A 461,373-nucleotide genomic window follows, 5' to 3' on the forward strand; every position below is an offset into this window, starting at 1 on the left:
ACATGAAGCAGACGCTTTACGCGAAAAAAGGACGGGCCGGACTGTCGGCCGTACAGATCGGCGTACCGCTGCGGCTGATTGTCATTGACTGCGGCAGCGGCCTGATCGAGCTGATTAACCCCGAAATTGTGGAAATGAGCGGCGTGCAGGTTGGCCCGGAGGCTTGCCTGTCCATCCCCGGCGTCGTCGGAATTGTCAGCCGCTCGCGCTACGTCAAAGTGAAGTCGCAAAACCGCAGGGGCGAGCCGACCGTGCTGGAAGCGGAAGATTTTCTCGCCCGCTGCGTGCAGCATGAAATCGACCATCTCGAAGGCGTTTTGTTCATCGACCACGTCGAAGCTCTGTACTCTGCCAAAACCGGAAAGCCGCTCAGGCAAAAGGAAGCCAACGCCATTTTGGCCTACAGAAGAGAGACGTACCGCAAAGCATAGAAACCGTTTGGCGACAGCAAGGAGAATGACAAATGAAGCGTTGGAACATCGTACTGACAGGATTCGGAACAGTAGGCAAGCAGATTGCGCGGCTTCTTGCGCAGCGCCAGGACAGGTACCGCAAGCTGTACCAGGCAGACGTCCGGCTGGTGGGGGTCGCCAGGTCGGCTTGTGCGCTCTACGATCCTGAAGGGCTTGCAAACGAACAGATTGAGTCGTTGACGCAGTCCAGACAGCCCGCTCATCCGGCATGGGAGGCAGAAAAGTGGCTGTCGACCGTAGCAGCGGACGTGCTGATCGAGGCAGGCCCGTCTGATGCCCGGACAGGGGGGGCAGGGCTTCGCTACATCCGTCAGGCGCTTGCAGGCGGCATGCACGCGATCGCCGTGTCCAAAGGCGCGCTCGTCGTCGACTACGCCGGCTTGTCTGCCCTGGCGAAAGCAAAAGGCGTGCAGTTAAAAATCAGCGGCGCAACAGCGGCCGCCCTGCCGACGATCGACCTGTTCAGCTACAATCTGGCGGGCTGTGAAATCAAGCATGTGGAAGGCATTTTTACCGGAACGACCAACTTTGTCTTGACAAGCGTCATGGAGGAAGGCGTCACGAGCGAGGAAGCGATTCGCCGGGCGCAGCAAATGGGCATCGCCGAGCCGGACCCGACCTACGACATCGACGGCTGGGATACGGCCTCGAAAATCGCGATTTTGGCCAACGCCGTGTTCGACGCCAGGCTGAAGCTCTCCGATATCCCGCGGGCTAGCGTTCGCGACCTGTCTCCCGCCCAAATCGCCGAGTGGAAACGCGCCGGACGGGTGCCGAAGCTGATCGGCACGATCCGGCCGACAGCAGACGGCGTAGCGGCAGCGGTTGAGCTTGTCGCAGTCGATGCGATGCATCCTTTTGCCCAAGTAAAAGGGACGACGAAAGCGATCCGCGTGGAAACAGACGTCATGGGCGAACTGATGGTCGTGGGCGGGAAGTCGGACCCGGCAGCAGCGGCGGCGGCAGCACTGAAAGACCTGGAACATATCATGAGTAGACACGGCGCTGTCTGACAGCGGCAGCTTCCTTGCGCCGCTTCCAGCGATCGGCAGGAATGACCCGGTTTGTTTTTCGCGCATACTAGGGACGTACCACGAACAAATAGCGGCGAGGGGGCCATACGGATGAATCAATCGTCTGATGTCAATGCCGAACTGCAGCAAGTTTCTGCCTATCCAACGAAGCAGAAGATGAACCAGAAGGAAGTCGCTCTGTTTGAGGAGCAGGAAGGCTGCGGCTGCACCCCCAAAGCGAAAAACGCGGCAAATACGGAGCAAGGATAGCTCCACACGAAAAAAGCCGGGCCTCTTTGGAAAAAGAGTACCCGGCTTTCGTGTACAGGGAAAGACGTTCTTAACCGATAAATTCCTGAACCCAGTAACCGTTGGTGTAGCCGACACCGATTTTGGTGAAGGCCGGGTTCATGATGTTTTTGCGATGGCCTTCGCTGTTCATCCACTGCGTCATCACTTCTTGCGGACTGCGTTGACCCATGGCGATGTTCTCGCCTGCGGTCATGTAGGAAATGCCGAATTGCTTCATCATGTCAAACGGAGAACCGTACGTTGGGCTGGTGTGGTCAAAGTAGTTGTTGTTCGACATGTCGGCTGCTTTCGCCAGAGCGACTTTGGACAGGGCAGCATCCATCGTTACAGGCGCCAGACCTGCTTTGGCGCGTTCCTGGTTGACCAGATCAGCAACCTGCTTGGCAAAGTCGCCAGCCTGTGCCTGGTCGGCCTGGTTCGCCGGAGCAGCCGGCTTTGTGACGTTCTGTACTGGCATTGCTGGTGCTTGTGGCGCTTGTTGCACCGGCTTTTGTACGGGCTGCTTTTGTACAGGCGCCTGATTTACTGGCGCGGCAGGCTGTTGTGGCTGTGCGCTAGGTGCAAATGGAAGCTGACCCATATATGGAATCCATTGATACTGGATTTGGTATTGTATGCCAGTTGGTACCGGGCAATTGGCTGCAGCAGATGCAGATGGGGTAAAGCCGGTCAAAGCCAAGCCCAATCCCAGAGTCATCGCGATGGCAGTAGCTCCAAAACGTTTCATATTCAACATCGTCTCCTTTTTTTGGCCTACGAGGTTAGTTGTCGGATTCGGATTGAGGAAACAACCCTACGCTCCTTCGAGCGATTCACCCCTTAGTGGATGCGTGACCCACAAAAAGATCCCCCGCACTTCCATTCGTGAGGAAGCTTCGGCTTATTGGTTTGGCATGACCCAGAATATCAGACTATCCCACCCGAAATAAAGAAGTAATATCTGCCAAACCGCTGGAAACGCTGGCGCTACTGAGCTTATTCGCCCTCGCTCTCCGGCTCGTTCCACGCTGTCAGTCCGCCGAGCAGCGCTTTTGCCTCGTATCCGTGCTCGCGCAGCAGAGCAGCCGCTTTTTGCGCTTTGTTGCCCGACGTACAGACCGTGATGACCTGCGCTTTTCGCGCCACGGATTCTGTTTCTTCATCTAAGGGCTTGTCACGTTCGAGCATGTGCACATAGGGAACGTTTTTGGTTGCGGCCAATTCGCTGGTGAGCGTTCCGTTCCGGAATTTTGCCTCGTCGCGGACGTCAAGGATGAGTACAGGTGTCTGTTTTTCCAGCAACTCGATTACTTCCTGTTTCGTCCAGATGTTTTTTTGCATTCGCAATCCCTCCCGAGCCTATTGTAGCAGTTGCCTTTCTGATAGAGTAGTAGTAAATGGTTGATTTTTACGGTCTGGTTATGGTAAAATGATAATGCTACTTGAATACTTGAGCCTAAATCTTCGAGGTGTATGCTGATGGATAACGTTTTTGAAATCCCGATTCACACTGGCGCGGTCATCGGAGCCGCAAGGATGGAAGAGAGGAAGGGCTTTCGTCGTTTTAGGTTTTCAAAAAGTTTTGGTTTTAACATGGCAGTTCCGTCCTATGACACTTTCATTTTAGCGAAGTAGATCAACTTCACATATCATGAAGGCGTATCGCGATCTCGCTCTGGGGTATTTCTTCATGATATGTGAGCTTTATTTGCTTCGGTAAATATGACTAGCATATTCAAATTGACTTTTGGAGGTTTTCTCATGCAAGCGAACGGAACAGTAAAATGGTTTAACGCAGAAAAAGGTTACGGCTTCATTCAAGTAGAAGGCGGAGACGACGTATTCGTACACTACAGCGCAATCCAAGGCGACGGCTTCAAAACTTTGGAAGAAGGCCAGCGCGTTGAGTTCAACATCGTAACAGGCAACCGCGGTCCTCAAGCTGAGAACGTAGTAAAACTGTAAGTCTCCTTTATAAAAGAAACTGTCCGTCAGCGGGCAGTTTCTTTTTTTCTCGCAAGATCACGGTGTTTGACGAGCATCACCCGGTAAAAGTCGGCGTGCGCCTGGATGTGGCCGAACAGCCCGATGAACGAAGGCGGAACCGGGTCGCCAAACTGAAAGGCCGCGTTCTCGCCCGTCGCTGCGAGCTGCGCCATCAACTTCGGCAAGATTTCGTCTGTACACGCAAAAAGCAAATCGAGCTTCCCGGCGTTTTTTTCTACCAATTGCTGCCACGGCTGTCGTATAATCGAGCATGCTGCTTTTTAACACAGACCGGGAGGAGAGTGAACGAAATGGAAGACTGGCTGGTGTCGCTGCAAAAAACGGTTCCGCTTTTGCAACAGGCGGGGAGCGTGGAGGAAATCAAAAAAGGGCATTCGGCAGACCGGAAATATCGCGTCGAGTTGGCAACAGGAGGCCCTGCTGTCTTGCGGGTAGCCAGCTACGAGCAAGCCGGGCAAAAAGAGCAGGAGTATGCGCGGTTGCAGGCGTTGCAGCCTCTGCCGATCAAAGCTTCCAGGCCGCTCGATTTTGGCGTGCGAAAAGAATGGGGCATTTGCTACATGCTCGTCTCTTACATCGAAGGAGAGGATGCGCGGGACGCACTGCCGACCTTCACGGACAGCGAGCAACAGCAGGTCGGCTTTTTGGCGGGACGGGATTTGGCCGCCATGCACCAGCTCGCGGCTCCCGCGTCGACATCGCCATGGGCAGAGCGCTGTGTGCAAAAGCATCGCATGTATGCAGCAGCCTACGCTGCCTCTGCTTCCGCGTTCAAAGACGGCGAGCGCATTCTCGCATTCATTGACCGGCACTTGCCCCTGCTGGCTGGGCGGCCGAACTGCTTTTTGCACGACGATTTTCACGTCGGAAACTTGATCGTCCGCGACCGCAGCTACGCAGGCGTGATCGACTTCAACCGCTACGACTGGGGCGACCCGGTGCATGAGTTCGTCAAGCTCGCCTTTTTCAGCAAAGAGGTGAGTGTTCCGTTTTGCAACGGCCAACTGGCGGGCTATTGGAACGGGCAGGAAATTCCCGACTCTTTCTGGACGCTGTACAACGTGTACACGGCGATGGCCATTTTCTCCTCGATCATCTGGACAGAGCGGACTGTCCCCACGCTGCTGCCGGACATGATGAAGCGGATCCAGACGATTGTCGAGGAGCACGACGCGTTTGAAAGACGCATCCCGTCCTGGTATAGCTGAATCGAAAAAGAAAAAAGAACTATGGAATTAGAGCCATAGTTCTTTTTACAGGGAAAGCGAGAATTACAGGCAGCCATCGACTTCTATGGTGAGCAGTTGGCTAGGCAGAACAGACAGGCCGTTGACTTGACCGCCGCCGATAGAAGTACGGCCATACGTGGTCAGAAGGACATTTTCACGGTTGCCGTTGCGGCCGACAGTCAGGCGCACTTCGTAGTGGTTCGTTGCAACGACAGTCGCGTTCAGCGCAACCCGTGTGTTTGCGGCGAGCGTTTGTGTGACGTCGAGCAGTGAACCTACCGGATTGGTTTGTGTGACCGCTGTGCCCCAGTTCAGCACTTGCACACGCACCTCCACTGGCTCGTCATTGAGGTTGACCAAGTCGATGTGAGCGGTAAGAGCCGTGTTCAGGTTGTTTTGCAGAATGCCAGTCGTGTAAACAGTTGTTCTCCTTGGTCTTCCACCCCCTCGGTCGCTGGTGCTTTCAAACTCCATTTCAGACATCCCAGATCACTCCATTTCTTGTTGTTTAACTAATGGGACAATACTACAATATTAAGTCTTGTCTCCTTTTGTAACGGCGAACGTAAGGGGACAAGTAACCATTTCTGATAGAAAGCGGTGGAATGGATGAGCGAAGCTTCCATATTTAAACAGCTAGACTATACGGCGCGGTTTGAATGGGGATATGAAGGGGTAGAACAGTTGGCGCCCCAGTCAGACATCGTCGTCATGATAGATGTGCTGTCGTTTTGCACCTGTGTGGATGTCGTGTGCGGGCGCGGCGGGATCGTCTATCCGTACCGCATGCGAGACGAGACGGCAGCGCTTTACGCGCGGGAAAAAGGAGCGCTGCTCGCCGGGAAACGCGGAGATCCAGTGTCGCTCTCTCCGGCGTGTCTCGCGACGATTCCAGCCGGGAGCAAACTCGTCCTGCCTTCCCCCAACGGCTCGACCTGCACTGTGCTGGCGCAGCAAAGCGTTAGCCGTGGTCGTCGCAGGCTGCTTGCGAAACGCAGCGGCGGTAGCTCGCTTCATCAACGCGCACAAAGGAACCGTGAGCGTGATCGCCTGCGGAGAAAGATGGCCCAACGGCGCCCTGCGTCCTGCCATCGAAGACATGCTGGCTGCAGGCGCGATCCTCGACGGATTAAGCGGCTACCAGCTCTCCTGCGAAGCGCAAATGGCGGTCGCCGCATTCCGGGCGGCCAACGAGCAGCTTGCTGCCGTCCTCGCGGAAAGCGGCTCTGGACGCGAGCTTGCCGCAAAAGGATATCCGCAGGATGTTCAGATCGCAGCCGAATGGAACCGCAGCCAGACCGTTCCGCTATTGGGAAAAGACGGCGGGTACGTTGCCGCTTCTTCTGCTCTCGGTTCAGCGCCGGGCTTTTTCGCATAAAGACTCCCTTTTTCGGAAACCATTTCTCATGATCGAGTGAGAAACTGGACAGGGAGGATGAACATGGAAGAATCGAAGAACAGCACACAGGGCAGGTCAACCGAGGAAGAGTTGCTGACCAATCGGCAGGGCCATCCGGTCACAGACAACCAAAATATGCGCACAGTAGGCAATCGCGGTCCTACCGTTCTGGAAAACTATGATTTTCTGGAAAAAATTACGCATTTCGACCGTGAGCGAATACCGGAGCGGGTCGTGCACGGGCGTGGCGCAGGCGCACACGGATACTTCGAGGCGTACGGAACGGTCGGGGATGAGCCGGTTGCGAAGTACACGAGAGCGAAGCTGTTTGCGGAGCGCGGCAAAAAAACGCCTGTGTTCGTCCGTTTTTCGACCGTCATTCACGGCACGCACTCGCCTGAGACTTTGCGCGATCCGCGCGGCTTTGCCGTGAAGTTTTACACGGAGGACGGGAACTGGGATCTGGTAGGGAACAATCTGAAAGTCTTCTTTATTCGCGATGCGATGAAGTTTCCTGATCTCGTCCACGCGTTCAAGCCAGACCCGGTGACGAACATTCAGGACGTCGAACGCATTTTTGACTTCATTTCCAATACGCCTGAAGCGATGCACATGATTACGTTTCTGTTCTCCCCGTGGGGCATCCCGGCGAACTACCGGCAGATGCAAGGATCCGGCGTCAATACGTACAAATGGGTGAATCAAAAGGGCGAAGCGGTGCTGGTCAAGTACCATTGGCAGCCGCTTGCGCAAGGGATCAAAAACTTGACGCAAAAAGAAGCCGAGGAAATTCAGGGGAAAAACTTCAATCACGCGACACAGGACCTGTACGAAGCGATCGAACGGGGAGACTATCCGGAATGGGAGCTGTGCGTGCAAATCATGAGCGATGACGAGCATCCCGAGCTTGATTTTGATCCGCTTGATCCGACGAAGCTGTGGCCGGAGGAGCAATTTCCGTTTTTGCCTGTTGGAAAAATGGTGTTGAACAAAAATCCGGAAAACTACTTTGCCGAAGTAGAACAGGTCGCGTTTGGCACAGGCGTGCTCGTCGACGGCCTGGACTTCTCGGACGACAAGCTGCTGCAAGGCAGAACGTTTTCCTATTCCGACACGCAGCGCTATCGGGTGGGAGCCAACTATTTGCAGTTGCCGATCAACGCGCCGAAAAAGCACGTCGCCACCAACCAGGAAGGCGGGCAGATGCTGTACCGCGTCGACCGCAAGCAGCCGCACATCAACTACGAGCCGTCCACGATCGGCGGTTTGCACGAGGCCAAACAGTCCGCTCCCGACCATCAACCAGAGGTCGCGGGCAAGATCGTCCGGCAAAAAATCGACCGCACCAACGATTTCAAACAGGCTGGCGAACGGTACCGGCTCATGGACGACTGGGAAAAAGACGACCTGATCGCCAATTTGACCGATGCTCTCCTGTCCTGTGACCGGCGCATCCAGGAGAAGATGCTCGATTACTTTTTCCAGTGCGACGAAGAGTACGGCTCCCGGGTGAAGCAAGGAATCGAGCAAGGTCGCCGGAACCGGGACAACGGCCACGGCGGACCGATGGGAGCGACCAATCCCGGCGCTGGCGTGCGTCAGGCCGAACAGGATGGACATCCGGCGGAGCCGTATTGATCGCTTGAATAAAGGCCATCAGAGCCAGAAAACAGCGCCTGACCCCTTTGCGTGTGCCGATTGGCTGCAAAGGGGTTGGCTTTTTCCCTCTCCTGCCGTACCCTTTTGCGCGAGGAAGCAAAAAGGCTGCTTGCACAGTCGCCCTTTTTCCGTTATTCGAACGGTTCCGCTTTCAAGCTCATTCTCGTAGCCTTTCGCATGATGGTGGAAGTGCCACAGGAAAATATAGGATTAGACTAAAGTTATTGAACCTGCGCGGTTTTTGAATAGTAAAATCAGCAGTCGCTATAAAAAAGTGGTAGATTGACCGCGTAAAAGAAACAGCGGCGGACTAGGACTCAAAAATAAAGGCTGAGACTGCCGCTGTTTTTTGAGCGAGCGGTTTTCGGTTGTTCAATGGCAAGGTTGAACGAAAAAAGCAATGGTTCTTTCCAGCGCTGCGCGGCAATCTGTTAGCAGAATCGTAACTTGCGGGAGGCCGTGAAGGCTGCTTCTTTAGTTCTTGCTGCCGTCTACTTTTACTGGTCGCGCAGGTGCGTCGCCAGATTGTCGAGCGTACCAGACCAACCGTCGTACACATACTGATCGCCGGGGTGACCAGCGAATCCGCGCAGGTGGAAGATCATCTCGGTGCGCTCGCCCTGTGCGGTAAGGGTCAGGGTCACGACAGGGGTGCCCTCGACGGGATCATCGGGGGAACCCCAGGTGAAGACGAGCCGTTCGAAAGGAATGACGTCAAGGAACACACCCCCGGTGTGATACTCCTGGCCGGTCTGCTTATTGACCATAGTATAGCGGTAGCGTCCGCCTTCGCGGACGTCGAAGGAGATAGACTCTAGCGGCGTTGAAGGGAGCCAGGCGGCGAGATCGTTCTTCTCGGTCCAGGCGCGCCATACGAGCTCGCGGCGGGCATTCAGGGTGCGGACGATGGTGAACTCCGGTGCAGATGCGGTCATGTTCATTGTTCCTCCTTTTTGGTCATGGACTTGAGGGGAAATTCCAGTGCGTCGAAATGCTTGTTCCAGGCTAAGGATGCTGCTCCTGCCCGTTAGTTGAGCGCCGCCACCTGAGTCTACTCTATGTTATTTTTCAGTCTACAACTTAATTTCCCCAGTCTGATGCTTTATTTTCACAGAACAGGAAGTACATGGTAGATTCGGCGCACGCCTTGAAATTCTCTCTATTACCTAGCGTTAAAAACCGAACAAACGTTCTGATTCGATTCTATCATAAATGGAAATTTTCCACAATCTCTGCAAGAGAAAACTTTTCAAAAACTTGTGTTGGAAAAAGGTAACTTTTGCCGCCACCGCACGTCTAACCAGTTGATTTTCCTCTAAATTCCAATAGTGGTGGTGGAACGGGCAATGTGGAACGGCAATCACGCAAAAGCATGGCTGTGCAGCAGTTTGGCGTTAGTGCTCGCGATCTCGGGAAGCGTGCAAGCGCAACAGCTAGCCGCGCAAACAGCTCCTGCGCAAAAACAGGCTGTTAGCAGTAAAACGGTGGCGGAAAAAGCAAGGCAGGTGCCGATGAAAGCGTGCGGGGAGGACGAGCAAAAAGCCGGGCAAAAGAAGCCTGCTGCAAACTCCCTGGCGTCCCTCGATGAAGCTTCCGCCTCGCCTCTGTCCGGCATCCGGAAAATTGCCACGGGCGTTATTTTCGATGAAGCCGGGTACGGCTGGCGTCCGGGCATTTCCTATGCGATCGACCAGGCAGGTAACGCGTGGCGCTGGGGCGTGCAGGCAGGCCAGTGGCTGGATTTTCCGCAAAAGCTCGCAGGCATCGAGAACGTCAAGGAGGTCACATGGGGCTACGCGCTGACGAATGCGGGTGACGTATGGCGGCTGGGTGAGCAGGCGCAGCCGGAAAAAATCGCGGGACTCGATCACATCCGCTCGATCCGCGAACTAATCGGAAACGAAGAGATACTTGCCCTGTTAAAAGACGACGGGACCGTGTGGACGCTCAAGCAGGGAGAGCGACAGCCGCGGCGATTGGGGTCGTTTGCCAAAGTCAGCGCGCTCTACGGCTCGGCCTTCTCCCTGTTTTTGCAAGAGGAAAGCGGCAAGCTGTTTTATTTGGACGGAAAGCGACAGGAGCTGAAAGCCGAGCTTGCCCATGTCGTGGATGTACCGGGAGCGGTGAAGCAAATCGCGCTCGATTATTCGGATCGGGCTATGATCCAGACCGCAAATGACGAGGTTTACCTCTTTAATGCGAAGGAGAAAACGTGGACGCGGGCGCCGCGCGAAGCCGAGGAGGCAGTCAAGATGGCGGTTGGCGGAGACGGGCTGTACCTGTTCAGCAAAAAGGACGGCACGCTCTGGGGCTGGGGCCACAACACGCTGGGGATGCTCGGCGAGCAGTACCCGGATCGGGTCGAGCTGCCTGTCCGGATTGCCGACCTGACCGATATTGTCGATGTGCAGGCAGGCACCGATCACATCCTCGCCTTGCAAAAATCCGGCCACGTCTTTTCCTGGGGAAGCAATATGACAGGCCAGTTGGGCAGAATGCCGCGCCTTTTCACGGAGTGGACCGAGATCGGCGAGCTGAAGGACGTAAGGCAAATCGCAACCGGACTTGGCCAGCCTTATTTTGTGCGCAAGGACGGCACGGTTTGGGGGATCGACGAGCAGCGGCAGCCTTACCAGGTGGCAGGGCCGAAAAATGTCCAGACGATTGACAGCGTGTTGAATGCGGCAGTCACGCTGGATACGGCGGGCCATGTACAGCTTTGGACCGATCAGTTCGGCACGTGCCAGACGTTGGCGCTGCCGGGCACTGTCAAAGATGTGGTCGCTGGGGAAGAACGACTGCTGCTGCGCCTGGCGGATGACGGCCTGTTCGCCGTAGAACTGCGCCATGAGCTGGTCGAGAAAAACGGCGTCTACGTGCCCGCCAACATCACGGTCGGCGAGATGGAAGCTGCGCAGATCGACCCGGCCGTGGCAGCGCGCATTGCCAAGCTGTACGCCAACGCTTACCTGTTTTTCGCCACAACCAAAGAGGGCGAGGTGCTGTACGCCGAGCAAACTGCCAGGCAGCCCTCGTTTCAAAGCGTACCTGGCGTAAAAGGCGTGCGGGAGCTGGCTCCGCAATATTTTGTACGCTACACGGCCGACCCGCTTTCCGTATGGGCTTTATCCGATGCGGGCGCGGTCCGCGAGCTGCAATTTCAACTGGACCGCCACAAAGACGAATGGAACATCGCGCAAGTCAGCGTGGCAGGGGAAGCGGAGGAAGGGATCGCCTTTGCCAGCGGCCGGCTGCGCATCACGAAGGACGGGCAATTGTATGAAAAAGACTGGAGTCCGCTTGTGAAAAAACAGATTCCTCGCCCTGTCCGCCTGGTAGCGTCCACGTACGACTACGCCATCGAGGGACCCGGATCGCACTATCATGTCATCGTCACGGAAGATGACAAAGTAGTCGTCCTCGGCTATAACCCGTTTGAAAAAAGCTCGCTTCAGCCGCAACTGGTCCAGACCAAAGCGAAACCATAACCTAATAGGAAAAAACTCACGCCCGGATTGTGGGGCGTGAGCGTCGCGCGCAGGGGAGATTATTTGCCCCTGTGCTTTTCTTTTGCCTTTTGCACTTTTCGCTGCCATTTTTGCTCCAGGCGTTCGAGCTTTTGCTTGCGCCCGGCCACCTTTTTTTCGGCCTTGCGCGTTTCCCATTCCAGCTTGATCGCTTCCTGGGCATAGGTCGAGGGGCCTTTTGTGCGCAACTCTTTGGCAACTTGACGGGCCAGCCGCTTCGGATTGACTTTGGTCGGAACGGCTTCTTGCACTTCCACGGACGCTTTCCGATTGTCCAGTCCAGGCAACAGCCGATGCAGGACAAAATCGAGCACTTCGCCGTCTTTTGGCTCCGCCATCTATCATAGGGGATGGTGTCTTTGCTGGCAAGATGCCGCAATGCGGGAAAACAGCTATCCATTGTCACGAACGGTCACGGACCGCAGGCAGCGGAGGCTGGCCCTGCATTTTCTGCAAGTAGACGGCCATGATGAAACCGAGACAGATGGGTACGAAATCCGCATCGCTGCAGCCGATGGTGAGCCTCCAAACGGTCAAGCATAGCTTGTTTGGAATATTGTAACAATCTTGTGCAACCTATGGATAAACATGGGAGGAAAATGTAGAATCATGTCGAATGTGTAGACATAACAACCCGGCATGAGTCCAAAATTTTTGGTTCAGGCAGCAAAGGAGTTTTGTGGAATGGATCATTTTTCTCACCTATTTAAGAGCGATCACCATTCATGCAGCGAGTCGTCGATTGGGCAAAACGATGATTCTCCCCGCATCTCTTTACAGATTTTCCGAACGAGAAAGCCCGCTACGGTGCGATAGCACCCCCTTTAGGGGCGGGATGAGAGTGAGGTCAAATACGGAGTACCACGAATAAATCGAAGGTTTGTGGTACTTCAAGTATTTGAAAATTCCACTCTTTTTTGTTGTTCATATGTTGTAGTATATAAAGAAAACTGATACAATAGGTGTATGAACGAATACAGAAGAACAAGCACAACCCTTTCATTATTAAACTACCATTTTGTGTTCTGCCCTCGGTACAGAACAAAGATTTTTCTGCAAGCAGATCTAGAACAACGCTTCAAAGAGTTGGTACATGAAGGATGTGAGGAACTGCAAATTGTGATTGTTGCTCTTGAATGCCACAAAGACCATACGCATATGTTCCTCAACGCACTCCCATCATTAAGCCCTGCGGATATGATGGCAAAAATAAAAGGAGTGACTTCTCAGACTTTTAAGCCCCAAAATTGGATTTGAGTCATACCCCCTTATCGATATGTCGAAGAACAGAAAACAAGGGGGTGAAAGTCATGTCGCAGACCATCACAGTCAAAGTGAAATTGCTTCCAACAGAAGAACAGGCTTCTATTTTGCGTGAGATGAGTCAAACGTACCTCTCCACTATCAATACTCTCGTTTCCGAAATGGTTGCTGGAAAGAAAAGCACAAAGAAGTCGAGTAAGGATATTTCTGCTTCTTTGCCTAGTGCCGTTAAAAATCAAGCTATCAAGGACGCTACAAGTGTGTTTAAGAAAGTGAAGAAAAGCAAATTCACTACTGTTCCTGTTTTGAAAAAACCTGTCTGCATTTGGAACAATCAAAACTATTCGTTTGATTTCACGCACATTTCCATGCCGATTATGATTGACGGCAAGGTAACTAAAACACCTATCCGTGCTTTGTTAGTTGATAAAGACAACCGTAGCTTTGCTTTGCTAAAACACAAATTAGGTACGCTTCGAATCACACAGAAAGCAAATAAATGGATTGCCCAAATTTCTGTCACGATACCTACTATGGAAGGAACAGGAGTAAAAGTCATGGGGGTTGATTTGGGATTAAAAGTTCCTGCCGTTGTTGTAACAGATGATGAAAAGGTACGTTTCTTTGGGAGTGGCAGACAAAATAAGTACATGAAGCGTAAGTTTCGTTCTGAACGCAAAGCATTAGGCAAAAAGAAAAGGGTAAATGCGATTCGTAGTTCAAAAGGTAAAGAACAACGTTGGATGAAAGACTAAGACCATAAGGTTAGTCGTGCTATCGTAAATTTTGCAAAAGACAATAAAATTTCTGTCATTCGCTTGGAGCAACTGGCGAATATTAGACAGACGGCAAGAACAAGCCGTATAAACGAAAAGAATCTGCATACTTGGTCATTTTATCGCCTGTGTCAGTTCATTGAATATAAAGCGAATTTAGTTGGTATTAGAGTTGAGCATGTGAATCCTGCATACACAAGTCAGACATGCCCTAAATGCTCTTAGAAGAATAAGGCACAAGACCGTAAGTATAAATGCAAATGTGGATTCGAAAAACATCGTGATTTAGTCGGTGCTATGAACATTCGATATGCACCTGTGATTGATGGTAACAGTCAATCAGCCTAAGATGCTATATGCACTGTCTTAGGAGGGGCAATGAGATGCCCTCATCTTGAAGGCTGTTCAAAACAGAAATGGACTGCGAACGCTTAGTCATTCAAGAATCCCACCCGTACACCGCAAGGTGGAAGGCTTGCGGCTTTAGCCGTGGGAGTCTCAAAAGGTAACCCAGAAGTTTTGGCTCAATTGAACATGATTAATTTGACGCAAAAAGACCTGGAGCTGATTGCAGGGCTTCGTCCTGTCGTCGTGGAGCAAATTGAGCAAATCACCGCCTCGTTCTACGAAGCGATCCTGCACGTCGATTCATTAAAAGAGATTATTACGAGCCATACGACGGTCAATCGTCTGCGGCAAACGTTGTCCAGCCATTTGATTGAGATGTTCGACGGCCGTATTGATGAGGCTTTTGTTGAAAAACGGATGCGAATTGCCATGGTGCACCAAAAAATCGGGTTGCCCTCGAAGTGGTATATGGGCTCGTTTCAAAATCTGCTCAGCACCTTGCTGCGCATCGTCGATAGTTTGCAAGGCACTCACCCGGACTGCTCCGGTCTGGCACAGGCTGTCACCAAGCTGCTCAGCCTCGAACAGCAGTTGGTTTTGGAAGCGTACGAGCATCAGACGCGGATGGAGGAGCAACGGGCGAAAGCGATTATCGAATACCAGGCGCTTCACGACGATTTGACGGGCTTGCCCAACCGGAGGAAGCTGCATGTAACGTTGCAGGAGACGATTGAGATAAGCAGGGAGGACAACTCCCGTTTTGCTGTGCTGGTGCTGGATATTGATCGGTTTAAATTGATTAACGATTCGCTTGGACACACGTACGGAGATCGCTTTTTGCAAGAGGTGAGCGACCGCATTCGCAAAAGCACCGAAGGATTCGACGTCATGATCGCGCGGATGGGGGGAGACGAATTTACGCTGATTTGCAAAAACGTGTCCTCCGACCGGGATTTTTCGGAGCTGTCCGAGCAGGTCGTCAAGGAGATTGAGATTCCGTACCGTCTGCAGAGCAACGACTATTACGTCTCGGCGAGCATCGGCATTGCCATCTATCCCGATCACGGCACAACTGTGGAGGAATTGCTGAAAAATGCCGACACGGCGATGTACGAGGTGAAGAAAAACGGCAAGAACGGCTACCAGTTTTTCACCAACGAGCTGGACAACCAACTGCTGCTGCGCTTTGAGCTGGAAAGCGACTTGCGCAAGGCAGTCAAGGAAAATGAGTTTACGCTGTTCTACCAGCCGCAGGTGCAGGCGCTCAGCAATGAAATCATCGGGGTCGAAGCGCTTGTCCGCTGGAACCACCCGACAAAGGGCATGCTCTCGCCGGGCATTTTTATTCCGTTGGCGGAGGAAACAGGACTCATCTACGACATCGGCACATGGACGCTGAGGGAAGCTTGCCGGCAAATGAAAGAATGGCATGATGCAGGCGGGCCGCTCATTCCCGTCTCCGTCAACTTGTCTTCGCGGCAGTTCCACCAGGCGAACCTGGTCGAATACATTCGCGACATCCTGGAAGAAACGGGGCTGGAAGCGAAATATTTGGAGCTGGAAATTACGGAGAGCATGATGATGGACCCGGATTTGTCCACGGAAATTCTCAACAAGCTGAACGATTTTGGGGTGAAAATCAGTCTCGACGATTTTGGTACCGGATACAGCTCGTTGAGTTACCTCAAGCTGTTGCCCATTCATAAGCTGAAAATTGACCGCTCCTTCATTACCGACATCACGCGAAATACGAGCGACCAGGCTATCGTGGCGACGATCATCTCGATGGCGAAGCATTTGAACATGGACGTGATCGCGGAAGGAATCGAAACACAAGGCCAACTGGACTTTTTGACGGAAAACGCCTGCAAGGAAATTCAGGGCTATTACTTCAGCCGACCGTTGCCAGCAACCGAAGTAGAGGAAACTTTTTTTGTCCCTTACAGACTGTCCCAGCTCTCCTAAGAGATTGACAGCCGATGCATAGAATGGAATCATTTTGTAATTCCTGCTACAATAAAGAGAGTCCCTTCGGGGGCTATTTTTCTAAGGAGGTTTTTTCAATGAAAAACATGGCGTTCATCAAACTCGTCTATGAAAAACAACTGGGGGGTGACATTTATTATGAACCCTAGTATTTTGCAAGGCACGCGAAAGCATCTGATTAACCAGCTTGTCTTTTTCGATGAGCAATATTCGCTCTTTTTCGATCATTATGTCCGGGATTACGGAAAAGAAAAACAGACGGTTGACGACATGATCCAGCGCTACAAGCAGACGCTGGAACAACTGCTCGCCAAAGACGACAGTGCGCTGTTTGAGTCGCTCAAGTCAGTGACTTTGCTTGGCAGCAGCGTGAAGGTGCTATTTGAAGAGGATGGCTTTGAGGAATCATTCACTGTGGTGTACCCCACAGACATTGATCCAGACAACAACAGAATCTCATTCTTGTCGCCCATCGGCAGACAGTTGCTGCTGGCCGCTCCACACGATTTTGTTGTTCTGGAGAGCCCGGTCGGCAGGCAGCAGGTGCAAGTGCGGGAGATAAGCTTTACATATATGGGCGGTTTTTCAGCTCAGTAGTCATGATGAAGGGAAAAGGCGCTAACGGTTCGGTTAGTGTCTTTTCTTTTCCAGGCAAAAGGAGGAGAGCAAAATGACAGGATACGACCAGCTCGATGGCGTACACATCCCTTGGCAACGGTTGACGACCGCATACGGGCGAGGAACCGAGCTGCCTGCGCTGATGGCAGCGCGCGCCTACGAGAAAATCGCTCCGCTGATCGAGCATCAGAGCACACTGTGGCAAGTGACTCCCACATTATCCCTTTATGGAATCAGGTTGCCCGCCGCTTTGTAGATGCGGTACCATTCTTCCCGGGTCAAGCTCAGGTCTGCCCCTTTGCACGCGTCCTTGAGCCGTTGCGCATTGGTCGTCCCGAGCACTACTTGAATATTGGCGGGATGGCGGGTAATCCACGCGACAGCGATGGCGGTGTTCGTCACCTCGTACTTTTCCGCGATGCTGTCGATCACCTTGTTCAGCTCCGGGAAATGAATCAGGTCGCCGAGAAACGGGCCGCTGAACATGCCGTGCTGGAAAGGCGACCACGCCTGCATCGTAATGTCGTGCAGACGGCAGTATTCCAGAATGCTACTGTCGCGGTTGAGCGATTGGTCTGTTTTCATGTTCAGGGAGATGCCGGAATCGATCAAGGGTGTGTGCGCGATACTGAACTGGATTTGGTTGACCACGAGCTTTTGCGGTATGTACTTTTGCAAGAGCGCGATTTGCGCGGGGTTCTGGTTGGACACCCCGAAATAGTTGACCTTGCCCTGGTCCTGCAACTGCTGAAAAGCTTCCGCGACTTCCTCTGGCTCCATCAACGGGTCCGGGCGATGGAGGAGCAGAATATCCAGATAGTCCGTTTTCAACCGTTTCAATATGCCGTCGACCGAGGCGAGAATATGCTCTTTGGAAAAGTCGTAGTAATTTTCCTTGGAGCGAATGCCGCATTTGCTCTGCAAAATCATTTTCTCGCGAATCGCCGGGTTCATCTGGATAGCGTCGGCAAAATGCGCCTCGCAGCGGCCTTGTCCGTATATATCCGCATGGTCGAAAAAATTGATCCCTTCTTCGAGCGCTGTACGGATCAAGTTTTCCGCTTCTGCCAGGGAAAGCTGGGTCAGGCGCATATTGCCCATAATCATGTTGGAAGCGTGCAACTCGGTGTTTTTGATCGGATAAACCTTCACGTTCATTCCCCCATCCAATTTTTCGCTCCGTAATACTTTCGGCAATCGCGATCGTTGTCCCTACCGCTATTTGATTCCAAGCCCGCGTTTTTTGCGCACGAGCGTCGAGATATTCACCCCGAGCTTGTCCGCGCATTCCTGCATCGTGCTCGTTTCTTTCAATACGCGCTGGATGTATTCCCGCTCAAACCGTTCGACCGCTTCCTTGAGCGCAAGCGGTTGCTCCATTTTAGCCAGATGCAGCGGGAGCGCGCTATGCTGCGAATTGCGAATCGAGGCGGGAAGCTGATCGTACGTGATGCGTCCATTTTCGCACATGTGGTAGGAGCGCTCCACGACGTTTTTCAGCTCGCGGACGTTCCCTGGCCAGTCGTAATCGACGAGCGCTTCCAGCGCGTCGGTTTCGAGGCGCATTTCCTGCTGGTATTTCCACTCCAGCTTTTTTAAATAGTAGAAAACGAGAGCGGGAATATCTTCCCGGCGTTCGCGCAAGGGCGGGATGGTCAGCGACAGCACGTTCAGCCGGTAGTACAAGTCCTGGCGAAACTGCTTCTGCTCGACCATCGCTTCCAGGTCGCTGTTGGTCGCCGCGATGATCCGCATGTTCACCTGGCGCGACGTTTTTCCGCCCAGCCGCCTGATTTTGCCGTCCTGCAAAACGTTCAGCAGCTTGACCTGCAACGGAAACGGCAAATCGCCGACTTCGTCGAGGAAGACCGTGCCGCTGTGCGCCAGCTCAAACAGTCCTTCCTTCGCCTGGCTGGCTCCGGTGAACGCGCCTTTTTCGTAGCCGAACAATTCTGACTCCAGCAGATGGTCGGGGATCGCCCCGCAGTTGATTTTGATAAACTCGCCCGAGCGTCCGCTCTGTGCGTGAATGTAGTTCGCCAAAACGTCTTTGCCGACGCCGGACTCGCCAAGCAGCAAAATCGGCGAATCGTTAGCCGCAAAGCGATTCGCCAGCGAGACGATCCGGTGCATCATGCTGCTGCGGTAGATGATCTGGCCGCCCGAGTCGATGTCGTTTTGGATCTGCTCTAGCGCGCGTTGGAACGAAGAATTGATCTGGCGCGTTTCCTCCAGCTCCTGCTGTAGCTTGTTCAGCTCGGTAATATCGCGGACGTTGCCGACGACAAACAGCAGCTCCCCGTTTGGATCGAGCAGCGGCGTCGCGGTATTGATCGCCGTCCGGCCGTTGGCGTAATGGATGACGACGCTATGCGTCTGCTTTGTCGCGATCGCTCTGGCGGCGGAGGAATCCGGAACCATGTGCATTTCTTTTTGTTCAATATAACTGAAGTTGTTCAGGATATCAGCAGGAATCCCGGTAATGCTCAAATAGGCGTCGTTGTACAGGAGCACATAGCCGTTGCGGTCGCAGATCGCCAGACCGTCGTGGGAAGTTTTGAAAATGGTCATAATCAACTGGACGAGCTCGGTATTGTCGCTTCCCTGGAAAAATTTGGTCTGATACATGGTGTTCCTCCTTGGGCATGGCTTGTTGCTTGTTTGCAAAATAATCAGAATTGAGCATCCGTGCGCAAAAATGCATATGCAAAATGAATCATCAAGTACATTCGTTGTAAAGAAACCGCTTTCATTCGCTTGGCACGCAACTTGCTCATACGTTATGGTGAACGATGGAGAAAGCGAGGGATGTTTTCATGTCTTCATTATATCAGGTATTGACTCCTGCGGGAGAGCTGACAGCGGCGATTGACGGGCGACTGGATGAGTCCATGATGATAAACATGTATGAACAGATGGTGCGGGTGCGTTTGTTCGACCGCAAGTCGATCCATTTGCAGCGCCAGGGGCGGATGGGGACGTACGCGCCGTTTGAAGGGCAGGAGGCTTCGCAGGTCGGAAGCGCGCTGGCGCTCAAGCCCGGGGATTGGCTGTTTCCCACTTACCGCGATCACGCAGCGGCGATTGTGCATGGACAGTCGATGGCGCGCGTGTTTTTGTACTGGATGGGCCATATGGAGGGCAGCATCAGCCCGAAAGGCTTGAACATCATGCCGCCATGCGTGCCGATTGCGACACAGATGGTTCACGCGGTTGGCACGGCGTGGGCGAGCAAGCTGCAAAACGAGCAGCACGTCAGCCTGGCCTACTTTGGCGATGGGGCGACGTCGGAGGGCGACTTCCATGAAGCGCTCAACTTTGCCGGGGTGTTCCAGACACCGACGATTTTTTTCTGTCAAAACAACGGCTATGCGATCAGCGTGCCGTTTTCCCAGCAATCTGCTTCGAAAACGATTGCCCAGCGCGCAGCCGCCTATGACATTCCCGGCGTGCGCATCGACGGCAACGATATTTTCGCCGTCTGGCTGACGATGCAAGAAGCGGTGGAGCGGGCTTTGAACGGGCAAGGGCCAACCTTGATCGAAGCGGTGACATTCCGCTACGGCGCCCACACGACCGCAGACGATCCGAAAAAGTACCGCGATCAGGAAAAACTGGCAAAGGAGTGGAGAAGCGAGCGCGATCCGATCCAGCGGCTGCGCACGTTCCTCGTCCGGCGCGGGCTGTGGAACGACGCCAAGGAAGCGGAGCTGATCGCCCGGGCAAACGAGCAGATTGACGCGGCACTGGCGGAAGCGGAGAGCTATCCGAAATCCCGGCCGGAAGACATGTTCAAGCACGTGTACGCAGAGCCGACCTGGATGGCAGTCGAGCAGGAAGGCGAGCTTGCGAAGCCAGCGAAGAAGGAGGACATCCCGGCATGATTCGCAAACTGACGATGATTCAGGCAATTACGGAAGCCATGGATCAAAAGATGGCAGAAGATTCGCGCGTCATGCTGCTCGGCGAAGACATCGGCGTGAACGGAGGGGTTTTTCGCGCGACCGAAGACTTGATTCACAAATACGGGGCCACTCGCGTCGTCGACACGCCGCTGTCCGAGGCGGGCATGATCGGGGCGGCCATCGGGCTTGCCATGAACGGGCTGATTCCGGTCGTCGAGATTCAGTTTCTGGCCTTTATTTATCCCGGCTTCGAGCAGATCGTGTCCCATGCAGCGCGGATGCGTTACCGGACTCGCGGCCAGTACCATGTGCCGATGGTCATTCGCACGCCATACGGCGCAGGCATTCGCGGGCCGGAGCTGCACTCGGAGAGCGTCGAGACGTTTTTTGCCCACGTGCCAGGGCTGAAGGTAGTGGCGCCGAGCACGCCCTATGACGCAAAAGGCTTGCTGATCGCCGCGATGGAAGACCCGGACCCGGTCATCTTTTTGGAGCCGACCAAGCTGTATCGGGCTTTCAAGGAAGAAGTCCCCGAAGAGATGTACCGCGTGCCTATCGGGAAAGCAAAAGTGGTGCGCGAAGGCACGGATATTTCGATTTTTGCCTGGGGAGCGATGCTGCGCGTAGCCGAGGAAGCGGCGAAGCGGATTGAGCGTGAGCAGGGAGCGAGCTGTGAGGTCGTGGACTTGCGCACGATCTACCCGCTCGACCGCGACGCGATTGTCCAGTCGATCAAAAAGACCGGGCGCGCCGTCGTCGTCCACGAGGCGCACAAGACCGCAGGGATGGGAGCGGAAATCATCTCGATCATTAACGATGAGGCGCTGATTTATTTGAAGGCTCCCGTGAAGCGGATTACGGGCTTTGACGTGCCTGTCCCGCAGTTCAGCATCGAGGACGATTATTTGCCGACGCCCGCGCGCGTCATGAGCGGCATAGTGGAAACGCTTACGTTTTAGCGTAAAGGAGCGAGGAACATGGTGGAGTTCAAACTCCCGGATGTGGGAGAAGGCATGCATGAAGGGGAAATCCTCAAGGTGCTGGTTCGCCCGGGCGAAGCAGTCGTCCAGGACCAGCCTGTCATTGAGGTACAGACGGACAAAGTCAGCGCAGAGCTGTCCGCTCCGGCAACCGGGGTCGTCCAGGAAATTCGCATTGCCGAGGGCGACACGGTCGAGGTGGGAACGGTACTGCTGGTGATCGACACAGGGGCAGCAAGCGGAGAGGGCACGGAAGCGAAGCCGACTGTTACGCCTGTATCTGCACCGGAAAAGCAATCGACCGCTACGGTTCCGGCTCGTCAAGGGGCGCGCCGTTCCTTGGCGACGCCGTACGTGCGGCAGTTGGCGCGAGAAATGAAAATCGACATTGAACAGGTGAGCGGCACGGGGCCAGCCGGACGCGTCACCGAAGAAGATTTGCGCCAGTTTGCCAGCGCCGGGCAAAAGCGCGCGCTGCAAGAAGTATCGGCGACTGCTTTTGCCGCAGCTCCCGTGAACGAGCCGGCGGAGCCTGCGCGTCCAGTGACGCCAGCAGCCGTTAGCAAGACGGCAGAACAGGAAAAGCCCGTGCAAAAGCAAGCGGCCTCCCAGGCGTCGGCCTTGCCCGTGGGCGTGGGCGATCACCTGATCGAACGTCTGCCGCTGAAAGGCATCCGCAAAAAAATCTCCGAGCACATGGTGAAATCCGTGACGGTCATTCCGCACGTCACCTCTGTCGACGAGCTGGAAATGGATCAGCTTCAGGCGCTGCGGGAGCGGCTGAAACCGCATGCCGAGAAAAAGCAGCTCAAGCTGACGTTTTTGCCGTTTTTCATCAAGGCGCTGGTGATCGCGCTGAAGGAATATCCGGTCATGAACGCTTCCATTGACGATGCTACCAACGAAATTTTGCTAAAGCGCTTTTATCATATCGGGATTGCAACCGATACGCCGGACGGGCTGATCGTGCCTGTTATCCGGGACGCAGACCGCAAATCCATTTTTCAACTGGCAGCGGAGATCAAACAACTGGCTGAGCTTGCTCGCCAAGGCAAGCTGACGCTTGAGCAGATTACAGGCGGGACGTTTACGATCAGCAATGTGGGGCCGATCGGCGGCCTGCAAGCGACGCCGATCATCAACCATCCGGAGGTTGCGATTTTGGCCCTGCACAAAATGGAAAAGCGCTGGGTCGTGCGCGAAGAGGAAGGCGTGATCCGGCAAATGATGAACATATCGCTGTCCTTTGACCACCGGCTGATCGACGGAGTGACGGCAGTGCGCTTTACCAACCGGATCAAGGAGCTGCTCGAAGATCCGAATCTATTGTTCGCGGAGATGGTCTAAATGGTAGTTGGGGAAATCGCAATCGAAACAGACGTTGTCGTCATCGGAGGGGGCCCTGGCGGCTATGCGGCGGCCATTCGCCTCGGCCAGTTGGGCCAATCGGTCGTCCTGGTGGAAAAAGAGGTGTTGGGCGGCGTGTGCCTCAACCGGGGCTGCATTCCCTCCAAAGCGTTGATTCATGCCGCAGGCGAGTACCATAAGCTGGCCGGGCTGGGCAAGCTGGGGATCAGGCTGCCGGACGGAAGCGCGGCGTTTCACATGCCGGACTGGCAAGCGTGGAAAGAGTCCGTAGTTGCGCAATTGAGCCAGGGGGTAGAGCAGCTTTGCCAGGCAAACGGAGTGACAGTAGTCAAAGGCTCCGCCACGTTGCTTTCTGCCGACCGGATCGGAGTCGAGACGGGCGGCGATTTTGAGACGTACAAGTTCCGCCAGGCGATCATTGCCACAGGCTCCCGCCCTTTTGCGCCGAAGGCTTTGGCGCCGGACCATGAGCGTATTCTGGATTCCACGGACTTGTTGAACCTGCAGGAACTGCCGAAGTCGCTTGCGATCATTGGCGGCGGCTATATCGGGATGGAGCTGGGCATGGCGCTTGCCAAGCTGGGAACGAGCGTGACGGTCGTAGAGGCAGCACCAGGCATTTTGCCGCAGACGGCTCCCCACTTGACGCAGGAAGTGCGGAAGCAGGCGAAAAAGCTGGGGATAAGCGTGAAGACGGCGACAAAAGTCGAGGAAATCTCGCGTAGCGGTGACCAGGTGACACTTGCCGTCCTCTCTGAGCCGCACGGACGCGAAGAGCTTACGGTGGACAAAGCATTGGTGACGATTGGCCGGGTGCCGAACACGGGGGATATCGGGTTGGGGCAAGCCGGAGTCGTGATCGATGAAAAAGGCTACATTCCCGTCAATGCCGAGTGCCGCACCAACCAGCCGCACATTTTTGCCATTGGCGATGTGACGCCCGGGCCTGCACTGGCGCACCGCGCCTCGAAGCAAGGCATCGTGGCCGCCGAAGTCATCGCGGGTTTGCCAAGCAGCGTGGACTCGCCGTATGTCCCTTACGTCATTTTTACCGACCCGCCAATCGCCGGTGTCGGCCTGACGCCAGAAGAAGCAAAGGAGCAGGGCTATCGGGTCAGAACGGCGTCGTTTCCGTATCGGGCGAACGGCAAAGCTTTGGTGATCGACGAGCGTGACGGCTTCGCAGAAGTGGTCGTCGAGGAAGACACGCACCTGCTAGTGGGCATGCACGTAGTCGGCGCGGATGCACCGAACCTCATCGGAGAAGGTGCGCTGGCTCTGGAGCTTGCTGCCAGAGTCGAGGATTTGGCGCTCACCATCCACCCGCACCCGACCTTGAGCGAGGTGTGGCTGGAAGCAGCGGAAGCCGCCCTCGGACACGCCATCCACATCGTCAACAAAAAATGAGCGAAAACCTCCTTGCTCGCGAATGGAACGCGAAAGGGGGTTTTTTCTTGTCTGCCCGAAAGTATATCTTTTCCTGCATGAAACCAAACTAAGTAGGAAACGGCACGTTCGGCTGCAAAAAAGGAGAGGGCACGATGGGAGACTGGGTGACGATTTGGATCGGAGCAAGTATCGGGTCATTTCTGGCGATCGTGTTGCTCGCGACCGTAGCGTTTTGCTTTTCGCGCGGATTCGTGCGCTGGGCGGTCGGCCACTTCGCCAAAATCGTGATGAACGACCGCTATCCGGAAAACATATGGGAAATCGTCTCGGCGCTGACGCGCGTCTCTCCCCAAAAGGTGCTGGAAAACAGCTTGCGCGCTGCGGAGGGCACCGCGATTGACAGGCCGTTCGGCACGCCGCGAAAATTTTTGAATTACGACGGTCTCCTGTTTTCCCCCGCGCAATTGTCGGTGCTTCCTGCGCCTGAAAATGCCGAGGTCGATATGCGCCTCACCATCGGGCCGATGGCCAAAAAACCGTTGACGCTGGAGATTCCGCTGTTGGCTGGCGGGATCGGCTTTGGCGTTGGCGTGACGGATAAAACCAAGATCGCCATTGCCAAAGGGACGGCTGCGGTCGGCACCGTCACGAATACGGGAGAAGGCGGTTTCTTACCCGAAGAAAGAGAAATCGCAAAATATTTGATCTATCAATATCATTCCGCGACATGGACAAAGAGTCCGGAGATTCTCAAGCAAGCCGACGCGATAGAAATCCGGATCGGCCAAGGCGCTACCGCCGGAGCTGCCACTTTTATCCCGCATCGTGATCTTCGTGGCAAGGCCAGCCAAGTCATGCATCTGTCAGACCAGGAGTACATCGTCATCCCTTCCCGGCATAAAGAGGTGCAGAAGCCAGACGGTCTTCGCAAGCTCGTCGACCAGCTCCGCGAGTTGACAGAGGGTGTGCCGATTGGGGTCAAGATGTGTGCCAGCGCGAACATGGAAGCCGATCTGGAAGTGGCGATCATGGCTGGCGTCGATTTTATCAGTATGGACGGGGGCCAAGGCGGCTACAAGGGCAGCGCGCCGATCTTGCAGGACGACTTCGGCTTGCCGACGATCTACGCGGTGTCAAGAGCGGTCCGCTACTTGCAAAAACGCGGCGTCAAGGACAAAATTACGCTGCTGAGCGGAGGTGGGTACTATACGCCAAGCCATTGCCTGAAAGCGCTGGCCCTGGGGGTGGATGGCGTCTATTTGGGCACGGCCATGCTCTGGGGGATGGCGCACGATCAGGTCACGAAGGCCATTCCGTGGGAGCCGCCCACCCAGCTCCTGTTTTATGGCGGGCACTCTCAAAAAGAGTTTGACGAGCAGGAGGCGGCCAAGTATTTGGAGCATTTTTTTTGCGCGTTTGTCGATGAAATGCGGATAGCCACTCTCGCATTGGGCAAGACATCCGTTCGCGAGGTAGGCGTCGACGATTTGATCGCTCTCGACAGCATGACCAGCAAAGTCACAAACATCCCGCTCGCGTACACCCCGCGCATCCCGCACAGTCCGTCATGAAGGCAAAAACAAGACACGATCGGTTAACCCGTACGAGCAAAGCTTCCTTCTGTCGTTTTTGGGGTTGGAAGTGGCAACAGGCGCGGCTTTGTATCTCGTATTCGTGATCTTCCGTAAGCTGGATTCCAGCCCGTATGCGTTAGTCAAGCTGGGGATTATCGGGAGCGCAGTCGGGTTGGTTCTCGATGCGTTCGCACTGTGGAACCGCGATGTATTTTTTGCAAAGCTTTCCAATGAGCAGTTGCTCGCCTTTACGATCTGGATGGCTTTCGCCTACGGTTTGTATTTGGCGCTCCCGCTGTTCATGGCAAAAGGCGACAAATCATAAGCGATTTCTGATGGATCGTTTACCCCCTATTCAAGAGGTCCGGCAAAAGCCGGAAGCCTGAATAGGGCTTTTTGTTAGCTCGTTATCGTTCAGGCTTTTGCGCAAAGCGATCATGCTATATAATGATAATGATTATCAATTACATTCATTCGCAAAAGGGAGAATCATCCGAGTGTTTTTACATCCGTTAGAATGCGCAAAAGAGACGTTTTTCGTTTTACAGCGAGTGGAGCGGCAGCAATACGGTTTGCAGCAGGAGCATCCTCCCGTATGGAAGGATGGGCACCATCTGCTCTACGTCCAGGAAGGGGAGGGGATCTTGCGCGTGGACGGCGACCCGCTCCTGTTAAAGCCGGGAAAAATCGTGCTGCTCGCCCCGGATTGCTGCGTAGAGGTGGAGGGCCGCTCCTGCAAGCCGCTGTCTCTCTACGATTTTTCGTTTACATATACCGTGGCGAGCGACACGCCAGCACAGTCAAAAAAAGCAAAGGCTGTCTTTTCCCCGGGCCATCACGCGCTGTCTGCCCAGGCTGCCGCCCGTTTTGCGCAGTTGCTGGAGCAAATGGAGCAGCTTGCGGAAACAGAGGAGCCGCTCGCCAAGTGGAAGCAGTCGATTTTGTTCCAGGAAATCATGTACCTCGCCGCCTCCGATCCGCTGACAACGGAAGAAACAGGCGGGACGCGGGAAGCGATTGAAAAAGTGCTGCTTTATGTGCAGCAGCATTATCAGGAGGACATTTCTTTAAAGGAAGTCGCACAGATGCACTGCATCAGCGCCTCGAATTTTTCCAGCGTGTTCAAAAAGCATGTCGGACTGAACCCGCTTGACTATGTGACACAACTGCGAATGGCCCAGGCGCAGCGAAAATTGAAGGCGAGCCAACCGATTGAGCTCGTCGCCCGGCAGGTTGGCTTCAAAGACCCGCTCTATTTCAGCCGCATTTTCAAGCGAACAGTCGGCGTCACACCGTCCGCCTATCGAAAACAGAGCCAGACGGACAAGATCGTCACGCTGCTGCCGCATTTGAACGATTACTTGCTGGCGCTTGGGGTCAAGCCGTTTGCGACGCTGCCCTACGGCGGGAATGACCAGGTGGATGGCTACTTGCCTTATCTGGCTCGCGAGTTGAGCGAGACAAAGCTGACGGGAAGCTGGAACAAGCCGGACATGGACGAGCTGGCAGAGGCCCAGCCCGGATTGATTCTCGGCTCGAACTGGTTCCACATCAATCTGGAGTCGGTGAAAAAAATCGCCCCGACCATCCCGATCATTTTGCGGGATGACTGGCAAAGCCTCTTGCTGGAACTGGCTCGTTTTTTCGGCAAAGGAGAAGAAGGGAAGCACTGGATGCGGCGATACGAGCAAAAGGTAAATCAGGCGAAGGCGCTCTTGTCCTTGTCCAAAGCCCGTGACGAGTCCGTCATGATTCTCACCGTGACTTGCAACGAATACCGGGTGTACGGCGGCAGAAGGCAACTCGGCAAGGTGCTGTACGAAGATTTGCGGTTGACACCTCCGGCGGGGATTTCGATTAAAACGCATTACGTCTGTGTGACACTCGAACAAATCCAGGCGATGAATCCCGACCACATTTTTTTGTCGACGAACAATTCCAATCCGAGCAAAGAACAGATCAAGGCCCTCCAGGCGACCAAGGCGTGGTCCGGATTGCGGGCGGTGCAGAAACATCAGGTGTACGAGGTGGAGAGTTGGCTGAACGGTCACGCTCCGATCAAGCACAGCCTGTCCATCGACGTCGCCATCAGCCATCTGGCCGAGAGCAAGCAATGGGAGGTCTCTGTCATGTAAGCCGCTTCGTCAGCAAGTGGCTTTTTTTCATGGACGGCCGCAAGATTTTGTCCATATAGGAACAAGATTTTGTCAATTGTGCCAGGTCAGCGGCTTACTCTATAATCACTAAAGTGAAAATGATTATCAATAACAACGCGGAGGTTCAGTCATGATATCCTTTCAACCGTTTAAAAAAGTAATTTCCGGGGCGCTCTGCCTGTTTGCGCTGACCGCAGCGGGCTGCGGAACTAGTCCCGCTCAGCAGGGAGCGCAGGCGGGAGTAGCGCCAGCCCCGGCACCTGCCCAGGAGCAGACGATCGAGCACGATATGGGCAAAACGGTCGTCAAAGGCGACCCGCAAAAAATATTGTCGCTTCATCCATGGATCAGTGACTTTTTGCTTTCGCTGGAGATCACACCATCGGCTTCGCCAAGCTCAGGCCCCAACTCCACCGAGTTCACCTGGTATTTGAAAGACGGGCTGAAAGATTCGGTCAACCTGGGCTGGCAAATTCCGAAGCCGAACCTGGAGCTGATCGTGCAGAGCAGCCCGGATTTAATCATCGGCAACCAAAACTTCGGCGAGTTGAACGAGCAACTGTCCAAAATCGCCCCGACGATTTTCATCGAGCCGGTTGAAGATGACAAAGGCGTGCGAAAAATGCGCGAGACGTATTTGCGCCTGGCGAAGATGCTGAAAAAAGAAGAAATCGCCAAGAAAAAGATCGCGGAATACGACGCAGAAGTGGAGAAGTACCGCGCCCAGCTTAAAGCGGCGATGGCCGACCAGACCGTCATGTTCCTGCGCGTCACCGATAAAGAGCTGCGCTACTACAGTCCGAAGCTGTTCGAGGTGCTGTACGACGACCTCGGACTGGCCAAGCCGGCGAATATTCCGGATGCGGCCAAGAGCTTTCAGCCACTCTCGATTGAAAAGTTGCCAGAGGTCAACCCGGACCATATTTTCCTGCTGCATGAAGGCGGAGACCGCGTGTCGTCCTTGCGGGAAACCGCTGTATGGAAAGGGCTGGACGCTGTGAAAAACAACCGCGTGTACGAAGTAGACTACGATCTGTGGTTCCAAGGTTTCGGCCCGATTGCGAACCGCTTGATTCTGGAAGACGCGACCGAGAAGCTGCTCGGTGCGAAAGCGAATAAATAAGCATTGCGATAGAAAAACGTTCCTCTTGTTCCGGAAGCCGTCAGACACTGCTGTGTTCTGGCGGCTTTTTGCTGTTTGTTTTTTGCCTGCAAAAACTTCCTCTCTGTGAAGGCCGCTCCCAGTCTTTCCAAATTTTTAGCGCAGGCAAGCGTTGCGCATGTTGATATACTGACTCTTTCGGCCGCCTGACTACCCGCGCCTATCCGGACACTACCGTCGTCTTGTACGAGTACGACCTGCTCGGCCGCCATGATGATGATTGGCAGCGGGGGTTGTAAAATCTTGGACAATATCGACTTCTGTTTTCGTTTCCATCTCGCGAATTAACTCATTCACGACTGTTCCACCCGCGGCTCCCACGTTTTTAGGCTTCTCGGCGTGAAAGCGGCCGAAAACAAAGAGCGCGCCTTGCGGTGTTCGGGCGGGTCGCTGTCATGGATGTTCAGGCGTTCTGGAAACGTCCCTTCCTTTGTGCCAGCTCCGACATTGACAAGGGTACGCTCGCGAACACTCGAAAATAAGGCGTAGTCGGTCAGCACCCGTTTCACGTCTTCGTAGCGGAAAACATTCCAAGTGTTCGTGCCCGCGTGGTAGTAAACCGGATGCTGCTCAAGCATTTTCTTATACCACGCTACAGGAAAAAAATGTTCGGATTTCGTTTTAAAATTCGTGATCTCAGACGGTGGATATACCGTATTTTCCATCTATATACCTCCTTTTGAATGATTGGTTTGTAAAATGGCGCATGAAAAGGAAAGGGATGCGGAGAAGGCTCCCCGACAAGCATGGAAGGGAGGTTCCTCCGGCCGCTAATCCTGTAATAGCATGCCCATCCAGCTTTTTCTATTTAAAAGAGGAACGGGAGTCAGGGGCTTGAGATTTTCACGCGCGGTCTGCGGCAAAAAAAGCGCGGACAGAAAGCAATTGGGCTAAATACCAACTTGACCGATATGTTTTATTTAATTTACACTTGTAAGTATCACATACCGATATTCACCCACGCCGATCAGTCCACTGAAGGCTCCCCGTATTTGCCTTGCGCATGCGTGTGGGAGCCGTTTTTATGGAGGAAAAATGCTTTCGCCAGGGGGAATGAACGTGGAATATACTTGTCTGACTTGCCAACAAGTCTTCGCGTCCGAAAAGGGGCTGTGCCCGCATCTGCAACAGTTTTTCACTTCCGCAGAAGGACAAAAAATTTGGCGCATACGGCTTCTCCACCGTTACGCGTATGAATTTTACAGCGATTCGCAAATGCAAGAGCTTGTGCGCGAGCAGCCGCTGATGGTCTCGGAGGTGCTGTGCGTCGAGCAGTTTGATACGAGGACGTACACGGGCCTGAACGCATTGGGGCAGCGCGTCTCTATCCTGGAGTAGACGAAAAAGGAGCGGCTGCGGGTGAACTCATTGTCGGTTCATCCCGGAGCTGCTGCTTCGAGAACGAAGAGGTGCGGCCGCACGGATGGCGGCCTGCTCGCCCGGCCCGCATCGTCTTTTCCCTGATGGCGCTCGGCGTGGCGGCTGCTGCCATGTTGCCCTTTCCCGATCGACGAAAGCGCGATGAGGGAAGCGGTCACGAGTTTGTCATTTCTATAAAAAAGTGGAAAAAGATTGAAATCGACGGACGGATGAATTAAAATTTTGCTAAAGGAAGCACGGACGTAAGCAAAAAAGATGCGATCATGAGCAGCAAGGGACGATGAGCCGCTCGTAAAAGCCCCGTTTGAATCTAATAGCACAACAACCTGAGTGAATCTATTGAAGCTTAGGCACTTTAGAGGAATGAAGGGGTCATACGGCAAAGCGCACTGGAGTGTATCGGCTGACGGATACATGAAGGGGCGAAGCTTTGCCGTTTTTTTGTGTTTTTGCCATCCAAAAGCAAAAGAAAAGACCCGAAAGAGAAAGAGGTTTCCAAGATAATGGAGGAATCGCTAGCCATGGAGCCAATCAACTGCTACCCACTGACTCATCCGCAAAAAAGAATCTGGTCAATCGAGCAAATTTATCCCGACACTCCGTTGCACAACATTGGCGGAACTGTCATCATAAAAGGCCCTGTGCAACTGCCTGCGCTTGAAAAAGCTATTCATCTGTTTATCGGCAGACATGAAGCGTTGCGACTGCGCGTTTTGAACCGGAAGGGCGAGCCGCAGCAATACGTGAGTCCGTATGAACCTTTCCCATTGGACTGCCTAGATTTCTCAACTGGCACAGAGCCGCAGCACGACTTTGCCAACTGGGTGCAGGCGGAAGCGAGAAAGCCGTTCGTCATCGAAAACGAAAGGCTTTTTTATTTTGCCCTGTTTCGCCTCTCGGACCGCGAGCATGGCTACCTGGCCAAGTTCCATCATCTGATCGCCGATGGATGGTCGATCAACATCATGACCGACGAGATTCGCGAACGGTACGACAAGCTCGTGCGCACAGAGGCAGCAGACGACCAGCCTGCTCCAAGCTACTTGGCGTACATCGAGCACGAGCGGGACTACCTTTCGTCGGATCGCTTCTGCAAAAACCGGACGTTTTGGAAGGAGAAATTCCGCGACTTGCCCGACTCGCATCTGGAAAAAAGCTCAGACACGCTGCCGGGAAACCGCCTCACGTATGAATGGAGCGCCGAGCTGTCCACCCGGGTAAAAGAGTGGGCCAACGCGAACAACTGGTCGTTGAACACCGTTTTTGTCGCGGTGTATTTGCTGTATGTCCACAAGTTCACCGGGCGCGCGGATCTCGTGATTGGCACGCCGGTGCTCAATCGGTCTGGCAAGCAGCAAAAAAGCATGTTTGGCATGTTTACGAGCACGATGCCGTTTCGGTTTTTGGTCGACGATAGCTGCTCGGTTGCGGACATGATCGGACAGGTCAACCGGGAGCTGCGGGATTGCTTTTTCCATCAACGCTATCCGTATGACTTGCTGATCCAGGATGTGGAGCTGAAGAAAAAGGGCCACCACCAACTGTTTGATGTGTGCGTCAATTACTACAACACAGCGCTCGATACAACGTGGGACGGCTACGCGGTCGAGAATGTCGAGTTTTACAGCGGGCAGCAGATTTACTCCATGCAACTGGTCATCAAGGAATGGTCCGATTCCGGTCGCATCAGCATCAGCTTTGACTACAAAACGAACGACTACACAGCGGAGCAAATCCGCGATTTGTTCGCTCGCCTGACTGCCCTGGCCGGGAAAATCGTGGACAAGCCCGACGAGCCGATCAGGCGGTTGACGCTTTTTTTCGCGGATGAGCGGCAAAAACTGGTGGAGGCGTATAACCGAACCGATGCGTTTTATCCGCGCGACCAGACGATCTACCAACTGTTCGAAGCGCAGGCAGCCAAAACGCCGGACAAGCTCGCGGTGCAGCATGGCGAAGCGACTTTGACCTACCGCCAACTGAATGGAAAAGCCAATCAGCTTGCCAGATATTTGCGCGAGCAAGGAGTCGGGCGGGAAACGATTGTAGGCCTTTTGACCACGCATTCGCTGGAAACGGTGGTCGGGCTGCTCGGCATCGGAAAAGCGGGCGGAGCGTTCATGCCCATCGACCCTGACAATCCTGCCGAGCGGATTCGCTACCTGCTGCAAAACTCCGGCACCAGGCTTTTGCTGACGAATGTGGACACAGCGGACGAGTGGGACTTCAACGGACAAGTCATCCGCCTGCCGGACGTCGACTGCACAGCGTATGCATCGTCCAACCTGCAGGCGGAGAGCGAGCCTCAAGACTTGGTCTACCTGATTTATACATCCGGCTCTACCGGAAAGCCCAAAGGCACGATGATCGAGCATCGCGGGCTGGTCAACTATATTTGCTGGGCCAAAAAAATGTATGTCAAGCAGGACGACGAAGTGTTCCCGCTCTATTCGTCGTTGGCGTTCGACTTGACGATTACGTCCGTCTTTACCCCGCTCATTAGCGGCGGAACGATTTTGGTCTACAGCCACAAAGAAGACGAGTACGTGCTGTTCCGCATCATGCGCGAGAACCGCGCGACAGTTGTCAAGCTTACGCCTGCGCATTTGTCGCTGCTGCTGGATCGGGACAACCGGAATTGTTCGGTGAAACGATTCATCGTCGGCGGGGAAAATTTGAAGGCCAGCCTCGCCAAAGGTATCTATGACAGCTTCGGCGGCAACATCGAAATTTTCAACGAATACGGGCCGACCGAGACGGTAGTCGGGTGCATGATTCACGCTTATGATCCCGCGACGGACACGCGAGCGGCTGTGCCCATTGGCAAGCCGGCCGACAACGTCCGCATTTACGTACTGGACAGGCACCTGGCTCCTGTCCCGACCTGCGCCGTCGGGGAAGTGTACATTACCGGCGACGGGGTGGCGAGAGGGTATTTTCACAAGGAAGAGCTGACCCGCGAAAAGTTTATCGACAACCCGTTCGCGCCTGGCGAGCGGATGTACAAGACGGGAGACCTCGGCCGATTTTTGCCGGATGGCAAGCTGGAGTATTTGGGCAGGAGCGACCAGCAAGTCAAGATCAGGGGCTACCGGGTCGAATTGGGAGAAATCGAAAACGGGTTGCTTCAGCACCCGCTCGTAAAAGAGGCGGTTGTCCTCGTGCGGGAAGACAAGCAGCAACCCGCAATGCTGTGTGCGTATTACGTCGCGGCGGGCGAGATCGACATTTTGGACTGGAAGCAGCAGTTGGGGCGGCAGTTGCCGGATTACCTTGTCCCGCAATATTTTGTAGAGGTAAAGGAAATTCCGCTCACAGCAAACGGCAAAGTCGATGCGCGCTCCTTGGCAAAAATCCCTTTGCCGAGTACAGAAAACAGCGAATATGCCGCTTATTCGAGCGAGAAAGAGCAGCAGTTCATCCAGACCGTGGCAGAAGTCCTCGGCGTTCGGCAGATCGGCCGGAAGCACAACTTTTACCATATGGGCGGAGACTCGATCAAAGCAATTCAGATTGCTTCCAAGCTGAGCGCCAAAGGCTACCGGATCAAAGTCAAAGAGATGCTGTCCCACCCTGTCATGGAAGAGATGGCGCTGCTTGTGGAAGCAGTAGAGCCAACCGTTGTCGAGCAGGGGCTGGCTGAGGGCAGCATTTTGCCTACGCCGATTGCAGCGTGGTTTTTTGCCCAAGCATTCCCCAAGCCGCAGCATTATCATCAGACCGTCTTCGTGGAAATCAGTCCGGCGATCACGGCAGACATGCTGGAAAGAGCGCTGTTCAAGCTCGTGGAGCACCACGACAGCTTGCGGATGAACGTCGACGCGCGCGGCGAGCTGTTTTACAACAATAACCACCTGCTGGCCCGCTTCAAACTCGAACAGCGCGACTTGACAGGCGTTGCCCCTGCCGAGCGCTACGGCAGGCTGGAGCAAGCGGCGCACGAGCTGGCGGAGCGCACGGACTTGTCCCGCGACCTTTTGCTGAAAGCGTGCCTGATTCAGTTGGGGAGCACACGCACTTTGCTGCTGTCTGCCCATCATCTCGCAGTCGATGGCGTGTCCTGGCGCATCATCCTGGAAGATTTGAACGCGCTGCTCAAGCAAAGCTGCCTCGGACAAGACGCCGCGCTTCCTTTGAAGACGCATTCGTATCAAAAATGGGCGGAGGCGTTGGAGCGCTCTGGGCAAAGCGTGGGAGAGGCCGAAAAAGCGTACTGGGAAGCGGTCTGGCAAAAGCATGTGCCGTTTCCGGTCGACCATGACGCTGGCGCAGACAGCTTGGCTGTCAGTTGCACGCTTTCCGCCGAGCTGGGCCAGCAGGAAACGCTGGCGCTTTTGTCCGAGGCCAATGCTGCCTACAATACGGAGCCTGTCGATCTGCTGTTGACGGCTTTGTTCGTCGCGATCCGCGAATATACCGGACAGACGGATATCGTGATCGAAACAGAGGGGCACGGGCGAGAGCAACTGGAGGAGAAGCTCGATATCGGCAGGACGGTCGGATGGTTCACGAGCCTCTACCCGTTCGGCATCTCGCTCACAGACAAAGCTTTGTCCGCGCAGATCAAGCACGTCAAGGAGACGCGGCGAAAAGTCCCCCGTAACGGAAGCGGCTACGGCATGTTGCGCTATTTGGCAAAGACGCTGCCGGAAGCCGCCCCCCGGACGGTCAGGTTTAACTACTTGGGCGAGTTTGCCCAACCGTTCGACGGCGGCTATGTCAAACTGCTCGGAGGCGCTTTTCAGCACAACACGAGTCCAGACAATCCGCTCACGTGCCTGATTGAGCTGAACTGCTTTGTGTTGGACAGTCGCTTGCAAATACGGCTGGCCTTTAGCCGGAACAAGTTTACGGAAAGCAGCATGCAGCACTTTTTGGACAACTTCCGGCGGCGTCTTGCCGAGATCATCCTGCATGGCAGCGAGCACGGAGCGAAGGAGTTTACCCCTTCTGATTTTGACGCGGTGGAGCTTACGCAGGAAGAGTTGGACAATCTGTTCATTTGACGGCGGGAAAATTCGGGATGAGAGGGTACGTTTATGAGAAAAGGAATCGCGGCATGGCTTGTCCTGCTTCTGCTCACCATGACTTTTCCCTGGAAATTACAGGCGGAAACAGCGGCAGCAACCAGTCTGGGCGCAGAAAAAATCGCAGCGATCGAAGCGTGGATCGCACAAAAAATGCAGGACGGCAAAATTCCCGGCGCTTCTGTCGTCATTGTAAAAGGTGAAGAGACGGTCTACAACCGCGGGTTTGGCTATGCGGATGTGGCCGCGCAAAGCCCGGTGACGCCGCAAACGCTGTTTGAGCTTGGCTCTACCAGCAAGGCGTTTACGGGTCTGGCTGTCCTGACGTTGGAGGAACAAGGGCGGCTCAGCTTGCAAGACCCGGTGCAAAAGTATCTCCCGTGGTTTCAGATGAAAGATGCCGCAGGAAATACGCCGCCTATTACGTTGGCGCAATTGCTCCACCATACGAGCGGAATCCCGTTCCGCTCGATTGGCGAAATTCCGGCAGGCGAAGAGGCAGACGCGCTGGAGCGTACAGTGAGGACAGCGCTAGGGCAGACGCTTGATTTTCCTCCGGGAGAACGATTCCTCTATGCGTCTATCAACTACGATGTCCTCGGATTGGTCGTCGAAAAAGTGACGGGCATGTCTTTTGAACAATATGCAAAAGACAACGTGCTGACGCCGCTTGGCATGCAGCATTCCTACCTGTTCCGGCAGGAAGCACAGCAGCAGGGGATGGCCAAAGGCTATAAGATCGGTTTTTTGGGGGCGCGAGAATACGAAGCTCCCGTGTATCGGGGCAATACGCCAGCCGGATACATCATTTCCAATAGCGAGGATATGGCGCTCTGGCTGAAACGGCAGCTTGGCGCGGTAGCGGAAGAACAGGTGAGTAGCGAGCTGATTGGGCGGTCGCATCAGCCGGATCGGTCCGTTTTTCCGGGCAGTGACGGTTCCTCGTATGCGGCTGGCTGGTTCGTCTACCAAAAAGGCAGCGGCGAACTGTCCCATGGCGGAAGCAACCCGAATTACTCTTCCTCGGTCGTCATTCGCCCTGGCGATCAGTTGGGGGTTGCGGTATTGACCAACATCAACTCGGCTCATACGCAGGCGATGGGCCAGGGAATCATGGACATGTTGCAAAACAAGCAGCCGCCGGAAAACGTTTCCGACCTTTACAGCAGCGTCGACAAGGTGGCGGTTGTCATTTTGTGCATCGCGCTTCCGTTGATTGCACTTACCGCCTGGTTTGCCGCCAAGGCTCTCGGCGAAATCGCCCGCAAACAGCGGCGTCCATCCGCAGGGCTTGTGAAAAACGCGTATCGGTTTGCGCTGCTGCTCGTCTGTCTGGGGCTGTGCGGATACTGTTTGTGGCAAATTCCCGCCGTTTTGTTTGACGGGCTGTCCTGGAGCTTCGTCGACGTCTGGGCGCCTTCAAGCTTTAGCATCGCCATTCTTAGTTTGTTTGTCGGAATTGTGCTGTTTTCCGTCTACTACTGGCTGACGGTCGTGTTTCCAAAAGCGAATGACCGCACCTTTTTTCCCGTCATCGTCCTCAGTACGGTCAGCGGACTGGGCAACGCGCTGATTATTTTCATCATTAACGAGGCGCTCAACCATACCGACCGTTTTCAGGGCGGCTTGTTTTCCTTTTTTGTGATGGGCATTCTCATCTATGTGTTCGGACAAAGGCTGGTCAGAGCCAAGCTGATTACGATCACGAACGAGATGGTGTTCCAGAAGCGAACAGAGCTGATTGGCAAAATCCTCAACTCTCCGTACCAAAACATTGAAGCGATCGAAAAAGAGCGCATCTACTCCGTGTTGAACAACGATACGGAAACGATCAGCGGCGTGTCCAACATCCTGATTTTCGGGGTTACCAGCCTGGTGACGCTGCTGTGCTGCTTCATTTATTTGGGCATGGTCAACCTGTACGGCCTGCTCATTTCCATTGCCGTGATTTTGGCCGCTGCCGGGCTTTATTTTCTCGCCGGTCGGTACGCCAATCGCGTCTGGGAAGAAACGCGGGACATTCAAAACGCGTTTTTCAAGTTCATCAACCACATGATTGGCGGCTTCAAGGAGCTGAGCATCCACCAGGGAAAAAAAGGGCAGTTCCAGCAGGAGCTGCAGCAAAGCTGCGACACGTACCGGATCAAACGGATTCAGGGGGATTTGAGCTTCGCCAATGTGTTTGTGATGGGCGAGCTGCTGTTCACCTTCGTGATCGGGGTCGTTGCGTTTATTTTTCCTGTCGTCTTTACGGATATTGCCAACAGTTCCTTGCGCGCCTACATTTTTGTGTTCCTGTACATGACAGGCCCGGTGCATGGCGTGTTGGATGCGATCCCCAACTTCATTCGCGTGCGGATTAGCTGGAATCGGTTGAACGAACTGTCGAGACAGTTGGAACCTGGCGCGAAAACAGAGGACGGGCAAACGACAGCGGCAGCTCACGGCGAGGAGGGCATCCATTTGGAGGCCAGGGCGGTTGAATACCATTACAAAAACGCAGAGGGCGAGCCATTTACCGTCGGTCCGGTCAATTTGCGCGTCCACTCCGGCCAGGTCACGTTCATTACGGGCGGAAACGGGAGCGGAAAATCGACGTTGGGGAAACTGCTGGTGGGGCTGTACAAGCCTGACCGGGGCGAAATTTTGCTGAACGGCCAGCGCCCGGAAGACCTGGGGCAGCACTTTGCCGCCATTTTCAGCGATTTTCACCTGTTCGAGAAGCTGTACGGCATCGACGTCAAGCAGAAAGAACAAGAAATCCAGGACTATTTGCGCAAGCTCGGCATGGAAGAGAAGCTGCATATCCAGAATGGCGGCTTTAGCACGGTCAACCTGTCAACGGGTCAAAGAAAACGGCTGGCCTTGCTCGTCAGTTGCATGGAGGAGCGGCCGATCTATTTCTTTGACGAATGGGCGGCCGATCAGGACCCTGAGTTTCGAGAATATTTTTACAATACACTCATTCCGGAGATGAAGCAAAAAGGCAAGTGCGTCATCGCGATTACGCATGACGACAGGTATTTCCATGTGGCCGACCAGCTTTTGAAAATGGAAGTCGGTCAGCTCGCTCATGCACAAGTGAGACAGCATGCGTAGCCAACCATAGAGAATCTCTGCGTAAAAAGGGAGAGGAGGGGAGGCGGCAGAGCGAAAAAAATCGGGAAGCGATAGGAGCGGACGAGTTCGTTGCACGGTCTACTACGAAAAAAAGGATGATGGCTAAAGATGAATACATTCGAAACGATTGGCATTATCGGCGCCGGGGTCATGGGATCGGATTTGGCTCTGGACCTGGCGAGCCACGGATACCGCGTCATTTTGAAAGACTTGCATCCCGCCATTTTGGAAAACGCGAAAAAGAAAATGCGGGAAGATTTCAAGCTGGTCAAGCTGATGAAAAAAGAGATTCCGCTAAAAGACATCGAGCAGGTGCTCGCCCATGTGCAGTTCACCACTGCGTACGACGATTTTTCGGCCGTGCCGTTCGTGATTGAAAACATCACCGAAAATTGGGAGGCCAAGAAGCAAGTTTACCTAAAGCTGCGACAACATTGCCCGGAAGACACGATTTACGGCGTCAATACAAGCTGCATTTCCATTACAAAGGTCGGCTCGCTCATGCCCAAGCCGGAAAATGTCATCGGGATGCACTTCATGAATCCGGTGCCGCTCAAGCAAATGGTCGAGATCATCCGCGGCTACTATACGTCCGAGCAAACGATCGAGAAAATCAAGGGCTTTTTGAAATCGGTCGACAAAAAGCCGGTGCTGGTCAACGATTCGCCCGGCTTTGTCACCAACCGCGTGCTGATGCTGATGATTAACGAATGTATTTGGGCGATTCACGATCAGGTGGCGACGCCGCAGGACCTCGACAAAATATTCCGCTTGGGGTTCAGCCATAAAATGGGGCCGCTGGCTACTGCGGACTTGATCGGACTGGATACGATTTTGCACTCGATTGAAGTACTCTACGAAAGCTTCAACGATCCGAAGTATCGCCCGTGCCCGCTGCTGGTCAAAATGGTTGACGCCGGACTGCTCGGCAAGAAAAGCGGCAAAGGGTTTTTCGATTATACGGCTGCGTCCCCGTTAGCGCAGTGCCCGGTAAGCGGTATGCCGGGCGAAGTCGGTCAAAATTTCATGTAGAGGAACATGCAAATGGAGCTGAAAAACGGGATTAAATGTGTCGTCTGGGATTTGGACAACACGGTCTGGAACGGCGTGCTGTCAGAAGGGGACGAGGTTGCCCTCTATCCGCAAGTCAAGGAAATCATGGAGCAGCTTGACCAGCGCGGCATTTTGCAATCGGTCGCGAGCAAAAACAATTACGATGACGCGATGCGCAAGCTGAAAGAGTTCGGCATCGACCACTATTTTCTGTACCCGCAAATTCATTGGGAGCCGAAGTCCAAGTCCGTCGGGGCGATCCAGCAGGCGATCAACATCGGGATGGACACGCTTTTGTTCATTGATGACCAGCCTTTTGAACTGGATGAAGTAAAAAGCGTGCACGATTCGGTTAACTGCCTGCACGCCGGGCGCTATACCGAGCTGCTGACCCATCCTTCGCTGATTCCGGCTTTTATTACGGAGGACTCGAAAAAACGGCGGCTCATGTATTTGCAGGACATGGAGCGGCAGCAGGAAGAAGAGTCGTTCACCGGAACGAGCGAAGAGTTTTTGAAAACGTTGGACATGAAGTTCATTATCAGCGAGGCGCAGGAGGATTGCTTGAAACGCGCGGAGGAGCTTACGGTGCGCACCAATCAGTTGAACTCGACGGGGCGGATTTACAGCTACGACGAGCTGAACTATTTCCGCCATTCGCCCGACCACAAGCTGTACGTGTGCGAGCTGACCGACAAATACGGCTCCTACGGAAAAATCGGAATCGCCCTGGTCGAAATGAACGAGACGCATTGGCATATCAAATTGCTCATCATGTCATGCCGGGTCATTTCGCGGGGTGTCGGCACCGTATTGCTGACGCACATCATGCAACAAGCCAGGCAAGAAGGCAAGCGATTGCTGGCCGACTTTAAAAATACGGAACGAAACAAAATGATGTACGTCTCCTATCGGTTTTCCAACTTCAAGGAAGTTTCCAAAGAAGAAGACGGCTTTGTCATTTTGGAAAACGATTTGACCCAGATTCAAAAATTCCCGCCTTACATTGAAGTGCTCGTTTTGTAATGACGATCTAACCAAAAAGCAACCTAAAAAAGGAGAGTTTACTCATGCAACTTCACCAACAAATTCGCGACTTTATTTTGGCCAATCTCGTTGTGTTTGACGACGAAGTGGAATTTGGCAATGCCGACAATATTTTTGAGCTTGGCTTCGTCAATTCCTTGTTCGCGATGAAGCTCGTCACGTTCATCGAAAGCGAGTTTCAGATGACGATTGAAAGCGACGAAATGGAAATTTCCAACTTCAATACGATCGACAACATCGTGAATTTCATCCAGTCCAAATCGGTGTACAAATGAGTGGCGCAGATGATTTACACGACGAAAAATACAAGCGCGGATTTCAATTGGACGGAGTATTTTACGACAATGAACAAAGGGGAGACGCCCAGTCTCGACGGGCAGCTCTATTTTCACAACGTCCGGCAGCTATTGCGTGAAAATGCCCACTTGCTCGGTCTGGTGCTGGGTGACGTGCTGCGCAAGCTGCTGCGGGACGTTCCGGTCAAGCCCGAACCAAGCGTGCTGGAGCTTGGGGCGGGGACCGGGTTTTTGACGCGGCTGTTGCTGACGATGTACCAAGGAAGCGGGGTATTGGTCGATAATTGCCAAACCTCCTTCGACGCCTATCAGCAAATCGCCCATAACCATGCGGAGCGGATTACGTACCTGCTGCAAGACTTGTTCACGTTGGAGCTGGCAGAGACGTTCGACCTCGTGTGCAGCTTTGGCTTGATTGAACATTTTAAAGAGAAGGCCGAAATCTTGTCCGTACATAAACAATTTTGCAAGGAAGATGGACATTTGATTTTGATCGTTCCCATGGATAGTTTTTTGACGCGTGCCTATTACGAGGTCCATCCCGAAATCAACCTGGGGTACCGGGAGCTGTTGACCAAAAAAACCGCTTTGGAGCAGCTCAGAGCCAGCGGTTTGCAGCCGATTCGCGCAGAAGTCAGCCAAGGCTATGTCTACGATTTTTTGACGATCTTATGCAAATGAGCAAGCGTAGGCAGGAGCACATTTTGAATGATGGGGATTGAATGAATATGACGATAACAAGCCCACATAGCATTCTCGATGAAGTAAGACAGTTTGCAGCAGAAGAAATCAGGCCGTTTGCGGCCGAATTTGAAAAACAAAAAGCGCTTTCCCGCGCGCTTGTCCAAAAAATGGGCGACAGGCGCTACCTGGCTGCGAGCTTCCCGGCCCAGTACGGGGGCTTGCAGTTGCACCCGCTGGAATACGGCAGTCTGGTCGAAGAGATCGGCAAAGGCGCCCTGTCTGCCGCGATGCTTTTGACCGTGACGACCGGGCTTGTAGGCGAAACGCTCATCCGCTGGGGCAGCGACTACCAAAAAGAACAGTACGTATGGCCGATCGCCCGGGGCGAGAAGATCGGCGCCTTTGCGTTGACCGAACCGGGAGTGGGCAGCGGCGCCAAAGACGTGAAAACCTCCTACGAAAAAGCAGGCGACAAATACCGGATCAGCGGGCGCAAAAAGTGGATTTCGTTTGGCGAGATCGCCGATTTTTTTATCGTCATTGCCAGCGATCCGGCGACGAACGGCGTCAGTGCTTTTCTCGTCGACCGCGAGCAAGAAGGTGTGCACGTCCGCAAAATAGAAGGGCTGCTTTCGTGCGCCGCTTCCCAGCTTGCAGATATTGAGCTGGACGATGTGGAAGTCGGCGTGGAGAAGCTGATCGGCAAGGAAGGCATGGGCTTTACGGGAATTGCCAACTTCGCGCTCGACCAGGGGCGGTTTAATGTCGCCTGGATGGGCGTCGGGCTGGCGCAGGAGGCGCTGGAAGTGATGGTCACCTACGCGCGCAAAAGAAGCCAGTCCGGGCAAAAAATTTTCAACTTCCAACTGATTAAAGGCATCATCGGCGACGCCGTGACGAACGTTCATGCCGCCCGCTCGCTCTGCCGGGAAGCCGCGCGCATGCGCGCCGAAAACCATCCGGACGCGATTGTGCAAACGACGATGGCGAAATATTTTTCCTCGGTAGCAGCCAACAAAGTTGCCGCCGATGCCGTTCAGGTGCTCGGCGCGAACGGCTGCTGCGATTTGTATCCGGTCGAGCGGCTTTTTCGCGAGGCGAAGATTTTGGAGATCATTGAAGGGTCTTCGCAAATTCAGCAGCAAATCATCGCCATGCACGGGGCGAACCGCTACTATCAGCCAAAAAGGATTACGGAAGTATGAAAAAAATAGATGCCAATCAAGTCAGCGACATCCTATCTCTCAGTCCGATGCAAGAAGGGATGCTGTTTCATTATTTGAAAGACCCGGACAGCTCCCTCTACTTTGAGCAAATCAGCTTGCATGTTTCCTCGGCTGTCCATCTCGCTGCGTTTCAACAGGCATGGCGGCACGTCGTCTCCGTCAACGAGATGCTGCGTGCCGTTTTTCGATGGGAAGGGGTCAAAGCGCCTCTTCTCCTCATCCTCAAAGAGCTGCCGGACTTTTTGCGCTATGTCGACGCATCCGCGCAAGCGCCAGCGGACCGCGACGCCTATGTGGACAAGCTGCTGGACGAAGATCGGGCCGACAAGTTCGATCTGCGCGAAGGCGCATTTCGCGTCAGCCTGTACAAATTGGGCGACGAGGACTACCAACTGATTTTGAGTCATCACCATATTTTGTTCGACGGGTGGAGCACGGGCATTCTGCTCGCTGAATTTATGGAAGCGTACCAGCAACTGCTGGAGCATCGCCAGCCGACCGTTCCGGCGAAACGAAAATTCAAGGATTTTATCAAGGCGATCAAGCAAAAAGACAAGACAGAGCAAGAAACATTTTGGACGACCTACCTGCAAGAAGTGAATCCGGTCTGGCTGCAAGAGATCATCCCGGCCAACCACGCTCGCGCAAGCAAGCACGCTGCAAAGAAAAAACAGGCCCGCCTGGACATCCCGCAATCGCTTCACGCGGAAATCAAGCGCCAGGGAAAGCATTCGATAAGTTGCTACCTGTACGGGGCATGGGCGTTGCTGCACTATTTTTATGCAGACAGCAAAGACGTCGTATTCGGAACGACCGTCTCGGGGAGAGAAGAGTCTTTCGATGGGATTGACGAGATCGTGGGCTTGTTCATCAACACGCTGCCGCTTCGCTTGGCGGTCGACCCGGATGAAACTCTCCAGGCATTTTTGGAGCGTGTGTTTGCTTCCATGAATGCCCGCAAGCATTATGGCTCCACTCCGTTGCGGGACATCAAAAAATACAGTGGATTGCCTTTTGAGAAAGAGCTGTTTGATACGGTACTCGTCATTGAAAATTATCCGCTTCAATCGCATTCGAATAATCGGAATTTCGTTATCGATTCCTTTTCATATAGAGAAGAAACCAATTATCCGCTCACGATCTTCATCACGCTGTGGGAGACGATCGAGCTTGTGGTCGACTACGACAGCCGGGTCTATAGCGAAGCGTTTGTGGAGGAGCTGTGCGCGCGCTACAAAATGATACTGTCATTTCTCGTGGAGCAGCCGCTCGCAACGATTCGCGCAGTTGACTTTTTGTTTCCCGCAGAAAAGCAGAAGCTGCTGGCGGAATGGGTGGATACGCAAGTCGCGTTGCCTGCGGGGAAAACCCTTCATCAGCTATTCGCGGAACAGGTGGAGAGAACGCCTGATCGCATCGCCCTGACCTGCGAAGGCCGCGCGCTCACGTATCGGCAGATTCATGAACAGGCGAACCAGTTGGCGAATTTGTTGCGGGAGGCGGGCGTGCAACCGAACCAGGTCGTGGGACTGTACATGGACAGGCGACCGGAGCTGGTGATTGCGCTGCTCGGCATTTTAAAATCCGGCGGCGCCTACTTGCCGCTGGAGCCGACGCTGCCGCTGGATCGCTGCTCGACGATGCTTGCCGACGCTTGTGCCGAAGTGGTCGTATCCGTCGGGAAATTTACGGGGGTGCTGGCTGAGCTGAAGGCCAAGTGCCCGCCATTTGAAACCGTTGTGTGCATGGATCAGGCAGACAGCGAAGCCGAGTACAGTCTCTCTGACATACAGCAACACGCGCGGGAACTGGCCGCCAGTCCCGCAACTCCGGGCGATCTGGCTTATGTGATCTATACGTCCGGCTCGACCGGAGTGCCCAAAGGGGTCATGATTTCGCATGAAAACGTCGTGAATTTTCTGTACGCCATGGAACGGGAAATCGGCTTTGAGCCTGAGCAGACCGTACTTGCGCTCGCTACGTATTCGTTTGATATTTTCGTGCTGGAGTCGTTGGCGCCGCTCTGCTGGGGAATGAAAATGGCCCTGGCAAGCGACGCGGTGCTCAAGGACCCGGAAGAGATCATGAAACTGATCGAAGCCGAAGGGGTAACGATTCTTCAGGCGACGCCGTCGCGGATGAAGCTGCTTGTGCAATCAGCGCGTGCCGGGAGCCTGCAACAACTGCAGAAGATTTTGATCGGCGGAGAAGCATTGCCGGAAGCGTTGTACAAAGCGTTGCGGGCGATCGTGAAGCAATCCATTTACAATGTGTACGGCCCGACCGAAACGACAGTATGGTCGACGATCCAGCGGCTGGAAGAGACGATTTGCATCGGCAAGCCGCTAGCCAATGTCGGCATCTACATTTTGTCGAATGAGAAAACGCTGCGCCCGCCCGGCTATCCGGGGGAGGTGTGCATCTTCGGAAAAGGGCTGGGAAAAGGCTACTTGAACAATCCGCTGCTCACTGCGGAAAAGTTCATAGCGAATCCGTTTCAGCCTGGGGAGCGGCTATACTGTACGGGTGATTACGCCTATTGGCTGCCGGATGGCACCTTGCAGTTTATCGGGCGAAAAGACGACCAGGTCAAAATTCGCGGACATCGCATAGAGCTTGCCGAGGTGGAAAGCGCCCTGAAAGATTTTCCCCCGGTCCAAGATGTCGTCGTCCTCGAAACAAAAGAAAAGAACGAGTCAGCGCTGGCTGCCTACGCGGTGGTCGACAGCAGCTTCAACTGGACGGCTTGCAAAGATTTTCTCAAGACCCGGCTGCCTCATTACGCGATTCCGGCTGCTTGCTACCGGATACAGGCCGTTCCGTACACCCGCAATTTGAAGGTGGATCGCAAAGCGTTGGTGCAGATGCAAAAAGAGCCGCTGCATTTTTTGGCAAGTACCGTCGAGCCGAAAAGCAATCTGGAAGCGAAGATCGCGGACGCATGGAAAAAAGTGCTGAACATCGAGCGGGTAGGGATACACGATCGGTTTTTTGATGTCGGCGGCGATTCGATCAACGTCATTGCCTTGTGCAATGAACTGAAAGCCGAAATGAACACGGTCGTCCCGGTCCAGACGATTTTCACCTATCCGACCGTTCACGAATTGGCGAACTACTTCCACGCCAAAGCAACAGGGGAGAGCCGCACTGCCAAGCCTCCAGCCGAAAAGCCCAAAGCGGCCAAGCTTCGCGCCGTGGACATTCAAGACACGGATGTCGCGATCATCGGAATGGCGGGGCGTTTTCCGGGAGCGGCTGACAAGGAGCAGTTTTGGCGCAATCTCATCAGCGGCAGTGAGGCGATCAAGTTTTACACCGATGACGAAATGCAGGTGCTCGGCATCGATCACGAGCTGTGGAATAACTCGCATTACGTCAAGGCGAAAGGAAAACTCGACGACATCGATTGCTTCGACGCCGATTTCTTCGGCTATACCGTAGCGGAAGCCGAGTGGATGGACCCGCAAATTCGCTTGTTGCACGAGTGCGCGTGGCACGCCCTGGAGGATGCGGGATACGAGCCGGAAGCGTATCCGGGCTCCATCGGTCTGTACGTCGGCTCCGCCTACAATATTTACTGGGTGCCGGAGACGTTTTCCCCGTCGCTGTACGCCTCCGAGCAATATCAAATTTATCACGTCAACAGCAACTCGTTTGCGACGCTGATCGCGTACCGGATGAATTTGCGCGGGCCGGCGATCACTGTCCAGGCAGCTTGTTCCACCTCGCTCGTGGCGATTGACCGGGCTTACAAAGACTTGCTGTTTGGCGACTGTGACATCGCCATTGCCGGGGCGGCTGCCGTTACTTTGCTCGATGAAGCCGGATACGTCCACCAGGAAGGAATGGTTTTATCCAAGGACGGCCATTGCCGCGCCTTTGACAAAAAAGCGACCGGGACTGTCACCGGAAACGGCGTCGGGCTTGTCGTGCTAAAACGTCTCAAGGATGCGCTGGCAGACGGCGATCATATTTACTCCGTTTTGAAGTCGACGGCGGTCAATAACGACGGAAACCGCAAAGTGGGCTATTCGGCTCCGAGCGCGGAAGGACAGGCGGCGGTCATTCAGAAAGCGATCGAACGGTCCGGGATCGGAGCTGCGCAGATTCATTATGTCGAAGCGCACGGGACGGGAACGGCATTGGGCGATCCGGTCGAAATCGAAGGGCTGAAACTGGCCTTCGATACGGACAAGAAAAATTACTGCGGGATCGGCTCCGTCAAAACAAATATCGGGCATCTGGAAGCGGCGGCAGGGATTGCCGGGCTGATGAAAACCTCGCTCGCGCTCAAAAACCGGATGATCCCGCCGACGATCAATTGTGAAGAGGTCAATGCGCAGATTGATTTCGAAAATTCTCCGTTTTACCTCAATACGCAGCTTCTCGATTTGCAAAAAGAAGACACGTTTCCGCTGCGGGCAGGCGTCAGCTCGTTTGGGCAGGGGGGCAGCAACGCTCATGTGATTTTGGAGGAAGCGCCGCCAGCGATCGGGACGCCCGCGAGCAGGCGGTATCAAATGATCGCGCTGTCCGCGCACAGCGAGGCTGCGTTGAAGGAGATGAAGGGGCGGATTCGCGAGACGTTCAAGCGCGACGACAGCATCCAGCTCGCCGATGTCGCCTATACGTTGAAGGTAGGGCGCAAACGTTTTTCGCACCGCTCTGTCTTGCTTTGCTCAGAGGTGAGAGAGGCGATTGAAATTTTGACCGAGAAAAACTCCCGCAAATCATGGGATTTCGTCGCCTCCGAGCAAACGCCTGCGGTTGTGTTCATGTTTTCGGGCCAGGGCGCGGAATACGTGAATATGGCTTTGGACCTGTACCGCCACGAGCCGCTTTTCCGCGCGAAGCTGGATGAATGCTTCGCGATTTTGCAAAAAATTTCGGGTGTCCGTTATCAGGGCTATTTGTATCCTGACCAGCCTGACGACCGGGCAGCGCGGGAGATACACAGGCAGAGCGTTTCCCAGCCGCTTCATTTTGCCATCGAGTATTCGTTGGCCTGGTTGCTGATGGAGTGGGGCGTTGCTCCGGCGAACATGATCGGGTACAGCATCGGCGAGTATGTCGCAGCGTGCCTGGCCGGGGTTTTCTCGTTGGAAGACGCCCTGTTTTTGACTTATCACAGAGGCCGGCTCATGGAAAAGCTTCCGGAAGGCGTCATGCTGACGGTTCCTTTGGCGGAAGGCGCTTTGCTTTCCATCCTGCCGCACGAACTGTCGATTGCAGCCGTGAACGAGGAATCGTGCATTGTCTCCGGGAGCAAGGAGGACATTGCCCGGTTTGAAGCGACGCTGAAGGCGCAAAAGGTCATTAGCATGCGGCTCGCGATTTCCCATGCCGGGCATTCCAACATGCTCGATGCGATGCTGAGCGAATTTAGCGAATGCGTTCACCATGTTTCGTTCCAGCAGCCCACTCTTCCGTTTGTCTCCAGCTTGACGGGCAATCCGGTTGCGCCTGCGGAAGCGGCCGATCCCGGCTACTGGGTGCGCCATTTGCGCGAGCCTGTCCGCTTTGTCGCCGGGTTGCAAAAGCTGGCGCAAAAGGAGCATACGCTGTTCATCGAGATCGGGCCGGGACGAAACTTATGTATGCTTGCGCAGCGCTTTGTGCGTCCGGAGCGCAAGCAAAAGCTGCTCGACACGATCCGGGTTGAACGCAAGCAGGTGGCGGACGACGAGCAGCTTGTAAAGACAGTGGCGCAATTGTGGCTGTACGGAGTCGACCTGGACTGGAAACGGTTTTACGGCGGTGAGCAGCGCAGAAGAGTTTCACTGCCGGGGTACCCGTTTGAGAAAAAGCGCTACTGGAACCATGCGTTTCGTTTTGACACCAGCCAGCTTGGCAAACGGGCGGGAGGCAAGCGGTTGGCAAATGCAGCGCTACAGTCCTCGGCATCGCTCTCGTCCACGTCCACGCATTCGCCTTCGCAGGAGGGATCGGGTGGACAAGCGGTTGAGTCGGTTCCAGTCGTTCATACGTTTGCGAGCGAAGAGGGGAGCGTGATCTCGCAGTTAGTCGGGGAGATCATCGGCGGGCCGAATGTAGGGGAAGACGAGGATTTGTTTGAAGCGGGATTTGACTCGCTCAAGGTCGTTTCGTTTATTTCCAAGCTTGCCGATGCGTTCCAGGTGCAACTGACGATGCAAGAGGTGTTCGCGCATCCGACGATCCGGGAGCTGGTGCCGCTCATTCGGCAAAAAGCGCCGCAGGCGGCCGTCGTCATCCCGAAAGCAGCGGAAGCGGCGTACTATCCGGTTTCGTCCCAGCAAAAACGGCTGTATGCGTTGCAGCAGTTTGACGAAACGAGCACGGCGTACAACATTCCGGGCGTGTTCCTGTTGCAAGGGGCTGTCGACCGGGAGCGGATGCAGGCTGCGTGCGAAGGCTTGCTGCGACGGCATGAGGCGTTGCGGACGTATTTTGAGTTGAATGGGCAGGAGTTGGTGCAGAAGATTGTTGCGGTTGAGGCTGTTCCGAGTGGTTCGGCTACTCCGACAGCCGCGCCCTTTACGCTGGAATGGTGGGAGATGCCAGGCGCGAGCGTAGAAGAAGCGCTAGCAGGCTTTATTCGCCCGTTTTCGCTGCACGAAGCGCCCTTGCTGCGGATTCGCCTGGTGAGCATAGGCACTGACCGCCACGTTTTGTTGATCGACATGCACCACATCATTTCCGACGGGCTGTCGATTGAACGGCTGGTCAGCGATTTCCTCGCTTATTACGACGGGCAGACGCTGGCGGAGCCGAAGCGGCAGTACAAAGACTTCGCCGTCTGGCAACAAAGCCGGGACGCCGCCGATTGGCAAACGGAAGCGGATTTCTGGCTGCAGCAGTACAAGGACGGCTACGAAACGCTCGATTTGCCGATCGACTACCGCCGTCCGCCGATCAAACATTTTGCTGGCGACCTGAGGCGGTTTGTCTGGACGGACGAGCAAGCCGCTGCGCTCCGCGAGTTTTGCCGCACGCAGCAGTTGACCCCGTACATGCTGCTGTTTGGTTGCTTTTCCATCCTCCTAGCCAAATACAGCGGACAGCAGGAAATCATCGTCGGAACTCCGGTTGGCGGCCGGATCGGCGCGGAAACCGAAGAGACGGTAGGGGCTTTTGTCAATACATTGGCGCTGCGCAGCTATCCGGCAGGGGAAAAGCGGGTACTTGACTACTTGCAGGAGCTGAAAGCGTATTGCCTGCAAGCGTTTGAGCACCAGACGTACCCGTTTGAAGAGCTGGTGCAGCAGGTGGAAAAAGAAAGGGACCTCAGCCGCAACCCGTTGTTTGACACGATGTTTGCGTGGGAACAACGGGATCGCAGCCAACTGCGCATTCGCGGGCTGGACGTGCAGCGTCAGGACATTCACAGCGGGATCGCCAAGTTTGACCTGATGCTGCAAGCGTGGGAAGAGCAAGGGCAGATCGGGTTTGCGCTGGAGTATGCGACATCGCTGTTTGCCGCCTCCACAGTGGAGCGGATGGGCCAGCATTACATGCAAATCGTCCAGGAGATTGTGCAGTCGCCGGAACAGCCGATCAAGGAGGTTCGCTTGATTTCCGCAGAGGAAGAACGCCTGCTGCGGGACGGCTTCAACCAGACGCACGTGGACGAGGACTGGAGCCAAAGCGTGGTGGCGCTCATCGAAGCGCAGGCAAGCGTGCGCGGCGACGAGGTGGCAGTCGTGTGCGAAGGGCAGAGACTGACTTATCGCGAGCTGAACGAACGGGCGAATCAGGTGGCGCGGTTCTTGCTTGAGCGTGGCTGCGCGAAAAACGAGATCGTCGGCATCATGGCAGAGCGCTCCGTGGCAATGATAATCGGGCTGTTGGCAATCGAAAAGGTAGGCGGAGCCTATTTGCCTATCGACCCTGCCACGCCAGCCGAGCGGATTCAGTATTTGTTTGAAGACAGCGGCATTCGCACCGTCCTCAGTCAAAGCCGCTTGGTCGATCAAGCGGCTTTTACAGGCGTTGCCGTCTACGATCTGGAAGACGAAGCGCAGTACGCCAGCTATGAACGCACGAACCCGGACGTACCGCTTCTGCCAGACGATTTGGCCTACGTACTCTACACATCCGGCTCCACCGGCCAGCCAAAAGGAGTCATGCTAACGCACGGCGGCATGTCGAACCGCTTGCGCTGGATGGCAGCGCATTACGGCATGGACGAAAACGAGGTCGTGCTGCAAAAGACGACCTACACGTTTGACGTCTCCGTCTGGGAGCTGTTTTTGCCGCTCATGATCGGTGGGGTGCTATGTTTCGCCAAGCCGGGCGGGGAAAAAGACCCGGAGTACCTCTATCGCCTGATCGACGAACAGCAGATAACGACGTTGCACTTTGTGCCGTCCATGCTGGCAGCGTTCCTCCACACCTTACCGGACGACGCTTCCTTTTCTCGTCTCAAGTGCTGCATATGCAGCGGCGAAGAGCTTAGCATCGAGGTGAAGGACCGCTTTTTCCGAAAAATGCCGGGGGTAGAGCTGCACAACTTGTACGGCCCCACCGAGGCGTCGATTGACGTAACCGCCTATGAAGTCCAGGCAGCCGATCGGCTCATTCCAATCGGCAAACCAGTAGCAAATACCCGTCTGTACATTATCACAGAAGAAGGCGGCCTTGCGCCGATTGGCGTGCCGGGAGAACTGTGCATCGCGGGCATCCAGGTGGCAAAAGGCTACCTCAACCGCCCCGAGCTGACGGCCGAAAAATTCAGGGAGCTGCCGCTGCTTCCCGGAGAGCGGCTGTACTTTACAGGCGACCTCGCCCGTTGGCTGGAAGACGGAAACATCGCCTATTTGGGTAGAAAAGATACCCAGATCAAGCTGCGCGGCTTCCGGATTGAGCTGGGAGAAATCGAGTCGGCGATCCAGTCCTATTCGGACCAGATTGAGACAGTGGCGGTGGTCAGCCAGGGAGCACAGGCGGAGAACAAGATGCTCTGCACCTATTTCAGCGCCGCAGAACCGATTGATTCAGCCCGGTTGCAGGCGTATTTGCAGCGGCATTTGCCCGTGTACATGGTGCCCGTGCATTACCGCCAGCTCGCAGCCCTGCCGCTTACGAGCAGCGGAAAAACAGACAGAAAGGCGCTTGCCCGCCTGCCGCTCAGCGCGGAAACAGAAAGAGCCGTACTACCCAAAACCGCGCTGGAGCAGCAACTGTCGCTGATCTGGAAAGAAGTGCTGCAAATCGAGAAGCTCAGCATTCGGGACGACTTTTTCCAGCTCGGAGGCAACTCGCTCAGCGTCATCCATTTGCACAAGCTGCTGACGGAGCAGATCGACCCGGACATTTCGATCGCCAATCTGTACAGGTATCGCACCATCGAATCGTTCCTGGCCTACGCAAGCCACAAGGCGCACACAGACAAGGCGCAGGCCGTTGCCGCACCAGAGCGAAAAGAACGGTTGGCCCAGGGCAATGCGAAACGATCACAGCGATTATCAAAAAGAAAAGGGATAAACAAGGATGAGTAAACAACAAAACGGACTTGAAATTGCCATTATTGGCATGGCGGGAAGATTTCCGGGAGCGGCGGACATCGCGGGCTTTTGGAGCAATCTGGTCAATGGCAAAGAAGCCATCACGTTTTTCTCCCGCGAGGAGCTGGAAAAAAGCGGCATCGATCCGGAGCTTGTGGCCCGTCCAGACTACGTTCCGGCAAAAGGCTACCTGGAGAACAGCGAATATTTTGACGCTTCCTTTTTTCACTATTCACCGCTTGAAGCCGAGGTCATGGACCCGCAAGTTCGCCTTTTTCACGAATGCGTCTGGGAAGCGCTGGAGGATGCGGGCTATTGCCCCGACACGTATCCAGGGTTGATCGGCCTGTACGCAGGAGCTGCCAGCAGTCTGTACTGGCAGTCCCTCGCGTTTTTGTCCGAGAGCGCCCAACTGCTCGGTCCGTTTGCGGCCAACCAGCTTGCGAACAAAGATTTCATGTCGATGCAGATCGCCCATCGGCTCAATTTGAAAGGGCCTTCCATCACCGTCAACACAGCGTGCTCCACATCGCTCGTCGCCGTCCACCTTGCCGCGCAGGCATTGCTCAACGGCGAGTGCGACCTTGCTCTGGCCGGGGGTGTCAGCGTCTCTTTGCCGTTGAAGTCCGGCTATCAGTATCAGGAGGGCATGATTTTGTCACCGGATGGACACTGCAAGCCGTTTGACGAAAACAGTCAGGGGTCAGTGCCAGGCAATGGAGCCGGGGTTGTCGTTTTGAAGCGCTATGAAGAAGCATTCGCTGACGGGGATCACATTTATGCGCTCATCAAAGGCTCCGCGATCAACAACGACGGGGACCGGAAAAGCGCCTACACGGCTCCGAGTGTGGAAGGGCAAGCGGAAGTGATCCAGGCGGCCCAGCAACTGGCCGAAGTAGATTTTGCCGACATTCACTTCGTCGAAACACACGGCACAGGCACTGTTCTCGGCGACCCGATCGAGCTGGAAGCATTGCGCACCGCTTTTGCCAGCGCAGAAGGCGTGTGCCGGATCGGCTCGGTCAAGTCGAACATCGGCCATCTCGATGCAGCAGCAGGGGTGGCGGGGCTTATCAAGGCAACGCTCAGTCTGCAACATAAACTGTTGCCGCCAACGTTGCACTTTCAAAAGCTGAATCCGAAAATCGACTTGTCGGATTCGCCCTTTGTCGTGAGCGCCCAGCGGTTCGATTTATCCACCGTCAACGACACGTTGCGGGCCGGGGTAAGCTCCTTCGGGATTGGGGGCACGAATGCGCATGTCATCCTGGAAGAAGCCCCGCCCATGCCCAAGTCCGCAAAGGGCAGAGGCTCGCAGCTCATCCTGCTTTCGGCCAAAAGCGAAAGCGCCCTGGACCAGTCTACGCGGAAATTGGCCGACTACATCCGCCAAAATCCGGATGTGTCTTTGCCTGATCTGGCGTTTACGCTCCAGGTTGGAAGAAAAGCATTCGAGCACAGACGGTTTGTCGTCGCCAGCCACGCGGATGAACTGGCTGAGATTTTACAGTCGGTTGGAAACGAAAAAGGGAAGCGCTCGCGGAAGCTGTTTACAAGCGCTGTCGAGCATGCGGACAAAAAAATCGTCTTCCTGTTTCCGGGGCTTGGCAATCAGTACGTCGAGATGGGGCTTGGCTTGTACCGCTCCGAGCCATTGTTCCGTAAAGAGCTCGATCACTGCTTTGCGATACTCGACCGTTACCTCGATGTGCCCGGCAAAGCGTGGCTTTATCCGCAAGCAGATCACGAGCAAGCGAGGCAAAAAATCAGGCAGATTGACGTCAGCCAGCTTGTGGTCTTCCTTTTCGAATACGCTCTCGGCAAATACTTGATAGAACTCGGCGTCAAGCCCGCTGCCATGATCGGCTATAGCTTCGGGGAGTTTGCGGCCGCTTGCCTGGCAGGGGTGTTTGCGCTGGAAGACGCCATTCGCGTCATCATCCGCAGAGGCCAGCTTATCAAAGAGACCGGGGAAGGGGCCATGCTGAGCGTCCCGCTGACAGAAGCAGAGCTTTTGCCATTGCTTCCGGATACGCTCTCGCTGTGCATCGTCAACGGTCCGTCGTGCGTAGTCGGGGGAACGAAAGAAGCGGTGGAGCAGTTTGAGGAACAGTTGAAGGCGCGAAAACAGATCGGCATTCGCCTGGACACGGCCCATGCGCTGCACTCCGCTTTAATGGAGCCGATCAGGCAGGCATTTGAGGAGGAGATGAGGAAATTTCCGTTGCACCCGCCGCACATCCCGTTTATTTCCAACATGACCGGGGAGTGGATTACGGCCGAGCAGGCAACAGACCCTGGCTACTGGGCGAGACAGTTGACCGACCCGATCCGTTTTGCCTGCGGCTTGCAGCGAATTTTGCAGGAAGAAGACGCGCTGACGTTTCTCGAAGTGGGGCCAGACCGAAATTTGAGCGCGCTATTGCGCTATTTTGTCCACCGCGACTCGGCGCATACGATTCTCAATATCATTAGCAACCCGCAGGAAAAAGTAGACGACCTGTACTACTTGCAGACCCGTTTGGGCCAACTGTGGGGAGCGGGCCACACCATCGACTGGACGAAGCTGTACGCGTCGGAAAAGCGCAATCGGCTGTCCTTGCCGACCTATCCGTTTGAGCGCGCCTATCATTGGCTGGACGGCAATCCGTTCCACATGCTGCGCGACAAGCAGCCGCCCGCGAAAAAGAAGCTGCAAAAGAAGCCGCACATCGAGGACTGGTTTTACGTGCCGCTTTGGCAGCAAAAAGTATGCCCGCCTGTCGCCAAGCTGCCAGCGCAACAGACATATCTCGTCTTCGCCAATCGCGATTCGTTCAGCGACGAAGTGATTCGCGAGCTGTCGTCTGCCGGACAGGCTCTGATCGCCGTCTACAGCGGCGCGGAATTTGCCGGGGAAGGCGCGGGCGGTCAACGATATACGGTCAACCCCGATTCGCCCGCTGACTACGCCAGCCTTTTTGCCAGCCTGGCAGAGCAAAACGTGCGTGTCGATCATGTGCTTCATTTGTGGAATGCCGGACAAAAGCCGAGCGCCCCGCTGGATGGGTTTGCCTTGCATAAAACGCAGCAGACAGGCTTTTACAGCGTGATGCACATTGCCCGGGGCTTGCAGCGCCTGGACAGGCACAAAGGCGTGCGCATGGCTGTCGTGACGAATGAAGCGGTGGCCGTGACCGGACAGGAGACGCTGTTCCCGGAGCACGCTCCGCTGATTGGGCTGGGCCATGTCATTCCCCAAGAAATGCAAAACATCCGCCAGCTAACCGTCGATATTTCGGCCGCCGAGATCGAAGCTGCGGGGGCTGCCAGACAGCTTGCCCGGATGCTGCTGGAAGAGCTTGCTTACGCTTCCACTTCCACAGATCGGTTGGTCGCTTATCGCCATTTCCAGCGCTGGGTTCCGTGCTATCAGCCCGTCAAGCTGACGGAGCAAGAAGCAGAGCCTTTTCGCCAAAACGGTGTATATGTGATTACCGGGGGAGCAGGCATGATCGGCTGGATGATCGGCAGCTATTTAGCCAAGCATTATCAGGCGACGATTGCGATTGTTCAACGGTCGTTCCCGCTGAAGCAGGAGTGGGAGGCGTGGCTGGCGGAGCACGGAGAAAACGACCCGCGCAGCATGCGCATCCGCGAGCTGATCGCAGCCGAGCGGCAAGGAGCGACTATCGAAGTTTACCGGGCGCAAGTCGATGACTACCTGCAAATGTCTGAGACGATAGCCAAAATCACAGCGGCGCACGGGGCGATTCACGGCGTCTTCCATTGTGCAGCAAACATGGGCGATCAGTTTTTCCATGCGCTTGACCAGTTGGACGAAGAGCTGTGCCAGGCGATTTTTCAGCCGAAAATGGACGGGGTGCTCGTCCTCGATCAAGTGTTGGAACAAACATCGCTTGACTTTTGTCTGCTGATGTCCTCGACAGCGTCCGTGCTCGGCGGGTACGGCTTTGCGGCGTATGCGGCGGCGAATGTGTTCATGGATGCCTACACGGTCAAGCGAAACAGGCAGCGCAGCGTGAAGTGGAAAACGATTAACTGGGAAGCATGGCAAAGCCGCGAAAAAGCGGCGGCGTACCAGTCTTCCATCGGCGACCTGGCTATGACGCCGGAAGAAGGGATCGAGGCGCTCCGCAGAGTATTGGCAGTCGACCGCTACCACCATCTCGTGCACTCCCCCGGTGATTTGGAAGCGCGGCTGGACCAGTGGATTCGCTTCGTGGAGCAGCCCGCGGAAAAGGCCGATGCCGCGATGCCGAAAAGCGCCCGGCAAAAACGGAAAAGCAGTTCCGCGATGGTCGAGTATGAACAGCCGTCCACTTTGATCGAACAACGAATCGCCGAAATTTGGGAGACGTTTTTAGGGATTCAGGAGATCAGCACAAACGACAACTTTTTTGAACTCGGCGCTACTTCGTTAACGTTGATTCGGATCAAATCGCTTTTGGAGGAAGAGTTCCAGAAGCCAATCCCGATTGTGGACCTGTTTGCCAATCCGACGATTGCCAGCTTGGCGAAAAGCATCCAGTCCGATGAAACCGGGCCGGACGATGCAGGCGAGGCAAACAGGCAGAAGGAGCGGGAAGTCGCCGGAAGGGAGCTTTTGGCCAGACAAGCCGAGCTGAGAAAGAGAGAGTAAGCCAACGATGGGCATGTAAACGGCCTGGTCCATTTCCCCATTAACCAAAAAGGTGATTAACTGTGAACGCACTCTTAGCTATCCATCCCATCCACCACGATTCGCGAAACTGCAAGGAGGACACCATCGTTTCCGTCGCCACCTGGTGGAAGCGCGATTACGCCTTGATGTTTTTGGAATCGTGGGGATTTACTTTTGACCGCACGCAATGGCAGCGAACAGGGAAGCTGTACCAGAGCATTACACCAGGAATCGGAGACATGTTGAACTTGCTCAAGCACTTGCACGGCATCGAAATCGTGGTGAAAGGGAATGCATCCTGGCAGGACACGGTCGCTTTGGTGGAGAGCGAGCTGCAAGCATCAAGACCGGTCGCCATTGATCTGGATTCCTATTACTGCCCGTGGAGCCACGGCTATCAGAAATACCATTCGCTTCATACGTGCCTGATCGTAGGCGAAGACAAGGCCAATCAGCGTTATACGCTGGTGGACTGCTTTTACGAACGGCAAAACGTAACGATTGCGATAGCAGATTGTTTTCGCCACGAGTGCAGAGGGATCGCGCTGTTTCGCAAGCTGCCGGATAGCGAGCAAGTTTTCTGCTGGAAACAGACGATCCTGTATGCGTTGAAGCAGACGCTGTATCGAGAGCACGAGCAGCACGCCTTCGCGCAGATGAGAGAATTTGCCGATGTTTTGCAGCAGTTGCCAACCGTCGCCGGCGAGTTTGCCGAAGCGCCGCAAGTGTGGATGTCGCCGTTGCTGTCCGTTTTGCACGCGATCAGCAACGGCCGCAAACATTTTGCAACCGCCTTAGAGTACGTGAGCGACCGGTACGACGTAGACAGCCTTGCTCCGTTGATTCACGACTTGTCCTACTCGGCGGCTCAATGGAGCACGGTGCTGTCGATGCTGACGAAAGCGTACTACCAATCGGGCGATAGCGCGCTGATTCAGCGAGCGGCGAATAAAATCCGGACGGTTGCCGAACTGGAGGAAAAGGTGGCCAACCAGTTGCAAAACATTTGCGAAGAGAGGCTGCCCGATCAGCGAGCGGCAGACAGGCGCGAGCAGGCGAAAGCCGGGGCCGACTACAGCCAGATGACATTCGTCGACCTGTCTGCTCATTGCAATAACAAAGGCTTCAGCCGCTTGGCCGATCCTGCGTGCCCCGCCGACTTGACGCTGATGGGCGAAGTATTTTTGCTGGAGGATATGCCCGATCAGCCGCTATGGCATGTAAACGGGGTGCCGTTTTCTTTGCCCGCGCTTGTGGAAAAGCAAAACGACAATATTTCTTGCGCCGGGCAAGAGCTGCCCATCCCGGAAGGCCACTATGCGAGCCTGTTGATCCTGGGCTGCTCAGAGTGCGGGAGCTACACGGAGCGCATCGAAATGGGCTACGAAGACAACGCCGTCAGCTACATTCCGCTCCAATTTACCGACTGGTGCATGGAACCGATTTTCGGGGAAACGACGGCATGGGTAGGAAAAGGCGCGGTACGCCGAGAGGGAAGGGTGGAACGGCTTGATTTTCCGGTCAGGCTGCTGGTGCAGCAATACTATTTGAACCAGAGCCGAAAGCTGCAGCGCATCAAGTTGCCGGATTGCCCCAACATACATATATTTGCCATGACCTTGATGGCAAAAGGATAAGCATCGCTTGCATAACCGACTCTCCTGGATAGACAAGCGGCGTCGCGTTTGCCCGCCGCCGGGAAGCCGCGAGGAACAAAAAACCGGGAGCAAAGGAGGGGAACCATGAACGAGAACGCAAAAACAGGCTTGGAAGTCGCCATCATCGGGATGTCGGGCGCTTTTCCGGGCGCGAAAAATCTCGAGCAATTTTTTCATAATGTGAAAAACGGTGTGGAGAGCATCTCCTTTTTTTCAGAAAAAGAACTGGAAGAAGCGGGCGTAGCGGCAGAGGCGTACAAAGCGAAAAACTTCGTCAACGCCAAAGGTCACCTGGAAGAGAGCGACTATTTTGACAACAACTTTTTTGGCTACACCCCGAACGAAGCCCAATATATGGACCCGCAGACCCGCTTGCTGCACGAGCATACGTGGAAAGCGCTGGAGGACGCGGGTTATCCGCCAGGTACGACCGATGACGCTGTCGGCGTCTACGTCGGAGGGCGCCCTCATTTTCGCTGGGAGGCGCTGTCCATGTCTGTAGGCTCGCACAACGGAGCCGAGGAGTTTGAAATCGCCCACCTGAACGACAAAGATTTGATGAGCACGAGAGTGTCCTATAAGCTGCATCTGACGGGGCCGAGCTATACGCTGTTCACGGCGTGCTCCACGTCATTGGTCGCCGTGCACGTAGCCTGCCAGGGCGTGCTCAGCGGGGAATGCGATCTCGCGGTAGCTGGCGGCGTCTCCGTTACGAGCCCGCTAAAAAACGGGTATGTCTATCAGGAAGGGATGATTTTGTCATCCGATGGCCATTGCCGCGCCTTTGATGCCGAGTCCAGCGGAACGGTGGTGGGCAACGGGATCGGACTGGTGATTTTGAAGCGTCTGGACGATGCCTTGCGCGATCGCGACCACATATACGCGGTCATTAAAGGAAGCGCGATCAATAACGATGGCAACCGCAAAGTCGGGTACACCGCTCCAAGCGTAGACGGGCAGGTGGAGGTGATTCGCGCCGCTCATCGGGTAGCGAGAGTAGACCCGGCGACGATCGGCTATGTCGAGGCGCACGGAACCGGGACAGCGTTGGGCGATCCGATCGAAGTCAAAGCGCTGACTCGCGCTTTTCAGACAGGAAGAAAAAATTACTGCGGGCTTGGCTCCGTCAAAACCAATATCGGGCACCTGGACAGTGCGGCGGGGATCGCCGGATTGATAAAGACGGTGCTCGCACTCGACAACAAATGCTTGCCGCCTACCTTGCACGTTTCCAGGCCGAATCAAAACCTCGAGCTGGAAAATACGCCCTTTTTTCTGGTCGATCAGGCGACAGCCTGGGTCCGGCCTGAAGGCCCGTTGCGAGCGGGGGTCAGCTCGTTTGGCGTGGGCGGAACGAATGCGCACGTCGTGCTGGAAGAAGCGCCCGCGAGCGGCAGCTCGCGGTCCCGGACGCAGGAGAGCAGGCTGCTCGTATTTTCCGCAAAGAGCGAAGCAGAGCTGGAGCGTGCGACGGACGACTTTGTAGCTTTTGTCAAGCAGCATCCGGGTGCCGACCTTGCCGACATCGCCTACACGCTGCAAATGGGCCGGGCGCCTTTTTCCTATCGGCGCTATGTGGCTTGCCGCGCCATGGCAGATGCTTGCGCCGCTCTTGCGCAAAACAGGCCGCAAGCTTTTGGGCTGGCGAAAAAGGCGGTCCCGCCGATTGCGTTTGTGTTCTCCGAACTGGGCGCAGAGGAAGCGGCTTTGCTGTACCGAGCGGGCTTGCAGAGCGCGTATTGCCGGGACGAATTTGCAGCGTTGCTGCAGCAGGCAAGCGAGGCAGTGGGGACTGCTGGCGCGCAGTTGCTCGATGCTTTCTCTGCGCGCGGGCAGATGATGTCCTTTCTGTTCCAACTGGCCGCAGCCAAATGGTTGCAGCGCATCGGAGTACAGCCCGCTGCAGTCGCGGGAGCGGGCAGCGGCGAGTATGTGGCTGCTTGTCTCGCCGGTGTCTTCTCCGTAGAAGAGGCGCTGACGCTTGTGGAAAAAAGGGGAGAGCTCCTGGAAGAACTGAGCGGAAGCGAAGGCGATCTGTTCTTGCTGGAAGCTCTCCAGGCCGAGTTGTTTGACGCTTTTCGCTCCGTCCAGCTCTCGTTGCCGTCTGTTCCGGTCGTGTCCTGCGCGGCGGGGAAAACGGTTTCCCGCGAAGTGACGATCCCGGACTACTGGGTGAACCGCCTCGGACAAGGCGAGGCAGAAAGCGAGACGCTTGGGGCCTGGCAAGAAGCAGCCGACGGGATGGAACAGCTACGGTTTGGCCGAGCGAAAAAAGCTGCCGGGGACGTGCGGACAGCGGCGGAAGCCGATAGCGCGTCCGGCGTGCTGTCTCTCGTAGCAGGCCCGGCCGATATCGAGCAGCGCCTTCTTGAAGCGATCGGCCACTTTTGGTCAAAAGGCTGCCCGATCAAATGGGCCGAGTTGAACAAGCATCTTAGCCAAGCGCGCGTCTCGCTTCCTACGTATCCGTTTACGCGCAAAAATTACGGAGTAGACGCCGAGCAGCTCAAACAACTGACTCATCTGCTGCAAGGTCAAGCGCGCGTTCAGGTTCATCCGCAAGCAGACGGCGCGACCGTCAAGCAGAACAGCGCAGACTGGCTGTACATTCCGTCATGGACGCGCTCAGACGGCGGCGAGGCTGCACGGGAGCTTGCGCCTTGTCTTGTTCTCGTGTTCGCTACCCAAGATGCTGCCGTCATCCGCTGGATCGCGCAAATCGAGGCCGCGGGCCACGCCGTCGTCCGTGTCGAAGCGGGCGAGGGCTTCGCGCAGAAGGAAGCCGCCTATACGGTAAACCCGGACGATCGCGACGATCTGGTCAAGCTGTTGGAAACGCTGGCGCTTCCCGCAGACAAGCCGCTGAAGATCGTGCATTTCTGGTGCTACGGACAGCAGGCGGACGCTACTAGCCCCAAGCGGGCGGCACAGCAATGGAATCGGCTCGGCTACCACACCTTGTTGAACCTGGCGCGAGCCATCGGACAGCTTCGGCTCCAGCAAACGATTGCGGTCGATATCGTCACGAGCGACGTGTTTGAAGTGATTGGAGACGAGGCGGTCGAACCCGCCAAAGCGACATTGCTCGGTCCGGTACGCGTCATTCCGAAAGAGTACGAAAACATGACGTGCAGGCTGATCGACGCCGACCGCCGCGAGAGTGAGCGCGTCGGCCGCCTGCTGTTGCAACAGTCCGACGGCGGGGAGGACTTCGCTGACTTGCTCGCCGTCCGCCATGCGTACATCTGGGAGCCTGCCTTCAAGCAGGTTCATCTGCCTGCCTCTGCTTCCACGGCTTCGCAGCGCCTCAAGCACGGGGGAGTTTACGTCATTACCGGGGGCCTGGGCGCGATCGGGTTGCATGTAGCCAAATTTTTGGCGGAAAAGTACCACGCGACGCTTATCCTCATCAACCGCTCGCACTTTTTGCCGGAAGCGGAATGGGACTTGTGGCGCACGCTCCACGGCGAGGACGATCCGCTTAGCCAAAAAATTGCGCTACTGCGGGAATTGCAGGCTTCCGCGAAGCAGCTTTGCTTGCATCAGGCCAATATTGCCGATGAAGCGCAAGTGTTGCGCATTTTCAGCCAGATCGTGGAGGAGCATGCGTCAATCGACGGCGTCATCCATATCGCGGGCGTTCCCGACGGGGCCGTCATCCAGCGCAGAACGAGCGAACTGGACGAGGCTGTGTTTGCGACAAAAGTGTACGGAACGGTCGCCCTGCAAAAAGCGATCGAGCAATGGGCGCCCTCTATCGACTTTTTGCTGCTCTTTTCCTCGTTAAGCTCGGTCATCGCTCCGCCTGCGCAAGTAGCGTACAGCGCGGCGAATGCCTTTTTGGACGCATTTGCCCTGACCAATACGAGAAAGGGCGTGTTCACCCAGGCGATCAACTGGGATGCGTGGGAAAACACCGGAATGGCCAGCCTCTCATCGGCATTTCGGCCGGACAGCTCCGCGCTTCCCGGCATTTCGTACCGTCCGTCGGAGCACCCGTTTTTCCGGTATGTCGTGCAAGAAAACAAAGGGCGCACGACGTTTTTGTCTCATTTTCAGGCGAGCCGAGACTGGATGTTGGCCGAGCATCGGGTAGGAGACAGAGCCGTGCTGCCGGGAACTTGCTATGTGGAAATGGCCTGCGCCGCCTACGAAGCGCTTCATCCCGAGCTGGCAACCGATTTGCGGCTTCAGGACGTGTTCTTTTTGGCGCCGCTTCTTGTCGCCGATGATGCCGCTGTGCATGTGCGAACGGTGCTGTTGCCGGATGACAAAGGCTATCGGTTTACTGTGGAAAGCCGCACGGACGCAGCAAACGGCAACTGGACTATCCATGCTCGCGGCTATGTAGGCGCGGGACAGAGCGAGACGCGGGACTATCAGCTCGCGGCCATTCGCGCTGGCTGCGCTCAAAGCGAGTACGGCCCAAGCGACTACAACAGCCTGCGCGACAGCCAGTTTACGTACGGGCCGCGCTGGAACAGCTATCGCCGGGGAACATTTACCGCACAGCAAGGGCTGTCGCAGATTGAACTGCCAGCGGAATTTGCGGACGATACCGCCACCTATCGTTTTCATCCGGCGATCATCGACGTGGCGCTCGTTTACATGAATCGGGCGGAAACGGCTGGCGGCCCATACGTACCGTTTGCCTACAAAAGCATTGCCATTCACGGCAGCGTGCCGGAAAACGTGTACAGTCATATTCGCTTGCGGACAGCCGCTTCGCCGGACAGCAAAATCGTCGAGTTCGACCTGACGATAATGGATGAACAGGGACGGGGGATCGTGGAAATCGAAGGCTACCAGGTGGCGGCCGTCTCGGCACAACAGCCGGACAGGGACAGCGCGGGGATCGAGCAGCCGCAGTTGCAGGCGAAAACGGCTTCTTTACAGGCAGAGGATGAGGCAGCGCTCGCCACTCCAGCCCCGTCTTTGACGGTGGAGGAAGGACTGCGGCTGCTCGATACGGCGCTCGCCGCCAGTTACAGCCAGCTACTCGTCTCGACCGTCGATTTGCCTGCGCGGCTTTTGGCGTACAAGCGCCAGCGGGTGAGCGCATTGGCCGAAAGCGGCGGACAATCTGCTGATGAGCCGCAGAATGCCAGCAAGCCGAGCCTGTCGCTTGCGGAAGCGGAAAAGCTGATCGCGGACATTTGGCAGGCGATCCTGGGCCACGAGCGCATTGCCCGCGACGACGACTTTTTTGAGCTTGGCGGAGACTCGCTGAAAGTGTTGACGGTTGCCGAGCGGCTGTACCAGGCCAGCAGCATCAAAATTCCGATCGCGGTCTTCTTCCAGTCAACGACCGTCGAGAATCTGGCCCGCTACATGGCAGATACGCACGATGAAGAACAAGCGTACGCGGCGATTCCAAAAGCTGCGCCGCAAGCGTACTACCCGTTGTCGTCGGCGCAAAAGCGGCTCTATTTTCAGCAGCAAGTCCAGCCGGATAACGTCGCGTACAACATTCCGGAAATCACCTACATGGAAGGGGATTTCGACCTGGACAGGCTGCAAGCCGCCTTTAGGCAGGTCATTTGTCGGCACGCCATTTTGCGTACGGGCTTTGACATCATCGAGGGCGAGATGGTGCAGCGCATTGCCGACGAGGTCGATTTTCAAGTGGAGTACAGAGAGCTGGCCGAAGCGGACGTACAGCAGACAGTTCGGCAGTTTATGCAGCCTTTTGACTTGCGGCAGCCGCCCCTGATGCGGGTAAAGGTCGTCCGATACGCCGCGCAAAAATATGTATGGCTGTTCGACATTCACCATATCGTTGCCGACAATATCTCGGTTGCGATTTTGCAAAACGAGTTGATCCATTTCTACAATGACGAGCCGGAAGCGCTTGACCCCGTCACACTGGAATATGTCGATTTTGTCGCGTGGCAAAACGAACGGATTCAGCGCGGAGACTACGACAAGCAAACCGCATACTGGCTTATGCAACTGTCGGGGAAGCTGCCGGAAGTCCTTCTCCCGACTGATTTCCCCCGCCCGTCTGTGCTGAGCTATCGCGGCGACATTTATCCGTTCCATTTGGAAAAAGAGACGACCGCCAAGCTGAAAGAAGCGATGAAGCGCAGCACGACCACCTTGTTTATGAACATGCTCGCGATCTTCCACGTCTTGCTGCACAAATATACGGGGCAAGAGGAAGTCGTCATCGGAGCGAGTCTCGCCGGAAGAAATCACGCGGATCTCGCAAAAATGGTCGGGATGTTCGCGAATGTGCTGCCGTTTTATTCGCGGCTTGCGCCAGACGTTGCGTTTGGCGATTACGTCAGCGAAGTAAAAGCAAACAGCTTGCAGTTGTTCGAGAATCAGGACGTGCAGTTTGAGATTTTGGTGGAGCAACTCGGATTGACTCATCAGCTTAGCGCCCATCCGCTGTTTACGGTCATGCTCGTGCTGCCGGATTTCAAGCCTGCCGAAGTGACGATGAAGGGGCTTACGCTGAAATCGTACCCGTTCCGCAACCCTTCCTCGAAATTCGACCTGACTTTGTGGGTGTACGACTACGACAGCAGCATCGAACTGCGCATGGAATATTCGACCGATTTGTTTACGCGTAAAACAATCCAGACGATGAGCGAACATTTTCTCGCCATTGCCAAGCAAGTGGCCGACAACCCGGACGTGCGGGTCAAAGACATCGTTTTGGATACAGGACTGGCCAAAGCAGCAGCAGTAGCGCTGCTGGATGACGGAGACGATTTTGCCTTTTGAGCAATCGAGAGCATAGGGGTGGTAGCGCATGGGAGGTCATTTCTATACGAACGTGTCGTATTTGAATGACGTGTTTAAACAAGAATACGAGTATTGGCAAAACAAGCTCGCGGGCGCAGCAGAGAAAAGCCGTTTTTTTGACGGCGGGCGCGAGCGGGCAGCGGGCGCGCTAGGCATGGAGACGGTTGAATGTTTCCTCCCGACGGATTGCGCCAGTCGGCTGGTGCAAATCAGCAACCGCTCCGACGCCAGATTGCACGTGTTGCTTTTGGCCTATACGGCGGTGTTGCTGATGAAGCATACGGGACAGACGGATATCGTGCTCGGCACGAGCATCTACCGCCAGCAAGCGGAGGAAGAGTTTATCAATACCGTGCTGCCGATCCGGATTCCGCTCACGAACGAAATGCGGCTGCTTGACGTGATGACGAGCGTCAGGCAAACCGTTTCCGAGGCGATCGCGCATCAAAACTACCCGATTGAGCTGATCTTGAAAAATGCGCAGCAGCCAGCGGATTTTTTGGATGTCTCCGTCATGTTGGCGAACATTCAGGAGCTGTCGTACCTGGAGCGAGCTTCGTCCCGGCTCATTTTCGCTTTTGACAGGCAGCACGAGGCGCTGAGCCTTCGTGTCCACTACCATGCTTCGCTCTGCGAACAAGCGCAGATCGCAAGACTGGTGGAGCAGTTTGCGCTGTTGTTGGAACATTCCCTCGACAATCCGCGCGTGCCGCTCTGCGAGCTTTCGATCCTCACCGCGCAGGAGCAGGAGCTTCTCGCGCGGATCAATCAGACGGCGGCGCGGTTTCCGGAAGCGGCGACGATTTCCTCGCTTTTTGAGCAAGCGGTGCAAGCTCATCCGCAGCACGCCGCTGTCGTGTATGAACAAGAACGGCTGTCGTATGAACAGCTCAATCAAAAAGCGAATCGACTGGCGCATTGTTTACGCGAGCGGGGAGTGACCGCCGAAACGATTGTCGCCGTGCTGCTGCCGCCTTCCGTGGACATGATCGTGGCGATTGTCGCCGTCTTGAAGGCGGGCGGCGCGTATTTGCCGATCGACCCGGATCTTCCTGCGCACAGAGTGGCGTATATGCAAATAGACAGCCAGGCGGCCTATCTGGTGACGCTAAAATCGCAAACCGGGGTCGACAGCTTTGGTCACGTGATCTACGTCGACGACGAACGGCTGCATGATTATTCGACCGCCAATCTGGAGCCGATCCATCAGCCGAACCAGTTGGCTTACATTATTTACACGTCGGGAACGACAGGCAACCCTAAAGGCGTTATGATCGAACACAAAAATGTAGTTCGGCTGTTTTTTCACGAGAACAACCGCTTTGCTTTTACTTGCGACGACACGTGGGTGCTGTTTCACTCGTTCGGCTTCGATTTTTCCGTTTGGGAAATATTCGGAGCTTTACTGCACGGAGGCAAGCTTGTGGTGCTGCCGAACTTGCTGAAGCGGGATTATCGGCAACTGGTGCAGCGGTTGCGAGCCGAGCAGGTGACGGTCTGGAACCAGACACCTTCCTCTTTTTACCAGTTTATCGAAGAAGAACGAAAACAGCCTGATTCAGCCCTTTGCTTGCGCTACGTCATTTTTGGCGGAGAGCCGCTCTTGCCTGCCAAGCTTGCGGCGTGGCACGACAAATATCCCGATACGAAGCTCATCAACATGTACGGCATCACAGAGACGACGGTCCATACGACGTACAAGGAAATAACCGCGGAGCAGATTCGCTCGAATGACAAGCGGATCGGCGTTCCTTTTTCCACCGTTCACTTGCACATTTTGAACAGGCAAGGGGACGTCGTGCCCATCGGTGTCGTCGGGGAAATTTGCATCGGCGGCGAAGGAGTCGCGCGTGGCTATTTGAACAAACCCGAATTGACAAAAGAGCGGTTTCAGCTCTGCCAGATTGGCGGCCGGATGCAGCGGCTTTACCGCTCCGGCGACTTGGGCAGGTACTTGCCCGACGGAGAAGTGGAGTACATCGGGCGCCGCGACAAGCAGGTGAAAATTCGCGGGTATCGCATTGAGCTGGATGAAGTGCGCGCCCACCTGCTGACGATGCCGGGCATTCAGGAGGCCGTCGTTATGGCGCGGGAAATCGAGGAAAACAGCAAAGTCATTTGCGCCTACGTGGTGATGAAGGAAGGACAGACAGAACGGTTCGATCCGGTGGAAATCAGGCAATACATGCAAACGCGCGTCGCCGACTACATGATTCCGTCCTTTCTCTTTTTGCTGGAAAACATACCGTTGACGATCAACGGCAAAGTGGACGACAGCCAATTGCTTCAGATGGAGTTCAAGCAGAGCGGCAAGCGCGACGCGGTGCAACCGGGCAGCGAGCTGGAAAAACAGATCGCCGAAGTGTGGCACAAGGTGCTCAAGACCGATTCGCTCGGCATTCACTCCACCATTTTTGATTTGGGCGGGACTTCGTTCGACGTGCTCAAGATCAGCAAGGAGCTGACAGAGCGGCTGGAGCGAGAGGTGACGGTGGTGACGCTGTTTACGTATCCGACGATCAGCATGCTGGCAGGCGTGCTGGAAGCAGAGGGGACAGCCCGGAAGCTGCAAACCGACGCCCGGCTCGACTCGATCGAAGCGGGGAAAAAAGCCCGAATGCAAAAATTACGTCTGTTAAAAAAGTAGGGATGATATGGGACACGAATACAATGGGTTGGAAGTTGCCGTCATCGGCCTGGCGGGCAGGTTTCCGGGGGCAGGCACAATCGCGGTGTACTGGGAGAACTTGAAAAACGGCGTGCACTCCATCCAGACTTTTTCCGAAGCCGAGCTCATCGAGGCGGGGGTAGACCCGCAGGCAGTCAAAAGCGCCGAATACGTCAAGGCAAAAGGGTATCTGGAGAGCGGGAGCCGCTTCGATGCCCGTTTTTTTGATTATACGCCACTGGAAGCCGAGCTGATGGACCCGCAAATGAAAGTGTTTCACGAGTGCATCTGGGAAGCATTGGAGGATGCGGGCTATGCCGCACAGGTAGAGCAAAAGCTGATCGGCCTGTTCGCAGGCGCGTCCCCGAACCATATGTGGGAAGCGCTGACGGGCCTGTCGGGCAAAAGCGAGGCCATTGGCCACTGGGCGGCCACGCAGCTTGTGGACAAAGACTATTTGAGTTTGCGCATCGCGCATAAATTGAACTTGAAAGGCCCTGCCCTGACGATCTACACCGCTTGCTCGACTTCGCTTGTCGCTGTGCACATGGCGGCCCAGTCGCTTTTGAACGGCGAGTGCGACCTGGCATTGGCCGGCGGGGTTACCGTCACGCTGCCGGGGAAAAGCGGGTATGTCTATCAGGAAGGAATGATTTTGTCGCCAGACGGCAAATGCAAGGCGTTTGACGCGAACGGACAAGGCATCGTCGGCGGAGATGGGGCAGGCGTCGTCGTCTTGAAGCGGCTGCAGGACGCCATTGACGATCGGGACCAGATTTACGCCGTTATCAGAGGTTCCGCTGTCAACAACGACGGGATGCAAAAAAGCGGTTTTACCGCCCCGAGCACGCTCGGACAGGCGGAAGTGATCCGCACGGCGCTCAAAGTAGCGGAGGTAGCGCCAGAGAGCGTCGCTTACATCGAGTGCCATGGGACGGGGACACCGCTTGGCGACCCGATTGAGCTGGAGGCGCTGGAGCTGGCCTATCAGCCTGCGCAGAAGCACGCGTGCGCGCTTGGCTCGGTCAAGACGAACATCGGGCATTTGGACAGCGCGGCGGGAATCGCTTCCTTCATCAAGGCGGTGCTGGCTATCCAGCATCGCCAGCTTCCGCCGTCGCTGCATTTTCAAAGTCCGAATCCGCATCTGGATGTGATCGGAAAAGGCTTTTACATCAACGACAAGCTGACGGACTGGGAAAAAACGCGCGGGCCGCTGCGCGCCGGAATCAGCGCGTTTGGGATCGGGGGCACGAACGCCCATGTGATTATCGAAGAAGCGCCAGCCGCGCGGGAAGCAAGCGCCGGGCGGGAATGGCAACTGATTGTGCTTTCGGCCAAAACAGAGCAAGCCCTGGAGCGATATAAGCAAAATGTTGAGGAATATTGGCATGCTCATCCAGATGCACGTCTTGAAGATGTTGCCTATTCGCTGCAGGTGGGACGAAAGCCTTTTGCGTATCGAGCAATCGCGCTTTGCAACAGGACGCTGGCCCAGCCGCTCCGCTTTTCCGACGCTGTGCTCGCCGAGGAAAAGCCGTCCGTCGCCTTTGTGTTCCCGGACTTCGCCGAACAAAGCTGGGAGGAGGGCGAGCTTACCGAAATCGCCAAGCTGTGCCGGGAAGAGCCGGCCGTCCAGCAGGTGATGGCGCAAGCGCTGCGTCTGTTGAACGCGCAAACGCCTGGACAGGCGGCCGTGTCTATCGCCGAGCAGCTTTGCCAGCCAAAGCACGGACTAGCGTTGCGCTTTGCCCTCTACTACGCCATCGCCAACCGGTTCCGGGAATGGGGCGTAAAACCGCAAAGCCTGTGGGGATGCGGAACGGGCAACCTGGTTGTCGAGTGCCTGGAAGGGCGCCTTGCTTTTGCCGATGCGATTCGCGCGCTCGTGGATCAGCAGCGCCCCGACAGCTTCGCCGCCGCAGCGAGCCATCGCCCTGTTTCCCACCCGGACGAGCTTTGCCTGATTTTTGGTCCGGCAAAGGCGGGGGAGCAAGTCGCCGCGCATCGTCACCAGCTCTGCCTGGAGCGTATTCATGCCTACGCCCTCCTGGAAGTATTGGGGACGCTTTGGCTACACGGGCAGGAAGTTGACTGGACTGCCTATTATGAGCACGAAAAACGGAATCGCGTCTCCTTGCCGACCTACGCCTTCGACGCGCAGGAATTTCCTGTGGATCCGAGCCTGTTCAACTTCGGGCAGCTCGAAAGCCGCCCTCCCTTCCGGAAGAGCAGCGCGGCGCACAGAAGGGACGACATCCGCGAATGGTTTTACGTGCCCGCCTGGGAAAGCGCTGCGCTGCCGACGTATATGGAAAAAGCCGTTTCCAGCGAGGCAACCTGGCTCATTTTCAGCGATCAGGCGGGCTTGGGCGAAGCGTTGGCGAGCGAGTTGAAAGCGCGCGGCAGCAAAACGATCGCAGTCGAGCAGGCCGAGTGCTTTCAACAGGTGGCGCCAGACCGCTATAAGCTGAATCCGCAGCATCCAGACGAGCTGGACCGCTTGCTCGACGATTTGCAGGCCGTGCCGGATTGCATCTGCTACCTGTGGACGGTGACGCCTCCGGTCGAGCCGGAGCTTGCGGTCGTCGAACCAAGCCAGCAACAGTTTTTTTACAACCTGCTGCAGATTGCCCGGTACATCGGAAGCAAAGCGGGCAACAAAGCGGTCCGGCTGCAAATTGTGACGAACGGGCTGTATGCCGTTACCCAGGACGAGCCGATCTGTCCGCTGAAAGGAGTCGTGCTCGGGGCAAGCAAAATCATTCCTTACGAGTATCCGAACAGCAAAGTTTGCACGGTCGACATCCAGCTTCCCGAGGGAGACAGGCAGGCGGATAGTCATGCGGCGTTGGCGGCGAGTCTGCTCCGGGAATTTCAGTTTGATTTTGTGCACAGGCAAGTGGCGTACCGTGGCAAAAGCAGGTGGATCGAAGCGGTTCGCGAGCCTGTCTTCGTGAAACAGCCGGAAAAACTGCCGCTGCTCAAACAAAAGCTGGTCTGCCTGATTACCGGCGGATTGGGCGGCATGGGCTTCGCCTTGACCAAATATTTGGCGAAGCAGTATCAGGCGCGGCTCGTCCTGGTCGGACGCTCTGCGTTCCCGCCGCGAGCAGAGTGGCAGCAATGGCTCATGGACAAGCCCGATCATCCCCTGTCTGGCAAAATTCGCACGATCCTGTCGCTGGAACAAGCCGGGGCGATGATCGACGTTTACAGCGTGGATATTTCTGATTATTCCGCTATGCAAAAGGTGATTCGTGAAGCAGAGGCGCGGTTTGGGCCGATTACCGGCGTCCTGCATACGGCGGGAGTTCCCGACTACGCAGGGGTGATCCAACGAAGGACAAAAGACATGACCGACCCGATCCTGCGGCCGAAAGTGCAAGGAACCATCGTGCTGGATACGCTGTTTGCAGAGCGCACACTCGATTTCTTCATCCTGTTTTCTTCCATCGGCAACTACATTTACGGACGCAAATTCGGGCAAGTCGGCTACAACGCAGCAAATGAGTTTTTGGACGCTTTCGCCGCGTATCGGATTCAAAAACGGCGCGGCTACACAGCCTCGATCAACTGGAACGACTGGGCCGAGGTAGGAATGTCCGTCACCGCGATGGAAAAAAACCGGATCATGAATCGGCAAGTCAACGAGCGGCAATTCGCCGAAGAGGCCATCTCGCCGCAGCAAGGGGTAGAAGTGCTGCGCTATATGGTGGAAAACCAGTTTCACCGGGCCATCGTCTCTGTGCTTGACCTTCCCGCGCTCATGGCAGAAAGCAATCAGCTCAGCGAAGATTTTATCCTGGAAAAAGAAGCGGCAGTCGCGGCGCAGGCCGAGCTGGCACCCGCCACGATCAACCGCGACGCGTTGTCCGAAGCGGAGCTTGCGCAGATCATCGCGGACGTATGGCAGAGCGTATTGGGAATCGCCGCGAAAGGCACGGATGAGGACTTCTTCGCGCTGGGCGGAGACTCGCTGAAAGCGATCACGATGATTGCGCTGCTTTATAAAAAGCTGGATGTCAAGCTGCCGCTGCCGACCTTTTTCAACAAGCCGACGATTGGCGACATCGCCCGCTTTATCCGCGGGGCGGACCGGACGGACTTCTCGCAAATTCCAAAGGCGAAAGAAAAAGCCGGATATCCGTTGACTTCCGGGCAAAAGCGGCTCTATTTTCTCAGCCAAATGGAGGAAGAGAACAAGCAGTACAACAATGTGATTGCGCTGCGTGTGAAAGGACCGCTTTCCCGCGAAAAATTGGAGCATTGCCTGAACACGCTGATTGGCAGGCACGAAAGCTTGCGCACCTCGTTCCAGCGCATCGACGGGGAGCTTTTGCAAGTCATCCACGAGCCGTTTTCGTTTACGCCTGACTACCGGGAAGTCGACGAACCAGTCAACGATGCGCACATCGCAGCGTGGATCCAGCCATTTGATCTTTCCGTCGCTCCGGTATGGAACGTAGGCATTTTCAAGGAAAGCGAGCAAAGCCACCTCCTGGTCTTCAACATTCATCACATCATCACAGACGGCACATCGAACGCGATTCTGATTGACGAGTTTACGGCCTTGTACCAGCAGGATGGACAGGCGACGGGACTGCCCTCGTTGTCTGTGCAATACAAAGATTACGCAGAGTGGCAGCAGGAAAAGACAGCGCTTGCCGGCCATCAGGCTGATCGCGCATATTGGACGGGGATGTTTTCCGGCGAAATTCCGCTGCTGGATTTGCCGACGGACTTTGCCCGCCCGCCCTACAAAACGTACCGTGGAAGCATGGAGTTGTTTTCTATCCCGCGAAGCGAAGCGGACGCGATCAAGCGCATGGCCGCGAGCCAGGAAGCGACGCTGTACATGGTTTTGCTTGCGGTGTGGAACGTTTTGCTGGCAAAGCTGAGCCATCAGGAGGAAATCGTCGTCGGGATTCCGACTTCGGGGCGGAATCACAGCGATCTGCAACAGGTGATCGGCATGTTCGTCCAAACGCTTCCGCTGCGAAGCACCGTGCGCAAGGACATGACCTTCGCCGAGCTGTTGCACGCGATCAAACGGAACATGTCCCACGCTTTGGAGCACCAGGACTATCCGTTTGAGGAGCTTGTCAGCGAGCTTGCGCTGCCCCGGGACTTTGGGCGTAATCCGCTGTTTGACGTCATGTTCGCGTTTCAAAATGTCAGCCGTCAAAAGAGCGGTAAGGCTATGCCGTCTGCCGGGCTGGAAATGGAGCCGTATCCGTTTGCAACAAACACCGCCCGCTTTGATTTGACGCTGGACGGCGAGGAGCGGGAAGGCGAGCTGTTTTTTACCGTAGAGTACGCAACCGACCTGTTTACAAAAGAAACAATCGCCCGCTTCATCCGCTATTTTCGAAAACTCGTGCAAGACGTCCTCGCAGAGCCAGAGCAAAAAATCAGCCAGCTTTCCTTGCTCGATGCCGCGGAGCTTGCGCTGCTCGTCACCGGGTTCAATCAGACGGCAGGGGAATATCCGCAGCAGTTGCTGGTGCATGAGCGTTTTGCAGCGATCGCCGACAAGCACGCGGACGAGCCTGCGGTGACGTTCCAACAGCAAACCATGACGTACCGCGAACTGGATGCGCGGGCCAACCAGCTCGCCCATGCGCTCAAGTCGCATGGCGTCGGACCGGACCAGGTCGTCGCCCTCATTGCCACCCGTTCGTGTGACATGATCGCCGGACTATTGGCGATCGGAAAAGCAGGCGCCGCGTACTTGCCTGTCGATCCGGGCTTGCCAGCCAACCGGATCGCCTACATGCTGGACGACAGCCGTGTCCAGGTCGTTTTGACCAATACAACCGTAGAGGCAGCAGGCGAGCGGCAAGTTGTTGACATGCGCGATTCGCGCATATCGGCGCAGCCTCAAGCAAGGCTGCCTTTGCAAAACAGCAGCACCGATGTGGCGTACTGCATGTACACCTCGGGCACTACCGGATTTCCCAAAGGAATTTTGATCGAGCACCGCGCCTTGCTGAATTTCCTTTTCGGCATGACGGAAGTGCTGTCTTTTGGCGAAAAAGAAAAGTTTTTGTCGTTGACGACCATTTCTTTCGATATTTTCTGGCTGGAGAGCATCTTGCCGCTGTTGGCGGGGCAGCAGGTGGTCATTGCCGATGAGGACTGCCAGCGAGATGTGCGCATGCTGGCAAGCCTGGTCCGGCGCGAGGAAATTACCGTGCTGCAAACGACGCCGTCGCGCTTGAAGCTGTTGCTCGCGGAGCCGGAGTTGGCCGGGCAGTTGAGCCGCTTGCGCTACTTGCTGATCGGCGGCGAAGCGTTGCCGCAAGCGCTGGCAGACGAAGCCGTGCGACTGTTGCCGGCGGGACGGGTGTACAACCTGTACGGTCCGACCGAAACGACCATTTGGTCCACGCTTCAGCAAGTGACAGACAGCGAGCCTGTCGCCATCGGCAGACCACTGAAAAATACCCAGGTCTACGTGCTCGATCAGGAGCTGGTGCCGCAGCCTGTCGGCGTCCCTGGCCTGCTGTATATCGGCGGGCACGGCTTGGCCCGCGGGTATTTGCACAAACCGGAGCTGACAAGCGAGAAGTTTATCGACAACCCGTTTCGGCCTGGCGAAAAAATGTACGCGACCGGAGACATGGCGAGGTGGACGCGCGAAGGCTTGCTCGAATATTTGGGACGAACCGATTTTCAGGTGAAAATACGCGGCTACCGGATCGAGCAAAGCGAAATCGAAAACCAGCTCGAGGCCCATCCCGCCATCGAAAAAGCGGTGGTGCATGTCCAGCAGGACACTTTGCGCGAACCTTTGCTTGTCGCTTACTATACTTCGGCAGATGCCGTACCGAACCAGGAACTGCGCGATTATTTGCGCAAACAACTGCCGGAATATATGATCCCGCCATTTTTCATGCGGCTTGCGCAAATTCCGCTCACCATCAACGGCAAAATCGACCGGAAGTCGCTGCCTGCCGTAACCGAGGTGGCAGAAGCGCACCAGGAGCTGGTCGGCCCGGGCGACGAGGTGGAAGCGAAGCTGTATGACATTTGGCGCAAAGGATTGCGGCGCGAGTCGATAAGCGTTCGCGGCAAGTTTTTTGAGTTGGGCGGAAACTCGATTCAGGTGATGCAGCTCGTGTATGAAATCAACCGCCATTTTTCATGCGCCATGCCGTTTAAAGACTTTATTGAACTGCAAACGATCGAGGCGATTGCGGGATGGATTCGCGCCGCGATCCAGGAAGAGCGCGAGGCGGACTTGCCAGCGCTGACACCGGAGCCAAGCCGGTTGCATGAACCGTTTCCGTTAACGAATGTGCAAATGGCCTATTATTTGGGCAGAAGCAGCCGCTTCGAGCTGGGCGGAGTCTCGACGCACTCGTATCAGGAGGTTGTCACTACACTCGATATCCCGCGCCTGAACGATTGCTTGAATGTGTTGATTCGCAGGCACCCCGCGCTGCGCACGATTTTTTTGCCGGATGCCCGCCAGCAGATTTTGGCCGAGATCCCCGAGTACGCAATCGAAATTCGCGATTTGCAAGGATGCGAAGCGGATGAGCAGGCTGCGATCATCGCAAACGAACGGGAGCGGATGTCCCACGCGACGTTCCGTCCGGAGCAATGGCCGCTTTTTGAAATCAAAGCGTTTCGCTTGACGGAGCAGAAAAGTTTATTGGCCATCAGCTTCGATCTGCTCATAATGGATGCGTACAGCATGGAAATTTTAGGGAAAGAGCTGCAAGCGCTTTACGCAGGCAAGACGGACGAGCTGGACGATCTAGCGATTTCCTTCCGGGATTATATGATCGGCTATGAGCGGCTGAAAAACAGCAAGCTGTATGAGCAAGACAAGGAATATTGGCTGGCGAAGCTGCCCGATTTTCCGCTGTCCCCGGAAATTCCGTTGCTGGTGCAGCCGTCCCGCGTCCAAAACCCGTACTTCCAAAGAAAGTCGAAGCGATACGCCAAACAAAGCTGGCCTGCCTTGAAAAAGGCCGCCCAGAAGCGCAATTTGACCCCTTCGGCCGTGTTGTGCGCGGCGTATGCGGAAGTGCTGGCGAACTGGAGCAATCAGCTCGCCTTTAGTCTCAACTTGACCTTGTTCAATCGGCTGCCGCTGCACCCGGATGTGGAAAAGCTCGTCGGCGACTTTACCTCTGTTGTGCTGGTCGAGGTGCGGCTAGGTCCGGCGGATACGTTTTGGCAGAAGGCGGGCAACGTACAGCAAGCGCTGATGGAAGCTTTGGCGCACCGTCATTTTGACGGGATTGATGTGATGCGAGAAATCGGCAAGCAGCGGGAACTGGGCAACAAAGCGTTGATGCCGATCGTATTTACGAGCGCCTTGTTTGAAAACGAAGATGTTGTCCAGCAGCAAGCGGCAGACGACGAGCAGCGCATATCGGAACAGGAGAACGATACAAAAGGGATCACGCAAACTTCGCAAGTTTATTTGGACAATCAGGTGGCGCTGCTCGACGGGAACATCGTCATCAACTGGGACTACATCAGCGAGTTGTTCGACCCTGTCGTGATTGACACGATGTTTGCCCAGTACCTGGCCCGGATTGATACGATTTTGAACGACGAGGCCGAGTTGGAGCTGCCAGCGGTGTCCGCCAGTGACCGAGCCGCGATTGATGCGTACAACGATACGGCCGTGGAGATTCCGAGCAAAACGCTGCACGGGCTGTTTGAGGAAACGGTGGCGCAAACGCCTTTTGCCGTCGCGATTGAGGATGGCGAGCAGCAGATCACGTACCAGGCGCTGAACGAGCGCGCCAATAAAGTCGCCAGCTTCTTGCAGGACTGCGGCGTCGGTCCGAGAGACTTGATTGGCGTCATTGCCAAACGGGAAATAACTACCTTCGTCTATTTGTTAGCGATTTTAAAAAGCGGCGCTGCCTACGTGCCGATTGATCCCGACTATCCGGCGGAGCGCGTCGACTACATCCGCGGGCACAGCCGCTGCAAGCTCGTCATAGCGCCTGACTTTTACGAGCGAAACGGGCTGGAACATGCTGCGGACAAGCGCGAGGCTGTCGCGGTGCAACCGGAGCAACTCGCCTACGTGATCTACACCTCGGGAAGCACGGGCAATCCAAAAGGAGTCATGATTCGGCACGAAGCCGCATGCAATACGATTCAGGATATCAATCAAAAGTTTCAGGTTACCGCCCGGGATCGCCTGCTGGGCGTATCGTCGCTCTGCTTCGATTTGTCCGTCTACGACATTTTTGGCGCGTTTGCCGCAGGGGCGACGCTCGTGCTGGTCAAGGACCAGAAGAACATGACCGAGCTTGCCGAGACGATTACAGCGAAAAACATTACGATCTGGAACTCCGTCCCGGCGATTATGGATCGCGTGGTCGCGGAAAAAAACGAGCGGGGCGGCGAGCAGAAAGATGAGCAGCTTCGCCTGGTCATGCTGAGTGGTGACTGGATTCCGCTTACGCTGCCGCATGCGATCCGCGAGCGCTTCCCTGCGGCTGAAGTCATCAGCCTGGGCGGCGCTACCGAGGCGTCGATCTGGTCGATTTACTATCCGATTGAAGAGGTAGGCGCTGATTGGAAAAGCATTTTTTACGGGAAGCCATTAGCCAACCAGCAGTTTTACGTGCTCAACTCGCAGAGAGAGCTTTGCCCGATTGCCGTACCGGGCGAGCTGTACATCGGAGGACGCGGCGTTGCGGACGGCTATTTGCATGACGATGAGAAGACCGCGCGATCCTTTGTCCACCATCCGCAGCTCGGGTACATCTACAGGACTGGGGATTACGGCGTACTGCACCGCCACGGGCAGATGGAATTTTTGGGCAGAAAGGATCAGCAGGTAAAAATTGGTGGATATAGAATTGAATTAGGAGAGATAGAAGCGCGGCTGCTGCAAATCGAGACGGTGCGAAATGCGGTTGTACTGGTGGCGGGCGATACAGACAAGCGGTTGTATGCGTATCTCGTGCCGGAAAACGAACCGCAAGAGCGGGACCGTTTTGTCAGCGAGATCAGGACAAGGCTGGCCAAAGCCTTGCCGGATTACATGATACCGTATCATTTTATCGTCGTGGGGCAACTGCCGCTGACGGCCAACGGAAAAGTAGATGTACAAGCCCTGTTGAAGCAAAAGCCGACTGGCGCGGGTAACGGAACGGCATACGTCGCCCCGCGCAATGAAGCGGAGGCGCGAATCGTCGCTCTGTTCCAGGAGGTTTTGCAGATGGACCATGTGGGCGTGTTCGACAACTTTTTTGAGCTGGGCATTCATTCGCTGCAGATCGGAATGATTCACAGCAGGCTGAAAGACGTGTTTGCCAGGGAAATCCCGATTCTTGCCATGTTTGAGCACGCCAACATCAACGCGCTTGCCGCGTATTTGACAGCGGACAACCACGACCTGCCAGACGAAGGGCAGGAGGAGACGATCAACGCCCGCAACCAGGGAAGAGAACGGATCAAGCAAAGAAACGCCAAAAGAAGGAGGAACTCCGAAAGTGACTAAAGCCGAACTGCTGCAATTTTATACGACGTTTACTCCCAACACCGATCCCGGCGAATACGGCTATCTCTTTTACGAGTTGCCCCAAGACCTGTCAGAGCTGTGCCGATTAATCAAGTGCCAATTGATCCATCCCACGATGATAAAAAAAGTGAGGCATGCGCTGACCGACTATACGCGAAATGAAGACGAGAAATTTTACACGGTCGCAGACATGCTCGACGCGCTGGTCGAACGCAACGCAGACGGCCTCACCTACGACCGCCTGCCAAGCGAGCGGCTGCTCATTTCTTGCCGCTTCCATTCGTTACTGCTCATTTCCATGCTGCGCTCCCGGGGCATCCCGGTGCGCAGCCGCGTCGGATTCGCCAGCTATTTGTCCGAGAACGGCCAAAAATACATCGATCACTGGATTTGCGAAGTGTGGGAACAAGCCGAAAAACGGTGGATTCGGGTCGACCCCGATTGGGAGCTTGTTGACATTTGCGGCGACGAGTTCCTGATGGCGGGCGATGCATGGCTGATGGCTCGGGACAAAGAAATCAACCCACAGCTTTTCGGGGTGAAAAAATCGTGGGGCATGCACTACATCCGCAACAACCTGTGCTACGACTTAAACGCCGTTCTCGGAAACGAGCTGGGCTACTGGGACTATCCTCCGCTTTGCCAAAAAGAGATGGACGACCTGGACTGGGAAGAACTGCAACTGCTCGATGAGATTGCTCTCTATTTGCAAGACCCCGATGAAAATTACGCACAACTGCAAGCGTTGTTTTCCGAGCATGACTTCCTGCATTTCAAAGGATAGGGCAGTTGTTCGATTAAACTCGAAGCGGTGATACGAGGATGGATAAATTGAAGAAGTACATTTACGAGCTGGTCGCAGACCGGAAGCTATCGGCCAAGGAAGCGACGGCATACATCACGAGCCTGCAAAAAGCAAGCGAAGCAAAAAGCGATGACATCGCGATTATCGGCATCGCCGGACGCTTTCCCAAGGCGAATACGGTACAGCAGTTTTGGGAAAACATTCGCTTTGGCCGAGAATGCCTCGACGACTTTCCTGTCCATCGCAAGGAAGATGGACAGGCGCTGTTTTCCGACCGGAGCTTTGCGTACAAACGCTTCAAAAAAGCGGGCTATTTGGATGAAATCAGCTTCTTTGATCCAGACATGTTTCGCATCTCGCCAAAAGAAGCCTTGTCCATGGAGCCTTATCAGCGAATCATGCTGGAGCTTGCCTATGAGACCATGCTCAATGCCGGGTACGAGACACGGGAGATCATCGGCTCCAAGACAGGCGTTTTTATCGGCAAAGACCATGTGACAGGGATCGAGTACCGCCACTACGTCAGCCCGGATATTTTCAGCCTGACCGGCTCGTGGCCGGGAATTTTGGCAAGCCGCATCTCGTACGTCTACAACCTGAAAGGGCCGAGCATCGTCTTCGATACATCGTGCTCGTCCGGGTTGGTAGGCGTTCATTTTGCATGCGAATCGTTGCGCAGAAATGAATGTGAGATGGCATTTGTAGGCGGCATCAGCGGCCTTTTCTATTTTCCGCCCGTTAAAGAAGACGGATCGCTCGATCAGGTCGAATCCGCCGAAGAGAAGATTCGCGCGTTTGACAAGGAAGCGACAGGCACGGTATGGGGCGAGGGGGGCGGAGGGCTGCTCTTGAAGCCGTTGTCCAGGGCGCTTGCGGACAACGACGTGATTTACGCCGTCATCAAAGGCAGCGGGATCAACAACAACGGCCTGTCCAAAGGCATTACCGCCCCCAACGGGGAGGCGCAGGAAGCGCTTTTGAAAAGCGTCTGGAAGCAGGCGCAGATCAACCCGGAAACGATCCGCTACATCGAAGCGCACGGAACAGGCACGGTGCTGGGCGATTCCATCGAATTACAGTCGATCATCAACGCCTTTCAAGCTTTTACGTCCAAAAAGCAGTTTTGCGGGGTCGGCTCGGTCAAGACGAACATCGGGCATCTGGTCGGAGCTTCCGGGATTGTCTCGCTCATCAAGGCAGTGATGATGCTCCGGCATGGGGAAATCCCGCCTTCGCTGCACTTCCAGTCGCCCAGCCCATACATGGACCTGACCAACTCGGCCGTGTTTGTCAACGACGCGCTGACGAAATGGGAGCAGCAGGACCAGCCTGTTCGCATCGGGATTAACTCGTTTGGATTCAGTGGAACGAATTGCCACGTTTTGCTCGAGGAACCGCCCAAGGCCGTCCGGCAAGCCAGCCGCGGACAAGACAGCTACTTGCTTGTCCTGTCGGCGAGAAGCGAGCAAAAACTCCAGGAGCTGGCGAAGCAATACCAGCAGTTTTTACTGGCAAACCGGGACGTCCACCTGGGGGATTTGTGCTTTACCGCCAGCGCGTCGCGCCATCATTATGCGCACCGGGCGACGATTGTGTTCGACAGCTATGAAGATTTGTTAGTGAAGGTAAATGAGCTGAAAACGGCGAACCGCGTATCCGCGTGGACGGCAAACCCGGCGATCCGCTACCAACGGCACGAAGTCGTGCCGGACAACAAGCAGACAGTCGAGGCGTGGGAAATCAGGGAACGAGCGAAAAAATCGTTAGATAGGCAAGCAAACGAAGCGATCAAGGAATGGATCGGGAAGACATCTGACCAGAGGCTGATCTGGGAGCAGGTCGCGCCGCTGTACATACAAGGAGCAACCATTGACTGGGGGATGCTTTACTGTGGTGGCCGCAAGCTGGCGCTGCCGGGAAATATACTGGAGCGGCAAAAGTTTTGGCCCGCAGGCGCACAGCCCAAAAAAGCAGAGGCAGACTTTCTTTACCAAGTGGCCTGGAAGGAAGAAGCTCTGCCCGCCACAGACAGCGAGCAGCAAACGGCTTGCGATACGGTGCTACTGATTGTCGATGCGGCAGATACAGCCATCTGGCGGGCGCTTTTTTTGCAAAAACACCAAGCGAGACGCCTGGTGACAGTCGAGCTGGGAGCGCGCTCTGCGCAAGTCGCGCCAGACTATTTCCAGGTTTCGCGCACGCTGGACGATATCGCCGCCTTTTGCGCGCAGCTCGATTTGGCGTCGCTCGCTCAGATTGTGTTCATGCCTCCGGCTCGCGCTGCACTGCCGGAGTCGTTGGCCGCTTTTCGCTCGGCCATGGAGCAGACCGCCGGGTCGCTGCTGCTTTTCGCCAAAGCGCTCGCTACGACAGGCAAGCTGGCAAACGAAATCGACGTCGTCCTGCTGACGCAAAACGCTCAGGCGGTACAGCCGGGCGATGCGGCCTGCGATCCTTTTCACCATATGCTGGGCGGACTGGGAAAATCGCTTCGCCAAGAAAACTACGGCTTGTCCGTGCGCCATATCGACATCAGCCCGGACGGCTTCGCGCCTGAGCCGCTTTTCGCCGAGCTAGGGCGGAAAGGGACGGACTACTCCGTAGCGCTGCGCCAAAACCGTCGCTACATCGAAATTATCGAAAGAGCAAAGCAGACGGGCGCGCAGGAGGACAGCTTCGCGATCGAAGCAGGCGATGTGTTTCTGCTAACGGGCGGGCTGGGCCAGTTGGGAACGGAAGTATGCAAGTACTTGAGCCAGAAAAACAAAGTCAAGCTGATCGTGCTCGGCAAGACGATGCTGCCGGACCGGGAGACGTGGCCGGCCGTGCTGCGGGAGTCGCCAGACATAAGCTTGGCGGATAAAATCAATGCGGTGCTCGCTGTGGAAGCGCTAGGCTCCACGCTTGACTACCACTGTGCAGACATATGCGACGAAGCGCAGTTGCAGCGAACCGTTCAGGCGATCCGCCAGACACACCAGCGGCTTGCCGGAGTGATTCATTGCGCGGGCATAGGCGTTGGCGAGCTGGAAGATGCGGCGCTCGGCGAAGCGGAGTTTGCGCGCAGACATGCCGTGAAAACAGACGGGAGCTGGCTCTTGTACACGCTTACGCAGGAGATCGACACCGGGTTTTACCTGTTCTTTTCCTCGGCGGTATCCGTCACGGGTGGACGCGGGGCGCTTGGCTATGCCACTGGCAATGCCTTTTTGGACGGCTGGGCAGAAGCGATCAGGCGGCAAGGCAAAAAAGTATTCTCCATCAACTGGGCTACGTGGGAGGAAACGGCCGAGCGGCTTTCGATGCAGGAGGAACGGCACGTTTTCAGCTTTCTGCCTACCCATCAGGCGCTGCAAGCGCTCGACTCGATTCTCCGCCGCCAAATGTTCCGGACAATCGTCGGCCAGTTCAATCAGGCGAACGAGCTGTTAGAGCTTGCGCACATCTGGCCGTTCCGCTTGGCAGATGAAGTGAAGAAAGACGTGTTCCGCCAGACGGCAAAGCCGGGGCGTGCAGCCGCCGCACCTGTACCCGTGACGCTCAAGGAGCAGGACGGATTTACCGCGACGCAAAAAGAGCTGGCACAGGTATGGGCAGAGGTGCTCGGACTGTCCTCGATCAGCCTGTTCGACACGTTCCATCAGTTGGGCGGCGATTCGATCCACGCTGCCCAGTTGTACAAGCAGTGGAACGAGAAGTACCCGGGCACGCTTCACGTCGCAGACCTTTACCTGTATCCGACCATTTTTGAAATGGCGAACTACTTGGACGGCAAAAAGGTGCCAGAGCCTGCCGCGCTTACCGTCGAGTCGATCCTCGAAGGGTACAAAACGAGCAAATACTCGCAGGAGGAAACCAAGCGGCTGCTGGAACAGTGGACCGCTTTTTCAGCAGGCGAGACTGCGCCGTCCGAACAAAAGGACGAGTACGCGATCATCGGCTACGCCTGCCAATTTCCGCTGGCGGAAAACGCCGAGCAGTTTTGGACCAACCTGACCGCAGGCGTCAATGCGATCCGCCCGTTTCCCGCCTCCCGAAGAAAGGATACCGACCGCTTTTTGAGCGCAACCCAAACCTACTGCCAGGGCGGCTACCTGGAACAGATCGACCGCTTTGACTCCGCGTTCTTCCACATCGCGCCCAAGGAAGCAGGGCTGATGGACCCGGAACAGCGCCTGCTTTTGCAAAACGTGTACGAGGCCCTGGAAACCAGCGGGCTTGGCGGGAAAAGCCTGTTCGGGACGAAAACGGGCGTGTACATCGGCAAAGACACGACCGGGCGCAACGAGTACAACAACATGATTGATATTCAGCACCCGTTGAAGGTCACCTCTGGCTCGACAGGCATACTCGCGAGCCGGATCGCCTATTTCCTCAATCTGAAAGGCCCTTGCCTCGTTGTGGACACAGCGTGTTCCTCGAGTCTTGCAGCACTGTGTCTGGCCGCCCAGGCTTTGCAGGCGGGGCAAATTGACGTGGCGATTGTAGCGGGCGTTTCTCTGGCCTATTTGCCGACGCAGCACAATTCGCTGATTGATTCCGCCGACGAGACGATTCGCCCGTTCGATGCGCAGGCAAACGGCACGATGTGGGGAGAGGGAGTAGGCACGATTGTGCTGAAGCAGCTCGATCAGGCGGTGCGCGACAACCACGCCATTCACGCTGTGGTCAAAGGCTCGGCGATGAATAACAACGGAGCGTCGAACGGTATTACCGCACCGAATGCGGAAGCGCAGGAAAAAGCGCTGGTCGAGGCGTGGCAGGCAGCCAAGATTGATCCCGAAACGATTACGTATCTCGAGGCGCACGCCACCGGAACGAGATTGGGCGATCCGATCGAGCTGAAGGGCATCGCCAATGCTTTTCGCAGATTTACCGATAAAAAGCAATTTTGCGGGGTCGGTACGGTAAAAGCGAACATCGGCCACCTGGTCGGAGCGTCGGGGATGGCTTCGGTCATCAAAATGATTTTGGCCTTCAAGCACGGGCAATTGCCCCCGGTCGCCAACTTCCGGCAGCCGAATCCGTTCATCGAATTTGCCGATTCTCCGGTCTATGTCAACGACAAGCTGCAGAAATGGCGTGCAGCCGAGACGCCGCGCCGATGTGGCATCAGCTCGTTCGGATTCAGCGGGACGAATTGCCATGTGCTGCTGGAAGAACCGCCTGCGTCCACTCCGGCGAAGCGCGAGAGCAGTCCGGGCTGGCAGCTTCTCGCATTGTCGGCGAAGACGAAAAGCTCCTTGCGCGCGCTACTCAGCCGCTACGCCCGATACCTCAACGAGACGCCGGCGGTCGATGTGCCCGATTTGTGCTATACGGCCAATGCGACTCGCGGCCATTACGAGCACCGCGTAGCGATCCTGTTCCGCGATCAGGCCGAGCTGCGGGAAAAATGCAAATACGCGGACGCGACAGGGCTGGAACATACGCAGGAGGCTGCCGAGCGCGGGATTTTCTACAAGGCGAGCCGCGTCATCGTGGACGAAAACGATCCGTCTGAAAACGGGATCATGGAGGAAGAAAAAGTCAAGCGGACGGCGCTCGCGGAAAGAACGATCCGGCAATACAAGGAAAACGGAACCGCTTTTGCGCTGGACAGCCTGCAAAACATCGCCGCCATGTACACGGACGGGGCCGATATCGAGTGGCAGCGCCTGTATGCAAAAGAGCAGCACCACATCATCGCATTGCCAGCCTATCCGTACGAAGCGGTCCGTCACTGGATCGGGACCGGGCCGCAAAACTCCGAAGGCCCGGCGCAAACAACAGACACATGCTATCGCCTGCATTGGGTGCGCGACGACAAAGCGACAGCGCCGTTGCGGCAAGCTGGCGCGAAACCGGGCACGTGGCTGTTTTTGAGCGGAACGGGCTACAGGAGTCATGAGTTGCTCGTGGAGCTACAAGCGCGGGAAGCGGATGTCATCGAAGTTGCTTTCGGCGCTGCTTTTGAAAAAGGCGGCGATCATCAATACAAGATCGGCTCGGCGGACGATTTTCCGCGCTTGCTGCAAGAGCTGGCGCACCGGGACATTCGCCACATCGTCCACTGCATGGGCATGACGGAGGAGAAGCTCGCATGTGCGGACGACTTTCACGAGTGGGAAAACCGGAGCGTCTACAGCTTCTGCCAGCTTGTGTGCGAGCTGTTGAACCAGTCGTATCACCAGGAGATCAACCTGTATCTTTTGGGCGACCAGGCGTTTTCGGTGACCAGGCGAGAAGCCGCCTTGAACCCGCAGCACGCCGTTTTGTTCGGCCTGGCAAAAGTGGTCGCGCAGGAGTACCCGCAGTTGAAATGCCGCTGCATTGATCTGGACAGCGCTACTGCGCCGTCTACGCTCTGGGCTGAGTGGGAAGCGGGAGAGGAAGACTTCCAGGTGGCGTATCGGGAAAATGTCCGATATGTCGAACGGCTGGAAGCGCAGACGCTGCAAGCGGCAGAGCCGCAGGCCGTCTCCATCCGGGAAAACGGCGTCTACCTGGTTACGGGCGGGCTTGGCGATATCGGGCTGCAGGTTGCTCATTATCTCGGCAACAAGCAGCCCGTGCACCTGTGCCTGCTCGCCAGAAGCGCCTTTCCTGCGCGCGAGCAATGGGCCGAAATTGTCCGGGAGCAGCCCCATTCCGCACTGGCGGGCCAAATCGGGCAAATCCGCAGCATCGAGGACAGCGGGTCCAGCGTAGAAGTGCATACGGTGGATGTGGCCGATGAGCGCAGGTTGGCCGATGTGTTGCAGACGATCCGCCAGCAATACGGTGCGATCCATGGCGTTTTCCATTGCGCGGGTGTGGCAGGCGAAGGTCTGCTCATCAACAAAGGACGAGCCAAAATCGCGCAAGTGCTCGCTCCAAAGGTCGTCGGCACCTGGCTGTTGGACCGTTACACCGAGCAGGACCGCCTCGACTTTTTTGTCCTGTTTTCCTCGGTAACCAGCTTGCTCGGCGGGCTCGGACAGGCGGATTACACGGCGGCCAACGCCTATTTGGACGCGTTTAGCGACTACAGGCAAGCCAAAGGCCGACAGAGCGTGACGATCAACTGGCCTGCCTGGAACGACACAGGCATGGCGGCGCGATACCGCATCCAGAAAGAGGCTTCGCCGTTTTGCGGCATGCATCCGGACAAGGCGATCGGCATTTTGGATGCGGTGCTGAGACGAAAGCTCGCGCGCGTCATCGTCGGCGAACTGAACGAGGCGCATTTTCAGACCCACCGCTATCCGTTGCCTTTTGCCATCTCGCCGGAAATCAGGAGCATGTTCGCGCGTCCTGTTGCTTGGGAGCCGGAGACAGCGGACGCCACACCGCTTGCGCCGATGCTCACAGGCAGGACCGACCACACGTACAGCGCGGTGGAAACGCGCCTGGCCGCCGTTTGGCAAAAAGTATTGGGGATCCCGGAAGCGAATGTGTACCAGTCTTTTCAGGAGGCAGGCGGAAACTCCATTCTCGCGACCAGTCTCGTCAAAGAAATCGAGCAGCTCTACCCGGGGCGGATCAACATCGCCACGCTGTTCGCCTATCCTTCGATTGCGAAAATGGCGGAATATCTGGAAAACAAGCCGAGTGCCCACGAGACGCCCCGCAAGGCCGGACAGAGCGAGACTGTCCCCTTGCAGGACAAACTGAGCGATTTTCTCAAGGGCAATGTTTCGATGGAAAACATATTGGACTACCTAGACCAGAAAGAGTGGGGAGAAGAAGATGAGTAGCCGAAAAGAGATGAATGACAGCATCCTGCAACTGCTGAAAGCGGGACATCTCAGCCAGGAAATGGCGGTTTCCATTTTGGAAAAGCTGAATCGCCATCCAGAGCGCAAGAGCCGTCAGGACATTGCTGTCATCGGCATGGCCTGCCGCTTCCCCGGAACGAGCAGCCCCCAGCAGTTTTGGGACAATCTGGTCCAGGGAGTAAACAGCATCGGCTACTTTCCGGAAGAGCGGTTGCGCGATTTGTCCGGCTTCCTGCCAGAGCTGGAAGAGATGCTGGAGAGCGCCCATCACCAGGCTGGCTACCTCGATCAGATTTGCTGCTTCGATCACTCTTTTTTCCAGATCGGACAAAACGAAGCGCTGGCGATGGAGCCGTATCAGCGCCTGTTTCTGGAGACGGCCTACCACGCGCTGGAGGACGCCGGATACGGGGGAGCGAGGCTGAAGCATTCCAACACGGGCGTGTTTGTGGGACTGGAGACGGCTTACCAGTCCCATTATCGCTCGCTCTTGCAAAACGAAGATATTTCTTCGCTGGTCGGCTCGCTCGTGGGGCTGTTGTCCAACCGGATTTCGTATTTTCTGGACTTGCGCGGGCCTGCTTTCGTGCTCAATACGGCGTGCTCATCGGGGCTTGTCGCCTTGCATCAGGCGTGCACGGCCCTGGCGAACAACGAATGTGAAGCAGCGCTGGTCGGCGGCGTGAATCTGATGGTCATTCCGCAGGTGACCGGGAAGCTGCACGATCTGGAGACGTCGGACGGCAGAGTGAAGGCGTTTGACAAACAGGCGGACGGAACGATCTGGAGCGAAGGAATCACAGCCGTGATGCTCAAGCCGTTGGCGAAGGCGCGCGAGGATCGCGACCCGATCTACGCGGTTATTAAAGGAAGCGGCGTCAATGCCGACGGCGCTTCCAACGGCTTGACCGCCCCCAATCCGGATGCCGAGACGCAATTGTTTTTGCGCACGTGGGAAAAAGCCAAAATCGATCCGCTGTCCATCTCGTACATCGAAGCGCACGGCACAGGGACGCTGTTGGGCGATTCGATCGAATTGCAGGCGATCAACGACGCCTTTCAAAAATCTGCGTCCCGGCCCCATGTGTGCGGGATCGGCTCGGTCAAGACGAATATCGGCCATACGGTTGCCGCATCGGGTCTGGCGTCGCTCATCAAAGTCGTGCTCGCCCTCCGGCACAAAAAAATTCCCGCTACGCTGCACTACCAGTCTCCGAACCCTTTTCTCGATCCGCGCAACGCTGCGGTCGAAATCGTGACCGAGCTAAGAGACTGGAAAAGAGGGGGCACCCCGCTGCGCGCAGGGGTCAATTCCTTTGGCTTCAGCGGCACCAATTGCCATGTCGTCGTGGAAGAGGCGCCGGAAAGCGACCGCCCGGAAACGGAAACAGAAGCGGAGCCGTTGCCGCCGGTGCATCTTTTGACGCTCTCCGCCAAAAGCAAGTCGTCCTTGGCGGAGTTGCTAAAAGCCTACCATTCCTATTTGCAAACTCACTCATCCATAAATCTGGCGGACTTGTGCTATACGGCAAACACGGGTCGCGGGCAATACGAAAACCGGGTCGCGTTCGTATTCCAGTCGATAGAAGAGTTGCGGCAGCAATTGCGCGTAGCCGATTTGTCCGGAGCAGAAGGGGCGAAAGACAAAGGAATGTACCTCTTTGAGAGTGCCGAATCCAGCCGTGACGGCAGCACTCCCGCCAGCTCTTTTGCTGGCTTGGGCGAGCATGCCGAGACTGACGGTGACGGCTGGCTGACGAAAGCGTCGCTGGAAAAGCTGGCGGAGCAATACGTCGCGGGAATGTCGATCCCGTGGGAGACGGTGTACCGCCAACCGCGGCAAAAGCTGAATTTGCCCGTGTATCCCTTTGAAAAAATCAAAATCTGGCCGACGGCGGACAAAAAAGCGCAAGGCCCTTTGCCAAGCGCATCGGGAACAAGCGGGCATGCGAGCGAAGCGCCAGCCGCACTACCCGCAGCCGAGCAGGCTCTCTATCAGCGCATCCAGTGGGTCCCTGCCGAGCCTTTGTCCACACAAGCACAGAAACGAGCGAAGGTGCTGGTCATCACCGACTCTACCGATTGGGGCTACGAGCTGGCCGACGCCATCGCGACGCACAGCGAGCGCGTCGTGCATGCCCGGCTGACGACTTCCTATCGCCAAGAAAGTGCCACCGAGTATGGGCTTACTTGCTCGCAAGCCGATTTTGAGCGGCTCATTCGCGATACAAGCGAGGCTGCTTTTGGCAAAGTCGTATTCGCGGTCGTAAAGGCGCCCGGATTGGCCAGCGACGATGCCGAGCAGCTTTTGCACGCGCTGTTTTTCTTGACGAAAGCATTGGCGAAAAATCGTCCTGCCCCCAGCGAAATCGTCTTGGTCGGGAAAAACGCCCAGCGGGTTCTGCCGGACGATCACACCGTCCAGCCGGAGTTCGCGGCCTTGTTCGGAATGGGAAAAGTCATTCGCGAAGAGTACAGCGCACTTCCTTGCAAGTGCATCGACTTCGACGATGCCACACCTGTCAGCGACATCGCGGCGGAAGCGTTGGGCAGTAGCGGACATTACCAGATCGCGTATCGTTCTGGACAAAGATACTATCCTGAGCTGGCGCAATTGGATTTGTCCGCAGTCGACGACAGCGGCCTGCGCTTCAAGGAGCAAGGGGTGTACGTCATTACAGGCGGCACGGGCGGCATCGGCTTTGCGCTTGCGAAGCATATTGCCCAGCACCACCGGGTAAAACTCGTTCTCATCAGCCGCAGCGCATTGCCCGAGCGTGCCCTGTGGGACGAGTTCAGCCAGCACAAGCACGATAAGCAGGGCAGGCTGCTTCACCATCTGCAAAGCTTGGAGAGCAACGGCTCCCGGGTGTTTACATACAGCGCCGACGTAGCCAACCGGGATGAGATCGCCGCGGCTATCCGCGACATCTACCGCATCCACGGAAAAATCGACGGCATCATCCACGCAGCAGGCTTGCCGGGCAGCGGTCTGCTCGTCGACAAGGACGAAGCCGATTTTTCGGCCGCGCTCGCTGCCAAAATCAGAGGGACGCAGCATCTGCACGCGCTGACGCGGGAAAATCCGCCTGAGTTTCTCGTGCTGTTTTCTTCCATCGCGGCGGTGGTCGGCGGGATTTACTTGGGCGATTACGTCGCCGCCAATTGCTACCTGGATGCTTTTTCCGGCGTCGCAAGCGCGCCCACGCGAATCATCGCGATCAACTGGACGACGTGGATGAATACAGGCATGGCGAAAAAGGCAGGAGCGAGCCTCGATGCTGCTTTTCGCTCCCTCTCGCCTCGCCGGGCGGTCAAAGCGTTCGAGCATGTTCTCCGTAAAAACTTGTCCAACGTCGTCATCGGGGAAATCAACACGGACAATGACTTGTTCTGGAACAGCAGCCTGCCGATCGCGCTTGCCGCGGGGATTCGGGCGAAAATCAGGCTGCCGGAGGTCGAGATTCAGGTAGAGCTGACGGGCCGGGCGGATGGCGGCTATACCGAGCTTGAACGGCAGCTTGCGCAAATTTGGGGAAACGTCTTCCGGCTGCCAACGATTGATATACACGATCAGTTTTACGAACTGGGCGGAACCTCGATCATGGGCATCAAGATCGCCAACCGGATTAACGAGCAATGCCAGGTCACCCTGTCGGTGCAGGATGTGTTTACGCATTTAACCATCCCGGACTTGGCCGAGTTTGTCTCGCAAAAACAACGGGAGCGAAGCGGGGAAGACGTTCCGCAGCAAAGAGAAGCAGCGCCAGACCAGCGGATCATGCCGCTGTCGCACGCACAGCGACGCATATGGTTTTTGCAAAAGATGACCCCCGAGCTGGTCGCCTACAACTTGCCGTTTATTCGCACGTATGACATGGCCATTGACGTCGCGCTGTTGGAGCAGGCCGTCGCCTATCTCGCAGACAGACACGTGATGCTGCGCACGAGGTTCACTCTGCAAGACGGAAGTCCTGTGCAAGAAGCGCTGCCGAAGTACCGTCCGACGATCCAGGTAATCGACGCAACGAAGCAGCCAGACCAGGCGCTTTTTGTGGAAAAAAGCATTCATGAGCAGAAAATGCAGCCGTTTGATCTGGAATCGCCTCCGTACCGCATCTATTTGTACCAGCTTGCCAAGGAGCGCTTTTGCCTTTACGTCAATTTTCACCATGTGATTACGGACGGCTGGAGCATCGACATTTTTTACCGCGAGCTGTTTGGCATTTACCAGTCGCTTTTGCAAGAGCAGCCCCCAAGGCTGACCGAGGCGAAGCCCGATTACTTTGATTGGATTGCTGCCCAAAAAGAATGGGAAACGAGCGAAGAGTTTGCCAAGCACGAAAGCTACTGGCTTTCCGAGCTTGCCAAGCCGTTGCCTACGCTGTCGCTGCCGACTGACAAAAAACGGCCGCCCGTCCAGACGTACAACGGTAGCTACCACAAGTTCGAAATCAGCGGAGCGCTTTATGAAACGCTCAAGCGCCACGTCGAGCAGCAGCAGATTACGTACAGCAACGTTTTGCTGAGCGCCTACTTCCTGCTGCTGCACAAGCTGTCGCAGGACGACGAGCTGATCGTCGGTGTACCTACGGCTGGAAGAAACCAAAAGAAATGGGAAGAAGTAGTGGGGATATTCATCAACACTTTGTGCATTCGCCTTTCTTTTCAGGACGTCGCGACGTTTGCCCAGTTACAGCATGCTGTCCAGCAAAAAGTGTGGGCGGCGATCGACAAAGCGCAATACCCGTTTGACCTGCTGGTGGAAAAGCTTAATCCCGAGCGTGATTTGGCACGAAATCCCGTCTACAACGTGCTGTTCCAGTTTTTTGACAAGCTGCATCTGGAAAACGACGGGATCAGCCAGTTTGAACTCAGTTGTCTCGCGAAGGAAGGCGATCAGCGGATCGAGATTTCCTTTGAGTACAACTCGGACTTGTTTGCGGACAGCACGATCCGGCAGTTTGCCCGCTTTTTCCTGCACATTCTCGCGCAAGTGACGGAGCGTCCGGAAATGCCGATCAAAGAAGTGGCTTTGCTGACTGGCCTCGAGGCGGACGAACTGCTGCACCGTTTTCAAGGGGCGCACCTGGACTGGCCCGAGCCGCTGCCGCTCCACCAGCAATTTGAAGCCCAGGCGCAAAAAACGCCGCATGCGATCGCGCTGGTCTGCGAAGAGCAGCAGATGACGTATCAGACGTTAAACGAACAGGCCAATCAGCTCGCCTGGCTGCTCATCCGCAAGGGCGTCGGCAATCGTGTGCCCGTCGGCATTTTCGTCGACAGAGGTTTGCAGCCCGTCGTCGGCATCCTCGCTATTTTGAAAGCCGGTGGTGTCTATGTGCCGCTCGATCCGGGCTATCCCGAGGAGCGAATCGCCTACATTCTCGCTCACAGCGGAGCCAGACTGCTTTTGACCGAAAATCGCCTGCTCGAAAAAGCCGGGCGGATCGGACAACAGCAGCAGGTCGACATCGTCAATCTGAGCGTGTTCCAGGAAGCAGCCGCGACGGAGGCCGCTTTCGAGACAACTGCCAATCCGCCGACGGAAAGTTGCGGCGCTGACTGGATGTATATCATGTACACCTCCGGCTCGACAGGCAAGCCAAAAGGCGTGCCGGTTACCCATGCCAACGTCCACAATTTTGTGGCGTGGAGCATCGCTGACTTCCAGTTGCGATCAGACGATGTATTCATGCTCGTCACGTCCATCAGCTTTGACATCTCGGTCTTTGAAATCTTCGCCGCGCTGCTATGCGGAGGGCAGCTTTGCATCGTGACGCAAGAGCGGCTCCGGGATATGGACGGATTGCTCGCGTACATGGAGACGCAGCAAGTTTCGGTTTGGCATTCCGTCCCGAGCTTGATGGTACAGCTCACTACGTTTTGGAAAGCCAACAAGGAGCGGTACGGTCATTCTCCCGTGCTGCCAGCGCTCAGGCATGTGCTGCTGGGTGGGGAAGCGTGGAGCTTCGCCCTGGCGAAACAGGTGCGGCAGATGCTGCCGTTTGCCGACATTTGCAACATGTACGGACCGACCGAGACGACGATCTGGGTGTCCAGCTACAAGGTGGAGCCAGACGCAGACGCCCCTTATGGAGCTGTACTCATCGGCAAGCCGATTGCCAATAATCAAATCATCATTTTGGCTCCGGACGGCAACGTTTGTCCGCCGGGCGTGATCGGTGAAATCTACGTAGCAGGCCGAAATGTGACCAGCGGCTACTTTCAGGACGAGGAACGGACGAGACAAGCGTTCATCCGGCGAGCCAGCGGCCAGCTTTGCTACAAGACAGGCGATCTCGGTCGATACTTGCCGGATGGCAACATCGAATTTGTCGGCAGAAAAGACCAGTTGGTAAAAGTGCGCGGCTACCGCATCGAGCTTGGCGAGATCGAGCATGCGCTCCGGGATGCCGCGCCGCTTCAGCAGATCGCCGTGACGACGGTAAAAGACGGGGAGACAAGCAAAATCGTTTGCTACTACACAGCAGACAGACCGCTGCCGATGGGCCAATTGAAGGAGTACGCGCGGAAAAAACTGCCGGAGTACATGGTTCCCGCCCAATTTTTCCATGTCGAGCGATTTTGGCTGACTCCGAACGGCAAGATGGACTGGAAGGCAATGGAGCAACATTGCCAGCAGTTGGACGCGGGGCCTCTGTTTTCGGAAGCCCGGGACGACGTCGAGCAAAAGCTCGCGGAAATATGGAGCAGGCTGCTTGGCGCGCCTAGCATCGGGATTCACGACAACTTTTTTGACATCGGCGGAAATTCCTTGCTGATCGTGCAGTTGCAGGAAATGATTCAGACGGAGCTGTTCCATGAGCTGTCGATTGTGGAGCTTTTCCAATATACGACGATCGAAAAGATAGCCGAACAGATCAAAAGAACGGCCGTGAACCGATCCAGCGTGGAAACGGGACAAAAAAGAGCGGAGCTGCGCAAAAAACGAAGAACGATGCGAAGCTAGGGAGCCGTTTGGGGGAAAGGAAAATCGGAATGGAAAATGCGCATGCGCCAAGCGAGAAAATCGCGATCATCGGCATGGCGGGAAAATTTCCGCAAGCCGAAAATATTCGTAAGTATTGGAACAACCTGGTGGACGGCGTAGAAGGAATCCGCTTTTTCACAAAAGAGGAGCTGTTGGAGTCGGGCGTAGACCCGGCTCTGCTCGCTCGGCCGGACTACGTCCCCGCTTGCGGTCAACTGGCAGGGATCGAATGGTTCGATGCAGCCTTTTTCCACTATACGCCGCGGGAAGCCGAGATTATGGATCCGCAGCAACGGCTGTTTCTGGAAGCTGCCTGGAATGCCCTCGAAGATGCCGGACAAAGCGTGTCGCAGCTTGAGGGTGCGGTGGGCGTGTTCGCCGGAATCGGCGCGAACAAATATGTGACGCATGTGGTCAGTCGCCCCGACTTGTTGCGCATTTTGGACCATCGCCAAATCGAGGTCGGAAACGACAAAGACTTTTTGACGACGCGGGTTTCCTACAAATTGAATTTGACTGGCCCGAGCTTTTCCGTTCAGACGGCTTGCTCCTCCTCGCTGGTGAGCGTGCATCTGGCGTGCCAGAGCCTGCTGAACGGGGAGTGCGACATGGCTCTGGCAGGAGGCGTGTCCGTCCAGTTTCTCGACAAGCACGGCTATTTGTACAAGCAGGGGGGCATCGAATCGCCGGACGGACATTGCCGCTGCTTCGATGAAAAAGCGGAAGGGACCGTCTTCGGCGACGGCGTGGGCGTCGTTGTGCTCAAAAGGCTGGACGAGGCGCTGCAAGACAAGGATCATATCTACGCGGTCATTAGCGGTTCAGCCATCAACAACGACGGCGCAGGCAAAGTCGGATACACCGCGCCTGGATTCGAGGGCCAGATTCAAGTCATTTCCGAAGCGATGGAAGTGGCCGGAGTGACTCCGCACGAGATCGGGTATGTGGAAGCGCACGGCACGGGGACGAAGCTGGGGGACCGGGTAGAGATTGCCGCCCTCAAGGAAGTGTTCAAGGAGCGCGATCCGGCCGATCCGTGTTACATCGGCTCGGTCAAGGCGAATGTGGGGCATTTGAACACCGCTTCCGGCATCGCGGGCCTGATGAAGACCGTTCTCGCCATCCACCACGAAACGATTCCGCCGCTCTTGCACCTGCAAAAGCCGAATCCGCAGCTCGAATTGGAAAACAGCCCGTTCCGCTTGAATAACACCCCGGTAAGGTGGCAGGCGGATTCGGGAAAAAGAGTGGCAGGCGTCAGCTCTTTTGGCATCGGCGGGACCAATGCGCACGTCATTGTCGAAACGGCTCCAAAGACGCCAGCCCTAGAAGCGGCGAGCGAGTGGAATCTGCTGGCGATTTCGGGGAAAACCAGTGCGGCGAGACAGCGAAACTATGAAAATGTGCTGGCTTATCTCCGCGAGAATCCCGAGGCAAGCTTGTCGCAAGTCGCCTACACGCTGCAAACGGGCCGGGAGCATTTCGATTTTCGCGGGATCGTCCTGTGCCACACGGAAGAGGCGGTTGCCCATCCGGATGCGCTGCGGCTTGTTTGCAGCGAAACGGAGGAAAGCGCGGAAGAGAAAGCGGTCGTCTTTGTCTTTTCCCCGGCGGGAATCGCGTGTGGAAGCACGGCCCGCGACTTGTATCGGCAGTTCCCTTTCTTCCGCGAGCAGATGGACCAATGCTTCCGGTTCGTGGAGCGGGTGCTGCGGCTGGATGCCAAAACATGGCTGGAAAACGATTCGCCCCATGGCCCAATCGCCCAATTCATCCTGGAATACTCGCTGGCGCAGCTATGGCGTCACTGGGGAGTGACACCAAAAGCGCTGGCAGGAGATTGGCTCGGAGAATACGTCAGCGCGTGTCTCGCAGGCGTTTTGGCTTGGGAAGACGCTTTGAAGCTGCTCTGTTTCCGTGGGGACTGTGCTTATGCCATCGCGCTTGGCAAACCGGGCATTCCGTTTTTGTCGAACAGAAGCGGCACGTGGATCACCGAGGAGCAGGCCAGCTCCATGGACTATTGGCGGGAGCTGGTCAGCTTTTCCGGTCAAGGGGTGGATGTGGCTAGCTTGCCTGTGCTCGCCCATGTGCAAAAGCCGGTATTTCTCGAAGTCGGCCCAGGGAAAACGCAGCTTGAACGGCTGGCAGCAAGCGAACGGTTCCGTTCCGCGCCATTGCTGCCGTCCTTGCCCGCCCCCGGAGAAAACGAATCGGCCTGCAAGACGATGCTCGCTTCGTTAGGGCGACTGTGGCTGTACAAGGCGAACATCCGCTGGAAAAACGTCCATGCGCCAGCGCACCCGAGCCGCCTCCCGCTGCCGACCTACGCTTTTGAGCGGCAGTATTACTGGATTGAGCGGGCGTTCGCTGCGCCTGCGGAGACGCTTGGCAATGAAAAGCGTCTGCCTCCCTCTACGCTCCTGATAAGACAGGGCGGCGAGTTCATCCAGGACGGCCAGGCCAGCTACACGTTACAAGCGCACCAGATGCGGCAAGTAGAAGAGTTGTTGGCGAGCTTTGCTGCTGATTCTCCCGGAGAAAAGCTCGCACCGCTCGCCAGCGCTTCGGCTTCCGCTCCGGCCACCGAGCAGCAGCCGCGCAATCAGCGTCAGGAGGACATGGCTTCGTGGCTGTGCACAATTTTGGAGGAGTTGCTCGGAAAAAGCCCGATCAGTGTGGCAGACGACTTTTTTGACCTGGGCGGCGATTCCGTGACGGCCATCCAGTTCGCTTCGCGTCTGAAAGAACATCACATTGAGATTGCCTCCGATCTGCTGTTTGATTACCCGACGATGGAGGAGCTGGCGCGGCAGATTCGGCTGGGGAGCGACAGCCAGCCGTCCACGGAAACATTGGCGGGGGGTTACCCGACGACGCAGGAGCAGCAGGCGCGGCAGATCAACCTGAAAAGCACCAGCCAACCATCCGCCGAAGCCCTGCCAGACTCCGCCCCAAGCACGCTGTTCTACAACGTCGACCAGGCCGACCAGGAGATTTTACTGCGTACAGTGGATACACGGGAAGTCGAAAGCGTCTATCCGCTCACCTTCATGCAGTTACTGGTCCTGAACCACAACATTTTGCACGCGCGGCAAGGCACGGTCAGCCTGCTCGCGTTCCCGATTGCAGAGGAACTGAGGCTTGACCATTTCCGACTGGCCTGGCAGCGGGTTATCGACCGCCATTCCGTGCTGCGGACTGGATTCATCTGGAGAAAAATATCGCATCCGGTTCAATTCGTGAAAAGGCATGTCGACGTTGCCATCGACGTGCTGGACTGGACGAAGCTGTCTGCGGACGAGCAAAAGCAAGCTTTGGCCGAATGGATCGCGCAGGAACGGCAAAAGAGCTTCAAGGTGGACGAAGTTCCGCAAATGCGGTTTCAGCTCATCCAATACGACAAGGCAAGCTACCAGTTTGTCTGGACGTATCAACATTCCTTGTTTGACGGCTGGAGCATGAATCTCATTTTGCAGGAAGTGTGGGCGAACTATCAGCTCGGCGAAGCGCTCATCCGCGAGCCGCAGACGCCCGCGACGCCTTTCCTCGATTATGTCAAGTGGCAAAAAAGGCAGGACGACCAGGAAGCGCGGCAATTTTGGACAGGGGAGCTGGGGCCGTTCCGCTATCGCGAACAGCTTGTGCCGACGACACCGAGCCAGCGCAGCGGCTATGTAAGCGCCGTGAAAAGTGTTGCTCTGGCACAAGACGAGGTCTATACTGTAAGAGAATTTTCCAGAAAGAACCAAATAACGCTAAATACGGTAGTCTTGGGTGCGTGGGGCTTGGCGCAGGCGCGACTGCTCGAACAGCGCGATGTCCTGATCGGGCTGATGACATCGGGACGCGTCCCGGAAATCGGGCAAATGGACAAAATGGTCGGACTGTTTACCAACAGCTTGCCCGTCCGGCTGACCTACAACGACGCGGACCAGGTCAAAGAGTGGTTTGTCGCCTTGCAGAAAAAAATCGTGCGCATTCGCCGCTACGAGCATATTACGTTGCAGCAAATGGCGCAGTGGTCGCAAATTCCGCTCGATTTTTTGCAAACCGTCATCAATACGCGCAGCCTGGTTTATACGCACTTTCCGTTCCAGACGCAAGCTGGCGAGCAAAAGCCGTTTCAGGCAAAGAGCAGCGGGCAGCTTCACCTTCCGCTGCGCCTGTTTGTCAACCCGTCCGAGGACCGCTTCACGCTCCGGGCGGAATACGACAGCAGTCAATTTGCCCACGATGCGGTCGCGCAACTGCTGGAGGAAGTAAAACGTCTGGTAGTGGCCGTCCCGCGAGCTGACGGGATTGCCGATTTGTGGGCAGAGGCAAAAAATCAGATGAAGTAAGGCGCATGCCACGTAGGAGAATGATAAACGCTATGAGAATTGCAATCGTAAACGGACCGAACATGAACCTGCTCGGATTGCGGGAAACCGCGATTTACGGAACCGTCACCTGGAAGCAAATCGAGGACAGGCTGTACAGGCTGGCGGGCGAGCTGCAAGTGGATGTCCTCTTTTTCCAATCCAACCACGAAGGCGAAATCGTCGACTTTTTTCAGCAGCAACTGCACGACCTGGACGGCGTGGTGCTGAATCCGGCGGGATTTTCCAAGACCGGTTACTCGATACTCGACGCGCTGGCCGCAGTCGGCATTCCCTATATCGAGGTGCACATGTCCAACATTTTTGAACGGGGCGGCTGGCATGCCGAATCAATTTTCTTCGCCAACGCTGTGGGCCACGTGATCGGCTTGAAGGCCAATGTGTACGAGCTTGGCTTGCGAGGGATCGCGCAGTACGTAAAAGAGCAGCGAACATCGATCAGTGGGAAGGAATGGAGAACGGGTGCACATTGAAGTCTACAACGCGAAGCTTCACAATCTGAAAAACATCACCACGACGATTCCGAAGCATCAGTTTATCGTCGTCACGGGAGTTAGCGGCTCGGGGAAATCCAGCTTTATTTTCGACACCTTGCACCACGAGGGGCAGCGGATTTACTTGGAGGCGCTGGGCATCGCGCACGATGTCCTGCACTACGACTCGTTTGACATGATTCAGGGACTCAGCCCGACGATTGCCGTGCAGCAGCGAACTGTCAGCAATCTGAATCCGCGCTCGGTCGTCGGCTCCGTCACCCGCATTTTGAACCTGCTGGCGATCATTTACGCCCAGGAAGGACAGCGGGCAGGCAAGGAGATAGCCTCGCACCAGCCAGACGAATTTGTGCCGGGGCTGTTCATGTTTAACTCCCCGCATGGCTCATGCCCGGCCTGCGGCGGCAGGGGAAGTGTCGTCGAGGTAAACGTCGAGAAAATTTTGCCGTCGGAGCGCGAAACGATTGAACGGTGGCATCAGTTCGCCTACCAGTTCCCGCACGCGAAAAATGAGGAAAAGGAGTACGTGTACAAGCGCCTCGATAATTTCAGCAAACATTTTCAGGTGAGCGCGGACACGCCTTTTGCCGAGTTGCCGCCGGAAGCGAAGGAAGCGTTTTTGCATTATCGGCCGAAGCGGACGCAGAGCAAAGGCCACCTGATTTTTTACGGAGTCACTGTCGTCATTGAAGAAAAGCTGAAAAAGATCAATCTGCAGCAATTTCCCGATCTGCAGACGACGCGGCCGTGCACGAGATGCCAAGGGTTCCGGCTCGGGCCAAAAGCGCTCTCGATTACGATTGGCGACAAGCATATCGGACAGCTTTGCCAGATGAATGTCAGCGACCTGGCGGCATTTCTCCGCCACTACCAGACAGCGCGGCCGCATACCCCGTTTATTGCCCACTTGCTCGGAGAGATTTTGCGCAAGCTGGATTGCCTCGAAACGGTCGGCTTGTCCTATCTGAACCTGTATCGCGAAATCCCGACGTTGAGCGGAGGGGAGACACAGCGGCTGCACATCATGTCTCACCTGTCGGCAAAGGTCGATTCGATCATCTACATTTTTGACGAGCCGACCGCCGGGCTGCACGAAAAAGAAAAAGAAAAGATCATCGAAAGCTTCCATCGGCTAAAGCAGCAAGGCAACACGGTCATTGTCGTGGAGCACGATGAAAGCGTCATCAAGCACGCCGACTACATCATGGACTTCGGCCCTTTGGCTGGCCAACTCGGCGGCTCTATCGTCTACCAGGGGAGCTACGCCGGCTTTCTCCAGTCGCGCGAATCAATCACGGCCCGGTATTTGCGGAAGAAAAAGCACCCGCCAAAAGAATACGCAAGCGGCGTGGACGCATCCGCTCCCAAGCTGTCGATTTGCAACGCGCGCACGAACAATCTGAAAAACATCGACGTCGCTCTTCCTTTGCGTGCCATCGTCGGCATCAGCGGGCTGTCTGGCAGCGGAAAAAGCTCGCTGGTGATCGACACGCTTATCCCTAAGCTTCAAGCAGCGTTGAAAGCAAAAGCGGGCAAGCAAAAGCAGTTGCTGGAGGAAGAAGAGCACGACAGCGATTACGCCCATGCGCACGCCGATGCCAGGCTGGAAGGCGCGGAAAACGTCGACGGCTGCATCGTCGTCACGCAGAAGCTGGCGCGGCGCCATGAAAACTCTTGCGTCGCCACGTTTTTGGGGGTGTGGGACCACATCCGGCAACTTTTTGCCGCGCAGGAGGAGGCCATCGCCCGGCAGTTTACGCGCAGTTCTTTTTCGTTCAACTCGACAGGCTCGTGTCCGATTTGCAACGGAAACGGGCAAATCAAAAGATGGCTCGGGCAGTTGACGTTCAGCGATCCGTGCCCTTCCTGCCGCGGCAAGCGATTCAAGCAGGAAGTGATGCAGGTTCGCTACAAAGAGCGCACGATCTCCGACATTTTGGAGATGTCGATTTCCGAAGCGCACGCGTTTTTCTCTGACCACGCCAAAATCAGCAAGATGCTCGGCACGATCGAGGAACTCGGCATGGGCTATATTCTCATCGGGCAAAGCCTGACGACGTTGAGCGGGGGAGAAGCCCAGCGGCTGAAACTGGCGCGCGAGCTGGGAAAAAGCAGCAAGGGAAGCTTTCTGTACATTTTGGACGAACCGACTGTCGGCCTCAGTTACTACGACACGGAAAAACTGCTGGTCATTCTCGGCAAGCTGATCGCCAGCGGACATTCCGTCCTGCTCATCGAACACGATCCGTACGTGCTGTCTTACTGCGACTATTTGATCGAGCTTGGGCCAGGCGCGGGGCACAAAGGCGGCGAGGTCATCGCCAAAGGAACGCCGGAGGAGATCAAGCAGTTCGCTTGCTCGATGATCGGTCCGTTTTTGGACTAAACGGCACGCTTGCTTGCAGCCATGCCCGCAAAATCATGATTCGAAACGGAAAAGAGGAGATGCTTGTGGAGAGCGTAACGCTGCCAGTCGTCCAGCCGCCGATTTTCGGCTATCAATTTTTTGCCTTTCCTCTATGTATCGTCTTGCAGGACAAAAGAAGCCTGCCCTGGCTGTACAGCAATTTTATCCAGGTGTGCTTCGACAAGCGCCCTGATCCGCCTGTTCCGTTTACGTTTTACATTCACGACTATACGTTGAACCCATGGCTGCACGTCGAGCATTTGCAAAGGGGCACGATGAACATCGTCCAAAGGAACATCGTCGAGTTTGTCCGCGATTGCCTCCTGGACGGCTACTATGTGTACCTGAATGTCGATGAGTACTACATTCCCGAGCGCGCCGTCTATCAAAAAAGCCATCTCTCCCACGATGTGCTGGTGCACGGCGTCGATCTGCAAAACGAAACCTTTCAATTGCTGGGCTTTACAGACAAGCAGATGCTCGCCACCACGAGCGCGTCTTTTCAAGCGTTTGCGCAGGCGTATGACAGCATCGCCCGGATCGACCACCAGGCCATTTGCAATCGCATCTATTTGTACAAAATCAAGGAAACGGGGGCGTATGCGTTTGATCTGGCATTGGTGCAGGAAACGCTGGAAGAGTATTTGACTTCCGGCAATACGTCCAGCAGATTTCGCATGGTCGCCAACCCGTGGGATCATTGCGCCTACGGATTGGACACATATCGTTGCCTGCAAGACTATTACGAACGCTTGCTTGCGGGCAAGGCAGGCTTCGACGTGCGCCACGTCCACAGCTTATGGGAGCACAAAAGCTTGATGGTCGCCCGGATCAAATACATGCAGGAGCACACCGACTATCTCGACTCGCCCGACCGGCTTCATGCGGCGTATAGCGAAATCGAGCGCAAAGCGCGGAACGCGCGCAACTTGACGCTCAAGTTTTACATGCAGCAGGAGGAGGCGACGCTGCATAAAATCATGCGCTACCTGGAAGAAATCGCGGCTGCGGAAGCGCTGGCGATCGAGCAGTTTTTGACCGTGCTGCGCAAGCACCAGCCGCAACTGTCGTAGAAGCCGTCCATTTTTTTGCCCGCAAAGCCTTTGCGATTTTCATAACAGTGAACGGAGGAGCGTTGGATGATAACCAAAAACGAAATTGAAGAAAAACTGGTGCACATCTACATGCAGCAGATGCAAGAGCTTCAAGTCGGCCCAGAACAAGTGCAGCCAAGCGGGATTGATTTTTCTTCCCAGCACATTCGCTTGCAGGACGTCGGGATTAACTCGCTCGGCTTCATTCGCCTGGTGGTTGCGATTGAAAATGAATTCGGGTTTCAGTTTGACGATGACATGCTCAATGTCGAACTTTTTGAAACGATCCAGCAACTAATCGCCTATATCGAGGGAAAAGTGAGCCAGTAAGACGAAAACCGCTCGGCTGTTTGCGAGCGCATAACCATTTTGGGGAAGGTGGAAAAGCTCCATGAAATTTTACGCAGATTTGCCCATGTGGCTGCATCACCGCGAAAAGAATCAGCTCCAGATCATCCATGAAGCCGCGCATTTGTTGGAAGCAAACGGCTTTACCGGGTCGTTGCTGTTTTATCAGCACACGACTCTCGATCCGTGGATTGTAGCGGCTGGCACCTTGCAGGCTACGAACGATCATTTGCCGATCATCGCCTTGCAGCCGAATACGGTCCCGCCGTTCACAGCAGCGAAAATGATCCATTCGCTGGTTCATTTGTACGGACGTAAAGTTGCGCTAAATATGATTCCTGGGCAGTCGATATCCGAGCTTCGGCAAGTCAATGATACCGTTCCGGGCGAAGAGCGCTTTGACCGACTGGTCGAATACATCGACATTTTACGAGCCTTGCTTCGCTCGAACGATCCGTTGACCTACAAAGGCAAATACTTCACTTACAACGACCTGCAAATTTTTGCCCAGGTCGATCAAGCGTTGCAGCCGCTCATTTTTATGCCGGGCGCCTCCACGCTGTTTCAAAAGGCTGCCCACCAGGCGGTCGACGTCGCCATCCAGTTGGCAAGCCCGGTCTCGCAGCTTGTCAAAAGCTTTGACATTCTCTACGACTCCCATGTGGAATTGTGCTGCCGACTCGGCATGATCGCGCGCCCGACTTCCGAGGAAGCGCTGGAGATTGCCAAAGAGGAAGTGCCGATGCGCTTCATGCAAATTGTGAAAAAGCAGGGGAGATTGGCCGGATATTATACGGAAGAAGAAGAGCGGCTTTATTTTCCGGTCGAGCAAGGCAAGGCGTTCCGGGGGCCGCTGCTGGTTGGCTCTTACGACGAGGTGGCAAGCTATTTCCGCGGATACAAGGAGCTGGGCATCAAGCATGTCATTTTTAGCTGCATACGCTCCGCGGAAGATTTGCACCATGTAAAACAGGTGCTGGATCGAGCTGGCGTGAGCGACACGGCCCAGCCTGTTCGTTAAAAACGCCATTTCCTCCTTGGATTGACAAGCAGGACGGGCATGGGGTAGTATATTTGTAATGGTTTCCAAATAAATGCATTTTTGTTAGTTTGAACTACAGACGATATACGGAGATTTTAGAAAGATAACTTTATCCAGAAACAAAGTTATCTTTCTAAAATATTTATGAATTAGCCGAGAATATCGTAAGTGAACACATGGAAGCGAAATACGACTATACATTCAAAATCAGAAAGTGAGGTGACATGCAGTGTTAGTAAATAAAGCGTACAAATTCCGCATCTATCCAACCAAGGAACAAGATGTGCTAATCGCTAAAACAATTGGTTGCAGTCGATTTGTATTTAACCACTTCTTGGCTAAGGGGAATGAAACGTACAAAGAAACGGGCAAAGGATTATCATACGGAGTATGTTCTTCTGAACTACCGAATCTAAAAAAAGATTGACGTGGCTCAAAGAAGTAGACAGCATCGCTATTCAGTCGTCAGTAAAGAATCTTGCTGATGCCTATTCTCGATTCGTCAAGAAGCAGAATGATGCTCCACGCTTCAAAAGTAAAAAGAACAATGTTCAATCCTATACAACGAAACACACAAACGAAAATATTGCGATTGAAGATTTGCAGGTATCTAACATGATTAAGAACCACAAACTTGCCAAAGCGATTAGTGAAGTGCCTTGGTATCAATTCAGAACGATGCTTGAGTATAAAGCAAAGTGGTATGGTCGTACTGTTGTTGCCGTAGGCAAAACATTCGCTTCCTCTCAGCTCTGTGCGTGTTGTGGATACCAAAACAAAGAAGTTAAAAACCTGAACTTGCGTAAATGGACTTGCCCTTCTTGCCATAGCGAATGGGATAGGGACATAAATGCAAGTTTGAATATTCTTAACGAAGGCAAAAGACTACTATCTGTATAATCGCAGGATCCGTAGGAACTACGGGGATAGCTTGGTGGTACATCATGCACCAATTCTGTTCAGTAGAACGGACTAACCAAGAATCTCGTGGCTTTTGGTCATGAGAGGTTCAATTGTGATAAAACGGGAAACTTGCCCTGCAGAGGAAAGCGAACGAGAGGGAAAATTTTTTGCTATTTTCTCGTCAAAACAACCTGACAGGTTTTATTGAAGCTTAGGCACATTAAAATCGCTCAGGGGTCATACGACATGGAGTAGACACGGTGTAGTGTATCCGGCTTCGATACACGAAATGGCGGAGCTATGCCCGAAAACAGGCTTAAAAAATTCGCTTGGTGTGAACAAAGGGGAAGACATAGTGGAAAACAATCGCAGCTCTACGGATTGCATGAAGTTATTTTGCTTGCCGTACGCAGGCGGATCGGCGACGGCTTTTAGCAAGTGGAAACGGGGGCTGGACCCGCGAATCGAGTTGGTGCCGGTAGAGTTGGCGGGGAGAGGGAGACGTTTTCGAGAGCCGTTCTATCCTTCCTTGCCGGACGGTGTCAAAGACATTTTCCCTTTCATTGTGGAGCAGGTCGGCGACGGCGAATATTCGTTGTTCGGACACAGCATGGGAACGCTGTACATTTGCGAGCTGATGAACCAAATCCGCAAGCATGGCTGGAAGCAGCCGCGGCATCTGTTTTTGTCCGGCATGTATCCCCCGCATATTCGCGACAAGAAAAAGATTCATCACTTGCCGGATGACGAGTTCATCGCGGAAATCATCCAGCTTGGCGGCACGCCCAAAGAAGTGGCGGAAAACCGGGAGCTTATGCAAATTTTCACGCCGATTTTGCGGGGCGACTACAAAAACGTCGAACAGTATTTGCTGCAAGCGGCCCCGGAGACGTGGGACATCCATGTTACGGTTTTGACGGGTGATGACGATGACCTCGTCACAGCGGATGATATTAGCCAATGGCAAAAGTACACGAGCCAATCCTGTACGATCGTGACTCTGCACGGTGGACACTTCTTTATCCATGACGAAGAAGAAAAGGTGATTGAGATTATCAATCGCACCCTAACTGCATAAGACGCGCGCATGCGAGCAGCTAACCCTTGCCAGTGACTGGTGAAGGGTTCGTTTTGTTTTGGCTGTAAACAAATTTGAAAAGGGAAATGGGAGCTTACCATGGGGCATAAATACGACGATCAGGCATATACAGGGCTGGAAATCGCTGTGATTGGCATGGATTGCAAATTTCCGAAAGCAAACAATGCCAGCCAATTTTGGGACAATCTCAAACATGGAGTCGAAGGGATCGCGTTTTTTTCCGCTGAGGAAATGCGGCAATCCGGAATAGATCCAGCGCTCTGCAACGACCCGCATTATGTAAAGGCAAAAGGGTACTTGGAAGGGATCGACTGCTTTGACTCGGCCTTCTTTGACTATACCCCCCGGGAAGCGACCGTGCTGGACCCGCAGATCAGGCTGTTTCACGAAGTCGTCATGAACGCTTTGGAGCATGCAGGCTACAATCCTGAGACGTACAAAGGGCAGATCGGCCTGTACGCCGGGAGCACGGAAAATGTCAACTGGCTGCTGAGACAAATGCTCGCCGACGAGAACCCCACTTTTAATCTCAGCTTTCGCGAGTACTTGTGCACGTCTGTCTCCTACAAGCTGAAGCTGAAGGGGCCAAGCGTCTCCGTGCTGAGCGCCTGCTCAACGTCGCTGGTTGCCGTGCATCTGGCCAGCCAGGCATTGTTGAACGGCGAGTGCAGTATCGCGGTTGCGGGCGGTGTGCACATTTCCCTCCCGGCGAAAAAAGGCTACTACTATTCCGACGACCTCATTTACTCGCCGGATGGTCATTGCCGCGCGTTTGACGCCGCTTCCGCCGGAACGCTCATCAGCGACGGCGCGGGAGTCGTCGTCTTGAAACCGTTGCAGGATGCGCTCCGGGACCGCGATCATATTTACGCGATCATCAAAGGATCGGCGATCAACAACGACGGCCATCGCAAGGCCGGCTTTTCCGCCCCGAGCATTCAAGGGCAAAAAGAAGTCATCGAGGCAGCGCTGCAAATGGCCGAAGTTGACGCAGAGTCGATCACCATGGTGGAAGCGCACGGGACAGGGACGAAGATTGGCGATTCCATCGAAGTCGAAGCGCTCAAGCGGGCTTTTCAAACGAACAAAAAGGCATACTGCGCCATCGGCTCGGTCAAGTCGAGCATTGGGCACTTGAATGAAGCGGCCGGGATTGCCGGCTTAATCAAAACGGTGCTTTCGCTGGCAAACAAACAAATTCCTCCGTCGCTTCATGTGCTGAAGCCGAATCCGAAAATCGAGTTTGAAACTACTCCTTTTTACATCAACCATTCCTTGCGCGACTGGCACCGAACAGCCACTCCGCGCCGAGCAGCCGTCAGCTCGTTTGGCATCGGCGGGACGAATGCGCACGTCATTTTGGAAGAAGCGCCGATACGCGAAAAGCGAGCTGCCGCAGAGCAAGCTCGCTTGTTTGTCTTTTCCGCCAAAACTACGACGGCCTTGCAGGAGCAAATCACCCGCTTCAAAAATCACCTGAAACAGCAGCCCGCAGTCGACCTGCACGACGCAGCCTATACGCTGCAAGCAGGGAGAATGGCTTTGTCCAACCGTTCCTATGTGGTTGCCCGGAACTATCAGGAGCTGCTGCCTCAATTGGACGCGAAAAAAGTACCGCTGCGGACGGTAGAAAAAGGCGAGTCGGCTGTCCTGTATTTCGTGCCGGAGATTACCGGGGAGGCCGAAATCGTTCAACTCGCGCTCGAGCTGTATGAACAGCATCAGCCATTTCGCGAGGAAGTGGCGCAATGTCTGGGCAAAATCGGGTCGCACGGCAAGCTCGACTTGCACCGGTTGTTCGCTCCGGGTGAAAAGGCGGCAGTAGAGCTACGAGCGATCCATTTCCTGTTTGCTTATGCCTTTGCAAAAGTCACGTTCGCCTGCCAGGAGCAGCCTTTCGGGATCGTTGGCTTCCGGAGCGGAAATTTCGTAGCGGCTGCGCTGGCCGAAGCAGTAGCGTTTGCGCATTGTTTTGCCGCTTTTCTGGACCATGAACTGACGGCGATTACCGAAAATCCGGTTTTCCAGCCGCGCATCCCGCTGTTTTCGGCGGAAAATGGCGACAAGCTGTTCCGCGAGCATTTGCAAGATCGCAGCTTTTGGCATGCCCTGCTGAACGCGCCGCGCTCGTTTGCGGCCGGACTTGCCGATCTTTGTCAAACGCCGAAGACAGTCGTCGCTTTCCTAGGAAATAAGCGAGCAGCGGAGGGAGACTACGCAGAGTGGCCTGTCCGCGAGTGGGTGTCGTTGGCTTGCGGCGAAGCTGCGGTTTGGCACTGGATCGGCGTGCTGTGGAGCCGGGGAGTGACCATCCATTGGGAAGCCTTGCACAAGCGCGAGGCGAAGGGGCGAATCCCGTTGCCGACGTATCCGTTTGAGCGGCAGCGCTACTTTTTGGACGATGACCCGGCAAAGCTCGGGAAAGCGTTTTTGCAACAAGTAAAGGAACAGACGCTGGCGCAAAAGGATGCCGCGGATTGGTCCTACAGACCGACGTGGAAGCGCGCAGCTTTTTCAGACTGGTCGGCAGAGTCTGCGCCCAAACAGCGGCGGTCTGCGATCATTTTCCATGATGTCGAGCTGGCCGAGGCGGTCGTGGAAGCGTGCAAGCGCCAGTTTGCGCAGCCCTTTTTTGTAGCGCGGGGCGGCGCTCCTGTCGCTTGCGCGGAAAACGGATGCGGGTTGGCGGACGACAGTCAGGCAAGCTACACGGACGTTTTGCAGACGTATTGGCAAAAAACGAAAACGGAACCGGACGCGATCCTGTACATGGCGCTATCCGAGGACGAGTTCGTCGAAGCAGATCAGGAGCAGGCAGCGCGCATGCTGGATGCGACTTACGACAGCCTCCTGCACCTCGTGCAAGCGCTGGACGAAGTGAACGGGGCGGCGGCGATTCGGCTCGCTGTCGTGGCGAATCGCCTGTTTGATGTGCTCGGCAGCGAACCGCTTAACCCGTGGAAAGCGACGCTGCTCGGGCTTGTGCGCGGCATTCCGCTGGAGTTTCCCGACAGGAACTGCCAGTTGATTGATATATCCTGCCAGGAGCAGCTCGTCGCCTCCGGTCTGGTCGACAAGCTGTTGCAAGAGATCGCAGGAGGGCAAGACGAGCTGTTCGCGCTGCGCGGAAAAGCGAAGTGGCTTCCGCTCTATGAGCCGGTATCGCTCCCAGCCCGTTCCGGTGCGGCGCTCAAAGACGGGGGCGTTTATTTGATTACCGGGGGAACGGGCGGCATCGGACTGGAGTTGGCTGACTACATCGCCAGTCACTGCCAGGCGAGCCTGATTCTGTTGGGGCGCTCGTTTTTCCCTGCCAAAGAGGAGTGGGACAACTGGCTGCGGGAGCACGGCAAGCAAGATGCGATCGCGGCCAAAATCCGGCAAATGCGGCAGCTTGAACAAAAAGGCGCGCAGGTGTACGTCTGTCAGGCGGATGTTTCCGACTTCCCTGCTCTGGCCGCGACGTTGCAGCGTGTCCAACAGGAAGCAGGGGCGATTCACGGTGTGATTCACGCCGCCGGGCTTCCGGGCAGCGGCTTGATCCAGCAGGCCAAAAAGGAGACGCCGCACCAGGTCATTCTCGCCAAAGCAGCAGGCTGCCTGAACTTGAATCGGATTTTGCGCGCAAACGACCTGGACTTTTTTGTGCTCTGCTCGTCCATCAGCACGCTCTCCCCGATGATCGGGCAGTCTGATTACAACGCAGCCAATGCTTTTATGGATGCATATGCCGAGTATCGCAACCGGGATGGCAACGAGGCCATCATCAATCTGAAGTGGGATATCTGGAAAAACGTAGGGATGGCCGTCAAGTCGGGAATCGCGCCATCGCCGAAGCAGGCGCTGGCGCATCCGCTCTTTGACTACAGCTTTCAGGCAGGCGGCAAAGAGCTGTTCGTTGCCAGACTGAGCCAGCAGCGTCACTGGGTTTTGCAAGATCACCGCACAGAGGAGCATGGCGTATTGTCGGGAACGGCATTGATCGAAATGGTTCGGGAAGCGGCCGACCACAGCTTGCTGAAAAATCCTTGCGCCCTGCAAGACGTGCAGTTCCACACGCCGATAACGGTGCGCGCGGACGAGGAAAAAGAAGTGGTGCTACTCTTCTCTCCGAACAGCAACGAAAGCTGTTTGTTTGCGGTGTACAGCCGGATTCATCCGGCAGAAGATACGTGGCTGCCGCATGTTACCGGGACAGTCGGGACGATTGGAACGATTGAGCGTCCGCCTGGCAGCGTCCATCTGGAAGCGCTAAAAGCGCGGTGCGCAGACAGAAATGTGCTATTTAGCGATTCGGATCACAAAAAGCACGCAGGCTATTTGATCTTCGGAAAAAGATGGCGCAACATCCGCCAGGTGATGGCAGGAAAAGACGAAGGATTAGCCGTGATTGAGCTACCGGAGCAATATGAAAGTGATCTGGACGACTATCACTTGCACCCGGGGATGCTCGATTCGGCTACGAGCTTTTTGCTCGGCTTTCTCGGCAAAAAAGAGATGTTCATTCCGCTGTCCTACGAATCGCTCGCCGTCTACGGCAAAATGCCGCGGCGCATTTACAGCTATTGCAAATATTTGGACAGCGAATTTCCGCAAGACGGCTTGGCGAGCTTCGATATCCAGATTATGGACGAAGCGGGAACAGTGCTCGTTGACATTCGCAACTACACGATGATCGCCATATCCGCTTCGGTTGCCGAGCGGATTAGTGACGGAAACAAGCCGAGCATTACGCTCGCTCTCGACGAATGGATGAACGCTGGTGCGGCTGGCGACGATTTTGGCCAGATCGGCATCTTGCCGGAAGAGGGACGCGACATATTCGGCAAAGCATTGGCGGCTGGCGCTGCTACCTACCTCATTTCTACGACGGATATCGAAAGCCGCGTGCAAAAAAGGCGCGACAGCAAGCAGGACATCTGGGGAAGTAGCAGCGCTCAGCAATCCGTGCGCACAAAGATTCAAGGAAAAAGGCCGCCATTGTCCGCAGCGTACGTCCCGCCCGCAACCGACTTGCAAAAAGCGCTGTGCGCCATTTACGAAAATCATTTGGGCATCGCTCCGATTGGCATAGCGGACGACTTTTTCGAACTGGGCGGAGATTCGCTCAAGGCGATCCACGTCAGCACGAGCATCCGCAAGCAGTGCCAGGCGAATATTACGCTGACAGACTTTTTCCAGGAGAAAACGATTGAGAAGCTTGCCGCCTTCATCGCAAACAGCCGCCAGGCCGGGCAGCATTCGATCGCGCCAGTGGCGGCCAAGCCTCATTACAGGACTTTGCTTGCGCAGCAACGGGTCTTTTTCTTGCAAGGTCTTGTGCCGGATACGGTAGGGTACAACGAGTCGACCGCAGTTTTGCTGGAAGGGCCGATAGAAGCCGAGCGAGTGGAAGACATATTTGCCAAAATCATCGAGCGGCACGAAAGCTTGCGCACCTCGTTTCAGGTGGTGGACGGCGAGATCGTCCAGGTTGTGCACCCGCACGTTGACTTCCGGGTCATTTGCCTCATGTCCGATGAGCAGTCCGTCGAGCGCGACCTTGCGCAGTTTGTCCAGCCGTTCGATCTGGCGCAGGCGCCGCTGTTCCGCGTGGGGCTAATCCGGCTCGGGGAGCACAAAAGCGTGTTGGCGCTCGACATCCATCACATCATTTCCGATGGAACGTCGATTAATTTGTTGATAAAAGACTTTGGCGAACTGTACAGCGGCAAGTCGCTTCCGCCATTGGCTATCCAGTACAAAGATTACGCCGAGTGGCAGCACGCGTTTGCGCAGTCGGACGCTTACCGGGAACAGGAAGCGTACTGGCTGAAGCAACTGGAAGGCGTGTTGCCTGTGCTGCAACTGCCGACGGATTTTCCCCGTCCGGCTTCGCTCAGCTTCCACGGCGACCGGATCATCGTCGAGCTTGACCAGCAACTGAGCGATGGCATCAAGCGGTTTTCCCAGGAAGAGCACGTCACCTGGTTTATGACGATGCTCGCTGCGTACTACGCATGGCTGGCAAGACTCAGCGGCCAAGCGGACATCCTGGTAGGCATTCCGCAGGCAGGCCGAAACCACGAGGACGTAAAAGAGATCGTCGGCATGTTCGTCAATCCGCTAGTCCTGCGCAATCGGCCAAAGAGGGAGAAAAGCTTTCGCGTCTTGCTCCGCGAAGTCAAGGCGAGCTTGCTTGCCGCTTTGGAAAATCAGGATTTGCAAATGGAACTGATTGTGGATCAGCTCGATGTGAAGCGCGACCCGAGCCGTACCTTTTTGTACGATACGATCTTCAATTACCAGAGCATGAAAAACCAGACGGAAAGCGATGCCGCGCACGACGGGGAGATGAAGCTGTCAGCGTATCCGATCGAGGTAAAAACGACGAAAGCCGATCTGAATATCCATTTATTCGAGACGGCGACAGGAATTTGTCTGGAATGCTTTTACCGCACAGACTTGTTCCGGCAGGAGACGGTCGAGTACTTGTTTGCCGAGTACCGCAAACTGCTTGCGAGCATCACGCAAAATCCGGACTTGTCGATCGGCGAGCTGCCTGTCTTGCGGCAACGCGAAGTGCTGGGAAGAGAAAATGCGGTCGCGCCGGCTTGCGCGTACGAGCCGTTTTCCTTCCGCGAGCCTGCTGCAAACCTCGTAGCGCGGTTTGAAGCGCAGGTTGCCCAGTATCCCGACCAGATCGCCGTCAAGCACGGCGCCGATGCCCTGGCGTACAGTCAGCTCAATGCCCGGGCGAATCAGGTTGCCCGGAAAATCGCAGAGCGCAACTCGCAACGAAAGGGGCAGGCACCTGTTGCGCTGCTCTTTGGCAACACGCTGGAAATGACCGTCGCCTTGATCGGCGCGCTGAAGGCAGGGGTCCCGTTCGTGCCGCTGGATCGAAGCGCTCCGGCAGAACGGCTGGCTTACATGCTCGGCGATACGCAGTCCGGCATCCTCCTGACCGATTCGCCAAACCTCGCCCTGGCACAAGAGGTCGCGGACAAGGCCATGCTCGACATCGCCACGATCAACCTGTCGGAAGAAACGAGCGATGCTGCAGAAGACAATCTGGGGCTGCGCGTCGAGGGAGAGGCGATCGCCTTTATTCTCTATACGTCCGGCTCGACCGGAAAACCAAAAGGCGTGCTGCAAAGCTATCAAAACGTCTACTACTATCTCGCGCAGCTCACCAAGGAATTGCGGCTCCATTCGCACGATCGTATCGCCTTGCTGACATCGTACAGCCACGCAATCGGCATTCTCGATATTTTGGGAAGCCTGCTGAACGGAGCAACCTTGCACCTGTACGATTTCAAGCTGGACGGAAGCATGCCGCGATTCGCGCAATGGCTGAATCAGGAGCAGATTACGCTGTTCCATTCTGTCCCTTCCGTGTTCCGCTTTTTCATGAAAAATCTGGACGACGCAGTCCAGCTTCCTCATATTCGCATGGTTTTGCTGGGGGGAGAGGTCGTGTCCGGGACGGATTTCGAGCTGTACAAACAAAAATGCGCGGATGACTGCCTGTTTGTCAATTTCCTCGGCTGCTCGGAGTTGATGGTCATTTCCTTTTTCATCATGAACAAAAACACGGCCGTCCCGCATGCCAAAGCGCCAGCCGGATATGTCGTGGACGGCATAGAACTGCGGATTGTCGGCGAAAGCGGCCGGGAAGTGAGCGTCTTCGAATCCGGCCAGCTCTATTACCGGAGCGACTATTTGTCTCCGGGTTACTGGAACCGGCCAGAAGAGACGGCGAAAGCGTTTGTCCTCGATCCGCAGCAAGGGGCGGGTAGGCTGTACAGAAGCGGAGACTACGGCCGGCTGTTGCCGAATGGCTGCCTCGAATACAACGGCCGAAACGATTCCCAACTGAAAATCAGAGGCTACCGCGTCGACCTGAACGAAATCGAGACGGTGATTGACGGGCTCGACTGCATGTTGAAAAGCGTGGTCAAAGCGGTCTGCGACGAGAACGGCGAGCCAGTGATCGTCGCCTACTATGTGCTGAAGCAAAGCGAATCTGAGAAAGCGATTATCGACTATGTGAAGCAGCTTTTGCCGAGCTACCTCGTTCCGTCCTTTTGGCTGGAAATGAAATCGTTTCCGATGGTCGGCCCGAACAAAATCGACCGCAATGCTTTGCCAGCCGTTGAAGCCGGCAAGCCAAAGCGCGCGCGCATCACTCTGCCGCAAAATCGCATGGAGGAGCTGCTCGCAAGCATCTGGCAAGAAATATTGGGCAAAGAGCCTGTCGGCGTAGACGACGGGTTTTTTGAGCTGGGCGGTCACTCGCTCATGCTGATGCAGGTGCAAAACCGTTTGGAGAAGGAGTTGCAGACAACGCTCGAGATGGCCGACTTGTTCAAATACCCGACGATACGCTCGTTGGCCTTGTTTTTACAGGACAAACAGGCGAGCAAAACCGATTACTTGCAGCAAAGCACAGAGCGGGGCGAGCTGAGAAAAAGCCTGCGCCAGCAACGCGGCAAACGGTAAACAAGCCATCGGGGAGACGGTTGTCCAAAGTGCCCGCGCGCGTGCGGATGACGTCTCCTGCCTTGGACAATGACGTGGTAAAAGGAGAAGCGTATGCAAAAAAGTGTCGTGTTTGACTTCGATGGAGTGATTATTGATTCGCTAGAGGTGCAGCGCAAAGCGTTCTATGACAGCTTTCAGCTCGTTTCCGAAGGTCCGCTTCCTTCCTTTGCGGAGTTTCTTGGACACAGCGGAGATTCGATTCCGAATATTTTCGCCAAAATGGACTTGCCAGAGAGCATGGTGGAGCATTATCGGCGAATCGCCAGCTCCAACATCCACCTGATCGAGATTGTGGCGGGGATGGAGGACGTATTGCGGTTCATTCAAGAGGAAGGCTGGAAGTGCGGGTTGTGTACGGGAAAGGACCGCAAGCGCACGATCCATATTTTGAACGAATTTCGGCTGATCGACTATTTTGACGCAGTCGTCTGTTCCGATGACGTCACCCATCCCAAGCCGCACCCGGAAAGTCTGCTTGTGGCCATCGAGCAACTGCACTCCGGCATCCATCACGCTGTCTTCGTCGGCGACGGGAAAAATGATCTCATCTGTGCCAGAGAGGCGCAAGTCAAAAGCATCGCCGTCGCCTGGGGCCATAATTCGGTAGAGGTGCTCCAGCAAGAAGCGCCTACCTTTTTTGCGTATAGCGTCGACGAACTGAGGCAGGCCCTGCAAACGCTTTTTCAACACCCGCGCGTGTCATTATAAAAAACGGGAGTGAGTGGAGTGGTGGATGAAGAGTTGATCCATTCAAAAATCGCCATCGTCGGCATGTCCTGCCGCGTTCCCGATTGCGATACCCCTTCGGCTTTTTGGCAAAACATCGTCCGCGGCGTGGAATCGATCAGGACGTTTCGCGACGAGGAATTGCAGCAGGCGGGCGTTCCGGCTGAGCTGCTGAACGACCCGCACTACGTAAAAAGAGGGGCCGTCCTCAAGGATACGGCGTATTTCGACGCGGGCTTTTTTCGTTACACGGCCAAAGATGCGGAAATTACCGATCCGCAGCACCGCGTCTTTCTCGAATGCGCCTGGGAAGCGCTTGAGGATGCGGGCTGCGTCCAGGATCTCGAGCGACGTGTGGTGGGCGTGTACGCCAGCTCGTGCCTCAGCAGCTACGTTTTGCGCCTCTACGAAGATCAGGCGCTCGTGCAGAGGCTCGGGCACGTGCAAATCGGCATCGGCAACGAAAAAGACTTTTTGGCCTCGAAAGTGTCGTTCAAGCTCGGCTTGCGCGGCCCTTCCGTCAACGTGCAGACGGCGTGCTCTTCCTCGTTGGTCGCGGTCCATTTGGCCAGCCAAAGCTTGCTGAATGGCGAGTGCGACATCGCGCTGGCGGGGGGCGTCACGATCCGCAGCGAGCAGACCGCAGGGTATGTCTACCAAAAAGAAGGTATGGTTTCCCCGGACGGGCATTGCCGTGTCTTCGCGGCCGACTCGGCGGGGACGGTTTTCGGAAATGGCATCGGCATCGTCGTCTTGAAACGCCTGGCGGATGCCATTTCTGATCGCGACAACATTCAGGCGGTCATCTGCGGCACGGCCGTCAACAACGACGGCGAGGAAAAAATCGGCTATACCGCGCCGAGTCCCATCGGCCAGGCGCAGGTCATTCACGAGGCGCTCACCGTCGCCAACGTTTCGCCGCGAGAAATCAGCTACATCGAAACGCATGGAACCGGAACCGAGCTGGGGGACGCCATTGAAATCAAGGCGCTCAAAGAAGTTTTCCAGACTGAGGCGGCTGCGCCCCAGTTTTGCGCCATCGGGTCAGTCAAGCCGAACATCGGCCACCTCGATACGGCGGCAGGCATCATCGGCCTCATCAAGACGGCGCTGGCGCTGAAGCACCAGGTAATCCCGCCGTGCATTCGCCATGAACAGCCGAATCCTAAACTGGCCTTTGAGCAAAGTCCATTTTACGTGAACACCAGGCCGCGTGCCTGGAAAGACGTCAGCGATTCGCCCAAGGCAGGCGTCAGCTCTTTTGGTATTGGCGGGACGAACGCCCACGTTGTTCTGGAAGAAGCCCCAACTTATGCTTCCGATGCTTCCGCGAGACAGCACCATCTGTTTTTGGTTTCAGCCAAAACGGAGAAGGCACTCGCGAATACGTGCCGGAAAATGGCGCAATTTTTCCGCATCCAGCCTGCACTCTCCCTTGCGGATGTGTCGTTTACGTTGCAGACGGGGCGCGCTCATTTTCCCTATCGGAAAATGGCGGTTTGCTCTTCCTTGGGAGAGGCGGCCCGTTTGCTTGAAGCAGCAGAAACCGCCACGGCAAGCAGCAGCGGGCAGGAGGAGCTTCGCGCCGCTTTTTGGTTTTCCCCGCAAACGCAAGCGCTTGGCAGGATGGGGCGCGAGCTGTACCAGACGGAACCGCGCTTTGCCCGCATCGTGGACGGCTATATCCACAGCTTGTCAAAAGAAATGCCGGATATGCCCAGCTTGGAGCGCCTTTTGCCGGGAGCCGAGCGCGCGCAAGGTGACGACGCGCTTGACCCATTGCCTGTGGAGTTGAGCCAGTTTTTTTGCCAAAGCGCTTTGGCCGACTTGCTGGTTTCTCTCGGAATCAAGCCGCAGGTGGCGATGGCAGACGGGGCGGGTTTGTTTTCGGCTGTCTATCAGACGAAGCTGGCAACGATGCGCGACCTTGCGAAAATCATCGTCCTGAAACAACAGTGGCTGCGCGCAGCAGAGGAACAACAAGGCCGGATCGAGGCAGAACTGGCTTCGCTGTTGCGGACGATGCCGGTGGGCAGCGCAGAGTATGACATCTTGTCGAGCGGGATTCCCGTTACAAGCGAGCAGGTACGCCAACCATGCTTTTGGCTGCGCACGACGCAAACATCCGCTTTGCCCGCAGCGACTCCGCCCAGCGAGAGCGATGTTCACCTCGTCATTGGCATCGGGATGAAGCAGCCGAATCGGCCGGAATCGCCGCTTCCCGTCATCCATCTGCTGCCTGTGCATGACAGCGCGGAGTCGGCGGAGTGGCGCTTTGCCAGCAGCTTGGGCGAGATCTGGCTGCAAGGGGCCGCGATGGATTGGAAGCAACGCTACTTAGGCGAGAACCGGAACCGCCTGTCGCTTCCCACGTACGGGTTTGACCGCGACAAGTACTGGTTTGCGAAAAAAGAGCGCACCGACCAGCCCCAGCATAACCTTTTTTGCAAAAACGAGGTGGAGAAGTGGTTGTATCGCCCGGTGTGGAAGCAATACAGCGGGTCTGGCCGCACACGTACAGAGGGAGAGCAGCCTGAAACCTACCTGCTATTTTCCGATGCGAACGGAAGCGCAGAAGGCGTCAAGCACGCCCTGCAAGCAAAAGGCAAGCGCGTGTGTACGGTCCAAGCCGGGCAGCAATTTTCCAGGCTCGCCCCGGACAGATACGAGGTTCATCCGGAAGAGCCGGAGCAATATCTTACGCTGCTGCGGGAAGTGTTTCAGCCGGGACAAACTTGGAAACTCGTGCACATGTGGAGCTTTTCAGCCGCGTGTACAGACGCTTTTCCGACTGGGGAGTCGCCGGGCTTTTTTCATTTGCTGCACCTGGGAAAAGCTTTTGGCATGCTCGATCCCGCGCAGTCCGTCCAGCTTTTCGTCGTTGCGCCTGCCTCCCAGTCCATCACCGGGAACGAAGCGTTGGCGCCCGAGCATGCAACGGCGCTCGGGGCCGTGCAAGTAATCCCGCAAGAATTTGGCCATGTCCGCTCGGCTTTTCTGGAAATGGAGGCGGAGCGGTTCGAGAAGCTGGAGCAGCTCGGCATCAAGCTGCTGGTGGAAGAGCTATTGAAACAGGAGCCGGAAAAAATGCTCGCCATCCGCAACCGTCATAAATGGATACGCACGTTTGAGCGGCTGCGCTTGGACTCACCGGAAGCGGCACAGCCGGGAAAAGGCGGCGTGCATCTGGTTCTCGGCGGCTTGGGCGGGATTGGCTTGACGGCCGCGCGTGCGTTGACACAGCAGGGAGCGGCTGCGATCGTTTTGACAGGGCGCTCGCCTTTTCTGCCGGAAACGCAGTGGGCGGCATATGTGGCGACTACTCCGGCGAGCGACCCGCTGCACCAAAAAATTCGCGAGCTGATGCAGATGAAAGCCTCGGGTGCACAGCTTCGTCTGTACCAGGTCGACGTCAGCGACGAAGCACAAATGAAGGCTCTTCTGGAAGAGGTCGAGGCGACTGTCGGACGGATTGACGGAATCGTCTTTTCTGCCGGAAGAGTCGTGAGCGATTTTTTTCAGCATGCGATTCCTCATATTCGTCGCGACATGTGCGAAGCGGAGTTTGCGGTCAAGCAAAAAGGGCTGCTCATTCTCGAAAAACTCATCAGGGAAAAAGAGATCGGGTACTGCCTGGTCAATTCCTCGCTTTCCTCGATACTCGGCGGGATCGGACTGGTGGCCTATACGGCTGCGAACCAGTTCATGGACAGCTTCGTGCAAAAGATGAACCAGGTGCAGCAGCGAACCAGATGGATGTCTGTCGGCTGGGATGCCTGGAACTTTTCGCTTGCCGATCCAGCCAGCCGCACAGCAGGAAGCGAGCGGCTGGAGCAATTGATTTCGCCCGCAGAAGGCCGCCAACTGTTTGCGCAATTGTTTTCCCTTCTGCACGAGGAAGAGCATGTCATTGTGTCCACGACAGACCTGGAGCCGCGGCTGGAGCAGTGGCTAAACCGCCCTCGCTACAAGGCGGAGGAAGGCCAAAAACAGAACGGCAGAGAGATTCCGCTGGAGCAGTTGCTGCAAGAGACGATTCAGGAGGCGATCGGGCAGACGAGCATGGGCCTCGACGACAATTTCTTCGATGCCGGGATCACCTCGCTCGATATGGTGGGGATCAACGACATTCTCCAGAAGACGATCCAAAAGCCTGTTTTGATCTCTTCCTGGTTCGAATATCCGACCATCCGCAAGCTGGCCGGGTATTTGCAAGCGGAAGACAGCGAGAAAGCGACAACCGATCGCGGCTTTGATCGCTCCGAAATTGTCCACAAAGGGATGGATAAATTAAAGCTGCTGCGACAAAAAGGAAAGGAGGTACGAAATGGCTGACACGCGCAACTTCAACGGCCTGGAAATCGCCGTGATCGGCTTAGCCTGCCGCTTTCCGGGAGCGAACAATCGCCAGCAATTTTGGAACAACCTCAAAGACGGGCTGGAGTCGATCACGTTTTTCAGCGACGACGAGCTGAGAGCGGAAGGCGTACCGCAAGAGCTGATCGAGCATGAAAACTACGTCAAGGCTGGGGCGACGCTCGATCAGTTTGAATATTTCGACGAGCGCTTTTTCGGGTACAGCCCGAAAGACGCACTGGTCATGGACCCGCAAGTTCGGCTGTTTCACGAGGTCGCCTGGGAGGCGATGGAAGACGCGGGCTACGTCCCGGACAGCTACGCCGGATTAGTCGGCGTATTCGCCGGAGCGTCGAGCAATTACAACTGGAATGCGAGAGTGTACGCCTACGAAGGGGAGCACCGGGATCTCTTTTCCGAAATCCAGTTGAGCAACAAAGACTTCCTCGCCTCGCGCATTTCCTACAAGTTCAACTTGAAAGGGCCGAGCTTGACGCTCACCACCGCGTGCTCGACATCGTTAACCGCCATTCACGCCGCCTGCCGCAGCCTGCTCAGCGGCGAATGCGACATGGCGATTGCCGGCGGCTGCTCGATTTTGATTCCGCACAAGAGCGGCTATTTGTATGAAGAAGGGCACTTTTTGTCCAAAAACGGCCAGATTCGCGCGTTTGACGAAGCGGCATCCGGCATCCTGTTTGGCAACGGGGTCGGCGTGGTCGTGCTGAAGCCGCTGGAAAATGCGCTCGCGGACAAAGACCATATATGGGCGATTATCAAAGGAAGCGCCGTCAACAACGACGGCAACCGGAAAGCGGGATACATGGCTCCGAGTGTCGAGGGCCAAAAAGAGGTCATCCAAAGCGCCTTGCAGCTCTCCGATGTCGAGCCGGAGAGCATCTCGTACGTGGAAACGCACGGGACGGGCACACAGTTGGGCGATTCCATCGAGTTTACGGCGCTCAAGCAAGTTTTTCGCGAGCGGCAAAGCAAATGCGTCCTGGGCTCGGTCAAAAACAACATCGGCCATCTGGATGCGGCATCAGGCGTGGCGGGCTTCATGAAGACGGTCCTCGCCCTGAAGCACCGCCAGATTCCTCCCATGATAAATTTTGCCAGGAGCAATCCGGCTTTGGACATGGAGAACAGTCCGTTTGTCATCAACACAACGCTGCAGGAGTGGAGCCGTGGCGCGCATCCGTTGCGGGCGGGAATCAGCTCGTTTGGCGTCGGTGGGCAAAATGCACATCTGATTGTCGAGGAAGCGCCAGAGTCCCGCGAATCGGCCGATGACGAGGAACAGCCACAGCTCGTTTTACTGTCCGCGCAAAACAGCGAGTCGTTGGCAAAAATGGCCGACAACCTGGCGAAGCACATCGCGGAGCATCCCGAAATCAGGCTGCGAGACGTCGCCTATACGCTTCAAAAGGGCCGAAAATCATTTGAATACCGCAGGCAAATCGTCTGCGAGAGCAGGGCCGAGCTGATTCGCGCCTTGACGGAGAATGGCTCCCGGCAATCGTCGGCTTACCGCGCAGATGGAGCGCCTGGGCAGATTGTCTTCCTGTTTTCCGGCCAAGGCTCGCAATACGTCAACATGGGGCAGGAGCTGTATGAAAAGGAGCAGATTTTCCGGGAGAGCCTCGATCATTGCTTCGCGCTTCTTAAGCGCTATTCCCCGGTCGATTACCGCTCCATTCTGTTCCCGCGCGAAGAGCAGCAAGAGCAGGCCAGACAGGCGATCGCCAGCCTCGATCACGGGCAAGTGATTTTGTTTGTGTTCGAGTACGCGTTGGCTCGGCTGTTGATGGCGTGGGGGATTCACCCGGATGCCGTGATCGGCTACAGCCTGGGCGAATATATCGCGGCGACCATCGCCGGACTGTTCACGCTGGAACAGGCGCTTCAGCTCGTGCTCAAGCGCGGGGAGCTGTTTCGCCGACTGCCCGATGGAAAAATGCTGAGTATTCCGCTCTCGGTGGCGGAAGTGATGCCTTTCTTGTCTGACTCGCTGGAAATTGCCATCGACAATCAAACGTCCTGCGTAGTCGGCGGCCCGACGCATCTGGTGCTGGAGTTGGAGGAAAAGCTGAGGCAGGACAAACGGATGTGCACGCCGCTGCCATTCCCCAAGGTCATTCATACGTCACGGGTCGAAGCGATTTTGGACGACTATCAAGCGGTCTTTCAGCCTGTGGCGTTCCAGGAATTGCACATTCCTTTTCTCTCCAGCGTGACAGGCGACTGGGCAGAGCAGGCTGACTTGGCAGGAGCTGACTATTGGCTCCGGCAGCTAAAAGATACTGTGCAGTTTACGCGGGCGTTGCAGACATTTGCCGATCGGCGCGCCGTCTTGATCGAAATCGGGCCGGGGCACGACTTGAGTGCGCTCGCCAAACGGGCGTTTGACTCTCAAGCCGGGGCGGCTTCGGCTCCTGGGCAGAAAATACTGAACCTGATCCCGTATGCCAGCAGCAATGTTTCCGTGCGCCTGCATCTGTACAAGCGGCTCGGCAAGCTGTGGCAGTACGGCGTGAACATGGACTGGGACAAAATCAATCCGCATGGAAAGCGCATCCCGCTGCCGACCTATCCTTTTGTGCGCAAAAAGTTTTGGCTGGACGCGCCTGTGTTGCAGCCGCAAGCAGCGAACGAGCCGCAGCAGTTGGTCAAAAAGCCGTTTAAGGACTGGTATTACGTGCCGTCGTGGAAGCGGCATACGCCCGTCTTTTCGGCCAAAGACCGCGCCTACCAACGGAAGCGCAGGCTGATTTTTGCCGAGCAGTCCACCGTCGGCGAGCTTCTCGCGCAAAAAGTGCGGCAGCTAAGCGAGCAGTGCATCACCGTTTACAAAAGCGGACAGCGGCAAAAAATCGGCGACGGCGAATTTGCGATCAATCCGGGCCGGGACGAGGATTACGACTGGCTGTTCCAACAATGGAAAACAAGTTCGTTTACGCCGGATGAAGTCATCCACATGTGGAGCTTGGGCGATGAACGGGAAAGAAGCGGAGCGCAGTCCGGGCTGGAGGCGGCTCTGGACAACGGCTACTACAGCTTGCTCGCCATTGCCAAGGAATGGGGCAAGCATTTTTACGGGCGTTCGCTGGAGCTGAAAGTGTTGGCAAACGGGGTGTGCGCGGTTGCCGATTTCGGCGGGCTGAACCCGTACAAGTCGCTCCTGCTGGGGCCGATTCGCGTTATTCCGCTCGAATACCCGGCCATTCGTTGCAGCTTGTTTGACAGTGATTTCCAGCCGGAAGCAAACGATCTGGAAAAGGCGCTCGATTCGTTCGTCCAGCCGTTTTTGGCGCAAGCATGGAACGGTCTGGTGAGCTATCAAAACAAACAGTTTTGGCTGCCGACGCACGAGCCCGTCTCCTTTGCTGCCGAGGACAGCATGGAGCTGAAGCCGGGCGGAACGTATCTGATAACAGGCGGTTTGGGCGGGATCGGCCTCGCTATTGCCGACTTTTTGGCGCAACAGGCGCAAGCCACCTTGATTTTGGTCGGCAGGACGCTGTTTCCTCCGAAAGAAACATGGTTAAAGCTACTGGCAGCAAACAAGACCGACGACGAGGTAAGCCGGACGATTCGGCGGCTGTGCGCGATCGAACAGGCGGGCGGAAGCGTTCAGCTCATGCAAGCGGACATCAGCGACAAGCGCCAGGTGGAAGCGCTGCTGAAAAAAGTGGACGGCCTGGGCGGGCAACTGAATGGAGTAATTCACGCTGCCGGAGTGGCCGACGGGGAAATGATTCAACGCGCCACGAGAGAAAGCGCGAAAAAGCTGCTGGCAGCAAAGGTTGACGGCACGACGCTTCTGTATGAGGCTGTGCGCGACAGGCCGCTCGACTTTTTGATCCTGTTTTCGTCGTTGAGCGCGTACATTCCGTCTATCGGGCAAACGGGCTATTGCGCCGCCAACGCGTTTCTCGACTCGTTTGCAAACTATTGCCATGGAAATAAAAGTCATTTTCCAGTGGTGTCGATCAATTGGGAGCGCTGGAAAGGGACGGGCATGGCACGGCAAATCGAGGAGAAGCATCGCCAGTTGACGGGGGAGGAGCTGGCCCATGCGATTACGGAAGCGGAAGGGATTCGCCTCTTTTCCAGAATTGGCGCGACTTCGCTTCCGCAGGTTGCCGTCTCAGCATACGACCTGAACGAGCTGGTTGCCCGGTACCAGGACGCGGAAATCCCCTTTGTCGCCGAGGGCTTTGATGATCGGCAGCGCGGCAGCGCCGAGACGTATGTGCGGCCCGATTTGACAACCGAATACGTCGCGCCCCGCGATGAGCGGGAGCAGCAGATCACAGCCGTATGGGAAGCCCAGTTTGGCGTGCAGCCGATCGGCGTCCACGACAGCCTGTTTGAGTTGGGCGGAGACTCGATTATGGCCTTGTCCATTGTGGGAAAAATTCAAAAGCTGTGCAACGAGCGCATCCCGATGGCCTATTTTCTCCATCATCCCACTGTCGCCGGGCTGTCTGCCTACTTGCAGCAGACGAGTCCCCAACAGGCGGGAGGCGTTCACGTCGCGCCGCGAAAAGACCATTATCCGCTGACATCGGTTCAGAAGCGGGTGTACTTCCTGCAAAAGATGCACCCACATACGACGGTCTACAACAACCCCGGCGTGTACCAATTGGATGGCGACGTGGATGTTGGCACGCTTCAGGCCATTTTCCAAAAGCTGATCGAGCGCCATGAGATTTTCCGCACGTCTTTTGGCTTTGCGGGGCAAGAGGTCGTGCAGACGGTTCAGACGACCGTTCCATTCGCCATCGAGGAACTGGCGCTGCCGGAAGAAGGAATGGCTGCGGCGATCTCGGCTTTTATCCGGCCGTTTGAGCCGGAAAAGGCACCGCTCATCCGGGTTGGCTATGAACGAAGCAAAAAGCTGCTGCTGATCGACATGCACCATCTGATCTCGGACGAGACGTCGTACCAACTGCTCATTCGCGATTTTCTGGCCGTTTACAAAGGCGAGGAATTGCCCGCTCTGCCCGTGCAGTACAAAGATTACGCCGAATGGCACGCGGCGCTGCGAGACACGCCTGCTTTTGCCAAACAGAAAGCGTACTGGCTGGGACAATTCGCAAATGGCGAGCACGAGACAAAGCTGCAACTGCCGACGGATTTCAAGCCGCCGCTCGTCCAGAGCTTTGCGGGAGATTTTCTTTCCTTCCGGATGGATGCACGCACGACCGAGCGCTTCAAGCGCATGCTGAAACAAGAGGCGGCCACGCTCAACATGGGGCTGCTGGCGCTTTACGCTGTCCTTTTGTCCAAAATGTGCCAGCAGGAAACGATTATCGTCGGAACGCCTGTCTCAGGCAGGAAGCAGACGGAACTGGAAAACGTCATCGGGCCGTTCGTCGATACCGTCGCCTTGAAGCTGCACGTCGATGCTGCCGCTTCCTTTTCGCAATTGCTGCAGCTCGTCAAGCAAACGATTTCCGCTGCCCTCGACCATCAAGATTATCCGTTCGAAGAGTTAATCAGCAGCCTGGACATTCAGCGCGATTTGAGCCGGAATCCTCTGTTCGAAACGATGTTCAGCTTCCGCGACGTGTACGACAAGACGGACCAGATCGGCGGCGTGCAGGAGATTACTTCGTTTTACAAGCATAAAACAGCCATGTTCAGCATCCGCTTTACCGCCTGGGAGGAAGGGGCGCAAATCGGGTGTGAGCTGGAATACTCGACGAAGCTGTTTGCCAAAGAAACGGTGGAGCGCATGGCGCGCTATTTTGCACAACTCATGCAGGGTGTGGTAGACGAGCCGGACGCAGCACTGTCAGCCGTAGAGATCATGTCCGAGCACGAAAAACAGCAGGTGCTGGTCGGCTTTAACCAAACGCGGCAACAGGTGGACGCAAGCGACAACGTCGTGTCGCTGTTTGGGCGCCAGGCAAAAACACATCCGGACAAAGCGGCGGTAACGCTCGGAGAGTCGTCTTTGAGCTACCGGGAATTGGACGAGGCAACAAACAGGCTGGCCCGGTATTTGCAAAAACGCGGGGTGACGCGCGAGCAGCCTGTGGGTATCTACACGGAGCGGTCGCTTGAGATGGTGATCGCCATGCTGGCCGTCCTGAAAGCAGAGGGGGCTTATGTTCCGCTCGATGCCAGCATTCCGTTTCAGCGTGTGCAGCAGATTCGTGAAGAAGCTGGGATCGACGTGATGATTTCCACGAGCGATTTGCTTACTCACGGCAAGCTCGGCTGCCAAAGCCTTGTGCTATTGGATCAGGAGTGGAGCGAGATCAGGCAAGAGTCGTCCTTGGCGCTGTCTTCTGCAATCGAACCGGCACAGACGGCCTACATCATCTTTACGTCCGGCTCCACAGGCAAGCCAAAAGGAGTCATGGTTCCGCATCGCGCCTTGAACAACTTTTTGCTGTCGATGGCGAGCGAGCCGGGGATGACCGCGCGAGATAAGCTGCTGTCGGTGACGACCTTTTCTTTCGATATTTTCGGGTTGGAGCTGTTTTTGCCGCTCATCGCCGGGGCGACCGCCGTACTTGCCAGCAAAACCGAGATGGCGGATGGCAAGCAGTTGAGCCGCTTGCTCGAAACACACGGGATTACCGTGATGCAGGCGACGCCAGCCACGTGGAAAATGTTGCTCCGCTCAGGCTGGGCGGGCAGTCCGCACCTGAAGGCGCTCTGCGGCGGAGAAAGCCTGCCGACAGACTTGGCCAAGGAAATGCTCGGCAAGACAGGCTCCTTCTGGAACATGTACGGGCCGACGGAAACGACGATCTGGTCGACGATCGCCGAGATTACGGATGCCGGGCAGCAGACGATTGGCAAGCCGATCGCCAATACGCAAGTCTATATTTTGGACAACGACAAAAAGCCCGTTCCCGTCGGTGTCTATGGAGAAATGTATATAGGCGGCATCGGTGTGGCAGCCGGGTATGTGAACAATCCGGCGCTGACGGCCGAGCGGTTTGTAGCCAATCCTTTCGAAGGCGACATACACCCTGTGATGTACAGGACGGGTGACATCGCGCGCTTTTTGGCGGATGGCACGATTCAATGCGCGGGCAGAATCGACGACCAGGTGAAAATTCGCGGCTTCCGCATCGAGCTGTCCGAGATCAAGGCGGTCATTTCCTCCTATCCGGGGATTTGCGACAATGTCGTCGTGCTGGATTCGCTGGCGGAACGTGCCGGTACGTCCAACAGGGCTGACGAGAAAGGATTGACGAGCTACCTGGTGCTTGTGGCAGGGGCCTCGGTTCAGATCGAGGAGTTGAAAAACTTCCTGCTGGAACGGCTACCCGCCTATATGATCCCGCAGCAATTTTTCGTGATCGAGAAAATTCCGTTGAACCATAACCGGAAAGTCGACCGCAAGCAACTCAAGTCGCTGCAACAAACCAAACTGGTCAGCGCAAGGCCGTTCAGGCAGCCGACTACCGAAGCGGAAGAACAGCTTGTCGCCATTTGGAAAAAGCTGCTGCATCTGGAGGAAATCAGCACATCGGATTCGTACTTCGATCTGGGCGGAACATCGCTTGCGGTAGTGTTGATGCAAGAGCAGATAAAGGAACGATTCCAAATCGAACTGCATGTAGCGGATATTTTTACCCATCCAACAATAGAGCGGCTGGCTGCGTGTATCGAGTCGACGATCTCGTCTGCACAAGGAGAGGAAAGGCGGGGGATTTCGCTTCCGGCCCACTACTTCCTGTCGGCGAGCGACCCGGGCGAAAGTATCCCTTTGGCGTTGGAGCTGCCACAAGCGACGGCAAAGGGGTTGTTCCAAATCGCCCGGCTTCACGAGATGCAGATTGAGGAAGTGATGCTCGCGCTGTTGTTTTACTTGCTCAAACAAGTGGCGAACGAAGAGAGCATCGCGATCCATCTGCTGGACAAACGCGAGCAGCTCCGGCAGGTTACGGTTGACTTTTCCGGCATGACTGATTTTGACTCGCTGTTCATGACGGTCAAGGAAAGCATCCGGGAGGGACGCCATCAGCCACTCCTGTCTGCTCCCCCGTACCGGGCCGGGCGGGAGCAGGACAAAACGATGTTGCTCTTGTACCCGCTCATTCCTGCCGCTTCGCGCGGCGCAACGTCGTCTTTCAACGCAGTCTGGGGCTGGGAAGTCGGCAGCGGGGAGCGGATCAACATTTATTTGGAGTATGACAGTCTGCTGTTCAAAGCGACTGAATTGAAAAAATGGCTGCAAGGCTTTGCCCATTTGGCGAAGCAGCTAGTGTCGCGCGTCGTCCATACGTAAGTACTGCCTGCCGCCGGGCGTGCGGGTGACCGCCTTGTAGCGCATGTCTTGCCTATTGCATCCGATCCATAAACTGGGCGTGCTCACACAAAAGCGCGTCCAGTCCCAAGCTAACCAATAAAGGGAGGATACAGTCATGATTAAAATCGCCTTGCTATTTCCAGGTCAGGGAAGCCAGTACAATTTGATGGGGAAAGCGCTGCTGGAAAGCTCTCCCGAGGCCCGGGACATTTTTCAGCGGACGAACGAAATTCTCGGCTACGATTTGCTCGCGATCATCAACGGGGGCAACCTGGAGCAATTGACGCGGACAGAGCACGCACAGCCTGCGATTTTTGCCTACAGCTATGCCATTTTCCAATCAATCTGGAAGGAAAAGAAATTTTTCCCTTCGTTCATGGCCGGACATAGCCTGGGCGAGTTTACGGCGTTAACATGCGCCGACGTTTTCCGCTATGAGGACGCGCTGCGGCTGGTCATGGAAAGGGCGACGATCATGCAGCAAGCGACCGCAGACGGCTTTGGCGGGATGGCTGCCATCAACGGCTTGCATCCGCTTTTGGTCGAAGAAGAATGCGCGCGCGTCTCGAACGGCGAGGATCAAATTGTCGTGGCCAATTACAACTCATCCAATCAGGTCGTCATTTCCGGCGCCAAGTCGTTGATTAAAGTCGCCATGGAAAATTTGGCGAAAATCGGAGCGATTACGATTCCGCTGCAAGTCTCGGCGCCTTTTCACACCCCGTATCTGGAGTTCAGCAATCAAATGTTCCAGCGGGCCATCGCCCAGACGCCGATGTCCGCGCTCAAATGGCCGGTCATCTCCAACGTAGACGCAAAGCCGTACTACCATCCGGCAGAAATTCAAGAGCGGCTGAGTGTACAAATGATTAGCGCGGTCAGATGGAAAGAAACCATTGAGTACATGCTGCGCCAAGGTGTGAACACCTTCATCGAGCTTGGCCCGAAATCCGCCTTGACCAATTTGCTCAAGCGCGACTTTTCTCATGTGCGCGCCTATTCGTATGAAGAAAACTACCAGGAAATCACGGCGGCAATCGACGAGCAAATCGCGGAAAAGCGTCCGTCTGTCATCTCCCGTTCCCTGGCGATCGCCGTATGCACGCGAAACCAGAACTGGAATGAAGAGGAGTACCAAAAAGGCGTCATTGAGCCGTACAGAAAAATCCAGGCGTTGGGCAACAAGCTGGAGGAAGAAGGCCGCGAAGAGTCGATCGAGGAAATCAGGCAGGCGATCGAAATGCTCCGCTCCGTGTTTGTGACGAAAAAAGTGCCGCTGGAAGAGCAGCGCGAGCGTTTTACGCAAATTTTCGACGAGACGAAGAAGCGCCATTTGTTCGATGAGTTCGTCCCGGTCATGTTTGCCGAAAAGGAAGCTGTCAATGAAAAGTAAGCCGCTGTTCGAGGATATCCAGCTCGACCTGGAGGAAGCGAGCGCAGGTACCTGGCAGGACTTGGGGCGGGCGCAAGCTCCGAAAAAAGACGTAGCGATCATCGGAATCGCGGGGAAGCTGGCGGATGCGCGCCATGTCGGGGAGTTTTGGCGCAATCTCGCGCTCGGCAAAGACTCGATCCGGCGCATCCCGCTGTCGCGCAAGCAAGACTATGAAGCGCTGCTGTCTGCCTTTTTGCAAAAAGACGTTCGCCAAGAGCAGCGCGACTATGCGGAAAGCGGCTATTTGGACCAGGTTGATCGCTTCGATTGCGAATACTTCTCCCTCTCGCGCAAGGAAGCCAAGCTGATGGACCCGAATCAGCGGCTCGTGCTGCAAAGCTGTGTGGAGGCGATGGAAGACGCAGGGTATGGAAAAGCGCGGTTGCGCGGCAGCCAGACTGGCGTTTTTTTCGGATACAGCAGTGATTTCGGCGGGGAGTACAAGCATTTTCTCGCCGGAGAAAGCGCAGAGCTGGCAGACTTGGCGATGACGGGAAACATCAAGTCGATCATGGCAGCCAGACTGGCCTATTTGCTCGATCTGCACGGGCCGAGCATGCTGATCGACACTGCCTGCTCGTCCTCGCTGGTTGCCGTGCATCTCGCGTGCCAGTCGATTCGCCGCGGAGAGTGCGAGATGGCGTTTGCCGGAGGGGTAAAAATCCAGTTTCAACCGTTTGAAAAGGCCCATACCGGAATTGGCATCGTGTCGCCAACCTTCCGGGCGCGGACGTTTGACAGCGCGGCGGACGGCACGAGCCTGGGCGAAGGTGTCGGGGTCGTCCTGCTGAAAGACGCGGCAGCGGCGATTCGCGACGGCGACCACATTTACGCCGTAATCAAAGGCAGCGCCGTCAACCAGGACGGGCAATCCATCGGCATCACCGCGCCGAACGCCAAAGCCCAGGAGGAACTGATTGTCCGGGCGTGGCAGGACGCCGGCATTCATCCGGAAACCGTCTCGCTGATCGAAGCCCACGGCACGGCAACCCGCCTGGGCGATCCGGTCGAGATCGAAGGAATTAGAAGGGCGTTTGACCGCTACACCACCAAAAAGCAGTTTTGCGCAATCGGCTCGGTCAAAACCAACATCGGCCATCTCGACCATGCTGCCGGAATATCCGGCCTGCTCAAATGCGTACTCGCCTTGCAGCACGAGATCGTGCCGCCAACGCTGCACTTCCATAGCCCGAACAAGGAAATCGACTTTGTCGACTCGCCTGTCTATGTGAACGATGCGGCCCGCCCGTGGGCGACAGGTGCGCACCCCAGACGATGCGGCATCAACTCTTTCGGGCTGAGCGGCACGAACTGCCACCTCATCCTGGAGCAATACGAGCAGGCCCAGGAGACTTCCGGCCAAAAACGCGACGAAGAACAGTGGCACCTGCTTGCGCTGTCAGCGAAAACCCCCGCTGTGCTCGAACAGTTGGTCAGCGCGTACTATCAGGCCGTCAACGAGGCCGGACAGCTCGATCTGAATAGCTTGTGCTACACAGCGAATGTCGGGCGGGATCACTATGCCCACCGGCTCGCCATCGTGTTTTCCGACCGGGCCGATTTGCTGGCAAAGCTTTACGCTGTTCGCAAGTCGGGAGTCGAGAAGCTTGCTGTGGAGCAGGTGTTTTACGGAGGGGCTTCCGGCGAGGAGGCAAGCCATGTCCATCAGGCGGGGGACTCGCGCTTGGCGGAGCGGATTCGTTTGGCCCGCCAGTATGCGCACGGCGAGGCAGTTGCCTGGGGGGAACTGTACGCCGATCAGCGTCATTCTCTGGTCAGCTTGCCAACGTATCCTTTCCAGGACATTCGCTGCTGGATCGAGCCGAAAGACGCGGTGAAAAAAGTCGCCCCGCTCGTCGACAAACACCTCGTTGGCAGCAACGGCATCGACATTTACGAGACGAGATTTGCCGTCGAGACGCATTGGCTGCTGGCGGAGCACAAAATCGCCGGGCGCTCTGTGCTGCCTGGCACCGCCTATCTGGAAATGATGAGCGAGATCGTGCGCAAAAACGCGCCTCAAGAGAACGGGCTTGTGCTGGAAAACGTCATGTTTTTGCAGCCGCTTGAAGTCAAGGAAGCAGAGCCGAAGAGCGTCCACATTGTGCTGCAAAAACAAAAGTCGTCGCTCGATGTCATGGTGACTTCGCAAGCTGAACATGCGGACGACTGGATCGTCCACTGCCGCGCCAAAGTGCTGCTTCAGCCGGGCCAGCCGCAGCAAAAGCAACTGTCGCTTGCGCAACTGCTTTCCGGAGCAAGCAGGCATTCGGTCAGCGGCTACAAGCCAAATGCCGACGCCCCTGTGCAAACAGGCCCGCATTGGGAGTGCATGCAGGAGATTTACGTGGAGCAGGACAAAATCGTCGCCTTTTTTGAATGGCCGGCCGCCTTCGCGTCCGAGCTGCACGCGTATGTGCTGCATCCTTCGCTATTGGATTGCGCCGTCAATATTCCGATCAGCCAAATTCGCGACGGGCTGTTTTTGCCTTTTGCCTATAAAAAGCTCGTTGTTTCCGGGGCGATGCCTGGCAAATTTTACAGCGTGCTGCACAAAAAAGACAACGGAACGGCAGACAGGCAGGAAGCGATCTCCTTTGACATTTTGCTCGTTACCGAGAGCGGGGACGTCTTTGCCGAGATACAAGATTACACGCTGAAAAGGGTGCCGCTGGAGGCCGGGACATCCGCCGCCTTTTCTCCTGAAGGGCTGTTCCACCGAATCGTCTGGGAAGCCAGACCTTTGCGCGCAGAAAACAGGCAGCAGGACACGCCGCCGCTTACGCTTGTTTTGGGCGGACACGAGCCTGTCTCGCAGCAACTGATTGCGGAGTTGAAAAAGACCGGGACGCCCACGATTGTCGCCACGCCTGGCAAACAGTTTGCCAAGCTCGCTCGCGACCAGTACGAGCTTGGGGTCGATCCGCAAGCGTTTGACGCGCTATGGAAGGACATCGAAAACAGGGGCGTCCAGCGCATTTTGCATGCGTTTTCCTTGTTCGACACCGCGAAAGACACGGCAGGGGACGAAGGCTTGTTCAGTCTTTTCCATCTGGCAAAAAGCCTGGTCGCGCAAAACGTCCGACACCCGGTTGAACTCGTCCTGCTCGGCAAGCTGGCGTTTCCGGTCACGCGTGCGGAGCCTGCGCTTCATCCGCTGCACAATGCTTTTTATCACCTTGGCAAAGTGGTCAGCAGCGAATGGTCCCATCTGCGCTGCCGTTGTCTCGATCTCGATGCCGATACGGCGATCGCAGACATTGTGCGGGAACTGGAACATCAGCCAGACGGCTACATCGCCGCCTACCGGAACGGGCGCAGATACGGGCAAAAACTGGTGGAGCTGGATCGCCCGCTGCCCAGCGGCCAAGCGCTCCGCTTGACGGAATCGGGTTGTTATGTCATTACGGGCGGGACAGGCGGCCTCGGCTTGACGATGGCAAAACACCTGGCGGAAACGGCGCCGATCCATCTGGTGCTCATCAGCAGATCGGGCTTTCCGGCTGAGGGCGAATGGTCAGCCATTTTGCAAAAAGGCGAGCAGCACGAACTCATACGCAGGATCGGGATGCTGCAGCAGATCACAGCAGCAGGCAGTACATACACCATCTACAGAGCGGATGTCGCGCGCAAGGAGCAGCTCGCGGCCGTGCTGGAGGAAGTGCGGGCAGCACACGGCAGCATCAACGGCGTGATTCACGCGGCGGGAGTCGCCGGAGAGCAATTTTTGTTCAACCGGGAGCTGGAACGGTTTCGCGAGGTCGTGCAAACCAAGACGGCGGGGAGCGTAAATTTGGCGCAGTTGATTGCCGAGCCGCTGGAATTTTTCGTCTGCTTTTCATCGGTCTCCACATTGGAAGGGACGCCGGGACAAGGCGACTACGTGGCGGCGAACGCTTTTTTGGACAGCTTTGTCTACAGCCTGCCCGCGCAGCAAAACGGCATCACGCTCAACTGGGCGCCGTGGGCAGAGATCGGCATGGCCTACGATTACGGCACGTTCCAGAAAGAGCTGATTTTCCGCCCGCTGCCGACACAGGTCGCTGTCGCTGCTTTTGACGCCGCGCTTGCCCTGGGCGAAAAACAGCTCGTCATCGGCGACATCGACAAGGAAGTTGCGAGAAAGCTATTCCGCAGCAACTTTTTTTACGAAGGAAACAGGCTGTTGATCGATTACGTGGACGGGGTGGCTGCACCTGCATCTTCATCTGCATCTGGAGCACGCCAGCCAGCGCAGACAGCTTCGGGCGTCCTGCACGGCGATCCGCAGCACGCTTCCTTGCCAGACATCAAAGCGTTGCTTCGCCAGTTGTGGAGCGCGCTGCTCGAATCCGATTCGATCCAGATGGACGACAATTTTACGTCGCTTGGCGGTAATTCGATTTTTGCTGTGTATTTGCTCCAGGAATTGGAAAAGTACTTCCCCGATCAGCTTGGCATTTCGGATATTTTTGCTTATCCCACGATTAACAAGATGGCCGACTACTTGCATTCCCGGATGAAAAAAGAGCAGCCGACTTCATCCGGCAGCGTGAAGCAGGCGGATGAGGAGCAAAATCTCGATCAAATCTTGCAGCGCTTGGCCAATGGCGAGCTCGATGTGGAAGAGATTGATCGATTGCTGGGAGAAGAAGAATGAAAGAAACGAGAACGTACATTTATCAGCAAATAAAAGATCGACAGTTAAGCATCGAGAAGTCCAAGGTCATTTTAAAAGAAATCAAGCAGGCAGGAGCGAAGAAGCAAAAGGACATCGCGATTATCGGGATGTCCGGCCGCTTTCCTGGCGCGGGCAACCTCGATGAATACTGGAAAAATTTGCTTGCCGAAGTCGATTGCATCACGGAGTTTCCCGAGAGCAGGCATGCTGGCGTCTCCGGGTTTGTCCACAAGCTGCAGCAGGAAGCCCCGATGGACGTCGCCTATGAAAAAGGCGGCTATTTGGAGCGGATTGACGATTTTGACGCGGAGTATTTCAAAATCTCCAACAAGGAAGCCGTCATGATGGACCCGATGCAGCGCCTGCTTTTGACTACGGTGATGGAAACGGTGGAAGATGCCGGATACGGAGGCAACCGGATCGTCGCGTCGAAAACGGGCGTTTTCATCGGCAGAGATCACACCGTCGGGAACATGTACACGCACCTGCTGGATCAAACAGACGAGCTGGCGCTGACTGGCTCGTACACAGGCATTTTGGCGAGCAGAGTTTCCTATTTTCTCGATCTGAAAGGGCCGAGCGTAGTTGTGGATTCTGCCTGCTCGTCGGGGCTGCTCGCGATCCACAACGCTTGCCAGGCGATCCGCAACAACGAGTGCGACATGGCGATCGCCGGCGGGGTGTGCCTGATTTTTTTCCCGGTGAAAAATCCTGCCTTTGGGCTGGTGGAATCCAAGCTGCACCTGGTCAAGCCTTTTGACAAGCACGCGGATGGAACGCTGTGGGGCGAAGGGATCGGGGCGTTGCTGCTGAAGCCTTTGGAGAAAGCGATTCAGGATCGCGATCACATTCATGCCGTTATCAAAGGAAGCGCGGCCAATAACGACGGGAAATCGAACGGGCTCACCGCGCCGAACGCCATCGCCCAGGAAGAGGTGTTCACCAAAGCCTGGATGAATGCCGAGATTGCACCCGAGACGATCGGTTTCATTGAGGCGCACGGGACAGGAACGGTTTTGGGCGACCCGATTGAAGTCCAGTCGCTTGGTCATGCCTTTAAAAAATATACGTCACGAAAACAGTTTTGCGGGATCGGCTCCGTGAAATCCAATATCGGCCATCTCGCAGCCGCGTCCGGAATCGCCTCTGTCTTCAAGGTCATTTTGTCGCTCAAGCATAAAAAACTCGTCAGCACGCTCCATTTTGACGATCCGAATCCGTTTATCGACTTTGCGGGTTCGCCGCTCTATATGGTCGACAGGGTACAGGATTGGCCGCGGGATCGGGAGGGGCCCCCGCGACGGGCGGGCGTCAGTTCTTTTGGCTTTAGCGGCACCAATTGCCACCTCGTCCTGGAGGAAGCGCCAGAGGAACAGCCCGGGGCGGTTATGGCGCATCCCTTCCATGTTTTTACAGCTTCGGCGAAAGATCAAGAGACGCTGCGCGAACTGGTCGCGCGCTATCGCGATTTTGTCAACCAGCAGGAGCGTGTGTCGCTGGAAGCGCTTTGCTTTACTTCGACGATGGGACGCGGGCATTATTCGTGCCGTCTTGCCCTTGTGGTGCACAGCATGCACGAGTTGAAAGAAAAGCTGAACCGGGTCATTGCGGAGGGGCTGCCATGCGGGCAGGAGCAGGACGGAATGTTTTGCCACGCCTTCAAAGTCGTTCCCGAGAGCAAGCGGGATAAAGCGGCCGGGGAGATTACCGAGTCCGGCTTGCAGCACTTGCTGGAAAAAGCGCAAGAACTGCTCGAGCGCGTCTCCGTCGACGATTATTACGGAATCGCTGAGGTTTGCAAGCTGTACGTCCAGGGGGCCGAAGTAGACTGGCGGCACTTGTACAGAACAGGGGAATACCGTCGTCTGCCGTTGCCTGTTTATCCGTTTCAAAAGACTTCGTTTTGGCCGCAATGGGATGGCGGACAGGCGGCGTTGCAGCAGGAAGTCATTCCGGGACGAAAAGCGTTTGAGTCGTACCGGCAGAGCGTCTATGAGCTTCCTTTGCGCGTGGAGAGGCAGTGGATGTTGCAGGAGCATCTGATGATGGGGTTTCCGCTCGTCCCGGCCGCCGCGCTGATGGAATGGGCGCGAAAAGCCGGAAGCCAGCACTATGGAAACGCCGCATTTGCCTTGCGCGATTTTCGCTTTATCAGTCCGCTGGCCGTCCCCGAGGGGGAAGAGCGGAGTGTCCATACGATCATGGACAGCGAGGAGGACCGACTCCAACTGCGCATTGCCAGCCGCAATCCGGCTCGCGACGGTGCCAAGGGGCAGGAGTGGCAACTGCATGTCGAAGGAAAAATCGCTCCGGTCGCGACTGCTGAGGCGGCGTGGCTGGACATTCAGCGCATCAAAGCGGACGGTCGCTGGGAGCAGGTGGAAGCGAATTTTGCCACGATTCGCGGGCGGACGAGATTCGGTCCGCGCTGGCACAACATTCGGGCTTTGGCGAAAAGCGAAGAGCGCGTGCTGGTCCACGTGCAGTTGCCAGAAGCCTACCGGAATGATTTTGCCTGGTACGACTTTCATCCGGCCTTGCTCGACACAGGGTTGAATGCCGTGACGATGTTTGTTCTATCAGACCTGTACCTGCCTTTTTCCTTCAAGCGGATGAGCTTTTACAGCAACATGCCTGCTTCTTTTTACAGCTATTTGCAGCAAAGAGAAGCGCGAGGCGACAGCCGGGAGACGGTTTCCTACGATATCAGCCTGATCGACGAGCAAGGGAACGTGTTTGCCGAAGTCGAGAACTACATGTTGAAGCGCGTCTCTCTGGCGATGGTCGCGCACGATTTGTTTTACCAGATTCGCTGGATAAAAGCTCCGTTGGAACAGCGTGGAGAGGTCGGCGCAGGCAGTGTGCTGTTGTTTGGCGGAAGCGACAGCGGAAGTGGAAGCGGAACGCTGCGGGAGCTGATTCAACAATGGGAAGCGCGCGACGTCGAGCTGATTCAGGTCGCTTACGGTGACGGCTACCGCAAAGAACGGGAAACGAAGTACGTGGTAGGACACGCGGAAGCGGATTATGAACAGCTTTTCGCCGACTTGCAAGGGCGAGGCATCAGCCGGATTGTCCATGCGTATGCGCTGGATGAACAGCGTGCCGCTCCCAGCCCCTCCCGCTTGCAAGCAACGCAAGCCCGCACCGTCCGCAGCCTGTTTTCGCTGGTGAAATCGCTGGTGCAAGCCAAGTACAGACAGGAGATCGAGCTGGTCATACTGGGCAGAAATGGCTGGGAAGTGACAGGCAGCGAACCAGAGCTGGAGCCGTGCTACACGGCGTTGTTCCAGTTAGGAAAAGGAATCAACGCAGAGTATCCCCATCTGAAATGCCGAAGTATTGATCTCGACGAAGCGACGGACGGCGGCAGCCTTTTCGCGGAAATCTACGGTGCAACCGCCGCCTACCAGGTCGCCTACCGCGGTCAGGAGCGGTACGTTCAGGAATTTGCCCGCTGCCCGGTAGAAGCGTCTGAGTCTGTACAGCCGCTGGAGCTGCAAGAGGACGGGCTGTATCTCATTACCGGAGGCACGGGCGGAATCGGGCTGGAAATCGCCAAACACCTGGCCTCCCGCAAAAAAATTTGCCTTGGCTTGCTTAGCCGCAGCATCCTTCCGCCGCGTGAAGACTGGGCGGCAATCAAACGGCGCGAAACAGAAGCAGACAGCAAAACGCGCCGCATCATCGACAGTGTGGAAGAAATCGAACGGTCGGGCAGCAGCGTCACCGTCTGCGCGTGCGATATCACCGACGAGCAGCAGTTGGCGGCTACGTTGCAGCAGCTTCGCCAGGCGTGCGGCCCGATCAAAGGGGTCATTCACGCGGCAGGCGTGGCGGGCAGCGGATTCTTATTCACAAAAACATGGGCAGAGTTCGCGCAGGTAACCAAGCCAAAAATCGAAGGCAGCTACTTGCTGTACAGCTTGCTGGAGGAACGCCCCGACTTTTTCGTGCTGTTTTCCTCGGTGGCAACGGTCGAGGGCAGTCCGGGGCAGGGCGATTACGTGGCGGCGAACGGCTACCTCGACGGCTTTGCTTCTTACTTGCGTCAGCAAGGGATTCGCGCTACGACGATCAACTGGGCTGCCTGGGAAGAAACCGGGATGGCAGCCGACTACGGCGTGACAACCAGCAACGCTCTGTTCAAGCCGTTGAAAACGAATGAAGCAACCGCTGCCTTGGAGCAGGCGCTGGCGATGGATCGCAAGCAAGTGGTGATCGCTGCTCTCAACACAGAATGGTTGCAAAGCAAAGGCGAAGACCTTTTTATGAAGATAGAGAGCGGACTGGCAGACAAAAACAAGAGCTACTCGAAAGCCCCGTCTGCTGCTGCCAGTGCGCAGCGTGCGTTTGCGCTTACGGGCCGGAAAGCAGAAACGTATGACGACATCGAGCAAACGATTGCCCGCATCTGGGCGGATACGCTGCACTTGTCGACCGTCAACGTCTACGACAGCTTTCTCGCTCTCGGAGGCGATTCGCTGATCGCGACCCAACTGCTGAAAAAGCTGGAAAGCGAGTTTCCGGGCGCACTCGACTTGCCCGATCTGTTTACGTATTCGTCTGTGGCGGAACTGGCTGACTACATCAGGCAGGGCCGAAGCAGCGCGCCGAAAAGGCAAGAGGAAGCGGAAAAACAGGACTCCTTCGATTCGTTTGACCAACAGCTACAATCCATTTTGGACAACCTTTCTTCCGGGGAGCAGTCGGTAGAAGAGATGGTGGACCTTTTGTCGCAGCGGAGGAATCGAACAGATGAATAACATCGACCAAATCAATGCGCTCATCCTGGAAAGCGTAAAAGAGAATCGCCTGGACAAAGAGCTTGCCCGCAAGCTGCTGCATCAAGTGAATGCAGCAGAGCCGAAGCCGGAAAAAAACGCCGTTGCGGATATCGCGATCATCGGGATGGCTTGCCGGCTTCCTTTTGCAGACAATCTCGAGCAATACTGGGCGAATTTGCAAAACGGCAGAAACGGCATCACCGACTTCCCGCTCAAGCGGCGCATGGATACCGATCCATTGCTGCGAAAGCTTTGGGGAGAGCCGCAGTATGCCAAAGGCAGCTATCTGGACGAGGTAGACCGCTTCGACGCCGACTATTTCCGCATCTCGCCCAAGGAAGCCGCGTTCATGGACCCGCACCAGCGTTTGCTCCTGGAAGTCACGGCAGAAGCGATGGAAGACGCGGGATACATGGGCGAAAAAATCGAGGGTACCGACACAGGCGTCTTCATCGGCAGAGACCACCATTCTTCCGGCCTTTACCAGCAATTTATTGACGCTTCCAACGAACTCGCCATGACTGGCAATCTGCCCAGCTTCCTCTCGGGCCGAATTGCCTTTTTCTTTAACCTGACCGGGCCGAATATGGTGATCGACACCGCGTGCTCATCCGGCTTGGTGGCGGTGCATCACGCATGCGAGTCGCTCAGAAAACGAGAATGCCGCTTGGCGATCGCCGGAGGCATCAGCCTGAACCTGCTGCCGATGGCCAATTCGTCGTTCAAAATCGTGGAAAACAACGACGGCATCGTCAGGCCGTTCGACAGCCAGGCCAACGGTACGACCTGGGGAGAAGGGCTGTCGGTCGTGCTGCTGAAGCCGTTGCAGGATGCGCTTCGGGACAAAGACCGGATTTACGCCGTCATCAAAGCGAGTGGCGTGAACAGCGACGGAGCTTCCAACTACATCACCGCGCCCAACCCGCAAGCCCAGGAGCAGCTTTTGACAGACGTGTGGACAAAGGCAGGGATTCACCCGGAAACGATTTCCTACATCGAAACGCACGGGACCGGAACCGTCATTGGCGATCCCATCGAAGTAAAGGCGATGAAGCAAGCTTTTCAGCCCTACACGCGCAAAAAACAGTTTTGCGGGATCGGCTCCGTCAAATCGAACATCGGCCATCTCGTAGGAGCTTCGGGGATGGCATCGCTGCTGAAAGTCGTCTTGTCGCTGAAGCATAAACAACTGGTTCCCACGATCAATTTTGCCGAGCCGAATCCGTACATTCCTTTTTCCGATTCGCCGTTTTACGTGGTCGATCGGCCATTGGCCTGGGAGACAGGCGGCGGGCCGCGCCGGGCGGGCATCAGCTCGTTTGGCTTTAGCGGCATGAACTGCCATGTGCTGCTCGAGGAATGGAGCGAGCAGGAGACGGCGAAGAGCGAGCATGAGGCGCCGCACCTGTTTACGGCATCTGCCAAAAGCCGCGCGAATTTGGCGGATTTGCTGCAGCGATACTGCCAGTTTTTGCAGGCGAATCAGCAGGCGAGCTTCCGCGATCTCGTCTATACGGCACAAGTTGGACGGGGGCATTTTTCCCATCGCTTGGCGATTATCGCCCGGAGCACGAGTGAGCTGTTGCAAAAAATCGCTGCGATTCTGCCGCTTGATTGGGACCAGTTGCCTGCGACGCTTGGCTATTACGGGCAGTCTGCCAGCGGCTGGAAAGCGAAAAATCATCTGCTGCATCCAGACCAAGCGGACAAAGACAATCGGGCGCTTCATGAAAAAGCCAACCAACTGCTTTTAGCCTGGGCCGAAACAGGTTCGGTAGCCACTGCCGACTCTCTCCGTGAATTGGCGACATGGTATGTACAGGGAGCGCGTTTGCAATGGAAAAAGCTATACGAAGGACAGGCCGTGCAAACGGTCGAGCTGCCCGTCTACCCGTTCAGCAGAGTGAGGCATTGGCCGACGCCGACGGAGGAAAGAACAGCAGACAAGGCGGCAAACGGGCAGCAGTTGCAGGGAGAGTGCGTCCTGTCTACTTCCGGCATGCGCGTGTACGCAGCCAAGGTAGCCGTGCGCGAGCTGTGGATGCTGCAAGAACACCGCATCTTCGGCAACGGTGTCTTGCCGGGAGCCGCCTATTTGGAGATAGCCAGATCAGCGAGCGAAGCCTTTTTCGCGCAAACAGGCGTCGTCATCCAAAACGTCACGTTGTCCCACATGCTGTCTTGTGCCCCGGACGAAACGAGAATCGTCCATACGATCGTTCAGGAAGAACGCGGACACGTCCGCTTTACGATTGCCAGCCGAAACGAAAGCGACTCGGAAGAAAGCTGGATCACCCATGCAAACGGGGAGGTTCGCCCGCTAGCGCCGCGCACAAGCAAGACGCTGCCGCTAGCGCCGCTCATCCGCGAGATGGCGGAACAGGACGCGGGCAAGTTTGCGCCGCTCTACTCAGGCTTGATTGAATACGGCCCGAGATGGAAAGGCATCAACCGATTTTATGAAAACGACCGGGCTGCCCTGCTGCATATCCAACTGGCCGATGAGCGGGAACAGGGCACGTATTCGCTCCATCCGGCGTCGCTCGATACGGCATTGAGCTTCTGGCATTTGCTGAAACAGTCGGCAGAGCAGCATGAAGCTTATTACTTCCCGTTTTATTACCAGACGCTCCATCTGTACAACGACATGCCTGCATCCTTTTACAGCTATGTGCGGAAAAGGGAAGCGCGCGGCGACAGCCGGGAGACGGTTTCCTACGATATCAGCCTGATCGACGAGCAAGGGAACGTGTTTGCCGAAGTCGAGAACTACATGTTGAAGCGCGTCTCTCTGGCGATGGTCGCGCACGATTTGTTTTATCAGATTCGCTGGGTAAAAGCTCCGTTGGAACAGCGTGGAGAGGTCGGCGCAGGCAGTGTGCTGTTGTTTGGCGGAAGCGACAGCGGAAGTGGAAGCGGAACGGTGCGGGAGCTGATTCAGCAATGGGAAGCGCGCGGCGTCGAGCTGATTCAGGTCGCTTACGGTGACGGCTATCGAAAAGAGCGGGAAACGAAGTACGTAGTCGGACACGCGGAAGCGGATTATGAACAGCTTTTCGCCGACCTGCAAGGGCGAGGTATCAGCCGGATTGTCCATGCGTATGCGCTGGATGAACAGCATGCCGCCCCCAGCCTCGGCCGCTTGCAAGCAACGCAAGCCCGCACCGTCCGCAGCCTGTTTTCGCTGGTGAAATCGCTGGTGCAAGCCAAGTACAGACAGGAGATCGAGCTGGTCATACTGGGCAGAAATGGCTGGGAAGTGACAGGCAGCGAACCAGAGCTGGAGCCGTGCTACACGGCGTTGTTCCAGTTAGGAAAAGGAATCAACGCGGAGTATCCCCATCTGAAATGCCGAAGTATTGATCTCGACGAAGCGACGGACGGCGGCAGCCTTTTCGCGGAAATCTACGGTGCAACCGACGCGTATCAGGTCGCCTACCGCGGTCAGGAGCGGTACGTTCAGGAATTTGCCCGCTGCCCGGTAGAAGCGTCTGAGTCTGTACAGCCGCTGGAGCTGCAAGAGGACGGGCTGTATCTCATTACCGGAGGCACGGGCGGAATCGGGCTGGAAATCGCCAAACACCTGGCCTCCCGCAAAAAAATTTGCCTTGGCTTGCTTAGCCGCAGCATCCTTCCGCCGCGTGAAGACTGGGCGGCAATCAAACGGCGCGAAACAGAAGCAGACAGCAAAACGCGCCGCATCATCGACAGTGTGGAAGAAATCGAACGGTCGGGCAGCAGCGTCACCGTCTGCGCGTGCGATATCACCGACGAGCAGCAGTTGGCGGCCACGTTGCAGCAGCTTCGCGAGGCGTGCGGCCCGATCAAAGGGGTCATTCACGCGGCAGGCGTGGCGGGCAGCGGATTCCTATTCACCAAAACATGGGCAGAGTTCGCGCAGGTGACCAAACCAAAAATCGAAGGCAGCTACTTGCTGTACAGCTTGCTGGAAGAACGCCCCGACTTTTTCGTGCTGTTTTCCTCGATCGCAACGGTCGAGGGCAGTCCGGGGCAGGGCGATTATGTGGCGGCGAACGGCTACCTCGACGGCTTTGCCTCTTACTTGCGTCAGCAAGGGATTCGCGCTACGACGATCAACTGGACCGCGTGGGCAGAAACCGGGATGGCGGCCGACTATGGCGTGACAAACGGCAACGCTCTGTTCAAGCCACTGAAAACGGCGCAGGCCGTCCAGGCATTTGCCAGTCTGCCAGACGTTCCGCGCGTAGTCGTGGCAGATGTACGCTTCGAGCAGCTCCACGCCTCGCCGGACAAGCGCTTCCCGTTGCAGCTAGTCGCTGGTCTGCGCGGAAACGTCGCGGAGCGAGCCGCAGCGGCCGCACCTGGTGAAGCTTTCCCTCTCGACGTGCCGATTGACGGCAAACCGCACGACGAGCTGACCGCTACCGAAAAACAACTGGCGCAGGTGTGGGCAAAAACGTTTGGCCTCTCCGAGATCGACCTGCAAAAAAGCTTCTACGAAGTCGGCGGCGACTCGATTATCGCGACGCAAATGGCGAATGTGCTGAACACGCACTTGAACAAGCCGATCACGATTGCGGAAATCTTTGAATTTCCGACCATCCCCGAGCTGGCGACTTATTTGGACGCAAACGTGCTGCCTGCGCAACCCGCAAGGCAGGAAGCGACAGCCGAGCCACATGACGGGCACGATCTGTCCAAGGCGCAATACCGGATCTGGTTTTTGCAAAACTACGATCCGCAGACGACAGCCTATCATTTGCCTGTCGTCAAGCAATTGCAGCTCGCCATTGATCTGGACGTGCTGCAGCAAAGCCTGGACATGCTGACCCGGCGCCACGCCTCGTTGCGCACCGTCGTCCAAACTGTCGCTGGCGTACCGAAGCAGTTCATTTTGCCGGATTGGCAAAACGTCATCCAGTTTCGCGACTACAGCCATGAACCGTCCGGCGCAGAAATGTCGGCCCGACGACTGGAGGAGCAAAATGCGACTCCGTTTGATTTTGCGCAGCCGCTGTTCCGCATGGAGCTGCATCGTCTGGCTGCTAATGAGCATCGCCTTTACATCAACATGCATCACATCATTTCGGACGGCTGGAGCGTCGGGCTGTTTTTCCGGGAGCTGATGGCGCTGTATGGGCGCATCCGCTCGAAGCAGCCCGTCCAGTTGCCAGCCGTGACGTTGCCCTACAGCGATTGGGTCGAGCAGGAGAAAAAGTGGCTCGCGTCGGAAGAGTTCCGGCACATGGAACGGTACTGGACAAGCGAGCTCATCAAACCGCTGCCAGTGCTGAATTTGCCGACCGATTTTGAGCGGCCGCCCTCTCTCGTCTACGACGGCAGCTACATCAAATTCACGGTGTCCAAAGAAAAAACCGAACAGTTGCGCCTGCTGGCGAGAAATCGCTCCACGACTCTTTACATGACGGTTTTGGCCGTCTATTTTCTTTTCCTGCACAAAATCAGCCAGGAGGAGGACATCATCGTCGGATTTCCGGTGTCCGGCAGGGAGCGGCAAGAGTGGGAAAATGTCATCGGCCTGTTCATGAACATGGTTTGCATCCGCCTCGATTTTCGCGGACTTTCCCGCTTTGACGAAGTGTTGGAGGCGGTCAAGCAAAAATGCGTCCGAGCCTATGCCAACGGGCGCTATCCGTTCAACACGCTCGTGGAAAAGCTGAACCCGGAGAGGGATCAGAGCCGGACGCCGATCTTCTCCACGATTTTTCAGCTATACGACAACGTCCCGCAAGATAACGACCGGATCAGTCTCTACGACCTGAGCTGCATTTGCAAAATGGAGCAGGAGCAAATGGAAGTGCGAATGGAGTACAAAACGACGCTGTTTGCCGAAGCGACCATCCGGAAATACGCCGACTATTTTTCGTTTTTGCTCGACCAGGTGATCGACCATCCGGCGCAAATGCTTGGGCGCTATGAGCTGCTGGATGCCGAGCAAAAGGCAGAGGTGCTCGGGCAAAATCCGACGCCTGTTGCGCTGGACGCTCCCGACGAGGTACACCGCCTGTTTGCAGCGCAAGCCAAGAAACAGCCCGCGCAGACCGCCGTCGTTTTCGAGGGAATGCGCTTGACCTACCAGCAACTGGATGAGCGCTCCAACAAGTTGGCCGCCTTCCTGCTGAAAACGAGCGCCGAGGAATCGCAGGAGCCGATCGGCGTCTATTTGCCGCGCGGTATCGAAATGATCGTCGCGCTTTTGGGCATTCTCAAGGCTGGACGGCCGTATGTGCCGTTGGACGTCGATTTTCCGAGCGAGCGCATCGCCTACATGATTCAGCACAGCCGGATCAAAACCGTTTTGTCGGAGCAAAGCGTCATTCCGATGCTGGAAACGATCGCTGGAACTCATCTGGAAGCGGTGGTCGATTTATCAGGCGATGTGCTCCTGGCAGAAGCGGTAGGGCATCTTCGCTATTACGGGGACGCGCATATTCGCAACCAGCCCGTCGCACCTGTGACAGCGCCGCCATCCGAGCTGATGTACATCATGTACACTTCCGGCTCGACTGGCACGCCAAAAGGCGTCATGGTGACCCAGCAAAACGCGCTGCACTACCTTTTGTGGAGTCAGCAGCAATTTCAACTGCGACCTGGGCGCAACATGATGCTGGTCACTTCGATCAGCTTTGACATTTCTGTGTTTGAAATTTTTGGCTGCCTGACGAGTGGAGCTACCTTGCATATCATGCCGTCGGAGCGGCTGCGCGACCCTGCTTTGCTGTTTGCCTATCTGGAGGAACATCCGGTCGACGTGTGGCATTCCGTCCCGACTTTAATAAGCCAATTCATCCTTGGCCTTGCTCAGCAGGACGAACAGCGGTTGGCGTGCTTGCGCCAGTTCGAAACCGTCCTGGTTGGCGGCGAAGCGTGGGGCCCTGCCTTAGCCAGCGAGATTGCCTGCTATTTCCCTGCCGCCAAGCTGTACAACTTGTACGGACCGACAGAAGCGACGATCTGGGCTACGTGTTGCGAAGTGAACAGGGAGCTTGCAGGCAAAGCGGTCGTTCCGCTCGGCCGTCCGCTCGGACATAACCAGGTCTACATTTTGGACAAAGACGGAAACTTGTGCGGCCCCGGCGTGCCCGGCGAAATTTGCATTAGCGGCCCTGGCGTCACCCCCGGCTACTTCCGTGACAAAACGAAGACCGAGCAAGTGTATCGCCTGCACCCGTTTACCGATCGGATCGTCTACCATACCGGAGACTTGGGCAAATACGGGACCGATGGACAGCTTGAATATATTTCGCGCAACGACGGCATGGTCAAAGTCAGAGGCTACCGGATCGAAACAGGGGAAATCGAACACAAACTCGCAAGCGTCCCGGGCGTCACGTCAGTTGGCGTCGTCGCGGTCAAGGAAGGCGAATCGAACAAATTGACCTGCTACTATACGTCGACCTGCGACATTGCCGCTTCGGAATTGCAGGAATCGCTGCGCAAAGCGTTGCCTGCTTACATGATCCCGGCCCGGTTTGTGCGCCTGGAGGCGATGCCTGTCACCTCCAACCAAAAACTGGATCGCAAAGCGCTGCAAGCGATGTCGCTCCCGGCTGAATCCACAGAGCAAGGCGAGCTGCAAGCCCCCGGAAGCGATGTGGAAACGTTCCTGGTTCAGTTGTGGCGCGAGCTGCTCGGTGTGGAACAGGTCGGGACGAGGCAAAACTTTTTCGATCTCGGCGGAAACTCGCACCTGATCGTCCGCATGCAAGCCCGAATCGAAGAGAAATACCCGCAAAAAATCAAAGTGATGGATTTGTTCGAATGCAAAACGATCAGTGCCATGGCCCAGCATATCGAGAGAAGCCAGCCAAACCAAGGACGGTCGGGCGCGAAAGCGGAAGGGCAGCCAAACGACAATGAAATCGGCGACATTTTGCAGCTATTGGACGAATTTAGCGAGGGAGAGGCGTCGGTGGAAGACATCCTGAAAAAATTAGGAGAGTAACGCTTATGGCAAAAAAAGAAGAGATGTACGCCTATATATTGAAGCAGGTCGGCTCCGGGCAGTTGGACAAAAACGTTGCCGCCCGCCTCATTCATTTTTTGCGGCACGATCAGCAAAAGGAGGCGGAAAACGACATTGCCATCGTGGGGATCGCCGCCCGGCTAGGCCAGGCTGACACGGATGCCCGGCTGGAGCAGCTTCTGCATCTCGGCATCGACTCCATCCAGGATATCCCGGCAAACAGACAGGAAAACGCTGCCCTTTTCCTGCCCATGCTTCCCATCGAACGAGCCAAAGCGCAGTTTGACCGAGCCGGATATTTGCCCGAGATCGACCGGTTCGATCCGGGCTTTTTCCACATATCCCCGCGCGAAGCAAGTTTGATGGACCCGAATCAACGCCTGTTTTTGCAATTGGCCTGGGAAGCAATCGAAGAGGCTGGCTATGGAGGAGCGAAGCTTGCTGGCAGCAGAACAGGGGTGTTTATCGGCTACAGCACCGATTTTGGCGAAGTGTACAAAAAAGGCATCCAGCTTCTTGCGCCGGAAGCGATGGGCATTGCGATTCCCGGCAACATCCAGTCCATTATCGCCAGCCGCATTTCTTACCTGCTCGACTTGAAGGGGCCAGCCGTCGCGATGGATACGGCGTGCTCCTCTTCGCTCGTCGCGATTCATTTTGCCTGCCGCCAGCTCATCGAAGGCGCTTGCGACCTCGCTTTGGCCGGAGGAATCAAGTTGCATCTTTTCCCGCTGAAAAGCCATGCGCACGTCAAAATCGGCATTGAGTCCTCGGACGAAAGAACGAAGACGTTCGATGCCAGTTCCGACGGGACCGGAAAAGGCGAGGGGATGGGGGCCGTTTTGCTGAAGCCGTTGAAAAAAGCGCTGGAGGATCGCGACCATATTCATGCGGTGATTAAAGGCAGTGCGATCAACCAGGACGGCAACTCGATCGGCATTACCGCTCCGAACGCGAAAGCGCAGGAGGAAGTCATTTGCCAGGCGTGGGAGCAAGCCGGGATTGATCCCGAGACGATCAGCTATATCGAAGCGCACGGAACCGGAACAAAGCTGGGCGATCCGATTGAAATAGAGGGCATTACGCGAGCTTTTTCGCGCTATACGAGCAAAAAGCAATTTTGCGCCATCGGTTCGTTCAAAACCAACATCGGCCATCTCGATCATGCCGCAGGGATTGCGGGCTTGGTAAAAGTGATCCACGCCATGAAAAGCAAAAAACTGTTTCCTTCGCTGCATTTTCAAAAGCCGAATCCAGCGATTGATTTCAGCTCGTCCGCCGTTTACGTGAACGACCAGTTGCGCGACTGGAGCGCTTCTGGAGGGCTACGGACGGCGGGGATCAGCTCGTTCGGGTTGAGCGGCACGAATTGCCACATGGTCGTGCAGGAGGCTCCGCCCGCTTTTTGTGAGCGAAAACAAGCAGCTCCCCTTTATTTGCTTCCGCTGTCCGCAAAAGACGAGCAGGTGCTGTCGAGGCTAGTTGCCAAATACGCCGCCTATGTAGCTAGCCATCGGCAAGTTGATCTGGACGATTTGTGCTACACCGCAAGCACCGGGCGCGGCCACTACAGCCATCGGCTGGCGATTGTTTTTACCGATTACGACGATCTGCTCGGCAAGCTGGATGCGCTCCAAAAACGCGGGCTTGCCTCAGATGAGCGTGTGTATTACCAGGTTCACGGAAGCGAGGTGGGCGGCGACACGATAGCAGCCCGGGCTGGCGGCTGGCTGAAAGTGACGGAGGAAGAAAAGCACGCGCGGACGCTACAGGCAAAGCGGGAGCTGCAAAGCATGACCAGCGCCTTGCCGGACAGAGAGCTGCCCTCCTATCTCCGCTTGGGTGAGCTGTACGTCGCAGGCGCCGAAATCGACTGGGAACGGCTGTACGAGGGGCTGGCGTGCAACCGCATCAGCTTGCCTGTCTATCCTTTTCAAAAAGTGCGCTGCTGGCTCAACCAGGAGGACTTCGCGGCCTACAAACAGCAGCCGCTTCCCCGTGCACAGAAGCCGCCGCATCCGCTGCTTACGAGCTTGCCGGAAAGCGCATCCGACCACATAACGTATCGCGTCGGCCTGTCTGCCGCAGACGATTGGGTCGTAAACGAGCATCGCGTGGGCAGTGAATACGTATTGCCCGGCACGGCCTACATCGAACTGCTGCTCGAGGTGGGCAGGCAGCAAGGCGGGCTGACCGTCATCAAGGACCTCGCCTTTTTGCAGCCCTTTTCGTTGCGGGAAGGGGAGAGCCATGCGCTGCACATCACGCTGAAAAAAGCGGGCGACGAAAAACACTTCCGCATCGCGAGCATGGATCAGACAGACGGCTCGTGGCGCAAGCACGCAGAAGGCAAGCTGTGCCGTCCGACAGCGCAGCAAAAACGCGTAGACGTGTCGGCTCTCATGAAGCAACTCCCTGTGGCTGCCCGCGCAGCCGATTTGCAGGCAAGCGGCGCCTATATCACGACCGGAGCGCGCTGGAACAACCTGCAGGAATTGCGCAGCGAAGGCGCGGAATGTCTCGTTGCGATCGAGTTGGCCGAGCCGTATCGCGCAGAAGCTGCTGACTACCACTACCATCCGGCCATGCTGGACAACGCGGCGAACATCGCGATCAGAAGCATTGGCGAGCATCTGTATTTGCCCTTTTACTACCAGTCGATTCGCGTTCACGCGCCGATTCCTGCGGCGATTTACAGCTACGTGAGGCGGCGGGAGCAAACGGAAGGGAGCGAGACGGCGACCTTTGACATCGACATCGTCAATGCTGCTGGCGAGGTGCTGGTGGAAATCGAAGGCTACACGATCAAGCAGGTGCGCACCCAGTGGACGGCAGCAAGCTACTACGAAAAAGACTGGGTCGTGCAGGAAGCGCCGTCCCCCACTCAGGCAAAGGCAAAGGCTGACGAAGCCGTGGTCGTGTTCACCGGGGCAGGCGAGCTGGCCGAGCGGCTTCGCGAGCAGCTTGCCGCTGTCTACGGAGAAGTGATCGAGGTCGCCTTCGGAACAGAGACGGGGCAGGTCAAGAATCGCGTCGATTACCAGCGCTTGTGGCCGCAGTGGCAGGCGAAAAAGGTCCGCAAAATCGTGCATCTGATGAGCGTGACAGACAAAACGATTCAATCGGTAAAAGAGCTGGAGGAAGCCGAACAAAGAGGCTTTTACAGCCTGTATTATTTGCTCGACAGCCTGTTTGCCCATCCGCATAGCGACGAGCTGGACATCATCCTCGTCGGGGACTGCGCCAACCGGGTGACAGGCGACGAAGCCGCTCTGCGGCCAGAGCATGGCTGCTTGCTCGGCCTCGGCAAAGTAGCGCGGGAAGAGTTCCCGCATGTGCGCATCCGGTTCCTGGATGTCGACGCCTATACCGCCCCGTCTGTAATCGTCGCGGAATTTTCGGTAGCAGATGCGCCCTATCAGGTCGCCTACCGCCATAACAAGCGGTACGTGGAGCGACTGCAACAAGCGACGCTGGCCGCGACAGGTGACACCGCTGCCATCAAAGCGGACGGTGTCTACGTCATTACAGGCGGAACCGGGGGACTCGGCCTGGAAGTCGGCAAGCAGATCAGCCGCCTGCACCCGGCAAAGCTCCACCTCATCAGCCGTCAAGGCTTGCCCGGGCGGGAAAAGTGGCCGGAGATCGAGGCGGCCGGAGCCGATCAGCGACGAATCGAGCAGATTGCGGCGATCCGCGAGATGGAAAAACAAGGCGCGAGCGTACACGTTCACGCCGCAGACATCAGCGAAGAAAGCGAGCTTTCGCAAGTGCTGGAGCACATCCGCGCGAAGTCTGGCGCGATCCGCGGCGTCATTCATTGCGCAGGCGTGGCAGGAGAAGGACTGCTCGTGCGCAAGCCGGAAAGCCGCATCCGCGAAGTGCTGAACGCCAAAGTGAAAGGCACGTGGCTGCTCGACCAGCTTACCGAAACTGACAGCCTCGACTTTTTTGTGCTGTTTTCCAGCATGAACACGGTGACGGGCGGGGCGGGCCAGAGCGATTACGTAGCGGCAAACAGCTACCTGGACCTGTACGCCGCGCACATGCGCCAGATGGGCAAAAAGGCGCTGACGATCAACTGGCCGCTGTGGCGTGACGTCGGGATGGGACAAGCGTACGAAGTGGACAATCGCCACAGCCCATTCGAGAGCCTCGCTCCCGGACAAGGGGCGGCGATCTTCGCAGAGCTTTTGCACGCGGATCAATCTCAGGTCATCGTCGGCCAGCTCAAGCGGCGGCTCGCGAAGGAAGCGATCAGCCGCAGCCTGATGCGCGATTACGTCTTGAGTGATTCGCTAACCAGTTTTTTTCAAGGTCAACTGCAAGCGCCGCGAGAGGAAAAAGCGGCTGCCGAAACTAAGAAGGCGCACTTGCGCATTTTGGATCAAGACGAAGCCAGCATGTCAGCGACCGAAAGAGCAGTGGCGAAAATTTGGGCGCAGGTGCTCGGCGTCCAGGAAATCAGCGTCTCCGCCAAATTCAACAGCATGGGCGGCAATTCCGTCCTGGCTGTCTATTTATTCCGGCTGCTGGAAGAAGCATACGGCCCGATCATCAACATTTCCGACGTGTTCACCTATTCCACGATCGCGGAGATGGCTGCCTACATAGACAGCAAGCAGCAGCCTGCAAAAGAGGCCGTCAGCGCAGCGTCGACGCTGGATTTGCTTGAGCGGCTGGCCAGCCGGGAAATTTCCGTGCACGAAGCGCTTGGCGCCTACAAAACCAAAGGAGGAGGTGCGTGATGTCGGCAGTAGAACAGCTCATTTTTGAACTGGTCGCGTCGCAAAAAATGCATCCGACCGATGCTGCCGCGCTGCTTGCCCAGTGTCAAAAGCTGACAGAGCCGATCGCGGACAAAGAAATCGCGATTATCGGCATGGCCGGAAAATTTCCCAAAGGAGAAAACCTCGCCCGCTTTTGGGAGCAACTGCAGCATCAGCAAAGCTGCATCGACGAGTTTCCCGATTGGCGCATTCGGGATTGCCTCGATGAGCGGTTATGGGGCCAGGCTGATAAACAGCAATGGTTTTTTAAAGGCGGGTATTTGCAGCGGATTGATCAGTTCGACCCCGGCTTTTTCCACATCTCGCCCGTCGAAGCGAAATTCATGGACCCGATGCAGCGGTTGATGCTGGAAACGTCCTGCCAAGCCATCGAAGACGCCGGATATTGCTACAAAGAGCTGAACGGAACGAACACCGGCGTCTATATCGGCACGGACCATACGTGGGGCCAATGGTACCGGGACAATGCGGCGGAAAAAGACCCGCTGCTCTTGTCCGGCACGTGGTCAGCCATCTTGTCGAGCCGGATTTCGTACTGGCTGAATACAAAAGGCCCGAGCCTGGTCATCGACACTTCGTGCTCATCGGGGCTGGTTGCGGTCCATGAAGCGTGCCGGGCGATTTCCTCCGGCGTTTGCGACATGGCAATCGCCGGAGGGATTCACGTCAATTACAGCCCGATCAAAAATCCGCTGCTCGGGCTGGTCGAGTCGGAAGACTATCTCATTCGCACCTTCGACAAACGGGCGAACGGAACGGTTTGGGGGGAAGGCGTCGGCGTCGTCCTGCTCAAACCGCTGCAGCAGGCGTTGCGGGATCGCGACCATATTTACGGCGTGATTAAAGGAAGCGCGGTCAACAACGACGGAACATCGGACGGGATCACTGCGCCGAATGCACGTGCGCAGGAGGAAGTCATTTGCCAAGCGTGGCAAGAAGCAGGCGTCGCCGCCGAAGCGATTTCGTACATCGAAGCGCATGGCACGGGGACCAAACTGGGAGATTCGATCGAAATTGACGGGCTGGTCAAAGCTTTTTCCCGCCATACGAACAAAAAACAGTTTTGCGCGATCGGAACGGTCAAGACGAATATCGGGCATACGGTCGGAGCATCGGGGCTGGCGTCTTTGCTCAAAGTGATGCTTTCGCTGCGCCATGGCCAGCTTCCAGCGAGCCTTAACTTTTTGGAGGCGAATCCGTTCATTGATTTCTTTGCTTCCCCGGTGTACGTCAATGATCGGCTCCGGGAGTGGACAACGGCGGGTGGCCCGCGAATCGCCGGCATCAGCTCGTTTGGTTTTAGCGGCACCAATTGCCACATGGTGGTAGCAGAGGCCCCCGCCAGACAGCAAAAGCCGGAGAGTGTCGCACCATCGCTCTATTTGCTGCCGCTGTCTGCCAAAGACGAGCAGGTGCTGTCCAAGCTGGTCGCGGAATACGCCCTTTATTTATCGCAAAACCGTCAGCTCGATCTGGAAGATTTGTGCTATACGGCGAGCACGGGACGCGGCCATTACAGCCATCGGCTCGCGATTGTGTTTACCGATTACGACGATCTGCTCGGCAAGCTGGAACACCTGAAGCGACACGGCCTTGCTTCCGGCGAGCGCGTATGGTACCAGGCGCACGAAATCGTCGCCAGCAGAGCAGCGACAGAGCAGCAGTACAGCCAGAAGAAAAAATGGACAGAGCGTGAGAAGCAGGAGCTGTCCCGGCAAGGAGAGGACTTGCTGGCGGCAAAGGCTGGGCGAGGACAAGAGACTGCTTTTTACCTTGCATTGGGCGAGCTGTACGCCTTGGGAGCGACTGTCGACTGGAAACGGCTGTACGACCCGACGAGGTGCAACCGCCTGAGCCTGCCCGTCTATCCGTTCCAGCTAACGCGTTGCTGGGTGGAGAGCAGCGGTCGAGGCAATCGGCAAGCCGTGCCGCAAACGCCGGGGCACCCTCTGCTGCGCGGGGCGATTTGCGACAGTCTTGAGCAGACGGTGTACACGACCACTTTTTCTGCGGCGGCCGATTGGGTCGTAAACGAGCACCAGGTGGGCAACGAGTGCGTTTTGCCTGGCACGGCCTACATCGAAATGCTGCTCGAGGTAGGCAGGCAGCAAGGCGGACTTACTGGCATCAAGGACCTCGCCTTTTTGCAGCCTTTTTCGCTGCTGGAAGGCGAGAGCCACGAACTGCAAATCACGGTGAAAAAAGCGGGCGACGAGAAGCACTTCCACATCGCGAGCAAAGATCAGATAGATGGCTCGTGGCGCAAGCACGCAGAAGGAACGCTGTGCCGCCCGACGCAAGAGCAAAAACGGCTAGACTTGTCCGCTCTCCAAAGGACGCTCCCCGAGGGACGCGACACGGCGGACTTGCAGGCGGCCGGAGGCTACATCACGACCGGAGCGCACTGGAACAACATCAAGGAGCTGCGGGTTGGCGAGCGCGAATGCCTGGTCGCGATCGAACTGGCCGAGCCGTATCGCGCAGAAGCCGCTGACTACCACTACCATCCGGCCATGCTGGACAACGCGGCGAACATCGCGATCAGAAGCATTGACGAGCATCTGTATTTGCCTTTTTACTATCGGGAAATTCGCGTCCACGCGCCGATTCCTGCAGCCATTTACAGCTATGTGAGACAGCAAGAACAAACGGAAGGGAACCAAACCGCCACTTTTGACATCGACATTGTCAATGCCGCTGGCGAGGTGCTGGTGGAAATCGAAGGCTACACGATCAAGCAGGTGCGCACGCAGTGGACGGCGGCGAGCTACTACGAAAAAGACTGGATCGTGCGGGAGAGAGAGGCGGCAGCCTCCCCGCAGGAAAAAGCCGATGAAGCGGTGGTCGTATTCACCGGAAAAGGCGAGCTGGCCGAACGGCTTCGCAAGCAGTTTGCCGCTGTCTACGGAGAAGTGATCGAGGTCGCCTTCGGAACAGAGGCGGGACAGGTCAAGGAGCGCGCCGATTACCAGCGCTTGTGGCCGCAGTGGCAGGCGAAAAAGGTCCGCAAAATCGTGCATCTGATGAGCGTGACAGACACAGGCGTCCACGAGGCAACAGGACTCGCTGAAGCCGAACAAAGAGGCTTTTACAGTCTGTATTACTTGCTCGACAGCCTGTTTGCCCATCCGCCTAGCGACGAGCTGGACATCATCCTCGTCGGGGACTGCGCCAACCGGGTGACAGGCACTGAAACCACCCTGCGGCCGGAGCATGGCTGCTTGCTCGGCCTCGGCAAAGTGGCGCGGGAAGAGTTCCCGCATGTGCGCATCCGGTTCGTCGACATCGACGCCTATACCGACCCGTCTGTAATCGTCGCGGAATTTTCGGTCGCCGATGCGCCGTATCAGGTCGCCTACCGCCATAACAAACGGTACGTGGAACGCCTGCAACAAACGACGCTGGCGGCGACAGGTGACACCGCTGCGATCAAAGCGGACGGCGTCTACGTCATCACGGGCGGAACCGGGGGACTCGGCCTGGAAGTCGGCAAGCAGATCAGCCGCCTGCATCCGGCAAAACTCCACCTCATCAGCCGCCAAGGCTTGCCCGGACGCGAAAAGTGGCCGGAGATCGAAGCGGCCGGAGCCGATCAGCAGCGAATCTCGCAGATCGCGGCGATTCGCGAGATGGAAAAACAAGGCGCGAGCGTACACGTTCACGCCGCAGACATCAGCGAAGAAAGCGAGCTTTCGCAAGTGCTGGAGCACATCCGCGCGCAGTCTGGCGCGATTCGCGGCGTCATTCATTGCGCAGGCGTGGCGGGAGAAGGACTGCTCGTGCGCAAGCCGGAAAGCCGCATCCGCGAAGTGCTGAACGCCAAAGTGAAAGGCACGTGGCTACTCGACCAGCTTACCGAAGCCGACGACCTCGATTTCTTTGTGCTGTTTTCCAGCATGCACACCGTCACAGGCGGCATCGGGCAGAGCGATTACGTGGCTGCTAACAGCTACCTGGACCTGTACGCCGCGCACATGCGCCAGATGGGCAAAAAGGCGTTGACGATCAACTGGCCGCTGTGGCGTGACGTCGGGATGGGGCAAGCGCACGAAGCCGACAATCGCCACAGCCCATTCGAGAGCCTCGCGCCCAGACAAGGAGCGGCGATCTTCACAGAACTTTTGCACGCGGATCAACCTCAGGTCATCGTCGGCCAGCTCAAGCGCCGCCTCCCGAAAGAAGCGATTGGACACAGTCTGGTGCGCGATTACGCGCTGGGAGAGGGCATCGAGCAGGCTGTCGCGCAGGCGATTGGCGGCGGGAGCCATCCGGCAGAGGTGTCAGGCAAGGAAACGGCCGCGATTATCAAGGAAGCAGAGCATCAGGAGATCACGGCGTGGGACGAGGAAATCGCGCACATCCTGGCAAGTGTGCTGGGGCTGGATGAGATCAGCATTTTTGCCAACTTCGAAGACTTGGGCGGCAATTCGCTGCTCGCGGTCAGACTGCAAAAGGAGCTGGACGCAGCCTATCCCGGCGTGTTTATGATCTCCGATATTTTCTCCTATCCGACGGTTCACGATATGGCGGCTTATTTGGAGCGAAAACGCGCCACTCCGGCAAAGCGGAGCATGACGATCGAACAAATCATGAGCGATTTGGAGCAAGGAAAAATCACGGCGGACGAAGCCGATCTGCTCATCAGACAGATCAGCGAGCCAGTCTAGCATGAGCGTGGAGGTGAGGAGTGTTGGATGCGTTTTCACTCCCCGCAGAGCCTTTTAACGGCACGTGGGTGAATTGTGTCAGCAACAATTTGATCTCGATCCTGATGAATCGCGACAAAAGCTTCGCGTATGCTCCGTGCATGGCGCAAGCCCAGTTTCACCTGCACGTTGTCGAAGACGATAGCGGGCAAGAGGCGGCAGCAGCGCATGAGGAAGGCGTGCTGCTGCTGGACGTTGCCCGAGGGCTGGATTTTTCTTCTGTGCTTGATTTCCAGACCCGCTCTTTGCAAGCAAACGACAGCGTGCATGTGGCCATCAAGGAGCTTTTGCGCAGCGGATACTACGTCTTTGTCGATCTGGACCGCTTTCATTATCCTTCTGGCGTGGACGCGGAGAAGCAGCACCAAATTCACCCTGCTTTTCTGTACGGCTACGATGAACATTCGAGGTCCTATTTGTTGATAGAGGATTGCCTCCAGCCGAGCAAAATGGAGCCATACGCGCTGCCTTACGATTGTTTCGAGCGGGCGTTGGCAGCCGCGCAGACTTCTTCTCTGCTCGTCACGCGGATCAAGGCACAGGAAGAAGCAGCGTTTTTTTCCAGGTGCACAAAAGAGCTGATTTGCGCGAATCTCCAGACGCTTCTGCGCGAAGAGCGCAAGCCGTTCAAGACCGATCATGCGGGAAATACGCTACTTTCCACGACGTACGGACTGTCTGCGATCAAGCAATTCGCCGAGAGCCTGGAGCCTCGATTGCTCGGAATGTCCCCTGCGCAGTTTCAGCGCAAGGCCGTGGCGATCAAAAATCCGTATTTTTTTCGCAAGTCTACCGTCCATTTGCCGCTGATCTTGCAGAAGCAAAGCTGGGTGAACGAGCGGGAATGCGAGCAGTTGCAGGGCGAGTATAAAACGCTGTGCCAGCAGTGGGAGCTATTCGGGAACGCGCTCATCAAATTTTATTACAAGAGCTATTACAGCAAGGGCAGAGGCTCTACTCCGGCGCACCAGCGCGAAGTCGAGTCGCTGCAAGAACTGCTTGTCGGCCTGTACGAAAAAGAAAAGCAGGCGGCGTCTTTCACGCTTGAGCTTTTGACATGCCCGGTCGCAGGAACATAACCTTTTCTTTCGACCGAAATGAATCGCAACCAACAGACGAAGAGGATGAATGCTTTGGCTAAACAACGTCAAATGTCCATAGGGATTGTCGGAGCCGGGTGGATCGCCGAACACGCGCATCTCCCGTGCTTTTTGTCGCTGGATAACGTGTCCGTGCGCGCGATATACGATACAGACGAGGCACGGGCGGCGCGCCTGGCCAAACAGGCGGGAGCGACGGCGTGCTCCCGTCTGAGCGAGATCGGACAGGTCCCGCTGGATGCTGTCATTTTATGTACGCCCAATCACACCCACTACGAAATAGCCAGGCACTTTTTGGAAAAAGGAATCCACGTGCTGTGCGAAAAGCCGATGACGACCACAGCAAAGGAAGCCGCGTCTTTGCGCCGCCTGGCGGAAGAAACCGGGACCGTTTTGATGATGGGCTTTGTCAACCGGTACCGGGACGATATCCGGGAGCTTCGCTTCAGAATCGCAGCCGGGCAGATTGGCGAAGTGCAAATGTGCGAAGTCACCTGGCGCCGCAAAAGAGGGATTCCCCGACCGGGAAGCTGGTTTACGCAAAAGCAGCTTTCGGGAGGCGGCGTCCTCATTGACTTGGGCAGCCATATGCTCGACCAGTTGCTTTTCCTGACAGGAGCGTCGGAGCCGGTCGCTTGCCTGGGCAGCTTCCATTCCCGTCCGTTTTTCGCCCGGGAGGGATACAGCAATTGGCTGGGCGGCTTTGAATCGGAACAGGTAGAAGTGGAGGACACGGCAGTAGGGATGATTCAGTTTGCAGGCGGCATGCTCGGCAAGGTGCATGTAAGCTGGCAGGACGACGTAGCCGGAGATTTTGTGCAGATTCATCTGAAAGGCGAGCGGGGCAGCTTGACGCTGAATACGCTGTTCGGCTTTAGCGATCAAGGGTTGTACAAGCAGCCCCATTTGCTTTTGACTTACGCGGGTCAAGAGGCCCAGTATTTTCCTTTGCCGCCGAAGCCAGATCCGCTCGTTGCGTTCAAGCGCCAGGCGGACCAGTTCGTCGCGTGTATCCGCGAGAAAAGCCAGCCCGTTCCGTCGGCGCAGGATGGCGAACAAGTAGTTCGACTGATCGAGCTGCTTTATCAATCAGCGCGCAAAGGACTGATGGTCACATGAGCGAGGGACTCGTCGCTGTCGATCTTGGCGGTTCTACCGCTAGAATGGCGCTCTTTGCTCTCGATGGCGCCACGATGCTGGAAACGGCCCGGCTCGAATTGGGGCAGGAAACGGGACCGCTGCAAGCGATTTCGCAAGTCGCCAGCGTCATCGCAGGCTGGGAACAAGGGGCGCAGACGAAAATCCGCGGCGTTGTGACCGGGCTTGCTGCCGTGCACGATGCCGCAGGAACGATTGTCACCTGGCCCAATCGTCCAGCATGGAATGGCTTCGCCTTCCGCGATACTTTTGCCGCGATGGTCGGCAAGCCTGTCGTGCTGTTTGACGATGCCAATCTCGCAGCGCTGGGAGAGTATGCGTTCGGGCTTGATTACCCGGTGCCGCATCTCTTGTACACAGTAGTCGGCACAGGCATTGGCAGCGCCTTCGTCTGGCAGGGCCATGTGTACGCAGGAGCGAGGGGAGCGAGCGGAGAGCTCGGCCATATGATGGTTGACCCGCGGGGAGAAAAATGTCCGTGCGGCGGCTTCGGCTGCTTGCAAATGTACGCGTCTGGCCGGGCGATGGAACGAATCGCGCAAGCCAGCGGGCTGCCCGCTGCAAGGGCGAGTGACGTGTTTCGTTTGGCCTCTGCCGGAAACGCAACAGCACAGGCGATTGTGGACGATGCCATACGGATGCTGGCGATCGGAATTGCCAATGCGGTCCGTCTGTTCGACCCCGACATGGTGGTCGTGGGCGGCGGGATGGCAAGCCGATTTCCGGAACGCTATCGCTTGCTGGAAACGCTCGTTCAGGAGTTTCTAGGGACTTTGCCGCAGCGAAATGTCAGCGTCACGCTTTCCAATCTGGGAGACGATGCGGCGCTTTGGGGCGGGATCGCTTACGGTTTGCAATGGTTTGCCAAAAACAAAGAAACGGAAGGTGTTCGCAAATGAGTAACCTGACAGGAAGATTCCCAAGCTGGCCGATGGCAGATGAGAACCAGGAAAAAGAACTGCTGGAGGCGCTGCGCAGCAATCAATGGTGGCGCATGTCCGGCACGAAAGTCAAAGCGTTTGAACGAGTGTTTGCAAAGATGCACCACGCCAAGCATGCGCTGGCCGTGACGAACGGAACGCACGCAATCGAGCTGGCTTTGCTGAGCCTGGGCGTGAAGCCGGGCGACGAAGTGATCGTTCCGGCTTTTACCTTTATTTCGACAGCGCTGCCCGTCATTAGCCTGGGGGCGATCCCTGTCCCTGTCGACGTCGATCCCGGCACGTTTTGCCTCGATCCGCTCAAAGTGCGGGAAGCGGTGACGGCGCGCACGGTCGGCATGATCCCCGTACATATGGCGGGACACCTGTGCGATATGGATCGGCTCCAGCAAATTGCCGACGAGTTCCACCTGTTTATCATCGAAGACGCGTGCCACGCGCACGGCGGAGAATGGAAAGGAAAACGCGCAGGGAGCATGGGAGACGCCGGGGTGTTCAGCTTCCAGCAGTTTAAATTGATGACAGCAGGAGAAGGCGGCGCGCTCGTCACCAATTCCCAGGACTTGTACGACCAGGCTTTTCTGTACCACAACGTAGGGCGGCCTGTCGGCGACAAAAAATATCAGCACCTGGTCGAAGGCTCCAATTACCGGATTTCGGAATTTCAGGCCGCTGTCCTGCTGCCGCAAACGTCCCGCCTCGCTGAGCTGAACGAGCGCCGCGAGCGCAATGCGCAAATTCTCGATGCCGAAATGCAGACGATTGCAGGGATCGTTCCGCAAACCCGCGAAGCGGCGTGCACGCTCCATACGCACTACATGTACATGTTTTACTACAACCCGGTCCCGTTTGGCGGAATCACGCGCGAGCGGTTCGTGGAAATGCTGAACGAACTAGGCATTCCCGCCTATATTGCCTACACGCAGATTCACGATACGCCGATCTTCAAGCAGTTCGTCGCCAGCCTGGGAGAAGGCTACGCTTTCCCGAACGAGCTACATTGCCCCGTCTCCCGAAAAATTGCCGAAGAGGTCATCTGGATTCACCATCGGGCGCTGCTCGGCGACGCCGAATCGGCAAAAGGGATCGCCCGCACCGTCAGGGAGCTGCAAGCAAGCGCAGAAGCGAAGCTGGTATAGCCAGCGTTGACACATTTTCTCCATAGCTGATGTGGAGAAGGACGGGTACCTGGGCGCATTCGCCGGGACCCGTTCCTTTTTATATAAGGGCAACTAAGGCTGCGCCACAGGCTTGGCGCAGCCAAGTTTTCTAATCCAGAAGGGGGAAAAGCAGACGATGAATGGAACCACCCAGACGAAGCCTGACGATGTCGAAGAAAGACTGAAAGCGATTTGGACAGATGTGCTGCAGCGAAGCGACGTGGGCATTCATGACAATTTTTTCGCGATTGGCGGCCACTCGCTAAAAGCGCTGGAGCTGGAAGTCAGAATCGGCGTGGAGTTCGATCTCGAAATCTCGCTGGAAAACATTTTCCAGAACCTCACGATCAGCGAGCTGGCAGAGTATATCCGCCGTTCGCAGGACGACGCGCGCTCTTTTATCAAGCCTGCGCCGGACAGACCTTACTACCCTGTTTCCTGGACGCAAAAAAAGATGTTCTTTGCCTATTTCGACGGGCTAGACAATGCTGTGATCGACCTTCGCAGAGTGCCGCAGGAGATCGAGCCTTACGAACTGGAGAGAGCTTTTTCGTACATAATCAAAAGGCACAAACTGCTGCGTACCACCGTTGGCATCAAAGACGATGCGGTCGTCCAGTTCGTTCACGACGAGGCGGTTGCGGATTCTTTTCGCCTGCATGACTGGGAGGCCCCCGAGGAACAAGCGTTGCAGGAGGAGTTCATTCGCCAATGCGTGGTCGAAATCAGTCAGCCGTACACGCTCGACCAGCTCCCGCTCTTTCGCGTTGGCCTCGTCCGCTTGCCGCAAGAAGGCAGCCTGTTGATCCTGCATTTTCACCATATTATTTTCGACGCCACTTCCCTGCAACTGGTGTATCACGAGCTGGCGTGCATCAGCCAGGGGCGTCTATTGCCCCAGCTCCACTTGCAATACGTCGATTATTGCGTATGGCAAAACGAACTCGAAAAGTCGGAAGCGCATCGGGAAAAGAAAGCTTTTTGGCTGGATCTGTTTGGCGACGAGCTGCCCGTTCTGAATCTGCCGCTTGATCGCCCCCGTAGCCATGGCCTGATTTCCACTTACGGACACAAAAACTTCTTTTTGAGTGAACAGACGGCAAAGGCCATTCAGACCGCCGCCAAACAGTATCAAGTCACGCCCGGCATTTTCCTGACGGCCATCTACGGCCTGCTGCTTGCCAACTATTGCGGGCAAACCGACATCACCATCGGGATGTTATCTTCCCGCCGCTACAGCGGACTCGAAAACAGTATCGGCGTGTTCATCCGCACCGTCCCGATCCGCTTTCAGGCTGCCGCAGAGCAGGCGTTTCCCGACTATTTGCAACAGGTCAAGCACAGCCTCATCCGTTCGCTGGAGCATCAGGAGTACGACATCGACGAGCTGGAGGAGACGATCTGCCGCCAACATGGCGTATCTAGGACAGAACATCCACTATACCGCGTCTCGCTGAACATTCACACCGAGATGGAGTCGGTTACGGAATCAATCATCGGAGGGGAACAGGATACGCTGCAGAGCGGCAATGCGCAAGATATTGCCTGCGGCGTCTATTTTCTCGACTCGGGAGCGATCTGCCTGAACATGGAGTACAACATGGAGCTGTTCGAGCCAGCCACGATTCAGCGAATGGGCGAACACTTCAGCGTTCTGCTGGAAGCGGTTCTCGTGCAGCCAGAGCGCAAGCTGGGAGCGTACAGCTTGCTGACAGAGGCCGAGCGGCAGCAGATTTTGCACTTTTTTAACAAGGAAACGGCTGATTTGCCCGCGGAACAAACGTTGCAGGCGATCTTCGAACAACGCGCCGAACAGTATGCGGACAAGCTCGCGGTCAGTTGCGCCGAGCACGCGCTTACATACCGGGAGTTGAACCAAAGGGCCAACCAACTGGCGCGAGCGCTCGTGGACAGAGGCGTCGGCCCCGGCGTAACGGCAGGCGTCATGTTGGAGCGGTCTGTCGACATGATGGTCGCGCTTTTGGCGGTCTGGAAGGCGGGCGGCGCGTATGTGCCGATCAGTCCGGACGATCCGCCAGAGCGGGTGACGTTTTTGCTTGCGGACAGCGAGGCCAAAGTCGTCCTCGTTGACCGGGACGCGCGAGACAGCAGCCCGCAGGCGAAGTCGCTGTACTTGAACGTAAAGGAGCCAGCCATCTATTCCCGGGATGACGCCAATCTGGCGCCGAGAAGCGGCCCCGCCGATCTGGCCTACATCATGTACACCTCCGGCTCGACCGGCCAGCCAAAAGGCGTCATGATCGAGCATCGTTCCGTCCTCAACCGGATCGCCTGGATGCACAAGCAGTTTCCGATCACAGCCGACGATTGCACGTTGCAAAAAACGCCGTTTACGTTTGATGTTTCCGTCTGGGAGCTGTTCGGATGGTATTTTCACGGCGCGCGCGTCTGCTTCCTTGCTCCCGGCATGGAGAGAGATCCCGAAGCCATTCTCGCCACGATCGCTCGCGAGCGCATCACGCTTTTGCATTTTGTCCCCTCCATGTTGAGCAGCTTTCTTTCCTATGTAGAGCCGCGCATGGAGCAGGAAGCAGCGCGGCTGGTCAGTCTGCGCTTTCTGTTTGCGAGCGGCGAAGCGCTGCTGCCGAGCACCGTCAACAGCTTCAACCGGATGATCCACGCGCGAAACGGGGCACGCCTCATCAACTTGTACGGCCCGACCGAAACCACTGTCGAAGTTTCGTGGTTCGACTGCTCGGAAGACTACGGGGAAAAGCCTGCGCGGACGACGATTCCGATCGGCAAGCCGATCGACAATATTCGCCTGTACGTAGTGGATCAGACAGACTCGCTCCAGCCGATTGGCGTCGCAGGCGAGCTGTTGATTTCCGGGATCGGGGTAGGAAGAGGGTATGTGAACCAGCCCGCGATCACGGCGCAAAAATTTGTCGACGATCCTTGGAGCCCCGGCAGCAAAATGTACCGGAGCGGCGATTTCGTCCGCTGGATGCCGGACGGCAACATCGAGTATCTCGGTCGCATGGACGAACAGGTCAAAATCAGGGGCGTGCGCATTGAATTGGGCGAAATAGAAAACGCGCTGCTCGAACTTCCAGAGGTTGAGGCCGCTGCAGCCGCGATCAAAACGAGCGAGGCAGACGAGAAGTTGCTCTGCCTGTACTACGTGCCCAGAGACAAGGTCGAGCCGGATGAGCTGAAACGCTATCTTGGCAAAAGACTGCCGCGCTTCCTCGTCCCGGATGCGATTATGGCGGTCAAGGAGATTCCGTTGACGGCCAGCGGAAAAGCAAACCGAAAACTGCTGCCCACTCCTGCTGTCGCAGTCGACATCAGCGCGGATGAACTGCCTGTCAGCGAGCTGGAAAAGAAGCTCGCGGCGATTTGCCAAAAAGTGCTGCATATCGAGCAGCTTGGCGTCCGTACCAACCTGTTTTCCGTCGGGGCCAACTCGCTGAAAATCATTTTGATTGCCGCGCAAATTCGCCGGGAGATGAACATGGACATTCCCGTCAGCGACGTTTACACCAAGCCGACGATCGCGGAAATCGCTGCTTACCTGCAAGCAGAGGCGCTGCCGGCATCGGCTGGCGACGATCACGACCTCGTTCTCATCAACAAAGGGTCTGCCGAGTCCCCACCCTTGTTTTTGATTCACGATATTAGCGGCAGCATCGACGCCTACTTTGAACTGGTCCACCACCTCGGCGACCGCTTCACCTGCTACGGCATTCCGGCAGAAAGGAGCGACGGCGAGCGAAGCCGGGGGATCACCATCGAAGCGCTGGCAACGAGCTATCTGGAAAAAATCAAAAAGGTCCAGGGCGAAGGTCCGTACAATCTGGCGGGCTGGAGTCTCGGGGGACTGCTCGCTTTTGAGATCACGAGACAGTTGGAAGCCGACGGGGATGAGGTAGAGATGCTCGTCCTGATCGATTCTTCTCCGCCGCTTTTGCACCAGCACCTTCAGCACCCTGACCCGGCGGTTGTCGCCTCCTTCCGCCAGCAGATGGCGCAGATGGTCACGGCGGCAGAGTGGATCGCCCGGTTGGAGCAGGAAACGACGTTGTACGGCTTGTACAAACAGGTGGCGCAGTACATGGAGCACCACCACCTGACGTATGAAGCGCTGGAAGCCGTGCTGCCGAAAGAGATGATGCAGGCGATTCCGGCCTATGCCTACGGCGAGCGCACCGATTTTTACCGCTACGTGCATTTGTTTCTTGATTTGCAACATGCGTATGTTCATTACCAGCCGCCGCGAAAAGTTTTTGCCCAGGCGCACCTGGTCAGAGCGCAGAAATCTGCCATCGCAGAAGACAAGTGGAACGGCTTTTTCTACCGTCCTGTCAGCCGTCATGAAGTGGCGGGAGATCACTACTCGATCTTCAAAGAGCCTGCTGTGCGGGAAATGGCCTCCCTCTTTGCAGTGATTGCCCCCGAGCGCGGGTGATGGGAGCCTCTTATTTGAGAGAAAAGGAGCGCAAATGATGATCGAGAAGCTTGCTGGTGCTGCCAACAGGAACGGCCATCTACCGGTCGGCGTCGAGCAGTCGGCGTCTGATTGGCAAGTGGATGAATACTGGAAGACTATACTGCAAAACCGTACTCATGCATTAAATTTGCCGCTGGATTTTGTGCGGCCAGCGGTGAAAGGCGGGCAGCGAGACGCCGTCACGTATAAAACTACTTTGGCGTTACAACGGGAGCTTGCGCTTGCTGCCGAAAACGAAGCGGTATCCGTGGAAGTCGTTTTGCTCGCTGCGCTCATGCTGCTGCTCGCGAAATATACGGGCCAGGAGTATGTGGTCGTAGGCTGGACGTCTAATTCTGTGCAACATGCTTGCGGTGGCAGCGAGACAGCTTGCACGACGGTAGTCGCTGGTTGCGTGGAGCAGAGCCGTACATGGCGCGAGTTTTTGGCGGCAATCGAGCAGACGTGCTTGCAGGCGCGCGCCCCGAAGCGGTTTTCGTACGAGCAACTGGTGGACACAATGGATGCGGACCAAGACGCGAGCAGAAATCCGCTCTTTGACGTACGCCTCAAACAGCGCCATACCGAAACAGCGCGGCAAAAGGATGATTTCGCGCTCGGCTTCGACGTGGAGCGTGACGGCATTTCTTTGCGAATCGAGTATGATGCAAACCTCTTTTTCGCAAGCACGATGGAGCGGTTGCTGCGCCACTACGTCAACCTGCTGACAGAGCTGGTGCGGGATGGCGACCAGCGACTGGCAGACTTGGACATGCTGTCTGCCGACGAGCGCGAGCGGCTCGTCTACGGCTGGAACGAGACGGCTACGGCCTATCCGTCTGCGCAAAGCATCGCACACATGCTGGAACAGCAGGTCGAGCAGCGCCCGGAAGACATCGCCGTCGTGTTCGGCGAGCAAAGCCTTACGTACAAGCAACTGCACGCACAATCCAACCAGATCGCCCACGCCTTGCACCAGAGAGGCATCGGCGAAGGGGATGTTGTCGTCGTTATGGCGGAACGCTCTCTGGAGCTGATTACGGGCTTGCTTGGCGTGCTGAAAGCAGGCGCGGCCTACACCCCCGTCGACCCGGGCTATCCGGCAGAACGGCTGCGCTACTTGCTGCACCATTCCCAAGCGAAGCTGTTGCTCGTCCAGCGCGCGGTACAGGACCGAATTGCCGACACAGACGCCGAGGTCGTCGCCGTGGAAGATTTGCTCGCGGCGGGGTGGCCAAGCGACAGCTTGCCGCTGCCGTACGACCCGGAACGGCTGATGTACGTACTCTATACGTCCGGCTCCACGGGAAATCCAAAAGGAGCAATGATTCGCGCGCACGCGTTCGTCAATTTGCTGCATTGGTACACGCGAGAATTTTCGCTCGGGGAAAACGACCGGATGCTGCTCATCGCTTCTGCCAGCATTGATCTCGCGCAAAAAAACTTGTACGCGCCACTCATCACCGGGGGACGGCTGGTGCTGTTCGAGCCTGGCCTTTACGACTACGAGCAAATGGCAGCCACCATCGAGCGCGAAGGGATTACGGCGATCAACTGCACGCCCAGCGCGTTTTACCCGTTGGTAGATGCGAGTGCGGACGACGACTATGCAAAGCTGAAAAGCTTGCGCTGGGTGTTTTTGGGCGGCGAGCCGATCCATATGACCCAGCTCGCGCCGTGGCTGCGCAGCGCCAACTGCGAGGCGGAAATCGTCAACACGTACGGGCCGACGGAATGCACCGATATTGCCTCCTACTACCGCATTCATGGAAAAGACTGGAAGTGGGGAACCAATCTGCCCATCGGCAAGCCGATTGACAATGTCCGGCTGTACGTCGTGGACAAAGATATGCGCCTTGTCCCGGAAGGGCTGGAAGGCGAGCTGTGCATCGGCGGCGTCGGGGTAGGGCTTGGCTATTACAACGCCCCGGACTTGACACAGGAACGGTTTGTGCAGAGCAGCGAGCTACCCGAACAAGTCGTGTACAAGACAGGAGACGTCGTGAAAAGACTGCCGGACGGGCAGATCGTGTTCATCGGCCGGGTCGACCACCAGGTCAAAGTGCGCGGCTTCCGCATTGAGATCGAAGAAATCGAGAAAAAGCTGCTCGACCACCCGCAAGTCAAAGAGGCGGTCGTGACCGCAGTTCAGGACGCCGGGGGAGATACGAGCTTGCGCGCCTATGTCGTGCCCGCGTCGTCGCTGACTACCGAGCAAGTTTACGATTATTTGCATGCAGAGCTGCCCGGCTACATGGTTCCGCAGTTTGTCATTTTGCTGGAAGCGTTGCCGCTGACGCCAAACGGCAAGGTCGACCGCAAAGCGCTGCCTGTGCCGACTGCGGAACTGGCGCAAGCGGAAGAACAAACGGAGGAACAAGGTGAAAAACAACCTGCCCCTGAAAAACTGCAAGACGAAACCGAGCAGCAACTGGTGAAGCTGTGGCAAGAAGTGCTCGGCATCCGAAAAATCGGTCTTGAGGACAGCTTTTTCCGCTTGGGAGGGCACTCGTTAAAAGCGGTTGCGTTGCTCTCGCGGATCAAAAAGGCATTTGGGGTGTCCATCCCGATTCCGGCCTTGTTCCGAAAGCCTACTGTCCGACAACTTGCAGAAGTCATCCGGCAATCGCCACAAACTGCCCAATCCCAGTCTCAATCCGACCCTGTAGCGACTCCGCGAGCAGGCAAGCAGAGGGATCAGACGTATTATCGGCTTTCCTCCGAGCAAGAGCGGCTCTACGTTTTGGCGCAGTTCGAGCACGTCGGCACGGCTTACAATGTCCCATGGGCCGCTGTTGTGTACGGGCCGTTCGACGTTTCGCGCTGCGAGCAAGCGTTTGCCGCACTTAGCCTCCGGCACGAATCGCTGCGCACCTGCTTCGAGCTGGTCGGCGACACAGTGTTGCAAAAGGTGCTGCAAAAAGCAGACGGCTTTTTTATTTATACGGAAGCAAACGGAGCAGAGCACGAGCAGCCGGAACAACTGATTCGCCCGTTCATCCGCCCGTTTGATCTTGGTGTCGGCCCGCTGTTTCGGGTAAACGTAGTCCGGCTGGGCGCGGATGAGCACTTGTTGTTTTTGGACATGCACCACATTGTTGCCGACGGTATTTCGCTCCAGCTCGTCCTCCAAGAGTTTGCCGCCTTGTACGAAGGCAAGACGCTGGAACCATTGCCGATGCAGTACAAAGACTATGCGAACTGGCAAGGCAAGCGCCGGGAGACGTTGCAAGCCCAGGAAGCGTATTGGCTCGACGTGCTGCAAGGAGAGCTTCCCGTGCTGAACGTGCCGCTCGATTACCCGCGACCGCCACTGCAAAGCTTCGAGGGAGACAAAGTGACGACTCGCATAGATCGTTCCCTAGCCCAAAAGCTGAGGCAAGTAGCGGAGGACACAAACTCTACTCTGTACATGGTGCTGCTGGCGGCCTATGATGTCCTGCTGCACAAATATACGGGGCAAACCGATATCGTCGTCGGCTCTCCGGTCGGCGGGAGACAGCAGCCCGAATTTGAACGGCTCGTCGGCATGTTCGTCAACACGCTGGCCTTGCGCAGCTTCCCGCAGCCAGATAAGCCGTTCCGCGACTTTTTGGTCGAAGTGAGAGAAAGCTGCCTGAAAGCGTACGAACACCAGGAATGGCCGTTTGAAAAACTGGTCGAGAAGCTGCAACCTGTGCGCGATTTGAGCCGCAATCCGCTGTTTGACACGATGTTTGTCCTGCAAAACATGGAAAACGCCCTTCCCCGCCTGACAGGAGTCGAGCTGGTTGCTTTGCCGATCAACAATCGGGCGACCCAGTTTGACCTCATGCTGGAAGCGATCGAACAAGAAGACGGCCTCGAGTTGAATCTGGAGTTTTGCACGAAGCTGTTTGCCACCCGCACGATGGAGCGGCTGCTGCGCCACTACTGCCATCTGTTGGAGCAACTGGTCCAAGATACCGACCAGCGACTGGCAGACCTGGACATGCTCGCCGCAGACGGGGACGAGCCTCTCGTTTACGCCCGCGGCCACAACCTGACGACGGATTCAGCCGATCCAGTGCGGAGCGCGGTACACCTGCCGCAGCGAAAACAGCAGGTCGAACATCCGGAGAAAAGCGCCGCCGTGCCCGGCGAGCGTCAGGCGAGCATGGTCCCGTTACCTGCTTTGGAAGCAGCGGAAAAGCGTCCGGATTACCCGGCATCGTCAGCGCAAAAACGGTTGTTCATGCTGGATAAACTGCTGGGAAGAAGCACTGCCTACAACGTCCCTGTCATCCGCAACATCAATGGCAGAGTGGACAGCAAGCGGCTGGAAAAAGCGCTACAGGGACTTGTCGAGCGGCATGAATCGCTGCGGACGGCGTTCCATCTGGAAGTGGAGAGCGGTGCGCTCCGGCAAAAGGTACATTCCGCTGTTCCATTTGCGTTTCCGGTTTACGCGCTGACAGAGGCAGAAGCCGCAGAGATGATTCGCGATTTTGTCAGGCCGTTTCGTCTTGACAAAGCGCCGCTGTTCCGCGCGGCGCTGATCGAACTGACGGACAAAAAAGAGAGCATCCTCATCCTCGACATGCACCATGCGATCACAGACGGCCTGTCTGTCGGGATCATGCTCAAAGAATTGGCAGCGCTGTACGAGAACAGGCAACTGGAGCCTCTTAGCCTTCAATACAAAGACTACGCCGTCTGGGAAAGCCAGCTCATGCACACGCAGGAGTGGAAAAAGCAGGAAGCATACTGGCTGGAACGATTCAAGGAGCCTGTCCACCCGGTGCGATTGCGGTTCAGCCGCCCCCCGGCCTTGACAGCAGAGGCGACATCGCGGACGCTTCATTTTTCCTTGGAAGAAAATACGGCGACAGCGCTGCAAAATCTCGCTCACTCGACAGAGACAACTTTGTTTATGGTCATGCTGGCTGCCTTTACCGTCCTGCTGTCCAGGCTGTCTGGGCAGGACGACATTGTCGTCGGTACGCCCATTTCGGGAAGACACCGCGAAGGGCTGGAAAATATCGTCGGGATGTTTGTCAACACGTTGGCTATTCGCAACCAGCCACGAAGCAGCCAGTCTTTCCTGACGTATTTGCACCAGGTAAAAGAGCGCCTGCTGGACGCATACGAAAATCAGGACTACGCCTTCGACCAGCTTGTGGACAAACTGAACGTCCCGCGCGAGATCAACGGAAATCCGCTGTTCAATGTCATGTTCCAGTTTGCGCAGCACCACGAAGCGGAAACGATCGACGGGCTGAAGCTGCAAGCTGTCGAGTACGACGGCGCACCAGGCAAGTTCGATCTGCATTTCGTCGTCGTGCAGGAAAATCAGCGCGCCCTGCATCTGGAAATGACGTACCGGGAAGCTTATCTCCCGGATGAGACAGCGCGGGAGTTTCTTGCGCATTTTCACGGCCTGGTTCAGCAAATCGTCCGGGATGTGCAGCAGGACGGAAAGGAAGAGATTGCGACGCCCCATCCTTGACAACCGCAGCATATAGACAAAATCCCGCCTTTTGCCTGGGCGGGATTTTTTTCGTTCATTTATGGTGGTTTTCTTGCTGATTACTAACGCGTCAATACCGGGCACCAACAGCGATTCGCCAGCTACCACCGCGCCTAGATGCCACCGCACAGGGGACAAAAAGGTAGCCCCAAGGCGCCGACTTCCTTTATCGCTGCCACCAACCCACCAGCCTAACCACCACGACCATACAAACAAGTCGCTTTTCTCACCTGTTTTTGGCATAATATACCATAGCCAACAACAGCAACAACTCACCCCGAAAAGCAGACGGCCAAAAACTTACGATCAAGCCAAAATGCTCAACCTGGCTGGAAAAAAGCAAACTCGGACAGGAAAGGAACGGAAGAATGAATAGTAACGCGCTGTTTCACGAGTTTCCGGTCTTGAAATCAGACCATTTGATCCTGCGGGAGATTGAAGATTGTCACCTCGAAGAACTGTATGAAATTTACAGCAACGACAACGTCTTTGAGTATTGCGGCATCATTCCCAAGCACAAAAAAGATACCGTCCTGACCATGATCGGGCATTTCAAAAGAGATTACTTGAAAAAGTCGAGAGTAAAATGGGGGATGTTTCCCGCTCAGCAAAGCGAGAGATTGGTCGGCATTATCGAAGCGTTCGAGTTTAACCAGCGTGTAAACATGGCGACAATCGGCTACTTTCTGGCCGAAGCGCACTGGGGAAAAGGCTTTGCCTCCGAGGCGGTCCAAATGGTCGTGCGCTTCTTGATGGAGGAAGTCAACGTGAACAGAATCCAGGCAGAGGTCATGCCGAAAAACGAACCGTCCAAACAAGTATTGCGCAAAAACGGCTTCACCCTGGAAGGAACGCTCAGACAGGCAGCCCTCTGGTCAGGCAAAGGGATTGTCGACCTGGAAATCTACGGCTTGCTGCAGGAAGACTATCAAAAGCGGCAAACGAGATAGCGGCATCGCGCAGTCAGGCCACACAAGAACGTTCCAAACCAAAAGGTTTCATCCCCGAAAGGCAAGCGGGGATGAAACCTTTTTTGTTGCCCAGTGCCGATCACTGGCTGAAGCTGAGAAAATACGGAAGCAGCGTGTCCAGCGACACGATTTCCACCTGTTCACAAAACTGGCCGTTTTGCGCACAAGCGGTCAGCGTGTATTCGTCATCCAGAACGTACGTCTTGAAGTGCCATTCCTCCTGGTCATAGACACGCCAACCCTCGACCGTTCCCTCTCTGACAGTAGAGAAGCTGTGCAGCGGAAGCGAAAGCCCTTTGCCGATCGCTTTTATATAGCTTTCCTTGGCGGTCCAGACCGTAAAAAAGCGTGCCTGCCAGCGCTCGCTGTCCCGTTCTGCCTCAATAAACTCGCATTCCTCCTGGGCAAAAAACTGCCGGGCAATTTGCAAGTCAATCGCATGCTTTTTTTCAATATCAATTCCTACGGCACGGTCATCGGTTATGCAGACGACCCAGTCGCCCGAATGGGACAGGTTGTAGTGCAAGCTGTCCAACGGCTCTTGCAAGGAAGGCTTGCCATAGGCATTCGTGCCAAACCTAATGTTTTTCACAGGAACCGCGAACGTCTCCGCCGCAATTTTTCGAATCAACAGGTCGGCGAGCAACCCTCTGACACAATCTTCGAGGCGGTAGAAAGCAGAGAGCCGCAACTGCTTTTCTTCGCCCACAAAAGACAACAGGTGGGGAATGGATTCGTCCGGAAAATCGGTGATGTTAACCGCGTATATTTGCACCATGTTGAACCTCCTATTTCGTCTGTCGACAAGCTTTGCGCAACAAAAGCGCGAGCAGGGCATTGCCTGCTTACACGCTCGGCTCGATCAGCTCAATTCCAAGGTCGATCACCCGCTCATCGCCCATGAGCGAGACGAGCACTTTGACCCGCCGTTTGTGCTTGTCCACCTTTTTCACGATCCCTTCCAGCCCTTTGAGCGGGCCGGACTCTACATATACTTTGGAGTCTTGCGTATAGACCTGGGAAAAATCAATTTGCTCATCGTGATTCAAAAGCTTGAGAATAATCGTCATTTCTTCGTCGGGAATCTTTTTGAAGCAGAGCGCTTCTTCCTTGCTTTCCGTTACGTTCGCGCGGCTTTTGCGCAGAGCAGCCGGTCTGTCGTAGGTGAGGTCGATTTTATTCAAATAGTTCAGCATCCGAATGATTTTGGAATGGCTTTTAATGAAGTAATATTTCGAACAATTCATGTTCGTTTTGACAAAAATGTAGCCGGGAAACAAATCTTTCTCCACGCGCAAAATCTCGCCGTTTTTCTTCTCGGGAACGATTCGTTGCGGTACCATCGAATACAGCGTTTCTTTCTCAAAAGATTTATTCAGCCAATTTTTTACAGAGTGCTCATAACCCGTTTTCACATAGAAAGCATACCAGTTCATCAACTTGCAAGACTCCTTTTCATAACGTTTCTAAGATCATTGGCAGGTGCAACCGCTCAGCAATCCACAACCTCCATAGATTCGTCTCTCTTGGCAGTTCCTGATCCGGGTATAAAAGCTCATCTCCTGTCACCACGATGGGAAACCTTATGTTTCGCATGCCGGAAACGGATGTTTCGGTCGGCCAGATGGAAGCCGCATCAGCCATGCGCAACTATGCGAGATATAAACGATTGATTACATAATACTGTTTTATTTTCTAAATAATGGTAACTGTTGACAGAAAGACCGTCAAGCCCAACCAAAACAAAAACGTTGGGAGTGGTGACAGTATTCGGATTTCTTTTGTGCAGGCTGGTTGGGGAGCTTTATCTGGCGAACGGCGAACGATAGAGAGCAAAGACGGACGGCTTGGTGGATCGCAAAGCATAGGACCGGCTGCTGCCGGCTTTCCTTGAACCGGGTCCGGGCGGCAGTCAGAATAGATAAAAACTTTTTTTGCGAAAAATCCAACGCAAGTAAAAAGGAGGAGTAGGGTATTGGTTCGTGACTTCTATCACAAGCTTTCTGGGAGTCTGCGGGCTTGGCAAGACCGTGGCGAATGCAGCCCACAGGAGAGCAGACTCTGCTGATTTTTAGAAGAAAACCCCTGTTTTACCAGTATAAAGCATTATATAAGCTGTGAACATATAAAATATTTAACGTTATGAAAATATTTATCAAAAAAATATCAGCAGAAAAGCTTGCTTATGTTCATAGACAGGCGAAAAAGGAAAAAAGTTGCAGCGCAGCAACGATCAAAAAAGCCTCTCCAAAGCGGGCGGCTGTTCTCCAAATCGCGGAGGCTGCGACGACAAAGCACCGTGACGAACGCACCAGCGGCAAGGGAATCTTCTTCGCGCTCCATGCTTTTGCCGAAGGGGAGAGAAACGGGCATGACCACGAAACATGCTTGCCCATTCGGCTTACACACGCAAGTTGACACAGGCTTGCCAAACAGGACCTCTGTTTACGTAAAGAGGTTGTAAAAAATCTGGTACATTTTTAACAAATTATCCCTATTTTTTAACCCATTTCCAAATTTTCTCTGTTATAATGATTTTCAGCGTCAGCAACCTAGTGCTTTCAGCCTGCCAGCCGCTTTCGTTCGGCGCTTCCAAAAGAGTGAGGGAGAAGGGATGCCAACGGGTTAGACGAATAGGGAGCTTCAGGTGATGGTTTTCAAGTAAAGGAGTTTTCCTTCGCGCCGCGGGCAAAAGCCAGCAAGCCAGCCCGTATCCATCAGCCTTGAGTACCAGCGCCCGTTTTCCGCTGTCGCATCGTGAAAATGTGACTTTTGTATGAAAAGTGCATCCCATAAACAGGAAATTCTCCTGATTGTTAAAATTACCCAAATGAAGGAGAATGAAAAACTGGAATGGGACTGATCCCATCGACTCAAAATATGTAAAATAATGACAAACAAGTAACAAAATCCTATTTCTTCGTTACATTCGGCCCTCATAAGAACGATCATCCTGTTATTTCCTGCTATATCCGTCTTTTTTAGCTTCGGCGCCAACTCCACAGCACGTCGAGCTCGCCCTGTCACTCGTTGGCCAGCATTTTGTCGCACTTCATGATAAACACACGCAATTTTCATTATCGGAGGGGACACATGTTAGCAAATCAGGCCCATCTCGTCGAGATCGAGCGGGAGACGAAGCACCAGCCGCAAGTGCCATATGCCCAGGATAAGTCGATCCATCAATTGTTCGAAGAGCAAGCAGAGGCTTTTCCAGACCGGGTTGCCATCGTTTTTGAAAACCGGCAGCTCACCTACCGGGAGCTGAACGGAAAAGCCAATCAACTGGCGAGAGCGTTGCTCGAAAAAGGCGTGCAAACAGACAGCATCGTCGGGGTGATGATGGAGAAAGCGCCGGAAAATATCATCGCGATTTTGGCCGTTCTCAAAGCGGGCGGAGCGTACGTGCCCATCGACATCGAATATCCCCGCGATCGCATTCAGTATATTTTGCAGGACAGCCAAACGAAAATCGTGCTCACGCAAAAAAGCGCAAGCAAGCTCGTGCATGACGTCGGGTACAGCAGGCATATCGTTGTGTTGGAAGAAGAAAAGCTGGACGCTCGCGAAGCTTCCAATCTGCGCCAGCCAAGCAAGCCTACGGATCTCGCCTACGTCATTTACACCTCAGGGACAACGGGCAAACCGAAAGGCACCATGCTGGAGCATAAAGGCATCGCCAATTTGCAATCGTTTTTCCAAAATTCGTTTGGCGTCACCGCGCAAGACCGAATCGGGTTGTTTGCCAGCATGTCGTTCGACGCATCCGTTTGGGAAATGTTCATGGCTTTGCTGTCCGGCGCAAGCCTCTACATCCTTTCCAAGCAGACGATTCATGATTTCGTTACGTTTGAAAACTATTTGAGTGAAAATGAATTGACGATTATCACGCTGCCACCGACTTATTTGACTCATCTCACCCCAGAACGAATCACTTCTCTGCGCATCATGATTACGGCAGGTTCATCTGCCTCCGCCCCCTTGGTAAACAAATGGAAAGACAAACTCAGGTACATAAATGCATACGGCCCAACGGAAACGAGCATTTGCGCGACGACATGGGAAGCGCCTGCCCACGAGTTCCCCGTGCAGTCCATTCCGATTGGTAAGCCGATTCAAAACACGCACATCTATATCGTAGGCGAAGACTTGCAGCCCCTGCCGATTGGCAGCGAAGGCGAACTGTGCATAGGCGGAGTCGGCCTTGCGAGAGGGTATTGGAACCGCCCTGATTTGACCGCAGAAAAATTCGTAGACAATCCGTTCGTACCGGGAGAAAAGATGTACCGGACCGGGGACCTGGCGAAATGGCTGGCGGATGGAAACATCGAGTTTCTCGGCAGGATCGACCACCAGGTAAAAATCAGAGGTCATCGTATTGAGCTAGGCGAAATCGAGTCTGTCTTGCTCTCGTACGAACCAATTACAGAGGCCGTAGTCATCGCCAGAGAGGATCAACAGGCCGGGCAGTATTTGTGCGCCTATTTTATTTCGCGACAAGAAGTAACTCCTGCACAACTCAGAGAATACGCCGCGCAAAAGCTGCCAGCGTACATGCTGCCTTCCTATTTCGTCAAGCTGGACAAAATGCCGCTGACGCCAAATGACAAGATCGACCGCAAAGCGTTGCCCGAGCCTGATTTTGCAACAAACGCAAACCTTGCCGCCTACCATCCTCCGCGCAACGAGACGGAATCAATCCTCGCATCCATCTGGCAAGATGTGCTGGGGGTAGAAAAGATAGGGATACGCGATAATTTTTACTCGCTCGGCGGCGATTCGATCCAGGCGATCCAGGTCGTCGCGCGCCTGCATTCCTATCAGCGGAAGCTAGAGGCGAAAGACTTGCTGAATTACCCGACGATCGAACAGGTTGCCCTGTTTGTAAAAAATACGACCCGAAAAAGCGATCAGGGCATCATCGTCGGAGACGTACCGCTTACGCCCATTCAAAAATGGTTTTTTGAGAAAAATTTCACGAATATGAGCCATTGGAACCAGTCGTCTATGCTTTATCGCCCGGAAGGATTCGACCGTGACGCGATCCAGAGGGCCATGGACAAAATCATCGAGCACCACGACGCGCTTCGCATGGTGTATCGGCACGAAAACGGGCAGGTCGTTCAGCGCAACCGCGGGTTGGACGGCAAACGATACGATTTCTCCCTGTACGATCTGCGCGCGCACGCGGATGTCGAGCAGGCGATTGCGGAAGAAACGCAGCGTTTGCACAGCAACATGGATTTGCAGGAAGGACCGCTGGTGAAGGTCGCGCTGTTCCAGACGCTACATGGCGATCATTTGTTTTTGGCGATCCATCACCTGGTCGTGGACGGCATTTCCTGGCGCATTTTGTTTGAAGATTTGGCAACCGCCTATGCGCAAGCACTTGCCGGGCAAGCGATCACTTTGCCGGAAAAGACGGATTCTTTTCAAAGCTGGTCAGAGTGGTTGCACGAATACGCGAACGAGGCGGATTTGCTGAGCGAGATTCCGTATTGGGAGAGCGTCGAATCGCAGGCGAGCCATGTCTGGCTGCCCAAAGACTTTGAAGCGGCAGGCTGCAAGCAAAAAAGCGTGCGAAACATGCGAATCTGGCTGCGGGCGGAAGAGACGGAGCAACTGCTGAAGCACGCCAATCAGGCCTACCAGACGGAAATTAACGACTTGTTGCTGGCGGCGCTCGGCCTGGCTTTTGCCGAGTGGAGCAAGCTTGAGCAACTCGCGATTCATCTCGAGGGGCACGGGCGCGAGGACATCATCGAGCAGGCAAACGTGGCGCGAACCCTCGGCTGGTTTACATCCCAATATCCGGTTTTGCTCGACTTGCGGCAAACCGCTCACTTGTCCGACTTCATCAAGCTCACCAAAGAAAATTTGCGAAAAATTCCCCATAAAGGAATTGGCTACGACATTTTAAAGCATGTGACGCTCCCGGAAAATCGCGGTTCCTTGTCTTTTTCCGTGCAGCCGGAAGTGACGTTCAACTACTTGGGCCAGTTTGATGCGGACATGAAGACAGAGCTGTTTACCCGCTCGCCTTTCAGCGGAGGCAACACGCTTGGCGCAGATGGCAAAAACAATCTCAGTCCTGAATCGGAGGTGTACACCGCTTTGAATATAACCGGATTGATTGAAGGCGGAGAGCTTGTCCTCACTTTCTCCTACAGCGCGGAGCAGTTTCGGGAAGAGTCCATCCATCAATTGAGCCAAGGTTATCAAAAGCAGCTTCAGCGCATCGTCACGCACTGCATCGAGAAAAAAGAAGTAGAGCGGACGCCGAGCGATTTTAGCGTCAAAGGTCTTCAGATGGAGGAAATGGACGATATTTTCGAATTACTGGCCAATACACTGACCTAACCAAGTGATGACAGCGATTATGCGGGGCGGCCGCGCATCTTTATTTTCCTTTTTTATACATGTATGACAAATAAATGAATTTATCGAGGTGCCGTAATGAGTGTATTTAGCAAAGAACACGTCCAGGATATGTACGTTTTGACTCCGATGCAAGAGGGCATGTTGTTCCACGCCTTGCTCGACCAGGAGCAAAACTCGCATCTCGTACAGATGTCCATCTCGTTGCAGGGCGATCTTGACGTCGGGCTGTTTACCGACAGCCTGCGTGCGCTGGTAGAGAGGTACGATGTATTCCGCACGTTATTTCTTTACGAAAAGCTCAAGCAGCCGTTGCAGGTTGTGCTGAAGGAACGCCCCATTCCGATCGAATTCCACGATTTGTCTGCCTGCGACGAGTCCGAGAAGCAGGCCCGCTACACCGCGTACAAAAGAGCCGATCAGGAGAAGACGTTTCATCTGGCAAAAGACCCGTTGCTGAGGGTCGCCATTTTCCAAATGACCCGGCAAGACTACCAGGTCATCTGGAGCTTTCATCACATCTTGATGGACGGCTGGTGCTTCAGCCTTATTTTCGATGACTTGCTCGCCATCTATTTATCGTTGCAAAACAAGACCACACCTACCCTGGAGCCGGTACAGCCGTACAGTCGCTTCATCGGCTGGCTGGAAAAACAGGATAAACAGGCCGCGCTCGCCTATTGGAGCGACTACTTGCAGCAATATGAGCAGAAGACCGCTTTGCCGAAAAAAGAAAAGCTCGCTGACACGGCTTTTCAGCCAAGCCAATACCGCTTTCGTCTGAACCGCGCCTTGAGCAAACAGCTCGGGACAATCGCCAGTCAACATCAGGTGACGGTTTCGACGGTGATTCAAACGATCTGGGGGATTCTCCTGCAAAAGTACAACGCGACCCATGACGTGCTGTTCGGCTCCGTCGTCTCCGGACGCCCGACAGAGATCGTCGGCATCGACAAAATGGTTGGCTTGTTCATCAACACGATCCCGTTTCGCGTGCAGGCGCAGGCGGGCCAGACGTTTTCCGAGCTGCTGCACGAGGTGCACAAAAAGACGTTGCAATCCCGGCCGTACGAGCACGTACCTTTGTACGACATTCAAAACCGGTCGGACTTGAAGCAGGAGCTGATCGACCACCTGCTGGTCATTGAAAACTATCCGCTGGTAGAGGCGTTGCAGCAAAAGGCCCAGGCCCAGCAAATCGGCTTCACCATTACCGACGTCGAAATGTTCGAGCCTACCAATTACGACTTGACCGTCATGGTGTTGCCCAAGGAAGAGATCGCCTTCCGCTTTGACTACAATGCGGCGCTGTTTGCGGAAGAGGTCGTGCAAAAAATGGCCGGGCACCTCCAGCAGATCGCGTCTTGCGTGGCAACCAATCCGGATGTCGAGCTTCGCCGGATTCCGATGCTGACAGAAGCAGAAACGGCTCAGTTGCTGGCTAAACGCACGGAAACGGCGGCTGACTATCCGGCGACCACCATTCACGAGCTGTTCACGCGGCAGGTGGAAAAAACGCCTGAGCAAGTCGCGGTTGTTTGCGGCGATCAGCACCTGACGTATCGGGAGCTGGATGAAAAGTCCAACCAGCTCGCCCGCTTTTTGCGCAAAAAAGGCATCGGCGCTGACAGCCTTGTCGGCACGATGCTGGATCGCTCGCTGGAAATGATCGTCGGCATCATCGGCGTTTTGAAAGCAGGCGGGGCTTTTGTGCCGATTGACCCGAAGCTGCCTGCGGAACGAATTGCCTACATGCTCACGCATAGCGGCGTGCAATTGGTCGTGACCCAAGATCATTTGCTGGAAAAAGTGACGACTCCGACGGAAAAACTGGACATCCGCGCCTCCGCGATCTGGGAAGAGAGCCGCGACCATGTCGAGTCGATCAACCAGCCGCATGACTTGTTTTACATCATCTATACGTCCGGCACGACGGGCAAACCGAAAGGCGTCATGCTCGAGCATCGGAACATGGCGAACCTGCTGCACTTTACGTTTGCCAAAACCAACATCGCTTTTCAGGAAAAAGTGTTGCAGTACACGACATGCAGTTTTGATGTTTGCTACCAGGAAATTTTCTCCACGCTGTTAGCGGGAGGGCAGCTTTACCTCATTTCAAACGAGCTGAGACGGCATGTGGAAAAACTGTTTGCGTTCATCCAGGAAAAGCAGATCAGCATTTTGTCTTTGCCCGTGTCCTTTTTGAAGTTTATTTTCAACGAACAAGACTACGCGCAAAGCTTCCCGCGTTGTGTCAAACATATCATCACCGCCGGGGAACAGCTCGTCGTCACGCACGAGTTGCAAAAGTACCTGCGCGATCATCGCGTATTTTTGCACAATCACTACGGACCGTCGGAAACGCATGTCGTGACGACATACACGATGGACCCGCGCAAGGAAATACCCGAGCTGCCTCCGATCGGCAAGCCGATCAGCAATACGGGCATTTACATTTTGGATGAAGGGCTGCAGTTGAAGCCGGAGGGGATCGTCGGGGAGCTGTACATTTCCGGCGCAAACGTCGGGAGAGGCTATTTGCACCAGCCGGAGCTGACGGCGGAGAAGTTTCTCGAAAACCCGTACCAGCCAGGCGAACGAATGTATCGAACGGGTGACCTCGCCCGTTGGCTGCCTGATGGACAGCTCGAATTTTTGGGCCGAATCGACCACCAGGTCAAAATCAGAGGGCATCGCATCGAGCTGGGAGAGATCGAATCGCGCCTGCTCAACCATCCGGCCATCAAGGAAGCCGTAGTCATCGACAGAGCAGATGAGACAGGCGGCAAGTTTTTGTGCGCCTATGTCGTCCTGCAAACAGAAATCAGCGACGAAGACATGCGCACCTATTTGGCGCGTGCGCTACCGGACTACATGATCCCGTCCTTTTTCGTGAAGCTTGCGCGGATTCCGGTCACGCCGAACGGAAAAACAGACAGGAGAGCGTTGCCAAAGCCAGAGGGGAGTGCCTTGACGGGCGCGGAATACATCGCCCCGACAACCGAGCTGGAGCAAAAGCTGGTCGCGATCTGGGAGCAAATTCTCGGCGTGTCGCCAATCGGGATTCAGGATCACTTTTTTGCGCTGGGCGGCCATTCGTTAAAAGCGATTCAGCTTATTTCCCGCATCCAGAAGGAATGCAAGGCAGACGTTCCGCTGCGCGTACTGTTTGCGCAACCGACGATTCAAGCGATCGCAGCGTATGTGGAAGGCGGGGAGGAAAGCGCGTATCACGCCATTGCGCAGGCCGAGCCGCAAGCGTACTATCCCGTCTCGTCTGCGCAAAAACGGATGCTCATTTTAAACCAGCTCGACCCGGGCAGCACGGTTTACAACCTGCCTGTCGTGCTGATTCTCGACGGAACACTCGACAGGGAGCGGCTGGAGCGCGCCATTTCCGGACTGGTGTCGCGCCATGAATCGCTGCGCACCTCGTTTCACACGATCAACGGCGAGTCGGTTCAGCGCATTCACGCCGAATGCCCGTTGCCGATTGTTTGCATGAAAGCTACGGAGGAGCAAGTAAACGAAGCCGTTCTCCGGTTCATGCGTCCGTTCGATTTGGAAACGGCTCCGCTCTGCCGGGTGGGGCTGGTGAAGCTCGGCGAGAGCCGTCATGTGTTGATAATCGATCTGCACCACATCATCGCAGACGGGGTGTCCACGCAGCTTCTCCTGCATGACTTTGCCCGTCTGTATCAACACGAAGCTTTGCCCGAGCTGCGCATTCAGTATAAAGACTTCGCCGTTTGGGAAAAAGCGCGGACGCAAACGAGTGATTACCAAAAACAGGAAAATTATTGGCTCCAGCGCTTTGCAGGCGAAATTCCGGTCTTGAACCTGCCGTTGGACTACCCGCGGCCGGCTGTTCAAAGCTTTGCGGGCGAACGTTATTTGTTCCGCGCCGAAAAACAACTGCTGGATCGTTTGCAGCGCGTAGCCAAAGAGACTGGCACGACCTTGTACATGGTGCTTTTGGCCGCTTATCACGTGCTTTTGGCCAAATACTCCGGGCAGGAAGACATGGTGATCGGCACCGTGACGGCCGGCAGAGCGCACCCGGATACAGAGAGCGTCACGGGGATGTTCGTCAATACGCTGGCGATGAGAAATCAGTCCGCGCCCACAAAAACGTTCCGGCAATTTTTGCTGGAAGTAAAAGACAATACGCTCGCGGCTTTTGAGCACGGGGACTATCCGTTCGAAGAGCTCGTCGAAAAGCTGGCGCTCACGCGAAACAGAAGCCGGAACCCGTTGTTCGACACCTTGTTCCTTTTGCAAAACATGGATGCCGGCTTGATCGAGCTGGAAGGGATGACCGTGACTCCTTACGTGCCAGAGGGGAACATGGCCAAGTTCGATTTGTCGCTGGAAGCGAGCGAAAACGCAGCGGGCCTTTCCTTCTGCTTCGAATTTTGCACCAAGCTGTTCAAGCGCGAGACGATCGAGCGCATGTCGCTGCATTACTTGCAAATTTTGCAGGCCGCAAGCGAAAACACGGAGCAAAAGCTGGCGCAAGTCGAAATGCTGACCGCGCACGAGAAGCAGGAACTGCTGGTTCATTTCAACGACACGGCTACGCTGTCTCCAGCCGAAAGCACGCTTTCGCAGTTGTTTGAAGAACAGGCGCACAAAACGCCGGAGCAGACCGCCATCGTTTTCGGCGACAAGCGGCTGACGTACCGCGAACTGAACGAGCGGGCCAACCAGCTCGCGCACACTTTGCGGAAAAAAGGCGTGCAGGCTGAGCAAAGCGTAGGAATCATGGCGCAACGATCTTTGGAAATGGCAATCGGAATCATCGCCATTCTCAAAGCGGGCGGAGCGTATGTGCCGATCGACCCGGACTATCCGCACGAGCGGATTGCTTACATGCTGGAAGATTGCGAAGCCCGGTTGATCCTGACGCAAAAGGGGCTGGACGAAAAGCTTGCGGCAGACGTGGAACGCCTGTATTTGGATGAGGAAAAGAGCTATGCGCCCTCTGCGGAAAACTTGGAACCGATGCATACGGCGGGCGACCTCGCTTACATCATCTACACATCCGGTACGACAGGCAAGCCAAAAGGCGTCATGGTCGAGCATCGGGGAATCGTCAACAGCGTGACGTGGAACCGAGACGAGTTTGCCCTATCTGTCCGGGACAGAGGGACGCTGTCGCTTTCCTTCGCCTTTGATGCCTTTGCCCTAACCTTTTTTACATTGATAATATCCGGCTCCACCGTCGTCCTGATGCCCGATCATGAGGCGAAAGATCCGATTGCGCTGCGAAACCTGATTGCCGCCTGGGAATGCAGCTACGTGGTGTTTGTGCCCAGCATGTTCCAGGCGATATTGGAGTGCAGCACTCCGGCGGACATCCGCTCGATCCAGGCGGTCATGCTCGGGGGCGAAAAGCTGTCGCCGAAGCTGGTTCACCTGTGCAAAGAGATGCATCCGCAAATGCTTGTCGTCAATGCATACGGACCGACGGAAAGCAGCGTCATCGCCACCTACTTGCGCAATACGCTGCCGGATAAGCCAATCACCATCGGGCGTCCGGTTGCCAACACGAGCATCTACATCGTGGACCAACAGCATCAACTGTTGCCTGTCGGGGTGGTCGGAGAAATTTGCATCGGCGGCCGCGGCTTGGCGCGGGGCTATTGGAAAAAGCCGGAGCTTACAGCGGAGAAGTTTGTTGCGAATCCGGCTGTTCCGGGAGAGCGCATGTACAAGACTGGCGATCTCGGACGATGGCTTGCGGACGGAACGATTGATTTCACTGGACGCGTCGATGAGCAGATCAAAGTGAGAGGATACCGGATTGAGGTCGGAGAGATCGAAGCGGTTCTGCTCGCTTATGAACTGACGAATGAAGCCATCGTCGTCGCCTGCCAGGACGATCGCGGCGATTCCTATCTGGCGGCGTATGTCACGGGAAAAGCGGCGATAGAGGAAGCCGGGTTGCGCGCGCATCTCTCCAGGGCGCTTCCGGCCTACATGGTGCCAGCCTATCTCATCCAGTTGGATGCTTTTCCGCTCACGCCAAACGGCAAAGTAGACCGCAAAGCATTGCCCAAGCCGGAAGGAAAGCCAGCGACAAGCGCCGCGTATGTCGCACCTGCTACGGAAGTGGAGGCGAAGCTGGCCGCGATCTGGGAGAACGTGCTCGGCATTTCCGGCGTCGGGGTTTTGGACCACTTTTTTGAGCTGGGCGGCCATTCTTTGAAAGCGATGAGCGTGGTGGCGCAGGTGCATCGGGAGTTTCAAACGGATCTGTTGCTGAAGCAGTTTTTTGCAGCGCCGACTATCCGCGACTTGTCCCGTTTGATCGAAACCGGCGAACACGCAGGCGCAGCCGCGATTCAGCCAGCGGAGCCGCAAGCTTTCTATCCGGCGTCCTCTGCCCAGCGGCGAATGTACCTGCTGCACCAGCTCGAAGGCGCCGGAATCAGCTACAATACGCCGGGCATCATCATGCTGGAAGGCAAGCTGGATCGTGCGCAACTGGCGAAGGCGCTGCAAGCGTTGGTCGATCGCCACGACATTTGGCGAACGTCATTCGAGATGGCCGGAGACGAGCTGGTGCAGAAAATTCACGACCGCGTGACCGTGGACTTGACGTACCAGACCGCAGAGGAACAGCAGATTGACGAGCTTTTCCACGCATTCGTCCGTCCTTTCGATCTGGCTGTGCCGCCGCTTTTGCGCATGAGTCTGGTGAAGCTCGCGGATGAGCGCCATCTTCTTTTGTACGACATGCATCATATCGCGGCGGATGCGGCATCGGTCACGATCATATTCGATGAACTGGCCGAATTGTACCAGGGAAAACATTTGCCGGAGTTGCGCATCCAGTACAAAGATTTTGCGGTCTGGCAAAAAGCGCTCGATCAGTCGGATGCCTTTAGGCAGCATGAGGCGTACTGGCTGCACGCGTTCGCCGGAACCATCACCCCTGTCGATGTACCGACAGATTTTCCGCGCCCGGCCGTGAAAAGCTTTGCCGGAGGGCAAATCACCCTGTCCATGGACCAGCCGTTGCTGGATGCATTGCGCGAACTGGCTGCGAAAACGAACACGACGCTGTTCATGGTTTTGCTCGCCGCCTACAACGTGCTGCTCGCAAAATACGCCGGGCAGGACGACATTATCGTAGGCACGCCGATTTCCGGCAGATCGCGCGCCGAGCTTGCGCCAGTCGTCGGCATGTTCGTCAATACGCTGGCGATCCGCAACAGGCCGACAGCAGACAAGACCTTCGGGCAGTTTTTGCAGGAAGTCAAACAAAATGCTCTCGATGCTTACGACCACCAGGATTACCCGTTGGAAAGCCTTGTGGAAAAGCTCGGTATTCCGCGCGACCCGGGGCGCAATCCGCTGTTTGACACCATGTTCATTTTGCAAAGCGAGGAACTGCACGAAAAAACGCTGGATCGCCTGGTCTATCGCCCTTATGAATCCGGCAGCGCGCTCGCCATCGCGAAATTCGACTTGTCTTTCCATCTGACAGAGCGAAAAGCCGATCTGCTGTTGCGACTGGAATACAGCACCAAGCTGTTCAAACGAGAGACGGTAGAGCGCATGTCCCGGCACTTCCTGCAAATTTTGCGAGCGGTCACGGCCCGTCCAAAGAGCAAGTTGCAAGAGATCGAGATGCTGACCGAAGCAGAAAAGCAAATGTTGCTGCAAGCGTTCAATGATACGGAGCGGGAGTACCGGGCAGATCAAACCATCCACCAGCTCTTTGAAGAATGGGCGGCCAAAATGCCCGAGCAAACGGCGCTCGTGTTCGAAGAGAAGCGAATGTCGTACCGGGAGTTGAACGAACGGGCGAACCAGCTCGCAGCCGTTTTGCGCGCAAAAGGAGTGGGGCCGTCGCACATCGTCGCCTTGCTGGTAGAGCGCTCCGCCGAGATGGTCATCGCCACGCTTGCCGCGTTAAAAGCGGGCGGCGCCTTTTTACCCGTCGATCCTGATTATCCAAAAGAGCGCATCCGTTACATGCTAAAGGACAGTCAGGCAAAACTCGTGGTGACGCATGCGCACTTGCTCCACAAGGTGAACAGCGAGGCCGAGATTGTCAATTTGGACGATCCCAACCATTTTGCGTCACAGAAAGACAATCTGCCTTGCACAACCAAGCCGTCTGACCTGGCTTATATCATCTACACGTCCGGTACGACGGGCAAGCCAAAAGGCGTCATGCTGGAGCACAAAGGGGTAGCGAATCTGCAAGCGGTATTTGCCAACCAGCTTGGCGTTACACCGCAAGACCGGGCGGGGCATTTTGCCAGCATCTCGTTCGACGCCTCGGTGTGGGAAATGTTTATCCCTTTGCTGACGGGAGCGACCTTGTACGTCTTGTCCCGCGACATCATTAACGATTTTCGGCAGTTTGCCGCATACGTTCGCCACAACGCGATCACCATTCTCACCTTGCCGCCGACGTATGCCGTGTACCTGGAACCGGAGCAGTTGCCGTCGCTACGCATCCTGATTACAGCCGGATCGGCTTCCTCTGCCGCGCTGGTGGAGAAGTGGAAAGAAAAGGTGACCTACATCAACGCATACGGCCCGACCGAAAGCACCATTTGCGCGACGCTCTGGATCGCCGACCCGGATGAACCCGTCGAGACGATCACCATTGGCAAGCCGATTCCAAACACGAAGCTGTACATTGTGGATGACCAGTTGCGTCTGAAAGCGCCCGGCCAGATCGGGGAATTGTGCATCGGCGGCTTGTCGCTGGCCAGAGGCTATTGGAATCGTCCCGAGCTGACTGCCGAGAAGTTCGTCGACAATCCGTTTGCACCGGGAGAGAAAATGTACCGCACAGGCGACCTGGCACGATGGCTCCCGGACGGAAACGTCGAGTACGTGGGCCGAATGGATCACCAGGTGAAGATTCGCGGGCATCGGGTAGAGCTGGGCGAAGTGGAAAGCGTGCTGCTGCGGTATGAAACGGTCAAAGAGGCAGCCGCCATCACCCATGAGGACGACCGCGGCCAAGCTTATTTGTGCGCCTACTACGTGGCGGAAGGAGAAGCCACGCCCGCGCAGCTTCGGGACTATATGGAAAAAGAGCTGCCTCCTTACATGGTTCCCGCCTTCTTCATCCAACTGGAGAAGATGCCGCTGACCCCCAATGACAAAATTGACCGGAAAGCACTGCCGAAGCCAAGCCAGGAAGCGAATCGCGCCGAGGAATACGCGGCACCGCAAAGCGAGCTGGAGCAATTGCTGGCTTCCATCTGGGCAGATGTCTTGGGCATCAGGCAGGTCGGAATGAAAGACAACTTTTTTGAACTGGGCGGCGATTCCATCAAAGCGATCCAGGTGTCCACTCGCCTCAATGCGTCAGGCTGGACGCTTGCGATGAAAGAGCTGTTCCAATACCCGACGATCGAAGAAGTCGCAGCCCACGTCGCCCCGAACAGCAGAGAGAGCGAGCAGGGCGTCGTAGAAGGCGAGATTGGCTTGACGCCGATCCAGAAATGGTTCTTCGAGCGCAATTTCACGGATCGCCACCATTGGAATCAGGCTGTCATGCTGTTCCGCGCGGACGGCTTTGACGCAGGACTGGTTTGCCAGGCGTTCCATAAAATCGTCGAGCATCACGACGCGCTGCGCATGATTTACAAGCAGGAAGCCGGAACGATCAGGCAAATCAACCGCGGATTGACTGATGAGCGCTTCCGCTTTCATTTCTATGATCTGCAGGAGCAGGCCAATTGCGCGGCCCGCATCCTGGAACTGTCCGATCAGATCCAAAGCAGTATAGATCTGGAACAAGGACCGCTCGTCCATCTCGCGCTTTTCTCGACAAACGCAGGAGATCATTTGCTGATTGCGATTCACCATCTCGTCGTCGATGGCGTCTCCTGGCGCATTTTGTTTGAAGATTTTTCATCGGCCTACGCGCAGGCTCTCCATCAGCAGGAGATCGTCTTGCCGAAAAAGACGGATTCGTTCAAAGACTGGGCGGCCCAATTGCAAGCGTACGCGGACAGTGACGAGCTGTTGCGGGAAGCGGCGTATTGGCACAACCTGGAGAGCACTGCCACGGCTGCCGCGCTGCCAACTGACTTCGCCGCCGCAGATCGCAAGCAAAAACATACGCGCACGCTCTCGTTTGAGCTGACAGCGACCCAGACGGAAAACATGCTGCGCCACGTTCATCACGCCTATCACACGGAGATGAATGACCTGCTTTTGACAGCGTTGGGCTTGGCTATCAAAGACTGGGCGAAGACGAACTGCGTGCTCATCAATCTGGAAGGCCATGGCCGCGAAGACATCCAGAACGAGATGAACGTCACGCGAACAGTCGGTTGGTTCACTTCGCAATACCCGGTCGTGCTCGACATGGAAAAGGCCGATGACTTGTCGTACCAGATCAAGCACATCAAAGAAAGCTTGCGCCGGGTTCCGAAAAAAGGAATTGGCTACGAAATTTTGCGCACGATGACGACACGCGAGGTACAGCCGCCACTGTCGTTTGCGCTGCGGCCGGAAATCAGCTTTAACTATCTCGGCCAATTCGAGTCGGACGGGAAGGCTGGCGGATACACATTCTCGCCGCTCGGAACAGGTCAGCTATTCAGCCCGGAATCGGAAAGAGTGTTCCTGTTGGACATTTCCGGCTTGATTGAAGATGGAAAGCTGCGGATCACCGTGGGCTACAGCAGCCTCCAGTACAAGGAAGAGACGATTGCCAGCCTGGCAGACGGCTATCGGAATCACTTGCTCGGCATCATGGAGCATTGCATGGCAAAAGAGGAAGGCGAGTACACCCCGAGCGACCTGGGGGACGACGATCTTTCCATGGAGGAGTTGGAGAACATCCTGGAACTGATTTGACCAGGCGACGCTGGAAATGAAATGCCTCCCGTCAAAGCGGGGCAAGCTGCGCTTTGACGGGAGGCCCCCCTCCTTCGAACCGATAAATTACAGAGTTGAGGTGCAAAATGAAAAAGCAGGAAAACATCGCAAAAATATACCCGTTAACCCCGTTGCAAGAGGGGATGTTGTTTCACGCGGTCAAAGACACGGGCAGCAGCGCCTACTGCCTGCAAATGTCGGCGACGATCGAAGGTGATTTTCACCTGCCTCTTTTTGAACAGAGCTTGAACAAGCTCGTGGAAAACTACGAAGTATTGCGCACGGTGTTTGTGTACCAAAACTTGCAGCGGCCCCGCCAGGTTGTGTTGAAAGAGAGAAAGGTTGCCGTTGCTTTCGAAAACATCGCGCATTTGCCAACGTTTGAGCAGAACGAGTACATAACGGCGTACAAAAATCAGCACCATACGTTTGACCTGACAAAAGACAGCCTGATGAAAGCCGCCATTTTTCAAACAGGCGAGAACAAGTACCAGTTTGTCTGGGCGTTCCACCACATTATCGTGGACGGTTGGACATTGGGCGTCCTGCTTCAGAAGCTGCTGGCGTACTACGCAGCCCTGCGCAACGGCGAGCCGATTCCGCGGGAAGCGACGAAGCCGTACAGCGAATATATCAAATGGCTGGATAAGCAAAACAAGGAAGCGGCGCTCACCTATTGGCAAAACTATTTGGCAGGCTACGACCATCAGGCCGATTTTCCGAAAAAGAAGCACAGTGCGGAAGCAGGCCGCTACGACCACGTCGAGTCGATGTTTGCGATCGCTCCCGAGCAGACGCAGCAACTGATGCAGATCGCCAATCAAAACCAGGCGACGATGAGCAGCGTATTCCAGGCACTCTGGAGCATTTTGGCGAGCAAGTACAAAAATGCGGACGATGTCGTTTTCGGCTCGGTCGTCTCCGGCCGTCCGCCGCAAATTCCGGGAATTGAGAGTATGGTGGGCCTGTTCATCAACACGATTCCTACCCGCGTCCAGACGAACAGGCAACAATCGTTCAGCGAGCTGCTCCAAACGGTGCAAAAGCAAGCGTTGGCTTCGGCAGCCTACGATTTCGCGCCGCTGTACGAAATTCAGAGCACGACCGTACTGAAACAAGCGTTGATCGATCATTTGGTCACGTTTGAAAACTACCCGGACCATTCGATGAAACATTTGGAAGATTCGTTAGGGTTCCAGCTCACCGTGGAAAGCGGGGAAGAGCAGACCTCCTACGATTTGAACGTAGTGGTAGCCCTCGCTCCGTCAAACGAGCTGTACGTGAAGCTAAGCTACAATGCCGCCGTCTACGAGCCGTCTTTTGTCAACCGAATCGAGGGGCATTTGAGAACGGTCATCGAGCAGGTGATTCGCAATCCGCACGTGCGGCTGCACGAGATCGGCATCATCACCGAGGAAGAAAAGCAGCAACTGCTCGTCGCCTACAACGACACGGCTGCTGACTACCCGCGGGACAAGACGATTTTTGCATTGATCGCAGAGCAGGCGACCCGGACCCCGACGAAAATCGCGGCTGTATGCGGCGATGACAGCCTGACCTATCAGGAGCTGATGGAGCGCTCGGCCCAGCTTGCCAAAGCTTTGCGCGACAGAGGCATTGGCAGGGGCAGCATCGTTTCGATTATGGCGGAGCATTCGCTGGAGCTGATCGTAGCAATCATGGCGGTCCTGCAATCAGGCGGCGCTTACTTGCCGATTGATCCCGAATATCCGCTCGATCGCATCCAGTATTTGCTCGACGACAGCCAGACGACGATTCTTTTCACCCAGTCGCATCTGCAGCCAAACATCCGGTTTGCAGGCAGCATTCTTTATCTGGACGATCCTTCCTTGTATGCGGGCGACAGCACACCATTCGCAGCCGAGAGCAAGCCCGACGATTTGGCTTACATGATCTACACCTCCGGCTCTACAGGCAACCCAAAAGGGGCGATGATTACCCATCAAGGCTTGGTCAACTACATTTGGTGGGCCAACAAAGTGTACGCTCAGGGGGAAGCCGTGGACTTTCCGCTGTACTCATCCATTTCGTTTGACTTGACTGTCACGTCGATCTTCACGCCGCTTCTATCAGGCAACACGATCTATGTGTACAGAGGGGCAGACAAGGTACAGCTCATTTTGGACATCATCCGCGACAACAAAGTGGGGATCATCAAGCTGACGCCGACGCACCTGAAGCTGATTGAAGACGTAGACGGCAAGGCGAGCAGCATCAGACGGTTCATCGTCGGCGGCGAGAACTTGCCGACAAAGCTGGCGAAGCAAATTTACGACCACTTCGGCCAGGACGTGCAAATTTTCAATGAATACGGACCGACCGAGACGGTTGTCGGCTGCATGATTTATTTGTACGACCCGCAAAAAACGACCCAGGAATCGGTCCCGATCGGGGTTCCGGCAGACAACGTCCAGCTTTATTTGCTCGATGCTTCCATGCAACCGGTGCCCGTCGGCTCGCTGGGCGAAATGTACATATCCGGAGACGGCGTAGCCAAAGGGTATTTCAACAGACCGGAGCTGACCGAGGAAAAATTTATCGACAACCCGTTCCGCCCGGGAACGAAAATGTACCGCACAGGCGACCTGGCAAAATGGCTGCCCGACGGAAACATGGAATACGCAGGAAGAATCGACCACCAGGTAAAAATTCGCGGACACCGGATCGAGATGGGCGAAATCGAAACGCGTCTGACGCAGCACGAGTCGGTCAAGGAAGCGGTCGTGATCGCGGACAAGGACGAGAGCGGCCAAAATGTGCTGTACGCCTATTTCGTTTCCGAGCAAGAGCTGACCGTAGCGGAGCTGAGAACGTTTTTGGGCAGTACGCTTCCTTCTTACATGATTCCTTCCTTCTTTATCCGCCTGGCGGAAATTCCGTTGACAGCGAATGGAAAAGTCGAGCGAAAGAAATTGCCGAAGCCAGACGGCGCAGTCGTTACAGGAACCGCGTATGTCGCTCCGCAAAATGACATCGAGGCAAAGCTGGCGGAAATTTGGCAGCAGGTGCTGGGCATGAGCCAGGTAGGGATTCACGACGATTTCTTTGACCTGGGCGGGCACTCGTTGAAGGCGATGACGGTCATCTCCCAGGTCGCGAAGGCGCTGGAAGTCGATTTGCCTGTCAAAGCTCTGTTCGAACACCCGACCATAGCGGAGCTGGCCCGCTTCCTGTCGCAGTCGGAGAAAAGCAAGCACACTGCGATTCAGCCTGTGGAAGCGCAGGAGTTTTATCCGGTTTCTTCCGCGCAAAAAAGAATGTACATCCTCCAGCAGTTCGAAGGAAGCGGCATCAGCTATAACATTTCGGGCGCCATCCTGTTGGAAGGAAAGCTGGATTACGCCCGGTTTGCCAGCGCGATCCAACAACTGGCAGAGCGCCACGAAGCCTTGCGCACCTCGTTTCACCGCATCGACGGCGAGCCTGTGCAAAAAGTGCATGCAAAGGTAGAAGTGCCACTGTTCATGCTGGAGTCGACCGAGGACAAGGCGGAGAACATCATGCGCGAGTTTGTCCGGCCGTTCGATCTCGGGGTCGCTCCGCTCGTGCGAACAGGCTTGGTCAAGCTGGGGACAGACCGCCACTTGTTCCTGCTCGACATGCATCATATCATTTCCGACGGCGTATCTTCGCAAATATGGCTGCGCGAGTTTGCCGAGCTGTACAAGGGAGCAGAGTTGCCGCCCCTTGCGCTCCAATACAAAGATTTCGCCGCCTGGCAAAACGAGTGGTTCCAGACAGACGCGTACAAGCAGCAGGAGCAGCATTGGCTGAACGCGTTTGCCGATGAAATCCCGCTCCTGAACTTGCCGACGGACTATCCGCGCCCGAGCCTGCAAAGCTTTGAAGGCGACCTCGTCCTGTTTGCCGCCGGAAAAGAGCGGCTGGAGCGGCTGCAACAAGTAGCGGCAGAGACAGGGACCACTCTGTACATGGTTTTGCTCGCCGCGTACAATGTGCTGCTGTCCAAGTACACGGGCCAGGAAGACATCATTGTCGGCACCCCTGTCGCTGGCCGTTCCCATGTGGACGTGGAACAGATCATGGGAATTTTCGTGAATACGTTGGCGATGCGCAACCAGCCGGCCAGCAGCAAAACGTTTGCGCAATTTTTGCAAGAAGTGAAGCGAAATGCGCTCGCGGCCTATGACCATCAAGATTATCCGTTTGAAGAGCTGGTGGAAAAGCTGGCGATCCAGCGGGATATTAGCCGCAATCCGCTGTTTGACACGATGTTTTCTTTGGAAAGCGCGAGCCAGAAGACGCTTGCCATCGACCGACTGACCGTGTCGCCGTATGAGCTGTTCAACAAAATTTCCAAGTTCGATCTCGTGTTGAATGCAAGTGAATCGCCAGCAGACATTCAGTTCCAGCTCACATTCGCCACCAGGCTGTTCAAGAAAGAAACGGTGCAAAGAATGGCCGAGCATTACCTGGAAATTTTGCGTGCGATCAGCGAGCGGCCGACAGTCAAACTGGCGGACATCGACATGATGACGGAAGCAGAAAAACGCGCCCTCCTCCTGAACGTGAACGATACGTTTGTGGAGCGCACTACCGCTATGGCCTTGCATCAATTCGTGGAGGAGCAGGCGGCACGCACGCCGGATGAAGTGGCTGTCGCGTATGAAGGGCACGCCTTAACCTACCGCGAGCTGAACGCCCGGGCGAATCAACTGGCTCGCTTGCTGCGCAGTCAGGGAACCCGTCCGGGTACATTGATCGGTATTATGGTAGACCGCTCGCCGGGGATGGTCGTCGGGATGCTGGCCGTGCTCAAAGCTGGCGGCGCGTACACGCCAATCGACCCGAGCTATCCGGCAGAACGAATCCGCTACATGCTCCGCGACAGCGAGGCGCCGATCTTGCTGACGCAGCGCCATTTGCAGGAGACGGTAGCTTATGCAGGGGCGATCATCGACGTAGACGAAGAAGCGATTTACACAGGAGACGACACGAATCTGGACAACGTCGCTGGCCAAGACGACCTGGCCTATGTGATCTACACGTCAGGATCGACGGGAAATCCGAAGGGAGTCATGATCTCGCACCAGGCGATCTGCAATCACATGCTGTGGATGAGAGAGACGTTCCCGTTGACGACGGAGGATGCCGTCCTGCAAAAAACGCCGTTCAGCTTCGACGCTTCTGTATGGGAATTTTACTTGCCGCTGATGACGGGAGCGCGGCTGGTCCTGGCGAAGCCGGACGGGCATCGCGACATCGCGTACATGACTCGCCTGATTTGCGAACAAAACATTACGACTTTGCAGATGGTCCCGTCCTTGCTCGATCTGGTCATGACCGACCCGGGTTGGAGCGCATGCACGAGCTTGCAACGGGTGTTCTGCGGCGGCGAAGCGTTGACACCTGCTCTCGTCTCGCGTTTTTACGAGACGCAACAAGCCCGGTTGATTAACTTGTACGGCCCTACAGAAGCCACGATTGACGCGACCTACTGGCTTTGCCCGCGCCAGCAGGAATACAGCGTCATTCCGATCGGCAAACCGATTGACAACGTCCGCCTGTACGTCGTCAATGCGAGCAACCAGCTTCAGCCTGTAGGCGTTGCCGGGGAGCTGTGCATTGCCGGAGACGGTTTGGCCCGCGGCTATTGGCAGCGCGAGGAGCTGACGCAAGCAAGCTTTGTCGACAACCCGTTCGAGCCGGGCGGCAGGATGTATCGCACTGGCGACATGGTCCGCTATTTGCCAGACGGCGAGATCGAGTATGTGGGCCGCATCGATCATCAAGTAAAAATCAGAGGCCACCGCATCGAGCTGGGGGAAATCGAAGCCAAGCTTTTGCAGCATGAAGCGGTCAAAGCAGCCGTTGTCATCGCCCGCCAGGATGGCAACGGGCAAAACAGCCTGTCCGCCTATGTCGTGGCAAAGCAGGACATTCAAACAGCGGAGCTGAGAACGTACCTGTCTGCCGCATTGCCAGCCTACATGGTTCCGTCCGCGTTTGTTTTCTTGGAGCAGTTGCCGCTGTCGGCGAATGGCAAAGTGGATCGCCAAGCATTGCCGCAGCCGGAGGACGCAGCGGCAGCGGATTCGATGTATGTAGCGCCACGCAACGAACTCGAAGCGAAGCTCGCACAGATGTGGGAAAGTGTGCTTGGCGTGGAGCGGATCGGGGTTCACGATCATTTCTTTGAGCTGGGCGGCCATTCCTTGAAGGCGATGAACGTCATTGCTTTGATTCAGCGCACCTTCCAGGCGGAAGTATCGTTGAAAGCGTTGTTTGAATCGCCGACGATCGCCAGCTTTGCCCCCATCGTCGCTGCCGCCAGCAAAGGCGCGTACACCGCGATCCAGCCTGTCGAAAAACAGGAGTATTACCCCGTGTCCGCCGCACAGAAGAGAATGTATATTCTCCAGCAAATGGAAGGGGCAGGCATCAGCTACAACATGCCTGGTTTCCTGTACCTCGATGGCAAGCTGGATACAGAGCGGCTGCAGCAAGCGCTCAACCGTCTGGTGCAGCGCCACGAATCTTTGCGCACCTCGTTCCACTCCGTGCAAGGCGAGACTGTCCAGCGCGTGCACGAGGATGTCGAGCTTGCGATCTCGTTTGGCGAAGCGACGGAGGCAGAGATCCGGCAAATAGCCGAGCGGTTTATCCAGCCGTTCGATCTGGGAACAGCCCCGCTTTTGCGTGCCGGACTCATCAAGCTGGCGCCGGAACGCCACCTGTTCATGCTCGATTTGCACCACATCGTCGCAGATGGCGTCTCCATCGGGCTGCTCATCCAGGAATTTGCCCGGCTTTATCGCGGCGAAGAGTTGCCTGAACTGCGCATTCAGTACAAAGATTTTGCCAAGTGGCAGAATGACTGGTTCCAGACCGATGAGTTTGCCGCGCAGGAAGCTTACTGGATCGACCGTTTTGCGGAGGACATCCCTGTCCTGAACCTGCCGACGGACTACCCGCGGCCGTCGGTCAAAAGCTTTGCGGGAGATCGCTTCGTCTTTGGCTCCGGCACCGCTTTGCAAAAAGAACTGCACCAGCTCGCGCACAAGACAGGGACGACGCTCTACATGGTGTTGCTTGCGGCGTACAATGTGCTGTTGTCCAAGTACTCCGGGCAAGAGGACATCGTCGTCGGCGCTCCTACTGCCGGCAGGTCGCATGCAGAGACAAAATCCATCGTCGGGATGTTTGTCAACACACTCGCCTTGCGCAACGAGCCAGCCGGGGACAAAGCCTTCCACAGCTTTTTGGCCGAAGTGAAAACGAACACGCTAAAAGCGTTTGAGCATCAGGACTATCCGCTCGACGAGCTTGTCGACAAGTTGAACATTCAGCGGGATTTGAGCCGCAATCCGTTGTTCGACACCGTCTTTATTTTGCAAAACATGGAGCAAAAGCCGTTTGCAATGGAGCGACTGACTGTGACGCCATTTGCGGCAGAGGTGAAGCAGGCCAAGTTTGACCTGTCGCTCGAGGCGTACGAGGAAAACGCGGAGATCGTCTTTAGCCTGGACTACTGCACCAAGCTGTTTTCGCGCGAGACGATGAAAAACGTAGCGGCGCATTTCCTGCAAATCTTGCGGGTCGTCGCCGCGAACCCCGAGGTGCTGCTGTCCGAGATCGCCATGCTGACCGCAGAGGAAAAGCAACGCTTGCTGGTCGACTTCAACGACACGCACAAGGATTTTCCGCAAGACAAAACGCTTTCGGCGCTGTTCGAAGAGCAAGCAGAAAAAACGCCGCAGGCGACAGCCGTTGAGATCGGCGAGCAGCAGTTGTCCTATCGGGAGTTAAACGAGCGGGCCAACCAGCTTGCCGCCACGTTACGCGAGCGGGGCGTAAAGCCTGACCAAACCGTAGGGATTATGGTCAACCGCTCTGTGGAGATGGCTGTCGGCATCCTCGCTATTTTGAAAGCAGGCGGAGCCTATGTGCCGATCGACCCGGAATATCCGGAGGAACGCATCGCCTACATGCTCGCGGATTGCGAAGCCCGGCTGGTGCTTGCGCAAAAGCATCTGGGACCGAAGCTCGGCTCCGGGGTGAGCGCGGAATGCCTGTACGTGGACGACGAGAGCGTCTATTCGGCGCAGCGCGCGAATTTGCAGCCGATCCATACCGCTTCCGACCTGGCTTACATCATCTATACATCAGGTACGACCGGGAAGCCAAAAGGGGTCATGGTCGAGCATCGCGGCATTGTCAACAGCGTGTTATGGAAAAAAGCGGAATACAAGCTGACCGTTGGCGACAGAAGCTTGCTGTCTCTGTCGTTTGCCTTCGATGCCTTCGTGCTGTCGTTCTTTGCGCCTGTTCTGTCCGGAGCAACCGTCGTACTGGCGCAAGAGGAAGAAGCCAAAGACCCTGTCGCGCTGAAAAAGCGCATCGCCGCTTCGCGCTGCACCCTGATGACAGGGGTGTCGAGCTTGTTCCAGGCTATTTTGGAATGCAGTACGTCGGCGGATCTCCGTCCGCTGCAAACCGTCACGCTCGGGGGAGAAAAAATCACGGCTCCGCTCGTTGAAAAGAGCAAGCAGTTGAATCCCGATCTCGTTATCGTCAACGAGTACGGTCCGACGGAAAGCAGTGTCGTCGCTACCTCGCTGCGCATAGTCGATACGGATGCCGCGATCACGATCGGGCGGCCGATCGCCAACACCAGCCTGTACATCGTCGACAAATTCCACCAGCTACAGCCCATCGGTGTGATCGGGGAAATTTGCATCGGCGGCCTCGGCTTGGCGCGGGGCTATTGGAACAAGCCGACGCTCACGGACGAGAAGTTCGTTCCGCATCCGTTTGCGGCAGGCGAGCGCATGTACAAGACGGGTGATCTCGGCAAATGGCTCCCGGACGGCTTGATTGAATTTGTCGGTCGCATCGACGAACAGGTCAAAGTAAGAGGCTATCGGATTGAAATCGGCGAGATCGAGTCGGTTCTGCTCGCGGTAGAAAAGCTGACAGCGGCTGTTGTGGTCGTCCACGAAGATCAGCTCGGTCAGCCGTCTCTGGCTGCGTATTTTACTGCCACAGAAAAGCTCGAGGTCGCCAAGCTGTGGTCGCTTCTGGCGCAAAGACTGCCGTCGTACATGATTCCCGCCTATTTTGTGCAGCTCGATCAGCTTCCGCTTACGCCAAACGGCAAAATCGACAAGAAAGCGTTGCCGAAGCCGGAGGGCAAGCCCGTAACCGGAGCGGAATACGCAGCGCCAACGAATGCTGTGGAACGAAAGCTGGCCGAGATTTGGGAGCGCGTGCTGGGGATGAGCGGCATCGGCATTCTCGACAACTTTTTCCAGCTCGGCGGCCATTCCTTGAAAGCGATGGCTGTCGCTGCACAGGTGCATCGCGAGTATCAGGTTGAGCTTCCGCTGAAAGTGCTCTTTGCGCAGCCTACGATCAAGGAGTTGGCCCAGTATGTCGCGACGAGCGGAAAAGAGGCGTATGTGCCGATCCAGCCTGCCCCGTTGCAGGAGTATTATCCCGTTTCGTCCGCGCAAAAGAGGATGTACGTCCTGCGCCAGTTTGCGGACACGGGCACGGTCTATAACATGCCGAGCGCGTTGTACATCGAAGGCGATCTGGACGTCGAGCGGTTTGCGGCTGCCATTGACAGGCTGGTCGAGCGGCACGAGTCGCTTCGCACCTCTTTTCACACCGTAAATGGTGAGCCTGTCCAGCGCGTACACGAACATGTCGAGCTGCATGTGCAGTACGGCGAATTGACGGAAGAGCAAGTGGCGCCAACTGTCGCATCGTTTGTGCAACCGTTTGACCTGGCGAAAGCGCCGCTATGGCGGGTCGGACTTTTCAAGCTGGAGGCAAAACGGCATCTGTTCCTGATGGATATGCATCACATCATCTCGGACGGCGTCTCGGCCGGGATCATCGTGGAGGAGTTCTCGAAGCTGTATCGAGGCGAAGCGTTGCCGGCGCTCTCTGTGCATTACAAAGATTTCGCCCTCTGGCAGTCGGAGCTGTTCCAAACCGACGTGTACAGGAAGCACGAGGACTACTGGCTCCACGCGTTTTCCGGCGACATCCCGGTGCTCGATTTGCCAGCCGACTTTTCCCGTCCATTGGCCCAAAGCTTTGAGGGGGATTGCGTTTCGTTCCAGGCAGACAAACCACTGATGGACGCATTATCCAAGCTTGCCCAGGAGAACCAGTCCACGTTGTTCATGGTGTTGCTGGCCGCTTACAACGTGCTGCTGGCCAAGTACAGCGGACAAGAAGACATCGTCGTCGGAACGCCGATTGCGGGCAGATCGCACGCCGACGTCGAGAACGTTCTGGGGATGTTTGTCAATACGCTCGCGTTGCGAAACTACCCGGCCAAAGCGAAACAATTCCAGGCATTTCTGGAAGAGGTCAAACAAAATACGCTGCAAGCGTATGCGCATCAAGACTATCCGTTCGAAGCGCTGGTCGAAAAGCTGGACATCCAGCGCGATCCGAGCCGCAATCCGCTGTTTGACACCATGTTTATTTTGCAAAACCTGGACCAAAAAGCGTACGAGCTGGATGGGCTGAAACTGGAAGCATACCCTGCCGAGGCAGGCAACGCGAAATTCGATCTCACGCTGGAAGCGCACGAGGACGAGGCAGGCATTCATTTTGCGCTCGTCTACTCGACAAAACTGTTCCGCCGGGAATCCATCGAAAGAATGGCGGGGCATTTCCTGCAAGTGCTGCGCGAAGTCGTTGCCGATCAAACCGTTGCCTTGCAGGAGATCAGCCTGCTCTGCGAGGAAGAGCGGCGGCTTGTCACGGTTGATTTTAACAACACGTTTGCCGACTATCCGCGCGATTGCACGATTCAGGAGCTGTTCGAGCAGCAGGCGGCAAAAACGCCCGAGCATGCTGCCGTCGTGATGGACGGAAAAAGGCTGACGTATCGGGAGCTGAACGAAAAAGCAAACCAGATCGCCCATGTCCTTCGTCGACACGGCGTCGAAAAAGACGGCATCGTCGGTCTGCTCGCCGATCGTTCGCCGGAGATGATTGCAGGCATCTTGGGGATTCTCAAAGCGGGCGGCGCCTATTTGGGCCTGGACCCGGAACATCCGTCAGAACGCCTTTCCTACATGCTCGAAGATGGCGGCGTGAAGGTAGTCCTTGTGCAGAGACACTTGTTGCCGCTCGTAAGCGAAGGTTTAATTCCGATCGTGTTGGAAGCGGCGAGTCTGGATCAGGAGGACTCCGGCAATCCGGCGATTGTCAACGGAGCGCGGGACCTGGCTTACGTGATGTACACCTCAGGCTCGACAGGCAAGCCAAAAGGCGTCATGGTCGAACACCGCAACGTCACCCGACTGGTCATGCATACGAATTACGTGCAAGTCCGCGAAACCGACCGGATGGTGCAAACGGGCGCGATTGGCTTCGACGCCATGACGTTTGAGATTTTCGGCGCTTTGCTGCACGGGGCGAGCCTGTATGTGGTGCGCAAGGACGTCCTTTTGGATGCCGAGAAGCTGGGCAGCTTCCTGCGGGCGAACCAGATTACGACCATGTGGCTGACATCGCCGCTCTTTAACCAGCTCTCGCAAGAAAACCCGGCGATGTTTGACAGCTTGCGCGCCTTGATCGTCGGCGGCGAAGCGCTGTCGCCTGCACACATCAACCGGGTAAAAAGCGCCCTGCCCGACCTGGAAATCTGGAACGGGTATGGCCCGACCGAAAACACGACCTTCTCGACGTGCTATTTGATCGAGAAGCATTTTGCCGAGCAGATTCCGATTGGCAAGCCAATTGCAAACTCCACCGCGTACATCGTCGACGGCAACAATCAGCCGCAGCCGATTGGCGTGCCGGGCGAATTGTGCGTCGGCGGCGATGGGGTCGCACGAGGCTATTTGAACAAGCCGGACTTAACCGCGGAGAAGTTTGTCCCTAATCCGTTTGCGCCTGGCGAAACGATGTACCGCACGGGAGATTTGGCGAGGTGGCTGGCAAACGGGACGATTGAGTATTTGGGCCGGATCGACCAGCAAGTCAAAATTCGCGGATACCGGATTGAGCTTGGGGAGATCGAGACGGTACTGTCCCAGCAGGACAACGTAAAAGAAGCAGTCGTGGCCGTGATCGAGGAAGCGAACGGGCAAAAAGCGCTCTGCGCCTACTTCGTTCCGGAACAGGCAGTCGACGCCACCGAGCTGAGAGACGCGCTGTCCAAACAATTGCCTGGCTACATGGTTCCTGCCTACTATGTGCAAATGGAAAAGCTGCCGTTGACCGCAAATGGAAAGGTCGATCGCCGGGCACTGCCGCAGCCATCTGGCGAACGGACGGCAGGAAGCGCCTTTGTCGCTCCGCAAACGGAAACCGAAGCGAAGCTGGCGCAGATTTGGCAGACGGTTTTGGGGCTTCCAGCCATCGGTATTCACGACAACTTTTTTGAAATCGGCGGTCATTCCTTGAAGGCGATGAACGTCATCACGCAAGTCCATAAAACATTCCAGGTAGAGCTGCCGCTACAAGCGCTGTTTGCCTCTCCGACGATCCATGAGTTGGCGGCCTATATTGCCGAGAGTGCCTTCGAGCAGTTCGAAACGATCCCGCCGACAGAGCCAGCCGCGTATTATCCGGTGTCGTTTGCGCAAAAACGAATGTACATCCTGCATCAGTTCGAAGGAAGCGGGATCAGCTAGTGTACATCCCCTTCAATTTCCACTAAGCTTTCGAACATGTACATCCTGCATCAGTTCGAAGGAAGCGGGATCAGCTACAACGTGCCGAACGTGCTGGTGCTGGAAGGCAAGCTGGATTACGACCGCTTTGCCGCTGCCATCCAGAGCCTGGTCAAGCGGCATGAAGCTTTGCGCACTTCGTTCCATTCGGTAAACGGGGAGCCGCTGCAACGAGTCCATGCCGAGGTCGAGCTGCCAATCCGCATGATCGAGGCGACAGACGAGCAGGCAGAAGCGCTCGTGCAAGAGTTGATCCAGCCATTTGATCTTGCGACTGCCCCGTTGTTCAGGGTGAACCTGATAAAGCTTGGCGCAGAGCGGCACTTGTTCTTCATGGATATGCACCACATTATTTCCGATGGCGTATCGCTTGCGGTCATCGTCGAGGAAATCGCCAGTTTATACGAAGGAAAGCAGCTTTCTGACCTGCGCATCCAGTACAAAGATTTTGCCGTGTGGCAAACGAAGCTGGCCCAGTCTGAACGCTTCCAAAAGCAGGAGGAATTTTGGACCCGGACGTTTGCCGACGAGATTCCGTTATTAAATCTGCCTGCTGACTACCCAAGACCTTCCGTGCAGAGCTTTGACGGCGACACGGTAGCGCTTGGCACGGGACAACACCTGCTGGAACAACTGCGTCAGCTCGCTAGCGATACCGGTACGACTTTGTTCATGGTGCTCCTGGCTTCGTACCATGTGCTGCTCTCCAAGTACGCAGGCCAGGAAGAGATCGTCATCGGCACACCGATTGCAGGCCGCTCGCACGCAGATGTAGAGCGCATCGTCGGGATGTTTGTCAACACGCTCGCCTTAAAAAATACGGCGGCAGGCAGCCTGAGCTTCCGCGCGTTTTTGGCGGACGTGAAGCAAAATGCGCTCCATGCCTTCGAGCATCAAGACTATCCGTTCGAGCACCTGGTCGAGAAGCTGCAAGTGCGGCGCGATCTGAGCCGAAACCCGCTGTTTGACACGATGTTCAGCCTCGGGCTTGCCGACGCAGCCGCAGGGCAAGTAGCGGGACTGAAGCTGTCGCCGTACCCGGTGAACGGCCATATCGCCAAATTCGACCTTTCGCTGGATGCGATGGAAAAACGAGATGAGCTGCTGGTCCAATTCAGCTATTGCACGAAGTTGTTTGCCAAAGAAACGATCGATCGGCTGGCGACCCACTTCGTCCAGCTTTTGCAGACGATCACCGCCGATCCCGACATCAAGCTGGCCGAGATCAGCGTGCTGTCCCAGGCGGAGACGGAGCGCATGCTGGAGGGCTTCCTCGCAACGAAGAGAGCTTATCCAACGGACAAAACGTTCCAGATGCTGTTCGAGGAGCAAGCGGAAAAAACACCGTACCAGATTGCGGTCGTGTGCGAAAACGAACAACTGACCTATCGCGAGTTGAATGCAAAAGCAAACCGGCTCGCCCGCGTCCTGCGGCGAAAAGGCGTCAAGCCGGAGAGCACCGTCGGCATCCTCGTAGACCGCTCGCCCTACATGGTCATCGGCATGCTGGCCGTTTTGAAAGCAGGCGGGGCATTCGTCCCGATTGATCCGGACTATCCGCTGGAGCGCCAAGCGTTCATGCTCGAAGACAGCGAGGCGAAGCTGCTGCTCACTTTGCAAAAAATGAACAGCCAAGTTGCCTTCCCTTATGAAACCATTTATCTGGATACAGAGAGAGTGGACCAGGAGGAAGCAGACAATCTGGAGCACGTTGCGCGTCCAGAGCACGCAGCATACATCATTTACACTTCCGGTACGACAGGCAAGCCAAAAGGGGTCGTCATCGAGCATCGCAGCTATGCCAATGTCGCATTTGCCTGGAAGGACGAGTATCACCTGGACAGCTTCCCGGTACGGTTGCTGCAAATGGCGAGCTTCGCCTTTGACGTCTCGACGGGCGATTTTGCCCGGGCACTGCTGACAGGCGGGCAGCTCGTCATCTGCCCGAACGAGGTCAAGATGGACCCTGCTTCGCTGTACGAGATTATCAGGCGCCACGAAATCACTATTTTCGAAGCGACACCCGCCCTGATTATGCCGTTGATGCACTACATTTACGAAAACAAGCTGGACATCAGCCAGATGAAGCTGTTGATTCTCGGAGCGGACAGTTGTCCGGCAGAAGACTTCAAAACGTTGCTTGCGCGCTTCGGCCACACGATGCGCATTATCAACAGCTACGGCGTGACAGAGGCGTGCATCGACACCAGCTACTACGAAGAAACAGACGTCACCGCCATCCGCTCGGGAACGGTGCCGATCGGAAAACCGCTTCCGAACATGACGATGTACGTAGTCGATGCGCATTTGAATTTGCAGCCTGTCGGGGTCGTGGGCGAATTGTGCATCGGCGGAGCGGGCGTGGCGCGCGGCTACTTGAACAGGCCGGAGTTGACGCAAGAAAAGTTCGTGCCGAACCCGTTTGCCCCAGGTGAACGACTGTACCGCACAGGTGATCTCGCGAAGTGGCGCGCAGACGGCCATGTCGAGTTCCTCGGACGCAATGACCACCAGGTAAAAATCAGGGGCGTCCGCATCGAGCTGGGCGAAATAGAGACACAACTGCGCAAGCTGGGCGGAATCGCGGAAGCAGTCGTGGTCGCAAGAGAAGACCACAGGCAGGAAAAGGAATTATGCGCATACGTCGTGACGGACCATGCGCTTGACGCCGCAGAGTTACGGGCGAATTTGCTGAAGGAGCTGCCGCAAGCGATGATTCCATCGTATTTCGTAACCTTGGACGCGCTGCCGCTAACTGCCAATGGCAAAGTTGACAGACGCTCCTTGCCAGCGCCGGATGTCACCATGCTGCGAACGACCGAATACGTCTCGCCGCGCTCTGTATGGGAAGACCGACTGGCCCGCGTATGGGAGCAGGTGCTAAACGTTCCGCAAGTGGGCGTGCAAGACGACTTTTTTGCGCTCGGCGGCCACTCCCTGCGTGCCATGCGGGTGATAGCGAGCATGCACAACGAATACCAGGTCGATATTCCGCTCCGCATCTTGTTCGAGAAACCGACGATTCAGGAATTGGCGGCGTTCATCGAAGAGACTGCCGAAGGGAACGTTTTCTCGATCGAGCCAGCGCAACAGCAAGCGTACTACCCGGTTTCTTCGGCGCAAAAGCGCATGTACATTCTCGATCAATTTGAAGGAGTCGGCATCAGCTACAACATGCCGTCGACCATGCTGATCGAAGGCAAGCTGGACCGAACACGGGTGGAAGCGGCGTTCCAGCGCCTGATTGCGCGCCATGACAGCTTGCGCACTTCGTTTGCCGTCGTCAACGGAGAGCCTGTGCAACACATTCACGCGGACGTTCCTTTTGCGCTTGCCTATTCGGAAGTTACGGAAGACGAAGCGCGCGAACTCGTTTCTTCCCTCGTGCAGCCGTTCGATCTCGGGGTCGCACCGCTCATGCGCGTCTCGCTTTTGAAAATCGGCGAGGATCGTCACGTGCTACTCACCGATATGCATCACAGCATTTCCGATGGCGTGTCCTCCGGCATTTTGCTGGCCGAGTGGGTGCGGTTGTATCAGGGTGACGTTTTGCCGGAGCTGCGCATCCAGTACAAAGACTTCTCCGTGTGGCAGCAGGCGTTTTTCCAATCGGCTGCCTTCGAGAAGCAGGAAGCGTACTGGCTCCAGACGTTTGCCGATGAGATTCCCGTGCTGAACATGCCGACGGATTTCGCCCGCCCCGGCACCCAGAGCTTTGACGGGGATCAGTACACGCTTCAAACGGGCAAACCGCTCGCGGAAGGCTTGAACCAACTGGCGCAAGCGACGGGAACGACCTTGTACATGGTTTTGCTCGCCGCGTACAACGTGCTGCTCTCCAAGTATGCGGGGCAGGAGGACATCGTCGTCGGCACGCCGATTACAGGCAGATCCCATGCCGATCTGGAACCGATCGTCGGCATGTTCGTGAACACGTTGGCGATGCGAAACAAGCCGCAGCGCGAAAAAACGTTCAGCGAATTTTTGCAGGAAGTCAAACAAAATGCGCTGGATGCGTACGGCCACCAGGATTACCCGTTTGAAGAGCTGGTGGAAAAGCTCGCGATTGCGCGCGACTTGAGCCGAAATCCGCTGTTTGACACCGTGTTTACGTTCCAAAACAGCACAGAAGAGGTCGTGGCGCTGCCTGAATGCACGCTTACGCCGTTCATGACCGAAGAAACAGGCAAGCACGCGAAGTTCGACCTGACGCTGATCGCCACGGAGGAGAGAGAAGAAATTACGATTGGCGTAGAGTACAGCACAAGCTTGTTCACGCGCGAAACGATCGAACGGCTAAGTCGCCACTTCCTGGCGATTGCCGCGAGCATCGTGCACAATCCGCACATCCGCCTGGGCGATATCGACATGCTCTCGCTTGAAGAAAAACAGCAGATTTTGGCCGGGTTCAACGACACAGCCGTCAACTATGACCTGGACAAAACGCTGCACCAGCTATTCGAAGAGCAGGTCGAGAAGACACCGGATCAAGCCGCGCTTCTCTTTAACGGGCAAACGCTGACCTACCGCGAGCTGAACGAGCGAGCAAACAGACTGGCAAGGGTACTGCGCGCAAAAGGAATCGGGCCGGACCGGCTTGTGGCGATCATGGCGGAGCGTTCACCGGAAATGGTGATCGGCATTCTCGGCATTTTGAAGGCAGGCGGCGCCTACGTGCCGATCGACCCTGGCTATCCGCAGGAACGCATCCAGTACTTGCTAGCAGACAGCCAGGCAGCCTTGCTGCTCAGCCAAGCCCATCTGCTGCCGCTGTTGGCCCGCGTGTCCAACGAGCTGCCGGAGTGCCTTGAGCTGAACGCTGAACAGGATGCCGGGCTTGGCGGAACCAATCTGCCGCCCGTCAACCAGCCGACTGATCTTGCCTATGTCATTTACACGTCCGGTACGACTGGCAAGCCGAAGGGCGTGATGATCCCGCATCGGGGAATCGTCAATTGCTTGCAGTGGAGAAGGGATGAATACGGCTTCGGGCCGCGCGACAGAGCCTTGCAAGTATTCTCTTTTGCCTTCGACGGCTTTGTCGCCAGCTTGTTCGCTCCGCTTCTCGGTGGAGCAACGTGCGTGCTGCCGCGAGAGGAAGAAGCCAAAGACCCGGTCGCGTTGAAAAAGCTGATCGGCGCAACGGAAGTCACCCACTACTACGGCGTGCCGAGTCTGTTCCAGGCGATTTTCGATTGCTCGGCGGCAACCGACTTCCCGCGCCTGCGCTGCGTCACGCTGGGCGGCGAGAAGCTGCCTGTACAGCTTGTGCAAAAAACAAAAGAAAAGCACCCGGCAATCGAAATCAACAATGAATACGGGCCGACCGAAAACAGCGTCGTGACCACCATCTCCCGTTCGATTGAAGCGGGGCAAGCGATCACGATTGGCCGACCGCTTGCGAACGTACACGTCTACATCGTGGACGACGGGCATCACCTGCAGCCGGTTGGCGTGGTCGGCGAGCTATGCATCGGCGGAGCCGGGCTTGCCCGCGGCTATTGGAACAAGCCGGAGCTGACCGCAGAGAAGTTTGTCGAAAATCCGTTTTGCCCGGGCGAGCGCATGTACAAAACAGGCGACCTGGTGAAATGGCGGCCAGACGGCACGATTGAATACATCGGCCGTGCAGACGAACAGGTCAAGGTGCGAGGGTATCGCATCGAAATCGGGGAGATCGAGAGTGCCGTCCTCGCTTACCAAGGCATCGATCAAGCAGTCGTCGTCGCCCGTGACGATGACGCCGCTTATGGCCCATACCTTTGCGCCTATGTCGTCGCCGCAGCAGAAGTGTCCGTATCCGGCTTGCGAAGCCATCTGGCCAAAGAGCTGCCTGCTTACATGGTGCCGAGCTATTTCGTCCAACTGGAGCAACTGCCGCACTCCGCAAACGGAAAAGTAGATCGCAAAGCATTGCCGAAACCGCAACAGTCGGATGCGACTACACGCGAGTACGTGGCGCCGAAAAATGCGACCGAACAGCAACTGGCATCCATTTGGCAAGAAGTATTGGGCGTAGAGCCAATCGGCATCACGGACGATTTCTTTGAACTGGGCGGCCATTCCTTAAAAGCTACGCTGTTGATTGCCAAAGTGTATGCGTACATGCAGATCGAGCTGCCGCTGAACCTCATCTTCCAACATCCGACGGTAGAAAAGGTAGCCGATTTCATCACGCACAAACGCTTTGAAACGCGGTACGGCAAAGCCATTTTGTTGAATGAGCAAACGGGCAGAAACGTCTTCTGCTTCACGCCAATCGGGGCCCAGAGCGTGTATTACCAGAAGCTTGCCGCAGAAATTCAGGGTGTCTCCCTGTACAGCTTTGATTTCATCCAGGAAGACGACCGGATGGAGCAGTATATCGAGGCGATCACCGCGATTGATCCAGACGGGCCGTACACGCTCATGGGCTATTCCTCCGGAGGCAATCTGGCCTTTGAGCTTGCAAAAGAACTGGAGAAACGCGGCCATGTCGTAACCGACCTCATCCTGTTCGACTCGTACTGGAAAGACAAGGTGATCGAGCGGACTGTCGCGGAAACGGAAAACGACATTGCCCAGTTGTTCGCTGAGATCGGCGAAAACACCGAGATGTTCAACATGACCGAAGAAGATTTCCAACTGTACGCGGCCAACGAGTTTGTGAAGCAAAGTTTCGTCCGCAAAACGGTCAGCTATGTCATGTTCCATAACGAACTGGTGAACACCGGAATGACGAATGCCGCGATCCACCTCATCCAATCGGAGCTGGAGGCGGACGAGGACGCTCCGGTGGCAGCCGAATGGAACGAAGCTGCCTGGGCAAAAGCGACGAAACGGCTGATGACGTACAACGGGTACGGCATCCACGCGCATATGTTGGCAGGCCGCTACGTGTCGCAAAATGCCGCGATCTTCCAAAACATCCTGCAGGAACTGTTCATCCTGAAATAAGACGGCAACCGAGTGAGGATTCCCCTTGGGAGAAAGCTTTTCCGGGGGGAATCCATCCCTAACATCTTTGGAGAGGAGCCGCACATGATTTTTCCCAAGCAAGATCCCCACGCAAGGAGCACCTCCGCGTTTGGCTGGGCATTGTCGTTTGTCAAGCCTTACCGGATCTGGGTTGTGATCTGCATCGTTGCTTCGGTGCTCGTGGCGGTGGCAGACATTTGGATGGGCATCCTGATTCAAAGCATGGTCGAACATACAAACGACTTTGACAAGCTGGTCAGCATCGCCCTCATCATTTTTTGTCTCACCATCGTCGGTTTTCTCGCAAAATATTTCATTACGTACGCAGCAGCCCGATTCAGCGCAAGAGCCATGCGGGATTTGAAAAACAAAATCGCTGCTCATCTCGAAAAAGTCCCCATGTCCACGATGGATCAATACCATTCAGGCGATCTCGTCTCTCGCCTGACAAGCGATGCGCAACTCTTGCAAAGTTTTTTGCAGCAACATTTTTTCCAACTGTTTTACTTGCCGGTCGTGTTTGCCGGGGCACTGGCCCTGCTGCTGTCGATCCATTGGAAGCTGATTCTTTTCAGCGTCGCGATCCTGCCTGTTGCAATCGCGGTCACAGGGCGGATGAGCAGACCACTGCAAAAGTACGCCGAGCGGATGCAGGAGCATTTGGGGCAAACCAACGCCATTGCCCAGGACACGTTGTCCGGGATTCACATGGTGAAAGCTTTTCAACTGGAAGACGTGATGTACCGCAAATACGCAGCGGGGATGAAACAAGTGCTGCACAACGGGATACAGGCGGAAAAAAAGCGAGCTTTTATGACCGCACCCGGCATTTTGCTGTTTTCGGCCCCGATCCTGTTTTTTGTCGCCTACGGCGGTTACTTGATCCAGACAGGGGAATTGAGCCTCGGCAGCCTGGTCATTTTCAGCTATTTGCTTCACTTTATTATCGAGCCGCTGTCTCTTGCCCCCGTGCTGTTTGCCCAAGTCCAGGAAACGTCCGGAGCAGCCAAGCGTCTGCAAGAAATTTTTTTGCAGCCTGTGGAGCCAGACGATCAGCCAGCCATTCGCATCAATCCACAAGCGGTTCCGGTCGAGTTCGAGAGCGTCACGTTTGCCTATGACACGACGAACATCGTGGAGGACGTCAGCTTTGCGCTCCCCCGCAACAAAACGGTTGCCCTGGTCGGCTCCAGCGGCAGCGGAAAGAGCACCATTCTGAAATTGCTGTGCGGGTTTTACCGACTCGAAGCGGGCAACGGGTGCGTGAAAATGTTCGGGCATTCCTTGCACGACTGGAATACGGCACAGATGCGCAGCTATTTGTCCCTCGTCTCGCAGGACACGACGCTTTTTCCGGTGTCGATTGCGGAAAACATCTCGTACGGCCGGATTCATGCGACGCGAGACGAGATCATTGCTGCGGCCAAAGCAGCCAATGCGCATGATTTCATCATGGAGCTTCCCCACGGCTATGAAACAAAAGTGGGGGAACGCGGCTCTCGCCTGTCTGGCGGACAAAAACAGCGTATCGCTATTGCCCGGGCGATTTTAAAGGATGCGCCAATTTTGTTGCTGGATGAGCCGACGTCAGCTCTCGATACCGAGTCGGAGGCGCTCGTCCAGGAAGCGCTGGAAAATGTGATGCGCGATCGGACGGTGCTGGTCATTGCCCATCGCCTCTCCACGATCAAAGACGCGGATGAAGTGCTCGTCCTCGAACATGGCCGAATCGTCGAAAGAGGCACGCACTACGAATTGCTTGCCCAAGACGGCGTGTACACCCGCTTGTATCAAAAACAGTTTGCCACAAAGGAGCAACGAGCGCTGGCAGCGGAGGGGATATAGGAATGTTCATCCAAAAGTTGGGGCAGGAGCTTCTTCAACTGCTGTCGTTGATGAAAGCCAAAAAGCGCGCGTATTTTTTGGGGCTTTTGGGCGATGGAATCGGGCAAGCCTCGGTTTTGGTCGCGTTGCCATTTGTGTTTAAGGACTTGACCGATTTTGCGCATACAAAAGACCCGGCCCTGCTCACCAGAGCGATCGTCACCATCGCCGCGATGGTTTTGTTGTTCAGTCTCCTGTCGCCCTTTTTTAGCTACATCTATCGGCGCTGCGTTCGCGAGCTGATTGCCGACATCCGGCTGCTTGTCTTTCAGCGTTTGAGCCGATTGCCGTTTGCCTATTATGAACAGCACCATTCGGGCGATACGATGTCGCGGCTGGGCAACGATGTCCAACTGATGGAGCGGGCGTACGGAGAGCAATTGAAAACGCTGTGCATCATTTTGTTGTCACTGATCGGGTCTATCATCGGGATGTTTGCCCTGGATGGAAAAATCGCTACGGTGCTTTTGCTCGTAAGCACGTTGACCTTGTACGTGAATGCGCAGTTTGCTAAGTCCGTGCGGCGCATCGGCGACCAGTTGCAGCAGCAGTTGGGGATCGGAACCGAACGGCTGAGCGATTTTTTGGCAGGCTTGCCCGTCGTCAAAATGTTTCATTTACATAACGTCGTGACTGCCCGCTATACGAAAGCCAATGAAGAAGTGGCTTCGTCGGCCATCAAGCAAGGGCATAAGCACGCGCTGCTGGAAGGGACCAACTTTTTCATCCAGTTTGTCAGCTTCGGCGGAATGCTTGTGGTTGGCATCATGCTGGTCGCCAAACAAATGATCGGACTCGGCGTACTGGTCGCCATGATTCAGCAGCAAATGCTTGTGACACTGGCCTTTTTGCAGCTCGGTCATGTCATCACGACGTTGCAAGGCTCGCTCGCGGGCGCTTCGCGGATCGTCGGGTTTCTCCAGGAGCCGCTCGAACCGGACCAGTACCCGCTCCGTTTCGCCCACGCCGATGATAGCGACAGCATGCTGAAAATGGAGCAGGTCGTCTTCGGATACACCGCCGACACAAAAGTGCTCGATGGAGTATCGCTGCACATCGGACGCGGCCAAATGGCTGCGCTCGTCGGGACGAGCGGCGGCGGCAAAAGTACGGTCATGAAGCTTTTGCTAGGCTATTACCCGCCTGCAGCCGGCTCGCTTTTTCTGATGGGAAAACCGCTCGGACAATACTCGATTGCCGAACTGAGAAGCCTGGTTGCCTACGTGCCGCAGGACGCCTTTTTGTTCGAAGGGACGATTGCAGAAAACATCCGCTACGGTTGCCAGGACGCCACGGAAGAAGATGTCGTGAGAGCGTGCAAAGCGGCCTACGCTCACGATTTCATCCTGGAGCTGCCGGACGGATATCAGACGAGAACGGGCGAGCGGGGCGCGAAGCTGTCGGGGGGACAGCGTCAGCGCATCGCGATTGCCAGAGCGATCCTGAAAAATGCGCCGATTTTGTTGCTCGATGAAGCAACCTCTGCGCTGGATGCGGAATCGGAGTATTGGGTGCAGCAAGCATTGGCGGCTCTCATGCAGGAAAAAACGGTTCTGGTCATCGCGCATCGCCTGTCGACCGTCGAGCATGCGGACATCATTTACGTGCTGCACGAAGGAAAAGTCGTGGAACAGGGGCGGCATGCGGAGTTGCTTGCTCAAAACGGTTTGTACGCCAGCATGTATGAAGTCCAGCAGCGAAAAGACCTACCTGCGCGCGAATGGTCACAGAGCAGCGCCGGCCTCGCATAGCCGTGTTTGGCAACGGGCTACGCTTTTAGGAATCAGGAAAGATGGGGGAAAGAGATGAAGCTGTTTTGCTTTCCGTACGCAGGCGGACTTCCTGGCATCTATTACAGTTGGAAGTCGAGACTTCCGCCCACGTTTTTGGAAATCGACCCGTTTGAGGTGCGCCCGCACCCTCCCCAGCAAAAGCAGGATACGTTCTTGCCAACCTGCTTTTACGAGCTGCTGGAGGACGTGTGCGAACGAATCACGCCCGCGCTTCACGAGACACGGTTTGCCTTTTTCGGCCACAGTATGGGCGGTCTCGTCGCTTTTGAGCTGACGCGAAAGCTGATGCAAAAGGGAGCGCCGTTGCCCGAGCACTTGTTTTTGTCCGCCTCGCGTGTACCGCATGCGTATCACAAGCTCGTAAAGACGTACAACCTGCCGCACGCCGAGTTCGTCGAAGCGTTGCGCAAGCTCGGCGGCACACCAGAAGACGTCTTGGAAAATCCGGAGCTGCTGGAGCTGTTTTTGCCGATCTTGCAGGCCGATTTTCAAGCGGTGCAGACGTATGAAATGAATCCCGCCCTTCCACGCCAAGTGCCTGTGAACATGACGGTGCTGTACGGTACGGAGGATTCGATTGAACCCGAAGATATTTGGACCTGGCGCGACTACTGCGAGCGGGCATGTCGCTTTTACCCGGTGTCTGGCGGTCATTTCTTCCTGCTCCAGCAAACCGGCCCGATCCTCGAAATCATTCAACATGCGCTGAACGAAGAAACCATGGTGCCAATCCATCCCTCTTTCTAGCAAAGCGGGGTGGCACAATATAAATCCTATCTGAAAAGGTTGGTGTTACGATGAAAACGCAAAAAGCTTTGTCCCGCATGCTGGCAGCCGCTACGTTAACGACGGTACTGGTCTGCCCCACTGTCGCAAGCGCAGCGGCTCCTGCTCCGATGCTGCATGACGACAACCCGAACGGCCATTTTGGGGACTGGTACACGGGTGCAATTCCTCCCAACGTCTCCAATGACAAACCCGTGATTCTCTTTGTGCAAGGCTTGCACTCTACCTACAAAACATGGTACACGGAAGACGGATTTTACGATGCGGCCTATAACGCCGGGTATCGTACCGCTTTTGTCCAGTTGAAGGACGCAGATGGCACTGGCGGAAACATGTGGACAAACGGTGCGAAGCTCGCCGAAGTAATCAAAAAAGTGGCAAATTATTACGGCGTTTCGAAAATCAATGTCATTGCGCATTCCAAAGGCGGCATTGACACACAGACCGCGCTCGTCCACTACGGGGCACATCCGTACGTAAACGTGGTCCATCAGTTGTCTACCCCGAACAAAGGGTCAGAACTGGCGGACCTGGCATACAGCAACTGGGCAGGGTGGCTCGCGGATATTCTCGGCAAAAAAGACGATGCCGTGTACTCCTTGCAAACGTCATACATGGCGAATTTCCGTTCCCAGACCGACAACCGTAGCGAAAACGGTTACACGACCACTTACATGTCTGCCGGAACAGGCGACGATGGCTTGTTTAGCGCCACGTGGTTTGCCCATGCCGTTCTTCCCGGCGAAGACGATGGCGCTGTTTCCGTAGATTCGGCTCTCGGCTTGCCTTACGGGATCAAGAGCTTTACGAAAAACATTTCCCACGGGCAAATCGCGAAAGCTTCGCACACGTGGAACCTGGTCGAGCCGAAACTGAAAAAAGCATCCACTGCCCCTCGCGAACAGCCGAACAAAGTAAGCAAAACCAAAACGAAAGCTTCTGCCGCAGAAGAAAGCTCCTTCATTTTGCGCGGCGGCGAAGTGGAGGACAAGGTATTTGAAACGTTTTTCCTGGAGAGCGGCATTGACAAGCTGAACCTCGACACGATGACTGCCTCGAAAGATACGAAGGTGACATTGATTAGCCCGTCTGGCCAGGAGTATGAGGCAGATTTGAGCAAAAAGAGCAACGCAGAGGACGAACCTCCGATTTTCAGCGATGCCGTTCATCATTTCATTGAAGTCGACGAGCCTGAAGCGGGGGAATGGACGCTTGAGGTAGAGGGCGAAGACGATGCGTTCTTCATGGTCGCTTCGATTGAAGGCGGCGAGCGGGCCAAGGTAAAAGCAAGCAAAAAAGTATTCCAGCAGGGCGACAAAGCGAAAATTTCCGTCGAGCTGGGCAACAACGAAATTGATCCGTCCTTGCTGCAAAAAGCAAATGTGACGCGCTCGCTCAACGGCAAAAAGGCGAGTGTGCTCGACCAGGTGAAGTTTGCCATCAAGGGCGAAGAGCTGACTGGCAATTTTACGGTCCCAACCAAGCCGGGCGTGTACAATCTGTCTTTTGACGTAACGGGCATCAATGAAGACGGCGAGCCATTTACCCGTTCGATCAACTACAATTTTGCGGTAACCGATGACGATGGTGAGTTAGAGAAATAAGCTGCGGCAAACGATGGACGACCCTTTTTACAGGGTCGTTTTTTTCTGTGTCGGCCTTCTCTTCCCGGGGAGAAAAAGCATGTCCGGCTCGACTATGGATGCACGAGGAATGGTACAATGGGAAGATGAGTCAGAAACTACCAGTAGCGGGAGGGTGTTACGCATGAGCGAACCGAATCAGGAGTATATCGTCATCTCGGGTGCGCGGGAAAACAATCTCAAAAACGTATCGTTGCGCATTCCCAAACGGAAGATTACGATTTTCACCGGGGTATCCGGGTCCGGCAAATCTTCCATCGTGTTCGATACGATTGCCGCAGAATCGACGCGCTTGCTGAATGAGAACTTCAGCATGTTCGTGCGCAATTTCCTGCCGCGCTATCCGCAGCCGGATGCAGACGCAATCGAAAACTTGAGTATGGCTGTCATCGTCGACCAGAAGCGGCTGGGCGGCGGTTCGCATTCCACGATGGGCACGATTACCGATATTTCTCCCATTCTCCGCCTGCTTTTTTCGAGGGTGGGGCAGCCGTATGTCGGACAAGCGCATATGTTTTCGTTTAACGATCCGCAAGGGATGTGCCCGGAGTGCAACGGGATCGGCCGCAAATTGGGCGTCGATATGAGCAAGGCGATCGACATGTCCAAGTCGCTGAACGAAGGGGCGATCATGCTGCCGGACTATAAAGTAGATAGCTGGGATTGGACGTTGGTCGTGCAGTCAGGCTCGTTTGACCCGGACAAAAAGCTGCGCGATTACTCGGCGGAGGAACTTGAGCAACTGCTGTACGGCAAAGCGAGGAAAGTGAAGCTGGACTTCGCCGGAAAGGCGACGAACATTACCGTGGAAGGCGTCATCGAGAAGTTCACCAACAAGTACATCAAGCAGGACGTGAAAACGAAGTCCGAACGCACCCAAAAAGCGGTCGCCCCGTACATTATCGAAGGGCCATGCCCTAGTTGCCGCGGCGCAAGGCTCAGCCAGGCCGCGCTCAGTTGCAAAATCAACGGGCGCAACATCGCGGACATGTCTGCCATGGAGGTCGGCCAGCTCATCCGCGTCATCCGGGAAATTGACGACGCCACCGCCGCCCCGATCGTCAAGTCGCTGACAGAGCGGCTGCAGCATCTGGTCGATATCGGGCTGGACTACTTGACGCTGGACCGGGAGACCGATACGCTGTCCGGCGGCGAGTCGCAGCGCGTCAAGATGGTCAAGCATTTGAGCGGCAGTCTGGTGGATGTCACTTACATTTTCGATGAGCCGAGCGTTGGCTTGCACCCGCGCGATGTCCATCGGTTAAACGGCTTGCTGCAAAAGCTGCGCGACAAAGGCAATACCGTCATCGTCGTCGAGCATGACCCGGATGTCATCAAGGTAGCCGACCATATCGTCGACGTCGGGCCTCACGCGGGCAGCCGCGGCGGCAACATCATGTACGAAGGCAGCTTCCAGGGTCTGCTGGAGTCAGGCACCCTGACAGGCACGCACATGAAGCGGCCGCTGCAGTTGAAGCAAGATTGCAGGCAGCCGTCCGGCAATCTTTCCATTAAAGAAGCTACTTTGCACAATTTGCAAAACGTGAGTGTGGACATTCCCACAGGCGTGCTGACAGTCGTGACGGGTGTCGCCGGCTCAGGCAAAAGCACGCTCATTAACGAAGTATTCCTCCGCCAGCATCCGGACGCCATCGTCATCGACCAGTCGGCAGTAGGCGTGTCGACGCGCTCGAATCCCGCCACCTACACAGGGATTATGGACGATGTGCGCAAGGCGTTTGCTTCCGCGAACAAGGTCAATCAAAGCTTGTTCAGCTTCAACTCCAAAGGCGCTTGCGAGAACTGCCAGGGGCTCGGGGTCGTGTACACAGACCTGGCCTTCCTTGAGAGCGTGAAGCTGCCGTGCGAAGTATGCGGCGGCAAGCGGTTCAAGGAAGAGGTGCTCGACTACAAGCTGAACGGCAAGTCTATCGCAGATGTACTGGAAATGACAGTGGAGCAGGCGTTGGACTTTTTCGAGCTAAAAGAAGTCGTCCGCAAGCTGCAGGCGCTAAGCGATGTGGGGCTGAACTACATTACGCTCGGCCAGCCGCTCAGCACGCTCTCGGGCGGGGAATGCCAGCGCATCAAGCTGGCCAGCGAGCTGCATAAAAAGGGCAGCATTTACGTCATGGACGAGCCGACGACAGGACTGCACATGTCAGATATCGGCCACCTTTTGGAGATCATGAACCGCCTCGTGGATGCGGGCAATACCGTGATCGTCATCGAGCACAACCTCGAAGTCATCAGCCAGGCGGACTGGATCATCGACATGGGGCCGGACGGTGGGAGCAAAGGCGGCCAGGTTGTGTTTGAGGGCACACCGTCGCAGATCGTCCATGCGGAGCAGTCGATCACGGGGAAGTATTTGCGGTAAGGCGGAGATGAGGGAGCTTTCATCCATCGTAAAAAAACTAGCTCAGATAGCCACAGGTTTCTAATGTTTTGTCAAACAGTCATGAAAAGGAGAGCTTATATCATGCCAGACAAGCAAAAGACAATCCCGGACAACACGGCGGTGCGAGTCGCATTGTGGCGGGCATTGCACGTCCGGCTCGACTCCGCACCACATGTGCTTGCAGACGAAGTTGGCCTGCAACTGGCGAACCCGGACGCCGATTGGCGCCAGCGCCCCGATATGGACCCGCAGTTCTCGCGCAGCTTCCGGGCGTCTATCGTAGCTCGTGCCCGCTTCGTGGAGGATCTCGTCAGCGAACAAGCCGATCAGGGCGTCACGCAATACGTTATTCTCGGTGCAGGTCTGGACACTTTTGCCCAGCGTCGCCCGGAGATCGCCGCGAACATCCGCGTCTTCGAAATTGACCAGCCCGAGACACAGGCATGGAAGCGGCAGCGGCTGCTGGACCTTGGCTTTGGTATCCCGGAATGGCTGCGGTTCGTCCCGGTAGACTTCGAGGCAGACCAGTCCTGGCTGGAGCAGCTTAAGGCTGCCGGCTTCGACCCGAGCCGCCCGGCTGTGGTCGCCTCGACTGGCGTTACCCAGTACCTCACAAAAGACGCCATTGCCGCCACTTTGCGCCAGGTAGCGACGCTCGAACCTGGCTCCACGCTGGCGATGACGTTCCTTTTGCCGATGGAGGCCACAGCTCCCGAGGTCCGTTCCGGATTTGCCACATCCGCAAAGGGCGCGCGTGCAAGCGGAACCCCGTTCATCAGCTTTTTCACGCCGCCGGAAATGCTAGCTTTGGCCCGCGCGGCCGGGTTCCGGGAAGTTCAGCACGTGTCTGCAAGCGAGCTTGACCAGCGGTATTTTAGCGGTCGAGCAGATGGGCTGCGGTTGCCTAGTGGAGAGGAGTTTCTTCTAGCGAGTACTTAGGTTAGGCTGTTGGGAAAATGTGCGAGTCGGCTGCACCGTGCAGGGAGATACATCTGCACTTTTTCCTTTGCCAAAAGCAAGGTGTAGGATAAATACCTATGCCTTGCTTTTTGATTTCACCTTTTTGGCTCGCAGGAAAAGCATGCGCTTGCCGCAATGCGATATTTGTCCCGCGATAGCAGGAGCGCACAAAGGGCTAAAGATGTTGCGCGGCGACGTTTTGTTCCGCCTCTGGAAACAACTGCACATCGAGCTGGTCATGTTATAATTACTCTTGGCCACCGATTTTTTCTGGCAACGTACATGCAAGGGCTATCTCCAAATGGACCAGTTCGTTCAATGTAATCAAATTGGCGAACGGGCGCATGTGCAAATGTTTGCTCAAACCAACCAATTATCCTTTCATTTGTAATTAGTTCTATATCTACAATCAGAAGTTTGGTATTCCGCAAAAAAGTGTGCCTCTTCCTTACTTTGTTTCATCATACCGGAATCTACTGACTATTGTCATAATTGTCAAATAGGAGAGTTGTATTCCGTTTTCCACGAGCAGTCAAGCTTTTTGGGGGAAATTTTTACGCCGATCTTTTCCGTTTTTGCAGTTGTCGAGGCGGCAAGACAAGAGATCACGAGGGCCAAGGTTTCGGGTGTTTATCAAACCGTCATTTTCAGCGCTATCCGCTTAAACTCCTGAGCGGAAAGGCAATCCGGCAAAAGCGACGCCAAACCGAGGGAGCCGAACAGGGGAGAGAGGAGCATCAAACAACCAGGTGGAGGAGTCCGTTGCGAGGATTAGAGTTACTAACCATCAGCCAAGAGCAAGGGGGGCAATTCGGGAAGTCGAATTTTATTTGAAGCTGGGGGCAAAATGCCAACCCGTGGTGAGGGACACGAACATCAAACAAAAATGATTAGATTTTGATTCAATGATGAGCGAAACTCATTTCGTTTTCCTTTCAGTTCATAAAACAGCCATTTCATGAACTGAAAGGAAAAATTGAAACTTTGACTGTGGAGGGCTACTACTTGGTTCTTCTGACGTCGACAAAAAGCATTACTGACAACTGTTTATCGTTACTGACAATTTCTCATAACTTACAACACGCTATTAACATGCAATCCCATTGCGAATCTGGATATAGCATCAAACTAAGCAAAATCTATGGACGGAACCATAAATTTAAGCCATACGCAGTTATTGGAGCTGCTGCTGCATACTTAACACACTTAAATCGTACATAATCAGCACACATCATCCAGCGTAACCACACCCATGCATTTCTTGCTCTTTTTATAAGTTTACATAATATATATTATCGGACTCAAAATAAAATGGAGAAAGCAGCAGTTAGATGCGCTAACCTATTGCCTGTTTGCGTTACAAGAGCTACACAACTTGGATTGGCTACTAGCCGACGAACTTAGAGTTCCTGCATAGATGAGTCTTAAACCACCAGACACCACACGAATTATTTGCAACGTCCAAACGTCCAGTTCATCTAATACGATTAATACGATGCGTTTCCACGAATCGACCTTATCAGCACAGATGCAAATCAACAGCGACACATAACAAGCGATCGCCAACTGCGCATTTGCGCATTGCGGATTAAGCAACGTAATCAGCAGCAAACAGCAAACTTCGCAAACTTAACATTAACTTCAATGAACAAACCTCAATATCCGTTATCATCCGTTATCCGTTAGCAACCTGCATACATCAGTTAACATACGCTCAGACGAAATTTTCATTTGACAAAAATGACAAAAAGCATGTTCTGACAATAAGCCACATCAGCAACCTTCCACCAAACTCGACCATTCCCTTCAGATACTCGCACTCGGGTCCCACATTCGGCGCGCGGTATTTTCGCTGCCTGAAAACGGTCAGTAGACCACATGCGATGCGAAAAAGCTCCAGTCAAAATTCACTATAAAGTAACTTTTTAAGTATTATATAAAATTGTATTTACATTTATTGGAAATTATTATATAGTATAATCGAGATCACTATACCTAAAAATTCAAATTCACCCACCTGGAGGTCCCGACATGACGAAAAGCAAAACAAACTCGACGGCAACCGCCACCCGTTCCCAAAAACGCTCCTACGAAGACACCTTGAACAACCTGGCCCACTACCTGAAAAAAGAAGCCAAGAAAAAGTAAACATAAAAGAGTGCCCAAAAATAGCGGCACTCTGTTTTGACGTATATGAACTATGAACATTCCTTCCCCTTCGCCCTATCCTTCGCTTCCCTTCTCCAGATCAGAAGATATGAAGATATAAAGATAAGACTCCAAGAGGACTCCCACCTTACTCTCCTTCTTGCCCTTCCATCCAATCCACCAAATAAAAATCCGTCAACAGCCGAACGATTTGCCCGTCTGCGTCATAGCCGATATAGCTCGCGTAGCTGCCATCGCCCCAGCCGCTGGAAAACATCGCGATGTTGCACCCATCCCCCATATCTTTGACGAGCCAGCTTCTCGTATGCTTGTACGTCTGATCCATTTCCGCCATCAACGCCTCGGAAAATGCCTCATCCTGCTCCAAACGGCTCTCCAGGCGCTTGCACGCCTTTTCGTCCATAAAAGCGCCCGTTCCGGCGTCCACGCCGTAGCCGAAAAACTCATTGGCGGCGAGCTGCGTCACATCGGAATTTTCCCAGACAGCCATTTTCCAGCTAGCGACCGGCCTGTCGGCAAAAACGATCCGGGCCAGCGCGACGCGCTCATCCGGCTCCATTTCCCCTTGTGTCGCACCTGCCGCGTCCAAAGGCGTTACCTGGGCGATCGCAAGCTGCACCGGAAACGAGCCTGTCGGAAATGTTTCGGTAAACGGCTCGGTTTCAAACATGACGAGCGGATCGTTAGCGACGATTTTTCCCGTTGGCACCTGCAACTGGCCAATCTCCTGGGGCACCAGGCGGTATTCGTAGTTATGCTGCTCCGTGCGGAAGCCTTCTGTAAACGCTGTTTCGAAAAAATCCGGGTAATGCTGTCTCAAGCTTCATTCCTCCCAGCAAAGCGATATAGTGAGCGACAGAATGGAAGCAACCCACTGTCACGTGTTGCCAGCGGGTTGTCAGTCTTCGCGATGGTTATTTGGTTAAGGCTGCGTCCAGCGCCACTTCAATCATTTCGTTGAAAGTCGTTTGACGCTCCTCGGCCGTCGTTTCTTCCCCGGTCAAGATATGGTCGCTTACTGTCAAAATGGACAAGGCGTTGCGCTTGTACTTGGCAGCGAGCGTGTAGAGCGCGGAAGACTCCATTTCTACGGCGAGCACCTGGTAGCCGGCCAGCTTTTTGTACAGGTCAAAATTCTCGCGGTAGAAGCTGTCGCTTGTGAAAATATTGCCGACCTTCACTGACAGGTTGCGCTCGGAAGCGACTTGGTAAGCTTTGTGCAGCAGGTCGAAGCTTGCTGTCGGGGCAAAGTCAATCTGGTTGAACAGCAGGCGATTGACTTGCGAATCAGAAGAAGCGCTCATCGCAATGATGACGTCGCGCACCTTGATGTCCTCCTGGATCGCTCCGCACGTGCCGACGCGAATCAGGTTTTGCACGCCGTAAGATTCCATCAGCTCGTTGACGTAGATCGAAATCGAAGGCACACCCATGCCTGTCCCTTGTACGGATACGCGCTTCCCTTTGTATGTACCTGTAAATCCGAGCATGCCGCGCACTTCGTTGTAGCATTCGGCACCTTCCAGGAAGGTCTCGGCAATGTATTTGGCCCGCAGCGGATCGCCTGGCAGCAAAATGGTGTCCGCAATTTGGCCTTGCTTGGCTCCGATATGTATGCTCATAATCGCTTGCTCCTTCGCTTTCAAAAAATTTCCTACCAGCTTATCGTACTACAAAAACCGAACGCTGCAAAATGAAAAATATAGAGCGATACTTGTCGCAGCATCGCTTGTTTGAGGTTTTTCACTTGTCCTTTGCTTGTGCTTGCCAAAGGGAGAGCGCTTCCAGATGATCTCCTAAGTCTGTCAGGGCGCTTGTGCTGTCTCTCGCCTGCTCTGTTTTTGCCGCTTTGGCAGAGACGCGCTCCTTCGCCGTGCGCACGGGGGTTACTCGCAGCTCTTTTTGCAGCGCGATCGCCTGGGCGACAGCCGGAACGAACAAATGATGCGCGCCAATCGACGCCGCGGCCTCCCGGGTCATGGCAAACGGAAGATCGCCCATCGACGAGCTGCCGAGCTCGCTTCGCTCGAGCAGGTTGTTCAGAAAACACTTCGCCAGCTCTACCGGATCTTGCCCAATTTTTTCGCTCGCAGGAAAAGCATGCGCTTGCCGCAACGCGATATCTGTACCGCGATAGCAGGAGCGGACAAAAAGCTGAAGCTGTTGCGCGGCGACGATCTGTTCCGCCCCCAGAAACAGCCACACATCTCCTGCCGCTTCGCGCGCGCCGATCGCCCGCCAGACGTCTTCCCCCAGCGCATACGGGTAGGCAAAAACGCGGAGGACGGGCGACGCCGAGTAAGCGAGCACATGCTCCAGTGACCGATCATGGCTGCCGTGCACGACGACGACAATCTCTAGCGGACAGAGCTTTTCTGCCTGCTTGAGCACCTTGACGATCGTGTCTTCGTCCTGCTCCACCCCGATGATAATGCTTAGTCTGTCCTGATTTTCCAATTTGTCCACATCGCTAATGCGACCGTTTTTTGCGACTTTGCGCCCTTTTGCGGGTTCTTTTGGGCCTTTCTTTCCGTTTGGCACCCCATTCATCCCCCTCCTTTTCGCGGGATTCCTGATAGAATACGGAACGCAAATGCAGCAGTCCAGGCGCTTGCACCAGGATGCGGTGCCGCTCTCCATCAGGCAAGGCGTCACGCACGTCTTTATCCTGCAGGAGCAGTTGAATCGCTTCGCCATGCTCCTGGAATATCAAAGCTTTCTTTTTGGCCAAAGGCTGATTCGCCGCTGACCTTTTCCGCGCTGCCTGGCCAGTCGAGCCAGATGTCACGAGCGTAATCGCCAGAGCCTTTTGCACAGCGCGGACGAGCGCAGCCGCCGGAACGTGCAAATGGTGCTGCCCGATCGCTTCCAGCGCTTTGCGGTTCAAGGCAAACGGAGCTTTTTCCAAGGAAGCGCTCCCGAGCTGCTTTTGCCCGAGCAGATGGTTCAATAGCGCATAGGCACAGCGCTCTGACGACAGCTTGCCTTTCGTCGTCAACACGCGGCCCCCTGCGGAGAGAACGAGGTCGTAGCCTTTCAGCAAGGCTGCGGTGTATTTTTTCAAGGAACCGAGAGGAAGCGTGATGCCTTCCTCCAAAAACAGCAGCACGTTTCCTTGAGCGTGCTGCGCCCCGATTGCCCGGCACTCGCTGGCCGTGGCCTGCTCGCTCGCCGGAACTACTTTGGCGCTCCACACGTATTCGCTGTCTGCCGCGTGCGGGGGCAAGCCTGCGCAGACGATTATCACTTCTGTAGCCAAAGCCACCTGTTTGGCGATGTGAACCAGTCGTTCCACATTCCTGGCTCCGCCATGGGTGGGGATAATGACGGACACGAGGCTTTGCGCATAGTTTTGAGAGTCCACTTCCCCTTCCCCCTCGCCAGAAAAGTAAAGCTATATCGGTAGTGTACGTACTGCTTGATCGTTTGGACACGGCTGCTATACCCGCGTCGCTCATACAAATCCGCATGCCAAAAAAACAGGACGGCGCTTTGCTCTCCGTCCTGTTTTTGATTTTGTCGGGTCGATCAATTGACACGGCGCTCCAGGTTGCGCTGCCGGACTCGGCGCATTCGCCGCGAGCGGGAAAACGTATAGCCGATCAAAAACAGATTCATTCCCAGCCAGGCGATCAAAAGCCCGTAACGCGCGTAGGAATGGCTGCTGTCGTCGTCCGCCGCGCCAAAGCCAAAAGCGGCGCTTGCTGCCTGCACGCGCTGCGCAGGCGGCTCGTGGCGCTCCAGCGGATACGTCATCGCCAGTTCTCCGGCGGACACCGAAAGCTGTCCGTCTGTGGTCAGCTCCACGAGCGGCTCGCTCCCGACCGGAACCGTGGCGTACAAGTCTTCCTTGGCCGTATAGCTCACCTGGTTTGTGTCGCCTGGAGCCGCAATGGCGGAATAGCGCTCGCCTTTTGCGGCGATCTGTTTCGTTTCGTATCCGTTCAGCCCGAAATCGAGCAGCTTGGTCACGTCTTTGTAGGCGTAATTGCCGGAAGCCGCTTTCATCGTGACCGCGATCATTTCCGTATCGCCGCGCTTGGCAGAGCCAACCAGCGTATGCATCGCCTGATCGGTAAAGCCGTTTTTAATCCCGGTCGCGCCGGGGTAATCGCGCAACAGCTTGTTGTGGTTGATAAGCTCCGACTTCCACTCTCTTCCGTCCCAGGGGAGGCGGTTCGTTCCGACGATCTCGCGGAAAATCGGGTTTTTCATCGCGTACTGCGCGATTTTCGCCATGTCGGCCGCCGTCGTATAGTGCTCCGGGTCGTGCAGGCCGTGCGCATTGGCAAAATGCGTTTCGGTCACGCCGACCTTTTCGACCAAAAACGCGTTCAATTCCTCGGCGAACTGCTCGGTGGACCCGCTCATATGCTCCGCAATCGCTGTCGCCGCATCGTTGCCGGAGTGCATGAGCAGGCCGTATTCCAGCTTGCGCAGCGAAACCTGCTCGCCTTCGCCCAAATAAACCCGGGTTCCCTCTTCATATCGGGCTTTTTTGGAAACCGTGACAACGTCGTCCGGATTTCCTTTTTCAATGGCGTAAATGCCAGTGGCAATTTTCGTAATGCTTGCAGGGTACAGCTTCACATGAGGGTTCTTTTCAAACAGGACTTGTCCCGTTGTCGCATCAATGAGGATGGCCGATTCGCCAAACAGCTCATTTGGTGTAATCGATGACGATCCCTCGGCAAAAGCCACAGGCACGTCAAGGTTGAAAATAACCGTGACCACAACGAGAAGGTACGTTAGTAGAAGACGCATGTTAGTCTATATCCTTTCCTTGCTTGTCGGGTGTTAACGTATGGCTTTTGGCTCCAGGAAGCTTCGCGAGTCTGCTATTTCAAGCGCTTTCCCAGCAAATCGTGAATCATTTTAAACTTGGGATTGTCTGCAAACGCCTCTTCAAAGCCGCTGACGTGCTCGCGGTACAGGGCTGCGGCGGACTCCACATCTTGTTTCACGTACAGCGAAAAAATTTCCTCCAGCTTTTCTTCCAAAGTCGAATCCACCTCGGCCGGCGTGAGGATTTCATGGCGCAGGTTGTTCATCAGCACGTCTAGCTGATGAGTAATGACCGAAGCCTCGTGCAGTTGCTGCATCACGTCGATTGGAATGTTTCCGGCGTATTTGTAGCGCAGCTCGTGCTCGTTTGTCGCCCAGAAGTTCATGCCGAGTGTACGAATTTGGATTTCACAAAAAAGGGTACGCTTTTCGCTCCCGTGATATACAGTGTAGGAAACGATCATATGGATGCTGCGATAGCCCGAATCTTTTGGCGTGGAGATATAGTCCTTGATGTCATGAATGACGATATCCTCCCGTTCCTGCAGCAACTGCTGAACTTCGCGGACGTCATCGACGTAGCGGCAGACTATGCGCAAGCCAGCGATGTCCTGGACTTCCTTCGCCACTTCGTCCTGCCAGTTGGCTTGCTGAAAATCGATTCCTTTCTCATTGGCTTTCTTGATGAGACTGTCCACTTTTTTGACCCGTCCCACCACGAACTCAATCGGAGAATAGCGGCCGCTTTTCAGAAAGCCGTACTTGATTCCTTTCAGTTTGAGCTTCAATTCCTCTACTGCCTGTTCATACGGTGCCAAGAAATGGACCATATTGTTCAAGACTTTGCTTGGCACATGGGTAACTCTCATGAAAACACCTCCAATTACTTCCAGAGGAAAGGTGATGCATCAAAAAACGGCTGCGGATTTACGTACGTATTGCCAATCAACATGCCGTAATGAAGGTGAGGGCCTGTGGAAAAACCTGTGGTGCCCATAAGCCCGATCACCTGTCCCTGTTTCACTTCCTGCCCGGTCGCAACCGCAAGCTTGGACAGATGCGCATAGATCGAAAAGACGTTCATGCCGTGGTCGATAATGATCGTGTTTCCGGTCAAATAGAGCGAGTCGGCCAAAACGACCTTGCCGTGGTTGCTCGCCCAGATCGGCGTTCCGGTTTTGTTCGCAATGTCAATCGCTGCGTGGCGGTTGGCGGGCACTCCGTTTACGACGCGCTGATAGCCAAAAGGTGTCGTCAATGTCCCTTTTGCCGGCATCGTAAACGGTTCGCTAAAGTACGGCGTCGCCTGGGAGCTTGCGCGAGCGGCGTTGATTTTCTTCTGATCCGCGTTGATCCGGGCCGTGTCCTGCCGCATCGCATTCATTTGCTTGCTGACGGTCAGCTTGTCCACGGCAAATTGCTTCGGCTGAACCGTCAAGGTTGCCGTGAGTTTTTTATCCGCTGATTGCACGTTGTAATCTCCCGGCTTCACGTCAAATGGAATCGGGATAAATCGGGCATACTCGTTAGAAGAGGGCTGCAAACGGTACGATCGCGAGAAGAGTGTAACCGTTTGAGGCTGTTTGCTGCGCACGAAAATGACATCACCGGGATACGTCCTGGCTGGCGTCACGCTAATCGATGGTTGCTGTTTCTCTACACTCGCGTAAGCGCCTTCCAGTACTTGGCTGCAAGCGGCCGTTCCGGACGTGAGCGTCAGGGCAACGACCGTCATCAAACTGACCATCGATTGAAACATAGGCATGCTCCCTCCCATTTTCTAGGACGTGTCTGAAAACTAAAGAAAATGTGGTATGATTTAGGAAAAACGAATGGAGCAACGAGCATGATTCAAAGACGGTACGAAATAAACGATGAACAGTGGGAACAAATTCAGGACATGTTCCCCCCCTATCGAACAGGACGTCCGTCCAAATTAAGTAATCGTACCATGTTTAATGCCATTCTTTGGATTGCCCGAAGTGGTGCGGCTTGGCGAGATTTGCCGGAAGAACTTTATGGTTCATGGAAAACGGTCTACAGTCGCTTCTGCAAGTGGAGAGATACCGGATTACTTGTCGCCATCTTCCAAGCTCTTCACGTAGAACCTGACTTTGAAAACTTGAGCATCGATTCTACATCGGTCAAAGCTCATCAACACAGTGCGGGTGCTAAAAAAACGCAGAAGGACACGAAGTAAATCAGCACATAGGCGTCAGCCGTGGCGGAAAGACAACCAAACTTCATACCGTCGTCGATGGATTAGGGAATCCCCTCGCTTTTCTTCTCACGGGGGGGCACGTCTATGATTCCGTTCCAGCGATCAATTTGCTTCAAGGGTTTGATCTTACGGGAAGCCATATTGTTGGTGACAAAGCCTACGGCTCAGAAGGCATTCGGCATTGGATTACGGCTAAGCAGGCAGCGTACACCATCCCGCCTAAAGCGAATAATAAAAATCCTTGGAAAGTGGATTGGTATCGCTATAAAGAACGGCACTTGGTGGAGTGCTTCTTCAATAAAATCAAACATTTTCGACGAATCGCTACTCGTTACGACAAGCTGGCCAAATCATTCCTAGCGTTTGTATATGTCGCGTCCATCTTTAAACTAACTCAATAATGAGTTTTCAGACACATCCTAGTATAACAAAACAGGCTTTGAAAGGAAAAAGAAAAAGAAGGCTATCCGACTAGCCTTCTCCAATCCATTGCAGCGCGCCCTACAGTTTTTTCGTGTAATCAGCCATCATGTCCATGATCGACTGCACGCCTGTCAGCATTTCGCTGGCTCGTTTTGTTTTTTGCGAGATGTTGTCAAAATCGAGGCGCCCTCTTTTGCGGTCATTCCAACGCTTGAACAATTCTTCGGCCATGCCGGGATTGCTGCGGACGGCCCGGACGCGCATGGAGTCTTCCACGACCCACGCTTCGAATTCAGGATTTTCCCGCAGAAGCTTTTTCACTTCTTTTTTCTTCATCGTCGAAACGTCACTCCTTTCGCGTGTACAACCAAAATAGAGAGCTGTTCGTTACACCATATGACTAGTCCGCGAATGTGCTTGTGTGTTTGCACCCTGTCAAAAAGAAAGGGCTGCAAGCCAAAACAAGAAAGGCCCCGTGCAAGGGACCTTTCTTCATCCAACTATTTACTTGTCAAAAGCTTGTGCTTAGCGGCCAGCCATTTGTTGCTCAGCGAAGCTTACCAGACGCTTGGTGATTTCGCCACCAACAGATCCGTTTTGGCGGGAAGTAGTGTCTGGGCCGAGATTTACACCAAATTCAGATGCAATCTCATACTTCAGTTGATCCAGAGCTTGGTTCGCTTGAGGAACTACCAGGTTGTTGCTGCTTCCGTTGTTGTTAGCCATGATTGATTCCTCCTGACGCGTTTTTTTCTCCCGGGACGGATTTGAACCGCCTGCTTCTTCGCCTCCCACCGACTGAGACCGGAAGATGATTTTGAGGTCCAAGAGGCGGTGGTTCAACCTCTTGTGCTACTATCATCCCACGAGATCCTAAGTCCATACGCCTTTTGCAAATGTAAAATCTGTCAAAGCTGTCCCCCTGCTTTATGCTATAATGAGGCGTAAAGTTTGGAGCTGAGAGGAGTCACCATTTGTGAATGAAACAGGGAAAGTACTGCTCATCGATGGCATGAGCTTTTTATTTCGCGCCTTTTACGGGTCTGCCTGGGGCGGCGCTTATCGGCAAACGTCCACAGGCGTCTACACGAATGCGGTCTACGGCTTTACGAAAATGATGCTGGACTACGCCGAGTTGGTTCGCCCGACCCACCTGATGGTCGGCTGGGACGTCGCGTCACGCGAGTCGCTCGTGCGCAGCCAGTGGTTTGACGGCTACAAATCCAATCGCACGGCGCCGCCGGACGAGCTGATTCCGCAGTTCGAGCTGGTCAAGGAAATCACCGCTGCCTTTTCCGTGCCGAACCTGGGCTGTCCGGGTTACGAAGGCGACGACGTTTTGGGGACGCTGTCCACGCGCCTCGCCGCAGATGGCCATGAGATCGTCATCGCGACGGGCGACTACGACAGCTTGCAGTTGGTCGATGAAAACGTCAGCGTCAAAATCTTGAAAAACGGCGGCAAGCACGAACATTACGACCCGGCGAGCCTGCGAGCCCTGCGCGGCATCGCTCCGGAACAGGTCGTAGATGTCAAAGCGCTCATGGGTGACACGTCAGACTGTATTCCAGGCTGCCCGGGCATCGGGGAAAAGACGGCGACCAAGCTGATTACCGAGCACGGCAATCTGGACAACCTGTACGACAACTTGACGAGCTGCACGCCGAAAATGCGCAGCAAGCTGGAAGAGCATCGCGAGCAGGTGTACTTAAGCCAGAAGCTGGCGACGATCATTCGCGATGTGCCTGTCGAGTTTTCCATGGAGGAAGCCGTGTGGGCTTACGATCCGGAAACGGTTTTGAACAAATTTGACGAGCTTGAATTTGGCCGCAGCCTGGCGACAAGGGTCGGCTAACGCAAAAAGACACGAAGATCCCTTCCCCTTTTCGCGAGAAAAAGGGGAACCGGGATGTCTCTTTATTAGGGCAGTAGCAGCCTTACTGACACTACCCGCAAAGTAGCAGAAATTATGTCGGAAACTTACTATTTATATTCAAACGGTGCAACGGTGATTGCCAGCTTTGAAGTGACGAAGTTTGTGAGGTGATAAATTTACTGTTGGCCCGATTATTCGGAGTATTTGCCGAATTTTACGGATTCCCCGATCCGTATTTTTTTCCAGGAGGATTCAAATAGCTCCGTATCTGGCAGTAATGAAAATCGATATCCGTCAGTTTAATGTTGATTAATTCACTGACTCGGACACGGTCTACATGAGTGTTTTCGCGATCATCATGTCTTGAAAATTTTTTATTTTTGAGCGTCAAATTCCGACAAATTTCCTCTTTGGAAATTTGTTATAGTAAATATTGGATAAAACATCCTCTATAGGTAAGGAGTGGTAAATTTGTCAAAAAATTATTTAAGGCATCGTTAGTATCTATGCTATCTGTCGGTATTTCTGTTAGTTCTCTGTTTTTTAGCTCGCCTATTCAAGCAAAACAAAATCCATCAACATCTGATGAACTCCTTCAATATGCAAACGAACAAAATGTCAACATTTTATTGTACGATGAAAATGGAAAAATTGATAAGGAATTTCATGTGGATGGACTTGAGGTCACCTATAAATACAAAAATGGAAAAATGATAGAATCTGAAGACAACAAAGGCAGAAAACAAAAATATGTGAAACGGGACAACTACGTAGAAGTGACTGAATATGAGAACGGGAAAGAACTTTTTAAACACGCCCTTTCTAGGACGTGTCTGAAAACTAAAGAAAATGTGGTATGATTTAGGAAAAACGAATGGAGCAACGAGCATGATTCAAAGACGGTACGAAATAAACGATGAACAGTGGGAACAAATTCAGGACATGTTCCCCCCCTATCGAACAGGACGTCCGTCCAAATTAAGTAATCGTACCATGTTTAATGCCATTCTTTGGATTGCCCGAAGTGGTGCGGCTTGGCGAGATTTGCCGGAAGAACGTTATGGTTCATGGAAAACGGTCTACAGTCGCTTCTGCAAGTGGAGAGATACCGGATTACTTGTCGCCATCTTCCAAGCTCTTCACGTAGAACCTGACTTTGAAAACTTGAGCATCGATTCTACATCGGTCAAAGCTCATCAACACAGTGCGGGTGCTAAAAAAACGCAGAAGGACACGAAGTAAATCAGCACATAGGCGTCAGCCGTGGCGGAAAGACAACCAAACTTCATACCGTCGTCGATGGATTAGGGAATCCCCTCGCTTTTCTTCTCACGGGGGGGCACGTCTATGATTCCGTTCCAGCGATCAATTTGCTTCAAGGGTTTGATCTTACGGGAAGCCATATTGTTGGTGACAAAGCCTACGGCTCAGAAGGCATTCGGCATTGGATTACGGCTAAGCAGGCAGCGTACACCATCCCGCCTAAAGCGAATAATAAAAATCCTTGGAAAGTGGATTGGTACCGCTATAAAGAACGGCACTTGGTGGAGTGCTTCTTCAATAAAATCAAACATTTTCGACGAATCGCTACTCGTTACGACAAGCTGGCCAAATCATTCCTAGCGTTTGTATATGTCGCGTCCATCTTTAAACTAACTCAATAATGAGTTTTCAGACACATCCTAGTAATGATTTGAAATTTCCTGAAGTCAAGACTAATGATCACGAGAATCTTGAGAAGGAAAAGATGGAAGAGGGTAATAAGAAGGGAGCAGAGAGTGATTTAAGGTCCATAGGCATCGAAAGTACTACTACATATGAGGATTACTATGTCAACGGCGTTCTAATGAACAATCTAGTTCCGGGTTCATGCCCTTGTTCATCAGGATCCGATAAGTTCATTAACTATAGTTCTATGACAGAGAGTGAGATCCAATCATTCTTTCAGAATAAAAACTCTATTTTGAAAGATCCGGTGCAAATTTGGAGAAGAGATTCTAACGGGAATGTTTACAATACCAACAAAACAATCCTTCCGTCCAAAGCAATTTACAATGCTGCACAGACACACAGAATGAATCCAAAGGTGGTTATTGCAACCCTTCAAAAAGAACAATCTCTTGTTTCTGCAGCACCTGGTAGTGTCAGCTACTCATCTCGCCGATTCTACTATGCTATGGGTTATGGTGCAACGGATGGCGGAGATCTGAATGGAACAAGCGGATTTGATATCCAGATTGACAAAGGAACTAAACTATTCAAGGATCTATGGTATAACTCCCCTACTGAGACTTACCCAATCTTATTCAACAACATCAACTACGGAAAAACGGTAACCTCTAATGGGGTCACGTACAAAAACTACATCTGGGTAAAAAATTATGGAACATGGGCGCTTTACAAATACACTCCACATGCACTGGATATAAACTATCTCCCTACTATTACAGGAGGGAACTATTCCTTCCAAAGCATCTTCAAATCATACTGGGGGACTGACTGGGATTAATTTTTTCAAAAGAAAAAAGCAAACCCCTCGTTCCAATTGGAACGAGGGGTTTTTCTAAAAATGAAGGAGGCGAGGGATTATGAATCATAGGCTAATACTTCTCATCATGACATTGACGATTATTTTTTTCTTATGGGGTTGTTCTTCAAAGGAAAAAACCATGACAAATGATCAAACCCACGAGTCTTTAGTAAGCGACTTTACTGCAGAAAATCTGCATTCGATAGGAGTGTCAGAATATCGCTTGGATTCGTTGCCATATAAAGCTCAACCAGAGTTCTTAGTTTTCCTATCGGAAGAAGAAGAAAAAAAAAGAATATTACGTTGGATGGAAACAGCTAAGAATAAAACAGACATATCTCAGGCCAAAATCCAAAAAATATATGTATTACAATTTCAATATCAAATTGGAGAACAAGTAGTGGATAGTAAATACTTAGCCTACGTTGAGGATAGCAACGGGGCATTTTATGTAAAACCTTTTGAAAAAATGGTGCCGGAGCTAAACCTGGAAAAGTTTACAGAGAAAGATATCGATTCAATTATGAAGATACTGGGAATAGATAACTGGTATATAGTTGAAAAAGCACCATTATAGTGTGAAGTGCACCCCTTAGAATAGACATTGGAAAAACCCCTAGGGAAATCCGATGTAATTTTAGGGGGTGCATTTTTATGGCAATCAAAGGTCAGAAGTTTCAGTCGTATCCAGAATCCTTGAGTTTGGCGTTTCAAGAAGTGGATACTATTCTTACCTGAAACGGAAAAATACAGATCGGGACAAGTCGTTGAAAGACCTCATCCAGGATGTGTATCCAAGAAGAACGCTTCGTCTCGTATATTTTCAGGATCTTCATACGTCTTGTTGACAAGTTCAAACTTTCTCTTGGCTAACGGTAGGCGTTCGCCAGCCCCCGTTCGGACTTTCACCCTAGAGATGACGCCCATGCTGGGCGTACAACCAAGAGAAACCCCAAAAACAAGGGGTTTCTCATCAGCCTGGGGCTATCCCAAGGGATAGCCTCTTTCTGTTGCTGTTGGGAACAAGTCTGCGCGGCCTGTCAGCGCAAGGCACGCGTGGCACGCTTTTTCGTTGGCGACTGGTGCGCGGTCGAGACGCCAAATACGTCGAGCAACAGCCCCGTATTTTCCGCCCCTTCCGTTTCCCAGCTCGTCGCGAAGCGCACGCGGTGGGAGATGCCTAGCAGGTCGTACGTTTGCACGAGATGCTGCCGGGCCGAGCCGACGATCAGACTGTGCAGGCGGACTTGTTTCTTTTGCCCGAGCGCGACCAGCTTTTCTTGCACGTATGGCGAGATTCCGCCCACGCCGTCGGTCACCATCACCAGATCGGCAGCTTGCCACGTTTTTTCCGTCTCGACCAGCTCCATCGCTCGCTTCATCGGCGCATCAAAATGCGTCCCGCCGCCAAACGCCATTTGCGCCAGGCCGTAAAACGCCCCCCAGTCCGGCTTCTTGTGATACAGAGGCTGCTCTCTTAGCTCTCCTTTTGCCCCGAACAAGATCAGCACGAAATCGCGCTTTTCGAGCATGGACAGCGCCGCAAACGTCATGATGAAAATTTGCGCCAGCCGCAGCTTTGCCCCGCGCATGGAGTGCGAAGTGTCGAGCATGCAAATGACCGGGCCTTTTGGCGGTTCCTCTACCCAGCCGGACGTATCGTACGTCATCAGCTTTTGCTCCAGCCATTTCAGCATGAAGTAATGTTCGTAGTCCGGATCGGCGAGCAGCACGGCCTCGCCCGGCAGCATGTGGGCAATATCGCCGGACTGCCGCAAATCGTAGTATTCCTCCGGCAAATGGCGGGAGCGAATCTCCTTGCGCCGCACGCGAAAGCGATGCACCTGGCGGCCGACTTCGTCCAAAAACGCCACCAGATCGGGATGGCGCTTCAATTTTTCCACCCACTTCACATACTGCTCAAAGCTTTGCCTGCGCAGCTTGCCCAGGTCGTGTCCCCAACTGCGGTTGGCAAAGCGCTGGCTCGCCGCAAACACCTCATCTACAAACAGCGTGTCTACATCCTCGGCGGACAACGTCCCCTTCAACGACTGCTCCAGCCACTGCCCCAGTTCTTTTTCCCAAGCGTCTATCGCTTCTTTTTCCTGTTTTTGCAGTCGGTCGAGCTGCTTTTCCCGCTGGGCCAGCTCTTCTTCGAGCTTTTTGACCTTTTGCATGAGCTTCGTCCGCTTCGTAAACTGCACGCTCATCTCTTCGCGAAGCTGCTCGATTTTCGCTTGCAGCCCGGCGATTTCCGCGCGCACGAGCGGCTTCGTGTCGAGGGCTTCCTGCTTGTCCTCCACTACGCGCTTGCCTTGCTGCAGCGTATAGCCGATCAGCTCCAGCTTTGCTTTTTGCTTTTCCGTGAGCAAATCGGCGAGCTGCGCTTCTTTCGTTCCTTCTTGTCCTTGCTGTTCCCGCAAGCCCGCGAGAAGCGGGGAAAGGCTGCGATCTTTTTGCCGCTGCTTCACTTCCTCCGCGAACGTCTCCGTGAGCCACAACAGCGCCTTGATCGCCGTCTTGAAAGCCGCGCTCTCATTGCCGACCGTCCGGGGGTGAATCATCCGCGTAAAATATTGCTTCATGAGCGTGCGAATCATCCAGTGATGGAACGGAGTCGCTTCCTGGGTCATGTCGATCTCGGGTTTTTCCACATAAAAAACGAGAAAAAAGTCGGCGAGCAGCTCGTGATTGAACCACTCGGCCCGGGACTGCGCCTCCTGCACCCATTCCTGGGCCGTGCGCGAAGAAGCGAGATACGTTTCAAACAAATAGCGCTCGACCCCGCTGGCACGAACTATCATCGTCACTCCCCCCTATAACGTAAAGTCGTAGTCTGCCCCCGCGATCTCTTTGTCAAATATGGTCCGGTACGTTTTTTGCAATTGCTGCAAAATCCGCTCGCCCTCGATCCGCAAGTACGCGTATTTGACCGTGTACTTCTCGACGTTGTGGATCAACCGATTTTTCTCCAGCACGTACGCGCCCAGGTCATGCTCGCGCTTTTCCCACTGCATCAGGCGGTTGCGCAAATCGCGCGCCGTCTCTTCCAGCTCCATGCGGCAAGCTTCCAGCAGTTGCCCGTTTCGCTCCAGCGCTTCTTTTCCCAGCTTGGCCCCGACTTCTTTTTTGAATTGGAAAGCGTGCAACTCTGATTCCTTTTCCTTCCATTTATCAGCGAGTTGCTGCAAGCGCTGGAGCGGCAGTTCGTTTTCCAGCTCTGCCTTGAGCATCTCCGTAAACTGGCGCTCGAACAACTCGCGCATGACGTTCAAGTCTTCCGGCACATCCCAGAGCATGTGCGGGGTAAAAACCGTGTCCCAGATCGTGACCTGCTCGCGGCCATGCAGGGCGGCAGACGTCCGCCATACGCCTGCGATTTTGCTCCAGCGGCGGTCGGACAGCACGTATTCCTTTTCCTCTATGTCCTGCTTGATCCGGTAGAGGAAGTAAATCAATGCCTCCGGGATCGTCACTTGCTTCGCCGCCGCCTGAATGTCCTTGATATCGTACAGGGAAAAGACGACCGGGAGCGGATTCGTCGGCAGCGAGAACATCCGCTCGTAGCTGGCCGCCTGTTGCAAGTAGTGGACTTCATAGCGGAACAGGAAGCGGTCGTATAAAGCGGTCAACTGCTCGTCGTCATCCGGCAGTTCGTTGGACGCCGCAATCAAAAACTGCAGCGGGACCTCTTCTTTTTCTCTGCCGTTAAAGTAAAGGCGTTCGTTCAAAATGGACAGCAGCGCATTCAAGATCGCGCTGTTCGCCTTGAAAATTTCGTCGAGGAAGGCAAATTGCGCCTGTGGCAAATAGCCCGCTGTTTTTCGCACGTAGTTGTCGAGCTTCAACTGTTGAAGCGACACGGGGCCGAAAAGCTCATCCGGCGTCGTAAACCGGGTCAGCAAATATTCAAACCAATGCTCGGCGCCAAACAGTTGCGCCACCGAGCGGGCGAGCTGCGATTTTGCCGTCCCCGGCGGGCCGATCAACAGCGCATTTTCTCCGCTCATCATCCCGAGCATCAAAAGCCGGATCAGTTCGCTCCGTTCCAAAAAGCGGCGCTCCAACAGCTCGATCGCCTGGTCCATTTTTCGTTGGATTGGTGTAGTCGTATTCATCGTCGTTTGGCGCCTGTCTCCCGTATAAACGAAGGGCGCCGTTCCCCCTCTCTTGCCTCGTACCCAAGTCATCAAGACCCCGATTTTTTGTCATGCCTCCTGCTCATTTAATAGTGGCATATTGTGGACAAAAATGCCAGTTTCGCCAGCCGCATGCACGTTCACCCATAGATTTGCTCGCGCATATGGTGTGGCAAAAGGAAAAAGCGGGAGGAGGTACAGTATGGGGATTGAACTTGCATGGTTGCACGGCGTGTATGTGTTGTTCGTAATTGGCATCATTCTCATGATGGTTATGCGCAGGGACACCAGTCTGATTAGCATTGTCGGGATTGCCCTGCTCGGACTGGTCGCGACCGGATCGGTGACGACGGCGATTGGTGGAATTTTTGGCAGCTTTATTTACGCGATCACCGAGCTGTTGCCGACGATTTTGGTCATCTGTATTATCGTGGCGATGAGTCATGTGCTTACAGATACTGGCGTCAACGAGACGATGATCCGGCCGATGACGCACCTGATTCACAACGCCACATTGGCCTATTGGGTGATCGGGATTGTGATGATGGTCATTTCCTGGTTTTTCTGGCCGTCGCCTGCGGTTGCACTGATCGGCGCGGTCATGCTGCCTGTCGCTTTGCGGGCGGGCTTGCCTGCCATGGGCGTCGCGATTGCGATGAACCTGTTCGGACACGGAATTGCGCTCTCCGGCGACTTTGTCATTCAGGGAGCGCCGACCTTGACAGCCAAAGCGGCGGGCCTGCCTGTAGAGGACGTCATTTCCGCCAGCGTTCCGCTCGTCGTCGTCATGGGGCTGGTCACGACCGTAATCGCCTTCTGGTACTTGAAAAAAGACATGAAGCTGGGCAATCTCCCGGGGTCCGGCAGCGACACGCCTGCGGGCGATTCCGTCTTTGCCGCAGCGCGCGTTCCTCTGCCTACGGGGACTCGCCGCTTTTTGGCTGCCCTCGTTCCCGTCCTGTTTGCGCTTGATGTCGTGGCGATGTTTGCTTTTGACTTGCGCGGAGGCGATGCGACGGCGCTCGTCGGCGGAACGGCTCTGTTGATTCTGATTGTCGCGACGATGCTCGCCCACAAGCAAAAAGGGCTGGAGCAAGTGACGAGCCATCTCATCTCCGGCTTTCAGTTCGGCTTCAAAGTGTTCGGACCCGTCATTCCGATCGCCGCCTTTTTTTACATGGGCGACAGCGGCTTTGTCAAAGTGTTCGGCGAGGTGCTGCCGGCTGGCTCGCAAGGGATCGTCAACGACTTGGGCGTGGCGCTGGCCCACACGATCCCGATCAGCAAAGAAGTAGCCGCCTTGACTGTCGCTGCTGTCGGCGTCATTACCGGGCTGGACGGCTCGGGCTTCTCCGGCATCACGCTGGCCGGTTCGCTCGCGCAGCTTTTCGCTACTGCTCTGGGCGCCGGAGCCGCTACTTTGACCGCCCTCGGGCAAATTGCCGCCATCTGGGTCGGCGGCGGAACGATTATTCCTTGGGCGCTGATTCCGGCAGCGGCGATCTGCGGCGTCGATCCGTTCGAGTTGGCGCGGCGCAACCTGTATCCCGTCGCCATCGGGCTATTGGTGACGACCATCGTTGCCATGTTCCTGTTGTAAATAACGACGAAAAAGGCGAAAAAGGCGCCTGGCCGTGGCACGCCGCCTTTTTCGTCTGTTGTTTTTGCCGACGGTTCATGCAGTTGTACTAGCATCACTCGAAAATGTTCGCGACGCTCCTCTCCAACGTCTTCGGGATTAGCCAGCCGCTCAGGGAGTTGTTCACGATTGCTGCCCCCTGCCTCTATCTCTTTGGCGTTCGTGTTTGCCTCGGCTGTTATTCGCAGCTTTTAAGGTTTCTCTCTCCCCTGTTCGGCTGCCGCGGTTTGGCATCGCTTGGCCGGGTTGCCCTTCCGCTCAAGAGTCTTGGCGGACAGCGCTGAAAGTGACGGCTTGATAAACATCCGAAACCTTGGCCCGCATGATCTCTGTCTTGTCGACTCGACAACTGCAAAAACGGAAAAGATCGGCGTAAAAATTTCCTGCCAAAAAGCTTGACTGCTCGTAGAGAACCGAATACAATCCTCCTATTTGAAGAAATTTGTCAATAGTCTGTAGATTCCGGTATGATGAGAGAAAGAAAGGAGGAGGCACACTATTTTTTCGGAATACCGACTTCTGATTGTAGATTTAGAACTAATTGCAAATGGATGGTGGTTGGTTTGAGCAAACATTCGCACATGCGCCCGTTCGCCAATTTAATCACATTGAACGAACTGGTTCATTTGGTGATGGCCCATGCATTTACGTTGCAGAAAAAATGGATGGCCAAAGATATTTATGACATGACCAGTTCGATGAATGTGTTCCCTATGAGCAGCAACCAGACCTACGTCTACCGGATTATGAAAAATCTCGCCCAGAAAGACATTCTCTTCATGGAATCAACCTGGTCTACTACAGAGCGGCCGACCCTGCACTATACGGTTATGGAGAAAGGTCTCATCCATTTTTACACCGGCGAGCGAGCAGTCATCAAGGCCGTACCCGCCAAAGTCAAGCAGCTTCGCCATTTTTTGCACGATCTGGACCAAAAGCTTCCCGCCTCGCCATGCCCTCCCTCCCCTTTGCCTGAAAATGAGCATGAGAAAAAAATCATTGGTGTCGCGGATTATTACGACTGGCTGCTACTGCGTGGCGCGCTGGATGGAAAGTCCCCACACTCTTGTAAAGACCTTGGCGACAATTTCGGGAAACCGGTAAACCTGTCCTACCTTTATCAATTGCATGAGGATTTAGAGCAGACGGGACATATCAGCGATGACTGGATTACATGCAAAGGCAGGGAAAAGTTGGCTGCACTGGAATGCGAACTGAAGACGGAGGTTCAGGAGGCGTTGAAGAGGGTGGAGAAGCTTGAAAAAACAGAATCAAGTGTGAAATCATGGGTCAAGGCTTGGCGTCAGCAACAAGCGGTAGAATAAACCAGTACTGTCTTCGCCTTGAAAAAACCTTGCTGTCACGCTTCGTCGTCCTGGACTTGGTAAAGCCGATGACCCCCGCCTTGGCCGCCGCGTAGTAGCTCAGCTTGACGCCGCCCTTTTGGCCAATTTGCGAAGCGATATTGATGATCCGCCCGCTCTTTTGCTCGATCATGTGCGGCACCACATGCCTCGTCAGCAGGAACACGGACCGCAGATCGACATCGATCATCCGGTCCCATGTTTCCACCGTCATTTCGTGAATCAGGCTTTGGGTAAGAATGCCCGCGTTGTTCACCAAAATATCAATACGTCCGAACTTTGCGAGCGTCTCGTCGACCAGACGCTGCACAAAGCGCACGTCGGTAACGTCGCCTTCCGCTGCCATCACCTGCCCGCTGCAGCCCGCCAGTTGGGCAACCACCTCGTCCGATTTCCGCCTGAGTCTGGTTGTAGCAGTTGATCGCCACGTGGGCGCCTTCGCGGGCGAATGCCAACGCGATCGCTTTGCCGATTCCCTGGCCGGCCCCGGTAATAAGGGCAACTTTGTCCTTCAACCACTTTTTTCTTCTGTTTTGGCCCAAGCCTCATACACTTGTACTAGCATCCCATTTGGAAAGGAACAGACCGTATGAAACTGTGGGGAAAAAGTATCCAGGTCGCGGCAACCTACATAGGAACAGTGGTCGGGGCCGGGTTCGCGAGCGGCCAGGAAATTCTCGCGTTTTTCACCTCATATGGCCATGCAGGCACGGTCGGCATCCTGCTGGCCACGTCGCTGTTCGTCTGGCTGGGCTACAAGATGATGCTGCTGGCCCATCAACTGCGCACGCCCTCTTACGAATCGTTCAATCAAAAGCTGTTCGGGCCGATGCTTGGCCGCACCATGAATGTGCTTGTCTTTTTAACCTTGTTCGGTGTCACGACCGTCATGCTCGCCGGAGCGGGATCCGTGCTGGAGGAGCAATTCGACATCCCGTATTTGCTCGGAACGGCCGCCACGGTTTTGCTCGCGCTGCTCATCCTGCGAAGAGGGCTGGAGCAGCTCTTGCTGGTCAATGCGCTCGTCGTCCCGTCCATGCTGCTGTTTGCCCTGCTCATTTTGCTTGACGGCAGCGCCGAATCGCCTTTGCCGCTTGCCAAGCCTTCCGACTACGCCTTTTTGTGGAAAACGATTTTGTACGTCTCCTTCAATCTGGCGATGGCCCAGTCTGTCCTGATCCCGATCGGCTACGCCATCCGCGAAAAAGTCGTCCTGTTCCGCGCGGCGGTCATCGGAGGCGTCGTCCTCGGCTTTATGCTGCTCGTCGTGCATACGACGATGCTGGCGAATTGGGACGACGTGCGCTTCATGGACATCCCGATCCTGTTCATTACGGATCGCTGGAATGAATGGCTGCAACTGTTTTTCGTGTTCGTCCTCTACTCCGAGATTTTCACCACGCTCATCTCCAACGTGTTCGGGATCGGCCAGCAACTGCGCGAGCTGCTCCAGCAGCCGGAATCCCGGCTCTACCTGTATCTTTTTGCGGCTGCCTTCATCCTTTGCCTGATTGGCTACAGCCAGTTGCTGATGTTTTTGTATCCGCTGTTCGGGTATTTGGGGCTGTCTACGCTGTGCCGGATATCTGTGCCGGCGGTTTTGCTGCCGCGAGGGAGGAGGTGACCTGGACTTGGCCGCGGGATCCGCCCCACAGAAACAAAGCTGCGGCACGGCGCTAGAAGTCCTCTACGCCTCTTGCAGACTCGACTTTTTCCCGACGATGCTGCGATTGTCCAGCACGAGCCAGAAGTTGTCTTCCTCGTAGCCCTTGACGATTCCCTGCACCGTACACAAGCACGCCCTCCCCCTACGACCGGACATACGCATGCCAAATCTCTTCTTCCTCATCCGTCATGTCGCCTGTCATGGAAGAAAAATCAATTTTTCGCGCAAAACGGTCTTTCAACCGGGCAAACTGCTGGTAGGAGGCCGTTATTTTTGCGAGCGAAGGTGATTTTCCAAGCGCTTCCAGGTTCCCCAGCTCGGGGCAATCGTTCAGTTCCAGCGTAAGCAGACTGCCCAGTTCGGCCAACGCTGAAATATCGCCAATCGCCGTCTTGTTCATCTTCACGCTTCGCAGCTTGCGGTTGTTTGGCAAAAACGCCAGATCGGGCAAGCGGACGTCCTCCAGGCGCAACATCTGCAAATTCACAAGCTGTGCCAGCGCAGCCAAGTCGCTCTCGCACGCGTCGCCAAGACCGACAATCGCAAGCTCTGACAACGAATGCAGCTCGCCCAGCTCGCGAAGCTGCTCTGCATCGGGACGGCTGAGCGCCAGGCTTTTCAGGCTCTTTGCCTGCTTGAGCGGGGCGAGGCTGCGAACGGGAGTGTGCGTCATATCCAGCTCCGCCAGTCTCGGCAGGCTGGCGAGAGGCGCCAAATCCGTGACGGCGGTTGCAGACACGTTCACCATTTGCAAATAAGCCAGACCTTGCAAGGGACGCAGATCGCTGAGCTGATTTTTCGGCACATACAGCCGTTTCAACTGCTGGCAGCCGCGGAGCGCTTCGATGGAGCGAATCTCGTTTGCGGTCAGCACCAGCTCGCGCACCTCGCGGCAATGCTGAAGCGGCGTCACATCGGTAATGCCTTCGCCAATAAACCGCAACTGCTTGGCATGCAAAAATACGTCAGCAGAGCCGCAGCCCCGCTCGATCCGCTCCTGCCAGCCCGCATCCAGACTACGGAGCCACGCTTGCGGATCGTGGACACCCGTATCGACGCGCATCGGCTGATAAACAGGCAGCTTTAGCTTGCGGATCGCGTCGAGAAAATGGATGGTGCCGCTCCGGCCATAGCTCCAGAAAAGCTGGTCGTCTTCCTGTTGGACGCTGTAGTTTTTCTCCTTCGCCGTGTCGCGGATGAAACGCCTCTGCCATCCCGGGAATATCTGCCCGCAGCAGTTCGATGATTTCCTGCATGAGTCGTTTCAGCATACAATCCGCTCCCGTCCCAATTGAATCAGCGTCCCCGGAAAAATACCGCCCGGGACGCTGGAATATTTTCTCTTTTCAACCAATCTATCTTAGCACAGGGAGCGGGAAAAAGAAAAAACCTCTGCTTGGGACAATCCCCAGCAAAGGTCTTCCGGCATCTTCCTGGCCGACTGGTGAATTACGTACCGCAATACGTCCGATACGGGCCGCACGAGTCTGGCGGCAGCGTGGCGTACTCGGCCTGCTCCGGCGAATGCGCGTAAGGATCGACAAGCGCGGCAACCAACCGTTCCAGCACGCTGTAGTCGCCCTCCTGCACGGCTGCCTCCAGGGCCGCTTCGACGCGATGGTTGCGCGGGATCAGAGCCGGGTTGCTCGCTTTCATCCGTTGCCGGACAGCATCGTCGGAGGGAGCATGGCGCTTTTGTCTTGCTTGCCACTTTTCCTGCCAGGCGGCGAACTCCGGCGCGGCAAACAACGCTTCGTCCCTTTGCTGATCGAACGTCAGGGCGAGGAACGAGTTCGTATAGTCCGCCCGATGCTTTTGCAGCAAGTTGAGCAGTTCTTCCATCAGCGCCACGTCGTCCGCTTCCTCGCCGAACAGCCCGAGCTTGGCCCGCATGCCAGCGAGCCAATTCCGGTAGTACAGCTCGCCAAAGCGGGAGAGCGCATCCTGTGCCACCTGAACCGCCTTGGCCTGGTTTTCATCCACGAGCGGCAGCAGGGCTTCGGCAAAGCGCGCCAGGTTCCAGACGGCGATTTGCGGCTGGTTGCCGTAGGCGTAACGTCCCTGGTAGTCAATGGAGGAAAAGACGGTAGCCGGATCGTACGTGTCCATGAAGGCGCACGGGCCGTAGTCAATCGTTTCGCCGCAAATGGACATGTTGTCGGTGTTCATGACGCCGTGGACGAACCCGACGAGCTGCCATTTGGCGATCAGCTCTGCCTGTCGGCGAATCACTTCCTCCAGCAACGCCAGATAGCGGTTGTCCTGCTCAGCAGCTTGCGGAAAATGTCTCTGTAACGTATAGTCGGCGAGCGCCCGCAGTTCCTCGTCGCTCCCCCATTGGGCCGCGTATTGGAAGGTGCCCACGCGCAAATGGCTGGAGGCGACACGCATAAGTACCGCGCCGGGCAGATCGTCTTCGCGGATGACGGTTTCTCCGGTCGTCACCACCGCCAGGCTACGGGTCGTCGGGATGCCCAGCCCGTGCATGGCTTCGCTGATGATGTATTCGCGCAGCATCGGCCCGAGTGCCGCCCGTCCATCGCCCCGCCGTGAGTACGGCGTGCGGCCCGAGCCTTTCCATTGCAGGTCAAACCGCTCGCCTTGCGGGGTAATGTGTTCGCCCATCAAGAGCGCACGCCCGTCCCCGAGCATGGTAAACTGTCCGAACTGGTGCCCGGCGTAGGCTTGGGCAATCGGCTTGGCGCCCGGAGGTATCCGGTTGCCTGCAAACACCTCCGCTCCCGCTTCTCCATCTAATGCATCGGCTTGCAAGCCAAGGGCAGCAGCCAGCGGACGGTTGAAAATGACGAGCTTGGGTGAGCGTACAGGGGTAGGGTTCAGTCTCGTGAAAAAAGTTTCCGGCAGAGTCGCATAGCTGTTGTCAAAATGCCAGCCTGCCTCTGGAATGGCTTGGGTCATCGTTTCCCATTGCTCCTTTTTTGGTCGGATTTGTCGCCTTCTGTTCATTTTACCAAAAGAGCACCCAAAAGCATGCACGGGATTTTGTCTGGACGGTCTGTTACTGACGCTGCGCTGCATTTTGAAAAAAGGATGCTGTGCCCCTGCCTGGTGCGGTATCGCGAAGCTTTTGCCGAGCGAGCGGGTTGCGGGCAAGTCTGTTTCCGCCTACATCGACGGTCTGCGCATGGACGAAGCCAAGCGCAAGCTGCTGGCTGGAGAGCGCGTGCAAGCGATTGCCGAAGCGGTCGGCTTTCACGACGTCTCCTATTTTTTGCGCAAATTAAAAAAAGTCGTTCCGGCCGGGATCAGCGCCTATTTGGGCAAGCACGTCTACTTGAAAAAAGTCGCGTCCTCATTGACCAAGATTCACAACTTCCCGTTTTCGCTCTCGGAAATCGTGCAGCTAAAACCAGAGCTGATTGTCACCGAGACGGAAGAATCGTTTGCGCGGCTGGGCAAAATCGCGCCTACCGAGCTGGTTCCGTACGGCAAACGCCACGCCTTTGACCTGCTTAACAATTGCTTATCGCAAAGCCCGCCAGCTCGGCTAGCAGTCCTGCCGTTTCTCCCTTTGCTTTGGCAGCCGCAGCCTGGAGCTTCTCCACGCCGCCCCAGACGATAAAGATGACGTGCTCCGCTTCATACGGCTCGCGAGCGCGCAGCAAATCGAGCAACACGCGGAGATTGGCCGTCTCCTCCAGCTCGGTCTTAATTTTCAGCTTCAGCGCGTCCGTTGCGTGCAGCAGGCACGCGACAAGCGTTGGCAGCGTCTCTGGATTCACGCCGTGCGTTTTTCGCGAAAGCGGCGGTGAACTGATTTTTCGCTGACTGGTGTTCTTCGTCAATCTTGCCCATGTAGTCCTCGACGAGCGAAAAATAGCGGCGGTCTGCCAGCCCGAGCCCGAAGACAGCGTAGCTGCCGGGCATGACGTTTTTCTCGTCGTCCGCATCGGCATACCACGCGAACTGTTCCATTGCCTCGCGCGCATAGTCCGCGAACAGCTCGGTCACATAAGCGGAAATGTTCGCAAGCAAACGCGCTCGTTTCTCCTGATCGACAGAATGGAAGATCGGCAGCTTCAGTTCGCCTGTGTCGGTCTGGAACTTGCCCCAAAACGAAAAGCGGTAGTCCAGCAGAGCGGGAGACGACAGACTGTCCAGCTTTTGTTTCACATAGGCGGCAAGCTGTGGCACGAGTTGTTCGCGGACGCAGGCTTCGGACAGCTCGGCGCTGCGCTGCCCGCTTCTGTGATTGGCTCCCGGCGTGTCAAAATCGAGGTCCCAGTCGTCCAGCGCCGTGATCGCCACGGTCGCTCTGTCGTTTACGTATTCGAGCATGGCAAAATCATGAATGCCTGCAGCGTGGTGCGGCCGACAATCGCATCGGCATCCTTTTCGCTAATGCTTGTAAGCCAGTTGTCAATCGCTCGTTTCATGGCCGCGCAAGTCGTTTCGAGATCAGAACCCATCACAGTCGTTTCAGCCTCCCATACGGATCGGGGAGCGAAACAATGCGCACGAACAAGAACGTACATTCGCTTCTCCTGTTTGTTTTTCATTATAGTAGATTCCAACCATTTTTCCAGGGAATGACAAAAAAACAGATCCAAATACCTACGTTAGCAAAAATGATTGCGTTTTTCCTTAACGTTCGCCTTTACAAGTAAGGACTACCGTTTCAAAAAGTATAACCCCCGTGATTTTTCTCACTCGAAGGCGGGGAGCGGGATAATAAGCGAATGTTATCAACACAACAAACAAATTTCGTTCGCTATTTCTTTGTGCGACAAGCAGCATTTGCGCTCCCTGCCATTATCTCTTAGGAAAGGCCACATTGCCTCTCACTCCCCTCTTTGCACCTTGCTGCGCAAGCGTCCACGATTTGCTTGGCTTGCCGCAAGCTGGCGATGTCTGTTTTCGAGAGAGCTACATCGCGGGGCAACGAACCTTTTTCCAGCAAAACTTCATCCATATACACGGCCAAAAGATCCAGTATTTTCCCTTCCATATACATACGGCGGATTTCCGCGCGATACGGGCAGCGCATGATTTCGTGGAGGATACGCTTGACGAGCGGCGTCATTTTCCGGTTGTCGTACAGCTTGTCGCGCGCTGCCATTCGGCTCTACTGCGCTTCCAGGCGGGGAATCGGCCACGCCTGCACGAGCTTGGGGCACGTCCAGCTTGACAGTCAAACAACGAAAGTGGCGCTCCGCTGCGAAATGACACGTACTGCTCGTCTCTGCTCTCCCGAATGCGATCACCTCACCGGGTGCGATGCCATGGTCCAGATGGGTGTCGTTCGAGCTCCAAAGCAAATTTTCATCCAGTCGTCCCGCTCCGTGCTCTTCATGCCAAACTCTTATCGGAAAACAATGTCGCAGATCATCACGTCCACCATGGCATTCAGGCTCGTCCGCTGCCAGCAGCCTGTGCCGACCTGCTCCGGGAGAACGACGGTTTGCTGGAACGATTCGTTCCGATAGAGAGCATTCAGGTTGCGAGCGCACAATGCTTGTCTACTACATTCTCGACCGCATACCAGTGTGCTGCTTGGTTCATACGCTTGTTTTCACCTCTGCGCTGGTTGTCTTGTCTGTTCAGAAAAAAAACTGCTCGTCTTGCTGCAAAACGACCCTGCTCTTGCCTGGAACGCTTGAGAGCGCGTGGGGGCGCATAGGAACGCTTGGCAACGCCAATAACCCCGCCGCTTGGACGGGATTATCGTCTGTTTTATTTCACCCGCCAGCCCTCCGCTTCCTGCTGCAAGCTCCACAAATTGGCATACAGTCCGGCTCTGGCGACAAGCTCGCTGTGGGTTCCTTCTTCTGCGAGGCGGCCTTGGTCCAGCACGATGATTTTATCCGCGTTTTGGCTCGTCTTCAGGCGATGCGCGACAGGATGACCGTTTTGCTTTTGACCAGCTCGTTGATCGCCTGCTGCGACGTGCTCGGCCAGCCGCACCCGGAGCTGGCAAAAAATCTGGAACGCCGCGACGTGCGAGCACATCAGCCCGACGTACAGCGCGAGCAATGCCCCGACCAGAGCGAGAAAAGCGACAACGCCCCAATACACGACCAGCTCCCGGTCGATGCCGGCAGGACTTTGCGCGTTTCTGAGCAGCTCCTCGACAATTTTGTACACCGCCACAAAAGGGGGCGATTTGCAGCAGGCTGGAGAGGACGGAAAAGATGCTGGCAGCGATCAACAGCCCTTTTTTCTCTCCGGCGATTTTCAACAGACCAGACATCTCCGACTCCGTACTCACAAAAGCAGCACTCCTTTCTCTTAAAGGACAGATCGGTAGGAACGATAATCATTATCACTAACATCTGAAAAACAGGACCCGCTCCCCAACTCGTTCGTGAGAAAACGGGTCCTTGCGACTTGCTTCGATTGCCTACTCCGAATGCTTTGTCGCCAGCACAGTTGTTGCAGGGGCGCTTTTGGCTTTGGTTACAAGCATCGTAATCGCCATCACCAGCACGACTACAGAGACGACGCCAAAAGGCAGATGCTTTTCCAACTGGTACAAGCTTGTGCTCAAAATCGGGGCAATGACAGCGGAAACTCCTTGCACGGCTCCCACCAGTCCGGCTACTCCCCCCTGCTGCTCACGCGAGACAGCAAGGGACGCGCCAGCCATGAAGCCGGGCATCATCAGCCCGGTGCCTACGCCAAACAGGAAGAAGGCTATGTAAAAACCGACGGCATGGATCACAAACAAAAACAGCGACGTTCCGGCAATCACCAGCAAGGAGCCGACCAAAATCAGCGAGCGCGGCTGCCATTTCGGATTTTTCATCTGCACTCCTTGGGTGAAGATCATCGCGATCCCGCTCAGCATCATCCCGAACGACAGCATCCGGGCCGTTTCCGTTGTCGTCAGTGACAACTGATCCTGGAAGTAAAACCCGCCGACGACCTGCAACGTGACGATGCTCATCATCGTAGCCAGTCCAGCGAACAAATACAGCCGCAAGCCTTTTTGGAACGGGTTCAGCTTGGGGGCTTTTTCCGTGACGATTGGCTTGTGCGGCGGAATCAACAGCAGCACGACGGCAAACGCGATGAGCGGCAGCAGCGCGCCGATGTACAGCGGCCAGATCAAGCCGATGAGCGCAAACACCCCGGCGATCGCAGGCCCCATCACCAGCCCCATGCCATTCGCGGCCCCGATCAGCGCCATCCCCGACGCCCGGCCTTTTTCATCGGTCACATCCGCCATGTACGCTTGCGCCGACGATGGAACGGCAGGAATAAACATCCCGACCATCCCGCGCGCCACGATGAGCAGCGTCACCAGCAGGCCGCCGCCGATGAGGTTCGCCAGCCCCGCATACATCGTGAGCGTAAACAACACGTAGCTGACGAACATCCCCAAAAAGCCAATCAAAATAACCGGCTTTCTCCCTTTTGTATCGCTCCATCTCCCCCACACTGGCGCCATGACAGCCATCGCGACAGAGCCCAGAGAAATGATTAACCCTGAATGCGTCTCACTCAGTCCTAATTCGCGAATCAATGGCGGCATGACGGGAGCGATAATCATCAAGCCAACCATTGCGACGAAAACGCTGAAAAAAATACTGACACGTACTCGTCCCATATTCTCTCTACTCCTTTCGTAACGTGCTGTCATCATCTTATGGAAAAATCGCCGGGCGCCACCACCTAAAGACGGAGCGAAACTACTGCAAAACGGATTTTTCTGTCGCAAATGCCATTCCACGGATTGGGGCGAGAACGGCGATTCATCTGGACCGCCGGACGGTACGCAACTTCCCGGCGCGTGCTATCGCGCTGTTTCGCTGCTGAAACGGCGGTCGTTCGCCCTGACTGTCCTGCCCGGAAATCAGGCAGTACGCTTTTTACTGCCCCCCAGCCGTTACTGGCGCTGCAAAATCTGGTTGCCCAGCTTGTCCAAAAGCTGCATCCGCCCGATCGCGGTGAAGGAATAGTTGTAGTTATCGACCTGGCTGATCTTGTAGACATGGCCGTTTTGCACCGCTTTGAGCCCTTTCCAGACGTTGCTGTCGCTCATTTTGTGCTCGCTGCTTTCCATCAGCAGCAAGTGATCCGGGTTCAAGGAAGACAGCGCTTCCAGGCTGAGTTCCATTCCGCCCCAATGCTCGGGCTTGGGGATACCTGTCGCCCGCTTTAGCCCGAAATCGTCGTAGAGCAGTTCGGCCAGGCTTTGCGGATACGTCTCGAGGATCGCGAACGTTTCTTCCTTGACGACGGGCGCGAGCTTCTGCTTCCATTCCTCCGCCTTTTTTGCGTACTCGCCCAGCCATTGGTCTTTTTTCTCCTGCTCTCCGAACAGGTCTGCCCAAAAGTTCAAACGATTGCGCCACTCATAATAAGGATGCGGAACCTGGACAGTCGGAGCGATTTTGGACAGTTGCTCGTACGAATCTTCGTTAAACAGCGCCCCCAATAAAATCAAGTCCGGCTCCACGGCCATAACGGCTTCCAGACTGATCGGCTCTCCGTACCAGCCGAGATTGACGACATCTTTGTCCAATCGATCCGCGATGGTCGGAGAAAACTGTTTGCGGTTGCCGTAATCGACGTTGCCGGATGCGATTGGCTCTATCCCCAGCAAAAGCAGTTCCTCCGTCGAGCCGGAAAGGGCGGCGATTCGCTTCGGCTTCACCGGAATGCTTATGACATCCCCGTTCGGGTTCACGATCTCTTTGCGCGCGGATGCGCTCTCTCCCCCGCTTGCTTGCGGACTACCGCAGCCTGCCAAGAGCAAAGCCAGGCAACCCACTGCGGCCAAGGCCCTCGCCAGTTTCTTCATCTCTCTTTTGCCCTCCTTATGATGTACTTTTGGTTCGCGGTTCGCTGGTTCGCTGCGCAAGGCGAAAACCCCGATCACGAACTACTTTCTCACACTCGCCTGCGGCCCGGACAGTCAAATCGGGAGGAACACGATACAAAAACGGATTTTGTTGCGCACAGGGATGCCCTCAGCAAAAAAAAACACCAGCTCGATTGGCTGGTGTCTTTGGGACTTGGCTTGCGATTGTTGATGCCTCTGGACTTTGCTTGCGCCCGCCCTGCTGGCACAGTCGTTTCATCCAGAGGCGATGTCGAACCTAAATCTGCTGCGGCACTTTCATAAATTCTTTTTCGTTCAAATAAACCGTCTCGGCGTACAAGCGCAGCGAGCTTGCCCAATGCTGCCTGTATGCCTCCCACTCCTGCTCGTCAAAGCGCGGGTCAAGCAACAGCGAGAGCGGAATTTTCAGGTTCAGCAGCCTTCCGCTTATCAAAAACCGGGTGACGCCCGCTGGCATGACGTGTCCTTGGGTTACGATTGTTTCGATTTCTTCCATCGTATAGGGGCGATAGCGCAGGCAAACCATGTCTGCTTCGGGCAGCACCTTCATCCCGTGTGGAATCCGGCGGACGGGATAGCTGCTGCTGTACGATTGGACAATTTGTTGCCACAGCCGCAGTCTATGCGTGCTGCCTGCGCCGTCCTCGCTTGCCGATACATAGTTTTTGCTGCCGTCTGCATAGACGATTGTAGCGATGTGCGCTTGCTCCCCCTGCTGCTCTTCCTTCCATGAGAAGGCGTCATGCTGGAGCAGCCCATTCAGCCATGGCCTGAACGGAACCAGATGTGCCCATGCCTCCAACTGGTAATCGGCATCTGTTACGACTTGCACAGGAATCCGGCGGCAGCCGATTTTTTGCAAGGCGGCCGTGCGGTGTGCTCCGTCCAAAATCAGGTATCTGCCGTCCTGCATGCGCCTGGCTATCGGCGGGTGAAGCAGCATCCCTTGCTGCGAGATCGACTGGCACGTGTCGTCCAATCGGTTTGGCTCATGGTCTTCGTGCAGGCAGACCTGATCGCTGTCAACGACCTGGATGGAAGACAAAACATGGTTCACTCTTTTATTCCTCCTCAAGCTAGAATGCCGGCTTGCTCCACATAAATGTGGTCAGGGTGCGGATGGCTGAGAAAATCGTGGTGGGAAATCGCCCACCCGTACGCTCCTGCATACTGGAAGCAGATGATGTCGCCTACCCGCAGCGACGGTACAAACACGTCGCTCGCCAGCACATCTTTTGGCGTGCAAAGCTGGCCGACTACGGTAAGCGGGCCATTTTCATGCCGCGTGCGCTCGTACGGGTACTCCCATTTTTCCGTCGGAATGACCGTAAACGGATGGCTGTGCTGCCACGAGGACGGGAGGCGGAACTGATGGGTCCCGCCGCGGATGATGGCGTATGTTTTCCCGTGATTTTGCTTGATATCCAGCACTTCTGCCGCATAGTAGCCGGAAGCGGCGGTCAAGTAACGGCCGCATTCGAACAAGACGTGCCGGACCGGAAGCGCAGCGCTGTCCAATAGCGCGGACAAGCCCTGCACAAAGGCCGGCCAGTCAAACTGCTGCTGCAAATCCGCGTAGTTGACCCCGATCCCGCCCCCGGCGTTCAGGTACGAAATGTCCAGGTCAAACAGCGCCTGCCACTTGGCTACGATCTGCAAATAGTACGCGACAAGCTCAACGTGCTTGCCCGCATCCAGATTGTTGGACAGCGAGTGGAAATGGAAGCCTTGCAGCTTCACGCCCTCCAGCGCAAGCGCGAGGCGGATCGCCTCCGGTACGAGCGACTCGTCGATTCCGAACTGCGTCGGCCGCCCCGCCATGGCAAGCGTCGCGGAAGGAAACGGCCCGCGCAAGTTCACCCGCAGCAAAATCGGGACCGTCACCCCGTGTTTTCGCGCCAAAACGTCCACGCGCCGCAGTTCGTTGAGACTCTCGACGTGAATCAGGCTGACGCGCTGCCGAATGGCTCCCTCGATCTCTTCGTTTGTCTTGCCCGGGCCGCCAAACAAAATCGGAACGTCCGCAGATACCGCCCGCACTTTGTCCACCTCGCCGAGCGAAGCGACTTCGAAGCCGCGCACGTAAGGCAGGAGCGCGCGCAAAATTTGCGGCTCGGAGTTGGCCTTGATCGCGTAAAAAAGCTGGCATGCGGCTGGCAGCGATTCTGCCCTCGACGCGACATGGCTTCTCAGGTGATCCAGATCGTAGAGATAGGCGCAAAAAGGCTTGGCGCTGCTCTGTTGTGTCCGCTTGATATACTCGATGACTCGACTCATAGCCTCTCTCCCTTTTCCTTGCGTTGCTGCTCTTTGTCGCGCATCGTGCCGAGCTGATGGCGCAGCGCCCGAAACGCGATGCCCCGCTCATCGCCCAGCACGTAGGCGCGAACGCCTTTTTCGAACCATTCGTCCATGTCCTCTGCTGCGCGCGGAATGGCGCAGTACGGCACGCCACGGCTGAGAGCGGCTGCCTGCACGGATTGCAGCGCGGTTTTGACCAGCTCGCCGCGCGTGTCCCACGGCCTGCCGTACGATTGGGACAGATCCGCCGCTCCTTCCAGCACCATGTCAATGCCTGGCACATCCAAAATGTCCGTGATCCGCTCGACGCCTGCCCTGCTCTCGATCATCGGGACGACCATGATTTCCGCATTGGCCCGCTCCAAATAAAGAACGAGGTCGTTTTTGCCAAACGCGCCAGGCCGTCCGCTGTTCAGGCTCCGCGTACCGAGCGGATAGTAGCGGCTGCTGCGGACGATTTGCTCGGCCTGCTCTCTGCTCTCGACGTGCGGCACGACGATTCCTTGCGCGCCGCTGTCCAATGCCCGCAAAATCGTGCCGGGCAACGCATTCGCCACGCGCACCAACGGGGTAATTTGCGCAGCTTCCGCGGCCCGGATCATGTTTTCCAACGTCTCCGGATTGACGAGGACGTGCTCGGTGTCAATGATGACGAAATCGTATTCGGCGCAGCCGATCATCTCGACGACGACTGGCGCTGGTATCGAGCAAAACAGCCCGTACACGGTTTTGCCTTCGCGCAGCTTGCGTTTCAGTGTATTTTCCTTCAGCAATGCCTCTCTTCTCCTTTTCGTTTTTAACGGTGCGCTCTATTGTCAGCCAAAGGATTCGGCACTTTGTGCACGCGCAGCTCCGTGTCCGGGAACAGCCTGCGTTTGGCCAGTTGCTCGACCTCAATCGCAGGCGCAAACAAGTCGAAAAGCGAGAAGCGCTCCGCCAGATGCGGGTGGCGCTGTTGGTACGCTTCCAGCACGTGGCGCACCAGCCCCCAGAAGCGCTTTTCGGAAAAGCCGAAAGCATCTGCCATCAGCAGCGCGAGTTCGCCTATATTAATGAAGAAAAAGGCATCGTGCATAAAGTCGCGAACCAGGGCGAGATCGTCGGTTTCAATAAACGAGTTGCGGTTCACGCGGGCGTGATAGGCTGGCGTGCCGAGCAAAGCCGGGCAGCTTTCCGGTGCCTGAAGATGCTTTTTCGAAAAGCGGATGCCGTCGTGAAAGTCTTTCAGCGCGACGCGTACAGGCATGCCTTCCCGGTGGAGCAGCACCATGTTTTGCGCGTGCGATTCCAGCGCGATTCCGTGCGCGTAGAGCATGTGCGCGATCGGCAGGACGCTTGCCTCAAACAGCCGCATAAGCCATGCCTCTGCCCCGTAGCGCTCGATCCACGGTGCGATCAGCGGGCGGCCGTTGCCGTCGAGGGAGCAAAGTCCGTTGAAGGGCAGCGCCTGCTCGCCGGGTTCCAGGTACGGATGCAAGCTCTCCCGCCAGATGCAACCGAGCACGCCGTACGTTTTCGCCTGCACGAGCGCCGCATGCGGCGGGGCGTCGTACGCAATTCCCATCCGTTCACGCAAGAGCACGACGCGGGCTTCGTCCCGCAAAAACGCATCCGACTGGACGATTCCGTGCAGCCAGTCGGAAATGACCGGAGCATTCGCGACCGTGTGCGGAGCGAGAATCCGCCCTGTCGACGTGTTGATGAGGCTCATCGCCAGTTTCACGTAAGCTTTGCGCGGGGCGCTGACATTTGCCAGCGTGCGGATGGACTGCTGCGCCCGATAAGCGTCTTGTGCCGGACCAAGCAAAATCACGCGGTTGTTGCGCAAATCTTCCAGAAGAGCCGTAGTCGCGATGTTTTTCCACTGCCATGGATGGACCGGGACAAACCAATAGTTTTGCGGATCAAGCCCCCTGTCGCAAATCACTTGGGAAAACGCGGCAACCTGCTGCTCGCCCAGCTCTTCTTGGAGCAGGCGCTCATACTCCAGTTGCGCCGAGATGGCGAAACGGGTGTGCTTTTTCGCTACCGCGAGCCAGAGCAAGGTCAGCTCCTCTTTGAACTCGGGACCGTATTGGTAATTGTCGGCGTAGTCAAAGCCGATTCGCGATTTATAGCTCGGATGGTACGGATGTCCGTCCATAATCTCGGCTTCCAGCGCGTCGTAATCGCGCAAGGAAAAGGAGCTGCCCTGCAACTGGCGCTCGTACTGGGCCAGCGTGTCCTTGAGCTGCGTATGCTCCAGCTCGTGGATGAACGCGGTCAGTCGGCCTTCATCTGCTCCGGTCGCGTGGCGCACCTCCAGCAAAAATTGGGCGAACGACTGGGCCTCTTCGCTCTTTTCTTCGGCTACCCGCAAGATCGGGCCGTCGGACAGACGGATGCGCCCGAAGGTGAAGCGGCGCTGCCCGCGGCAAATGTAGGTGACAGCCTTGCCCTCTTCTGTCTGCCCGGCGATGCGAAACACTGTTTCGCTGCCGTCCTCATTGGTGACGGCCGGAATTACGCCTTCGTAGAGCAACGCTTCGAGCAACTGGCGAAAAATTCTTCGCCGCACCCGAACGTATTGCTCGGACTGGATCGCGGCTTCCACGGTGGCAGCCTGCTTGGCAAAATCGTTTGGAGCTTGTGTCTGCTTCATACTTTCCTCCTCGATTGCGCCAGCGGATTAGGAACGGGGACGTAGAGCGGTCTTTCCCCGCGCCGCTGGAAGCTGCTGATAAAGTTCGCTTTGGCGGGCAGCGTCTCCGACTCCAGCAAGTTTTCGAGCAACGCCTGTGCCTCGGGGAAAAAGTCGGCGGAGCGGATCACGTCTCCCACGATGTGCCACAGCTTTTCCTCCGGAACCGAGCTGCCATGCGCCAACGTGCAGACGAGATGCCCGACATGGTTGACGATGACGTAATATTGGAAGCGGCTCCACGCTTCTTCCTCTGCGTACAGAACCGGGCTGTTTTCACTCAGGCAGCGGCCGAACATGTCTTGCTCGCGGGCGCGCTCCCGGCTGATGCTGACGCCTTCCAGATCGCGCACGTAAAAATGGACGGGCCAGCCGTCGCGCAAAGCGACCATCGAGTTTTGCACGTGCGCCTCCATGCTGACCCCGTGCCGCACAAACAGGCGCAATAGCGGCACGAGCGATATGTCGAGATACTGCCTCAGCCACTTGTCCAGCCACGCGGACAACGCAAGATGCGGCTGCTTTTTCGCCGACTCCCGCACCGCGTCCATGATCGGCGGCCACACGGAATGAGGCGGTTCCTCCAACGCGGACGCGACGACGATTGGCAGGTCCTGATCCAGCGGAAGCACGACGGGATTTTCCCGAAAAATCGCCGCGAAGCTCTCGATCAGCTTTTCTTGTTCTTCCGGCGTTGCCGCTTGCGGCGCAATCGTGCGGTACCCTGCTTCCTGCAAAATCGTAAAGGCTTTGTCCTGCACCACGGGAGCCAGTTTTGCCATGACGCGGCTGGCGTCCATCGTTCGCTCCAACTGATCGAGCGGATTGACCCGAATGAAATTCGTGATCCTGACGTTCAGCGGCAGCTTGAAAAAATAAGCGTGATTCGGGTCCCAGACTGTTCGAACGGACGAAGTCGCATACACCTTGGCTCCAAGCGGCCCGAGATCGACGAGCAAGCCGCTTTCCAGAAGACTCTGCACGCTCGGCCAGCTTTTTACGTGCTCGGCCTGCCACGGATGGCACGGCAGCAGACGGTATGACTGCTGCGCTGCCGTCAGCTTGCTTTTGGCCGCTTCGCTCACCGCCGCCGGAATCCAGTCGTGGGCATGCGGCTGGTCCGTCAAGCTCACTTCCCGGACAATCTCGGGCGCGCACGCGAAGTAATGCAGGACAAAGGAAGCGCCCAGCTCCGGCGCGTACCGCGTCATGTCGTCCGCCGTAAAGCCTTGCGAGCTTTTCGGCGTCGGGTGAAACGGATGGCCGTACACCATCGCCTGTTCAGCGGCAAAAAACCGTTCGATTCCCTCCCGCAGCATCAGGGCGCGCCCTTCTCGCAAGCTGTACTCCACGTATGTGTTCGTCTTTTGCACGGAATTTTCGACCTGCACGAGCAACGTCTGGACCAGCTCCGTTTTCGGCAGCGAAGGCGGCGCCGACTCTGCCAGCTCGTGCAGCAGCGCGGAAGCCAGTGTGCTTGCCGTCAAAACGGGCGTGAGCTCCTTTTCCTGTCCTCCTGCCTGCCGCAGCCAGAACGAATGACCGTACCGATGATGGCCGAAAGCCGAAAAATAGGTGAGCGAGCCGACGATTTCCACCGCGGTCGCGGGCAGCTTCACTCGCATCGGCAAACCTTCTGCCTGCAGGTGCGAAACGATGTCCGGCGGCAAGTCGGCGAGCGCACCGCCCTCTGCGCGCACGGTCGGGTCGAACACCCCTGTCTCTCGCAAAAACGCGTTGAAAAGACGCTCGATTGCTGCTGTCTCAGCCTGATTACGTCTGTTTGTCACGGTGTCTAGTGTCACTCATTCTTCACCTCTTTGGGATGATAAGGTAGTGCAGCGTGGGCCAGCCGCTGGCGGGGAGCCGTGAGCGCAAGCCAGCCCGCTGCGCTCAAAAACGCCAGCCCCATCGCCGCGAACGCCCATTCCAGCGGAAGCAGGGCACCGAATCCGGCTCCCAGCAACGAACCGATGATTTGGCCGATGGTCAGCGTAGAGTTCGCCAGTCCGATGTAGACGCCGCGGCGATTCTCCGCAGATTCTAGCGTGACCACGAGAAAGATCGACTGCACGAGCGCAGCGAAGCAAAAGCCTTGCAGCGCCCGAAGCGGCAACAGCCAGATGACGTCAGCCGGCCACGTTTGCAAAACGATGCTGACGCCGCAGCCAAGCAGGGCCACGCACACATTTTTTTCGATGCGCTTCCTGTCGTTGCGCCGCCCCCACCACGGAGCGGCGAGAAAAGTCGCACTCCAGGTCACGGCCTGTAGCACCCCCACCCAGGAAGCCGCGTACGCGCTCCCGACGATTCCTTCCACGTGGGGCGCAAAGATCGCGACCAGGCCGTACACGCCAAACTGGGCGAGCATTCCGGCTACGAGCATGTTGCGGATTCGGGGGTGACGCAGCATCTCCTGGGACGCATGGGCAATCGGCAGCTTTTCGCGACTCTCGAGGTTCCTGCCGCTCGCTGGCTCTTGCAAGACCACTGCCGCCGCTACACTGCACAGCGCAGTGAACAGTGCGCTCCACAAAATCATCGTCGCAAGCCCGAACCAGTCGGAGAGCAGCCCGCCGATGAGCGGACCTGTCAGCGAGCCTGCGGCCGTCGCGCTTTGCAGATTGCCCAGGGCGCGGCCTTTCGTCCCTTCGCTCGCCTGTGCCCCGGCAAAAGCGGCGGCGGCATCGACGACACCGCCAAAAGCGCCTTGCAGCAGCCGCGCCAATACAAACACGAGCGGCGAGCTTGCCAGCCCCATCCAAAGTAAACTGATGGATATACCAGCCAATGCACGCACAACCATCCACTTTTTCCCTACCTGATCGCCGTATCTTCCCCAGAGCGGAGAAAACAGGCACATCGTCACCGCCGGAGCGGCCAGCGCCACACCCGTCCAGATCCGGTTTGCTTCGGGAAGGGTTGCGCCCAGCTCCGCCATGTAAAAAGGGAGCAACGGAACGATGATGGTCAAGCTGCACGTAGAGAAAAACTGCCCCGCCCACAAAATCCGAAAGCTGCGGGCAAACGAAGTCGCGCTACTCATCTGCCGCTTCGAGCTGCCTCAACGGATTGCTGGTGCTGCCTACCCCGGCAGGCATGCTCCCTCCGCCGGAATCGGTGCGCTGCAACAGCGGCGTCAAGAGCAGGCGAATCGGCCATGTATCCGCCTCCAGCAGTTGCGTCTTCCAGACGTCTCGCGCTTGCTCCGGCAGCCCCTCTTCACCCAGCGATTCGCGCACGACTGACATGATTACGCGCCAGAAGGCAGCTTCCTCGATGGCGTAAGCGGTCATCAAGGCATCCGCAATGGCATATAGGTTGACTTGCACCCCGAGCGTCTGAAAATAGGAGAGCAGCTTCTCCGGCGTCTCGTTGATGAGACTGTTCGGCGTGCCGGGCTTGATGCGATAGGCCGGCTCTTGCAAGCCTGCCGCCGCAAGCCACGGCAAATGCAGCCGGATCGTGTCGTGGTCGCGCAGCAAAAGCCCGGTTGTCTGGTGGTCGCGCACGATCAAAAGCACATTTTGCCCGTGAATTTCCGGCATGATCCCGTAGCAAAACAAGCGCAGCGACGTGTCGATCAGCATGTGGCAAATTTCCCGGAACAATTGCAAAACTTCCGCCACACCTGCGTCTTCCCCGTAGCGTGCCCGCAGCCATGCGGCAAACACCGGGTTTTTCCCTTGCGGATCGACGACGGCCAGGCCGGACATCGGGATCAGTTGTACAGCATCGTCACGGAGCAGATCGGCGGGGTATTCGCGAATCAGGCACGCCAGATGTCCAGGCTTATCCGCAAACGGATCGGCCGCCGCATCATGGTACCCCCACCAGTTCGTTTCGTCGCACAGGCGCAGCCGTTGTCTCAGCCGCTCGTCTTTTTCCGCGACGCTCACAAGCAATTGCTGCCCCTTCGCTCCGTTGTACAAATAGCGCGGCGGCAACAGTCGCAGTGCGCCCAAGGAATATATGCCGATCGGCACCTTGACGTGATAGCGTTGGCGGCCTGCGGGAACCAGCGCCCGCACGGATGAAGTCGGACGGAACGCGCCCAATCCCCGGACGACAGGCACGCATATGCGCTGCGCCAGCTCTTCGCGGTAAAAGGCGGGCAAGACGTGGTCCGTCTGCCATGGATGAACAGGCATCAGCAAGTAGCGCTGCTCGTCAATTCCCGCTTCGCGTGCCGCCTGACGCAAGCGCGCTTTTTCTGCTTCGTCCAGAATAAAGTCGGCGACATCCTGCGCGGTACTCGCCTGGACGTAGTCGCGGCGGACAGCGAGCCAATCCAGCCCAAACGCTCGCCCATACTCGGCGCTGTACGTGCGGTAGTCCTCGTCGCTCCAGCCTCTTTTCGCCCGTGACGTCGGGTGGAAGGGGCGGTCCCGCATGGCGGAGAAGCGCTCGGCTTGCAGAAGGGCTGCGTCGTCGCTTTTTTGTTCGCTCTGTTCCAGACTGGTGCTGGCCTGCATGGACAAAGCCGTATGGCGAATCGAATCTCGCAATTCCTGTTGAAAGTCTTGCAAATTGGGCATGCTTGCCTGCCGCTCAACCGCAGAGAGCGCATCGGCGAACCGTTGCATGAACGAGATCGGGGTCAGCTCCTGCACGCTGTTTGCCCGCTGATCGACCAGCACGGCGGGCAGCCTGCTTAGTTTGTACGGCTGGATAAACGGCGCGGCTTTGACACGAACGACCAGGCTGCGCTCATCGCCGAGCGGAAGGCGCAAGTACTGCTCGCCCTCGCCAAGCTCGCTGCACTCGTGCGCGGCAGGCCCCGGCCACGTGCGCTCGATGCGTGCCCGATCGAGCAATCCGGCCAAATTTTCCTGCAACAGCGCATTGATGAGGTCGCAAAAAACAAGTTGCTCGGCTCTGTGCAAAAGCGGGTGCTCTTTTTCCAGCAAATCAGCTTCCATCACTAGCTTCTCTCCTCTCGCTCCGTTACAGAGGCAGCCGGGTTCCTACGTTTTCTGCCACCGCTTTTTGGTAGATTTCATAGGCACTCGAAATATCTTCGACCGCCATCCCCATCGGATTCAAGAGAATGATCTCTTCTGCGGATTCGCGACCCGCTTTTTTCCCCAGCAAAATTTCTCCCAGCTCCGCGTGCAGTTGCTCGCGGGAAAACGTTCCTTCCAGCACGAGCTGGTTAATCACTTTTTTCTCCCGGTTCGACTGATCCCAGTCGTCTACCACGACTTTGTCTGCCTTGAGAAATACTTCTTTATGTACATCCATAATCGAGATGTTGCTGACAAACGCTCCTTTTTGCAGCCACTCAAACGGAATGTACGGCTGGTCGACCACCGTGCACGTAATGACGACTTCCCCCGCACGCACCGCCTGCTCGGCGCTCGTAGCGATGACGACCTCCACAGCCGGCGCTTTCTCGCGCAATTGGTCGGCTAATCGGCGAGCCGCATCGCTATTTAAGTCAAACAAATAGATCGACGTAATCTGCGGGAACTGCTCGAGCATGGAGCGAAGCTGTGTGCTGGCGATGACGCCGCAACCCATGCACGCTACCGTCTGAAAATCTTTTTTGGCGAGATAGCGCGCCCCGATCACGGTAACGGCAGCCGTACGCATCGCGCTAATCAGGCTCGTTTCCATGACGGCAATCGGATAATTGCTGACCGGGTCGTTCAGGATGATTAATCCGCTGGCCCGCTCCAGTCCCCGCTTGCTCGGGTTGTCGTGCTTGCTGCCAATCCATTTCAGCCCGGAGACAGGCGCTTCGCCGCCGACATAAGCCGGCATCGCGATGATCCGGTCGGCAATATGGCCGTTTGCTTCATTGACACGCAAGTACGGCTTCAGCGGCTGGACAAAATCGCCTTTTGCATGCAGCTCCAGCGCCCGCGACACGGCCGTGACGTACAGATCGGAGGAATCGCCTCCCAGTTGGGCAATATCAGACTTGGACAAATACAAGATAGATGGTTGAGTGGACATCGTATGTTTTCGCTCCTTTTTGTGCCTTTATACCGTTTATACCGTTACGGCTGGCTTGTTCAGTTTTTCGACCCAGGCTTCGTCGTACACACTGTCGAGATAGCGCTCGCCTCTGTCCGGCAAGATCGTCACGACGCGCGAACCGGCAGGCAAGGTGGCAATGATTTTTTGAATCGCCGTGATGACAGAGCCGGACGAGCCTCCGGCAAAAATGCCTTCGGCGGCGAGCAGCTCCCGGCACCCGCGCACGGATTCGCTGTCATTGACAAAAATGACGTCGTCGATTTCCTCCCGCCTGAACAGCTCGGGAACGCGGCTCGAACCGATGCCGGGCAGCTCGCGCGGCGCAGGTGGCGCTCCGAAAATGACCGAACCGACAGCATCTACCGCGATCACTTTCAGATTCGGGTTCGCTTCCCGCAGTCTTCTCGCGGTGCCGAGAATGCTTCCCGTCGTGCTTACAGCCATGACGAGGTAGTCGACTTTGCCGCCTGTCTGCTCCACGATTTCGCTCGCAGTACCGTGGTAGTACGCCTTCCAGTTGTTTTCATTCGCGTATTGGTTGATCCAATAGGCATTCGGTATCGTTGCCACCAGTTCTTTTACGCGCTTGATCCGCGTTTTCAAATAGCCGCCCTGATCGTCAGGCTCCTGCACCATTTCAATGTTGGCGCCAAGCTGCTTGATGATCGTCAGGTTCGTCTTCGTGATTTTGGGATCGACGACGCACGTAAACGCAAGTCCGTACACCCGCGCAATCATGGAAATGGCAATCCCGAGATTTCCCGAGGTGCTCTCGATCAAATGCGTGTCTTTATGGATGGTGCCGTCTCGCAATCCTTGCTCGATGATGTAACGCGCTGGTCGATCTTTCATGCTCCCGCCGGGATTCATCAGCTCCAGCTTGGCGAAAACTTCAACCTCGTGCTGCGCGAACAGACGGCTCAGCTTGACTAAAGGCGTGTGACCTACGCACGAAACTATAGAATCAGAAGCGGTCCTTCTTTCACCAGTTACTTCCAGGTTAGATCGAATCACCACAGGCACCTTCTCCCTTTCCTCTTGCGACAATGATAATCATTATCGTTATATAAATGTTGCAAATACATGATATTTGATAATGATTCTTAATGTCAATTAGGAAAATGGTATTTTTTTCTTCCAAGATTCGACGTCTTTCTCCCTGTTTGGACAACTGCCTGGAACACGCCAAAGAAGCCCTTTTTCTGCGCGTATCAAGGGCTGCCCTCCCCGTTTTCTATTCCCGCCGACCTACTTTCATTGTCGAAAAAGATGTCTTTCGCAACAAATCCGCTCGAAAAAAATGTATGACGCTTGTCGCTGATTTATTTGATTCATAAAATAAATTCACTCCTACTGGACTACTTCCGGCTTCTGCTCCTATCGTTTTGTGCCACGGCAAGCCAGTCTGTCCGCCCCTTCCCCTCAGCCGCCGAGGAAAACAGGCACGCAAAAACCGCCGCTTGCCAAAAAACCACGGATATGGGCGATGTCTCTTCTGCTGGGTCAGCTTGATGCCCACTCCTTGTTGTATGTAGCGAATCGCGCCTGCATTCCATCGTTTTTTCACGGGCAAAAAGAAGAGGCCCTCTCTCAACGGCCTCTTCTTTTTGCTGTTTTCCTTGTCGAAATTACTTGCACGTATAGGGTGGTTTTGGCGGAGGTGTCACTACTGGCAGCGGCACTTGCTGATCTTGCAAAACTTTCAGGCCGAGATTCAGGACGATTTTCTCGCGCACATGGGAAAAAGCATGCTCGGCGGCTTTCACTTTTTTCAAGTCTTGCCCGATGTCCAGCTCGGTAAATTCGGAGTACACCAGCTCGCAGTACGGCTTTTCGTTGTACACCTGGCGATTTCCGAACAATCCCAGGTTCAACTGCGCACCTGTTCCTCCTTTGTTGCCGAGTTCGCCCGAGGAAGAAAAATCAGGGGTAAGCTGCAAGGATGGCCCGCCCGCAGGGAATGTAATTCCCACGCAAAAATCGAACGGTATCATGGCAGAAATGTGCCGAATGTCTCCGCAAACTGCGCTTCCGGACACGCGATCGGCAGTGGCGTACTCGATGTTTTTGCGGATGAAGCCGCTCCCAAACAGTTTCGCCACGTACGGATTGAATGTCGGCACAAGCTCGCACTGTTCGAGGATGACGCTTTTCCACGCGCGAATGATTTCCAGCGCCGGCTTTTCCAGTTGAATATCTGCTTCCACACAAACGACGACGGAGATTTCGGCCAATGTCACGGGCACCTTGATCGTCTTCGGAAAAAGGGCCGCTTCCTTGCTGGAGCCGAACACGCGCACGTTTTCCACGCCGCAGGATTGCGGGCTCGGCTTGCCGTGCTCGTGCTCCTTGTCAGGCTTGTGCTTGTGCTCATGCTCGCATTTGCAGTCATGCTCGTCTTTGTGTTTGTGCTTATGCTCGTGTTTGTGCTTGTCTTTGTCTTTTTCCTTGTCTTTGTGGTCGTGCTTGTCCTTGTGCTTGTCATCATCGCAATAGTATTCCATTTTGAACTTGCCTTCTTTTGACTCGCTGTGTTTTCCCACTTGGTTTATCGCCTCCTTTGTCCATACATGGCCTTACCATTCATTGTATGGCCTGGACTGCGCAAAGGACTTGGCTGTTGCTGAGCGTGATTTACCCATTTTTTCCTTTTGTACTTTCCGTTTCCATCCGTTTTTATTTACCTAAGCAACAATCCGGCATGCCTGTATGTACAGCCCGGACATGCCAAGTGTGCATCTGCCTGTCAACGTGTCCATACGTGGACGGGCATCCCGTTCTTTCGGCCCTCTGTCTCCTGCCTGCTATTGATCGCCAAAAGATGCGCTCACACTTGGCCCAGTCCGCGCAGCGGAACCAACTGCTTGCGAAACCACCAGATTCGCCCGCTTACGATCGTCACCCCTTTGTAATCGCGTACGCTCGCACCGTGCTTCATAAACGGCTCGGACATGAGGCTCACTTTCCAATCCCCGGTCTCGATCCATTTTTCCGGCAAGGACAACGGGCTGCTGTCGAGCAGCAGGCTCGCTTCTGCTTTTTCCTGGGCAACGGGAGGGCGCAGCACGGTTGAAGTAAAGGGAAGGCGCAGCGTCTCATGCGCGACTTTGCCCGCCTCTCCCGTCGTGCCAAAGGCGGTCAGCTCAAATTCGCCACGGACCCAGACCACGCGCCCCTTGTCCTCATAGCGCGCTTCCTGCACATCCATCACGATCTGCGGGTGCAGCTCCCACCACTCCTGCTTCCAGCACGCCTGGATCGGGTGTACCCAGTTCACTTCCCACACCTCTTCGAGCACAGACACTTGCATATAAGCGCGGTCTGCCTGTTCGGCGTAGGAAACATCGGCAAACACCACCTGGTTGTTCCCGGTGTTCGCCTGTTGCCTCGGCATGGGCTGTTGTTGCGAAAGCCTAGCGACTGCGGTATCGGGAGCAGGTTCAAGTTCAGGCGCGCCCCTGACCTCGCCCCTGGCTTCGGCAGGCTCTTGTCCAGTTACGTCGTGCAGCTCATCGGCATCGGCTTGCTCCCATGCTTCTGCGGGAGGACGAGCGGCAGCCGTCCGCTGGCGCTGCGGCTTGGTCCATGGCGATTTGACCCATGGGGACTTGCTCCAGGGCGACTTTTTGCCGACAGGCTTCCCTGTCCTTCGCTCTTGTCTGGCCTGGACGCGGACGAGAGGGGCTTTGCTTTTTGCCAGCTTGCTTCCTCTCGGCCGCAGCGGCGGATGCTTGTCAGCCGTTAGCTCCTGCTTCGCCAGTTGCTGCTTCACGCGCAAAAACGTTTGCTGGGGGCTTTTGGGGGCGCGCTTTAGTTCTCCGTGGTTTAAAAAAGGCGGCTTTTTCGCGGACGCTCGTTTCAGTTGGGGGACAGCCATTTGCAACCTCCTTTCTTTCGTTGGGTCAACGTTTTCTCTTCGCTATATTCATACGCCCGACCGCCCCCTTTTGGCATAGTCGTCTGTCCTCGTAGGCGGCGCTTGCTGCGAAAGCTTGGCTTCCTTCCCTACTGGCGGAGCCTGCGCGGCGAACATGCGCAGCTCGCACTGGCACGCCTGCCGATAGCAGTCGGCTACGCGGGCGATCGGGCAATTCGTCTCGCGAAACAAATAGACGCCCTCTGCCCGTTTTTCCAGCTTGACCATGTAGCCGTAGTCATTTTGAAGCTGCGCCAGCGTTTGCAGCCGTTCCTCAAACGACTGATTCGCCATCTTTTCCCGATATTTTTGCGCCGTCCGCTCCATCCGCCGCTCGAACAGCGCATGCACGAGCGAATCGCCAAACAGGTCGCCCATATCGCCAAGCAGCTCCACAGCCAAGCCTTCGTACTCCGTCGGAAACAAGCGCTCGGCCCGTGGCGTCAGTTGGTACACGAACACGGGCCTGCCAACCTGCCGGCGCATGATCTGGGCGTCGAGATAGCGCTCCCGGTGCAGCACATCCAAATGCTTGCGCACCGCGACTTTCGTAATCCGCAAATGCTCCGCCAGCTCCTGGACGCTGACCGTCCCGTGCTTTTTCATGTACAACAATAGCTTTTGCCGGGTGGTCGGTTCGCGAAAAGCCGCTGCTCCCATCCCCACGGTTTACCTCATGGCCTCGTTGTAGCGCCGGTTGACCTCTTCCCAATCGATGACGTTCCACCAGGAGGACACGAAATCCGGCCGCTTGTTTTGGTACTGCAAATAGTAGGCGTGCTCCCAGACGTCCACGACCAAAATCGGCGTTTTCTTTTCCATGAACGGCGTATCCTGATTCGGCGTGCTCGTCACTTCCAGCTTGTCCCCGTCGACGACCAGCCAGCCCCAGCCGGAGCCGAAGCGGCTGATGGCGGCTTTCGTCAGCTCTTCCTTCATTTGCGCAAAGCTGCCAAAGTGCTTGTCGATACCCTTGGCGATGTCCCCGCGCGGCTTTCCGCCGCCCGTTGGACTCATGATCGACCAGTACAGGCTGTGACTGTAGTGGCCGCCGCCGTGATTGCGGACCGCTGTGCGAATTTCTTCCGGCAAATCGTTCAAGTGACAGATAAGCTCCTCCACCGTAGCGTTCTGGAACTGGGGGTAGTTTTCCAGAGCCTTGTTCAGATTGGCGACATAGGTAGCATGGTGTTTCCCGTGATGAATTTCCATCGTTTTCGCATCCAGATACGGCTCCAGTTCATCGTAGGCATACGGCAATTGTGGCAATGTAAAAGCTCCCATTGGAAAATTCCTCCTGTTCAGTGGATTACAAGGACAGTGTACAAGAAGAAAAATATTTTGTACATACCCAAAAATGTTTCCTTTGGTAAACTTAATTGCAAAATCGTTTATTGTGTTGTAGAATAAACTCAATCTTTCCTGAACGAAACAATTTTTCTGCAGGGAAAATTCTGTTCTCTTGCCCCTTTTGACGAGGGGTCGTTTGCATACTCCTAATCAGGAGGGAATTTCTGTTCATGACCGACTCTATCCAGCCACAAGCGCATTATTCCGTTTTTCAGCCACTCGTCGAGCTGGCTAACGGAAAATGCTTCGGATACGAAGCTCTGCTACGCTGCTCATCCGGCGCTTCGCCTGAGCGGCTTTTCCAGACGGCCCGCCAAAGCGGCCGCCTGTACGAGTTGGACACGACGGCCATGCGCGGAGCTGTATTTGCCTACTTTGCCGAAGTGTCTCAAACGCAGCACGCGCCTTATTTGTTTCTCAATGTGTTTCCTTCGACCTTGCTGCATCCGGGTTTTTGCGCCTTGCTTGAGGAGATGCTGGCCGCGCATCCCGCCTGCTGCCAGCGCATCGTGCTGGAGATCAACGAGGCGACAGAGGAAGACAAGATGTGGGACATTCGGCTTCTCGGGCAAAAAATTCGCGACTTGCGCGCATACGGCTATTTGATCGCGCTTGATGATGTAGGCTCCGGTGCTGCATCTTTGCGAAAAATCGTGGAGTACGAGCCAGACATCGTGAAGCTGGACCGCTACTTTGGCAACCAGTTGGCGCTCAGCCCCAACAAGCAAAAGCTCGTCTCCCTGTTCGTCGACTTTTGCCGGGGCCAATCCCATCTCGTGCTGGAAGGCTTGGAGGAACCCGACGATCTGGCGACGGCAAAAACATTGGGCGTCCCCCTCGGCCAAGGATTTTTGCTCGGGCGGCCAAGGGCGCTTTGTGAAGCGGTTTATTTGGGGGGAGTGTGAGGGTTTGGACGTGGAAGAAGCCCGTTACCGGGGAGGTACGGGCTTTTAGTCTTCTTTCTGCGAGGCAAAATTTTATTCTCCCGTTTCGGCGAATCTCTTGATCCGGGAACCGATTTCATCGCGAATCCGCTGAAATTCCGCCCATTCTTTTCCGGCAGGATCGTCAAATCCCCAATGAACCCGTTTCACATGCGGCGGTGTGATCGGGCAAGCGGAATCCGCGTGATGGCAAAGCGTCACGACAAGGTCCGCTTTGTTTAAAATGGCCGGATCTATCACATCTGAGGTGTGATCGGACATGTCGATTCCGACTTCTTGCATCGCTCGCACAGCATTTGGATTGATACCGTGCGCTTCGATCCCGGCTGAAAACACATTCCAGGCGTGGCCCAAGTATTTCTTTCCCCATGCTTCGGCCATTTGGCTCCGGCAAGAGTTCCCTGTGCACAAGAAGTAAATCGTTTTTTTGTTTTCCATCCTGTCCTCCCCTTTTCAACTTTTATGTGTTAGCAAAATATTTTCGGCGCAACCATAATGAGACGTTAACCAAGGCGATCATCACAGGCACTTCCACAAGCGGGCCGATAACTGCTGCAAACGCTGCGCCTGAATGAATCCCAAACACACCGATGGCTACGGCGATTGCCAACTCAAAGTTATTGCTGCCTGCTGTAAACGCTAAGGTCGCCGTAACCGGATAAGCGGCACCGATCTTCCTCCCCATGTAAAAAGCAAGAAAGAACATCACGAAAAAGTAAATCAGCAAAGGAATCGCAATGCGAACGACGTCTACAGGTACGCTGACGATGCTTTCCCCTTTCATCGAAAACATGACGATGACGGTAAAAAGCAAGGCAACCAACGTGAGCGGACTTAGTTTGGGCAGAAATACTTTTTCATACCATTCCCTGCCCTTTGCTTTGACCAGACCAAAACGCGTCAGCATCCCGGCAAGAAACGGAATCCCCAAGTACAGGAGCACCGATTTTGCCACGTCCGCCATGGTAAACGTCACCATCGCTCCCTGGATGCCCAGCCATTCCGGAATGAGCGTGAGAAACACATACGCGTATATGGAGAAGAAGAGCACCTGGAACACCGAATTGAATGCCACCAGCGCAGCCGCGTATTCTGTATCCCCTTTGGCGAGGTCATTCCACACAATGACCATCGCAATACAACGGGCCAAGCCAATCACAATCAGCCCTGCCATGTATTCTGGCTGATCGGCCAAGAAAATGACGGCCAGCAAAAACATCAGGATCGGACCAATCACCCAGTTTTGAAGCAGCGACAGGAAAAGAACTTTTTTGTCCTTCCCAATACGAGCCATTTCCTCGTATCGAACTTTTGCCAACGGGGGATACATCATCAAAATCAGGCCGATGGCAAGCGGGATCGAGGTGGTGCCCATCTGGAAACGGTGCAAACTATTCGTAAAACCCGGTATGAACGTCCCTGCCAAAATGCCGACTGCCATCGCAAGAAAAATCCAGAGGGTCAAGAAATGGTCTAACAACGATAATGGCTTCATGAAATACTCCTTTTTGGCTTAGCAACACGAAACTGTATCCCGCGCTGTATTTTCCTCTACACAGCAAGCTACTTGTTTCGTATAGCGGAGGTCGCTGTCAGCCTTTGTGTAAAAAAACTCCCATTCGTTTCCGTCCGGATCGGTGATCCAAAATTTGTCCTGGACAGCATAGCAGCAGGTCGTATCCAGTTCGTCACGCACCAGGATGCCTTCCTTTTCCAATCGTTCCTTGTGAAGAGCGATCTCTTCTGCGCGTTCCACCTGGAAGCCGAAGTGATTCACCTGGTTACCGCGAATCGCGTCCCGAACATTCAAGGTAAAGTTTAGCCCTGGGCTTTCCAGCAAAAACTTCGCATAATCGCCCTTGACCTTTACAGGCTTCACCCCAAACATTTTCTGGTAAAATTCAACTGATTTCGCCAAATGCGAAACATTGATTCCAACGTGCGCATACTTCATTTCTGATTCCTCCCCTGATTCAAAAGTCATTCATCAAAAAAAATTGATGTAAGGATCAAAAAAAATTAGCAGCAGCTTCCTTTTCCGGCTTTCCTGAAGATGCAACAAAGCTCTTCCGATAGCAGGTGATTCACTTCCTCATCATTCAAATCGTAGTAACTCCATGTTCCTTTTGTCTCTTTTGTAATCAGATTGGCGTCCAGCAAAACTTTGAGATGGTACGAGAGCTTGGATTGCGGCATGTCAAAAACTTCCGTAAGGTCGCAGACGCACGTTTTCCCTCGCTGGCACAGCTCATACATAATTTCTAATCGTCTCTGATCGGCGAGCGCTTTGAATTTCTTCTCATACTGCTCCAACTTTTGTTTCAGATTGTTCATGGAAGATGACCTCATTCATCAATTTTTTTTGATATATAGATTATAGGCATGATGTGCAAGGAAATGCAATCGTTGATTCCTTTGGCGGTTTTGCGCGAGATCAGAGGGAGGACAGGCTGAATCCCAGACCGAAAATGCCGTTCCCCTCTCCTGAGCTGTACGCGAGCTGCAGTTCGGGAAAACACCCTCGACCGGGCGTGAGGTGGATGGGAAGGGAAAAGGAAAACGTTCCGGTAAACTCATGCTGCGCAAAGGTTTCGCCCATTCCCTGGATGGCGCCTCCCCCTTTTGGCAGCGAGATGTGGCTGGTCGTTATTTTACTGGACATGGCTTGTTTCGCGGCTGCAACTCAACGGATCTCATTTCTGTACCGCGCTTCCTTCCTGTTCAGAGTGGATTTTTCGTCGAAACGAGACAAAACCAACAGCGAATCGTGAGGAAAGTTTGTACGCAAAGTGTATTTCAGTCAAATTTGCCACAAATTTCAACATTCTTTTTTTCTGTAGCGGCAACTTTTGTCATGGTTAGCGGCTAGACGGCGTCGTCGCCATCTCGTGCCGTTTTACCCGTCTCCGCAAAAAACGTTTGACTGAAGGCCCGGACGCCAGAAGCAGCGGTCGTTTTTCGTTTGGGCACGCCAAAAAAGCCCGATTCTGAAGCGATCGGACCCTCTTTTCCTGCACGGGCGTCTTTTGCCAGGCGAGCAAGCGGACTTCCCCTGCTTACGCTTGCTGCCGCAGCTCATCGGGCACGCGAATCTTTTCGCCCGTCCTTGCGCAAATGGCGACAAACGTAACCTCTGCTTGCAAGACAAGCTCATCGCGCTGGTTGCGGATGAGCTGCCTGAGCACAAAGCTCGTGTTGCCCACCCGCTCTATGGACGAATGAATCAGCAGGACGTCGCCGAGAAAGGCTTCCTTTTTGTATTCGGCTTGCAGCCTGGCCACGAACGAGCGGAAGCCAAGGCGGGAAAAATAGTGATACCACGGCTGGCGAGCCTGCTCCAAAAACGCCATGTATTGGACGTTGTTCACATGGCCATCGTGAATCTCCTCTGGTTGTACGCGAATTTCAAACGGTGAAAACGGCATGGACTCTCCCCTTTTGTCTGTGCTGGCAGGTTTGTTTTCGTCATAGTTCGATAGTTCGCGCCCCCTGCTGAAAATTCCTGCCAGCCTGGGCGAGCCGCATGCTGTGCCACTTAAGTCGCACGCCTCACTCTTTGACTGCGCCGGACGTCAAGCCGGAAATAATCCGTCTCTGGAAAATCAGCACCATAATTACGAGCGGCACGGTCACGATGATGGACGCAGCCGAGATTTCCCCCCACGGAATCGTGAACATCCCTTGAAACATGACGATGCCCACCGGAACTGTCTTCATCGCTTCCTGCGTATTCAGCGTGAGCGCAAACAAAAATTCGTTCCAGGCGGCGATAAAGACGAGAATCGCCGTCGTAAACACGCCTGGCATCGCCAGCGGAAAAAACACGCGTGTCATCGTCTGCCAAATGCTCGCCCCGTCCACTTTGGCGGCTTCTCCGAGATCGCTCGGAATTTTGCGGAAGAAGATCGTCAAATTCCAGATGGCGAGCGGCAGCGCGAAGGTCGTATAGGGGATAATCAGGCCAAGGTAGCTGTTTGTCAGACCCACGGACTGCATGAACATGAAAATCGGCGAGATCGTGGCGATTTGCGGGAACATGGAGACGGCCAAAACGACGCCGAGAATGATCGTCTTCCCGCGAAAAGACAGCCAGGCGATCGCATACGCGGCAAAGGACGCAATCGTGATCGAATACAGCGTCGTCAGCGTCGCTACTACCGTCGAGTTCCACAAATATGTGGCAAATGGCCGTTCGGTGAATACGCGGATGAAGTTGTCGAGCGTCGGATTCTCGATGATGAACTGAAAGGCGCGCTCACCGAACAGCTCCCCTGGGGGTTTTAGGGCGGCGAGCAAAATCCATAAAAACGGGAACATGACGACGAAGACAAAAAGCAGCAATCCGACGTAGAACAAGGGCCCTGCACTTTTTTGCATGCACGTTTCCTCCTTATTTTCCGTTGCCCTCACCCAAGAGGTCTGCTCCCAAAATTTTGACGTAGCCAATCGAAATCAAGGCGACGCACAAGAAAACAATGACAGCGAGCGCCGAGCCTTCACCAAAGCTCATCTGCGCAAACATCGTTTTGTAGGCGTAGATGGAAATCGTTTCTGTCGAGTTGGCTGGCCCCCCGCCTGTGAGCGCATAAATGAGGTCGAACACCCGGAACGCGTCGAGCGTGCGGAACAACAGCGCCACGAGAATCGTCGACTTGAGCATGGGCAAGGTGATGCGGAAAAATTGCTGGAAGCGGTTGGCCCCATCTACAGAGGCGGCTTCGTACAAGCTTTGCGGAATGGTCTGCAAGCCAGCAAAGAGCAGCAAGGCCATGAACGGCGTCGTTTTCCAGACGTCGGCCAAAATGACGGAAAACATCGCGCCTGCCTTCGTCGAGAGCAGCACGCCCATGTCCGAGACAAGCCCTGTCACCTCGAACAGATGCGCCACAATCCCGTTTTGCCCGTCGTAAAGAAATTTCCACATCATGGCGGAAATGACCGTCGGGATGGCCCACGGAATCAGCACGGTCGCGCGGACAAGCCCCCGCCCGCGAAACGGCCGATTGAGGAGCAGCGCAATGCCCATGCCGAGCACAAGCTCAATCGCAACAGAGACGACAGTGAAAAAGAACGTGTTGTACAAAGCGGCCCACATTCGGCTGTCGGTCAAAAACTTCTGGTAATAGGCGAAGCCAATGTAGTTCGGTTCGATCAGCGAGGATTGGATCCCCGCCATGACGCCGACCGCCCCCTCGGGCTTAGACAGTTGCTTTTGCGCGCCAAGCGCAAGGAGTGCCGCCTCCGCCTGCTCCAAGGTTGTCCGCACAGCATCTGTCTGCTCACCTGTCAGCGTCACATATTTCAGTTCGGCGGGAATCGGCTTGAATTCGAGCAGCAACTGATCGACGGCGTGGTAACGGCTCGCGATCTCGCCTGTCTGGTTGAGGGAAGCATTCATTTGCTCGATCTGCTGCCGGATGGCGTCCAGTTGTTCCTTCGTTGCCCCTTCGGCAGACTCTGCCTCTCTTTTCACATAGCGGAGCAAATTGGGCAGCGTGCTGACGTAGCGCTCCATGTCCAGCCCATAGGAAGAGTGGACCTCTGTCTTCGTCGGGTCATTCAACCGGATGTCGTGCAGACTGATCCAAAACGATCGCATGACAGGCCAAATCGCGATGACGAGTATAATCAGCAGTGCGGGAAAAATCAGCAAATAGCCCGTCTGTTTTTCCGAAAGGGACCCTTTGTTTTGTCGATTCATCCGTTCACCACCTTCTATCCTGATAGGAACATTCGAGGTACTGGGCAAAATCCGACATCCATTCACTCCCGGGAGAGACGCGCCCTCCCGGAAGCCATTGGACCCGTATTCTTTCCGGCTTGCCTTGCGTTATTTTTTTATCAGCTCATTCATTTTCGTTTCCATGTTTTGCACAGCTTGCTCGGCGGTTTGCTGTCCGGCGAGAGCCTTGGACACCTCGATCTGGATTACTTCGGAGATTTTCGGATAAATCGGCGTAGTCGGACGGGAGACGGCAGCGCTGACGCCATCTACGAAGTCTTTGTTGGCGAACAGCGGGCTTGCCTTTTGCACTTCGGCATCTTCATACACAGGCAGGAAAGTCGGAGCGAGTCCGCCGTGCACCGCCGAAATTTTTTGCCCTTCGGCCCCCGTCATAAACTTCAGAAATTCCCACGCTTCTTTCGGATGCTTGCTGAACTTGTTGATGCCGCCCATCCATCCGCCGAGCGCCGCAGCGGACCCGGCATCGCCTGCCGGCAGCGGAGCGATTGCTACTTTGTCGACGATTTTGGACTGCGCCTGATCTTGTGCGAGCGCGAACTGGTACGGCCAGTTGCGGACGAAAGCCGATTGTCCTTCGAGGAAAGCGGTATGCGATTCGGTCTCCATAAAGGTGGTGATGTTGCTCGGCACGAAGTCCGATTGGACGACCTCGATCATTTTGTTCAAGCCTTTGATGGTGGCCGGATTGTTAATCGCCACGTTGCCTTGTTCATCCAAAATTTTTCCGCCGTAGGAGGCAATGAACTCGACGAAGTTGCACACCAGTCCTTCGTATTGCTTCGCTTGCATCAGGTAGCCGAATTTCGTGCCGCCCTGCCCCTTCGTGGCTTTCGCCTGCGCGATCAGCTCATCCCATGTTTTGGGCGGCTCTTTGACCAGGTCCTTGCGGTAAAACAGCAGCCCGGCATCGATGAATTTCGGCATGGTCCACTGCTGGCCGCCGAAGTTTCCGGCATCCATCGCCCCTTTGATGTATTTGCCGGTGTCAATGCCGTCCTGCTCGATCAAGCGGTCCAGCGGGAGCAAATAGCCGGCCTGGGCAAATTCCGCGGGCCAGATGACGTCTAAGTCAAACACGTCGATCTCCTGGGACTGCGCGCTGAACATGGTGACGTACTGGTCGTGGCTTTGTCCGGTGTCAGACGGCATTTCGCGAATTTCTACCTCGATGTTCGGGTGGGCGTTTTGAAAAGCTTCGACGAGCTTTTTCGTGGAGTCGGTCGCATCTTTGCCGCGCGCGTAGACGAGCTTGACTTTTTCTGCGGCGGGCTGCGGAGCCGGTTCTGTCTTCGGTGCCTCGGTCGCGGGCTGTCCCTGTGCGGGCGCGGATTGTTGCGGAGCTGATGAGCATGCTGCCAAGGAGAGTGCAACTGTCAAGGTAAGTCCCATTGATGTAAGCCGTTTCATAACTTTCATGCAATTTAACCCCCTATGCTCTTTATGGATCTATGTCGCCTGCCAAAGCAGGCCGTAAAACCGCCGTTACAGTCGGACAGCCTCGCCTGTTTGCGCCGACTGGTAAATCGCCTCGATCAACCGGGTGATGTACAAGGCTTGCTCCGGTGTGCAGAGCGGCTGCGCCTTCCCTTCGACCGCATCGAGGAAATTGGCGAGCAGCATCACCCGCTCGTTGCAAGGCGTTGGCGACAGCTCCGTCGTCGCCGTCACGCCGCCCCACTCGTGGTACAGCGTCAGCTTTTCCTCAAGCAAGCCGAGCGAGACGCCTCCCGCCTGCCCGTACAGTTGCAGGAAAACGTTTTCTTTTTCGATGTGAGAAGCCCAGCTTGCGTCCAGCGTGAGCGAAAATCCGTTTTCAAATGTAATCATCGCGACCGCCATGTCTTCGACGTCAAACTTGCCGTTTTCCTCGCGCCTGCCCCACTCGGACAGTCCGCGCTTGTGCGGGCCGAATTGCGCATACGTCTGGCCGAGTACAGACACCGGCTTTGGATGGTCGAGCAGCCACAAAGTCAAGTCGAGCATATGTACCCCGATGTCAATCAAAGGGCCTCCGCCTGCCAGCTCTTTTTGCGTAAACCAGCTCCCCCAGCCGGGAATGCCGTTGCGCCGCACCCAGCCTGTCTTGGCGTGATAGATGCTGCCTAACCTGCCTTCATCCAGCCATGCCTTGACTTGCTGGGCTTGGCTGCGAAAGCGGTTGTTTTGCGCGACCATCAAAATTTTCCCGGCTTGCTTCGCCGCTTCGATCATGTCTTCCGCCTGCTGGGCGTTCATGGCCATCGGCTTTTCGCAGAGCAGATGCTTGCCTGCTGCCAGCGCTTGTTTCGCCGCTTGCGCGTGCAAATAGTTCGGGACGCAGACGATCACCGCGTCGATCGGCGCTTGCGAAAGCATCTCCTCATAGTCGGTAAAGACGTGCGCAATCCCGTACTGCTCGGCTTTTTCCGCTGCCGTTTCCCGCGACACATCTGCAATGGCGACGATCTCTGCACGCGGCTCCCTCTTGGCCGCCTCCAGATGAGCCAGAGCGATCCCGCCTGCCCCGATGATCCCGATTTTGTGTGTGCGCATATTCGCTACATCTCCCTCCTACACCCACCAAAGATTTTTGATCGGCTCGCGCAAAATGACTTGCTGCAAATTTTGCACGGCGCGCTCGAAGCCTTCCTCAATCGACATGATCGCGTCTTCGTGCTCGATGCTGATGACGTAATCGTAGCCGTTCATGCGCAGGGCGCTCATCATGTCCGCCCACGTCTGCTGCGAGTGTCCGTAGCCGACCGTGCGGAAATACCACGCCCGTTCATTGAGATTCGCGTACGAGTTCATGTCGGTCAGCCCGTACATGTTCACCTTGTCCTGATCGATATACGTATCTTTGGCATGGAAGTGGTAGATCGCTTGTTCTTTTCCCAATATTTTGATCGCCGCTACCGGATCAATGCCTTGCCACCACATATGGCTCGGGTCGAAGTTGGCCCCGATCGCGTCTCCGACTTGCTCGCGCAGCTTGAGCAGCGTACCCGGTGTATGGACGAGAAAGCCTCCGTGCAACTCCAGGGCGACTTTGACCTGATGCGACTTGGCGTAGCCGCCCCACTCTCTCCAGTACGGAATCAGCTTCTCGTTCCACTGCCAGTTCAGCACGTCGCGGTATTCATTCGGCCAGGGAGCGACAGGCCAGTTCGGGTACTTCGCGCCTTCGTGATCTCCCGCCGTGCCGGAAAAGCAATTGACGACAGGAACTTCCAGCAACTCAGCCAACTGAACCGTTTTGACGAACGTCTCGTGCGACTGCTGGGCAAAGCTTTTGTCCGGCGAAAGCGGATTGCCGTGGCAACTGAGCGCGCTGATGACCAGTCCCCGCTCCTCGACGGCTTTGCGGTACGCCTGACGCTTTTGCTCGCTTTCCAGCAGCTCATCGAGCGGGCAGTGCGCGTTGCCGGGATAACCACCCGTCCCGATTTCCACTGCCTCCAGTCCCGCCTCCTTCACATGGTCGAGCATTTCCTCAAACGACTTGTCGCTAAACAAAACGGTAAACACACCGAGCTTCAAATGCTTCCCCTCCTTTTTTCTCGCGGAGCTTGCAGGTTCATCTATGGGCAGTTCGTGATGCTCCCTCAAATACAGCGCTTACACTTTGCCGGATGACGAGATGGTGCGGCACGGTGCTCATCCGCTCCACCGGCTCGTTGCGGATTTGCTTGAGCAGTTGCTCTGCCGCTGCCTTGCCGTACATGAACGGGTCGTTGTGTACGGTCGTCAGCATGGGGCGGGTCAAGGAGGCCAGCTCCAGGTTGTCAAACCCCATGACCGAGATGTCTTCCGGAACGCGAATCCCGTGGTCGTGCAAATAGTTGAGCACGCCTACGGCCATCAGGTCTGTGGCGACAAACACGGCGGTCGGACGCACAGCTTCCTCGCAGATGCGGCGCATGGCCTCATAGCCGCTTTTGGCAGTGAAATCGCCCTCTACGACAAAGCCCTCGTGAATCGGCAGGTCGTGCGCGCGCATCGCTTTGCGGTATCCGCCCATGCGGTCCAGCCCGCACGGCGGGTCCCACAGCGGCCCGGAGACACAGGCGATTTTCCGGTGGCCCTGCGAGATGAGATAGGCCGTGGCATCGTAGGACGCCTGGACGTTGTTGACGTTGACGGTCGGAATCTGATAGCCGGGCAAGTCATGCCCCGTCACGACCATCGGCACCTGCATGTCGTGGAGCGTCTGGAAGCTGCTCTCCAGAAAATGAATGCTGGCGATGATGACGCCATCGAGCTGCTTTTCTTTGAACAGGCGCAAATACTTCAGCTCTTTGTCCACGACCTCGTCCGAGATCGCTAAAAACATGCTGTAGTCGTCTTCGCTGAGGACACTGTCGATCCCGTAGGTGAGGTTAGAGTAAAAATTGTTGTTGATGTCCGGAATCATGACGCCGATAATCCGGGTTTCCTTGCTGACGAGACTGCGGGCGATCGCATTCGGCTGAAAGCCCGTCTTCTGGACGATGCGCAAAACCCGCTCGCGCAGCTCCGGCCTGACTGGCTTCGAGTTGTTCAATACCCGCGAGACGGTGGCAATCGAGACGTTGGCGAGTTGGGCAATGTCTTTTATGGTGACAGAAATGGTCTCTCACTCACTTTCTCTCATTCAGGTAAACGTTTTCCTATCCAGAAAATAACATCCGGGCTCTGTTTTGTCAATATTCTGTCATTTTTTCTTTTCGACTTTTCCCGTCAATTGTCGCGCTGCTTCCCGAACCTTTTGCCACCGAAAAAGCCCAGAGACTTTCCCCCTGGGCTATCGCCAAAAGCTCATGCAAAGGACCCACATACCGGCAGCGTAATCTCCACCGTTGTTCCCTTGTTCCGCTGGCTGCTGATTTTCATGTTCCCTTGATGAGCTTGGATGATTTTGTAGCTAATCATCAGGCCGAGACCTGTTCCCTTTTCTTTCGTCGTATAAAACGGCTCGCCCAGCTTCTGGATGCGCTCTTCGCCTATCCCCTCTCCCTGGTCCTGAATGCGCACAGAAAGGGTGTCGCCGAGCTGCTGGAGCTGAATCGTGATGCGCCCGCCGTTTGGCATGGCTTCGATCGCATTTTTTAAAATATTGATAAAGACCTGCTTTAATTGATTTTCTTCGCAATTGACCATCGTGGCAGTCTCGTCCAGCTCCACCGTGATCTGGACGTTGTTTAAAATCGCCTCGGTTTGCAGCAGCTCTACTACCTGATGCAAGAGCGGCGAAAGGTTGCGCGGCGTGAAGTTGATGACCTGCGGCTTGGCGAGCACCAAAAATTCGTTCACGACCGATTGGATGCGATCCAGCTCGGAGAGGATCGTCTGAAAATACTCCCGCTTGTAGTTGCCCTCCTGAATGAACTGGATGAAGCCGCGAATCGAGGTCAGCGGGTTGCGGATTTCGTGCGCGACGCCTGCGGCCAACTGGCCGACGACAGACAGCTTTTCTGATTTTCGCAGCAGTTCCTCGGTCTTTTTCAGCTCGGTAATGTCGTGGCTGATGACCAACAGGCCGATGCGCCTGCCGTCCGGGTCGAAGAGTGGAACTTTGCGCACGTCAAAAATGCGCGATTCTTCCCGACTGACGAAAATGATCTCTTCCAGGCGGACAGGCTTGCCCTCTTCCCACGCCCGCTTGTCCGACTCGGCGCATTGCAGCAACGCGCTCCGGTAATGGGGGGACAGTCGCGCCAGCTCCTCGTCGTGCTTGCCCTGGTACGGGACATGCTCCAGCTCAAAAATGCGCAGGCAGCAGTCGTTTGCCTCGATCCAGTGGCCCTCGCCGTCCTTGAAGCAGACGGAATCGGGCATGGCGTTGATTAACGTCCGCAACTGCTTGGCATTTTCGATCAGCGCGGCCTCCATCCGTTTATGCTCTGTAATGTCACGCTGAATCGCGACAAAAGCGATCAGATTGCCTTTTGCATCAGAGAGCGGCGAAATGAATGTACTGACGTTAAGCAACGTGCCGTCCTTGCGCTGCCGCACCGTCTCATACGAGGTCACATAGCGGTTTCGCACGATTTCCGCGTGCAGCTTCTCATAATCTTCCTGCAAAAAATCGGGAATCGTCGGCAGCTTGTCGCCGATCACTTCCTGCTCGCTCCACCCGAACATTTGGCGGTGCGCCGATCAAATTTTGTTGGTTGTCTATCCAGCCCTGTTCGTACAGCATGTTCGAAGCGTTGATGACCTTGCCCCCGCGGTCCAGCACCAGAAAAGGACTGCCGACAACCGAGGACACGAGCTGGGAAAAGCGCTCCGTCAGGCGAAACCGCTCCTGCTCCAGTTGATTGCGCAAACAGCTTTCCACCGTTTGCCTCGCGGAGATCACCGCTGACAGCGAGTGCGGATGGTAAACCCGCCACAAGCCTGTCAGGTTGAACACCCCCAAAATATCGCGGGTGGCCGGGTCGCGGATAGGAGCGGCCGAGCACGTCCATTTTTGCACCTCCTGGCAAAAATGCTCGGCGGCAAACACCTGCACCGGGCTTCCTGTCACAAGGGAAGTCCCGATGGCGTTCGTCCCTGCCCGATTCTCTGCCCAGGACGAGCCGAGGACGAAATTCATGTCTTCTGCTTTCAGCATCAGCGACAAGTCGCCATCGAGATGGACGATATTGCCTGCCGCGTTGCAAAACGTAACCAGGTGGCCGGAGTCCATCGAAGCATCCTTCAGCTTCAACAGAAGCGGCTTGAGTATGCGCTGAAGCGAGTCACCCTGCCAAAAGGCCTCAATCTCTTCCCGGGACAGGGTGATCGCTGTTCGGTTGCTCAGAGGATGGATGCTTTGCTCCTGACAGCGTTGCCAAGATTCGTACATCAGCGGTCGAATAGCCGGTCTTTCACTGATTCCTGAAACAAATCGTTCCCACTCCAGTTCAAGCTTTACTCTTTCTTGTGAAAGATTAGCAAACCTATCCAGAGCTATCCGCTGATTCATGGTCTCCATCCTCCAGATTAGAAAACTTGGCTGCGCCAAGCCGTTGGCGCAGCCTTAGTTGCCCTTGTACTGGATAAGAATCTTATCCATTCTTATCTGTATAAAAAAGTGGGTGACACATTTTTTGAATTAACATTTCGACAATTGACCCAATTTTCCTTTTTATGAAACGTTTTTTAAGTACACTTGAGCGCAGAAAAAATCAACCAGTGTGTCTTTTGGCGCTGCTGCGGCCAAAAAGACACACTGGCTGTTTGCTCCTACCGGAATTTTGTAATGACGTTGAACCCGAACGTGTTGTAGTTCGTCATATCCTCCATGATGCCAGACACATCGTCGAGCGCTACCTCGCGGGAAACGAGCGAGGACGGATTCAGCCTGCCCTGGGCAATCATGGTCAGCAAGCCGTCATAGGCGGCGTGCGGATTGCCGATGCTGCCGACAATCTCCAGTTCCATCGCGGTAATCGCGTCAATCGGCAGCCCGACCATACCGCCTTCGTCTTTTGTCGTCAGGCCGATCTGCACATGCCTGCCGCCTTTGCGCAGGCTCAGAACCGAGTTGAGGATCGTATCGCGTATCCCCAGGGCATCAATCGAGGCGTGCGCCCCGCCCTTCGTGATTTCCTTGATCGCTTCGACGACGTTTTCCTTCCTGGCGTTGACGACCGCGACGGCGCCCTCTTCTTTTGCTTTTGCCAGTTTTGCGTCGTCTACATCCACGGCGATGACCATGGCGCCGACAGCGCTTGCGACCTGCACCGAGGACAAGCCTACGCCGCCTGCCCCGTGTACGGCAAGCCAGTTGCCCGGCTGGACGTTTCCGCGCACGACGCCGTGATACCCTGTCATGTAGCGGCAGCCGATGGCCGCAGCCGTCAGCGTGTCCACCTCGTCGGGCAGACGGATCAGGTTAAAGTCTCCGTTCGGCACCTTGACGTATTCCGCGTATGCGCCATCGTAGCTGAATCCGAAGATCGCCATGTTGTCGCAGCGGTTGGAATGCCCGGAGAGGCAATTGGCGCAATGCGAGCATCCTTCGTGGAAAGGCGTGGTCACGCGATCGCCGGGACGGAAGTTTTTCACTTCCTTGCCGACCGCCTCGACGACACCTCCCAGCTCATGGCCCGGAATAATCGGCAACTGCGGACTCAACCCGATCCAGTCCCAGTCGCCCATCCACGCATGCCAGTCACTGCGGCATACCCCGCACGCCTCTACCCGGACGATGACGTCTTTTGGACCCGGCGTCGGGTCCGGCACCTCCCCGATGTAAAGTGGTTTTTGTTGCTCCAATATTTGCGCCGCTCTCATGTACCGTTTCCCCCTTCATTTTTTCTCGTTCTTTTTTTCAGCCTTGCCCGCAGGGAATTAATCCAGATTGACCCAGACCGCTTTTACCTGTGTGTACAAATCGAGCGCATACGAGCCCATTTCCCGCCCGTACCCGGACTGCTTGTAGCCGCCAAACGGCACGGCTGCGTCCAGCGCATTGTAGCAGTTGACCCAGACGGTGCCCGCTTCGAGCGCGTGCGCGACTTTGTGCGCCTTGCGCAAGTCTGTCGTCCAGACGCCAGCAGCCAGCCCGTACTCGGTGTCGTTTGCCCGCCGGATGACATCGGCAATCTGCGCTTCGTCGTCAAACGGCATCGCTGCGACGACCGGGCCAAAAATTTCTTCGCGGGCAATCGTCATCCGCTCGTTCACATCGGCAAAAATCGTCGGCGGCACAAAGTAGCCCGGCCCGTCCAGCGGTGCGCCTCCCGTCAGCGAGGTCGCGCCTTCCTCATGCCCTTTTTGCAGGTAGCCCGACACCCGCGCAAACTGCTCGCTCGATACGAGCGGCCCGATCTCGGTAGACTCGTCCAGCCCGTTGCCCTGCTTCATTTTCGAGGCGAAGCTCGTCATGTCGGCGAGGACGTTGTCGTACACTTTTTTATGGACGAACAGCCGCGAGCCTGCGCAGCACACCTGTCCCTGGTTGAAGAAAATGCCCATCAGCGCGCCGGGAATCGCCTTGGAAAAATCGGCGTCCGGGAAAATGATGTTCGGCGACTTGCCGCCCAGTTCCAGCGACACCCGCTTCAAGTTGCCAGCGGCTTGCTGCATGATGAGCTTGCCAACCTCTGTCGATCCGGTGAACGCCACTTTGCGGATGCGCGGATGGTTCGTAATCGCAGCGCCTGCCGTCGGACCAAAGCCTGTGATGATGTTGACCACGCCTTCGGGGAAGCCGGCCTGCTGGATCAGCTCAGCCAGATAGATGGCGGTGAGCGGCGTTTGCTCGGCACTTTTCAAAATGACGGCGTTGCCTGTCGCCAGAGCCGCCCCCAGCTTCCACGCCGCCAAAAGCAGCGGGAAATTCCACGGAATGATCTGCCCGACGACCCCGACAGGCTCGCGGCGCGTGTAGGTCAGCATGTTCGGTCCGGCCGAGTTGTTGATGACTTCGCCCGCGAGCTTCGTCGACCAGCCAGCGTAATAGCGGAAATGGTCAATCGCCAGCGGAATATCGGCGACGCGGGCATGCGTGACGGGCTTGCCGTTGTCGATCGTCTCGAGCTGCGCGAGCGCCTCGGCGTGCTCTTCCATCAGGTCGGCCAGCTTCCACAGCAAGCGGCCCCGCTCGCTCGGCGTCACTTTTGCCCACGCGCCCGCAAGCGCCTTTTCGGCTGCCTGCACCGCCAGTTCCACGTCTTCGGCATCTGCCTCGTACACAGAAGTAATCGCCTTGCCTGTTGCCGGATCAATCGTCTCAAACGTCTTTCCCGATGCCGATGCTACAAACTCCCCGCCAATGAACAGCTTTTTCGGCCCGCCCGCCAAAAAAGCTTCCACGCGAGGGTCCAGTGAGATGTTTGCCGTCTGCGTCACGAAAAGTCCCTCCTCTTTTTTTGCTTGGAAATGCTTACGCTCGCTATAAGAAGCATGTTTCATGCCAAAACGAAAACGCTTTCAAAACGGCTATTTGCATCGTTTTCGCCTTGTACATTGGAACAGTTGCTCCATCTCGCCGATACAATTGCTCCATCACTCCTCTTATATTGTTTGAAAATTGTGGTAATATAGAAGAGATAGTCTCATTTCTCTTTCGGAGGGGTGAACCGTTTGCTTGCGCCTACTAATGCCTTGCTGAAAAAGTCGTGGGAACGAAGTCGCTTGAATGGAGTCAATGCGTTGACAGCAAAGGATGCCATACTGGAGGAAGCCCAGTTCCGGCAGTATCGGGAACAGAAAGAAGAGTTCATGAGAACGGTCGACCCGACGATGGAGCATTTGGCCTATTGGCTGAAAAGCTCGTACTCGATCGTCGCCCTTTGCGATCCATCGGGGTACATCCTCGAAAGCAAAGGCGATCCTGCCTTTCTCAAGGACACGGAAAAAATTCAGGTGCATCGCGGAGCCTGCTGGTCTGAACAGGTGCGCGGGACCAACTCCGCAGGGACAGTCATCGTGGAGCAAAAACCGCTTGCCGTCGTCGGAACCGATCATTACTTGCCTTCCAACCACATGCTTTACTGTGCGGCTTCCCCGATTTTCGACCCGTACGGCGAGCTGGTGGCGGTCCTCGATTTCAGCGGCCATTCTGCCATGTACCACCCTTCCCTTTTGGGCATGGTGGACGTGATGGCGCGCAAAATCGAAGACTGGCTGCTCATCCACCGCCCGGATCGGCAAATGGTCATCTCGCTGTACCCGGAGCAAAGCGCGAAGCACCACGCCTTGCTCGCCGTCGACCAGGACGGAGTCGTCACAGGCGGCAACCGCGAGGCGCAGCAGCTTTTGCACCTGGACAAAAAGCGGTTCGGGCAGGTACACCTGACCGAGCTTATAGCGGACATCGAGCCTTTGCTCGGCAGGCAAAAAGACACAGCGGCAGCGCGCACGATGCCGCTGCATGCCAAAGCCAGCGGACAGCGCCACTGGCACGCCAAAGTCCTGATCGACACACGGCCACCCCAGCTTGCCGCATCCCCGCCCTCCCGACCGAAGCCGAAGCCGACCCGGCCTCCTAATCGGACTGGCCTTACTTCTTTTGATGAGCTGTACGGGCAAGACGAGCAGTTTCTCGCGGCTATTCGCCTCGCCAAACGGGCTGCCAAGACGGATTACACCGTCATGCTCTTCGGTGAAAGCGGCACGGGCAAAGACGTCGTCAGCCAGGCGATCCACCTCGAAAGCAACCGGGCGGACAAGCCGTTTGTCGCGATCAACTGCGGCGCGATCCCGAAAAGTTTGCTGGAAAGCGAGCTGTTCGGCTACGAGCCGGGAGCGTTTACCGGGGCCAAGCAGTCCGGTCAGCCCGGAAAAATCGAACAGGCGCACCAGGGGACGCTTTTTCTCGACGAAATCGCCGAGATGCCGCTGGAAATGCAAGTGGCCCTGTTGCGCGTGCTGCAAGACTTTACCGTCCATCGCGTAGGCGGAACGAAGCCGATTCGCGTCGACGTGCGAATCATTACCGCCACCCATACGGATTTGTGGCAAAAAGTGCAGGAGGGCAGCTTCCGCGCAGACTTGTTTTACCGCCTGCAAGGCGTGCAGATCACGCTGCCGCCACTGCGCGAGCGCGCGGATCGGCTGCAGCTCGCTGCGCTTTTGCTGCAAGGCATCGAGGCGCAGCTCGGGACAGGCCCGCTTACGCTTTCCGCCAGTGCGAAAAAGCTGATCGAGAGCTACTCCTGGCCGGGGAATGTTCGCCAGCTTGCCGCAGCGCTGCGCGAAGCCGCTTTTCTCTCCGAAGGCGGAACGATTGAGCAGGCGAGCTTCCCCGCCTACATCTTGTCCAGCTACTCCCCGCCCGAAGCGATAGAGCTTGCCGCGCCGACGGCGAACACTGAAAAAAACGAGATTGTCGAGGTGCTGCGGCAAACAGGCGGGAACGTGTCGCAGACGGCGCGCATTTTGGGCATCGGGCGCAACACGGTGTACCGCAAGCTGAAAAAGCTGCTGGACCAGGACGGCCCTCATCCGTAGTTACAGACCGATCGCGTTGCCCTTTTTGTCCAAAACAGTCGAACGCCAAAAAGCCCGGATCGACCAGATCGGGCTTTTCGTGATGGGCAAGAGGCGGACGCCGGGAAACGAGCCGTGCGGTTTCACGCTTCCGACTGGATGCGTCTGGCCTCGGCATACAGCACCTGAATAAACTTTTTCATATTGATGCGAATATCGGAGGAAGCAGCGGTCTTGTTTTTCAGCTCCGCCATTTTTTTCCACACAAAAGTAAAGTCAAAAAACTGCGACGCGTAATTCTCGAATTTCCAGTTGGACAGATCGGACAGGCCGAGCGAAGCCAAATGGTTCAACGACTGGTAGATCGCCCTTCGCACCCGTTGCTCCGATGCCTTGACCACCTTCATGACCTGCGCTTCTTCTGCCCCTGCTCCCAACCTGGCTTCGGCCACCGCGACGAAAATTTCCTTGAGCGCGGGAAAGCCGTTTTTGAACGTGTGCGTTTGCTCGTAGTCGGACAAGTAATCCAAAATATCGAGCAGATCGTTGCTCCCGTTCTCGCCCGCAATGCCAAGCTCCGACAGGAGGAATTGTCCCGCCTCGCGCAACTGCTTTTCGTTTTTGGCCGTGCGCGTCTGGCCCGTGGCCGCCTGATCGAGCTGCAAAACCGAATGCAGCGATTTGTGGATGTCCTGGATCGATTTTTCCAGCCGAATCTTCTCGATCACTTTTTGCAAAATCGTCACCACTTCGATCCGGTTGACGGGCTTGATGATGTAGTATTCGCTGCCGAGCGAGTAGGCTTGCGCGATCAAGTCCTTCGATTCTACCTGGGAAATCATCACGATCTTTCCCTTGAACGCCGGGCGAATTTGCCGGATCGCTTCAATCCCGTCGCGAATGGGCATGAGCAGATCGATCAGCAAGATGTCTACATGGCGCATCGTCAGCATATGCCCGTCGATGAGCGATCCGTCCTCCGCTTCCCCCACGACTTCCCCCAAATTTTCATCCTCAATAATCTCCGTCAACATCAGGCGCACGGCCTCATCATCATCGACTACGTAAAAAAGCATCGTCTACTCTTTCTCCCTTACATGATTGATCGGCAGCCGGATGAAAAACTCTGTCCCTCTCCCGGTTGCTCCGTCGTGCGCGGCAAGCTCCCCTTCCAGCTCGTCCACCATCTCTTTTACATAGGAAAGGCCAATGCCTGTCGAGGGCGTCCCCTGCTGGTCGTACTTGGTCGTAAAGCCCGGCTTGAACATCAGCTTTTTGCGTCGGGGCGGAACGCCCGGGCCGTCGTCCACGATTTTCAGCTCGACGAAGTCGCCGTTTCTGTCCACGTGGATCACGATACGCCCCGTCTGCTGGATCGCTTCGACGGCATTGGCGACGATGTTGTTGATGAGCGACAGCAGCGTAAACGCGTGGTAGTGCGGATGCTCGCCGGAAATCGTGCTGGAAAACGCAATCTGCTTTCCCAACAGGCTCGCGTATTTCTGATTGGAGCGCATGATGATGTCCACCAGTTGGTGAATGTCCATAAAATCCGTCTTGTTTTCGTGCGAAATCAGCTTTTGCAGACCCGCAAAAATGCGCTGGTTGTCCTTTTTGATCTCATGGACTTCCCCGGCGATAATCAGCGCCTTTTTCGCGAACGACTCGACATCAGCTTGCCCGACTTCGCTTTTCAAAGCCTGCAAGCCCTGGTACAGCTCAAACGACTTGACGGTGATGTTCTCCGCGTTTTGCAGCGTCTTTTTCAGATGAATGGACTCCTCGTACAAATTGGAAATGAGCAGCAGCATGTGCTCGTGCTGGGCGCGTGTCTGCTTTTCCCGCGCCTGCGTCTCGTACAGCCGGATCATGTTCAAAAAGCTCAGGACGACAAAGCTGTGCGACAGCGCGATGACGAACATCTCCTGCAGCGCTCCCCACGTGATGACGATGTGGAACAGGACGTATTGCGACAGCAGCTCGATCAAGTCGGCCACGACCTCGATGACCATCCCGATCCCGGCAATCAATAGCGTCTGCTCGCGAAACCGCTCCATGCGGATGACGTAAAACAGCAGCGAGTAGGAAAAGTAGAAAAAAAAGCTGGAGTAGTGCTCCCGCATGGAAGCCGTCCAATCAAAAGCGCTGTGCGTGTAAAAATCGAGCAGCAGCCGAAAGCCGACCACGCAAAGCCCTGTCAAAAATCCGGGCAAAACCGCCGGAAGCCGCTGGAACAAAAGCAAGAAGAAGAAAAAGGTAGGCGCGCCAAAGCTGATCCGAAACGTCTCGTTGACCGGATAAAATTTCAACTCACCGGCGAGCGGCACGGTAATCAGCATGAGCGCCAGGAGGTACCCGTCCTTTTTTAATGGGGAATGCATGCGCGAAGCTTCCCCTCCCTGTCTGGTTTCTGCGATGAATGTCACTATTTTCCCCTATCTATTCTTATCTATAAAATACGTGAACGACAAGTATAGAAAAAATATTTATATAAATGCGTGAAAGCTTTTGTTGGTTTTTGTTTGATTTTGTAGGTTGGTTTTAAAGTGTTCAATATACGTTTTTTGCCTGGCGTGGAAGCGCTTTCGACCGAAGGCAAAAAGGCTAGAAAGCACAGGATTTGGGGGGAAACACGTTTGGTTCAAGCGGCAACAACGACCAATAGCAAATGGGACCGCAAGCGGATGGACGAACTGGAACAATGGGTCGCCTACCATCGCCTGCAGGCGGCAGAAGGAAAGTGCGCAAGCTATATTCCGGCCCTGCGGCGAGCAGACCCGACACAGCTCGGCATCTGCATGATCGAGCCTTCCGGGCACAAGATTACGGCGGGTGACTGGGAAGTGCCGTTCACGATGCAAAGCATTTCCAAAGTCGTCAGCTTCATCGCTGCCTGCTGCCACCACGGGATTAGCTACGTACTGGATCGCGTCGATGTGGAGCCGACTGGCGATGCGTTCAACTCGATCATCCGGCTGGAGATGCACAAGCCGGGCAAGCCGTTCAACCCGATGATTAACGCGGGCGCGATCACGGTATCTTCGCTTTTGCCAGGGGATACACCCGAACAGAAACTGGACTATTTATACAAAATTTTCCAAAAGATTACAGCTACAGCCCCTGTCGTAAACGAAGAAGTGTTCGTCTCCGAGTGGATGACGTCGCATCGCAACCGTGCGCTGTCCCACTATTTGAAAGATACGGGTTACCTCGATTGCGAGGTCGAGGAAGCGCTGGAGGTGTACTTGAAGCAGTGTTCCATCCAGGTCAACACGGAGCAAATTGCGCTGATCGGGCTGATTCTCGCGCTCGACGGCTACCATCCGCTGCGCGGCGAGCAAATTTTGCCCAAGCAAGTCGTGCGGCTGGCAAAAGCGCTCATGCTGACGTGCGGCATGTACGACGCTTCCGGAAAATTCGCTGCCTACGTCGGACTTCCGGCCAAGAGCGGCGTGTCCGGCGGCATTATGACCTTGGTTCCTCCCACCCTGAAACGAGAGTCCCCTTTTCCCGACGGCTGCGGCATCGGTATTTTTGGCCCTGCGATTGACTCGTGCGGCAACAGCGTGGCAGGCGTGTCGCTGCTGAAGCAGCTCGCGCACGAGTGGGATGTCAGTATTTTTTAAGCCAATCTATCCATTCGAGGTGACAAGATGCAACAATTCCTATTAGATGTAGTAGCGTCCATTAACGACTTTTTCTGGTCCTACGTCCTGATCGTCATGCTGGTTGTACTCGGCCTGTTCTTTACGTTCAAAGGCGGCTTCCTGCAAGTCCGCATGATAAAAGACATGCTCCAGGCGATTCGCGAAGGAAAGAAAGGCTCCGCTGACAGCATCTCGCCTTTCCAGGCATTCTGTATCAGCATGGCCGCGCGTGTCGGTACCGGAAACATTACCGGGATCGCAATTGCTGTCGCGCTGGGCGGTCCTGGCGCGGTCTTCTGGATGTGGGTTATTGCCATTATCGGTTCTGCCTCCGCCTTTGTGGAAAGCACACTAGCGCAAATCTACAAAATCAAGGACAAAGACGGCTTCCGCGGCGGCCCGGCCTACTACATGGAAAAAGGGCTGAACAAACGCTGGATGGGCGCCCTGTTCGCGGTGCTGATTACCCTGTCTTTCGGTTTGGTCTTCAATGCGGTGCAATCCAACACGATTACGCTTGCGTTTGCAAACTCCTTCGGCACCGATCGCCTGACAGTCGGCCTGATTATGACGATCGCCTTTGCTGCGATTATTTTTGGCGGAGTCAAGCGCATTGCCAAAATGTCCGAGTACATCGTCATCGTGCTCGCGATTTTGTACATCGGCGTCGCCCTGCTGATCGTCTGCATGAACATTACGCAAATGCCGGAAATTCTCGCCCTGATCGTCAAAAACGCGTTTGGCTTCGACCAGGTCGCAGGCGGTACGCTCGGCGCGGCGCTCATGCACGGTGTAAAACGCGGCTTGTTCTCCAATGAAGCCGGTATGGGTAGCGCTCCGAACGCCGCTGCGACCGCTACGACAAGCCACCCGGTCAAGCAAGGTCTGATTCAGGCGTTTGGCGTCTTGACCGATACGCTCATCATTTGTACAAGCACGGCTTTCATCATCCTGCTGTCCGGCGCGTACAAGCAGTCCGAGTTGAGCGGTATCGAGCTGTCCCAGGCAGCGCTCAGCATTCACCTGGGAGACTGGGCTTCTGCTACGCTCGCCGTCATGATCTTCCTGTTCGCCTTCAGCACATTGATCGGCAACTACTACTACGGGGAGACGAACATCGAGTTTTTGAAAACGAGCAAAACATGGCTGATGCTCTATCGTGTGAGCGTACTCGGCATGGTTATGTTCGGGGCGGTGGCAAAAGTCCAGCTCGTCTGGGACTTGGCCGACTTGTTCATGGGCTTGATGGTCGTGGTCAACCTGATTGCCATTTTCATGCTGTCGAAGGTCGCCTTTGCCGCCCTGCGTGATTATCAGGTGCAGAAAAAAGCAGGCAAAGACCCTGTGTTCTACGCCGACAGCATTCCGGGCGTGACAAACCTGGAAGCGTGGGAGGCAGCTCCGGTCGCTGCGAAAAAAGAGCACGTCAGCTAAGTTTTCACGATAGCGTCAACAAAAGAAGCCTGAGTCCTTTGGTCATAGCCCCGTCAAGTAGACACTAAAAAAAGACGCTATCTTAAGCGGCGATCGATTCCCGGTATTGGACTGGGGAGAGGTCGCCGAGTTTTTTCTGGAACCGCTCTGTATTGTAGAATTCGATGTATTCAGCGATCAGCTTGCGAGCGTGAGCTATATCTCTTGGTTTCTCCAGATACAACTTTTCCGTCTTCAGGTGTGAAAAAAACGATTCAACACAAGCGTTGTCGAAGCAGTTCCCCCGTCTGGAATGGCTTCCGGTTAGCCCTTGTTCTTGCAACAGATTTGCGTATGTCTTGGTAGTGTACTGGAATCCTTGGTCGGAGTGCAGGATCGCATCTCCAATACCCAGTTGCTTCACCGTAGACAGCACAAGATCAAGATCGTTCCTCTCCGACACTTCCCAAGCAACCGTTTCGTTATTATACAGATCCAGGACCACGGACAGATAAATGAAGTCATCGACGACTCGAATATAGGTAATATCGGTTACATATTTCTTTCTAGCCTCGTCCGCAGCGAACTGGCGATTGAGGACATTATTGAACACGATGGAGGGCTTGCGGCCGACAAATGGACGCTTTTTGCGGATCACTGAGCGGATGCCCAATTCTCGCATCAGTCGGCGAACTTTCTTAGTATTTACTTGTAGTCCCTCTTTGCGTAGAGCCGTGCGCATTCGTTTATACCCAAAGTATGGGCGAATGCGGTGAATTGCCAGTATATGTTCCTTTAGGTCGGCATCCTGCTCCACACGTACCTTACGATCCTTCTCCGTCGCCTTCCACTTGTAGTAACCCGCCCGGGAGACTTCCGCTATTTCGCATAGCATGACCACAGCGTACTTGCGACTCATTTCTTCGATGGTCCTAAACCGGGTTTGCTTATCCAACTTCCCTCCCCGTGTAGATTTGGATTGAGCTTTTTTAGGTATTCGACCTGCGCTTTCAAGTAGTTGTTCTCTTCCTCTAGACTGCTGAAATACTTCTTGATCCATCGCCCTCTATAGTCTTCAAACGTTTCACCGTTTTGCCGTTTCTGTACCCACTCCCGAATCTGTGTCTTACTTTTAATGCCTAATTTCTCCATTATCATTGGGTAGCTCCAATGCTCCTCAACCCGCAAACGTACTGCTTCGCTCTTCGTTGCTTCGTCATATTGCTGCTGTTTTTGCCCTTTACGTGGCGGCATAAGAAAATCCCCTCCGGTCAACAGTGTTGATCTCATCATACCATGAGGTCTTTTTTTACTGTCTACCATGAGGGGATAATACCACTTTTCCAAGAGGACCCAGGCTTTCTTTTTGGGACGGCGGTTGAAAGCCACATCCGGGTTGTTGTCTGGATAAAATTTCCTGTCCTGCTTGCCCCGGTTTATAATCAGAGGAAAAAGGGCTCTGGAGGAAAGCATGAAGCGTTTTTATCAAAAGTTCCGGCTGGTGATCTGGTTTTTGTTCCTGCTGCTCGCCTTTGGCCTCTTTTACGAGGGCTTCCCCCTCTGGAAGCTCGATCCCCCCGTATGAAAAAATCCCTACAACCGAGGGTCGATCTCTTTTTCCTGTGCGACCTCGAACAGCATCGTCGCGACCGTTTGCTGATACGCCTCGTGCGCGGGCGAAATGTCCGCGAACTTGACGAGCAGCATGCTTTTGCCCAATTCGTGCTCCTTCATCGCCGTCCGCAGCTTTTGGCCGATGTTTTTTTGCTTCATCAGCTTGCGGTACTTGTGCGGAAAACGGTAATCGTAGCCGTAAATGATCGACAAGTAGTCGGAGTTGCGCACCTTCATCGCCGGAACCGTCTTTTCGTTTGGCACTTCCGGCTTGATGACGATTCCTTCCATCTGTTGCTCCAGCGTCGTTTTCGCGAAAAAGCGCGCGGCTTGTTCATACGCATCCGCCTCGTCCAGATCGACTACGAGGCAGTCATCCTCGCTGACAAACCGATACATCTCCGACGTTCGCCACTCCGGCAACTGTTCCTCCCCCGTTTCGTAGACGAGCTTCAGCACGGCAAACGGCTTGTATTCCAGCTCGCCTGGCTCGCCGTACAGTGCGAGCTGCTGTTCATACGTAGCATACGCAGCCATCTGCTGCTCGATGGGAACGAGCGTTTCTTTGATTTCGCGAACGTGCTTGTAGTTTTGGTAGAGGGTGGAGCCGTACTTCTCGGTCAAAGCGCTTTTGGCAAGATGGAACTGGTCCTGCTCAAAGCCGCTGGCCTCGTATTCGTCCACGAGCTTGCGGAGCGCCTGCTCAAATCCGTGTTCCTGCAAGTAGGACAGCTCGCTGTGCAGCGCTTTTTCAATCGGTTTGAACTGCTTTTCAATCAATCCCTCGCCAATCGCCCGCCACGGGAGCAGCTCTCCGTCCAGCAGCAGCATTTTTACCTGCTGCTCTTCCATGTACGGACCGAATTTGTCCAAAAGCTTTGCGTAAATCGGCGTCAAGTCAACCTGCGTGATCTTGTAGCCGTTGCGGCTGACGGCGAAGCAATGTGCCAGTTCGCGATGGAGGTACAGATTGCAGCGGGAGCCCATGTATTTCGGTTGCAGCACGACCTGCCTGGCTCCGCGCTCCGCAAAATAGCGCAAGCCCGCCCAAAGCGACTCCAGCTCGCCTGCCGCTTCGTCTTTGTCCGCTGGCGGCATCGTCCCGGAAATAAAGTTGATCTTGTTGTGCAGGCAGTAGTGCAAGCGGCGCAGCTCTTCTTCTGCCAGGTCTTGCAGCGAGACGTGCCGTTGTTCCTGGAACAAGCTCGGCAACTCCTCCACAAGCGCCGCATGGACAGAGCGCTCTGTCTTGTACAAAGGCTTGTGCCCCATCACAACAGAGGTCAGCGCGTTGCCCTGTACGCATCCGGTGTCGAGGTGCAGCTTGTTTTTCAGGCGAAAAGCCTGTTTGGCCGCGATGTGGCCGAACAAGTGATACGGATGGTTGCCGACCGCTTCCTCGCGCAAAAAGCCGAGCTGCTCTTCGACAGAAGTGGATCGATCGAGCCGGAAGTTTCGCTGCTGGCGCACGGAAACGGCATCGAGCTTTCCGATGTATTTGTTTTGGCACGGGGCATGGGTGACGTAGTAGGACGGATTCGCAAGCGCGATGCAACGGTAAAAAGGCCGGGAAACCGCGCACAAATGGTTGAACTTTTGTTGCAGCAGCAAATCGTCGCGCAAGACAGCGATCGAATCGAAATACGTAGCGAGCAGCTCTGGCTCGACTCCTTTGATTTTTCCTTGCAAAAAGTGGTAGACAAAATGTTCGTGATTGCCCCGCACCAGCAAAAAATGCTCCTGGTTGTCGTACAGAAACTCGATGATCTCGCGGGTCTGCTTGCCTTTGTCGATCCAGTCGCCCGCGAGAATGACTTTGGTGTTGCGCACCTTGTCTGTGACCACAAGCCGGTTGTTGTCGAGCTGGTACCCGTGGGCGGCCAGCAACCGTTTTAGTTCGTGCACACATTCATGCACGTCGCCGATGATGATGTAGCGAGTGTCGGGGATAAGAATCGTCGCCAAATAATCGGCTTTGTTTTCGATCACGACCTGGTACGCTTCGTTGGCTTTTGCCTCCGCCGGCTCGTAAAAATCTTTGGCGCGGATGCGGTGAATGTTCGCGTACCCTTCTTTGGACAAGGCGCGCAACACTTCCTTTTTCAGCCGGAGAATGTGGCTCGTAATCAGCTTTTTCGACCGTTCGGAGGCGTAGTAGTCCTCGCGCTTGCGGTAGTCGAATACGATGACCTCCAGGTTGTAATGGTTTTCGCGGGCGATTTCGCAGACACGGGCCCGGAAGTCTTCGGCGAGGCCCGTCGTGTCGACCACGACAAACGGCGCGTTGATCGGAAACGATGTGACGAGGCGCAGCTTTTCAAACAGGAGCGAAAAAGCCTGCTCGCTCGCCTCCAGCATGACCTGATCGTATTTGTCGTACGCATGCCCGAGCAGCTCCTGCCGCAAGTCGTCCGAGGAAATGTACGCCACATTCGCCTTGAGCTGTCTGGCCGCGTCCTCGATGCGAAGCTGCGGAATCAGCACTTCTGTGGCAAAGGTCGTTTTTCCGCATTCGGTCGGGCCGACGAGCATGAAGATCGTGTGCAGTTGTGTGGAAATGCGCATCAGTTACGTCCCCCTTTTCCTGAGAATGACCCCTTGGGTAGTCGGCAGGCCGTTCACCCGATCGCCAATTGCGACGAACTCCGCCTGGACGGCGGCTTCCTGCACAAGTTCGTGCATCCACGACTGAAAAACGGCCTGGCCCATTTCCCATTGATGATCGTCGTGGCGAAACCCGGCCAGCTCGTAGTACGGGTTAAAGTCTGCATTCGGTGTCGTGATGATGAAGCGCTCGAAATCGACTTGTCGGCACAACTGCAAAATGAGCGCCCGCGCCTCGTCCTGGCTCATATGCTCGATCACTTCGGTCAAAACGATCTCGACCTGCTCGCCGTTGTAGTCGTGCAAAAAGGCATCGACAGACGGAAACAGGACGATATTGTCGACCTCTTTCGCCGCCGCTTTGCGGTTGACCAGCGCCAGCCGCTCTTCGTCGATGTCGACGGCGTAGTAGCAATGCGCCAGCTTCGCGGCAAACGGCAAGGCGTAAAACCCTTCGCCGCAGCCGACGTCGAGAATCGGCCGGGCAAAAGAAAGCTTTGATGCGATGAAGTTTCTCCGCTGCAATCCGGTGCTGCCATATTCGAGCTGAATCGCGTACCGCTCTGTCTGTTCAAGCTGCGACTTGTACTTGCGAAAATGCTCCCGCCGATTCAGAAACTGGCGCGCGAACAGGCTGCGAATGTAAAACGGGGCATCCATCGCGTTGATGCTCTTGATGTATTTGTCGAGAATGCTCTCGGAAATGTCGAGATGCTCCTTGCCAAACGTAGCGAGAAACAAACAGAGCACGCTCGCCACATGCAGCAGGTCGTACAAGCTTTTTTGCGTGCGGATGGTCAAGGCGTAGCTTTTATGGGCGTGATGCCGGATGTCGAACGAAAAGTCTGGGACGTGCTTCTGGAAAAACTCGATGTAGCGCACCAGCTCGATGTGGATCATGTTGATGAAAAACGTGTGCGTGTACCCTTCGACGTCGCGCTCGTCACGCGTTTTCATCGGCGTTGAAAAAAATTCATTGATCGCGTTGAGCGGAAACAAAGGCGTGTTGTAACGGGACACGTTGAGGTATTCAAACCGCTCCTCTGCAAACTGTTTGTACGATACTTCGTTGTCGGCGTCTTTAAAATAAACGTGGTAGACGGAGGCTTCCGAATACCAGCCGTAGGCGATGCCTTTGCGAACCGACCGGAGCGTCAGTCCGGACGCCGGATTTTTCCTGATAAGGTACGAGAAGGCCGGGTTCTCCGAGCGCAATTGGACGATGGCCATTTTCGTTTCTCTCCTTCCTCCCAAGCTGCTGTAGGATCATCTTCTGCCATTTCACCTGGAATGAACAGGGCAGAAGTATTACGAACCGGATTTTTCGGGCAAAAAAAGAACCTTCTCGGTAGAAAAGGTTCGATTGCCTGACGTAGTTGCGCGGTTGTGCAGTTGCCCGGCGCAGCTCACTCGTTTTCCAGAGACGGCTCGACTGGCAATGGCTGGTGCTTCTTTTTATTCCCATTCATCACGCTGCCCATGCACACGACGAGGGCGAGAAAAATCAGGATCAGGGAAAAGCCGAAGCCCATGCCGTACTGGCTGGCGGCCGCCCCGATCGCTGCGTTCGCGAGCAGGGAGCCGATGCCGGAGGGCGTGAACAAAAATCCGAGAACTTTGCCCCTGTGCGCGGGATAGAGCTGGCAGGCGATGGCGGCAATCGTCGGAAAAATCGCCGCGAAGCTGATGCCAGAGGCGATGAAAAAGCCGAGCGTGCCGCTGCTCCCCGCGATGGCGAGCGCAAGCGCCACAATGGCGGAAAGCGAGCACAGCAGCACCGCCTTCTCCTGGCCGATCCGCCCGATCCACCTGTGCGCCGTCAACCGCCCTATCGTGAAGACGAGATAAAACCCGGACAAGTAAAAGGCTCCTTCCGTCAAGGCAAGACCTCTCACCTGCACCAAGTACGTCGGCAGCCAGGCCGACCTCGGCCATTACGTAGATCCACGGAATGACCACGGTCGGCCCCATTTTTTGCATGGTGGAAAGCCCGTACGCCTCGCTGTCGTAATCGCTGCAGACGATCAGCTCCGGCCGCGACTCGCGCAGCGCCTGCAAATTGTAGTCGGCGAGTTGCGCTTCAAAGCGCTTCGTCCGCTTGAGCGGGTAGTGCAACCTGGCCCCTAGCAGCTCGCGGCGATGCCGGTCCCGGTTTTGGTCGTACACCCCGATACTCGGCACAACGCCCAATGCCAATAAATGCCCCACATACGGAAAGTTCATGATCGCCATGTGCGACTTTTTGCTGCCCAAAAACGCGGACGGCGCCGTGCCGACCGTTTTCTTGAACTTGCGGCTGAAGTAAAATTCATCGGCAAACCCGACCTGCGCGGCGATTTCCTTGACGGGAGCGCGCGACGTCAAAAGCTGCTCCTTGGCCCGGTTGATGCGAATCTGGCTCAAATAATCGGAGGGACTCATCCCGAACTGCTGCTTAAAACCCGGGAAAAGTGCCAGACGCTCATCCCTGCCATTCGCGCCAGCATCTCGCGGTTAATCTCCTCGCGGTAGTGCGCTACCATGTACGCCATGACCTGCTGCAAAACTTGTGTATGAAACAATCGCGTTCACTCCCGAATGTTGCGCATGATAATCATTTTCAATCAATATGACGGCATTGTATCAGAGCTCCACGGAAGCGACAAGAAAGCCGCGCAAAAAAAGGATGAGCGGCAAAGACCTCTCCTTTGTAGAGAGCTGCTTTGCCGCCATCCTTTTTGTCGAGCATCGGGTTATTTTTTTTCCACCGCGTGGCCGCCAAACTCGTTGCGCAGCGCGGCTACGACTTTGCCATGGAACGTGTCTTCGTCAAGCGAGCGGTAGCGCATGAGCAGCGACATCGCGATAACCGGAGTGGCCGCCTGCAAATCCAGGGCGGTTTCCAGCGTCCATTTGCCTTCCCCGGACGAGTGCATGACGCCGCGAATATCGTCCAGCTTCGCGTCTTTGCGGAAAGCGCGCTCGGTCAAATCCATCAGCCAGCCGCGGATGACAGAGCCGTTCGCCCACACGCGCGCCACTTCCGCGAAGTCGTAATCGTACTGGCTTTTCGCCAGCACCTCGAAGCCTTCGCCGATTGCCTGCATCATGCCGTACTCGATGCCGTTGTGAATCATTTTCAAAAAGTGACCGCTGCCCGCTTCGCCTGTGTACAGGTAGCCCTTGTCCACATTGATGTCGCGAATCATCGGTTCGATATGAGCGAATGCCTCGCGATCCCCGCCGATCATCATACATGCCCCGTGGCGAGCGCCTTCCATGCCGCCGCTCGTCCCCGCGTCGAGGAAGTGAATGCCTTTTGCTTTCAACCGCTCGTAGCGCTCAACCGACTGCTTGTAGTGCGAGTTGCCGCCGTCGATCACGATGTCCCCTGCCGCGAGCATGGTGGAAAGCTGGTCGACCAGTTGATCCACGATCTCGCCCGCCGGAACCATCAGCCAGATGACGCGCGGCGCTTCCAGCTTCGCCACCGCATCCTCCACGGAAGCAGCCGGAATCGCTCCTTCGCGGCCGAGCTCCTCTGCGCGGCTGTTGTCTACATCGTAAGCCACTACCTCATGCTGGTGGGACAGCAGGTTGAGCGTCAGGTTGTAACCCATTTTGCCTAAACCGAGTATCGCAAGTTTCATTCGCGTACGTCACTCCTTTGGGGTAATCTCCGTTATCTCGTATTATATGATAAAAATTTTCATCTTTCATCATAAAAGAAGAAAATTTTTTCGAAACTAGGAATTGGACAGCCATTTTCCTTATACTAACAGAAAGCAAACGTTTTCGCTTGCCCGATTGCGCTTGGACACAGACAAGCTTTCGCTACATAGACGGCACAGCGCCACTTTTTGGGAGGTACCGATTCATGGCTGAAACGACACCACACGTTCCGGCGAGCGTGCTTGCGCAGTTGCGCGCCATCTACACGCAACTGAGCGGCAAGGAGCAGCAAATCGCCGACTACATTTTGCAACACGCCAGCAAAATTGTTCATCTGTCCATTACCGAGCTGGCTGACCAGTGCCAATGTGCGGACGCGACCGTGTTCCGCCTGTGCCGCAGGCTCGGCTTTCGCGGCTACCAGGCGTTCAAAATCGCGCTTGCCAGCGAAGTGACGAACCCGAAACAATCGATCTACCAGGAGATCAACCTCGATGACGACGACATCGGCTCGATCGCGGAAAAAATTTTCACCGCCAACCTGGAAACGTTGCGCGATACCTTGCAAATTATGAACAAAGAAGAGCTTTTAAAAATTGTCGACTGTCTGGAGCATGCTACCCGGATCGAATTTTACGGCACTGGCGGCTCGGCGGCGATCGCCCAAGACGCCTACCACAAGTTCATGCGGACAGGCATCCCCTGTATTCACCATTCCGACGCCCACTACCAGGTGATGTCGGCCTCGCTCTTGTCTGAGGGCGCCGTCGCGGTCGGCTTTTCCCACTCCGGCTCCAACAAAGATATTTTGGCCGCCCTGCAAGTGGCAAAACAGCGCGGGGCGAAAACGATCGGGATCACGAGCTACGGCAAATCCCCGCTCGTCAGGCAGGCCGACATGTGCCTGTACACCACTTCCAGAGAAACCGTTTTTCGCACAGAAGCCTTGTCTTCCCGGCTCGCCCAGCTCTGCCTGATCGATTTGCTGTACGTGGCGGTATCGCTGCGCCGGCAGGACGACACCATTGCCAACATTCAGCATATCCGCGAAGCGATCTCGCTCAAACGCCTGTAAATCAGGCGTTTTTCTTTTGCCCCTCTGCTAAAAAAGCGGGAAAAAGGCCACCATGGTGCTGAGCCGGATTTTCTGTCCACCCTCCGGCTTTTTTTGGCAATACTACAGGTGTGCAGATAAATTTGAAATAATTTTTTTCTTTTATATTAACAAATGAAAAAAATTTCGCTATAATCGCGTTATCACCAAGCCACTCGGTTGAAAGCGTATCCAAAAAGGGTGAACAGACATGAAGCAAACCTACTTTATCGGTCTTGATATCGGGACAACCAGCACGAAGGCGATCGTCTTCACGCCTTCCGGTGCCGTCAGAGGGACGGGCAACATCGACTACCCTCTGCTCGTTCCGAAAGCCTCCTGGGCGGAGCAGGACCCGGAAACGATTTTCGCCGCTGTCATTCAGGCGCTGAAGCAAGCGATTGAACAGGCGGACATCGAAAAGCATGAAATCGGCGGGATCGGCTTCTCTACTGCGATGCACAGCCTGATTGCCGTCGATGCGCACGGAAATCCGCTGACGAACAGCATCATCTGGGCGGATAACCGAAGCGCGGCGCAGGCGGAGCGGCTCAAGGAAGACGGCGTCGGCCACCAGATTTACCTCGCCACTGGCACGCCAATCCATCCGATGTCTCCCCTGCCGAAAATGATGTGGCTCAAGGAGCAAATGCCGGAGACGTTTACGAAGACAGCCAAGTACATTTCCATCAAGGAATACGTGATTTATCGGCTGTTCGGGCAGTACGTCGTGGACTACTCGATCGCTTCCGCCACCGGGCTGTTCAACTTGCGCAAGCTGGACTGGGACGAGCAGGCGCTCACCGTCGCTGGCATCACCAAGCAGCACTTGAGCGAGCCTGTGCCTACTACCCATATCCTGCGGGGAATGAAGCTGCGTTATGCGGAAGAAATCGGGCTTGACCCCGATACGCCGTTTGTCGTCGGGGCCAGTGACGGCGTGTTGGCCAATCTCGGCATCGGAGCGATTGAAAACGGCCAGGTCGCGATCACGATCGGGACAAGCGGTGCCGTCAGAACCGTCGTTCCCGAGCCGATCACCGATCCGAAAGGCCGCACCTTCTGCTACGTGCTGACGGAAAAGCATTGGGTCATCGGCGGGCCATCCAACAACGGCGGCATCATGCTGCGCTGGTTCCGCGACGAGTTCAGTTGGCCGGAAGTGGAAAAAGCAAAGCAGCTTGGCGTCGACCCGTACGACGTCATGATCCAGGCAGCAGAGAACGTACGCGCTGGCGCAGACGGGCTGCTCTTCCTCCCCTTCCTGTCCGGGGAACGCGCTCCGTACTGGAATTCGCAGGCGCGCGGCTCTTTTTTCGGCATCGGGCTGCATCACAAGCGCGAGCATTTCATCCGCGCCGTGCTCGAAGGCATTTTGTTCAGCGTCTACAGCATTGGCATCGCGCTTCGCGACCTGGCAGGCGGAGCCAAGGAAATTCGCGCATCGGGCGGCTTTGCCCGCTCCAAAGAATGGCGGCAGATCATGTCTGACATGTTCGGCTACGAGGTGCTCATTCCCGAGAGCCATGAAAGCTCCAGCTTCGGCGCTGCCCTGCTGGCGATGCACGCGCTCGGCGCCCTCGACGACTTGCGCGATGTGAAAAAGATGATTCACATCTCCCACCGGCACGAGCCGGATTTGGAGCGATCCAGCATGTATCTGGAACTGTTTTACATTTACGAACGCGTCTACTACAACTTGCTTGAGGAATACAAGCTGATCGCCAAGTTCCAAAAGCAGTTGACCAACTAGAGACACCATAAGGAGGGTCTTTCATGCCACTTCTCATTACGTTACTATCCATTATTTTCCTCCTCATTCTCATTACGCGTTTCAAGGTGAATCCGTTTGTCGCCCTGCTGCTCGCCGCCGGATTTGTCGGAATCGCGTCCGGCATGCCGCTCGTCAAGGTCGTCGACTCGATCAAGGACGGGATGGGCGGAACGCTCGGATTCATCGCCATCGTCCTTGCGCTGGGCACCATGCTCGGAAAAATGATGGCAGAATCAGGCGGAGCCGAACGCATCGCCCGCACGCTGATTAACCTGTTTGGCGAAAAAAATGTACACTGGGCAATGATGTTCGTCGCCTTTATCGTCGGGATTCCGGTCTTTTTCCAGGTAGGTTTTGTTCTGTTGATTCCGCTCGTCTTCACAATCGCCAGACAGACAGGCGTCTCGCTGTTGAAAATCGGGATTCCGCTCGTCGCAGGCTTGTCCATCGTACACGGCATTGTGCCGCCGCACCCAGCGGCGATGGCGGCCGTTGATCTGTTCCAGGCCGATGTCGGCAAAACGATCCTGCTCTCGATCATCGTCGCGCTGCCTTCCGCGATCATTGCCGGACCGCTCTACGGCAGTTGGATTGGCAAACGCGTCAAAACGAGCATCTCGCCTGATCTCGCTTCGCAATTGGCAGAGCCAAAGGACGAGCGCGAACTGCCGGGCTTCGGCATTACGGTCTTTACCGTTCTCCTGCCTGTTCTGTTGATGCTGATGGCAACGGTTGCAGACGTGACCTTGCCGAAGGAAGACATGCTGCGCCAATGGGCTGACTTCATCGGCAGCCCGGTCACTTCGCTGTTGATCGCTGTTATCATTTCGTTCTGGACGCTCGGCTACAACCGCGGCTTTTCCAAAGACGACATTCTCAAATTTACGAACGACTGCCTCGCTCCTACGGCAACCATCCTGCTCGTGATCGGTGCGGGCGGCGCGTTCAACAAAGTGCTGTTGAACAGTGGCGTTGGCGACTACATCGCCGAGCTGGCCAAAGCGTCCGCGATCTCCCCGATTTTCCTCGGCTGGCTGATCGCAGCGTTGATTCGCGTCGCGACCGGCTCTGCGACCGTCTCCATGATGACCGCAGCCGGCATCGTCGGTCCAATCGCCCTGCAAGTGCCGGGGACAAGCCCTGAGCTGTTGGTACTGGCAACAGGCGCAGGCTCCCTGATCCTGTCGCACGTAAACGACTCCGGCTTCTGGCTGATTAAGGAATACTTCAACATGACGGTGCAAGATACACTGAAATCGTGGACCGTGATGGAGACGATTTTGTCAGTCGTCGCGATCATTTTAATCATGGGGCTTAGCCTGGTGATCTAACCGGCTTGCACCGATTGGCAAAAGAACAGGACATTCCATCCACCATGCGTGGGCGGGATGTCCTTTTTTTGAACAGACAGCCATCTCGTTTGATGATTGATAAAAATCTGTATATCCTTTCCATTCGGCCTGCTTTATTGTATGCTCTTTTCGTAAAGAGTGTTGTGTTCCGAAAAGCCTGTGAGTCGATCGGCATCGTCCCCATGCGATGTTGGCATGCATTCACGGCAACAAGCGTTCTTCCATAAAGGACTATCGTTACTTTGCCAATCCGTTTCAAGCTATATCTATAGCAGCCTTTTTTGCGAACAAGAGCCTGATTGCAAAAAGGGTTTGCGTCTTCCATGCGAGAGAAAACGGGAAAGGACTCGAAAATGACTCACACTGCAAAGCTGTTGTTGTTAGGCTCGCTCACTGGTTTGCTCGTGCTGGTCGCCTCCCCTGTCTTGCAGCACGTCGAGACATTCGTCGGGCTGTGGATGGTGTTATGGAGCCGGATCAGCTTACGAAAACGCTCGGTTTATGGAATGTGGAAGCTGCTCGCTTGTTTGGCGCTCGCGATTGGTTCTGCCCTCATGCTATGGGGCATCCTGTTGACCAGCCTGGATTTTTATTGGCTTGGCAACGCTCCCTTTTCCTTGTTGTCGTAGGCTACAGACAAATCAGGTGCAAGCAAACTTGAGTTACCTGGAGGCTTCGTTTATGCAGATCAACACCATCACCACGGAGCGCTTGCTGCTGCGGCCGATGCAGCCTGCTGACGCTCCCGCCTTGTTTTCCTTCTGGTCTGATCCAAACGTATCGAAGCATATGAACATCGAGTCCATGACCCGCATCAAGCAGGCGGAGGACATGATTTTTCTCATCAACAAGCTGTGTGCGGAGGATCAGGCAATCCGCTGGTCGATCGTCTTGCAGGAGTCGGGAGAGATGGTCGGCTCCTGTGGCTTCAATTCGTTTGATTTCGAGCACGGCCGGACAGAAATTGGCTACGATCTCGGCTCTCCCTACTGGGGAAAAGGCTACGCCACGGAAGCCGTCCGCGCCGTCATCGGCTACGGCTTTTCAGAGCTTGGGCTAAACCGGGTGGAGGCCAAGGTCGAGCCTGACAATCGCGGCTCGATCCGTGTGCTAAGCAAATTGCGCTTCGTGGAAGAAGGCTTGCTGCGCCAGTATGAAAAGTCGAACGGTCAGTTTGTGGACTTGCTGATTTTCTCCTTGCTGCGGGATGAGTGGACAGAACCGTCTGGCAGTTGAAACGACAGAAAAAGGCCGGTTTTCCCTCGGCGCTCCGAGGGGAATGAGCCTTTTTCGTCTGCCAAGCTGCTGAATAGCGTTTTTTTGAAAGTGAAAGAAGAAATGCGGTGTTCGTGGCAGGATGAGTCAGATGGGGCTTGGGGTTGATTGTTTTTTAAAAGCCCCTTCATCGGCGCTTTTGGTGTGGCGAGGAAAGAGACGAAATCGCTGTAGCTTCTTGGGCTCCCTGCTGGGGGTATCACTGCCCGGCTCCGGGAAAAAAGCGAAACCGCGTCCAAAAGTGGTCGATTCAGGGAGCTTCTCAGAGTTGGACGCTGAAAACGTGTTTCGCTTTTTCCCCTCCGCCTCGGTTGGGAGCCCAAAGAGCTTTCGCGGATTTCGTCTCTTTCCTCGTCAGGGGCCAAGGGGGATGGTCGGAGGTGGAAAGAAAAGACAGGACAAAAAACTTTACAATTAAAGAACGGGGGTCGGCATTCTCGCGGACCTTTCTTCTGGCGAGCAATGAACGCTACCCGCTTGACAATACAAAAACTGCTTTTGAGATTCTTTTTGTCTTGGACACCTTGCTTCCTGACCTACACACAAAAACCACCCCCGAACGACAGACACAGCTCGTAGAGGAAACAGGAGAAAGCCAGCGAAGGTCTTTGGGACTCCTACCCAGCCTCCGGGGAAAAAGGAAAACACGCCTTTAAGCGTCAACCTGAACCTCCTTCTTTTGAATCCTCTACTTTTGACGCGGTTTTCCTTTTTCCCCGGAGGCGGACAGTCTTCGCTCCCCCGCTAGAGGCCCAAGTACCTGTAGCGCTTTCTCCTGTTTCCTCCCACCACTACCGCTACGATCAACCGTTTTTCAAGCTAACAATCCGCCTTGATCCCCACAACTCGCCACGGAAACAACATTCTCGATTGCTCAGAAAACTCGGTTGCCTCAAGCCAGTAAATAGGCAAATGCCTTCGTCCGTACCCAAAAAGCACAGCGCCTGCTTTCTCCCTGCCCGAAGTTTCGCTATGCTGCACGATACTGGATAAGCAGCTTATCCATTGGTATGTGTAAAAAAAACGGCAACCCGCTGCACGAGTTGCCGTCCTGCTTCTTTAGTTGCCTACCGATACTCCGATCTGCTCAGGCACCTTTTTCTTTGGGGCCTTCTTGTCTGCGCTCTTCTTCTGGTTCAGTTCGAACGCTGCCAAAATCGCTTCCTGGCGCTTCATGCCGGACTTTTCCAGCTCCTCCATCGTCGAGATGATTTGCTTGTAGTCTTTTGGAATGACTTTGACGAACTTGGCGATCGTCTGCGGCCACGAAGCGAGCAAGGCTTGGGCCCGAGGACTGCCTGTGTAGGCGGCGTGGTTTTCCAGCAGCCGCTTGACTTCGGCAATCTCCCGCTGATCGGTCAGCTTCTCCAGAAGCACCATTTCCTGATTGCAACGGGCGGCAAACGTCTCATGGTCCTCTGCCAGCACATAGGCCGTACCGCCTGACATCCCGGCCGCAAAGTTTTTGCCCACCTGACCGAGCACGACGACGCGTCCTCCTGTCATGTACTCGCAGCCGTGGTCGCCCACTCCTTCGACGACGGCGGTGACTCCGCTGTTCCGGACGCAGAAGCGCTCACCCGCAAGCCCGTTGATGTACGCTTCGCCGGAGGTCGCGCCGTAAAACGCGACGTTTCCGATAATCATGTTACGCTCTGGCGAGAAGGTGCTCTTTTTCGCCGGTGCTACGATGATTTTCCCGCCGGACAGCCCTTTGCCGACGTAGTCATTCGCGTCGCCCGCAAGCTGCAAAGTAATGCCGCGTGGAACAAACGCGCCAAAGCTTTGTCCGGCGGAACCGTAAAACTCCAGGCGAATCGTGTCTTCCGGCAGGCCGTGGACGCCGTATCTTCTCGTCACTTCGCTGCCAAGAATCGTTCCGACTACGCGATTCGTGTTGCTGATCGGCAGTCTCGCCTGGATTTGCTTTTGCTTCTCCAGCGCTGGCTTGCACAAGGCGAGCAACATTTGACGGTCCAGCGTCTCTTCCAGCTTGTGGTCCTGATTGCGCTGATGGTATTTGCCGACCTCTGCGGATACCGCCGGCTGGTACAAAAGCGCGGACAGATCAATATGCTTTGCTTTCCAGTGCGCTTTTGCCCGTTCGCTCACGGTCAGCACCTGGCTTTGGCCGATCATCGCCTCCAGCGAGCGGAAGCCGAGCTGAGCCATGATCTCGCGCACTTCGCGAGCCACGAGGCGCATGAAGTTAACCGCGTGCTGCGGGTCGCCTTTGAATCGTTTGCGCAGCTCCGGATTTTGCGTCGCGACCCCTACCGGGCACGTATCGAGATGGCAGACACGCGCCATGACGCAACCGATGGAGACGAGCGGCGCGGTGGCGAAGCCAAATTCCTCTGCGCCGAGCAGAGCGGCAATGACTACGTCGCGTCCGGTCATCAGCTTGCCGTCAGTCTCCAGCACGACGCGGTCGCGCAGTTGATTGAGCAAAAGCGTCTGATGCGTCTCCGCAAGCCCCAATTCCCACGGCAGCCCCGCATGCTTGATGCTCGACTTCGGCGAAGCGCCCGTACCGCCGTCGTGGCCGCTGACCACGATCACGTCCGCCAGCCCTTTGGCGACGCCTGCCGCAATCGTTCCGACCCCTGCCTTGGAGACGAGCTTCACGCTGATGCGCGCCCGCGGATTCGCATTTTTCAGGTCAAAAATCAACTGGGCCAAGTCCTCGATGGAGTAAATGTCGTGGTGCGGCGGCGGAGAAATCAGGCCCACGCCTGGCGTAGAGCCGCGCACTTCGGCAATCCACGGGTACACCTTGCTGCCTGGAAGCTGTCCGCCTTCTCCCGGCTTTGCCCCTTGCGCCATTTTGATCTGGATTTCGGATGCATTGACCAGATAGTGGCTGGATACGCCGAAGCGCCCGGATGCAACCTGCTTGATCGCGCTGCGGCGCAAATCGCCGTTTTCATCTGTCGTGTAGCGGGCCGGATCTTCTCCGCCCTCGCCGCTGTTGCTTTTAGCTCCCAGACGGTTCATGGCGATTGCCAGCGTCTCATGCGCTTCCTTGCTGAGCGAGCCGTAGGACATCGCTCCCGTTTTGAAGCGGTGGACGATGGAGTCGACCGATTCGACTTCGCTGAGCGGGATCGGCTTGCGGTCCGACTTGAAGTCGAGCAGATGGCGCAGGGCGGAAAACGGTTGCTCCCCTGCCATTTCCGCGTAAATTTTGTACTGCTCGTAGCTGCCTTCCCGGCAAGCTTTTTGCAAAGCGTGAACGGTTTTTGGCTGGAACAGGTGGTACTCGCCGTCGCGGCGGAACTGGAAGTCGCTGCCTGGATCGAGCTTTTCTTCGGAATGTTCCGGCGAAAAAGCTTGCGCGTGGCGAATCAGCGTCTCTTGCGCGATCACGTCCAGCGAAATTCCGGAAATTTGCGATGGCGTGCGGGTAAAGTAGCGGTCAATGACGTCGGCGTGAATCCCGACCGCTTCAAAAATTTGTGCCCCGCGATAGCTTTGGACGGTCGAAATGCCCATTTTGGACATGACCTTGACGACGCCTTCGATTGCGGTTTGCAAATAGGCTTCGATCGCGTCTTCGGCCGCGATGTCTTTCAGCTTGCCGGATGCGATCAGGTCGAGCACAGAGGCAATGGCGACATAAGGATTGACAGCGTCTGCCCCGTAGCCGATCAGCATGGCAAACTGGTGGACGTCGCGCGGCTCGCCCGACTCGACGATCAAGCTGGCTTTTGTCCGCGTACCGGAGCGCACCAGATGATGATGCAGGCCGCTCGTGGCAAGCAAGGCCGGAATCGCTGCCAGCTTCTCGCCGATGCCGCGGTCAGACAGGATCAACAGCGTGTAGCCTGCGGCAATCGCTTCATCGGCTGCGGCAAACAACTGCTCCAACGCCTGCTCCAGCGCGGCTTCTCCCCCGTCTGCGGCAAACAGGATCGGCAGCGTTTTCGCCCTGAACTCCTGGTACGGATTGGCGCGCAACTGGGCCAGCTCCTTGTTTGCGAGCAGCGGATTGGTCAAGCGGATGCGGCGGCAATGGCTCGCTGCAGGCTCCAGCAAGTTTCCTTCCGCGCCAAGCACCGTGTGCGTCGAGGTCACGCAAGCCTCCCGCAGCGAGTCGATGGGCGGGTTCGTCACCTGTGCGAACGATTGCTTGAAGTAGTTGTACAAAAGCTGCGGACGATCCGACAGGACGGCGAGCGGCGTATCGACACCCATGGAGCCGATCGGGTCTTTTTGCTCGGCGACCATCGGCACCAGCACTTTGTCCAGCTCTTCCTGCGTGTATCCAAACGCCTTTTGCCGCGCCAGCAGCGCTTTTCCGTCAAGCTCCTCGGCAGCGCCTGCCTGTGGAAGCTGCTCCAGCGCGTGCAGGTTGTTTTTCACCCACTCGCGGTACGGCTGCTCGCTGGCGATTTTTTGCTTGATCTCTTCATCGGAGACGATTCGGCCTTCCTCCAGGTCGACCAGCAGCATGCGGCCCGGGCTGAGGCGGCCTTTTTGCACAATTTTTTCTTCCGGTACTTCCAAAACGCCTACTTCCGATGAGAAAATGATCGTATCGTCCGTCGTCACGTAGTAGCGGGCCGGACGCAATCCGTTGCGGTCGAGAATCGCCCCGATCTGACGGCCGTCGGTAAAGGAAATCGCCGTCGGGCCATCCCATGGCTCCATCAGGCAACTGTGGTATTCGTAAAACGCTTTTTTGTTCGCGTCGATCTGCTCATCCTGATCCCACGGCTCGGGAATCATCATCATCGCGACGTGCGGCAGCGATCTGCCCGCCAGCGAGAAAAATTCCACACAGTTGTCGAGGATAGCCGAGTCGCTGCCTTGCATATCAATGACAGGAACGACTTTTTGCAAATCCGCGCCGAACAGCTTGGATTCAAACATTTTTTCGCGCGCCCGCATCCAGTTCACGTTGCCCTGCAAGGTGTTGATTTCGCCGTTGTGAATCAAATAGCGGTTCGGATGCGCTCTCTCCCACGTCGGGAACGTGTTCGTGCTGAAGCGCGAGTGCACGACGGAAAAAGTAGAAGTGTAAGAATTATCTTGCAAATCCAGGTAAAAAGCATCCACCTGGCCTGGCGTGAGCAAGCCTTTGTAAACGATTGTGCGCGAAGACATGGAGGCGGCGTAGAAGTCAGCGCCTGCTGCGTGCTCCATCTGCTTGCGGATGACGTACAGCTTCCGCTCGAAGGCCATCTGGTCCGCTACATGTGCGCTCGCCCCGATGAATACTTGGCGGATAAAAGGCTGACTTGCTGCCGCGGTTTTGCCGATCTTCGTCGCATCGACAGGGACGGTTCTCCAGCCGAGCAGCTTCTGCCCTTCCGCTTCGATAATCGCGGCCAGCTTCGCCTCGTACTCATTGCGCAGGCTCTCCTCCATCGGCAGAAACAACATGCCGACACCGTACTTGCCTGGCGCTGGCAGTTGAATGTTCAGCTCCTTACAGGCCTTTTTGAAAAAGGCATGCGGGATTTGCGTCAAGATTCCCGCTCCGTCACCCGTCTCGGGGTCGCTGCCTTGCCCGCCGCGGTGCTCGAGCTGGCAAAGAATTTTCAGTCCGTTTTTCACCATATCGTGCGTTGCTTTTGCTTTCAAATTCGCAATAAAACCGATTCCACAAGCGTCGTGCTCGAACATCGGGTCGTATAGTCCTTGCTTCGCAGGCATTCCGGTTCTCGTCATTTATCTCCACTCCCTTTGCTCTCTCTGTTAACTCAATTTTAGATTGAGTGAAACGATACAAACAATATATAATTTACTCAATATTAATCTCAAAACGAGATCAATTGGGAATGGGGGGTATTCATGGAGCTACGACAGATTCAATACTTCATTGAAGTGGCCAAGCGCGAGCACTTCACGGAAGCCTCGCACAACCTGCATGTTGCCCAATCCGCCCTGAGTCGGCAAATCGCCAACCTGGAGGCAGAGCTTGGCGTCTCCCTGTTCATCCGCGAAGGCCGCAACGTCAAGCTGACGGCAGTAGGCCGAATTTTCTTGCAGCACGTGGAAATGGCCGTCAACGAGATTGAAAAGGCGAAGCAAAAAATTGACGAGTTTCTCGATCCGGAGCGCGGGACGATTCGCGTCGGGTTTACGAGCAGTCTGGCCGCGAATCCTCTGCCGACTGTCATCTCCGGCTTTCGCGCGCGGTACCCGGACATCGGCTTCCAGCTTCGGCAAGGCTCTTACCAGGGGCTGATCGACTCCGTGATTAACGGAGAAATCGACCTCGCCTTTCTCGGCCCGGTTCCGACCCAGGAAAAAAACGTGCGCAGCCATATTTTTTTCGCCGAGAACATCGTCGCGCTGCTGCCCGCGAAGCACCCGCTGGCCAAGCAGCCAAGCTTGCGGCTGAACCAACTGCAGGACGATACGTTTGTCTTGTTTCCCCCGGGGTTCATCCTGCGCAATATCGCCGTGAACGCCTGTGCGCAAATGGGCTTCGCGCCCAAAACCGCCTTCGAGGGCGAGGACATCGACGCGATTAAGGGACTCGTCGCCGCCGGTCTGGGCGTCACGTTGCTGCCAGAGCTGACCTTGACCGACAATGTGCCGCGCGAAACGGTGAAAGTCCCGATCAGCGAGCCGCTCGTGCAGCGAACCGTCGGCATCATCATTCCGAACAACCGGGAGCTGCCGCCTTCCGAAAAGCTGTTTTACCATTTTTTGAAGGAGTTTTTCGACGTATTGAGCAAGTACAGCTAGTCGTATCGAGAGGAAGAGCGCCGCAGGAAGAGTCGCCACAGAAAGAGTCGCCACAGTGGTGCGACCGCTTTTTTGCTAAACGGCTTTCCCGAAAAACGCTTGCTGCGGGGAGTGAGTCATGCAGGTACAGATGACGAAAAGTCGTGCGTTTTGGCACGGGGAAAAGCCCTGATGATCGGTTGTCATCAGGGCTTTTTTCTTGTGGATTGCCGTGAATTATCATCCGTTTATGTTGTTTTTTTGTGTTTTAATATGGTGTATCGTGACTTTTTTGTTGGTTTCACGTTTTTTATGGCTTTGGTGTAGCTTTCGCATGATTTTCCCATTTACAGGCCCACGGTCGCTACGTCACCTGCTGCCGGGCCGCAGATAAAGCCCCTGCCTGGCCTCGCTGAACCGCCAAACTCGCAAAGCTGCCGTCAGCTCACGCGCGCCTCGTCCAGCCGCAGCCAGTAGCTTTTGACGTGCGTCTCGCCGTTGAAAAAGTCTTTGTCGGCCGCGCGGGCAAAGCCAAGCCGCTCGTACAGCTTCACCGCCGCCTCCATCATGTCTGTCGTGTGCAGGTGCAGCGTGGCTGCTCCCAGCTCGCGCGAACGGCGGACAGCCTCTCCGATCAGCCGGGCAGCGATCCCGTTGCCCCGCGCTTGCGGCGATACGGCCAAAAAGCGGATGATCGGCGAGTGAATTTCCAGCTCCGGACGGTCGTAAGCCGCCTGGGACGAAGCGAACAACTGGACGCTGCCGACGATTTCCCCGCCCCAGTCCGCGACGAGAAACGCAATCGTCTGGCGTCCTTCTGCCGATTCTGCGATTTCCTCCTTGTACCGCGTCCATCTGTCCACCGACAAATGCTGCTCATACTGCTGGTAAGCATCGAGCAGATGCTGTTTGATCCGCTCGCGGTCCTGGCTATTCGCATCGCGAATGCAAATGTCTCTCTGCTGCTTCGCCTTCATCGTCGGCTTCTCCTCCCTTTTTCCGGCTTAAAAAGCAGGGACAACCGCGACACCGTATTTGTCTTCAATAAACTTTTTGACCTCCGGTGAAGTGAGGGCCGCATCCAGCTTTTTGATCTCTTCGCGGTTCTCGTCGCCTTTGCGGACGGTAATCACGTTGGCGTAAGGAGAGTTGGCGCCTTCGCGGAACAGGGCGCTGTTCGGATCGATTTTCGCTTCCAGCACGACGTTTGTGTTGATGACGGCGCCCGCGAGATCAGGCAGCGCCCGCGGCAAGGTTGCGGCTTCCGCTTCTACAAACTCCAGCTTTTTCGGGTTTTCCGCGATATCTTTCGGCGTAGCCTCGTAGGTTGTCAGGCCGTCGCGCAGCTTGATTAAGCCTTGCTCCTGCAGCAAGATCAGAGCGCGGTATTCATTGGAAGGGTTGTTCGGAATCCCGATCTTGTCGCCTTCCTTGAGTTCGTCCTTCGATTTGAGCTTGTCGGAGTAAAAGCCGATCGGCTCGACGTGCACTTTTGTCGTGACGGCGAAATCGTAGCCTTTCTCGGTTTTCACCGAATCGAGGTAAGGCACGTGCTGGAAAAAGTTCGCGTCGATCTGCTTGTCGTGCAAAGCCGGGTTCAACTGCCCTTCGTCATCGAGGACGACGACCTCCAGATTCACGCCCTGCTCCTTGAGCTTCGGCTTGATAAATTCCAATATTTCCGCATGCGGGACAGGGGCCGCGCCCACTTTGAGCGTCACTTCTTTTGGCGGTTCCGCCGCCTGTCCGCCACTGGCCTGTGTCGACGCTGTGTTCGTCGCCGGCGCTTGTGCCCCGGAGCCGGACGACTGGCTGCCAGAGCCGCTTGAGCCGCAACCTGCCACAAGCATGCTGAATGCCACCAATACGCTAAAAATGACGCCTAGACCTTTTTTCTTTCCCATCGTTTCCACTCCCCTGGTTCCTCTGTTTTTAAAGTTGGATCTTACTCAAACTTGTAACGCTTTTTGTTGATCGACTTGACGAGGAAATCGCCTGACCATTGAATCAGTTGAACCAAAACTATAATGATTAGGACGGTGGCGATCAGGACGTCCTCGCGAAAGCGCTGGTAGCCGAAGCGAATCGCCAGGCTGCCGAGTCCGCCCGCGCCAATCGCCCCCGCTACAGCGGTAAACTCGGTAATCCCGATAATTCCGATCGTAATCCCGCGCACCAAAGCGGGCATCGCCTCGGGGATCAGCACGCGAAAAATGATCGTAAACGGCGTGGCCCCGACCGATTTGGCCGCTTCGATCTTCCCGGCGCTGACTTCCTTCAGCGCGCTTTCGATGATCCGGCCCAAAAACGGCGCGGCGCCAATCGAAAGCGAGACGATGGCAGCGGTCGGCCCCAGCGTCGTGCCGACGATCAGGCGCGACAAAGGCAAAAGCAGCACGATCAAAATAATCAAAGGAAGGGACCGGACGCTGTTGATGATCGTGCCGATCGTTTTGTGCAGCTTTGGTGCTTCGAGAATGCCGCCTTTTTCCGTGACGACGAGCGTGACGCCGAGGACAATCCCCATGGCGAGCGCGAACAGGGACGACCAGAACACCATGTAGAGCGTCTCCAGGAGCCCTTCCCAGAGCAAGTCAATCAGATCGCTGTTCATATCCCTGCTCCGACTCCTTCCATGACATTTCGCTTATCGCGGTAATGATCGATAATGTGGACAAACCGTCTGGCCGTGTCGCTCTCCGGGTTGAGGAAAAACTTCTCCACCGTACCGGTTTCGACAATTCGCCCGTTTTCAATCACGGCCATGTTGTTGCACACGTGCTGCAGCACGTCCAGCTCGTGCGTGATGAGCACAATCGTCAGGTTGAGCTGGCGGTTGATCTCGCGCAGCAGCTCCAAAATGGCGTAAGTCGTCTGCGGGTCGAGCGCAGAAGTCGCTTCGTCGCTCAACAGCAGATCAGGCTGGTTAACCAGCGCCCGGGCAATTCCGACGCGCTGCTTTTGTCCGCCGCTCAGTTGGAACGGATAGACGTTTTCCTTGTCGCCTAGCTGCACGAGATCCAGTATTTCGCGGACGCGGTTGCGGATGTACGGCTTCGGATGCCCGGCTACCTCCAGCGGAAAAGCGACGTTTTGGAACACCGTCCGCGCGTCGAGCAGATTGAACTGCTGAAAAATCATCCCGATTTTTTGCCGGGCCCGGCGCAGCTCTTTTTCCGGCAAATCGGTAATCACCTTGCCGCCGATCTCGATCGTGCCCGCGTCCGGCTCTTCCAGCCGGTTCAGGCAGCGGATCAAAGTCGATTTGCCCGCCCCGGAAAAGCCGATGATCCCGAAAATGTCTCCTTTTTGGATGTGCAGATTGACGTTTTGCAAAACAGGCACAATGCCTTTGGCTGTTTTGTACGATTTGCTCAAATTGGAAATGTGCAGCATCTGTTTTCACCCGCCTTTCAATGCATCTGCGGCCAAGTTGGCAAAGTAGTGTGCAGCAGGCGCAATCGCTCGTTCGTCGACGGTAAAGGCCGGATGGTGCCACTCGTTCGTCCCGGAGGTCCCGACGAACACGAACAAGCCGGGAATGTGCTTCTGGTAGTAGGCAAAATCTTCGCCAGCCGGAGACGGTTCCGGCGCGACGACTTGCAACCCGAGCCGCTCTGCTGTCGTAGCGGCCAGCCTGGTCAGCGCGGCATCGTTTTGCACGGAGGGCGGTCCCTTGAACCAGCGCACGCTCGCCTTGGCCCCGTATGCCGCAGCCACTCCCTCGATGATCGCCTGAAGACGCCCGGGTATTTGCCTGCGCACCTCTTCCTGAAACGTGCGGATCGTACCGCCGAGCGCGACCTTGTCCGGGATCACGTTCCAGGTCGTACCGCCATGGATAGTCGTTACGCTCACCACCGCATTTTCCAGCGGGCTGACGTTGCGGCTGACGATCGATTGCAGCGCCGTGACGATCTGCGAGGCGGCGACGATCGGGTCGATGCCAGCGTGCGGAATTGCGGCATGCGTGCCCAAGCCTTCCACTTCGATCTCGAAGCCGTCCACGCTCGCCATCAGCGCTCCCGGCTTGATCCCGACGGTCCCGACTGCGAGATCGGGCTTGTTGTGCAGGCCGAAGATCGCCGTGACGTTTGCGAGCGCCCCTTTCTCGATCAAGAGCGACGCACCCGTGCCTTTTTCCTCTGCGGGCTGGAACAGAAAGCGCACCGTTCCTGGCAACTGCTCCTCCTGCTGCTTCAGCAAAAAAGCGGCTCCCAGGATGACGGCGGTATGAAAATCGTGTCCGCACGCGTGCATGTTCCCGACGACCGCGGACGCGTACGGCAAGCCTGTTTGCTCCTGAATCGGCAGAGCGTCGATATCGGCCCGCAGCGCGATTACAGGCCCGCCGTTTTGGCCGCCCACCTCTGCCACGACGCCCGTTTCCAGCGGCAGCTCGACGAGGCGAATCCCGGCTTCCGTCAGCCAGTCCCGAATCGAACGCGTCGTTTCATATTCCTCGTAGGCCACCTCCGGGTATTGGTGCAACTGCCTGCGAATGGCGATCAGCTTTTGCTCGAAGCCAGTCCCTGCCAGCTCCTGCGTTCCTGTATGCACCCGAACCTCTCCTTTCTCTGTCTGCTTTTGCGCTGGCATCGGTTCTACGACTCCACCTCCGAGAGCGCTCTATCGCGCACGGCCAGGCGGTTGTACGGCTTTTCCAGGCCGAGATGCTCGCGCAAGGTGTCTCCTTCGTAATCCAGCCGATACAAGCCCCGCTCCTGCAAAATCGGAATCACCTTGTCCACGAACGCCTCCAGCCCTTGCGGCAGCACCGGAGCGATGAACATGAAGCCGTCCGCCGCTTCCTCGACAAACCATTTTTCCAGCACGTCGGCAATCTGCGCAGGCGTGCCGATCAGCTCGCGGTTTGCACCGCCTTCGAGCAAAGCGTACAGCTCGCGCAAAGTCGGGTTTTGCTTGCGAATCAGCTCCGTCATCCATTCAAAATGGCTTTGAATCCCGTTGTCCTGCGGGAACTCCACCTCTGCCGCCGGGGTGTCGAGCGAGTAGCGGCTGAAGTCGACCTTGCCCAAGTACCCGGACAAAAAGCGCAGCCCTTGCTCTGGCAAAAGCAGATCGTGCAATTTGCGGTGGATCGCTTCCGCTTCTTCCTGCGTATCCGCGACAATCGGGGAGATGCCTTGCAAAATGTGTAACTGGTCAGGCGTGCGCCCGTAGTCGGGCAGCTTGCTTTTTAAGCTTTTGTAAAACGCTTTTGCCCGTTCGAAATCTTTTACGTGCGAAAAGACGACTTCTGCGGTGCGCGCTGCCAGCCGCTGTCCTGGCTCGGATGCTCCCGCCTGCACGATGACGGGCTGCCCCTGTCTCGATCTGCCGATATTGAGCGGCCCCTGGACGGAGTAGTACGTGCCTTTGTAGTTCAGCCGATGCATTTTCGCCGGATCGAAGAACACGCCGGTTTCCTTGTCCTGGACAAACGCGTCGTCTTCCCACGAGTCCCACAAGCCTTGGACGACGTCGATGAACTCCTCCGCCCGCTCGTAGCGGTGATCGTGCTCCACATGCTCGGTGCGGCTGAAGTTGCGCCCGGTCTCCCCGGTGGCGTCTCCCGTCGTGACCACGTTCCAGCCTGCGCGGCCATTGCTGATATGATCGACGGAAGCGAACAGCCGGGCGAGATTGTACGGCTCGTGATACGTCGTCGACGCGGTGGCGACCAGCCCGATTTTGCTGGTCGCGCCAGCCAGAGCGGCGAGCAAGGTCGTCGGCTCAAACCGGTTCAAAATGTTCGGGTGCGAATCTTCGTTGACCGCAAGGCTGTCGGCGATAAACGCGATATCGAACTTCCCGCGCTCGGCTGTCTGCGCCAAATATTTGTAGTAGTCAATGTCGATGCTGGCGTTTTTCCGCGCCTCGGGCAGTCGCCACGAGGCAACGTGAATGCCCGTTCCGACCAAATAAGCGGATAAGTGAATCTGTCTTTTTTGCGGCATGGTGCCCCTCCCCTTCCGATCTTCCGCTAAGCATGAGTGCGTCCGTCACGCAGCCGTCACTGCTTGCTCGCAAACGCCTCTTTGAAATTTTTCAGCTCCTCGACGGTCACTTGTGTCGGGATGTAGTTGCCTTTGTACGTTTCGGTGATGAAGTCCGACACTTCTTTGGACTGGTAAATGGCGACGAGCTTTTTCAAGTCTTCGCGGTTTTCGTTTTGCTTGGTCGTCGCGATTACGTTGATATACGGCTTGGCGGTTTTGCTTTCGTGAAAAATCGCGTCCTTGAGCAAAAAGCCTGCCTCAACCGCCACCCCGTTGTTGATGATCGACGCCGCTACGTCCTTCATGACGCGCGGGGTCGTCGCCCCATCGACGGGAACGATTTCCAGGTTTTTCGGATTTTCCTTGATTTTGTCCGCGCCGCCAAAGCCGTCAAAGTTGTCCACGACCCGGATCAAGCCTGCTTCCTGCAACAAAAGCAAGGAGCGCCCCCAGTTGGAATCTTCGTTTGGCACGGCGATTTTCGCGCCGTCGGGAATTTCCGCGATGGTTTTGTACTTGTCCGAGTAGATACCCAGTGGCGCGATGATCGTCGAGCCGACCGGAACGATGTCCGAGTTGTTTTTCGTATTGAACTGGTCCAAAAAGGCGACGTGCTGGAACGCATTCGCGTCGATATCGCCCTCCAGCAAGACCGTATTCGGGTTGACGTTTGCATTGAACTGCACCAGTTCAATGGCGAGACCTTGCTTCGCCGCCTGTTCCTTCACGAACTCCCACGTCCGCGATTCCGAGCCGCGAATGCCGATTTTCAAGCCTGTTTGTTCCGGTTCCGTTCCGCAACCCGCCGCGACAATCGTCACGAAGGCGAGCAGCAAGGAAATGGCGAGCTTTTTCATCCGTTTTTTCTCTCCTCGTTCTTCTCTTCTGTCTTGGGCAAAAGATGGTTATTTTCTGCGAATGTTACGGGCGAGCACGTTGCCGAGCGACTGAATCCCTTGAACGAGCACGACCAAAATCACAACGGTAGCGACAATCGTAATCGTGCTGAAGCGCTGGTACCCGTATGTAATCGCCAGGTCGCCGATCCCGCCGCCGCCGACTGCCCCGGCCATCGCCGTGGCGCCGATCAGGCCGATGGTCGCCGTCGTAATGCTGAGAATGAGCGAGCCGAGCGTCTCGGGAATGAGAAACCGAAAAATGATTTGCATCGGGGTGGCCCCCATCGCTTCGGCTGCCTCGATGATGCCCGGATTGATTTCCAGCAACGAATTTTCCACCAGCCGCGCGATGTACGGACCGCTGTAAATGACCAGCGGCACGATTGCCGCCGTCGTCCCGATGGAGGTTCCGACGACGAGCCGCGTAAACGGAATGATCGCCACCAGCAAAATGATGAACGGGACGGACCGCAGCACGTTGATAACCGGGTTCAAGGCCGAAAAGATCAACGGATTTTCCAAAATGTGCCCTTTGCGCGTCACGACCAGCAGGACGCCGAGCGGCAGGCCGATCAAGGTCGCAAACAGCAACGATACACTCACCATATAGAGCGTCTCGTACAATGCCTGATAGATTTGCGCAGAACTGACTTCCATCACGAAACAATCTCCTTCACGGTCACATTTTGCTGCTGGATATAGTGGTACGCGCGAACGATTTCCGCTTCATTGCCGGTAAGCTCGACGATCAGATTGCCAAAAGGCACGCCCGCAAGCTCGGTGATGCTGCCAAACAGGACGTTCACGTCGCTGTTGAAGCGCTTCGCCACCTGGGAGAGCAGCGGCTGGCCCGTGCTTTCCCCAATGAAGTGGATGTTGAGAATTTTCGATTTGCCGCGCTTGGTCGCAAGCAGCTTGCGCACGCTTGGCGGGATGTCGTCGCGCACGACCGATTTGACGAAATTGCGCGCCACCTCTGTCTGCGGATTCGCAAACACGTCGAGGACATTGCCCTGCTCCACGATGGCGCCATGCTCCATGACCGCCACCCGGTTGCAAATTTCTTTGATGACGTTCATTTCGTGCGTAATCATCAAAATCGTAACGTTGTACTCTTGGTTCACCCGCTTAAGCAATTGCAAAATGGACTCGGTCGTTTGCGGGTCCAGCGCCGAGGTCGCTTCGTCGCTTAACAGGATGGACGGATTGGTCGCGAGCGCACGGGCGATGCCGACTCGCTGCTTCTGGCCTCCGGACAACTGGTCGGGGTAGCTCGTCGCTTTGTCCGTCAAGCCGACGAAGGACAATAGTTCGTCGACTCGCTCCTGAATCTGCTTTTTCGGCGTGTCGCCGAGTCGAAGCGGCATGGCGACATTGTCAAAAACGGTCTTCGTCGCCAGCAGGTTGAACTGCTGAAAAATCATGCCGATGTTCTTTTTGACGCTTCGCAGCTCTTTGACCGAGAGCTTCGTCAAGTCTTTGCCAGCGACGATGACGCTGCCTGCTGTCGGACGCTCCAGCAAATTGACCGTCCGCAAAAGCGTGCTTTTTCCGGCTCCGCTAAAGCCGATGACGCCAAAAATGTCGCCTTTTTTCACGTCGAGGGTGACGCCCTTCAACGCCTCAATCGTCTGGCCCCCGCTCTCAAACGTCTTCGATACGCCGTGAAAGGCGATCATGCTCTCCTTCGCCTCACCCGGGATGCCATACGGCGGATGGTCTTCCACGGCCGCAGCTCCGATTCCCATACAATCTCCTCCTAGCCAAGCGAAACTTTATCGGGCAGACAGCGGCCTGCCTGCCCGTTAACCGGCTGCGCTTTTTTCGCAAGCGCTTGGGCGCAGCCCGCGTATTTACCTTGTACTCGTTACTCGGCCAAAAGCGCTGCGAGCCGATCCAATTGGGTGTAGAGCAGCGCCTCGTATTTGCCGTCGCCGCCGATTTCCACGAGCGGGATCAGGCGCGTGCCGTATTTGACCTCCAGCACATCGCGCAGCACGTCTTTTCCTGCTACGTCAATCCATTCGTATGGGCGGTTTTGCTCTTCCAATATGGCTTTGACGTTTTCACAATAGGAGCAGCCTTCTCTTCCCCATACCACGACTTTTTTCGTTTGTGTTTCTGCCACTCGCTTTCCCTCCCCCATTTTTCCGACGCTGTTCCCAGGCAAAGAAAAAGACTCCCTGCTCGTTGGCACAGCTCGAGTAGGAAGTCTCTCCAGTGGTCTGGTCGATGACTTTTTAAATTCATATCGGATTACTAGGGATATTATCATTCGTCATCTTTCTCGTCAACGGATTTTTTCCACGATGTTTTCCGCGATTTTTGTCCGGCCTCATTTTGCCTGCCCCCATTGACAGCCCGGAGCGATATCGTTAAAATCCGAGTAAACAACTAAGTAAATGAGATTTAAAAGTGCAGCAGATGACAACTTCATGCTTGCATAGCTGACTGGACCACCAGAAGCCCCTTCGCCGATCGGATTGCCGATCTATGACTGAGGGGCTTTTTGTGCGTACTTCGACACGGTTAGGGGAGAGACATGGTGGCATTGACATTGAGCATTCTCGATCAAAGTCCGATTCAAGAAGGAGAAACGGCGACCGAAGCGTTCCAGCATACGATTCGGCTGGCGCAAAAGGCGGAAGACTGGGGCTATCACCGCTTCTGGGTGGCGGAGCATCACGACCTCGATCATGTGGTCGGCTCCTCCCCCGAGGTGCTCATCGCCCATCTTTTGGCGAAAACAGAGCGCATCCGCATCGGCTCCGGCGGGGTCATGCTCCAGCATTACAGTCCTTATAAAGTAGCGGAAAACTTTCACGTCCTCGCCGCCCTGGCTCCAGGACGGGTGGATCTCGGCATCGGCCGCGCGCCGGGAGGGCTTCCCCTCTCGACGAAAGCGCTACAGCCGCACAGCGGCACGGGTTCGCCTGGCGCATCGCTGGAAGAAAAGCTCGCGGAGCTTGCGCTGTTCCTGCGCAACGAGCTGCCCCCCACTCATCCGCTGTACGGTCTGACCGCCGTGCCCCTGCCAAGCGAGCCAGTCGGCATTTATTTGCTCGGCACGAGTGCAGCGAGCGCGCAGCTTGCGGCAGAGCGCGGCGTTCCGTACGTGTTTGCCCTCTTTATCAGTCAGGACGAAGCGGTCTGCCGGGAAGCTTTTGACGTGTACCGCCAGCAGTTTCAGCCAGGCGAACGGGCAAAGCCGCTCCCGATCCTGGCCGTCTCCGTCATCGTCGCCCAGACGGAGGAAGAAGCCTTGCAGTTGGCCGCGGAAACGAAAATCGCCAAAATCCACCTGCAAAGCGGCAAAACGGTCACCGTCACCAGCTTGAAAAAGGCGGAGGAATACGGGCGGCAGGCAGACGAATCGTTTCGGATCGAGGTCAAGGAAGCCAACGTCATCGCCGGAACGAAGGAGTCCGTGCGCGAGCGGCTGCTGGAGCTGGCGCGTACCTATCAGGTGGGAGAGCTGGTGATCCACACTCCGATCAAACATTTTGCCAAGCGGCTTCTCTCCTATGAACTGTTGCACGAAGCGTTTGCTGAGCTAAGCGTTACTTGAGTGATGCGTTTGGCGACTGCCGATTGGCATTCGGCATTTGCGCAAAAAAACGTGGCTGGCGGTTCCGCAGCGTTGGACAGCGCAGTCCCCCTCGCACAGCCCCCTGATTGTGGAATGACTCCACAGTTGGCGGGGCTGTTTTTTGAGGCTCTGTTCGCAAGATGATCGCTGTATTATGATGAATGGAAACATTCGTCTGCATCAGCGAAAATAGCTGTAGCGAATTGACTCAAGCGACAGGAACATCTCGCTGAATGTCCGCAGCCAAAACAGCGGGAGTTTTTTTCAAGCGGTGCAGCTTGCAACCATTGGCGGGGGGAGAAAGCATGGATATTACGATCCGAAGTGCTAAGCAAGATGATTACGCGGCGTTATTGCCTTTGTTTCGGCAAGTTCATGATTTGCACGTTTTCGAACGGCCGGACCTCTACAAAAAGAATGCGACTCCAGTGGAGGAAGCGTTGTTTCATGACCAGCTACACGATGATCGGCAACATATTTTTGTGGCTACGCTCGGTATGGAAATCGTTGGCGTCGTTGTTTTGCAGGAAGAAGACATCCGGGAAAACTCATTTGTAAATGCGCGGAAAGTTTTGCTTGTCAACAGTTTATGTGTGGCGGATACGCTGAGGAAAAAGGGAATCGGAAAGAAGCTTATGCACCATGTTTAAATGGAGTTCCGATTAAGCTGACGGGAGACGATCGTTACCTCGCCAAAAAGAACCCGCCAGTCCTTGGCGGGTTTTGTTGTACAACAACTCCGTTTCTTTGAGCAGCATGCTGTTAGAACAGAGCTTTACACGGTGGGCAACTTTTCATGCAGGCAGCCAGGCAGCTATTTGTCGGGCGGACTGCTCGCCTTCGTGGCCTTTGTGTGCGGGACGGCAGCACCGGGCCAGCTCAGCAGACTGGCAGAATGGCGGCATTTTCCCGTAACAATAAAGAGCCTGCGATGATGGTGTTCGCAGACTCTACAACACTAGGATTTTATGGAAATTGAAAAAACGACTTTCTTTTTGATCGCCAGCTTTGCCGCACCCGTTTTTCAAGAAAAATAGAGGCAAACCGCTGCGCTCTGCTCGCAAGCCCTGTTTTTCCGAGAGAACCAAAAGCCCCCCTGCTCGCCCCCTCAGAGCAACAAACGCCCACGCCCCTCCCCTGTTTTTACAACGGCGCATTCACCCCTTGCGGCTCCGGTTTTCTCGGCTGCGCGTACCGATTGACCGGGAATGGCAGTCCGAGATTCCCGCGCAGCGTGTCGGCCTCGTACTCCGTGCGGAACAGGCCGCGCTGCTGCAAAATCGGAACGACCCGATCGACGAAATCGTCCAGCCCGCGCGGCACGTTCGACTGGAGGATGAATCCGTCTGCCGCCTCTTCCTCGAACCAGCGCTGGATCAAATCCGCCACGTGCTCGGGCGTGCCGATGAACTCGCTCTCTGGCGTCGCGGTGTAGAGCGCGGTCTGCCTGAGCGTCCACTTTTGCTCCCTGGCCTTTTGCTTGATTTTGTCCGTCGTGCTGCGGAAACTGTTGCTGCCAACTTCGCCGATATCCGGGAACGGTTCGTCCAGCGGGTACTGGGAAAAGTCGTGATGGTCAAAAAATCGGCCCAAGAAATGCAGTGCCTGCTCGATGCTGACCAGGCTTGCCAGCTCTTCGTGCTTGCGCTTCGCTTCCTCTGCCGTTCGCCCGATGATCGGGCTGATCCCAGGGAAAATGAGAATGTCGGCGGAGCTTCGCCCGTAGGCGGCTGCCCGTTCCTTGACATCGCGGTAAAAGCGCTGTGCATCGGCAAGCGTCTCTTGTCCGGTAAAGACCGCATCGGCGGATTTGGCTGCCAATGTCTTTCCGCTTTCCGACGAGCCTGCCTGGAAAATGACCGGCTGGCCCTGTCGGGAGCGGGCGATGTTCAACGGCCCTTGCACCGCGAAAAACTCCCCCTGATGGTCGAGCCGATGCATCTTCGCCGGGTCGAAAAACACCCCGGACTGCTTATCCCGGACGAAGGCGTCGTCCTCCCACGAATCCCACAGCCCTTTTGCCACGGTCAAATATTCTTCGGCAATCCGGTAACGCAGCTCGTGGTCAGGATGCTGCTTGTTGCCGTAATTTTTCGCCGAGCCTTCCAGCGGCGAGGTGACGACGTTCCAGCCTGCCCTCCCGCCGCTGATCTGGTCGAGGGAGGCGAGCTGCCTCGCTACCGTAAACGGCTCGCTGTACGAAGTCGACACCGTCCCGACCAGGCCGATTTTGCTGGTGACGCCGCCCAAGGCCGACAAAATCGTCAGCGGCTCGAAGCGGTTCAAAAAGTGCGGGAGCGATTTTTCATTGATGTACAGCCCGTCCGCGACGAAGACGAGATCAAACTTCCCGGCCTCCGCCTTTTGCGCCTGCTGCGTGTAAAACGCAAAGCTGACACTGGCGTCCGGCTGCGCATCCGGGTGTCGCCATGCGCCCATATGCCCGCCGATTCCGTGAATCATGGCTCCGAGCCTCAGTTGCCTTTTCTTTGCCATCTTCTCTCCTCCTCGATCCCAAACGGCTTGCCGCCAACGCCCGCAACCGTCAGTTTTGGAACGCACAAAAAGGCCCCTGTACAAGCACAGGAGCCTTTGGTTGACCAATCGGCAGGAATGGGTTTTCTTCCTACAGATTATTACTATTATTCCGATGTGTCAATAAGGTTTTGCGAAAATCAGCCCGGCCCGGCTGGCAAAACCCGCATCTGCGCACCAGGTTCGGCAGGGTTCATTTCACCGCCATGCATCCGCTCCAAAAAAACCGGCCTCATGCGGTTGGCAGCGTAGAAACGTCAGCCAGCCGGCCTTTTGTCGCCTTCAGCAGCCCGTCAACCGCAAGCTCGATCTGCACGCCGATGTTCCCTCCGCTGACGATGATCCGCTCCATTTGCTCCGCGCGGCTGTCAATGACGGTCGGGAACAGCTTTTTCATCCCCACCGGAGAACAGCCGCCCCGCACATATCCCGTTACGGCGGTAATGTCTTTCACAGCGATCATCTCGATCTTTTTCTCCCCGACCACTTTCGCCGCTTTTTTCAAATCCAGCTCCGCCTCCACCGGGATGACGAAGACGTAGTACGCCCGGCTCGTGCCTTGCGAAACGAGCGTCTTGTAGACGACTCCAGCTTCCCGGCCGATTTTTTGCGCCACCGAGACGCCGTCAATTTTCCCGTCGTCGGTCCGGTACGTCAGCATAGTGTAGTCGATTTTTTCCTTGTCCAAAATCCGCATCGCATTCGTTTTGGCTTGCTTCATCATTTTCCACTCCATTCCGTTCCCCGAAAGAAAGTAACTGCGCTTATTCTTCATCCTCTTTTCGTACAGATGGCCGTTTGGCGATAGCCACGAATTGACCGACAGCTTCGCCATCCCGATTCAGGCAGGCATGTAACAGCAACAAACGTTCCCCTAAAGACAACTACCCTTAGTTTGCCAATGCTTGCAGAACGATGTCAATAGCTACATTTTTGCGAGAAGAGCCTGACGACGAATTGTCAAGACAAGTGCGACAGAGCTTCCATGAATGATTCGTAAGCGGTCTTCCAGCCCAGACATTTTCTTGGCCGATTGTTAATGAGCTCCAAGGCCTGAATCAGTTCCTCCTCGGAGACTTCGGCAAAATCCTTGCCTTTGGGAAAAAATTCTCGCAGAAGGCCATTTGCGTTCTCGTTCGTGCCCCTTTGCCAGGAAGAGTAGGGATCGGCAAAGTAAATGTTTACGCCATGTGCTGACTCCAGCCGTTCGTAACAGGCAAACTCTTTGCCACGGTCAACGGTAGCTGTTTGAAACGATCCTTTCGGTAACGACTCAGCAACGAAACCAAAGGCCTTTTCCATGGAAGCCGAGGTACGATCAGGCATCTTTACGGCAAGGTAAAAGCGTGTCTTGCGCTCAGCGAACGTCGCGACGCACGCCTTACTTTTTCCACGGCTGGAAACAACCGTATCCCGTTCCCAATGACCAAAGCTCTCACGCTTTCGTACTTCCTTGGGTCGCTGCCGAATGGACTTTCCTACGTTGAAGCGACCACGTGTTTCGATTGGTCTCCGGCGTTTCCCTTTGTGGCGCAGAACGGTGGTATCTCCTTTAACCAAAAAGCCCTGATACAGCCAGCGATACATCGTTTTAAACGACACTTTCTGTTCGGGGCATTCCTGACTCATCCGTCCGGCAATCTGCTCGGGAGACCAGGTCTGCGCCAGCTTACTGGCAATGTAATGCTCACGTTCAGGAGTCCGCTTGCCTCTGGGAACAGACCGTTCGCGACGTTTCTCGTAAACCTCATGCGCGGCTTCTGCCTGATATTCCCCCGCCTTACAACCCCGTTTTAACTCACGGGCAATGGTAGCATGATGCCGTTTGAGTTCTCTGGCAATGGCGCGGGCAGACCAACCCAAACGATGAAGGAGTGCTAGCTCACTACGCTCTGTTATGCTAAGATGTGTATAACTCATGATTGATTCTCCTGTGTAAATGGTGTTGTGGTGACTTCATTTTACACGAATCAATCATGGGCCGTTTTTTTATCTAGGTGTCGCACTTGATATTACAATCTGTCTTGATGATCTTTCCGATCCATTGCGACAGCTCGTCAGGCGTAATCGCGGCGACGTGCGCGCCCATGTCCGCGAGCACGCGTGCGGCATGCTTGTTGTAGGTCGCGTTTCCGTTGAAGTCAAGCGCGGTCAGCACCAGAAACTTACAGCCTGCGTCGATAATATCCTTGCTCTGCCGATACATCTCCTTGATCGGATAGCCTTCCTCCAGGTCGCTAACCAAAATGAAAATGGTCCGCGACGGATTTTCCAACAGCGACTTGCCGTAGCGAAGCGCCTGCGCAATGTGGGTCCCCCCACCCAGTTGCACGCTCATCAGCACATCGACCGGGTCGTCCAGCCTGTCGCTCAAATCGACGACTTTGGTGTCAAAGATGACGAGATGCGTCTTCAGTGCCGCCAGCTTGTAAAAAATGCTCGCCATCACCGCGCTGTAAATGACCGAGTCCATCATGCTGCCGCTCTCGTCCACGACGATGACGATGTTCCATTTGTTGTGATGCTGGATGTTGCTGTGAAAATACAGCTCGTCGATGATAAAGCGTTTGTTTGCCCGGTCGTAGTTTTTCAAGTTTTTGCGGATCGTCTTGTGCACGTCGAGATTGCGCATCGTTTTCGTGTAGCCGCGCCGGAAGCGGTTGCGCTTGCCGACGATACTCGTCTGCACTTCGGCTTCCAACTGGCGCCGCAGCTCCTCGACGACCTTGCGCACGACTTCCTTGGCGCTTTTGACGACCTCACCCTTCATCCGGCCCTTGAACTGGAGGATGTTTTTCAGCAGCGTCATGTTTGGCTCCAGCTTTTCCAGCACCTTTTTGTCCGTGAGCAGCTCGGTCATGTTGTAGCGCTCCAGCGCCTGCTTTTCCAAGATTTCCACTGTGTTTTTCGGGAAAAGCTTGCGAATTTTTTGCAGCCAGGTCGGCACAGTGAGCTGGGAGCCTTCCCTGCCGCCTTCTTTGCGGTAGCCTTGCTCCTCTCCGTGCTCGCGGCTATAGAGGAAGTCCAGAATCGAGTCCAGCTCGCGGTAGGCAAACTCGGATCGGCTGTATTCGCCGCTCTGCTCCAGGGAATCATCCACCTGCGAGCCGAGCAAAAGCCGCCAGCGGTTGATCGCTTCGCGGTTCAAATGAGGTTCCATCTGGCAAACTCCTCCCTGATCTCGGCGTCGAGCTGCCGGGCCTGCTGCAAGGCTGGCTTTGCGATAGCCGGAGCGGTGAGCGCATCCGTACTGGTCTGGAACAAGGCCGCGACCTTTTCAGCGAGCAAGCTGATTTCCATTGGCCCAAAAAAGGCGAAGGCCAGGCGAAGCTGTGGCACGAGCTGCAAAAAGTCTTCGTAGTCGAGCCGCGTAATCATCTGGTTCAAATCCGCAAGCAGCCGTTCCTCGTAAAACAAAAAGTCGCGGCCGACGAGAAAGACGCCGTGCAAATAAGCGGCCGTGTGCAGCATCTGTTCCGGCGAGCCGAACATGTACGCTCTCGCCCGGCGGGAAATTTCCCCGCGCTCGAATGCCCCGAGATTGCACAAAATCGCGGCGGCGACACCTTCCAGCATCGGCGGCAAAACCGGGCCAGCCAGCAAGATCAGAAGCTGATCGCGAAAAATCTCCCGTGAAGACTCGGATTGCTTTTGCTCGCTTGCCATGTACAAAAACTTGAACTGCTCGGCGATCTGCTGGCACTCATCCGGGTTTGGGTTGCCCTGCTCCGCGATTTTGGCTACGGCCTGATAGTAGACCTCGTCGATCAGCGCCGCAAGCCTTGCCGTGTCTGCGAGGCCAAACAGCCGCTTCTGCTCCCGCAAAATCGTCAGCGTCTTCAACGTTTTGCACAAGGACAAAAAGTGTCCGTCCTCCTTGACGGCCAAAACGACCGCCTCAAACAGCCGTTCGCCGAGCTTTTCCAGGCCCATGACAACCGCCATCAGCAGCCATTTGGCCAAGGCGTGGCTCTGATGCTGCGGCAAGTCCTTCATCGTGTCTTCCAGCTTTTGCGCCGCGGCCTCCTTCACCGTGCCGCCGTAGACGGAAGCTTCGATCAGCCTGGCCTCGACGTAGGAGGAATAGCCGTAGCGCCACGTTTCGCGGACCAGATTGACGAACCTGTCGTTTTGCCAATCCGGCCCGGCCTCTTTGACGCAAAACTCCGTGCCCAAAAACTGCAGGCAGTGAAAAAAGCGGCTCGCCTCCCGATGCGAGCGCTTCGCGTACAGCTCCAAAACTTTTTGATTGCGGCCCGTCGTCGCGATCGAGAGCTTGAGCGACTTGCACGTTTCCTTGAAATCGCGGACGATCGGCACATCCAGCTCGTTTGGCGCCACCTGGCCGATGCCATCTCCGGTCATCAGCTCGCGCAGCGTTTCCGTCGGCTGCGTGGTCGCAAGAGTGCGCTCGCCTTTTGTAAAAGCGGACAGCACCGCGTCTTGCAGCTCGTAAGCGCCGCCCTCCGACTTTTCGCGCAGGACGGACAGTCCGCTGATGAGGCCATACGCTTCGATTGCGTCTGCCGTCGACACGATCTCGCCTTTTTCCCGCAGCCGTTTCACAAGCTGGGTCAAATACGACAGCGCGCTTTTCGTAAAAGGGCTTTGCTCTTTTTTGTTCAGGGCGTTCCAAACCGTCTCGTAATAGTGGACATGCGGCATGCCGCTGGCGTAGCCGTTCAACTGATCCGCTTCCTGATAGGTGTACACCATGGGGTATATTTTTTCGTCTTTGACCTTTTGCATGCGATACGCGGTCTTGCGGTTCTCCAACAGACCGTATGTATGAAAGCCGCCCGTCACCACGAGAATTTTTTCGTACTGCTGTTTTGCCTCCGCAATTTTTTGCCGCATGTGCGCTTCGCGAATCAAGTCTCCCTCCGCCTCCAAGGTCGCTTCGTCGTAGCATTTTCGCGACAGGTAGCAGTAGGCGAACACGTCTTTGACAAACGCAGGCGTCGGCTTGCGGATTCCTTCGATCTCAAACACTTTTTCCCACAGCTCGTCGAAGCTGCGGCACCGCATCGTCTCGCACAGGCGGGCGATGAACTGCGACCCGGCCAGCATCCGCTCGTCGTGGTAGGATAGCTTTTCGTTCTGCTTTTTCAGGTCGTGGCCGTCCTCCATGCTCTCCAGCCTGCTGCCGTAGCCCAGGTCGATGAAGGCAGCGGGAATTTGTCTCTTCCGCGCTTCGGTGAGCGCGACGTATTCCGGCGGATAGGCCAAAAACGGGAAGTAGCAGACGTACTTGTTCTCCCCGGACGCATACGCGTAGTAAATGCTGATCGGCGGCTTCGTCTGTTCATCGGTCAAAATCGGAATGAGGTGGTTGCTGTTGTCCGGCCCCTCGATCAAAATGATCTGCGGCGCGTATGCCTCAATCGTCTTTTGCAGATGGTAGGCGCAAGCAGGGCTGTGGTGCCTGACCGGAAAATAAACGACCTGCCCGGAAAGATCGTAGACCTCCTGCTCGACCAGCCTGTTTATTTGATCCATTTCTTCTCGTTGTAGTACGCTTCCCATAGGCCCTCTTCCTTTGCCCGTTCTTTGACCACCTTCGTGAAGTACGTTTTCAAAATGCCCGCGTCCTTCTGATTTTCCTTGACGACCGCACCCTGCAAGTTTTGCACCAGCCGCTCCAGCGTAATCGGCTTGCCCTCGTAGTAATAGGCGGTCATCGCGCTCTGCACGTAGACGGATACCGCTTCCGCCGTGCTCATGACGGATTGCGGCGACTCGATTTTGTAGCCTTCCTTCGTCTCGCCCGTGCGCAGTTCCATAAAGGTCGTCGCCAAAAGTTCCACGACATCGCGATCAATCTCGACTTCCACGCCGCTTTGCTGCAAAATCATTTTCGCTTGCGACTCGATGATTTGCGCTTCCATTTTGACGTGGTTGATCGGCGCGATCGTCTCGAAGTTGAAGCGGCGCTTGAGCGCTTCTCATCTCGTTGACGCCTTTGTCTCTTAGGTTGGCGGTGGCAATAATATTAAAGCCCGGCTTGGCAAACAAGATGCCGTCTGCAAGCTCGGGAATGTTCATGACTTTGTCGCTCAAAATGCTGATTAAGACGTCCTGCACCTCGAAGGGGCAACGGGTAATTTCTTCGAAGCGGGTGATGATGCCCTTGTTCATGCCGTTGTACAAGGGCGACGGGACCAAAGCTTGCAGCGACGGCCCTTTGTCCAGCAGCATGGCGTAGTTCCACGAATACTTAATCATGTCCTCGGTCGTTCCCGCCGTGCCCTGGATCGTATTGGTGCTCGTGCCGCTGATCGCAGCCGAGAGCAGCTCGCTTAACATCGTCTTCGCCGTTCCCGGCTCGCCTACGAGCATGAGTCCGCGATTTCCGGCAAGCGTCACGATCGCCCGCTCGATCAGGGCATCGTCGCCGTAAAACTTTTTCGTAATCTCGATGGACTCTCCTTCGTACGCAAGCGGCTTGTCGGTGCCGAGAATAAAGTCGCGGACCGCTCGCGGCGACAATTGCCAGTTCGGCGGCTTGGCTCCAGTGTCGTTGGCCCGCAAAGCAGCCAGTTGCGCTGCGTACAAAACTTCCATCGGCGGCTTCATCGTTTCCATCCAAATGCCCACTCCGTTTCGGCTTTTTCTGACAAACATGGCTTATCTCAAAAATAATAAGCAAAGCAAACTTGGGAAATGAAGGGTATTTGTGCCCAATATTAGGAAGAATATGTGAAAATTTGCGCTTGGAGTCCTGGTGCGCGGCAATTTGAGGCGGGACTTTCGAGGACAAAAAACCTGGATCCCCCCAGGCAGTCAACAAGCAGCGAAATGATTACATCCACCTTTTTTTCGGTCACGGCTTTCTCCTTCTTCCTTGATTGTAACAATGACATGCAAAAAGTTCCATTTTTTCGAAGAGTTCTTTTTGTGAAAATGTAAGCATCGACAACCGGATGGAAGTTTTCTGCCAGGTACGTTCGTTGCCGTCGGATGCATGCTAGGCTTAGCATCGTGCTGTTCCTGTGTCCTGATAGCTCACGCGCTTTGCGCGTCAAAAAAAACAGGCGTGACCGAACATGTTTGTCCGCACGCCTGTTTGCTGTGGGATTTTACCGTTGCCTATTCGCTTGGATTGTCCTATAGCTGTGTGCGCAGGCTCCACAGCTCCGGGAAAAAACGGTGATCGAGCGCCCTGCGCAAATAAGCGACGCCAGAGGAACCGCCCGTTCCGGGCTTTTGCCCGATGATGCGCTCCACGGTCGTCATATGGTTGAAGCGCCATTGCTGCTGCTGGCTGGCGATGTCGACGAGCTTTTCCGCCAGCTCGTACAAGTCCCAATATTGGTGCACGTCGCGGTAAACCGTCAGCCAGGCTTGCTCGACGCTCGCGTTTGGCTGATACGGCTGCGACCAGTCCCGCTCCAGGCACGCCGGGTCGATCGGCAAGGCGCGCGCCGCCATTTCCTTGATCGCCGCATCGTAAATGCTCGGCGCATGCAACGCTTTGTTCAACTGCCCGTGCAGCTTTGGCTGATGCTCGTACACGGCCAGCACATGAGCGTTTTTGTAACCGAGCGTAAATTCGATCAGCCTGTTTTGAAACGACTGAAAACCGGACGAGTGCCCGAGCTTGTCGCGGAACTGCAAGTAATCGGCGGGAGTGAGCGTGGAGAGCACATCCCACGACTTGATAAGCTGTTGCTGGATGCGCGACACCCGCGAAAACATCTTGAACGCCGGCTCCAGCTCGTGATTGGCAATACAGTCCATCGCCGCGGCAAGCTCGTGCAAAATCTGCTTCATCCACAGCTCGCTCACCTGGTGAATAATGATGAACAGCATCTCATCGTGATGAGTCGACAGCCGCTGCTGGCTTGCCAAAATTTTGTCCAGATGCAGGTAGTCGCCATACGTCATTTCCTTCTTGAAATCGGTATGGATATCGTGTTCCAGCGAGGACTTGTCCGGTTCGTTGCTTCCATGCGGATGGGGATTCATCTGTGGTCGGCCTCCTTTTTCCGTTTCATGCAGACGATATGTATGCGCTTACATTACTGGGCGCGTACTGGCTTTACGTATTAATTCCTTGCCGCCCTGCACAGTTCCTGCTGTTCGGTTCTTGTCCGCCTGCATTTTCTCCGTGAACATGGCCGCCCCAGAGGAAAAGGGCAAGGATGTCGGCTCCTTGCCCCGCCGTTGCAAGCCATGGCTTCTCAGTCCCCTTGGCGAACCGTTCGATAACATGGCTACGCCAACAAGCCATTGGCGCAGCCTTAGTCGCTACGAAAACAACGGCCGCGCCCGCCCTTCATCCAGGTAGGCCCGCGCATGCCCCCAGAAGTACTTGCCCGGCTGCATGTAAGCGGCAAGCCCCGCCCGCGCAATCGTGCGTGCCGCCTCTTCATTCGCCTCCGTCAAAATGCGCTGCTCATCCACAGTCAGCACCTGCCGCTGATCCATGACCAACTGTCCGTCGACGATCACGTGGTTCACATCGCCGCCAACGGCCTGGTACACCAAGCGTTGGACGTGCATCGTTTCCGGCGTCAAATGAGCCTGCTGCATGTTCACCGTAATCACATCGGCCTTTTTCCCTGCTTCGAGCGAGCCCAGCTCGTCGTCCCAGCCCACGCAGCGCGCCGCATCAATCGTCACCATTTCCAGCAGCTTGCCGGGCGGCAGGTAAAAGTAATCGCGCAGAGCCGCCTGCTGCAAAAGCTGCATTCTGCGCATCGCCTGAAACATGTCAAACGGCGTCATCGGCGAAGTGCCGTCCGTCGTGATGGCGACGGTCGCCCCCATTTCCAATAGCTCGGTGATCGGCGTCCGGGCGTTGATTTGCCCGAAACCGGGCGAAGCACTCACATTCGTCCCCGTCTCCTCCAAAATTTTCGCTTCGTCAAACGAAATGCCGCGGCAATGCTGCAAATGGACGTCTGGGCCGAGCAAGGCGTACTCTTTGTCTTGCACAGCCAGATGAATCATGCCGCCAAACGCGTCAGAGTGAATCCGCGTGTCGTACTTGCGGGCAATTTCCCGGATTTTTCGCGCCTGGTAACGGTCAAAATCGGTGGGGCCAAACAACTGATCGGCCTGGGTCGGAGCCGACGGGTTGATCGACGTGACGATGACAAACGGCGTGATGTACGCCCGCGTCCTGTCCGAGTTGGCATGGTGCAGCGCCTCGATCACCGCTTCGGCTCCCGCCAGCACTTCTTCGTAGGTCACTTCCTTCGTCACCTTTTTCCCGTCGACCCAGCGGCTGAACGGATGCGGCCACGGCGGGTTGCACGGCCCTGTGCAAACGATCTCCCGCACCCCGACCTCCGCGTACGCCTGCGCATGGTTCAAGGCAACAACCGGATCGTCGGAGCGCGGCATGGAGCCGAGCACGCTGACTCCTGTCGTAATCCCCGCCTTGAGCCGTTCCAGGGCGGACAGCTTGCCCTCGTAGTACCAGAAATCGTCGGTGACCTCATGCTTGTACACGTTGGTGATAATCGGCATCCAGTCGTTGATGTTGTCGGTGGCAATCGTCTTGAACAGCGAGTGTCCGCCGTGCCCGTGCGCGTCGATAAAGCCCGGCAACACACAGTGGCGGGCACAGTCGATCACGCGCTCGGCCGTGTATTTCTCCGTCAACTGGGCAGTATCCCCGACCTCCACGATCCGCCCGTCGTCAATCGCAACTGCGCCGTCCGCAATCACCCGTCTGTCCTTGTCCATCGTGATGACCACGCCGTTTACGAGCAATACATCGATCATTGGCAATCGCCTCCCTGTCTTTTTGTGCATGAGGGAAAAAGCGTGCTGCGGTCCCCTACCCTACACGATAACGAAAAGCAATGCCGTTGTATTTGCAAGAGTATTACGACTTTTTTCACGATCTTTACCTGTTTCGCCTGCCTGCCCGCTTTTGGCGACGCTTTCGCTGCCTGTATGCCGATACGATTTTGTCAAAAGGCTCCCTAGCTGAAAAAACCACCTTTCCCAAACGGAAAGATGGCGGATGGCTGACAGCGGGCAACGCTTTATGGATGGGTTCTGCGCTTGCGCAGGAAAACGATGAGAAAAACAAGAGCAGCGACAGCGATCACCCCGTAGACAAAGTGGGAGTAGACGTCCATCACGTGCAAAACATCTTGCCACGATTCGCCGAGAAACGCCCCGATCCACACCAGGGCAATGTTCCACAGCAGCGTCCCGATGCTCGTAAACAGCAAAAACAGCGGGAGATTCATCCGGGTCATCCCCGCCGGAATGGAAATGAGGCTGCGCACCAACGGAATCATCCGGCAAAACAAAATCGTCCAGTAGCCGTATTTGTCAAACCAGGCATGCGCTCTCTCGATGTCTGTCTGCTTGACCCGCAGCAGATGTCCCCAGCGCTCTACGACCTTCTCGATTTTTCCTACGTCCAAATAGTAGCCGATCCCGTAAAGCAAAATCGCGCCGAGTACGGACCCGAACGTGGCCGACAAAATGACACCCGGCACGGTCAACGCCGAGTGTGTGGTCATAAAACCGCCAAATGTCAGGATCACTTCAGAAGGAATCGGTGGAAATACGTTTTCCAGCGCCATCATCAAAAAAATGCCCAGATAGCTGTATTGTTCAATGAAATGCGTCAGCCAGTTTTGCATACTACCCCTCTTTTATATCAACCGATGCTTATGATTCAAGTATAGAGACGATTTGTTCATAGTTCAATGAAAAGCGGCATTTGCCCGGGAGAATCTGTGCAAAGCTATGGGCCTTGCGCACGCCAAATCTGGTAAATATGGTACAATTCTTTCTATTAGATAGATTAGCAGAAAATGTAAAAGGAGCGATCCGATGCTGGTTTTGGTTGCCGTCGTTGCCGTTGCTGCTTTGGCTGCCCTGTACGACGCCCTGCGGAAAATCAACGCGAACATTCTCATGCAAGTCGAGCAAAACGAACGAATCATCAAGCTGCTGGAAGACATCAAAAAAAGACAATCATAGTGTTCAACCCAAGTTAAAGATCGTTTACCTGGACTACTCGCAGAGGCGGTCTTTTTTTGTACTTTTCTGCCCATTCAGAAATCAGACAAAGTGTGTCATATTTTTTGCAAACTGTTTCGAAATATAGACTTTTCGCATCATTTAAGTATATGATGATATTAGCAAACAATTATTTGTTTGTCGAAAAACAGGTGGATTCCACTTTTTAGGAGGCGTTTCCATGTTCACTATCAGGGAATCAGATTTGCCAGGAATCGGACGAAAGTACCAGGTGGAAACAAGAAGCGGCGACAAGCTGATTATCATTATCCACGATGACGGCCAACGGGAAATTTACCATTTTGACAAAGACGACTGGGACGAAAGCGTCTCCATGGTCACGCTGGATGACCAGGAATCGCGGCAGTTGGCTGGCATCATCGGCGGGATGACCTACAAGCCGAAAGCGCTGGAAACGATCGAGATGGCGCTCGACCAGCTCGTGATTGAATGGTACAAGATCGAGCCAGGGTCAGCCTGCATCGGCAAGTCGATCGGGGAACTGGACATTCGCCAAAAGACCGGGGCTACCATCATCGCCATTATTGAAAAGGATCAAAAGCAAAAAGTGAGTCCGGGACCAGAATGCGTTCTGACTGCAGGCGTGACGCTGGTTGTGGCAGGTGAGAGAGGGCAGGTGAAGGTGTTAAAATCTACACTCATATCAGGGGGGGCTTGATTTGGAACACATCGTCTTTGAAATTGGTCTAGCCATTGGCTTGATTGCCATCGCAGGGTTCATTTCGCAAAAACTCCGCTTTTCCATCGTTCCGTTTTACATCCTCATCGGCATGGCCGTAGGGCCGCACGCCGCCTCGATCGGTCTGATCGATTTTCGGTTTATTGAAAGCGAACCACTCATTGACTTCATGGGTCGGATGGGTGTTTTGTTTCTGTTGTTTTACGTTGGACTTGAATTTTCGGTTGGCCGTCTGATTAAAGCGGGACGCTCGATCGCGATCGGCGGCACCATCTATATAGGCATCAACTTTACGCTCGGCTTGCTCTTCGGGTACTTTGCCGGGGTTCCTTTCAAAGAAATTCTCATTATCGCCGGTATTACGACGATCTCCTCTACAGCCATCGTGGCAAAAGTGCTGGTGGATCTTAAACGGACAGCCAACCCGGAAACGGAAATGATTCTGGGCATGATTATGTTTGACGACCTGTTCCTCGCTGTTTACTTGTCCATCATGTCCGGTCTCGTGCTCAGCGGAGCCACATCGGTCGTCGGCGTCCTCACTTCTGCGCTGATCGCACTCGGTTACATGCTTCTGTTCATCATCGTAGGGCGCAAGCTCGTTCCATTGCTCAACCGTGCGCTCAATATCAAATCAAATGAACTTTTCATGTTGACGGTCTTTGCAGGCCTGTTCCTCGTAGCTGGTTTCTCGGAAACCATCCACGTGGCCGAGGCGATTGGCGCCTTGCTCGTCGGTCTGGTCCTTGCAGAAACGGTCCATATGAAGAGAATTGAGCACATGATTCTGCCTTTCCGCGACTTTTTTGGCGCCATGTTCTTCTTCAGCTTCGGCTTGTCGATTGACCCGCTTCAGCTCGGCGGAGCTGTCTGGCTGTCACTGGCGGCTGTCGCCATTACGCTGATCGGAAACTACACCGCCGGACTTCTGGCCGGGCGCAGCGCAGGCTTGTCGGCACGCGCTTCCTCGAACATCGGGCTGACGATTACGGCGCGCGGGGAATTTTCCATCCTGATTGCGAATATGGGGAAAGCAGGCGGACTGTTGGAAATTTTGCAGCCATTCACCGCCCTCTACGTCCTGATTCTGGCCATTCTCGGCCCGGTACTGACGAAGGAATCGAAACATATTCACAACCTGCTCAGCAAAGTGCTGCCGCTGGAGAGGATGTTTCAGGCAAAAGCAGCCAAGGCATCTGCTCCTGCGCCAAGCGCGGAAAAGCAACAAGGGTAATCATCCATAACGAAGAGAAGGCTGATTTCTGTGCATCCGGCGCACGTCAGCCTTCTCTTTTTTTACCCATGCAAGCTCCCCTCTAGGCGGACTCGCGGCCTGTACGAGCCAACGGGCAACTGAATCAGGCACGTCTTCTGCTCATCTGCCAGCCCGTAAATGCCGTCGCTTTTCGCCACATCGTACCCGAGCAGCGGGTGTCCTCCCAGCCCGCAGGAAAAAGCGCCAAGCAGCAAGCGGTGTACCGCGATCCCCGCCTGCATCTGCAAAATCCTGTAGCCTCTGTCCCCCCATCTGTCGCGCAACTGGTTTCGCTCCCCCGCTACGTGGAAGCAGAGCGGCACCTGAAACAGATTGACATTGTCGAGCGTCATGCCCGCTTGCAGCTCCAGCCGCTGGTCCCCGTACCGTCTCGCCAGCAGACTGTGGCTGTCTGGCTCGTAGCGGTACGCCCCGTTTTCGATGCCGTCCACCTGGTGAATGCAGACGCAGAGCGCGGGCAGCCCGCTGTCTGTGCCGCCGAGGTCATGGCGGTAGCGAAAAGCGCCGAACGCCTCCTGCAAGAGAGCGGATAGCTGCTCCTGGGCGATTTTTCGCCAAACAAAGTCAAGCTCCGGCGAAGTGCGGCGGCGGCAAAACTCCGCGAAATCGTACCGCTGCGGCAAGCTGTCCGGCAAAACATGCCGCTTCTTTGCACTGTCCGCGACTGGCTGCTCGGCGGCGGCTCGCGGAGTTCCAAATGAAGCGGTCGACTCGTACATCGCCGCTTCATTCATTTTGCGCAGCAGCGGGTAGTCTTTTTGCCTCTGCGAGCCGATATGATACCGATGCGTGACAGGTTCTAGCTGCCGGAGCAGTTGTTCAGCCGTCGTCTCCCCTCGGGATTTCGCTCCAGCGGAAAGCCCCGGCGCTGCGGGCAGCGGCCACGCTTCCTGTCGCTTCGCTGCAAGCGGCATGATCGCGTACACGCTCTCTTCGTTTCCGGACAAGCCGAGCAGGTGGTTGATTGCGCGATCCAAAAACAAATAGTGCACCCCTGTTTCGATGCCGCAACCCTCGGCCAAAGCCAACCATTGCCCGAGCAGCACTCCCGTGTCCAGCCCTTGCAGCCGGTATGAAAACAGGTCGTATTTAAAGGCGTTTTTCCAAAAGTAAGCGGAGACAAACAGCGCGCCAAAGCAATGGTGAAGCGCGCAGCGCTGGCCGAGCGACTGGCTTACGTATGCATCGAAGTCGCCTTCGCGAAGCAGCACGAGCCGATGATGCGCCACATCGTAATGATAGACGCCCTGGGCCATGTACGAGAGCTTTCCGTACAGGTAGACTTCGTTCGGATACAACGCCCCGCCGGAAGGAATCGCCCTGCGGTAAGACTGCACGGGAAACAGCCCCTCCTCCGCGGCCTCTTGCGGAAATACCGTCTGGCTGACTTTTGCCAGTCCGTACATATAGTAGAGCAGGCTGCCGAGCTGGGCGAGCGACGGTTCGCCCTCTACCTTTTCCTCCGCCAGTGACAATGCCACCTCCGCAGGCAACGACACAGCCGGCAAGCCGCTATACAGCTTGTAGGGCAGCGGAGCGTCGTCCCAGTTCACTTCCAGATCGGGCGGCCTGACTTTTTCGGTGGCAAAATGCAGGTCGTGCACGAAACGCTCAAGGCTCATTTCCTCACACTCTCCCCCTTTGGTCGTTGCTTTTACGGAAACGGGTGCGGATGCGGATTCAGTTGGGCGTACGTGAGCGGCTGTTTGGCGTAGCCGAGCGTGACCGGAACGTGCAAGACGCGCTCCAGATTGGTCAGCCGCGTCAAATGGTGACCAAACGTCATCGGTAGCATCCCCGGAATCAGGACGCGCACGCAGGACAGCCCGATGCGGCTCACCTCTGGCGTCGTCTGCTCCACGACGATCACGTCGAGCTGCAAGCGGCGAAATACAGCCAACAGCTCCTTTAAGTCGTCTGTCAGATCCGCGTGCCTGCCCGGCTGCGCAAACGCCTCGGCAAACGACTGCTGCGGCCCGTTGTTTTCGAGCAAAAAGCCGAGGCGTTCTTCCGCCTCCGGCAAGCCGTAGAGCATGGCGTGATCGTCCATTTTTTTCACGAGCGAGGCGTCGTGGTACATGCGCACATAGCGGTCGCGGTTCGCTTCAAACTTGTCGTGCAAATTGTTCAGCATCGCTGCCGTCTCGTGCAGCCCGCTTTTGACTGCCCGGATCGGATCGGGATGGGCGCCGCCTGCGCAGACGAGATTCAGCCCTGTCTGTTTGCGGTTTTTCGCGATCATCCACACGCTCGGAATGCCGTTTTCCAGCGTCGCGTTGAACAAGTGCAGGTCGTAGTCGGTGACGGACTCAAGCCGCGCGAGCATCAAGTCCAGCTCCCGGTCGCCGGACGTCGCCGGATCGAGCCTCGGCAGCGGCAGCCGGGCATACCAGGTGAGCAAAAAAGCATCGCGCTCCACCACTTCCAACATGCCGTAAAAAATCGCTTCCTCCAGGCTTCCCCCGATCGCACAGCCATTGGACGTCTCGAAGACGAATCCGTCTCCGTAGCCGAGACTGTAGTAAGCCATCCGCTCGGGAACGAGGATCGGCCGCTCCTTCATGCAGGAATAGCCCCATACCCAGTTCATCGGTCGCTTCGGGTCGAACGGCTGAAACGGAAAGCCGGGCATAGCGTACTGCTCCCGGGAATGAACGCCGCATGTCACAGGGTCGAGCGCGTGCTCCGCCAGATTCGCGTAGCAGTCGTAGACGACCGTTTTCTTGCCGCGCGGCGTCAAGCCGCAGTAGCGCTCCAGCCCTTCCAGAATCGCCGTCCACTCGCTGTCGGCATAGGAATTGGACCGCCCCGCTGTCGCTTCGTCGTGGGGAAATAGCGGCAGATTGACGCTCACATCCGAGTAAACCGAGACGAGATCGCGCATTTTCCCGTTTAAAAAGCCTGTCCGCGCATCCACGTATTCCGTGCGCAGCGCGGGCTGCAACTCCGCCATCGACTTCACGCGGTAGCTGTCCGGATGCCGCTTCCGACTCGGCTTCCAGGCAAACGTCGCCCGCTCTGACGTGTCCTCGTCCAGACGACCGCAAATGCCGCAGAGCGGATCGGCGAGAAAAAAGTGGCGAGAGCTTGCCAACGTCTCTAGGTCGAGCAACTGGAGATGGTCGCGCAACCGGGCTTGTTTTCCCGCAGCCATCCGCTGTACTTCCGCCACTACATAATGGCTCACCTGCAAAAGTCCGGTGCGCGAAGCCCAGGCATCTGCCGCCACCCCGCCTTCTTTTGTCAGTTGAAACTGGTGCTCCCACATTTCCTTGCGATCGCGGCCAGCCATGAGCCGCCGCATGTCCGCGCATTGCGAGCAGCCCGGAAGCCCCGGCTGCACGTACGGCCCGATCACCGCTTCGCCGAAGGACACAAACGCCCTGAGCCAAGGAACGCCCGCGGCTTGTAGCCACTTTTCCGCTTCCAGATGTTCATGCGGCCGCCAGCCGTCTTGCAGCACCAGCGCCAGGTCGGCATGTGTCTCTTCCCGCTCGACCGTCTGCTTTCGCGTCACGCAAAAATCCGCCTGCAACCGTGCTGCGACCAGATCAGCCAGCAGCCCTTCGCCCACGACCAGAATCTCCTTACCCATGCGCTTCCTCCTCTCGCAGCGACAAAGCGACGACCCCCGCCAAATCTTCCTGTAAAAATGGCTCCACAGCCGCATTCAGCAGCACGGGGACCAGCCGTTGCCGGGCCAGCACGTCGCGCGCCTGCTGCCACAGCTCTGCCTCGCTGTCCGGGCAGGGACGAAGCATCGCCTCTTGCTCGGGCTGTTCGGGCTGGTCCAGTGAAACAAAGGACGTCCTCACGACAGAGGCGAGGACTTCATCCGGCGCTCCTTGCCGTTTTAGCAACGCCGCTTGCAGCGCTTTGCGCAGCGCCGCCACTTCATGCAGGCCAACCGTGCCAACCCATTCTGTCCCGTTCCCAATCCCGACCCAGTACACCGGAAAGCCGCACAGGTCGGCACCGCGGGCGATTTGCGGCTGTTCTTTTTCAATGGCGAACGCGCGCAAGTAAAAAAGACACGGCTCGTCGCGCAGCTCTGGCAGCTTCACGCGAGTCGCTACGGGCGGCCGCAACTGCACCTGCTCGGCCAGGCTGGACTGCAAGCAGTTGTACAAGGCGCGGCACAGCGCCTCCGCTCCCGACTCTCCCGCGCCGATGCCGTAGACGCTCTCCTGTGTGCTGTCCGGCTTGCCGCCGCCAAACATATGCGCAGAAGCTGTCCGGATGCCGCACGCGCCAACAAGGCGGGACACGTACATTTCCGTCCCCAGCAAGCCCGCTTCCCTGCGTGCCTCCTCATGGGTGTAGCCCGGGCATATCCGGGCGGGCAGCAGCTCGGCAGGACCATCCGCTACAGGATCGACTGCCTGCACCCGGCATTGCGCGAGCGGCAGTTGCACCAGTTCTCCTTCGTCCCAGAGGTGAAAAATGCCAATGTCCGGCGAAGTCCACGCCTGGAAGGAAGCAAACAGACCGTGCCTTTGCGGCTCTGCTTCCGCAAGCACCTGCTGTTCGTCCACCGGGACGAGACGCGGGCTTCCCTGTACAAGCGGATGCGCCATAACCGTTCGCCAGCTCCCGGAAAGCGTCTCCAGATCGAGCACGTACAGCTTGCCGCCCGGCTCTGCTGCCGCTACACCTGTCACCTGCTTGAACCATTCGAAGACCGCGACGTTTGCCAACAGTGCGGCTGACGTGGCCGTAAACGGATGGCCGCGGGCGTCTTCGCGCAAATAAACGCGGTGCAGGCGACGTAGCACCGAATCCAGGCACACTGGCGAAGATGGGTGCACCAGCGGGCCAGCCACTCCTTTTTGCAGCAGCCCAAAGGCGGGAACGAACGTTTTTCCCATCTCCCGGCACACGGCATGCACGAGAGGCAGCTCGCTCTGCTCTGCATCATCTGCGACGTACAAAACCGCAGAAAACGGCGCAAGCGCCTGCTCCCAGCCCGCTTTTCCCTGCTGCTGGATGGGGATTTCGGTCAGCTCTGCCTCCGGGTCTTTTTGCCTCGCATGCGCATACAGCTCTGCCAGCCGCTCTCGATTGACAGACGACGGATCGGTCAGCGCGAAGTGAACGTGCGGGCAGCCCGACTCCCATAACGCGTGAATCAAAGCGAGCAAAAAGGAGCCAGCCCCTACGGCGAGTGGCTTTTGCTGCCGATACGCCTGAAATGCCTGGCCGCCTGAGCCAGCGAGTTGCTCGACGAAGCCGATCTGCTCGGAAAATCGCTCCACGACCGCAGCGGACAGTTGATGCGGCTTGCAGTCGCTTACGTCCTGGACGAATCCGTTTTGCAGCAGGCTCTCGGCGATCTGATAAATTTGGCTCTGGTATGCTTCCGGCAAATCAGCCGTGATCTCAGCCAGCGTGTGCTCGCCGTTGAAGATCGGCAGCAACTGCTGGACCCACTGATCGATCATTTCCCCTTCCATGCGAAACGTCCCGACGTTATTGCGAAAATAGACGCTGCCATCGGGATTGGGCAAAAAAAACGTATCCCGGTTCACTGCAAGACGCATCGACGGATTCAGTTTGACCATGCTCTTCCTCCTTGCTTGGCTGCGTGCGCCACTTTGCGCCATGAGGGTGTCACGGTCATTTTATGTCGTGCGCTTTGTCCGAAATGCCTGCGCAAAAAAAGCGAAAAGCTCCTGCCTGACAACCGCCTGACAGAAGCTTTCGTGGAGTTGGCCTGCCCGTTTGCTGCGCGGGAGGCTGGGAGACTAGACTAGAAGCATCGGGCGCACTGCGTGCACGGGAAGAAGCACGGAAAGAAGCAGGTGCCAAAACAGCTACAAGAACAACTGCAACCGCCGCATCCGCCACAGCGCCCGCATCTGGCACAGCCTCCGCATCGCCCGTGGCTGCAACGGCCACACCGGCTGCGCACGAGCATCGTTTCCTGTTCTTTTTCTTTATCCCATGGAGTCACGTTCTCCGCCTTGAATTCCGAAGCCTTCAGCTTTTTCAGCTCTTTTTTAAACTCATCCATCCAAATTTTCACCTCCGCCACTGCATGTAGCTACTCTACATTTATGAAGCGGCGATAGGTATTCGTTCCAGTTGCAAACGCCCATTTTTCCCCGGGGCAAAACCGGCAGCGCTCCGCCGCCGCTTCCGCCAAGGGTCGGACGAAGCGTGTAAAATCTGCGGCGCTGGCTATCATATGGTTGTCCGCACCATACTGGAAAAGGAAGGGTTTTGAGGGGATGAGCGCGTCATCATGAAAAAGTGGGTTCTGTTGTTCGGCTATGCCATCGTCTTTTTGATCGGCTTTTTGGAAAAAGATGTTTTGTTGGACTGGCTTTCCAGCGATTCGGCTCAGTTGCTGCCGTACATGTTTTTGGCTTCTGTTTTTCTCGGCCTGTTTCCCGTGATTCCGTTCGGCTTGTTCGCCGGAATGATGGGAGCGAAATTCGGGCCGTTTTGGGGCGCGTTCATCAACTGGACCGGCTCTGTCGGCTCGGCGTGGCTGTTTTTTCTGTTTGTCCGCTCCGGGTATCAAAAAACCGGACGCGACTACTTGACGAAGTCCCCGCGCCTGGCGCTGTTTACCCGTGCCTTCGAGCAAAACGCCTTCGTGGCCGTGCTGTTTGCCCGGCTCATCCCGCTCATTCCTTCTCCGGTCATCAATATTTACGCAGCCATCAGCGCGATTCCCTTCACGTCTTTCGCACTGGCGACCGCTGTCGGCAAAATTCCCGCGATGCTTGTGTTTGCCTTTTTGGGCAACCAACTGTTCCACAACGCGCAGCGCTCTTTGCTTACGCTTCTCGCTTATGCGGGCTTTCTCGGCTTCGCCTATTTGCTCTACCGCAGATGGCAGTCCCGCAGCAAGGCGAAGACGCCGTCGTAGAAAGTTGGTTGTTTTGGAAAGCGTGGGTGAACTTCTCGCGGCCCGTTTTTCCGGCAAGGCTCCGCGCTTGAAACGGCGGGACGGCTTTGAGCGTTGGAATCCGCTGGTGATGGAGCTTAGCAAACGTCCGCGCCTTCCCGACGCAAAAAACAGTCCTCCCACCGCCACAATCGCTGGCGACCGGAACCTAAGCCACCGCCCGCCTTACCGAGAACCCTTCCCCGCTGCAAACGCCAACCCTTTTTCCGCCATAGCTTCCCGGAGCTGCTTCACCGATTTCGGCCCCATGCCGTGCAGCTTGAGAAGCTCCGCCTCGCTGATGGTCGCGAGCTGTTCCAGCCGCTCATACCCGGCCTGGGCGAGCGCCTGCTGCGCCGGTCTGGACAACTTGGGAAAATCCGTCTCCGCTTCGTTTTGCTTCCGATTCGTCATGTCTGTGCCTCCTTCGGCTTTTTCGCTGTACTTGCTCGTCAACTCCGCCAAATACGTTCTCATGCTCGCCAAAAGCTCCGGCGAACGCATGACCGTCACTTCCAGCCCCAGCCCGATGAAATATTTTGCAAAAAAATCGAGGTCGCTCACCGCAATGCTGCCCGCAAGCCAGCCCGTCCCATCCGGCCGCGTGTGCAGCAGAGAAGATGCCCACGCCTCCGCCTCGCACATCTGCACGCCCGCCCTTGTCAGCTCCGCGTAAACCGGGATTTCCTCCTGTTCGGCGATCACACGCTGCGACTCCCGATTCGCCAGATGTACATTCCGCAGATCGAGCGGCTCCTGCTCCGCACCCGCGAACGCCGCCGCATGAATCCGGTCGCAGCGGAACACGCGAAAATCACGGCTCTGCCAACAGTAGGCAGGGCAGTACCACAGCCCGCTTCGCGTGTAGATGCCAATCGGCTGAATGTGGCGGCTGGAGCGCTTTTCCCGCGATTCGTATTCGATGAGCAGCACCTTTTGCTCGACGGCTGCTTCAAGCAGGATGGACAAGAACGGCGACTCCGCTTGCCTTTTCGGCGTGACAAAATCTACCCGGTTCCGCATTTGGTCGATCCGCTCGCGCACATCCGGCGGCATGTAGGTGTAAAATTTGCTCACGGCAGAAGCCGCCTCCGCCGCAAAAGGCAGCGAGGAATAATGGCGCAGCGCATGAATCGCAAAAAAGATGGCGACCGCCTCCTCTTCGGAAAAAGCGATCGGCGGGAGGATGCGCTCTTTCAGCACACGGTAGCCGCCATGCGGCCCTACCTCGGAATAGAGCGGCACGCCCCACTCGCTCAGCTCCTGCAAATCTCGCAGCATCGTCCGCGGCGATACCCCAAACTCGCGGGCCAGCTCCCCGACGGTAAACGAACGTTTGCGATTGACGGTCATCAACAGTTCGAGCAGGCGTTGTGATTTGGGCACCGGTTTCTTTCCTTTTAACTATGACATGTTTTGTCACTATTATCTGCTACCATCAAGATAAAGTCCAGTTAGGAGGAATGACCATGTCCCACGAACAACAACCGCAAGCGGCAACGCGAAAATTTTTCCGCTCACACGAGATGCAGCTCTCGTATCTCGACTTTGGCGGCGACAGCGAAAACGTGCTGCTCCTGCTGCACGGGCATATGAACGATGCGCGGGTCTTTACCGACTTTGCCTCCAGGCTGACGGGCTGGCGCGTGATCTCCCTCGACCAACGCGGCCACGGCTGGAGCGATCATTCGCCGGAAAAAGATTACTCGCGGGAAGCCTATCTGCAGGACATCCTGGCTTTGATCCAGTCCGAACTGGGCGGACAGCCGGTCGTAATCCTCGGCCATTCTTTGGGCGGGCTCAACGCTTATCAGTTTGCCGCCCGCTATCCGCAATACGTCAAAGCGGTTATCGTCGAAGACATCGGCACCAAAATCCAGGTAGACCTGTCTTTTGCTGAACGGCTTCCAGAGCGCTCCGCTTCGCTTGCGCAACTGAAGGACGCGCTGCGGCAGGTCGGCGTGCGTGCCGTGGATTACTTTGCGGAAAGCGTGTTTGAGGATGAACGCGGCTTTGGCTTTCGCTCGGATTGCCCGGGAATGCGCATCTCGCAGGAGCACTGCAACGGAGCGTGGTGGGAAGATTGGCTGTCCTCGACCTGCCCTGTGCTGCTGATTCACGGCAAACACAGCTTCGTGATGGACGAAGCGCACGCCCGGGAAATGTCTGCGCGCAGGCCAAACACCGAGCTTGCCGTGTTCGCCGAATGCGGCCACGATATCCATTCTTCGGACCCGGACGGCTTTTTTGACGTAGTGACCAAATTTCTCGATACCGTGTCTATCTCCGCCTAAAAAGGTTTTTGGCCCCTCGGGAAGAAATAGTATTCAGAACGCTGGAACAGGGGGCTGTTACGTGAAAAGCAACGCACTTGCAACCGAGGAAATGATTCTCGCTGACTTGACGGAGGCGGTAGCGCAATTCTTCGGCCTGACGATCAGCAAAGCCACTCCCATCAACCGGGGGTGGCTCAATTTGAAATGGAAGATCAGCACGGAAGATGGGAGCTTTTTGCTAAAGCAGTACAACAAAGACAGATTTGCCTTGTACCATTCGGCGGACCTGGCTCTCGCTTTTTCCCAGCAAGCGAGATTGCATGCGGCGGGCCTCCCTTGCCCGAAGCTGCTGGCGCACGCCGGACAGTTTTTGTTGGAATCGGCTGGCAAAGAACGGTTTCTGGTCATGGAATTTTGCCCAGGCACCCTCGTTCCGCCGGGAAAAGCAAATGCAGCGCAAATGTACGAGCTGGGCCGGGCGACGGGAACCATGCACCGGCTGCTAAACGACGGAACGGCTGGAACGCAAAAATCCCCGCAGTTTACGCCCCCACGCCGCGAAGAGCGGCTGGCTCATTGGCACTCGGTCTATGACCAGGCGAAAGCAGCCGGAAAGCCGCAGCTTCTCGACAAGATCGAATGGCAAATCCGCGCGACCGAGAGAATGGACCTGGAACGGTTCACCGCTTTGCCCTGCGGGTGGGCGCATCGCGATCTGTGGGCGGACAATATTTTGTTTCGTGCGGAGCGCGTAGCGGCCATCCTCGATTTTGACCGATTGAAGTACGACTACCCGGCGCTTGATGTTGCGCGGGCGGTCCTATCGTACGCGTTGGACGAGCAGTTCGATCCTGCCCTCGCCTCGGCTTTCATGGCCGGATACAAGGAGGAACGGCCTGCGTCGGCGGACGGCTGGTTGGCAACTGCCCTGTCGCTGCTCTGGTATATGGAGAGCACCTGGTGGATTACGGCGCGGATGGACGAGCACAGCGTGCCTCCAGCCCGCTTCGCGAAAGAAATGATCTGGCTGGCTGAGCATGGGGAAAGCTTGGCGGAGATGCTTGAGGGATTATAGGTGGTTGACAGAATATTATTATGGTAAACAAATATGGCGAGGAAAAGTGGAGATTGGAAAGCGGCGGTTTGTTTGTCTGAGGAAATGGCTAATGTATTGTTGAACCATATAGCCCGGCCATATGGCTAAACCGTATTGCCAGACCGCATTGTCACACCGTATTGCTAGACTATACCTAATCAAACCGCATTGCCAACCTGCATCGCCAAACCGCATAGCTATACCACATTGCCCAAGCCCCTCCTTCGCAAAACAACGATGCTTACCAAAATTGTAACCGATCCAAAAAGGCAGCGGCCCGCCTGGAGCGTGCTGCACGTATGCTTGCGGCATACTGCGCGTTGCTCCTGACCGACCACTGCCCTTTTATTTTTTACCCGACAAGGCGTATGCCCCCTCTACCTGCCTCGCTTGAGTAGCGTACTCCCCTTCCAGTCAAAGCCGAGCGGGGCCCCGCTTTTTTCCGGGACCCACCCTTGCGCCACCGCTTCCGTGATGATCGCCTCCACGTCAGATGGCTTGATTGCCCGGCGCTCGCGCGTTGGCGCTGAGCCGCTCGCACCCGCCGACCTCGCGTCATGCACGTCCGCTTTGGCATAGACGCGGATCAACTGCCCGGTTCCTTCCGCATGCTGAATCGTGACGACGATCAGCCCGTCGGCAGCGGGGCTGACCACCCAGCGGTATTCCGTTTGCCCCACGGTAATTTTCCGTGTGCCTTTTTTGCTTAACGCCATACCTTCCTCCTGTTCTTCCTGTCGGTCACTTCTGTCGTTGTTCATGATGCATCGGATTGGCTGGGCGCTCGCCTGACTCGGGGAGCGCGAAGCTCATCGCCTGAAACCAGACAAACACAGCGAGCAACAGCAAAGCCCCGACGACGGGATGCCGTAGCGCAAGCAACTTTGCGGACGGCTCCGCCTTCTTCTGTTCAGGCAGATGCCACCTCTCCATCAGCAAAAGACATGCCGTGTACAGCATCACCAGAAAAAACAAAAGCGGCTCCGCCTGCTCCAGCGTTATCATTTCACCAAGCATAGCCCCCATCATGCCCGCCATCAGGCCGGATAGCGTGCCTTCCACCACGGTCAGCGTCGACAAGGGCACGCCCACCAAAAAGCCTGCCGTAGCGCCTGACGACATCCCCCACAGCGTGGAACGAGAAAGGCTCCCTTGGAATACGAGCCCAAACAACAGACCAGCGATCAGCCCAACCAGCATCCCGATCGCCATGGCGCCTACCATCCCGTGCATCGGCTGTATGTGCCCTCTTCTTCGCCAGACCAGCCAGGCAAACCAGACGTACGCGATAATGACGAACGCAAAAATCTGGAAAACGGCGCTCATGATACCACCTCTACGTATATGTCCCTCCTTACACCGTATGTCCAGGCGGTGCAAAACAGGACAAGAACAAGTGGCGGCGCCCTCTCGCATCGCCCTGCCAAACCAGCCTTCCTGCTACAACTCGATAACCTTTGTCGCGATATTTTTGCAAAACTCGCTGTCATGCTCCACAAACAAAATCGTCGGCGCGTGCTCCAAAAGCAGCTCCTCGATCTGCATGCGCGAAATGACGTCGATAAAGTTCAGCGGCTCATCCCATACGTACAGATGCGCCCGCTCGCACAAGCTTTTCGCGATCAGCACCTTTTTCTTCTGTCCCCCGCTGAAAGCGGCCATATCCTTTTCAAATTGCACGCGGGAAAAATCGAGCTTGCGAAGGATCGCCTTGAACAAGCTTTCGTCCAGCCCGTTGCTTCTGGCGTAATCCGTCAAATTGCCCTGCAAGTGCGATGTATCCTGGGAGACGTAGGAAATTTTCAGTTGGCTTCCTTTGCGGAATGTTCCCGTGTAGCGCACGTCCTCGCCGCAAATCAGCTTGAGGATGCTCGATTTGCCCGAGCCGTTTTTCCCCGACAGCGCGATTCGCTCCCCTTGTGAAACCGAAAAGCGGATGCCGCTCGTGACCTGTTTGTCTCCGTAAAAAATCGCAACGTCCACAAGCTCGACCAGGCGATCTTTATGGTAAGCAAGCGGAGCGATTTTTAACGTATCGCCTTGCTCCACGTTTTTCAGCAGCTTGGACTTTTCCTCGATGGCCGCATGCTGACGCTGCTCCAGCGATTTTGCGCGCTTCATCATTTTCGCTGCCTTGTGGCCGACGTACCCTTTGTCTACCTTGGAGCCGGAATTTCTCGTGCCGTTTTTCGTTTTTTCCACTTCGTGCGACCAGTTGCTGGTGCGCTTCGCGGACTCGGACAGCCGTCTGATGTCCTTTTTCAGCCGCTCGTTTTCGGCCAGCTCATAGTTGTCCTGCCGCTCTTTGTTCTCCCACCACGTCGAAAAATTGCCTTTTTGAATCTCAATGTTCGTCTTGTTGATAGACAGGATGTGGTCGACGCAGTTGTCGAGAAAAGCTCTGTCGTGAGAGACGAGAATAAAGCCGCTTTTCGTCTGGAGGTAGTCGCTGACGAGCTTTCTGGCGCCCATGTCCAGATGGTTCGTCGGCTCATCAATCAGCAAAAAGCTGTTTTCTTTCAAAAACAAGGCCGCAAGAAGCACCTTCGTCTGCTCGCCGTTGGACAACGTCGCAAACGGCCGCTCCAACACTTCCTCGTCCATCTGCAAAAAGGAAAACTCGCGCAGAAGCTCCCAGTGCATGTAATCGGGAATCATCTCCTGGATGATCTCTGCGGTGATTCGCTCCTTGTTTTCGATTGGATACGGAAAATATTCGAACTGCACCTGCGCCGAGATCGTGCCGCTGTATTCATAGCGGCCGAGCAGCAGGTTCAGAAATGTCGTCTTCCCTCTGCCGTTCCTTCCGGTAAAGCCGAGCTTCCAATCGGTATCAATCTGGAAGCTCACGTTTTCAAAAATGTTATCGAAACTGCCGTCATAGGCAAAAGTCAGATTCGTCACTTTGATGGTCGACATAACCTCATCCCCCTGGATAAAAATAGAAGAGCTGCAAGAAAGTTACTCTCTTGCAGCTCAAATACGTATAACAAAACCTACTCCACCCAGGAGCCGGATTTGGATATATCGCTTGAGTGAACAGATGTAGTAACTTTCTTGCATAGAAGGAAATAAGCATGCGAAAAAAACGCACTTGTTTTCCTTTTTTGAGCAAGAAAGCTTACTTCATCGGCTTCAACTCCAGTCATCAAAGTACAACTATCTTACCATACCGCGCTGCTTCTATCAACTATCCGGCACGCTCGCTCCACGAGCAAATGTCCCGGTGTCGCCAGGCTGCGCGCAGAGCTTCTGCCCCTTGCCCGCCTGGCGAACCGAACCCGAGCGCTTTCGTCATTTGCCGCCGCTTGCGGCTTCGGTTTCCTTCAGCTCCAGCGGATTTTTCTCCAAAAAGTTGGTCGCGAAATGGCCCGAGACAAAATCAGGATGCTCCAGCAGCTTTTCGTGAAACGGAATGGTCGTGTGCACGCCTTCGATCACGAACTCGCGCAAGGCCCGCTTCATGCGAGCAAGCGCTTCTTCGCGGCTTGTGCCCCACACGATCAGCTTGGCGACCATGGAATCGTAAAACGGCGAAATCTCGTAGCCCGGGTAAACGGCGCTGTCGACGCGCACGCCGTAGCCTCCCGGCGGCAAGTAGTTGCGGACCTTTCCTGGCGACGGCATGAAATTTTTCGCTGGGTTTTCCGCATTGATCCGGCACTCGATCGCCCAGCCGTTGATTTTGACGTCTTCCTGGGAAAAGGACAGCGGATTGCCCGCCGCGACCGAAATCTGCTCTTTGATGAGGTCGATGCCCGTAATCATTTCCGTGACCGGATGCTCGACCTGGATGCGCGTGTTCATTTCCATGAAGTAAAACTGTCCGTGCCGATCGAGCAAAAATTCGACGGTGCCTGCTCCGTGGTACGAAACCGCCTTCGCGGCCGCGACAGCCGCTTGCCCCATCCGCTCGCGCAGCTCCGGATCGAGCGCAGGCGATGGCGCTTCCTCCACCAGCTTCTGGTGTCGGCGCTGGATCGAGCAGTCCCGCTCGCCCAGGTGAACGACGTTGCCGTGCTTGTCGCCCATCACCTGAATCTCCACATGGCGCGGCTCCTCGACGTATTTCTCCAGGTACACGCCCGCGTTGCCAAAAGCCGTCTCCGCCTCTTTTTGCGCCTGGCGAATCGCTTTTTCCAGCTCCTCGGCGTCAAAGGCGACGCGCATGCCTCTGCCGCCTCCGCCCGCCGTCGCCTTGACGATCACGGGATAGCCGATTTTCTCAGCCACCTGCAGCGCTTCGTCGATGTCGTCGATCAGCCCGTCCGTGCCTGGGACGAGCGGCACATTCGCTGCGCTCATCGTCGCTTTGGCGACAGCTTTGTCTCCCATTTTCGTGATCGCGTCAGGATCAGGGCCGATGAACGTAATCGAACAATCCTGGCACAGTTGGGCAAACGAAGCGTTTTCCGCCAAAAAGCCGTAGCCGGGATGAATCGCATCCACGCCTGTGAGCAAGGCAACCGTCATGATCCGGGCCATGTTCAAGTAGCTGTCCTTCGATTCCTTCGGGCCGATGCAATACGCTTCGTCTGCCAGCTCGACGTGCAGCGCTTCGCGGTCTGCTTCCGAGTAGACGGCGACTGTGGCGATTCCCAGCTCCTGGCACGCCCGAATAATGCGCACGGCGATTTCGCCGCGATTGGCAATCAATACTTTCGTGAACATAGGAACGCTCCTTCTTACTGTGGTTTGACGACCAGCAACGCTCTGCCGTAATCGACGAGCTGACCGTCCGGTACAAGCACTTCCGTCACGATCCCGGCCACCGGCGACACAATGTCGGACGACAGTTGCAGCGCGTCCACGGTGCAGCGTCCGACTACCTCCTGCGCCTTGATCGCCTGGCCGACGGTCACTTGCGCGTAAAAGATGCCGACGGATGTGGACAGGACAAGCTGTGTCGCTTCCTCTGGCACTTTTTCTTCGGCGACGGTGGCGACAGGCTCTGCCTCAGTCGTGGCCGCTGCTTCCTGGTAGCCTTGCTCGACTTCGCTTGCTTGCTCAGGGAGCACGCCTGCCGCTACAGTGACAGGCTCGCTTTTTTTGATGACGATCCGGGTTTTGCCCTTTTGCCATTCCAGTTCCTCAATGGAGGACTGGTTCACCAGCTTGATAAATTCGCGCAGTTCATGCAGCTTCATTCCAAGACGCTCCCCTCTTACAATGGGATGTTCCCATGCTTCTTATATGGACGGTCTTCCTGCTTGTTTCGGAGCATCTCCAACGCTTGAGCGACCTTCAGGCGCGTCTCGCGCGGGTCGATCACATCGTCGACCATGCCCAGGCTGGCTGCAACGTACGGATTGGCGAACTTCTCGCGGTATAGCGCGATTTTTTCCGCACGCGTCGCCGCCGGGTTTTCGCTGCTCTCGATCTCCTTGGCAAAAATGACATTGGCTGCGCCTTCCGGTCCCATCACGGCGATTTCCGCATTCGGCCAGGCGTAGACGATATCGGCGCCAATCGACTTGGAGTTGAGCGCCACGTAAGCTCCGCCGTATGCCTTGCGCAAAATGACGGTGATCTTCGGCACGGTCGCTTCCGAGTAGGCGTACAAAATTTTCGCGCCGTGGCGGATGATTCCCCCGTGCTCCTGGTTGATCCCCGGGAAAAAGCCGGAGACGTCCTCGAAGGTCAAGAGCGGGATGTTGAAGCAATCGCAGAAGCGGATGAACCGCGCCAGCTTGTCGGAGGAATGAATGTCGAGTCCTCCAGCCATCACCTTCGGCTGGTTGGCGATGATCCCGACGCTGTGTCCGTCGATGCGGGCCAGTCCGATGACGATGTTGCGGGCGAAGTTCGGCTGCACCTCCATGAAGTCGCCAAAGTCGACGATTTTTTCGATCACCTTGCGCACATCGTACACTTTTGTGCTCTCGGCAGGCACCAGCTCCAACAGTTCCTCCTGCCAGTCCTTGCCGACTTCCGCTTCCGCCACAGGGGCGCGATCGCGGTTGTTTTGCGGCAGGAAGCCAAGCAGCCTGCGCACGCTTTCGAGCACCTCCTGCTCGGACTCGGCCGTGAAGTGGGCGTTGCCGCTGACGGAAGAATGCACCCGCGCGCCGCCCAAATCTTCCGCGGAAATTTTCTCGCCCGTCACCGTTTCGATGACTTTCGGGCCCGTAATGAACATCTGGCTTGTCTTTTCCACCATGAACACGAAGTCGGTAATCGCCGGAGAGTAGACAGCGCCGCCTGCGCACGGGCCGAGAATGACCGAGATTTGCGGGATGACGCCGGAGTAGATCGCATTGCGGTAAAAAATCGTGCCGTAGCCGTCAAGCGAGCTGACGCCTTCCTGGATGCGCGCGCCGCCGGAGTCGTTCAGCCCGATGAACGGAGCGCCGTTTTTCGCCGCCAAATCCATCACCTTGGCAATTTTCATCGCGTGCATTTCTCCGAGCGCGCCGCCAAACACGGTAAAATCTTGCGCGAACAAGTAGACGGGGCGCCCGTTGATTTTGCCGTAGCCCGTCACGACGCCTTCGCCGGGCGCTTCCATCTGGTCCAGCCCAAAGTGCGTGGCCCGGTGCTCGACAAACGGATTCAGCTCCACGAACGTGTCCGGGTCGAGCAGCAACTCGATCCGCTCTCGGGCTGTCAGCTTGCCGCGGTTGTGCTGGGCATCAATGCGCGCATCGCCGCCGCCCAACTGGATTTTGAATTTGCGTTCCATCAATTCGTCGATTTTTTCGTACATATCGCTCATCGTCCGACCTTCTTCCTGTCCCTATTTCATGATCGCTTTTTCGTAGACTGCCACCAGTTGCTGAACGGCGCTCGTCGGCGACAGCTCTCCGCTGGCTACAGCCTGTTCAATCGCCGGCAGCAGTTGCGCGACCTGCGGATTGCCGAAAAACGTCGCGCGCAAATAGTCCTGCGCCATGCTGTGCATCCAGTCGAGCAGTTGCGCCTTGCGCCGGGCCTCGAAGCCGCCTGACTTCACGGTCGTCTCGCGGAACTGTCCGATGACGTCCCATATCTCGGGAATCCCTTCGCCAGTCACGGACGAACACATGTACGCCTTCGTCTCCCAGCCGGTTGTCGCAGGCTGCAAGTAGTGCAGCACCCGGTTGTATTCGCCCTTGGCGATCAGCGCGCGGGTGCGGTTTTCCCCGTCTGCCTTGTGAATCAACAGCGCATCGGCAATTTCCATGATGCCTTTTTTGATGCCTTGCAGCTCGTCGCCGGCTCCCGTCAGCATCAGCAGCAAAAAGAAATCGACCATCGACCTGACCGTCGTCTCGCTTTGCCCGACACCGACCGTCTCGACCAGGATCACGTCGTAGCCTGCCGCTTCGCAAATCAGCATCGTCTCCCGCGTCTTGCGGTTGACGCCGCCCAGCGTCCCGCCCGTCGCGGACGGCCGGATGAACGCCTGCGGATTGCGCGACAACAGCTCCATCCGCGTCTTGTCCCCGAGAATGCTGCCGCGCGTCACCGTGCTGCTCGGATCGACCGCGAGCACGGCGACCCGGTGGCCTTTTTCGCACAGCATCGTGCCAAATGCTTCGATAAACGTACTCTTGCCCGCTCCCGGCACGCCGGACACGCCGATGCGAATCGAATTTCCCGTGTGCGGCAAAAGCTGGCGGATCACCTCCTGGGCCATCTCCATATGGGCGGCGGAGTTGCTCTCGACAAGCGTAATCGCCTGCGCGAGCACGGTCCGGTTGTTTTCGCGCACGCCCTTTACGTACTGCTCGACGGAGAGGCGCGGGAGGCGGACTTTGGAGGAAAAGTTCAGCGAAGCCTTGCCGTCTCCACCTGCGCTCATAGGCCAGCAGCCTCCAGCCGATGCACAATCTCCTGCAAAACGTGCTGGGCCGCTACCGGAATCACCGTACCCGGACCGAAGATGGCAGCAGCGCCGTGCTCGCGCAAAAACGCGTAATCTTGCGGCGGAATGACCCCGCCGATGACGACGACGATGTCCTCGCGCCCGAGCTTTTTCAGCTCCTCGACGAGTTGCGGCAGCAGCGTCTTGTGCCCTGCGGCCAGCGAGCTGAAGCCGATGACGTGCACGTCGTTTTCCACCGCTTGCTTGGCTGTTTCCTCCGGTGTCTGGAACAGCGGCCCGATGTCGACGTCAAAGCCGAGGTCGGCAAAAGCAGTCGCGATCACTTTGGCGCCTCGGTCGTGCCCGTCCTGGCCCATTTTGGCGATCATGATGCGCGGGCGTCTGCCTTCCCACTGCTCGAACTCGTCCGCCATCTTGCGCACGGCTGCCACTTCTTCCGCATCCGCGTATTCCGAGCTGTAGACGCCGCTGATCGAGCGAATGACCGCTTTGTGGCGGCCGACCACTTTTTCGTAGGCGTCGGATATTTCCCCGAGCGAAGCCCGTGCCCGCGCCGCTTCGATCGCCAGCGCAAGCAGGTTGCCTTCGCCTGTGCGCGCGCACTCCGTAATCGCCGCCAGAGCCGCCTGCACTCTCGCCTCGTCGCGGTTTTGGCGCAGCTCCTGCAACCGCCGGATTTGCGCCTCGCGCACCGCCGTATTGTCGACTTCGAGAATTTCCAGCGGGTCTTCCTTGTCCAGCCGATATTTGTTTACGCCGATGATCGCTTCCTTCGCCGAGTCGATGTGCGCCTGGCGTCTCGCTGCCGCTTCCTCGATCTTCATTTTCGGCAGGCCCGTCTCAATCGCCTTGGCCATGCCGCCCAGCGCTTCGATCTCTTCGATGTGCGCCCACGCTTTTTCCACGAGCTGCGCCGTCAGCGACTCGACGTAGTACGAGCCAGCCCACGGATCGACGACCTTCGTAATCTGCGTCTCGTCCTGCAAAAAAAGCTGTGTGTTGCGCGCAATCCGGGCAGAAAAGTCGGTCGGCAGCGCGATTGCCTCGTCGAGCGCGTTCGTATGCAGCGACTGGGTATGCCCGAGCGCCGCCGCCATCGCTTCGATGCACGTCCGCACGACGTTGTTGTACGGGTCTTGCTCCGTCAGGCTCCAGCCGGACGTCTGCGAGTGGGTTCGCAGCGCCATCGACTTTTCGTTTTTCGGGTTGAACTGCTTGATGAGGCTCGCCCAGATCAGGCGGGCTGCCCGCATTTTCGCGACTTCCATGAAGTAGTTCATGCCGATCGCCCAGAAAAACGACAGGCGCGGCGCGAATGCGTCGATGTCGATTCCAGCGGCAAGCCCTGTGCGCACGTACTCCAGCCCGTCTGCCAGCGTGTACGCCAGCTCGATGTCCGCCGTCGCGCCCGCTTCCTGCAGGTGGTAGCCGGAGATGCTGATGCTGTTGAATTTCGGCATGTGCTTCGAGGTGTAGGCGAAAATATCGGAAATGATCTTCATCGACGCTTCCGGCGGATAAATGTACGTATTGCGCACCATGTATTCCTTCAAAATGTCGTTTTGGATCGTTCCGGTCAACTGGTCCTGCGAGACGCCCTGCTCTTCTGCCGCCACGATGTAAAACGCCATGATCGGCAGCACCGCTCCGTTCATCGTCATCGAGACAGACATTTTGTCCAGCGGAATGCCGTCGAACAAAATTTTCATGTCGAGAATCGAGTCTACCGCCACCCCGGCCTTCCCGACGTCGCCGACGACCCGCGGGTGGTCGGAATCGTAGCCGCGATGCGTCGCGAGGTCAAAGGCAATCGACAGCCCTTTTTGTCCGGCCGCCAAATTGCGGCGATAGAAGGCGTTGCTCTCCTCCGCCGTGGAAAAGCCGGCATACTGGCGCACCGTCCACGGCTGCGTCACGTACATCGTCGGATACGGCCCGCGAAAATACGGCGGCAAGCCCGGCATGTAGCCGAGATGCGTCATGCCTTGCACGTCTTCTTTTGTATAGAGAGGCTTGACGGGAATTTGCTCCAGCGTCTGCCAAATCTGCTCATCCAGAAGCTTTTTCGCTTCGGCGGATGCCACATGGTTTGGAAACAGATCGGAAATGTCCCGGCTGCCACGATACGGCACTTTGGAAAAATCAGGTCTGTTCATCGTGAGCTCACTCCTGTCCGCTCCTGAAGTTCTCGCAGCATCTGATAGCAATTGGAGCGCAAATGGATGCAGTCATCTACGCCAGCCGCCTTGTACGCGGCCAACTGCTCGGCGTCAGGCAAGCCGGCAAGCAGCACGGTCATGTCGGCAGCTTCCTGCTTGAGCGCCTGGGCGAGCGGCGGCACCAGCTCGGGATAGCTCGCATCGTCGGAGCAGATGACGGTAATTTTGGCTCCGGAGGCGAGCGCCGCTTCCTTGGCCTCTGCGGCAGTGCCGTATGCTTGCGGGCGCAAAACCGCAAAGCCTCCGACGGCAAAAAACTCGGCGACAAAATCCGCCCTCGCCTTATGCTTCGCCACAGGGCCGACTGCCGCGAGAAAGACGCTCGGGCGCTGCCCGGTTCTGTGCGTATATGCGTCCGCCTGCTTGCGGAGCGCTTCAAACGCCTCGGCCGCGCGGTGCGTGCGCAGCGGGGCAATGACGGTCGCTGTTTGCCCGAAGCGGGTCAGCGCTTTGGCGATATCGCCTATGGTCGCTCCGGCGAGCGCGGCCTGTACCGCATGGCCGACCCAATCTTCTGCGTCGTGCGCGAGCTTTGCCAGCCGTTCGGAAAACGCAGACGGCGCTGTTCTCGCCCGATGAGCGTGCAGCTCGGCGATGCGCTGTTCATGCAGGGCAGGTGCCGCCTGTTGCGGCAACGGCTGCTCGGACGGATTCGGATACATGTTCGTGCCGACGATGCGGCTTTTGCGCTCGGCGATATCTTTTTCCTTGCGCGCGGCGCTCTCTGCAATCACGCTTTGCGGGAAGCCTTCCGCCAGCGCCCGAAGCATGCCGCCCTTTTCCTCTACCTGCAAAAACAGCTCCCACGCTTTTTTCGCCAGCTCATCGGTGAGCCATTCCACGTACCACGAGCCGCCGGCAGGGTCTGCCACCTTCGCCAAGTGCGCCTCCTGCTCCAAAATGATTTGCGTGTTGCGGGCAATGCGCCGGGAAAATTCGTTTGCCGGGCGGATCGCTTCGTCGAACGCCGACACGTGCAGGCTGTCTACCCCGCCGACAATCGCCGAAAACGCTTCCGTCGTCGCGCGCAGCATGTTGACGTACGGATCGTACACCGTTTTCGTCCAGGCGGCCGTCCGCGCGTGAATCTTCATCTTCTGGGCCTCGGTCGAGCCTCCATAGGAAGCGACGATATTCGCCCAGAGCATTTTCGCGGCCCGCAGCTTCGCGATTTCCATGAACACGTCAGAGCCGATAGAAAAAGAAAACTGCATCCGGCCCGCCGCTTCCTCAATCGACAGCCCGCGCTCCAGCATGGCCTGGATGTAGTCAACGCCCGTCGCCAGCGAAAACGCAAGCTCGGCAACCGCATGACCGCCGCTTTCGTAGTAGGCGTTGCCTTGGACGAGAATCGTTTTGAGCTGCGGCGCATGCTCGCTCGCCCAGCGCGTCATTTTCGCCATGGCGGCAAACGCCGTGTCCAGCGAGTACGGAAGCTCGCCATCTGCGAGCAGCACTGCCACCGGGTCTTGGCCGATGCAGCCGCGCAGTTCTCCGGCTTTGCACCCGCTCGCTTCCAGATGAGCCAACACGAGGGCAAACACTGGCAAGCCGAGCGGCCCGGATGGGATGAAAATCGGCAGTTCCTCCAGGTTCAGTCCGCGCAGCGCCTCAGCCAAATCCTCCACGGAAAAAAGCGAGACGCCTCCTGCTCCGATGTCTTCTGGCAGCGCTTCATCCGGGTCCAGTCCTGCCCGTGCCGCCCGGTCGAGGACGAGGTGCAGCATCGTTTGTCCGCGAGCCAAATCCGCGAGGGCCGTTTCGTTAAACGCCTTGGCGTCCGAGGCCGTCATCTCCTGGCAGACCTCCCAGCGCTGTGCGCCGCCTCCGTACGGACTTTTCGTTCCCCTGACAAATGGCGCCTGGCCCGGCTCCACGTCTAGCTGTGGCAATGTTGCGACATCTTCCGTCCGGTAGATCGGCTGGCGGACGATTCCTTCATACGTCTTGGTCAACAGTTTGGCATCGAATGACGCGCCCTTCAACGATTTTTCTGCGGCTTCCCGCCACTGCTCGTACGTCGGCACGGGAAATTGCGTAAACAGCGTGTCTTTGTTCACTTGTCCAGACCTCCCTTCAATCGCGCTTTCCTTCTAGGCAAGCTTTACGAGAAACAGCGGCTGACCATGCTCAACCAACTGACCATTTTCCACCAGTACTTGAACGATTTCCCCTTTTACCTCTGCCTCAATCTCGTTAAACAGCTTCATGGCCTCGACAATACAAACGATGCTTGACGGCTCTACGCGGTCGCCCGCGGAAACGTACGGCGGAGCATCCTCGGCCGGAGCGGCATAGAAGGTCCCGACCATCGGGGAGGTAATTTTGTGCAAACTTTCCGTCTGTTCAGCGACTGCGGCCGGAGCGACTTTTTCTGCTACAGCTACAGCCACAGGTTGCGGCTTCGGTTGCTGGACAGGCGCTTTTTCAGGTTGTGGCAAGGCAACGACCGCAGCCGCTTTTTTGCCAGGCTCCGTCTTTTGCACGTAGGCCGCTTTGTCGGCTGTCGCAGTCTCATTCGTGCGTCGTTTGATGCGCAGGCGGGATTCCTCGTCTTTTACTTCGAGCGATTCTATGTCCGTCTGCTCCAACAGCTTTACAAGTTCTCTCAATTCATAGATCGTCAGCACACTTATTCCTCCCGTGTTCCGAGTCTGTCTTTTACGAACCGACTGGTTGGTCTGTGGAGTGTCTACTGGACCGACCAGTTGGTCTTTTGCTGATTATAGCAAATATCTGAATAATAGTACAGACCAACCAGTCAGTCTGCGCGATACATTTTTAAGCGGACCGTGAAGCGACTATGCCCCTGCTCTCTTGCCAGCAAACGGCGAGTAGCCGCCTGATCCCTCCTGCTTTAAAACGACTTGAACGGCGTGTCGCCAGACGTCAGGAAAAAACGGTTGAACGCCGGATTTTCCATCGCCTCGGGCTTCAAAACGGAATGCAGCACCATGTCGGCGTAAATGTCCGCAATCTGCTCGATCGAGTACGTCCCTGTTTTTTGATACCATTTGTAAATCCAGTTGACCATGCCGAAAATCGCCATGGAGACGATCGGCACAGGCAGCTCCGGCCGAAATTCGCCTGACTGAATCCCGTCCGAGATGACCGTAAACATGATCTTTTTGTAGCGATCCCGCTTCGTTTCAATATCCGTAAAATATTCCGGGGTCAAAAAGAGGCTTTCCTGATAAAAAATCGTTACCTGTGAGCGGTACAGATCAATCATCATGACAAACGATTTTACGATCGCCTGCAGGCGTTCCGTCGGCGTATCCCATTTCTCGTAAGCTTCCTCTGCTTTTTCCAGAACGTACGTAATGAATTGGTCGTGAATGATGTAGAGGAGTTCATCCTTGGATTTGAAGTTGTGATAAAATCCTCCCTTCGAGGTTCCGCTTTCCTTGACGATTTGGTCGACGGTCACCCGGTGGTAGCCATGTGCTTCGAACAAGCGCATGGATGTTTCGATGATTCGTTCTCTGATTGATTTTTCGCTCATTATCTTCACCCGAGATCATTATAGCATAGAAATCCGTTTCTCAATGGCAGATTGCGCGAACAGCAGCCGGGCAGGAAAAACGCCGATTTTTCATCGGGCGAAAAATCGGCGTCGCGTTTTGCGGATGATCGCTATTCGCTTGCGGAAGCTGGAACCACGCCCAAATACTCTTCCAGGGTGATGCCTTGCGCTTTGATTTCCTTGGCGATTTCTGTCCCGACATAGCGCAAATGCCACGGTTCGTACATGTAGCCGGTAATCGCCTCTTTGCCTTCCGGGTAGCGGATGATAAAGCCGTATTCTTGAGCGTGCTCGGCAAGCCACTTCGCTTCTTTTGTGTCCGCAAAGCAGCTCGTCGCGGCGCATTTGCCGTCGATGCCGGAGACGTCGATCGCAAGTCCCGTCTCATGCTCGCTCGTGCCAGGCACGGCGCTGTACGTGCGCGCCTTTTCTACTCCGTCTTTTTGCACGTAGCGGTTGAACAGCGCTTTTTGATAGGTGTGGGAGCGGTAGGCGGATACGCCCGCAAGCGAGACTCCGTCTGCTTTCGCCGCAGCAAACAACGCTTCCAGTGCCGCTGCTGCCTCTTTGCGCAGCTTCCGCTTCTCGCTCTTTTTCGGGAGCAGGTAAGGCACATTCGGGAAAACGAGGTCGGTTGGCGTGTAGTTTTCCGGGAGCTTGCGCTGCTTGTTGACGAGAACGGCCATGCTCGCTGGCTCGGCGACTACCTCGATATCCGCAAGCATCGCCTCGGTGTCTGCGGCCGCTTTGGCAGGCGGCTTTTTCGGCGGTTGGGCTTCGGTTTGCTTTGCCTCATCCGGCTTGGCCTCGGCCGGCGGCGCGGTTTTTGCAGAAGGTGCCGGCTGCTGATCCGCCGGCTTGCTCTCCTCTGGCTTTACGCTCTTCTGCTTCGTCTGTTCCGGCGCTGTCGCGGGCGGAGCCGTTTTTTCCTGCGGAGCAGGCCCGGCCAAGCCGCTGCACCCCGACAGCGCAAGAAGCGCTGCCGTTACCAGTATGATCGGATGGTTTGTACAATTGGCAAAACGTTTCATCTTGACGTCCTTTCGAATCGGGCCCGGCTACAAAGTCAGCCCAAAAGGTGTTGGGTACGTCCTGCAAAGCGGAAGTACGTACCCATTATGACATAAATCGGGCCCGTTTCGTTACAGGAACGTTGTCTGTATCGGCAAAAAATCATCATGCCACCCCGAGCGATCGGTTGTCATACGTACTATTCTTCTTTTTTCGCAAAGTACGTAGCGAGCACCGACCCGGACAGATTGTGCCAGACGCTGAAAATGGCGCTCGGCACGGCTGCCAGCGGGTTGAAGTGAGCGGCTGCAAGCGCGGCGCCGAGACCGGAGTTTTGCATCCCTGTTTCCAGCGTGACCGCTTTGCGCTTGGCCAGGTTCAGCCCGAACAGCTTGGCGAAGAAATAGCCGAGCAAGTAGCCAAGCACATTGTGCAAGATGACGACTGCGAAAATCATCATGCCCGTTTCGACGATCTTGCCTTTGTTCAGGGCGACGACGATCGCCACGATCAGCACAATCGCGATGGTGGATACGAGCGGCAGCGCTTTTGCACTCGCCTCCGCCTGCTTGCCGAAAAACGCCTTGACGATGACACCGAGCACAATCGGCACAATCACAACCAGGACGATATCGAGAAACAGCGACTTCGCATCAATCGCCATCCACTTGCCGGCCAAAAGCGAGATGAGCGCAGGCGTGGCAATCGGCGCGATCAGCGTGGACACGGCGGCGATGGACACACCGAGCGCCACGTCCCCTTTTGACAAATAGGTCATGACGTTGGACGCCGTTCCGCTTGGACAGCAGCCGACCAAAATGACGCCGACGGCAATATCAGGCGGAAGCTGCAACGTAACCGCGAGGATGAACGCGAGCGAAGGCATAATCAAATAATGGCCGACGACGCCGATCAGCACATCGACTGGCCTGCGAAACACTTCGCGAAAATCTTCGGACGACAATGTCAGCCCCATCCCGAACATAATGCTCCCGAGCAAAAACGAAATGTAGCCTTTTCCTCCGACGAACGCTTCCGGCATGAAAAAACCGAGAATGGCAAACAGGATCACCCATAGCGAAAACGTGCTGCCGACAAACTTGCTGATTCTCTCCACAGTATGCATGTTTCTCTCTCCTACTCTTTCTCTATGTTTTACGGCTATTTAAAATATTTTTGATTATACTGCACGTTTTTTGATTCTTCTATCCTTTTCGACCATTCTATCTATACTTAAAACCTATACAGCTATAGCCTGCGCGTAACAAAGCAACAAAAAGACGCGCTGTTGTGCAAGCGCGTCTTCGGGTTCCGCCCTAGAGCACAGCCACTTCGTGCGCCGTGCTGCCGCCTTTTTTATTTTTGCAAGCTCACCTGATCGAGCATCAGATAGCCTGCCGGACTGATGGAAAAGCCCTGGATGTCCGTGCTGATGACGGCGAGGTTTTCCAGGTTGCGGATCGGTACGAGCAAAGCGTCGCGCAGCTCCAGCTCCTGCGCCTTGGCGTAGATCGCAAGCCTTTTGGCCGGGTCTGTCTCCACTCTTCCGGCGTCAAGTAGCCTGTCCAGCTCCGGGTTGCTGTACTGAAAGCTGTTTCCGGCCCCGCCGCCCTGGGTGTGAAACAGGTTGTACTGATTGTAGTCCGCATCGCCTGTCGCATTGCCCCAGCCGCTGACGAATATTTCGTGCGTCCTCGTCTTCTCGATCTGCGTGACAAAATCGGCGTAGCTGACCACTTCGAGCCTGGCATCAATCCCGATGCCTTTTAGCTGCGAGCGGATCACCTGCGCGACCGTAACGCGGTCGTTGCGGTCATAGGTCAGCATGCGGATGGAAAAGCCGTTCGGATAGCCGGCTTTGGCGAGCAGCTCCCGCGCTTTGTTCAAGTCGTACGGATAGCTTTTGACGGAAGGACTGTAGCCGAACACTTTCGGGCCGAGTGGCGAATTGGCCTGCGTTCCTACGTTGTTGTACACGCCTTTGATGATCGCGCCCGTCTCGATGGCAGAGCTGATCGCCTGTCTGACGCGGAGATCGCGCAGCGGCCCCGCCGCCACGTTGAACCCGATAAACTCCGTGCCCAACGCCTCGCTGCGGTAGACGCGCAGACGATTGGACGCGGACAGCCGCTCGATGTCCTGCACCGGAATGGACTCGGCCACATGGGCCTCGCCGTTTTCGACCAGCGCAATCCGCTTCGTGTCGTCGGCGACGACGCGGAAGACGACGCGATCGAGCTTCGGCTGATCGCCCCAATAGTGCGGGTTTTTGTCCAGCACGATCTGCCGGCCAGGCTCCCAGGAGCGAAACAGAAACGGCCCTGTCCCGACAGGGTGCGCGGAAAGCTCGCGGCCGTACTCGTCGATGGCTTTCGGGCTGATGATGCTGCCTTCGTGACTGGCCAAAATGGACAGCAGCGGCGCAAACGGCTTTTCCAAAAGAAACTGCACCGTGTACGGGTCGATGATTTTGACTTCCTTGATCTTGTCGAACATCGCAGCCCGCGGAGAAGCCGTTTTTGGGTCCATCACCCGGTCCAGCGTCTTTTTGACCGCTGCAGCGTCAAACGGCGTACCGTCGTGGAAGAACACGCCCTGACGCAGCTTGAACTCCCACACCAGGTCGTTCACCTGCCTCCAGGAGAGGGCAAGCTGCGGCGCGATCACCATGTTGGCATCCCGCTTGACCAGCCCCTCGTAAACTTTTTGGTGCACCACACTGGCTGCATTGATGGTAGAAATGAAGTGCGGGTCGAGATTGGTCGCATCAGACATGCGGGCGACGACCAAGGTGCCTCCCTCAGCCCCCGCTTTTGGTGGCGGGCTCTCGTTTTCCGCAGGCGGTTCCACCCCCATGGAACAGCCCGCAAGCATCGTCGCTGCGAGCAGCAGTCCAAGCAAGCTGTGGAAAAGTCTCTTTCGGATCATGGTGGACTCTCTCGCATCCTTTCCATGTAAGCCTGTGAGGCGCGCTTGTTTTGGATGAGAAAACTTGGCTGCGCCAAGCCATTGCCGCAGCCTTCGTTGCCCTTATACTGGATAAGAATCTTATCCATTCTTAAACTGTACAAAAAGACCGCCCTTCCCAAAAAAATCCACAGAGAATGGCGGCCCGATCCTCGCGATGCGCAAGGAACAGCAACTGGCGTTATTTGTTTTCAAACAGCTTTTTATACTCGCCGAAGCCTTCCTCTTCCAGTTTGTCTTTTGGAATGAAGCGCAGCGCCGCAGAGTTGATGCAGTAGCGCAAGCCGTTTTCCCCCGGGCCGTCCTCGAACACGTGCCCGAGATGGGAGTCCGCGTGCTTGCTGCGCACCTCTGTACGAATCATGTTGTGAGACAGGTCAATGTGCTCGGTAACGTTCTCGCTTTGCAGCGGCTTCGTGAAAGACGGCCAGCCGCAGCCCGCATCGAATTTGTCCAGCGAGGAAAACAGCGGCTCGTTGGAAACGATGTCGACGTAGATGCCCTCTTCCTTGTGATTCCAGAACTCGTTGGCAAACGGGCGCTCCGTGCCGTTGTTTTGCGTCACTTCGTACTGAATCGGCGTCAGTTTCTTTTTCAGTTCTTCCTGCTTCTGTTTGTCGCGCCACGCTTCCTTGATGAACTTCGCCCTGCCGGACGCCGCCTTGTAATACTGATAGCGCAGCGGATTTTTCTTGTAGTAGTCCTGGTGATACTCCTCCGCCGGGTAAAACGGCTTGGCAGGCAAAATCAAGGTCGCAATCGGCTTCTGAAAACGCCCGCTTTGCGCAAGCTCGTCGCGTGACTGGATCGCCAGCCGCTCCTGCTCGGGGGTGTGAAAGAAAATCGCCGGAGCGTAAGACTGTCCGCGATCTCCGAATTGGCCGCCTGCATCTGTCGGGTCGATCTGTCTCCAAAACATTTGCAGCAGCTCCTCGTAGGAGATGAGCGCAGGATCGTACGTAATCTGTACAGCCTCAAAATGCCCGGTCGTCCCGGAGCATACTTGTTCATAAGTCGGGTTTTCCACATGTCCGCCTGTATAGCCGGACACAACCTTTTCAATTCCTGGCAGCTTGTCAAACGGGCTGACCATGCACCAGAAGCAGCCACCTGCAAAGGTTGCGGTTTCAAACCGGGAATGTTCGCTGTTCATGCCATTCGCCTCCTGAAATATACGACAGCTTCGCTAAGTCGATTGTACATGGTTTGCAAAATGAAAGTCCACTCCGTAGCTGTCGCAAACAGCAACCGGGTAAAAAAAGACCCCGTCTGGACGAGGTCTTGAAATGGGGGAAATGAAATTTGCGCTTACGCTTCCACTTCTTTTTCAGCCCCGGACAGCGCCTGGGCAAAGCCGGAGAGCATCACGACCATGTGGGCAATGCCTTCCTCAAAGTCTTTCAGACGGATAGATTCGTTCGGAGCGTGTACCTTGCAGCCGACCCAGCCTACACCTGTGCTGACGACGGGCAGTTGAAGTTGCTCCCCGAAAATGTACATCGGGCCAGTTCCTGCCGCATTTGGCGCGAGCACAGGCTCGTTTTCATAAATAACCCGTGCGGAATCGAGCACATGGGCGACGAACGGATGGCGGAAAGCGGAGCGGTACGCTTTTTGGCCGTTAATCATCGTGACGGAAATGTCGTCGAAGCCGTGCTTTTGCAGATGAGCCTCGACGCAGCGCAGGATGTGGTCCGGGTCTTGGCCTGGGACGAGGCGGCAATCGACCTTGGCTTTTGCCACCTTCGGCAAAACCGTTTTCGCGCCTTCGCCCGTGTAGCCGCTGTCCAGCCCGCAAATCGTCATCGTCGGATGGAACACCATCGCTTCACGCGGGTCTACCCCTTTTGCCGCCGTAATCAGCGGGCGCTTCAAGCCGTATAGCTGCGCCGTCGCTTCCTCGCTGAACGGCAGCGCGGCCACGACCTGCTTTTCCTCTTCTGTCGGCTCCACGATCCCGTCGAAAAAGCCTTCTACCAAAATTTCGTTTTGCTGGTTTTTCATCGTCGCCAAAGCTTGCACCAAGCGCCACGCCGCGTTGTCGACATACGCGCCCACGGAGGAATGCATGTCGATGTCCGCGCCTACGCACGTCAGCTCCAAATACGCCATACCTTTGATTCCGGCGACCATGCTGATGCGCTCAGCCTCGTCTTTTCCGCCGAACTCCCAGATGCACGCATTGGCTGCAAACAGGTCTTTGTACTTGCGCAAATACGGCTCCAGGTTCGGGCTGCCGATCTCTTCCTCGCCTTCGATCAAAAACTTGATGTTGCACGGCAGGCCGCCCAGCTTTTGCTGCAAGATTTTGATCGCGGAAAGCCGCGCCACGAGGTCGCCCTTGTTGTCTGCCACTCCGCGCGCGAACAGCTTGCCGTCGATCTCGGTCGGCGTGAACGGCTCGGTCTGCCACTCGTTGAACGGCTCTGGCGGCTGAACGTCGTAGTGGTTGTAGTAGAGCAACGTTTTGCTCGCGTCGCCTTCGCTGCCCGCTGCAAAAAAGGCGTAGACGACCGGATTGCCGCCCAGGTCGTCGAGAACTTTTGTCTCGCCGCCCGCCTCGCGAATCATCTGCACCACGTATTCCACCGTCTCCGGGATCGCTTTATGCTGCGCGGACACTGTTGGAAAGCTGGCGTATTGCTTCAGTCGGTCGACAGCCTCCGGCAATATTTCCTGGACGTAGCCCAATACTTGTTCCTTGTTCATGGTACGCTCCTCCTCAAGACCGAATGGGTGGTACGATTACTGCTGCAAGCTCGGCACCTTCGGCTCCATGTACGTCGCGAACCAGTCTGCGGTGTACTGCAATCTGAGGACGCGCTGCTCCGGGTCGCCGCTGCGGGACAGCTCGTGGCTGGCGCCGGGGAAGCGGACGAAAGACACGGGAGCCTTGCCTTGATGTTTCAGCGTGATGTAAAGCTGCTCGGCTTGGTCGATCGGGCAGCGGTGATCCTGTTCTCCGTGCATAATCAACAGCGGCGTCTCCATGTTGGCGACGAGGCGGATCGGCGAGTGATGCCACATTTTTTCCGGGTTGGTGAACGGATTCGCCTGAATTTCCTCTGCGCTGAAGTAGTAGCCGATGTCGCTCACGCCGTAAAAGCTCATCCAGTTGCAAATGCTGCGATCTGTCACCCCGGCCTTGAAGCGGTTCGTCTGCCCGACGATCCAGTTGGTCATAAGGCCGCCGTAGCTGCCGCCAGCTACCCCGAGGCGCGACTCGTCCACGAAGTCGAACTGTGCGCACGCGTAATCGACCGCGCTCATCAGGTCGAGGTAATCTTTGCCGCCGTAATCGCCGCAGCACGCCTGCATGAAGCGCTCGCCGTAGCCGAAGCTGCCGCGCGGATTCGTGTAGAGCACCGCGTAGCCTTTTCCCGCCAAAAGCTGAAACTCGTGGAAAAACGTGTTGCCGTACATCGAGTGCGGGCCGCCGTGGATTTGCAGGACGAGCGGGTACTTTTCGCCTGGCTGGTAGCCGACCGGCTTCAAAATCCAACCGTGCACGTTCCAGCCGTCTTGTGCGGTAAACTCGATTTCTTCCGGCACGGACAGCTCCACATCCGCAAAAAAGTCGCGGTTCAGCTCTGTCAGACGTCGCTCGGCTCCTGTCGTCAAATCAATCTGGTACAAATCGCCAGGGATGAGCGGATCGCTAATGGCCGCGATCACCGTCTGCTGCTGCTCGTGGAAGGTAAATCCGTACACGTTGCGATTGCCGCCGACGATGCGCGTCGCCTCGCCACCGAGCGACACGCGATAAATGCCGGAGTTGCCGCGCTCGCTCACGATCACGTACAGCGCGCTTCCGTCCTCTGTCCAGACCGCGCCCGGATTCGGATGTCCCGGGGAGCGCACGTCGCCAATCGTCGAATCGCCAATCTGCACATCCCAGTCTGCCGTCACGCACGTCTGCTGGCCGCTTTCCAAATCGTAGACCCATACTTTCTTTTGCGTCGCATTCAGGTAGGTTTCAGACACGCTGCCAATATAGGCGAGCTTTTTGCCGTCCGCCGACCAGGTTGGATAAAAGAAGGTTCCGTTGCTGCTCGTCAGCTTTTTCCATTCCCCTCCCGCAATCGGGATGAGGTACACATCGAGGCTGTGCTGCATGTCGGGATTTTCCGTGCGGTTGGCCGTGATCGCCAGCCATTGTCCATCCGGCGACCAGGAGCCGACCGTATGGTGGTACGGGCCGTCCGTGAGCGCCGTGATTTCTCCCGATTGCACATCGACCAGTGCCAGTTGCCGGGTTTTTTCGTACAAGTAGCCGTGGTCGTCGGACTTGTATTTCATCCGCTCCACGTGGATGACTTTCGGGGCAGTCGCTTTCTTTTCGCCTTCGCCTTCGCGGTCGTGGAACGTCTCACCGCGATCCAGCAGGGCAGAAAACGCGATGTAGCGGCCATCCGGCGACCAGATCGGAGTGCTTGCTCCTGCCTTGCAGAAAGTGAGCTGGCGCGGCTCGCCTCCGGTAGCGTCCATCAGCCACACCTGTGACGTGCCGGAACGCTTGGAGACGAACGAAAGCTGCGAGCCATCCGGCGACCAGCGCGGATACGTGTCGCGCACAGCGCCTGTCGTCAGCGCCCGCGGCTCTGCCGCTGCCAGCTCTCTTACGTACAGATGGTTGCGGTACGCATGTTCCTCGTCAATCGAGGTTTCTACGTAGACGACGGTGCGCCCGTCCGGAGACAGTTGGGGATCGCTCGCGTACTTCAGTTGGTACAAATCTTCTGCGGTCATTCCTCGTTTGGTCATGCCCCTCACTCCTTTTCACTATGGGAAGGCTGTAGATGCTGCAAGAAAAACTGCGTAATGCTCTGGTTCAGCGTGATGTGGTTGGCGAGCTTTTCCGTGAAATGACCCTCGTCCTCGAAGACGTGCAGCGAAACCTGCTGCCCTCTGGCCTGCATATCCGCCACAAGCTGTTCTGCCTCGCTTACGGGTACGCGGGTGTCGTTGCGCCCGTGGAAGACGAGCAACGGCGCCTTGATCTTGGCGGAGTGATTCAGCGGCGCGATCTCTTCGAAGAAATCGTCGTCCTCGCCCAAATATCCGTACTCGACCTCGCGCAGCTTTCTCCGCCATTCCCCGGTGTTTTCCAGGAACGTGCGGAAGTGCGAAATGCCGACGATATCCACTCCGGCAGCCCACAGGTCGGGGTAATGGGTCAGAGCGGCCAGCACCATGAAGCCTCCGTAGCTGCGGCCCATGATACCGATTGCTTGCGGGTCGACCGTGTCTTTTTGCGACAGGTCTTTGACCAGCCAGGCGAGATCGGCGACAGAGTCCATCCGTTTGCGGCGATCGTCGAGCTGCACGTACTCCCGGCCGTAGCCCATGCTGCCGCGCACATTCGGAGCCACGACGGTGAAGCCTTGATTGGCCAAATATTGAAAAACCGGATGATACTCGGCGCGAATCTGGCTCTCCGGCCCGCCGTGGACGTAGACGACGACAGGGCTTTTGCCCGTTTTTTCCTTGCTGTACAGGAAGTACGGAACTTCCAGGCCGTCGAACGAACGGAACGTACACAGCTTTGGCTCGACCAGCTTGTCCTGGATCGTCCGCGCCACGCCGATGCTCGTCACGCGCGCGCTTGTTTTTTCGCGGAGCGAGTACGTCCATATATCGCCGGGCAAGGTCGGGCTTTTCAGCGCAAAGGCAAGCTGCTCATCCGCCCGGAAAGCCAATCCGGCAATTACTCCGCCAGGCACGTTTTCCGCCAACTCCCAGCGCTCTTCGGCCAGCGAGTAAACGCCCAAAACGGAACGCCCGCCCTGATTGACGGTAAAAGCAAGCAAATCCTCGTCGGGCGAGAGCTTCGCTTCCTCGATATCCCACTTCGCGATGTGAACGAGCTTCACAAGCTCTGCATCTGCCAGCGAAAAGCGGCAAAGCGCCATCGTATTGTCGTCGCGGTCTGTGACGATGTAGCCGTGCTCGCCGTCCTTCGTCAATTGCAGCGACTGGAAGCGCGCCTGCTTGCTGCAAATCGGCAGCTTCTTCGCCTCTCTGCTCTTTAGATCGAGCAGGTAGAGCGCGTTGTCGATATTCGTTTCCTGCACGGTAAAAATCAGGCCGTTGCCATTCGGCAGCCAGGCGATCGGGTCGCAGCGCCCGTCAAAGCGATACACCTCTTCATAGACACCGCTGTCCACGTCTTGCACGTACAGGTCGAAGCAGCGCGGATGCCTGCGGTTGCTCGACCAGGCGATCTTTTTGCTGCAAGGCGACCAGCCACCGAAGTAGTGGAAACATTGCGGCGCATCCGTGAGCGGCTTGACGGCAGCCCCTTTGTCCGTCAACAAAAAAAACTGCTGCCGTTCGTCGCCTTTGTTGTCCATGCCTACGACGGTTTTCGTCCCGCACGGCGAATGCCCGAAATCGACCACTCTGTCAGGCAAAAAGCTCACCTGGCGCGCGCTCTGGCTCCCTTCGTCCCAGCGCCACAACTGGGCGATGCCTGTCAGCTTGGTCAAAAAGGTCAGCTCGTCTGTCTGCGGCACCACTTTCAACTGATAGGCGGACTTCACTTGCAAATAGTCCATAATCAAGGTTCAATCACCCTTTCCTCGTAAGTTGCGTGTGTATGTAGGTGGATCTTCGCTGACGAATCGTTGCGTGGGGATGACCGTGTAGAAAAGGGAAAAAAGAGGAGAGACTCCTCTTTTTTCTATTTTTTCGTTGCCCAACGCGCACTTGGGAAAGCGTTGACCGGATATGTCAAACCTTCCAAGTTTGGTTTAACCAAATAGTTTTGCTGATAGTGGTAAATCGGAATGAACGGCATGTCATCCATCAGGACCGCTTCGGCTTTATGCAGCAATTCCATCCGTTTGTTCGGATCTTGCTCGACTTTTGCCGCCATGTTGAGTTGATCGTACTCCTTGTTCACCCAGCCAGTGCGGTTGTTCGGGCTGTCGCCCAAATAGTAGTCGAGGTTAAACGCCGGGTCGCTGATTTGGCCTACCCAACCCATACGAGCCATTTGATAGTTCTTTTGTTTCGTCGTGTCGAGGTACACTTTCCACTCTTGGTTCATCATCTTCACTTCTACGCCCAGGTTTTTCTTCAACATTTCCTGAATCGCCTGCGCTACTTTTTTGTGGCTCTCATCTGTGTTGTACATGAGCGTTACTTCAGGCAGAGTAGACCAGCCCTCTTCCTGCATGCCCTCTGCGAGCAGCTTTTTCGCTTCTGCCACGTCTTCTTTGAAGTAGTCGCCGCCTTCTTCGCGGAAGTCTTTGCCTGTCGGCGTGATCGCTCCGCGCGGTACCATCGAGTAAGCTGGCGTTTCTCCGCCCTGGCTGACCATTTCGGTCAACGCTTTGCGGTCGATTGCCATTGCGAAAGCACGGCGGACCTTTTTGTTGGTGAACGGCTCTTTCGTTACGTTGAACATGTACATGTACGTGCCGTAGTATGGAACGGATTTGTAGTCAGGGCTTGATTTTTCCTGGGCGAGAATGTCAGAAGGCATCTCTTTGTTGAAATCAAGCTCGCCGCTTTTGTACATCTGGTAGGACGTCGTGGCATCGTTCACCATTTTCCAGGTGATCTTCTCCATTTTTACGTCGTCCTTGTTCCAGTAATGCTCGTTCTTTTCAATGACCAGCTCGGAGTCATGCTTCCAGGAAACGAGCTTGTACGCGCCGTTGGAAATGTACGTTTCCGCATCGGCTGCCCATTTTGGATTGGCTTCGGCCAGCTTTTTGTTGATCGGATGCCAGTAGCGGGTTGCGAGCATTTTGTCGAAGTAGGAAGTTGGCGCTACCAGCTCGATTTCCAGCGTTTTTTCGTCTACAGCCTTGATGCCGACGTCTTCTGCTTTTCCAGTCCCTTTGTTGTAAGCCTCTGCTCCTTTAATGTAGTAGAGCAGATAGGCAGTCGTGGAAGCAGTCGCCGGATCAATGTGCTTCATGAACGTATAGGCGAAATCTTCTGCCGTCACCGGCTCGCCGTTCGACCACTTCGCATCGTCACGCAAAATGAACGTGTACTTCAACTTGTCGTCGGACAGCTTCACTTCTTTTGCTGCGCCCAGGATCGGATTGCCCTCTTTGTCCTTGGTGTACAGCCCTTCGCCCAGATGATCCATAATCCAGAACGAGGTCGTATCTGTGGAGGTGAGCGGGTTCAAGTCAGGCGGTTCTGACTTGGCGTTGAACACGACTTCTTGTTTGACCGCAGCAGTTGGAGCACCTGTAGCGGCACCTCCGTTGGTTGCTGTCCCGCCGCTGCCGCCGCAGCCAGCAAGCGCTGGCACCACGAGCGACAGAGACAGGGCAAAAGCAGCTAGTTTCTTCACAATGGTTCCCCCTGTATAAAAAGATGTAAAATCGTACTACCGATACAAATGGCAGGCGACCCAATGGTTGGGCGCCGCCTCGATCCACTCCGGCACCTCTTGTGCGCATTGCTCGGTTGCTTTCGGGCAGCGCGTCCGGAAGACGCAGCCGCTCGGAGCATTGGCAGGGCTCGGCAAATCCCCCTGCAAAATGATGCGCTCCCGCTTGATCGTCGGGTCGGGAATCGGGATCGATGACAACAAGGCTTGCGTATATGGATGCAATGGTTTGGCGTAAAGCTCGAAGCTCTCGGCCATTTCCACCATTTTCCCTAAGTACATGACGCCAATTTTCGTCGAGATATGCTTGACCATCGACAGGTCGTGGGCGATGAACAGGTAGGTCAGCCCTTTGTCCTGCTGCAAATCTTCCAGCAGATTGACGACCTGCGCCTGGATCGACACATCGAGCGCAGAAATCGGCTCGTCGGCGATGATAAATTCCGGCTCGACCGCCAGTGCCCGCGCGATGCCGATCCGTTGCCGCTGACCGCCGGAAAACTCATGCGGAAACCGGCTGGCGTGCTGCTTGGAGAGACCGACCAGCTCCAGCAGCTCCTTGACCCGATCGGCGCGCGCCCCGCGCGACAAGCCGTGGATGTCCAAGCCTTCTGCGATAATATCCATGACCGTCATGCGCGGATTGAGACTGGCCTGCGGGTCCTGGAAGATCATCTGCACATCGCGGTTGAACTGCGCCGAGTCTTTTCCTTTTAATTGGTGTACATTTTTGCCCTTGAACAAAACTTCGCCGTCTGTCCGGTCGTACAGGCGAATCATCGTCCTGCCGAGCGTCGACTTTCCGCAGCCGCTTTCCCCTACCAGCCCGAGCGTCTCTCCCCGCTTGATCGAAAACGTGACCCCATCTACCGCCTTGAGCTGGATGCCGTTGCCAATCTCGAAATGTTTCTTCAAATTTTTTACTTCCAGCAATGACTCACTCATCTACGTCTGCCTCCCTGCTGCTACGAGCTCATCCAGCTTGGGCGCCCGAGGATCATGCAACCAGCATGCTGCCTGGTGTGCATTTTCAAACACGCTAGCCTCTGGCATCTGCTGCTCGCATATTTCCATCGCAAACTGGCAGCGCGGGGCAAACGGGCAGCCTTTTGGCGGATGGAACAAGTCTGGCGGCGCGCCTTCGATCGGCACGAGCCGTTCTTTTTCCTCGCCATCAATACGCGGCAGCGAGCGCATCAGCCCCCATGTGTACGGGTGCTTCGGATTGGCGAAAATGTCCTCGACCTTGCCCGTCTCGACGACGATCCCTGCGTACATGACGACAGCGCGGTGCGCGATCTCCGCTACGACCCCCAGATCGTGCGTAATCATCACGATAGAAAGCTGCTGCTTGGCTTGCAGTTCGCGCAGCAAATCGAGAATTTGCGCCTGAATCGTCACGTCGAGCGCCGTAGTCGGCTCGTCGGCGATCACCAGCTTCGGATTGTTGGCCAGCGCGATGGCGATGACGACGCGCTGGCGCATGCCGCCGGAAAATTCGTGCGGGTATTGATCGACCCGTTTTTCCGGATCGGGAATGCCGACCAGCCGCAGCATTTCCATGGCCTTTTGCCGCGCTTCTTCCTTCGTCACCTGCTGAGAGCGCACGAAGCCTTCCACGATCTGGGCTCCTACCTTCATCGTCGGGTTCAGTGCGGTCATCGGGTCTTGGAACACCATCCCGATTTCGGCGCCGCGCAAGGCGAGCAGCTCTTTTTTGCTCAGGCTCGTGATGTCTTTTCCGGCAAAGCGGATGCGCCCGTCGACGATCCGTCCCGGCGGATTCGGGATCAAGCCCATGATCGCCTGGGCGGTCACGCTCTTTCCGCAGCCGCTCTCTCCGACTACAGCGACGGTTTCGCCGCGGTCGACGTGAAACGTGACGCCGCGCACCGCCTGTACTTCTCCCCCGTATGTCTTGAAATGTACCCGGAGGTTTTCTACTTGCAGCAATTGCTCTGTCATGCCCGGTTCCTCCTATCCTTGGGCGCGGTTACTCACGAATCCGCGGGTCGAGTGCGTCCTGCAAGCCATCGCCGAAAACGTTGAAGGCGAACATCGTCAGCGAGATCATCAAAGCCGGGAAGAACAGCCTCCACCAGTCTCCGGTCAAAATCACGCCCAGCGCATCGTTCGTCATCGTCCCCCAGCTAGCGATGGGAGCTTGTACCCCCAAGCCGAGAAAGCTCAGGAACGATTCGGCAAAAATCGCCGACGGAATGGTGAACGTCAGGTTGACGATAATGACGCCAATCGTGTTCGGAATCAGGTGGCGCAGCAGGATGCGCGGAAATTTTGCCCCGAGCACCTGGGCCGCCATAATGAACTCCTGGTTTTTCAACTGCAAAATCTGCCCGCGCACGAGCCGGGCCATCCCGGTCCAACCAGTTGCCGACAAGGCGATGATAATCGTCAAAATTCCCGGCTCCATGACGACCATCAGCATGATGACGACCAGCAAGTACGGCAAGCCGTACAGCACCTCGATCAGACGCATGATGATCGTGTCGATGCGGTCGCCGCGTTTTCCCCGGCCCGCCATGTATCCGGCAATCCCTCCGATCGTGACCCCGATCACGAGGTCAATCAGCGCCGCTGTGACGCCGATGATGAGCGAGATTCGCGCTCCGTACCAGGTGCGGGAAAACATGTCCCGTCCAAGCTCGTCCGTCCCGAACCAATGCTCGGCGGATATTTCCTGATTCGCGGTCAAAAGGCTCTGGTCCGAGTAGCTGTACGGCACCAGATGCGGCCCGACGATGGCCATGACCACCATCAGCACGATGAGCGTAAAGCCTACCATCGCGAGCTTGTTGCGGACGAGCTTGCGCGTCACCTGTTGAAAATGGGTCAGGCTCGGCCGCATCTGGACAGCTTGCCCGTCTGTTTTTTGTGCTCTTGGTCGAAACAGCTCATTCGCTGCTTGTTCTGCCGCCATTGGCTACCTCCCCCTGCTCGACAATTTGATGCGCGGATCAATGAACATGTACGCCAGGTCAATCAAGAAAATAATCAGCACGAGAATCGCGCTGTAAAACACCGTTGTTCCCAAAATGACCGGATAATCCCGGTTGAAAATACCGTCCACGAAATATTTCCCGATACCCGGCACCGCGAAAATTTTCTCGACGACGAACGTTCCGGTCAAAAGCCCGGCCACCAGCGGACCGAGGAACGTGACGACCGGCAAAATCGCGTTGCGAATGCCGTGGCGGACTACAATCAGAAAAGTCGGAATCCCTTTTGCCTCCGCTGTCCGTATGTAGTTCTGGTTCATGACTTCGATCATGCTCGTCCGCATGTAGCGCGTGATGATCGCGAGCGGCCCGAAGGCAAGTGCCAGGGAAGGCAACACGGAATGCTTCCAGCTTGCGAGCGTCGCGACCGGGAACAGTGGCCACTTGATCGCCAGATAGTTAATCAACAGCGGCGCCATGATGAAGCTCGGTACCGCAATCCCCAGGACGGCCATGACCATCGCCGCATAATCAATCCATGTATTTCGGTTTAATGCCGCAATTATTCCGAATATCAGTCCAAAAAAAAGCGCAATGACGATTGCCTGCATCCCGATCAGGGCCGACGCCCCGAAGCCGTCTTTAATCATATCGTTGACCCCGCGTGTCTCTGATTTGATCGAAGGGCCCAGGTCCAGCATCGCCAAGCTTTTCAGATAAGACAAATACTGCATCGGCAGCGGCTCATCCAGATGGTACTTGGCGCGCAAGTTGAGCAAAATTTGCTCCGGGAGCTGATCGGATTCCGAGGCGAACGGATCGCCCGGGATCATGTGCATTAAGGAAAACGTCAGCGTAACGATAATCCACAGCGTAACGACCATCATCAAAATTCGTTTTAACAAGTAACGCGCCATTTTCTTCTTATTCCCCCTATCCAGGCTTGCAAAAAACGTGCTTCTCTCTCGTTCGGCCCCCTTTAACGGAAATTAACCTAAAACATTCCTTAAATCAACAATATAGTGATATCTGTATTTAATGTCAATTCTGATTTTTTTGTTTTACTCATAATTTTTTCATCGGTTGCAACTCGCCTGTTCTAATAGTAAACTACGCTAATACGGAATTTTTCCCTAAAACATCCCTTAAACGCCTTTTGCTCACGTGCTGGATTTCCTTTGCTTGGGCTGGGTATTTATGGCATTGGCATCAGGAATATAACGATACGATAATGCCGAAAAGAGGATCGATCCACTTCGTGACGAATAGGTTATCCCGTACTTTACCGTTTAGTTGGAGGACATGATGATTATAAGAGTCGGCTTAGTAGGTCCGAAAGATTCCGTGGAATTGATGAAAAAGGTGGGACGAGAGTTCGCAGACCGCCTCGTCCTGATTCCGTTTGTTTACCAGCGCGCGGAGGAAGCGGCTACGATCGTGGTAGAAAACGAGCCGGAGGTAGATATCTGGTTTTTCTCCGGGATTGGCCCCTACTCGATGGCGAAGCAGCATCTGCACAAGCAAAAAGCTTTTTATCCGCAAATCAACGCCAGTGTGCTGACGAAGGTGCTCCTGGAATTGGTGTACCGCGACGGGCTATCGCTGGATCGCGTCAGCTTCGATACCGTATCAGAAATGCATTTTCGCGAAACGCTGGAGGAGCTTGGGCTGACGTGCGAGCAGCCGTATCTCAATCCGTACCAGGAGTTCCGGCTCACCAACCACCTCGTCGCCTATCACACGGCTCTCGTCCGGGAAGGAAAAGTAGACGCCTGCGTCACCGGGATGCTGTCCGTGACCGAAGAACTGCAGCGCCAAGGGATCAAGGTGTACCGGATGGGCTTCACCCGTCTGACGTTCCGCGAAATTTTCAAGCAAATTTTGCAGGAGGGCGAGACGCTGCACTTCAAACGGTCGCAAATCGCCGTGCAACTGCTGGAAGTATCCGATATGGACAAGCTCGCCAATGAACCTGCAAACGCTTACGATTTGCGCCGCCTCGACCTCAAGCTGCAGGAGATCGTGCTCGACTACACCGAATCCATCTCGGGAAGCTTCGTCTCGTTGGGCAACTACAAGTTCATTTTGTTTTCTACGCGCGGCTCGTTCGAAGACAACCCGGCGTTCCATCCGACGTGCCTGCTGGAAAAAATCATGCTGCTCACCAACTCGACAGCCAATATGGGCATCGGCTTTGGCGTCACCGCGCTGGCGGCCGAACGCAACGCGCAGCTCGCGCTCGTCCACGCCAAAAAGCACGGAAACGCCGCGATTCTCGTCGATCACGACGGCTCCATCGAAGGCCCCTTGCGCCAGGCCAAAAGCATCAGCTACGAGTACTGGACAGAGGACAAGGAGATCAGCGAAGGACTGAAAAAGGCCGGGGTCAGCATTACGACCTTGAACAAAATCATTTCGGTGCAAAAGGCGTTGGGGCAAAATTACATCAGCGCGGCGGAAATGGCCGAATGGATGGGCATGACGCCGCGCAATGCCAGACGGATTTTGAGCGATCTGGCGGAGCACAACGTCATCGAGCAGATCGGCGAGGAAACCCCGACCAATCGCGGACGCCCGCGCAAAATTTACCGCGTTCTCCCCGCTTTATCGGACAGCCCGTAAGTACAATCGTCCGCATGCCCGATTAGAAAACTTGGCCGCGCCGCCAACGGCTTGGCGCAGCCTTAGTTGCACGAATGCTCGATAACCAGCTTATCCATTGTTATCTGTACAGTACAAAAAACCAGTCGCAGGCACGGTGCGCGTTTGAAGCGATGACGTGGCGGACTGGTTTTTTGCCGTTTGGTTTTTGGCTTTTGTATGGTTCTAAACGTTGCAGCGATTCGGACGATCGGCGAGCCTTTGCGCCGCCGCCTGCGCGGACCGCTTCGAGCGCACGCTGGCGACGACGACGCCTGCGACGATCAAAAGAGAGCCGCCCGCCTGGATCGCGGTCACCTGCGAGCCGAGCAGCAAAAAGCCGGCGAGCATCGCCACGAACGGCTGCAAGTTGAGAAAAATTGCCGCCTTCCCTGTCCCGACAATTTTCAACTGCGAATTCCAGACGATCCCGCACACGCCTTGCATGAGAATCGCGGTGACGATCAACATGCCCCACGCCCACGCTTCATGGCTGATGTGCGCCGTGGAATCGAGCGTCAGCATCGCCGCAGGCGTCAAAAACAGCGTCCCGACCGTCGTCGAATACACCGTCGTAATGAACGGCTGCATCGTCTGCGTCAGCTTGCGAATGATAATCATCGACGCCGAGAACGTCACCATCGCAATCACGATCAACAGCACGCCTTTGGAGATGGAGAGACCCGCTCCAATCCCCACGACGAAAAAAGTGCCGAGCAAGGCGATGCCCGAACCGATTTTCATGCGCAGCGTAAACTGCTCCTTCAAAAACAGCGAGGCCAGAACGGCTGTCACAATCGGCGCCAGCGACAGGATCAGCGAGGCGGTCGTGGCGTCTGTCGTCAGCAGGCCGTTGAAATACGCCGTCTGATTGGCCAGGGTGCCGATGAGTCCGAGCAAGACGAGCAGCCCCAGCTCGCGCAGCGTAATTTTCACGAATTTTTTCGTCAGCCAGGCGTACAAAATCAAAAACAGCGACGTGAAAATCAGCCGGACATCGGCGAGAAACAGCGGAGGAAACTCTTTGACCAGCATGCTTCCGAACACAAAGTTGCTTCCCCACAGCGTCACACAAAAAAGCAGCAGCAAGTATGAACGAATCATCGTTTTTTCCTTCTTTCACCCGTTACATGATGGAATCCCGTATGCAATCGTACATGAGAAGGCCAAAAAAGTCCATGTGCAGATGCGCCATACTCTGCCCCAATTTATGTCTGGCGGCAAGCCGGGGAACCAAGGTCAAAGACGGAGTGGGCAATCAGCTCGTAGGAGCGCAGCCGTTTGGCGTAATCCGGAATGTCGGTGATGACCATGATTTCCGCTGCTTGATAGCGCTCTGCCAGTTCTTGCAGCTTTTCCCGGACAAAAAGCGGGTCGCCCGCGATCGGCGGCCTGCGGAACGCGGCGCTGCTCGCTTGCGCACAGGCGCTCGCCTCCTCCATCGTCTCGGCGCAAATGACGCCGACGGCAACGATGACCTCCGGCTTTGGCTGCCGGACGGACGGCTTGTAGTCTCGCTTGTACGCGGCAATGACGTCCTCCCCTTCCGCTTCGCTCATAAACAGGCCGAACGCGTAGCCTGCCCCGTTTGCCGCGGCGTAGCCCGCGCTTTTTTGATTGGTCCCGAGCAACCATAGCTGCGGCGGCTGTGGCGGGAGCGGTCGGGCGAGGACAGGCTCGCCCTCGACGGTGAACGCGTGACCCAGCAAGGCAGCCAGTTGCGCGACAAGCTCCGGCATCCGGCCAACCTGCTGCAAAAAATGGTCGTTCAACGCCATCGTCGCATGCGCAGAGCCTCCCGGCGCGCGGCCGACGCCAAGATCGATTCGCCCAGGGTACAAGGTCGAAAGCAGATGAAAAGCTTCGGCCACTTTGTACGGCTTGTAATGCGGCAGCAGCACCGCTCCCGACCCAATCCGGATGCTGCTCGTCTGTGCCCCGATATGCGCGAGCAAAACTTCCGGCGCAGACGAAGCCAATCCGGGCATGTCGTGATGCTCGGACACCCAGTAACGGCAGTAGCCGAGCGCTTCAGCGGTTTGGGCCAGCAGCACTGATTGCCGCAGGGCAACAGCCGGATCGACTCCCCCGTAGATGGGCGACAAATCCAGCACGCTTAGTTTTTCTAAAGTCATATGTGCATTCCACCTAACTGCCTTGTTCTTTTGCCAGGCGCCTCTATGTTTTGGCAGCAAAGTCGATGGGACTGCTTGCCGCCTATGACGTTCCAGCGATCGGGCCTGTCTTGTTCACTATAGCGCTATCCGGTGCGATTCCACAACGATCCAGATGGCAACTGTTTCGACAAATGCGGCGTCCGGCTGTTTGCCTGCCAGTCTGGATGCTGACGTGAATACTACTACTAGCAACTCTCACAACATAAAAACAGGCCAGCCCCCTTTCGGCAGACTGGCCTGTTTTGTGCGATTCCGTTTATGGCTGCGCTTCTTCCGCTTCCTGCGGTTCTTTTTGCGCATGCTCCTGCTTGTTGTCCTCCTGAGCCGCTGGCTGTTGCTGTTGCGGCTTTTCCTCATTTGGCTTCGGTGCTTGCGCCTCGCTCTCCTTGTCCGCTTCGGTCGGAGCGAGCGCGCTGGCTACGAGCAGCGCGTACGCCCGTGCGCCCTCGGAGTTGAGATGCACGCCGTCCTTGTAAAAGTACGAGTTTTTCCCGGCGCTGGCCGCATGCCAGTCGATCAGCTTGACGTTCGGATGGGTTGCCTCCACATCTGCCAAAGTCTGGTTGACAACGCTTTCCCAAGGCTTCGGAACCCGCGTGTTGATGACGATAATTTGCTCCACGCCATTCAATGCCTTTAGCAGCTTATCCAGTTGGCCTTTGCTAAAGGAGCCATTCGTCCCCAGCTCGATGATGACGCGATTGCCGAGCCGCCCTTGCGCTTTCAAGGCGGCAATCGTGTCAGGCGCTTGCGACATTTGCCGACCGACCTTGCCGTCAATTACGATCCCGGGCAAAAGCTTTTCCAGATACGGCTCCACGTCGAGCATGACCGAGTCGCCGATGGCAGTAATTCCTTTGCCGGATTGGACAGCGACGGCTGGCGCATCCGAAGCTTTCGGCTGTTTGGAATCGGCGGAATTGTCCTGATTTTGCGCGGGCTTGGTGCTGTCCGCAGCAGGCTTGGTTGCGTTTGGCTTTGTTTCGTTTTTCGGCTTTGCCGCCGTCTGGCTATCTGGCTTCGGTGCCGGGTCCGGCTTCTTCACAACGGCTGGCACTTCCGGGCCGTACGGTTTTCCGGCGCGCTCGGCAGCCTGTTCCTTTTGTCCCGCAGTGTCTGCGGCGGAGGCCGACTCCACCGGCTTTGGCTGCGGGGTGCTGTTGCCAGCGGTAGCGCCGGAAGTCAAGGTCGCGACTCCAAAGTAAATGACGCACAGCGCGAAGGCGCATCCTGTGGCGAGGATGCGGGTAGAACGCTTGGAAGCCCCCCGCTTTTTGCCCGAGCCGACGTTCGCCCACAGTCTGCCCAGCGCGCCGTGGCGAATCGGTTCCTCGACGTATTTCCAGGACAAGGCGGCCAGCACGATGCAAGCGACAAGTTGCAGAGCGGCGCGCACGACCGCGATCACGCCTCCGTCCTCCATACCAGTCGGACTCGTGAGTACGATTACGGGATAATGCCACAAATAAATGCCGTACGAGCGCACGCCGAGCCATTTGAGCGGCTCGCAGCCCATCACCTTCGCCAGGGCGCTTGCCGGATGGGCGAGGACGGCTACCAAAAGCGCGCTTACAATCGACAGCAGCACCAGCCCGCCCTGATACAAAAAGTCATCGTACTGGTTCGTTTTCCAGATCGACAGAAGCAAAATCGCGAGACTCGCAGCTCCGACCACGTCCAGCGTCAGACGCGCCTTGCCGGAGATGTTCGTGGTCAGCTTGCGACTCGGCCACATCATGGCCAGAGCAGCACCGATCAAAAGGGCGAACACCCGTGTATCGGTTCCGTAGTAAATCCGGCTCGGGTCTTCTCCCGGCACATACAGCACGGCCATCAGGATTGCCGAGAGTGCAGCCAGGCCGAGCGTCAGCATCACGAGCGGGCCGCGGCGTTTGACCACGGACAGCCCGAGCGCGACCAGGAGAGGCCAGATCAAGTAAAACTGCTCCTCTACAGCCAACGACCAGAGGTGACCGAGCGGCGAAGGCGGGCCAAACTTTTCAAAATACGATACTTCGGAAAAGACCAGCCACCAGTTGCTGACGTAAAAAACAGCCGCCCACACATCCCCGCGCAAGCGTCCCATTTGCTCCGGGACAAACAGCGCGACGCTCATCACGACGACGACCATCAGCAGCAACAGTGCCGGCAACAGCCGTCTGGCCCTGCGCAGCCAGAAGTCTTTCATATCCAATCGCCCGTGCCTGCTCCACTGGGCAATCAGCAAATCAGTAATCAGGTAACCCGAGAGGACGAAAAAGATCCCGACTCCGAGCAGTCCTCCCGGCGCCCAATTGTAATTCAAGTGATAAATAATGACTGCGAGTACCGCCAGTGCCCTCAGCCCGTCGATTCCGGGCATGTAACGGCTGTTGGAAGCCTTGATCGGTTCAGGCATGGTGGCGGCCTCCTCTGCTGTTTGTTTGGCGAGTCCGTACTTCCACTTGCTTGTGCGTCAGATCCTTGCCATTCGAAAAAACCATTGCTTTGTTCTTGCTTACCGTGCTCGCCATGCAGCTCATCTGCACTCTCCCCTTTTAATTCCGTTCTGTTTCGTTATTAGTTGACGGGGGCAGTCATTACACATCGGGAATTGCGTGCTATATGAATGCAAAAACCCCAGGTTTCTTAAAGGTTGGCTGAAGAAAACGGGGGTTGGTCTCGTTCATTATCTGCAATGGAAAATGAATCCTCCAATCATCATTGCCCGTATTCAGGATGTGGTGCCCTACGTACTTTCCGTAATGTGTGCGCCTTCTTCTTATGTATGGCTGTTTCCCCTCTTTCCTTCCTGATTTTTGTGCGCAAACCAGACTTTTCCAACGATGTGGACGAAGCCTTCGCTGCATCGGTGCCGACCGGATTTTTGCAAGAAAATCTGATCGGCCCAAATCAGTTGCCCGGTCACCTTTTTCATGCCTTCTGCTTTGTGCCCGGCAACCTCTTGTATCCTGATTATAAGACGCACAAAGACAAAAACGCGTTACAAATTGTTTACATTCCCTGCCGATTTTTTCCGGGAAATCACAGGCGCCAAAAGCTGCGGCAAAAGACAGGGAGCAGCGCTTCTGTCTTCAGCCAAATGGCCTGGTTTTATGCGCATTTTTCCGGGCGGCATGCCTCTTTTTTCCGGGCCGGACAGACGCAAAAAGCTGACGGCGCGTTTCCACCGTCAGCTCCACTATGTACTGCTATCGAATCAGGATGTCCGATACACATCAGGCCCGCATGGGATGTTTTGTCCAGATCATTCTGATCCGGTATAGGTGCAACCAGGATTCGTCCATGGCTTGGCAGAGCCATGGTTTCGAAAATTAAATGTGATGAGTAAACAAATAGTTCAGGAATAGTCCCCCGCTGATGACCGCGATGACCATACAGACGATGCCGCTTTTCACCCGCTGGGATACAAGACGCATAAAGCCAATACAGAAGAAAGCGCCGGTCACCAAAAAATAGGAGATTCCGATCCAAAACAAATTCCAAGGTAAGCTTGCAAAATCCACGTTACCCAAAAGTGAACACCATCCCTGTCCCAATCTACTTTCATTTTTGCATGGAGGATACTCCATTATAGCATTTTTCACGCTCTCTTCGCCGGTTTCGCTCAGATCGTAACAGAAGTGTCATACATTTGCAAAAGCAAGCCTTGTTTTTCCGGCTCTGTTTTCTCGGCTTCGCCGTCGGGGTTTTTGGCGCGGGACGGATGGCGCTGTGCCTGGGCTTGGCTGCTGCGTGCTGGTCAAGACTGCTTACGAGCGGCATGAGCTGCCTGCACCATGGCTCGCTTGCCGCGATGCCGCTGTCCTTTTTCGCCTGGTCGCTGTTCATGGCGCGGGACGGTTGGCGCTGTGCCGGGGCTTGGCTGCTGCGTGCTGGTCAGACTGCTTACGAGCGGCATGAGCTGCCTGCACCATGGCTCACTTGCCGGGATGCCGCTGTCTTTTTTCGCCTGATCGCTGTTCATGGCCTGGGACGGCCAAAACGCGACGCGCAAAAGCACGCGCTGGCGAGCGCCGATTCAAACAGGCGCGGCGACTGACCGTTGGACTGACCGTTGGACTGGCCGTTGGACTGGCCGTTGGACTGGCCGTTGGACTGGCCGTTGGGCGGCGCCTTGGTATTTTGGTATTTTGGTATTTTGGTATTTTGGTATTTTGGTATTTTGACGCTTTTGTGCTTTGGTGATTTGGTGATTTGACGCTTTGCCACTTTCCCGCTTTTCCCGCCGCAGAAAAAGCCGCTTTTTTTCCTCCCCGTCCCTCGCGCCTTCATGGTTTCTCCACATTCCTTTGCTACGCTTTTTTCGAAAGTGCGCAAAGGAGGACGCCAGAATCATGAACAAATCATCGTTACGAAGCACAGCCTTCCCGCTTTTGCTGGGCGGTCTGCTGCTTCTGTCCGCCTGCTCGACCGAGCAAGCGACGACCGCGGGCCACGCCGGGCACGACATGGGAGCCGACCAAAGCGCGACGCAGCAACCGGCTGCTCCCTCCCAACCGATGACTGCGTCAGGCGACAATGCCATGGAGGTGCTGACGGGCAATACGTTCACCCTCACGGCAAAAGAGAGCATGCTGCACCTCGACGACCAGACGATGAAAACAGCCTGGACCTACAACGGAACCGTCCCTGGACCGCAGCTTCGCGTCAAGCAGGGCGAGACGATTTCCGTCACCTTGAAAAATGAACTGCCGGAGCCGGTGACGATCCACTGGCACGGGCTGCCTGTGCCAAACAACATGGACGGCATCCCCGGTGTCACGCAAAATGCGGTGAAGCCAAACGAAAGCTTCACCTACCGCTTCAAGGTCGACGTGGCGGGAACGTACTGGTACCACTCGCATCAAAACAGCTCCAGGCAGGTCGACAAAGGGCTGTACGGCTCGCTCGTCGTCGAGCCGAAAACGCCGGAGCCAGCAGACAAAGACGTCACGCTCGTCCTCGACGAATGGATGCAGGACGACAGCATGGCCGAAATGCACGGTGGCGGCGGCTCGATGGCAGGCATGAACCACGGTGCTGACCACGCCGCTCCCGCCACCTCTGCTGCGAGCGGCCACGACATGGCGAACATGAGCGACGCGAAAATGATGCCGCTCATGTACACGATCTTTTCCGTCAACGGGAAGACGGGACCTGCCATCGCTCCGCTGCGCGTGAAGGAAGGCGAAAAAGTCCGCATCCGCCTCATCAATGCCGGGTATTTGTCGCACAAGCTGAACCTGCAAGGACATGCGTTCCAAATCGTTTCCACGGACGGGCAGCCGCTGCACAATCCGCCGCTCACGAGCGGACAGTTGCTCAACATCGCCCCCGGCGAGCGCTACGATCTCGAATTTGTAGCGAACAACCCGGGAACATGGCTGCTGGAGGAGCGAAGCGACAACCCTGGCGCCAAATCGCTTGCCGTGCCTATCGTCTACGAAGGCTACGAAGCGGCGCAGGCCAAACCGGAGTCGGGTCAACTCCCGGTCATTGATCTCACCCGATACGGCGAAGCGGCCCAAAGCAGCTTTTCGCTGGAGCAGCCGTACGATATCACATACCGAATGGACTTGAACACCGACTCGCGCGACGGGCAGATGGTGTTTACGATCAACGGCCAAACGTTCCCGAACGTCCCTCCGCTGGATGTAAAAAAAGGCGACCGGGTCAAGGTGACCATCGTCAACAACTCGCCGGAGGACGTCCACCCGATGCATTTGCACGGACACTTCTTCCAGGTGCTGAGCAAAAACGGCCAGCCCGTGTCCGGCTCGCCGCTGGTCAAGGACACCTTGAATGTGCTGCCAGGCGAGTCCTACGTCGTCGCCTTTGCGGCTGACAATCCCGGCGAGTGGATGTTCCACTGCCACGACCTGGGGCATGCGGCCAAAGGGATGGTGTCCGAGGTCAAATACGCGGGCTTCCAGCGGGACTTCGTCGTCGATCCGACCGTCGGCAACATGCCGGAGTAACAACATTCGCGCTTGCACCCGCTACGGCAAAAACGAAAACCGCTACGCACAAAAAAGCAGGACGCCATCCATCTGGCTCCTGCCTTTTTGCTTTTTGGAACAGAAACGACGGAAGCGCCGTTTCTTCGCAAAGCGCCGCACGTGCGCCCCGCTGGACTTTTGCACCTAGCCAAAAGCGGTCTTGCCCAAAGCTTGAGCTCGCTTACACAACCTCGCTCGCAAGCGTCTCGCGCCATCGCACGCCTGCGGGAAAGACGCTCTGCACGTGCTTTCGCAACTGTTCGTCTCTCCACAACTCCGGGCTCAGTATGGAGACGATGCCTCTGTCCTCGCGGGTGCGAATCAGGCGGCCAATCCCTTGGCGCAGTCGCAGCAACATGTACGGCAGGTCGACCTCTTCCATCGGCGACGCTGCGCTTTTTCGCTTGGCGGCAAACACCGGATCGTTCGGCGGAAACGGCAGCGACCAGATGATGACGTTCGAGAGAGACGGCCCCGGCACATCCAGCCCTTCCCATAGCGAGACGGCGCACAGGATGCTTTCCTCGTCGTTTTGAAAACAGGAGATCAGGTGGCTGATTTCCGCGTCGCCTTCGTACAAAAAGCGCATCGAGGCACACGCAGGGTACGCTTCCGCCGCGTTTTTGAACTCCCGCATTTCTTCCAGGGAGGAAAACAAAAGCAGCGCGCGTCCCCCGGTTTTTTGCAGCAAGGCGACAGCCAGCTCCATTTTTTCGGCGAACGGCTGCGTACAGGACAGCGGCGGAACGAAAGCTTCCATCTGCTCCGCGTAGTCGTACGGGGAAGCGACGGAAAACGACAAGTAGTCTTCAATGCCCAGGCTGTCCGCGATGTAGGCAAACGAATTTTCTACCGACAAAGTCGCAGACGAGAAAACGATCGGCATGTTTTGCGAGAAAACGCGCTCCCGGAGCACTTCCTGCACCATTTTGGGCATGACGACCAAGGTCGGGCCTGTCCACTCTTCGCTCATCCAGGAAATGACGTGATCGGGCCGCTGGAACAGGCCGAGAGCGAGCTGCATCATTTCCAGATGCTCCTCGACGATCCGCAACTGAAAGTCGTCCAGCGTGTACAGGCCGCTCTCCAGCGCCAGCTCCTCTTCAATCGAGCCAATCAGGCTCGTAAAGCGGTGAATGGCTGCAATCAGTTCGGGATGAAACACGATTTCCTTGCGCGCGGAGCCCGCGACTGGCTTGCTCTCGGCGTTCAAGCGCGAAAACAGTTCCTCGCTCTGGATGATCGCTTCTTCGATGGCGACGGCCAGCGACTCCCTGATCTCTCCTTGCAGCAGCCGCGTAATGATCTCTTCAAAAACGGCGTGGTTCAGCTTGTAGGTCAACGCCTTTTGCGCGGCAGGCTCCAGCAAATGCCCTTCGTCAAAAATGACGGAGCTGTGGCTCGGCAAAAGCGGAAGCTGTCCGCCCCGCTTTCTCGCCTCGTACGTCCAGACGTGCTCCATGTAAAAATCATGCGAACAGATGATGAGATCGGCAGACTTGCGGTAGTGGTCGCGCGACAGCGTCTGTCCGCACCGATGCTGCCTGTCGCAGACAAAGCAGTCCTGGAACGCATCCCAGTTCATCTTCGCCCACTGCTGGTCGTTCAATGCCGCGTAAGCGCTGCGGTCCCCGTACGGATAAAACGACTGGAGCGCTTCGTGCGTGTGCACAAAAGACGGCAGCCCCTCGTAAATTTCCTGGAAAACTTCATCGCCATCCAGTTGGTGACGGGCCTCGTCCAGCTTCCGCAAGCAAATATACTGGTCCGGCGATTTTCCCAGTCGCGCGTCAATCGTCAGGTTGAGGTGCCTGGCCAGCTTGGCGATGTCCCCTTCCGGCTTCACGAGCTGCTCGATCAGCGACTCGTTGGCACAGGCGATGATCGCCGGCTTTCTCATATAGCGGGCATAGCAGACCGCGTACAGCAGGTAGGCGAGCGTTTTGCCCGTCCCGACTCCCGCCTCGGCGAAAATCGTCCGCTTTTCCTGGAAGGCCCGTTCAAGCTGAAACGCCATGTAGATTTGCTCATCGCGGACCTCGAAGCCCGCCTCTGGCAACGTATCGTAAAAAACGTCCGCTACCCAGTCGCTCACCTGCGGGATGAACGGCTGGGCCGGATCGTGGGCAAAAGGATACCGTTCCACTTCAGACCTGCCTCCATTATGGTAAAAGAATCATCGAGCAATGATGCCAAAGTGTAATGATGACATGACTTGTGGAGAAACACAAGACGTCAGGAGCGAAAAAATCGCGATCCGTGGTAAGATGAAAGAGGAACACCGAAGGAAAATGTAGGAGTGAATGCGACAATGGACAAGGTCATGTTTATCGAAATCGGAATGGGGATTGATCTCCACGGGCAAAACGTCACGAAAGCAGCCGTTCGCGCTGTCCAAAACGCGATCCATCACAATTCGATGCCAGGGCTGCGCTCCGTGCTGCCCGGCAACGATATTCACAATATGAAGGTCAACGTCCGCCTCGCTGTGCCAGCCGACCGCGACAAGCTCGATCTGGACACCGTGCGCGCCGAATTGCCGTACGGAGAAGTGTCGTTTGAGGTCGTGGACGGCGGCATGCTGACGTCAAGCGGCGTCGTGATCGCGGAAAAGGATGACAAAAACGATCTGGCTTACGTCGTCATTGCCTCTGTGGAAGTAGGCTACTAGGCTAGGCCGAGCCGGATTGGGCTGGGCTGGGCGACACGAAGGCGGTCAAGCTGCCTAAAGCGAATCGGGATGGTGCTGATAGCGTTCGAGGTCAATCTCCCCTGCCTCGGAGACTGCTACGCCTTCGCCTTCCAGCAGCATTTTTTGCAAATTCATGGAATCGCGGTCCTGCAATCCGATTTTGCCTTTGGCATTGATGACCCGATGCCACGGAAGCTTGTATTTTTGCGACATGGAGTGGAGAATCCGCACAATTTGTCTGGCTCCGCGCGGACTTCCCGCCAAGGCGGCGATCTGTCCGTACGTCATGACGCTGCCCGGCGGGATGCTGGCGATGATTTTTACGGCTCGCTCTGTAAATTCGGTCATTTCCTGCGCTCCTATCTTTCTTGTAAAAAGATGACGTTGAAAAAGGCTTGTGACGGTTTCGCCATCACAAGCCTTTTTTCCTGTTTGCCTGCGCGAACGGCTGGCCCGGCTACAACTAGAACAGCCTTTCCAGTTCGTCTACCAGGCTGCCCACGTAGGCGACAGCGTCGCGGATCGGCTGCGGCTGGGACATGTCCACTCCCGCCTTTTGCATCAGTTCAAGCGGCTTCAAGGTGCCGCCCGCCTTCAATACTTCCAGCCAGCGATCGACGGCTGGCTGTCCTTCCTCTTTGATGCTCGCTGCCATCGCGGTGGAAGCGGTCAAGCCCGCCGCGTACGTGTACGGGTACAGCCCCATGTAGTAGTGCGGCTGGCGCATCCACGTCAAGCTGGCTGCCTCGTCAAGCTCCACGGCGTCTCCCCAGAACTCCGCCAACACTTGCCCTTTCCATTCCGACAGCTTTTTTGCCGTCAGCGGCACGTCGTTTTGCGCCGCCTCGTACACTTTGCGCTGCATGCGGCCTTCCAGCAGGTGCGTCACGAAGTTGTGGTAGTACGTATTCATCAGTTGCAAAATCACCCAGCGCTTGAGGCGCGGATCGTCGGACTGCGCCATGATGTGCTGCCCCAGAAGCAGCTCGTTGATCGTCGACGGCGCTTCGATAAAGTACAAGGACGGACGCGAATTGGTATAGCTTTGCTCGCGGGTCGCCAGCGTGAAATGGCCGCAGTGCCCCAGCTCGTGAGCCAGCGTGAAGGCGCTGCGCATGTTGCCCGACCACGTAATGAGGATGTAGGAGTGGTTGCCGTACGGTGTCGTGCAAAACGCTCCTGTCGATTTGCCCACGTTGTCCACGTAGTCGATCCAGCGTTCGTTCAACGCCTTTTCCATGATTGCGGAGTATTCCGGTCCCATTACTTGCAAAGCAGACTGAATCAGGCGGCCCGCTTCCTCAATCGTAATCGGCGGGCTGAATTCCGGATCAAGCGGCGCCTTCAGGTCGCAGAATTTCAGCTTTTCAAGCCCCAGCTCGCGCGCCTTCAGCTTGGCGTAGCGGCGCATGTGCGGCGCCAGCTCTGTGCCGATGATATCGAGAATGTTGTGGTACATGTCCAGTGTTACTTGCTGCGTGTGCAAGAGCATGTCAGTCACTGTCTCGAAGCCGCGCAGCCTGGACAGCACGGTTTGCTTTTTCACCTCAGTGGCGTACACAGCGGCAAACGAGTTTTGGTAGGCAGCAAGCGTGTTTGAAAACGATTCGTAGGCAGCCCGGCGCAGCGTCGTGTCCGCAGACATTTCGTAGTCGGCTTCAAACAGGGCAAAAGACACCGGGCGCTCTGCTCCGGCCCCGTCCTGCACGGGCGCAAATGACATATCGGACAGCTTCCCGCGCTGGTAGATCGTGTACGGAGCGCCGAATACTTCGCCGAGTGCGGCAAGCGACGCTTCGGTTTCCGCAGACAGCCGATACGGCTTGGTTTCCAGCAGATCGGAAAGGCTTTTGCGGAAAGGCGCAAGACCCGGCTCTTCTTGCAGGAACTTCTCGATCGTGCCGTCCGGCAAGGCCAAAATTTCCGATGGCACAAACGAAAGCTCTGCGTTCAGCCTGGAGACGACGTCCCCGACACGCGCGGAATTTGCCTGATTTTGCGGATTGGTTCCGTCCTCGGATGAGCGCAGGCGAGCATAGGTAGCTGCAAGATTGGCGCGAACCTCGATCGCTTCTTTTGCTTCCAGGCAGGCCAGCAATGTTTCTGCGCCTGTGTGCAGTTGCCCTTTGAAAGCCGTTACGGCCGGCAGTTGGCTGATAATCTCGTCCAGCTCCTGCTCCCACGCTGCTTGACTGGCAAATAAGTCATCCAGGTTCCATGTATATTCCACGGCTACCTGGTCACGCGTCTGTCTCGTCTTCACTGTGTCTGCCTCCTTATGATTCCTACAATAAAATGTTTTCTATTATTCAAGTTTGATTCTCGTTTGAATTTTCCTCCCATTCCAAAAAATAAATAAACGAAAAATGTCGCGAAAACTTCCGTAATCTGTCTGTTTCTGCGCTTTCCAAGGAAATTTTTTCAAAATGACTAGCGAGCCACTCCCGTTGTGCAGGTATAATAGAGAGGTGCTGAACGCAAGTGAAAAGGAGGCTTTCCTATGTCTTTCGAACTTTTGTTTGACCGCTATGCCGATCTCGCTGTAAAAGTCGGCGTCAATGTACAGCCGATGCAAACACTGGTTGTGACTGCTCCGCTCTCCGCTGCTCCGTTCGTGCGCAAGGTGGCGCGCAAAGCGTATGAAGCAGGAGCCAAACACGTACATATCGACTGGACCGATGACGAGCTGACCCGCATGAAATACGACCTCGCGCCGGATGAAGCTTTTGCCGATTACCCGCAGTGGAAGGCAAAAGGGCTGGAGGAGATGGCCGAAAACGGAGCGGCGTTTTTGTACATCAACTCGACCAACCCGGATTTGCTCAAAGGTGTCAAGCTGGAGCGAATCGCGACTGCGAACAAGGCAGCGGGACAAGCGTTGCGGACGTTCCGCAACTACACCATGTCGGACAAGGTAAGCTGGAGCGTAATTGCTGTCCCGTCGCCGGAATGGGCGGCCATGGTGTTTCCTGACTTGCCCGCCGACGAACAGGTGCCTGCCCTGTGGGACGCGATTTTCCGGGCGACGCGCGTGGACACGGACGATCCTGTTCAGGCGTGGCACGAGCATCATGCCACGCTGAACAGCAAAGTAGAGCAACTGAACGCCAAGCAGTACCGCTACCTCCACTACGAGGCGCCGGGCACGCAATTGACCATTGAGCTGCCTGACCGTCACATCTGGATCGGCGGCGGCAGCGTGAACGAAAAAGGCGCGGCGTTCATGGCGAACATGCCGACCGAGGAAGTGTTCACCGCGCCGAAAAAAGACGGCGTGAACGGAACCGTCCGCAGCACGAAACCTTTGAGCTATCACGGCAATGTGATTGAAAATTTCACCTTGACGTTCGAGCAGGGCAAAATCGTCTCGGTCAGCGCGGAAAAGGGCGAAGAAGCCTTGAAGCAACTCGTTGCGACCGATGAAGGCTCGCACTATCTCGGCGAAGTCGCGCTGGTTCCGCACCAGTCTCCGATCTCGTTGTCCAACATCATTTTTTACAACACGCTGTTTGACGAAAACGCCTCGAATCACCTCGCGATCGGCAGCGCCTACTCGGTCAACATCGAAGGCGGCGCAGCGATGAGCCAGGAAGAGCTGGCAGCCCGCGGCATCAATACGAGCCTGGTGCACGTCGACTTCATGATCGGCTCCGCAGAGATGAACATCGACGGCGAGACAGCGGACGGCGTGCGTGAGCCGCTGTTCCGCAACGGCAACTGGGCGTAAGCCAAATGAGCCGAACGGCACGCTTTCAGCCAACCAAAAAGAGGATCAGGCCCTGTCGGGAGCCATGATCCTCTTTTTGGTTGCCTACGCAGGCGTGATGATCGGATACAGCCTGCCTTGCATGGCAAAGGACGCCTTTCCCGTCTCCTCGGAGACGACGATCACCAGCGCGTCGCTCTGCTCGCTCAGGCCCAGGGCGGCGCGGTGCCGTGTCCCGAGCTTTTTTTCGCCGACGGCAATGTGCGACAACGGCAGGACGTTCGCCGCAGAAACGATCTGATTGTCCCGCACGTACACCGCCCCATCGTGCAGCGGACTGCCCGGAAAAAAGATCGACTCCAGGAGCGAATAGCTCAAAACAGCCCCGATGGGAATGCCCGCCTGCAAATGCTCGGCCAGGGAGTCGTCGCGCTCGATGACGATCAGGGCCCCTTGGCGTTTTTCGGCCAAATGCTGCACGGCAATCGTCAAGTCTATGTATTTTTCCGTGTACGGCGCGAGATAGCATTGCAAGTAAAACGAGGCAGCCACTGTCTCCAGCCGGCTAAATCTGCTGCGTATATGGTCGAACGTACCGAGCAAGCAGCCTTCCTCTTGGTCGAGGGCGAGCAGACTTTGCTCCATCGCCTGGGAAATGCTGAGCAGCTCTTGCTTCAGCTCGGCTTTCAAGGAAGATGAATCGCAGTTTACGTGCACGCAGGAAACCTCTCCCTCCTGTGTTCTCGACTACCCGACTGCTCCTTGCCTTGATTGTTCCCCATCCCGTGCGCTTTCATCCTGCTATCCTCTCGCGAAAGAGCCTGGCGCGCCTCGTCGCAAAAGAAAGCGGGTCAGATGGAGGAAAGCGCCCTTTTTCCCAGAAAAACAGGCGGATTACCCTTCCTTATGACGAGCGGATGCAGCGAATAAAGACGCCCGCCGCTTGCAGCGCCTGGCGAATGCTCTCTGCAAATGCAAGCGCGTGCGCACCGTCCCCGTGGATGCAGATCGTGTCCGCGCGAATCGGCACGTCGACGCCTTGCAGCGACTGCACCTTGCCTTCTGTCACCATGCGCACGACCTGGGCTAACGACTCGGCTTCGTCGGCGATCAGCGCGTCTGGCTGCGTCCGCGGCGTCAGCGTGCCATCCGCCTGGTACGTCCGATCTGCAAACACTTCGTGCGCGGTGCACAGCCCGATTTTTTCCCCGGCCCGCGTCAATTCGCTGCCAGCCAGTCCGAACAGAACGAGCTCCGGATTGACCCGGTAAACCGCCTCGGCGATCGCCTCGGCCAGCGCGGGACGCGTCGCTGCCATGTTGTACAAGGCTCCGTGCGGCTTGACGTGCTGCATGACGCCTCCTTCCGCCTGGACGAACGCTTGCAGCGCGCCAATCTGGTAGACGACCAGCTCGTAGGCGTCCTGGGCGGAGATGTCCATGTTGCGGCGGCCGAACCCGACCAGATCGGCCAGTCCGGGATGCGCCCCGATTGCCACCCGGCTCTCGATGGCCAGCTTCACCGTTTTTCGCATCGTGGAAGGGTCGCCCGCATGAAAGCCGCAGGCGATGTTCGCGGAGCTTACATGCTGCAAAATCGCCTGATCGTTGCCCAGTCGATACGCCCCAAAGCTCTCCCCCATGTCACAGTTCAAATCGACAACCTTCATTTGCTCTGCCTCCATCCCGCGTTGATTTGGATTCCCAGCTTGATTTGTTGCAGCTCGGTTTCTTGCTCGTACAGCGCCTGCTGGGCTTTACGCAAAGACACTTCCTGAAACTGCACGCGATCGCCCGGCCGCAACTGCGCCAAAATCGGCAAGTCAACGGTCGCCACATGGCCGATTTTCGGGTAGCCGCCAACCGTTTGCCTGTCCGCGAGCAAAATGATCGGCTGGCCGTTCGGCGGGACCTGGATCGTGCCCGTAGAGACGGCGGCGGAAATCAGTTCCAGCGGCGACTCCAGCGCAAGCTGCGGCCCTTCCAAACGATAGCCCATTCTGTCGGATTGCGCCGCGAGCTGATACGGCGTCGCGAAAAACTGTCGGCGGCTCTCCTCGGAAAAATAGCCGAACTCCGCTCCGCGCATGACCCGGACGACCGCGTCTTTTTGGTACGGAAAAACATGCTGCGGGACAAACCAGTCCATCTCGCCGCAACCAGCGTTTCGCGCTTTGCTTTTCGCTTGCAACTGCTCTGCGAAAAACAGCGCCAGCTCGCTCGGCTTGCCTGGCTCGAGTCGGTCTTTTTCCCGGAGCGTCCTGCCCCATGCCCCGCCAAAGCCCGCCCGGACATTCGTGCTGCGGCTGCCCATGACGAGCGGAACCTCCCAGCCGCCTGCAATGGCGAGGTAGGCGCGACAGCCTTTTTTGGCATGGGCAAACTTCAGCGTGCTGCCTTTTTTCACCCAGACAGGACGGTTGCTGTGGATGCGCACGCCGTCTATAGCAGGCTGCATGTCCGCTCCACACACGGCCAAGAGCGCATCCTGGTGAAACAACAGCACTGGCCCTTTTACCGTCAGCTCCAGAACGGCGGCGTTCGGCTCGTTGCCGACGAGCATGTTTGCCATGCGCATCGCCAGCGTGTCCATCGCCCCGCCGACGATCACCCCGTGCCGCTGGTACCCGTATCGGCCCAAATCTTGAACGGTCGTGTACAAGCCTGGTGATAGGACTTCGATGCTCATGGTCATGGCCCGATCTGCCCCCATTTCCCGTATTGTTCCTCCGAGATCGGACAGAAGCGGACTCTGTCGCCTGCGCGCAGCAAGCTCGGCGGCTGTTCTTCCGGGCGGAACAGGCGCTCCGGTGTCCGGCCAATAATCTGCCAGCCCCCCGGACTCTCAATCGGGTAGACGCCCGTCTGCTCTCCCCCGATTCCGACGCTTCCCGGCGCAATCGCGGTTCGCGGCGACTGCCTGCGCGGGGTGGCAATGCGTTTGTCCAGTCCGCCCAAATACGGAAAGCCAGGAGCAAAGCCGATCATGTGCACGAGATACTCCTGCCCGGAGTGAATGCGGATCAGTTCATCCGGGGTGATGCCGTGATACGCGGCCACATCCAGCAGGTCAGGGCCAAACGCGCCGCCGTAGCAGACGGGAATCTCCACCAGCCGCGGCTTCGTCTGTTCATCCGCGCGAATGTGCACAAGCTGCCCCGCGAGCAGCGCCTTGAACCGCTCGTACGGCATGTCCGCTGCGCGCGGATCGTACCACGCCACCGGATCGTAATACACCGTGACAGACGTGTACCCCGGTACGTATTCGACCATTCCCGGAAGCGGGTGCTCTTCGAAATAGTCGGCGAGCGCCTTTACTTTTTGCTGTGTCGCCTGGTCAATGGCGTCTCCGAGCTTGATGACAATTCCCGAGTCGCCGAGTGGAAAAAACGCGACTTGCTCCAACCTGCTCCCCTCCTATTCCATTTTTGTTCCGATAATCGGTATAATCATTCCGAATTTTAGAGTAAAGGAAAAGAGGAGTTGTCCTCCTCTTCGTATTAGCTGATTTGTCCGCCGCCTTCGACGATGTCTTGCTCCAGGCGCACCGCTGTTTCGATCGCGACTTGCAGTCCTTTGGCGATCGTCTCCACCGACATGCTCGGCTGGCCGGGGTGCTTCGCTGCCTGCTCGGGCAAGTACGGAATGTGGAGAAAGCCGCCGCGGATCGCCGCGTTTTGCTGCGCGAGCGTATGCATCAGTCCGTAAAAAAGGTGGTTGCACACAAACGTTCCTGCCGTTTGGGAAACGGAAGCGGGAATGCCGTTCGCCCTCATTTCCTTGACCATCGCTTTGATCGGCAGCGTGGACCAGTAAGCCGCTGGCCCGCCTTCCACAATCGGGGTGTCGATCGGCTGGTTTCCTTCGTTGTCGGGAATCCGCGCATCGTTAACATTGATCGCCACGCGCTCGACGGTAATGTCCGGCCGGCCGCCAGCCTGTCCAATGCAGAACACGAGATCAGGTTCCGTCTCGCGAATCGCTTGCTGCAAAAGCTCGATGGACTTGCCGAACACCGTTGGCACTTGTCTTGTTTCGATGCGATACCGTTCCGACCGGACGTCAGCCAGTCGCTTGACCGATTCCCACGCCGGGTTGATCGGCTCGCCGCCAAATGGGTCAAAGCCTGTTACCAAAATGGTTTTCATCGTCGCTCTCCCCTGTCCCTGCTATCTGTTTTATGAATCAGCTTCGCCTCGCTCGCCTCCAGCCCAGCGCCGTGGAAATGCGCTCTGCGGCAGCCGTCAAATGGGCGATCAGCGTTGGCAGCCGCTCCTCGGTGAACCGCTCCTGCGGTCCAGCGATGCTGATGCCTGCATGCAGACGACCCATGTGGTCAAAAATGGGCGCTGCGACCGCTACCGTATCGTTTTCCAACTCCGAATAGCTGATCGTGTACCCTTTTTCCCGCGCATCCGCCACTGCTTTGCGCAACTCGTCCCTGTCCGTGATCGTCCCGCGTCCAATCGGCGCAAGCTCCACTTCGCGCAAATACTGCTCTCTTTCCTTTTCTTCCAGAAAAGACAAAATAATTCGCGAACAGGCCCCGGCGTACAGAGGCGATCTGCGCCCGATCTTCGTATAGAGCCGTACCGGGTGTGGCGTATCGAGCTTTTCGATATAGATCGCTTCTTTTCCGTCCCGGACGATGAGATTGACCGCCTCTTCCACTTCGTCCCGCAGGGCGCTCATCACGGGCAAAGCGAGCTGGCGAATATCCAGCCGCTCGGACACCAACTGGCCGAACTGCAAAAACAACAGCCCGAGCGAAAATTTGCCGTCCTCGCCCCTCTGCAAAAAGCCCATTCCTTCGAGCGAGCCGATCATGCGATGGATCGACGTTTTCGGCATGTTCGTCAGCTCGACCATCTCGTTCAAGCTCAATCTGTCGTGGTCGATGAACAGATTGAGCAGCTCCATCGACTTCACGACTGTTTTGTTCTGGTTTTGTATCATGGACTTCTCCATCCTCGCGATCTGGTTGTTTTTGTCCATATTTTATCATTATTGTTGCCAGGAAGAAAAAACAACAGATGGTTTTTGCCTACAGCGAGACGAGATACAAAAGGATGATGTTGAACGCAAGCAAAACGAGCGCTGTCGGGAACTGCACGCGAATGACGTGGTTTTTGTCTTTCAAGTCGAGCAGCGCGGCGGGCACGATGTTGAAGTTCGCTGCCATCGGCGTCATGAGCGTGCCGCAGTAGCCCGCGAACATCCCGATTGCCGCCAGATGGTTCGCATCGACGCCGAACTGGCCGATCAATAGCGGAATGGCGATGCCCGCCGTCATGACCGGGAAAGCCGCGAACGCGTTGCCCATAATCATCGTGAACAGCGCCATGCCTACGCAGTAGGCGAAGACGACCCAGAACAAGGAATGCGTCGGAATAACGTGCGCAACCAGATCAGAGACGACCGTCCCGACACCTGCGCTGGTAAAAATCGTTCCGAGCGTAGCCAGCATCTGCGGCAGCACAGCCGCCCAACTGATCGCTTCCAGCAAGCGCCGCGATTCTTTGACAGGTGTCAACGGGTTGCTTTTGGTCAGCGCCATCCCGACGAGCAGCGAGATCAACGTCGCAAGCCCCAGCGAGACGAGCGTAATGTTTTTCTGGTCGAGCACGAACAGCTCGCCGATTTTCACGTCCTTGAAGCCGAGACTGCCGACAATCGTCAACAGCGGAATCAACAGCGCTGGCACGAACAGCCAGTTGCCCAGCCGCTGGCGGTTCTGCCTGCGCTCCTCAGCGGAGGCTTCGCCGTAGCTTCCCACCTTCAAGCCGCCCAAGCCGACGATCAGCACCATCACAATGACTAAAAGTCCCATGGCAAAAGGCGGGATGATACTGCCGAGCAGCAAGGAAATCCCGTAGAGCGCATAAAAAAGGCCAGAGGTGAAGCGGCGCGGATTTTTCTTGTCCACAAACGTAAACAGGCTGCCGCCAAGCGCAATCAAACCGAGAAATACATAGATCGCTTCCATCGAAATCCACATCGGTTATTCCCCCTTGCCTGTCGATGTGTGCTTGCTGTTGCGCTGTCCCAGCCGTCGGTCCAGCTTGCGGTCGAGCAAAATCAGGCGGATGCTGTGCACGACGAACGCGGCAATCGCGGTCGGAATGGCCCACATCGCCATTTGCAGCGGATCGGACGGAATGTTGTTCTGGTCGAAAAAGCCTTTCATCAATAAAATTGCGCCAATCGCGATAAAGACGTCCTCGCCAAAAAACACGCCGATGTTGTCGGCCGCTGCAGAGTGCGCGCGAATATTTTGCCGCACGTCGTCGGGGAGGTCTTTGCCGTACTTCGCCTCCGCCGCTCCTTCTGCCATCGGCGCGACGAGCGGCCGCACCATTTGCGCATGGCCGCCGATCGAGGTCAGGCCAAACACGGCAGCGACCTCGCGGATAAAAAAGTAGACGTTAATGATGCGGCCTGCCGTGGCGGCCTTGATTTTGGAGACGAGCGCTTCTGCCTGTTCGCGCAGTCCAAAGCGCTCCAATAGCCCGATGACGGGCAAGGTGGCGATAAAAATCGCCATGTAGCGGTTCGTTGTAAACGCCTTGCCAAATTGCTCGATGATCTCATACAGCGGCTGCTTGGCGAGCAGTCCGGTGGCAAGCCCCGCGACCGTCACCACCAGGAGCGGGTTGAGCCGCACGATGAAGCCGATAATCACGATTGCAACACCAATCAAAACCATGTTGGTAGTCTCCTCTCAAATGAGCGCTAATCTAAAGCGGGCGCTTGCGGATGAGGCCGATGCGAATGGTGCCATCTGCCTCGTGCTCCCGGATTTCCTCTATTGCTACTTTCCGATTTTTCATCCAGTCGGCAATTGCCTGGTGGACCACATGGTGGGCGTGTCGGCACGCTTGCAATTCTTTGCCATACACCGTCTCGTCGTTGACCTCTGTCATCAGGTCGGCTGTCACCCACTCCGGGAAACGCTCGATCAGATCATGAGAGTTGCGGTTAATCGGGCTGTCCCGCGTGTAGGCAATGCTTCCGTTCGACAGCTCAATCGGAAAATGCTGCGGGTCAAAGTCATGGCCCCATCTGCGGTATGTGGCGAGCCAATCGACGTTGTCCTGCGCGACAGCCGCGTCCTGGTGCAGCGAAGCGGTGAGGGCTGCGCGCAGCGAAGTGTAGGCTTCGCGCTGCTCGGGGGTCGCCTCTGTCAGCGCGCGCCAGATCGTGTACATCCGCGCGCTCGGAATCCAGTACGAAACCGGGAAGCGCGGCGGGCTGTTGTAGCCGCTGAACGGCTGAATCCATTCGTGCGACGGAATCCCGTGGTCGTCGAGCACGATGTCAGGCGCCCAGCGCTCCCATACTTTCGGATAAATCCGGCTCTCGCCAAACGGCACGCCGCTTTGAAACCGATACTTGGCAAATTCCAGTCCGCATGCGTTGTAGCGGGCGGCGTGGTGCTTCCAGCACGGGTTGTCCTGCGCAAGCTGCGCGTGCAGCGCGGCTCCGTCGACGTTTTCCAGCGGGATGATGACGAGGTTGACCGCCTCCAGGACAGAAGGATCGTCTGCAAGCTGGGCGATCATTTGCAAAGCGGCGTTCGTGCTCGATACTTCGTTGGCGTGGTGCCTTGCGTTGATGAAAAACGTCGGCCTGTACAGCGCGTGCTTGGCCGTGCTCGTCGCAAAGCTGTGCTGCGCTTTTCGGGCGAACAGCTCGACGGCCCAAATCCAGCGGCCGCTCAGCGAAAAATCGAGCGGCACGACCTGTCCGGGCACTTGCTCGCGGTGTTGTGCGAGCCACTGCTCCACGTCCTCGCCTGTGAAAACGTCCTCCCAGAGCGACTTTCCCTTGGAAGCTTCTGTAGTAGCCTGCTGCGCGATTGGCTGCTGGTCGGCAGGCTGCGCTTGTGATTGCGCCATGGAAAAGCCCAGCCATGCCTGGCACTGCTCTCTCAGCGTGGCGTCCGCAATCCCTTCGAGCGTAACCGACCAGTCGGTTTCTTTGCGGCAAAGCCCGGTCGCTACCGCATCCCGAAACGGCATCCCCGCAAACGGGCGGATGACCGTCGCCGCGCCGCTCGCGTCGACCGCCGTGATCGCATGCTCCGTCGGAAAGGCGTACAAAGCGATCCGCGCCCACGGCTTGCCGCCCTGTTCGACGTGCATGAACGGCACGATTCCGCCAGGTGCGTCCCACTCCGGGTCCCCGACCTTTTTCCCGTGGTTGTGCATGGCGTGCAACGTGTAAAAGTAAATATCTTCGTGCAGCGCTTCCAGGACGGAGCTGTTCTCCTCCAGATGCGGCAGCTTTTTCTCCACGGCATCCATCCCGACATGGCATTCCAGCCGGGAAAACTTCGGCACGCCAGGATTGCCCCCTACCTGCCGGAAAATCATCGGCAGCACCTGCTCCTGGTACCATTGCCAAAAGCGATACGGATTGGTTGCAAACGGTTTCCTCGCAAGCTCGTTTTGCGTCTGCGCTTCCTTTACCCGGACGCCTGCAAACGGAACGAGCACACGACCGCGCTGCGGCTGATCCGGCATGTACGGCCTGCTCTCTGCCCAGCCTTCCCAGCTCCAGTCGGCAAGCACCTCTTTCGACTCGGCAAAAGCACACACGGAAAACATCGGAGCGGCAGAATCTTCTGCAAGCTGCAGGTGAATGCGTTCGAGCGGAAGCGACAGGCTGTCGGCCAAAATCGCATCAAACGGATACAGCTCCTGCAAAAAGCGGTGAACCAGGTCGAAGTGCTTGTCCGCTGGCCGAAACGCCCTCGCCCGCAGTTCGACGCTGTGCACGTCTTTGAGCTGGACGATTTGCGGCAACACCTCCTGCATGGCCCAGTTCAGCCCCGACTTGTTTGCGTCGCGAAACGCGAACCAGACTTCGACGCCGTAGCGCTCCCTGCATTGCCCGGCCAGCTTTTTCGCCCACGCCGCAAACGTCTGCTCGCTCGCCGTGGTCGTCACTTCGATCTCCAAAGCGGCTCCCCCGGAATGTTCGGCATGCTTTTGCACAACGGCCAACAAATAGTCTTCCATCTCTGCTAATTCGCCCGGATCGCTCCACTCCGCCGTCCAGACAGGCAGCTCTTCCGTAACCGCAAGCGGCACGGGGCCACCCGCTCGTCCACCGCCGCCCACATACTGCTCCCATACTTCTGTGGGGCGGGCCAAATGCTCCGGTACTTCCAGGCGCGCGATCTCTGTGCGCTCCCGCAGCGAAAACGTTTGCAAGCCAAGAGACGCGCGCAACGACAAATCTTGGCTGTCGCTCTTTAAGGCGAACAACCGCTGGCGCCAGCCGAAATGCTGTCCTGCGGAAAGCGGCGCAAATCCGTCTGCGAGCAGCTCGCGCACAAAACCGACCAGATGCAAAGCATCGCTCTCGATCCGCAACTGCTTGCCGTCCTCGGAAAGCTCCATACGGCTCTCTCCATGAGCAGCCGGGGCCGTTTTTGTTTCGAAGACAATCTCAAACCGCCCCGCCTCGTTTTCTTCCCCTGCACACCGCGTCACAGGCGTGCGCACATAGCCCGCAGACAAGGCGAGGCGCGCGCCAAGCTCCACGGCCGCCACCGTCTTCTCCAGCGAGCCATCCGGCATGGACAACAACACGTCCAGCGTCGGCAGCAGCTCCCCGTCGTTTTGCTCGTACAGCCCTTCTGTCGTAAACAGTTCGTGCAGCGAAAAAGTCCGGGAGCGGTTGTTGCCTGGAATGGTCGCCGTCTTTTCGGCGGTCAACGGAGCCGCCGGTTTTGGCGCAATCAAAATCGCGCGCTGATGGCCGAAGCCCGCCTGCTCTATTGCATCTTGCCTGTACTCCCCGGATACGAGCGCGCGTGCCGAAAGCAACGTCATTTGCGGCGATGTGCCTGTAATGACGAGAATCGACTCGTCTTCGCCCTCGCTCACATACAGAATGCCTGCCTCTTTTTCGCCGTTGTCCCGCAGCTTGTGCAGAGCGAGTAGCGCCGCTTTGCGTTCGCCCAAAACCGAAGCAAGCCATGCCTGCTCGTACCCTACGACGATCCGCAAAGTACGCGGCTTGTCCCCCTGTACCGGGAGAGCCTGTTCATCGAGCTGATCGAAAATGAACAAGTGCTCAAAAATCGGCAGCGGCAAGTCGGTCAGGTGCAAACCGATCCGACTGGCCAGCTCTGCCATCGCGGCAGATTCCCAGCTCGTGCGCTCGGACGGAACCGTGATTTTCGAGACGATTCCGTCAGGGGCGCTGCTCCCTTTGCTGGCCCGAAAAAAGCCGTTCGTACTCCACAGCTCGTCTATCCTCACCTTGCCTCACCCGTCTTTCTCATTTTGTTCCGAATTTCGGAACTACTATTTCATATTCAGTAAACAAATCATAAATTCATAATGCTTAAAAATCAATAGATCATTTTCAAGTTTCAGAAAAGATAATCAGTTAGGAATGGCAGACACGCAGAAAAAAGCAAGCATCTGCTGCTTGCCTGTCCTGTTTGCGCCTGACTGGCCTATCCGGCCACGCTCGCCGTTAATGAATATTTTTTTTCTTGAACCGCCCTCCCGATACGTCGTGAATATGGCCGATCGCGAGAAACGCGGATGCGTCGATCTCCTCCACGATTGATTTGAGCTTGGCTTCCTCCAGCCGGGTGATGACACAGAAAATGACTTTTTTGTCGTCCCCGGAGTAGCCGCCCTCTCCGCGCAAATACGTAATCCCCCGTCCCAGCCTGGCAGACAGCGCGTCCCCGATTTCGTTCGGATAGTCGCTAATAATCCAGACCGAGCGCGATTGTTCGAGGCCGACCATCGTCAAGTCGATCATTTTGTACGCGATATAGTAGGCAATCAGCGAGTACATCGCCCGGTCCCAGCCAAAGATGAAGCCCGCGCTGCCGAGGATGAAAATATTGAAAATCATTACGACTTCCCCGACGGAAAACGGACTTTTGCGCGTCAGCAAAATCGCGACGATCTCGGTGCCGTCCAACGACCCGCCTGCGCGAATCACCAGTCCGACGCCAATCCCGATAATGATGCCGCCAAAGACGGCAGACAGCAGCAAATCGTCGGTCAAGCTGGGAACGTGGTGCAAAAAATTCGTCCCGAGCGACATGACGGCTACCCCAAACAGCGTGGAGATCGCGAACGTTTTCCCGATCTGCTTGTAGCCGACCAACAAAAACGGCAAGTTGAACAGAAAGAGGAAAATCCCCAGCTTGATTCCGGTCAGGTGTGACATCATGATCGACAGACCTGTGACCCCGCCGTCGATGATCTTGTTCGGCACGAGAAAAATTTCCAGGCCGACGGCAACCATCAGCGCTCCGACGATAATCGCAAGCGCCCTTGTGACGATTCTTCGCTTTTTGGCCCGCTTATGGGTAATCGGACCCGTTTTTGCGGCTTCCATCAAAATCATCCTTACCCGTTTTTTTCTTTTCTGCATTCAGCTTTCCCCGCTTGCTCCAAAAATAGCCAGCCTGCTTTCAGCGGCTAGTAAGTCCTGCGGCTGGCTGTATATACGCCCGCTTTCTGACATACGTGTTAGCGAAGGACCTTTTCGCGATCAAACCGTTTGGAGAAGAGGTGTGTTGGCATGGCTCCCTATCCCTCGCTCGGAAAAAGCCCGATCGATCAACTGTTTCTCGCGTACACAGGCTACAGCATCGGCACGGACGGCACTCCGCACTACCAGTTTTGGGAGTGCACCGACTTTTTGCCCTTGCTCTTCCATACCGATCCGGTGACCGGATTGGCGGACGGCGGCATGTTCACCGATTTTCTGTTTTTGGCGCTCGGGATTTTGAATCCGTCGGGGGAAGGCCGCTTTTTGGCGCGCAGCGACAAGGCTCCCGCTGGCTGGAACGAATGGCTGCGCTACATGGATGAGCTGTTCCTTGGCGACCGGAATCTCGACGCGCTCTGCCAGGCGGTGCGTTGCTCGCCGCTGTCGCGCACGAATGTGTGGGTGGCCCTGCCTTACCCGAATCCGCAGCAGTTTGGCGACGACGCCTACCGGATCGAGGCGGTCATCGAGTGGATGTGCCTGTTTCTTACGAGGTGGGCCAAAAAGCCGTGGGACGATTGCCTCTGCCTAAAAGGCTTCTACTGGCTACAGGAAAGTCTGTACTTCCAAGGGCCCAAGCACGACGACCGCCAAGTCATCCGGGCGGTCAACGACGCGATCCACGGCTGCACGCACGCCGGACGGATGCTTCGGAGCATCTGGATTCCGTATCAACAGGCGGCTGGCTGGAACGAGTGGGCACAGCTTGGCTTCGACCTCGCTTTTTTGCAACCGAACTACTACTTCAACCCGAAAAAAAGCGTGGATGCTTCCGCCGCCGCAAGCGAGGCAGCCGGAATGGGCGTCGAAATCGAGTTTGACCTCGGAGTCACCTACGATCGGGAAAAACGCGAGCGGCTGCTGGCGTACTTGCGGGCCGGAGCTTCCGGCGGGACAGACGGGCATGGCAATGCTTTCGGGCCTTTTCAATACGACGCGCCGCTCGCCTGGTACACGGGCGGCTGGTTTTTCGGCAAAAACGGGCGCAAGCAGGCGCTCGTCAGCTTGTACCAGTCAGGCGATCCGCTTTACGACGAGCTTTTCTCCTTTTTAAACGGAATCGCGCCGCCGTAACGATTCTTGCTTTTTCCATTCCCCGACTTTTGCGTTATAATGGAGGGATGACACTTCGTTCGGAGGACCAGAACACATGTTGCAAAGAGAGTTGACACGGGAACAGGCAGTAGCGGCTGGAGAGCAAGTCCTGCAAGGAATGGAGAGTGCGATCATCGAGCGTGGCTATTCGTACTTTTCCGATGGGGTTGTCTTTAATACACGCGTCGAAAACAACCGCATCCTGTGCAGCGATGTGCAAGGCACCCAGGTGTACCACGTCCAACTCGACCTGGAAGATGTGCAGGACAGCACCTGTACCTGTCCGTACACCCGTCTTTGCAAGCATATCGCCGCTACTTTTTTTCAGATGTACAGCGTCTTCGAAAACCCGCGCCACTTTTTATCCAGGGCGCAGCAACCGCGTCGGGTGAGCTTCACTCCCGCCATGCTCATCCCGAGCTATCGGCCAGTGGCAAGCGATTTGCACGGGAATGAGGCCGCCCCCGTTTCCTCCCCGCTGACCGCAGCCAGCTCCGTTTCCGACTGGTGGGCGTTTTTCGAAAGCTGGACGCGCAATTTGTTATCCGCGATGGAATCGTACCGCGCTTCCTCCGAAATGTTTTCCAGCTACCAAAACGTCCAGTCCGTCGCCGCGGGATGGCCACGGGAACGGGCCCAGTTGTTTCACATCCACGCCAATTTGTTTCACCTGCAAAAGTTGCAGCAATACGTCAAGAGCTACCGCCAGTCCAACTGGTATCCGGACTTGGCGCAGACGGCGGAACGGCTGCTCGAGCAGTTGGAGGGGGCCATCTACTTTGCCGATCGCCAGGCATTGTGGGCCGACCATCGCCCGGCGCTCGCTGAAACGGTGACGATCATCCAAAAATGGAAGGAAAACGACACGTCCTCCCTCTACTGGGTCTACGCCTATCGCATGATCTGGTGGTCGCTGCTCACCGACCCGGACTGGATCAAACAAGAGGTGGCGGAGCTGGAACAAGCCATGCAGACGTCGAATGCGCCCGCAGCCGAAAGCGAAAAATACCGCCTGCTGCGCGCCCACTTTTCAGTCATGGAAAACGAGGACGCGCTCGCCCTGCAAGTCTGGAAGCCGATTCGCCGCTTGCCTTTAAGTTTTTACTTGCCCTACATGAAAGCTTTCGCCCGCAATCAGGAGTGGCAGCGCTTTCTGTTTTGGACGGAGGCGCTGACCGAGTTGATCGGGTCGGCGGAGGCCGCACAATATCGCTTGGTCATCGCCATCTGGCAAGAAGCGATGAAGCAGGTCGGCCGCTCCGACGAGTGCGGAGCCATGCTGAAAAACTTCCTGCCGAGCAGCTATTCCGAGTACGCCCTGCATTTGTACGAGGAAAAGCAGTTCAAGCAATGGGTCGATTTGCAAATGTCCTATCAGGTGCCGCTTGCCGACATCTCGTCTGTGCACCTGAAAGAAATCGAGGACGCCGATCCGTCCTTGCTGTATCCGTACTATGTGCGCGAGATCAACCGCCTGATCCGCGAGCGCAACCGCCCCGCCTACAAAGAGGCGATCAAGCTGTTGAAAAAAGCGCGGGCCACTTACGCCAAGGCCGAGCAGGAGTCCGACTGGGAGCGCTTCGTGGACAAACTGTCCGCCAAGCACAACCGCCTGCGGGCATTTCAGGAGGAGCTAAGGAGAGGAAATCTGAACCTATGAACACTGTTACAACCATGGTGCTAACCGCAAAGCTTCTGGCAGACGGCCAGTTCCTTATTGCGGGAGCAGACCCAAGCGGGCAGGCGCTCGACCCGGATGAGCTCGCCGGAGCGCTTTTTGCCTGGGATGAAGCCTCCTACTACGGCACGTTCGTGGAAAAAAACGAGCAAGGCTTGCTGCTCGGCCCGACAGAGGCGCTGGCCTTTTTCGCCTCGCCGCCGTGGCTTTTGCACCGGGCTTATTCCGTCGACAAGCGTTTTCTGGAATATCAGGGCGTCGCCGTGTTCCTGCAAAAAACGCTGGCCGCAGGCGCCATCGTCCCAGACTTTGCCGCATGGAAGCAAGGACGATTCGGCTGGAGGGCGAAGCAGGCCCCGGCTTCGTTTGCGCCCTACGGCAACAGGTGGCTTTCGCATGTGTTGGAGGAAGCTGTCCACGCCTTTGGTGAGGTCGGCCGCGCCTGGGATCAGCTCACTGCCCAGTTTCCGGCGCTGCACGTCATGGGCGACAAGCTGTCCGTCCATTTGCAGGAGACGGAATGGCTGCAATCGATTGGCTGGCTGCCGGATGTGACGCCGTTTCGCACCTGTTTGCAAATTGTCGAGCCTGCGCACGCCGCCAGCGAATGGCTGCTCCAGGTTTATTTGCAGGATCGGGAAGAACCGGATCGGCTGTTTGTGATCGAGCCGCATCAGTTCGGCGCTCCAGACGCGCACACCGCGCGCATCCCTCTGGAATGGAAAGAGCACTGGCGGCGTTTTCAAAGCGACCTGGCCAAATGCCGCGACATTTTCCCTTGGCAAACGTCCGGCGCTGACGAACCGGACGGGCTGCGCACCCAGCTTACCAATGAGGAAGCGTGGCTTTTCCTGACGTCCTGCAGCCTGCAGCTCGTCCAGGCTGGCATTCACGTCTTTTTGCCGGCGTGGTGGGAGCAGGTGCGCAGAGTCAGACCGAAGCTCCGGGCGAAAGTCTCTTCCTCTGTCGGGGCGAGCAGACAGTCTTTTTTGGGCATTTCGCAGGTCATGGATTTCGAGTGGAAGCTCGCGCTCGGTCCTGTCGAGCTGAGCGAGGAAGAGTTTGCGCAGTTGATCCGCCAGAAGCAGCGGCTGCTGAAAATCAGGGGGCATTGGGTGCAGCTCACGCCTGACCTGTTCGCCGAGCTGCAGGAAGCGCTGAAAAAAACGAACGCAAAAAACGGCATGACCTTGCGCGACGTGATGAGCATGCACCTGACCGCAAATGTCGAAGCCGAAGAACCAGCGGACGACGACGATCTCGCTGAACCTTACCCGCTGACGGTGGAAGTCCAGCTCAACGCGCATTTGCTGGAGCTGATGCACCGCCTGCAGGAAACGAAGCACATCCCGATTTTGCCGCAGCCGGACACGTTTTGCGGCACGCTGCGCAACTACCAGTTGGAAGGAAGCTCGTGGATGCTGTTTTTGCGCCAGTTCGGTCTGGGAGCGTGTCTCGCCGACGACATGGGCCTTGGGAAAACCGTGCAGTTTATCACCTACTTGCTGCATGTGAAGGCGACAAAAACCGCCCAGTCCCCTTCGCTGCTCATCTGTCCCACCTCCGTCATCGGCAACTGGCAAAAGGAGCTGCAGCGGTTCGCCCCTTCGCTCAACGTGTTCATTCATTACGGGAATACCCGTCCGAAAAAAGAAGATTTTGCTCCGGCCATCGAGGGGGTCGATTTGGTCATTACGTCCTATGCGCTGTCCCACCTCGACGAACAGGAGCTGTCCTCCATCACCTGGAATACGATCTGTCTGGACGAGGCGCAAAACATTAAAAACGCCTATACGAAGCAAGCGTCCGCCGTCCGTGACCTGAAGGCGTGGCACCGGATCGCGCTCACCGGAACGCCGATCGAAAACCGCCTGAGCGAGCTTTGGTCGATTTTTGACTTCCTCAATCCCGGCTACTTGGGCAGCCTCGGCGACTTTACCCAGCGTTTCGTCCTGCCGATCGAGCGCGACCGCGACCAGGCGCTGATCCAGACGGTGCAACGGCTCATTCAGCCGTTCCTGCTGCGCCGCACCAAGACGGACCCGGCGATTCAGCTCGACTTGCCGGAGAAAAACGAAAGCAAGGAATACGTGCCGTTGACCGCCGAGCAAGGCGCGCTCTACGAAACCGCGATCCAGGACATGTTCGCCCGGATGGAAAACGTCTCCGCCATGGAACGGCGCGGCCTCATCCTCACGACATTGACGCGGCTCAAGCAGCTTTGCGACCATCCCGCGTTGATCTTAAACGAGATCACTACGGCGGATGAAGCAAGCCGCTCGCACAAGCTGGAGCGACTGCTGGAACTGGTCGAGGAAATTCGACAAAAAAAGGAGCGCTGCCTGATCTTTACGCAATACATTGAGATGGGCAACCTGCTCCAGCGCGTGCTGACGCGCGAAGGCTACGGCCCCGTTTACTTTTTGAACGGCGCCACCAAAAAAGAAAAACGGGACGAGATGATCGCCCGTTTTCAGGATGCCTCCCTCCCGGATGAGGAGCGCGGCGCCATTTTCATTCTGTCCCTGCGCGCAGGCGGCACAGGTTTGAACTTGACGGAAGCGAACCACGTCATTCACGTCGATCGCTGGTGGAACCCCGCCGTGGAAAACCAGGCAACCGACCGGGCGCACCGCATCGGTCAGCGGCGGAACGTGCAGGTGTACAAATTCATTTCGCTCGGCACCATCGAGGAACGGATTGACGAAATGATGGAGCGCAAACTCTCGCTCAGCCAACAGATCGTCGGCAGCGGGGAAGGCTGGATTACCGAGTTGTCGACGGCCGAGCTTCGCGAGCTGTTCGCCCTGCGCCACGACTGGAGCAATACGAAAGGATAGTGTCAGATGGAGCCTGTGAAGGAAACCAAGCCCTCTTCTCCCCCGGCTACAGAACACGAGAGCAAAGACTTGCCCGAAGCGTGGAAACGCTTTTTACAGGCAGTCCAAAGCCAGTTCTCCGCACAAAAGCCGCCATCCGCCAAATAAACCACGCCAAAAAGTCCGATCCGCCTCGCCAGCCGATCGGACTTTTTTTTGTTGCTGTCGCCGCAGCGCGTCAAGCGGTATCCGTCGGCCTGTTCAGCGGCAAATACACTTCGACCTTCGTTCCCTGGTTGGGGGCGCTGGAAAAATGGATGTACCCGTCATGGTACTGAATAATTTTATAAGTAATCATTAGGCCAAGCCCCGTCCCTTTTTCCTTCGTGCTGTAAAAAGGCTCCCCGAGCCGCTTCAATCGCTCTTCGGACATGCCGCAGCCTTTGTCCACAATCTGGATCATGACCTGATCGTGCCCCGAGCGCAGCGCCCGGATGCGTATCGTCCCCCCGTCCGGCATGGACTCCACGGCATTGGAGAGCAAGTGGATGAACACTTGCCTGATCTGGCTTTGATCGCACCACAGACACGTCTCTTCGACATCGTCGATCTCGAGCACCATCTGATGTGCCGGCGCTTCCTCCTGCGCGACCTGCGTGACGCTGCGCAGCAGTTGCGCCAGATTTTGCGACTCAAACTGGTGGGACCTTTGCTGGGTCAAAAAGACAAATTCGCGCAAAATGCTTTCGAGCTGGTGAAACTCGGCGAGCATGATATCAAAGTATTCGCTTTTCCACTGGTCGCGCCGCAGCAACTGCACGAAGCCTTTGATCGAGGTCACCGGGTTTCGGATTTCATGTGCGACTCCTGCTGCGAGCTGCCCGACGACGTCGATCTTGTCCATTTTGCGCAAAAATTCCTCTGCCTGCACCTGCGCCGTACTGTTGCGGATGATGAAGACGATCTGCTCCACCTCGGCCTGCTCGTTTTGCACAGGCGTTCCTTTTGTTTCCAAAATCAGCTTGCTGCCATTGCGGTGCTGGCAGGAAAAGGTAACCGCCCTGGGAAGCTTCCACTCCATAATTTCCTGAAACGTCTGCCAGACGCGTTTGAGCTGTTCGCTCGGCAAAATGGTTTGCAGATGCTGATGCAAAAACACCTCCGGGGATACCTCCAAGACGGTGTGAACGGACGGCGACACGTATGTAACATATCCATGGCAATCAATGACCACGATCATATCCGAAATGTTTTCCGCAATCAGCCTGTATTTCGCTTCGCTTACCCGCTGGGCTTCCTCCGCTTTTTTCAGTTCCGTGATGTCGACACAGGAAGCGATCACTTCCTTCACCCGCCCATCCCGGAAGATCGGGCGCATGACAGCCAGGTAGCAAACGCCGTTGACGACGCCCTCATAGGTGACGTTTTCTTCGCCGCCCCAGGCCCGCTCGTAATGCTCTGTCTTGCGCAGCGCTTCCTTGCGGGGCAAGATGTCGCACAACTCGTTCCCTACGACCTGCTCCGGCGTCAAGCCGATCCGGTAGATCAACTCCCCCGCGCAAAACGTATGGATAAACCGCTCGTCCTGCTTGCGAAATGTAAACGTCATTCCTTGCTGATTGCGCAGCACCTCGCGCAAACAGTTGTGGTTCTCGCCCGCTCCCTGCTTTGCGCGCGCTGGCGCATCGGCAAACGCCTTGCCCTGTGAGCTCATCTTCGCGACAAGCCCCTCTGCCAGCAGCGGCTCGCAAAAGTAATTTCCTTGGGCAAGGTCGCACAGAAGCTCCCCCAACAACTCTGCTTGCTCGCGACTCTCGACTCCTGCAGCCGTCGCCTGCAGGCCCATTGTCTGCGCGATCGCCAATGCGGTTTTGAGCGCAGCCTCTTGCGCAGCGTCGGTCAGCGCTTGCTGGATCAAGGTTGAATCGAGCTTGAGCTTGTCTACAGGAACACGCGATAAATACGGGATTGAAACCGGATCTTTTCCGAACTCGTCCAGACTCACCTGCACACCGAGCTGCTTGAGCTGGGCGAGGACGCCAATCGTACGCTCCATATCGCCCCCGGCCAATTCCGTTATTTCCAGCTCCAAATAGCGCGGCGGCAACTGGATTTCCCGCAAAATCGTCTGGATCGTATCCCCGAATACGACAGACTCGAAAGCATGCGCGGACAGGTTGACCGATACGACCAGCGGCCCGAAGCCGATGTCGATCCATTCCTTTCATTGCGTGCACGCGGCTCGCAGGACCCATTCCTCCAACAAATGAATCACGCCGCTTTTTTTGGCAAGCAGCAGCAATGTCTGTTGCGGCAAAAGTCCCCACTTTTCATGATGCCAGCGAACCAGGGCCTCGACCCCCGTCATCCCTGTTGTTCGCAAATCGAAAAAAGGCTGGTAATAGAGTGTGAGCTGCTGGTTCACAATAGCTTGAAACAGATCTTCATCGGTCTGATTCAGCTCATCCTGGTCGATTGTTTGAATACGAACCACGTCCCTCATAAAGTTTGTCATCAAACGGGACAGCGACAGCAAGTCCCACAATTCCGAACTATTCTGACACTTCCTCTCTTTCTACTTTATAGGAAGAATGCACCCCCTGTCCAGAGAAGGAAAAAGCACACCCCCCTCTCCTGGCTGGAGGGGGGTGAACTCATGCCTGCAGCGCCGCCTGGCGACGGGCTGCGCGCTCGTCTTCCTTCAGCCGTGGACAGGTGTAGCAGTACTGTCCATCCCCGGTTTGATAGTACAGGCAGCATTGATTTTTCAGGCGCACCTGCTTGTTCGGGTCGCGCATGTCCTCCACCCAGCGCACTTTGACCGCGAACGGATTTTTGGGCAGCCCGAAGCACTCCCCGTCCAGTTCGTCGCAAAGCGCCGCGTAATCGTCGCGCAGCCGTTGGCGGATCGCCTCTTCCCGAGCCTCCTGGACGAAAGTATCGAGATAATAGTTAAATCTCGTCGGCAGTTGGCCCCAAATCATTTTCAGCGGATTGCCAGTCGCATCAGCCAGCACCTGGAACAACGGCCGGAGCGTATGTCCGTAAAACTGCCGATACTGCTCGGCGCGCCAGGCAGAACGCGCTGTGCTTGTGCTCGGACCCTCCGCCTTGTGCCACTCGTCCACGACGAAAGAGAACTGGACGTAGCCATCCTCGTCGTACAGCTCAATCGTCAACTGGTCGAGCGGTATGCGAATCGCTACGTTCCATACAGACAGCGCGTACTGCAAGCCGAGCGCGAGCCCAGACAGCCAACTGGCCGCATAAGTGCCGACAGGCTTTTGGTCATGTGCCTTGATAAGCGGCGCGTACGTCTGCACCAACTGTTCCGCATGTCTGGCTTTTAGCAGATCGCTTGCCTTGATCGAGAGCAGCGCGTCTGTTCGGTGCGTAGTCGTCAGGTGAAACTGTTCCGCCAAAAACGGTTCATTCCATGTTTGCAAGACTCTCTCCCCCGTTTTTTGATTGAAAAGCTCGCTTCCAAAACGCCTCCGCCAGCACAAGGACGGGCGCTAGCTGGAAAAAGCGTTTTGCGGCTGCTCCAGATACGAGCCGAACTGCGCCTGATACAGCCGGCTGTAGATGCCATCCTGTGCCAGCAGTTGCTCATGGTTCCCCTGTTCGGTAATGCCCTGCTCTGTCACGACGACGATGCGATCCGCGTTTTTGATCGTCGCCAGCCTGTGCGCGATCACCAGCGTGGTGCGCCCTTGCGACAGCTCCGCGAGCGACTGCTGAATCGCCGCTTCCGTCTCCGTATCGAGAGCGGACGTCGCTTCGTCCAAAATCAGGATCGGCGGGTTTTTCAAAAACATCCGGGCAATCGCGAGCCGCTGCTTTTGTCCGCCAGACAGCTTCACCCCGCGCTCCCCGATAATCGTATCAAGCCCTGTCGGCTGCGCACGGATAAAGTCTTCCAGCTTGGCCCGGCGCGCCGCTTGCCAAATCTCTTCTTCTGTTGCGTGCTGCTTGCCATAAGAGATATTTTCCCGAATGGTGCCGGAGAACAAAAACACGTCCTGCTGCACGATCCCGATCTGGCTGCGCAGCGAAGCCAGCGTCATGTTGCGAATATCCAGTCCGTCAATCGTGATGCTGCCTCCGTCAATCTCGTAAAACCGCGGCAGCAGGCTGCACAGCGTCGTTTTCCCCGCGCCGGACGGACCGACAAAGGCAATCGTCTCTCCCGCGCGTATGCGCAAATCAATGTTTTGCAAAACGCGCGAGCCTTGCTCGTACCCGAACGAGACGCCTTTGTACTCGATATCGCCCTTCAGCGCCTCTACCTTGACCGCATCCGGAGCGTCTGCGATGTCTGGCGCCGTATCCATAATTTCTATGTAGCGCTTGAAGCCGGCAATGCCTTTCGGATAACTTTCGATAATCGCGTTGATCTTTTCCAGCGGACGGAAAAAGACGTTCGTCAACAGCAGGAAGGCGACGAACTCCCCGTAGGTGAGAGAGCCTTCGATGACAAACCAACTGCCGCAGATCAGCACGAACAAAATAACGAGCCGCATCAGAATATAGCTGACCGAGGCGTTCTGGGCCATGATTTTGTAGGACAACAGCTTGGTCAGACGAAAACGCTGGTTGTTTTCCGCAAAGCGCTTGTTTTCAAAGCTCTCGTTGGCAAACGCCTGCACGACGCGCATGCCGCCGACATTGTCCTCGACGCGCGCATTGAAATCCGCCATGTCTTCGTACGTAGTTCATTCCCGCATTGATGGCATAAAGCGCAAGCAGCCCAAGACAGGCCCAGACAATCAGCTCCCAGTCTTTGCTCGGCAGAAGCTGATCGACTACCATGTTTACCGCGAGCGGAAATCCCAGCTCCAGAACAGCCACGAAGATCGCACAGGTGAAATCGAGTACGAACAATCCACGATAAGGCCGGTAGTAAGAAAAAAATCTGCGAAGCATCGCAGCAGCACCTCCTTTTTCATTGACAAGCTACATGACACAGCTCCTCACGCTTTTTTTGAAAATCATTTTCATTATAGCTGGATTGGTTGGCAAGATCGATCATCATTTTGCAAAAGAACGCGTCCCTTGCAGTTTGCAGCACGGCTCGTCCCGCTTGCGGCTGCAAAAGGCCACCCCTTTCTGTTTGGACAGATCACGGCCTCTTTTGCCAATATACTTTCGGTCCGCAAAGGGGCACGGCGAATCGCCATAGACTGGACAATCGCCTCCTGTGAAAAAAACGCGATCCTCATCTTCATGGCACAGCTTCCGCATTTCGTCGGAGCTTCGGGGACCATGTACGCGATGCTGGCGGGCACGCTTGCACTCCACCAGCTATTATGAGGGAAACAGGTGAAAACGTGTACGCGATTTCCGGGCAACTGTTTTTCGGTACGATGACGCACTTTGTCGAGCAATTCGATGTTCCAAACGATCTCGGCCAGATTGTCATTGATTTTTCCCGCTCGCATGTCTGGGATATGTCAGCCGTAACCGCCATCTCCAAAGTAGTCGCCAAATACCGCGATGCCGATAAATTCGTGCTCATCACGGGATTGAATGAAGAAAGCAAACAGCTTGTAGATCGGCTTGGAATCACGGTTCCTGCCGGGCATTGACAGACAGCAACTCCCCCTTTTCGCTCCGTCAAAAGGGGTTTTTGTATGCGCCAGACGCGTTGCTTGTGCCCGTTTCGTTTTTTCCTTATTTCATTTTTGCAATAGTACGATCACATTTCTTTATTGGTCAGCGCCAAAAACCAGTGCTAGAATAATCAATATCAAATTTCCGGCTTTTCTACTGCAAAGGTTGTGAACAGAAAGATGGAGTTTTCATGGAAGCGTAATTTGTTTGTGTTATGGGTCGGCGTCTTCTTCTGCAGCACAGCCTACTCGATCTCCATACCATTCTTGCCCATCTTCCTCCATACATCTTTGGGTGTTCACGAGCATTTGGAAGCCTGGTCTGGTATCTCGTTTGGCATTACCTTTTTGGCAAGCGCCCTGATCTCGCCGTACTGGGGTTCGCTCGCCGACAAATACGGGCGAAAACCGATGTTGATCCGATCCGGTTTTAGCCTGGCTTTGTTGTACTTCCTGACTTACTTTATTACAGATCCTTACCTTTTCCTGGTGCTGCGCGTGTTTCAGGGGCTGCTCGCCGGCTACGTGCCTGCCGCGATCGCGCTGGTAGCGACGAATACACCGGAAAAAAACGTCGGGTACGCTCTCGGGGTGATGGCAACCTCTGGAGCCACGGGCGGGATTGTCGGGCCGCTCGTCGGCGGGGTAGTCAGTCACCTCTGGGGAAACGCAGAGGCTTTTCTTTTCTCCGGCTGTGTCGTGCTCGTAGCGGCGCTGATCGCGACCTTCCTCGTCAAAGAGACAAACATGAACCGCTCCGGCAGCCGCTCCAACGTGCGGGAAGACTTGCGGGCTGCCATCGCCAACCGCTCGCTCATGACGATTCTCGGCCTCAGCCTGATGGTCACGATCTCCGTCATGCTCTTGGAACCGCTGTTGACCGTCTACGTGTTGCAGCTCGGGGCCTCGCAGCAGGAAGCCTCGCTCAGCGCCGGGATCATTTTCGCTGCCGTCGGTATTGCCACCGTGATCGCCGCTCCGCAATGGGGAAAACTCGGCGGCAAGGTCGGCTACACGAAAATTTTGTTCATCGGCTTGCTCGGCGGCGCCTTCGGCAACCTGCTGCAATTTTTCTTCACCAACCTGTACGGCTTCGGGGTTTTGCGCTTCGCCTACGGCCTGTTTTTCGCGGCGGTTTACCCTTCGATTAACGCGATGATCGTCAAAGTGACCGAACCCGAGTTTCGCGGCAGAGCCTTCAGCCTGAACCAGTCCGCCAACCAGCTCGCGACGATGCTCGGCCCTGTGCTCGGCGGCGTGCTCGGTGGCGCCATCCCGATCCGCTACGTGTTCATTATCAACGGAATCGCCCTGCTCGCTACCGCCATCCTGATTCGCTCGAAAAAACCGGGCCTGGCCGGGAAGCAAGCCCAACAGCAGTCTTCCGATCCGCAACTGGCTGCGAAATAACGCAGCGCACGCCCAAAAACAAAACTCCCTTTCGCTTCGTCAGACAACGCTTGCCTGGCGGTGGCAAAAGGGAGTTTCTCGTATGGACGATGCCGCTTTTTTCCTGCTTTACTTTTGCTGCAGCGCTACTTTTAACCCGAGCAAAATGTAGACAGACCCGATCATTTTGCCGCTCCAACGACCGATCCAGGAGATGCGTCTGACGAGATGCCCCAGCGGCCGCACAGAGAGGGCGATCAGCGACGTGTAGAAGAAGCCGAGAATGGAAAAAATCAGGCCCAACACAACAAACTGCATCACGGACGCTCCCCGCTCCGGGTGGACGAACTGCGGCAAAAACGCCAGAAAGAACAAAGCCGTCTTCGGGTTCAGCACTTCCGCGATGATCGCTTGCACATACGCCTTCCCCGGCGGCAGCGGCGATACTTTTGGCAACTCGGGGTCTGTCGGTTTCTCCAGCAGCGCCCTTATCCCCAGGTAGATGAGATAGGCGGCCCCGGCGAATTTGACAAGCTGGAACGCCCAGGCGGATGTCATCAAGATCGCCGACAAGCCGACAGCGGCAAAAATCGTATGGATGAAGTCGCCTGTCGCGATTCCAAGCCCCGCCATGATTCCCGCACGTCTGCCGCCCTGAACGGTGCGTGTCGCCGTCAGTAGCACGGCAGGGCCGGGAATTAAAAACAGGCCGATCACGACAGCCAAAAACGTGCTCAACGTCGCCAGATCAAACATGTTCTCCTCTCCTTCTTCTCTTGTTTGTCTATGGATGCTCCCATTATAGCGCGCCCTGGCATTCGTGGCGACAAGATCATGTCCGGGCCTCGTCCCCGCCCGGAAAGCGCACCGTGACCGTCGTTCCTTTGCCCAGGCTGCTTTCCAGCGCGATCTGTCCGCCGTGCGCCTCCACGATGCCTTTGGCAATCGTCAGCCCGAGGCCAGCCCCTCCGCGCTCTCTCGCCCGCGAGCGGTCCCCCCGGTAAAAACGCGCAAAAACGTGCGGCAAATCGTCCGGGGCGATGCCTGCGCCGTTGTCGCGCACCTGCAGCTTAACATGTCCGCCCGCTTTTTCGATCGTCACACAGATCGTTCCGTCGGGCGGCGTATGTTTGCACGCGTTTGCCAGCAAGTTTGCCACGACTTGCGCGATTCTTTGCCGATCGCCTGTCATCCAGGCGTCTTTTGGTCCTTCCAACTGAAAGCGAATCTGGTTGCGCGCAAAAGCGACGTGCATCGCTTCGCTGACTTCCTCGGCGACATCCCGCAAATTCACCTGCTCGCGCCGCATCGGCAGGGCGCCTGCCTCGACCTGAATCACCTGATCGAGATCGTTCACGAGCCGGATCAGACGGAGAACTTCGGCGCGCGTGCTCTCCAAATGCTTAGGCGTCGCCTCCCAGATGCCGTCGATCATCCCTTCTGTCTGGGCCAGCAAGGTGTTGAGCGGCGTACGCAGTTCGTGCGCAATATCTGCGGTCAGCCGTTTGCGCAACTCCTCCTGTTCGTGCAGGCTCGTCACCAGGTTGTTAAAGGCGACGACCAGCGCGGCAATTTCGTCTTGCCGTTCCGGTACAGGCACGCGCACTTGCAGATCGCCCTGCGCGACCTTTTGCGCCGCCGCACTCACCTGCACGACAGGCCGAACCATCGTGCGGGCCAGCGGAATGCACAGCACGACGACGATCACAAGCAAAACCGCCATCGTCCACAGCGCGGTATTTTTATGCGCCCATTGAAAATGGCCTTCCAAAGCCATGTACGCATTTTCGTCATCGTGGCTGATGACAAGCTGCCCGATTTTTCGACCGCCGTCATAAAGCGGAATCGTTTCGGTTGCGCGCTCGGCATGTTCGGCGTGCGTGGCGTGCTCGCCCTCCCGTCCAGCGCCCGGCGCTTGCCCCCATTCGCCCAGCTTTTCCCCCCGCGCGTCGTGCAGCGCAATGTGCAGGCCGAGCACAGACGAGACGGCCTCCAGTTGCAAAAAAGCGGATTGGTCCCACGCCTGGCTGGCGCGGTAGGAGGCGAGCGCCACCTGGGAAATTTCTTCGTTGTGCTGGCTTTTCACCTCGTTTGCGTACATCATGAAATGCTCGTCCATTTCCTTGATCGCAAGCCATGTCGTAATCAGTACGGCACCGACGCCCATCGCCATAAAGGCGAGCGCCAGCTTCATCCATATGCGCTTCATCGCAAACCTCATTTCCTCACCGGGACGTCAAACCGATAGCCCAGTCCGTACACCGTCTTGATGTAGACAGGCTGCTTCGGATCGTCCTCGATTTTTTGCCGCAAATTTTTGACATGCGTATCAATCGTGCGGTCGTAGCCTTCGAAGTCGTAGCCGAGAACTTCGCGCACCAGCTCGTCTCTGCTCCACGTCCGACCGGGATGGCGGGCCAGCGTCGTGAGCAGCCGGTATTCGTTCGGGGTGACGTCGAGCGCGACCTTGTTTTTGAGAATTTTTTTGTCGCGAATCGAAATCGTGAGCTGGCCTGCCTCGAACTCGTCGCAGAGCGCCGAATAGTCGCCGGAGCGCCGCATGACGGCCCGCACGCGCGCCACCAGCTCGCGCGGACTGAACGGCTTCATCAAGTAATCATCCGCCCCGATTTCCAGCCCATAAATCCGGTCAGCCTCCTGACTCTTGGCGGTGAGCATCAGAATCGGGACGCGGGAATGCTTGCGGATGCGCTGGCAAACTTCTTCACCGCTGACGTCCGGGAGCATCAAATCGAGAATAATGCAGTCGACGGCCGCCGAGCTGGCTATCTGGATAGCCTCCCCGCCTGTCATCGCCGTCAGCACGTGATAGCCGTCTTTTTGCAGATAGGAAGATAAAATCTCCAAAATTTTGTGTTCATCGTCTACCAGCAAAATCGTAGACATGTCCTGGCCTCCTTTTGCCCCTTATTCCGACTGGCTGGCCTGTCCCTTCCCGCGCTTCCAGAACAGCAGGAAAACAAGCGCGCCTGCTGCAAGCGCGATCACCAGCCTGAGCTTGTTTTCGCCAAAGTAGACGAGATCGTGCCCGACGAATGTCTCAAACACCATCGAAGGAATTTTGCCCACGAGTGTCGCGAGAAGAAAATCGGCGAACGTCATGTTCGTCATCGCCGCCCCGAGATTGATTACCCCCGAAGGGAGCAGCGGATTGAGCCGCAGCAAGACGACGGCGAGCCCTTTTCGCACCCTGGTCGCCCCGTTAATCGCCGCTACCCATTGGAACGACGCCAGCTTTTTGCGCCGATCGGCTTTTCGAATGACATAGCGGTACAAGAAAAAAGCGATGCCCGCACCGAGCACCTCCCCTGTGAGGGAAAGGAAAAAACCTCCGTACAAGCCAAATACAACGGCATTGGCCGCAGACAAAAAAATGGACGGCAGGACGCCTGCCACGCTGATGGCGATATTCAACAAGATGCTGCCGATTACTCCCAGCATTCCCCACGAGCGAATCCATTCTGCCAAGCCTTCTATATTCGTCAATCCATCCATGTTCGCTTGCGGACTCCCCTCTGTTGCCTGTTCCTTTAAGCCTATACGAAAATTGTGAAGAAATCATGGAAAAAAACAAACAATCGCTCCCGTTCTCTGGAAGCGACTGTTTGCGGAAGGCGGCAATAGCGCCTTATTTCTGCTCGATGGCCACGTAAATATCGACTTGCGCCTGATTCGGGTCGGCGCAGCGCACGCCGTCGTAGCGCTCAAAATCCGAGACGAACGTCCGCTTGACGCCTGACTCCTGCGCCCACGCCCAGATGCGCGCCCACGCCTCCTGAATGATCTCGACCATCGGGCCGACTCTGGTTGTAAAGACCGCATATGTAGCTGCCGGGATCGTTTTCACGGTCAGCTCGGCAGACAGCTCGCCCCCCGCTTCCACCTCAACGCCAACGAGCAACGAGTACGCTCCCTGTTCATCGCTTGCGTAATCCGAGTAGACGCCATAGACGACTCCCGGCTCTTTTTGCCCGGGCGTACGCGCCGGATACCCTTGCTCGTAATAGCGGTGCCACAAAGGCCCGATTTTCCCGTTTGCTCCGCATTCAGCCTCGTTCGTGGTCCGAATTTTCAGACCAGCTACACGCATTTCCCCCAGTTGGACGATCGTCGGATTCATCTGTTTGCACGCTCCTGTTCAAAGAATGGATTACATGCCTAGTATAGCTATCCTACCTTGACACCTGTCTGTCAACGTTTCTGGTCTGTCTCGTAGCATGCCAACATTTTTTTCGCCGTATCCGCGATCCGCTGGCGGATGAAATCCGGCGCCAGCACCTGCACGCTGTCGCCGTAGCTGAGCAGCATGCCTGTCAGCCACTCATCGTCTGCCATCGTCGTGCGGACAGTCATCTCGCCGTTTGGCGCGGTTTCAATCGTTTGCGGATCAAACATGTCTCGTACCCGGACGTGGACACGCGGTGCGCAGCGATACTTCAAAGCGGTCGGCCAGCTCGCGAGCGCTCATCCGGCGTTTGTTCAACAGCATCATGACAATCGCCAGCAATCGTTCTACTTTCAACTCTCGTTCCACCTTTTGGCGGCTCCGCTACCGGAGCTTTCTTACGTGTAAAAAGGAGAATCCGCAGCAAAAAATCCATGCTGCAAATTCTCCTTTGTTCGTTTCTTTCCACTTGAAAACTAGACTAGACGCCCATACGTCTGCGCTGGTTGTTCGGCTTTTTCGTCAACTGGCTTTTCATCGACTGGTTTTTCGCCTTCTGGTTCACAGGGTTGTTCGCTTGGGCCTGTGCCTGCTTCTTTTCCGCCAATTTGCGCTTCATCGCTTCCTGCAGGCTGATTTTTGGCTTTTCCGCTTTTGTTTCCAGTTCGTTTTGGTTTGGCTCCGTCATGCGTAGCAACTCCTCATAGAAATTGGTTATCTTCTATGTATTCTAGTGCAAGACGGGAGGATGTGCCAGTAGGAATCTAACTGTTTTGGGCGCGGAGTTGCATATATTTGACTCCGCTCGCCTGGTGCTTCAAAATGTCCTCCAGCAGCTCTGCGAGATAGGCTCCCGCTTCAATCGGCAAAGTCCCGCCCCGATGAATATTAGAAATAACCGTTCGATCTGATTCTACCGTATGGGCGTCCGGTTTGTAAATCATGTAAGCACTGAGACTTTCTGCCGTCGCAAGCCCCGGCCTTTCCCCGATCAGGGAGATGACTACTTTGCAATTGACGATTTTGGCGACCTGGTCCTGAATCCACACCCGTCCCTTGTGAATGAACACCGGCTTGCCCACGCTGATGTTGCGCATCGCCAATCCTTGCTGCAGGGCGGGCAGCAAATCCGGAATCGTCGCCTCGCAGGCAGACGTGCTCAGTCCGTCGGAGATGACGATCTGCACGTCTTTGCCTTTGTCGCCGTGCTGCTCCAGCCATCTGACCGACTCGTCGGACAGCAGCCGCCCCGAGTCGAGGTTCATCAAATATTCCTGCATGCTCGTCGCCCGCGAATGCAGCTCCGGGAGTTGCAGCCGCTGCAGCCATTCCGGGCTGATCGTTTTCATGACCGCATCGTGTGCCGCCGCCTGGTCGATGCGAAACTGCAAATAGCTCGTCGTCTTCATTCTGGTCCCTGCGCGGCCGATCCCGATGCGCGCCGGCGTTCTCGCCATCGCCCGCTCCAATGCTTCCAGATTGTGCGGATTTTCTACGCCGCGCACCTTTTGCTCGGGAAAGTGAATCACTTCCCCCGTCTTTTTGGAAAGCTCATCCATGACCCGCTGGATCAGGTCATCCATGTTGATCTGTTTCATCGTGTGTGCCCTCCCCGCTCGTTAGTCGAAAACCGATAAATCGCCTGCCCGCTCTGTCAGCCGTCCGTTTTCCATCAGTCCCATTTTTTCCAGCCATTTTTCAAATTCGCGCAACGGGCGCAGGCCCAAAAGCTCGCGGTAGCTGGCATCGTCGTGGTAGCTCGTATCCTGATAGCTCAGCATGACGTCGTCGCCGCCGGGCACGCCCATGTAAAAATTCGCTCCGGCAAGCGTCGTCAGCATCCCGGCAATTTCCTGGTCGTTTTGGTCCGCGTACATGTGGTTCGTGTAGGTAGGGGCAATTCCCATCGGCAAACCGTGCAGCTTGCCCATGAACAAATCCTCCAGGTCGGCACGGATCATCTGTCTGCCGTCGTACAGCGTTTCCGGCCCGATGAACCCGGAGACGTTGTTGACCATGAACGGCTTCCAGTGGCGGCAAAAGCCGTACGTACGCGCCTCCAGCGTCTGCATGTCCACGCCTTCGTGCGAGTCCAGCGACACCTCCGAGCCTTGCCCGGTTTCAAAGTACATCACGTTCGGCCCCGAAGCCGTGCCTTTTCGCAGCATCAACTCCATCGCTTCGTCCAGCAAATCTTTGGAGACGCCAAACGCTTCATTCGCCCGCTGCGAGCCAGCCAGGCTCTGGAACATCAAGGAGATCGGCGCTCCGCCGCGCAATGCTTGCATCTGGGTGGTAATGTGGGCGAGGACGCAGTTTTGCGTCGGGATCTCCCATTTTTGCATGAAATCGTGGGACATCTTGAGCAGTTTGGTAACGCTTTCAACCGAGTCGTTGTTCGGGTTGATCCCGATGACGGCATCGCCGGAGCCGTAGGACAGACCTTCCTTCATCGAAGCGAGAATGCCCTCCGGATCGTCAATCGGGTGGTTCGGCTGGCACCGGAACGCCAGTCTGCCCGGCTCGCCGATGAGCGTGTTGCAGTACGCCTGGTGCCTCATTTTTTGCGAAGCCATCACCAGGTCAATGCTCGACATCAGCTTGGCGGTCGCGGCAATCATTTCACTGGTCAAGCCGCGGCTGATCCGGGTAAGCTCCGGCATGCCTGTCGAAAAGAACAAAATGTACTCGCGCAGCTCCCCGACCGTCCAGTTTTTGATTTCGTTGTAGATCGACAAATTCAAATCGTCGTAAATGATGCGGGTGACTTCGTCTTTTTCGTACGGAATCACCGGATTTTCGTAGATGTCCTTGAGCTGCATCTCGCTCAGGACGACTTTGGCCGCCATCCGCTCCAGTGCGGAGTTGGCTGCAATTTTGCTCATCTGGTCGCCAGACTTCTCTTCGCTCGCTTTCGCCAATACATCGCGAACGGATTTGAACTGGTAATGTTCTTTACGGATGACGCATGCCAATTTCATCTCGCTTCACTCGCTTTCTTTGGTAGGGCTTCCTTGCTTTCCTGCCCGCCCGGCACAATGGGAGCGAAAACGGTCATCCTGCTTTTTCGCGTTTCTCCCCGGAAAAAACTCGTGCGGGACCAGCTCGTCGTTGAGCAATCGCGGCCATGCAGATGATGTGACCCAAAATTTGCCTGGTGGGGATAGAACCGGTAGTTGTTCGAGCGCTCCTTTGCGCTTTTTTTCTCGCTCTTATACGTCAAAAAGACGCTTGAAAAAGGAGACGGCAGTCCGTCTTCGTTCAAGCGCCATTGCTTTTGTTGCGATTCACTTTTCCAGCGAACTTTGTTTTTCCAACAGGATCGTCTCTACTGCGGGCAGCAGATCTTCCTCCATGACGGGCTTGACCAGGTAGGCGCAGACGCCTTTTGTCTTCGCTTTCGCTACCAAGTCTTTTTGACTGTACGCCGTCAGCAGCAAAATGGAAGCGTCCGATTGCCCTTTGATAATCCCGGTAGCCGTCAATCCATCCATGACGGGCATTTTTACATCCATGATGATGAGGTGCGGGTCCCACAGTTGCGTCAGAGAAACGGCTTCTTCGCCGTTTTTCCCGTCAGCCACAACGTTGTAGCCTTGTTCCTGCAACATCTCGACCAGGTCCATTCGCGTGATGGGGTCGTCGTCTATGATGATAATTCGATAACGATGACGCAATACTCCACCTCCCATCAAAGAGAATGGACGTGCCAACTGCTCACCAAAATGTCAAGCTTGCACCGACGCCGTTGTCGGCTTTTTCGCAGCTTTTTGAATACTTTTATTATATCCATTATTTTTCGCCATTTCTAGCCTGAATCCTGTCCGCTGTTCCCGGCTTCTCTCGCAGGAGAAGCCAGGCGGACGAAGCGTGTTTTGCGTCATCGTCTGCCGCCCTTTTGCCCTTTTTGGATACGGGAACTCGCGTGTCCTGCCCCTTGTCCCGCTCCTGTACTGTACACTGCGTTTTCTTCGGCTCACCTTCACCTGGACGAGCCATGGCAGATGGCTTACCGGGCTTGCTCCGTCATTTTTTCCCGCAAGTCCGTGACCAGCTCGTGCATCGTTACGCTCTGCAAAATCGCTTCCATCGCATGCTGCGCGCGATGCAAAATCAGCTCCAGGACGAACTGGATATTGGCTCCGACCGGACAGGCAGGGTTCGGCTGCTCGTGGATGTGAAAAAGCTGGCCTTCCTCCACGACCTCGACGGCGCGATATACGTCCAGCAATGTGATTTGCTCCAGCTCTTTCGCAAGCGTTGCGCCGCCCGCCCCGGCCCGGACGTGTACAAGCCCTGCTTTTTTCAGTTGTCCGAGCACGCGGCGGATAATAACCGGATTGGTGTTCACGCTGCCGGCGATCCATTCCGATGTATGGTGAGCATTTGCATCAATGGAGAGCAGAGATAAAATATGAACCGCAATCGAGAAACGGCTGCTGATTTTCATGTCGGTCACCCTTTCGTTGTAATGATTATAGTTACATCCCTGTTTGGAAGTCAAGTTAACCGTTCCGTCACATTTCCGCCTGTGGCGCATTTGTGAATTCTACTATAATTTACGTTGTTATCAGATTCCATATTTTCAATGGGGAGTGTTGCCTGCATGATGCATCCACAGATTGATGTCTCACCAGCAACGGCCTTACTCGATGTACCTGTCCATATTACACTAAGCGGTTTTATGCCGCATCAATTAATCACGCTTCATGCCACCATGACGAACGGTTTGCCGGGCGGAGAGATGTCGGCCTCTTCCCATGCCATTTTCCAGGCAGACGAGAACGGCTTTGTCGATCTTGTGTCCCAGGCGCCTCTGTTCGGCACGTACGAAGGCATTGACCCCATGGGACTGTTCTGGTCGATGAACGTGCAGACGCTCCGCTATTACAGCTCCTATTCCCTCGAAGACTTTCAGTTTACCCCACGCTCCACAGAGATTCACCTGACGGCAGAGGTGAAACAAAAGCCTGTCGCCAAGGCTGTCGTCAAGCGCATCTTCGTCTCACGCGACGTTTCCATCCAAAAAGTCAGGGAGGACGGCTTGGTCGGCCTCTTTTTCAGCAAGCCACATCTTGAGCCGCGTCCTGCCGTGCTCGTGCTCGGCGGCAGCGAAGGCGGGATCGGTTCCTGCTCCCAGTTTGCCGCCCTGTTCGCCTCCCACGGCTATCCGGCGCTGGCGCTCGCCTATTTTCAATGCGATGACTTGCCGACAGACATCCAGCAAATTCCGATCGAATATGTACAGCGCGCCGTCCAGTGGCTGAAACGGCAGTCTACGGTGCATCCCGGGCAAATCGCCGTTTTCGGCCGCTCCAAAGGCGCCGAGCTGGCGCTGGTCACCGCGTCGCTCGAACCGGACATCCGCGCTGTCATCGCGTCCAGCCCCAGCTCCACGGTCAACATCGGCACAGACCGGGCGTTCACGGACGCGGAAACGTTTTCGCCGCAGTCCTCCTGGTCGTTTCGCGGAGAACCGCTCCCGTTTGTCACCTGGACCGAGGCGCAATGCCAGGAGTCCCGCGAACGGCTGGATTCCGGCCGGCGCATCGACCAAATCCACAAAGCGGCCTGGCGTGCCTGCGAGTGGCTCGAAGACGCAGAAATTCCTGTGGAAAAGATCAACGGCCCGATTCTGTTGCTGTCTGCCGACGACGATCACTGGTGGCCCGCCGCCGAGCATTGCGAGCGGATGGTCGAACGTTTGAAAGCCAACCAGTTTGCCCACCCCGTCGTTCATCTGCGCTACGCGGATACGGGGCACAGCATTCGTTTTCCGTATATCCCCACCACGCGGACGCAACTGAACGGCGGAACGCCGAAAAACAATGCGCACGCTTCGGAGCATTCGTGGCAGGAGGTGTTGGGGTTTTTGGAGCGGAGTTTTTCATAAGAAGCCTGGGCGAACTGCACCGATGAGCCTTGCCAGTAAAGGAAAGGCAAGGCTCTCTCGCCTCCAAAGTGATCGGCCGATCTCGCAGGTGAGCTTTGCCGCTTTTCGAAACAAGCTTCTTGAGTTTCGCTATAGTAGAATTACTTTACTATCAGCCAGCGCTCGGAGCCAAACAGGAAATTTTTCGGAAAGAAAGCAAGTGATCCTTGGTGGGAAAAGCTAGGATGGATGTCCCTGCCAGACCATTTCCCCAATGAATGAAAGAAGGCCCCATTCGCACGAGGAAAGAGGCCATGATTTTGAAAAGACTGCCTCCGACTCCGCTGCCAGTCTCCTCGTCTTTCTATTATTTTTCCCAATCGATTGGACGTCATCCCGATGCGCTTTTCGTAAAGATGTCGTTTTGCGAAAACCCGCAAGTGGAGGGAGAGCGTCCCCCTGTAAGGATAATCTCCTGACTTCGCCGACATTCTTGACGTGGATTGGCTCCTACTCTGTTCCTTGCAATCTTTTTGTATCAATATGCTTGTATTTGTCTTGATTCCCCTCAATTTCTCCATCGCTTGGCCCCAGTTGAAACCACTCTTTTCCATCATACAAGGTGTAATTGTAGGTCACATTTGGTTCATCCTTGAACACGGCATCCACCGAGTAGGTAGGCATTTTGGAATATTTTGCTTTTATTTCCAGCATGTCTGATTCCTTGTAATGATTTGTTGCCACGAGATAGTGCAGCATTTCCTTTTCTAAGTTGTATAGCTTGAATTGAATATATCCATGTTCCCAGCATGTGCGACAGTCAGCGCGCTGCCGTTTCAGCCAAAACGAACGCCTTTCGTTTCTGTTGAAAATCCGAAGTCACCCCCATCCAAAAACTTCCCCCGCCCAAACAGGTAAAGCCTACTTCCATGCCGAAGTAGGCTTTATACCTTCGATTGATTGAGAAAGGATGAAGAAGCAAATGGACTGCATTTTTTGCAAAATCGTAAACGGGGATATTCCTTCCAAAAAAGTGTACGAGGACGAGCATGTGCTGGCTTTTCACGACATTAACCCTGTCGCACCCGTACATGTCCTGATGATCCCGAAAAAGCATATCCAGTCGGTCATGGCCATCGAGCCTGAGGACAAGGAGCTGATCGGCCACCTGCATCTGTCGTTGCAAAAGGTAGCCGAAATCATGGGAGTAACCGAGCCAGGCTTCCGCGTCGTGACAAACATCGGACAGCATGGGCAGCAAACGGTTTTCCATCTGCACTACCACCTCATTGGCGGCAGACAGTTGGAGTGGAAGTTCTAGCGTTAGACAAAACCTAAACGTTTCCTTGCGAGACGATGTGGCGGGCAATCCCTTCTCCATGAAATCTGCCGTTTTCGATGAAAATGGCATTGGCGTGGTGGCCCGCCGCAATCACTCCCGCTATGTAGAGGCCGGGAACGTTCGTCTCCATCGTCTCCGGATCGTGCTGCGGAACGCCCGTCTCCTCATCGGTGTGCACCCCGAGCGAATGCAGAAACGTCCGGTCAGGCCGATAGCCGATCAGGGCAAACACGTGGTCGTTTGCAAGCGTGACCTGCCCTTCCGCTGTGTTGACGTGGATGGCGCGCTCTTCAATCGAAGCGACAGTGGCTCCGAAAAACATCTGGATGCGCCCTTTTTTGACCAGGCTCTCGAAGACAGGCCGGGTCCACGCCTTCACTTTGTCGGACAGCTCGGTTCTGCGGCAAATCACCGTCACCTGCGCCCCCGCCCGTTCCAGCTCCATCGCGGCATCGACAGCAGAGTTGTTTCCGCCGACGATGGCGACTTTCAATCCCGCGTATGGGTGCGCTTCCTTGTAAAAGGACGAGACTTTCGGCAAGTCTTCGCCTGGCACGTTCAACCGGTTCGGATTGTCAAAGTAGCCGGTGGCAATGACCAGCTTCTTCGCCTGATACAGATGCGTCTTGGCAAAGCGGTCTGTCGTCGCAACCTGAAAGCCATCCTCCGTCCGCTTCGCTTCGGTCACCGTTTCGTAAACATGAACCCGCAGATTTTCGCGGGAAGCTACCAGCCGATAGTAATTGAGCGCTTCCTGTCTCGTCGGCTTTTCGTTGGCGGTGGCAAAAGGAATGCCGCCAATCTCCAGCAAATCCGGTGTGCTGTGGAACACCATGTACGTCGGATAGCGATATATCGAATGTACGAGCGATCCTTTTTCGATGACGAGCGGATCGAGTCCCGCTCTTTTGCAGGCGATCGCTGCCGCCAGACCACAAGGACCTCCGCCGATAATCAGTACGTCTTCCATTTCTCTTCCGCCTCGCTTTTTGTTTCTCTCACGTTTCAATCTTATCATACCATATTGGAATTCCCCCCCAATCATTTTCCGTGTTTGCTTTGCATACCCGTTCCGTCCCCTTGCCTGCTTGACCGCACCGCCATGATCGAAAAAGCTTCACCCAACCTAGTATGGCTTGGCACATTCGAAAAGCTTGCCTCACCTACTCCATCGTTCTCTTGTCATACTTTTCCGACCTGATATCCAACACTCTTTCGTTGATCTTGATGTGTGTCCCGTCCAGCCATTCCCCCACTCTTACCAAAAAATGACCAATGAAAGATTGGTTCTGCCTCCTTATACTGGATGTATGATGAAAAAACAAAACATACATATTTGGTTGGTTTCTCTGGCATTTCTGACATACTGCCTCACGCTGGCCGTCGGGGTTCCCGCGTCCACGGCATCTACGAACAGCCTGAAGGATATTGCCAACAGCTACGCCAAAGAGCAAATTCGCTCCTTGCAGAAGGCAGGCGTGATCGCGGGGGATGAAAACGGGTACTTCCATCCGACGCGGCCGGTGACGCGCGCCGAGTTCGTCGCGATGCTCACGCGGACGCTCGGCATCCAGCCTGTGGCGGGCAATATCGCGGCTTATGCCGATGTCCCGAAAAATTCGTGGGCGTACGGGTCCGTACAGGCTGCGGCTGCGCTCGGCATCGCCAACGGGATCAGTCCTACGGCGTTCGGGCCGAAGCGCACGATCTCCCGCGAGGAAGCCGCCGCGTTTTTGGTGCGCGCCCTGGAGCAAAACGTTTCGGCACAGGCGACGCCGGCCGTGCAAGATGCCGCTTCTGTCTCCGGCTGGGCAAAAGCTTCTGTCGCCAAAGCGATCCAGAAAAAATGGCTCGTCGGCTACCAAGGCAGCTTCCGCCCGCAAAAAGCGCTGTCGCGTGAAGAGACGGCCGTGATTTTGCAGCGCATTTCAGATGAGCTGAAGACGCAAAGCGCGGCGGCCAAGCCGCTGATTTCGCTCGGTTGGCAATACCAGTCCACGACCGACGAGTTTATCGCGCAGGTCAAGAAAAGCGGTGTCAACACCTTGTCGCCGCGCTGGTACTTCCTGCAAAAAGACGGCACGGTCAGCGACTTGTCCGACACGGCCCTGATCCACTGGGCACATGCAAACGGCAAGCAGGTATGGCCGCTGTTCGGGAACCGCTTCGACTCCGCCGCCACGCATGCCGCGCTTGCGGATGCGGCAAAGCGGAAGGCCATCGTCCAGAAGCTGTCCGCCTACGTGGACAAGTACCAACTGGACGGGATCAACGTCGACTTTGAAGGCTTTTCCCCGGCCGACCGCAACAACTTCACCCTGTTCATCCAGGAGCTGTCGGCTGCCCTGCACGCCAAAGGCGCTGTCGTCTCCGTCGACATTCCACCCGATACCAAAACCGATTGGAGTGAACCTTACGACTTTGCCAAACTGGCGAAATCTGCGGACTATTTGGTAGTCATGGCCTACGAGGAACATTGGGTGGGTGGCCCGAAAGCAGGCTCAGTAGCCTCGCTGCCATGGTTGAAAAAAGTGATCGTCGACCTGTTGGACAAAGTTCCGGCCCAGAAGCTGATTGTCGGCCTGCCGCTCTATACCCGCGACTGGTATCAGGCAAAAGGCAGCCTGCAATCGACAGACCTGACGATTCCTGCCTCCTATCAGTTGCTCTCCCAGTACAGGGCAAGCACGGTCTGGGATGCGAGCATTGGACAATACCGCTCGTCCTACCAAAAGCAAGGCGTAACCCATACGATCTGGCTGGAAGAAAGCCGCTCCATGGGACTCAAGGTCCAGGCGAGTCTGGAGTGGCAAATCCCGGGACTGGCGTATTGGTACGTCGGCTCCGAGTCAACCGACATGTGGACCGCGATCGCCAACGCGATCAAGCTCAAGCAGGTGCGGGCAAAGCTGTCCTGAACGCTTGCTGCTGGAACGGCCACAAAATCGAACGAAACGCCTCCGCTGTCCGAAGACGCTGCGGAGGCGTTTTTGCTATCTCGCTGTACTGGTAGCGTGGTGGGCAATGCCGAACGCCAAAGCAAAAGCCAAACTCCCTCCCTGGCACTGCGGAGGCATTCGGCTTTTGTGGCATGCGCTGCCTAGCGCAATTTTCGCTCCATAAAAATGGCGCCGTCGAGCGGATTGAAGATGTACGGCTCTATTTCATAAAATCCGAAAGCGCGGTACAGCGCCTGCGCGCTGGTCATCCTTGCCAACGTATCGAGCCGCATGTAGTCGTACGAAAGCTGCTCCGCTTTTTCGATAATCATCTGGACCAGCGTTTTCCCGATTTTCAAGCCGCGATACCGATCGCGGACGTACAGCCGCTTCATCTCGCAAATCCGCTCGTCGCTTTTGCGCACGGCAATGCAGCCCGCCGCCTCCCCGTCTACCAAGGCGAGGAGCAGGGCGCCATCTGGTGCTGCGTACTTGCCGGGCAGCGCCTTGCACTCTGCTTCAAAATCTTGAAAGCCGAGATCGAGTCCGAGCGATTCCGTATATTCGCGAAACAGTTGCTTCACTGCCTCGAGCTCTTCCTTGTTTGCTTCGGTCAAAAAACGATACTCCACCATGCTTTCTCCACCCTTTCCTCTCTGTAGCTCCGCTGTGCCTATTTTTTGATGTTGTGGACGATGTACGTCAGCAAATCGTCGCCTTGCCACAAGGAATCCAGCGATTCGTTGCCCAGCTTGGCGCTCACGACCTTGAGCACCATGTCGTGGCGGATGTATTCCTTCGCCAGCAAAATCAGCATCGGGTCGGTCGTCTGAATGGCCTGCGGCACTCGCCCGTCCAAAAAGCTGCCGATCAGCACCTCTTTGTCGTCCTGAATGACAATCGTCAGCCTTTGGCCCATCCTCTGCCGCTCAATCGAGGACGAGTCCTGGCGGTGATAGAAGGCGTGCCCGAACGAAGGCGTTTCCTGGTCGGCAAACAGCAGCGAAAACATTCTGACTCCTTGGGCAGCCGCTTCCTCGGAAGCCTCGCGCAATTCGTCCAGCTCCTCTTCCCACGCCGACAGCCACACCTCTTCTTTTGCCGAGCGCAGCAAGCTCTGCATGGCAGCCAAGATGTTCGCCCGCTCCTCCATATGCTGGATGACATGAACCTCGACCGGCTTTTCAATGACTTGCAGCACTTGCTCCAAATAGTCAATCGTTTGTTCGTGCTGCTTTTTCAGGTTGGTCATCAGCTCTTTGATCGGCACGGGACGATAAGTCGGCGGCTCCGTCCGCAGCTCGACAATCGCCTGCTTGCTCACCAGCTTGGCAATGACCGCATACACCATCGAGCGCGGCACGGCACTTTTTTTGCTGATCTCGTACCCGTTTAAAAGCGGCTCCTTCAGCAGCGTCATGTACACCTTCGCTTCATTTTTGGAAAAACCGATTTCCTCAAACTTGTCCAGTAACGGTTCCATAGCTACTCCTTTTTAGTAGTAATAGATATTACAACTATAAAAGAACGCGCGCTGCAATGCAATATCGTTTTGCTGATCGGCAATCGAGATTCACGGAGGCCGCTTCTCAAACGGTCTGGAATCATGCCCGCCTGCGATCTGCTCTGTCACAGAACCGATCCTTTTTGCGTTTGCTTCGTATGTTTTCGTAACGAGATCGTCTCGCTTCGGAGGTGTTCCATGGGTTATTTCTCGCTTGCTTGACCATTGGCTTTCGTTCGAGCTGCTTTCGCCAGTGGCGACAGTCCTGCTACTGCTCTATTGGGGACGACTTCATGGCGCTTTCATTAGAAAAATTCGCTGCGCCAATGGCTTGGCGAGCCTTCGTTGCCCTTATACTGGAACAATCTTATCAATGCCTTATCTGTACAAAAAAACCGTCGCTTTGCACATTGCGCAAAGCGACGGTTTCGTCTCGTGTGTGATGCTATTCGTTTAGCCGACTTGCTGCAGCAGCTTTCCCCGCAGTTTGGCGAGCATGTCTTCGGTCATTTTGTCCAGATCGTACTCTGCTTTGAAGCCCCATTCGTTCATGGCGGCGGTCGCGTCGATCGAGTTTGGCCAACTGTCCGCGATCGCCTGGCGCACCGGGTCTACCTCGTAGGAGAGGGTGAACTCCGGAATGTGCTTGCGGATCGCAGCCGCTACATCTTCAGGCTCGATGCTCATTGCCGTTACGTTGAACGCGTTGCGGTGAATCAGCTTGGAGGCGTCGGCTTCCATCAAGGTGATGATCGCGTTCAAGGCGTCTGGCATGTACATCATGTCCATGTACGTGCCTTTGGCGATGTAGGACGTGTACGCGCCTTCCTGAATCGCCTTGTAGTAGATGTCAACCGCATAGTCGGTCGTGCCTCCGCCTGGAGGAGCCACGTACGAGATCAGGCCAGGAAAACGAACGCCACGGGTGTCTACGCCGAATTTTTGATAGTAGTAATCGCACAGCAGCTCGCCGGACACTTTGTTCACCCCGTACATCGTCGTCGGGCGTTGAATCGTGTCTTGCGGCGTGTTGTCTTTCGGCGTGGAAGGCCCGAAAGCGCCGATGGAGCTTGGGGTGAAAAACTGGCAGTTCAGCTCGCGCGCAGCCTCCAGCGCATTGACCAGCCCGCCCATGTTCAGGTTCCAGGCGAGCAGCGGCTTCGCTTCGGCTGTAGCCGACAGCAGCGCAGCAAGATGCATGATCGTATCTACCTTGTGTGCTTTTGCCAGCTCGAACATGCGGTTTCCGTCTGTGACATCCAAAATCTCAAATGGCCCGGACTGTACCACAGGATCGTCTTCTTTTTTGCGGATGTCGGTCGCGACAACCTGATCGGCTCCGTACACTTCGCGCAGCTTCATGATGAGCTCCGAGCCGATTTGTCCCAATGCTCCCGTTACTAAAATCTTTTTCATGACAGGATCCCCATTTCTTTCCCAACTTTTTCATAGATGCCAAGGGCGCGATCCAGCATTTCCTTGGTGTGGGCAGCCGTCGGCATGTTGCGCACGCGACCTGTTCCTTTTGGCACGGTCGGGAAGACGATTGCCTTGGCGTACACACCTTCTTCGTACAGGCGTTTGCTGAATTCCTGCGTCTTTTGTTCGTCGCCGATGATGCAAGGCGTGATCGGTGTTTCGCTGTCCCCGATGTTGAAGCCAAGCTCCTTCAAGCCTTTTTTCAGGTAGTGGCCGTTATCCCACAGTTTGTCGTGCAGTTCGGTGCTGCTTGTCAAAATGTCAATAGCGGTAATGCAAGCCGCCACATCTGCTGGCGTCAGCGCCGTCGAGAACAGGAACGGTCTGCTGCGCACTTTGAGCCAGTCGATCAGCTCCTGGCGTCCTGCCACGTAGCCGCCGACTACCCCGATCGCTTTGGAGAGCGTACCGATCTGGAAGTCGATTTTGTCAGACAAGCCAAAGTGTTTGACGGTTCCAGCGCCTTTGCCAAGCACACCCGAGCCGTGGGCATCGTCTACATAGGTGATGAGGTCAAATTCTTCGGCAACCTCCACGATTTCCGGCAGTTTGGCGATATCGCCGTCCATCGAGAATACGCCGTCCGTAATGACCATCAGTTTTTTATATTTGCCGGACTCTTTTGCTTCCTTCGCTTTGGCGCGCAGGTCGTCGATGTCCGAGTGGTTGAAGCGAATAATTTGCGCACGCGAGAGACGGCAGCCGTCGATAATCGAAGCGTGGTTCAGCTCGTCGGACAAAATCGCATCGTCCTTGTCCATGACGGCAGAGATGGCTGCCATGTTGCAGTTAAAGCCGGACTGATAAGCGATAGCTGCTTCTGTATGTTTGAAGGCAGCGAGTTTTTCTTCCAGCTTCACGTGCAGATCGAGCGTACCATTGATGGTGCGCACCGCTCCTGCCCCGACTCCGTATTTTTGCGCAGCGGCAATCGCGGCATCTACCAGGCGCTGGTCTGTCGCCAGTCCCAGGTAGTTGTTCGAGGACAGGTTAATCAGTTCTTTTCCCGCAATGGTGATGACAGGGCCGTTTGCGCTTTGCAAAGGATCGATGACGTTGTACAGACCTTTGCTTTTCAAATCAGCCAGATTTTCATGTAAAAAGTGCTCCAATGTTTTGCTCGCCAACGAGAATCCCTCCAGCATCCAGCCATCGGGCCTTACACCTGTCCGATCGGGGAAGTAATTTCCACGAAAACAAATGTACACCCTATGCGGACATATTTTTCTTGTATAAATCGCATGAAATCAACCTTATTTACTGATAGGTTACCACCATTTACTCGAAATGTCCATATGACAAAGACATAAATGGCGGCGCTTTCACCAAAAATGCCTAATGCGCTCTTTCATAAGTTCTCCTTTTGCTGCGATCTTAGACAAAACAGCGGCGATGATCCCGGCGGCTTAGAAAATTTGGCTGTGTAGTGTCGTGGCATGATGATTCGAAAATGACGTTGTGGGGCCTTTGGCTTTTAAAAGCCTCCTTCATCGGGGCTTTGGTGTGGCGAGGAAAGAGACGAAATCGCTGTAGCTTCTTGGGCTCCCTGCTGGGGGTATCACTGCCCGGCTCCGGGGGAAAAAGCGAAACCGCGTCCAAAAGTGGTTGATTCAGGTAGCCTCTCAGAGTTGGACGCTAAAAGCGTGTTTCGCTTTTTTCCCGGAGCCTCGGTTGGGAACCCAAAGAGCTTTCGCGGATTTCGTCTCTTTCCTCGTCAGGGGCTAAGGGGAATAGGCCCTTTTGCGAACCTTTTTGAGAGCTATGAATGTACCTGCTCTCAACCGTACAAAAATGATTTCGAGACGCGTTTTGTCTTGGACATCTTGCTTCTTGAACTCCGCACAAAAATCACCCCCGAACGACAGAAACAGGAAACAGGAGAAAGCAAGCGAAGGTCTTTGGGACTCCTACCGAGCCGGAGGGGAAAAAGGAAAACACGCTTTTAAGCGTCAACGTGAACTTACTTCTTTTGAATCCTCTACTTTTGACGCGGTTTTCCTTTTTCACCGGAGGCGGACAGTTCCCGCTCCCCCGCTAGAGGCCCAAGTACCTGTAGCGCTTTCTCCTGTTTCCTCCCACCACTATCGCGACGATCAACCGTATTCCAAGCTGCCAGTCCGCCTTGATCCCCGCAGCCCGTAACAAAAACCTCATTCTCGCCTAAATATAAACCACCTTAGCTGCACCAAATCGCCAAGCAATCGCTAAAAACCTCTGTCCCCAAAGGCCCAACGCTTGCTTTCCCCCTACACTCGAAGTCCCGCTATGTTGCACGACTACTGGATAAGAACAAAAAAACCACGCCCCCTTTATCAGACGGAGCGCGGCCCTGGACTACTTTTTGACTTTTTCCGATTTGAGAATGCCTGGCTTGCAGTCCGACGTGCGGACAAAGCCGTCGCCTTGAAACCGATGGGTCATCAGCGACTCGACCGGCTGCCCCAGGCGAAAATGCTGATCGACCAACAGCCCCGCATCTTCTGGCGTCACGTTCTGGTACCAGATGCCTTCCGGATAGACGATCACGACACAGGCATCCTCACATCGTCCGTTGCAGCGCGTCCGGCTTGTATGTACGTAATCATCCAGGCCCGCCTCCGCAATCGCTTCCCGAATCGCAACGGTGACCTCTTCTCCCCCGCTGCGCATACAGCTTCCGCCATTGCAGAGCAAAACATGGTGGCGCGTCCGCGACAAATCCCATGTAGCCACTCTACATCCCTCCCAGCCAAAAAATCGTAATCATTACGTTTTAAACACCTTCCTACTATACCTGCTTCCCATCATGACTGTAAATAGCGCAATTTGCAATTCCCAGAACGTTGCCTTTTTGCTAGAATATATGTTCGTACACAACGATTACAAAAATGACGGGTGGTGGATCACATGTCCGTAACCAAACAGCGGGATGCCTTGCAGTTGCTCCAGACAGTCGGATCGTTTCCCTGGTATGTAGAAAAATTTATCGACCACAAAAAAACGAAAAAAAGCTCGCCTTCCACCTTGCTTGGCTATTTGCGCGACATCGCCTTTTTCTTTCGCTGGATGATGACCGAAGGCTTGACCACGGCAACAGACATCAAGGACGTGTCCCTCTCCGACTTGAACGAGCTGAAAAAGGAGACGGTGGAAAGCTACATCTTATATTTGCAGGAGTCGCACTTGTACGAGCGCTCCGCCCTGCTCACCAACCCGACGCGCAGCGCGAAAAAAGAGTACAGCGACCGGACGATCAGCCGAAAAATTTCCAGCTTGAAGTCGTTGTTTCATTATTTGGCTGCGCTGGCCGAAGATGAAAACGGCGACGCGTATTTGAAGCGCAATGTGCTGGCAAAAATCGAGCTGGATGCGACTGAGCTGACGCCGCTGGCCCGCGCTCACGCCATCCGCGCAAAAATTTTGATCGACGAGGAAATTTACCAGTTTGTCGACTTCGTTTACAACGGCTATTTGGCCCACTGCAACACCGAAAAGAAGCGGCAGTACCACCTGCAAAACCGCGACCGCGATACCGCCATGATCGCGCTGATCCTCTCCGGCGGCTTTCGCGTCTCCGAGATCGTCAGTCTGGACTTGTCCGACATCGTGATGGAAAAAAACCAACTGAAAATGGTGCGCAAAGGAAAAAAAGAGGACGCTCCCTTTTTCAGCGACTGGGGCAAGGAGCATTTGGCCCGTTACCTTGCCTTGCGCGACAAATACCATCCTGCCCCGCAAGAAACGGCCGTTTTCCTCGCCGTATCGCCAACGAAGCCACACGGCCACCGCATCGAAATCCGCTCCGTGCAAAAGCTGGTCAAAAAATATGCGAAAGCGTTCGGGATTCCCGATTTGTCCGTACATAAGCTGCGCCACAGCTTCGCCACGCAGTTTTTGCGGCTGAACCCGGACCCGCATCAGTTGCAAGCCCAGCTTGGGCACTCGAAAATCGAAACGACGATGCAGTACGCCCACGTCCTGGAAGACGCGCTGGAAAAAGCGGTCAACCGCACGACCTGACAATGCGAACAAACAAACATGACCAATCAGCTTTCGCCCCTGCGCCATAGCTGATTGGTCGTTTTGCTTTCTGTGCCGTTCATGCTCCTGTGCTCCTACAACCCGGCTGATCGTTGCAGACGTTTGGCAATCTCGATAAAATCTTCGCGCGACACGCCCGGCGCAAACTCCTCCGGCAACTCATCGAGGTCTGGAACCGGGCCGCCATCGGGAACGCCCTGAATGACCTCGGCTGTGCCGCCGTCCGGCAATGGACCGCGCCAGATCAAGGCGATATCCTGGTAATCCTGATAGCTGAACGTAAACAGCTTGCGGTTCAGCCCCATGGCAATGTACGGATGGGTGGCGTCAAACTGGTCATTGTCGAGATCGGGGATGGGGAGCATTTTCGTCAGGTCTACCCCTGTGGCGATTTCCAGCGCTTTGGCGTAGGCGACGATGTGCACGCCGCCTCTGACCAGCAAGTAGCCGATCATGGCTCTCGCCGTCGGGTGATCGGTCATCTGGTACACCCTCATCTTGTGCGTCCGCGCCCCGCATTCGAGGAAAAAGTTGTGCAACAGATCGAGGACGAGGTTGCCGCTGGTGAAAACGTAATCACCCGTCCACGATTTTCCCATGGAATCCCCGGGCAGCGCAGTCTGTGCCGAAGCAATGAAATGATACGTATTGCGTTTGTTCAAGCCGTTGGACAGCGGTGTCGTATCCGGATCACCTGGCCGGGTAATGCCTTTCATGCACAAATTGATCGCATTGGACACCAGTTCGACGTGTCCTACCTCTTCCGCCGTAATGCTTGCGACGAGGTCGTAAAACGGCTTCAGCTTGCGCTTGCCGCGAAAATTGAACGATTGGTACAAGTAGTTGTTCAATGTCGACATCTCGCCAAAACGACCGCCCAATAGCTCCTGGACGGCCGCAGCGGCGTTGGCGTCTCCGTATTCCGGCTCCGGAAGCTCGATAGCCAATCTATTGATCCGTGTAAACAACGCGATTCCCTCCCCCGTCATACTCCTACCTTTACTGTTTTATGTCGGGGCAGGGTTGTATCATGCCATTAACCCGGCATGACCCAGACGATTTGCTGGATGCGCACCAAAAACGTAGAGCCGCCCACGCGCAAAGCCACGTGATCCGGCATGACGTTGACGACGTTGCCACGGAGGTTTCCCTGGGTCGTTTGAATGACGACATCACGCTGTACCACGCCGAGCAAGGTTTGATACAGAAACGGGTCGATCAACGTCGACATCGAAGGGGTGTTCGATCCCGACTGGGGTTGGTAAGGATACGCACTCATGACGTTCTGGACTCCTTCCTGTAGTTCCTCACCTTACCTTATGCAGCGCGTGGCGCTTGGGTGAGTGCACAGGCTGTCCGGGATGGTATCACAGGCCCGTGGCGATTGATGTCGATGGAGCGTGCACTGCGTCGCCGTGCGACTTTTGTCCGCTCGAGCAGCGCATGCAACGCCTCCCCTTGCAATCCGTGACGCTCCATCAGCGTCACGCACCGCGTCACCCCATCCGAACCGACTGGCAGCATACCCCACGCCGTCATGCGCCGGAAGCGGACAGCATGGCGTTGCGCGCAAGGCACAAGGTCTGTTTCACAACCTGTCAGCCCGCTTTTGACCCAAACGAAAAAAGTCCCCTGCCCTATCGACAGAGGACACTCTTCGCTTGTTACTGCTTCAAAGCTGGCTTCAGCCCGCTCTGTGCCTTGACCACGACTTGCTCCTGCTTCGCCTGCTTGAGCGTCTCCTGGTCGATGACGTGCAGTTCGGCCATTCGGTCCAGCACCACCTGCTGACGCGCTTTGGCCTTTTCCCAATGCTTTACGGGCGAGTAGGCCTCCGGCGCTTTCGGCAAAGAAGCGAGAATCGCGGTTTCTCCCATGGTCAGCGAGGTGGAGGCGCCAACGCCCGGCGCTGCGACCGGCTTGCCGAAGTAAAACTCGGCCGCTTCGCCGATGCCGTAGTGCCCATGCCCGAAGTAGATGACGTTCAGGTACATTTCCAGCAGTTCTTTTTTGCTGTAGCGCTGCTCCAGTTGCAAGGCGATCGCCATTTCCTTGATTTTTCTGCCCATCGTTTTGTCATGGGTGAAAAACAGGTTGCGGGCCAATTGCATCGTGATCGTGCTTCCGCCCTGCACGTAGGCGCCTTCCCGCACATCTACCCAGATCGCGCGGGCCAGACCGTACGGGTCCACCCCGGGATGTTGCATATAGCGATGGTCCTCAATCGCGACAAACGCCTTCCACACGTAGTCGGGCATCTCATCCAGCTTGACGTAGACGCCCTTTGCCGGATGCTGGACAGCCGCCAGCTTCTGCTCGTCAATCCACAGGTTTCCTGACCAGGTGAGCAACAGCGGGGCCAGAATCGCCGCCACTAGCATCGCGACAAGCACGATGCCCGCTCTTTTTCTCCAGGAAACGCTCCGTTTTTGCGAGCGCTCCCTGGCCGTTGCTGCTGTTGCTGTATATGGTTTCGCATTTCCTCCTACCGGAACGGAAAGCTGGTTCATGCCGCATTCCCCCTTGCCTTCTCTGACAACTCCATTGTAGGGAATGCGCATGTTTTCTCCCATCGAATCCACTTACAGCAAGCTTACAATTTCGTAAGGCGCACGTTTTTTTAAGAGCGGAGCGTCTTCGCTTCCTGCTGGCGCAGCTCGATGCGCCTGATTTTGCCGGAGGTCGTCTTCGGCAGCTCCTGGACAAATTCGATCTTGCGCGGGTATTTGTACGGGGCTGTCAACGTTTTCACGTGATCTTGCAACTCCGAGACGAGTCCGTCGGAAGGGGCATGGCCCTTTTTCAAAATGACAAACGCTTTCACAACGTGTCCGCGCTCGGGATCGGGGCTTGCGACCGCCGCACATTCGGCTACTGCCGGATGCTTGACCAGCGCGTCCTCCACCTCGAACGGCCCGATCGTGTACCCGCCGGAAATGATGATGTCATCCGAGCGGCCCTCGAACCAGATGTAGCCGTCCTCGTCCATGCGGCCCTGGTCGCCGGTGACGTACCAGTCGCCCCGGAACGCTCGCGCAGTGCGCTCAGGATCGTCCAGGTACCCTTTGAACAGCGCCACGAGGTTGCGGTCGATCGCAATATCCCCGACCTTGCCGACAGGCAGCTCGTGGCCCTCCTCGTCGATAATCGCGATGCGCACGACCGGCGAAGGCTTGCCCATCGAGCCGGGCTTTGGCTCCATGCCGACGAAGGTCCCGACCAACAGCGTGCTTTCCGTCTGTCCGTAGCCATCGCGCACCGTCAACTGGAACTCGCGGCGGAACGTATCAATCACTTCGCGGTTGAGCGGCTCCCCTGCCGAGCATGCCGAGCGCAGCGCTTGCAGCTTGTACTCGCCCAGATCGGATACTTTGGCCATCAGCCTGTACTCGGTCGGAGTCGCGCAGAGGACGGACACCGGGTATTTTTGCAAAATCGCCAAATAATTTTCCGCAACGAACCGCCCTTTGTACACAAACGCCGTCGCTCCCATCCCCAATGTCGAGACGAACGGACTCCAGATCCATTTGGCCCAGCCAGGGCCTGCTGTCGCCCACACCAGGTCGCCTTCGCGCACGTCGAGCCACTGCTTTGCCGCCACCGCCAAATGCGCGAACGGCCAGCCGTGGACGTGCATAACCCCTTTCGGACCGCCCGTAGTCCCGGACGTATAGGACAAAAATGCCAGTTCGTCCGCATCCGTATCTACTGCCGTAAATTCCTCGGCCTGCCCTTCCATGATTCCCGCCAGGGCTACCCAGCCTTCTTTCCCTTCGCCTGTCGTAATGTAGTGCGCCAGACTGGGACAATTGCCGCGGGTCTGATCGACCTCGTCCAGCACGCCCTCGAAGCTGATGACAGCCTTGGCCTTGGCGTGGTTCACCCGGTACTCGATGTCCTTGTAGCGCAACATTTCCGAGCCGGGCAAAATGACCGCGCCCAGCTTCAGCAAAGCGAGGTACAGCCCGTAGGCGAGCGTCCCGCGGGAGACGAGCACAAGCACCCGGTCCTTTTCCCCAATCCCGACGGAACTAAGCGCATTCGCGATCCGGTTGGAATAGCGGCGCAGCTCCTCATAGGTCAAAACTCGTTCGTTCCCTTGCTCGTCCAGCTCCCAGACAGCGCGTCTCTCCGGATTTTTTCTGGCCCACTCATCCACTTGTACGGCGAAATTGTATTTTGCTGGCATGTTCAATTGCAAGTGAAACACCCCCACGCTTTTTAAGTATGTAGAATATAGAAGTTCTACATTTTCTCAATATTTCCTCTTTACTGTCTATTCTAACAAAAATTTATCCGTGGAGCATTGCAAAAATTGGCAAGCGCCGCACCCGTAACAATTCGCGGCGTTCTGCGTCAAACATAACAAAGGCTCTCATGCACACGAGCACGAGAGCCGACTGAACGGTGTTTACCGTATGCAGTTAGGGGAGCCTTTAGCGGCTACAGGACGCGTTTGATTTTGACCACGCGCTTCTCCCAGTTCGTTCCGTCGAACTTGGAGTACGTCACGCCCGGGCTGCCGTACGTGTGCAAAATTTTGCCGTCTCCGGCGTAGATCGCCACGTGCGTAATCCGGTCAGAAGAGCTGTTGACAGAAGCCTTCATGAAGACCAGGTCGCCTTTTTGCAAGTTCTTCTTGGACACAGTCGTCCCTACGGTCGATTGCTGGCGGGAGTCGCGCGGCAACGTGATTCCCGCTTCCTTGAAGACGCGCTGGGTAAAGGACGAGCAGTCAAACGTCTTGGTCGTGCTGCTGCTGGAGCCGTATTTGTACTTCGTGCCCATGTATTTCTCGCCGATCTTGATGACCTTGTCGGCCAGATTGCTTGCCGGTTGCTCCGGCTTGCTGCCGGAATTGTCGGAAGAGCTTGTCTCATCCAAAATGCGGCGTGCGCCGACGAACTTATTGCTGTATTCCGAATAGCTTTTCAGGACGACGGCATCCTCGCTTTGAGAGGAGTAGACAAATTGGTCATTGCCTATGTATATGCCCATAAATGTGGGGCTTCCTTTTCCATTGGACGAGAAGAACACCAGGTCTCCCGGCTCTACGCTGTTTTGGGAGACTTTTTTGCCTGCTTTGGACAAGCTCGAAATCGTGCTGCCAATGGAAATGCCGATTTGCTTGTACGTGTACGTAGCCAGCTCTGCAGACCCGAACTGTTTTGGACCTTTTGCTTTATATTCATAATCTTTCCCAATCAAAGATGTCGCGATCTGTACAACATCAGACTGTTTCGAATCTTGCGTCTTAGCGGCCGCCTGTCCAACTTGACCACCCATTAACAGGGACGTACTCAGCATGACTGCTACTGTTGACTTCATTACCCAATCTCGTTTCGTCACTTTCTTTTCCTCCTTGTCATGTTGTGGCACCCGTCGTGGGTACATGGACAGATTACCCCAGGAGGAAACGGGAGGATAAGACCGTAAAATTTACCAATCATGGAATTAGTAGCATCGGACTAATCAGAAAACAAGGCGCACAACAGGCCATTCCTGCCTTTTAGTTCCATAGAACCAGACGCAGTTGAGAATCGGTTTCAATGGCGCTTTTTCAAACAAAAACCCATCTTCTGCCTGATCCTGTCAGAAGATGGGTCTTTTCACCCGGCATAACTGCCCGTTTTTATTTCAGTTTGGCCGTAAACTGGCCCCACTCTTCGTCGCCCCATTTGAGGGTCAGCACATCGCCATCGGCGACCGGTCCGACACCCGCAGGAGTCCCCGTGTAAATCACATCGCCCTGACCCAAGCCAAAATGCTCCGCGACGTAAGCAATGATCGTCTCCAGATCAAAAATCACATCGCGAATATTTCCCCGCTGCACCTGCTCGCCGTTTTTGAGCAGGGAAAAGTCTGTCTGCTGCATCGCCGCAAGCCCTGGAAACGGGTGAAACGGCGTCAAGATCGCGGAATGAGGGAAGCCTTTGGCAAGCAGCCACGGATGGCCTGCACTCTTCAGCTCGCTCTGCACATCGCGCAAAGTAAAATCAATGCCAAGGGCGATCTTGTCGACCAGCTCGGCAAGCGTGCAGCCCGGTTCATACGGCCGTGCCAGATGCACGACCAGCTCCGCTTCATAATGAAGCTCTCCGCGCGTCCCAGGCAGCTCGATCTCCTGTCCGTTCGTCACAGCCAGAGCGTGTGTCGGCTTGGCAAAAATCATCGGTTTTTTCGGTACGTCGTTCCCCAGTTCGGCCGCATGCAGCCGGTAATTGCGGCCCACACAGTAAATATTGCGGATCTGTTCCATTTTGTCCTCTCCTTATGAAAGCTTGTCGCTCCCATTTACTATATCATGGGAAAGAGGACGAAAAACAGCCGGTCAATACTCGTCAAAGCAGTTGTCATAGCCCGGCCAGAGCCTGGCGTTGCCGCGCGCCTCCACTTCAAACACTGTATCGCAAATCGCTTCCAGCGCGCTCTCCAAATCCGTCTCCTCCTCCGAGCTCCACATGAACCCGTAACGAAGGCGCACGACCTGCTCTTTTTTTTCGCAGAGGACAAACGCGAGCTGCGGGTGCTGCTCAATGACCGCTCGGCGCGCCTGAACGGTCGCGTCCAGCGAAAACAAGCCATCCCATTCCGAGATGACATAGGTGGAAGTTACCTCGATCCAAAGTGCGGAGGAATCGTTTCTCCTGCGAAAGACAACCGAGTCCTCCCGATAAAATCCATACCCCGAAGGAAGGGCGCCCTGGAGTCTGAATGCCATCCCGACAGGCAAATCTTCCGGCTTTAGCGCTGCGACAAGCCGACCAGGCAAAAGATAGTAGCCATCCTCCTGGCAAGAGCTCAAAGGCTCGCCCATGACGACCACGCGCTGATTATGCGGGTCACCTGTCACCTGTACGTACATCACGGCACCTCCTTTTCACACAGTATGGTCAGGAATGCCTGCCTCAAAACCAAATAACGTTTCAGCGCATCCATTATTTTACATTTATAGCAGACAAAAAAACAGGAGGTACATCCCAATTTGATGTCCCCCTGCTTTTGCGTTGTTGTCATGATGCGCGGACGATGGCGATGACTACATCGTTTTCGTTGTACGCTTTCGCTTTTATTTTGACAGGAAAGTCGTACGGGTTCTGGAACTGAAAATCGAGGACGCCGTAAGCTACCGTTGCGTCCTGGCCTGCCGGCACGTAGCCCACCGACTTGCTGTGATTGTGCCGCTCCACGATCGTCATCCCGGCTTCCGCTGTCGCATTGTACAGCGTGCTGGATACTTGGCAAATCCCGCCGCCGAAGTCGTCGACAAGCTGCCCGTTCAAGATCGTCCCTGCCTTTTCCCAGCCGTCTTCCTCTATGTTGGAATTGCCTACTTCTTCATTAAAAGAAAAAACAGCTTGCGGCTTGATTTTTTCCTGGTTGATCTTTTTCAGCGCCTTCTTGATATTGTGCTTGCGCGCGTCAGAGCTGCCTTCCATCGTCGTATGGTAAAAGCCGAGGACTTCTTTGTCTTTGATGTCCATTTTGTCCAAAAACGTTTCGCGCTGCTCTGCAGGGGAAAGCTCTGCTGTGCCCAGGGCAGATGCAGGTGTGGGAAGGACTGCCGTACACGCTGAAAACAGGAAGGCTGTTGTCATCACACTGATGCCTATGAACCGGAATTTGTTCATGCTCCTCTACTCCCTCGCTTTCATTCGTGCTGTCTCTTTTTTCGGCTCGCGCAAAAAAGCTTGCGAATGCTGCAAGCCTGCAACGTGTCGATCACAATGCTCGCCACTCTACTGTATCCCACGCTTGACGCGGCGAGCAACCCGCAAATCTTGGACAGTTTTCAAGGAACAGGTGAGCAGCCGGACGGTGGACATCCGCCTGCGCTTTTTCTGGCGCAAAAAGGCAGACCGTCCTTGCTGCTGCGGTCTGTCTCTAAGTCGCCATTCTGCATCGTTCTCGCCGATCACGCCGAGCGCCCCGCCCGGTTTTTCTCGTTTTCTTCTGGACAAAATGGCGCTATGCTTCACGCCAGGTCAGGAACAGCCTGCGGTGTTTCAGGCATGAAGCTTTTATTTTTGAAAATGAAATTCATTATCATCATTCTGATTGTAGCGAAAAAAAGAAAGTTCTTCAACCTTCCTTGGTCGAAAAACTTTCTTTGATCGCTCGTCCTGCCTTGCAACCAAAGGCAACCGCTCATCTACTCGACTCGCTCGCGAGCTTGACGGCTTCAGCCATCACAAAATCTCCACATACCCCTCTGTTCCGTGCACGCGAATGCGTTGCCCGTCTTTTATGAGACGGGTGGCGTTTTCCACGCCGACAACGGCCGGCAAGCCGTATTCACGCGCGATTACTGCCCCGTGGGTCATCAGTCCGCCCACTTCGGTGACCAGACCTTTGACCGATACAAACAAAGGTGTCCAGCCCGGGTCAGTAAAGGAGGTGACCAGTATATCCCCTTCTTCCAGGTTCGCCTCTTCCATGTGTAAAATGACACGCGCCCGCCCCTCGATCACTCCGGCAGAAACAGCAAGACCTGCAAGCGCATTGGCGGGCAAGCTTTCCCGCTTGTACTTGCCCGCAATGATTTCACCATCAGACGTGATGACACGCGGCGGCGTCAGCTTTTCGAAAAATTGGTAGTCTTCTTTTCGTTGGCTGATGACCTGCTGGTCCAGCTTGTTCGTGCGCACCACTTCGTGAAACTCTTCCAAAGTGAGATAGTACACGTCTTCTTTTTCGCGAAGAACACCCGCTTGTACGAGTTGTTCGGCTTCTTTCAGCAAAGCTTGCTTATAGACGAAGTAGCGATTCACGATGCTGTATTTGGGATATTCGCGATAACCGATGAAGTTTCGGATGCGGTCGATCATTTGTTTCGTTTCTTTTGCTTTTTGTTCCCCGTCCGGCAATTGCTTTACTCGCTCGATGATCTCTTGTTCTTTTTTAAGCGCTTCCTGTCGCCCTTGCTCAAATTTCCGCTTGCCAGCGTTCGGCTCAAAGTTTTTGATGTTGCCCAAAATCATGGGGACGAGCGTGAGCGGGTTTTCACTCCAACGCGTTCTCGTCAGATCAATTTCTCCGGCACAGCGCATTCCGTATTTTTCGAGATACGCCTGGATCGCGTCATGCGCTTCCTGTCCGCCATCCAGTTTGAGCAGTTCCTCCCAAAAGTGATCTGCTTGTGCGTGCTGCAAATAGTCAATGACCTTTGGATAAGGGCGAATCGCATCAGCAACATCAAGGAGCGCCAGCCCCATTTCCGACGTAATGTTGTTTGGCACCGATTGGGAAAGCGTGTCTGCTACGTTTTTTTCACCCAGCCACTCGTTCATTTTTTCGTTGATCCATGCCGAAGCATTCAGCGCAGCCATAATCACGCCCAAGTTTTTCGGGACAAATAACACCTGCTTTAACTGCTGGATGTCTTCGAGAATAAAGGAAAACAAATCAGGCCCGGATTTCGTTTGGATGGTTTGCTTTACCTGTTCGAGCGCGTTTTGATTGCGCGCAATCAACTCAGCGACGATGGCCGGATCGTCTTCGATCGGTGTTTCCAAACTGGCGGGCAGCCTATCTGGATTGCTGTTGCCGGGGGACTGTTCTTTGTCATCTGTTGGTGACAATCGGATAAAATCTCGCTCGATGATCGTCAGCAGCGCGTCTTTTATGAGCGGGTCGGATTGTCCCAATGTATTTATCAGCATTTGCCTGCTGTCAGGTGTAGCGAGCATCTTTGTCACATCGACAAACAGCCTGCCACCGGCTTTGTGCATGGGGGCATTCGTCGTCAACAGAAAAACAGACATGCCCAAAGGCTTCATCGGGTCGGTCATCATTTGCTGGTGGCCCACCGATACGTAGACGTGATTGTCTTGATCGTTCGCTTCCGGGATGGGGTACAAAGTCGTAATCGGACGGCTCTGGACAATGTAAAACGTATCGTCAGCCAAACACCATTCGATATCTTGCGGGCAGCCCAAATAAGCTTCGATCTGTCTGCCGATGCGTGCCAGTTGCAAAATTTGCGGGTCGGTAAGAGTTTGCGCCTTTTGCCGCTCAGGCTCGATCTGCTCCGTCTGCGTCCCGCCTTCTTTTCGTCCGTAAATCGCCAACGTTTTGGTTGCGATCCTTTTGTCGACGATGTCCCCGTCCTTTACTCGATAACAATCGGCGGATACGAGGCCAGAGACGAGTGCTTCGCCAAGTCCAAAACTGGCGTCGATAGACAGCAGCTTCCGGTTGGCTGTAATCGGGTCGGCGGTAAACAAAATCCCGGAAGCGTGAGGGAAAACCATCCTTTGTACGATGACGGATAAAGAAACATGGCGGTGGTCAAATCCGTTTTGCATCCGGTAAATGACCGCGCGATCCGTAAACAGCGACGCCCAGCATTGGCTCATATGCTGCAAAATGGCTTCTATGCCGATGATGTTCAAATAGGTGTCCTGTTGACCAGCAAAAGAAGCGTGCGGCAAATCTTCCGCAGTCGCACTCGAGCGCACGGCATAAGCGTGTTCCGCTCCAAAGCGGGAGAGATAGTGCGTCACGGCTTCGACCACATCGGCGGGAATTTCGGCTTCCCTGATAATTTGCCGAAGCTGCCTGCTGATTTCACCAATTGGCTCCCGGTCTTCTGCGCTCAGCCTCGCCAGTCGATCCAGCAAAGCATGATACGTCTCGTTTTGTTCGATGGCTTTTTGATAGCCCGCTGTGGTCACACAAAATCCTTCCGGGACTTGTATGCCGGGGATTTTCGATAGCTCCCCCAGATTGATCCCTTTGCCGCCAACGAGCAACCGCGCTGTTTTTTCCATTTCCTGAAAACCGAGGACCAAAGCACTCATTCCGATCTCCCCTAACCATTCCATTGTGAAAAAGCATTTGACAGGTGTTTGTGCGGGTGATACAATTAAAGTGTAAAATGAGATACCACTAACCATAAAATTGAGTACACTCGTGTGCTCTGATTATATCATCGTGTCTTTTTAGGCGCAATCAAAAAGAACCTGGGCAGTTTTGCCAGGTTCTTTTCATTCATGCCGCTCCAAGCTGAAAAGCATATAAAAAAACCTGGAACGCGTCCAGGCAATCTGTTAGAGAATGCGAATGTTGGAACAATCACGACTGTTCAAATCTCAATCGCCTTTGCTATTGTATCATAAAGACTAGACATGTCAAAGAAATTTCTAGGACTGGCCCGCCCCCCCATCGTGCCAGAAACCTCGGACCTCACTGCTTCTGTTTCGCCCCGTTGTGCCGCTCGATCACGTCGGCCAACGCCTCGATCTGGCCGAGGACGGATATCGGGTCAAAGTAGAAAAAGGTTTTGTAATCGAGGACGATGACGCGATTCTCCCGGACAGCCGGAAGCTGCCTCCACACTCCGCTATCGACAACCGCCTTCAGCTCTTCCTCGGTCGTTTGGTCCCATGAGCAGAGAAACACGATGTCTGCGTCGGCGTATTCTTGGAGCAGCTCAAGCGAAATCGCCTGGTACTGTGCGCCGCTGTCGATCACTTCACGCTGCACCCGCTCATTGGCCTTGAAGCCGATCGCATGGTAGATCGCTTCCCCGCCCCGCCCGAAGTTGTCGCCGAGCACGGCAAGCTCTTTTCCGTTCGGATGAACAAGTGTCGCGGTCGCATTCATGAGAATTATTATCGAATCAAGCGTATCAAGAGGGCAGAAAGTTTGTCCATGCAGACAAATGACGAAAATTCAGCCGAAATGTGACTGGACCATTTTCCTCCAGCCAGTCCAATTGCTTCTCCATCGCCAAAGGATCGTACCCGTAAAAAACATTCGGGTCCGGCTCGTACACGCGGCCGTTTTTTACTGCCGGCAGACCGCGCCACACGCTCGACTCCAATACCTCGCACTCGGCGGCGGGCCAATGCGAATGATAGAGGAACAAAAAAATGTGATCGGCGGAGTAATCGGGCAGATCGTCCAGCGGGACGTGTATGTTCAGCAGCCCTTTTTCGATCATGTTCCGCTGCACGGCAGTCGGCGGCTGCAAGCCCAGCACATCGTATATCAGACACCCGCCCATGCTCGTCATGTTGCCGTAAACGTAGCATTTGCCCGAGACGATTTTCACGATCAAAAACGTCTCGCCTCGGGCACGCTGGACGACCAGCTTGTTTTTTACCGCCAAAGCTCTTTCGTCAAACAGCAGGAGCCAGCGTTCTGCCTGTTCGCGACGCCCCACGGCTGCCGCGAGCACGAGCAGTTCCTCCCGCCAATCGCTGCATTCCTCGGGAATCGTGAACACCGGGGCGATCTCCCACAAGCTCTCGGTGTACTCTTCCCGATACACCATGATGAGGTCGGGCGGATTCGCCGCGAGCCACTGGACGGTTTTGTCGCTGTACCACTCCCCTTGCCTGAAACCTGAGCAGTCGAGCCGCTCCCGGTAATGAGCAGTCAGCCACGGCTCCATCCACAAGCCGACGACGCCAAACACCGGGACGATCCCCAGGCCAGCAGGCATACTGTGGCGTGCGGCATCAGGACGGCGATTCGTTTCGGCTGCTTTCTGTACACCGTCAGCGGAACGCCCACAATCTGCTTAAACTTTCGGCTGAAATAATAATCGTTGGCAAACCCGGTTTCCTGCGCAATCAGATGCAAATCTTTGTCCGACAACTGGAGCAGCTCCTGGCCTTTGCGGATTCGGACCCGGCCCAGGTATTCGACGAAGCTCACGCCCGTCTCCCAGGCGGCGGGGCGGCCGGAGTCGCAGCCGCTCGCTTGCGTGTAGCTGGAAGCGGGACAAGCCTGCCGCTGCCAGCAGTGTCAGCCTAATCCAGATCATGAATAGCAAAAAGGCTTTTGTTCTGCCGGAAAAAGCAGCCCAAAAGCCTGTCGTTTACTGGTATGGTGCGGTCGAGAGGACTTGAACCTCCACGGTGTTGCCACCACTAGAACCTGAATCTAGCGCGTCTGCCAATTCCGCCACGACCGCAAATGAAAACGTGGTGCCGGCGATAGGAATCGAACCCACAACCCCCTGATTACAAGTCAGGTGCTCTACCAATTGAGCTACACCGGCATAGATAATATTCGCCATTCGTGTATCGAAGAATGGCGGAGCTGACGGGACTCGAACCCGCGACCTCCGGTGTGACAGACCGGCGTGAACTCCAACTTCACCACAGCTCCATGTGGTTTATTTCCAACTTTTGCTCACTCTCGTGGGCACTTCTGTAATATAGCATGTCTTCTACCAACTTTGCAATAGTTTTTGAAATCTTTTTTTCTACATCATTTTTTCATAGATTTACCATTGAAAATCCGCTAGAATTTTATCTAGATATGCAGAAAATAGTAGATTGGTGGAGACGATGATATGAAACTTACTTCGAAGCTACTCACCTCCCTCGCCCTCTTCACTCTGCTGCCTACTGCTGCTCACGCCGCCTCTGGAGTGTATGTAGTATCAGCAGGGGACACGTTGAGCAAAATTGCCCGTGAGCACCAGACTACGGTCAGCCAGCTCATGCAAGTGAACCAACTGAAAAGCGATCAACTGTCGATTGGCCAGACTTTGTCCTTGCCTGAAGGCAGCCTGTCGACAGGCGGTGCAGCCGACGTCCCTCTCGATGTCGTAGCCGCCTCGATTGACTCCGCCAACAACGAGCCGGAAGAACTGACGGCTGGCGAAAAAGCGCGCGTAACGGTAGACGTGCTGAATGTGCGCAAAAAAGCGTCGACGGATGCGAGAATTTTAGGCAAGCTGAAGTTCGGTGACGTGGTTGAAGTCGTCGAGACTGGCAGCGAGTGGACCAAAATCGAGTTCGAAGATGATGAAGCCTACGTCTTCTCCGCTTACTTGAGTCCAAAGCTCGCCCCTGACGTTGCGTTCGCAGGCGATGTCGATTCCGCAAGCCTGCACCGTCTCGAATCGATCTTTGAACCACTGCTCAAAACTCCGTATGTGCTCGGAGGAACCACACCGGACGGATTTGATTGCAGCGGCTTTACTTCATACGTATTTAGCCGCCTCGGGGTTACACTTCCGCGTACATCCGAGGATCAATTCCGCGGGGGCGTATCCATTCCGCTCGAGCAAGCGCAGCCGGGCGACCTGCTGTTTTACGATTCGCTCGGAAAAGGACGCGTGTCCCACGTAGCGATCTACTTGGGCAATGGCACCATCGTCCATGCAAACGGCGAAGACGTTCGCTACGGCAAGGTGGAGTACATGCACAAGCTGTATCCGTTCTACGGCGTCAAGCGCTACGCCGAATTCCAGTAGCAATCCCCCGAAAAAACGGCCCACACCTGTCACCAGGTTGTGGGCTGTTTTCCTGTGAGTTCGGATCAATGAATTTCCGTGTTGTGTCCGGCCTGGGGAGGTGTCTGGTTGGCCCCAATTTCGATTTTGCCCAAGGCCTGCTTCATCTTGTCGAGCTGAAGCTGGTAATCGCGCACAACTACGGTGAGAACGCTGACCGACTCTTTGAAATCAGGTTCGCTGCTGACTCTGTCTATGGCTCTATGTAGATGCAGCATTTTGTTCTCTGTTTCCCGTAGTAGGTCGAGTAACTGCAATCCGTTTACCACGTAATCACCTCATTTGTTTTTTCTTACTTTCTCCCGGTCGGTTCGTTGCTATGCGCAAAAAAAACGCCCGACATGACGATCGGACGTTTTTTCCTGTGGGCTGTGGGCTTTACGCACGCGCAGCGGCCAGCTCCACAAACGTATCAATATCTTTGGCAATCAGCGCAAGCGAGTTGCGCCAGAAGTCAACCGAGCGCACGTCGACGTCCATGATCGCGGCCACATCGGCAATGCTCATTTTGCCTGTGACAGACAAAAGCTCGTCATACTGCTGGACAAACGCTTCGCCGCGCTTCACGTACTCGGCGTACAAGCCTTTTGCGAACAGCAAGCCAAAGGCGTACGGGAAGTTGTAGAAGTTGAAATCGGCACTGTAGTAATGCGGCTTGCACACCCACATGTACGGGTGCAGCACAGCATGGTCAAGCCCCTCTCCGTAGGCGTCCTTTTGCGCTTGCAGCATCAGTTCCTTCAGCTCGTTGACAGACAGGGAGCCTTCTGCGCGGCGGGCAAAGACGGCCGTTTCAAACAGGTAGCGGCTGTAAATATCGACAATGACCTGGCTTGCGCCGGAGATGTCGTTTTCCAGAATGGAAAAGGCTTCCTCTGGGGTCGCCTGGGCCAAAGCGGCCTTGGCAATGATCGTCTCACACAAAATCGACGCGGTTTCCGCGATCGGCATCGGGTAATCGCTGTTGTAGAACGCTTCCTGCACGAGACATTCGCCATGGTAGCCGTGTCCCAGCTCGTGTGCCAACGTGCTGACGTCGTTGTAGCTGCCTGTGTAGTTCGCCATGATCCGGCTCTCCCCGACCATGTGCAGGTTGTAGCAAAACGCTCCGCCGCGCTTGCCTTCGCGAGTCTCGGCGTCAATCCACTGGTTGTCAAAAGCGCGGGCGGCATAATTCGCCAGCTTTTCGCTAAAGCTACCAAAGTGCTTGACAATAAAGTCGCGCGCTTCCTGATACGTAAAGCGCATGTCGGCTTCGCCTACCGGAGCAAACAGGTCGTAGAACGGCAAGCCGTTTTCGTGTCCGAGCAGCTTTGCTTTTGCCCGGAAGTACTTCGTAAAGGCCGGCAAGCTTTCCTTCATCGCGGCAAGCATCGCGTCCAACGTCGCCTTGTCCATGCGCGAGTCGAGCAATGTTTTTTCCAGCGGCGACTCATAGCCGCGAAGCTTGGCTACGGTGATGACTTCTCCCTTGATCCCGTTCAAGCTCGCCGCAGACGATTCCTCGATCTTTTTGTAAGCGGCAAGCTCTGCCTCGTAAGCCGCCTTGCGCAGCTCGGCGTCTTTTTCATGCGCCATGTTGCGCACGACAGGCAGCGGAAGCTGTTTGGCCTCTCCGTCGATGGTGATGTCTACCAAGAGCGTCGAGGTCAGCATTTCCTGCAGCTTCGTCCAGGCGTTGGAGCCTGTGTTTTTCATTTTCGCCAAAATGATTTCTTCTTTTTCGCTGAGCATGTACTTGCTCTTCTCGGACAATTCGGTCAGCATGAAGCGATGCGTTTCCAGCAGCTCGGACTGGCAAATCAGCTCGCTCAAATTGTCCAGTTGGCCGAGCCATTTTTGGAACAGCACGCCCGGCTCTACCAGCTCGACGGACTGCTCCTGCACTTTTTCGATGAATTGCAGCGCTTTTTCGTTTTTCGCGTCCACGCTTGCCGTCAGCTCGCCAAACGCGTACAGGCGGTATTGGGTCTGCAAAATCGAAGTCATCCGGGTAATGTACGCCTCCATTTTCTGGACGGCGTCATCGGTCGTTTGCAGGCTTGAGGCTGCCCAGCTTTTTACCTCGTCCATCTCCCGGCATAGTTTTTCCCAGTCTTGCTTGCACTTTGGCGAGTCGAACGACGTGTACAAAACGTCCAAGTTCCAGCGCATATTCATGGGTCCGGCCTCCCTCTCATCTTGCCTATGTATTCTATGTAACAGACTCTATTGTAAAAAAATTTGGATAGATTAAGCAAGTTTTTATAAAAACAATGCTCTCACAAAATGGTAAGACGCGACTTGCAGGGGAAAAGTTACAGTCTTTGCGCCGTGACTGCAAGTTTTGCCAAGCCAAGAGCCGAGGCAGACAGGCTTGCTCCCGTGCTTCTTTAAGTGCCTGCACGCGAAAAAAGACTTTGCCGCGCGCTTGGGCAAAGTCCGTCTTTTCCGTCACGCCCGGACAGGCTGCGTCAAAAACGTCAGGGCAGACAAGGCAAACAGTTGCGTCGATTCGACCAACTGGTCAATGTCCACGTACTCGTCGGCATGATGGGGAATGTGGCGATCACCCGCCCCCGTCGTCAAGATCGGAATGCCGGCCTTGTGCAAAAAGGTGCCGTCTGTCGCGCCGGGCACGCCGTTGTAGACAGGCTCTCTTTTCGTAATTTCCCGATACGCGCTGGCTACCGAAGTCACGACTTCCTCCTCCATTCCGGTCAACGTCCACGGCCGCTCCTCGATCACTTCCAGCGTCGCCCTGAACTTGTCGTCCTCGCGGGCCAGCGCTTCGAGGATCGCCTGCATTTCGCCGTGCAACTGCTCGTGGTCCTGACCCGGGACGGTTCGAATATCGAGCGTCGTCATGCACTGGTCCGGCACGACGTTGATCTGGGCATCGCCCTTGACAGGCGCCTGCACAATCGTAGGCGTGATGCTCGGCCAGCCAAGCATCGGGTGTTCGCCAAGCCGCGCCATTTCCCTCCGCTCCAGCTCCTCGAGGGCGACGATCGCCCGGGCCATCCGCGTGTTCGGATTGATTCCGGTCAGCGGCATCGCTCCGTGCGCCATTTTGCCGTACGTGCGCAAGATCGCCCGCATCGCTCCTTTTTGCGTGACGCAAAGCTGGTTTTCCTCCGGCTCGCAGATGATCGCGGCGTCAACCCCTTGCGCCCAGCCTTTGCGGATAAAGTCTTTGATCCCGATCATCATGCCTTCCTCGTCGCACGGGATGCACAGCAAAATTTTTCCGGCGAACGCCTCCTTGGAGCGCTGGATGGCCTTGACCGCGCAAATGGCGGCAGCGAGGTTTCCTTTTGTGTCGCAAGAGCCACGTCCGTAGATGCGGCCGCCGGAAATGGCTGCTCCGAACGGATCGTAGCTCCAGGCATCCCGGTCGCCTTCGGTCACGACATCGGTATGCGCTTCGAACAGCAGCGTTTTCCCCGGTCTCCCGGAGTCGTAAAAAGCGATGACGTTGGGCCTGCCGGGCACGACTTCCTCATAAAAAACTTGCAGCCCCATCTTGCGCAAATAGTCGGCCACAAACAAGGCGACCCGCTCCTCGTTCGCCCCCGCCTGCTCCGGACGAAACACACTCGGAATCCGCACCAGCTCCTGCGTCAAACGCACAACCTCTTGCTCGTCAACAAAGGATATTACTTGACTCATCTGCCCGTCCTCCCATCCGTTCCTATGTGTGGAAAAGAAAGCTGCCGAAGCGTCAACTGTCGTAACTGCTCCACGCCGGAAGGCCGCCCGCTTCCTTTGCCGCCTTGACAGCCTGAATCACGGCCTCGGCAAGCACATCCGCCGACAGCGCCCCGACGAGATCGACCGCCGCCCCTACTTCATCGGTGGCGACGGCAAAAATCGTGTCGCCATCGTACATCGTATGAATCGGGCGAATGGTGCGGGCAAGCCCGTCGTGCGCCATTTGCGCAACCTTTTGCGCCTGGGCCTTGGTCAGCTTCGCATTGCTGGCGACGACGGCAATCGTCGTGTTCGTGCCCGGAGGAATCGGCGAAAAAGCATGCTGGAGCATCATGTCCATGCTGTCTCGAATCTCCCCCCGCTCATCGCGCGGCCCGGCGAGAATGACCCCTGTCTTCGGCTCCACGACATGACCGACCGCATTGACCGCGACCAGTGCGCCGATGACCAGTCCGCTCGGCAAAGTCAGCGACGCGCTGCCGAGGCCGCTTTTCATCGCATGGGCAAACCCGTTCAGCTTGCCGACGGAAGCGCCCGTACCCGCGCCGACATTCCCTTGGGCGACAGTCTCCGAGCTTGCTGCCAGCGCCGCCTGATAGCCCATCTGCCGGTCCGGCCGCACCCGGTAATCGCCAACAGCCAAATCGAACAGGACGGCGGCCGGGACAATCGGGACGACGCCGTAGCCTACGTCCAGCCCGATGCCCTTTTCCTCCAAATACTGCATCACGCCTGAGGCCGCGTCCAGGCCGTAGGCACTGCCACCGGACAGGCAGATGGCGTGGACGACGCTGACCAGATTGAGCGGGTCCAGCAAATCCGTCTCGCGGGTGCCCGGGGCAGAACCCCGGACATCCACGCCGCACACAGACGGCTTTTCCAGCAACACGACACTGCAACCCGTCAGCGCTGCTTCATTTTGCGCATGCCCGACGCGAATGCCGGGCACATCGACAATGGTTCCTGTCATGGCTTACAAGTCTCCTGAAATTTTCGATTTTTGTCTCCCGGAGCTTCCCAGCTTTTTCCACGCCGCGACTACCGCCAACGTCACGATGACCGAGACGACCGCTTCCGGCAGGCCGTTTGTCACGGCAACCGTCGCCGCGACGCCAAACGGCATGTACCCGCGAATGACCGCCATCCCGAGAACGAGAATCGTGTTGGTCAGCGCCCCGATAAAGCCGGCTGCGCCAATCGCCAGGTACTGGTTGACGTTTCGCAGGCCGACGTAGGTCAAGTACGCCGTCACCCCGATAAACAGGCGCGGCAGGATCGCGACCAGCGGATCTTTGAACAGCGGAACAGTGGCGTTCAGGAAGGAAGATACTCCAAAAATGAGACCAATAATCATACCGACGCCCCAGCCCTCCATGATGCCGCCGATGATGGCCGGGATGTGCATGATGGTGGCGTTGCCAGCCGCCGTCGGAACGGGGATGTAGCCGAGCCGCGTGACCCCGAGCAAAATCGCGATCGCTCCGAGCACCCCTGCAATGACGATCTTGCGTACGGTCAATCCTTTTTCCATGCCTACTCCTCCTTTTTGCCAAGCGATATATGGAATCCCCAGAAGGGAGAACTCCCGCCCACTACCACGGTATTCCCAACATGATTGCGGAAATGACCACGCTTGCCAGCAGTGCGGCATAATCGCCGCCCTTCGCCTTGTACTGGGTATAGCGCGTCCGGGCCGCACCTGGCGTATAGCATCTCGCTTCCATCGCCAAAATCAGGTCTTCGGCTCTGGATAGCGCCACGTTGAACAACGGGATGATGATCGGAAACATGTCTTTCGTCCGCTGCACGATCCGCCACCACTCGCCTGTGCCGAAGTCGGCGCCGCGGGACGCCTGTGCCTTCATCATTTTTTCCATCTCCATCGCAAACGTCGGGACGAAGCGAATGGCGATGGTGATGATGAGCGCAAACGCATGGACCGGAAACTTGACTTTTTCCAACGGACCGAGCAGCCGCTCCATCCCGTGCGTCAGTTCCGTCGTCGAGGTGGAGAGCGTCAGCACGCTGGAGAGAAAAATCACCTCGACAAAGCGCATGGCGGAGACGATGACGAGCCGGATGCTCTCGCTCGATATGGTGATGAAGCCGTACTGGAAGTAGATCGTGCCGCCGTTTGCGATCTCGCCGTAAAACAAAAGCTGCATGATCGCCAAAATTATGATGAACGGAACGGCCGGCTTGATCCCGGAGATGCCGTAGTGCAGCGGGATTTTCGATACGTGGAACAGCCACAGGCAGATCGCCAGCGCAAACAGGTTGCCCACATATGTATTGCAGATGGCGATCGCGACGATCATGATGGCAAAAGCGCCGAGCTTGAACCGCGGGTCCAGCCGATGCACGACAGAAGCAGTCGGCAAATACTGTCCGATGGTAATATTGCGCGTCAATTCAAATTCCGCTGACATGTGCTCCCCTCCCTAGCGCTGGATCAGCTTCAAGATTTCATACGCAGTCTCTTCCGGCAAGTAGGCTTTCGGATCAATCGGGTAGCCGCGTTCGCGCAAGCGGTACAATATATCGACCGATTCCGGCGTGCCGATATGGTGCTCGCGCAACAACTCCTGATTGCCGAAAATATGCCGCGGGGTCCCTTCGCAGACGGCTTGCCCGTTAGCCATGACGTACACGCGGTCAGCGAGCTGCGCGACTTCCTCCATGTTGTGCGAGACGAAGATGACGGTAAGCCCTTCTTCGCGATTCAGCCGTTTGATCCGCTCCAGCAGCTCCAGCCGGGAGCGCGGGTCCAGTCCGGCTGTCGGCTCGTCGAGCACCAGCACCTTCGGCTGCAGCGACAGGACGCCAGCGAGCGCGACCTTGCGCTTTTGCCCGCCGCTCAGGGCGTAGGTGGGACGATCCTTCATCTCCTGAAAGTCCAGGCCGACGAGGTCCATCGCCCATTTCACCCGGTTTTTCACCTCTTCCAGCGGCAGTCCCATCTTGAACGGGCCGTAGGCGACATCGTCTCCGACCAGCTTTTCGAACAACTGGTCCTCGGGGTTTTGGAACACCAGCCCTACTTGCCTGCGCAGCGCCCGGATGTCTATTTTCGGCTGGGATACGTCTATGCCGTTCACGATGACCGTCCCTGACTGCGGGCGGATCAGCCCGTTGAAATGCTGGATCAAGGTCGACTTGCCCGAACCCGTATGCCCGATAATCGCCAGGCATTCGCCCGCGTTCGCCTGCAGGCTGACTTCCTGCAACGCCGCGTGCGCGAGCGGCGTTCCTTGCATGTACACATGCGACAGCCTTTGCACATCGACAATCGGTTGCGTCATGAGCCGCTCGCCTCCGTCTGTCTGACGTACAAACGGTCGACCTCTGCCACCACTTCTGCATTGTGGATCAGGTCCGGGGAAAAAGCGGGCAGCTCGGCATGGACGAGCGCGGCTATTCGGCTTGCGTCCGGCACGTCGAGGTGAAGCTCGCGCAGCCTGTCCTGATGCGCGAACACTTCCCGCGGCGTACCTTCCACCAGCACGATTTTGCCGCCCTCCATCACGATGACCCGATCCGCCTCCGTCACCTCTGACATGTGGTGCGTGACGGTCACGATCGTCATTCCTTCGCGGTGCAGCTTGCGGACGACGGCGAGAATGTCCTGCCTGCCGTAGCTGTCCAGCATACTCGTCGCTTCATCGAGAACGAGGCATTGCGGCTTCATGGCGAGAATGCCGGCAATCGCGATCCGCTGCTTTTGCCCGCCCGACAGATGGTGCGGCGGCCGATGGCGAAAGGCGCTCATTCCGACTGCCTCCAGCGCAAAATCGACCCGTTCCCGCATTTCCTCCGCACTCGTCCCGATGTTTTCCAGCCCAAAGGCCACGTCGTCCTCGACGATGGTGGCAACAATCTGGTTATCCGGATGCTGAAAGACCATTCCCACGCGGCTTCGCACTTCGTGAATCCGCTCTTTTTCCTTCGTATTGATGCCGTTGACGAAGACGTTGCCTTCCTTTGGCGTCAAAATGCCGTTGAGGTGTTTGGACAACGTCGATTTGCCGGACCCATTGTGCCCGATAATGGCGACATACTCGCCGGGATACACTTCAAGAGAGACGTTTTGCAGCACCGGAATCTGCTGATCCTGGCTCACCTGATAGGCAAACGAAACGTTTTCGACACGGATGATCGGTTGTGTAGACATGTGTTCCCTCCCTTTCCACGGGTGTGCGTCTTATAGCCATATGCAAGCAACTCCCGTGCCAAGTCATTATGTTTTTAATTTTCTGTAAATTTCAGACTTCAAAGATGAATCTTCTGTTGCAATCCGCATCATTTTCGTTGCTGTTGCAACATCAGTCTACTTCGCCATATTTCTTCATTTTTCTCCACAGAGTCGTGCGATCCATCCCCAACAACTTCGCTGCCTCGCCCTTGTTTCCTTTTGTCATTTCCAAAACCTTCCTGATTACCTCTGCTTCGTCTTGCTCCTGCTGCCGGAAGGCGTTGCGCTGGGCGAGCTTTTTCGCCAAAAACAACGTGTCCTCCAGTCCGAGACGGTCGCTTTTGCACAGCAGCACCATGCGTTCGACCACATTGCGCAGTTCGCGGACATTGCCCGGCCAGTCGTATTGCGCAAGAAACCGGTACACAGACTCGTCCACTCCCTGTAGTCGCCTGTCGCCGCGCTGCGCGATTTCCTCCATGATCGCCTCCATCAACAGCGGGATGTCTTCCGTGCGCTCGCGCAACGGCGGCAGCTCCAGCGTCAACACGTTCAGCCGGTAGTACAGGTCCGAGCGAAACAGCTTTTCCGCCATCAGTTGTTCCAGATTGCGGTTGGTCGCCGCGATAATCCGCACATCGACCGGGACGATCCGCTCGCCGCTGATCCGGCGCACCTTTTTCTCCTGGAGGACGCGCAGCAGCAGCGCCTGAATCGTGATCGACATTTCCCCGATCTCGTCGAGAAACAGCGTTCCGCCGTGCGCCAGCTCGAACAGGCCGGGCTTCCCGCCTTTTCGCGCGCCTGTAAACGCCCCTTCCTCGTATCCGAACAGCTCGCTTTCCAGCAGGTTTCCGGGGAGCGCGGCGCAATTGACCGCGATAAACGGACCTGTCGCCCGCTGGCTGCTCAAATGAATGCCCTGCGCAAACAGCTCCTTGCCCGTCCCGGTCTCGCCCTGGATCAGCACGGTGGCATCCGTTCTGGCAAAAGTTTCTGCCCATTCCTTCGCCTCGCGCATCGCTTTGGACTGGCCGACGATATCCTCCAGCCGAAACTTGGCTTCCAGCCCGCTTTCCATGCTTTGCTTGCGGATGCGCAGCTCCATCTTTTGAATGTCCGTAATTTCCTTGAACGTCGAGACGGCCCCGACGACCTCTCCTTCCACCACAATCGGCAGGCGGTTGATGATGATTTGCCGATTCAGGACGGTGGCGATGTCGCCGATTTCTTTTTTTCCGGTTGCCAAAATGCGCAGCATGTCCGAGTTGGGGATGTAGCGGGTAATTTTCTCCCCGACGACGTTTGGCGGCAAGCCGAGTATTTCCGTCGCATTCTGGTTGACCCAGATGATCGTATAGTCGTGGTCGACCGCGATAATGCCGTCATGCGAGGCGTCGAGGATCGCCTGAATGTGAATGTCGCCGATCATTTTCCTGCCTCCCCTTCCTCCGCCCGGTCCAGCATGACAGCCACTTCGGCTGGCGGCTTTCTCGCCCGGCGTCTCGTCTTGCGCTTCTTTTTGCGCAGCGCAAACAAAGCCGCAAGCATGAGTCCGAGCGTCGCGAGCTGAATCGGCTGGGACAGCTTCGCCTGGACCCAGCCGCTCATGCCGAGCAGATGGAACAGGACGGCCATGTAAAGAAGAATCGATGCGAGATTTTGCGCGTTCACTCTTGTCACTCCTGTCTGGCCTTATCGGATGGGAGAAGAAAAACTCCCGTGAAGCCAGGATGAGTAGCTCCACAGGAGTGTCGGTTCGTGCTGTCTGATTCGTTTAGATCGGGAGAAGCTCTACGCTTTCCTTGCTCTCAAGCTCTGCCACCATGTCCAGCCACGCTTGCGGCTTTTGCGGCAGCACGGCGTAATAGCGTTTGAGGAAAGTGACGATCAACTCTGCCTCCAGGCTCGTCTGCTCTTCATTCGTCGGCATGAAGCCAAGGTCCAGCCCCGATACGGCCTCGCCATCGTTTTGCCAGGATGGGTGCACATAGGCGATATTCGTGCGCTTGTAGCCCAGGTGGGAGAGAACTTCGCGGCGCACGAACGGGTCCATCGGCTTGATG

299 protein-coding genes, 3 tRNA genes, 10 pseudogenes and 1 riboswitch (2 of these 313 cut by a window edge) are annotated in these 461,373 nt (G+C 55.8%); of the genes and pseudogenes, 122 read left to right on the top strand and 190 right to left on the bottom strand.

The annotated features are described in order from the left end of the window. From def to M655_RS13455, 3 genes are all read left to right on the top strand, one after another. Positions 1–431 carry the 3' portion of a peptide deformylase gene (gene def / locus M655_RS13445; RefSeq protein ID WP_005828697.1) on the top strand. 100 nt of this gene lie to the left of the window's left edge, so the window shows 431 of its 531 coding nt (coding positions 101–531); the start codon falls outside the window, past its left edge; it ends in the stop codon at positions 429–431. A gap of 32 nt (positions 432–463) precedes the next feature. Beyond that, a complete protein-coding gene (locus tag M655_RS13450) occupies positions 464–1,486 on the top strand; it encodes a homoserine dehydrogenase (protein ID WP_026557233.1) in 1,023 nt (340 codons plus the stop codon). A 111-nt stretch (positions 1,487–1,597) separates the two neighbouring features. After that, the gene (locus M655_RS13455) at positions 1,598–1,756 is read left to right on the top strand and encodes a hypothetical protein (RefSeq protein WP_005828694.1); all 159 of its coding nucleotides are present in this window, start codon (positions 1,598–1,600) and stop codon (positions 1,754–1,756) included. 70 nt (positions 1,757–1,826) lie between these two features. Here the strand turns inward: M655_RS13455 and M655_RS13460 are convergent, their stop codons facing one another. Both M655_RS13460 and M655_RS13465 read right to left on the bottom strand, forming a co-directional pair. Then, positions 1,827–2,525, bottom strand: coding sequence for a CAP domain-containing protein (locus tag M655_RS13460; RefSeq protein WP_026557232.1), 699 nt, complete (start codon positions 2,523–2,525; stop codon positions 1,827–1,829). A gap of 8 nt (positions 2,526–2,533) precedes the next feature. Continuing rightward, positions 2,534–2,689, bottom strand: a riboswitch (cyclic di-AMP (ydaO/yuaA leader). A gap of 84 nt (positions 2,690–2,773) precedes the next feature. Beyond that, entirely contained in the window at positions 2,774–3,118 is a 345-nt protein-coding gene (locus tag M655_RS13465; RefSeq protein ID WP_005828690.1) for a rhodanese-like domain-containing protein, read from the bottom strand. Positions 3,119–3,538: 420 nt separating this feature from the next. On the opposite strand from M655_RS13465, the gene M655_RS13470 reads away from it, so the two are divergent. Further along, positions 3,539–3,742: a cold-shock protein gene (locus M655_RS13470; RefSeq protein WP_005828688.1), complete on the top strand. Its 204-nt coding sequence runs from the start codon at positions 3,539–3,541 to the stop codon at positions 3,740–3,742. 26 nt (positions 3,743–3,768) lie between these two features. Here the strand turns inward: M655_RS13470 and M655_RS13475 are convergent, their stop codons facing one another. Continuing rightward, a complete protein-coding gene (locus M655_RS13475) occupies positions 3,769–4,005 on the bottom strand; it encodes a hypothetical protein (protein WP_005828686.1) in 237 nt (78 codons plus the stop codon). A 69-nt stretch (positions 4,006–4,074) separates the two neighbouring features. On the opposite strand from M655_RS13475, the gene M655_RS13480 reads away from it, so the two are divergent. Then, the gene (locus tag M655_RS13480; RefSeq protein WP_026557231.1) at positions 4,075–4,992 is read left to right on the top strand and encodes a phosphotransferase family protein; all 918 of its coding nucleotides are present in this window, start codon (positions 4,075–4,077) and stop codon (positions 4,990–4,992) included. A gap of 63 nt (positions 4,993–5,055) precedes the next feature. On the opposite strand, the gene M655_RS13485 is transcribed toward M655_RS13480, so the two are convergent. Together M655_RS13485 and M655_RS13490 are read right to left on the bottom strand one after the other, a co-directional pair. Then, complete coding sequence (locus tag M655_RS13485; protein ID WP_005828682.1) at positions 5,056–5,496, bottom strand: hypothetical protein; 441 nt, start codon at positions 5,494–5,496, stop codon at positions 5,056–5,058. Between the two features lie 213 nt (positions 5,497–5,709). Next, a complete protein-coding gene (locus M655_RS13490; protein WP_238504079.1) occupies positions 5,710–6,084 on the bottom strand; it encodes a hypothetical protein in 375 nt (124 codons plus the stop codon). On the opposite strand from M655_RS13490, the gene M655_RS13495 reads away from it, so the two are divergent. Then, entirely contained in the window at positions 5,981–6,391 is a 411-nt protein-coding gene (locus M655_RS13495; RefSeq protein ID WP_005828680.1) for a 2-phosphosulfolactate phosphatase, read from the top strand. The two genes, M655_RS13490 and M655_RS13495, sit on opposite strands and share 104 nt — an antisense overlap. 63 nt (positions 6,392–6,454) lie before the next feature. Beyond that, entirely contained in the window at positions 6,455–8,050 is a 1,596-nt protein-coding gene (locus tag M655_RS13500; RefSeq protein ID WP_026557230.1) for a catalase, read from the top strand. A 518-nt stretch (positions 8,051–8,568) separates the two neighbouring features. Here the strand turns inward: M655_RS13500 and M655_RS13505 are convergent. Next, positions 8,569–9,006: an SRPBCC family protein gene (locus M655_RS13505; RefSeq protein ID WP_051353884.1), complete on the bottom strand. Its 438-nt coding sequence runs from the start codon at positions 9,004–9,006 to the stop codon at positions 8,569–8,571. Positions 9,007–9,417: 411 nt separating this feature from the next. Here M655_RS13505 and M655_RS13510 point away from each other — a divergent pair, with 411 nt between their 5' ends. Continuing rightward, positions 9,418–11,559: an RCC1 domain-containing protein gene (locus M655_RS13510; protein ID WP_026557228.1), complete on the top strand. Its 2,142-nt coding sequence runs from the start codon at positions 9,418–9,420 to the stop codon at positions 11,557–11,559. A 59-nt stretch (positions 11,560–11,618) separates the two neighbouring features. Here M655_RS13510 and M655_RS13515 read toward each other — a convergent pair whose 3' ends face one another. Further along, positions 11,619–11,936, bottom strand: coding sequence for a DUF2992 family protein (locus M655_RS13515; RefSeq protein ID WP_026557227.1), 318 nt, complete (start codon positions 11,934–11,936; stop codon positions 11,619–11,621). A gap of 61 nt (positions 11,937–11,997) precedes the next feature. On the opposite strand from M655_RS13515, the gene M655_RS13520 reads away from it, so the two are divergent. The 6 genes and pseudogenes from M655_RS13520 to M655_RS13545 all read left to right on the top strand — a co-directional run bounded on the left by M655_RS13520 (position 11,998) and on the right by M655_RS13545 (position 16,845). Continuing rightward, complete coding sequence (locus M655_RS13520; protein WP_286086017.1) at positions 11,998–12,141, top strand: hypothetical protein; 144 nt, start codon at positions 11,998–12,000, stop codon at positions 12,139–12,141. A gap of 423 nt (positions 12,142–12,564) precedes the next feature. Continuing rightward, positions 12,565–12,843: pseudogene (gene tnpA / locus M655_RS13525) on the top strand (IS200/IS605 family transposase); the annotation flags it as partial. A gap of 65 nt (positions 12,844–12,908) precedes the next feature. Continuing rightward, positions 12,909–13,985, top strand: a pseudogene (locus M655_RS13530) (RNA-guided endonuclease TnpB family protein). A gap of 186 nt (positions 13,986–14,171) precedes the next feature. Beyond that, complete coding sequence (locus M655_RS13535) at positions 14,172–15,950, top strand: EAL domain-containing protein (protein WP_026557226.1); 1,779 nt, start codon at positions 14,172–14,174, stop codon at positions 15,948–15,950. A gap of 159 nt (positions 15,951–16,109) precedes the next feature. Further along, positions 16,110–16,568: a GreA/GreB family elongation factor gene (locus M655_RS13540; RefSeq protein WP_005833659.1), complete on the top strand. Its 459-nt coding sequence runs from the start codon at positions 16,110–16,112 to the stop codon at positions 16,566–16,568. A 73-nt stretch (positions 16,569–16,641) separates the two neighbouring features. Next, on the top strand, positions 16,642–16,845 hold the full coding sequence (locus M655_RS13545) for a hypothetical protein (protein ID WP_005833657.1): 204 nt from the start codon (positions 16,642–16,644) through the stop codon (positions 16,843–16,845). On the opposite strand, the gene M655_RS13550 is transcribed toward M655_RS13545, so the two are convergent. Both M655_RS13550 and M655_RS13555 read right to left on the bottom strand, forming a co-directional pair. After that, positions 16,815–17,747, bottom strand: a complete 933-nt coding sequence (locus M655_RS13550; protein WP_007786701.1) for an aldo/keto reductase — start codon at positions 17,745–17,747, stop codon at positions 16,815–16,817. The genes M655_RS13545 and M655_RS13550 overlap by 31 nt on opposite strands. Positions 17,748–17,807: 60 nt before the next feature. Then, entirely contained in the window at positions 17,808–19,217 is a 1,410-nt protein-coding gene (locus M655_RS13555; protein ID WP_005833653.1) for a sigma-54 interaction domain-containing protein, read from the bottom strand. 188 nt (positions 19,218–19,405) lie between these two features. Here M655_RS13555 and pdhA point away from each other — a divergent pair, with 188 nt between their 5' ends. The 8 genes from pdhA to M655_RS13595 all read left to right on the top strand — a co-directional run bounded on the left by pdhA (position 19,406) and on the right by M655_RS13595 (position 29,084). After that, the gene (pdhA, locus tag M655_RS13560) at positions 19,406–20,473 is read left to right on the top strand and encodes a pyruvate dehydrogenase (acetyl-transferring) E1 component subunit alpha (RefSeq protein WP_005833651.1); all 1,068 of its coding nucleotides are present in this window, start codon (positions 19,406–19,408) and stop codon (positions 20,471–20,473) included. Next, a complete protein-coding gene (locus M655_RS13565) occupies positions 20,470–21,453 on the top strand; it encodes an alpha-ketoacid dehydrogenase subunit beta (protein ID WP_026557224.1) in 984 nt (327 codons plus the stop codon). The genes pdhA and M655_RS13565 overlap by 4 nt, the downstream gene beginning before the upstream one ends. 18 nt (positions 21,454–21,471) lie before the next feature. Beyond that, positions 21,472–22,821: a dihydrolipoamide acetyltransferase family protein gene (locus M655_RS13570; protein WP_026557223.1), complete on the top strand. Its 1,350-nt coding sequence runs from the start codon at positions 21,472–21,474 to the stop codon at positions 22,819–22,821. Continuing rightward, a complete protein-coding gene (lpdA, locus tag M655_RS13575) occupies positions 22,822–24,249 on the top strand; it encodes a dihydrolipoyl dehydrogenase (protein ID WP_026557222.1) in 1,428 nt (475 codons plus the stop codon). Positions 24,250–24,383: 134 nt separating this feature from the next. Then, complete coding sequence (locus M655_RS13580) at positions 24,384–25,802, top strand: FMN-binding glutamate synthase family protein (protein WP_026557221.1); 1,419 nt, start codon at positions 24,384–24,386, stop codon at positions 25,800–25,802. Positions 25,803–25,872: 70 nt separating this feature from the next. Continuing rightward, on the top strand, positions 25,873–26,130 hold the full coding sequence (locus tag M655_RS13585; RefSeq protein WP_051353883.1) for a hypothetical protein: 258 nt from the start codon (positions 25,873–25,875) through the stop codon (positions 26,128–26,130). A 172-nt stretch (positions 26,131–26,302) separates the two neighbouring features. Further along, complete coding sequence (locus M655_RS13590; RefSeq protein ID WP_026557219.1) at positions 26,303–27,940, top strand: ABC transporter substrate-binding protein; 1,638 nt, start codon at positions 26,303–26,305, stop codon at positions 27,938–27,940. A 151-nt stretch (positions 27,941–28,091) separates the two neighbouring features. Next, on the top strand, positions 28,092–29,084 hold the full coding sequence (locus M655_RS13595; protein ID WP_026557218.1) for an ABC transporter substrate-binding protein: 993 nt from the start codon (positions 28,092–28,094) through the stop codon (positions 29,082–29,084). A 332-nt stretch (positions 29,085–29,416) separates the two neighbouring features. On the opposite strand, the gene M655_RS13600 is transcribed toward M655_RS13595, so the two are convergent. After that, the gene (locus tag M655_RS13600; protein ID WP_007786678.1) at positions 29,417–29,788 is read right to left on the bottom strand and encodes a cytochrome P450 family protein; all 372 of its coding nucleotides are present in this window, start codon (positions 29,786–29,788) and stop codon (positions 29,417–29,419) included. Between the two features lie 388 nt (positions 29,789–30,176). Between M655_RS13600 and M655_RS13605 the strand changes: the two genes are divergently transcribed. The 43 genes and pseudogenes from M655_RS13605 to M655_RS13815 all read left to right on the top strand — a co-directional run bounded on the left by M655_RS13605 (position 30,177) and on the right by M655_RS13815 (position 171,486). Continuing rightward, positions 30,177–30,461 carry a hypothetical protein gene (locus M655_RS13605; RefSeq protein WP_005833634.1) on the top strand — a complete coding sequence of 95 codons (285 nt, stop codon included), beginning with the start codon at positions 30,177–30,179 and terminating at the stop codon, positions 30,459–30,461. A 71-nt stretch (positions 30,462–30,532) separates the two neighbouring features. Beyond that, positions 30,533–30,721, top strand: coding sequence for a hypothetical protein (locus M655_RS13610; RefSeq protein WP_235694745.1), 189 nt, complete (start codon positions 30,533–30,535; stop codon positions 30,719–30,721). 303 nt (positions 30,722–31,024) lie between these two features. Next, entirely contained in the window at positions 31,025–35,509 is a 4,485-nt protein-coding gene (locus M655_RS13615; RefSeq protein WP_026557217.1) for a non-ribosomal peptide synthetase, read from the top strand. A 33-nt stretch (positions 35,510–35,542) separates the two neighbouring features. Beyond that, positions 35,543–38,629 carry a cyclic peptide export ABC transporter gene (locus tag M655_RS13620; RefSeq protein ID WP_026557216.1) on the top strand — a complete coding sequence of 1,029 codons (3,087 nt, stop codon included), beginning with the start codon at positions 35,543–35,545 and terminating at the stop codon, positions 38,627–38,629. Between the two features lie 129 nt (positions 38,630–38,758). After that, a complete protein-coding gene (locus tag M655_RS13625; protein ID WP_081414699.1) occupies positions 38,759–39,682 on the top strand; it encodes a 3-hydroxyacyl-CoA dehydrogenase family protein in 924 nt (307 codons plus the stop codon). A 12-nt stretch (positions 39,683–39,694) separates the two neighbouring features. After that, entirely contained in the window at positions 39,695–40,729 is a 1,035-nt protein-coding gene (locus M655_RS13630) for an HAD-IIIC family phosphatase (protein WP_035422716.1), read from the top strand. 44 nt (positions 40,730–40,773) lie between these two features. Further along, positions 40,774–41,025, top strand: a complete 252-nt coding sequence (locus M655_RS13635) for an acyl carrier protein (protein ID WP_025847882.1) — start codon at positions 40,774–40,776, stop codon at positions 41,023–41,025. Between the two features lie 9 nt (positions 41,026–41,034). Beyond that, positions 41,035–41,727, top strand: a complete 693-nt coding sequence (locus M655_RS13640; RefSeq protein ID WP_026557215.1) for an SAM-dependent methyltransferase — start codon at positions 41,035–41,037, stop codon at positions 41,725–41,727. A gap of 47 nt (positions 41,728–41,774) precedes the next feature. Then, on the top strand, positions 41,775–42,935 hold the full coding sequence (locus tag M655_RS13645; RefSeq protein ID WP_374993161.1) for an acyl-CoA dehydrogenase family protein: 1,161 nt from the start codon (positions 41,775–41,777) through the stop codon (positions 42,933–42,935). Beyond that, on the top strand, positions 42,932–52,435 hold the full coding sequence (locus tag M655_RS13650) for a non-ribosomal peptide synthetase/type I polyketide synthase (RefSeq protein ID WP_286086018.1): 9,504 nt from the start codon (positions 42,932–42,934) through the stop codon (positions 52,433–52,435). The genes M655_RS13645 and M655_RS13650 overlap by 4 nt, the downstream gene beginning before the upstream one ends. Next, positions 52,428–57,083, top strand: a complete 4,656-nt coding sequence (locus M655_RS13655; RefSeq protein ID WP_051353882.1) for a beta-ketoacyl synthase N-terminal-like domain-containing protein — start codon at positions 52,428–52,430, stop codon at positions 57,081–57,083. Before M655_RS13650 ends, M655_RS13655 begins: the two co-directional genes overlap by 8 nt. A 62-nt stretch (positions 57,084–57,145) precedes the next feature. After that, positions 57,146–58,741 (top strand): beta-sandwich domain-containing protein, encoded by a 1,596-nt coding sequence (locus M655_RS13660; protein WP_026557214.1) that lies wholly within the window; start codon positions 57,146–57,148, stop codon positions 58,739–58,741. Positions 58,742–58,846: 105 nt separating this feature from the next. After that, complete coding sequence (locus M655_RS13665; RefSeq protein WP_026557213.1) at positions 58,847–65,494, top strand: type I polyketide synthase; 6,648 nt, start codon at positions 58,847–58,849, stop codon at positions 65,492–65,494. 28 nt (positions 65,495–65,522) lie between these two features. Further along, positions 65,523–68,162 (top strand): non-ribosomal peptide synthetase, encoded by a 2,640-nt coding sequence (locus tag M655_RS13670; RefSeq protein WP_051353881.1) that lies wholly within the window; start codon positions 65,523–65,525, stop codon positions 68,160–68,162. 7 nt (positions 68,163–68,169) lie between these two features. Further along, the gene (locus M655_RS13675; RefSeq protein WP_035422710.1) at positions 68,170–78,672 is read left to right on the top strand and encodes a hybrid non-ribosomal peptide synthetase/type I polyketide synthase; all 10,503 of its coding nucleotides are present in this window, start codon (positions 68,170–68,172) and stop codon (positions 78,670–78,672) included. Continuing rightward, positions 78,665–79,477, top strand: a complete 813-nt coding sequence (locus M655_RS13680; RefSeq protein ID WP_026557211.1) for a transglutaminase family protein — start codon at positions 78,665–78,667, stop codon at positions 79,475–79,477. The genes M655_RS13675 and M655_RS13680 overlap by 8 nt, the downstream gene beginning before the upstream one ends. A gap of 38 nt (positions 79,478–79,515) precedes the next feature. Beyond that, entirely contained in the window at positions 79,516–87,216 is a 7,701-nt protein-coding gene (locus M655_RS13685) for an SDR family oxidoreductase (RefSeq protein WP_035422708.1), read from the top strand. Beyond that, on the top strand, positions 87,209–94,210 hold the full coding sequence (locus tag M655_RS13690) for a non-ribosomal peptide synthetase (protein WP_026557210.1): 7,002 nt from the start codon (positions 87,209–87,211) through the stop codon (positions 94,208–94,210). The genes M655_RS13685 and M655_RS13690 overlap by 8 nt, the downstream gene beginning before the upstream one ends. Positions 94,211–94,239: 29 nt before the next feature. Then, complete coding sequence (locus M655_RS13695) at positions 94,240–98,574, top strand: type I polyketide synthase (protein WP_026557209.1); 4,335 nt, start codon at positions 94,240–94,242, stop codon at positions 98,572–98,574. Between the two features lie 32 nt (positions 98,575–98,606). Beyond that, positions 98,607–99,086 (top strand): type II 3-dehydroquinate dehydratase, encoded by a 480-nt coding sequence (locus tag M655_RS13700; protein ID WP_005834032.1) that lies wholly within the window; start codon positions 98,607–98,609, stop codon positions 99,084–99,086. Beyond that, on the top strand, positions 99,076–101,493 hold the full coding sequence (locus M655_RS13705; RefSeq protein ID WP_026557208.1) for an excinuclease ABC subunit UvrA: 2,418 nt from the start codon (positions 99,076–99,078) through the stop codon (positions 101,491–101,493). Before M655_RS13700 ends, M655_RS13705 begins: the two co-directional genes overlap by 11 nt. After that, positions 101,463–102,587 carry a cysteine peptidase family C39 domain-containing protein gene (locus tag M655_RS13710; protein ID WP_235694776.1) on the top strand — a complete coding sequence of 375 codons (1,125 nt, stop codon included), beginning with the start codon at positions 101,463–101,465 and terminating at the stop codon, positions 102,585–102,587. Before M655_RS13705 ends, M655_RS13710 begins: the two co-directional genes overlap by 31 nt. 66 nt (positions 102,588–102,653) lie before the next feature. After that, positions 102,654–102,938 (top strand): acyl carrier protein, encoded by a 285-nt coding sequence (locus tag M655_RS13715; RefSeq protein ID WP_025848607.1) that lies wholly within the window; start codon positions 102,654–102,656, stop codon positions 102,936–102,938. Positions 102,939–102,999: 61 nt separating this feature from the next. After that, positions 103,000–103,977: an LLM class flavin-dependent oxidoreductase gene (locus tag M655_RS13720; RefSeq protein WP_007786655.1), complete on the top strand. Its 978-nt coding sequence runs from the start codon at positions 103,000–103,002 to the stop codon at positions 103,975–103,977. Between the two features lie 250 nt (positions 103,978–104,227). Next, positions 104,228–104,898, top strand: a pseudogene (locus M655_RS13725) (RNA-guided endonuclease TnpB family protein). 358 nt (positions 104,899–105,256) lie between these two features. Next, complete coding sequence (locus M655_RS13730; protein ID WP_152344092.1) at positions 105,257–105,979, top strand: thioesterase II family protein; 723 nt, start codon at positions 105,257–105,259, stop codon at positions 105,977–105,979. A gap of 99 nt (positions 105,980–106,078) precedes the next feature. Next, on the top strand, positions 106,079–114,484 hold the full coding sequence (locus M655_RS13735; RefSeq protein ID WP_026557206.1) for an SDR family NAD(P)-dependent oxidoreductase: 8,406 nt from the start codon (positions 106,079–106,081) through the stop codon (positions 114,482–114,484). Positions 114,485–114,577: 93 nt separating this feature from the next. Then, positions 114,578–115,234, top strand: a complete 657-nt coding sequence (locus tag M655_RS13740; protein ID WP_026557205.1) for an HAD family hydrolase — start codon at positions 114,578–114,580, stop codon at positions 115,232–115,234. 21 nt (positions 115,235–115,255) lie between these two features. Further along, the gene (locus M655_RS13745; RefSeq protein ID WP_286086019.1) at positions 115,256–119,587 is read left to right on the top strand and encodes a type I polyketide synthase; all 4,332 of its coding nucleotides are present in this window, start codon (positions 115,256–115,258) and stop codon (positions 119,585–119,587) included. Beyond that, positions 119,580–127,868: a hybrid non-ribosomal peptide synthetase/type I polyketide synthase gene (locus tag M655_RS13750; protein ID WP_026557204.1), complete on the top strand. Its 8,289-nt coding sequence runs from the start codon at positions 119,580–119,582 to the stop codon at positions 127,866–127,868. Before M655_RS13745 ends, M655_RS13750 begins: the two co-directional genes overlap by 8 nt. 136 nt (positions 127,869–128,004) lie before the next feature. After that, complete coding sequence (fabD, locus tag M655_RS13755) at positions 128,005–129,282, top strand: ACP S-malonyltransferase (RefSeq protein WP_026557203.1); 1,278 nt, start codon at positions 128,005–128,007, stop codon at positions 129,280–129,282. Next, on the top strand, positions 129,272–133,963 hold the full coding sequence (locus tag M655_RS13760) for a type I polyketide synthase (protein ID WP_051353879.1): 4,692 nt from the start codon (positions 129,272–129,274) through the stop codon (positions 133,961–133,963). The genes fabD and M655_RS13760 overlap by 11 nt, the downstream gene beginning before the upstream one ends. Then, complete coding sequence (locus M655_RS13765; RefSeq protein WP_286086020.1) at positions 133,960–138,750, top strand: SDR family NAD(P)-dependent oxidoreductase; 4,791 nt, start codon at positions 133,960–133,962, stop codon at positions 138,748–138,750. Before M655_RS13760 ends, M655_RS13765 begins: the two co-directional genes overlap by 4 nt. Continuing rightward, positions 138,743–146,719 (top strand): non-ribosomal peptide synthetase, encoded by a 7,977-nt coding sequence (locus M655_RS13770; RefSeq protein ID WP_286086021.1) that lies wholly within the window; start codon positions 138,743–138,745, stop codon positions 146,717–146,719. Before M655_RS13765 ends, M655_RS13770 begins: the two co-directional genes overlap by 8 nt. Positions 146,720–146,724: 5 nt before the next feature. Further along, positions 146,725–151,488, top strand: coding sequence for a type I polyketide synthase (locus tag M655_RS13775; RefSeq protein WP_051353878.1), 4,764 nt, complete (start codon positions 146,725–146,727; stop codon positions 151,486–151,488). Next, on the top strand, positions 151,488–156,197 hold the full coding sequence (locus M655_RS13780; protein ID WP_026557200.1) for a type I polyketide synthase: 4,710 nt from the start codon (positions 151,488–151,490) through the stop codon (positions 156,195–156,197). The genes M655_RS13775 and M655_RS13780 overlap by 1 nt, the downstream gene beginning before the upstream one ends. Positions 156,198–156,220: 23 nt before the next feature. Continuing rightward, positions 156,221–157,315 carry a hypothetical protein gene (locus M655_RS13785; RefSeq protein ID WP_286086022.1) on the top strand — a complete coding sequence of 365 codons (1,095 nt, stop codon included), beginning with the start codon at positions 156,221–156,223 and terminating at the stop codon, positions 157,313–157,315. Positions 157,316–157,369: 54 nt separating this feature from the next. Continuing rightward, on the top strand, positions 157,370–158,455 hold the full coding sequence (locus M655_RS13790) for a Gfo/Idh/MocA family protein (RefSeq protein WP_221842031.1): 1,086 nt from the start codon (positions 157,370–157,372) through the stop codon (positions 158,453–158,455). Beyond that, a complete protein-coding gene (locus tag M655_RS13795; RefSeq protein ID WP_026557197.1) occupies positions 158,452–159,393 on the top strand; it encodes an ROK family protein in 942 nt (313 codons plus the stop codon). The genes M655_RS13790 and M655_RS13795 overlap by 4 nt, the downstream gene beginning before the upstream one ends. Further along, positions 159,390–160,574: a DegT/DnrJ/EryC1/StrS family aminotransferase gene (locus M655_RS13800; RefSeq protein ID WP_026557196.1), complete on the top strand. Its 1,185-nt coding sequence runs from the start codon at positions 159,390–159,392 to the stop codon at positions 160,572–160,574. Before M655_RS13795 ends, M655_RS13800 begins: the two co-directional genes overlap by 4 nt. A 157-nt stretch (positions 160,575–160,731) precedes the next feature. Next, complete coding sequence (locus M655_RS13805; RefSeq protein WP_026557195.1) at positions 160,732–165,027, top strand: non-ribosomal peptide synthetase; 4,296 nt, start codon at positions 160,732–160,734, stop codon at positions 165,025–165,027. Between the two features lie 37 nt (positions 165,028–165,064). Next, the gene (locus M655_RS13810; RefSeq protein ID WP_286086023.1) at positions 165,065–170,515 is read left to right on the top strand and encodes a non-ribosomal peptide synthetase; all 5,451 of its coding nucleotides are present in this window, start codon (positions 165,065–165,067) and stop codon (positions 170,513–170,515) included. A gap of 389 nt (positions 170,516–170,904) precedes the next feature. Beyond that, positions 170,905–171,486 (top strand): GNAT family N-acetyltransferase, encoded by a 582-nt coding sequence (locus tag M655_RS13815; protein WP_025844093.1) that lies wholly within the window; start codon positions 170,905–170,907, stop codon positions 171,484–171,486. Positions 171,487–171,586: 100 nt separating this feature from the next. On the opposite strand, the gene M655_RS13820 is transcribed toward M655_RS13815, so the two are convergent. Together M655_RS13820 and loaP are read right to left on the bottom strand one after the other, a co-directional pair. Then, positions 171,587–172,285 (bottom strand): 4'-phosphopantetheinyl transferase family protein, encoded by a 699-nt coding sequence (locus M655_RS13820; protein ID WP_035422706.1) that lies wholly within the window; start codon positions 172,283–172,285, stop codon positions 171,587–171,589. 67 nt (positions 172,286–172,352) lie between these two features. Beyond that, entirely contained in the window at positions 172,353–172,943 is a 591-nt protein-coding gene (gene loaP / locus M655_RS13825; protein WP_025844095.1) for an antiterminator LoaP, read from the bottom strand. Between the two features lie 706 nt (positions 172,944–173,649). Here loaP and M655_RS13830 point away from each other — a divergent pair. Beyond that, positions 173,650–173,925 carry a hypothetical protein gene (locus M655_RS13830; RefSeq protein WP_026557192.1) on the top strand — a complete coding sequence of 92 codons (276 nt, stop codon included), beginning with the start codon at positions 173,650–173,652 and terminating at the stop codon, positions 173,923–173,925. 76 nt (positions 173,926–174,001) lie between these two features. Here the strand turns inward: M655_RS13830 and M655_RS13835 are convergent, their stop codons facing one another. Beyond that, the gene (locus M655_RS13835) at positions 174,002–174,301 is read right to left on the bottom strand and encodes a hypothetical protein (protein WP_005834059.1); all 300 of its coding nucleotides are present in this window, start codon (positions 174,299–174,301) and stop codon (positions 174,002–174,004) included. A gap of 299 nt (positions 174,302–174,600) precedes the next feature. Here M655_RS13835 and tycA point away from each other — a divergent pair, with 299 nt between their 5' ends. The 9 genes and pseudogenes from tycA to M655_RS13880 all read left to right on the top strand — a co-directional run bounded on the left by tycA (position 174,601) and on the right by M655_RS13880 (position 217,843). Next, entirely contained in the window at positions 174,601–177,867 is a 3,267-nt protein-coding gene (tycA, locus tag M655_RS13840) for a tyrocidine non-ribosomal peptide synthetase TycA (RefSeq protein WP_026557191.1), read from the top strand. Between the two features lie 96 nt (positions 177,868–177,963). Continuing rightward, the gene (tycB, locus tag M655_RS13845; RefSeq protein ID WP_026557190.1) at positions 177,964–188,730 is read left to right on the top strand and encodes a tyrocidine non-ribosomal peptide synthetase TycB; all 10,767 of its coding nucleotides are present in this window, start codon (positions 177,964–177,966) and stop codon (positions 188,728–188,730) included. A 107-nt stretch (positions 188,731–188,837) separates the two neighbouring features. Next, a pseudogene (tycC, locus tag M655_RS13850) lies at positions 188,838–208,376 on the top strand (tyrocidine non-ribosomal peptide synthetase TycC). Between the two features lie 84 nt (positions 208,377–208,460). Next, entirely contained in the window at positions 208,461–210,242 is a 1,782-nt protein-coding gene (locus M655_RS13855; RefSeq protein ID WP_026557188.1) for an ABC transporter ATP-binding protein, read from the top strand. A 2-nt stretch (positions 210,243–210,244) separates the two neighbouring features. Next, positions 210,245–212,032 carry an ABC transporter ATP-binding protein gene (locus M655_RS13860; protein WP_026557187.1) on the top strand — a complete coding sequence of 596 codons (1,788 nt, stop codon included), beginning with the start codon at positions 210,245–210,247 and terminating at the stop codon, positions 212,030–212,032. Between the two features lie 54 nt (positions 212,033–212,086). Then, the gene (locus tag M655_RS13865) at positions 212,087–212,821 is read left to right on the top strand and encodes a thioesterase II family protein (RefSeq protein WP_026557186.1); all 735 of its coding nucleotides are present in this window, start codon (positions 212,087–212,089) and stop codon (positions 212,819–212,821) included. A 50-nt stretch (positions 212,822–212,871) separates the two neighbouring features. Then, the gene (locus M655_RS13870) at positions 212,872–214,464 is read left to right on the top strand and encodes an alpha/beta hydrolase (protein WP_026557185.1); all 1,593 of its coding nucleotides are present in this window, start codon (positions 212,872–212,874) and stop codon (positions 214,462–214,464) included. Positions 214,465–214,627: 163 nt separating this feature from the next. Further along, a complete protein-coding gene (locus tag M655_RS13875; protein WP_007786636.1) occupies positions 214,628–216,883 on the top strand; it encodes an ATP-binding cassette domain-containing protein in 2,256 nt (751 codons plus the stop codon). 102 nt (positions 216,884–216,985) lie between these two features. After that, positions 216,986–217,843 (top strand): class I SAM-dependent methyltransferase, encoded by an 858-nt coding sequence (locus tag M655_RS13880; RefSeq protein ID WP_007786634.1) that lies wholly within the window; start codon positions 216,986–216,988, stop codon positions 217,841–217,843. A 2,317-nt stretch (positions 217,844–220,160) separates the two neighbouring features. Here the strand turns inward: M655_RS13880 and M655_RS13885 are convergent. The 7 genes from M655_RS13885 to M655_RS13915 form a co-directional block, all read right to left on the bottom strand. Then, positions 220,161–220,853 carry a DUF4241 domain-containing protein gene (locus M655_RS13885; protein ID WP_005836277.1) on the bottom strand — a complete coding sequence of 231 codons (693 nt, stop codon included), beginning with the start codon at positions 220,851–220,853 and terminating at the stop codon, positions 220,161–220,163. A 94-nt stretch (positions 220,854–220,947) separates the two neighbouring features. After that, complete coding sequence (deoD, locus tag M655_RS13890) at positions 220,948–221,655, bottom strand: purine-nucleoside phosphorylase (RefSeq protein WP_005836275.1); 708 nt, start codon at positions 221,653–221,655, stop codon at positions 220,948–220,950. A gap of 121 nt (positions 221,656–221,776) precedes the next feature. Continuing rightward, on the bottom strand, positions 221,777–222,574 hold the full coding sequence (locus M655_RS13895; protein ID WP_025846760.1) for a glycosyltransferase: 798 nt from the start codon (positions 222,572–222,574) through the stop codon (positions 221,777–221,779). Then, the gene (locus M655_RS13900; protein WP_026557184.1) at positions 222,504–223,397 is read right to left on the bottom strand and encodes a glycosyltransferase family protein; all 894 of its coding nucleotides are present in this window, start codon (positions 223,395–223,397) and stop codon (positions 222,504–222,506) included. The genes M655_RS13895 and M655_RS13900 overlap by 71 nt, the downstream gene beginning before the upstream one ends. 164 nt (positions 223,398–223,561) lie before the next feature. After that, positions 223,562–224,797: a D-alanyl-D-alanine carboxypeptidase family protein gene (locus tag M655_RS13905; RefSeq protein WP_026557183.1), complete on the bottom strand. Its 1,236-nt coding sequence runs from the start codon at positions 224,795–224,797 to the stop codon at positions 223,562–223,564. A 74-nt stretch (positions 224,798–224,871) separates the two neighbouring features. Continuing rightward, positions 224,872–225,687, bottom strand: a complete 816-nt coding sequence (locus M655_RS13910) for a GTP pyrophosphokinase (protein ID WP_026557182.1) — start codon at positions 225,685–225,687, stop codon at positions 224,872–224,874. A gap of 14 nt (positions 225,688–225,701) precedes the next feature. After that, the gene (locus M655_RS13915) at positions 225,702–226,577 is read right to left on the bottom strand and encodes a M23 family metallopeptidase (RefSeq protein WP_026557181.1); all 876 of its coding nucleotides are present in this window, start codon (positions 226,575–226,577) and stop codon (positions 225,702–225,704) included. 87 nt (positions 226,578–226,664) lie between these two features. Here M655_RS13915 and M655_RS13920 point away from each other — a divergent pair. Then, positions 226,665–227,440 (top strand): IS5 family transposase gene (locus M655_RS13920; RefSeq protein ID WP_198508421.1). Its coding sequence is split into 2 segments (ribosomal slippage): positions 226,665–226,992 and positions 226,992–227,440, totalling 777 coding nucleotides; the frame shifts between segments, so codons are not numbered across the junction. Between the two features lie 100 nt (positions 227,441–227,540). On the opposite strand, the gene M655_RS13925 is transcribed toward M655_RS13920, so the two are convergent. Both M655_RS13925 and M655_RS13930 read right to left on the bottom strand, forming a co-directional pair. Further along, the gene (locus tag M655_RS13925) at positions 227,541–227,798 is read right to left on the bottom strand and encodes a hypothetical protein (RefSeq protein WP_007786621.1); all 258 of its coding nucleotides are present in this window, start codon (positions 227,796–227,798) and stop codon (positions 227,541–227,543) included. A 189-nt stretch (positions 227,799–227,987) separates the two neighbouring features. Further along, a complete protein-coding gene (locus M655_RS13930; protein ID WP_005836264.1) occupies positions 227,988–228,188 on the bottom strand; it encodes an alpha/beta-type small acid-soluble spore protein in 201 nt (66 codons plus the stop codon). Between the two features lie 250 nt (positions 228,189–228,438). Between M655_RS13930 and M655_RS13935 the strand changes: the two genes are divergently transcribed. From M655_RS13935 to M655_RS13955, 5 genes are all read left to right on the top strand, one after another. Beyond that, a complete protein-coding gene (locus tag M655_RS13935) occupies positions 228,439–229,317 on the top strand; it encodes a 5'-3' exonuclease (RefSeq protein ID WP_005836262.1) in 879 nt (292 codons plus the stop codon). A gap of 527 nt (positions 229,318–229,844) precedes the next feature. Then, positions 229,845–230,198, top strand: coding sequence for a hypothetical protein (locus M655_RS13940; protein WP_286085827.1), 354 nt, complete (start codon positions 229,845–229,847; stop codon positions 230,196–230,198). Between the two features lie 28 nt (positions 230,199–230,226). Then, positions 230,227–231,002, top strand: a protein-coding gene (locus M655_RS13945) for an IS5 family transposase (RefSeq protein ID WP_170206163.1) whose coding sequence is annotated in 2 segments (ribosomal slippage) — positions 230,227–230,554 and positions 230,554–231,002 — 777 coding nt in all. Because the reading frame shifts where the segments join, the coding sequence is not laid out codon by codon here. 83 nt (positions 231,003–231,085) lie between these two features. Further along, positions 231,086–231,847 carry a hypothetical protein gene (locus M655_RS13950; protein WP_286085828.1) on the top strand — a complete coding sequence of 254 codons (762 nt, stop codon included), beginning with the start codon at positions 231,086–231,088 and terminating at the stop codon, positions 231,845–231,847. Positions 231,848–231,926: 79 nt separating this feature from the next. Continuing rightward, positions 231,927–232,445, top strand: a complete 519-nt coding sequence (locus M655_RS13955) for a hypothetical protein (RefSeq protein ID WP_005831950.1) — start codon at positions 231,927–231,929, stop codon at positions 232,443–232,445. Positions 232,446–232,908: 463 nt separating this feature from the next. On the opposite strand, the gene M655_RS13960 is transcribed toward M655_RS13955, so the two are convergent. Then, on the bottom strand, positions 232,909–234,672 hold the full coding sequence (locus M655_RS13960) for a VWA domain-containing protein (protein ID WP_026557180.1): 1,764 nt from the start codon (positions 234,670–234,672) through the stop codon (positions 232,909–232,911). 12 nt (positions 234,673–234,684) lie between these two features. Continuing rightward, positions 234,685–235,986, bottom strand: a complete 1,302-nt coding sequence (locus M655_RS13965; RefSeq protein ID WP_007780864.1) for an AAA family ATPase — start codon at positions 235,984–235,986, stop codon at positions 234,685–234,687. 223 nt (positions 235,987–236,209) lie between these two features. On the opposite strand from M655_RS13965, the gene M655_RS13970 reads away from it, so the two are divergent. Both M655_RS13970 and M655_RS13975 read left to right on the top strand, forming a co-directional pair. Next, a complete protein-coding gene (locus M655_RS13970) occupies positions 236,210–237,607 on the top strand; it encodes a hypothetical protein (RefSeq protein WP_005831944.1) in 1,398 nt (465 codons plus the stop codon). Between the two features lie 593 nt (positions 237,608–238,200). Then, positions 238,201–238,971: a hypothetical protein gene (locus M655_RS13975; protein WP_237716614.1), complete on the top strand. Its 771-nt coding sequence runs from the start codon at positions 238,201–238,203 to the stop codon at positions 238,969–238,971. On the opposite strand, the gene M655_RS13980 is transcribed toward M655_RS13975, so the two are convergent. After that, positions 238,937–239,392 (bottom strand): SDR family NAD(P)-dependent oxidoreductase, encoded by a 456-nt coding sequence (locus M655_RS13980; RefSeq protein ID WP_007780872.1) that lies wholly within the window; start codon positions 239,390–239,392, stop codon positions 238,937–238,939. The two genes, M655_RS13975 and M655_RS13980, sit on opposite strands and share 35 nt — an antisense overlap. Further along, a complete protein-coding gene (locus tag M655_RS28090) occupies positions 239,274–239,552 on the bottom strand; it encodes an SDR family NAD(P)-dependent oxidoreductase (protein ID WP_122952467.1) in 279 nt (92 codons plus the stop codon). Before M655_RS28090 ends, M655_RS13980 begins: the two co-directional genes overlap by 119 nt. Before the next feature lie 47 nt (positions 239,553–239,599). On the opposite strand from M655_RS28090, the gene M655_RS13985 reads away from it, so the two are divergent. Next, positions 239,600–240,634, top strand: coding sequence for a YkvI family membrane protein (locus M655_RS13985; protein WP_007780875.1), 1,035 nt, complete (start codon positions 239,600–239,602; stop codon positions 240,632–240,634). Positions 240,635–240,818: 184 nt separating this feature from the next. Here the strand turns inward: M655_RS13985 and M655_RS13990 are convergent, their stop codons facing one another. From M655_RS13990 to M655_RS14000, 3 genes are all read right to left on the bottom strand, one after another. Beyond that, the gene (locus M655_RS13990) at positions 240,819–241,739 is read right to left on the bottom strand and encodes a leucine-rich repeat domain-containing protein (RefSeq protein WP_007780882.1); all 921 of its coding nucleotides are present in this window, start codon (positions 241,737–241,739) and stop codon (positions 240,819–240,821) included. Then, a complete protein-coding gene (locus M655_RS13995; protein ID WP_157797560.1) occupies positions 241,693–241,947 on the bottom strand; it encodes a hypothetical protein in 255 nt (84 codons plus the stop codon). Before M655_RS13995 ends, M655_RS13990 begins: the two co-directional genes overlap by 47 nt. A 178-nt stretch (positions 241,948–242,125) precedes the next feature. Further along, on the bottom strand, positions 242,126–243,595 hold the full coding sequence (locus M655_RS14000) for a protein adenylyltransferase SelO (RefSeq protein WP_005831933.1): 1,470 nt from the start codon (positions 243,593–243,595) through the stop codon (positions 242,126–242,128). A 121-nt stretch (positions 243,596–243,716) separates the two neighbouring features. On the opposite strand from M655_RS14000, the gene M655_RS14005 reads away from it, so the two are divergent. After that, entirely contained in the window at positions 243,717–244,259 is a 543-nt protein-coding gene (locus M655_RS14005; RefSeq protein ID WP_165328997.1) for a helix-turn-helix domain-containing protein, read from the top strand. Here the strand turns inward: M655_RS14005 and M655_RS28095 are convergent. The 21 genes from M655_RS28095 to M655_RS14100 all read right to left on the bottom strand — a co-directional run bounded on the left by M655_RS28095 (position 244,150) and on the right by M655_RS14100 (position 265,651). After that, the gene (locus M655_RS28095) at positions 244,150–244,419 is read right to left on the bottom strand and encodes a DUF6138 family protein (RefSeq protein ID WP_307723487.1); all 270 of its coding nucleotides are present in this window, start codon (positions 244,417–244,419) and stop codon (positions 244,150–244,152) included. The genes M655_RS14005 and M655_RS28095 overlap by 110 nt on opposite strands. After that, on the bottom strand, positions 244,346–244,975 hold the full coding sequence (locus M655_RS14010; RefSeq protein ID WP_025846738.1) for a DUF6138 family protein: 630 nt from the start codon (positions 244,973–244,975) through the stop codon (positions 244,346–244,348). Before M655_RS14010 ends, M655_RS28095 begins: the two co-directional genes overlap by 74 nt. Further along, positions 244,960–245,109, bottom strand: a complete 150-nt coding sequence (locus tag M655_RS28100; RefSeq protein WP_283857771.1) for a hypothetical protein — start codon at positions 245,107–245,109, stop codon at positions 244,960–244,962. Before M655_RS28100 ends, M655_RS14010 begins: the two co-directional genes overlap by 16 nt. 347 nt (positions 245,110–245,456) lie before the next feature. Continuing rightward, positions 245,457–245,756 carry a hypothetical protein gene (locus M655_RS14015; RefSeq protein WP_286085829.1) on the bottom strand — a complete coding sequence of 100 codons (300 nt, stop codon included), beginning with the start codon at positions 245,754–245,756 and terminating at the stop codon, positions 245,457–245,459. Positions 245,757–245,999: 243 nt separating this feature from the next. Further along, positions 246,000–246,149, bottom strand: a complete 150-nt coding sequence (locus M655_RS14020) for a hypothetical protein (RefSeq protein ID WP_286085830.1) — start codon at positions 246,147–246,149, stop codon at positions 246,000–246,002. Positions 246,150–246,370: 221 nt separating this feature from the next. Then, complete coding sequence (locus tag M655_RS14025) at positions 246,371–246,787, bottom strand: transporter (protein WP_026557179.1); 417 nt, start codon at positions 246,785–246,787, stop codon at positions 246,371–246,373. A 250-nt stretch (positions 246,788–247,037) separates the two neighbouring features. Beyond that, positions 247,038–248,246: an MFS transporter gene (locus M655_RS14030; protein WP_026557178.1), complete on the bottom strand. Its 1,209-nt coding sequence runs from the start codon at positions 248,244–248,246 to the stop codon at positions 247,038–247,040. Between the two features lie 279 nt (positions 248,247–248,525). Further along, complete coding sequence (locus M655_RS14035; RefSeq protein ID WP_026557177.1) at positions 248,526–249,443, bottom strand: ABC transporter substrate-binding protein; 918 nt, start codon at positions 249,441–249,443, stop codon at positions 248,526–248,528. 298 nt (positions 249,444–249,741) lie between these two features. Beyond that, positions 249,742–250,542 carry a ParB N-terminal domain-containing protein gene (locus M655_RS14040; protein WP_035422699.1) on the bottom strand — a complete coding sequence of 267 codons (801 nt, stop codon included), beginning with the start codon at positions 250,540–250,542 and terminating at the stop codon, positions 249,742–249,744. A 14-nt stretch (positions 250,543–250,556) separates the two neighbouring features. After that, positions 250,557–251,762, bottom strand: coding sequence for a type III PLP-dependent enzyme (locus tag M655_RS14045; protein ID WP_025846725.1), 1,206 nt, complete (start codon positions 251,760–251,762; stop codon positions 250,557–250,559). Then, positions 251,759–252,559 (bottom strand): HpcH/HpaI aldolase family protein, encoded by an 801-nt coding sequence (locus M655_RS14050; protein WP_005831916.1) that lies wholly within the window; start codon positions 252,557–252,559, stop codon positions 251,759–251,761. The genes M655_RS14045 and M655_RS14050 overlap by 4 nt, the downstream gene beginning before the upstream one ends. 23 nt (positions 252,560–252,582) lie before the next feature. Next, complete coding sequence (locus M655_RS14055; protein ID WP_051353876.1) at positions 252,583–254,427, bottom strand: IucA/IucC family protein; 1,845 nt, start codon at positions 254,425–254,427, stop codon at positions 252,583–252,585. Continuing rightward, entirely contained in the window at positions 254,424–256,271 is a 1,848-nt protein-coding gene (locus M655_RS14060; protein WP_051353875.1) for an IucA/IucC family protein, read from the bottom strand. The genes M655_RS14055 and M655_RS14060 overlap by 4 nt, the downstream gene beginning before the upstream one ends. Further along, the gene (locus M655_RS14065) at positions 256,268–257,512 is read right to left on the bottom strand and encodes an MFS transporter (protein WP_051353874.1); all 1,245 of its coding nucleotides are present in this window, start codon (positions 257,510–257,512) and stop codon (positions 256,268–256,270) included. Before M655_RS14065 ends, M655_RS14060 begins: the two co-directional genes overlap by 4 nt. Continuing rightward, the gene (locus M655_RS14070; RefSeq protein WP_051353873.1) at positions 257,505–259,388 is read right to left on the bottom strand and encodes an IucA/IucC family protein; all 1,884 of its coding nucleotides are present in this window, start codon (positions 259,386–259,388) and stop codon (positions 257,505–257,507) included. Before M655_RS14070 ends, M655_RS14065 begins: the two co-directional genes overlap by 8 nt. Positions 259,389–259,413: 25 nt before the next feature. Further along, on the bottom strand, positions 259,414–260,427 hold the full coding sequence (sbnB, locus tag M655_RS14075) for a 2,3-diaminopropionate biosynthesis protein SbnB (protein ID WP_035422698.1): 1,014 nt from the start codon (positions 260,425–260,427) through the stop codon (positions 259,414–259,416). Positions 260,428–260,463: 36 nt separating this feature from the next. After that, positions 260,464–261,465 (bottom strand): 2,3-diaminopropionate biosynthesis protein SbnA, encoded by a 1,002-nt coding sequence (gene sbnA, locus M655_RS14080; protein WP_277986642.1) that lies wholly within the window; start codon positions 261,463–261,465, stop codon positions 260,464–260,466. A 614-nt stretch (positions 261,466–262,079) separates the two neighbouring features. Beyond that, positions 262,080–262,994, bottom strand: a complete 915-nt coding sequence (locus tag M655_RS14085) for a CsxC family protein (RefSeq protein ID WP_242507359.1) — start codon at positions 262,992–262,994, stop codon at positions 262,080–262,082. A 284-nt stretch (positions 262,995–263,278) separates the two neighbouring features. After that, the gene (locus M655_RS14090) at positions 263,279–264,328 is read right to left on the bottom strand and encodes a hypothetical protein (RefSeq protein ID WP_051353872.1); all 1,050 of its coding nucleotides are present in this window, start codon (positions 264,326–264,328) and stop codon (positions 263,279–263,281) included. Positions 264,329–264,376: 48 nt separating this feature from the next. Beyond that, complete coding sequence (locus M655_RS14095) at positions 264,377–265,027, bottom strand: helix-turn-helix transcriptional regulator (protein WP_026557173.1); 651 nt, start codon at positions 265,025–265,027, stop codon at positions 264,377–264,379. A gap of 9 nt (positions 265,028–265,036) precedes the next feature. Further along, positions 265,037–265,651 (bottom strand): superoxide dismutase, encoded by a 615-nt coding sequence (locus M655_RS14100; RefSeq protein ID WP_025846702.1) that lies wholly within the window; start codon positions 265,649–265,651, stop codon positions 265,037–265,039. Between the two features lie 236 nt (positions 265,652–265,887). On the opposite strand from M655_RS14100, the gene M655_RS14105 reads away from it, so the two are divergent. Next, on the top strand, positions 265,888–266,622 hold the full coding sequence (locus tag M655_RS14105; RefSeq protein ID WP_026557172.1) for an EAL domain-containing protein: 735 nt from the start codon (positions 265,888–265,890) through the stop codon (positions 266,620–266,622). A gap of 72 nt (positions 266,623–266,694) precedes the next feature. Here the strand turns inward: M655_RS14105 and arsC are convergent, their stop codons facing one another. The 16 genes from arsC to M655_RS14185 all read right to left on the bottom strand — a co-directional run bounded on the left by arsC (position 266,695) and on the right by M655_RS14185 (position 282,208). Next, a complete protein-coding gene (arsC, locus tag M655_RS14110; protein WP_005831906.1) occupies positions 266,695–267,099 on the bottom strand; it encodes an arsenate reductase (thioredoxin) in 405 nt (134 codons plus the stop codon). Between the two features lie 22 nt (positions 267,100–267,121). Then, complete coding sequence (arsB, locus tag M655_RS14115; protein WP_026557171.1) at positions 267,122–268,156, bottom strand: ACR3 family arsenite efflux transporter; 1,035 nt, start codon at positions 268,154–268,156, stop codon at positions 267,122–267,124. A gap of 18 nt (positions 268,157–268,174) precedes the next feature. Then, positions 268,175–268,615, bottom strand: a complete 441-nt coding sequence (locus M655_RS14120) for an ArsI/CadI family heavy metal resistance metalloenzyme (RefSeq protein WP_005831902.1) — start codon at positions 268,613–268,615, stop codon at positions 268,175–268,177. 65 nt (positions 268,616–268,680) lie between these two features. Continuing rightward, on the bottom strand, positions 268,681–268,995 hold the full coding sequence (gene arsR / locus M655_RS14125) for an arsenical resistance operon transcriptional regulator ArsR (protein ID WP_005831900.1): 315 nt from the start codon (positions 268,993–268,995) through the stop codon (positions 268,681–268,683). A gap of 100 nt (positions 268,996–269,095) precedes the next feature. Continuing rightward, the gene (locus M655_RS14130) at positions 269,096–269,323 is read right to left on the bottom strand and encodes a SpvB/TcaC N-terminal domain-containing protein (RefSeq protein ID WP_081414694.1); all 228 of its coding nucleotides are present in this window, start codon (positions 269,321–269,323) and stop codon (positions 269,096–269,098) included. A 394-nt stretch (positions 269,324–269,717) separates the two neighbouring features. Further along, positions 269,718–270,086 (bottom strand): acyl-CoA thioesterase, encoded by a 369-nt coding sequence (locus M655_RS14135; protein ID WP_026557169.1) that lies wholly within the window; start codon positions 270,084–270,086, stop codon positions 269,718–269,720. A 124-nt stretch (positions 270,087–270,210) separates the two neighbouring features. Next, entirely contained in the window at positions 270,211–271,038 is an 828-nt protein-coding gene (locus M655_RS14140) for a carbohydrate ABC transporter permease (RefSeq protein ID WP_005831897.1), read from the bottom strand. Positions 271,039–271,051: 13 nt separating this feature from the next. Then, positions 271,052–272,362 (bottom strand): carbohydrate ABC transporter permease, encoded by a 1,311-nt coding sequence (locus tag M655_RS14145; protein WP_005831893.1) that lies wholly within the window; start codon positions 272,360–272,362, stop codon positions 271,052–271,054. A gap of 129 nt (positions 272,363–272,491) precedes the next feature. Beyond that, positions 272,492–273,823: an ABC transporter substrate-binding protein gene (locus tag M655_RS14150; protein WP_007787574.1), complete on the bottom strand. Its 1,332-nt coding sequence runs from the start codon at positions 273,821–273,823 to the stop codon at positions 272,492–272,494. Between the two features lie 66 nt (positions 273,824–273,889). Next, positions 273,890–274,939, bottom strand: coding sequence for a Gfo/Idh/MocA family protein (locus M655_RS14155; protein ID WP_026557168.1), 1,050 nt, complete (start codon positions 274,937–274,939; stop codon positions 273,890–273,892). Positions 274,940–274,957: 18 nt separating this feature from the next. After that, positions 274,958–275,926, bottom strand: a complete 969-nt coding sequence (locus tag M655_RS14160) for a sugar phosphate isomerase/epimerase family protein (protein ID WP_007787572.1) — start codon at positions 275,924–275,926, stop codon at positions 274,958–274,960. A 37-nt stretch (positions 275,927–275,963) separates the two neighbouring features. Then, positions 275,964–276,929: a substrate-binding domain-containing protein gene (locus M655_RS14165; RefSeq protein WP_005831888.1), complete on the bottom strand. Its 966-nt coding sequence runs from the start codon at positions 276,927–276,929 to the stop codon at positions 275,964–275,966. A 254-nt stretch (positions 276,930–277,183) separates the two neighbouring features. Continuing rightward, positions 277,184–278,509 (bottom strand): PAS domain-containing sensor histidine kinase, encoded by a 1,326-nt coding sequence (locus M655_RS14170; RefSeq protein ID WP_081414692.1) that lies wholly within the window; start codon positions 278,507–278,509, stop codon positions 277,184–277,186. Then, positions 278,433–279,215, bottom strand: a complete 783-nt coding sequence (locus tag M655_RS14175) for a sigma-54-dependent transcriptional regulator family protein (RefSeq protein WP_286085831.1) — start codon at positions 279,213–279,215, stop codon at positions 278,433–278,435. The genes M655_RS14170 and M655_RS14175 overlap by 77 nt, the downstream gene beginning before the upstream one ends. Before the next feature lie 380 nt (positions 279,216–279,595). Continuing rightward, positions 279,596–280,648: a zinc-dependent alcohol dehydrogenase family protein gene (locus tag M655_RS14180; RefSeq protein WP_025846679.1), complete on the bottom strand. Its 1,053-nt coding sequence runs from the start codon at positions 280,646–280,648 to the stop codon at positions 279,596–279,598. Between the two features lie 57 nt (positions 280,649–280,705). Then, positions 280,706–282,208 (bottom strand): aldehyde dehydrogenase family protein, encoded by a 1,503-nt coding sequence (locus M655_RS14185; RefSeq protein WP_005831880.1) that lies wholly within the window; start codon positions 282,206–282,208, stop codon positions 280,706–280,708. 303 nt (positions 282,209–282,511) lie between these two features. On the opposite strand from M655_RS14185, the gene M655_RS14190 reads away from it, so the two are divergent. Beyond that, positions 282,512–284,311 (top strand): sigma-54-dependent Fis family transcriptional regulator, encoded by a 1,800-nt coding sequence (locus tag M655_RS14190; RefSeq protein WP_286085832.1) that lies wholly within the window; start codon positions 282,512–282,514, stop codon positions 284,309–284,311. On the opposite strand, the gene M655_RS14195 is transcribed toward M655_RS14190, so the two are convergent. The 3 genes from M655_RS14195 to M655_RS14205 are packed head-to-tail and all read right to left on the bottom strand — an operon-like array spanning position 284,312 to position 286,671. Next, a complete protein-coding gene (locus M655_RS14195; RefSeq protein ID WP_255320403.1) occupies positions 284,312–284,437 on the bottom strand; it encodes a hypothetical protein in 126 nt (41 codons plus the stop codon). Further along, complete coding sequence (locus M655_RS14200; RefSeq protein ID WP_005831877.1) at positions 284,434–285,366, bottom strand: response regulator; 933 nt, start codon at positions 285,364–285,366, stop codon at positions 284,434–284,436. Before M655_RS14200 ends, M655_RS14195 begins: the two co-directional genes overlap by 4 nt. A gap of 3 nt (positions 285,367–285,369) precedes the next feature. Next, positions 285,370–286,671 (bottom strand): ATP-binding protein, encoded by a 1,302-nt coding sequence (locus M655_RS14205; protein ID WP_025846674.1) that lies wholly within the window; start codon positions 286,669–286,671, stop codon positions 285,370–285,372. Positions 286,672–286,974: 303 nt separating this feature from the next. Between M655_RS14205 and M655_RS14210 the strand changes: the two genes are divergently transcribed. After that, a complete protein-coding gene (locus M655_RS14210; RefSeq protein ID WP_026557166.1) occupies positions 286,975–287,916 on the top strand; it encodes a glutaminase in 942 nt (313 codons plus the stop codon). 27 nt (positions 287,917–287,943) lie between these two features. After that, positions 287,944–289,371 (top strand): alanine/glycine:cation symporter family protein, encoded by a 1,428-nt coding sequence (locus M655_RS14215; protein WP_005831873.1) that lies wholly within the window; start codon positions 287,944–287,946, stop codon positions 289,369–289,371. 82 nt (positions 289,372–289,453) lie between these two features. On the opposite strand, the gene M655_RS14220 is transcribed toward M655_RS14215, so the two are convergent. The 7 genes and pseudogenes from M655_RS14220 to gnd form a co-directional block, all read right to left on the bottom strand. Next, a protein-coding gene (locus tag M655_RS14220) for an IS3 family transposase (protein ID WP_483072769.1) occupies positions 289,454–290,604 on the bottom strand; the annotation gives its coding sequence in 2 pieces (ribosomal slippage) (positions 289,454–290,346 and positions 290,346–290,604; 1,152 coding nt in all). 339 nt (positions 290,605–290,943) lie between these two features. Beyond that, the gene (locus M655_RS14225; protein WP_026557163.1) at positions 290,944–293,529 is read right to left on the bottom strand and encodes a metallophosphoesterase; all 2,586 of its coding nucleotides are present in this window, start codon (positions 293,527–293,529) and stop codon (positions 290,944–290,946) included. Between the two features lie 3 nt (positions 293,530–293,532). Next, complete coding sequence (locus M655_RS14230; RefSeq protein WP_026557162.1) at positions 293,533–294,798, bottom strand: class I SAM-dependent methyltransferase; 1,266 nt, start codon at positions 294,796–294,798, stop codon at positions 293,533–293,535. 176 nt (positions 294,799–294,974) lie between these two features. Further along, the gene (locus M655_RS14235) at positions 294,975–295,448 is read right to left on the bottom strand and encodes an MFS transporter (protein ID WP_286085833.1); all 474 of its coding nucleotides are present in this window, start codon (positions 295,446–295,448) and stop codon (positions 294,975–294,977) included. A 421-nt stretch (positions 295,449–295,869) separates the two neighbouring features. Next, positions 295,870–295,989, bottom strand: a pseudogene (locus M655_RS14240) (helix-turn-helix domain-containing protein); the annotation flags it as partial. Then, entirely contained in the window at positions 295,986–296,129 is a 144-nt protein-coding gene (locus tag M655_RS14245) for an AraC family transcriptional regulator (protein WP_005831866.1), read from the bottom strand. The pseudogene M655_RS14240 and the gene M655_RS14245, both read right to left, overlap by 4 nt. A 171-nt stretch (positions 296,130–296,300) precedes the next feature. Beyond that, complete coding sequence (gene gnd / locus M655_RS14250) at positions 296,301–297,197, bottom strand: phosphogluconate dehydrogenase (NAD(+)-dependent, decarboxylating) (RefSeq protein ID WP_026557161.1); 897 nt, start codon at positions 297,195–297,197, stop codon at positions 296,301–296,303. A gap of 227 nt (positions 297,198–297,424) precedes the next feature. Here gnd and M655_RS14255 point away from each other — a divergent pair, with 227 nt between their 5' ends. The 5 genes from M655_RS14255 (at position 297,425) to M655_RS14275 (ending at position 302,674) form a co-directional block, all read left to right on the top strand. Further along, positions 297,425–298,294 carry a MurR/RpiR family transcriptional regulator gene (locus M655_RS14255; RefSeq protein WP_005831176.1) on the top strand — a complete coding sequence of 290 codons (870 nt, stop codon included), beginning with the start codon at positions 297,425–297,427 and terminating at the stop codon, positions 298,292–298,294. Between the two features lie 229 nt (positions 298,295–298,523). Further along, complete coding sequence (gntK, locus tag M655_RS14260; protein ID WP_007786511.1) at positions 298,524–300,065, top strand: gluconokinase; 1,542 nt, start codon at positions 298,524–298,526, stop codon at positions 300,063–300,065. 23 nt (positions 300,066–300,088) lie between these two features. Continuing rightward, a complete protein-coding gene (locus M655_RS14265) occupies positions 300,089–301,417 on the top strand; it encodes a GntP family permease (protein WP_026557160.1) in 1,329 nt (442 codons plus the stop codon). 374 nt (positions 301,418–301,791) lie between these two features. Further along, entirely contained in the window at positions 301,792–302,067 is a 276-nt protein-coding gene (locus M655_RS14270) for a hypothetical protein (protein WP_007786514.1), read from the top strand. A gap of 52 nt (positions 302,068–302,119) precedes the next feature. Continuing rightward, positions 302,120–302,674, top strand: a complete 555-nt coding sequence (locus M655_RS14275) for a GNAT family N-acetyltransferase (protein WP_035422697.1) — start codon at positions 302,120–302,122, stop codon at positions 302,672–302,674. 1,098 nt (positions 302,675–303,772) lie between these two features. Here M655_RS14275 and gltB read toward each other — a convergent pair. Further along, positions 303,773–308,389 (bottom strand): glutamate synthase large subunit, encoded by a 4,617-nt coding sequence (gene gltB / locus M655_RS14280; protein WP_026557157.1) that lies wholly within the window; start codon positions 308,387–308,389, stop codon positions 303,773–303,775. 123 nt (positions 308,390–308,512) lie between these two features. Between gltB and gltC the strand changes: the two genes are divergently transcribed. Continuing rightward, positions 308,513–309,415 (top strand): glutamate biosynthesis transcriptional regulator GltC, encoded by a 903-nt coding sequence (gene gltC / locus M655_RS14285; RefSeq protein WP_005831191.1) that lies wholly within the window; start codon positions 308,513–308,515, stop codon positions 309,413–309,415. A gap of 419 nt (positions 309,416–309,834) precedes the next feature. Here gltC and M655_RS14290 read toward each other — a convergent pair whose 3' ends face one another. The 10 genes from M655_RS14290 to M655_RS14335 form a co-directional block, all read right to left on the bottom strand. Continuing rightward, positions 309,835–310,371, bottom strand: a complete 537-nt coding sequence (locus tag M655_RS14290) for a GNAT family N-acetyltransferase (protein ID WP_005831194.1) — start codon at positions 310,369–310,371, stop codon at positions 309,835–309,837. A gap of 27 nt (positions 310,372–310,398) precedes the next feature. Continuing rightward, on the bottom strand, positions 310,399–311,298 hold the full coding sequence (locus tag M655_RS14295) for a MetQ/NlpA family ABC transporter substrate-binding protein (protein WP_005831196.1): 900 nt from the start codon (positions 311,296–311,298) through the stop codon (positions 310,399–310,401). Between the two features lie 41 nt (positions 311,299–311,339). Further along, positions 311,340–312,008 (bottom strand): methionine ABC transporter permease, encoded by a 669-nt coding sequence (locus tag M655_RS14300; protein WP_007784756.1) that lies wholly within the window; start codon positions 312,006–312,008, stop codon positions 311,340–311,342. Then, positions 312,005–312,790 (bottom strand): methionine ABC transporter ATP-binding protein, encoded by a 786-nt coding sequence (locus M655_RS14305; RefSeq protein ID WP_025846656.1) that lies wholly within the window; start codon positions 312,788–312,790, stop codon positions 312,005–312,007. Before M655_RS14305 ends, M655_RS14300 begins: the two co-directional genes overlap by 4 nt. A gap of 6 nt (positions 312,791–312,796) precedes the next feature. Beyond that, positions 312,797–313,954 (bottom strand): M20 peptidase aminoacylase family protein, encoded by a 1,158-nt coding sequence (locus M655_RS14310; RefSeq protein ID WP_007784755.1) that lies wholly within the window; start codon positions 313,952–313,954, stop codon positions 312,797–312,799. A gap of 44 nt (positions 313,955–313,998) precedes the next feature. Beyond that, on the bottom strand, positions 313,999–315,354 hold the full coding sequence (locus M655_RS14315) for an LLM class flavin-dependent oxidoreductase (RefSeq protein WP_025846652.1): 1,356 nt from the start codon (positions 315,352–315,354) through the stop codon (positions 313,999–314,001). Positions 315,355–315,410: 56 nt separating this feature from the next. Continuing rightward, on the bottom strand, positions 315,411–316,253 hold the full coding sequence (locus M655_RS14320; RefSeq protein WP_026557155.1) for a MetQ/NlpA family ABC transporter substrate-binding protein: 843 nt from the start codon (positions 316,251–316,253) through the stop codon (positions 315,411–315,413). A 48-nt stretch (positions 316,254–316,301) separates the two neighbouring features. Next, the gene (locus M655_RS14325) at positions 316,302–316,952 is read right to left on the bottom strand and encodes a methionine ABC transporter permease (RefSeq protein WP_005831207.1); all 651 of its coding nucleotides are present in this window, start codon (positions 316,950–316,952) and stop codon (positions 316,302–316,304) included. Continuing rightward, complete coding sequence (locus tag M655_RS14330; RefSeq protein ID WP_025846646.1) at positions 316,952–317,974, bottom strand: methionine ABC transporter ATP-binding protein; 1,023 nt, start codon at positions 317,972–317,974, stop codon at positions 316,952–316,954. Before M655_RS14330 ends, M655_RS14325 begins: the two co-directional genes overlap by 1 nt. A 188-nt stretch (positions 317,975–318,162) precedes the next feature. After that, complete coding sequence (locus M655_RS14335; RefSeq protein WP_051353904.1) at positions 318,163–318,441, bottom strand: glutaredoxin family protein; 279 nt, start codon at positions 318,439–318,441, stop codon at positions 318,163–318,165. A 396-nt stretch (positions 318,442–318,837) separates the two neighbouring features. On the opposite strand from M655_RS14335, the gene M655_RS14340 reads away from it, so the two are divergent. Both M655_RS14340 and M655_RS14345 read left to right on the top strand, forming a co-directional pair. Then, on the top strand, positions 318,838–319,863 hold the full coding sequence (locus M655_RS14340) for an LLM class flavin-dependent oxidoreductase (RefSeq protein WP_005831213.1): 1,026 nt from the start codon (positions 318,838–318,840) through the stop codon (positions 319,861–319,863). 326 nt (positions 319,864–320,189) lie between these two features. After that, positions 320,190–320,534 (top strand): GNAT family N-acetyltransferase, encoded by a 345-nt coding sequence (locus M655_RS14345; protein WP_035422789.1) that lies wholly within the window; start codon positions 320,190–320,192, stop codon positions 320,532–320,534. Between the two features lie 493 nt (positions 320,535–321,027). Here the strand turns inward: M655_RS14345 and M655_RS14350 are convergent, their stop codons facing one another. From M655_RS14350 to M655_RS14390, 9 genes and pseudogenes are all read right to left on the bottom strand, one after another. Beyond that, the gene (locus M655_RS14350) at positions 321,028–322,380 is read right to left on the bottom strand and encodes an LLM class flavin-dependent oxidoreductase (RefSeq protein ID WP_005831217.1); all 1,353 of its coding nucleotides are present in this window, start codon (positions 322,378–322,380) and stop codon (positions 321,028–321,030) included. A gap of 271 nt (positions 322,381–322,651) precedes the next feature. Next, positions 322,652–323,140 (bottom strand): Cys-tRNA(Pro) deacylase, encoded by a 489-nt coding sequence (gene ybaK, locus M655_RS14355; RefSeq protein ID WP_005831219.1) that lies wholly within the window; start codon positions 323,138–323,140, stop codon positions 322,652–322,654. A 239-nt stretch (positions 323,141–323,379) separates the two neighbouring features. Further along, entirely contained in the window at positions 323,380–324,339 is a 960-nt protein-coding gene (locus M655_RS14360) for an IS30 family transposase (RefSeq protein WP_129552162.1), read from the bottom strand. 73 nt (positions 324,340–324,412) lie between these two features. Then, positions 324,413–325,579, bottom strand: a complete 1,167-nt coding sequence (locus M655_RS14365; protein WP_286085834.1) for a VWA domain-containing protein — start codon at positions 325,577–325,579, stop codon at positions 324,413–324,415. After that, entirely contained in the window at positions 325,564–327,945 is a 2,382-nt protein-coding gene (locus M655_RS14370; RefSeq protein WP_026557153.1) for a DUF5682 family protein, read from the bottom strand. The genes M655_RS14365 and M655_RS14370 overlap by 16 nt, the downstream gene beginning before the upstream one ends. Continuing rightward, a pseudogene (locus tag M655_RS14375) lies at positions 327,906–329,004 on the bottom strand (ATP-binding protein). The gene M655_RS14370 and the pseudogene M655_RS14375 overlap by 40 nt, the downstream one beginning before the upstream one ends. Positions 329,005–329,526: 522 nt before the next feature. After that, positions 329,527–330,387 carry a tryptophan 2,3-dioxygenase gene (gene kynA / locus M655_RS14380; protein WP_026557152.1) on the bottom strand — a complete coding sequence of 287 codons (861 nt, stop codon included), beginning with the start codon at positions 330,385–330,387 and terminating at the stop codon, positions 329,527–329,529. A 282-nt stretch (positions 330,388–330,669) separates the two neighbouring features. After that, complete coding sequence (locus tag M655_RS14385; protein ID WP_026557151.1) at positions 330,670–332,154, bottom strand: amidohydrolase family protein; 1,485 nt, start codon at positions 332,152–332,154, stop codon at positions 330,670–330,672. A 266-nt stretch (positions 332,155–332,420) separates the two neighbouring features. Continuing rightward, entirely contained in the window at positions 332,421–333,032 is a 612-nt protein-coding gene (locus M655_RS14390; RefSeq protein ID WP_005829594.1) for a DedA family protein, read from the bottom strand. A 193-nt stretch (positions 333,033–333,225) separates the two neighbouring features. On the opposite strand from M655_RS14390, the gene M655_RS14395 reads away from it, so the two are divergent. From M655_RS14395 to M655_RS14405, 3 genes are all read left to right on the top strand, one after another. Then, a complete protein-coding gene (locus tag M655_RS14395) occupies positions 333,226–333,375 on the top strand; it encodes a hypothetical protein (protein WP_167333261.1) in 150 nt (49 codons plus the stop codon). A gap of 220 nt (positions 333,376–333,595) precedes the next feature. Then, positions 333,596–334,093, top strand: a complete 498-nt coding sequence (locus M655_RS14400) for a cation:proton antiporter regulatory subunit (RefSeq protein ID WP_007786369.1) — start codon at positions 333,596–333,598, stop codon at positions 334,091–334,093. Between the two features lies 1 nt (position 334,094). Beyond that, on the top strand, positions 334,095–335,348 hold the full coding sequence (locus tag M655_RS14405; protein WP_005829592.1) for a cation:proton antiporter: 1,254 nt from the start codon (positions 334,095–334,097) through the stop codon (positions 335,346–335,348). A 62-nt stretch (positions 335,349–335,410) separates the two neighbouring features. Here the strand turns inward: M655_RS14405 and M655_RS14410 are convergent, their stop codons facing one another. The 4 genes from M655_RS14410 to M655_RS28105 all read right to left on the bottom strand — a co-directional run bounded on the left by M655_RS14410 (position 335,411) and on the right by M655_RS28105 (position 341,403). Continuing rightward, positions 335,411–337,012, bottom strand: coding sequence for a SagB family peptide dehydrogenase (locus M655_RS14410; RefSeq protein WP_005829590.1), 1,602 nt, complete (start codon positions 337,010–337,012; stop codon positions 335,411–335,413). A gap of 32 nt (positions 337,013–337,044) precedes the next feature. Beyond that, entirely contained in the window at positions 337,045–338,985 is a 1,941-nt protein-coding gene (locus M655_RS14415; RefSeq protein WP_026557150.1) for a TOMM precursor leader peptide-binding protein, read from the bottom strand. Then, positions 338,978–340,951, bottom strand: coding sequence for a hypothetical protein (locus M655_RS14420; protein WP_026557149.1), 1,974 nt, complete (start codon positions 340,949–340,951; stop codon positions 338,978–338,980). The genes M655_RS14415 and M655_RS14420 overlap by 8 nt, the downstream gene beginning before the upstream one ends. Positions 340,952–341,139: 188 nt before the next feature. Continuing rightward, positions 341,140–341,403 carry a heterocycloanthracin/sonorensin family bacteriocin gene (locus tag M655_RS28105; protein WP_081414690.1) on the bottom strand — a complete coding sequence of 88 codons (264 nt, stop codon included), beginning with the start codon at positions 341,401–341,403 and terminating at the stop codon, positions 341,140–341,142. Between the two features lie 231 nt (positions 341,404–341,634). Here M655_RS28105 and M655_RS14425 point away from each other — a divergent pair, with 231 nt between their 5' ends. Beyond that, positions 341,635–342,267, top strand: a complete 633-nt coding sequence (locus tag M655_RS14425) for a TVP38/TMEM64 family protein (protein WP_005829584.1) — start codon at positions 341,635–341,637, stop codon at positions 342,265–342,267. 204 nt (positions 342,268–342,471) lie between these two features. Here M655_RS14425 and M655_RS14430 read toward each other — a convergent pair whose 3' ends face one another. Then, a complete protein-coding gene (locus tag M655_RS14430) occupies positions 342,472–342,699 on the bottom strand; it encodes a DNA-directed RNA polymerase subunit alpha C-terminal domain-containing protein (RefSeq protein WP_235694743.1) in 228 nt (75 codons plus the stop codon). 24 nt (positions 342,700–342,723) lie between these two features. Further along, positions 342,724–343,671 (bottom strand): annotated as a pseudogene (locus M655_RS14435) (helix-turn-helix transcriptional regulator); the annotation flags it as partial. Between the two features lie 83 nt (positions 343,672–343,754). Here M655_RS14435 and M655_RS14440 point away from each other — a divergent pair. Next, complete coding sequence (locus M655_RS14440) at positions 343,755–344,579, top strand: alpha/beta fold hydrolase (protein WP_026557147.1); 825 nt, start codon at positions 343,755–343,757, stop codon at positions 344,577–344,579. A 61-nt stretch (positions 344,580–344,640) separates the two neighbouring features. Further along, on the top strand, positions 344,641–345,636 hold the full coding sequence (locus M655_RS14445; RefSeq protein WP_026557146.1) for a homoserine kinase: 996 nt from the start codon (positions 344,641–344,643) through the stop codon (positions 345,634–345,636). Positions 345,637–346,034: 398 nt separating this feature from the next. On the opposite strand, the gene M655_RS14450 is transcribed toward M655_RS14445, so the two are convergent. The 23 genes from M655_RS14450 to M655_RS14560 all read right to left on the bottom strand — a co-directional run bounded on the left by M655_RS14450 (position 346,035) and on the right by M655_RS14560 (position 375,417). After that, positions 346,035–346,373 carry a hypothetical protein gene (locus M655_RS14450; RefSeq protein WP_005829576.1) on the bottom strand — a complete coding sequence of 113 codons (339 nt, stop codon included), beginning with the start codon at positions 346,371–346,373 and terminating at the stop codon, positions 346,035–346,037. A 25-nt stretch (positions 346,374–346,398) separates the two neighbouring features. After that, positions 346,399–346,983, bottom strand: a complete 585-nt coding sequence (locus tag M655_RS14455) for a hypothetical protein (protein WP_005829574.1) — start codon at positions 346,981–346,983, stop codon at positions 346,399–346,401. Between the two features lie 114 nt (positions 346,984–347,097). Then, positions 347,098–348,576, bottom strand: coding sequence for an Lsa family ABC-F type ribosomal protection protein (locus tag M655_RS14460; RefSeq protein WP_026557145.1), 1,479 nt, complete (start codon positions 348,574–348,576; stop codon positions 347,098–347,100). 375 nt (positions 348,577–348,951) lie between these two features. Next, on the bottom strand, positions 348,952–350,328 hold the full coding sequence (gene accC / locus M655_RS14465) for an acetyl-CoA carboxylase biotin carboxylase subunit (protein WP_005829569.1): 1,377 nt from the start codon (positions 350,326–350,328) through the stop codon (positions 348,952–348,954). A gap of 14 nt (positions 350,329–350,342) precedes the next feature. Next, on the bottom strand, positions 350,343–350,804 hold the full coding sequence (locus tag M655_RS14470; protein ID WP_007786383.1) for an acetyl-CoA carboxylase biotin carboxyl carrier protein: 462 nt from the start codon (positions 350,802–350,804) through the stop codon (positions 350,343–350,345). A 17-nt stretch (positions 350,805–350,821) separates the two neighbouring features. Continuing rightward, positions 350,822–352,372, bottom strand: a complete 1,551-nt coding sequence (locus M655_RS14475; RefSeq protein WP_007786386.1) for an acyl-CoA carboxylase subunit beta — start codon at positions 352,370–352,372, stop codon at positions 350,822–350,824. 21 nt (positions 352,373–352,393) lie between these two features. After that, positions 352,394–353,440: a methylmalonyl Co-A mutase-associated GTPase MeaB gene (gene meaB, locus M655_RS14480; RefSeq protein ID WP_005829564.1), complete on the bottom strand. Its 1,047-nt coding sequence runs from the start codon at positions 353,438–353,440 to the stop codon at positions 352,394–352,396. Beyond that, the gene (gene scpA / locus M655_RS14485) at positions 353,437–355,620 is read right to left on the bottom strand and encodes a methylmalonyl-CoA mutase (RefSeq protein ID WP_005829562.1); all 2,184 of its coding nucleotides are present in this window, start codon (positions 355,618–355,620) and stop codon (positions 353,437–353,439) included. The genes meaB and scpA overlap by 4 nt, the downstream gene beginning before the upstream one ends. After that, positions 355,617–357,743, bottom strand: a complete 2,127-nt coding sequence (locus M655_RS14490; protein ID WP_026557144.1) for a methylmalonyl-CoA mutase family protein — start codon at positions 357,741–357,743, stop codon at positions 355,617–355,619. Before M655_RS14490 ends, scpA begins: the two co-directional genes overlap by 4 nt. 33 nt (positions 357,744–357,776) lie before the next feature. Next, positions 357,777–358,313 carry an acetyl-CoA carboxylase biotin carboxyl carrier protein gene (accB, locus tag M655_RS14495; RefSeq protein ID WP_025847684.1) on the bottom strand — a complete coding sequence of 179 codons (537 nt, stop codon included), beginning with the start codon at positions 358,311–358,313 and terminating at the stop codon, positions 357,777–357,779. A 227-nt stretch (positions 358,314–358,540) separates the two neighbouring features. Next, entirely contained in the window at positions 358,541–359,188 is a 648-nt protein-coding gene (locus M655_RS14500) for a TetR/AcrR family transcriptional regulator (RefSeq protein ID WP_005829556.1), read from the bottom strand. A gap of 131 nt (positions 359,189–359,319) precedes the next feature. Further along, entirely contained in the window at positions 359,320–360,240 is a 921-nt protein-coding gene (locus tag M655_RS14505; protein WP_005829554.1) for a M15 family metallopeptidase, read from the bottom strand. 179 nt (positions 360,241–360,419) lie between these two features. Beyond that, positions 360,420–361,346 (bottom strand): bile acid:sodium symporter family protein, encoded by a 927-nt coding sequence (locus tag M655_RS14510; RefSeq protein WP_025847681.1) that lies wholly within the window; start codon positions 361,344–361,346, stop codon positions 360,420–360,422. A gap of 230 nt (positions 361,347–361,576) precedes the next feature. Further along, positions 361,577–363,148, bottom strand: coding sequence for a glutathione ABC transporter substrate-binding protein (locus M655_RS14515; RefSeq protein ID WP_007786397.1), 1,572 nt, complete (start codon positions 363,146–363,148; stop codon positions 361,577–361,579). Positions 363,149–363,368: 220 nt separating this feature from the next. Then, the gene (gene msrA / locus M655_RS14520) at positions 363,369–364,340 is read right to left on the bottom strand and encodes a peptide-methionine (S)-S-oxide reductase MsrA (RefSeq protein WP_005829548.1); all 972 of its coding nucleotides are present in this window, start codon (positions 364,338–364,340) and stop codon (positions 363,369–363,371) included. A gap of 155 nt (positions 364,341–364,495) precedes the next feature. Beyond that, complete coding sequence (locus tag M655_RS14525) at positions 364,496–365,896, bottom strand: M20/M25/M40 family metallo-hydrolase (protein ID WP_005829546.1); 1,401 nt, start codon at positions 365,894–365,896, stop codon at positions 364,496–364,498. A gap of 36 nt (positions 365,897–365,932) precedes the next feature. Further along, positions 365,933–367,951 carry a S9 family peptidase gene (locus M655_RS14530; protein WP_026557143.1) on the bottom strand — a complete coding sequence of 673 codons (2,019 nt, stop codon included), beginning with the start codon at positions 367,949–367,951 and terminating at the stop codon, positions 365,933–365,935. A 5-nt stretch (positions 367,952–367,956) separates the two neighbouring features. Continuing rightward, the gene (locus tag M655_RS14535) at positions 367,957–369,744 is read right to left on the bottom strand and encodes a S9 family peptidase (protein WP_035422692.1); all 1,788 of its coding nucleotides are present in this window, start codon (positions 369,742–369,744) and stop codon (positions 367,957–367,959) included. Positions 369,745–369,869: 125 nt separating this feature from the next. Then, positions 369,870–371,504: a peptide ABC transporter substrate-binding protein gene (locus M655_RS14540; protein ID WP_005829540.1), complete on the bottom strand. Its 1,635-nt coding sequence runs from the start codon at positions 371,502–371,504 to the stop codon at positions 369,870–369,872. A gap of 36 nt (positions 371,505–371,540) precedes the next feature. Continuing rightward, a complete protein-coding gene (locus tag M655_RS14545) occupies positions 371,541–372,488 on the bottom strand; it encodes an ABC transporter ATP-binding protein (protein WP_007783650.1) in 948 nt (315 codons plus the stop codon). After that, positions 372,489–373,508: an ABC transporter ATP-binding protein gene (locus M655_RS14550; RefSeq protein ID WP_005829535.1), complete on the bottom strand. Its 1,020-nt coding sequence runs from the start codon at positions 373,506–373,508 to the stop codon at positions 372,489–372,491. Between the two features lie 28 nt (positions 373,509–373,536). Beyond that, positions 373,537–374,481 (bottom strand): ABC transporter permease, encoded by a 945-nt coding sequence (locus tag M655_RS14555; protein WP_005829533.1) that lies wholly within the window; start codon positions 374,479–374,481, stop codon positions 373,537–373,539. Positions 374,482–374,484: 3 nt separating this feature from the next. Next, on the bottom strand, positions 374,485–375,417 hold the full coding sequence (locus M655_RS14560) for an ABC transporter permease (protein ID WP_005829531.1): 933 nt from the start codon (positions 375,415–375,417) through the stop codon (positions 374,485–374,487). Positions 375,418–375,805: 388 nt separating this feature from the next. Here M655_RS14560 and M655_RS14565 point away from each other — a divergent pair, with 388 nt between their 5' ends. Next, positions 375,806–377,122: a helix-turn-helix domain-containing protein gene (locus tag M655_RS14565; RefSeq protein WP_007783597.1), complete on the top strand. Its 1,317-nt coding sequence runs from the start codon at positions 375,806–375,808 to the stop codon at positions 377,120–377,122. A gap of 204 nt (positions 377,123–377,326) precedes the next feature. Here the strand turns inward: M655_RS14565 and M655_RS14570 are convergent, their stop codons facing one another. Both M655_RS14570 and M655_RS14575 read right to left on the bottom strand, forming a co-directional pair. Beyond that, positions 377,327–378,244 (bottom strand): DMT family transporter, encoded by a 918-nt coding sequence (locus tag M655_RS14570; RefSeq protein WP_026557141.1) that lies wholly within the window; start codon positions 378,242–378,244, stop codon positions 377,327–377,329. Between the two features lie 104 nt (positions 378,245–378,348). Further along, the gene (locus M655_RS14575) at positions 378,349–379,275 is read right to left on the bottom strand and encodes an MsnO8 family LLM class oxidoreductase (protein WP_026557140.1); all 927 of its coding nucleotides are present in this window, start codon (positions 379,273–379,275) and stop codon (positions 378,349–378,351) included. 50 nt (positions 379,276–379,325) lie between these two features. On the opposite strand from M655_RS14575, the gene M655_RS14580 reads away from it, so the two are divergent. Beyond that, complete coding sequence (locus tag M655_RS14580; RefSeq protein WP_157797549.1) at positions 379,326–379,493, top strand: hypothetical protein; 168 nt, start codon at positions 379,326–379,328, stop codon at positions 379,491–379,493. 80 nt (positions 379,494–379,573) lie between these two features. On the opposite strand, the gene M655_RS14585 is transcribed toward M655_RS14580, so the two are convergent. Beyond that, positions 379,574–381,715 (bottom strand): acyltransferase family protein, encoded by a 2,142-nt coding sequence (locus tag M655_RS14585; protein WP_026557139.1) that lies wholly within the window; start codon positions 381,713–381,715, stop codon positions 379,574–379,576. Positions 381,716–381,952: 237 nt separating this feature from the next. On the opposite strand from M655_RS14585, the gene M655_RS14590 reads away from it, so the two are divergent. The 3 genes from M655_RS14590 to M655_RS14600 all read left to right on the top strand — a co-directional run bounded on the left by M655_RS14590 (position 381,953) and on the right by M655_RS14600 (position 385,277). Then, positions 381,953–382,573: a hypothetical protein gene (locus M655_RS14590; protein WP_141333630.1), complete on the top strand. Its 621-nt coding sequence runs from the start codon at positions 381,953–381,955 to the stop codon at positions 382,571–382,573. Between the two features lie 378 nt (positions 382,574–382,951). Beyond that, complete coding sequence (locus M655_RS14595) at positions 382,952–383,359, top strand: hypothetical protein (protein ID WP_122953421.1); 408 nt, start codon at positions 382,952–382,954, stop codon at positions 383,357–383,359. A 295-nt stretch (positions 383,360–383,654) separates the two neighbouring features. Next, a complete protein-coding gene (locus tag M655_RS14600; RefSeq protein ID WP_005829521.1) occupies positions 383,655–385,277 on the top strand; it encodes a multicopper oxidase family protein in 1,623 nt (540 codons plus the stop codon). Positions 385,278–385,479: 202 nt separating this feature from the next. On the opposite strand, the gene M655_RS14605 is transcribed toward M655_RS14600, so the two are convergent. Next, the gene (locus M655_RS14605) at positions 385,480–387,444 is read right to left on the bottom strand and encodes an ATP-dependent DNA helicase (RefSeq protein WP_026557137.1); all 1,965 of its coding nucleotides are present in this window, start codon (positions 387,442–387,444) and stop codon (positions 385,480–385,482) included. A gap of 165 nt (positions 387,445–387,609) precedes the next feature. Here M655_RS14605 and M655_RS14610 point away from each other — a divergent pair, with 165 nt between their 5' ends. Then, a complete protein-coding gene (locus tag M655_RS14610) occupies positions 387,610–387,969 on the top strand; it encodes a Lin0512 family protein (protein ID WP_005835290.1) in 360 nt (119 codons plus the stop codon). 54 nt (positions 387,970–388,023) lie between these two features. On the opposite strand, the gene M655_RS14615 is transcribed toward M655_RS14610, so the two are convergent. Further along, positions 388,024–388,338 carry an MGMT family protein gene (locus tag M655_RS14615; protein ID WP_005835296.1) on the bottom strand — a complete coding sequence of 105 codons (315 nt, stop codon included), beginning with the start codon at positions 388,336–388,338 and terminating at the stop codon, positions 388,024–388,026. Positions 388,339–388,453: 115 nt separating this feature from the next. Next, positions 388,454–390,253, bottom strand: a complete 1,800-nt coding sequence (pepF, locus tag M655_RS14620) for an oligoendopeptidase F (protein WP_005835298.1) — start codon at positions 390,251–390,253, stop codon at positions 388,454–388,456. A gap of 237 nt (positions 390,254–390,490) precedes the next feature. Here pepF and M655_RS14625 point away from each other — a divergent pair, with 237 nt between their 5' ends. Further along, a complete protein-coding gene (locus tag M655_RS14625) occupies positions 390,491–391,717 on the top strand; it encodes an aminopeptidase (protein WP_005835300.1) in 1,227 nt (408 codons plus the stop codon). Between the two features lie 84 nt (positions 391,718–391,801). On the opposite strand, the gene cdaS is transcribed toward M655_RS14625, so the two are convergent. From cdaS to M655_RS14675, 10 genes are all read right to left on the bottom strand, one after another. Continuing rightward, complete coding sequence (cdaS, locus tag M655_RS14630) at positions 391,802–392,413, bottom strand: sporulation-specific diadenylate cyclase CdaS (RefSeq protein ID WP_005835302.1); 612 nt, start codon at positions 392,411–392,413, stop codon at positions 391,802–391,804. Positions 392,414–392,600: 187 nt separating this feature from the next. Further along, entirely contained in the window at positions 392,601–393,365 is a 765-nt protein-coding gene (locus tag M655_RS14635) for a LamB/YcsF family protein (RefSeq protein WP_005835304.1), read from the bottom strand. Beyond that, entirely contained in the window at positions 393,362–394,408 is a 1,047-nt protein-coding gene (locus M655_RS14640; RefSeq protein WP_007783584.1) for a 5-oxoprolinase subunit C family protein, read from the bottom strand. Before M655_RS14640 ends, M655_RS14635 begins: the two co-directional genes overlap by 4 nt. Further along, positions 394,387–395,100 (bottom strand): 5-oxoprolinase subunit PxpB, encoded by a 714-nt coding sequence (gene pxpB, locus M655_RS14645; protein WP_005835308.1) that lies wholly within the window; start codon positions 395,098–395,100, stop codon positions 394,387–394,389. The genes M655_RS14640 and pxpB overlap by 22 nt, the downstream gene beginning before the upstream one ends. Before the next feature lie 95 nt (positions 395,101–395,195). Beyond that, on the bottom strand, positions 395,196–395,843 hold the full coding sequence (pcp, locus tag M655_RS14650; protein WP_005835309.1) for a pyroglutamyl-peptidase I: 648 nt from the start codon (positions 395,841–395,843) through the stop codon (positions 395,196–395,198). A 37-nt stretch (positions 395,844–395,880) separates the two neighbouring features. Continuing rightward, complete coding sequence (locus M655_RS14655) at positions 395,881–396,651, bottom strand: IclR family transcriptional regulator (protein ID WP_007783581.1); 771 nt, start codon at positions 396,649–396,651, stop codon at positions 395,881–395,883. Positions 396,652–396,739: 88 nt separating this feature from the next. Continuing rightward, positions 396,740–397,693 (bottom strand): DUF979 domain-containing protein, encoded by a 954-nt coding sequence (locus tag M655_RS14660; protein ID WP_007783579.1) that lies wholly within the window; start codon positions 397,691–397,693, stop codon positions 396,740–396,742. Positions 397,694–397,696: 3 nt separating this feature from the next. Next, entirely contained in the window at positions 397,697–398,401 is a 705-nt protein-coding gene (locus M655_RS14665; RefSeq protein ID WP_005835315.1) for a DUF969 domain-containing protein, read from the bottom strand. Positions 398,402–398,432: 31 nt separating this feature from the next. Then, a complete protein-coding gene (locus tag M655_RS14670) occupies positions 398,433–401,969 on the bottom strand; it encodes a M14 family metallopeptidase (protein WP_026557134.1) in 3,537 nt (1,178 codons plus the stop codon). Between the two features lie 220 nt (positions 401,970–402,189). After that, complete coding sequence (locus tag M655_RS14675; protein ID WP_007783572.1) at positions 402,190–403,074, bottom strand: YitT family protein; 885 nt, start codon at positions 403,072–403,074, stop codon at positions 402,190–402,192. A 186-nt stretch (positions 403,075–403,260) separates the two neighbouring features. Here M655_RS14675 and M655_RS14680 point away from each other — a divergent pair, with 186 nt between their 5' ends. The 3 genes from M655_RS14680 (at position 403,261) to M655_RS14690 (ending at position 408,843) form a co-directional block, all read left to right on the top strand. Then, positions 403,261–404,304 carry a DUF4855 domain-containing protein gene (locus tag M655_RS14680; RefSeq protein ID WP_026557133.1) on the top strand — a complete coding sequence of 348 codons (1,044 nt, stop codon included), beginning with the start codon at positions 403,261–403,263 and terminating at the stop codon, positions 404,302–404,304. A gap of 76 nt (positions 404,305–404,380) precedes the next feature. Further along, positions 404,381–405,985, top strand: coding sequence for an SWIM zinc finger family protein (locus tag M655_RS14685; RefSeq protein ID WP_005835321.1), 1,605 nt, complete (start codon positions 404,381–404,383; stop codon positions 405,983–405,985). After that, positions 405,982–408,843, top strand: a complete 2,862-nt coding sequence (locus tag M655_RS14690) for a DEAD/DEAH box helicase (protein ID WP_005835323.1) — start codon at positions 405,982–405,984, stop codon at positions 408,841–408,843. Before M655_RS14685 ends, M655_RS14690 begins: the two co-directional genes overlap by 4 nt. Positions 408,844–409,060: 217 nt before the next feature. Here the strand turns inward: M655_RS14690 and M655_RS14695 are convergent, their stop codons facing one another. The 4 genes and pseudogenes from M655_RS14695 to M655_RS14710 all read right to left on the bottom strand — a co-directional run bounded on the left by M655_RS14695 (position 409,061) and on the right by M655_RS14710 (position 413,748). After that, positions 409,061–410,536, bottom strand: coding sequence for an ATP-binding protein (locus M655_RS14695; RefSeq protein WP_353505640.1), 1,476 nt, complete (start codon positions 410,534–410,536; stop codon positions 409,061–409,063). A gap of 87 nt (positions 410,537–410,623) precedes the next feature. Continuing rightward, positions 410,624–411,337, bottom strand: a pseudogene (locus M655_RS14700) (EAL domain-containing protein); the annotation flags it as partial. 139 nt (positions 411,338–411,476) lie between these two features. Continuing rightward, positions 411,477–412,268: a (2Fe-2S)-binding protein gene (locus M655_RS14705; protein WP_005835331.1), complete on the bottom strand. Its 792-nt coding sequence runs from the start codon at positions 412,266–412,268 to the stop codon at positions 411,477–411,479. A gap of 69 nt (positions 412,269–412,337) precedes the next feature. After that, a pseudogene (locus M655_RS14710) lies at positions 412,338–413,748 on the bottom strand (ABC transporter ATP-binding protein). Here M655_RS14710 and M655_RS14715 point away from each other — a divergent pair. From M655_RS14715 to M655_RS14725, 3 genes are all read left to right on the top strand, one after another. Next, entirely contained in the window at positions 413,692–414,135 is a 444-nt protein-coding gene (locus M655_RS14715) for a hypothetical protein (protein WP_235694742.1), read from the top strand. The pseudogene M655_RS14710 and the gene M655_RS14715 overlap by 57 nt on opposite strands. Positions 414,136–414,152: 17 nt before the next feature. Continuing rightward, a complete protein-coding gene (locus M655_RS14720) occupies positions 414,153–414,410 on the top strand; it encodes an STAS domain-containing protein (protein ID WP_005835339.1) in 258 nt (85 codons plus the stop codon). Between the two features lie 204 nt (positions 414,411–414,614). After that, positions 414,615–415,844 (top strand): MFS transporter, encoded by a 1,230-nt coding sequence (locus M655_RS14725; protein WP_007783547.1) that lies wholly within the window; start codon positions 414,615–414,617, stop codon positions 415,842–415,844. Positions 415,845–415,952: 108 nt separating this feature from the next. On the opposite strand, the gene M655_RS14730 is transcribed toward M655_RS14725, so the two are convergent. From M655_RS14730 to M655_RS14785, 12 genes and pseudogenes are all read right to left on the bottom strand, one after another. Beyond that, on the bottom strand, positions 415,953–416,579 hold the full coding sequence (locus M655_RS14730) for a LysE family translocator (protein WP_005835343.1): 627 nt from the start codon (positions 416,577–416,579) through the stop codon (positions 415,953–415,955). 76 nt (positions 416,580–416,655) lie between these two features. Then, complete coding sequence (locus M655_RS14735; RefSeq protein WP_025847628.1) at positions 416,656–418,032, bottom strand: sensor histidine kinase; 1,377 nt, start codon at positions 418,030–418,032, stop codon at positions 416,656–416,658. 8 nt (positions 418,033–418,040) lie between these two features. Next, the gene (locus tag M655_RS14740; RefSeq protein WP_005835347.1) at positions 418,041–418,730 is read right to left on the bottom strand and encodes a response regulator transcription factor; all 690 of its coding nucleotides are present in this window, start codon (positions 418,728–418,730) and stop codon (positions 418,041–418,043) included. Between the two features lie 21 nt (positions 418,731–418,751). Next, positions 418,752–419,339 carry a TVP38/TMEM64 family protein gene (locus tag M655_RS14745; RefSeq protein WP_005835348.1) on the bottom strand — a complete coding sequence of 196 codons (588 nt, stop codon included), beginning with the start codon at positions 419,337–419,339 and terminating at the stop codon, positions 418,752–418,754. Between the two features lie 133 nt (positions 419,340–419,472). Beyond that, positions 419,473–419,964 carry a GyrI-like domain-containing protein gene (locus tag M655_RS14750; RefSeq protein ID WP_026557132.1) on the bottom strand — a complete coding sequence of 164 codons (492 nt, stop codon included), beginning with the start codon at positions 419,962–419,964 and terminating at the stop codon, positions 419,473–419,475. A gap of 71 nt (positions 419,965–420,035) precedes the next feature. Continuing rightward, positions 420,036–420,239, bottom strand: a complete 204-nt coding sequence (locus M655_RS14755) for a helix-turn-helix transcriptional regulator (protein ID WP_005835352.1) — start codon at positions 420,237–420,239, stop codon at positions 420,036–420,038. 25 nt (positions 420,240–420,264) lie between these two features. After that, positions 420,265–420,366, bottom strand: a pseudogene (locus tag M655_RS14760) (HTH domain-containing protein); the annotation flags it as partial. 124 nt (positions 420,367–420,490) lie between these two features. After that, positions 420,491–420,697, bottom strand: coding sequence for a hypothetical protein (locus tag M655_RS14765; RefSeq protein WP_005835356.1), 207 nt, complete (start codon positions 420,695–420,697; stop codon positions 420,491–420,493). Between the two features lie 76 nt (positions 420,698–420,773). Beyond that, positions 420,774–421,607, bottom strand: a complete 834-nt coding sequence (eutC, locus tag M655_RS14770; protein WP_025847621.1) for an ethanolamine ammonia-lyase subunit EutC — start codon at positions 421,605–421,607, stop codon at positions 420,774–420,776. 21 nt (positions 421,608–421,628) lie between these two features. Continuing rightward, positions 421,629–422,990, bottom strand: coding sequence for an ethanolamine ammonia-lyase subunit EutB (locus tag M655_RS14775; RefSeq protein ID WP_026557131.1), 1,362 nt, complete (start codon positions 422,988–422,990; stop codon positions 421,629–421,631). Between the two features lie 306 nt (positions 422,991–423,296). After that, on the bottom strand, positions 423,297–423,686 hold the full coding sequence (locus M655_RS14780) for a response regulator (RefSeq protein WP_026557130.1): 390 nt from the start codon (positions 423,684–423,686) through the stop codon (positions 423,297–423,299). 332 nt (positions 423,687–424,018) lie between these two features. Then, the gene (locus M655_RS14785) at positions 424,019–424,459 is read right to left on the bottom strand and encodes an Rrf2 family transcriptional regulator (protein ID WP_005836512.1); all 441 of its coding nucleotides are present in this window, start codon (positions 424,457–424,459) and stop codon (positions 424,019–424,021) included. Positions 424,460–424,615: 156 nt separating this feature from the next. Between M655_RS14785 and M655_RS14790 the strand changes: the two genes are divergently transcribed. Then, complete coding sequence (locus tag M655_RS14790) at positions 424,616–425,902, top strand: acyl-CoA thioesterase/bile acid-CoA:amino acid N-acyltransferase family protein (protein ID WP_026557128.1); 1,287 nt, start codon at positions 424,616–424,618, stop codon at positions 425,900–425,902. A gap of 489 nt (positions 425,903–426,391) precedes the next feature. Here M655_RS14790 and M655_RS14795 read toward each other — a convergent pair whose 3' ends face one another. Further along, entirely contained in the window at positions 426,392–426,595 is a 204-nt protein-coding gene (locus M655_RS14795) for a hypothetical protein (RefSeq protein ID WP_286085835.1), read from the bottom strand. Between the two features lie 268 nt (positions 426,596–426,863). On the opposite strand from M655_RS14795, the gene M655_RS14800 reads away from it, so the two are divergent. Beyond that, positions 426,864–427,202, top strand: a complete 339-nt coding sequence (locus tag M655_RS14800; protein ID WP_026557127.1) for a histidine triad nucleotide-binding protein — start codon at positions 426,864–426,866, stop codon at positions 427,200–427,202. A gap of 13 nt (positions 427,203–427,215) precedes the next feature. Here the strand turns inward: M655_RS14800 and M655_RS14805 are convergent, their stop codons facing one another. Then, complete coding sequence (locus M655_RS14805) at positions 427,216–428,193, bottom strand: YpdA family putative bacillithiol disulfide reductase (protein ID WP_026557126.1); 978 nt, start codon at positions 428,191–428,193, stop codon at positions 427,216–427,218. A gap of 343 nt (positions 428,194–428,536) precedes the next feature. Between M655_RS14805 and M655_RS14810 the strand changes: the two genes are divergently transcribed. Next, the gene (locus M655_RS14810; RefSeq protein WP_286085836.1) at positions 428,537–430,141 is read left to right on the top strand and encodes an S-layer homology domain-containing protein; all 1,605 of its coding nucleotides are present in this window, start codon (positions 428,537–428,539) and stop codon (positions 430,139–430,141) included. Positions 430,142–430,323: 182 nt separating this feature from the next. Here M655_RS14810 and M655_RS14815 read toward each other — a convergent pair whose 3' ends face one another. The 5 genes from M655_RS14815 to M655_RS14835 form a co-directional block, all read right to left on the bottom strand. Next, positions 430,324–430,797, bottom strand: coding sequence for a GNAT family N-acetyltransferase (locus tag M655_RS14815; RefSeq protein ID WP_005836525.1), 474 nt, complete (start codon positions 430,795–430,797; stop codon positions 430,324–430,326). A gap of 38 nt (positions 430,798–430,835) precedes the next feature. After that, positions 430,836–431,645, bottom strand: coding sequence for a TrmB family transcriptional regulator (locus M655_RS14820; protein WP_007783515.1), 810 nt, complete (start codon positions 431,643–431,645; stop codon positions 430,836–430,838). A 474-nt stretch (positions 431,646–432,119) separates the two neighbouring features. Beyond that, entirely contained in the window at positions 432,120–433,082 is a 963-nt protein-coding gene (locus M655_RS14825) for an L-threonine 3-dehydrogenase (RefSeq protein ID WP_005836528.1), read from the bottom strand. Beyond that, positions 433,079–434,290: a glycine C-acetyltransferase gene (locus M655_RS14830; protein ID WP_007783508.1), complete on the bottom strand. Its 1,212-nt coding sequence runs from the start codon at positions 434,288–434,290 to the stop codon at positions 433,079–433,081. The genes M655_RS14825 and M655_RS14830 overlap by 4 nt, the downstream gene beginning before the upstream one ends. Positions 434,291–435,479: 1,189 nt before the next feature. Beyond that, on the bottom strand, positions 435,480–435,857 hold the full coding sequence (locus M655_RS14835; RefSeq protein WP_005833471.1) for a (2Fe-2S) ferredoxin domain-containing protein: 378 nt from the start codon (positions 435,855–435,857) through the stop codon (positions 435,480–435,482). Positions 435,858–436,031: 174 nt separating this feature from the next. On the opposite strand from M655_RS14835, the gene xerS reads away from it, so the two are divergent. Then, on the top strand, positions 436,032–437,144 hold the full coding sequence (gene xerS, locus M655_RS14840; protein ID WP_005833472.1) for a tyrosine recombinase XerS: 1,113 nt from the start codon (positions 436,032–436,034) through the stop codon (positions 437,142–437,144). Between the two features lie 95 nt (positions 437,145–437,239). Here xerS and M655_RS14845 read toward each other — a convergent pair whose 3' ends face one another. The 8 genes from M655_RS14845 to M655_RS14880 form a co-directional block, all read right to left on the bottom strand. Then, the gene (locus M655_RS14845; RefSeq protein ID WP_005833473.1) at positions 437,240–438,133 is read right to left on the bottom strand and encodes a manganese catalase family protein; all 894 of its coding nucleotides are present in this window, start codon (positions 438,131–438,133) and stop codon (positions 437,240–437,242) included. 68 nt (positions 438,134–438,201) lie between these two features. Further along, complete coding sequence (locus tag M655_RS14850) at positions 438,202–438,444, bottom strand: YuzF family protein (RefSeq protein WP_005833474.1); 243 nt, start codon at positions 438,442–438,444, stop codon at positions 438,202–438,204. Positions 438,445–438,829: 385 nt separating this feature from the next. Next, entirely contained in the window at positions 438,830–439,675 is an 846-nt protein-coding gene (locus tag M655_RS14855; RefSeq protein ID WP_051353903.1) for a transglycosylase domain-containing protein, read from the bottom strand. Positions 439,676–439,785: 110 nt separating this feature from the next. Next, positions 439,786–441,366 carry an acetate--CoA ligase gene (locus M655_RS14860; protein WP_007783498.1) on the bottom strand — a complete coding sequence of 527 codons (1,581 nt, stop codon included), beginning with the start codon at positions 441,364–441,366 and terminating at the stop codon, positions 439,786–439,788. A 242-nt stretch (positions 441,367–441,608) separates the two neighbouring features. Next, positions 441,609–442,514, bottom strand: coding sequence for a C40 family peptidase (locus M655_RS14865; protein WP_005833476.1), 906 nt, complete (start codon positions 442,512–442,514; stop codon positions 441,609–441,611). A gap of 283 nt (positions 442,515–442,797) precedes the next feature. After that, on the bottom strand, positions 442,798–443,424 hold the full coding sequence (locus tag M655_RS14870) for a fumarylacetoacetate hydrolase family protein (protein ID WP_005833478.1): 627 nt from the start codon (positions 443,422–443,424) through the stop codon (positions 442,798–442,800). Positions 443,425–443,496: 72 nt separating this feature from the next. Then, entirely contained in the window at positions 443,497–444,030 is a 534-nt protein-coding gene (locus M655_RS14875; protein WP_007783490.1) for a hypothetical protein, read from the bottom strand. 148 nt (positions 444,031–444,178) lie between these two features. After that, positions 444,179–444,796, bottom strand: coding sequence for a VanW family protein (locus M655_RS14880; protein WP_026557123.1), 618 nt, complete (start codon positions 444,794–444,796; stop codon positions 444,179–444,181). Positions 444,797–444,880: 84 nt separating this feature from the next. On the opposite strand from M655_RS14880, the gene M655_RS14885 reads away from it, so the two are divergent. Beyond that, positions 444,881–445,279 (top strand): hypothetical protein, encoded by a 399-nt coding sequence (locus M655_RS14885; RefSeq protein WP_141333628.1) that lies wholly within the window; start codon positions 444,881–444,883, stop codon positions 445,277–445,279. A 75-nt stretch (positions 445,280–445,354) separates the two neighbouring features. Here M655_RS14885 and ppsA read toward each other — a convergent pair whose 3' ends face one another. From ppsA to M655_RS14920, 7 genes are all read right to left on the bottom strand, one after another. After that, entirely contained in the window at positions 445,355–447,967 is a 2,613-nt protein-coding gene (ppsA, locus tag M655_RS14890; protein WP_026557122.1) for a phosphoenolpyruvate synthase, read from the bottom strand. 385 nt (positions 447,968–448,352) lie between these two features. Then, entirely contained in the window at positions 448,353–448,772 is a 420-nt protein-coding gene (locus M655_RS14895) for an ABC transporter substrate-binding protein (RefSeq protein ID WP_026557121.1), read from the bottom strand. 25 nt (positions 448,773–448,797) lie between these two features. Continuing rightward, a complete protein-coding gene (locus M655_RS14900) occupies positions 448,798–449,589 on the bottom strand; it encodes an ABC transporter substrate-binding protein (protein WP_026557120.1) in 792 nt (263 codons plus the stop codon). Further along, a complete protein-coding gene (locus M655_RS14905; protein ID WP_005833488.1) occupies positions 449,550–449,831 on the bottom strand; it encodes a helix-turn-helix domain-containing protein in 282 nt (93 codons plus the stop codon). Before M655_RS14905 ends, M655_RS14900 begins: the two co-directional genes overlap by 40 nt. A 172-nt stretch (positions 449,832–450,003) precedes the next feature. Next, positions 450,004–450,090, bottom strand: a tRNA-Leu gene (locus tag M655_RS14910). A gap of 11 nt (positions 450,091–450,101) precedes the next feature. After that, positions 450,102–450,177 (bottom strand) — tRNA-Thr (locus M655_RS14915). A 33-nt stretch (positions 450,178–450,210) separates the two neighbouring features. After that, a tRNA-Asp gene (locus M655_RS14920) sits at positions 450,211–450,287 on the bottom strand. A gap of 187 nt (positions 450,288–450,474) precedes the next feature. Here M655_RS14920 and M655_RS14925 point away from each other — a divergent pair. Continuing rightward, complete coding sequence (locus M655_RS14925; RefSeq protein WP_025847594.1) at positions 450,475–451,383, top strand: C40 family peptidase; 909 nt, start codon at positions 450,475–450,477, stop codon at positions 451,381–451,383. Positions 451,384–451,448: 65 nt separating this feature from the next. Here the strand turns inward: M655_RS14925 and M655_RS14930 are convergent, their stop codons facing one another. The 11 genes from M655_RS14930 to M655_RS14980 form a co-directional block, all read right to left on the bottom strand. Then, positions 451,449–451,691: a hypothetical protein gene (locus M655_RS14930; RefSeq protein WP_005833491.1), complete on the bottom strand. Its 243-nt coding sequence runs from the start codon at positions 451,689–451,691 to the stop codon at positions 451,449–451,451. Between the two features lie 109 nt (positions 451,692–451,800). Continuing rightward, positions 451,801–453,582, bottom strand: a complete 1,782-nt coding sequence (locus M655_RS14935; RefSeq protein WP_005833492.1) for a M3 family oligoendopeptidase — start codon at positions 453,580–453,582, stop codon at positions 451,801–451,803. 273 nt (positions 453,583–453,855) lie between these two features. Beyond that, complete coding sequence (locus M655_RS14940) at positions 453,856–455,073, bottom strand: M20 family metallopeptidase (protein ID WP_005833494.1); 1,218 nt, start codon at positions 455,071–455,073, stop codon at positions 453,856–453,858. Positions 455,074–455,125: 52 nt separating this feature from the next. After that, positions 455,126–456,085: a P1 family peptidase gene (locus M655_RS14945; RefSeq protein ID WP_005833495.1), complete on the bottom strand. Its 960-nt coding sequence runs from the start codon at positions 456,083–456,085 to the stop codon at positions 455,126–455,128. Positions 456,086–456,088: 3 nt separating this feature from the next. Continuing rightward, positions 456,089–456,646 (bottom strand): ECF transporter S component, encoded by a 558-nt coding sequence (locus M655_RS14950; protein ID WP_005833497.1) that lies wholly within the window; start codon positions 456,644–456,646, stop codon positions 456,089–456,091. Between the two features lie 61 nt (positions 456,647–456,707). Continuing rightward, on the bottom strand, positions 456,708–457,544 hold the full coding sequence (locus M655_RS14955; protein ID WP_005833498.1) for an energy-coupling factor transporter transmembrane component T family protein: 837 nt from the start codon (positions 457,542–457,544) through the stop codon (positions 456,708–456,710). Between the two features lie 12 nt (positions 457,545–457,556). Beyond that, positions 457,557–458,417: an energy-coupling factor transporter ATPase gene (locus M655_RS14960; RefSeq protein ID WP_026557119.1), complete on the bottom strand. Its 861-nt coding sequence runs from the start codon at positions 458,415–458,417 to the stop codon at positions 457,557–457,559. Further along, the gene (locus M655_RS14965) at positions 458,414–459,286 is read right to left on the bottom strand and encodes an energy-coupling factor transporter ATPase (RefSeq protein ID WP_026557118.1); all 873 of its coding nucleotides are present in this window, start codon (positions 459,284–459,286) and stop codon (positions 458,414–458,416) included. The genes M655_RS14960 and M655_RS14965 overlap by 4 nt, the downstream gene beginning before the upstream one ends. 151 nt (positions 459,287–459,437) lie before the next feature. Next, positions 459,438–460,739, bottom strand: coding sequence for a sigma-54 interaction domain-containing protein (locus M655_RS14970; protein ID WP_005833500.1), 1,302 nt, complete (start codon positions 460,737–460,739; stop codon positions 459,438–459,440). Further along, the gene (locus M655_RS14975; RefSeq protein WP_005833501.1) at positions 460,736–460,981 is read right to left on the bottom strand and encodes a hypothetical protein; all 246 of its coding nucleotides are present in this window, start codon (positions 460,979–460,981) and stop codon (positions 460,736–460,738) included. Before M655_RS14975 ends, M655_RS14970 begins: the two co-directional genes overlap by 4 nt. Before the next feature lie 103 nt (positions 460,982–461,084). Beyond that, on the bottom strand, positions 461,085–461,373 hold the end of the coding sequence (locus M655_RS14980; RefSeq protein ID WP_005833503.1) for a GNAT family N-acetyltransferase. The gene runs 383 nt beyond the window's last position; 289 of the gene's 672 nt are visible here — the last part of the coding sequence; its start codon lies off the right edge, out of view — the gene reads right to left on this strand; it ends in the stop codon at positions 461,085–461,087.

It is taken from the genome of Brevibacillus sp. NSP2.1, assembly GCF_000470975.2.
GTDB lineage: Bacteria > Bacillota > Bacilli > Brevibacillales > Brevibacillaceae > Brevibacillus > Brevibacillus agri.

Coding starts and splice junctions, on each gene's coding strand:
- M655_RS13450 (WP_026557233.1), top strand. CDS start 464: ATGAAGCGTTGGAACATCGTACTGACAGGATTCGGAACAGTAGGCAAG.
- M655_RS13455 (WP_005828694.1), top strand. CDS start 1,598: ATGAATCAATCGTCTGATGTCAATGCCGAACTGCAGCAAGTTTCTGCC.
- M655_RS13460 (WP_026557232.1), bottom strand. CDS start 2,525: ATGAAACGTTTTGGAGCTACTGCCATCGCGATGACTCTGGGATTGGGC.
- M655_RS13465 (WP_005828690.1), bottom strand. CDS start 3,118: ATGCAAAAAAACATCTGGACGAAACAGGAAGTAATCGAGTTGCTGGAA.
- M655_RS13470 (WP_005828688.1), top strand. CDS start 3,539: ATGCAAGCGAACGGAACAGTAAAATGGTTTAACGCAGAAAAAGGTTAC.
- M655_RS13480 (WP_026557231.1), top strand. CDS start 4,075: ATGGAAGACTGGCTGGTGTCGCTGCAAAAAACGGTTCCGCTTTTGCAA.
- M655_RS13485 (WP_005828682.1), bottom strand. CDS start 5,496: ATGTCTGAAATGGAGTTTGAAAGCACCAGCGACCGAGGGGGTGGAAGA.
- M655_RS13500 (WP_026557230.1), top strand. CDS start 6,455: ATGGAAGAATCGAAGAACAGCACACAGGGCAGGTCAACCGAGGAAGAG.
- M655_RS13505 (WP_051353884.1), bottom strand. CDS start 9,006: ATGACCGCATCTGCACCGGAGTTCACCATCGTCCGCACCCTGAATGCC.
- M655_RS13510 (WP_026557228.1), top strand. CDS start 9,418: ATGTGGAACGGCAATCACGCAAAAGCATGGCTGTGCAGCAGTTTGGCG.
- M655_RS13515 (WP_026557227.1), bottom strand. CDS start 11,936: ATGGCGGAGCCAAAAGACGGCGAAGTGCTCGATTTTGTCCTGCATCGG.
- M655_RS13535 (WP_026557226.1), top strand. CDS start 14,172: ATGATTAATTTGACGCAAAAAGACCTGGAGCTGATTGCAGGGCTTCGT.
- M655_RS13540 (WP_005833659.1), top strand. CDS start 16,110: ATGAACCCTAGTATTTTGCAAGGCACGCGAAAGCATCTGATTAACCAG.
- M655_RS13545 (WP_005833657.1), top strand. CDS start 16,642: ATGACAGGATACGACCAGCTCGATGGCGTACACATCCCTTGGCAACGG.
- M655_RS13550 (WP_007786701.1), bottom strand. CDS start 17,747: ATGAACGTGAAGGTTTATCCGATCAAAAACACCGAGTTGCACGCTTCC.
- M655_RS13555 (WP_005833653.1), bottom strand. CDS start 19,217: ATGTATCAGACCAAATTTTTCCAGGGAAGCGACAATACCGAGCTCGTC.
- pdhA (WP_005833651.1), top strand. CDS start 19,406: ATGTCTTCATTATATCAGGTATTGACTCCTGCGGGAGAGCTGACAGCG.
- M655_RS13565 (WP_026557224.1), top strand. CDS start 20,470: ATGATTCGCAAACTGACGATGATTCAGGCAATTACGGAAGCCATGGAT.
- M655_RS13570 (WP_026557223.1), top strand. CDS start 21,472: ATGGTGGAGTTCAAACTCCCGGATGTGGGAGAAGGCATGCATGAAGGG.
- lpdA (WP_026557222.1), top strand. CDS start 22,822: ATGGTAGTTGGGGAAATCGCAATCGAAACAGACGTTGTCGTCATCGGA.
- M655_RS13580 (WP_026557221.1), top strand. CDS start 24,384: ATGGGAGACTGGGTGACGATTTGGATCGGAGCAAGTATCGGGTCATTT.
- M655_RS13595 (WP_026557218.1), top strand. CDS start 28,092: ATGATATCCTTTCAACCGTTTAAAAAAGTAATTTCCGGGGCGCTCTGC.
- M655_RS13600 (WP_007786678.1), bottom strand. CDS start 29,788: ATGGAAAATACGGTATATCCACCGTCTGAGATCACGAATTTTAAAACG.
- M655_RS13605 (WP_005833634.1), top strand. CDS start 30,177: ATGAACGTGGAATATACTTGTCTGACTTGCCAACAAGTCTTCGCGTCC.
- M655_RS13615 (WP_026557217.1), top strand. CDS start 31,025: ATGGAGCCAATCAACTGCTACCCACTGACTCATCCGCAAAAAAGAATC.
- M655_RS13620 (WP_026557216.1), top strand. CDS start 35,543: ATGAGAAAAGGAATCGCGGCATGGCTTGTCCTGCTTCTGCTCACCATG.
- M655_RS13625 (WP_081414699.1), top strand. CDS start 38,759: ATGAATACATTCGAAACGATTGGCATTATCGGCGCCGGGGTCATGGGA.
- M655_RS13630 (WP_035422716.1), top strand. CDS start 39,695: ATGGAGCTGAAAAACGGGATTAAATGTGTCGTCTGGGATTTGGACAAC.
- M655_RS13635 (WP_025847882.1), top strand. CDS start 40,774: ATGCAACTTCACCAACAAATTCGCGACTTTATTTTGGCCAATCTCGTT.
- M655_RS13640 (WP_026557215.1), top strand. CDS start 41,035: ATGATTTACACGACGAAAAATACAAGCGCGGATTTCAATTGGACGGAG.
- M655_RS13645 (WP_374993161.1), top strand. CDS start 41,775: ATGACGATAACAAGCCCACATAGCATTCTCGATGAAGTAAGACAGTTT.
- M655_RS13650 (WP_286086018.1), top strand. CDS start 42,932: ATGAAAAAAATAGATGCCAATCAAGTCAGCGACATCCTATCTCTCAGT.
- M655_RS13655 (WP_051353882.1), top strand. CDS start 52,428: ATGAGTAAACAACAAAACGGACTTGAAATTGCCATTATTGGCATGGCG.
- M655_RS13665 (WP_026557213.1), top strand. CDS start 58,847: ATGAACGAGAACGCAAAAACAGGCTTGGAAGTCGCCATCATCGGGATG.
- M655_RS13670 (WP_051353881.1), top strand. CDS start 65,523: ATGGGAGGTCATTTCTATACGAACGTGTCGTATTTGAATGACGTGTTT.
- M655_RS13675 (WP_035422710.1), top strand. CDS start 68,170: ATGGGACACGAATACAATGGGTTGGAAGTTGCCGTCATCGGCCTGGCG.
- M655_RS13685 (WP_035422708.1), top strand. CDS start 79,516: ATGGATAAATTGAAGAAGTACATTTACGAGCTGGTCGCAGACCGGAAG.
- M655_RS13690 (WP_026557210.1), top strand. CDS start 87,209: ATGAGTAGCCGAAAAGAGATGAATGACAGCATCCTGCAACTGCTGAAA.
- M655_RS13695 (WP_026557209.1), top strand. CDS start 94,240: ATGGAAAATGCGCATGCGCCAAGCGAGAAAATCGCGATCATCGGCATG.
- M655_RS13700 (WP_005834032.1), top strand. CDS start 98,607: ATGAGAATTGCAATCGTAAACGGACCGAACATGAACCTGCTCGGATTG.
- M655_RS13715 (WP_025848607.1), top strand. CDS start 102,654: ATGATAACCAAAAACGAAATTGAAGAAAAACTGGTGCACATCTACATG.
- M655_RS13720 (WP_007786655.1), top strand. CDS start 103,000: ATGAAATTTTACGCAGATTTGCCCATGTGGCTGCATCACCGCGAAAAG.
- M655_RS13735 (WP_026557206.1), top strand. CDS start 106,079: ATGGGGCATAAATACGACGATCAGGCATATACAGGGCTGGAAATCGCT.
- M655_RS13740 (WP_026557205.1), top strand. CDS start 114,578: ATGCAAAAAAGTGTCGTGTTTGACTTCGATGGAGTGATTATTGATTCG.
- M655_RS13750 (WP_026557204.1), top strand. CDS start 119,580: ATGGCTGACACGCGCAACTTCAACGGCCTGGAAATCGCCGTGATCGGC.
- fabD (WP_026557203.1), top strand. CDS start 128,005: ATGATTAAAATCGCCTTGCTATTTCCAGGTCAGGGAAGCCAGTACAAT.
- M655_RS13760 (WP_051353879.1), top strand. CDS start 129,272: ATGAAAAGTAAGCCGCTGTTCGAGGATATCCAGCTCGACCTGGAGGAA.
- M655_RS13765 (WP_286086020.1), top strand. CDS start 133,960: ATGAAAGAAACGAGAACGTACATTTATCAGCAAATAAAAGATCGACAG.
- M655_RS13770 (WP_286086021.1), top strand. CDS start 138,743: ATGAATAACATCGACCAAATCAATGCGCTCATCCTGGAAAGCGTAAAA.
- M655_RS13775 (WP_051353878.1), top strand. CDS start 146,725: ATGGCAAAAAAAGAAGAGATGTACGCCTATATATTGAAGCAGGTCGGC.
- M655_RS13780 (WP_026557200.1), top strand. CDS start 151,488: ATGTCGGCAGTAGAACAGCTCATTTTTGAACTGGTCGCGTCGCAAAAA.
- M655_RS13795 (WP_026557197.1), top strand. CDS start 158,452: ATGAGCGAGGGACTCGTCGCTGTCGATCTTGGCGGTTCTACCGCTAGA.
- M655_RS13800 (WP_026557196.1), top strand. CDS start 159,390: ATGAGTAACCTGACAGGAAGATTCCCAAGCTGGCCGATGGCAGATGAG.
- M655_RS13805 (WP_026557195.1), top strand. CDS start 160,732: ATGAATGGAACCACCCAGACGAAGCCTGACGATGTCGAAGAAAGACTG.
- M655_RS13810 (WP_286086023.1), top strand. CDS start 165,065: ATGATCGAGAAGCTTGCTGGTGCTGCCAACAGGAACGGCCATCTACCG.
- M655_RS13815 (WP_025844093.1), top strand. CDS start 170,905: ATGAATAGTAACGCGCTGTTTCACGAGTTTCCGGTCTTGAAATCAGAC.
- M655_RS13820 (WP_035422706.1), bottom strand. CDS start 172,285: ATGGTGCAAATATACGCGGTTAACATCACCGATTTTCCGGACGAATCC.
- loaP (WP_025844095.1), bottom strand. CDS start 172,943: ATGAACTGGTATGCTTTCTATGTGAAAACGGGTTATGAGCACTCTGTA.
- M655_RS13830 (WP_026557192.1), top strand. CDS start 173,650: ATGAAAATATTTATCAAAAAAATATCAGCAGAAAAGCTTGCTTATGTT.
- M655_RS13835 (WP_005834059.1), bottom strand. CDS start 174,301: ATGGGATGCACTTTTCATACAAAAGTCACATTTTCACGATGCGACAGC.
- tycA (WP_026557191.1), top strand. CDS start 174,601: ATGTTAGCAAATCAGGCCCATCTCGTCGAGATCGAGCGGGAGACGAAG.
- tycB (WP_026557190.1), top strand. CDS start 177,964: ATGAGTGTATTTAGCAAAGAACACGTCCAGGATATGTACGTTTTGACT.
- M655_RS13855 (WP_026557188.1), top strand. CDS start 208,461: ATGATTTTTCCCAAGCAAGATCCCCACGCAAGGAGCACCTCCGCGTTT.
- M655_RS13860 (WP_026557187.1), top strand. CDS start 210,245: ATGTTCATCCAAAAGTTGGGGCAGGAGCTTCTTCAACTGCTGTCGTTG.
- M655_RS13865 (WP_026557186.1), top strand. CDS start 212,087: ATGAAGCTGTTTTGCTTTCCGTACGCAGGCGGACTTCCTGGCATCTAT.
- M655_RS13870 (WP_026557185.1), top strand. CDS start 212,872: ATGAAAACGCAAAAAGCTTTGTCCCGCATGCTGGCAGCCGCTACGTTA.
- M655_RS13875 (WP_007786636.1), top strand. CDS start 214,628: ATGAGCGAACCGAATCAGGAGTATATCGTCATCTCGGGTGCGCGGGAA.
- M655_RS13880 (WP_007786634.1), top strand. CDS start 216,986: ATGCCAGACAAGCAAAAGACAATCCCGGACAACACGGCGGTGCGAGTC.
- deoD (WP_005836275.1), bottom strand. CDS start 221,655: ATGAGCATACATATCGGAGCCAAGCAAGGCCAAATTGCGGACACCATT.
- M655_RS13905 (WP_026557183.1), bottom strand. CDS start 224,797: ATGCGTCTTCTACTAACGTACCTTCTCGTTGTGGTCACGGTTATTTTC.
- M655_RS13910 (WP_026557182.1), bottom strand. CDS start 225,687: ATGAGAGTTACCCATGTGCCAAGCAAAGTCTTGAACAATATGGTCCAT.
- M655_RS13915 (WP_026557181.1), bottom strand. CDS start 226,577: ATGTTTCAATCGATGGTCAGTTTGATGACGGTCGTTGCCCTGACGCTC.
- M655_RS13925 (WP_007786621.1), bottom strand. CDS start 227,798: ATGAAGAAAAAAGAAGTGAAAAAGCTTCTGCGGGAAAATCCTGAATTC.
- M655_RS13930 (WP_005836264.1), bottom strand. CDS start 228,188: ATGGCTAACAACAACGGAAGCAGCAACAACCTGGTAGTTCCTCAAGCG.
- M655_RS13940 (WP_286085827.1), top strand. CDS start 229,845: ATGCTATCTGTCGGTATTTCTGTTAGTTCTCTGTTTTTTAGCTCGCCT.
- M655_RS13950 (WP_286085828.1), top strand. CDS start 231,086: ATGGAAGAGGGTAATAAGAAGGGAGCAGAGAGTGATTTAAGGTCCATA.
- M655_RS13955 (WP_005831950.1), top strand. CDS start 231,927: ATGAATCATAGGCTAATACTTCTCATCATGACATTGACGATTATTTTT.
- M655_RS13960 (WP_026557180.1), bottom strand. CDS start 234,672: ATGATAGTTCGTGCCAGCGGGGTCGAGCGCTATTTGTTTGAAACGTAT.
- M655_RS13965 (WP_007780864.1), bottom strand. CDS start 235,986: ATGAATACGACTACACCAATCCAACGAAAAATGGACCAGGCGATCGAG.
- M655_RS13970 (WP_005831944.1), top strand. CDS start 236,210: ATGGGGATTGAACTTGCATGGTTGCACGGCGTGTATGTGTTGTTCGTA.
- M655_RS13985 (WP_007780875.1), top strand. CDS start 239,600: ATGAAACTGTGGGGAAAAAGTATCCAGGTCGCGGCAACCTACATAGGA.
- M655_RS13990 (WP_007780882.1), bottom strand. CDS start 241,739: ATGCGCGTCGATACGGGTGTCCACGATCCGCAAGCGTGGCTCCGTAGT.
- M655_RS13995 (WP_157797560.1), bottom strand. CDS start 241,947: ATGCTGAAACGACTCATGCAGGAAATCATCGAACTGCTGCGGGCAGAT.
- M655_RS14000 (WP_005831933.1), bottom strand. CDS start 243,595: ATGACCCAAGCCATTCCAGAGGCAGGCTGGCATTTTGACAACAGCTAT.
- M655_RS14010 (WP_025846738.1), bottom strand. CDS start 244,975: ATGCTCGAATACGTAAACGACAGAGCGACCGTGGCGATCACGGCGCTG.
- M655_RS14015 (WP_286085829.1), bottom strand. CDS start 245,756: ATGGCAGCGCGCGACAAGCTGTACGACAACCGGAAAATGACGCCGCTC.
- M655_RS14030 (WP_026557178.1), bottom strand. CDS start 248,246: ATGGGACGAGTACGTGTCAGTATTTTTTTCAGCGTTTTCGTCGCAATG.
- M655_RS14035 (WP_026557177.1), bottom strand. CDS start 249,443: ATGAAGAAACTGGCGAGGGCCTTGGCCGCAGTGGGTTGCCTGGCTTTG.
- M655_RS14045 (WP_025846725.1), bottom strand. CDS start 251,762: ATGAGTCGAGTCATCGAGTATATCAAGCGGACACAACAGAGCAGCGCC.
- M655_RS14055 (WP_051353876.1), bottom strand. CDS start 254,427: ATGAAGCAGACACAAGCTCCAAACGATTTTGCCAAGCAGGCTGCCACC.
- M655_RS14065 (WP_051353874.1), bottom strand. CDS start 257,512: ATGAGTAGCGCGACTTCGTTTGCCCGCAGCTTTCGGATTTTGTGGGCG.
- M655_RS14070 (WP_051353873.1), bottom strand. CDS start 259,388: ATGGAAGCTGATTTGCTGGAAAAAGAGCACCCGCTTTTGCACAGAGCC.
- sbnB (WP_035422698.1), bottom strand. CDS start 260,427: ATGTCCACTCAACCATCTATCTTGTATTTGTCCAAGTCTGATATTGCC.
- M655_RS14090 (WP_051353872.1), bottom strand. CDS start 264,328: ATGGCTGTCCCCCAACTGAAACGAGCGTCCGCGAAAAAGCCGCCTTTT.
- M655_RS14095 (WP_026557173.1), bottom strand. CDS start 265,027: ATGGGAGCAGCGGCTTTTCGCGAACCGACCACCCGGCAAAAGCTATTG.
- M655_RS14100 (WP_025846702.1), bottom strand. CDS start 265,651: ATGGGAGCTTTTACATTGCCACAATTGCCGTATGCCTACGATGAACTG.
- M655_RS14105 (WP_026557172.1), top strand. CDS start 265,888: ATGACCGACTCTATCCAGCCACAAGCGCATTATTCCGTTTTTCAGCCA.
- arsC (WP_005831906.1), bottom strand. CDS start 267,099: ATGGAAAACAAAAAAACGATTTACTTCTTGTGCACAGGGAACTCTTGC.
- arsB (WP_026557171.1), bottom strand. CDS start 268,156: ATGAAGCCATTATCGTTGTTAGACCATTTCTTGACCCTCTGGATTTTT.
- M655_RS14120 (WP_005831902.1), bottom strand. CDS start 268,615: ATGAAGTATGCGCACGTTGGAATCAATGTTTCGCATTTGGCGAAATCA.
- arsR (WP_005831900.1), bottom strand. CDS start 268,995: ATGAACAATCTGAAACAAAAGTTGGAGCAGTATGAGAAGAAATTCAAA.
- M655_RS14130 (WP_081414694.1), bottom strand. CDS start 269,323: ATGTCCAGTAAAATAACGACCAGCCACATCTCGCTGCCAAAAGGGGGA.
- M655_RS14135 (WP_026557169.1), bottom strand. CDS start 270,086: ATGCCGTTTTCACCGTTTGAAATTCGCGTACAACCAGAGGAGATTCAC.
- M655_RS14140 (WP_005831897.1), bottom strand. CDS start 271,038: ATGCAAAAAAGTGCAGGGCCCTTGTTCTACGTCGGATTGCTGCTTTTT.
- M655_RS14145 (WP_005831893.1), bottom strand. CDS start 272,362: ATGAATCGACAAAACAAAGGGTCCCTTTCGGAAAAACAGACGGGCTAT.
- M655_RS14150 (WP_007787574.1), bottom strand. CDS start 273,823: ATGAAAGTTATGAAACGGCTTACATCAATGGGACTTACCTTGACAGTT.
- M655_RS14155 (WP_026557168.1), bottom strand. CDS start 274,939: ATGCGCACACACAAAATCGGGATCATCGGGGCAGGCGGGATCGCTCTG.
- M655_RS14170 (WP_081414692.1), bottom strand. CDS start 278,509: ATGTTCGGGTGGAGCGAGCAGGAAGTGATCGGCGACAAGCTGCCGACG.
- M655_RS14175 (WP_286085831.1), bottom strand. CDS start 279,215: ATGTACGAATCTTGGCAACGCTGTCAGGAGCAAAGCATCCATCCTCTG.
- M655_RS14180 (WP_025846679.1), bottom strand. CDS start 280,648: ATGAGAGCGGCGCAAATATTGGAGCAACAAAAACCACTTTACATCGGG.
- M655_RS14200 (WP_005831877.1), bottom strand. CDS start 285,366: ATGCTTTTTTACGTAGTCGATGATGATGAGGCCGTGCGCCTGATGTTG.
- M655_RS14205 (WP_025846674.1), bottom strand. CDS start 286,671: ATGCATTCCCCATTAAAAAAGGACGGGTACCTCCTGGCGCTCATGCTG.
- M655_RS14210 (WP_026557166.1), top strand. CDS start 286,975: ATGGACGAACTGGAACAATGGGTCGCCTACCATCGCCTGCAGGCGGCA.
- M655_RS14215 (WP_005831873.1), top strand. CDS start 287,944: ATGCAACAATTCCTATTAGATGTAGTAGCGTCCATTAACGACTTTTTC.
- M655_RS14225 (WP_026557163.1), bottom strand. CDS start 293,529: ATGCGCATTTCCACACAACTGCACACGATCTTCATGCTCGTCGGCCCG.
- M655_RS14230 (WP_026557162.1), bottom strand. CDS start 294,798: ATGGCCATCGTCCAATTGCGCTCGGAGAACCCGGCCTTCTCGTACCTT.
- gnd (WP_026557161.1), bottom strand. CDS start 297,197: ATGAAACTTGCGATACTCGGTTTAGGCAAAATGGGTTACAACCTGACG.
- M655_RS14255 (WP_005831176.1), top strand. CDS start 297,425: ATGGCTGAAACGACACCACACGTTCCGGCGAGCGTGCTTGCGCAGTTG.
- gntK (WP_007786511.1), top strand. CDS start 298,524: ATGAAGCAAACCTACTTTATCGGTCTTGATATCGGGACAACCAGCACG.
- M655_RS14265 (WP_026557160.1), top strand. CDS start 300,089: ATGCCACTTCTCATTACGTTACTATCCATTATTTTCCTCCTCATTCTC.
- M655_RS14270 (WP_007786514.1), top strand. CDS start 301,792: ATGACTCACACTGCAAAGCTGTTGTTGTTAGGCTCGCTCACTGGTTTG.
- M655_RS14275 (WP_035422697.1), top strand. CDS start 302,120: ATGCAGATCAACACCATCACCACGGAGCGCTTGCTGCTGCGGCCGATG.
- gltB (WP_026557157.1), bottom strand. CDS start 308,389: ATGACGAGAACCGGAATGCCTGCGAAGCAAGGACTATACGACCCGATG.
- gltC (WP_005831191.1), top strand. CDS start 308,513: ATGGAGCTACGACAGATTCAATACTTCATTGAAGTGGCCAAGCGCGAG.
- M655_RS14290 (WP_005831194.1), bottom strand. CDS start 310,371: ATGAAGGCGAAGCAGCAGAGAGACATTTGCATTCGCGATGCGAATAGC.
- M655_RS14295 (WP_005831196.1), bottom strand. CDS start 311,298: ATGGGAAAGAAAAAAGGTCTAGGCGTCATTTTTAGCGTATTGGTGGCA.
- M655_RS14300 (WP_007784756.1), bottom strand. CDS start 312,008: ATGAACAGCGATCTGATTGACTTGCTCTGGGAAGGGCTCCTGGAGACG.
- M655_RS14305 (WP_025846656.1), bottom strand. CDS start 312,790: ATGCTGCACATTTCCAATTTGAGCAAATCGTACAAAACAGCCAAAGGC.
- M655_RS14315 (WP_025846652.1), bottom strand. CDS start 315,354: ATGCCGCAAAAAAGACAGATTCACTTATCCGCTTATTTGGTCGGAACG.
- M655_RS14320 (WP_026557155.1), bottom strand. CDS start 316,253: ATGAAAAAGCTCGCCATTTCCTTGCTGCTCGCCTTCGTGACGATTGTC.
- M655_RS14325 (WP_005831207.1), bottom strand. CDS start 316,952: ATGGAAGTCAGTTCTGCGCAAATCTATCAGGCATTGTACGAGACGCTC.
- M655_RS14330 (WP_025846646.1), bottom strand. CDS start 317,974: ATGATCGCCTTTCACGGCGTATCGAAGACGTTTGAGAGCGGGGGCCAG.
- M655_RS14335 (WP_051353904.1), bottom strand. CDS start 318,441: ATGGGGGAGGGAAAGCGAGTGGCAGAAACACAAACGAAAAAAGTCGTG.
- M655_RS14340 (WP_005831213.1), top strand. CDS start 318,838: ATGGTGGCATTGACATTGAGCATTCTCGATCAAAGTCCGATTCAAGAA.
- M655_RS14345 (WP_035422789.1), top strand. CDS start 320,190: ATGGATATTACGATCCGAAGTGCTAAGCAAGATGATTACGCGGCGTTA.
- M655_RS14350 (WP_005831217.1), bottom strand. CDS start 322,380: ATGGCAAAGAAAAGGCAACTGAGGCTCGGAGCCATGATTCACGGAATC.
- ybaK (WP_005831219.1), bottom strand. CDS start 323,140: ATGAAGCAAGCCAAAACGAATGCGATGCGGATTTTGGACAAGGAAAAA.
- M655_RS14360 (WP_129552162.1), bottom strand. CDS start 324,339: ATGAGTTATACACATCTTAGCATAACAGAGCGTAGTGAGCTAGCACTC.
- M655_RS14365 (WP_286085834.1), bottom strand. CDS start 325,579: ATGGAACCTCATTTGAACCGCGAAGCGATCAACCGCTGGCGGCTTTTG.
- M655_RS14370 (WP_026557153.1), bottom strand. CDS start 327,945: ATGGGAAGCGTACTACAACGAGAAGAAATGGATCAAATAAACAGGCTG.
- kynA (WP_026557152.1), bottom strand. CDS start 330,387: ATGAATCCCCATCCGCATGGAAGCAACGAACCGGACAAGTCCTCGCTG.
- M655_RS14385 (WP_026557151.1), bottom strand. CDS start 332,154: ATGATCGATGTATTGCTCGTAAACGGCGTGGTCATCACGATGGACAAG.
- M655_RS14390 (WP_005829594.1), bottom strand. CDS start 333,032: ATGCAAAACTGGCTGACGCATTTCATTGAACAATACAGCTATCTGGGC.
- M655_RS14395 (WP_167333261.1), top strand. CDS start 333,226: ATGCTGGTTTTGGTTGCCGTCGTTGCCGTTGCTGCTTTGGCTGCCCTG.
- M655_RS14400 (WP_007786369.1), top strand. CDS start 333,596: ATGTTCACTATCAGGGAATCAGATTTGCCAGGAATCGGACGAAAGTAC.
- M655_RS14410 (WP_005829590.1), bottom strand. CDS start 337,012: ATGAGCCTTGAGCGTTTCGTGCACGACCTGCATTTTGCCACCGAAAAA.
- M655_RS14415 (WP_026557150.1), bottom strand. CDS start 338,985: ATGGGTAAGGAGATTCTGGTCGTGGGCGAAGGGCTGCTGGCTGATCTG.
- M655_RS14420 (WP_026557149.1), bottom strand. CDS start 340,951: ATGGTCAAACTGAATCCGTCGATGCGTCTTGCAGTGAACCGGGATACG.
- M655_RS28105 (WP_081414690.1), bottom strand. CDS start 341,403: ATGGATGAGTTTAAAAAAGAGCTGAAAAAGCTGAAGGCTTCGGAATTC.
- M655_RS14425 (WP_005829584.1), top strand. CDS start 341,635: ATGAAAAAGTGGGTTCTGTTGTTCGGCTATGCCATCGTCTTTTTGATC.
- M655_RS14430 (WP_235694743.1), bottom strand. CDS start 342,699: ATGACGAATCGGAAGCAAAACGAAGCGGAGACGGATTTTCCCAAGTTG.
- M655_RS14440 (WP_026557147.1), top strand. CDS start 343,755: ATGTCCCACGAACAACAACCGCAAGCGGCAACGCGAAAATTTTTCCGC.
- M655_RS14450 (WP_005829576.1), bottom strand. CDS start 346,373: ATGGCGTTAAGCAAAAAAGGCACACGGAAAATTACCGTGGGGCAAACG.
- M655_RS14455 (WP_005829574.1), bottom strand. CDS start 346,983: ATGAGCGCCGTTTTCCAGATTTTTGCGTTCGTCATTATCGCGTACGTC.
- M655_RS14460 (WP_026557145.1), bottom strand. CDS start 348,576: ATGTCGACCATCAAAGTGACGAATCTGACTTTTGCCTATGACGGCAGT.
- accC (WP_005829569.1), bottom strand. CDS start 350,328: ATGTTCACGAAAGTATTGATTGCCAATCGCGGCGAAATCGCCGTGCGC.
- M655_RS14470 (WP_007786383.1), bottom strand. CDS start 350,804: ATGAAGCTGCATGAACTGCGCGAATTTATCAAGCTGGTGAACCAGTCC.
- M655_RS14475 (WP_007786386.1), bottom strand. CDS start 352,372: ATGAGCGATATGTACGAAAAAATCGACGAATTGATGGAACGCAAATTC.
- meaB (WP_005829564.1), bottom strand. CDS start 353,440: ATGAGCGCAGGTGGAGACGGCAAGGCTTCGCTGAACTTTTCCTCCAAA.
- scpA (WP_005829562.1), bottom strand. CDS start 355,620: ATGAACAGACCTGATTTTTCCAAAGTGCCGTATCGTGGCAGCCGGGAC.
- M655_RS14500 (WP_005829556.1), bottom strand. CDS start 359,188: ATGAGCGAAAAATCAATCAGAGAACGAATCATCGAAACATCCATGCGC.
- M655_RS14505 (WP_005829554.1), bottom strand. CDS start 360,240: ATGAAACGTTTTGCCAATTGTACAAACCATCCGATCATACTGGTAACG.
- M655_RS14510 (WP_025847681.1), bottom strand. CDS start 361,346: ATGCATACTGTGGAGAGAATCAGCAAGTTTGTCGGCAGCACGTTTTCG.
- M655_RS14515 (WP_007786397.1), bottom strand. CDS start 363,148: ATGATCCGAAAGAGACTTTTCCACAGCTTGCTTGGACTGCTGCTCGCA.
- msrA (WP_005829548.1), bottom strand. CDS start 364,340: ATGAACAGCGAACATTCCCGGTTTGAAACCGCAACCTTTGCAGGTGGC.
- M655_RS14525 (WP_005829546.1), bottom strand. CDS start 365,896: ATGAACAAGGAACAAGTATTGGGCTACGTCCAGGAAATATTGCCGGAG.
- M655_RS14530 (WP_026557143.1), bottom strand. CDS start 367,951: ATGACCAAACGAGGAATGACCGCAGAAGATTTGTACCAACTGAAGTAC.
- M655_RS14535 (WP_035422692.1), bottom strand. CDS start 369,744: ATGGACTATTTGCAAGTGAAGTCCGCCTATCAGTTGAAAGTGGTGCCG.
- M655_RS14545 (WP_007783650.1), bottom strand. CDS start 372,488: ATGAGTGAGTCATTGCTGGAAGTAAAAAATTTGAAGAAACATTTCGAG.
- M655_RS14550 (WP_005829535.1), bottom strand. CDS start 373,508: ATGACAGAGCAATTGCTGCAAGTAGAAAACCTCCGGGTACATTTCAAG.
- M655_RS14555 (WP_005829533.1), bottom strand. CDS start 374,481: ATGGCGGCAGAACAAGCAGCGAATGAGCTGTTTCGACCAAGAGCACAA.
- M655_RS14560 (WP_005829531.1), bottom strand. CDS start 375,417: ATGGCGCGTTACTTGTTAAAACGAATTTTGATGATGGTCGTTACGCTG.
- M655_RS14565 (WP_007783597.1), top strand. CDS start 375,806: ATGATTATAAGAGTCGGCTTAGTAGGTCCGAAAGATTCCGTGGAATTG.
- M655_RS14570 (WP_026557141.1), bottom strand. CDS start 378,244: ATGATTCGTTCATACTTGCTGCTGCTTTTTTGTGTGACGCTGTGGGGA.
- M655_RS14575 (WP_026557140.1), bottom strand. CDS start 379,275: ATGACTTTAGAAAAACTAAGCGTGCTGGATTTGTCGCCCATCTACGGG.
- M655_RS14585 (WP_026557139.1), bottom strand. CDS start 381,715: ATGCCTGAACCGATCAAGGCTTCCAACAGCCGTTACATGCCCGGAATC.
- M655_RS14600 (WP_005829521.1), top strand. CDS start 383,655: ATGAACAAATCATCGTTACGAAGCACAGCCTTCCCGCTTTTGCTGGGC.
- M655_RS14610 (WP_005835290.1), top strand. CDS start 387,610: ATGGACAAGGTCATGTTTATCGAAATCGGAATGGGGATTGATCTCCAC.
- M655_RS14615 (WP_005835296.1), bottom strand. CDS start 388,338: ATGACCGAATTTACAGAGCGAGCCGTAAAAATCATCGCCAGCATCCCG.
- M655_RS14625 (WP_005835300.1), top strand. CDS start 390,491: ATGTCTTTCGAACTTTTGTTTGACCGCTATGCCGATCTCGCTGTAAAA.
- M655_RS14635 (WP_005835304.1), bottom strand. CDS start 393,365: ATGAAGGTTGTCGATTTGAACTGTGACATGGGGGAGAGCTTTGGGGCG.
- M655_RS14640 (WP_007783584.1), bottom strand. CDS start 394,408: ATGGGGGCAGATCGGGCCATGACCATGAGCATCGAAGTCCTATCACCA.
- pcp (WP_005835309.1), bottom strand. CDS start 395,843: ATGAAAACCATTTTGGTAACAGGCTTTGACCCATTTGGCGGCGAGCCG.
- M655_RS14655 (WP_007783581.1), bottom strand. CDS start 396,651: ATGATACAAAACCAGAACAAAACAGTCGTGAAGTCGATGGAGCTGCTC.
- M655_RS14660 (WP_007783579.1), bottom strand. CDS start 397,693: ATGTGGATTTCGATGGAAGCGATCTATGTATTTCTCGGTTTGATTGCG.
- M655_RS14665 (WP_005835315.1), bottom strand. CDS start 398,401: ATGGTTTTGATTGGTGTTGCAATCGTGATTATCGGCTTCATCGTGCGG.
- M655_RS14675 (WP_007783572.1), bottom strand. CDS start 403,074: ATGGAAGCCGCAAAAACGGGTCCGATTACCCATAAGCGGGCCAAAAAG.
- M655_RS14680 (WP_026557133.1), top strand. CDS start 403,261: ATGGCTCCCTATCCCTCGCTCGGAAAAAGCCCGATCGATCAACTGTTT.
- M655_RS14685 (WP_005835321.1), top strand. CDS start 404,381: ATGTTGCAAAGAGAGTTGACACGGGAACAGGCAGTAGCGGCTGGAGAG.
- M655_RS14690 (WP_005835323.1), top strand. CDS start 405,982: ATGAACACTGTTACAACCATGGTGCTAACCGCAAAGCTTCTGGCAGAC.
- M655_RS14695 (WP_353505640.1), bottom strand. CDS start 410,536: ATGAGCTCACAGGGCAAGGCGTTTGCCGATGCGCCAGCGCGCGCAAAG.
- M655_RS14725 (WP_007783547.1), top strand. CDS start 414,615: ATGGAGTTTTCATGGAAGCGTAATTTGTTTGTGTTATGGGTCGGCGTC.
- M655_RS14730 (WP_005835343.1), bottom strand. CDS start 416,579: ATGTTTGATCTGGCGACGTTGAGCACGTTTTTGGCTGTCGTGATCGGC.
- M655_RS14735 (WP_025847628.1), bottom strand. CDS start 418,032: ATGAAGCGCATATGGATGAAGCTGGCGCTCGCCTTTATGGCGATGGGC.
- M655_RS14740 (WP_005835347.1), bottom strand. CDS start 418,730: ATGTCTACGATTTTGCTGGTAGACGATGAACACAAAATTTTGGAGATT.
- M655_RS14745 (WP_005835348.1), bottom strand. CDS start 419,339: ATGGATGGATTGACGAATATAGAAGGCTTGGCAGAATGGATTCGCTCG.
- M655_RS14750 (WP_026557132.1), bottom strand. CDS start 419,964: ATGAATCCGACGATCGTCCAACTGGGGGAAATGCGTGTAGCTGGTCTG.
- M655_RS14755 (WP_005835352.1), bottom strand. CDS start 420,239: ATGTTTGATCCGCAAACGATTGAAACCGCGCCAAACGGCGAGATGACT.
- M655_RS14765 (WP_005835356.1), bottom strand. CDS start 420,697: ATGACGGAGCCAAACCAAAACGAACTGGAAACAAAAGCGGAAAAGCCA.
- eutC (WP_025847621.1), bottom strand. CDS start 421,607: ATGAAACAGATCAACATGGATGACCTGATCCAGCGGGTCATGGATGAG.
- M655_RS14775 (WP_026557131.1), bottom strand. CDS start 422,990: ATGAAATTGGCATGCGTCATCCGTAAAGAACATTACCAGTTCAAATCC.
- M655_RS14785 (WP_005836512.1), bottom strand. CDS start 424,459: ATGAAAATCAGCAGCCGTTTCTCGATTGCGGTTCATATTTTATCTCTG.
- M655_RS14790 (WP_026557128.1), top strand. CDS start 424,616: ATGATGCATCCACAGATTGATGTCTCACCAGCAACGGCCTTACTCGAT.
- M655_RS14795 (WP_286085835.1), bottom strand. CDS start 426,595: ATGCTGGAAATAAAAGCAAAATATTCCAAAATGCCTACCTACTCGGTG.
- M655_RS14800 (WP_026557127.1), top strand. CDS start 426,864: ATGGACTGCATTTTTTGCAAAATCGTAAACGGGGATATTCCTTCCAAA.
- M655_RS14805 (WP_026557126.1), bottom strand. CDS start 428,193: ATGGAAGACGTACTGATTATCGGCGGAGGTCCTTGTGGTCTGGCGGCA.
- M655_RS14810 (WP_286085836.1), top strand. CDS start 428,537: ATGAAAAAACAAAACATACATATTTGGTTGGTTTCTCTGGCATTTCTG.
- M655_RS14815 (WP_005836525.1), bottom strand. CDS start 430,797: ATGGTGGAGTATCGTTTTTTGACCGAAGCAAACAAGGAAGAGCTCGAG.
- M655_RS14820 (WP_007783515.1), bottom strand. CDS start 431,645: ATGGAACCGTTACTGGACAAGTTTGAGGAAATCGGTTTTTCCAAAAAT.
- M655_RS14825 (WP_005836528.1), bottom strand. CDS start 433,082: ATGAAAAAGATTTTAGTAACGGGAGCATTGGGACAAATCGGCTCGGAG.
- M655_RS14830 (WP_007783508.1), bottom strand. CDS start 434,290: ATGCTGGAGGGATTCTCGTTGGCGAGCAAAACATTGGAGCACTTTTTA.
- xerS (WP_005833472.1), top strand. CDS start 436,032: ATGTCCGTAACCAAACAGCGGGATGCCTTGCAGTTGCTCCAGACAGTC.
- M655_RS14850 (WP_005833474.1), bottom strand. CDS start 438,444: ATGAGTGCGTATCCTTACCAACCCCAGTCGGGATCGAACACCCCTTCG.
- M655_RS14855 (WP_051353903.1), bottom strand. CDS start 439,675: ATGAACCAGCTTTCCGTTCCGGTAGGAGGAAATGCGAAACCATATACA.
- M655_RS14870 (WP_005833478.1), bottom strand. CDS start 443,424: ATGGAACAGATCCGCAATATTTACTGTGTGGGCCGCAATTACCGGCTG.
- M655_RS14875 (WP_007783490.1), bottom strand. CDS start 444,030: ATGTACGTACAGGTGACAGGTGACCCGCATAATCAGCGCGTGGTCGTC.
- M655_RS14880 (WP_026557123.1), bottom strand. CDS start 444,796: ATGAACAAATTCCGGTTCATAGGCATCAGTGTGATGACAACAGCCTTC.
- ppsA (WP_026557122.1), bottom strand. CDS start 447,967: ATGAGTGCTTTGGTCCTCGGTTTTCAGGAAATGGAAAAAACAGCGCGG.
- M655_RS14895 (WP_026557121.1), bottom strand. CDS start 448,772: ATGAATGCGACCGCGACACTTGTTCATCCGAACGGAAAAGAGCTTGCC.
- M655_RS14925 (WP_025847594.1), top strand. CDS start 450,475: ATGAAACTTACTTCGAAGCTACTCACCTCCCTCGCCCTCTTCACTCTG.
- M655_RS14935 (WP_005833492.1), bottom strand. CDS start 453,582: ATGAATATGCGCTGGAACTTGGACGTTTTGTACACGTCGTTCGACTCG.
- M655_RS14940 (WP_005833494.1), bottom strand. CDS start 455,073: ATGAGTCAAGTAATATCCTTTGTTGACGAGCAAGAGGTTGTGCGTTTG.
- M655_RS14945 (WP_005833495.1), bottom strand. CDS start 456,085: ATGACAGGAACCATTGTCGATGTGCCCGGCATTCGCGTCGGGCATGCG.
- M655_RS14950 (WP_005833497.1), bottom strand. CDS start 456,646: ATGGAAAAAGGATTGACCGTACGCAAGATCGTCATTGCAGGGGTGCTC.
- M655_RS14955 (WP_005833498.1), bottom strand. CDS start 457,544: ATGTCAGCGGAATTTGAATTGACGCGCAATATTACCATCGGACAGTAT.
- M655_RS14960 (WP_026557119.1), bottom strand. CDS start 458,417: ATGACGCAACCGATTGTCGATGTGCAAAGGCTGTCGCATGTGTACATG.
- M655_RS14965 (WP_026557118.1), bottom strand. CDS start 459,286: ATGTCTACACAACCGATCATCCGTGTCGAAAACGTTTCGTTTGCCTAT.
- M655_RS14970 (WP_005833500.1), bottom strand. CDS start 460,739: ATGATCGGCGACATTCACATTCAGGCGATCCTCGACGCCTCGCATGAC.